At 38.7% G+C, this 461,373-nt stretch carries 463 protein-coding genes, 7 tRNA genes, 6 rRNA genes, 4 pseudogenes and 3 CRISPR repeat arrays (2 of these 483 running past the window's edge); of the genes and pseudogenes, 162 read left to right on the plus strand and 318 right to left on the minus strand.

Features of this window, described 5'->3' with window-relative positions; translation table 11 throughout:
* Both FA584_RS08255 and FA584_RS08260 read left to right on the plus strand, forming a co-directional pair.
* A protein-coding gene (locus tag FA584_RS08255; RefSeq protein WP_167749114.1) for a methyl-accepting chemotaxis protein crosses the window boundary here: on the plus strand, window positions 1-697 show its end. It extends 914 nt beyond the left edge of the window; the window shows 697 of its 1,611 coding nt (coding positions 915-1,611); its start codon lies off the left edge, out of view; its stop codon occupies window positions 695-697.
* 87 nt (window positions 698-784) lie between these two features.
* Entirely contained in the window at window positions 785-2,743 is a 1,959-nt protein-coding gene (locus FA584_RS08260; RefSeq protein ID WP_167749115.1) for an ABC-F family ATP-binding cassette domain-containing protein, read from the plus strand.
* A 12-nt stretch (window positions 2,744-2,755) separates the two neighbouring features.
* Here FA584_RS08260 and FA584_RS08265 read toward each other — a convergent pair whose 3' ends face one another.
* The 6 genes from FA584_RS08265 to purH form a co-directional block, all read right to left on the minus strand.
* The gene (locus FA584_RS08265; protein WP_167749116.1) at window positions 2,756-4,345 is read right to left on the minus strand and encodes a methyl-accepting chemotaxis protein; all 1,590 of its coding nucleotides are present in this window, start codon (window positions 4,343-4,345) and stop codon (window positions 2,756-2,758) included.
* Window positions 4,342-4,653 carry a hypothetical protein gene (locus FA584_RS08270; RefSeq protein WP_167749117.1) on the minus strand — a complete coding sequence of 104 codons (312 nt, stop codon included), beginning with the start codon at window positions 4,651-4,653 and terminating at the stop codon, window positions 4,342-4,344. The genes FA584_RS08265 and FA584_RS08270 overlap by 4 nt, the downstream gene beginning before the upstream one ends.
* Window positions 4,654-4,739: 86 nt before the next feature.
* A complete protein-coding gene (locus tag FA584_RS08275) occupies window positions 4,740-5,039 on the minus strand; it encodes a metal-sulfur cluster assembly factor (protein ID WP_191342038.1) in 300 nt (99 codons plus the stop codon).
* Window positions 5,036-6,307 carry a hypothetical protein gene (locus tag FA584_RS08280; RefSeq protein WP_167749118.1) on the minus strand — a complete coding sequence of 424 codons (1,272 nt, stop codon included), beginning with the start codon at window positions 6,305-6,307 and terminating at the stop codon, window positions 5,036-5,038. Before FA584_RS08280 ends, FA584_RS08275 begins: the two co-directional genes overlap by 4 nt.
* A gap of 1 nt (window position 6,308) precedes the next feature.
* Entirely contained in the window at window positions 6,309-6,665 is a 357-nt protein-coding gene (locus FA584_RS08285; RefSeq protein ID WP_228447960.1) for a hypothetical protein, read from the minus strand.
* Between the two features lie 141 nt (window positions 6,666-6,806).
* Window positions 6,807-8,339, minus strand: a complete 1,533-nt coding sequence (purH, locus tag FA584_RS08290) for a bifunctional phosphoribosylaminoimidazolecarboxamide formyltransferase/IMP cyclohydrolase (protein ID WP_167749119.1) — start codon at window positions 8,337-8,339, stop codon at window positions 6,807-6,809.
* A 103-nt stretch (window positions 8,340-8,442) separates the two neighbouring features.
* Here purH and FA584_RS08295 point away from each other — a divergent pair, with 103 nt between their 5' ends.
* Complete coding sequence (locus tag FA584_RS08295; RefSeq protein WP_167749120.1) at window positions 8,443-8,880, plus strand: disulfide oxidoreductase; 438 nt, start codon at window positions 8,443-8,445, stop codon at window positions 8,878-8,880.
* A 130-nt stretch (window positions 8,881-9,010) separates the two neighbouring features.
* Window positions 9,011-9,637 (plus strand): DsbA family protein, encoded by a 627-nt coding sequence (locus FA584_RS08300; RefSeq protein WP_167749121.1) that lies wholly within the window; start codon window positions 9,011-9,013, stop codon window positions 9,635-9,637.
* 9 nt (window positions 9,638-9,646) lie between these two features.
* Here the strand turns inward: FA584_RS08300 and FA584_RS08305 are convergent, their stop codons facing one another.
* Entirely contained in the window at window positions 9,647-10,129 is a 483-nt protein-coding gene (locus FA584_RS08305) for an acyl-CoA thioesterase (protein WP_096046856.1), read from the minus strand.
* Entirely contained in the window at window positions 10,130-10,882 is a 753-nt protein-coding gene (locus FA584_RS08310) for a TerB family tellurite resistance protein (RefSeq protein ID WP_167749122.1), read from the minus strand.
* Window positions 10,883-10,958: 76 nt separating this feature from the next.
* On the opposite strand from FA584_RS08310, the gene FA584_RS08315 reads away from it, so the two are divergent.
* Genes FA584_RS08315 through FA584_RS08330 form a run of 4 tightly spaced genes read left to right on the plus strand, consistent with a single transcriptional unit; the run spans window position 10,959 to window position 14,391 of the window.
* Window positions 10,959-12,092 carry a MalY/PatB family protein gene (locus tag FA584_RS08315; RefSeq protein WP_167749123.1) on the plus strand — a complete coding sequence of 378 codons (1,134 nt, stop codon included), beginning with the start codon at window positions 10,959-10,961 and terminating at the stop codon, window positions 12,090-12,092.
* Window positions 12,089-12,967, plus strand: a complete 879-nt coding sequence (locus FA584_RS08320; RefSeq protein WP_167749124.1) for a metallophosphoesterase family protein — start codon at window positions 12,089-12,091, stop codon at window positions 12,965-12,967. Before FA584_RS08315 ends, FA584_RS08320 begins: the two co-directional genes overlap by 4 nt.
* Before the next feature lie 45 nt (window positions 12,968-13,012).
* Window positions 13,013-13,630 carry an NlpC/P60 family protein gene (locus FA584_RS08325; protein ID WP_167749125.1) on the plus strand — a complete coding sequence of 206 codons (618 nt, stop codon included), beginning with the start codon at window positions 13,013-13,015 and terminating at the stop codon, window positions 13,628-13,630.
* Window positions 13,627-14,391 carry a hypothetical protein gene (locus FA584_RS08330; protein WP_167749126.1) on the plus strand — a complete coding sequence of 255 codons (765 nt, stop codon included), beginning with the start codon at window positions 13,627-13,629 and terminating at the stop codon, window positions 14,389-14,391. Before FA584_RS08325 ends, FA584_RS08330 begins: the two co-directional genes overlap by 4 nt.
* A gap of 46 nt (window positions 14,392-14,437) precedes the next feature.
* Here FA584_RS08330 and FA584_RS08335 read toward each other — a convergent pair whose 3' ends face one another.
* The 9 genes from FA584_RS08335 to FA584_RS08365 all read right to left on the minus strand — a co-directional run bounded on the left by FA584_RS08335 (window position 14,438) and on the right by FA584_RS08365 (window position 21,601).
* On the minus strand, window positions 14,438-15,001 hold the full coding sequence (locus FA584_RS08335; RefSeq protein WP_167749127.1) for an LOG family protein: 564 nt from the start codon (window positions 14,999-15,001) through the stop codon (window positions 14,438-14,440).
* 113 nt (window positions 15,002-15,114) lie between these two features.
* On the minus strand, window positions 15,115-16,209 hold the full coding sequence (locus tag FA584_RS08340) for an ABC transporter permease (RefSeq protein WP_167749128.1): 1,095 nt from the start codon (window positions 16,207-16,209) through the stop codon (window positions 15,115-15,117).
* The gene (locus tag FA584_RS08345; RefSeq protein ID WP_167749129.1) at window positions 16,206-17,297 is read right to left on the minus strand and encodes an ABC transporter permease; all 1,092 of its coding nucleotides are present in this window, start codon (window positions 17,295-17,297) and stop codon (window positions 16,206-16,208) included. Before FA584_RS08345 ends, FA584_RS08340 begins: the two co-directional genes overlap by 4 nt.
* On the minus strand, window positions 17,294-17,587 hold the full coding sequence (locus FA584_RS14975) for an ATP-binding cassette domain-containing protein (protein ID WP_228448557.1): 294 nt from the start codon (window positions 17,585-17,587) through the stop codon (window positions 17,294-17,296). Before FA584_RS14975 ends, FA584_RS08345 begins: the two co-directional genes overlap by 4 nt.
* Window positions 17,559-18,029 (minus strand): ABC transporter ATP-binding protein, encoded by a 471-nt coding sequence (locus tag FA584_RS14980; protein WP_228448558.1) that lies wholly within the window; start codon window positions 18,027-18,029, stop codon window positions 17,559-17,561. The genes FA584_RS14975 and FA584_RS14980 overlap by 29 nt, the downstream gene beginning before the upstream one ends.
* Window positions 17,971-19,002 (minus strand): ABC transporter ATP-binding protein, encoded by a 1,032-nt coding sequence (locus tag FA584_RS14985; protein WP_228448559.1) that lies wholly within the window; start codon window positions 19,000-19,002, stop codon window positions 17,971-17,973. The genes FA584_RS14980 and FA584_RS14985 overlap by 59 nt, the downstream gene beginning before the upstream one ends.
* The gene (locus FA584_RS08355) at window positions 18,999-19,982 is read right to left on the minus strand and encodes an HlyD family secretion protein (protein ID WP_167749130.1); all 984 of its coding nucleotides are present in this window, start codon (window positions 19,980-19,982) and stop codon (window positions 18,999-19,001) included. The genes FA584_RS14985 and FA584_RS08355 overlap by 4 nt, the downstream gene beginning before the upstream one ends.
* Complete coding sequence (locus FA584_RS08360) at window positions 19,979-20,662, minus strand: CerR family C-terminal domain-containing protein (protein ID WP_167749131.1); 684 nt, start codon at window positions 20,660-20,662, stop codon at window positions 19,979-19,981. The genes FA584_RS08355 and FA584_RS08360 overlap by 4 nt, the downstream gene beginning before the upstream one ends.
* A 240-nt stretch (window positions 20,663-20,902) precedes the next feature.
* Window positions 20,903-21,601: a GGDEF domain-containing protein gene (locus tag FA584_RS08365; protein ID WP_167749132.1), complete on the minus strand. Its 699-nt coding sequence runs from the start codon at window positions 21,599-21,601 to the stop codon at window positions 20,903-20,905.
* A 211-nt stretch (window positions 21,602-21,812) separates the two neighbouring features.
* Between FA584_RS08365 and FA584_RS08370 the strand changes: the two genes are divergently transcribed.
* The gene (locus FA584_RS08370) at window positions 21,813-23,015 is read left to right on the plus strand and encodes an IS256 family transposase (protein WP_167749133.1); all 1,203 of its coding nucleotides are present in this window, start codon (window positions 21,813-21,815) and stop codon (window positions 23,013-23,015) included.
* A 78-nt stretch (window positions 23,016-23,093) separates the two neighbouring features.
* Here FA584_RS08370 and purL read toward each other — a convergent pair whose 3' ends face one another.
* Both purL and FA584_RS08380 read right to left on the minus strand, forming a co-directional pair.
* Window positions 23,094-25,295 (minus strand): phosphoribosylformylglycinamidine synthase subunit PurL, encoded by a 2,202-nt coding sequence (gene purL / locus FA584_RS08375; RefSeq protein ID WP_167749134.1) that lies wholly within the window; start codon window positions 25,293-25,295, stop codon window positions 23,094-23,096.
* Window positions 25,296-25,356: 61 nt separating this feature from the next.
* Entirely contained in the window at window positions 25,357-27,246 is a 1,890-nt protein-coding gene (locus FA584_RS08380; RefSeq protein ID WP_167749135.1) for a putative bifunctional diguanylate cyclase/phosphodiesterase, read from the minus strand.
* 127 nt (window positions 27,247-27,373) lie between these two features.
* On the opposite strand from FA584_RS08380, the gene tatB reads away from it, so the two are divergent.
* The 5 genes from tatB to FA584_RS08405 all read left to right on the plus strand — a co-directional run bounded on the left by tatB (window position 27,374) and on the right by FA584_RS08405 (window position 31,314).
* On the plus strand, window positions 27,374-27,799 hold the full coding sequence (gene tatB / locus FA584_RS08385; RefSeq protein WP_096046875.1) for a Sec-independent protein translocase protein TatB: 426 nt from the start codon (window positions 27,374-27,376) through the stop codon (window positions 27,797-27,799).
* The gene (gene tatC, locus FA584_RS08390; protein WP_167749136.1) at window positions 27,799-28,578 is read left to right on the plus strand and encodes a twin-arginine translocase subunit TatC; all 780 of its coding nucleotides are present in this window, start codon (window positions 27,799-27,801) and stop codon (window positions 28,576-28,578) included. The genes tatB and tatC overlap by 1 nt, the downstream gene beginning before the upstream one ends.
* A gap of 54 nt (window positions 28,579-28,632) precedes the next feature.
* On the plus strand, window positions 28,633-29,601 hold the full coding sequence (gene queA, locus FA584_RS08395) for a tRNA preQ1(34) S-adenosylmethionine ribosyltransferase-isomerase QueA (protein ID WP_245394682.1): 969 nt from the start codon (window positions 28,633-28,635) through the stop codon (window positions 29,599-29,601).
* A gap of 130 nt (window positions 29,602-29,731) precedes the next feature.
* A complete protein-coding gene (locus FA584_RS08400; RefSeq protein WP_167749137.1) occupies window positions 29,732-30,475 on the plus strand; it encodes a radical SAM protein in 744 nt (247 codons plus the stop codon).
* Between the two features lie 101 nt (window positions 30,476-30,576).
* On the plus strand, window positions 30,577-31,314 hold the full coding sequence (locus FA584_RS08405) for a hypothetical protein (RefSeq protein WP_167749138.1): 738 nt from the start codon (window positions 30,577-30,579) through the stop codon (window positions 31,312-31,314).
* 171 nt (window positions 31,315-31,485) lie between these two features.
* Here FA584_RS08405 and FA584_RS08410 read toward each other — a convergent pair whose 3' ends face one another.
* The 8 genes and pseudogenes from FA584_RS08410 to FA584_RS08450 form a co-directional block, all read right to left on the minus strand.
* A complete protein-coding gene (locus FA584_RS08410; RefSeq protein WP_096046878.1) occupies window positions 31,486-31,767 on the minus strand; it encodes a flagellar basal body rod C-terminal domain-containing protein in 282 nt (93 codons plus the stop codon).
* 71 nt (window positions 31,768-31,838) lie between these two features.
* Window positions 31,839-32,486 (minus strand): substrate-binding periplasmic protein, encoded by a 648-nt coding sequence (locus tag FA584_RS08415; RefSeq protein ID WP_167749139.1) that lies wholly within the window; start codon window positions 32,484-32,486, stop codon window positions 31,839-31,841.
* A gap of 39 nt (window positions 32,487-32,525) precedes the next feature.
* Window positions 32,526-33,543, minus strand: a pseudogene (locus FA584_RS08425) (HD domain-containing phosphohydrolase).
* Window positions 33,536-36,445 (minus strand): response regulator, encoded by a 2,910-nt coding sequence (locus FA584_RS08430; RefSeq protein WP_167749142.1) that lies wholly within the window; start codon window positions 36,443-36,445, stop codon window positions 33,536-33,538. Before FA584_RS08430 ends, FA584_RS08425 begins: the two are co-directional and overlap by 8 nt.
* Window positions 36,446-36,570: 125 nt before the next feature.
* Entirely contained in the window at window positions 36,571-37,965 is a 1,395-nt protein-coding gene (locus tag FA584_RS08435; protein WP_167749143.1) for an MBL fold metallo-hydrolase RNA specificity domain-containing protein, read from the minus strand.
* Between the two features lie 10 nt (window positions 37,966-37,975).
* Window positions 37,976-39,868, minus strand: a complete 1,893-nt coding sequence (locus FA584_RS08440) for an AMP-dependent synthetase/ligase (RefSeq protein WP_167749144.1) — start codon at window positions 39,866-39,868, stop codon at window positions 37,976-37,978.
* A gap of 60 nt (window positions 39,869-39,928) precedes the next feature.
* Window positions 39,929-40,489 (minus strand): hypothetical protein, encoded by a 561-nt coding sequence (locus FA584_RS08445; RefSeq protein ID WP_167749145.1) that lies wholly within the window; start codon window positions 40,487-40,489, stop codon window positions 39,929-39,931.
* Window positions 40,489-42,495, minus strand: a complete 2,007-nt coding sequence (locus FA584_RS08450; RefSeq protein ID WP_167749146.1) for a TonB-dependent receptor plug domain-containing protein — start codon at window positions 42,493-42,495, stop codon at window positions 40,489-40,491. The genes FA584_RS08445 and FA584_RS08450 overlap by 1 nt, the downstream gene beginning before the upstream one ends.
* Before the next feature lie 195 nt (window positions 42,496-42,690).
* Here FA584_RS08450 and FA584_RS08455 point away from each other — a divergent pair, with 195 nt between their 5' ends.
* The 4 genes from FA584_RS08455 (at window position 42,691) to FA584_RS08470 (ending at window position 46,390) form a co-directional block, all read left to right on the plus strand.
* The gene (locus tag FA584_RS08455; protein WP_096046886.1) at window positions 42,691-44,022 is read left to right on the plus strand and encodes a TrkH family potassium uptake protein; all 1,332 of its coding nucleotides are present in this window, start codon (window positions 42,691-42,693) and stop codon (window positions 44,020-44,022) included.
* The gene (locus FA584_RS08460) at window positions 44,019-44,684 is read left to right on the plus strand and encodes a potassium channel family protein (RefSeq protein ID WP_096046887.1); all 666 of its coding nucleotides are present in this window, start codon (window positions 44,019-44,021) and stop codon (window positions 44,682-44,684) included. The genes FA584_RS08455 and FA584_RS08460 overlap by 4 nt, the downstream gene beginning before the upstream one ends.
* A gap of 151 nt (window positions 44,685-44,835) precedes the next feature.
* Window positions 44,836-45,201, plus strand: coding sequence for a methionine-R-sulfoxide reductase (locus tag FA584_RS08465; protein ID WP_167749147.1), 366 nt, complete (start codon window positions 44,836-44,838; stop codon window positions 45,199-45,201).
* Between the two features lie 112 nt (window positions 45,202-45,313).
* Window positions 45,314-46,390 carry a CNNM domain-containing protein gene (locus tag FA584_RS08470; RefSeq protein ID WP_167749148.1) on the plus strand — a complete coding sequence of 359 codons (1,077 nt, stop codon included), beginning with the start codon at window positions 45,314-45,316 and terminating at the stop codon, window positions 46,388-46,390.
* 42 nt (window positions 46,391-46,432) lie between these two features.
* Here FA584_RS08470 and FA584_RS08475 read toward each other — a convergent pair whose 3' ends face one another.
* From FA584_RS08475 to FA584_RS08520, 12 genes are all read right to left on the minus strand, one after another.
* Window positions 46,433-47,026 (minus strand): histidine phosphatase family protein, encoded by a 594-nt coding sequence (locus FA584_RS08475; RefSeq protein ID WP_167749149.1) that lies wholly within the window; start codon window positions 47,024-47,026, stop codon window positions 46,433-46,435.
* Window positions 47,019-48,125 (minus strand): DVU_1551 family NTP transferase, encoded by a 1,107-nt coding sequence (locus FA584_RS08480; RefSeq protein ID WP_167749150.1) that lies wholly within the window; start codon window positions 48,123-48,125, stop codon window positions 47,019-47,021. Before FA584_RS08480 ends, FA584_RS08475 begins: the two co-directional genes overlap by 8 nt.
* 3 nt (window positions 48,126-48,128) lie before the next feature.
* The gene (locus FA584_RS08485; RefSeq protein ID WP_167749151.1) at window positions 48,129-49,163 is read right to left on the minus strand and encodes an XdhC family aldehyde oxidoreductase maturation factor; all 1,035 of its coding nucleotides are present in this window, start codon (window positions 49,161-49,163) and stop codon (window positions 48,129-48,131) included.
* A 3-nt stretch (window positions 49,164-49,166) separates the two neighbouring features.
* On the minus strand, window positions 49,167-50,465 hold the full coding sequence (locus FA584_RS08490; protein WP_167749152.1) for a DVU_1553 family AMP-dependent CoA ligase: 1,299 nt from the start codon (window positions 50,463-50,465) through the stop codon (window positions 49,167-49,169).
* Entirely contained in the window at window positions 50,462-51,652 is a 1,191-nt protein-coding gene (gene trsS, locus FA584_RS08495) for a radical SAM (seleno)protein TrsS (protein WP_228448560.1), read from the minus strand. Before trsS ends, FA584_RS08490 begins: the two co-directional genes overlap by 4 nt.
* A 22-nt stretch (window positions 51,653-51,674) precedes the next feature.
* Window positions 51,675-51,806 carry a hypothetical protein gene (locus FA584_RS14995; protein WP_501993675.1) on the minus strand — a complete coding sequence of 44 codons (132 nt, stop codon included), beginning with the start codon at window positions 51,804-51,806 and terminating at the stop codon, window positions 51,675-51,677.
* Between the two features lie 5 nt (window positions 51,807-51,811).
* Complete coding sequence (locus FA584_RS14605; RefSeq protein WP_245394668.1) at window positions 51,812-52,084, minus strand: C-GCAxxG-C-C family protein; 273 nt, start codon at window positions 52,082-52,084, stop codon at window positions 51,812-51,814.
* On the minus strand, window positions 52,023-52,259 hold the full coding sequence (locus tag FA584_RS14900) for a C-GCAxxG-C-C family (seleno)protein (protein ID WP_369806277.1): 237 nt from the start codon (window positions 52,257-52,259) through the stop codon (window positions 52,023-52,025). The genes FA584_RS14605 and FA584_RS14900 overlap by 62 nt, the downstream gene beginning before the upstream one ends.
* Entirely contained in the window at window positions 52,252-52,956 is a 705-nt protein-coding gene (gene trsM, locus FA584_RS08505; protein ID WP_167749153.1) for a DVU_1556 family methyltransferase, read from the minus strand. Before trsM ends, FA584_RS14900 begins: the two co-directional genes overlap by 8 nt.
* 28 nt (window positions 52,957-52,984) lie before the next feature.
* Window positions 52,985-53,191, minus strand: coding sequence for a DVU_1557 family redox protein (locus FA584_RS08510; protein ID WP_096046895.1), 207 nt, complete (start codon window positions 53,189-53,191; stop codon window positions 52,985-52,987).
* A gap of 1 nt (window position 53,192) precedes the next feature.
* Window positions 53,193-55,556: a pyridine nucleotide-disulfide oxidoreductase/dicluster-binding protein gene (locus tag FA584_RS08515; RefSeq protein WP_096046896.1), complete on the minus strand. Its 2,364-nt coding sequence runs from the start codon at window positions 55,554-55,556 to the stop codon at window positions 53,193-53,195.
* Window positions 55,557-55,650: 94 nt separating this feature from the next.
* Complete coding sequence (locus tag FA584_RS08520; protein ID WP_096046897.1) at window positions 55,651-58,374, minus strand: molybdopterin-dependent aldehyde oxidoreductase; 2,724 nt, start codon at window positions 58,372-58,374, stop codon at window positions 55,651-55,653.
* Window positions 58,375-58,847: 473 nt separating this feature from the next.
* Between FA584_RS08520 and FA584_RS08525 the strand changes: the two genes are divergently transcribed.
* Both FA584_RS08525 and FA584_RS08530 read left to right on the plus strand, forming a co-directional pair.
* Window positions 58,848-60,746: an FIST N-terminal domain-containing protein gene (locus FA584_RS08525; RefSeq protein ID WP_167749154.1), complete on the plus strand. Its 1,899-nt coding sequence runs from the start codon at window positions 58,848-58,850 to the stop codon at window positions 60,744-60,746.
* Window positions 60,743-61,411, plus strand: coding sequence for a response regulator transcription factor (locus FA584_RS08530; protein ID WP_167749155.1), 669 nt, complete (start codon window positions 60,743-60,745; stop codon window positions 61,409-61,411). The genes FA584_RS08525 and FA584_RS08530 overlap by 4 nt, the downstream gene beginning before the upstream one ends.
* Before the next feature lie 59 nt (window positions 61,412-61,470).
* Here the strand turns inward: FA584_RS08530 and FA584_RS08535 are convergent, their stop codons facing one another.
* The 8 genes from FA584_RS08535 to FA584_RS08570 all read right to left on the minus strand — a co-directional run bounded on the left by FA584_RS08535 (window position 61,471) and on the right by FA584_RS08570 (window position 72,949).
* Window positions 61,471-61,908 (minus strand): nucleoside deaminase, encoded by a 438-nt coding sequence (locus FA584_RS08535; protein WP_167749156.1) that lies wholly within the window; start codon window positions 61,906-61,908, stop codon window positions 61,471-61,473.
* A gap of 336 nt (window positions 61,909-62,244) precedes the next feature.
* Entirely contained in the window at window positions 62,245-63,555 is a 1,311-nt protein-coding gene (locus tag FA584_RS08540) for a hypothetical protein (RefSeq protein WP_167749157.1), read from the minus strand.
* Between the two features lie 467 nt (window positions 63,556-64,022).
* Window positions 64,023-64,718 carry an SIR2 family NAD-dependent protein deacylase gene (locus tag FA584_RS08545; RefSeq protein ID WP_167749158.1) on the minus strand — a complete coding sequence of 232 codons (696 nt, stop codon included), beginning with the start codon at window positions 64,716-64,718 and terminating at the stop codon, window positions 64,023-64,025.
* An 11-nt stretch (window positions 64,719-64,729) separates the two neighbouring features.
* A complete protein-coding gene (locus FA584_RS08550; protein ID WP_167749159.1) occupies window positions 64,730-65,521 on the minus strand; it encodes an alpha/beta fold hydrolase in 792 nt (263 codons plus the stop codon).
* Window positions 65,522-65,551: 30 nt separating this feature from the next.
* The gene (gene metH, locus FA584_RS08555) at window positions 65,552-69,022 is read right to left on the minus strand and encodes a methionine synthase (RefSeq protein ID WP_167749160.1); all 3,471 of its coding nucleotides are present in this window, start codon (window positions 69,020-69,022) and stop codon (window positions 65,552-65,554) included.
* A gap of 121 nt (window positions 69,023-69,143) precedes the next feature.
* The gene (locus FA584_RS08560) at window positions 69,144-70,262 is read right to left on the minus strand and encodes an ABC transporter substrate-binding protein (RefSeq protein WP_167749161.1); all 1,119 of its coding nucleotides are present in this window, start codon (window positions 70,260-70,262) and stop codon (window positions 69,144-69,146) included.
* Window positions 70,263-70,448: 186 nt separating this feature from the next.
* Complete coding sequence (locus FA584_RS08565; RefSeq protein WP_167749162.1) at window positions 70,449-71,567, minus strand: ABC transporter substrate-binding protein; 1,119 nt, start codon at window positions 71,565-71,567, stop codon at window positions 70,449-70,451.
* 200 nt (window positions 71,568-71,767) lie between these two features.
* Window positions 71,768-72,949, minus strand: a complete 1,182-nt coding sequence (locus FA584_RS08570) for a methyl-accepting chemotaxis protein (protein WP_167749163.1) — start codon at window positions 72,947-72,949, stop codon at window positions 71,768-71,770.
* Window positions 72,950-73,142: 193 nt separating this feature from the next.
* Between FA584_RS08570 and FA584_RS08575 the strand changes: the two genes are divergently transcribed.
* The 3 genes from FA584_RS08575 to FA584_RS08585 all read left to right on the plus strand — a co-directional run bounded on the left by FA584_RS08575 (window position 73,143) and on the right by FA584_RS08585 (window position 76,599).
* Window positions 73,143-73,763: a LysE family translocator gene (locus tag FA584_RS08575; RefSeq protein ID WP_167749164.1), complete on the plus strand. Its 621-nt coding sequence runs from the start codon at window positions 73,143-73,145 to the stop codon at window positions 73,761-73,763.
* A gap of 12 nt (window positions 73,764-73,775) precedes the next feature.
* Window positions 73,776-74,648 carry an EamA family transporter gene (locus FA584_RS08580; RefSeq protein ID WP_167749165.1) on the plus strand — a complete coding sequence of 291 codons (873 nt, stop codon included), beginning with the start codon at window positions 73,776-73,778 and terminating at the stop codon, window positions 74,646-74,648.
* Between the two features lie 103 nt (window positions 74,649-74,751).
* A complete protein-coding gene (locus FA584_RS08585; protein WP_228448561.1) occupies window positions 74,752-76,599 on the plus strand; it encodes a methyl-accepting chemotaxis protein in 1,848 nt (615 codons plus the stop codon).
* Between the two features lie 77 nt (window positions 76,600-76,676).
* Here FA584_RS08585 and FA584_RS08590 read toward each other — a convergent pair whose 3' ends face one another.
* Window positions 76,677-78,614, minus strand: coding sequence for a sulfatase-like hydrolase/transferase (locus tag FA584_RS08590; protein ID WP_167749166.1), 1,938 nt, complete (start codon window positions 78,612-78,614; stop codon window positions 76,677-76,679).
* Window positions 78,615-78,784: 170 nt separating this feature from the next.
* Here FA584_RS08590 and FA584_RS08595 point away from each other — a divergent pair, with 170 nt between their 5' ends.
* Both FA584_RS08595 and FA584_RS08600 read left to right on the plus strand, forming a co-directional pair.
* The gene (locus FA584_RS08595) at window positions 78,785-80,110 is read left to right on the plus strand and encodes an ammonium transporter (RefSeq protein ID WP_167749167.1); all 1,326 of its coding nucleotides are present in this window, start codon (window positions 78,785-78,787) and stop codon (window positions 80,108-80,110) included.
* Window positions 80,111-80,122: 12 nt separating this feature from the next.
* Complete coding sequence (locus FA584_RS08600; protein ID WP_087438912.1) at window positions 80,123-80,461, plus strand: P-II family nitrogen regulator; 339 nt, start codon at window positions 80,123-80,125, stop codon at window positions 80,459-80,461.
* Window positions 80,462-80,484: 23 nt separating this feature from the next.
* On the opposite strand, the gene FA584_RS08605 is transcribed toward FA584_RS08600, so the two are convergent.
* The 7 genes from FA584_RS08605 to FA584_RS08635 form a co-directional block, all read right to left on the minus strand.
* Window positions 80,485-81,252, minus strand: a complete 768-nt coding sequence (locus tag FA584_RS08605; protein WP_228447963.1) for a hypothetical protein — start codon at window positions 81,250-81,252, stop codon at window positions 80,485-80,487.
* Window positions 81,204-82,949, minus strand: coding sequence for a molybdopterin-dependent oxidoreductase (locus FA584_RS08610; RefSeq protein WP_167749168.1), 1,746 nt, complete (start codon window positions 82,947-82,949; stop codon window positions 81,204-81,206). The genes FA584_RS08605 and FA584_RS08610 overlap by 49 nt, the downstream gene beginning before the upstream one ends.
* 46 nt (window positions 82,950-82,995) lie before the next feature.
* Complete coding sequence (locus FA584_RS08615) at window positions 82,996-84,681, minus strand: HD domain-containing phosphohydrolase (RefSeq protein ID WP_167749169.1); 1,686 nt, start codon at window positions 84,679-84,681, stop codon at window positions 82,996-82,998.
* Between the two features lie 125 nt (window positions 84,682-84,806).
* On the minus strand, window positions 84,807-86,858 hold the full coding sequence (glyS, locus tag FA584_RS08620; protein ID WP_167749170.1) for a glycine--tRNA ligase subunit beta: 2,052 nt from the start codon (window positions 86,856-86,858) through the stop codon (window positions 84,807-84,809).
* Window positions 86,859-86,946: 88 nt separating this feature from the next.
* Window positions 86,947-87,150 carry a phosphoribosylaminoimidazole synthetase gene (locus tag FA584_RS08625; protein WP_087438917.1) on the minus strand — a complete coding sequence of 68 codons (204 nt, stop codon included), beginning with the start codon at window positions 87,148-87,150 and terminating at the stop codon, window positions 86,947-86,949.
* A 74-nt stretch (window positions 87,151-87,224) separates the two neighbouring features.
* A complete protein-coding gene (locus tag FA584_RS08630) occupies window positions 87,225-88,184 on the minus strand; it encodes an endonuclease/exonuclease/phosphatase family protein (RefSeq protein ID WP_167749171.1) in 960 nt (319 codons plus the stop codon).
* Window positions 88,174-88,818 (minus strand): carbonic anhydrase, encoded by a 645-nt coding sequence (locus FA584_RS08635; protein ID WP_167750613.1) that lies wholly within the window; start codon window positions 88,816-88,818, stop codon window positions 88,174-88,176. The genes FA584_RS08630 and FA584_RS08635 overlap by 11 nt, the downstream gene beginning before the upstream one ends.
* Before the next feature lie 239 nt (window positions 88,819-89,057).
* Here FA584_RS08635 and ppnP point away from each other — a divergent pair, with 239 nt between their 5' ends.
* The gene (gene ppnP, locus FA584_RS08640) at window positions 89,058-89,369 is read left to right on the plus strand and encodes a pyrimidine/purine nucleoside phosphorylase (RefSeq protein ID WP_167749172.1); all 312 of its coding nucleotides are present in this window, start codon (window positions 89,058-89,060) and stop codon (window positions 89,367-89,369) included.
* On the opposite strand, the gene FA584_RS08645 is transcribed toward ppnP, so the two are convergent.
* The 13 genes from FA584_RS08645 to FA584_RS08705 form a co-directional block, all read right to left on the minus strand.
* Window positions 89,335-91,947 carry a bifunctional diguanylate cyclase/phosphodiesterase gene (locus tag FA584_RS08645; RefSeq protein WP_167749173.1) on the minus strand — a complete coding sequence of 871 codons (2,613 nt, stop codon included), beginning with the start codon at window positions 91,945-91,947 and terminating at the stop codon, window positions 89,335-89,337. The two genes, ppnP and FA584_RS08645, sit on opposite strands and share 35 nt — an antisense overlap.
* Window positions 91,948-91,980: 33 nt before the next feature.
* Window positions 91,981-93,129, minus strand: coding sequence for a BaiN/RdsA family NAD(P)/FAD-dependent oxidoreductase (locus FA584_RS08650; RefSeq protein ID WP_256431157.1), 1,149 nt, complete (start codon window positions 93,127-93,129; stop codon window positions 91,981-91,983).
* Window positions 93,130-93,146: 17 nt separating this feature from the next.
* On the minus strand, window positions 93,147-93,845 hold the full coding sequence (locus tag FA584_RS08655) for an SIMPL domain-containing protein (protein ID WP_167749174.1): 699 nt from the start codon (window positions 93,843-93,845) through the stop codon (window positions 93,147-93,149).
* Window positions 93,846-93,863: 18 nt separating this feature from the next.
* The gene (locus FA584_RS08660; RefSeq protein ID WP_167749175.1) at window positions 93,864-94,343 is read right to left on the minus strand and encodes a tRNA (cytidine(34)-2'-O)-methyltransferase; all 480 of its coding nucleotides are present in this window, start codon (window positions 94,341-94,343) and stop codon (window positions 93,864-93,866) included.
* Window positions 94,344-94,510: 167 nt separating this feature from the next.
* Window positions 94,511-95,353 (minus strand): formyltetrahydrofolate deformylase, encoded by an 843-nt coding sequence (gene purU / locus FA584_RS08665; RefSeq protein WP_096046928.1) that lies wholly within the window; start codon window positions 95,351-95,353, stop codon window positions 94,511-94,513.
* Window positions 95,354-96,475 carry a tRNA nucleotidyltransferase/poly(A) polymerase family protein gene (locus FA584_RS08670; protein WP_167749176.1) on the minus strand — a complete coding sequence of 374 codons (1,122 nt, stop codon included), beginning with the start codon at window positions 96,473-96,475 and terminating at the stop codon, window positions 95,354-95,356. It lies immediately after the preceding gene.
* Window positions 96,472-96,873 carry a CiaD-like domain-containing protein gene (locus FA584_RS08675; protein ID WP_167749177.1) on the minus strand — a complete coding sequence of 134 codons (402 nt, stop codon included), beginning with the start codon at window positions 96,871-96,873 and terminating at the stop codon, window positions 96,472-96,474. The genes FA584_RS08670 and FA584_RS08675 overlap by 4 nt, the downstream gene beginning before the upstream one ends.
* Window positions 96,864-97,112 (minus strand): tetratricopeptide repeat protein, encoded by a 249-nt coding sequence (locus FA584_RS08680; protein ID WP_087438926.1) that lies wholly within the window; start codon window positions 97,110-97,112, stop codon window positions 96,864-96,866. The genes FA584_RS08675 and FA584_RS08680 overlap by 10 nt, the downstream gene beginning before the upstream one ends.
* A complete protein-coding gene (gene leuB / locus FA584_RS08685) occupies window positions 97,109-98,182 on the minus strand; it encodes a 3-isopropylmalate dehydrogenase (protein WP_096046931.1) in 1,074 nt (357 codons plus the stop codon). The genes FA584_RS08680 and leuB overlap by 4 nt, the downstream gene beginning before the upstream one ends.
* Entirely contained in the window at window positions 98,179-98,667 is a 489-nt protein-coding gene (locus FA584_RS08690; RefSeq protein ID WP_096046932.1) for a 3-isopropylmalate dehydratase small subunit, read from the minus strand. The genes leuB and FA584_RS08690 overlap by 4 nt, the downstream gene beginning before the upstream one ends.
* A 220-nt stretch (window positions 98,668-98,887) precedes the next feature.
* Window positions 98,888-99,154 carry a hypothetical protein gene (locus tag FA584_RS08695; RefSeq protein WP_167749179.1) on the minus strand — a complete coding sequence of 89 codons (267 nt, stop codon included), beginning with the start codon at window positions 99,152-99,154 and terminating at the stop codon, window positions 98,888-98,890.
* Window positions 99,155-99,232: 78 nt separating this feature from the next.
* Window positions 99,233-99,619 carry a hypothetical protein gene (locus FA584_RS08700; protein WP_167749180.1) on the minus strand — a complete coding sequence of 129 codons (387 nt, stop codon included), beginning with the start codon at window positions 99,617-99,619 and terminating at the stop codon, window positions 99,233-99,235.
* 128 nt (window positions 99,620-99,747) lie between these two features.
* Window positions 99,748-100,536 (minus strand): ABC transporter ATP-binding protein, encoded by a 789-nt coding sequence (locus tag FA584_RS08705; RefSeq protein WP_096046933.1) that lies wholly within the window; start codon window positions 100,534-100,536, stop codon window positions 99,748-99,750.
* 99 nt (window positions 100,537-100,635) lie between these two features.
* Between FA584_RS08705 and FA584_RS08710 the strand changes: the two genes are divergently transcribed.
* On the plus strand, window positions 100,636-103,767 hold the full coding sequence (locus FA584_RS08710; RefSeq protein ID WP_167749181.1) for an efflux RND transporter permease subunit: 3,132 nt from the start codon (window positions 100,636-100,638) through the stop codon (window positions 103,765-103,767).
* Here FA584_RS08710 and FA584_RS08715 read toward each other — a convergent pair.
* Window positions 103,732-104,364, minus strand: coding sequence for a LysE family translocator (locus FA584_RS08715; protein WP_167749182.1), 633 nt, complete (start codon window positions 104,362-104,364; stop codon window positions 103,732-103,734). The genes FA584_RS08710 and FA584_RS08715 overlap by 36 nt on opposite strands.
* Window positions 104,365-104,476: 112 nt before the next feature.
* On the opposite strand from FA584_RS08715, the gene FA584_RS08720 reads away from it, so the two are divergent.
* From FA584_RS08720 to FA584_RS08740, 5 genes are read left to right on the plus strand one after another with little or no spacing between them, the layout of a single operon-like run.
* Entirely contained in the window at window positions 104,477-104,791 is a 315-nt protein-coding gene (locus FA584_RS08720; protein ID WP_087438932.1) for an ArsR/SmtB family transcription factor, read from the plus strand.
* On the plus strand, window positions 104,788-106,041 hold the full coding sequence (locus FA584_RS08725; RefSeq protein WP_167749183.1) for an arsenic transporter: 1,254 nt from the start codon (window positions 104,788-104,790) through the stop codon (window positions 106,039-106,041). The genes FA584_RS08720 and FA584_RS08725 overlap by 4 nt, the downstream gene beginning before the upstream one ends.
* 25 nt (window positions 106,042-106,066) lie before the next feature.
* Complete coding sequence (locus tag FA584_RS08730; protein WP_167749184.1) at window positions 106,067-106,930, plus strand: hypothetical protein; 864 nt, start codon at window positions 106,067-106,069, stop codon at window positions 106,928-106,930.
* Window positions 106,930-107,364, plus strand: coding sequence for an arsenic resistance N-acetyltransferase ArsN2 (gene arsN2 / locus FA584_RS08735; protein WP_167749185.1), 435 nt, complete (start codon window positions 106,930-106,932; stop codon window positions 107,362-107,364). Before FA584_RS08730 ends, arsN2 begins: the two co-directional genes overlap by 1 nt.
* Window positions 107,365-107,397: 33 nt before the next feature.
* Entirely contained in the window at window positions 107,398-108,162 is a 765-nt protein-coding gene (locus tag FA584_RS08740) for an exodeoxyribonuclease III (protein ID WP_167749186.1), read from the plus strand.
* A 17-nt stretch (window positions 108,163-108,179) separates the two neighbouring features.
* Here the strand turns inward: FA584_RS08740 and FA584_RS08745 are convergent, their stop codons facing one another.
* Entirely contained in the window at window positions 108,180-108,581 is a 402-nt protein-coding gene (locus tag FA584_RS08745) for a PAS domain-containing protein (protein WP_167749187.1), read from the minus strand.
* A gap of 77 nt (window positions 108,582-108,658) precedes the next feature.
* Window positions 108,659-109,186, minus strand: a complete 528-nt coding sequence (locus FA584_RS08750) for an HPP family protein (RefSeq protein ID WP_167749188.1) — start codon at window positions 109,184-109,186, stop codon at window positions 108,659-108,661.
* Window positions 109,187-109,366: 180 nt separating this feature from the next.
* On the opposite strand from FA584_RS08750, the gene FA584_RS14795 reads away from it, so the two are divergent.
* The 5 genes from FA584_RS14795 (at window position 109,367) to FA584_RS08775 (ending at window position 113,839) form a co-directional block, all read left to right on the plus strand.
* A complete protein-coding gene (locus FA584_RS14795) occupies window positions 109,367-110,980 on the plus strand; it encodes a methyl-accepting chemotaxis protein (protein ID WP_167749189.1) in 1,614 nt (537 codons plus the stop codon).
* 91 nt (window positions 110,981-111,071) lie between these two features.
* Window positions 111,072-111,887 (plus strand): NAD(+) diphosphatase, encoded by an 816-nt coding sequence (nudC, locus tag FA584_RS08760; protein ID WP_167749190.1) that lies wholly within the window; start codon window positions 111,072-111,074, stop codon window positions 111,885-111,887.
* A gap of 56 nt (window positions 111,888-111,943) precedes the next feature.
* Window positions 111,944-112,861, plus strand: a complete 918-nt coding sequence (gene msrP / locus FA584_RS08765; RefSeq protein WP_167749191.1) for a protein-methionine-sulfoxide reductase catalytic subunit MsrP — start codon at window positions 111,944-111,946, stop codon at window positions 112,859-112,861.
* Window positions 112,858-113,409, plus strand: a complete 552-nt coding sequence (locus FA584_RS08770) for a ferric reductase-like transmembrane domain-containing protein (protein WP_167749192.1) — start codon at window positions 112,858-112,860, stop codon at window positions 113,407-113,409. Before msrP ends, FA584_RS08770 begins: the two co-directional genes overlap by 4 nt.
* Before the next feature lie 46 nt (window positions 113,410-113,455).
* The gene (locus FA584_RS08775) at window positions 113,456-113,839 is read left to right on the plus strand and encodes a YybH family protein (RefSeq protein WP_167749193.1); all 384 of its coding nucleotides are present in this window, start codon (window positions 113,456-113,458) and stop codon (window positions 113,837-113,839) included.
* Between the two features lie 56 nt (window positions 113,840-113,895).
* Here the strand turns inward: FA584_RS08775 and FA584_RS08780 are convergent, their stop codons facing one another.
* Window positions 113,896-115,893, minus strand: a complete 1,998-nt coding sequence (locus FA584_RS08780; RefSeq protein WP_167749194.1) for a TonB-dependent receptor — start codon at window positions 115,891-115,893, stop codon at window positions 113,896-113,898.
* Window positions 115,894-116,094: 201 nt separating this feature from the next.
* On the opposite strand from FA584_RS08780, the gene FA584_RS08785 reads away from it, so the two are divergent.
* Entirely contained in the window at window positions 116,095-116,694 is a 600-nt protein-coding gene (locus FA584_RS08785) for a LysE/ArgO family amino acid transporter (RefSeq protein ID WP_096046948.1), read from the plus strand.
* Between the two features lie 132 nt (window positions 116,695-116,826).
* Here the strand turns inward: FA584_RS08785 and FA584_RS08790 are convergent, their stop codons facing one another.
* The 3 genes from FA584_RS08790 to FA584_RS08800 all read right to left on the minus strand — a co-directional run bounded on the left by FA584_RS08790 (window position 116,827) and on the right by FA584_RS08800 (window position 121,270).
* Window positions 116,827-118,437 carry a methyl-accepting chemotaxis protein gene (locus FA584_RS08790; protein WP_167749195.1) on the minus strand — a complete coding sequence of 537 codons (1,611 nt, stop codon included), beginning with the start codon at window positions 118,435-118,437 and terminating at the stop codon, window positions 116,827-116,829.
* A gap of 187 nt (window positions 118,438-118,624) precedes the next feature.
* Complete coding sequence (locus FA584_RS08795) at window positions 118,625-120,235, minus strand: methyl-accepting chemotaxis protein (protein WP_167749196.1); 1,611 nt, start codon at window positions 120,233-120,235, stop codon at window positions 118,625-118,627.
* Between the two features lie 135 nt (window positions 120,236-120,370).
* The gene (locus tag FA584_RS08800; RefSeq protein WP_167749197.1) at window positions 120,371-121,270 is read right to left on the minus strand and encodes an AraC family transcriptional regulator; all 900 of its coding nucleotides are present in this window, start codon (window positions 121,268-121,270) and stop codon (window positions 120,371-120,373) included.
* Between the two features lie 132 nt (window positions 121,271-121,402).
* Here FA584_RS08800 and FA584_RS08805 point away from each other — a divergent pair, with 132 nt between their 5' ends.
* Entirely contained in the window at window positions 121,403-122,044 is a 642-nt protein-coding gene (locus FA584_RS08805; protein ID WP_096046951.1) for a flavodoxin family protein, read from the plus strand.
* 52 nt (window positions 122,045-122,096) lie between these two features.
* Here the strand turns inward: FA584_RS08805 and FA584_RS08810 are convergent, their stop codons facing one another.
* Window positions 122,097-122,684, minus strand: a complete 588-nt coding sequence (locus tag FA584_RS08810) for a DUF2179 domain-containing protein (protein ID WP_167749198.1) — start codon at window positions 122,682-122,684, stop codon at window positions 122,097-122,099.
* Window positions 122,685-122,912: 228 nt separating this feature from the next.
* Between FA584_RS08810 and FA584_RS08815 the strand changes: the two genes are divergently transcribed.
* Window positions 122,913-124,385 (plus strand): sensor domain-containing diguanylate cyclase, encoded by a 1,473-nt coding sequence (locus tag FA584_RS08815; RefSeq protein ID WP_167749199.1) that lies wholly within the window; start codon window positions 122,913-122,915, stop codon window positions 124,383-124,385.
* Window positions 124,375-125,190 (plus strand): phosphate/phosphite/phosphonate ABC transporter substrate-binding protein, encoded by an 816-nt coding sequence (locus tag FA584_RS08820; RefSeq protein ID WP_167749200.1) that lies wholly within the window; start codon window positions 124,375-124,377, stop codon window positions 125,188-125,190. Before FA584_RS08815 ends, FA584_RS08820 begins: the two co-directional genes overlap by 11 nt.
* Window positions 125,191-125,192: 2 nt before the next feature.
* On the opposite strand, the gene FA584_RS08825 is transcribed toward FA584_RS08820, so the two are convergent.
* The 14 genes from FA584_RS08825 to FA584_RS08890 all read right to left on the minus strand — a co-directional run bounded on the left by FA584_RS08825 (window position 125,193) and on the right by FA584_RS08890 (window position 136,511).
* The gene (locus FA584_RS08825) at window positions 125,193-125,390 is read right to left on the minus strand and encodes a YwbE family protein (RefSeq protein WP_096046955.1); all 198 of its coding nucleotides are present in this window, start codon (window positions 125,388-125,390) and stop codon (window positions 125,193-125,195) included.
* A gap of 64 nt (window positions 125,391-125,454) precedes the next feature.
* A complete protein-coding gene (gene recQ / locus FA584_RS08830; RefSeq protein WP_167749201.1) occupies window positions 125,455-127,242 on the minus strand; it encodes a DNA helicase RecQ in 1,788 nt (595 codons plus the stop codon).
* The gene (locus FA584_RS08835) at window positions 127,243-127,746 is read right to left on the minus strand and encodes a PaaI family thioesterase (RefSeq protein WP_096046957.1); all 504 of its coding nucleotides are present in this window, start codon (window positions 127,744-127,746) and stop codon (window positions 127,243-127,245) included.
* On the minus strand, window positions 127,743-128,216 hold the full coding sequence (locus FA584_RS08840) for a hypothetical protein (protein WP_096046958.1): 474 nt from the start codon (window positions 128,214-128,216) through the stop codon (window positions 127,743-127,745). The genes FA584_RS08835 and FA584_RS08840 overlap by 4 nt, the downstream gene beginning before the upstream one ends.
* Window positions 128,217-128,343: 127 nt before the next feature.
* The gene (locus FA584_RS08845) at window positions 128,344-129,654 is read right to left on the minus strand and encodes a DEAD/DEAH box helicase (protein ID WP_167749202.1); all 1,311 of its coding nucleotides are present in this window, start codon (window positions 129,652-129,654) and stop codon (window positions 128,344-128,346) included.
* A gap of 264 nt (window positions 129,655-129,918) precedes the next feature.
* Complete coding sequence (locus FA584_RS08850) at window positions 129,919-130,962, minus strand: STAS-like domain-containing protein (RefSeq protein ID WP_167749203.1); 1,044 nt, start codon at window positions 130,960-130,962, stop codon at window positions 129,919-129,921.
* Window positions 130,963-131,095: 133 nt separating this feature from the next.
* Complete coding sequence (locus FA584_RS08855) at window positions 131,096-132,319, minus strand: ArsS family sensor histidine kinase (protein ID WP_167750825.1); 1,224 nt, start codon at window positions 132,317-132,319, stop codon at window positions 131,096-131,098.
* Between the two features lies 1 nt (window position 132,320).
* Window positions 132,321-132,989, minus strand: a complete 669-nt coding sequence (locus FA584_RS08860) for a response regulator transcription factor (RefSeq protein ID WP_167749205.1) — start codon at window positions 132,987-132,989, stop codon at window positions 132,321-132,323.
* Entirely contained in the window at window positions 132,986-133,363 is a 378-nt protein-coding gene (locus FA584_RS08865; RefSeq protein WP_096046964.1) for a Spy/CpxP family protein refolding chaperone, read from the minus strand. Before FA584_RS08865 ends, FA584_RS08860 begins: the two co-directional genes overlap by 4 nt.
* A gap of 8 nt (window positions 133,364-133,371) precedes the next feature.
* The gene (locus FA584_RS14720) at window positions 133,372-134,160 is read right to left on the minus strand and encodes a cytochrome b/b6 domain-containing protein (RefSeq protein WP_167749206.1); all 789 of its coding nucleotides are present in this window, start codon (window positions 134,158-134,160) and stop codon (window positions 133,372-133,374) included.
* Window positions 134,069-134,476 carry a cytochrome b/b6 domain-containing protein gene (locus FA584_RS08875; protein WP_167749207.1) on the minus strand — a complete coding sequence of 136 codons (408 nt, stop codon included), beginning with the start codon at window positions 134,474-134,476 and terminating at the stop codon, window positions 134,069-134,071. Before FA584_RS08875 ends, FA584_RS14720 begins: the two co-directional genes overlap by 92 nt.
* Window positions 134,473-134,928: a diheme cytochrome c gene (locus FA584_RS08880; protein ID WP_167749208.1), complete on the minus strand. Its 456-nt coding sequence runs from the start codon at window positions 134,926-134,928 to the stop codon at window positions 134,473-134,475. The genes FA584_RS08875 and FA584_RS08880 overlap by 4 nt, the downstream gene beginning before the upstream one ends.
* A gap of 125 nt (window positions 134,929-135,053) precedes the next feature.
* A complete protein-coding gene (locus FA584_RS08885) occupies window positions 135,054-135,470 on the minus strand; it encodes a DUF1924 domain-containing protein (protein ID WP_167749209.1) in 417 nt (138 codons plus the stop codon).
* A gap of 90 nt (window positions 135,471-135,560) precedes the next feature.
* Entirely contained in the window at window positions 135,561-136,511 is a 951-nt protein-coding gene (locus FA584_RS08890) for a hypothetical protein (RefSeq protein WP_096046968.1), read from the minus strand.
* A 157-nt stretch (window positions 136,512-136,668) separates the two neighbouring features.
* Here FA584_RS08890 and FA584_RS08895 point away from each other — a divergent pair.
* From FA584_RS08895 to FA584_RS08920, 6 genes and pseudogenes are all read left to right on the plus strand, one after another.
* A pseudogene (locus FA584_RS08895) lies at window positions 136,669-138,581 on the plus strand (propionyl-CoA synthetase).
* Between the two features lie 5 nt (window positions 138,582-138,586).
* Window positions 138,587-139,465, plus strand: coding sequence for a methylisocitrate lyase (gene prpB, locus FA584_RS08900; protein ID WP_305791361.1), 879 nt, complete (start codon window positions 138,587-138,589; stop codon window positions 139,463-139,465).
* An 89-nt stretch (window positions 139,466-139,554) separates the two neighbouring features.
* Window positions 139,555-140,682 carry a bifunctional 2-methylcitrate synthase/citrate synthase gene (gene prpC, locus FA584_RS08905; RefSeq protein ID WP_167749210.1) on the plus strand — a complete coding sequence of 376 codons (1,128 nt, stop codon included), beginning with the start codon at window positions 139,555-139,557 and terminating at the stop codon, window positions 140,680-140,682.
* A gap of 13 nt (window positions 140,683-140,695) precedes the next feature.
* On the plus strand, window positions 140,696-142,150 hold the full coding sequence (gene prpD, locus FA584_RS08910; protein ID WP_167749211.1) for a 2-methylcitrate dehydratase: 1,455 nt from the start codon (window positions 140,696-140,698) through the stop codon (window positions 142,148-142,150).
* Window positions 142,151-142,249: 99 nt separating this feature from the next.
* Window positions 142,250-142,732 carry a YajG family lipoprotein gene (locus FA584_RS08915; RefSeq protein WP_096046971.1) on the plus strand — a complete coding sequence of 161 codons (483 nt, stop codon included), beginning with the start codon at window positions 142,250-142,252 and terminating at the stop codon, window positions 142,730-142,732.
* A gap of 175 nt (window positions 142,733-142,907) precedes the next feature.
* Window positions 142,908-143,246, plus strand: coding sequence for a zinc ribbon domain-containing protein YjdM (locus FA584_RS08920; protein WP_167749212.1), 339 nt, complete (start codon window positions 142,908-142,910; stop codon window positions 143,244-143,246).
* On the opposite strand, the gene FA584_RS08925 is transcribed toward FA584_RS08920, so the two are convergent.
* The 5 genes from FA584_RS08925 to FA584_RS08945 are packed head-to-tail and all read right to left on the minus strand — an operon-like array spanning window position 143,243 to window position 146,082.
* Window positions 143,243-143,566 carry a branched-chain amino acid transporter permease gene (locus FA584_RS08925; RefSeq protein WP_167749213.1) on the minus strand — a complete coding sequence of 108 codons (324 nt, stop codon included), beginning with the start codon at window positions 143,564-143,566 and terminating at the stop codon, window positions 143,243-143,245. The two genes, FA584_RS08920 and FA584_RS08925, sit on opposite strands and share 4 nt — an antisense overlap.
* Window positions 143,556-144,230 (minus strand): AzlC family ABC transporter permease, encoded by a 675-nt coding sequence (locus FA584_RS08930; protein ID WP_096046974.1) that lies wholly within the window; start codon window positions 144,228-144,230, stop codon window positions 143,556-143,558. The genes FA584_RS08925 and FA584_RS08930 overlap by 11 nt, the downstream gene beginning before the upstream one ends.
* 57 nt (window positions 144,231-144,287) lie before the next feature.
* A complete protein-coding gene (locus FA584_RS08935; protein WP_167749214.1) occupies window positions 144,288-144,458 on the minus strand; it encodes a hypothetical protein in 171 nt (56 codons plus the stop codon).
* 12 nt (window positions 144,459-144,470) lie between these two features.
* A complete protein-coding gene (gene flgG / locus FA584_RS08940) occupies window positions 144,471-145,259 on the minus strand; it encodes a flagellar basal-body rod protein FlgG (RefSeq protein WP_087438975.1) in 789 nt (262 codons plus the stop codon).
* Window positions 145,260-145,278: 19 nt separating this feature from the next.
* Window positions 145,279-146,082 carry a flagellar hook-basal body protein gene (locus FA584_RS08945; protein ID WP_167749215.1) on the minus strand — a complete coding sequence of 268 codons (804 nt, stop codon included), beginning with the start codon at window positions 146,080-146,082 and terminating at the stop codon, window positions 145,279-145,281.
* Window positions 146,083-146,255: 173 nt separating this feature from the next.
* Here FA584_RS08945 and rpoD point away from each other — a divergent pair, with 173 nt between their 5' ends.
* Together rpoD and FA584_RS08955 are read left to right on the plus strand one after the other, a co-directional pair.
* Window positions 146,256-148,112, plus strand: a complete 1,857-nt coding sequence (rpoD, locus tag FA584_RS08950) for an RNA polymerase sigma factor RpoD (protein ID WP_096046977.1) — start codon at window positions 146,256-146,258, stop codon at window positions 148,110-148,112.
* A 3-nt stretch (window positions 148,113-148,115) separates the two neighbouring features.
* Window positions 148,116-148,802 carry a hypothetical protein gene (locus FA584_RS08955; protein ID WP_167749216.1) on the plus strand — a complete coding sequence of 229 codons (687 nt, stop codon included), beginning with the start codon at window positions 148,116-148,118 and terminating at the stop codon, window positions 148,800-148,802.
* 50 nt (window positions 148,803-148,852) lie between these two features.
* Here the strand turns inward: FA584_RS08955 and FA584_RS08960 are convergent, their stop codons facing one another.
* Entirely contained in the window at window positions 148,853-149,227 is a 375-nt protein-coding gene (locus FA584_RS08960) for a winged helix-turn-helix transcriptional regulator (protein WP_191342040.1), read from the minus strand.
* A 101-nt stretch (window positions 149,228-149,328) separates the two neighbouring features.
* On the opposite strand from FA584_RS08960, the gene FA584_RS08965 reads away from it, so the two are divergent.
* The 6 genes from FA584_RS08965 to FA584_RS08990 all read left to right on the plus strand — a co-directional run bounded on the left by FA584_RS08965 (window position 149,329) and on the right by FA584_RS08990 (window position 154,033).
* Window positions 149,329-150,012: a flavodoxin family protein gene (locus FA584_RS08965; protein ID WP_167749217.1), complete on the plus strand. Its 684-nt coding sequence runs from the start codon at window positions 149,329-149,331 to the stop codon at window positions 150,010-150,012.
* A gap of 130 nt (window positions 150,013-150,142) precedes the next feature.
* A complete protein-coding gene (locus tag FA584_RS08970) occupies window positions 150,143-150,706 on the plus strand; it encodes a DUF1007 family protein (RefSeq protein WP_167749218.1) in 564 nt (187 codons plus the stop codon).
* A complete protein-coding gene (locus tag FA584_RS08975; protein ID WP_167749219.1) occupies window positions 150,703-151,473 on the plus strand; it encodes a nickel/cobalt transporter in 771 nt (256 codons plus the stop codon). The genes FA584_RS08970 and FA584_RS08975 overlap by 4 nt, the downstream gene beginning before the upstream one ends.
* Before the next feature lie 44 nt (window positions 151,474-151,517).
* Window positions 151,518-152,267 carry a metal ABC transporter ATP-binding protein gene (locus FA584_RS08980; protein ID WP_167749220.1) on the plus strand — a complete coding sequence of 250 codons (750 nt, stop codon included), beginning with the start codon at window positions 151,518-151,520 and terminating at the stop codon, window positions 152,265-152,267.
* 8 nt (window positions 152,268-152,275) lie between these two features.
* Entirely contained in the window at window positions 152,276-153,076 is an 801-nt protein-coding gene (locus tag FA584_RS08985) for a metal ABC transporter permease (protein WP_167749221.1), read from the plus strand.
* Window positions 153,077-153,154: 78 nt separating this feature from the next.
* Complete coding sequence (locus tag FA584_RS08990) at window positions 153,155-154,033, plus strand: metal ABC transporter substrate-binding protein (protein WP_167749222.1); 879 nt, start codon at window positions 153,155-153,157, stop codon at window positions 154,031-154,033.
* Window positions 154,034-154,119: 86 nt separating this feature from the next.
* On the opposite strand, the gene FA584_RS08995 is transcribed toward FA584_RS08990, so the two are convergent.
* From FA584_RS08995 to FA584_RS09025, 7 genes are all read right to left on the minus strand, one after another.
* Window positions 154,120-154,824, minus strand: coding sequence for a hypothetical protein (locus tag FA584_RS08995; protein ID WP_167749223.1), 705 nt, complete (start codon window positions 154,822-154,824; stop codon window positions 154,120-154,122).
* Between the two features lie 133 nt (window positions 154,825-154,957).
* Window positions 154,958-155,647 (minus strand): SapC family protein, encoded by a 690-nt coding sequence (locus FA584_RS09000; RefSeq protein WP_167749224.1) that lies wholly within the window; start codon window positions 155,645-155,647, stop codon window positions 154,958-154,960.
* 124 nt (window positions 155,648-155,771) lie between these two features.
* The gene (gene acs / locus FA584_RS09005) at window positions 155,772-157,718 is read right to left on the minus strand and encodes an acetate--CoA ligase (RefSeq protein ID WP_096046986.1); all 1,947 of its coding nucleotides are present in this window, start codon (window positions 157,716-157,718) and stop codon (window positions 155,772-155,774) included.
* A 148-nt stretch (window positions 157,719-157,866) separates the two neighbouring features.
* Entirely contained in the window at window positions 157,867-159,510 is a 1,644-nt protein-coding gene (locus FA584_RS09010; protein ID WP_167749225.1) for a cation acetate symporter, read from the minus strand.
* On the minus strand, window positions 159,507-159,821 hold the full coding sequence (locus FA584_RS09015; RefSeq protein ID WP_096046988.1) for a DUF485 domain-containing protein: 315 nt from the start codon (window positions 159,819-159,821) through the stop codon (window positions 159,507-159,509). The genes FA584_RS09010 and FA584_RS09015 overlap by 4 nt, the downstream gene beginning before the upstream one ends.
* Before the next feature lie 131 nt (window positions 159,822-159,952).
* Entirely contained in the window at window positions 159,953-160,630 is a 678-nt protein-coding gene (locus FA584_RS09020) for a response regulator transcription factor (protein ID WP_167749226.1), read from the minus strand.
* A gap of 3 nt (window positions 160,631-160,633) precedes the next feature.
* Window positions 160,634-162,109 (minus strand): sensor histidine kinase, encoded by a 1,476-nt coding sequence (locus tag FA584_RS09025; protein WP_167749227.1) that lies wholly within the window; start codon window positions 162,107-162,109, stop codon window positions 160,634-160,636.
* 118 nt (window positions 162,110-162,227) lie between these two features.
* Here FA584_RS09025 and FA584_RS09030 point away from each other — a divergent pair, with 118 nt between their 5' ends.
* Both FA584_RS09030 and FA584_RS09035 read left to right on the plus strand, forming a co-directional pair.
* On the plus strand, window positions 162,228-163,223 hold the full coding sequence (locus FA584_RS09030; RefSeq protein WP_167749228.1) for an agmatine deiminase family protein: 996 nt from the start codon (window positions 162,228-162,230) through the stop codon (window positions 163,221-163,223).
* On the plus strand, window positions 163,220-164,122 hold the full coding sequence (locus FA584_RS09035; protein WP_167749229.1) for a cation diffusion facilitator family transporter: 903 nt from the start codon (window positions 163,220-163,222) through the stop codon (window positions 164,120-164,122). Before FA584_RS09030 ends, FA584_RS09035 begins: the two co-directional genes overlap by 4 nt.
* A gap of 8 nt (window positions 164,123-164,130) precedes the next feature.
* Here the strand turns inward: FA584_RS09035 and feoB are convergent, their stop codons facing one another.
* Complete coding sequence (gene feoB, locus FA584_RS09040; protein WP_167749230.1) at window positions 164,131-166,227, minus strand: ferrous iron transport protein B; 2,097 nt, start codon at window positions 166,225-166,227, stop codon at window positions 164,131-164,133.
* Window positions 166,224-166,451, minus strand: a complete 228-nt coding sequence (locus FA584_RS09045; protein WP_096046994.1) for a FeoA family protein — start codon at window positions 166,449-166,451, stop codon at window positions 166,224-166,226. Before FA584_RS09045 ends, feoB begins: the two co-directional genes overlap by 4 nt.
* A gap of 106 nt (window positions 166,452-166,557) precedes the next feature.
* Between FA584_RS09045 and FA584_RS09050 the strand changes: the two genes are divergently transcribed.
* The 6 genes from FA584_RS09050 (at window position 166,558) to FA584_RS09075 (ending at window position 170,575) form a co-directional block, all read left to right on the plus strand.
* Window positions 166,558-167,430 carry a carbon-nitrogen hydrolase gene (locus FA584_RS09050; RefSeq protein ID WP_167749231.1) on the plus strand — a complete coding sequence of 291 codons (873 nt, stop codon included), beginning with the start codon at window positions 166,558-166,560 and terminating at the stop codon, window positions 167,428-167,430.
* Window positions 167,431-167,484: 54 nt separating this feature from the next.
* Window positions 167,485-168,699, plus strand: coding sequence for an AAA family ATPase (locus FA584_RS09055; protein WP_167749232.1), 1,215 nt, complete (start codon window positions 167,485-167,487; stop codon window positions 168,697-168,699).
* A gap of 14 nt (window positions 168,700-168,713) precedes the next feature.
* Window positions 168,714-168,977, plus strand: a complete 264-nt coding sequence (locus FA584_RS09060) for a hypothetical protein (protein ID WP_167749233.1) — start codon at window positions 168,714-168,716, stop codon at window positions 168,975-168,977.
* A complete protein-coding gene (locus FA584_RS09065; RefSeq protein ID WP_167749234.1) occupies window positions 168,974-169,816 on the plus strand; it encodes a hypothetical protein in 843 nt (280 codons plus the stop codon). The genes FA584_RS09060 and FA584_RS09065 overlap by 4 nt, the downstream gene beginning before the upstream one ends.
* A gap of 90 nt (window positions 169,817-169,906) precedes the next feature.
* A complete protein-coding gene (locus FA584_RS09070) occupies window positions 169,907-170,098 on the plus strand; it encodes a hypothetical protein (protein ID WP_096047006.1) in 192 nt (63 codons plus the stop codon).
* A gap of 51 nt (window positions 170,099-170,149) precedes the next feature.
* Window positions 170,150-170,575, plus strand: a complete 426-nt coding sequence (locus FA584_RS09075; RefSeq protein WP_167749235.1) for a TOBE domain-containing protein — start codon at window positions 170,150-170,152, stop codon at window positions 170,573-170,575.
* 43 nt (window positions 170,576-170,618) lie between these two features.
* Here FA584_RS09075 and FA584_RS09080 read toward each other — a convergent pair whose 3' ends face one another.
* The 3 genes from FA584_RS09080 to FA584_RS09090 all read right to left on the minus strand — a co-directional run bounded on the left by FA584_RS09080 (window position 170,619) and on the right by FA584_RS09090 (window position 173,490).
* The gene (locus FA584_RS09080) at window positions 170,619-171,188 is read right to left on the minus strand and encodes an NUDIX domain-containing protein (protein WP_167749236.1); all 570 of its coding nucleotides are present in this window, start codon (window positions 171,186-171,188) and stop codon (window positions 170,619-170,621) included.
* Window positions 171,189-171,191: 3 nt separating this feature from the next.
* Window positions 171,192-172,154 carry a magnesium/cobalt transporter CorA gene (gene corA / locus FA584_RS09085; protein WP_087438999.1) on the minus strand — a complete coding sequence of 321 codons (963 nt, stop codon included), beginning with the start codon at window positions 172,152-172,154 and terminating at the stop codon, window positions 171,192-171,194.
* Window positions 172,155-172,317: 163 nt separating this feature from the next.
* Window positions 172,318-173,490 carry a peptidoglycan DD-metalloendopeptidase family protein gene (locus tag FA584_RS09090; protein WP_167749237.1) on the minus strand — a complete coding sequence of 391 codons (1,173 nt, stop codon included), beginning with the start codon at window positions 173,488-173,490 and terminating at the stop codon, window positions 172,318-172,320.
* A 155-nt stretch (window positions 173,491-173,645) separates the two neighbouring features.
* On the opposite strand from FA584_RS09090, the gene FA584_RS09095 reads away from it, so the two are divergent.
* The 3 genes from FA584_RS09095 to FA584_RS09105 are packed head-to-tail and all read left to right on the plus strand — an operon-like array spanning window position 173,646 to window position 176,629.
* The gene (locus FA584_RS09095) at window positions 173,646-174,455 is read left to right on the plus strand and encodes a plasminogen-binding N-terminal domain-containing protein (protein ID WP_167749238.1); all 810 of its coding nucleotides are present in this window, start codon (window positions 173,646-173,648) and stop codon (window positions 174,453-174,455) included.
* Entirely contained in the window at window positions 174,446-175,825 is a 1,380-nt protein-coding gene (locus FA584_RS09100) for an FAD-linked oxidase C-terminal domain-containing protein (RefSeq protein ID WP_167749239.1), read from the plus strand. Before FA584_RS09095 ends, FA584_RS09100 begins: the two co-directional genes overlap by 10 nt.
* Complete coding sequence (locus tag FA584_RS09105; RefSeq protein ID WP_167749240.1) at window positions 175,826-176,629, plus strand: YihY family inner membrane protein; 804 nt, start codon at window positions 175,826-175,828, stop codon at window positions 176,627-176,629.
* On the opposite strand, the gene FA584_RS09110 is transcribed toward FA584_RS09105, so the two are convergent.
* The 8 genes from FA584_RS09110 to FA584_RS09145 all read right to left on the minus strand — a co-directional run bounded on the left by FA584_RS09110 (window position 176,591) and on the right by FA584_RS09145 (window position 183,851).
* On the minus strand, window positions 176,591-177,856 hold the full coding sequence (locus tag FA584_RS09110; protein ID WP_167749241.1) for a ComEC/Rec2 family competence protein: 1,266 nt from the start codon (window positions 177,854-177,856) through the stop codon (window positions 176,591-176,593). The genes FA584_RS09105 and FA584_RS09110 overlap by 39 nt on opposite strands.
* On the minus strand, window positions 177,856-179,286 hold the full coding sequence (locus FA584_RS09115) for a replicative DNA helicase (RefSeq protein ID WP_167749242.1): 1,431 nt from the start codon (window positions 179,284-179,286) through the stop codon (window positions 177,856-177,858). The genes FA584_RS09110 and FA584_RS09115 overlap by 1 nt, the downstream gene beginning before the upstream one ends.
* A complete protein-coding gene (ispG, locus tag FA584_RS09120) occupies window positions 179,283-180,347 on the minus strand; it encodes a flavodoxin-dependent (E)-4-hydroxy-3-methylbut-2-enyl-diphosphate synthase (protein WP_167749243.1) in 1,065 nt (354 codons plus the stop codon). Before ispG ends, FA584_RS09115 begins: the two co-directional genes overlap by 4 nt.
* Window positions 180,348-180,481: 134 nt before the next feature.
* Entirely contained in the window at window positions 180,482-182,317 is a 1,836-nt protein-coding gene (locus tag FA584_RS09125; RefSeq protein WP_167749244.1) for a primosomal protein N', read from the minus strand.
* 3 nt (window positions 182,318-182,320) lie between these two features.
* Window positions 182,321-182,782, minus strand: coding sequence for a type II secretion system protein (locus FA584_RS09130; protein WP_167749245.1), 462 nt, complete (start codon window positions 182,780-182,782; stop codon window positions 182,321-182,323).
* A gap of 74 nt (window positions 182,783-182,856) precedes the next feature.
* Complete coding sequence (locus FA584_RS14800) at window positions 182,857-183,321, minus strand: type IV pilin protein (protein WP_305791357.1); 465 nt, start codon at window positions 183,319-183,321, stop codon at window positions 182,857-182,859.
* 81 nt (window positions 183,322-183,402) lie between these two features.
* A complete protein-coding gene (locus FA584_RS09140; protein WP_096047016.1) occupies window positions 183,403-183,621 on the minus strand; it encodes a hypothetical protein in 219 nt (72 codons plus the stop codon).
* Window positions 183,618-183,851, minus strand: a complete 234-nt coding sequence (locus FA584_RS09145) for an ABC transporter (RefSeq protein ID WP_087439009.1) — start codon at window positions 183,849-183,851, stop codon at window positions 183,618-183,620. Before FA584_RS09145 ends, FA584_RS09140 begins: the two co-directional genes overlap by 4 nt.
* 66 nt (window positions 183,852-183,917) lie before the next feature.
* On the opposite strand from FA584_RS09145, the gene uvrB reads away from it, so the two are divergent.
* The 4 genes from uvrB (at window position 183,918) to FA584_RS09165 (ending at window position 189,210) form a co-directional block, all read left to right on the plus strand.
* The gene (uvrB, locus tag FA584_RS09150) at window positions 183,918-185,894 is read left to right on the plus strand and encodes an excinuclease ABC subunit UvrB (protein WP_167749246.1); all 1,977 of its coding nucleotides are present in this window, start codon (window positions 183,918-183,920) and stop codon (window positions 185,892-185,894) included.
* Window positions 185,895-185,953: 59 nt separating this feature from the next.
* A complete protein-coding gene (locus tag FA584_RS09155) occupies window positions 185,954-186,496 on the plus strand; it encodes a putative metalloprotease CJM1_0395 family protein (RefSeq protein WP_096047019.1) in 543 nt (180 codons plus the stop codon).
* A 76-nt stretch (window positions 186,497-186,572) separates the two neighbouring features.
* Window positions 186,573-188,684, plus strand: a complete 2,112-nt coding sequence (locus tag FA584_RS09160; RefSeq protein ID WP_096047020.1) for an RNA degradosome polyphosphate kinase — start codon at window positions 186,573-186,575, stop codon at window positions 188,682-188,684.
* A gap of 1 nt (window position 188,685) precedes the next feature.
* A complete protein-coding gene (locus FA584_RS09165; RefSeq protein WP_167749247.1) occupies window positions 188,686-189,210 on the plus strand; it encodes a gamma carbonic anhydrase family protein in 525 nt (174 codons plus the stop codon).
* On the opposite strand, the gene FA584_RS09170 is transcribed toward FA584_RS09165, so the two are convergent.
* From FA584_RS09170 to rpe, 3 genes are read right to left on the minus strand one after another with little or no spacing between them, the layout of a single operon-like run.
* Window positions 189,191-189,994, minus strand: a complete 804-nt coding sequence (locus tag FA584_RS09170) for a 3'-5' exonuclease (protein ID WP_167749248.1) — start codon at window positions 189,992-189,994, stop codon at window positions 189,191-189,193. The genes FA584_RS09165 and FA584_RS09170 overlap by 20 nt on opposite strands.
* Window positions 189,978-190,577: a phosphoribosylanthranilate isomerase gene (locus FA584_RS09175; RefSeq protein ID WP_167749249.1), complete on the minus strand. Its 600-nt coding sequence runs from the start codon at window positions 190,575-190,577 to the stop codon at window positions 189,978-189,980. Before FA584_RS09175 ends, FA584_RS09170 begins: the two co-directional genes overlap by 17 nt.
* 3 nt (window positions 190,578-190,580) lie before the next feature.
* Complete coding sequence (gene rpe / locus FA584_RS09180) at window positions 190,581-191,222, minus strand: ribulose-phosphate 3-epimerase (RefSeq protein WP_096047024.1); 642 nt, start codon at window positions 191,220-191,222, stop codon at window positions 190,581-190,583.
* Window positions 191,223-191,392: 170 nt separating this feature from the next.
* On the opposite strand from rpe, the gene rpmB reads away from it, so the two are divergent.
* The 3 genes from rpmB (at window position 191,393) to FA584_RS09195 (ending at window position 193,140) form a co-directional block, all read left to right on the plus strand.
* Complete coding sequence (gene rpmB / locus FA584_RS09185; RefSeq protein ID WP_087439017.1) at window positions 191,393-191,581, plus strand: 50S ribosomal protein L28; 189 nt, start codon at window positions 191,393-191,395, stop codon at window positions 191,579-191,581.
* Window positions 191,582-191,668: 87 nt separating this feature from the next.
* On the plus strand, window positions 191,669-192,859 hold the full coding sequence (gene argJ, locus FA584_RS09190) for a bifunctional glutamate N-acetyltransferase/amino-acid acetyltransferase ArgJ (RefSeq protein WP_167749250.1): 1,191 nt from the start codon (window positions 191,669-191,671) through the stop codon (window positions 192,857-192,859).
* A gap of 53 nt (window positions 192,860-192,912) precedes the next feature.
* Window positions 192,913-193,140, plus strand: coding sequence for an HP1242/YdcH family protein (locus tag FA584_RS09195; protein WP_087439019.1), 228 nt, complete (start codon window positions 192,913-192,915; stop codon window positions 193,138-193,140).
* A gap of 39 nt (window positions 193,141-193,179) precedes the next feature.
* Here FA584_RS09195 and FA584_RS09200 read toward each other — a convergent pair whose 3' ends face one another.
* From FA584_RS09200 to yajC, 12 genes are read right to left on the minus strand one after another with little or no spacing between them, the layout of a single operon-like run.
* Window positions 193,180-193,842, minus strand: a complete 663-nt coding sequence (locus tag FA584_RS09200) for a 3-methyladenine DNA glycosylase (protein ID WP_167749251.1) — start codon at window positions 193,840-193,842, stop codon at window positions 193,180-193,182.
* Complete coding sequence (locus tag FA584_RS09205; protein WP_167749252.1) at window positions 193,835-194,641, minus strand: TIGR00282 family metallophosphoesterase; 807 nt, start codon at window positions 194,639-194,641, stop codon at window positions 193,835-193,837. The genes FA584_RS09200 and FA584_RS09205 overlap by 8 nt, the downstream gene beginning before the upstream one ends.
* A complete protein-coding gene (mfd, locus tag FA584_RS09210) occupies window positions 194,638-197,607 on the minus strand; it encodes a transcription-repair coupling factor (RefSeq protein WP_167749253.1) in 2,970 nt (989 codons plus the stop codon). Before mfd ends, FA584_RS09205 begins: the two co-directional genes overlap by 4 nt.
* Window positions 197,608-198,000: a bactofilin family protein gene (locus tag FA584_RS09215; RefSeq protein WP_096047030.1), complete on the minus strand. Its 393-nt coding sequence runs from the start codon at window positions 197,998-198,000 to the stop codon at window positions 197,608-197,610.
* Complete coding sequence (locus FA584_RS09220) at window positions 197,940-198,839, minus strand: peptidoglycan DD-metalloendopeptidase family protein (protein ID WP_096047031.1); 900 nt, start codon at window positions 198,837-198,839, stop codon at window positions 197,940-197,942. Before FA584_RS09220 ends, FA584_RS09215 begins: the two co-directional genes overlap by 61 nt.
* Window positions 198,829-199,983 carry a bifunctional folylpolyglutamate synthase/dihydrofolate synthase gene (locus FA584_RS09225; protein WP_167749254.1) on the minus strand — a complete coding sequence of 385 codons (1,155 nt, stop codon included), beginning with the start codon at window positions 199,981-199,983 and terminating at the stop codon, window positions 198,829-198,831. The genes FA584_RS09220 and FA584_RS09225 overlap by 11 nt, the downstream gene beginning before the upstream one ends.
* A complete protein-coding gene (locus FA584_RS09230; protein WP_167749255.1) occupies window positions 199,983-201,527 on the minus strand; it encodes a GGDEF domain-containing protein in 1,545 nt (514 codons plus the stop codon). Before FA584_RS09230 ends, FA584_RS09225 begins: the two co-directional genes overlap by 1 nt.
* A complete protein-coding gene (lptE, locus tag FA584_RS09235; RefSeq protein ID WP_167749256.1) occupies window positions 201,511-202,026 on the minus strand; it encodes an LPS assembly lipoprotein LptE in 516 nt (171 codons plus the stop codon). The genes FA584_RS09230 and lptE overlap by 17 nt, the downstream gene beginning before the upstream one ends.
* Before the next feature lies 1 nt (window position 202,027).
* A complete protein-coding gene (gene leuS, locus FA584_RS09240; RefSeq protein WP_167749257.1) occupies window positions 202,028-204,475 on the minus strand; it encodes a leucine--tRNA ligase in 2,448 nt (815 codons plus the stop codon).
* A 15-nt stretch (window positions 204,476-204,490) separates the two neighbouring features.
* Window positions 204,491-205,462, minus strand: coding sequence for a protein translocase subunit SecF (gene secF / locus FA584_RS09245; protein WP_096047036.1), 972 nt, complete (start codon window positions 205,460-205,462; stop codon window positions 204,491-204,493).
* Window positions 205,462-207,042, minus strand: coding sequence for a protein translocase subunit SecD (gene secD, locus FA584_RS09250; protein WP_167749258.1), 1,581 nt, complete (start codon window positions 207,040-207,042; stop codon window positions 205,462-205,464). Before secD ends, secF begins: the two co-directional genes overlap by 1 nt.
* The gene (gene yajC, locus FA584_RS09255) at window positions 207,035-207,310 is read right to left on the minus strand and encodes a preprotein translocase subunit YajC (RefSeq protein WP_096047038.1); all 276 of its coding nucleotides are present in this window, start codon (window positions 207,308-207,310) and stop codon (window positions 207,035-207,037) included. Before yajC ends, secD begins: the two co-directional genes overlap by 8 nt.
* An 11-nt stretch (window positions 207,311-207,321) precedes the next feature.
* Here yajC and FA584_RS09260 point away from each other — a divergent pair, with 11 nt between their 5' ends.
* The gene (locus FA584_RS09260; RefSeq protein ID WP_167749259.1) at window positions 207,322-208,557 is read left to right on the plus strand and encodes an apolipoprotein N-acyltransferase; all 1,236 of its coding nucleotides are present in this window, start codon (window positions 207,322-207,324) and stop codon (window positions 208,555-208,557) included.
* 72 nt (window positions 208,558-208,629) lie between these two features.
* Here FA584_RS09260 and metK read toward each other — a convergent pair whose 3' ends face one another.
* From metK to FA584_RS09315, 11 genes are all read right to left on the minus strand, one after another.
* A complete protein-coding gene (gene metK, locus FA584_RS09265) occupies window positions 208,630-209,844 on the minus strand; it encodes a methionine adenosyltransferase (RefSeq protein WP_096047040.1) in 1,215 nt (404 codons plus the stop codon).
* Window positions 209,845-210,165: 321 nt separating this feature from the next.
* Window positions 210,166-211,059, minus strand: coding sequence for an AEC family transporter (locus FA584_RS09270; protein WP_167749260.1), 894 nt, complete (start codon window positions 211,057-211,059; stop codon window positions 210,166-210,168).
* A gap of 39 nt (window positions 211,060-211,098) precedes the next feature.
* Window positions 211,099-211,779, minus strand: coding sequence for a leucyl/phenylalanyl-tRNA--protein transferase (aat, locus tag FA584_RS09275; protein ID WP_191342041.1), 681 nt, complete (start codon window positions 211,777-211,779; stop codon window positions 211,099-211,101).
* Window positions 211,769-213,967 carry an ATP-dependent Clp protease ATP-binding subunit ClpA gene (gene clpA / locus FA584_RS09280; RefSeq protein WP_096047042.1) on the minus strand — a complete coding sequence of 733 codons (2,199 nt, stop codon included), beginning with the start codon at window positions 213,965-213,967 and terminating at the stop codon, window positions 211,769-211,771. Before clpA ends, aat begins: the two co-directional genes overlap by 11 nt.
* Before the next feature lie 49 nt (window positions 213,968-214,016).
* Window positions 214,017-214,325 (minus strand): ATP-dependent Clp protease adaptor ClpS, encoded by a 309-nt coding sequence (locus FA584_RS09285; protein ID WP_096047043.1) that lies wholly within the window; start codon window positions 214,323-214,325, stop codon window positions 214,017-214,019.
* Between the two features lie 9 nt (window positions 214,326-214,334).
* Window positions 214,335-214,934, minus strand: coding sequence for a TlpA disulfide reductase family protein (locus FA584_RS09290; RefSeq protein WP_167749261.1), 600 nt, complete (start codon window positions 214,932-214,934; stop codon window positions 214,335-214,337).
* Between the two features lie 58 nt (window positions 214,935-214,992).
* Entirely contained in the window at window positions 214,993-215,457 is a 465-nt protein-coding gene (smpB, locus tag FA584_RS09295) for an SsrA-binding protein SmpB (protein WP_096047045.1), read from the minus strand.
* On the minus strand, window positions 215,457-216,233 hold the full coding sequence (locus tag FA584_RS09300) for a 4-(cytidine 5'-diphospho)-2-C-methyl-D-erythritol kinase (RefSeq protein ID WP_191342042.1): 777 nt from the start codon (window positions 216,231-216,233) through the stop codon (window positions 215,457-215,459). Before FA584_RS09300 ends, smpB begins: the two co-directional genes overlap by 1 nt.
* Entirely contained in the window at window positions 216,233-216,460 is a 228-nt protein-coding gene (csrA, locus tag FA584_RS09305) for a carbon storage regulator CsrA (protein ID WP_096047047.1), read from the minus strand. Before csrA ends, FA584_RS09300 begins: the two co-directional genes overlap by 1 nt.
* A gap of 1 nt (window position 216,461) precedes the next feature.
* On the minus strand, window positions 216,462-217,289 hold the full coding sequence (gene truB, locus FA584_RS09310) for a tRNA pseudouridine(55) synthase TruB (RefSeq protein ID WP_167749262.1): 828 nt from the start codon (window positions 217,287-217,289) through the stop codon (window positions 216,462-216,464).
* The gene (locus tag FA584_RS09315; protein ID WP_096047049.1) at window positions 217,289-219,334 is read right to left on the minus strand and encodes an ATP-dependent helicase; all 2,046 of its coding nucleotides are present in this window, start codon (window positions 219,332-219,334) and stop codon (window positions 217,289-217,291) included. The genes truB and FA584_RS09315 overlap by 1 nt, the downstream gene beginning before the upstream one ends.
* A gap of 212 nt (window positions 219,335-219,546) precedes the next feature.
* Here FA584_RS09315 and FA584_RS09320 point away from each other — a divergent pair, with 212 nt between their 5' ends.
* Window positions 219,547-220,452 (plus strand): LysR substrate-binding domain-containing protein, encoded by a 906-nt coding sequence (locus tag FA584_RS09320; RefSeq protein ID WP_096047050.1) that lies wholly within the window; start codon window positions 219,547-219,549, stop codon window positions 220,450-220,452.
* 2 nt (window positions 220,453-220,454) lie between these two features.
* On the opposite strand, the gene FA584_RS09325 is transcribed toward FA584_RS09320, so the two are convergent.
* Genes FA584_RS09325 through FA584_RS09345 form a run of 5 tightly spaced genes read right to left on the minus strand, consistent with a single transcriptional unit; the run spans window position 220,455 to window position 225,007 of the window.
* Complete coding sequence (locus FA584_RS09325; RefSeq protein ID WP_096047051.1) at window positions 220,455-220,907, minus strand: hypothetical protein; 453 nt, start codon at window positions 220,905-220,907, stop codon at window positions 220,455-220,457.
* Window positions 220,900-222,621 (minus strand): M3 family oligoendopeptidase, encoded by a 1,722-nt coding sequence (locus FA584_RS09330; RefSeq protein WP_167749263.1) that lies wholly within the window; start codon window positions 222,619-222,621, stop codon window positions 220,900-220,902. The genes FA584_RS09325 and FA584_RS09330 overlap by 8 nt, the downstream gene beginning before the upstream one ends.
* A gap of 2 nt (window positions 222,622-222,623) precedes the next feature.
* Window positions 222,624-223,220 carry an aminotransferase class IV gene (locus tag FA584_RS09335; RefSeq protein WP_167749264.1) on the minus strand — a complete coding sequence of 199 codons (597 nt, stop codon included), beginning with the start codon at window positions 223,218-223,220 and terminating at the stop codon, window positions 222,624-222,626.
* Entirely contained in the window at window positions 223,183-224,145 is a 963-nt protein-coding gene (locus tag FA584_RS09340; RefSeq protein ID WP_191342043.1) for an aminodeoxychorismate synthase component I, read from the minus strand. The genes FA584_RS09335 and FA584_RS09340 overlap by 38 nt, the downstream gene beginning before the upstream one ends.
* A complete protein-coding gene (locus FA584_RS09345) occupies window positions 224,135-225,007 on the minus strand; it encodes an aspartate carbamoyltransferase catalytic subunit (RefSeq protein ID WP_210394358.1) in 873 nt (290 codons plus the stop codon). Before FA584_RS09345 ends, FA584_RS09340 begins: the two co-directional genes overlap by 11 nt.
* Window positions 225,008-225,115: 108 nt before the next feature.
* Here FA584_RS09345 and FA584_RS09350 point away from each other — a divergent pair, with 108 nt between their 5' ends.
* Window positions 225,116-225,640, plus strand: coding sequence for a glycine zipper 2TM domain-containing protein (locus FA584_RS09350; protein ID WP_210394359.1), 525 nt, complete (start codon window positions 225,116-225,118; stop codon window positions 225,638-225,640).
* On the opposite strand, the gene bioD is transcribed toward FA584_RS09350, so the two are convergent.
* The 3 genes from bioD to FA584_RS09365 form a co-directional block, all read right to left on the minus strand.
* On the minus strand, window positions 225,602-226,276 hold the full coding sequence (gene bioD, locus FA584_RS09355; RefSeq protein WP_096047054.1) for a dethiobiotin synthase: 675 nt from the start codon (window positions 226,274-226,276) through the stop codon (window positions 225,602-225,604). The genes FA584_RS09350 and bioD overlap by 39 nt on opposite strands.
* A 72-nt stretch (window positions 226,277-226,348) precedes the next feature.
* Window positions 226,349-226,771: a hypothetical protein gene (locus FA584_RS09360; RefSeq protein WP_096047055.1), complete on the minus strand. Its 423-nt coding sequence runs from the start codon at window positions 226,769-226,771 to the stop codon at window positions 226,349-226,351.
* A 94-nt stretch (window positions 226,772-226,865) separates the two neighbouring features.
* Complete coding sequence (locus FA584_RS09365) at window positions 226,866-227,729, minus strand: AraC family transcriptional regulator (RefSeq protein WP_096047056.1); 864 nt, start codon at window positions 227,727-227,729, stop codon at window positions 226,866-226,868.
* A gap of 104 nt (window positions 227,730-227,833) precedes the next feature.
* On the opposite strand from FA584_RS09365, the gene FA584_RS09370 reads away from it, so the two are divergent.
* Window positions 227,834-228,997 carry an aminotransferase-like domain-containing protein gene (locus FA584_RS09370; protein ID WP_167749267.1) on the plus strand — a complete coding sequence of 388 codons (1,164 nt, stop codon included), beginning with the start codon at window positions 227,834-227,836 and terminating at the stop codon, window positions 228,995-228,997.
* Here FA584_RS09370 and FA584_RS09375 read toward each other — a convergent pair.
* The 16 genes and pseudogenes from FA584_RS09375 to FA584_RS09450 form a co-directional block, all read right to left on the minus strand.
* Window positions 228,994-229,854 carry a damage-control phosphatase ARMT1 family protein gene (locus FA584_RS09375; RefSeq protein ID WP_096047058.1) on the minus strand — a complete coding sequence of 287 codons (861 nt, stop codon included), beginning with the start codon at window positions 229,852-229,854 and terminating at the stop codon, window positions 228,994-228,996. The two genes, FA584_RS09370 and FA584_RS09375, sit on opposite strands and share 4 nt — an antisense overlap.
* Window positions 229,855-229,935: 81 nt before the next feature.
* A complete protein-coding gene (gene rplS, locus FA584_RS09380) occupies window positions 229,936-230,292 on the minus strand; it encodes a 50S ribosomal protein L19 (RefSeq protein WP_191342044.1) in 357 nt (118 codons plus the stop codon).
* A 21-nt stretch (window positions 230,293-230,313) separates the two neighbouring features.
* Window positions 230,314-231,006, minus strand: coding sequence for a tRNA (guanosine(37)-N1)-methyltransferase TrmD (trmD, locus tag FA584_RS09385; RefSeq protein ID WP_191342045.1), 693 nt, complete (start codon window positions 231,004-231,006; stop codon window positions 230,314-230,316).
* A complete protein-coding gene (rimM, locus tag FA584_RS09390) occupies window positions 231,006-231,545 on the minus strand; it encodes a ribosome maturation factor RimM (protein ID WP_096047059.1) in 540 nt (179 codons plus the stop codon). Before rimM ends, trmD begins: the two co-directional genes overlap by 1 nt.
* Window positions 231,538-231,783, minus strand: coding sequence for a KH domain-containing protein (locus FA584_RS09395; RefSeq protein ID WP_037959462.1), 246 nt, complete (start codon window positions 231,781-231,783; stop codon window positions 231,538-231,540). The genes rimM and FA584_RS09395 overlap by 8 nt, the downstream gene beginning before the upstream one ends.
* Window positions 231,784-231,785: 2 nt before the next feature.
* Window positions 231,786-232,016, minus strand: coding sequence for a 30S ribosomal protein S16 (rpsP, locus tag FA584_RS09400; RefSeq protein ID WP_025345392.1), 231 nt, complete (start codon window positions 232,014-232,016; stop codon window positions 231,786-231,788).
* 77 nt (window positions 232,017-232,093) lie between these two features.
* Window positions 232,094-233,434 (minus strand): signal recognition particle protein, encoded by a 1,341-nt coding sequence (ffh, locus tag FA584_RS09405; protein WP_167749268.1) that lies wholly within the window; start codon window positions 233,432-233,434, stop codon window positions 232,094-232,096.
* Window positions 233,435-233,607: 173 nt separating this feature from the next.
* Window positions 233,608-234,336: an RluA family pseudouridine synthase gene (locus FA584_RS09410; RefSeq protein WP_167749269.1), complete on the minus strand. Its 729-nt coding sequence runs from the start codon at window positions 234,334-234,336 to the stop codon at window positions 233,608-233,610.
* A gap of 1 nt (window position 234,337) precedes the next feature.
* A complete protein-coding gene (waaA, locus tag FA584_RS09415) occupies window positions 234,338-235,489 on the minus strand; it encodes a lipid IV(A) 3-deoxy-D-manno-octulosonic acid transferase (protein WP_167749270.1) in 1,152 nt (383 codons plus the stop codon).
* A 3-nt stretch (window positions 235,490-235,492) separates the two neighbouring features.
* Window positions 235,493-236,212 carry a zinc ribbon domain-containing protein gene (locus FA584_RS09420; protein ID WP_096047063.1) on the minus strand — a complete coding sequence of 240 codons (720 nt, stop codon included), beginning with the start codon at window positions 236,210-236,212 and terminating at the stop codon, window positions 235,493-235,495.
* Between the two features lie 14 nt (window positions 236,213-236,226).
* Window positions 236,227-236,946, minus strand: a complete 720-nt coding sequence (locus tag FA584_RS09425) for a Nif3-like dinuclear metal center hexameric protein (protein ID WP_167749271.1) — start codon at window positions 236,944-236,946, stop codon at window positions 236,227-236,229.
* Window positions 236,946-237,803 (minus strand): glycine--tRNA ligase subunit alpha, encoded by an 858-nt coding sequence (gene glyQ, locus FA584_RS09430; protein WP_167749272.1) that lies wholly within the window; start codon window positions 237,801-237,803, stop codon window positions 236,946-236,948. Before glyQ ends, FA584_RS09425 begins: the two co-directional genes overlap by 1 nt.
* A 36-nt stretch (window positions 237,804-237,839) precedes the next feature.
* Window positions 237,840-238,327 (minus strand): annotated as a pseudogene (locus FA584_RS09435) (DUF3972 domain-containing protein).
* Between the two features lie 11 nt (window positions 238,328-238,338).
* Window positions 238,339-238,833: a 5-(carboxyamino)imidazole ribonucleotide mutase gene (gene purE, locus FA584_RS09440; protein ID WP_167749273.1), complete on the minus strand. Its 495-nt coding sequence runs from the start codon at window positions 238,831-238,833 to the stop codon at window positions 238,339-238,341.
* Between the two features lie 3 nt (window positions 238,834-238,836).
* Complete coding sequence (locus FA584_RS09445) at window positions 238,837-240,102, minus strand: peptidase U32 family protein (RefSeq protein WP_167749274.1); 1,266 nt, start codon at window positions 240,100-240,102, stop codon at window positions 238,837-238,839.
* Window positions 240,103-240,831, minus strand: a complete 729-nt coding sequence (locus tag FA584_RS09450) for a chemotaxis protein (RefSeq protein ID WP_167749275.1) — start codon at window positions 240,829-240,831, stop codon at window positions 240,103-240,105.
* Between the two features lie 91 nt (window positions 240,832-240,922).
* Here FA584_RS09450 and FA584_RS09455 point away from each other — a divergent pair, with 91 nt between their 5' ends.
* Window positions 240,923-241,702 (plus strand): histidinol-phosphatase, encoded by a 780-nt coding sequence (locus FA584_RS09455; RefSeq protein ID WP_167749276.1) that lies wholly within the window; start codon window positions 240,923-240,925, stop codon window positions 241,700-241,702.
* A gap of 72 nt (window positions 241,703-241,774) precedes the next feature.
* The gene (gene glnA / locus FA584_RS09460; protein WP_167749277.1) at window positions 241,775-243,205 is read left to right on the plus strand and encodes a type I glutamate--ammonia ligase; all 1,431 of its coding nucleotides are present in this window, start codon (window positions 241,775-241,777) and stop codon (window positions 243,203-243,205) included.
* A gap of 229 nt (window positions 243,206-243,434) precedes the next feature.
* On the opposite strand, the gene FA584_RS09465 is transcribed toward glnA, so the two are convergent.
* The 7 genes from FA584_RS09465 to FA584_RS09495 form a co-directional block, all read right to left on the minus strand.
* Window positions 243,435-245,363: a penicillin-binding protein 1A gene (locus FA584_RS09465; RefSeq protein WP_167749278.1), complete on the minus strand. Its 1,929-nt coding sequence runs from the start codon at window positions 245,361-245,363 to the stop codon at window positions 243,435-243,437.
* The gene (locus FA584_RS09470) at window positions 245,360-246,055 is read right to left on the minus strand and encodes an ATP-binding cassette domain-containing protein (protein WP_096047071.1); all 696 of its coding nucleotides are present in this window, start codon (window positions 246,053-246,055) and stop codon (window positions 245,360-245,362) included. Before FA584_RS09470 ends, FA584_RS09465 begins: the two co-directional genes overlap by 4 nt.
* Window positions 246,052-247,143 (minus strand): aminotransferase class I/II-fold pyridoxal phosphate-dependent enzyme, encoded by a 1,092-nt coding sequence (locus FA584_RS09475; RefSeq protein ID WP_338055369.1) that lies wholly within the window; start codon window positions 247,141-247,143, stop codon window positions 246,052-246,054. Before FA584_RS09475 ends, FA584_RS09470 begins: the two co-directional genes overlap by 4 nt.
* 2 nt (window positions 247,144-247,145) lie before the next feature.
* Window positions 247,146-247,700, minus strand: coding sequence for a septum formation inhibitor Maf (maf, locus tag FA584_RS09480; RefSeq protein WP_096047073.1), 555 nt, complete (start codon window positions 247,698-247,700; stop codon window positions 247,146-247,148).
* A 1-nt stretch (window position 247,701) separates the two neighbouring features.
* A complete protein-coding gene (locus FA584_RS09485; protein ID WP_096047074.1) occupies window positions 247,702-248,199 on the minus strand; it encodes a hypothetical protein in 498 nt (165 codons plus the stop codon).
* 3 nt (window positions 248,200-248,202) lie between these two features.
* The gene (alaS, locus tag FA584_RS09490) at window positions 248,203-250,749 is read right to left on the minus strand and encodes an alanine--tRNA ligase (protein WP_096047075.1); all 2,547 of its coding nucleotides are present in this window, start codon (window positions 250,747-250,749) and stop codon (window positions 248,203-248,205) included.
* Window positions 250,750-250,844: 95 nt separating this feature from the next.
* Window positions 250,845-252,797: a glycoside hydrolase family 17 protein gene (locus FA584_RS09495; RefSeq protein ID WP_167749279.1), complete on the minus strand. Its 1,953-nt coding sequence runs from the start codon at window positions 252,795-252,797 to the stop codon at window positions 250,845-250,847.
* A gap of 160 nt (window positions 252,798-252,957) precedes the next feature.
* On the opposite strand from FA584_RS09495, the gene FA584_RS09500 reads away from it, so the two are divergent.
* Together FA584_RS09500 and FA584_RS09505 are read left to right on the plus strand one after the other, a co-directional pair.
* Window positions 252,958-253,209: a hypothetical protein gene (locus tag FA584_RS09500; protein ID WP_167749280.1), complete on the plus strand. Its 252-nt coding sequence runs from the start codon at window positions 252,958-252,960 to the stop codon at window positions 253,207-253,209.
* Window positions 253,210-253,326: 117 nt separating this feature from the next.
* Entirely contained in the window at window positions 253,327-253,887 is a 561-nt protein-coding gene (locus FA584_RS09505; RefSeq protein ID WP_167749281.1) for a hypothetical protein, read from the plus strand.
* A 71-nt stretch (window positions 253,888-253,958) separates the two neighbouring features.
* Here FA584_RS09505 and FA584_RS09510 read toward each other — a convergent pair whose 3' ends face one another.
* The gene (locus FA584_RS09510; protein WP_167749282.1) at window positions 253,959-254,441 is read right to left on the minus strand and encodes an Lcl C-terminal domain-containing protein; all 483 of its coding nucleotides are present in this window, start codon (window positions 254,439-254,441) and stop codon (window positions 253,959-253,961) included.
* Window positions 254,438-255,124, minus strand: coding sequence for an SDR family NAD(P)-dependent oxidoreductase (locus FA584_RS09515; RefSeq protein ID WP_167749283.1), 687 nt, complete (start codon window positions 255,122-255,124; stop codon window positions 254,438-254,440). Before FA584_RS09515 ends, FA584_RS09510 begins: the two co-directional genes overlap by 4 nt.
* A gap of 106 nt (window positions 255,125-255,230) precedes the next feature.
* Here FA584_RS09515 and FA584_RS09520 point away from each other — a divergent pair, with 106 nt between their 5' ends.
* The 4 genes from FA584_RS09520 (at window position 255,231) to hemH (ending at window position 258,165) form a co-directional block, all read left to right on the plus strand.
* Window positions 255,231-256,322, plus strand: coding sequence for a DegT/DnrJ/EryC1/StrS family aminotransferase (locus tag FA584_RS09520; protein WP_167749284.1), 1,092 nt, complete (start codon window positions 255,231-255,233; stop codon window positions 256,320-256,322).
* 3 nt (window positions 256,323-256,325) lie between these two features.
* Window positions 256,326-256,562, plus strand: a complete 237-nt coding sequence (locus FA584_RS14515) for a Gfo/Idh/MocA family oxidoreductase (protein WP_256431161.1) — start codon at window positions 256,326-256,328, stop codon at window positions 256,560-256,562.
* 223 nt (window positions 256,563-256,785) lie between these two features.
* Entirely contained in the window at window positions 256,786-257,226 is a 441-nt protein-coding gene (locus FA584_RS14520; RefSeq protein WP_501993676.1) for a Gfo/Idh/MocA family protein, read from the plus strand.
* Entirely contained in the window at window positions 257,227-258,165 is a 939-nt protein-coding gene (hemH, locus tag FA584_RS09530; RefSeq protein ID WP_096047082.1) for a ferrochelatase, read from the plus strand.
* Here hemH and FA584_RS09535 read toward each other — a convergent pair.
* Genes FA584_RS09535 through flgB form a run of 4 tightly spaced genes read right to left on the minus strand, consistent with a single transcriptional unit; the run spans window position 258,155 to window position 261,204 of the window.
* Window positions 258,155-259,951, minus strand: coding sequence for a peptidoglycan D,D-transpeptidase FtsI family protein (locus tag FA584_RS09535; protein WP_096047083.1), 1,797 nt, complete (start codon window positions 259,949-259,951; stop codon window positions 258,155-258,157). The genes hemH and FA584_RS09535 overlap by 11 nt on opposite strands.
* Before the next feature lie 12 nt (window positions 259,952-259,963).
* On the minus strand, window positions 259,964-260,260 hold the full coding sequence (gene fliE / locus FA584_RS09540) for a flagellar hook-basal body complex protein FliE (protein WP_167749285.1): 297 nt from the start codon (window positions 260,258-260,260) through the stop codon (window positions 259,964-259,966).
* Window positions 260,261-260,265: 5 nt separating this feature from the next.
* Window positions 260,266-260,760 (minus strand): flagellar basal body rod protein FlgC, encoded by a 495-nt coding sequence (gene flgC, locus FA584_RS09545; protein WP_167749286.1) that lies wholly within the window; start codon window positions 260,758-260,760, stop codon window positions 260,266-260,268.
* A gap of 9 nt (window positions 260,761-260,769) precedes the next feature.
* Window positions 260,770-261,204: a flagellar basal body rod protein FlgB gene (gene flgB / locus FA584_RS09550; protein WP_087439081.1), complete on the minus strand. Its 435-nt coding sequence runs from the start codon at window positions 261,202-261,204 to the stop codon at window positions 260,770-260,772.
* A 120-nt stretch (window positions 261,205-261,324) separates the two neighbouring features.
* Between flgB and FA584_RS09555 the strand changes: the two genes are divergently transcribed.
* The 4 genes from FA584_RS09555 (at window position 261,325) to FA584_RS09570 (ending at window position 265,316) form a co-directional block, all read left to right on the plus strand.
* Window positions 261,325-262,485 carry an FtsW/RodA/SpoVE family cell cycle protein gene (locus FA584_RS09555; RefSeq protein ID WP_087439082.1) on the plus strand — a complete coding sequence of 387 codons (1,161 nt, stop codon included), beginning with the start codon at window positions 261,325-261,327 and terminating at the stop codon, window positions 262,483-262,485.
* Window positions 262,482-263,501 carry an undecaprenyldiphospho-muramoylpentapeptide beta-N-acetylglucosaminyltransferase gene (gene murG, locus FA584_RS09560; protein ID WP_167749287.1) on the plus strand — a complete coding sequence of 340 codons (1,020 nt, stop codon included), beginning with the start codon at window positions 262,482-262,484 and terminating at the stop codon, window positions 263,499-263,501. The genes FA584_RS09555 and murG overlap by 4 nt, the downstream gene beginning before the upstream one ends.
* Window positions 263,502-263,510: 9 nt before the next feature.
* Window positions 263,511-263,969: a GNAT family N-acetyltransferase gene (locus tag FA584_RS09565; protein WP_096047087.1), complete on the plus strand. Its 459-nt coding sequence runs from the start codon at window positions 263,511-263,513 to the stop codon at window positions 263,967-263,969.
* Window positions 263,970-264,107: 138 nt separating this feature from the next.
* Window positions 264,108-265,316: a DUF6538 domain-containing protein gene (locus FA584_RS09570; protein ID WP_167749288.1), complete on the plus strand. Its 1,209-nt coding sequence runs from the start codon at window positions 264,108-264,110 to the stop codon at window positions 265,314-265,316.
* Window positions 265,317-265,343: 27 nt separating this feature from the next.
* On the opposite strand, the gene FA584_RS14905 is transcribed toward FA584_RS09570, so the two are convergent.
* Window positions 265,344-265,445, minus strand: a complete 102-nt coding sequence (locus FA584_RS14905; RefSeq protein WP_167749289.1) for a type I restriction enzyme endonuclease domain-containing protein — start codon at window positions 265,443-265,445, stop codon at window positions 265,344-265,346.
* Between the two features lie 169 nt (window positions 265,446-265,614).
* Between FA584_RS14905 and FA584_RS09580 the strand changes: the two genes are divergently transcribed.
* The 3 genes from FA584_RS09580 (at window position 265,615) to FA584_RS09590 (ending at window position 268,549) form a co-directional block, all read left to right on the plus strand.
* Window positions 265,615-266,220, plus strand: coding sequence for a hypothetical protein (locus tag FA584_RS09580; RefSeq protein ID WP_167749290.1), 606 nt, complete (start codon window positions 265,615-265,617; stop codon window positions 266,218-266,220).
* 162 nt (window positions 266,221-266,382) lie between these two features.
* On the plus strand, window positions 266,383-266,598 hold the full coding sequence (locus FA584_RS09585) for a hypothetical protein (protein WP_167749291.1): 216 nt from the start codon (window positions 266,383-266,385) through the stop codon (window positions 266,596-266,598).
* Entirely contained in the window at window positions 266,591-268,549 is a 1,959-nt protein-coding gene (locus tag FA584_RS09590) for a DEAD/DEAH box helicase (protein ID WP_167749292.1), read from the plus strand. Before FA584_RS09585 ends, FA584_RS09590 begins: the two co-directional genes overlap by 8 nt.
* A 199-nt stretch (window positions 268,550-268,748) precedes the next feature.
* Here FA584_RS09590 and FA584_RS09595 read toward each other — a convergent pair whose 3' ends face one another.
* The 8 genes from FA584_RS09595 to FA584_RS09630 all read right to left on the minus strand — a co-directional run bounded on the left by FA584_RS09595 (window position 268,749) and on the right by FA584_RS09630 (window position 271,422).
* The gene (locus FA584_RS09595) at window positions 268,749-269,030 is read right to left on the minus strand and encodes a hypothetical protein (RefSeq protein WP_167749293.1); all 282 of its coding nucleotides are present in this window, start codon (window positions 269,028-269,030) and stop codon (window positions 268,749-268,751) included.
* Between the two features lie 73 nt (window positions 269,031-269,103).
* The gene (locus FA584_RS09600; protein WP_167749294.1) at window positions 269,104-269,472 is read right to left on the minus strand and encodes a hypothetical protein; all 369 of its coding nucleotides are present in this window, start codon (window positions 269,470-269,472) and stop codon (window positions 269,104-269,106) included.
* Window positions 269,473-269,745 (minus strand): zinc ribbon domain-containing protein, encoded by a 273-nt coding sequence (locus FA584_RS09605; RefSeq protein ID WP_167749295.1) that lies wholly within the window; start codon window positions 269,743-269,745, stop codon window positions 269,473-269,475.
* A gap of 36 nt (window positions 269,746-269,781) precedes the next feature.
* Window positions 269,782-269,961 carry a hypothetical protein gene (locus FA584_RS09610; protein WP_167749296.1) on the minus strand — a complete coding sequence of 60 codons (180 nt, stop codon included), beginning with the start codon at window positions 269,959-269,961 and terminating at the stop codon, window positions 269,782-269,784.
* Between the two features lie 71 nt (window positions 269,962-270,032).
* Window positions 270,033-270,518, minus strand: a complete 486-nt coding sequence (locus FA584_RS09615) for a hypothetical protein (protein ID WP_167749297.1) — start codon at window positions 270,516-270,518, stop codon at window positions 270,033-270,035.
* Window positions 270,519-270,572: 54 nt separating this feature from the next.
* Complete coding sequence (locus FA584_RS09620; protein ID WP_167749298.1) at window positions 270,573-270,806, minus strand: hypothetical protein; 234 nt, start codon at window positions 270,804-270,806, stop codon at window positions 270,573-270,575.
* 10 nt (window positions 270,807-270,816) lie between these two features.
* Window positions 270,817-271,248: a hypothetical protein gene (locus tag FA584_RS09625; RefSeq protein ID WP_167749299.1), complete on the minus strand. Its 432-nt coding sequence runs from the start codon at window positions 271,246-271,248 to the stop codon at window positions 270,817-270,819.
* Window positions 271,249-271,254: 6 nt separating this feature from the next.
* Window positions 271,255-271,422 (minus strand): hypothetical protein, encoded by a 168-nt coding sequence (locus FA584_RS09630; protein WP_167749300.1) that lies wholly within the window; start codon window positions 271,420-271,422, stop codon window positions 271,255-271,257.
* 108 nt (window positions 271,423-271,530) lie between these two features.
* Between FA584_RS09630 and FA584_RS09635 the strand changes: the two genes are divergently transcribed.
* The 7 genes from FA584_RS09635 (at window position 271,531) to FA584_RS09665 (ending at window position 274,653) form a co-directional block, all read left to right on the plus strand.
* Window positions 271,531-271,791 (plus strand): helix-turn-helix domain-containing protein, encoded by a 261-nt coding sequence (locus FA584_RS09635; protein ID WP_167749301.1) that lies wholly within the window; start codon window positions 271,531-271,533, stop codon window positions 271,789-271,791.
* A 165-nt stretch (window positions 271,792-271,956) separates the two neighbouring features.
* A complete protein-coding gene (locus FA584_RS09640) occupies window positions 271,957-272,112 on the plus strand; it encodes a hypothetical protein (RefSeq protein WP_167749302.1) in 156 nt (51 codons plus the stop codon).
* A gap of 258 nt (window positions 272,113-272,370) precedes the next feature.
* Complete coding sequence (locus FA584_RS09645) at window positions 272,371-272,673, plus strand: hypothetical protein (protein ID WP_167749303.1); 303 nt, start codon at window positions 272,371-272,373, stop codon at window positions 272,671-272,673.
* Window positions 272,670-272,978: a DUF2958 domain-containing protein gene (locus FA584_RS09650; RefSeq protein WP_167749304.1), complete on the plus strand. Its 309-nt coding sequence runs from the start codon at window positions 272,670-272,672 to the stop codon at window positions 272,976-272,978. The genes FA584_RS09645 and FA584_RS09650 overlap by 4 nt, the downstream gene beginning before the upstream one ends.
* Window positions 272,975-273,544, plus strand: a complete 570-nt coding sequence (locus FA584_RS09655) for a hypothetical protein (RefSeq protein WP_167749305.1) — start codon at window positions 272,975-272,977, stop codon at window positions 273,542-273,544. Before FA584_RS09650 ends, FA584_RS09655 begins: the two co-directional genes overlap by 4 nt.
* Window positions 273,544-274,044, plus strand: coding sequence for a hypothetical protein (locus FA584_RS09660; RefSeq protein ID WP_167749306.1), 501 nt, complete (start codon window positions 273,544-273,546; stop codon window positions 274,042-274,044). Before FA584_RS09655 ends, FA584_RS09660 begins: the two co-directional genes overlap by 1 nt.
* 69 nt (window positions 274,045-274,113) lie before the next feature.
* On the plus strand, window positions 274,114-274,653 hold the full coding sequence (locus FA584_RS09665; RefSeq protein ID WP_167749307.1) for an antirestriction protein ArdA: 540 nt from the start codon (window positions 274,114-274,116) through the stop codon (window positions 274,651-274,653).
* Window positions 274,654-275,032: 379 nt separating this feature from the next.
* Here FA584_RS09665 and FA584_RS09670 read toward each other — a convergent pair.
* Window positions 275,033-275,109, minus strand: a tRNA-Arg gene (locus FA584_RS09670).
* Between the two features lie 67 nt (window positions 275,110-275,176).
* Between FA584_RS09670 and FA584_RS09675 the strand changes: the two genes are divergently transcribed.
* Window positions 275,177-276,055 carry a nucleoside recognition domain-containing protein gene (locus FA584_RS09675; protein ID WP_167749308.1) on the plus strand — a complete coding sequence of 293 codons (879 nt, stop codon included), beginning with the start codon at window positions 275,177-275,179 and terminating at the stop codon, window positions 276,053-276,055.
* On the opposite strand, the gene FA584_RS09680 is transcribed toward FA584_RS09675, so the two are convergent.
* The 20 genes from FA584_RS09680 to cas1 form a co-directional block, all read right to left on the minus strand.
* Window positions 276,048-276,440, minus strand: coding sequence for a thioredoxin fold domain-containing protein (locus FA584_RS09680; RefSeq protein ID WP_167749309.1), 393 nt, complete (start codon window positions 276,438-276,440; stop codon window positions 276,048-276,050). The two genes, FA584_RS09675 and FA584_RS09680, sit on opposite strands and share 8 nt — an antisense overlap.
* Window positions 276,437-277,327: a DMT family transporter gene (locus FA584_RS09685; protein ID WP_167749310.1), complete on the minus strand. Its 891-nt coding sequence runs from the start codon at window positions 277,325-277,327 to the stop codon at window positions 276,437-276,439. Before FA584_RS09685 ends, FA584_RS09680 begins: the two co-directional genes overlap by 4 nt.
* A gap of 55 nt (window positions 277,328-277,382) precedes the next feature.
* Window positions 277,383-277,498, minus strand: a 5S ribosomal RNA gene (gene rrf, locus FA584_RS09690).
* Window positions 277,499-277,633: 135 nt separating this feature from the next.
* A 23S ribosomal RNA gene (locus FA584_RS09695) occupies window positions 277,634-280,541 on the minus strand.
* Window positions 280,542-280,764: 223 nt separating this feature from the next.
* Window positions 280,765-280,840, minus strand: a tRNA-Ala gene (locus FA584_RS09700).
* Between the two features lies 1 nt (window position 280,841).
* Window positions 280,842-280,918 (minus strand) — tRNA-Ile (locus FA584_RS09705).
* 184 nt (window positions 280,919-281,102) lie between these two features.
* A 16S ribosomal RNA gene (locus FA584_RS09710) occupies window positions 281,103-282,611 on the minus strand.
* A gap of 594 nt (window positions 282,612-283,205) precedes the next feature.
* Window positions 283,206-283,321: ribosomal RNA gene (gene rrf / locus FA584_RS09715) — 5S ribosomal RNA — on the minus strand.
* A 134-nt stretch (window positions 283,322-283,455) separates the two neighbouring features.
* Window positions 283,456-286,363, minus strand: a 23S ribosomal RNA gene (locus tag FA584_RS09720).
* A 222-nt stretch (window positions 286,364-286,585) separates the two neighbouring features.
* Window positions 286,586-286,661, minus strand: a tRNA-Ala gene (locus FA584_RS09725).
* A gap of 132 nt (window positions 286,662-286,793) precedes the next feature.
* Window positions 286,794-286,870: transfer RNA gene (locus FA584_RS09730), tRNA-Ile, on the minus strand.
* A gap of 95 nt (window positions 286,871-286,965) precedes the next feature.
* A 16S ribosomal RNA gene (locus FA584_RS09735) occupies window positions 286,966-288,465 on the minus strand.
* The 16S, 23S and 5S rRNA genes sit together here with 4 tRNA genes alongside, the layout of an rRNA operon.
* A gap of 252 nt (window positions 288,466-288,717) precedes the next feature.
* Window positions 288,718-289,389 carry a pilus assembly FimT family protein gene (locus tag FA584_RS09740; RefSeq protein ID WP_167749311.1) on the minus strand — a complete coding sequence of 224 codons (672 nt, stop codon included), beginning with the start codon at window positions 289,387-289,389 and terminating at the stop codon, window positions 288,718-288,720.
* Window positions 289,390-289,401: 12 nt separating this feature from the next.
* A complete protein-coding gene (locus tag FA584_RS09745) occupies window positions 289,402-290,592 on the minus strand; it encodes an ArnT family glycosyltransferase (protein WP_167749312.1) in 1,191 nt (396 codons plus the stop codon).
* Entirely contained in the window at window positions 290,589-291,158 is a 570-nt protein-coding gene (locus FA584_RS09750; RefSeq protein WP_167749313.1) for an aminodeoxychorismate/anthranilate synthase component II, read from the minus strand. The genes FA584_RS09745 and FA584_RS09750 overlap by 4 nt, the downstream gene beginning before the upstream one ends.
* Before the next feature lie 208 nt (window positions 291,159-291,366).
* Window positions 291,367-291,591, minus strand: coding sequence for a helix-turn-helix transcriptional regulator (locus FA584_RS09755; RefSeq protein ID WP_167749314.1), 225 nt, complete (start codon window positions 291,589-291,591; stop codon window positions 291,367-291,369).
* 729 nt (window positions 291,592-292,320) lie between these two features.
* Complete coding sequence (locus FA584_RS09760; RefSeq protein ID WP_167749315.1) at window positions 292,321-292,815, minus strand: outer membrane beta-barrel protein; 495 nt, start codon at window positions 292,813-292,815, stop codon at window positions 292,321-292,323.
* A 422-nt stretch (window positions 292,816-293,237) separates the two neighbouring features.
* A CRISPR array of direct repeats spans window positions 293,238-294,033; the repeat unit is 35 nt; unit sequence GTTTCAATCCCCTTATAATCGGGTCAGTATGTAAT.
* Window positions 294,034-294,220: 187 nt separating this feature from the next.
* Complete coding sequence (gene cas2, locus FA584_RS09765) at window positions 294,221-294,487, minus strand: CRISPR-associated endonuclease Cas2 (protein ID WP_167749316.1); 267 nt, start codon at window positions 294,485-294,487, stop codon at window positions 294,221-294,223.
* Window positions 294,484-294,699 (minus strand): hypothetical protein, encoded by a 216-nt coding sequence (locus FA584_RS09770; protein WP_167749317.1) that lies wholly within the window; start codon window positions 294,697-294,699, stop codon window positions 294,484-294,486. The genes cas2 and FA584_RS09770 overlap by 4 nt, the downstream gene beginning before the upstream one ends.
* A gap of 8 nt (window positions 294,700-294,707) precedes the next feature.
* Entirely contained in the window at window positions 294,708-295,442 is a 735-nt protein-coding gene (cas1, locus tag FA584_RS09775; RefSeq protein ID WP_167749318.1) for a CRISPR-associated endonuclease Cas1, read from the minus strand.
* 119 nt (window positions 295,443-295,561) lie between these two features.
* Between cas1 and istA the strand changes: the two genes are divergently transcribed.
* The gene (istA, locus tag FA584_RS09780; protein WP_167749319.1) at window positions 295,562-296,674 is read left to right on the plus strand and encodes an IS21 family transposase; all 1,113 of its coding nucleotides are present in this window, start codon (window positions 295,562-295,564) and stop codon (window positions 296,672-296,674) included.
* Window positions 296,665-297,483, plus strand: a complete 819-nt coding sequence (gene istB / locus FA584_RS09785; RefSeq protein ID WP_025344704.1) for an IS21-like element helper ATPase IstB — start codon at window positions 296,665-296,667, stop codon at window positions 297,481-297,483. The genes istA and istB overlap by 10 nt, the downstream gene beginning before the upstream one ends.
* A gap of 24 nt (window positions 297,484-297,507) precedes the next feature.
* Here istB and FA584_RS09790 read toward each other — a convergent pair whose 3' ends face one another.
* The 18 genes from FA584_RS09790 to FA584_RS09870 form a co-directional block, all read right to left on the minus strand.
* On the minus strand, window positions 297,508-297,699 hold the full coding sequence (locus tag FA584_RS09790) for a hypothetical protein (RefSeq protein ID WP_167749320.1): 192 nt from the start codon (window positions 297,697-297,699) through the stop codon (window positions 297,508-297,510).
* A complete protein-coding gene (locus FA584_RS09795; protein WP_191342046.1) occupies window positions 297,696-297,917 on the minus strand; it encodes a hypothetical protein in 222 nt (73 codons plus the stop codon). Before FA584_RS09795 ends, FA584_RS09790 begins: the two co-directional genes overlap by 4 nt.
* 37 nt (window positions 297,918-297,954) lie before the next feature.
* The gene (locus FA584_RS09800; RefSeq protein ID WP_167749322.1) at window positions 297,955-298,206 is read right to left on the minus strand and encodes a hypothetical protein; all 252 of its coding nucleotides are present in this window, start codon (window positions 298,204-298,206) and stop codon (window positions 297,955-297,957) included.
* A 332-nt stretch (window positions 298,207-298,538) separates the two neighbouring features.
* Complete coding sequence (locus FA584_RS09805) at window positions 298,539-299,543, minus strand: helix-turn-helix transcriptional regulator (protein WP_167749323.1); 1,005 nt, start codon at window positions 299,541-299,543, stop codon at window positions 298,539-298,541.
* A complete protein-coding gene (gene csx20 / locus FA584_RS09810; protein WP_167749324.1) occupies window positions 299,543-299,926 on the minus strand; it encodes a CRISPR-associated protein Csx20 in 384 nt (127 codons plus the stop codon). The genes FA584_RS09805 and csx20 overlap by 1 nt, the downstream gene beginning before the upstream one ends.
* Before the next feature lie 69 nt (window positions 299,927-299,995).
* Window positions 299,996-301,525: a TM1812 family CRISPR-associated protein gene (locus FA584_RS09815; RefSeq protein WP_167749325.1), complete on the minus strand. Its 1,530-nt coding sequence runs from the start codon at window positions 301,523-301,525 to the stop codon at window positions 299,996-299,998.
* Window positions 301,526-301,540: 15 nt separating this feature from the next.
* Window positions 301,541-302,323, minus strand: coding sequence for a TM1812 family CRISPR-associated protein (locus FA584_RS09820; protein WP_167749326.1), 783 nt, complete (start codon window positions 302,321-302,323; stop codon window positions 301,541-301,543).
* Window positions 302,320-304,383, minus strand: a complete 2,064-nt coding sequence (locus FA584_RS09825; protein WP_167749327.1) for a TIGR03986 family type III CRISPR-associated RAMP protein — start codon at window positions 304,381-304,383, stop codon at window positions 302,320-302,322. Before FA584_RS09825 ends, FA584_RS09820 begins: the two co-directional genes overlap by 4 nt.
* A complete protein-coding gene (locus FA584_RS09830) occupies window positions 304,380-304,766 on the minus strand; it encodes a TIGR04423 family type III CRISPR-associated protein (protein ID WP_167749328.1) in 387 nt (128 codons plus the stop codon). Before FA584_RS09830 ends, FA584_RS09825 begins: the two co-directional genes overlap by 4 nt.
* On the minus strand, window positions 304,763-306,016 hold the full coding sequence (locus FA584_RS09835; protein ID WP_191342047.1) for an RAMP superfamily CRISPR-associated protein: 1,254 nt from the start codon (window positions 306,014-306,016) through the stop codon (window positions 304,763-304,765). Before FA584_RS09835 ends, FA584_RS09830 begins: the two co-directional genes overlap by 4 nt.
* On the minus strand, window positions 306,009-307,394 hold the full coding sequence (locus FA584_RS09840; RefSeq protein WP_167749330.1) for a hypothetical protein: 1,386 nt from the start codon (window positions 307,392-307,394) through the stop codon (window positions 306,009-306,011). Before FA584_RS09840 ends, FA584_RS09835 begins: the two co-directional genes overlap by 8 nt.
* Window positions 307,391-307,918 (minus strand): RAMP superfamily CRISPR-associated protein, encoded by a 528-nt coding sequence (locus FA584_RS09845; RefSeq protein ID WP_167749331.1) that lies wholly within the window; start codon window positions 307,916-307,918, stop codon window positions 307,391-307,393. Before FA584_RS09845 ends, FA584_RS09840 begins: the two co-directional genes overlap by 4 nt.
* The gene (locus FA584_RS09850) at window positions 307,915-309,306 is read right to left on the minus strand and encodes a Cas10/Cmr2 second palm domain-containing protein (protein WP_167749332.1); all 1,392 of its coding nucleotides are present in this window, start codon (window positions 309,304-309,306) and stop codon (window positions 307,915-307,917) included. The genes FA584_RS09845 and FA584_RS09850 overlap by 4 nt, the downstream gene beginning before the upstream one ends.
* A gap of 56 nt (window positions 309,307-309,362) precedes the next feature.
* Complete coding sequence (cas6, locus tag FA584_RS09855; protein ID WP_167749333.1) at window positions 309,363-310,190, minus strand: CRISPR system precrRNA processing endoribonuclease RAMP protein Cas6; 828 nt, start codon at window positions 310,188-310,190, stop codon at window positions 309,363-309,365.
* 208 nt (window positions 310,191-310,398) lie between these two features.
* Window positions 310,399-310,845: a CRISPR direct-repeat array (repeat unit 36 nt; unit sequence GTTTCAATCCCCTTATAATCGGGTCAGTATGTAATT).
* Window positions 310,846-311,713: 868 nt separating this feature from the next.
* Window positions 311,714-311,836 carry a hypothetical protein gene (locus FA584_RS14725; RefSeq protein ID WP_256431163.1) on the minus strand — a complete coding sequence of 41 codons (123 nt, stop codon included), beginning with the start codon at window positions 311,834-311,836 and terminating at the stop codon, window positions 311,714-311,716.
* 78 nt (window positions 311,837-311,914) lie between these two features.
* Window positions 311,915-312,847 (minus strand): YajG family lipoprotein, encoded by a 933-nt coding sequence (locus FA584_RS09860; protein ID WP_167749334.1) that lies wholly within the window; start codon window positions 312,845-312,847, stop codon window positions 311,915-311,917.
* A gap of 10 nt (window positions 312,848-312,857) precedes the next feature.
* On the minus strand, window positions 312,858-313,166 hold the full coding sequence (locus tag FA584_RS09865; RefSeq protein ID WP_167749335.1) for a hypothetical protein: 309 nt from the start codon (window positions 313,164-313,166) through the stop codon (window positions 312,858-312,860).
* 12 nt (window positions 313,167-313,178) lie between these two features.
* Entirely contained in the window at window positions 313,179-313,433 is a 255-nt protein-coding gene (locus FA584_RS09870; protein ID WP_167749336.1) for a hypothetical protein, read from the minus strand.
* Window positions 313,434-313,664: 231 nt separating this feature from the next.
* Between FA584_RS09870 and FA584_RS09875 the strand changes: the two genes are divergently transcribed.
* The 4 genes from FA584_RS09875 (at window position 313,665) to FA584_RS09890 (ending at window position 316,515) form a co-directional block, all read left to right on the plus strand.
* The gene (locus tag FA584_RS09875) at window positions 313,665-313,808 is read left to right on the plus strand and encodes a hypothetical protein (RefSeq protein WP_245394686.1); all 144 of its coding nucleotides are present in this window, start codon (window positions 313,665-313,667) and stop codon (window positions 313,806-313,808) included.
* A gap of 222 nt (window positions 313,809-314,030) precedes the next feature.
* The gene (locus FA584_RS09880; RefSeq protein ID WP_167749337.1) at window positions 314,031-315,272 is read left to right on the plus strand and encodes an MBL fold metallo-hydrolase; all 1,242 of its coding nucleotides are present in this window, start codon (window positions 314,031-314,033) and stop codon (window positions 315,270-315,272) included.
* A gap of 16 nt (window positions 315,273-315,288) precedes the next feature.
* Complete coding sequence (locus tag FA584_RS09885; protein WP_167749338.1) at window positions 315,289-315,837, plus strand: hypothetical protein; 549 nt, start codon at window positions 315,289-315,291, stop codon at window positions 315,835-315,837.
* A 21-nt stretch (window positions 315,838-315,858) separates the two neighbouring features.
* Entirely contained in the window at window positions 315,859-316,515 is a 657-nt protein-coding gene (locus FA584_RS09890) for a hypothetical protein (protein WP_167749339.1), read from the plus strand.
* Window positions 316,516-316,562: 47 nt separating this feature from the next.
* Here FA584_RS09890 and FA584_RS09895 read toward each other — a convergent pair whose 3' ends face one another.
* The 26 genes from FA584_RS09895 to FA584_RS10020 form a co-directional block, all read right to left on the minus strand.
* Window positions 316,563-316,928 carry a hypothetical protein gene (locus FA584_RS09895; protein WP_167749340.1) on the minus strand — a complete coding sequence of 122 codons (366 nt, stop codon included), beginning with the start codon at window positions 316,926-316,928 and terminating at the stop codon, window positions 316,563-316,565.
* Window positions 316,925-317,365 carry a hypothetical protein gene (locus FA584_RS09900; protein WP_167749341.1) on the minus strand — a complete coding sequence of 147 codons (441 nt, stop codon included), beginning with the start codon at window positions 317,363-317,365 and terminating at the stop codon, window positions 316,925-316,927. The genes FA584_RS09895 and FA584_RS09900 overlap by 4 nt, the downstream gene beginning before the upstream one ends.
* Window positions 317,366-317,541: 176 nt before the next feature.
* A CRISPR array of direct repeats spans window positions 317,542-317,851; the repeat unit is 35 nt; unit sequence GTTTCAATCCCCTTATAATCGGGTCAGTATGTAAT.
* A gap of 405 nt (window positions 317,852-318,256) precedes the next feature.
* A complete protein-coding gene (locus tag FA584_RS09905; RefSeq protein WP_167749342.1) occupies window positions 318,257-319,174 on the minus strand; it encodes an SPFH domain-containing protein in 918 nt (305 codons plus the stop codon).
* 9 nt (window positions 319,175-319,183) lie between these two features.
* On the minus strand, window positions 319,184-319,624 hold the full coding sequence (locus tag FA584_RS09910) for an NfeD family protein (RefSeq protein ID WP_167749343.1): 441 nt from the start codon (window positions 319,622-319,624) through the stop codon (window positions 319,184-319,186).
* Between the two features lie 26 nt (window positions 319,625-319,650).
* Window positions 319,651-320,049 (minus strand): DUF805 domain-containing protein, encoded by a 399-nt coding sequence (locus FA584_RS09915; protein ID WP_167749344.1) that lies wholly within the window; start codon window positions 320,047-320,049, stop codon window positions 319,651-319,653.
* 133 nt (window positions 320,050-320,182) lie between these two features.
* On the minus strand, window positions 320,183-320,845 hold the full coding sequence (locus FA584_RS09920) for a hypothetical protein (protein ID WP_167749345.1): 663 nt from the start codon (window positions 320,843-320,845) through the stop codon (window positions 320,183-320,185).
* A gap of 10 nt (window positions 320,846-320,855) precedes the next feature.
* Window positions 320,856-321,971 (minus strand): tyrosine-type recombinase/integrase, encoded by a 1,116-nt coding sequence (locus FA584_RS09925; RefSeq protein WP_167749346.1) that lies wholly within the window; start codon window positions 321,969-321,971, stop codon window positions 320,856-320,858.
* 546 nt (window positions 321,972-322,517) lie between these two features.
* The gene (locus FA584_RS09930) at window positions 322,518-323,780 is read right to left on the minus strand and encodes an MFS transporter (RefSeq protein WP_167749347.1); all 1,263 of its coding nucleotides are present in this window, start codon (window positions 323,778-323,780) and stop codon (window positions 322,518-322,520) included.
* Window positions 323,777-325,912 (minus strand): bifunctional acyl-ACP--phospholipid O-acyltransferase/long-chain-fatty-acid--ACP ligase, encoded by a 2,136-nt coding sequence (gene aas, locus FA584_RS09935; protein ID WP_167749348.1) that lies wholly within the window; start codon window positions 325,910-325,912, stop codon window positions 323,777-323,779. The genes FA584_RS09930 and aas overlap by 4 nt, the downstream gene beginning before the upstream one ends.
* Before the next feature lies 1 nt (window position 325,913).
* Window positions 325,914-326,222 carry an ArsR/SmtB family transcription factor gene (locus FA584_RS09940; protein ID WP_096047123.1) on the minus strand — a complete coding sequence of 103 codons (309 nt, stop codon included), beginning with the start codon at window positions 326,220-326,222 and terminating at the stop codon, window positions 325,914-325,916.
* A 60-nt stretch (window positions 326,223-326,282) separates the two neighbouring features.
* On the minus strand, window positions 326,283-327,308 hold the full coding sequence (locus FA584_RS09945; RefSeq protein ID WP_167749349.1) for an amidohydrolase family protein: 1,026 nt from the start codon (window positions 327,306-327,308) through the stop codon (window positions 326,283-326,285).
* A gap of 76 nt (window positions 327,309-327,384) precedes the next feature.
* Entirely contained in the window at window positions 327,385-328,734 is a 1,350-nt protein-coding gene (gene citG, locus FA584_RS09950; protein ID WP_167749350.1) for a triphosphoribosyl-dephospho-CoA synthase CitG, read from the minus strand.
* Window positions 328,735-330,234 (minus strand): citrate lyase subunit alpha, encoded by a 1,500-nt coding sequence (gene citF, locus FA584_RS09955; RefSeq protein ID WP_096047128.1) that lies wholly within the window; start codon window positions 330,232-330,234, stop codon window positions 328,735-328,737. It abuts the gene before it with no gap.
* Window positions 330,231-331,118 (minus strand): aldolase/citrate lyase family protein, encoded by an 888-nt coding sequence (locus FA584_RS09960; RefSeq protein ID WP_228447967.1) that lies wholly within the window; start codon window positions 331,116-331,118, stop codon window positions 330,231-330,233. The genes citF and FA584_RS09960 overlap by 4 nt, the downstream gene beginning before the upstream one ends.
* A complete protein-coding gene (gene citD, locus FA584_RS09965) occupies window positions 331,115-331,414 on the minus strand; it encodes a citrate lyase acyl carrier protein (protein WP_087439097.1) in 300 nt (99 codons plus the stop codon). Before citD ends, FA584_RS09960 begins: the two co-directional genes overlap by 4 nt.
* Window positions 331,411-332,430 (minus strand): [citrate (pro-3S)-lyase] ligase, encoded by a 1,020-nt coding sequence (gene citC / locus FA584_RS09970; protein ID WP_096047129.1) that lies wholly within the window; start codon window positions 332,428-332,430, stop codon window positions 331,411-331,413. Before citC ends, citD begins: the two co-directional genes overlap by 4 nt.
* A complete protein-coding gene (locus tag FA584_RS09975) occupies window positions 332,427-333,392 on the minus strand; it encodes an AbrB family transcriptional regulator (RefSeq protein ID WP_167749351.1) in 966 nt (321 codons plus the stop codon). The genes citC and FA584_RS09975 overlap by 4 nt, the downstream gene beginning before the upstream one ends.
* Window positions 333,393-333,663: 271 nt before the next feature.
* Window positions 333,664-334,857, minus strand: coding sequence for an MFS transporter (locus FA584_RS09980; RefSeq protein ID WP_228447969.1), 1,194 nt, complete (start codon window positions 334,855-334,857; stop codon window positions 333,664-333,666).
* Window positions 334,841-335,290, minus strand: coding sequence for a phosphoribosyltransferase (locus tag FA584_RS09985; RefSeq protein WP_096047131.1), 450 nt, complete (start codon window positions 335,288-335,290; stop codon window positions 334,841-334,843). The genes FA584_RS09980 and FA584_RS09985 overlap by 17 nt, the downstream gene beginning before the upstream one ends.
* A gap of 1 nt (window position 335,291) precedes the next feature.
* Window positions 335,292-336,581 (minus strand): NCS2 family permease, encoded by a 1,290-nt coding sequence (locus tag FA584_RS09990; RefSeq protein ID WP_167749352.1) that lies wholly within the window; start codon window positions 336,579-336,581, stop codon window positions 335,292-335,294.
* Between the two features lie 26 nt (window positions 336,582-336,607).
* Window positions 336,608-337,672, minus strand: coding sequence for an aminofutalosine synthase MqnE (gene mqnE, locus FA584_RS09995; RefSeq protein ID WP_167749353.1), 1,065 nt, complete (start codon window positions 337,670-337,672; stop codon window positions 336,608-336,610).
* A 145-nt stretch (window positions 337,673-337,817) separates the two neighbouring features.
* Window positions 337,818-338,717, minus strand: a complete 900-nt coding sequence (locus tag FA584_RS10000; RefSeq protein WP_167749354.1) for a hypothetical protein — start codon at window positions 338,715-338,717, stop codon at window positions 337,818-337,820.
* The gene (locus tag FA584_RS10005; protein ID WP_167749355.1) at window positions 338,711-339,895 is read right to left on the minus strand and encodes a DUF3696 domain-containing protein; all 1,185 of its coding nucleotides are present in this window, start codon (window positions 339,893-339,895) and stop codon (window positions 338,711-338,713) included. Before FA584_RS10005 ends, FA584_RS10000 begins: the two co-directional genes overlap by 7 nt.
* Entirely contained in the window at window positions 339,885-341,018 is a 1,134-nt protein-coding gene (locus FA584_RS10010) for a DUF262 domain-containing protein (RefSeq protein WP_167749356.1), read from the minus strand. Before FA584_RS10010 ends, FA584_RS10005 begins: the two co-directional genes overlap by 11 nt.
* 67 nt (window positions 341,019-341,085) lie before the next feature.
* Complete coding sequence (trpB, locus tag FA584_RS10015) at window positions 341,086-342,294, minus strand: tryptophan synthase subunit beta (protein ID WP_167749357.1); 1,209 nt, start codon at window positions 342,292-342,294, stop codon at window positions 341,086-341,088.
* A gap of 90 nt (window positions 342,295-342,384) precedes the next feature.
* Window positions 342,385-342,460 (minus strand) — tRNA-Lys (locus tag FA584_RS10020).
* Window positions 342,461-342,619: 159 nt separating this feature from the next.
* Between FA584_RS10020 and FA584_RS10025 the strand changes: the two genes are divergently transcribed.
* The 10 genes from FA584_RS10025 (at window position 342,620) to FA584_RS10070 (ending at window position 355,435) form a co-directional block, all read left to right on the plus strand.
* A complete protein-coding gene (locus tag FA584_RS10025; RefSeq protein ID WP_096047134.1) occupies window positions 342,620-345,145 on the plus strand; it encodes a [protein-PII] uridylyltransferase family protein in 2,526 nt (841 codons plus the stop codon).
* A 13-nt stretch (window positions 345,146-345,158) separates the two neighbouring features.
* Complete coding sequence (glmS, locus tag FA584_RS10030; protein WP_096047135.1) at window positions 345,159-346,970, plus strand: glutamine--fructose-6-phosphate transaminase (isomerizing); 1,812 nt, start codon at window positions 345,159-345,161, stop codon at window positions 346,968-346,970.
* A 23-nt stretch (window positions 346,971-346,993) separates the two neighbouring features.
* Window positions 346,994-348,823 (plus strand): GGDEF domain-containing protein, encoded by a 1,830-nt coding sequence (locus tag FA584_RS10035; RefSeq protein ID WP_096047136.1) that lies wholly within the window; start codon window positions 346,994-346,996, stop codon window positions 348,821-348,823.
* Window positions 348,824-348,831: 8 nt separating this feature from the next.
* Complete coding sequence (locus FA584_RS10040; RefSeq protein WP_167749358.1) at window positions 348,832-349,704, plus strand: radical SAM/SPASM domain-containing protein; 873 nt, start codon at window positions 348,832-348,834, stop codon at window positions 349,702-349,704.
* Window positions 349,704-350,075 carry an HIT family protein gene (locus FA584_RS10045; protein WP_167749359.1) on the plus strand — a complete coding sequence of 124 codons (372 nt, stop codon included), beginning with the start codon at window positions 349,704-349,706 and terminating at the stop codon, window positions 350,073-350,075. Before FA584_RS10040 ends, FA584_RS10045 begins: the two co-directional genes overlap by 1 nt.
* Before the next feature lie 79 nt (window positions 350,076-350,154).
* Window positions 350,155-351,471: a M99 family carboxypeptidase catalytic domain-containing protein gene (locus FA584_RS10050; protein ID WP_096047139.1), complete on the plus strand. Its 1,317-nt coding sequence runs from the start codon at window positions 350,155-350,157 to the stop codon at window positions 351,469-351,471.
* A gap of 177 nt (window positions 351,472-351,648) precedes the next feature.
* On the plus strand, window positions 351,649-352,878 hold the full coding sequence (locus FA584_RS10055) for an EAL and HDOD domain-containing protein (RefSeq protein WP_167749360.1): 1,230 nt from the start codon (window positions 351,649-351,651) through the stop codon (window positions 352,876-352,878).
* 73 nt (window positions 352,879-352,951) lie between these two features.
* Window positions 352,952-353,140, plus strand: a complete 189-nt coding sequence (locus tag FA584_RS10060; protein ID WP_167749361.1) for an Rdx family protein — start codon at window positions 352,952-352,954, stop codon at window positions 353,138-353,140.
* 43 nt (window positions 353,141-353,183) lie between these two features.
* Window positions 353,184-354,743, plus strand: a complete 1,560-nt coding sequence (locus FA584_RS10065; protein WP_167749362.1) for a potassium channel protein — start codon at window positions 353,184-353,186, stop codon at window positions 354,741-354,743.
* Window positions 354,740-355,435 (plus strand): potassium channel family protein, encoded by a 696-nt coding sequence (locus FA584_RS10070; RefSeq protein ID WP_096047143.1) that lies wholly within the window; start codon window positions 354,740-354,742, stop codon window positions 355,433-355,435. The genes FA584_RS10065 and FA584_RS10070 overlap by 4 nt, the downstream gene beginning before the upstream one ends.
* Here the strand turns inward: FA584_RS10070 and FA584_RS10075 are convergent.
* The 3 genes from FA584_RS10075 to FA584_RS10085 are packed head-to-tail and all read right to left on the minus strand — an operon-like array spanning window position 355,430 to window position 358,267.
* On the minus strand, window positions 355,430-356,341 hold the full coding sequence (locus FA584_RS10075; RefSeq protein WP_167749363.1) for an AEC family transporter: 912 nt from the start codon (window positions 356,339-356,341) through the stop codon (window positions 355,430-355,432). The genes FA584_RS10070 and FA584_RS10075 overlap by 6 nt on opposite strands.
* Before the next feature lie 2 nt (window positions 356,342-356,343).
* Window positions 356,344-356,703 carry an SUI1 family translation initiation factor gene (locus FA584_RS10080; RefSeq protein WP_167749364.1) on the minus strand — a complete coding sequence of 120 codons (360 nt, stop codon included), beginning with the start codon at window positions 356,701-356,703 and terminating at the stop codon, window positions 356,344-356,346.
* Entirely contained in the window at window positions 356,672-358,267 is a 1,596-nt protein-coding gene (locus FA584_RS10085; RefSeq protein ID WP_167749365.1) for an ABC-F family ATP-binding cassette domain-containing protein, read from the minus strand. The genes FA584_RS10080 and FA584_RS10085 overlap by 32 nt, the downstream gene beginning before the upstream one ends.
* 304 nt (window positions 358,268-358,571) lie before the next feature.
* Between FA584_RS10085 and FA584_RS10090 the strand changes: the two genes are divergently transcribed.
* The 20 genes from FA584_RS10090 to FA584_RS10180 all read left to right on the plus strand — a co-directional run bounded on the left by FA584_RS10090 (window position 358,572) and on the right by FA584_RS10180 (window position 379,677).
* Window positions 358,572-358,766 carry a hypothetical protein gene (locus FA584_RS10090; protein ID WP_167749366.1) on the plus strand — a complete coding sequence of 65 codons (195 nt, stop codon included), beginning with the start codon at window positions 358,572-358,574 and terminating at the stop codon, window positions 358,764-358,766.
* 22 nt (window positions 358,767-358,788) lie between these two features.
* Entirely contained in the window at window positions 358,789-359,307 is a 519-nt protein-coding gene (locus FA584_RS10095; RefSeq protein WP_191342048.1) for a response regulator transcription factor, read from the plus strand.
* A gap of 24 nt (window positions 359,308-359,331) precedes the next feature.
* Window positions 359,332-361,263 carry a sensor histidine kinase gene (locus FA584_RS10100; RefSeq protein WP_167749368.1) on the plus strand — a complete coding sequence of 644 codons (1,932 nt, stop codon included), beginning with the start codon at window positions 359,332-359,334 and terminating at the stop codon, window positions 361,261-361,263.
* Between the two features lie 101 nt (window positions 361,264-361,364).
* Window positions 361,365-361,904, plus strand: a complete 540-nt coding sequence (locus tag FA584_RS10105; protein ID WP_167749369.1) for a 4Fe-4S binding protein — start codon at window positions 361,365-361,367, stop codon at window positions 361,902-361,904.
* 19 nt (window positions 361,905-361,923) lie between these two features.
* A complete protein-coding gene (gene cooS, locus FA584_RS10110; RefSeq protein ID WP_167749370.1) occupies window positions 361,924-363,834 on the plus strand; it encodes an anaerobic carbon-monoxide dehydrogenase catalytic subunit in 1,911 nt (636 codons plus the stop codon).
* Between the two features lie 47 nt (window positions 363,835-363,881).
* The gene (locus FA584_RS10115) at window positions 363,882-364,664 is read left to right on the plus strand and encodes an ATP-binding protein (RefSeq protein WP_167749371.1); all 783 of its coding nucleotides are present in this window, start codon (window positions 363,882-363,884) and stop codon (window positions 364,662-364,664) included.
* Window positions 364,665-365,227: 563 nt separating this feature from the next.
* The gene (locus FA584_RS10120; protein WP_087439114.1) at window positions 365,228-365,878 is read left to right on the plus strand and encodes a 4Fe-4S dicluster domain-containing protein; all 651 of its coding nucleotides are present in this window, start codon (window positions 365,228-365,230) and stop codon (window positions 365,876-365,878) included.
* Window positions 365,878-366,591, plus strand: a complete 714-nt coding sequence (locus FA584_RS14730) for a proton-conducting transporter transmembrane domain-containing protein (protein ID WP_256431165.1) — start codon at window positions 365,878-365,880, stop codon at window positions 366,589-366,591. Before FA584_RS10120 ends, FA584_RS14730 begins: the two co-directional genes overlap by 1 nt.
* An 11-nt stretch (window positions 366,592-366,602) precedes the next feature.
* Complete coding sequence (locus tag FA584_RS10125) at window positions 366,603-367,820, plus strand: proton-conducting transporter transmembrane domain-containing protein (protein ID WP_256431166.1); 1,218 nt, start codon at window positions 366,603-366,605, stop codon at window positions 367,818-367,820.
* A gap of 7 nt (window positions 367,821-367,827) precedes the next feature.
* Window positions 367,828-368,751 carry a respiratory chain complex I subunit 1 family protein gene (locus FA584_RS10130; RefSeq protein ID WP_167749372.1) on the plus strand — a complete coding sequence of 308 codons (924 nt, stop codon included), beginning with the start codon at window positions 367,828-367,830 and terminating at the stop codon, window positions 368,749-368,751.
* A gap of 1 nt (window position 368,752) precedes the next feature.
* Window positions 368,753-369,400, plus strand: coding sequence for a hydrogenase 4 membrane subunit (gene hyfE, locus FA584_RS10135; protein ID WP_096047150.1), 648 nt, complete (start codon window positions 368,753-368,755; stop codon window positions 369,398-369,400).
* A gap of 1 nt (window position 369,401) precedes the next feature.
* Complete coding sequence (locus tag FA584_RS10140; RefSeq protein WP_096047151.1) at window positions 369,402-370,871, plus strand: proton-conducting transporter transmembrane domain-containing protein; 1,470 nt, start codon at window positions 369,402-369,404, stop codon at window positions 370,869-370,871.
* 8 nt (window positions 370,872-370,879) lie between these two features.
* Window positions 370,880-372,619 (plus strand): hydrogenase large subunit, encoded by a 1,740-nt coding sequence (locus FA584_RS10145; protein WP_096047152.1) that lies wholly within the window; start codon window positions 370,880-370,882, stop codon window positions 372,617-372,619.
* Window positions 372,616-373,155: a formate hydrogenlyase complex iron-sulfur subunit gene (locus FA584_RS10150; RefSeq protein ID WP_096047153.1), complete on the plus strand. Its 540-nt coding sequence runs from the start codon at window positions 372,616-372,618 to the stop codon at window positions 373,153-373,155. Before FA584_RS10145 ends, FA584_RS10150 begins: the two co-directional genes overlap by 4 nt.
* A complete protein-coding gene (locus FA584_RS10155) occupies window positions 373,152-373,973 on the plus strand; it encodes an NADH-quinone oxidoreductase subunit B family protein (RefSeq protein ID WP_087439120.1) in 822 nt (273 codons plus the stop codon). The genes FA584_RS10150 and FA584_RS10155 overlap by 4 nt, the downstream gene beginning before the upstream one ends.
* Window positions 373,973-374,326 carry a formate hydrogenlyase maturation HycH family protein gene (locus FA584_RS10160; RefSeq protein WP_096047154.1) on the plus strand — a complete coding sequence of 118 codons (354 nt, stop codon included), beginning with the start codon at window positions 373,973-373,975 and terminating at the stop codon, window positions 374,324-374,326. The genes FA584_RS10155 and FA584_RS10160 overlap by 1 nt, the downstream gene beginning before the upstream one ends.
* A gap of 17 nt (window positions 374,327-374,343) precedes the next feature.
* The gene (locus tag FA584_RS10165; protein WP_096047155.1) at window positions 374,344-374,790 is read left to right on the plus strand and encodes a hydrogenase 3 maturation endopeptidase HyCI; all 447 of its coding nucleotides are present in this window, start codon (window positions 374,344-374,346) and stop codon (window positions 374,788-374,790) included.
* Window positions 374,791-375,023: 233 nt separating this feature from the next.
* Window positions 375,024-377,567: a glycosyltransferase family 2 protein gene (locus FA584_RS10170; protein WP_167749373.1), complete on the plus strand. Its 2,544-nt coding sequence runs from the start codon at window positions 375,024-375,026 to the stop codon at window positions 377,565-377,567.
* Between the two features lie 146 nt (window positions 377,568-377,713).
* A complete protein-coding gene (locus tag FA584_RS10175) occupies window positions 377,714-379,450 on the plus strand; it encodes an aldehyde ferredoxin oxidoreductase C-terminal domain-containing protein (protein ID WP_096047157.1) in 1,737 nt (578 codons plus the stop codon).
* Window positions 379,450-379,677: a MoaD/ThiS family protein gene (locus FA584_RS10180; RefSeq protein ID WP_096047158.1), complete on the plus strand. Its 228-nt coding sequence runs from the start codon at window positions 379,450-379,452 to the stop codon at window positions 379,675-379,677. Before FA584_RS10175 ends, FA584_RS10180 begins: the two co-directional genes overlap by 1 nt.
* Here FA584_RS10180 and FA584_RS10185 read toward each other — a convergent pair.
* Window positions 379,674-379,949, minus strand: coding sequence for a MoaD/ThiS family protein (locus FA584_RS10185; protein WP_096047159.1), 276 nt, complete (start codon window positions 379,947-379,949; stop codon window positions 379,674-379,676). The two genes, FA584_RS10180 and FA584_RS10185, sit on opposite strands and share 4 nt — an antisense overlap.
* A gap of 42 nt (window positions 379,950-379,991) precedes the next feature.
* On the opposite strand from FA584_RS10185, the gene FA584_RS10190 reads away from it, so the two are divergent.
* The 3 genes from FA584_RS10190 (at window position 379,992) to FA584_RS10200 (ending at window position 382,303) form a co-directional block, all read left to right on the plus strand.
* Window positions 379,992-380,777, plus strand: a complete 786-nt coding sequence (locus FA584_RS10190) for a HesA/MoeB/ThiF family protein (protein ID WP_167749374.1) — start codon at window positions 379,992-379,994, stop codon at window positions 380,775-380,777.
* A 23-nt stretch (window positions 380,778-380,800) separates the two neighbouring features.
* Window positions 380,801-382,018: a GGDEF domain-containing protein gene (locus tag FA584_RS10195; RefSeq protein ID WP_167749375.1), complete on the plus strand. Its 1,218-nt coding sequence runs from the start codon at window positions 380,801-380,803 to the stop codon at window positions 382,016-382,018.
* Window positions 382,019-382,084: 66 nt separating this feature from the next.
* Window positions 382,085-382,303, plus strand: coding sequence for a hypothetical protein (locus FA584_RS10200; RefSeq protein WP_096047162.1), 219 nt, complete (start codon window positions 382,085-382,087; stop codon window positions 382,301-382,303).
* Between the two features lie 18 nt (window positions 382,304-382,321).
* Here the strand turns inward: FA584_RS10200 and FA584_RS10205 are convergent, their stop codons facing one another.
* Both FA584_RS10205 and FA584_RS10210 read right to left on the minus strand, forming a co-directional pair.
* Entirely contained in the window at window positions 382,322-383,539 is a 1,218-nt protein-coding gene (locus FA584_RS10205; protein WP_096047163.1) for a tetrahydrodipicolinate N-succinyltransferase N-terminal domain-containing protein, read from the minus strand.
* A 17-nt stretch (window positions 383,540-383,556) separates the two neighbouring features.
* The gene (locus tag FA584_RS10210; RefSeq protein ID WP_167749376.1) at window positions 383,557-384,687 is read right to left on the minus strand and encodes an Mrp/NBP35 family ATP-binding protein; all 1,131 of its coding nucleotides are present in this window, start codon (window positions 384,685-384,687) and stop codon (window positions 383,557-383,559) included.
* Between the two features lie 106 nt (window positions 384,688-384,793).
* Here FA584_RS10210 and FA584_RS10215 point away from each other — a divergent pair, with 106 nt between their 5' ends.
* The 5 genes from FA584_RS10215 (at window position 384,794) to FA584_RS10235 (ending at window position 389,097) form a co-directional block, all read left to right on the plus strand.
* Window positions 384,794-385,918 (plus strand): bifunctional 2-C-methyl-D-erythritol 4-phosphate cytidylyltransferase/2-C-methyl-D-erythritol 2,4-cyclodiphosphate synthase, encoded by a 1,125-nt coding sequence (locus FA584_RS10215; protein WP_167750622.1) that lies wholly within the window; start codon window positions 384,794-384,796, stop codon window positions 385,916-385,918.
* Entirely contained in the window at window positions 385,915-386,802 is an 888-nt protein-coding gene (locus FA584_RS10220) for a response regulator (protein ID WP_096047165.1), read from the plus strand. The genes FA584_RS10215 and FA584_RS10220 overlap by 4 nt, the downstream gene beginning before the upstream one ends.
* Window positions 386,780-387,973, plus strand: coding sequence for a sulfate adenylyltransferase (locus FA584_RS10225; protein ID WP_167749377.1), 1,194 nt, complete (start codon window positions 386,780-386,782; stop codon window positions 387,971-387,973). Before FA584_RS10220 ends, FA584_RS10225 begins: the two co-directional genes overlap by 23 nt.
* Window positions 387,974-387,981: 8 nt before the next feature.
* On the plus strand, window positions 387,982-388,452 hold the full coding sequence (locus FA584_RS10230) for a phosphatidylglycerophosphatase A family protein (RefSeq protein WP_167749378.1): 471 nt from the start codon (window positions 387,982-387,984) through the stop codon (window positions 388,450-388,452).
* 78 nt (window positions 388,453-388,530) lie between these two features.
* Window positions 388,531-389,097, plus strand: a complete 567-nt coding sequence (locus tag FA584_RS10235) for a YceI family protein (RefSeq protein WP_167749379.1) — start codon at window positions 388,531-388,533, stop codon at window positions 389,095-389,097.
* Here FA584_RS10235 and FA584_RS10240 read toward each other — a convergent pair.
* Genes FA584_RS10240 through FA584_RS10280 form a run of 10 tightly spaced genes read right to left on the minus strand, consistent with a single transcriptional unit; the run spans window position 389,092 to window position 395,421 of the window.
* A complete protein-coding gene (locus tag FA584_RS10240) occupies window positions 389,092-389,679 on the minus strand; it encodes an IMPACT family protein (protein ID WP_167749380.1) in 588 nt (195 codons plus the stop codon). The two genes, FA584_RS10235 and FA584_RS10240, sit on opposite strands and share 6 nt — an antisense overlap.
* The gene (gene modD, locus FA584_RS10245; RefSeq protein WP_167749381.1) at window positions 389,679-390,500 is read right to left on the minus strand and encodes a ModD protein; all 822 of its coding nucleotides are present in this window, start codon (window positions 390,498-390,500) and stop codon (window positions 389,679-389,681) included. Before modD ends, FA584_RS10240 begins: the two co-directional genes overlap by 1 nt.
* Before the next feature lie 43 nt (window positions 390,501-390,543).
* The gene (locus FA584_RS14910; RefSeq protein ID WP_369806278.1) at window positions 390,544-390,840 is read right to left on the minus strand and encodes an ABC transporter permease subunit; all 297 of its coding nucleotides are present in this window, start codon (window positions 390,838-390,840) and stop codon (window positions 390,544-390,546) included.
* Window positions 390,830-391,210: a molybdate ABC transporter permease subunit gene (locus tag FA584_RS14915; protein ID WP_369806279.1), complete on the minus strand. Its 381-nt coding sequence runs from the start codon at window positions 391,208-391,210 to the stop codon at window positions 390,830-390,832. Before FA584_RS14915 ends, FA584_RS14910 begins: the two co-directional genes overlap by 11 nt.
* Window position 391,211: 1 nt before the next feature.
* Window positions 391,212-391,922, minus strand: coding sequence for a molybdate ABC transporter substrate-binding protein (modA, locus tag FA584_RS10255; RefSeq protein WP_167749382.1), 711 nt, complete (start codon window positions 391,920-391,922; stop codon window positions 391,212-391,214).
* A gap of 9 nt (window positions 391,923-391,931) precedes the next feature.
* Complete coding sequence (locus tag FA584_RS10260; RefSeq protein ID WP_167749383.1) at window positions 391,932-392,789, minus strand: ABC transporter ATP-binding protein; 858 nt, start codon at window positions 392,787-392,789, stop codon at window positions 391,932-391,934.
* Window positions 392,786-393,469, minus strand: a complete 684-nt coding sequence (gene modB / locus FA584_RS10265; protein ID WP_191342101.1) for a molybdate ABC transporter permease subunit — start codon at window positions 393,467-393,469, stop codon at window positions 392,786-392,788. The genes FA584_RS10260 and modB overlap by 4 nt, the downstream gene beginning before the upstream one ends.
* Window positions 393,470-393,476: 7 nt before the next feature.
* Window positions 393,477-393,878: a TOBE domain-containing protein gene (locus tag FA584_RS10270; RefSeq protein WP_167749385.1), complete on the minus strand. Its 402-nt coding sequence runs from the start codon at window positions 393,876-393,878 to the stop codon at window positions 393,477-393,479.
* Window positions 393,871-394,620 (minus strand): molybdate ABC transporter substrate-binding protein, encoded by a 750-nt coding sequence (gene modA, locus FA584_RS10275; RefSeq protein ID WP_167749386.1) that lies wholly within the window; start codon window positions 394,618-394,620, stop codon window positions 393,871-393,873. The genes FA584_RS10270 and modA (FA584_RS10275) overlap by 8 nt, the downstream gene beginning before the upstream one ends.
* A 21-nt stretch (window positions 394,621-394,641) precedes the next feature.
* The gene (locus FA584_RS10280; protein ID WP_167749387.1) at window positions 394,642-395,421 is read right to left on the minus strand and encodes a TOBE domain-containing protein; all 780 of its coding nucleotides are present in this window, start codon (window positions 395,419-395,421) and stop codon (window positions 394,642-394,644) included.
* A gap of 208 nt (window positions 395,422-395,629) precedes the next feature.
* Between FA584_RS10280 and FA584_RS10285 the strand changes: the two genes are divergently transcribed.
* Window positions 395,630-396,553 carry a D-alanyl-D-alanine carboxypeptidase family protein gene (locus FA584_RS10285; RefSeq protein ID WP_167749388.1) on the plus strand — a complete coding sequence of 308 codons (924 nt, stop codon included), beginning with the start codon at window positions 395,630-395,632 and terminating at the stop codon, window positions 396,551-396,553.
* Between the two features lie 34 nt (window positions 396,554-396,587).
* Here FA584_RS10285 and proC read toward each other — a convergent pair whose 3' ends face one another.
* Genes proC through FA584_RS10310 form a run of 5 tightly spaced genes read right to left on the minus strand, consistent with a single transcriptional unit; the run spans window position 396,588 to window position 401,839 of the window.
* Window positions 396,588-397,334: a pyrroline-5-carboxylate reductase gene (proC, locus tag FA584_RS10290; protein WP_167749389.1), complete on the minus strand. Its 747-nt coding sequence runs from the start codon at window positions 397,332-397,334 to the stop codon at window positions 396,588-396,590.
* A 38-nt stretch (window positions 397,335-397,372) separates the two neighbouring features.
* Window positions 397,373-398,593: an ABC transporter permease gene (locus FA584_RS10295; protein WP_167749390.1), complete on the minus strand. Its 1,221-nt coding sequence runs from the start codon at window positions 398,591-398,593 to the stop codon at window positions 397,373-397,375.
* Window positions 398,590-399,300, minus strand: a complete 711-nt coding sequence (locus tag FA584_RS10300) for an ABC transporter ATP-binding protein (protein WP_167749391.1) — start codon at window positions 399,298-399,300, stop codon at window positions 398,590-398,592. The genes FA584_RS10295 and FA584_RS10300 overlap by 4 nt, the downstream gene beginning before the upstream one ends.
* Window positions 399,300-400,484, minus strand: a complete 1,185-nt coding sequence (locus FA584_RS10305) for an efflux RND transporter periplasmic adaptor subunit (protein WP_167749392.1) — start codon at window positions 400,482-400,484, stop codon at window positions 399,300-399,302. Before FA584_RS10305 ends, FA584_RS10300 begins: the two co-directional genes overlap by 1 nt.
* Window positions 400,481-401,839 (minus strand): TolC family protein, encoded by a 1,359-nt coding sequence (locus FA584_RS10310; protein ID WP_167749393.1) that lies wholly within the window; start codon window positions 401,837-401,839, stop codon window positions 400,481-400,483. The genes FA584_RS10305 and FA584_RS10310 overlap by 4 nt, the downstream gene beginning before the upstream one ends.
* 144 nt (window positions 401,840-401,983) lie before the next feature.
* Between FA584_RS10310 and FA584_RS10315 the strand changes: the two genes are divergently transcribed.
* Window positions 401,984-402,775, plus strand: a complete 792-nt coding sequence (locus FA584_RS10315; RefSeq protein WP_167749394.1) for an RMD1 family protein — start codon at window positions 401,984-401,986, stop codon at window positions 402,773-402,775.
* 75 nt (window positions 402,776-402,850) lie between these two features.
* On the opposite strand, the gene FA584_RS10320 is transcribed toward FA584_RS10315, so the two are convergent.
* Window positions 402,851-403,678, minus strand: a complete 828-nt coding sequence (locus tag FA584_RS10320; protein ID WP_167749395.1) for a mechanosensitive ion channel family protein — start codon at window positions 403,676-403,678, stop codon at window positions 402,851-402,853.
* Between the two features lie 137 nt (window positions 403,679-403,815).
* On the opposite strand from FA584_RS10320, the gene FA584_RS10325 reads away from it, so the two are divergent.
* The gene (locus FA584_RS10325) at window positions 403,816-406,587 is read left to right on the plus strand and encodes a sensor domain-containing phosphodiesterase (RefSeq protein WP_167749396.1); all 2,772 of its coding nucleotides are present in this window, start codon (window positions 403,816-403,818) and stop codon (window positions 406,585-406,587) included.
* A 25-nt stretch (window positions 406,588-406,612) separates the two neighbouring features.
* Here FA584_RS10325 and FA584_RS10330 read toward each other — a convergent pair whose 3' ends face one another.
* On the minus strand, window positions 406,613-407,014 hold the full coding sequence (locus FA584_RS10330; RefSeq protein WP_167749397.1) for a cupin domain-containing protein: 402 nt from the start codon (window positions 407,012-407,014) through the stop codon (window positions 406,613-406,615).
* A gap of 129 nt (window positions 407,015-407,143) precedes the next feature.
* Here FA584_RS10330 and FA584_RS10335 point away from each other — a divergent pair, with 129 nt between their 5' ends.
* From FA584_RS10335 to FA584_RS10345, 3 genes are all read left to right on the plus strand, one after another.
* On the plus strand, window positions 407,144-408,952 hold the full coding sequence (locus tag FA584_RS10335) for a DUF7380 domain-containing protein (protein WP_167749398.1): 1,809 nt from the start codon (window positions 407,144-407,146) through the stop codon (window positions 408,950-408,952).
* A 99-nt stretch (window positions 408,953-409,051) separates the two neighbouring features.
* On the plus strand, window positions 409,052-409,900 hold the full coding sequence (dinD, locus tag FA584_RS10340) for a DNA damage-inducible protein D (protein ID WP_167749399.1): 849 nt from the start codon (window positions 409,052-409,054) through the stop codon (window positions 409,898-409,900).
* Window positions 409,901-409,981: 81 nt separating this feature from the next.
* Window positions 409,982-410,437, plus strand: a complete 456-nt coding sequence (locus FA584_RS10345) for an SRPBCC family protein (RefSeq protein WP_167749400.1) — start codon at window positions 409,982-409,984, stop codon at window positions 410,435-410,437.
* 58 nt (window positions 410,438-410,495) lie between these two features.
* On the opposite strand, the gene FA584_RS10350 is transcribed toward FA584_RS10345, so the two are convergent.
* A complete protein-coding gene (locus FA584_RS10350; RefSeq protein ID WP_087439157.1) occupies window positions 410,496-411,185 on the minus strand; it encodes a tetratricopeptide repeat protein in 690 nt (229 codons plus the stop codon).
* Between the two features lie 46 nt (window positions 411,186-411,231).
* Between FA584_RS10350 and FA584_RS10355 the strand changes: the two genes are divergently transcribed.
* Window positions 411,232-412,041: an AraC family transcriptional regulator gene (locus tag FA584_RS10355; RefSeq protein ID WP_167749401.1), complete on the plus strand. Its 810-nt coding sequence runs from the start codon at window positions 411,232-411,234 to the stop codon at window positions 412,039-412,041.
* Between the two features lie 44 nt (window positions 412,042-412,085).
* A complete protein-coding gene (locus FA584_RS10360; RefSeq protein WP_167749402.1) occupies window positions 412,086-412,712 on the plus strand; it encodes a LysE family translocator in 627 nt (208 codons plus the stop codon).
* Here FA584_RS10360 and FA584_RS10365 read toward each other — a convergent pair.
* The 11 genes from FA584_RS10365 to FA584_RS10415 all read right to left on the minus strand — a co-directional run bounded on the left by FA584_RS10365 (window position 412,677) and on the right by FA584_RS10415 (window position 420,435).
* Window positions 412,677-413,033, minus strand: a complete 357-nt coding sequence (locus FA584_RS10365; RefSeq protein ID WP_087439161.1) for a bacteriohemerythrin — start codon at window positions 413,031-413,033, stop codon at window positions 412,677-412,679. The two genes, FA584_RS10360 and FA584_RS10365, sit on opposite strands and share 36 nt — an antisense overlap.
* A gap of 318 nt (window positions 413,034-413,351) precedes the next feature.
* A complete protein-coding gene (locus FA584_RS10370) occupies window positions 413,352-413,687 on the minus strand; it encodes a hypothetical protein (RefSeq protein WP_167749403.1) in 336 nt (111 codons plus the stop codon).
* Window positions 413,684-414,166: a hypothetical protein gene (locus FA584_RS10375; protein WP_167749404.1), complete on the minus strand. Its 483-nt coding sequence runs from the start codon at window positions 414,164-414,166 to the stop codon at window positions 413,684-413,686. The genes FA584_RS10370 and FA584_RS10375 overlap by 4 nt, the downstream gene beginning before the upstream one ends.
* 21 nt (window positions 414,167-414,187) lie before the next feature.
* On the minus strand, window positions 414,188-414,502 hold the full coding sequence (locus FA584_RS10380; RefSeq protein ID WP_167749405.1) for a hypothetical protein: 315 nt from the start codon (window positions 414,500-414,502) through the stop codon (window positions 414,188-414,190).
* 493 nt (window positions 414,503-414,995) lie between these two features.
* Window positions 414,996-416,765, minus strand: a complete 1,770-nt coding sequence (locus tag FA584_RS10385; RefSeq protein WP_191342049.1) for a type IV secretory system conjugative DNA transfer family protein — start codon at window positions 416,763-416,765, stop codon at window positions 414,996-414,998.
* On the minus strand, window positions 416,765-417,088 hold the full coding sequence (locus tag FA584_RS10390; RefSeq protein WP_167749407.1) for a hypothetical protein: 324 nt from the start codon (window positions 417,086-417,088) through the stop codon (window positions 416,765-416,767). Before FA584_RS10390 ends, FA584_RS10385 begins: the two co-directional genes overlap by 1 nt.
* Window positions 417,088-417,243, minus strand: coding sequence for a hypothetical protein (locus FA584_RS10395; RefSeq protein WP_167749408.1), 156 nt, complete (start codon window positions 417,241-417,243; stop codon window positions 417,088-417,090). The genes FA584_RS10390 and FA584_RS10395 overlap by 1 nt, the downstream gene beginning before the upstream one ends.
* Complete coding sequence (locus tag FA584_RS10400) at window positions 417,237-417,995, minus strand: hypothetical protein (RefSeq protein ID WP_167749409.1); 759 nt, start codon at window positions 417,993-417,995, stop codon at window positions 417,237-417,239. Before FA584_RS10400 ends, FA584_RS10395 begins: the two co-directional genes overlap by 7 nt.
* Complete coding sequence (locus FA584_RS10405) at window positions 417,995-418,387, minus strand: hypothetical protein (RefSeq protein WP_167749410.1); 393 nt, start codon at window positions 418,385-418,387, stop codon at window positions 417,995-417,997. Before FA584_RS10405 ends, FA584_RS10400 begins: the two co-directional genes overlap by 1 nt.
* A gap of 169 nt (window positions 418,388-418,556) precedes the next feature.
* The gene (locus FA584_RS10410) at window positions 418,557-418,775 is read right to left on the minus strand and encodes a hypothetical protein (RefSeq protein ID WP_167749411.1); all 219 of its coding nucleotides are present in this window, start codon (window positions 418,773-418,775) and stop codon (window positions 418,557-418,559) included.
* Window positions 418,776-418,785: 10 nt separating this feature from the next.
* On the minus strand, window positions 418,786-420,435 hold the full coding sequence (locus FA584_RS10415; RefSeq protein WP_167749412.1) for a primase-helicase family protein: 1,650 nt from the start codon (window positions 420,433-420,435) through the stop codon (window positions 418,786-418,788).
* Between the two features lie 199 nt (window positions 420,436-420,634).
* Between FA584_RS10415 and FA584_RS10420 the strand changes: the two genes are divergently transcribed.
* The 4 genes from FA584_RS10420 (at window position 420,635) to FA584_RS10435 (ending at window position 426,252) form a co-directional block, all read left to right on the plus strand.
* Window positions 420,635-420,850: a hypothetical protein gene (locus FA584_RS10420; protein WP_167749413.1), complete on the plus strand. Its 216-nt coding sequence runs from the start codon at window positions 420,635-420,637 to the stop codon at window positions 420,848-420,850.
* A 277-nt stretch (window positions 420,851-421,127) separates the two neighbouring features.
* Window positions 421,128-421,736, plus strand: coding sequence for a hypothetical protein (locus tag FA584_RS10425; RefSeq protein WP_167749414.1), 609 nt, complete (start codon window positions 421,128-421,130; stop codon window positions 421,734-421,736).
* Window positions 421,737-421,739: 3 nt separating this feature from the next.
* Window positions 421,740-422,327 (plus strand): hypothetical protein, encoded by a 588-nt coding sequence (locus FA584_RS10430; RefSeq protein ID WP_167749415.1) that lies wholly within the window; start codon window positions 421,740-421,742, stop codon window positions 422,325-422,327.
* 493 nt (window positions 422,328-422,820) lie between these two features.
* Entirely contained in the window at window positions 422,821-426,252 is a 3,432-nt protein-coding gene (locus FA584_RS10435; protein ID WP_167749416.1) for a conjugal transfer protein TraG N-terminal domain-containing protein, read from the plus strand.
* Window positions 426,253-426,314: 62 nt separating this feature from the next.
* Here FA584_RS10435 and FA584_RS10440 read toward each other — a convergent pair whose 3' ends face one another.
* The 11 genes from FA584_RS10440 to FA584_RS10485 all read right to left on the minus strand — a co-directional run bounded on the left by FA584_RS10440 (window position 426,315) and on the right by FA584_RS10485 (window position 434,836).
* Window positions 426,315-427,424: a tyrosine-type recombinase/integrase gene (locus FA584_RS10440; RefSeq protein WP_167749417.1), complete on the minus strand. Its 1,110-nt coding sequence runs from the start codon at window positions 427,422-427,424 to the stop codon at window positions 426,315-426,317.
* A 193-nt stretch (window positions 427,425-427,617) separates the two neighbouring features.
* Window positions 427,618-427,707, minus strand: a tRNA-Ser gene (locus FA584_RS10445).
* 77 nt (window positions 427,708-427,784) lie between these two features.
* Complete coding sequence (locus FA584_RS10450) at window positions 427,785-427,928, minus strand: hypothetical protein (RefSeq protein WP_167749418.1); 144 nt, start codon at window positions 427,926-427,928, stop codon at window positions 427,785-427,787.
* 44 nt (window positions 427,929-427,972) lie between these two features.
* On the minus strand, window positions 427,973-429,463 hold the full coding sequence (locus tag FA584_RS10455; protein WP_167749419.1) for an AsmA family protein: 1,491 nt from the start codon (window positions 429,461-429,463) through the stop codon (window positions 427,973-427,975).
* A gap of 16 nt (window positions 429,464-429,479) precedes the next feature.
* Window positions 429,480-430,163: an orotidine-5'-phosphate decarboxylase gene (gene pyrF, locus FA584_RS10460; RefSeq protein WP_167749420.1), complete on the minus strand. Its 684-nt coding sequence runs from the start codon at window positions 430,161-430,163 to the stop codon at window positions 429,480-429,482.
* Window positions 430,164-430,571 carry a transcription antitermination factor NusB gene (nusB, locus tag FA584_RS10465; protein WP_096047202.1) on the minus strand — a complete coding sequence of 136 codons (408 nt, stop codon included), beginning with the start codon at window positions 430,569-430,571 and terminating at the stop codon, window positions 430,164-430,166. It abuts the gene before it with no gap.
* A 9-nt stretch (window positions 430,572-430,580) separates the two neighbouring features.
* On the minus strand, window positions 430,581-431,045 hold the full coding sequence (gene ribH / locus FA584_RS10470; RefSeq protein ID WP_167749421.1) for a 6,7-dimethyl-8-ribityllumazine synthase: 465 nt from the start codon (window positions 431,043-431,045) through the stop codon (window positions 430,581-430,583).
* Between the two features lie 51 nt (window positions 431,046-431,096).
* Window positions 431,097-432,977, minus strand: coding sequence for a 5-histidylcysteine sulfoxide synthase (ovoA, locus tag FA584_RS10475; protein WP_228448615.1), 1,881 nt, complete (start codon window positions 432,975-432,977; stop codon window positions 431,097-431,099).
* Entirely contained in the window at window positions 432,950-433,186 is a 237-nt protein-coding gene (locus tag FA584_RS14525; RefSeq protein ID WP_228448562.1) for a hypothetical protein, read from the minus strand. Before FA584_RS14525 ends, ovoA begins: the two co-directional genes overlap by 28 nt.
* A 1-nt stretch (window position 433,187) precedes the next feature.
* On the minus strand, window positions 433,188-433,988 hold the full coding sequence (gene kdsA / locus FA584_RS10480; RefSeq protein ID WP_096047204.1) for a 3-deoxy-8-phosphooctulonate synthase: 801 nt from the start codon (window positions 433,986-433,988) through the stop codon (window positions 433,188-433,190).
* On the minus strand, window positions 433,985-434,836 hold the full coding sequence (locus FA584_RS10485) for a DMT family transporter (protein WP_096047205.1): 852 nt from the start codon (window positions 434,834-434,836) through the stop codon (window positions 433,985-433,987). The genes kdsA and FA584_RS10485 overlap by 4 nt, the downstream gene beginning before the upstream one ends.
* Before the next feature lie 132 nt (window positions 434,837-434,968).
* Between FA584_RS10485 and FA584_RS10490 the strand changes: the two genes are divergently transcribed.
* The 6 genes from FA584_RS10490 to FA584_RS10515 are packed head-to-tail and all read left to right on the plus strand — an operon-like array spanning window position 434,969 to window position 442,648.
* On the plus strand, window positions 434,969-436,039 hold the full coding sequence (locus FA584_RS10490; protein ID WP_167749422.1) for a mechanosensitive ion channel family protein: 1,071 nt from the start codon (window positions 434,969-434,971) through the stop codon (window positions 436,037-436,039).
* Window positions 436,040-436,086: 47 nt separating this feature from the next.
* Complete coding sequence (der, locus tag FA584_RS10495; RefSeq protein ID WP_096047207.1) at window positions 436,087-437,544, plus strand: ribosome biogenesis GTPase Der; 1,458 nt, start codon at window positions 436,087-436,089, stop codon at window positions 437,542-437,544.
* On the plus strand, window positions 437,534-438,076 hold the full coding sequence (locus FA584_RS10500; protein WP_369805718.1) for a shikimate kinase: 543 nt from the start codon (window positions 437,534-437,536) through the stop codon (window positions 438,074-438,076). Before der ends, FA584_RS10500 begins: the two co-directional genes overlap by 11 nt.
* A 9-nt stretch (window positions 438,077-438,085) precedes the next feature.
* Window positions 438,086-439,051, plus strand: a complete 966-nt coding sequence (gene trpS, locus FA584_RS10505) for a tryptophan--tRNA ligase (protein WP_167749423.1) — start codon at window positions 438,086-438,088, stop codon at window positions 439,049-439,051.
* A gap of 8 nt (window positions 439,052-439,059) precedes the next feature.
* Complete coding sequence (gene serS, locus FA584_RS10510) at window positions 439,060-440,304, plus strand: serine--tRNA ligase (protein WP_167749424.1); 1,245 nt, start codon at window positions 439,060-439,062, stop codon at window positions 440,302-440,304.
* Between the two features lies 1 nt (window position 440,305).
* Window positions 440,306-442,648 carry a tetratricopeptide repeat protein gene (locus FA584_RS10515; RefSeq protein WP_167749425.1) on the plus strand — a complete coding sequence of 781 codons (2,343 nt, stop codon included), beginning with the start codon at window positions 440,306-440,308 and terminating at the stop codon, window positions 442,646-442,648.
* Window positions 442,649-442,696: 48 nt separating this feature from the next.
* Here the strand turns inward: FA584_RS10515 and FA584_RS10520 are convergent, their stop codons facing one another.
* The 19 genes and pseudogenes from FA584_RS10520 to FA584_RS10610 all read right to left on the minus strand — a co-directional run.
* The gene (locus FA584_RS10520) at window positions 442,697-444,256 is read right to left on the minus strand and encodes a 2-isopropylmalate synthase (protein ID WP_096047211.1); all 1,560 of its coding nucleotides are present in this window, start codon (window positions 444,254-444,256) and stop codon (window positions 442,697-442,699) included.
* A gap of 207 nt (window positions 444,257-444,463) precedes the next feature.
* Complete coding sequence (gene pssA / locus FA584_RS10525) at window positions 444,464-445,204, minus strand: CDP-diacylglycerol--serine O-phosphatidyltransferase (RefSeq protein ID WP_167749426.1); 741 nt, start codon at window positions 445,202-445,204, stop codon at window positions 444,464-444,466.
* Complete coding sequence (locus tag FA584_RS10530) at window positions 445,194-445,853, minus strand: phosphatidylserine decarboxylase (RefSeq protein WP_096047213.1); 660 nt, start codon at window positions 445,851-445,853, stop codon at window positions 445,194-445,196. Before FA584_RS10530 ends, pssA begins: the two co-directional genes overlap by 11 nt.
* Window positions 445,846-447,810 carry an ATP-dependent zinc metalloprotease FtsH gene (ftsH, locus tag FA584_RS10535; protein ID WP_167749427.1) on the minus strand — a complete coding sequence of 655 codons (1,965 nt, stop codon included), beginning with the start codon at window positions 447,808-447,810 and terminating at the stop codon, window positions 445,846-445,848. The genes FA584_RS10530 and ftsH overlap by 8 nt, the downstream gene beginning before the upstream one ends.
* Window positions 447,811-448,638, minus strand: coding sequence for a 50S ribosomal protein L11 methyltransferase (locus tag FA584_RS10540; RefSeq protein WP_167749428.1), 828 nt, complete (start codon window positions 448,636-448,638; stop codon window positions 447,811-447,813).
* Between the two features lie 5 nt (window positions 448,639-448,643).
* On the minus strand, window positions 448,644-449,009 hold the full coding sequence (locus FA584_RS10545; RefSeq protein ID WP_096047216.1) for a chemotaxis response regulator CheY: 366 nt from the start codon (window positions 449,007-449,009) through the stop codon (window positions 448,644-448,646).
* Between the two features lie 69 nt (window positions 449,010-449,078).
* Window positions 449,079-449,801: a 1-(5-phosphoribosyl)-5-[(5-phosphoribosylamino)methylideneamino]imidazole-4-carboxamide isomerase gene (gene hisA / locus FA584_RS10550; protein ID WP_167749429.1), complete on the minus strand. Its 723-nt coding sequence runs from the start codon at window positions 449,799-449,801 to the stop codon at window positions 449,079-449,081.
* Window positions 449,801-450,412, minus strand: coding sequence for an imidazole glycerol phosphate synthase subunit HisH (gene hisH, locus FA584_RS10555; RefSeq protein WP_167749430.1), 612 nt, complete (start codon window positions 450,410-450,412; stop codon window positions 449,801-449,803). Before hisH ends, hisA begins: the two co-directional genes overlap by 1 nt.
* On the minus strand, window positions 450,409-451,314 hold the full coding sequence (locus FA584_RS10560) for a PDC sensor domain-containing protein (RefSeq protein ID WP_087439197.1): 906 nt from the start codon (window positions 451,312-451,314) through the stop codon (window positions 450,409-450,411). Before FA584_RS10560 ends, hisH begins: the two co-directional genes overlap by 4 nt.
* 29 nt (window positions 451,315-451,343) lie before the next feature.
* Entirely contained in the window at window positions 451,344-453,494 is a 2,151-nt protein-coding gene (locus tag FA584_RS10565; RefSeq protein ID WP_167749431.1) for an STT3 domain-containing protein, read from the minus strand.
* An 8-nt stretch (window positions 453,495-453,502) separates the two neighbouring features.
* Window positions 453,503-455,238 (minus strand): annotated as a pseudogene (gene pglF, locus FA584_RS10570) (UDP-N-acetylglucosamine 4,6-dehydratase (configuration-retaining)).
* Complete coding sequence (locus FA584_RS10575) at window positions 455,238-456,209, minus strand: MraY family glycosyltransferase (RefSeq protein ID WP_167749432.1); 972 nt, start codon at window positions 456,207-456,209, stop codon at window positions 455,238-455,240. Before FA584_RS10575 ends, pglF begins: the two are co-directional and overlap by 1 nt.
* On the minus strand, window positions 456,206-457,063 hold the full coding sequence (locus FA584_RS10580; protein ID WP_167749433.1) for an NAD-dependent epimerase/dehydratase family protein: 858 nt from the start codon (window positions 457,061-457,063) through the stop codon (window positions 456,206-456,208). The genes FA584_RS10575 and FA584_RS10580 overlap by 4 nt, the downstream gene beginning before the upstream one ends.
* On the minus strand, window positions 457,060-457,977 hold the full coding sequence (locus tag FA584_RS10585; protein ID WP_167749434.1) for a glycosyltransferase: 918 nt from the start codon (window positions 457,975-457,977) through the stop codon (window positions 457,060-457,062). The genes FA584_RS10580 and FA584_RS10585 overlap by 4 nt, the downstream gene beginning before the upstream one ends.
* Window positions 457,974-458,729, minus strand: a complete 756-nt coding sequence (locus FA584_RS10590; RefSeq protein WP_167749435.1) for a glycosyltransferase family 2 protein — start codon at window positions 458,727-458,729, stop codon at window positions 457,974-457,976. The genes FA584_RS10585 and FA584_RS10590 overlap by 4 nt, the downstream gene beginning before the upstream one ends.
* The gene (locus FA584_RS10595; protein ID WP_167749436.1) at window positions 458,707-459,567 is read right to left on the minus strand and encodes a glycosyltransferase family 2 protein; all 861 of its coding nucleotides are present in this window, start codon (window positions 459,565-459,567) and stop codon (window positions 458,707-458,709) included. The genes FA584_RS10590 and FA584_RS10595 overlap by 23 nt, the downstream gene beginning before the upstream one ends.
* Before the next feature lie 157 nt (window positions 459,568-459,724).
* Window positions 459,725-460,354: an acyltransferase gene (locus FA584_RS10600; RefSeq protein WP_167749437.1), complete on the minus strand. Its 630-nt coding sequence runs from the start codon at window positions 460,352-460,354 to the stop codon at window positions 459,725-459,727.
* 1 nt (window position 460,355) lies between these two features.
* Window positions 460,356-461,348: a glycosyltransferase family 2 protein gene (locus FA584_RS10605; protein WP_167749438.1), complete on the minus strand. Its 993-nt coding sequence runs from the start codon at window positions 461,346-461,348 to the stop codon at window positions 460,356-460,358.
* A protein-coding gene (locus FA584_RS10610; protein ID WP_167749439.1) for an MATE family efflux transporter crosses the window boundary here: on the minus strand, window positions 461,345-461,373 show its 3' end. 1,279 nt of this gene lie beyond the right edge of the window; only the last 29 of its 1,308 coding nucleotides appear in the window; the start codon falls outside the window, past its right edge; its stop codon occupies window positions 461,345-461,347. The genes FA584_RS10605 and FA584_RS10610 overlap by 4 nt, the downstream gene beginning before the upstream one ends.

Raw genomic sequence — 461,373 nt, forward strand, 5'->3', positions numbered from 1 at the left:
CTTTGTTCAAGAAACCGCTACGCTTTCTGAAACGATGAAACAAAATATTGCAACAGCAGGTCATCGACTGGACAATGCTAAAAATGAAGTTATTACGCTTCGCAATGAAGTCGAATCTGCAAGTGAAGCTGAAACTGCCCTTGCTCAAAAATTAGAGCAAATGAGCCATGATGCAGAGCAAGTGAAGCAAATCTTAACAGTCATTTCGGATATTGCCGATCAAACCAATTTACTTGCACTTAATGCCGCTATTGAAGCTGCTAGGGCAGGAGAACATGGTCGTGGATTTGCGGTTGTTGCCGATGAAGTACGAAAGCTCGCTGAAAGAACTCAAAGTTCACTGACTGAGATTAACGCAACGATTAATGTCATTGTTCAATCCATTGTCGACTCATCTGAACAGATGGGAAGAAATGCTAAAAACATTCAAAGACTCTCAACGGTTTCCAGCGGTGTTGAAACAACGATTTTGGGAACAACACAAGTGATGAAAGAGAGTGTTGATTCCGTAACAACCAGTGCACAGAACTCACAAAAGATTTCACAAGACACCGATAAAATCGTCAGTATGGTGAGTAACATCAATACGTTGACAAGCCAAAATGCAAGAAGTGTAGAAGAAATTGCGGCAGCGGCAGATCATCTTTCACGTTTAGCAGAAAATCTTAACAACAAACTCAATCAATTCAGATCATAACCACCTTTCAGGGTAAAGTGCAAAGCTTTACCCTCTTCTTCCTTCCCATGTTAATGGTATAATACGCGCAAAAACAACGGAGTACATTTGGCACTTTTAGATTTAATCGGCATTAGCAAAGCATATGAAACTCAAAAAATTTTAATAGACGTTGACTTTTCCTTGCATGAAGGCGAGCGTGTTGCAATCATTGGTAAAAATGGCGGTGGAAAATCTACACTGATGAAGATCGTTTTTGGTGCATTGGAAACTGATGATGGAAGACGTATTCTCCAAAAAAATATTAAAGTTGGCATGTTAGACCAAACTCCTCGCTTTAAAGAGGGAATGAATGTTAAAGAAGCGATTGAAGAAGAACTCAAAGAGCTCAAAATGGCGAGAGTTCGTTATGAAGAGGTCATTAAAATACTTGAATCTGACTACCATAATGAATCCTTGCTCGCAGAGCAGAGCCAACTCGTCACTTTTTTGGATTTACATGATGCGTGGAGTTTAGATGAAAAGATTGAGCAAGTTTTACAAGAATTTGATCTCAAACAGTTTGAACAAAGTGATGTCAATCTCTTAAGTGGTGGTGAACAACGTCGTGTAACACTCGCTGGTCTCATTCTTCAAAAACCAGATATTTTATTACTGGATGAGCCAACGAACCATTTGGATGTTTACATGGTCGAGTTTTTGGAGCAAATGCTTTTAAAATCAAAATTCACCCTCCTCTTTATCTCCCATGATCGTTATTTTATCGACCATTTAGCAACACGGACGATTGAAATTGATGATGGAAAAGTGAGAAGTTTTGAAGGTGGTTATGAAAATTATCTTACATGTAAAGAATTATTGATTTTATCTTTACAAAAACAGCATGAAAATCTCCTCAAATACCTCAAAGGCGAAGAAGAGTGGTTAAAACGTGGTGTCAAAGCGAGGCTTAAACGCAATGAAGGGCGAAAACAGAGAGTCTTTGAACTACGCGAATCTGCCAAAAAGAATCCTTCTTTGGTTCGCAAACTCAAACTGGAATTAGAGAGAGAAAAGCACAATTTCAATGGTGAAAAGATTATCAATAAGCAAAAAATGCTTTTTGAAATGTATAACATCCATAAAAAATTGGGCGATAAACTTCTCATTAAAGATTTTAGTACCCGTATTTTACAAAAAGATCGTATTGCCATTGTTGGTAAAAATGGAGCAGGAAAATCAACACTTTTAAAAATTCTACTCGGTGATCTCAACGTTGATAGTGGAAATTTTGATAAAGGTGAATTTAAAGTAGGTTATTTTGATCAACAACGAGCTATGCTCGATGATACTAAAAACCTCATAGAAACTTTTTGTCCTAATGGAGGCGATAGGGTTGATGTCAAAGGAAAAAATCTTCACGTCTTTGGCTATCTAAAAGACTTTCTTTTTCCAAAAGAAGATTTGAACAAAAAGATCGGCATACTCAGTGGTGGTGAAAAAAATCGTGTTGCCCTCGCCCTGCTCTTTTCACAAGAAGTGGATTGCCTTATTCTCGATGAACCAACCAATGATCTCGATATTCCAACGATTAATATTTTGGAAGAGTACATCCAAAGCTTTGCGGGTGCGGTCATTTTTGTCAGCCACGATCGTTACTTTGTCGATAAAATTGCAGCTAAACTGTATGTCTTTAAAGGTGAAGGTATTATTGAGGAGAGTTATCAAAGCTACAGTGAATATTTAGAGATTGAAAAAGAGATTAAAGAGCTTGATGCAATGGAATCGAATCAAGAAGCACCATGGATTGAAAAAGAAGAACCAAAAGTGCAAAAAGCAAAAGAGAGTGCGCCTACAAAACTGAGCTACAAAGAGCAGCGAGCACTTGAAACGCTACCGCTACAAATTCAAGCACTTGAAGACGAAATTGCCGCCACAAAAAAATGTCTTGAGAGCCCTGAATGCTATCAGCAAATAGGACTCAGTACGCTGAGTCAAAGATTGGAAGAGAAAGAGGCACTCTTAGAGCCAATGATTGAAGAACTATTGGAGATAGAAGAAAAAGTAGAGATGTTGCAAAGAGGTTAAACCTCTTTGCATTTAAGCTTTAAACGTTGAAAGTGTAGAATCTAGATTTTGAGAAGAGTCAAGCATTCGTTGAGAAATATGCGAAAGTTCTTCTGCAATTTTTTCATTATTATCAGATAAACTGAGTGTTCGCTTCATCTGCTCCATCATTTGATTTGTTAAGTGTGAAATCTCAACGACTTTTTTAGAAGCTTTTTTCGAAACCTCAATAGATTCTAATGTACGATTTTTTGTCTCTTCGGTTGCATTTTGAACATCGAATGCACTTTGTGAAATACGATTAATATTTTCAGCATTCACTTCCATATTGCTGCTAAGTTGTGTGACACCTTGAACAATAACACTAATCGTAGCATCAATCTCTGCAAGTGATTTCTGTGTACGTTCTGCGAGTTTTCTCACTTCATCAGCAACAACCGCAAAGCCACGACCATGTTCCCCTGCCCTAGCAGCTTCAATGGCAGCATTGAGCGCAAGCAAATTGGTCTGATCTGCAATATCTTTGATCATCGCCAAGACACCTTTGATCTGATCAGTTTGTGAAACAACATTTTGAATTTGGTGTGCCATCTCTTGCTCAGAATCACTTGCTCCATTGATATTTTGAACAACATCATTCAAGGCAATACTCATCTTTTCAAGGACACTAAAAGACGAGGTATTGTCTTCTACGGTATGAATCGCAAGCTCTTCTGAAAGATCAAGATCCGTTTCAATATCTTTCATTAGATCAAACGACATTTTAATCTGATGAGCTTGATCCACAACGCCTTTAGAAAATTCTACGGCATTGGTATTGAGTGTTTCTCCCGTATGTTCAACATTTTGAGAAATTTTTTGAGATGAAAGAATAATAGATTGAATTTTTTCGATGAAAATATTGATGAATTTTGCAATATCACCCATCTCATCTTGACTGTTGATCTGTACACGGGCTGTTAAATCACCGTTGCCACTTGATAAATCTTTAATTCTTTCCAATAAAATTCCCAACGGATTTCCCACAACGCGTTTCAATACCAACATAATAAGCACGGAAGTAATAAGCAATGAAAGGACAAAAATACTAATGAGTTTCCAGCTAACAGCGCCAATATATTCATCAATTTCTGCAAATGAAAACGTCATATCCATCACACCAAGTACATCACCTTTTTGAGAGGTGGCGTGGCACGCTAAACAATCTTGCTCAGCAACAAGAGGTTTTAAAAGTCTTAAACGATGCCCTTTTGCATCATCAAGAGTCACGCTATGCTGTACAGGATTTTTAAAGATATTAATGACAGCTTCATCCGTAGAAGGTTTTGCATTAATACCGAAAGTATCAATCACCACTTGTGACTGATGGATTTTAAGCTCTTGGATTCCTTTCATTTCCCCAGCATCTTTCAATGACTTTTCAATCAAAGCACGATCCCCTAAATTCATCGCTGCGCGTACGGTTTGGAAAACAGACTGACTAAACAAATTAAGATTATTTTCACTTTGGATCTGAGATGATTTTTTAAACTCATTGACAATAAAAAATTGCAAAATAATAAAACTTGTCAAAAGTAAAGGAATGAGAGTTAGCCCTATTTTTAAACCTATACCTTTTTTCATCCTTTTACCCTTCCCACATTCATGATTTCAATCAAATTCATATCATCTAACATCTCATACAGCTCTTCACTGCCAACTTTTACATGTAAATTCATTTTGTCCATTTTAATGGACTTGATTAAAAAACCTATTACCGATGAAGTAATGATAAAAGAGTCTTGAATCATGAGGTTAATGATACTATGGGGATGCTGCTCATGCGCTTGGCGAATTGCATCTTTGATCGCTTGTGCATTTCCAATTGTCTTAATCGTGCCTGTGATAAGAATATTCACATGCTCACTGTGCACTTTGGTCACTAAATCCATTGCGTCTCCAAATACAAAAAATTAACTTTTATTATAGTATATATTTGTCCATTTAAGAAATTAATGTATTATTAAAACGACACAACTTAACCACACAGTTCCTTTTTGACACGTTCACTCGCCATTGTAATATTCCATGCAGGTTCCCATACGATTTCAATCGTACAATCTTGCACACCCTCGACTTTTAAGACAGCATCTTTTGTCCATTGCTGAATCAGTTCATGCAAAGGGCATCCTTTCGTAGAAAGCGTCATAGTAATATTCACATGAGTATCTTCAATTTTTACACCATAAATAAGTCCTAACGAAACGATATCAAAACCAACTTCTGGGTCAATTACGGTTGAAATAGCATTGTAAATATCTTCTTCTGTCATGATCATTTCTCATTCTCCCTCATTTTATAATTAAACACATACACTGTATTAAAAACTACCAATATCAAAGATAGAAGTAGCAACACACTCCCTATGAAAAAAAGTTTTTCAAACTGCATTAAAACACCACTACTAAGAACAACAACGGAAACAAACAATATCCACGTTTGAGTATCGGCTACTTTCGTGTGAATCATCTGATGTAAAAGTGGTACTTTTTGTTTGCCAACAAATGGTGCAAATCTCTCGTACCAGATCAAAAAAGGCAAAATTTTATAGATATGCCCAATAATAAACGAGAGCAAAAAACCAAAAAAGAAAAGTACCCCAGATAGTATGCCTAGTGTGCTGTTAGCAAAAATAAAATAAAATATACAACTTATCGATGCTGCAAACAAGCAGATGAGTGCAAAAACAACATTTTTAACCCAATAATCATTTTGCTTACGTGCTCTTTGTTGAAAAATAATTGTTATTTGTACCATGAAACACAAAATTCCCAACACTATCAACACCATAGCGATCGCTTGAATAAAAAAAGGAAGTTTAACAATCAAGGTAATCATACATAGTGCTATTCCAAAACTATGCAAATACAATGATGCATTGATCCACTTCTCTTCATAATCATGTGAGAGAGAAAACATCGGTATCAATACCATAGAAACACCCATAACAATCATCATCACAAAACCGCCAAGAGTGCCCAATATATGTGCTTTTACCCATGCGTCAATATCAATAGTTAAAAGACCATGTCCTAAGCTAAGACCTATTAACAAACCTAACGTTACGGAAATAAACAAAAAGATTGTACCTATCAGCAAAAATTTACTTACAAGTGTGATCTTTTTTAAACGATTAAATGTTAAAAAAACATTGAAACAAAAAATGAGCATTGAAAGATACGTAATAACCGCACCATAGGGAATCAATAAATGAAGTTCACCAAAGGTAAACCCACTCACCATCAAGGAGAAACCAACAACGTACATATAAAATTGTACATAGGCAAAATCTTTAGAAAAGATAGGTACTTCAAGGACAACAGGGAGAAGCTGATACATGGCTCCAAAAATAACCATCATCACAAAACCCAACAAATATAAATGTGAAAAAGCGGCTAATGAGGAAGAGATAATATAACCAGAGATGTCAACACTCATAAACAGTAGTGCAATACCACTTAAAAACAAAAATATAATTCCTACAATAAAAAAATGTGCAACCAATACAAAAGGTGGTGCCATCTCTGTGGCTAAAGAGACTTTCATATCAACCGTTGCACTGTTTTTGGCTTAAATCAACTTTATCACTCATTCCCTCTTTATAGGAAAAAACAAGTTGAAGTTTTCCACCATCAATTTCAGTGACATCAATGTCATAAAATGGTTGTACTTTAGCCAATAAACCAACAGGTGAACGATGGTTAATCATCACTATTTTTTTATGCGCGTTATCTAACAGCTCAAGCGCAATCATCGCATTGACCATTGGTTCTGGTGGCGTGCATAAAGAGGTATCAAAGCTAATGTATTCTATTCCTTCTCGTACATAAGAGAAAAACGGAACCGTTGCATTATCTACATGTAAAAGTTTTGCTTCGTGGGGATAATTGTCTGGAGTCATCATAATTTCATCCTTCTTTTTGATGAAACTATAATGCAAAGTAAAGTTAATTTCCTTAATCTACATCAAGCAAAAGAGAGTTATTGTCTTAATTAGCAAGATAGATGTTAGGAGAGCCTTAAAAAAGACTCTCCTTAGTATATTTTAGTGTAAAAAGTGTCGCACACCCGTGAAATAAAGCGCCATACCATGCTCATTGGCAGCAGCAATCACGTCTTCATCCCTAATACTCCCACCTGGTTCAATGATCGCTTTAACCCCAGCCTCTGCTGCGGCGTCAATGCTATCACGGAATGGGAAAAATGCTTCGCTAGCAAGTGCAGCACCGCTGACATCAATACCCATTTCTTCGGCTTTACGAAGCGCTGCTTTAGCGGCATCCACACGACTGGTCATTCCCATACCAATCGCTACCATAGCGCTGTCTTTCACATACACGACGCAATTCGATTTGGTCAAACTTGCCACTTTATAGGCAATTTCAAGATCGCTCATTTCTTGTTTGGAAGCGGTGCGTTTGGTCAAACATTTTGCATTTTTGATCTCATCATCATTCACTGCATCACTCTCTTGGAAGACAAAACCGCCATCGACGTGTTTAAAGTCATACGCATCTTCACTAAGCACTAAATATTTGCTCTCTTGCGTAAAGATTTTGATACGTTTTTTAGCATCAAACACATGCAACGCATCCTCGTCGACATTTGCCGCGATGATGACTTCCACGAAAATCTCATTAATTTTTTCTGCCAACGCTTTGTTCAAGGTTCCATTAATCGCCACGACACCACCGTACGCAGAAACAGGATCGCATTTAAGCGCTTTGATGTAACTGTCTAACAGATCGTTACCGATAGCAAAACCACACGGATTGGCATGTTTGATGATACACACAGCCGGTGCATCGCCAAAAGAAGCGGCAATTTTAACGGCACCGTTGATGTCTGTCATATTGTTAAAGCTGGCTTCGCCCTTGAGGGTTTTAAAATTGTTGGTAAAGAAGTAATCAAACTCGTACAATGAGCCTTTTTGGTGTGGGTTCTCGCCATAACGGGTATCAAACGCTTTAGTGCCAACAATGAACTGTTTCTCACCAAAACCGTTGTTAAAACGTTTGTTCATATAATTGGCGATCATGCTATCGTAAGCACCTGTGTGCTCGAATGCCTTGATCATCAAATCTCTTCTAAATTCCAAGCTATTAGCACCCGATTTCAACGCTTCGATGACACGGTCATAATCCAAAACATCGGTGACGATCATGACATCATTAAAGTTTTTCGCTGCACTTCGTACCATTGCAGGACCACCAATGTCGATATTTTCGATAATCTCATCAAAATCATCGGTCTTAGCAATCGTCTCTTTAAACGGATAAAGATTCACACAGACAAGGTCAATTCCTTCAATGCCATGCTCTTTGGCTACTTTTACATGTAAAGGTAAATCTCTTCGATGAAGTATCCCTCCGTGGATAAGAGGATTGAGTGTTTTCACACGTCCATCAAACATCTCAGGAAACTTGGTTACTTCACTAATTTCGAGAGCTTTAATGCCCTCTTCTTTTAAAAGTTTATAAGTTCCACCCGTAGAAATAATCTCAAAACCCAACGCTACCAAATCCTTAGCAAACTCCGCAATCCCCGTTTTATCGCTGACACTAATTAACGCTCTCACACTCGTCCTTTTTATCGTATTAATAATTTATTGATATTTTTATTTTACAATACGTTCCTTTTAGGACGTATTAAATACAATTGGCAAAATATTGGGAGTTTTAATGGATCAAATACAAAAGTCGTCAAACACACTTTTTACACTACTGTTTTTTGCATGGATCGTTTCGATGGTGTCAATGCTCGGAAGTCTGTTTTTCAGTGAAATTATGATGTTTCCTCCTTGTGTCATGTGTTGGTATCAGCGCATTTGCATGTACCCATTGAGTGTTCTTTTTCTCGTCGCACTTTTTAGCAACGATCAAAATATTTTCAAATATGCCATGCCACTCGTGCTCCTAGGGCTTTTCTTTGCGATTTACCACAATTTGCTCTACTTTGGCATCGTCCCCGAAACGCTAGCTCCCTGTTCTCAAGGGGTTTCATGTACAAGTGACTACATCAACTGGTTTGGATTTATCACCATTCAGCTTCTCTCACTGGTTGCATTTGCACTCATTTTTGTTACTTTAATTTTCATTAGATTTCGTACAAAATTGTAAGACGTCTTCTGCCTCGTTAGAGGCAAGCTTTAGTGCCACAGCGGCGTAGCGTAGGTTTTTGGGCTTTGCCTAAAAACTGTTATCAAAAGAGTTCTGCAAGAACTCTATCACATTAAAAGGCTTCATAACTATGAAAAAACAGACCCTTATTGTCGCTTCACTCTTCGTACTTGTACTTCTTTTTGTCGGAGGAAGTTATGTTTATAAGAACGCTAACCATAGTGTCTCTGCAGAAAAAAGTGCTGCACTTGTGCGTCCATACGCTTATGTTTTGGGCAATCCCAATGCGAAAACAACCATCGTTGAATTTTTTGACCCAGCGTGCGGTACATGTAAAAGTTTTTATCCGTTTGTTAAAAGCATACTCAAACAAAATCCTGACACACTGAAACTGGTATTGCGCTATGCTCCTTTTCATACCGATTCCTATTATGTGGTTGCGATGATTGAAGCGGCACGTTTACAAGGTAAATACCTTGAAGCACTGGAAGTCATTTACAAATACCAAGATAAATGGGCAAGTCACGGCACCCCAAACATTGGTCTTATTTGGGGATTTTTGCCCGAAGCTGGGATTGATATTGACAGATTAAAAGAGGATTTGAAAAAACCTGAGATCGATGCACTGATTAAACAAGATATTGCCGATACCAAAACGCTAGGTGTCAATGCCACACCAGAGTTTTTTGTCAATGGCAAACCACTCATTAAATTTGGGAAACAAGAGTTAGAAGATCTTATAAAATCAGAACTCTAAAACACACCCCTAATTTTGGGGTGAGATCTCATTGTAACCGTGAAGCCTAATGTCACGTCGACGCTGCCCATCATGAAAACGTCTCTTTTCAACATCTGTTTCAGGAACTAAGGGAGGCACAGGCGTAGGTCTCCCCTTTTCATCGACTGCGACCATCGTGAAAAAGCAACTGTTCGTATGCGTTGCGATCCCTTTTTGAATATTCTCTGCGATGACTTTAATGCCTACTTCCATCGATGTTTTACCCGTAAAATTGACACTGGCTAAAAATGTCACAAGCATCCCCACAGGAATCGCTTGTTTAAAAATGACCTGATCAACCGACATCGTGACCACATACCCACCACAATAGCGTGATGCACAGGCATAAGCCACTTGATCAAGGAGCTTTAAAAGATCTCCTCCATGTACATTGCCAGAGAAATTGGCCTTATCGGGTGTCATTAAAACGGACATACTGAGGGTGTGTTTTTCAAATGGGGTCGATAACATCTAACTTTTTTCCTTTTTAATCATCTCATACGCTTCATTAATCTCTTGAAGCTTCGTAGTCGCAGCATCGATAATGCTTTGATCTTTTCCTTGCCCCATTAAAATATCGGGGTGATGCTCTTTGACCAAAGCGCGATATTTTTTCTTGATACTCTCCATATCTTCGCTCGGTTCAGCTCCTAAAATTACATATGCTTTTTTTATTCCAAACTGTGTTTGCGCTGTTTTATTCGCATAAAATTGTTCAAAAGAGGCGATTAGTCTCTCAAAATCAGCATGTTTAATTTCTAACGCATTGGCAATGTCTTCGGTTATCATAAATTCCGCTTTGGAAAATTCATTGTCAATAAAGGCAAGATTGAGCAGATATTCCATCACTTTGAGACGTTTTGCGTAGTCATTTTGAGTCAGTTTAAGGTATTTTTGTGAGACAATCAGAGTGTTATCAAAACTTTGCATCTCTTTTTGATAGATCACTTTAAGCGCTTCACGAACACTTTCACTGTTTTCAAATACACGAGCAATATCATTAAATGTCAAACTTAAAAGTTCGGCTTCAAGCTCATTGACTCTACCATCGGCTTTGGCGACTTTTGCCATCAATGCGACTAAAAGTCCCGCTTCATGCTCCGCTAAATCTCCTTTAAGCGTCTGCTTAACATTGACATTAATATGCTGGTAAGCCTCAGTTTGATAGTTCTTTGTCAAGAGATAAAAAACAACAATAGCAACTGCAATAATGACGTAGGTCATTTTTTCACCTTTACATGTAAAACTTGGTTTATAAAAATATGTTACAATCATTACACTAAAAAAAAGGACAATTTTGATGGGTAGTTTTGACGAGATTGTGGATAGAACAAAGACACCTTGTGAAAAATGGAACAGATATAAAGGAGCTGATGTCATCCCCGCATGGGTCGCTGATATGGACTTTAAGTCCCCTGCTTGCGTGGTTGATGCTCTTCAAGCACGAGTGAATGAAGGTGTTTTTGGCTACACAGATATCGACGATGAAACCTACGATGCGATTATTGCATTTCTCAAACGTCACTACCACTGGGAAATCAAAAAAGAGTGGTTGCTCTTTACCCATGGTGTCGTTAGCAGCATGAATATCGCATGTCTTACCGTGGATGGAGCAAGCGTGATGACAACGACACCAATTTATCCGCACTTCATTAAAGCACCAAAGTACGCCCATAAAGAAGTTCTCGCCATTGCGATGAAAGAAGAAAATAACCGTTGGGTACTGGATTATGAGGCGATGGAGCAAGCAATAAAACCTACCTGTAAACTTTTTATGCTCTGTAATCCTTACAATCCGGCTGGAACTGTTTTTACATGTAAAGAACTTGAAAGACTTGGGGATTTTTGTTTAAAACACAATCTTACGATCTGCTCCGATGAAATCCATGCGGATCTACTTTTAAATCCAGAGGCTAAACATGTTCCTATTGCTTCACTAAGCGATGCATTAGCACAAAAAAGTATTACGTTGATGGCACCAAGTAAAACCTTTAACATCGCAGGGCTTCAAGCCTCATTTGCGATTATTCCCAATGCAGAACTTCGCAAAAACTTTAAAAAGACAATGGGCAGTATGGTCGGAGGTATCAATCTTTTAGGTATCACCGCGCTTAAAGCAGCTTACCTTGAAGGTGATGCGTGGCTGGGTGAACTTCGTCTCTATTTGGCTGAAAATCTTAAAATGGTACAAGACTTTGTCCGTAAAAATCCAAAACTCAAACTTTTAGATCAAGAAGCAACCTTTCTCGCGTGGATCGATGCATCTGCTTTACATGTAAAGAGCCCCTACGAGTTTTTTTTGAATTTTGGTGTTGGGCTAAGCGATGGGGAACCATTTGGCGACAAAAATTGTGTACGATTAAACTTTGGAACCCAAAAAAGTGTTTTGAAAGAGATTTTGAAACGTATGCAAAAGGCACTGGATAGCTTATGATTAAATATTTACTCCTAGGACTTTTAACAGCTCTTAGCCTCTACAGTGATTCACACATTGTGGTGCTTGGAGATCCTCATCTTCCAGGAAAAAATCCTCAGATGAAAGAGAAAGTGCTAGAGCAGATTAACCAATGGAATGATGTCGATATGGTTGTAGCCGTGGGTGATATCTGCTCTAAAACGGGGATACAAGAGGAGTATGACTTTGCTAAAAACTACTTTTCAAAACTCACGAAGCCACTTCATGTTATTACCGGTAATCACGATTTTGTCTATGCTGATGAGCTCGATAGCAATGGAAAATTCCAACATGCACCTCGTGAAATTCAAGACCAAAAACTGAGGCGTTTTCAGAGCACATTTGGACTCTCGAAGCTCTACTATAGCATTGAAAAACCACCCTATTTACTTATTTTCCTCTCTGCCGATGATGCAACATATTTAACAAAACTCTCAGATGAACAGTTCAGTTGGTTTGAAAATGAGCTCAAAAATCATCCTAAAACACCTACTATCGTCTTTTTTCATGCACCCCTAGATCATACATTAGAAAATTATAACCATTGGGCAAATACTCCCAATTTTATCGCTCAACCTAAGGAGAAAATTCAAACATTACTGCATGCCAATCCCCAACTTTTTTTATGGGTCAGTGGACATACGCACACATCCGCAAAAGAGCCTAGTTTTGCTTCAACAATCAATCATGTTGAACATGTCACTAACATCCACAATAGCGATATGAATAAAGAGGTGATTTGGACAAACTCTTTGTTTTTATATGACAATCATGTTACCATTAAGACGTACGACCATATGGAAGAAAAATGGTTAGATACCTTAGAACGTACAGTGCTTGTACCAAAAATTTAGGTAAAAATAGCTAATATGCCTGCCGCACTTTTTATGAGGATTTGAATGAAACAGTACCTATTTGCACTTTGTTCCTGCTTGTTTTTACTAACTGGTTGTGCCCAAAAAGAGTTTACACAAAATGCTCCTGAACTTCCACAAGCTAAAGATGATGCACCCAAACGTCAAGAGATCGTTACAAATGCTCTTAAACATCAAGGAAAAAAAGATGGCTTAGACTGTTCTGGATTTGTAAGCTTGGTCAACAAAGAGAGTACCGAGCCTTTTTTCACACCAGCAGAACTCAATGGTTATTTTGAAGATACAAGACGCTCATTAGCCATTTACAATCTTCTTGAAACTCAAAAACGTACCTACCAAGACAAACCTAGAGTTGGCGATCTGATCTTTTTTGCCAACACTGTTAAAAAATATTCTAAATCCAAAAGTGATGATAACATCACACACATTGGGATTGTCACACAAATTGATCCCGATGAAACTGTCTATTTTATACACCACACCAAAGGAAAAAATTTGATTAGCCAAATGAATCTTAACTATCCAACCGTTGCGATGTACAACAATAAAGTTGTCAACTCTTATATGGAAAAATGTTCTAAAGATGAAAACCATAAATGCTTAGCACCCGCATATTTTAGCGCATATGGGAGAATCAAATGAAAAAATGGCTTACGTTGAGCTTGGCTGCTCTTTTTGTCATAGGCTGCGCACCAAAAGCAACTGTTGAAACACCTACGGTACCAATGGCAGAGAACACTCAATCTGAGAAGAAAATGTATCTTGGAGAAAACCCGTCTAATGATTTTTACTTACAACAAGAACATGAGAGTTACGACTTACGCCCTGTACAAAAACTCTCTTTACGTGAATCTATTGTTCAAAATGCATTGATGTATTTAGGTAAACGCGATGGTGGCGACTGCTCAGGCTTTGTGAGTCTAATCAACTATAAAACAGGAGCTCCTTTTTATAAGGAAAAAGAGTTAAGCCAAAGTTTTGACAATGCTCGAAAATCGCGTGCCATGTTCAATCTTATGTCCCAAAAAGGGAATGCCTATGAAACCAGACTTCCCCATCTTGGAGACCTTGTCTTTTTTGAAAACACTGAGCACAAACCTGCAGTGAAAACCAAAGGTAAAGGTAAAAATAAAGTTGCGGTAAAAAAACCTTCTGTTCAAGTGGCTGAAAATATTACGCATGTAGGCATTGTCACAAAAGTTGAACCTGATGGTACAGTTGAGTTTATTCACCATTCCAATGGCAAAAATATCTTGGACTATATGAATTTCAATTATCCGATGCTCACCAATAAAGATGGCAAAGTCATTAATACCTATATGAAACGTTGCCCATCCAAAGGTGGTGCCGCACAACCTCAATGTATGAATATCGCCTTTTTTGTCGCTTACGGAACGTTTTAGACTTTACATGTAACACAAGCAAAGCTTGTGTTACTCAAATGCGACATTAATACGTTTTAATGGCAGGTGGCGTATACGCATTCATTTGATTCAATAAGCTCTCATAGTTATCATCAACATAAAATACATTGCGCGCACGTTCTTGTAAAAATTTTTCAGCAACCATATGATCAAATAACTCAATAAGCTTGTTGTAATAACCATTGATATTTAAAATACCACAAGGCTTTTGTAACAATCCTATCTGATTCCATGTAAAAACTTCAAAAAATTCTTCAAGCGTTCCAGGTCCTCCTGGCAGAGCAATAAAACCATCCGCTAATGCCATCATTTTCGCTTTACGTTCATGCATCGTGTCCACACAAATCAGTTCCGTCAAATCTTTATGCGCGATTTCTCTTTGTTCAAGAAATGCTGGAATAACACCAATAACAGAACCGCCTTCTGCAAGAACTGCATCTGCAATAGTTCCCATAATACCAACACTGGCTCCACCATAAATTAATGTAATATTATTTTTTGCTAAAAATTTGCCCAGTAAAATTGCTTGCTTTTTATAAATTTCACTTGCCCCAAGACTTGAACCACAATAGACTGCAATGCTTTTCATCCATGCCCTTTTCATTATCAAATTTGAGCTAAAATAATATTCTTTTTCAAATTAAAAGAATTTATGATCCTGCATCTATTTATAAATTGAAATATTCTTTTTCAGATAGTTTTTTAGCGTGATCTTCTGTGAAAGAAGATCATCGCTATACTCATCGCAATAACTCCTAAACAGAACATCGGCACAATCTGGCTCCAAGCAATCGCCCAAGAGATGTCCTTTAAAAAAACACCTTTGATCAGAACAAGATAATATTTAAGCGGTGTAAGTGCCGTTAAAGGCTGCAACCATGAAGGCATATTTTCCACAGGTGTCGCAAAACCTGAGAGTAAAATCGAAGGAAGCAAGAAAACAAAGGAGCCTAAGATAGCTTGTTGTTGGGTATTGGAAATGGCTGAGATGAACAAGCCAATGCCTGAGATAGAAAATAAAAAAACAATAACGCCTGTATACAAAATGGTTAAAGAACCCATGAGCGGAACGCCAAAAAGATACAGTGCCGCCAGTAAAATTAAAAGGGACTCCGTTATGCTAATCAACAAAGCAGGAACTAGTTTTCCAATAAGAATTTCAAACGGTCGTAGCGGAGAGACAAGGATTTGATCAAAGGTTCCTAGTTCTCGCTCTCTTGCAATTGATAGAGCTGTTAATAACATCGCAACAACCATCGTAATCGTGCCAAAAAGATTGGGAACAATCCACCAAAAATTACTCAAATTAGGGTTAAAAAAGAAGCGCGTTTGAATGCTAACAGCGCTCGATGTAGGTTGTTTGCTCAGAAAAAAGGTTTGCACGATACTGCTTAAATAGCCCTCTGTAATTTGAGCGGTGTTGGAGCGTCTGCCATCGAGTAAGAGTTGAACATTTGCCTTAGCGCTTAATAGCTCTTTACCAAAACCACTGGGAATGACAAGGACAGCTAAGACTTTTTGGGTATTGATGAGCTCTGAAATTTCATCTTGATGGTGAACACGAAGCAGTGTTTGTACATAAGGTGAGCCTTTGAACGCTTGAATCAGCTCTTGGCTCGTATGTGTTCCATCTTGATCAAAAATAGCCAAATCAATATGCTTCACTTCCAAGGTTGCAGCAAACGAAAACATTAGCACTTGAATCAAGGGAGGTACAATCACCACAAAAAGGCTTTTTTTGTCATTTTTGATCGCTAATGCCTCTTTACGAATCAGTGCGAATAATCGACCTATCATTCCAACCCCTTCTTTGTTTTCTTCACCACAAGGGTAAAAAAGAAAAGTCCGACCACAAACATACATGCCATATCTTTGATGAAAATTGAAGGGATATTCCCCACCAGAAAAATTGTCTGCAAGGACTCTACAAAATACCGTGCAGGGATGACATATGTGAAAAATTGTAAAGCGATAGGCATATTGTTAATTTCAAACAAAAAGCCTGACAGTAAAAAAGCAGGTAAAAAGCCCGCTATGATGGAAACTTGCGCCGCAACAAATTGATTTTTAGCAATGGTGGAGATGAGCAAACCAATGCTAAGTGAGGGGAACAAGTAAAAAGCACTGAGTAAAAGCAAAATGCCAAAATTTCCATTAAAAGGGATCTCATACCAAAAATAAGCCATCACAAAACATAAAAGCATCGAGCCCAACCCCAAAATAAAATAAGGGATTAATTTTCCTAGAAGAATCTCCATCATCGATGTAGGCGTTGCCATGAGCGCCTCCATCGTACCTCTTTCCCATTCTCTGGCTATGACTAATGCGGTAAGCAAAATGCCAATAAGTGTCATGACAACACTGATGGAGCCAGGAATCAGAAAGTACCGGCTCGAAAGCGGTGGATTGAACCAATAACGAGGCACAATCGTGATACCACGTGAAGGCATAATGCCCTCTTCAATCGCCCACGTTTGAATGATTTTAGAGGCATAATTTTGAGTCAACCCACCCGTATTGGGTTCGGTTGCATCGATGAGGATTTGAATGCTATAATCGTTGTGTTTGCCAAAGGACTCAGGCACTTCCAAAACGCCTTTAAGTTCATTATCTTGAAGTGCTTGCATCAGCTCTTGTTTGCTGTAAGCAATGTGCGTCTTAAAAAAAGAAGAGCCAACAAACGAAGAAACTAAGTCGTGTGCCTCTTTGGTGTTACTTTTATTGATAATCCCTAAAGGAATATTGCGCGCATCTAACGAGACGGCATAGCCCATTAAAAACAGTAAAATCAACGGCAAAATGACCGCAATCAAAATGGCACTAGGATCACGGATGATTTGCAAACTCTCTTTCACTAAAAGTGCAAATAGTCGTTTGCGGTTCATCTGTTTTCTTTCTTATTGTAAGTTTCGATTAAATGGATAAAGGCCTCTTCCATTGTTGCGTCACTTGAGACGTGCTGTTTCAATTCATCTGGGGTTCCTGTGGCTATGGCTTTTCCATGATAAATCAGCATAATACGATCACAATACTCTGCTTCGTCCATAAAGTGCGTTGTCACCATCACCGAAACACCTTTTTTTACAATCCCGTTAATATGCGTCCAAAACTCTTTTCGCGTGATAGGATCAACCCCACTGGTAGGCTCATCTAAAAAACAAGACAGAAGGTTCATGCATCAAGGCACAAGCAAGTGCTAAACGCTGTTTAATGCCCAAAGGTAACAGTTCTGCTTTTGTTCCTAAATGCGATTTAAAATCAAAGGTTTCAATGATATCCTGAATCTTTTGCGTATACTGTTTCCCGCTCAAGCCGTAGATGCCTGCAAAAAATTCTAAATTATTGATGATATTTAACGTACCATAGAGTGAAAATTTTTGTGCCATGTACCCAATGTATGAACGTACCGCTGCGCCTGCCGTGTAAAGGTTTTCACCCATCACCAACGCGGTTCCCTCGGTTGGAACCAGCAGCCCACACAACATCTTAAACGTGGTTGATTTCCCCGCACCATTGGGTCCTAAAAAACCAAAAATTTCTCCTCGTCCAATCTTAAAATCAATATGATCTGTCGCTATAAACTTTCCAAATGTTTTGGTTAGATTTTTTTGCTTCAATCAAATAGCCTTGATACTCTTTTTTGGGTGCCATTTGATTTGCTAAAAGCGATTCTGGCTCGGTCTTAACACCGAGTAATCGCACAAAAGCATCTTCAAATGTAGGCGCACATACCACAAAACTCGCCTTGCTATCGTATTCGCTTAGATGTGAAGTTGGAAAGGATGTTCCTTCTTTAAGATTGACACGAATGGTATTGCCTACCAAAACAGCGTCCATCACATCAGGGGCATGTAAAAGGTGGGTAAGAAGCCTTCGTTTATCGGTGCTGATAGTGCTCACAAGATAGACTTCTCCCTTAAGAGGTTCTTTCATTTTCTGTGGCAATCCTTGATAAAGAGAGACTCCATCATTCAGTAAGATAACCGAATCACACTTATCCGCTTCATCGAGATACGACGTTCCCCACAAGACCGCAACATCTTCTTCCAAAAGTGTTTGGATCATCTCCCAAAGATTGATGCGCGAAATCGGATCAACCCCGACACCAGGTTCATCCAGAAGGAGAAGCTTTGGCTTTTTAATCAAAGCACACGCGAGTCCTAATTTTTGTTTCATTCCACCTGAGAGCGCACCCGCTTTGCGTGTACGAAACTCTAAAAGCGATGTAAACTCCAATAACTCTTGAATACGCTCTTTGGGCGCTTCCACATCTTGTAACGTGGCATAAAGTCGCAAATTTTCATCCACGCTCAAATCTTCATAGAGTCCAAATTTTTGAGGCATATACCCAATTTGTTGCAAAAGAGAGCTTTGCGTACACGGCATTAAGGTTCCTAAAATTTCCAATTTTCCAGAAGTTGGGGCTAGCAGTCCTGCTAACATGCGTATTAACGTCGTTTTTCCAGCGCCATCAGGGCCTACAAGTCCTGTGATTTTTCCCGTTTCGATGGAAAAATCAAGCGCATGAAGCGCTGGTGTGTCTTTATTAGGAAAGATTTTAGAGAGCTGTTCCGCCGTGACGATGGTCATTTTTGGGTATCTTCTTTACATTTAATGGTAACGGGCATCCCTTGTTTTAAATGCGAATCTGGGTTTTTAATAATCACACGAAAACGGTACACAAGATCAGGACGAAGTTCCGTCGTCTCAATATTTTTAGGGGTAAATTCTGCGACAGCAGAGATAAACCCAATACTGCCTTCATAAGGTTCTTTACGTGAATCAATGTAAACTAACATAGACTCACCTTGCGTAATTTTGTCTAAAAGCGGCTCAGCCACATACGCTTTGACCCAATATTCGTCTTCCAAAGCAATTTCCAAGATACTCTGAGCTGCACTCACGATGGATGAGGGCTCTTTATAACGCGCAAGGACAGTTCCTTTGGTTGGTGCATACAGTGTTGCATCCTCTATGTCATGCTCTACGCTTTTGGCTTGGGCGACCAATGACAACACGGTTGCCTTTTGCACTTCAATATCTTCCTCGCGATAACCTTTACGTTCTAACTCATAATAACTGAGCGCTTTATCGTAACTGGCTTTGGCTTGATCGTACTGTGTTTTGGCAGATATATAATCTTGCTCTATTGTGGCATCGACCTTTAAAAGCTTTTCTTGTCTGAGATAAATATCTTTCATTCTCGCTAAGGCTGCTTGTGTCTCTTCAACACTGGCCTTTGCTTGCGCAATTTCTTCAGCACGGTACCCTTGGGTAAGCTTTGCTAAGGTCGCTTTTGAAGCCATGATTTGTGCGTTGAGATTGTCTAATTGATAGTGTAACGCGGTAGTATCTAAGTTCACTAAAGGTTCACCTTTGCTGAAAGACTGACCCTCATCTTTGGCGATACTTTGAATCGTCCCTAAAAATCGAAAGGATAAATCTTGCGTACGGTTTTCAATGTTCCCGTAAAAAACCAATGGCTTTTCTTGCCCTTTGACGTGGCTGTAGTAATAATACCCGCCTCCACCTAAAATAACCAGTAGTAAAAATAAGGCTAATTTTTTCATGCTTGATCCCTTTTTGAAACCAATCCCCAAAGAATATATTCCGTATTCTCAAGAATCGTGCGAATAATAATGTCCATATTTTCTTCTTGATCTTCCTCTAAAAAAGGCATACGTTGCATGATGGTGATTTGTTGTACGCTAAAAATGACAATTTGACCCAGCAGTGTATGCGTTCTTGCCCTCACGTCAGGTGAAGTCATCGCTTGTTGGCTAATACGTGCAATCAAATCATCTATGATAGTAAGTATTGGCTCTAAGCCTTGTTGATACAACAGTTCAAACCCCTTTGAAGGCGTCATTTGCTCTCTGATGATAATGCGGTGCAAATAATTATTTTCTTTGAGCCTGCCGATAATCAATCGTGCAATCATCTCCAAAAGATGTTTCAACCAATAAATATAAAACGCATCTGAGGCGACGGCATCTTTTTGCGCCGCGTTAAAAGCACTCGTAAATTCATTTGCTCTTTGCGCCATCATTTCTGTAATGTTATTCACAACTGCTAAATAAAGCTCTTCCTTACTTCCATAATAGTAATTAATTGAGGAAATATTGACATTGGCTTCTTTAGCAAGTTCTCTCACCGAAACATCTTCCAGCGAGCGTTCTCCAAAAAGCCTGTACGCTGTTTGCAATATCTTCTCTTTCGGTAATTTTGATTGGGTGGAATTTTTCAGCAAATCTGTACTCCTTCGCCACTTTATTGGTGAAAGCTTAACATAAACAGTTGTTTAAGTCAAACGTTTGTTTGAATTTTATACTCAGGCCTCCGTAGAGAGTGATTCATCGCACTTTTGCATCATAAAAAGATAGGTCAAAACTATTTTTACATGTAAAACTTTAGTATTATAATGCCACTTTGATACAATTTCGACCGCTATTTTTTGCCTCATATAACGCTAGATCAGCGCGTGAAATTATCACGGTATCGGTATCGTTTTCTTTATCACTAAACCAAAGGTGTGATGCGATCGTTTGGCGCGGGCTAACTCCTGCGATAAAACTTCATCAAATTTTGCACGATTGTAAAGACCTGTAAGTTTATCGGTAATGGCAAGAGTTGCCAGTATCTCTTTATTTTTAAATACTTTTTTGTTTGAGCGCTCTAGCAGGTAAGCACCCAAAATTCCAAAAGACGTTGAACAAAGAATCCAAAACAGATGCAGTATAAAGGCTTGAGGGGAAAGATATGCGTTGGAAAAAAAAGAAATAAAAATGATCACACTGACACTGATAATAGCAAGAAAAAGCCTTAATCCGGAAAGAATAAAAACCCAAAAAATAATGAAATACGTTTCGGGTGTATAAAGGGTGGATTCTTCAAATTTTGAAAGAATCAGAAAATTTCCAAGACTCGCACCAATGGGAATTAATATCAGAAAATATGTCAATATAGCGTGATACTTTTCAAAAAAAGTCAATCCTATAATCACCAGTATAGCAGGACAAAGAAAATACAAATGGATCGAATGAACAAAAAATAACGATTTTGCAGGGACAAGAAAGGTATCAATTTGAGCATAGATATAATATAAAGTAGCCGTTAAAAGAGAGATATAACGAACTTGTAAAACCCTTGAAGATTGCATCCATTGATTGTATTTCACTGTATCAAACACTCTTTTTATCCTCAAGTATTATAAATATACCAAAAACAAGATAGATTAAATCAATCACTTGTGGACTAAATTTAAAATATTAATCAAGAAAAAGGATTAGTCTCTTTACATGTAAGAAATTTAGAGCGGGGTTTAAAGAAAAGAGGAGGTGCGGGAGCGTTAGAAAATCTGTGTCAATCTGGTAGTATTTTAACTACAAAAGGATTGAAAGATGGAAATACAGATAGACACAGAGGCAATATTACAACAGATACGTGAGGGTAAAGCCCTCGGAGGGAAAGATGGGGCACTTGCTCCATTGATTAAGCAACTGACAGAAGCAGCACTGCAAGCAGAGATAGAATCACATCTCACGCAAGATTTAGCAAAGAACCGTAAAAATGGTACCAGCTCTAAAACCATGAAAAGCGAAATGGGCAGTTTTGAATTGGATGTACCACGAGATCGAGCAGGTACATTTGAGCCCCAAATCGTGAAGAAAAATCAAACCCATATGTCGGATCAAATAGAGCAAAAGATACTCTCACTCTATGCCCTTGGCAACAGTTACAGCCAAATAGCAGACCATATTGAAGAGATATACGGTGTCGGCTTCTCCAAAGCCACCATAAGTGCGGTAACGGATAAAATCCTACCCATGCTACAAGAGTGGCGTGTTCGTCCCTTGGAAGAGCTTTATCCTTTTATCTTCTTAGATGCCATTCACTATAAAGTTAAAGATGAAGGGAAATATATCTCTAAAGCATTTTATACCGTTCTTGGCATTAAGACCGATGGAAGAAAAGAGGTTTTAGGGCTTTATTTGGGTGAAAATGAGGGAGCGAAGTTCTGGCTACAGGTACTTACAGATTTGCAAAACCGTGGAGTGAAAGATATATTGATTGCCTCCGTTGATGGACTTAAAGGATTTCCTGAAGCCATTAATTCTGTGTTTCCTCATACCGAGGTACAGCTCTGTATTGTGCATCAGATACGCAACTCCATACGATTTGTAGGATCATTGCATCAGAAACAATTTGCCAGTGAACTCAAAGCTGTCTATCAAGCCTTTACTAAAGAAGAAGCTGAAAATGAATTAGACAAACTAGAAGAGAAATGGGGTAAAAAATACCCTATCGTGTTTCAATCATGGCGTAACAAATGGGATAATCTCTCACTGTACTTTCAATACCCAGAAGATATTAGACGCGTCATTTATACCACCAACATTATTGAATCGGTTCATCGTCAGTTTAGAACCCTCACAAAAACAAAAGGGGCATTTCCAAATGATGATAGCTTACTTAAATTATTGTTTATGGGAATTCAAAATGCGCAGAAAAAATGGACAATGCCTATTCGAAACTGGAGCCTAACCCTCTCTCAACTCTCTATTGTTTTCGAGGGCAGATTGGGCAAGGCTTTAAATTTATGATACAATTTTAGGAGCTACACGGTGCTGACACAGATTTCTGAACACTCCCGGAGGTGCAAAAAGCACCTCTTAAAGTTTTTAGATGTCTTGTTCAACCACTTCAACAAAGCGGTTGAAATAGCGCTCACAAATCGCTTCAACGCTTTTTGAAACATCATTACATGTAAAGCTATTTCCACCCACTGTTCCGATTTTTGTAACGCTAATACCGACATTTTTGGCCATTGCTTCAAATCCTGCTTCGTCATTGACTTCAACGATAGCGCGTGAGAAACTCTCCGCAAAAATGTCTTTAGTATCCTTACATGTAAAGTTACATGTAACGCCTTTTTTGCTTTTTGCAACCATCTTCGCCAAAGCGATGGCAATACCACCGACATTCACATCTTTAGCCGCATTCAAGAAACCTTTTTTATTGGCTTCGATCACAAGCTCCCAGAGTTTCAACTCTTTGTCGTAATTCAGCTCTGCGAGTGTTCCTTCAACTTTGCCGTACAACTCTTTCATATACAAGCTACCGCCAAAATCACTTTTTGTCTCACCGATCAGATAAACGCTTGCACCCTCTTTTTGGAAGCTGGACGGAAGTGTTTTGTTGGCATCATCATTCAAACCTACCATAACGATTGCAGGGGTTGGGAAAACACCCACACCGTTGGTTTCGTTGTACAAAGAGACGTTACCGCTGACAACGGGTGTGTTTAGTTTTGCACACGCCTCTTTGATGCCGTAACACCCTTGTGCAAACTGCCACATGACTTCAGGATTTTCAGGGTTTCCGTAGTTTAGACAATCGGTAATGGCAAGAGGTCGTGCGCCACTCATCGCTACATTTCGTCCACTCTCAGCCACCGCAGCCGCAGCACCCATTTTAGGGTCGATATAGTTATAACGTGGATTACAGTCGCTACTCATCGCAAGGGCTTTACCATTTTCTTTGATGCGAATTACACTCGCATCCAAACTTCCTGGTGCTTTAATCGTATTGGTTTGAACCGTCGAGTCATATTGGTTAAAAATCCATGTTTTATCGCTGACTTCAACGGAATTTAAAAGGGTGTCAAACGCTTTTTGGTTCTCAACTTTGGCAAAGTCATTAATGTTTGTGTTTTTAATAGTTGCCAAATAAGCTGGCTCTTTGGTTGGTCTGTCGTAAATCGGCGCTTGTTCGCTGACGGGTTGAACGGGCATATCAGCCACTTTTTCGCCATGCCAGAAGAGTTCCATGTTGCCCGTTGCGGTGACCTCACCGATAATTTCAGCATTGAGATCCCATTTTCTAAAGATATCAACGACTTTGTCCTCATACCCTTTTTTGGCACAAATGAGCATACGTTCTTGGGACTCTGAGAGCATAAATTCAAACGGTTGCATCCCCTCTTCACGTGCAGGCACACGATCAAGGTGCATAATCATACCGCTGCCACTGCGTCCTGCCATCTCAAAGGAGCTTGAAGTAAGTCCAGCCGCTCCCATATCTTGGATACCCACAATATAATCGGTTTTAAAGAGTTCTAAACACGCCTCTAAAAGAAGCTTCTCAGCAAAAGGATCACCGACTTGAACGGTTGGACGTAGGCTTTTGTTCGCTTCAGTAAAGCTATCGCTCGCCATAACAGCACCACCCAGACCATCACGTCCAGTTTTTGAGCCAACGTAAACGACAGGATTACCAAGGCCTTCTGCTTTTCCGTAAAAAATTTCATCACTTTTTGCAAGACCCAGCGTGAACGCATTCACCAAGATATTGCCATTGTAGCTCTCATCAAAGAATGTCTCACCACCAATGGTCGGAACACCCATACAGTTACCGTATCCACCAATGCCCGCAACGACACCACGGACAAGAAAACGTTGGTGACGTGACGTGTCATCGTTGTTGGTCACATTTCCAAAACGAAGGGAGTTCATGTTTGCAACAGGACGAGCGCCCATGGTAAAAACGTCTCTTAAAATGCCGCCAACACCCGTTGCCGCACCTTGGTAAGGCTCGATAAAACTTGGGTGATTGTGAGATTCCATCTTAAAGACCGCTGCCATACCATCGCCGACATCAATAACACCTGCATTTTCACCCGGTCCTTGAATGACCCATGGCGCTTTGGTAGGAAAGCCATTAAGGTATTTTTTACTGGATTTATACGAGCAGTGCTCACTCCACATGGATGAGAAGATGCCAATCTCCAAAAGATTTGGCTCACGTCCTAAAATATTCAAAATATTTTCATATTCGTCTTTGGTTAACTTATGTTTTTTTAACACTGCGTCTAAATTTTCCATGGATTGTTGCCCTATGTGATGTAATTAAAATAGGCTTATTGTACAAAAAAGGAGCTAAAAGTTAGTTTTGATCTAAAAAGGCCACCAGCGCTTCAGCAGTCATAGGTTTTGCAAAAAGATAGCCTTGCATACTATCACACCCATTTTCAATGAGAAAGGCTTTTTGCGCTTGTGTTTCAACGCCTTCGGCCAATACTTCAAGTTCAAGTGTTTTACCCAAAGCAATAATTGCTTTAGCAATAGCTTGATCATCCTTGGCTTCTGGTAAATCTTTGATAAAAGAACGATCAATTTTAAGCTTATGCAACGGTAGCTGTTTGAGGTAACTGAGAGACGAATACCCTGTACCAAAATCATCAATTGAAATTTTGTAGCCCAAATTTTCAAGTTTTTGTAACGTTATAGCAAATTGTTTAGGATTGCTCATAAAGCAACTCTCGGTTACTTCGAGCTCTATGGTTAAAGCACTCACGCCAACATTCTCACGTATTGCTTCAATTTTCTCAACAAAATCATCTTCTTCGATTTGTACACTGGAAATATTGATAGCAACAATGACATCCTCAAATAAATTTTGTTGAGACCATGTGTTCAACTGTTCTAACACTTTTTTAAAAATCAATAATCCAAGGGGAATGATCAATCTTGTCTCTTCTGCTCTTGCAATAAAACTATCTGGCATCATCATGCCATTAATAGGATGTTGCCACCGAACAAGTGCTTCAAGACCTGTAATTTTGTTTGTATAAAGATTGACTTCAGGTTGAAAACAAACGATCAATTCGTCATTATCAATCGCTTCTTTTAGGTCATTATCTAACTTGGAAACATTTAAAAGGTGTTCTGTCATAGAAGATGTATAAAAGGCATAACATTTTTTGCTACTCATTTTTTTAGCTTCGTACATCGCGGTATCTGCATTTTTCAAGAGGGACTCAAAACTCTTACCATCTTGTGGACAACACGCTACACCCATGCTTGTAGTCACCTTGAAATGTTCTATAGCAACGTCAAGGGGAACAGTCAAACTATTGGCTAATTTTTCACACAATGCTTCTACATGTAAATGGCCATTTGTCAAAATAACAAATTCATCGCCACCTACACGGGACATAAAATCAGTTTCAGATAAACACGATAAAAAGCGTTCAGCCACTAATTGAATAACTTTATCACCTAATGTGTGACCATACATATCATTGATCGTTTTAAAACGATCCAAATCTAGAAATATAAAAGATAATGCAGGCTCATTGACTAAACGTTTTTCAAGCTCTTGTTTCAAAAAAACACGATTTGGCAGTTTTGTCAAAGGATCATTTAGAGCTAAAAAAAGCACCTCTTGTTGTGCATTTTTACGATCACTAATGTCACGATGCGTTCCAGCAAGTCTTAATGCAGCACCCATTTTATCGCGTTCGACGACAGCACCTGAGCCTTCTATCCAAACCCAATGTCCATTTTGATGACGCATACGAAACTCTATAACATAAGGCTTATTATTTCGAATTGTATTTTCAATAGCATTGTGCGCAATCATTTGATCATCAGGATGAATTCGATTTGACCAATCCGTATCTATGTCATCAATATCTTCTCGTTTTAAGCCTAAAAAAGAGAGCCATATATCATTGACAATATGGGTATGATGGACATAATCCCAATCCCAATACCCTAAATTGGCACCTTGAATGACATGCTCCAAACGTTGTTCATTTTCTTTAAGTTTTTTTTGCATGGATTCAATTTGAAGAATTTTTGTTTTAATCAAACTATAAAGCAGCACTGATGTGATGAAAACAAAAAAGAAACCTTTATAGGTTGAGAGTGTTGCAAAGAGAGTGGTATTAGTAACAAAATACTCTACTGCATGATCTGAAAAATAGATCCACAACACAGAGAAAAGAGCATAAATAATCACAATACGTAAAGGGTTCATGTTAAACAACATAGGTTTGCTCGCTCTTTCTGAAATTTCTCTTGATCTATTATACAATAGGATAATAGATATTTATGGTATTTTGATATAAATTCAGATAAAATCCAAGCTTCAAATTAACTGTGAGGCGGTACCTTTCATGTTCGGTATGGGTATAGGAGAAATCCTTGTTATTGTAATTATTGCGATTATATTTTTAGGTCCAGAAAAACTTCCAGAGGCAATGGTCAAAGGTGCAAAATTTTTTAAAACACTGAAAACCAGCATCAATGACGTCAAAAGTACCTTTGAACAAGAGATGAAAATTCAAGAGCTTAAAGAAGAAGCAATCACCTATAAGAAAAAACTAGATGAAGCAACGGCAAGTGCTCGTAAAGTGATCACATTTGATGAGCTTGAAGAGATTAAAAAAACGACACAAGGCGTCAATGACTCGTTAAAAGAGCTTGAAAATAGTGTCAAAGAGAGTGCTTCCCTTGAATCTTCTGCCACTCCCGTCACTCCACAACAACCTGTGATTGTTGAAGAAACCCCTAAAGAGATCAAGAAAGAGGTAAATGCATAATGTTTGATGAGTTAAAACCCCATTTAGCTGAACTTCGTAAAAGACTTTCGATCGCCTTACTGGTTATTTTAGTAATGTTTATTGTCTGCTTTGCCTTTTGGCAACCCATCCTTGCATGGATGATCGCTCCTCTTAAAGCGGTTCTTCCTGAAGGAAGTAATGTCATTTTCACAGGCGTACAAGAACCTTTTTTCACCGCAATGAAAGTTGCTTTTTTTGCAGGATTTATTCTCTCATTGCCCGTTATCTTTTGGCAATTTTGGCTTTTTGTTGCCCCAGGTCTTTATGAGAATGAAAAAAAGTTGGTCATTCCTTTTGTGCTCGCAGCCACAACAATGTTTACCTTAGGTGCCTCTTTTTGTTACTATGTTGTCGTTCCTTTAGCCTTTGCCTTTTTGATTGGTTTTGGTAGTGCTTTGTTTACTGCGCTTCCTAGCATCGGCGAATACGTTGGTTTTTTCACCAAATTCTTAGTAGGATTTGGACTCTCTTTTGAAATGCCTGTTGTCATCTTTTTCTTTGCAAAATTGGGACTTGTCGATGATAAAGGACTCAAAGAGTTTTTTCGCTATGCCATTATTATTATCTTTGTCGTTGCAGGTATTTTAACCCCTCCTGATATTTTGTCCCAATTTTTAATGGCAGCTCCTCTGCTTATTCTTTATGGTATCTCTATTTTGGTCGCTAAAGCGGTAAATCCGTACATTCCACCAGAAGTTGATGAAACTGAAGATGATGATGAAACTGAAGATGATGAAGAAACAAAAAGCGAGGAATAGACCATAGACCCGCTTTTAAAATCGACTTACGACTACACACTTCCGCCAGAGCTTATCGCCACACATCCGGTTGAACCCAGAGATGAGGCGAGGCTTTTGGTGTTTGATCGAAAAACTGGTCGCATCACGCACACGCTTTTCAAACATCTTTTTGACTTTTTACCCTCAGACATTGCGATTCTTCTCAATGACACTAAGGTCATTAAGGCACGTATTTTTGGCAAAAAAGAGAGTGGCGGTGAAGTCGAAGTGCTTCTCAACGCCCCACTACAAGAAAATTGCTACTCTGTTTACATCAGAGGTCGTGTTAAAGCAGGAACTGAGCTCTTTTTTGATGAACATATGCACGCAAGAATTATCGAACTCAAAGAGGATGGTACCCGTGTGGTTGCATTTTTTCAAGAAGGCAAAGCTTTACATACCAAAGCGCTCTTTGATGTACTCGAAAAAATTGGACATATTCCACTTCCTCCGTACATCAAACGAGAAGATACCAATGAAGACAGTGTGGATTACCAAACAGTTTTTGCTAAAGAGCAAGGTGCGGTTGCTGCACCAACCGCTTCATTGCACTTCACCGATGCAATGTTTAAAGCGTTAAAAAAGCGTTACGAAACCCATTTTTTAACCTTACATGTAGGAGCAGGAACCTTTAAACCCGTCGAAGCGGAACACATCAAAGATCATGTGATGCACTCCGAGATTTACGCCATTCCTTCGCTTACATGTAAACTCATTGAAAGCCCCAAAAACATCTTAGCCGTGGGGACAACCGTCACACGAACGGTAGAGTATTTTGCTAGAACCAAAGTGCCAGTAGGAAAATGCGACCTCTTTTTGCATCCTCAAAATCCCCCTATTCGCGTCAATCATCTTTTAACGAATTTTCATCTTCCCAAATCAACATTGATTATGCTGGTAGCGTCCTTTGTGGGAATCGAGAAAACACTTGCACTCTATAAAGAAGCCGTCGAAGAGAAGTATCGCTTTTTCTCTTACGGCGATGCGATGCTAATTTTATAGTGTCAATCTTTCTTACGACACAATAACCTTTCTCGTTATAACCTTTAAGGTTACAATGACTAAAATGTAACTTCCCTAGACAATAAAACCTGCTTACGTAATCCAAAAAGTTGTACTAAAAGAGGTCATAATGTTCACTCAAATAGAAATAACAACGGTATGTAACGCAAAATGTTTTTACTGTCCTCAAGATACACTACCTCATAGCCATATGTCAGAGGAGTGTTTTAATCAGATTGTCCAATCCGAAAAAAAGCCTACCTTGCTCTTGCTTCAAGGTACAGGGGAACCACTGATGCATCCTTCTTTTTGGAAAATGGTTATCTTTGCTAAAGAGAGAGAGCACCGTATCGGTATTATCACTAACGGTAGTATAGACATAGACCCTAAGCATCTTTTCTTATTAGATACTATCGGCTTTTCTCTGGATACCCTAGATGAAGCCCTTGCCAAACGAAGTGGCAGAACCTCTCCCTCTCAAACCCTTAAACATCTTTTAGCGTGCCATAGCTTAACCCCTAAAAAGATTAAACTTTATGCCGTAAATTATGGGCAAAATCTAGAACCTCTTATAGCTTTTGCGAAAGAGCAGAATATTCCTCTTGCTATTCAACAGATACAACCTAAAAAGAGTTATCAAGCACATTACACCACAGAACCTTTACCTTATACAACCTACCAATGTACCTACTTAGAAAATAAAAAGATGCATTACTATTTTGTAGATGGAACCAAAGCTCCTTGTTGCTTTATGATTGATGCTACAAAAGTTTTACCAATTAAACAGATACGGCAACACCTAGAACAAAAGAATGTTCCCCCATGTTGCACACAATGTGGAGAGTTGACAGGGATAAAACGGCTTTATATATAAGAAATGAAATTCAACACAAAGGGGCACAAAGTGGTGAAGAAAATAGGGCGGCATAATCTAGATAATGGTTTACATGTAAAGATAAAAGAGGAGAAAAAAATATGATAGGACTACTCATATTGGTTATCGGAGTTGGATATTACTATTTATCCAAATTCATTATTAAAAGCACCTATGAAAAATACGGCACAAAAAAAGCCAAATACATTGCAACAGCAATCATGGTGCTGATACCTACTTGGGATATTGTTTTAGGTTATCCCATTTATGCGTTTTTATGTCTGACCAATTCAGGTGTAAAGATATACCAAAGCATAGATAATGTTGAGGGTTTTTATATTGGCGAAGAACATGGAACGTATGGCGAAATACCGCCATTACCATATCATGGATATCGTTTTATAGATTATAAAAAGAGGAAAAATTCTAAAGAACCTTATAAATACTATAGGGTTTCTTGGGTAAATACTAATATGACTAGTGAATGTATTCAAATAGGAAATGCCTCTAGTCAATATGATCTTAATTTATATAAACATGGCAAATGTGTCATAAAAGAGGAAATACCTGAGAGTGAAGTAAGCCAGTGGGAGTGGGATGATCATAAAAGTATCAGAAAAAAGATTGTTCCCATCGTTAATATTTTTATCAGAATAACAGCCATTCATGATAGAAAAAATAATGTGAATATAGCAGAAAGTATCGGTTACAGTTTGGATAGTAACTGGTTCTGGGGAAATATACAAAATATAACAAGTTCCAAAGGAGCATTCGCATCTTGTGGCAGCACAAATGGTATGTTAGAAAATACATTAAAACCAAAAAAAGGAGACAAATAAAATGGCAACGATTAAAGAGTATTTAGATTACGCAGAGCTAGCCCAAGCGAGTTACGGTAAAATAAAGGGGTCAGGGCTAAACTTTAAACTTTTGAGCCATTGAAGCAAAAGACTCTCTCATTGTGAGAGTAAATCTTTACATGTAAAAAAATGCAAGAGTATTTTTGAAGATTATGCTTTCATATCGAGGAGGCTTCCAAGCATCTCATTTTGAGTTTTAATCGTTTCAACATTCGCTTTAAAACTTTTATCAATAGCGATTTGATCGGTAAATTCTGTTGTTAAATCAGTGCCGTTGGTTGATTGACTGCTTTGTGCGACAATGGCATCATTTTGATTGGTAATCGTTGTTTGCGTTGCATTATAATTGTCTGTGTTCACATTTGCAACATTTTGTGCACTGTTGTTCATCCAGTTTGACATTGCTGTCATGGCAGTAGAATTAATTTGCATGCTGACTCCTTTCTCTCTTTGTGCAACTATACTCTACTTCGCTTGAAGGGAAAATAAAGAAAATAATCGATCTATTTTAGAAGGGTTTTGAGTGTCTCATTCAGCTCTGCGATCAATTTTGTATTGGTCTCTTTTGAAAAGGCAAAATACAAATCGCTCTCTTTGAGAACATAAACAACTTCATATTCGGAGAGATCATTTCCCATTTCTCGGAGAAGTTGCCATACTGCCTCAACACCAAAAGCAATGGCATCGACACGGTTTTCCTTAAGCTTTTTTAGCTGAGAAGTGAGATTGGCAAAACGATCCAATTCTTCAGCACGAAAACCAATATCAAATAAAGCTTTTTCAGTTGAAGTACCTGGAATGGTGGCAATTTTATAGCTATGTAAGGCATCAGGCGATGCGATAATCATATGTTTACTTTTTTTGGCAATAACTCCCAATGTCATTTTTCCAATAGGACCAACCCATTGAAACAAAGCTTCACGCTCATGGATACGAGCCATACTGTAGATCATCGTATTTTTTTTATTTAAAACTTCATGATAACCAATCGTCCAAGGTAAAAGGTAAATGTTATTTTCAAAAATTGTATGGCCACTTTTTTGGAATAATTGCTCTAACAAAAGAGTTGCTTGACCCTTAACCTTTCCATTTTCTAAAAAATTATAAGGGGGATTTTGTTCCGTATAGACTTTAAAAACCTCGGCAGACAAAGAAAAAACATAAAAGAAATAAGAGAAAAAAAGATTTCATTACTTATCTTTAGGTCGGTTGAGTGATTTCCAAGTATAAATAAACATATCAAAATTTTCAAGTAAAATATTGGCAATATCGGGATCAAACTGAGAACCTGACATCATCACAAAATAGTCTTTAACCGCCTTTTCTTCCCAAGGCTCTTTGTAGACACGTCTATCTAAAAGGGAATCAAAGACATCCGCCACCGCACAAATACGCCCGACTAAAGAGATATCTTCGCCTTTTTTACCATAAGGATACCCTTTTCCATCCCAACGCTCATGATGTTCAAGTGCAATGGTTGCCGCTAATTGCATGAGTGCAAATTCAGAGTCAACTAACATCGTATGCCCCAATAGAGAATGGCTTTGCATCATTTCCCACTCTTGTAGTATCCAGTTTTGAAGGTTTATTGAGAATTTCATCACTGATGCCAACTTTACCTATATCATGCAACACAGATGCCATTTTAACCTTTTCACACTCTGCTTCATCATGACCTAAAAATTTACACAAAAGATAACAAAATTCTGCTACACGTCTCAAATGTTGACTGGTCTCTTTAGATTTAAGCTCCGCAATGGAAGCTGCAAGATATGTCATTTCATGGTTAAGTTTACGTACTTCTTCCGTTTTATCATTGACTTCTTCTTGCAAATGAGATTGGAGTTGATACAATGCTATATGTGTTTTAACTCTTGCTTTTAAGACCTTTGCATGAAAAGGCTTTGAAATAAAATCAACAGCACCTAAATTAAACCCAATCTCTTCAAAATCTCTCCCATCATTCGCAGTGAGAAAAATGACAGGAATCGCATGTGTTTTTTCATTGAGCTTCAATCTACGACAAACTTCATACCCTGTCATCAAAGGCATATTAATATCCAATAAAATTAAATCAGGAAGGACAGTTTCAGCTAATAAAATCCCTTTTTTACCCTCTTTTGCAGCATAGACTTCATATTCATTCAGTAAAGAACTCAGCATTTCAATATATTCAGGAGTATCTTCAATCACCAAAATTTTAGCCATACGTTATCTCCTCGTTTACACGTGCTAAATGTTCCAATGCTGCTTCAAAATCAAAAGATTTACACGCAAGAAGTAGCATTTTAAAGACTTCATGTTCGCGCAGTATCTCAACTGAAGACAATTGCTCTACTAGAAGATTTATTTTTGATACATTTGATATTTCAAGGGCGTCTTTAAGCTCTTTGAGTGATCCTTCTAAAGAATATTCTGAAGATTGTGCATGTAACATTTGATACATTGTAGGATCGATTCCATTATACTCATCTCGCAGTGTCGTTAACAAAGAGTGATGCTCATTTAAAACAGCTTCAAGTAGATTGTCTTGAATACTTGTGTTCTCTTTTAAAGATTTTTCAAAGAGACACAATGTCTCTTCAAGAAGAGACACACCTATCGTACCACTAAGTCCTTTGACCGTGTGTACATAATCAAGAAGTGTTGTTAATGCTTCTTTTTGGATGAATTCATGAAGCTTCTCAGGAAGAAGAAGATAGGTCTCATAAAAACTGCAAAAAAGCTTTTGCCATAGTGCTTCATTACCACCTAATTTTTTGATGGCTTCTTTTTTATTAAAATGTAATTTAACACGTTTTTGAGTATTGACTTGCTGTTTAGGAGCGATGGAAAGGCTTACATGTAAAACCTCTAGCAGCGTGCCATAAAAGTCTTCAATATCAAAAGGTTTACCAATGTGTGCATCCATACCCGATTGAATGCATTTTTCAATATCTTGCACCATTACATTAGCCGTCATTGCCACAATAGGCGTTAAAATATTAAGTTCTTTTCGAATAATGCGTGTAGCTTCATACCCATCCATCAAAGGCATCTGAACATCCATCAAGATAAGATCAAATGGATGCGCCTGTTCTTGAATGATTTCAACAGCTTCTAACCCATTGCGTGCAATTTCAACTTTAGCATGGGTTTCTTTGAGCAGATAGGTTGCAACTTCAAGGTTAATATCATTATCTTCTACAACCAAAATACGCTTTTGAGAAAGATCAATCTTTGAAGGATCGAACAGTGATGTTTGAGAACTTCCTGCCGATAATGCAACAAGTTCATCATAAAGCATTGAAGGATTGATCGGTTTTTTCAAACAAGATTTGATTCCAGCACCGTAAATACGGTTTTTAATCTCAGCATCATCATTGGTTGCAAGCATCAAAACAGGAGGCATATCAACTAAAGCGACCTGTTGGAGCAACTGTTCATAAAAAGAGACCCCATTCATACCTTTTGATAGTTCAGAATCAAGGATGATGAGCTGATGCGGTTTATCGATGGTTTTAATCTGCGAAGCAACATCATCACTACTTTTTTGAACAGTGACAAAAAAACCAAATGAACGAATAAAATCACACAGCATATCACTCTCTTTTTTCTGATCAATGATCAGTAAAATGCGCAGTGGCTCATAGGCATTGGCTGCATTATTATTTTCATGCTGTAAATCAAGCCCTTTTGCAAGAGGCAGGCTAATCATAAAACTAAAAAGGCTTCCTCTTCCTTCTTCACTTTCCAGTGTGATATGTCCATGCATCATTGAAGCAAGCTGAGTGCAAATATAAAGCCCTAGTCCTGTCCCTCCATGTTTGCGTGTGACTGAAGCATCCAGTTGCCCGAAGGCTTTAAAAAGGAGTGACTGTTTTTCTTTTGGAATGCCAAGGCCACTATCTTTGACATGAAAAGTCAAGGTTGAAGTAGCATCGTCATTGACCTTTTCATCTACGCTTAAAATAACAGCGCCTTCTTTCGTAAACTTAATGGCATTGCTTAAAAAATTATTGATAATTTGCATGATTTTGCATGGATCACCTTTAAAAAAGCGATTGCTCTCCACAAAATCACATTGAAAACCAATCCCCTTTTCTTTAGCAAGAACGGAGAAAATTGAGCAGCTTTTTTTAAGTTCTTTATGCAAATCAAATGCAACTGATTCAACTTCCATCTTGCCTGCTTCGATTTTCGAAAAATCCAAAACATCATTGATGATGCGAAGCAACACAGAAGAGGCTTCTTTGATCTTATTGACATAGCTTAATTGCGTGCTATTCATGGCTGTTTTACGCATAAGATGTGACATACCCATGATAGCATTCATGGGTGTACGAATCTCATGACTCATATTGGCTAAGAATTCAGATTTGTACCGACTGGCATCTTCAAGTTCTTTCGTTCGTTGTTTGACCTTCTCATCAAGTATTTCATTCTCATGTTTTAAAGAGTCAAACAAGCTTTTAAGCTGAATTCTTGTCTTGTCGAGCGCAAAACCAAGCGTTCCTATTTCGTCATTTTCATCCCAACGAAAAGGCTCATCAAGTTTTTGATGTGCTAAAAGAGTGGAGTGCTCGACTAAGCGCCTAATCGGTTTAATAATTTTATAGTAGTAAATCCAAGAGATCAGCACGACTAAAAAGAAGATTTGTAAAAAAAGGATGTAGCCAAAGAGTGACATATCCGCCATAATAGAAGCAATGAGATCTTCACGAATAAAGCCCATTTCTAAACTTCCTACGACAATATTATCTTTTTCCAGTTTTTTTCGTAAAAGAAGAATGTTGTCGTCATTTCCACTCTTATTCTTATTTTCCCAACCTAAAAAAAGTTTGCCATCACTATCATCAACATGAACAAATTGTAACTTTGGATCAAGAAGGAGTTGATCAAGCATTTTTTGCCCAAGTTCGGGATAAAAATTCCATAAAGACTCAACAAAAATAGCAGAAGAAAGATTAAATTTTTTGGTATTGAGTGTTGTAAACTCTTCTTGTTTATGTTTGTAAGTGCTATTGGCATATGTCAGCATCAAAAGCGGTAGAGGCAATAGCAGCGAGATAACAATCATCACCGCTAATGCCTGCAATAAGGAGACACGATACAACATTGCTCTAATCATACGTCAAGACTCTTTTCATAAGACTTTTATAACAAGCCAAAATAGCACTAAAGAACAGAAGAAGGCTCTGAGCAATAAACTATATTGGGCAAACTATAGCATTTTAAAAGCTATAGTGTCAATTCTCAAAGATGAATACGCTCTTCTTTTTTAACAATATGTACTTTAGTGTCAATATTTTCATGCAAATAGGCTTTAAAAAGCTCTTGTTTATCGGTTTCACCATGGATTAAATAGATCAGATTGAGACCTGAAATTTGTTTGATCCAAGCCAATATATCCACACGGTCTGCGTGCGCAGAAAATCCATTAATCGTGTAAACTTTTGCACGCACTTTGATATCTTCACCATAAATGCGAACAAACTCCTCTCCATCAACAATATTACGTCCCAATGTCCCATGAACTTGAAATCCCACAAAAATAATGGCATTTTTGGGATTCCAAATGCGTTGTTTAAGATGGTGTACAACCCTTCCACCATTGCACATACCACTTCCTGCAATAATAATAGCGCGTTTTTCAACATCATTAATTTCCATCGAATCTTTTTTACGTAACGTATATTGAAGCTCTGGAAAATCAAAAGGGTCATCCCCCAAACTGACGCGTAAGCCTAATGTTTTATTCAGTTCTGCAGGATATTTTTTATAGATTTTTGTTGCTTCAATGGCAAGAGGACTGTCTAAAAAAACGTGGCAGTTATGCAACGATCCCTCTTGGTGCATCTGATGCAATAACCATAAAATCTCTTGTGTTCGCTCCAACGCAAAAGAAGGGATGACGACATTTCCACCTGCATCAATCGTCTGAGTGATCGCCTCTTTAAACTCTTTGATACTCTCCTCTAACACTTTATGCTCTCTATCACCATACGTTGATTCAACAAAAAGTGCATCTGCATGTTTAATAGGGCTGAGATTATTGAGAAGTAGGCGGTTTTTGCTTCCCAAATCGCCCGAGAAAACAACACTTTTATGTAAAGTGTCTTCTTCATAATTGACCTCAACAAAGGCACTTCCCATAATATGACCTGCATTATGAAGGCAAAGCTTTACCGAAGGGGTGAGTTTAATGGTTTCATCGTATAGAACCCGACGAAGTTTTTTTGTAAAGACTTGCTCCACATGTTCTTTCGTATAAAGCGGCTCTTGCACACTGTTTTCATCGCCTCGTCGAAGTGCCTTTCTCAGTAATGTTTGGTACTCTTCTTCAAGTAAACCTGCACTATCTAAAAGCATAATATAGGCAATATCGAGCGTTGCATCGGTTGCGATAATCTCGCCATGGAACCCCTCTTTAACCAGTTTTGGTACACGTCCAATATGATCAATATGCGCATGCGTTAAAACCAAATAATCAATCAACGTAGGATCAAACGGAAAAAGCTCATAATTGTCATGCCAATTTTCGCCCTGAATCATTCCACAATCTATCAAAATCTTTAGTGAATCAACTTCCAATAAGTGACATGAACCTGTAACCATTGATGCTGCACCATACGATGTGACATTTGCCATAATAATTCCTTTAATGTATAAATTTGTCGATAATCTCTTTGTATTTTTTTTCTATAACGTGACGTTTCTTTTTGAAAGTATTCGTCAACTCTTCACCTACTTTGAACTCTTGGTCTAAGAAATGAATATTTTGGAGCTTTTCGAAAGGTTTAAATCCTTGTCCTTGATGCAAGAGATCGTTCATCTCACTTTTGATTTTAGCCACAATCTGTTTATCTTCCATGACCTGTTCAATATTATAGACCACTTTATCAAAATGAGATGCAATATACTCTTTTAATTTTTCAAAATCAGGCACAATAAGCGCACCTAACCCTTTTTTTGTATGACCTACTAAAATAGCATCCGTAATAAAAGGCAGCATGGCTATCGTTGATTCAATACGGCTAGGATCAACATTTTCACCACTTGCAAGCACGATCATCTCTTTAGATCGACCAGTAATGACCAGCTCACCTTTGATGGTCAATTTTCCAAGATCACCTGTTTTAAAAAAGCCATCTTCACTAAAACTTTTAGCATTTTCTTCGGGGTTATGGTAATAGCCTTGCATGACTTGCTCACCTTTAACCCAAATTTCCCCAATTTCGCCTGCACCGACTAACGCACCTTCTTTGTCAACAACCACAAGTGTTGTACCGCGCACAGGCAAGCCCAATGTTGAAAATGTATTGCACTGCAACGCACGTCCTGCAATCGTTGGCGCACACTCTGTCATACCATAGGCATTGACAATACGAATGCCAATCGCATCAATCCATGTATCTAAAAAATCAGGAAGTGCTCCGCCTCCACTCACAGCCAAACGAAGTCTTCCCCCAAATTTTTCCTGCACAAGTGCTAATTTTTTCTGAGCTATAGCATTGAATGGACTCAGCACTAAACGTTTGAAAAAGGCAATGGTTTTATCTTTACATGTAAAGAGTATGGAGCGCTTTTTAAAACAGGGTAATTCGTCTTTTAAAACACGATCTGCTCGTTTATAAGCAGCCGAAATAGCAACCAATTTGTTAAAAAGTTTCGCTTTCTTAGGATCTTTTTTTTCTAAAGCCGTGTTAATCTTTGTGTACATAGACTCCCATAGTCTAGGAACTGTAGCCACAATCGTTGGTTTATACTGTTCTAAATCAGCCGCAAATGTTTTAATGGTCGAATAAACCGTACAACTCCCTTTTGCGATTGAAAGATACTCGGCGGCCCGTTCAAAAATATGCCATGAAGGGAGAATCGAAACCCAAACATCATCACACTCAAGGGCAATGAGTGGAGGCAATTCTTCGACATTGTACATAATGTTTTTGTGGGAGATAATGACACCTTTGGGAATACCCGTTGTTCCAGATGTATAAATCAATGTCACAATATCTTCTTCATCCAAAAGCGCTTTTCTCGCGCAAAAAGCTTCAATTTCATCTGCATGAATTGTTCTATCTTTTAACAGATCGTGATAAGAATAGAGATTGGTTAATAAAGAGTGAACCTTGGGTGCTTCAAGAATAAAAATCGCTTTAAGTTTAAGAGTATTGAGCATTGTTTCATGTCTTGTATAGACCTGTTCATTTTCAATAATCAAAAACTCTGCACCCGAATGCTCGAGAATAAATTCCAGCTCTTGTGTTGGAGTATCACATCCTCTTGGAATACTAATCGCACCCAAAGAGATGAGTGCAAAGTCAGTGACCATCCACTCATAGCGATTGTCACATAAAAACATAACTTTTGAGCCTTTACCTATCTTTTTGCTTTTAAAAGCACGCGAAAGGACTAAAACATCCTCAAATAATTTTTCATAGGTAACTTCAAACTCGTTATCTGTCACCTTATAAATAAAGGCTTTTCTCTCTTTATACTGCTCATAGGTCTTGACAAACATATGAAACAACGTGTTTTCTTCACGATGCAAGCACAATCCTTAACAATTCAAATTAACTTTTATTGTAATCATTATTCCTGAAAGAGAAGCTTATCTTGTGCGAAAAGATCTGAAAACACACCAAAGAATTACAATTTGAACAACCAAAAGCAATGCATGTAAATAATAGACTTGAGTTTCCTTGTTGACAATGCCAAAAAATTCAACCACCTTATAAAAAAGGTAAGAGATGACCATTCCCGCAAGATAGCCTTTTTGCTTAATGACATCGGCAAAGGAGAGTAAGAGTGTGCGTTTAAGGGCGAGGGTTTCCATACGCATCAGATAATTGCCAAAAACAAAGGTTACTTGGTATGCAATATAGATAAATAACACATCACTATAGTTGTATTGAAAAACAAGAAAACTGACAATCATAAGGAATGTCAACAGTTCCACGAAAAGAGTAATGCGGTAAAAGACGAGAAGATTCATCATCTTCTCGTACCCTTTCGCCACTAAGAGCAAACCAATGGCAAGCCCAATACCTCCAAGTGAAAACACGGAAGGCTCAAGCGGTGTATACAGCACAAAAACACTTCCTACCGCAAGCCCAAAAAAGAGAGAATTGAGCAGTTTATACCACAGGTAAGGACGTAGGGCTAATTTCATTAAAATCTCGCTTCCGCACCGGCATAAACACTACGCCCGGCAGAGGCATACCCGTAAACCGTTTGATAATAACGATCAAAGAGGTTATTGGCTTTGAGATAAACATTCCATGTTTTATCAATCTGATAGCTCGCTTTGGCACTTGCTACAAAATAATTACCGGTTTCTTCATCTTTTTGAGCGTACGTTATTGGGTCAAATGAGACATCAGCTCGCGAACCAATATAAGTACCATTCACATTAAAGGTCAATTTATTGGTTGGCATATACGTTGCATACAAACTACTTTGATAACGAGGACGTTTTTTAAGTCTCTCACCATCTTCACCTTTGGCATCGACATAGGTATAATTTGCGCCCATGAGTAATGATTGAAGGAGTTGTTGTTCATACGATAACTCGATTCCTTTCATAACCGATGTTCCATTGAGATTCACATATTGGTATTTATACGTTGATGCATCATACTGTGCATCAATCATATCTTCAATTTCGTTTCTAAAAATATTCATATTGAATCCTGCATATTGCAGACCGATGTTAAAGCTTTTAATGTTTTCCGGTTTGAGATCAAAATTACTAATACCATAACTTGCCCAAGGATAAATCATTTCAAACATCGAAGGGGATTTATAGGCGGTACCATAATTTGTATAGATATTAAATTGATCGCTAAAGAGATATTTTGCACCGATTTTGCCCGTAACTTTGTCATCAAACGCACTAAAGCTATCGTAACGTAAGGCTTCGGTGAGGATGACGTTACCAACTTTGTTGGTGTTGTTCATATACAGTGCTTTGGAGTGTTCATTATGTGCTTTTTCACTATCGCCAATCGCGGTATAGGTCAACTCTCGCTTTTCATAAGAAGTTCCAAACACTAAAGCGCTATTGTCATAGTATTTCCATGTATCTTTAAGTTCAATAGAGGGTACTTTTCCTTGATAATCGTTTAAGTCGCCTGTATAGGAAGCATTGAGCTCTTTTCTATGAAAGGAGCTTTGGGAGAGTGTTGTTTCAATGGCATGATTGGATGTAAAATATTTATACGTTAAATAGCCAGATTGGATATGCGCATCACTGTGCTGAGAACTATTGGGAAAACCAAAATCATCGTAGCTACTGAGTGAATTAATATCGTGGTATCCCGCCTCAATGCGATTATACGCATCGATCCAATATCTCGCCTTGAGATTCACTGTGGTATTGCGATAACCATCGTTTTCATATTGATCTATATTTTCGCCTCTAGGCGCATACGTCGTAAAGCCATCTTCAGTGACACGTTGCACAGAGAGCATGACATCAAATGTATCCGTTTTATGAGAAATCGACGTGTTGGCACTTCTTCGACCGTAACTTCCAAACTCCACACCCGCAGTTCCATGGGTTCCGACTTGTGGATTTTTAGTAATAATATTAATCACACCAGCAGCGGCATCAGCGCCCCAAACACCACTTTGCGCACCTTTAATCACTTCGATACGTTCAATATCACCGACCAATAAATGGCTCAAATCGGCATCACCTAAAAGTGCACTAGGATCGTTGTAGCGTACACCATCAACCATCACGAGCGTATATTGATTGGACATCCCTTGCATCATAACAGCGGTTGATTTACCAAGGCCACCATTGGAGGCAAAGCTGACACCTGGAATGGTATTGAGTGCGTCAACAACAGTCGTAATACCTTTGAGGGAGAGTTCTTCAGAGGTGATAATGCTGACATTATCGGTTACATTGGTAGCACTTACCAATGATTTGGAAGCGGTGTAAACTTCAGACTTTTTCTCTTTGATCTTCTTTGAGATCACTACAACAGGTGCGCTACTTTCTTCAAGCACGTCTGTTGTTTCAGAGGAGGCTTCCGCTTTTGGCGTATACAGTTGCTTTTCAGTATCTACAACACTTTGAACATCACTTGCCAAAGAGAGTGTAGCATTTAAAGCAAGTATTGCCGCAAGACTAAAATACTTTCCTCTAAATCCTTTCAGATTTTTCATTTATTCTCCTTAAAATTTGGAAAAACAATTTTATCTAAAAAGTCTCTTTTTTAATAATTTCCACCTTTTGCCTTACACACTTTTTTACATGTAAACGATGAAATTTTATCAAGACGTGCATAAATTTGATACAATAGTTTGTTGTAAATGTTTGTAAAGTTTCTTACTTTAGAAGCATCGTCTCAAAGGAAATGAATGAATCAAAAGACCTTACGGATTATCTTTTTTAGTTATCTTGCGGTTGTTTTTATCGGTGCTATTTTATTAATGTTGCCCTTTGCCCATGTAGGAAAATTACAGTTTATCGATGCTTTTTTCACCTCGACATCCGCAACATGTGTGACAGGTCTTATCGTCAAAAATACTCCCGAAGCATTTACTTTTTTTGGGCAATTTGTTATCTTAATCCTGATGCAAGTGGGCGGCGTTGGGTACATGAGTATTGTTACCCTCTTCTTCTTATTTATGAAACGAAATCTTACCATCCATGAAAAAAATATGGCGAAAGATTCTCTAAACTACTCAACAAATCTTGACATTCAAAATTTTCTTCAAAAAGTCTTTCTCTTTACACTGATTATTGAATCTATCGGCGCATTTATATTAACACTGCGTTTTGCCACACATATGCCACTAAATAAAGCTATCTGGCAAGGTATCTTTCACTCGGTAGCCGCCTTTAATAACGCTGGTTTTTCCATGTTTAGAGACAACCTTGTAGGTTATCAAACGGATTTTACCGTTTTAGTCACCGTTGGATTTTTGATCATTTTGGGAGGCGTTGGCTACTTGGTACTGGTTGAACTTCATGCCAAAGCAACCCATAAACGCTTTATGCTCTCAGCGCATACAAAAATAACCCTTGTGGGTACACTCATTCTTATCGTTTCAGGTACACTGCTCTTTTTAGCGATTGAGTGGGACAACAAAGCTATTTTTGGTCATATGTCACTCTACCACAGCGTTCTTAACAGCTTTTTTCTCTCTGTCAATTTTAGAACGTCTGGCTTTAATAGCTTGGATCTTTCACAGCTAAGTGACGCCTCGCTCTTTTGTTCCACCATCTATATGATGATCGGTGGAGGAGCAGGCAGTACGGCGGGTGGTATCAAAATTACCACGGTTGCAGTCTTGATCATCGCAACACTGCACACGATCAAGATCAGCAATCAACAACCCAATGCCTTTAAACGTACCATTCCTCAAGAGGTGATTAACCGCTCTTCTGCCATCATTTTAGTTGCTTCTTTTATCGCTATTACAGCCACCGTCATCTTAACAGAAACACAACATACGAATTTTATGGCAACCCTTTTTGAAGTGGTTTCTGCCTTTTGTACGGTAGGTGTTTCCGTTGGAAATGGTGATGTACTGAGCCTTTCAGACAAATTTAGCACGTTTGGTAAGTCGATGATCATAGCGTTGATGCTCATAGGACGAATGGGTATTTTCGCTTTTGGATTTCTCATCATAGGAAAAGAAAAAATTAAACACATACAGTACCCTGAAGGAAGGATTTTATTATGAAAACTTACGCCGTTATAGGTCTTGGCAAATTTGGCTTTCACATCGCTAAAGGACTTGCGGAACAAGGCATGGACATCATTGCTATCGACAACGATCCACATAAAATACAAGTAATTAGTGACTACATCCAAGATGCGCTTATTTTAGACAGTACCGATACCAAAGCTCTTCAAGAAGCGGGTGTTGTGGGACTTGACACGGTTATTATTAGTATTGGTGAGAATATTGAAGCGAGTATTTTAACACTTATGGCACTGAAAGAGTTGGATAATAAAAATATCATTGCCAAAGCCATCACACTGACACATGGCGAAATTTTAGCAAGACTTGGAGCCTTTAAAGTTATTTATCCTGAGCGAGAATCCGCTAAAAAACTCGTTGAAAACCTTGTTGGTAACGTTGTCATTGACCAAGTTGATTTTAGCAGTACCATCAAAATTGCAAAGTTTCTCGTCACAAAGTCACTGATTGGAAAGCCTGTCAGTGAAGTTGAAGCCATGTTTGAAAATGAGATCCATCTCATTGCCTGCAAAACCAGAGATAACTGGACCTTTGATGTTGAAAAAGCTTATAAAATTCGCGAAAATGATATGCTCTCTTTTATCGGTAAAAAATCTTTTATTGAAAAACTAAGACACCTTACTAAATCCGAAAGTGAATAGACTTTTAAATAACCTATAACTAACCGTCTAATCTTTACATGTAAAGACATTCTTACACAAAAATAGTTATAACCTTTACATGTAAAGAGGTTTTTTTGCTCTTTTAAAAACTCTCGTGCATAATTTTTCATCACTGGATAAAGGATTTTTTATGACACACCATTCTCTAACGCCCGAGGAAGAACGCGTCATCCTTCATAAAGGTACAGAAATGCCATTTTCTGGGCAATACAACGACTTTTATGCCCAAGGAATCTACCACTGCAAACAGTGCAATGCACCGCTTTATAACTCATCTGACAAGTTTAATTCAGGATGCGGTTGGCCAAGTTTTGATGATGAGATACCAGGAGCTATAAGACGTGAAATGGACCGTGATGGCAGACGGACTGAAATCCTCTGCAAGGCCTGTGGAGCGCACTTAGGACATGTATTTGAAGGTGAGAAAATCACGCATAAAAACACCCGTCACTGTGTCAATTCTATCTCACTTACATTTGAGCCTGTAATAAAGTAGTCTTTTGTTTATGCTATAATAGCGTACAAAATATTTTAAAGGAATTCTGTATGACCCAAAGCGAACCGGACTCGGTTAGTTTTCATTTCGTTAATCTCAGGGGAGTTATTCTATGACACTTCTGATCGTCTATCTTTCTCTTGCTCTTTCTGTATCGTTCCTCTGTTCTGTTTTAGAAGCAGTTTTACTTTCAAGTACAAACTCTTACATTGAAACACTCCCCAAAGAAAACAATGAAACCGTTATTGCAATGATTAAAGGATTAAAAGCCAATATCGATAAACCGATCTCTTCGATTTTAACCTTCAATACCTTTGCCCATACGATGGGAGCAGCAGGTGTAGGTGCTCAAACACAAATCCTCTTTGGTGCGGAATGGCAAACCTTAGTGGCTTTTATTGTAACACTTCTCATCTTGTATGTTTCAGAGATTATCCCCAAAACCATTGGTGCGCTTTACTGGAAAAGACTTTTGATTCCTTCCGCCTATATGATCGAGTTTTTGGTGACCATCAGTACACCATTTACATGGATTTCATCACTTTTGACGAACTATATCTCAAGAAACAAAAAACACCAAGGCAATTTTTCGCGTGATGAAATTATGGCAGTCGTTGCAATGGGTGAGAAAGAGGGATCAATCCTTAGTAAAGAAAGTGACCTGATCGAAAATCTTTTAAAACTTAAAAACATTAAAGCCAAAGATATTATGACACCACGAAGTGTTGTGTTTGCACTTCCTGCGACAACCACTATTGAAACTGCGATTGAAGATGATCGCATGTATATTCACTCACGTATTCCTGTCTTTGGTGAGACTTTGGATGATGTTGTGGGTATTGCTTTCAACCAACGTATCTTGGAAGAGAGTGTGGAAGATCACGATAAAACAACACTTGCGGATATCGCCCATGAAGTACATATGGTTTCTGAGTATTTGCCTGTTCCAAACTTGATCGACCAATTTATCAAACGTAAAACCCATCTTTTTGTGGTGTTTGACAGTTACGGACAAACCGCAGGTGTTGTCACGCTTGAAGATGCCATTGAGACGCTTTTGGGTGTTGAAATCGTTGATGAAATGGACGAAGTAGAGGACATGCAACTCTTTGCAAAAGACCGCAGTAAAAAATTCCAAGACCGTATGAAAGTCGAGCGTAAAAAACTCGAAAAAGCGAAGGTTAACTAAACAGTTCTAAGCATAAAAAGAGCTTTACATGTAAAGCTCTTTTTATAAAACTCTTTGATAATTCCACTGCGTCCTTTGTTGATCCCATGTCAATTCATTCACACAGGCATACGGTTGCTCTATTGTAAACATATCCTTAATTTCTATACTTAAAATAGATGACAGAATCATACGATTGACACCGGCATGGGCAATGATGAGAATAGTACCCGTTGCATGGTGTGTAATGGCATCAAAAGCATCTCTGACACGTTTTGCCATATCATGAAAACTCTCACCATTGGGTGGCGTAAAGTATTCTAAATCCTTTCCTCTTTGCGCATACAGTTCTGGATTGTGTGACGCGATATATGACATTTCCACATTTTCCCAATCGCCCATATCAATCTCAGCAAATGCCTCTACCATGTGATACGTTATAGGTTTATCAACACAAAGAACACGTGCCGTTTGCACACAGCGCTTGAGTGGACTCGTAAAAATCATATCAATAGGAATCATTTTAAAATAATCATGCAAGCTGTGAGCTTGCTCTTTTCCTTGCGTATCAAGGGGAACATCCGTTCGACCAAGATACCTTTTTTCACTCCCATTATCAATGTGCCCATGTCGAAGCAAATAGACCTTTTCAACCATCGTTAAAAACTTTGCCCGTTAGATTTTTTATTTTTGAAATAATCGCTTTTGTGGCATCTAAGCGTCTTGTGATGTTGCGTAGCGCGTCATCATTACCTTCACATTTTTTAAGCGCCTTTTCAAAGCGTTTTTCAAAACCACACACCTCATCTTCACTCACTAATTTATCGGCTAAGAAAAGTAACTCATTGGCATTTAAAGGAGTATGGGCATTAACATCCATATCCATGTGCGTTTCAATGATATTACCGATGGCTTCATACCCCATCGCACGCAGCTTTTGTGCACCAACAAGAGCATGATTTTTCTCTTGACGCGCAATATCATGCAACAATGCTGCAGCACTTAGAGTTTGTTTATTAATATTGAGTCCAAAAGAAGCGATGCTCTCATACACTTTGCTGACCATGCTCTCTACCGCTTCACAATGCTTAATGATAGGCTCAGGTACCTCATTTTGTAACATGATTGCCAAACACTCCTCTTTAGTGGGAGTATTCATCACTTCATAGACAACAAGATTAATATAATCATCCAGTGTATCCATATCCATTAAAACCGATTGGTCAGACACGTTTACATGTAAAGCATCGGATTTAAACGCTTCCAATACTTTTTTAAGCCCACCTGCACCATCGCTTGCTAAAATCTGCTCTTTATATTTCATATCAATGAGCGGAGGATGACCTTTTTTCCCAAGAAAAGTAGGATAAAGAACGCCCTTATGTTCATGGGTATATGCCTCGTATAAACTATCAAGGGTTTTCACTTTAATGAGTGGGATATCCACTGGCTGCATATAAAACGCATCCACTGTTTCATCTATGGCACTCAGTCCTTTTTGAATAGAGCTAAACATACCTTTTGCATAATTCTCATTATAAACGATGTGAACCTTATACCCTTGAAGTGCCTCAATAATATCATCCTGCCTATGCCCCGTGACAACATATATATGCTCTATCCCATGAGTTTGATAGGTCTGAATCAATCTCTCCACAGCCGTTATTTGCCCAAAAGGCAAAAGGGGTTTAAAATCGTGCATTCTAGAAGAATACCCGGCGGCAATAATAAGAACAGCGATGTTGCTCTTTCCCATAAATTAGCTTCTTCTAACTTTTATAAGTTCTGCAACGATGCTAATGGCGATCTCCTCAGGTGTTTGAGCATTGATAGAAACACCAACAGGACAACAGACATCATCCAAATCTTTTTGCGCGAAACCCTCTTGTAGAAGTTGAGAGTAAACATAGTTTTTTTTCGTTTTGCTTCCAATCATACCGATATATTTTGCCTTTGCTTGAAGCGCTTGTTCGAGTACCACTTTATCAACACCTCTGGTAACAATAACAATATAACTGTTTTTAGCAATATGTACATCTTGAAGTAACCCCTCATAGGTTGAAGGAACAACATGCACTTCATCCGCAGTAGGAAAACGCTCTTTGTTGGCAAACGCTTCCCTGTCATCTAAAATAGCCGTGTAAAAACCAAGTGTTTTGGTAAGGGCTGCAATTTGTTGCGAAATATGCCCTGCTCCAACGATATAAAGCTTATCTGTCGTATAAAAAGGCTCAATCATATACCTATTGTTTCCAACATAGAGATGAAACTTGATATGGTTAAAATTTTCTCGAAGCTCTTTTACAATGCTCTGTACCTCTTTATCTTCCTCACCATACAGGTCTGTTTCAGTACATATCCATTTATTCTTACCGGAAAGGTGTCTTTTGGACTGTGAAATCTTTGTAATCATCACAAAATCCGTATCAGAGACTTTGAGCTCTTTTGCTTTATGATAGATATTGAGTTGTGAAATATCGAGTGCGTCTATGTACTCCAAAAGAACGCTGACTTCGCCACCACATACCATACCAGCAGCACGTGCATCATCATCGGTTAATTCAATATCTTCAACAGAACACTGCTTTGTTTTAAAGACATTTGGTGCTAATTGTATTGCCATGGCTTCTAGTGTGCCTCCACCGATCGTTCCTTCAATCGATGCATTTTTACGAATCAGCATCTTAGCCCCCGCTTCTCTGGGAGCTGAACCACTTTTTTGCAATATCGTTGCGGTTACAACTTCGTGTTCTTCATTTAAACTATCCACAATATGTTCAATTATGGTTTTCATCCATCATCCTTTGTTTCTTATGTTGTTGTCTATCTTTCTTTTGATCATGCTGTTGGTCATTTTGGGTGAGTGATCGTCTTCTTCTACATGAAGTCTAAAATTAAATTCAAACGGGAAAGAGTCTCGAATACGACGAATTACCTCTTCTTTTAACGCTACACAACGCTCTTTATTTGCAAGAATAAGCTTTACATGTAAACAGTTTTTCTCACATACCGTAAGCTTATAATCTAAAATACGAGGAAAGTGTAAAAGAATTTCATCGAACTCTCTTAAATGAATAGCATGCCCATTAATCTCTATTTTATTTTCAATGCGACCAAGCACTTTCTCCATGGTTCGCAAAAATGTCCCACAACCGCATGGCTTCGTAGAAAAGCGTGCCATGTCGCCTGTTTTGTAACGAATAAGAGGCATTGCTTGACGATGAAGGGTTGTAAAAACAACTTCACCATACATGCCATCTTCAGAAGGCTGACCCGTAATGGGGTCTATGATTTCAAAATAGAGATTGTTTTCTCTTAAATGATAACCCTTAAGGCATTCGCACTCAACTCCTCCACCATATCCCATCTCAGTCATACCATAATGGTTAAAAACTTGACACTGCCCGTTATCGCTAAGCGCCTCGATGAGGACATCGGGCACATAATCTGTACTTAAAAGAACTTTTTTTATATGGTTTGCAAATACTTCAGGTTTGGCTTTTTTAAAGTATAACACCTGCATCGGTATACCCACAATACAGGTAATGTTATTTTCTTCAATACACAAAGCCGTTTTTTCAACATCACTCAATACACCTTGAACGATACACTCAATTTTTGAAAGCGCCAATGCTTTTTTGAGTAAATCCCCAATACTTCCATAAGCAGGACCTGGAAGCAGTACCAACACTGTGTCGCTTTCATCAACTAAACAGCGCATCCCATGCTGAAAAAAATCAATGGTCAACTCCAAATCTTTCTGCGTAAAAAAGATGCGCTTTTCATCTCCTGTCGTACCCGAAGTATTTAAAGTCACAATACGTTCAACCTCATTACTCGGGACACAAGCCAAATCATACGCATTGCGTTTAATATCATCAGGAGTTGTAAATGCAATGCGCTCAAAATCTTTGAATGATGAGAGAGCGTTTAGGTCAATATCTTTCAACAGTACTTGATAAAATCGGCTTTTCTCTTTTGCATAAGCCAATGTTTTGATCAATTCACCAAGCTGATACGCACGCAAGGCTTCTTGGCTTTTGTGTGCGATGTGTGTACGCTCCAATATCCATTGCTCTAAGGGTGTGACCGTCATCGTATCCTCTTTGCGCCTCGATAAAGAGACTCTCCATCTCTATTGGTGATGTTATACATACAAAAAGGGATAAGCCTACCATCTGTGGTCGATACATGAATACAACAATCTCTAATACGCTCTAAATTCACATTCCACGCATCTTGAAATGCCATTCCTGAAATGCTAAAAGCGTTGTTGGCAATGGCACTGAGAATTTTGTCCCAATCAGAGAGTTTCTCTTCTTGAGCGTATTGTTTTTGATACGACCAATTTCGTGCCACAAAAGCTTTGGCTTTGGTCGCGCCCACTTCTGCTTTTTCGTTTTCACCTGAACAACATGACCTCTTCGTCACAGGTTTTAAAACACCCTCTTCTATCAGATAATTGCCATTAAAAGAACAGAGCGCATTTTCGCATCCTGGGGGTTGCATACTCTGCATACTGACCATCTGATCGGTTTGTTCGCAAATATGTTCCATGACTTCAGGTAAGGTGATTCTATCTGCATCTTTAGGTGTTTCAGGGATACGTCCAAAATAGCTTACGGGCTGAAAATGCACACCTCTAACGGCAGGAGACCTGCTTATGCCAAAACGTATAATTTCACCAATGCTATCCACATTAATGTTAGGTACGATGGTAGGAACCAGCACAACACCAATGCCGAATTTTCGGCAATTCTCAATCGCTTGGCATTTAACATCAAACAGAGCCTTTCCACGCAGTTTTTCATAAATTGCATCATCAATTCCATCAAATTGCAAGAAAATAGAATTGAGTCCTGCTTCTTTTAAAGCTTTTACATAGGCTTCATCATTTGCCATACGAATGCCATTGGTATTGACTTGAATGAAAGGGAAACCTAGTTCAACGCCTAGACGAACAATATCTGCTAAATCATCTCTTACCGTTGGTTCACCACCGGAAAGTTGAATATTGCATTTTCCTGAAGCCTTTAAAATAGTCTCATACTGAGAACGTAACTGTTTTAACGATGGATCTTTACTCTTGGAATCAAGGGCATCCGCAAAACAAAAACGACAACTAAGATTACAACGCGTTGTCACTTCAATAAGTGCCGTACACGTATGTTGTCTGTGTGAACTACACAATCCACAATCATAAGGACACCCTTGATCTACCTGTGTGATCGGACTTTTGATGTAAGCCCTCTCCTTAGTGCGAATCCACTCGCGCAAGTGCATATTGCCTCGCCATACAACGGTTTTAAACGCTCCATGTTCTGAGCATACTTTTATGTATATAAGTGGTAGTACCCTCATCGTACATGTAAGCATCAAGCTTACGTAAACAGATTGGGCATAAACTTTCAATGTGCATTGAAGAGGTCATTGTCATCTTATCTACCTTCTATTCCCATATTCATAACCGTGTTCTAATAAAATTTCATAGACTTTGACATATGCCTTTTTGATCATCTCGGCACAGGTCAGCTTATAACTCTGATCAATTCCATGAAAATCAGTAACACCTATCAGATTAACACATTTTGTAGCACCAAATTCCACATTAAACCACTCATGAAATTCAGTAACCATCTGTGTAAAATCTTCTTTAGCACTCTCTTCTTCTTTGGCTTTGGCAGCATAAAGACCTAAAACACCAAATTCCGCCACTCAAAACGCCACATGTTTGTTGCGTATCGGCGATGCCTCGGCATAATCCTTGAGCAGCTCGAATTAGATCATCGTTCTGTGTCCCTTCATCTTCAAGAGCGAGTTTATACATAATCTGAGCACAGCAAAATCCCGCTGATGAGAATTTAAACAAACGTAGTGATAATTCATCCATTGTTTTTTCCTTTTTTTGCGATTAAGATAAAATAACCTGGCTTACATTGTTTAATATTTTGTTCAAAATGGCAACACGTTTGAGCAACTTCGCCTTCAATGGTTTTACTCCAAAAAGAGCCCATAGATCCGTGAGAGAAGATGATCTTGACCATAAGCTCTTTAAGCAGTTGTGAACAATCTTCTAAAAGCATAATTTCAAATCCTATTGTTTCCAACGCCTCTTTTAATGAAGGCAGATCGTGCATTCCACGCATACACGAAGTAATAGAAAAATTGTCCATTTCCCTTAGCGTTTCAGAATTTTTGGCATAAACATCGTTGATGACAAACCAACCCTCATTGCTTAAAATTCTATACACCTCGCGTAAGGTTACATGTAAATCATGCATCAGGGACAAAGTACATTCTGCCAAAACACACTCAAAACTCTCCTGCTCAAAAGGGAGAGCATCACCCGATCCTAATACAAAGGTTGCAAAAGGATTTTTTGCTTTTGCGATGGTAAGTAACTTTTCAGAAGGATCAATGCCAATGACTTTAATCCCATGATTTTGGTAAAGATACGAAGCCGTTGCTCCCATACCACAGCCTAAATCAAGCACTCTCATCTGCTTATTCAAAGCGCAAAAGCTGACGGCTTTATCGGTCAGTTTAAACCCTCCAGGACGTAAGGTTTCTCCTGTAGCTTCTTGCATAGAGCTGCTTTCATAGACATTTATCACGTTACTTGTCCTCTAAGCTTTTTTCAACTTCAAGTATCTTACCTAATGCCAAATCTTCGCTAATAAAAACCATATTGCAGGTAGGACACTTTAAAAGTTCCACTTCAAAATTTCCCTCAAGATAGCGCACTTTGACCTTTTGTGAAATCAATGCTTTCTGGCATTTATCGCACATCCATGGTATTTGTGTATCGATTTTATTTTCCATCTTAGGACTCCACCACTTCCATTCTATGACTGTAAACATCTTTAATCGTGATGTCACTGCCATTTTCTTCATACTTCACCCAATACGTCACATTTTGAACACGGAAACGTGCGAGAAAATCTGATGTTTCAGGGTTAAAAAACCGCTCTTTATGCGTAAGAGAATTATCGATCACTTTTTCAATATCACTTAGCAAGATAAATCGCTTTTCCATCATTGCGGTGATTTCATCTGAAATATGAAGCGTAAAATCATACGTTGTGTTCATGGCACTCTCCTCTTCATTCCATATCTCTTTAAGCAGTTGATGTTTGAGTCGTTTTCGATTGTTTTGTCGCGCTGAGAGTGTTGGCATTTTTTGAGGAGTATCTTCGTCTTTTTCAATGCCATAAATAAGATCTAAAATGTGATATGCTCTTTTATTTCCCTTGACAATGGCGTCTTTACACATCGCGCAATACACCAAAATATCTTGTTCACTCTCGCTCACACGATCCGTCACAAAATCATCGGCTTGCTCAGGATTCGCATTTGATACCAATCCACCATAACCACAACATTTGGCTTTCTCTTTAGAATATTCAAGCTCTTCAATGGTATAGCCTAACGTTTTCACGATGCTTCGTATACTATCATGGACTGCTGTATTATGTCTACTAGCACACGCATCATGAATGCTCAAAACACGCCTACCTTTTTTAATATCCGTCGTAGGCAAACCATATTTATCTAACACTTCCCATAAAGAGATCGTCTTAATCATCGGTAAGTATTTTTCAAAGGTAGAAGCACAACTCGAACAGGCTAAGATAAACGTAGGCTCACCCATTTCTGTCCAAACCTTGTGTATTTTTTCCACACTTTCGGGCATAAGATCAAGCCTTCCTGCCCAATCAGCGGGTGCTCCACAACATCCCAAATAGAGACCAACATCGTTATCCGCATCTTTGGCTTTGATAATACCGACGACATGTTTATAAATCTCACCGATATAATCTGTATGCGTTGCGCTCAGTTGACATCCTGGATAAAAGAGATAACCCGTTTTTCCAGAGCCTTTGTACAAGCCTCTCGCATAGCCGGAAAAGGCAATGACAGGATAGTAAAAGAGATCTTTGGATTGTTCTTTACTGGGCTGTTTTCGAACCATTGAGAATGAATCACTTTGACTAAATTGCATATCTTTAAGAGCAAAATCATGCGCCGAAAGTGGCATTTTCCCCCGTTCGACCATGCTCAGTCTCGTGGCATGGATAATATCTGCCATACCAATCCCTATAGGACATACCTCTTTGCATAAACCACACTCTGTACAGGAATTAATCATCGTATTGGCAGTTCTGTTTCCTAAAACAATCCGTTCGTTATGGTTGATACTTCGAATGTATCTATCGGGGGTAATGTTAAAACGTTGCATATGAGCACACGCCTTAATACAGGCATCACATTGGCATTTTAGACATCTGCTTGCTTCTTTTTTAGCTTCATCTTCAGAATAAAGAGAGGATATTTTAACCACCGTAGCGCTAGGTTTTACGGTATCAATCTTATACTTTAATTTTGTTTCAAAAATTCCTTCACGCTCACGAGAGGCGGTCATAGAGGTTTTTGAAATATATCGATCTATTGAGATAGCTGCACGTTTACCAGAACTTACAAAACCAATAACAGAACGGATATGAGTTTGAATTTCCCCGCCTATAAACAAGGACTGTTCGCCTACTTGAAACGTATCAGGATGGATCGCGTATGCTTTGTTCCAACACCCTGTTCCCAAGTAAACTGCATCGTACTTTTCAATATAACTTTGGAGATTTTCTTCTAATACTTCTGTATCATAGTAAACAGTGATACCTTTTTGTTTTATCACTAAAAGTTCTTCTTCTATGATGGCGGTTTCTAAACCTTTACCTTCATAATCCCAAAGGCATCCACCTAATCGGTTGGATTTTTCATAAATGCTGACTTTGTACCCTTTTTTATCCAGCTCAATCGCGGCAATACACCCACTCAACCCTCCACCAATGATGGCAACATTTCCTTTTGTCTTGGGTAAGAGAAACGTTTTTTTAGGCTTTATATACCCTAAATCAATGACAGTTTTTTCAAGTTCACTGATGCGTATGCTTCCTCCAACGTCTTTTCTGACACACGTTGTTTCACAAGGATGGTCACATATTTTTCCAATCAATCGACTAAAAGGGATTTTAGCATCCATGATTGTGTAAGCTCCAGCAAAATTACCTTTTTCAATTTCAGACACAAATGCAATCACATCCATATGAACCGGACACGATGCAACGCATACGGGGGGTTCTGAATGAATACATTGATTGCTAATTTCCAATAATTTATCTAAATCCATTCTTATATCCTCATAGTATCGCGTTAAAGGCAAATGAATGTGTGAGATACAAAGAGTATCTCACACATCTTCTAATAAGCTTTTTCTAAAAAAACTAATTAGCTAAAGCTTCCAACACTTTTTCTGGACGAGCTGGTAAGTGCGTAATTCTTGCACCACACGCATTGTAAATAGCATTAATAATTGCCGCATGTGGAGCTGCAAGAGGCATTTCACCTGCACCTGCAGAACCTAGTAAGCCGTTTGGTCTTTGATATTCGGTATAGATGAGATCAAGATTATCTGGGACATCTTTGATTTTTGGAATACCACATCCTGTTAAGGTTGTATGTTTTTTAAGATCATCGAAGTCTTCGGTAAGAGCTAAACCAATACCTTGAACCAAACCACCATACATTTGTCCATCGACAACCAATTTATTGATGATCGTACCAACATCAGATGCCAATGTCATTTTCTCAACATTGGTTTTACCCGTTTTGGTATCGACCTCAACTTCTGCGATACAAACACCATACATATATGCGGCAAATGGATTTCCTTGACCATCTGTTGGAGGTGTATCTGTACATGGTGCTGTCCATTTACCCATATATTTAACCTCACGACCTTCCGCGATCATCTCTTCATAGGTTCTGTATGTACCATCTGCTTTTTTCAAGGCTTCAAGTAAGTTTCTACATGCAACAACCGTAGCATTACCCGTCATAACATTCGAACGACTTCCGCCAGCTGGTCCACTGTTTGGTGTTTTAGTCATATCGTTCAAGACTAAATCAATTTGGGTTGGTTTAAGATTCAAAGGTTTTAATGTTTCATGCGCAAAAGTTAAGGTAGCAACATCGGCACCTTGACCATGATCTTCCCATGAATTACCTACAGTAACACCTTTTGCAGTAATCTCAGCCCATGCTTCAGAAGAGTCTGGACCATCTAAGCCACAACCATAGATGTTAGTAGAAACACCTACGCCGTATTTTTTACCAGGTGCTGCATTTGCATTCTTGGCAGCCGCTGTCTTTTTCGCTAATTCGTAAATAGGACGACTTTTATCAAACAGTTCTTCTAAACAATAGACATCAGGCTCACAACTGGTTGGCGTAGTATCCCCTGGTCTATAAATATTTTTATAGCGGAGTTCAAACGGATCCATACCAATTTTTTCAGCCAATTCATCAATGAGCACTTCGGATGGGAACATAATCTCAGGAGAGCCATACCCACGGAATGCTGAACCCCAACCATGGTTGGTACAAACAGTGCGTCCATTACCACGAATATTAGGGATCATATATCCTGCACAACCAAATTGGAAACCACGTTGTGTTAACAAGTCACCAAATTCTGAGTAAGGACCATGATCAACGCTCCAATCAGATTCCAACGCTAAGAGTTTGCCTTCTTTGTTGGCAGCCAATTTCATGGTTGTCCAGAATGGAGAACGCTTACCAGTGTAGGTAATTTGTTGTTTCATATTGAACTCAAGGTAAACAGGTCTTCCTGTTGCCATTGTTGCGACGCCTAATAATCCTTCCATCGTTGGACTAAATTTATAACCAAAAGTAGCCCCTGTATTGTTTTGGACGATATAGACATCTTCTGCTTTCATACCCACACCCTCAGCAATCATGAGTGCATGGAAGTGAAGTGCGATACTTTTTGAATGAATAATAAGTTTACCATCATCATCCACATATGCAAAACCAACATCTGGCTCAAGCGGTAAGTGAGGTTGGCGTTGTGTATAGAAACTGTCTTCAACAACATAAGCAGCTTCTTTCATAATAGGCGCAGTTTCAGCCCCTTTACTAATATGGTTCGTAAAGTAAACATTTGGAGTGCCTGGATGAATCTCAATAGCATCACTTGCCATAGCATCAGGAGCATTCATATACGCTGGCAATACTTCAAGTTCTACTTTAACTTTATCAACGCCTTCGTGAGCCGCTTTTTCATTTTCAGCGAGGACAATAGCGATTGCATCACCGTATTGGAATATTTTTGTATCATTTAAAATTGGTCTATCTAAGCCATCACCTTTATTCGTAGGGAAAGCCAAACCATTAATTCTGTTCGTTCCTTTAACATCTTTATACGTTAAAACAGCAACAACACCAGGGACTTTTTTAGCTTCTTCGGTATCAATTGAGATAATATTTGCATGAGAAACTTCAGCTTGCACAATTTTTGCATGAAGTGTATTCACTGGAAGTTTTAAGCCTAGATCTGCTCCAAAGTCCCATGTTCCAGTAACTTTTGCCATAGCTGAAGGACGAATATACGTTGAGCCAACCAATGACGCACCTTCTGGTATTTTTTTCCAGAAATCTTTGATTGCCAATTCGCCTCTTATGATTTTTGCTGCATCCATAACCGCATCAACGAGAGGTTTGTATCCTGTACAACGGCAGAGGTTTTTGTTTTTTTGGAACCAGTCTCTGACTTCTTCACGTGTTGGGTTGTTATTTTGCTCTAGGAGAACTTTAGCAGAGACGATGAAACCTGGTGTACAATAACCACATTGTGCCGCACCATAGACCATCCAAGCAATTTGAAGAGGGTGAAGCTTGTCTTTCGTACCGACACCTTCAATGGTAATAATTTCATCATTATCTTCAATCTTTTTCATCTTCGTAATACATGATCTAACAAGCTTTCCATTAAGAATAACGGTACATGTACCACATTCACCACTGTTACAGCCTACTTTTGTACCCGTAAGACCTAGTTGTTTTCTAAGCACATCGGATAATTTATCTTCTACATCCGCGACCAAGGTCGTTTTAACGCCGTTGATAATTAACATTTTCTTTAACATGTTTTACCCCTTATAAATTAGTGTTACTTTATTTCTAAATGCAACAATATGCGAAAAAAGCATATTGATATCTATAAGCTTTTTGAAAATCTCATTTTAAAGGCCTATAATATGTATATTTTGCATATTATCCACGATGAACCATCAAAAAACTCACCAATTTAAATTCACTATGAAGCACGTACATACACTGTATTAGTCATGTTTTATAGAATATTTTTTTGGCCTCCCATAACCTACGTATTTTTTGTTGTCTTTACTTACACTGAAGATTATATACTAGTAATCTAGCATGAATATAGCAACAGGTTTGATTGCAAATATGCCTAATTACAAAGAGAAATTTATGAGTAAATAAGTAATATTCTTACATGTAAAGCCTTGTTTTTGCAACTTCATATCTTAAAGCAACTTTTTAAAAGCTACTATTGGGTATCTTTATTTAAGGTCAAAATGGGGAAGGAAGACGTTTTATGAAAACCTATAATTTTTGTTATGAAATAGGCTCTCTGCCAAGTATTATAGATTTTTCACTCTTTGTCAATGAAAAGAATGTTTTAGTGCAACTATTTTGTGGTCACGGTAAAGAAGTATTAAAGTATACCAGTGATGTTATCCTCAGCCATCTTCCAAACGCCATTTGTATAGGAACGACCACGGATGGAGAAATATACGGCGAGTCTATCACAACATTCCGAACCATTATCTCTATTAGTATTTTTGAGCATACCTTTATCAAGACAGCCTATGCACAAGATGATGATTCATTTCAATGCGGTATGAAATTAGCATCGGATTTGATAACACCCAATACAAAATTACTGATTCTTTTTTCTGATGGTACCCATATGAATGCCGAAGAGTTTTTAAAAGGTGTAGAGACCTTCGATTCAACGGTTCCTGTTTGTGGAGGTATGGCAGGAGATAATGGGAAATTTGAACAAACCTATATTTCATCTCAACATACGCTCATCAGTGAAGGCGTAGTGGGAGTCTCTCTAAATTCCGATATTCTTCAAGTCGCAACAAACTATAAATTTGATTGGAAACCCATAGGACTAACACATACGCTTACCAAGGTTCAAAATAACAGAGTTTACATGATCGATGATATGAAAGCGACTGATTTTTATGACAAATACCTCGGTGGTAATTTTTCACAAACAGAATTTCCCCTTATTCTTGAAAAAAATAGCGTTACGATGGTAAGAGCTGTCATAGCGAAGCATGAAGATGGAAGCCTGAGTTACAGTGGAAATCTCAATGAAGGAGATCAAGTCAGGATTGGTTTTGGCGATGCTGAATCTTTAATGAAAGACCCTATAGAATCCTTAGAAAATTTACAATCGATCAACACAGAAACCTTTTTTATCTTCTCCTGTATGGCACGACGAAGATTTATGCCATTTCTCATCAAATTAGGGATTGGGTCGTTTGCACGAACGGCAACAACTTCAGGATTTTACACCTACTCAGAATTTTATCATCATGATGGTCACAATAAACTTCTTAACCAAACACTGACCGTTGTTGCTTTAAGTGAATCAGAAAAAAGCCCTCTTTCTGCCCCACATACAAACACAGATATGAATAAGAAAGATACTTCTTATTTTAGAACGTTTAAAACGATTGAATCATTGACCCATTTAATTGAACAAAGTGCGCGTGATTACGAAGAGCAGTCCAAACGCTTAGAGGAGCAGATGAATTATTCTGAAAATCTTTTGGCGTCTCATAGACAATTTCTGCGTTATACCGTCCACGAGATGAACTCTCCACTTAGTGTGATCATGGGCAATATTGAACTGCATGAGATGGAATTTGGGAAAAGTGTTTATTTGGAAAATATCGAAGTTGCCGCTAAAAGTATTTTTTCAATGTATGATGATTTGAGTTATTTGGTTAAAAAAGACCATATTCACTATATGAAACAAAGGATTGATTTAGTCGATTATGTCCGCAGTCGCATTGATTTTTTTGCGCAAGTTGCCGACAAAGCAAAATCAATGTTTCTCTTTGAATCCAATTTAAGTGAGATATATATCTTTTTTAATGAGACAAAATTACAGCGTATCATCGATAACAACCTCACCAATGCTATTAAGTATACCTTTGAAAATGAACAGATTATTGTTTCATTGCATCAAGAGCATGATAATTGTCATTTTTTCATTGCATCGCACTCGCGCAAAATTCAAGAACCCGAGAAAATTTTTGAAGAATACTACCGGGAAGAACAATCCCAAGAAGGCTTTGGATTGGGGCTCAATCTCGTTAGAAGAATCTGTAAGGAAGAAAATGTGAAAATAACACTGCATTCAAGCGAAAATATAACATCCTTTTCATACCAATTTAAAGTGCTAAACACATGAAAATTTTACTCTTAGAAGATGATATTCTCTTAAATGAATCTATCACAAAGTACCTTACAGCCATTGGTCATGTCATCACTTCCGTAAGAGATGGCAATATCTGTCTTCAAATTTTAGAAAATGAAAAATTTGACTTGCTTGTTTTTGATATCAACGTACCCAATGTTGATGGATTAACAATCTTAGAAACACTGCATGCACAAAAAAAAATAATGCCTGTTATTTTTATCTCAACGCTCATTGACATCGAAGATATATCACGAGCATTTGAACTTGGGTGTTACGATTATTTGAAAAAACCCTTTCATTTAAAAGAACTCAATCTAAGAATTGACAGAATTTCCAAAACCGCTAAAAAAGATATGCATCACAAAAGGCTCTCTCCTTCTTACAGTTTTGATTGTGACACGATGACACTTTATTTTCACGAAGAACCACAGGTTTTATCCAAACGACAACTTCAAATCATCGAATTTCTCACCCGCAATCGAGGATTTGTCTGTGGCTTTGATATGTTTAGAGAAAACGTATGGAATGATTTTGATATGGATGTCGATGATGCCACTATACGAACAGAAATCAACCGTTTAAAAAATAATTTGAAAGAAGATTTTATCGTCAATATTAGAGGCATCGGCTACATGATCAAAGTTCCTTCGGCGTAAAGCATACACCAAAGGGTTTTACATGTAAAGATTTTATCGATTATAAAAGTTACTTCTTCTTACACCCCAATATCTTCATTCCAAAGTTTTGGGTTATTGTAGATAAAAGCTTCCATCAATTCACGACATTGTGGGTGATTGACGACTTTTACTTCAACACCTCTGGATTTCACGTACTCCTCTGGTCCACAAAAGGTTTGGTTTTCACCAATAACGACTTTTGGAATTCCATACAGTAAAATGGCACCACTGCACATATCGCAAGGTGATAACGTCGAATAAAGCGTGGCTCTTTGATAATCACGAGCACTCAAACGTCCTGCATTTTCCAAACAGTCCATCTCCGCATGCAAGATGGCACTTCCTTTTTGAACCCTTCGGTTGTGACCACGCCCTACGATTTTACCGTCTATCACAAGCACGGCACCAATCGGAATGCCACCTTCTTGTAACCCTTTTTGGGCTTCTTCTATGGCTGCTTCTAAAAACGTATCCATCATTTTTCCCTTTTAGTTATCTTAGATTGCTTTGCATTATAACTTCTTTGCACGGTTGTATGATACGGTAGCTAAACGTTAAGGAGTTGAGTTTTGATGTCTTTACATGTAAAGATAATGAAATTTCAAAAAGTTAAAAGTTTAGCCCTAAATCTTTTATTCATTGAGTGGATTATAAGACATATTGTGCCAAAGGTTAAAGGGTAGAGTGCAAAAATTATTTAGGCAAAATTATAAAATATCTTAGAAGATTTCGAGTTATACGCTATTTAAAGTAGCATGTCACCTTTATTTTTTTCTGTAAAAGTTTAAAGTTGAGATCTGTCCTTTAACTTTTTATTTGTATTCTGATATGGACGCATCCCTGAACCCATAGTTGAATGTGATCCAATCGTCATCTTTATCTTGGCATTTTTCAACTGAAATCGTTTCTATTACTCTTCCTTCGCGGAATTGTCGTAAAAAAAAGTCTTTTATTTTATTATTTCCTTCCTTTGTCATTTTTTTATGATCTGAATCAAATTTTTCAAAACTTAGAATACCAGCAAAAAGTTCAGTTACCATACGCGATGAAATTTTTAATTCACTATTTTTCATTGAAAATCCTCCATAATATGACAATCCTTTTTGTTTTTGATGTTGCAGATTGCTCCTAGCATTGACTGGCGTAGTTTCGGGAATTGGAAAAAAATTCTCTATTTTTTTAAGTTCATCACAAAAGGTTTGAGTTACCTTGAATTTAGCTTTTGAATTTGAATAAAATTCTCCTTTGAGAAATTTTGTAGATTTCAAATCAAATAGATTGCGCTTTTCCTCTAGAGACAAAACGATAACGAAGCTTAAGGTAGTGTTGTTTCGAAATATTTCTTGGATAATATCGGATTGAGAGAATTTATTAGCGCCATTTAAATTATTATTTATCAAATTGCATTCACCGTCACATATAAAAACCCCCATAATGCCTTCATATTTTGAGTTCCGAAGTTGCTTGGATTTTTTCTTTAAACTGTTATAGAGAGGATTTTTCGTTAAAGAATAAGGTGTTTTGTATGAAGCATGGTTTTCTACAGTGTATTTCTCTTTTGGATTAAAACTTATTGAGATTTTTATTTCATCTTTATTTATTTCTATTTTGTACTCTTTATTCGGATTGTTTTTTATAGATTCTCTTAAAGTAAAAAATTCTTTTTTAATAAACTGAGGGATGTCTTTTTTTTCTGGCAACGCAAGCTTTAATTTTGTGTCACCATAATCACCCACCATTATGTGATCAACATCAATGTTGATACCTTTTAAAGTCAAACCATAGCTTTTAAAAAAAGTGTTCAAACTTTCTCGGAAATAGTTTATGGGGTTTTCTTTTTCATAGAAATCATCACTTATAGAAGTAATATCAGCCACAAATGGTTCAATATATTTAGATTTAAAATAGATATCTGGTTTGCTACTTCCATCGTATTCTTTTTCATGACTTACTTGTCCAATTTTACTTAATGCATTCAAGATTACAACTTCCCAAATAGTGTCAAGAGAATCATTACTTTGAAAATTTAATTTTTTAACATGATTATCAGCTTGTTCAGGGGATAAAAAATCACGGTTTTCATTTAGAATTCTTTGAATTACTCTTCGTGGAAATATGGACATAATGTTTACCTATGCGTGATGTTACACTATTTATTCAAAGAATATTCTATCATAAATAGAATATTTAGGGATAATGGGGACAGTCTCGAATGGCATTTACTTAAGCAAAAAAACACTAAGTAAAGAAAGAAAAGTGGCAGAGCCCAACTTTTAACTTTTTAGCCTTAAAAGCTTTACATGTAAAGGTCTTATAAAAACAATAAGTCATTTACTCTATTGCAGATAATAAAGGGGACAGGCTACTTTAATAAAATTGAGCAATAAATATATTTTACATGTAAAAGGAAAAGTAACCTCGAATGATTCTAAATCCACTCAAAAAGCGCTTTTGGATAGTATCATACAAAAAGTTCAATAATATATTGTAATTCGCCAAGGCTATAAGGAACGAGTGATCAGAACTAAATTGTTAACTTTTTATCATTAAAATTTTTACATGTAAAGACACTCTATTTTGTCACAAAGCATCACCCTTGTAAGAACCTCTCCACATCCCCCACTATCTCTTCCACCGCCTCAGTCGCTTTTTGATGCAACACTTTCGTATACACCCGCTCATTAATCGCATCACTTTTCTCTAAATTATTAAGAATGGAAACCTTTACATGTAAAGCGAAATGGTCCATCGCTACGACGTTTCCACTTGAACCAATGATGACTAAAAACTGGCACTCTTCCATCGCTTCATAGAGGTGTTCGTACATTGGGGCGGCTTCGCCGAAGAAGACAATGTCGGGGCGTAGAAAGCCGCCACAGCTTTTACATGTAACGTCTCGCTCTTGCTTGGCGTAGCCGATAAGTTCAGTTTCACCGCACTTTTCACAGCGGAGTCTGGGCAAAAAGCCGTGCAAGTGTAAAACGTCCTTGCAGCCTGCTCGCTCGAAAAGGTCGTCTACATTTTGGGTGATAATGGCGATGTCATTGGGGTATCGCTCTTGAAGTTTGGCGATGGCGTAGTGTGCGGTATTGGGTGTGACAGAGGCAAGTTGTTCGCGCCTTGCATCATAAAATGTGAGGGTATTTTCTCTATTCCAAGACAGACACCCCGCTTGGCAAATCTCTTCGATGCGGTACTTTTCCCACAGTCCGCCCGTGTCGCGAAAAGTAGAAAGCCCACTCTCTGCACTGATGCCTGCCCCTGAAAAAATAACAACCCGTGCCATGGTTTACCTCTTTACAGTTTTGCTAAAAATGCCTTGATTGCGTCATTGCTCTCTTCTGGGTTTTCTACCACGCTCATGTGCGCTGCATTTTTGATAAGTACAAACTCTGAACCCTCTATCTGCTTTGCCATCGTTTGCATCCCTGAAGAAGGTGTTAACGTGTCATGTTCGCCGCACAAAAGCAGTGTTGGAATTTTTATGGAAGGAAGAAACTCAGTCATGTCATTGCGTGTCAGCATCGCAAAGACGCACCCTTTCACACCAATGGAGTTAAATTTCATGGACTTGGTGATGCGCTTATCGACGAGCTCTTTATGCTCTTTTTTGTAGGTATCGCTGTAACACTGAGCAATAAAATGTTTCGAAAATGATGTTAACCCTTTTGCGTTAATGCGTTTAATGGCATCAGAACGTCTTAGTTTGGTGTCATTGTTGTCAGCATGTGCCGCCGTGTCACATAAAATAAGTGCTGAAAATTTATTTTCCATGCGCTCTAAAGCACGTAAGGCGATGTAGCCACCCATCGAAAACGCGCATAAAATAGGCGGTTTTTCATCTTTTAGGTCGCCAATCATCAACTCAAGATCATCCACAAATGACTCCATCGTAAACTGCCCATCACCAACAGATGAGTCGCCAAGCCCACGTATGTCGTACGCCACACAGTAGTAGGTTTCACTAAGAGCCGCTATTTGGGCGTGCCACATCGTGTGGTCATACGGAAAACCGTGTAAAAAAATGATTGCTCTATTTTTTTGATTGCCTTCCAATAAAACCGATAACCCGCCAACTGTTTTTTTCATTATCTATCCTTTGTATAAAACCATTATACATCAGACATTAAAATATAAGGCCTCCCTGTGGTGCATCACGATAGCCGTGGTACTTTGCTCAGGGTGAATCTGAAATGTTTCGCTGAGTTCTATGCCAAATTCTTCAGGTTTAAGCAGGTCAAAAATGATGCGTGTATCTTCCAAGGCAGGGCATGCTGGGTAGCCAAACGAATAGCGACATCCAAGGTAACGCTTCATCTGCACATCGCGCAGACTATGCCCCTCATTTTCAGCAATGCCAAGATCAAGACGTATCTGTTTATGAGCGATTTCCGCTAATGCTTCGGCAAGTTCTACGCCCAGTCCATGCACGAAAAAATACTCGGTAAAATTGCCCGCATCGTAAAGCTCTTTTTCATACGCAGAGAACTTTGCACCCGCACTGACACATGTCAATGCCAAAACATCATGACGATCAGGGCTTATAAAATCGCTTAAAGAACGGTACGGATTTCTGTTTTGACGCGGGAAATCAAACGTCTTAATGGCACGCGCTTTGATCGCTTCGATGTCTTCACGATTGACTTGCGCTTCACTAAAATAGCCCTCTCTCTCATCAAAAAGGTAGAGATTGTTTTCGCTTGATCGCGCTGGATAGTAACCGTAAATGATGGTTGGCTCAAAAAGTCCTAGTCGTTCGATGTCGGCTTTAATGCGCTCGAACGCTGGCCACAAAACCTCATCAAGCTGTTTTTGCTTCGCTTCTTTGCTCTGCCCTTTGCCACTGTAACCCCAACGCTGTGCAAAGAGAATTTTGTGGTTGATCCACGAAAATGCGAGCTCTTTCACATCGGTTTTCAGCACACGTCTGCCCCAAAATGGCGGTGTCGGAATGGTAATGTCACGACTAGGCATTTTAAGCTCATGAAACGGAGGAATCTCTTTGAGCTCTTTCGTGGCACGATTGACACTGTTTTCAAGCACGACGCGACTAAACGAGGTGTCATAGTTTTTTACCTCGATGCGTGACATTGCAGTTATGCCCTCAAACGCGTCTTTGCAGTAGTAAATTGGCCCATCGTAAATCGGACGACAAAACTCTTCCACGAAGGTATCGGTCAGTGCCGCACCGCCTAAAATAACAGGGATTTTAATGCCCATCTTCTGCATCGCTTCAAGGTTCTCTTTCATGACATTGGTCGACTTTACCAAAAGTCCACTCATACCAATCGCATCAGCGTTGTGCTCTTTAAGTGCTTCTAAAAATTTGTCTAAGTCCGCTTTGATACCAATGTTGATGACTTTAAAACCGTTGTTGCTAAGGATGATATCGACAAGGTTTTTACCCACATCGTGCACATCGCCTTTCACGGTTCCGATGATGAGCGTTGTGGTGGTATTCTTCTCGGTTTTTGGCAAATAAGGTTGCAGATAATCCACCGCGGCTTTCATCACTTCAGCCGATTGTAGGACAAATGGCAACTGCATCTTTCCGCTACCAAACAGCTCGCCGACCACTTTCATCGCATCGATTAATATCTCATTGACAATGACTTCCGCAGCAATTTCCTCTTTGGCAGTGGGTAGAAGCGTCAGCATACGCTCTTTATCACCATCAATGAGCAGGGTTGAGATTTTCTCTTTCGTATCCATTGCAAGATACGCCGCGTCGCTTTCGTCTTTGTTTTCCACAACGCCTGCAAAATGGTCAATGAATTTAAAGAGCGGATCGCCCTCTTCTCGGTGGTTGAAGAGTAAATCTTCACAGATTTTTTTATCCACGTCACTGATCTTGTGCATCGGAAGGGTATTTTTTACATTGACAATCGCCATACTGAGACCCGCTTCGACGCAGTGGTGCAAGAAGACGGAGTTTAGGTACTCACGGGCGTGTTTAGCCAAACCAAACGAGATGTTCGAAACACCAAGGACAAAACCCACTTCGGGGTGCATCGCATGAAATTCACGAATCGCCTCAATGGTCTCAATCGCCGCCGTATGGTACTCAGCATCGCCACTGCCCACGGTAAACGTGAGAAGATCAAACACCAAATCTTCAGGGTGAATGCCATGCTTCTCAGTCGCTAAGGCATAAATGCGCTCGGCAATCGCCACCTTTTGCTCTTTGCTCTTTGCCATACCGACTTCATCGATGGTCAGACACACGAGTGCCGCACCAAAACGTTTGGCTAAAGAGCAGACTTTGTCGAACTTTTCGATGCCATCTTCGAGGTTGACGGAGTTAATGATGGGCTTGCCACCAATGAGTTTAAGGGCGACTTCAAGCGCTGGTACTTGAGTGGTGTCAGGCATGAGTGGCAAAAGGATTTTTTGCACGTAACGTCCCATCACCTCTTGGGTGTCTTTGTGCTCATCGCGTCCTGCAAAACCGACACTCACGTCAATGCCATGCGCGCCACTGCGTACTTGTTGTTGCGCAACGCTCAGTGTGCCATCGTAGTCTTCGGCAAGGAGTAACTCACGAAACGCTTTAGAGCCTGTGGCATTACTTCGCTCACCAATGAGAAACGGCGCTGGGTCTTGCTTGAGTGCCCTTGTTTCAAATAACGAGGCAATGCTACGAGGCATTTCTCCTTTGGGAGCAAGCGGTTTTTTACCCTCCACACGCTTGGAAAGCTCTAAGATATGCTGAGGCGTGGTACCGCAACAGCCACCGAGTATGGCAACACCCGCAATTTCAGTGAATTTTTCTTGAAGCTCCGCAAATTCACGCGGTCCCATCGGATAAAACGTGTAGCCGCCACGGTTTTGCGGAAGTCCTGCATTGGCGTGGACACTAATGGGTTTACCCCAAACGGAACTGAGCGTTTTAACATGCTTTTCAACCTGCTCAGGGCCTGTGCCACAGTTGAAGCCAAGACTCATAATATCAAACGGCTCTAAGATCGTGGCAATGGTGGTCGCATCGGTTCCAATCAGCATCGTACCGCTCAGCTCTATTGTCACGGAAACCATGATGGGAAGTTTTACATGTAAAGCATTTTGAGCGTCCATTATTGCATGAAGTGCGGCTTTGATTTGAAGAGGGTCTTGCGCTGTTTCAATAAGGAAAAGATCACATCCACCATCAATCGCCCCACGCGCTGCCTCTTTGTAGCCTTCATACATTGCATCGTAGCCAATATGCCCCAAAGAAGGGAGTTTCGTTCCAGGGCCAAAAGCAGCGGCTGTAAAACGTGGCTTTTGCGCTGTGGCAAACTCCGCACATGCCTCTTTGACGATCTCCACACCCGCACGAGCGAGTTCATACGCTCTCTTTCCAATGCCGTAATCTTCCAACACCCACGGCAGTGCGCCAAAGGTATTGGTCTTGATGATGTCAGCACCCGCAAGCAAATAGCCGCGGTGAATTTTTGAAATGGCATCTTTACATGTAACATTTAAAAGCTCGTTGCAGCCCTCTTTACCTTCCCACTGTTCAGGGGCAATTTCAAGTGCTTGAATTTGCGTGCCCATCGCACCATCGATGACTAAAATTTTCTCTTTGATAAGTTCTTGAAGTGTTGCCAAGTCGAATTCCTAGTGTGTTATAACTGAAATGATAGTACCAAAACTTTGGTAAGGAGAGGCTAAAAGGGTAGGAGTAATCCAAAGAGGCAAAAAATACCCCTTTGGTTTTTACATGTAAAGATTATGGATTGACGGTAGATTTGTAAACAGCTTTGCCATCTTTGATCTCTTTGATAATGGCTGAACGGGTTGCGTTGCCTTTATCATCGATGGAAATAAAGCCAGAAACACCCTCATATTTAGAAGTTTTACGAATTTCTGTGTTGATACAAACGCTGTCTTCTGCATTAGCACAACGGTTCATTGCATCAACCATTACATTGTAAGCATCTGCGCCCAGTGCGGTAAAGGAGTTCAACTCTTTTTTGCCTGTTTTTTTCTCATACGCAGCGATAAAATCTTTTGATTTCCCAGTTGGAGGCGCACTGTGATCGAACGCATCAGTAAACATATATCCCTCAACCGCATCACCCCCTAAATCAATAAAGGTTTGATTGGCGACACCATCACCTGAGATAAACGGTTTATTTAGATCAATCTGTTTGGCTTGACGTTTAATCATCGACGCTTCAGTGTGATACAGTGGCAAGAACACAAAGTCCGCATTCAGAGCCTTGACCTGTGAAACCACCGCTTTAAAATCTTTATCGCCTGAGCTGATACGAATCTCTTTAAGCACTTTACCACCGTTTTTAACAAACGCTTGCGTAAAGGCTTTCGAAAGTCCGAGTGAATAGACTTGCGCTTGATCAGTGACGATCACAGCTGTTTTTAAACCCAAATCTTTTGCCGCATAATTAGCAACGACCGTTCCTTGAAACGAGTCACTAAAGCAGACACGGTTTGCGAACACTCGATTTTCAGTGAGTTTATCATTGGTCGCAGCAGGTGCGATGACGGGAATCTGTTTTTTGTCGGCAATGGCGATAATTTGAGCGGTATTCGTGCTAATCATCTCACCAATTATCCCCACGACTTTGTCTGAAGTAATGAGTCTGGTTGCCGCATTGGCGGATTCGACTTTATCACCTTTAGTATCGACTAAAACAAGCTTAATGCTATCGCCATTTTTCAGTTTTGGTTGAAGCGAGTTTGCAAGTTCAACACCCTCATATGCCACTTGACCATACCCAGCGAGAGGACCACTCATAGGCATAATAACACCTACATTGATCTCTTTGGCAAGTGCCAATGTTGCGACTAAACTGGTAATGGTTGCCAGTGCTATGAATTGACGCATCTTTATTTCTCCTATCCGTCTAATTTTTGAAAAGTTTAACAAAATTATCATTACGATAGACTCAAAGTAATACAAATTGATACAAAATCATAGACTATCAAAGTGACAAAAGAGGGATGAAATGAGGTCGTGTATGAAGGAAAAGAGAAGAAGTAGAGGTTTGCTTCTTCTCTTTACATGTAAAGCTTAGGGATTGACCGTAGATTTATAAACAGCTTTGCCGCCTTTGATCTCTTTGATCACAGCGGAGCGCGTTGCATTGCCATTTTTGTCGATGGAGATAAACCCTGAAACACCTTCAAAGTTAACAGTTTTTTTAATTTGATCGTTAATACATACGCTATCGTTAGAGTTAGAACAACGGTTCATTGCATCAACTAAAAGATTGTACGTATCTGCACCCAATGTTACAAATGAATTCACCTCTTTTTTGCCCGTTTTTGTCTCATACGCAGCGATAAAATCTTTTGAGCGTTGTGTCGGAGGAGCATTATAATCGAAAAAGTCCGTAAACATATGTCCTTCGGCACTATCGCCTGCTAATTCTATAAACGTTGGATTGGCGACACTGTCTCCTGACAAAAAGGGTTTTGTGAGTCCAATCTGCTTCGCTTGACGGGTAATCATAGAAGCTTCTGCATGGTAAATAGGTAAAAAAATCATATCGGGATTCAATGATTTCACTTGTGCAACAACTGCCTTAAAATCTTTGTCGCCCGAACTCACACGAATTTCTTTGAGCACTTTACCGCCATTTTTAACAAACGCTTCGCTAAAGGCTTTCGAAAGTCCTAGTGAATAGACTTGCGCTTGATCTGTAAGAACGACAGCGGTTTTCAAACCCAAATCTTTAACAGCATAGTTTGCAACAACGGTTCCTTGAAAAGAGTCTGTAAAACAGACCCGACTCGCATAAGCTCTGTTTTCCGTCAGTTTGTCATTGGTGGCGACAGGTGCAATGACAGGGATTTGCTTTTTATCCGCTATGGAAATGATCTGAGCTGTATTGGTGCTCGTAATTGCACCTAAAATACCTACAACTTTATCGGAAGTGATAAGCCTTGTCGCAGCATTGGCGGACTCTACTTTATCGCCTTTATTATCAACCAAAACCAAGTTTAAATGGTCCCCATTTTTGAGTGTTGGTTGCAGGAAATGAGCCAATTCAACACCTTCATAGGTTGTCTGCCCGTATGACGCTAAAGAGCCACTCATAGGCATCACAACACCCACATTGATCTCTTTGGCAACGGCAAATGTTGCGATCAGAGAGGTAATGGTGAAAACAGTGAATAATGGACGCATAGGTAACTCCTTAGTTTAAATGTGAACGAAAGCATAACAGAATCATTGTTTAATGTCAAGTAATTTGACTTTTTTACTAGTGTATAAGTCACCTCTCTTTAAATAATCTAAAAAAGCATTACATGTAAAGATGAATTAGGGGAAAATACACAAAGATGAAAAAGAGACCAAAGCCTCTTTTTCACAATGAAGTCGAAAATTTACGCGTGATTGTTTTCTGCTGTATCAAGCGCTTGAGAAACATCAACAATGATTTGAAGTTTTTTGATGATTTCACTCATTGCACGACTCTCTTCTTGTGCAGCAAGGCTAATGCGCTCAACTTCAGCCTGTGTTTTGATAATTTCATCGACCGTACGTTGTAACGCCGGAACGATTTGATCAACGACTTTTTGAACATCCATAATGGAGATACGAATATTATCGGTCGATTTGTTGCTTTGATCGGACAGTTTTCGTACTTCACTGGCAACAACGGCAAATCCACGTCCATGGTCACCCGCACGTGCCGCTTCAATCGTTGCATTGAGCGCTAAAAGGTTGGTTTCACTTGCTATATATTTGATCGCTGTCGTAATATTACCAATTTGCTCGACCGCTTCGGTTAACTCTTGTGCCATATTGTTTGTGACTTGAATATTTTGCACTTCAGAAGCTAATTTGCCATTAACGACGACAATGGTGTTGGCAGTATTTTCAATAGACTGAGATGCCGTTTGCGTTATCACAGAGATCTCTTTGGTTAATGTCGCAAGTTTTTTAGAAATATCACGCGCTTCTTGCAAAGCCTTATCGCTATTAATCGCCGTGACGACTTGTGCCAAACCACTCACACTCTCAGCAGTTGCCGTTCGAGGAGGACTTGGAATGACCGTAACATCTGGACGTAAATAGTGGCTAAATTTCGAATAAAGTGCTTTACCTGAAGAGACATAGCCATCGGTTCCGATAATATATTTGGCTTCCAAAAGAGCATCTTTCGTTTCAGCTTCACTGCACTCATCAAAAGGAACAATTTTATACCCTACATGATTGAGATTGTAAAATTTTAAAAATTTGAGTAAAACATTCGCACCAGAAGTGCTGTTATTGAAGATGACTACATTTTCGCCGCTAGGAATGCGACCAACGGTGACAAAAAAATCCGTTGGAGGAACAAATTCAACAGAGATCACTTTCTCTTTGCCATATTTCTTGACCATTTCATCATAACGATTCGCAAAACAGACAACCAAATCAAAATTTGCGACATCATAATTTTGATAGTTACTTAAAGTAGCTTTTTGATACGTGGCAGCGGTGGAAAGAGTAGCATCGACTAATGAAACAAGCTCTTCTGTTGTTGCTTCATTGGCTCCGATTAAAAGTAGATTAACGCTCATGTACTTCCTTTAAATCAGTATATTAATGACAAAATAATGAAAAGTATCGCCCCTATTTGTTGTGCTCTTTTCAATCAAGCAATTCTCTACCTTTATATTATAGACAAAAGGTTGGACAAAAAAGGGACGAAAAATAAGCAATGCTTTTGTTCGAATCATAGTACAATAATCCAAAATTTAATAAGGGGTTTGTATGTTTGACATTCAAAACTATTACAGCTTTATCGCTGCCATTTTAGTTTTTCAACTGATACCTGGTGCTGGAACCATTGCAATTTTAAATGCTACGGCTCGTAATGGTATTAAAGCAGGACTTGGTGCTGTTTTTGGAACACTCTTAGGTGATTTTGCCTTTATGATAGCCGCTCTGGCAGGACTTGCCGCTATTATGCAACAAAATCCCTTTTTGTTTGAAATGCTTCAATATTTTGGTGCAGGCTATTTATGTTGGTTAGGCGTTGGATTGCTCCGTACTAAAATTGAATCCGATACGGGGAAAGTGGAACCTAGGAAATCAGCCTTAGTCTATTTTAAACAGGCTTTTTTTGTCAGCATCACCAACCCAAAAGTCATGCTTTTTTTCGTGGCATTTTTCCCACTCTTTTTACGTCCAGACGCTTCCAATGTAACCCTTGGTGCGATGATTTTACATGTAAGCCTTATCAGCCTTGCGTACCAAGCGCTTTTAGTTCTTTTGGGCAATACGTTAGCACATAAACTCAAAACCTTTCCTCTTGCACGTCAAATCGCGACACGTCTTGCAGGTATTGCACTCATTGCGTTTGGCATTAAACTTGTCAGTCACAACCGTTAGAAAGTTGGATCAATGCCTCTTAAACATATTTTACTAGCCCTGAGTGTCGTTGTCATTTGGGGAGTTAATTTTGTAGTGATTCAAGTCGCTCTGCAAGAATTACCTCCTCTCTTGCTCACATTTTTCCGTTTCTTTTTTGCAACCTTCCCTGCCATCTTCTTTTTCAAGCGCCCTCAAAACACCTCTTGGAAAATGCTCTTTTTTTATTCATTGAGCATGTTTATTCTAGACTTCGCCTTTTTATTTTCAGGCATGTATGCAGGAGTCAGTTCGGGCATTGCCTCTCTTGCCCTTCAAACGCAAGTCTTTTTTACCGCCATTTTAGCCGTGATTTTCATCAAAGAGAAGATGACACTTGCCAAGATCATTGGAGCAATCGTTGCTTTTTCGGGGATTGTATTTGTGGGATTTCATGCAGGAGGCGACGTCAATCTCTTAGGACTTGCTTTAGTCGAATGTGCAGCCCTTTCATGGGCAATTGGCAATCTTGTTTCCAAGCAGATCGGCAAAGTCGATATGCTCAGCCTCGTGGTTTGGGGAAGCCTCATCTCGCTTCCTTTTTTACTGGCACTCTCTTATATTTTTGAATCGCATTTGTGGAGTTTTGCGATGTTCACGCATCTCACGTTCAAAAGCATTGGTGCGATTGCCTATCTTGCGTATCCTGTCACTTTTTTTGGGTTTGGCATTTGGAGTTGGTTGCTCAGTCGTTATCCAGCCACTACTGTCGCTCCTTTTACGCTTTTAGTGCCTGTGGTTGGATTTACCTCTTCGGCTATTTTAGTGGGAGAAGCCTTGCCCAGTTGGAAGCTCATTGCAGCGTGTTTGATCGTTACAGGCCTTGTCATCAACCTTTATGGAGATCGGCTCATTAAGCGAACTTAAACTTTATAACATCATCTATTTTTTAAGCTACTACCTTTTTTGGTAACCGTTTTGTTTTTTTTATAGACTAAAATGACCAGAACAATTCCAAAAAAGGTCTTCTGTGCTATTTAAAACGAAAATTATTCTGACGGTATCTGTTTTAATGTTTTTAAGTCTCATCTCCTTTAGCCTCTTTAGCTATCAGGACACCAAAGAGAACAGCATTCATCAAATTGAATCCAGCCTAACGATGGCCTCTCGTTCGTTTAAAGACTATATAGATCTTCTGCTGAGTACCAAAAAAAGTAACATTGAAAGTGCATCGCGTTATTACAAAGACATTGACATCAGAACTCTTCACGATATGGTTGAAAAACTGGGAGAAACGACTAAAATCATTGGGGCAGTTGATTCGTATGTGGGGTTTGAAGATGGTGGAATGATCTGGGGGAGTGAGAAAAATCGACCGCAGGGGTATGATCCTCGCACCCAAGCGTGGTACAAGCAGGCAAAAGAAAGTAAAAAAATCGGCATCACCGATGCGTATGAAGACACTACGACTAAAACACTGATGATCACCATGATGACCCCTATCTTTGATGAAAACAACGTCATTATAGGTGTTCTTGGTGTCGATATTGCACTAAATTCTTTGACTAAGACCCTTTCTGAAATCACCTTCGAGGGAGGTTATGGTATCTTACTCGATACCAAGGGAACGATTGTTGTTCACCCTAATAAAGCACTTATTGGTAAAAATTTAGCCAGTGTTGTTCCAAACCTCACACGCCAATTTAATGATAAACAAGAAGGCATTCTCAACTACACCTATGACGGTGTCGACAAATTGTTTGCCTCCACCATTTCAACTCAAAGTGGTTGGCGCATTGCTATTGCATTCGATAAATCAACATCTTACTCTTTCTTAAATTTGCAAATACAAAAGCTTTTTCTCATCGGTACACTGATGCTTTTGGGTTCTGTTGTCATCATTGTCTTTTTAATTAAAGCCCTTTTAAAACCGCTCGACAGGCTAGGAAACATTGCTTATGAGCTTTCAAGCGCACATGGAGATCTTAGTCAAAGACTTGAGGTCATAGGAAATGATGAATTTGGAAAGGTATCATCGTACATTAACACTTTCATTGCAAAACTGCACGAAATTGTCACCCATTCTAAAATCATTAGCCATGAGAATTTTTCGATATCGCAACAACTTTCAAAAAATACTTCAGAGATGGTACGCAATGTGGAAGCAGAATCAAAAATTATTCTCTCAACAAAAGAGGAAGGAAATGCCCTCACCCATGCCATTGAAAATTCCGTCGATAAGGTCAAATCATCTCATATCGTTTTAGAAAAAACACAAAAAGAGATGCACAGTGTTAAAACAAAGTTTGAAACATTAGAACATACCATGCAAATAACCGCTCAAAAAGAACAAGATTTGGCTGAAAAACTCAATCATGTGAGCCATAATACCAACGAAATTAGAGATATTTTAGGCATTATCCATACGATTGCGGAACAAACTAATCTTTTAGCGCTCAATGCCGCTATTGAAGCAGCACGCGCAGGAGAACATGGTCGTGGCTTTGCTGTGGTTGCTGATGAAGTGCGAAAACTAGCCGAAAGTACACAAAAGAGTCTGATTGCGATTGATGCAACCGTCAATGTGGTCGTCCAATCTATTATGGATGCCAACACCGATATTGCTCAAAATGCCCATGAAGTACATAATCTTGTAACCCTTTCGTTGGAGTTAGAAGAAAGCATTAGCGATATTGATCTTATTATCCAAGAGACGATTGCCAATACGGCTCAAACCGTTGATAGCTTTATCTTTACATCGAGCAAAATCAACCATATGGTCGAAGAAGTTGAAAAAGTCAACATTCTTTCTCACGAAAATGTCTGCAGTATTGAAAAATATATCGAAAGCATCCGAAGATCTTCACCGTATGAATGAAAATCTCAATAATGAACTCCAAAAATTCAAATCTTAAAAGGGATGAAAAGCTTTTACATGTAAAGAGAAATCATCGCTTATTTCTCTTTAATTTGCATTAGATTTTCACGCCTTTGGATCGCTTTTTCTTCCTCAAAAGGAAGGGTTAATGTTTGATTTAAGAGCTCTAAACTGAGCTTCTTTTCGGAATTAAGGGCTTCTGTTGTTATCTCACCGCCTAATTTTCCTAAAGCAAAACAATATTTACCTTTGAGTGAGACATTATTTTCACTGCTTAACGTATTAATGCGTGAACATTTATCTACCCATAAAAACGCATCTTCAGCATGGTAATCGTGCAAATAGCCAAAGAGTTTGACTGTCTCAAAAAACTTGAGTTTGACTTCAAAGAAAGGACTGACCTCCAAATTCTCACTCAAGTGCAATAAAATTGGAAATTTGTACAGTGTTGAGCCTATTTTAAGACTGTTTTTTGTCGTATCTAAGACTAACTCTTTCTCTATTTTTGGGAATTCCCAAAAACGACTAATCTCATTGGACCACGCGTTTAAAAGTTTATCTACATCTTTAAATTCTTCCATCAATGAAGGCTCATCGCCCAAAAGATCTCTGCTGAGTCCAACGGTTCCTTTATAGCCGAGAAAGGACAAAAGCGTTGCGCCAATATCCAAGGTACTTCCTACTTTTTCAATTTTATCACCATGGCTTAGACGAGGGTCAATGATCATAAATTGATCGCGACGCTCACCCTTCATAAGATCATCAATCGCCATATTGTGCATTGCAAGGTGGTCAGAGCCTACAACAATAATCGTATTTTTACCATAAGGCGAATCTTGAATCTGCTTGATAAACTTTGCAATTAACTCATCCGAACAAATCACCGCATTGAGCATGGAATTGCTGCCATCCTTATACTCCTGAGCCTTGCAGCTTTTTGAGACATGTCCATAAGGATGATGCGTATCCATGGTAGAGAGAAACATCGCAAATTTTTGTTTGCTTTTGGAATACTTTTTAAAATCATTCCTCGCAATATCAAAAAGGGTATCATCATACAATCCCCATGGTGTTTGATAACTTGGATTTGAAAGCAAAGGTTTAAGCTCTTTAATGCCTTTGATATCATCAAACTGATGGGTTTTATAAAGTTTATCAACGCCTGCAAACTCTAAAGGTGAACCACTGCGGTAGATGAGTTTATACCCTTCTTTATGGAGCATATCACTCATACACACGGCACCTGAATAAAACGTACTCATCTTAGACATAGAATTGCCTTGAGGAGAGTCTGAATTTCGAGAAGGAGTCACCAGAGGAAGTCCACACATCACCGATGTCATTCCTGCAATCGTCCAGCTAGTTCCCCATGCTTGTTTTATCTGCGTAAAAGAGATACTTTGCTCTCTTATTGGACGTAGCGCGGTGACTAAAGAGGGAAATATTTTTTCATCAAAATAGGTGTCTTCAAAACTCTCTGCAAAAATATAAACCAGATTAGGATGATTTTCGCTAATTGCCGATAATGAAGCTGTTTTATAATAATCTGAAAAATTATATTTGAGGCTCAAAGGATTTTCAACTCCAAGGACGCTAAGCGCACTCTCACCTAAAAAGCGTACTGTTGGGTGGATGATTAAAGCCAATATCAACGACACCGTTGATATAAGTCGTTTCAGCTTTTGATGCTCAGAAAGAACACTGTTTTTAAGCATTCGATAGTAAAAAACTGAGATCATTAAACTGCTGATCAATAGTCCAATTCCGACTGCTATGATTAAATAATAATCAGCAAATCCAGAGCCATCCAGCCCATAACGAAGATGGAAAATAACGGCATCGTTAATACCCTCTCCCGTAAAATAGTTGGAAACAATATAACACGCACTGAGTACCATATAAAGAAAAATAACGACCGCGCCAATAGATGCAGTCCTAGAAGTATAGGTACGATGTTTAGAGGTAAATAAGGCGATAAGAAAAAGTCCTGCGGATAACCATAACATGTTATTCATTGTTGTTTAGATTCCTCTTTTATTTTAGATCGATATTATAGCTTGTTGTTAAAAAATTGCATTAAAAATTCTTCTTTTTAAAAACTGATTAAATTTTAATCATTTAGCTGAGTATATTAAAATCGTCTAAGTGATACAATTTCATCAGTTCAACATTTTAGGAGGAATTCATGAGAAAACTACTTTCTCTCGCAACATTGTTGCCTTTATCAACATTGTGGGCTGCAGAAGAAGCGGCTACTGAAGCAGCAGCAGATGTTGCTGAAAAGGTTTTAACCCTTGACGTGGGAAACACTGCTTGGGTTTTAACGGCAACCGCACTCGTCATGTTTATGACACCAGCGGGTTTGGCACTCTTTTACGGCGGTATGTCTCGCTCTAAAAACTTGCTTAACACGATTGCAATGAGTGTTATGGGATATATCGTTGCAGCCGTTGTTTGGGTTGTAGCAGGTTATACCTTGGCGTTTGGTACAGATATTGGTGGTGTTATCGGTTTTGATAGCCTCTTTTTAAGTGGTATCAAAGTAACGGATCTTTGGGCAACTGGTAGCATTCCTGTCCTTCTTTTTGTAGCGTTCCAAATGACCTTTGCAGGTATTACGGTGGCTCTTGCAAGCGGTGCTATTATTGAGAGATTAAAGTTTTCAACTTGGATCGTTTTTGCGGCTATTTGGATTCTAGCAGTGTATGCTCCTATTGCTCACTGGGTATGGGGCGGCGGCTTCTTATCAAAACTAGGTGTTCTTGACTTTGCAGGTGGTACGGTTGTTCATATCAATGCAGGTGTTGCTGGCTTAGTCGTAGCACTAATGCTTGGCAAACGTGCAGATTATGGTAAAGCGATGTTCCCTTCATCTGTTACCTTGACGGTACTAGGTGCAAGTATGTTATGGTTTGGTTGGTTTGGATTCAATGCAGGTAGCGAACTTGGAGCAGATGGAATTGCTGCGAGTGCATTCCTTGTCACCAATACAGCAGCAGCTGTTGCAGCACTTGCGTGGATGATCATCGAATACATTACCTATAAAAAATTCACATTACTCGGTATCGCTTCTGGTATCGTAGCAGGTCTTGTTGCGATTACTCCAGCAGCAGGTTTTGTTGATACAAGTGCTTCACTGATCATTGGTGCAGTTGCTGGTATTGTCGCGTTCTACGGTGTTAATGGCTTGAAAAAAGCACTTAAATACGATGACTCATTGGATGCATTTGGTATCCATGGTGTTGCAGGTATCTGGGGCGCACTTGCTACGGGTATTTTTGCAAACCCAGAAGTTAATGAACTTGGTAAAGGTTTACTCTACGGAAATGCAGAGCAAGTCATGATTCAAATCGAAGGTATCATTGTAACCATCGTTTACACAGCGATTGCTACTGCGATTGTCTTTAAAATCGCGTCTATCTTAACAGGTGGTGCAAGAGTAAGCGTCGAAGCTGAGTCACAAGGTTTGGATGAAGTAGAGCACGGCGAAAAAGCTTTTAACTTAAGATAATAAGGATCTAATATGAAAAAAATCGAATCAATTATCAAACCATTCAAACTTGAAGATGTTAAAGATGCTTTGGCAGAACTTGATATCACAGGTATGACAGTGAGTGAAGTAAAAGGTTACGGAAGACAACAAGGACACTCAGAGCTTTACAGAGGTGCTGAGTATGTCGTTGACTTCTTACCAAAAATTAAAATTGAAGTCGTTGTTGTTGATGATCTCGTTGACAAAGTCATCGATGTTATCGTTAAAAGTGCTCGTACGGGTAAAATCGGTGATGGAAAGATCTTTGTTTCTAACATTGAAAAAAGTGTTCGTATTCGAACCGGTGAGCTTGATAACGAAGCAGTATAGGCTTTCTTTACTCTGGGCAGAATTTATTCTGCCCAAACCTCTTCATCTTCCTCTTGTAACGCTTTTTCTTCTTTCATCCGATACGTCATCACGAGATTAAAACAGAGCTCACTGAGCATCAAAAGATCCCACATAGAAAGAATATCCAAAAAGGGCATTCCCTCTTCTAAACTTTCAAAATCGATATTACATGTAAAGATATAAGCATCATTTGGAGCACCTAGTTCTGGGAGATTGAGCGAATATTGAAACGCAAAATGGATATCCGCTTTGCGCCCCATTCTACGAATACGTTTGAGCGTTCCATCAAAATCTTTTTCATTGAGACGAATCTCTGAGTGAATGTTGTGCGAAAGCACATTGCGAACAAACGAGACAATATCAAAAAAGTTCTCATACTGTTCACCAAAGAGTTTTTGCATAAAAACTTTAAAGGGACTTTCAAAACGTAAGCTCTCTACTGTCGCCATACAAATACCACGAAAAGCATTGAATTCAACAAAATACTCAAAGAGTGAAATCTCTTCTTTTTTAGTTTGTCTGGCATTGACTAAAAGCTCTTGAATGATTTCCGCATTAAAGTAGTAGGCTTTATCATTTTCATATTTTTTTACCACAAACAAACTTCGATCACTTAGGTCTTCTGTTTTGGAAAGCCTGCCTAAAAACTCCCCCATATGCAAAAAATAGAAATTCTGCTCTACCAGTAAAAGAGCATCATCCAGTAAAATACCTGTGTCGGTCATGTCACTTTTTCCAATCGTACTTTCATCTCTTGATACGTTGCACAATTTCCCTCCTGACTCATGGCATGAGGGGTAAGCCTGTTGGCATTTTTTGCCCCACTGTAAAGGAGCAGACAGTCATCTCGAAGTATCGCCGTAGGCATGACAGCATATTCACATGTGCCATAGCGGTTGGTAAGCCGCACACGCTCTTCTTGCTCCAAGCCTAAACAAAGCGGCACATAGAGATATTCATCGGTCACAAACTGTGAATTTAGCGACTTGTTTTGTTTTGCCGCAATCAAGTAAAAGCCTTCTTCATCCTCAAAATCGTCGTCAAATTCGTCCATGAATTCAAATTTTCCACTTTTCGTGTAAAACGTCTTTTCATATGGTAAATCTTCATAAGTTTTAGAGATTAAAAAGCCATCTTTTTCCACACTATTGGAAGCAATCACCTTTTCAATAATTGCCTCTTCGCTTTCCAAAGAATCATGCCCAAAAGCGGCCAATAACGTTTGCGTTAGATCGTACTCGCTGATGCCTATTGGACTCTCCACAATTTTTGGCATACGCCCCACAAAGGGATGCCCATAGCTTAATTTAACGTCATTTTTTGCCAAAAAAGTTTTGGCAGGAATGATCAAATGGGCGCGCGCAGATGTCTCATTTTCATGCAAACCAAAATAAACAATACATTTTGATTTATCCAGTCCCTCTTCCACTTTAGAAGTACAAGGCATTTGATTGAGCGGATTACCGCCTTGGATAAAAACAAAATCATACTTTCCAAAATCGACTATCGGAAGAGGCTCTTTTTTCGCGTCAACTTTAAATGGTAAACTGTAACCAAAGCCACTGTTGGAAAGATACCCAACCCCACAGCCTACTTTGCCAAATAGTCCAAGCATGGCACCGAAAGCATCGATGGCACGTAAAACACTGTGTCCAAAGCTGTATTTTTGTACTCCAATGCCCACTAAAATAGAGACTTTTTTACCTTTAATAAGATGAAGTAACGCGCCTATTTCATCTAAATTCACGTGCGCTTTATCAAGTAGCTTTCGCATCGGAATACCACTGATAAAATCTAAAAAGTCTTTATAATTGAGTGTGCGTTCATTTAAAAAAGCGTGATCTTCCATCTCTTCCATAGCCACTAAACGACAGAGTAAAAGCGCTAAATAAAGATCTCCTCGTGGTTTAATTTGAATGTGAAGATCAGCATGATGCGAAAGATCAATTTTAACAGGGTCAATAACAATGAGTGTCTTACCCTTCAAAGAAGGAAGCATATGTGAATTTGTCACTGTAGGATTTCGTCCCCACAAAATGACGACCTCTGCATCTTTTACATGTAAAGGTGAAAGGCATAAGTTGGCACCTCTTCCCTCACAAACGCCAGCGTCTCCTGCCTCATCACACAGTGAACCAGAAGCCAGCACTGCACGATGCGAAGCAAAGAATTGTTTAGTAACCCCTTGCATGATACCTAAGTTTCCACTCCCTTTAAAAAAGAGTGTACGAGAGGGTTCGTATGTGTTTAATTTCTCTTGAAGAATGGTAAGGGCTTCTTCCATTTTGATACTTTGCCCCAAATAGCGTGGCTCTTCAATACGTTCAAAGGTATGAAAGTGATTGAGGTGGTGGCAGAGATAGCCTTGCGTAATCGGGTGAGCTTTATTGCCTTTGAGCTTGAGCTCTTTTGTTACAGCAATACTACACCCATCAAAACAGTCTAGTGGACACGTAGTAAAATGCATTGAAGCCTCTTTGTAATAGAGTTTAGTGATACAATTATACAGTGTTCTATAAACGAAGTAGTTTATCTTCTAAGATTTCCCATGTTAAATGCTCATCAATCTCTAAATCAATATGCTGATACACCATAACAAGTTCATGTTCAGTTACTAATGCATCAATTTTGGAGTAGTTCATCTGCTGCTCGTTTTCGTTTACATGTAAAACTAAAAAATTATCACTATACGCCCTTACAATGATAGATTCAGGATACAGTTCACCAATCATTTTGGCGATTAAGCACAAGAATTCATCGCCCTTTTTCCAGCCATATTTTTTATTATATAAGGAAAAATTAGTGCAATTCAGATGATCTACACTTACAATTTTCAACTGACAATCACCCGCATGGGCAAAAATAAACTTCAGGTAATTAACATTGTAAAAGCTTGTCAGTTGATCGCGAAAATAGTAGGAAAAACGCATCTCTTCCAGCAAATCTTTGGGCATTTGCGTGGTATTTTTAGGAAGGGTCACATTGGCAAAAACCTCTTTTGCCACATTCACAATATAAGGGTTAAACTGTTTGCCCTTCTCTTCTTCTAAAATAGCAAAAGCCTCTTGCCTGCTTAAGCTTTTGCGATAAGCGCGATTGGTAGTCATTGCATCAAAGGCATCTGCTACAGTAATAATTTGTGAGAAGAAAGGAATTTGGTCGGCTTTTAAGCCATCAGGATACCCCATGCCATCATAACGTTCGTGGTGATGCAACACAATATGTGCAAGCCCAGAGAAAGGTTCACGGGAGAGAAGTTCATAACTCGCCGTCGAATGGCGCTGGATCAGAGAATACTCTATAGAAGTTAGTTTATCGGGTTTCAGTAAAATCGCATCAGGAATTTCAATCTTGCCGATGTCATGTAGCATTCCCGCTTTGTAAATAAAATCAACATCATCGCTACTGTAGTCCATTTCAAGCACAAGCATTTTAGAATACTCCGCAACTCTTTGACTATGACCTGCTGTGTAACTATCGCGTTTTTCCATCATATCGATGAGTGCGTACATACTCTCTTCATACATTTTTGTTTTTTCATTGAGGTAATTGCGACCACGTGCATGAATCCACCAAATGGCGAAAAGACCCAAAAGCCATGTTCCAAAATAGGTGATGATGAGAAAATAATAACTCTGGGGATTGGCAGTTTTAAACGTGGGAACTTTCATCTGAATGGTTGTAAAACCGAGCAAATCACCAATGGCAGATTCACTATGCACATGACAAGAAATACACGCTTTATTGGCAAACATAGGCTTTACGTAGAAGAGATGCTTGATGCCTGCATCTTCATAAAGAGCAAAACTGTCATGGTGTTCGTTTTTAACATTTTGAAAGGCTTGTTTGAGCGAAGGTTTTAAAGCAGAATGTGCAAAGTCTCTGGAAACAGGCGCAATGTCAAATTCCATACTGCTCTGTTTTGCCAGTAAGGCAAGAAGATCTTTGAGTGAAAAATTCGTTCGAAAATTGTAACGTTCATCATCATTCATCGCTTTTGCTTTTTGCTCATAAACCCAAAAAACAAAGGCAAGAGACTCCTCAGCAACACCTTTGATGCGTTCTAAAGAGTTCTCTTCGATATGCTTTTCTTCATTGTAAAATTGGTACACAACAAAAACGGTTGTTAAAAGGGTCCAAAAGATGGTTAATAAGATAGCAAGTTGTTTAAAATAACGAATTCGTTTACTGACAGACATCTTTTTTGGCAATCTTTCACTGATTTTGTAAAAATAATTTTACTTAATTATGCCAAATTTAACCTTAATGCTCTATTTTACATAAAAAGTGAAAGCACTTCAAACGTGCTTTCACTGCAATGAAGTTAAATACTGATTTCTTTAATATCTGCAATCGATTTAAAAGCATTGTAAACGGAAGCAATAAGATTTTGGCGATTGGCTTTTATGCTTAAATCTTCTGTGTTCACCATGACGTTGTCAAAGAAGGCATCGATTTGAGGTTTGAGTGCAAAAAGAGCATCAAGATTTTCTTCAAATGAAGCATAATTTTTAGCAATAACCGCTTTGAAAGTAGCGTAAAGTTCTTTTTCATAGCTATTGTCAAAGAGTGCTTCATTAACAGGTGTTTCAAAGGAAACATCCATATTTTTGATAATGTTTGCAACACGTTTAAAGGTTGAAAACATCTCTTTAAAGCCATCGTCTTGAACAATACTGGCAAGTGCTTTAATCTTCTGTGAAAGTTTCACAATATCACGTTCGCCACTGCTAATAACCGCTGAAATGATTGAAGGATTGACATCAAAGAATTGATACATTCGCTCCAAGAAAAACGTCTCTAGAACGTCGAAATCAAAGGCTTTATACGATGCACTTAACGCTTTGAGATCGCTTTTAATATCAAAAGCAATACCCTGATCCAGTACAATTTTGATGATACCATTCACCGCACGACGAAGCGCATACGGGTCTTTATTACCTGTTGGGATTTTATCGATACTAAAGAGCGCAATGAGTGAATCAAGTTTTGAAGAAAGCGCAATAATAGAACTAAAAAGTGTACTAGGAAGGGCACTCTCTTCTGAATTGGGAAGGTACTGCTCTTTAAGAGATAATGCCAAGAGCTCATCTTCATGTGCTGCATTTGCATAGTAATACCCCATTAAGCCTTGAAGTTCAGTAAATTCATAAACCATTTCACTTAAAAGATCGCTCTTGCTGTACATTACAGATTTGTCCATAAGCGCTTTCAAGGTTGAAGCATTCAGGCGGGCATTTTGAGCAAGAAGGGTTGCTTGGTATTTTGAAACAAGGTACGTTGTGATCTCTTTTTCACGAAGCTCTTTATCAAGCAAAGAACCCAAACCATCAAGGTAAGTGATGTCTTTCAGTCCTTCATAACTCAACCCATGTTTAAGGTCATTGTCCAAGAAGAAAAGAGCATCCGAAAGACGTGCTCGAAGCACTTTTTCATTGCCTCTTACGATTAAGTCATAATCATCGCTGATCGCATTGGAAACGACAATGAAATGATTGGTGAGTTTGCCCTGTTTGAAGACAGGAAAATAGCGTTGATTCTCTTTCATGGACGTGATAATGACTTCAGGTGGTAATCGTAAAAATCGCTCTTCAAAACTACCCATCAAGGCTTTTGGATGTTCTGTAATCGCTACCACTTCCGCTAAAAGCTCTTCATCAATTTCAATGTGAATACTCTCTTTTTTCTCAATCGCTTTAAAATCATTTAAAATGATCTCTTTACGTTTGGTTGGGTAAAGTACAACGCCACGCTCAGCCAATCTATCAAAATAATCACCTGCAAACATGTACGCAAAAGGCTCATACGAAACGGTTCTATGTGGATACGAAAAAGGTGTTGATTCTACGCCAAAAAGAGAAAAAGGTACATGCTCATCACCTAACATACAACCAATCCAGCGAATAGGACGAATAAAATGCTCTTCCAAAAAGCCCCAACGCATGGACTTTCCAAAATTCAGCCCTTTGATAAAACTTTCAATCATCTCTTTAAGAAGGAGCTTTGAGTTTTGACCTGCAATGGTTTTTTTATAGTAAAGTACCTCTTTACCATCTTTTGTTGCGCGAGAAACTTCACTAAAATCAACACCACATTTTTTGGCAAATCCAAGTGCTGCAGGTGTTGGAACACCTTCCTTGAGTGCAACAGAAAGTGGTGCTCCAAAAAATTCTTCTTCACGTTCCTCTTGCTCGGTAGGAAATGCTTCATGCCAAAGCACCAAACGTCTAGGAGTGTAGTAAAAGTTAAACTCGCAGGCCAACGCATTTTTTTCTAAAATATCAAGCCAGAGTGTTTCAATATTGGGGAGTTCTTTCAAAAAGGGGATTGCAGGAAGTTCTTCAACGCCTATTTCTATCAAAAGGGGTTTGATCATTGATTGACCTTTACATGTAAATAATTTAGGTCTATTTTAACCTAGTGTTGGTTAAATCGTCCTTTTACATGTAAAGGGGGTTTGAGAGTTAACGGCTGCTTTTACAGTGCCCTACCAGCTTTGAAAAAAGCCAAATAGAGGGACAAAAATCGGTAATGGCCCATACAAGAATCATTGCGATGACAAATCCAAGCAATATCGTGCCATAAATGGAGCCTGCACTCATGAGACAACACGCAACAAAAAGCACTATCGCCATCATAAAACGTTGAAGTTTTTCAGCACATATCATATCGAATCCTTTTATGTTAGTTATAAGGTGTAACTATAAAAGCAAAGGGCTTAAAAAGGTGTTATTTTTTTTACCTAATATGCAGATGTATGGAAAATTGCAGTCAATGGGAAGTGATCCGAAAAGCCCTCCCCTTGGTGTACTCCTCTTCCTCTATCGCTTATTTGCCACCGTTTTGGATTATTATTTTCATCGAGCATATACGGGCGCATAAAAACGGCAAAGGAAGCTTCATTGTAATCAATCCCTTTGCCATCACTCAGCGTCTTGGGGATAATTATATGATCCAATGTTGCCTTTTGTTTTCCATAACTGTGCGAATAGCGTTTTTCCACAGGCAGATCATACCAAAGGTTATATAACTCACTCTTTTTATCACCCGCATGAAGAATAGTATCTAGACCCATCCCCCAATCTTTTTGCACGTGATAAGGCGAGTTAAAATCTCCTAGAAGAAGATATTCACTGCCCTCTTCTTTTAGCAGGAGATTATGCAGTGTGGTTGCATATATGAGTCTCTCTTCTTCTTTCTCTTTTTGGGCAGGCCAATGGTTGATATAAACATCTAAGCGCTGGCTATCAATTTTGAGAGTAATGCGATGAATGCCTCGTGCCTGATCTTTTATAAAAATGGATGCTGTTTTTTCAATAGGAAAACGTGACAGAAGTGCTGTTTCAATGTTCACACGTTCTTTTTTCTTGGGATAAAACAGATACGGATACGCTTTACTTCCAAGAGCAGCGTTTAACTTTTGAAGGACGGCTTTGTTTTCAACCTCTTCTAGGGCAATAATGTCCGCATCCATGTCGGTAATGACACGGGCAATATTGGCGATCTTGATCTGCAACATCGCGTCATTCCAACCATGTTTAGTATTGGGTTTATACTCTTCATACTCGCTACCATCATTTTGAGCATCAAACAAATTTTCAACATTGTACGTTGCCACTTTAAACTCAAGAGCTGAGAGAAATAGTGGGATAAAAAGCAGAACCCAACGAATCAATGTTTGTGACTTTGCATTAATTTTCACTTCCGATCATAGGTTCAAACTCACCTGATTCCGTATTAAAATACTCCAAATTTCCTGTTTCAAGATGATAATACCAAGAACGAATGAAAAGCTCACCCGCATGAACACGACGTTCAACATCTGGGTAAGTTAAAAGGTTTTTTGATTGGAAAAGCAGTGAAATTTTTTCGGTTAATTCAAGCCTTTTAGCGTGACTGACATCTTTACTTAATTTTTGTGTCACATAATTTTTAGCATCCAATCCTAACTCTAACCACTTTTTAACATGCACCAAGTTAATGTCCGTAATGTTGGTATACATCGTCTCAATCGCACCGCAATGAGAGTGTCCACAAATCACAATGTCGGTAACGCCCAAAACGGAAACAGCATATTCAATCCCTGCGGCGGTTGCATGAAAGTCATTATCGGGCGCAAAAGGAGGAACGAAGTTACCAATATTTCGAAGCACAAAAAGATCACCAGGAGATGAGAGTGTAATTAATGAGGGATCTACTCTAGAATCACTACACGCAATAAATAAAACCTTAGGGTTTTGACCATTTTTTACAAGATCCAAAAATTTATTTTCATACTTTTTAAATTTGGTATCTTTAAACTTTTCGTATCCACTAATTAACTCGGCTATTTTCATCATCAAACACACTCCAAAGTTTTTAGATGCAACATTATATAGAAACAGAATGAAAAAGAAATTACAAGCCAAAAAATATTTAAATACGCTTTTAAAGCAAAGCTCTAAAAGCTACGTTAACACTGCGTTCTCTTCGGCAGAGAGCCCACGCACCTTTTGGTGCTTTAACTTCTTAAAAACTTAGATTTGTAAGAAGTCTAGTATAATTACACCATCACTTCAGTATATAAAGGAAAACAATGGAATTTAAAAATGTGACTGTTGTCAAAAAAGCAAACATCTATTTTGATGGTAAAGTCGTTAGTTATACCGTGAAATTTGAAGATGGCACGACCAAAACACTTGGTTGCATGCAAGTAGGAGACTATACTTTTAACACAGGTGCTGCCGAAGTGATGGAATTTTTAAGTGGTGAATTGAGCGTTGAGCTTCCTAACCAAAAAGAGCCTTTAGTGATTCATGGTCAAGCAACCTTTGAAGTACCTGCAAACTCAAGTTTTACGTTACATGTAAAATCTATTGCGGATTATTGCTGTTCTTACGCACAATAATTTCAGGGTGTTTCAACAACGCCTCAAGATCGGTGACATTCAAGGGTTTACTAAAGTAATACCCTTGAGCTTCATCGCATCCTTGCTCTTTTAAATAATCCAACTGCTCTTTGGTTTCAACGCCTTCTGCAATAGTTTTTAGACCCAAACTCTTACCCAATGCAATAATCGTTTTAACGATTTCACGATCTTCTGGATCAATACTAATATCACGAATAAAAGACTGATCAATTTTGAGCTTATAGACCTTAAAACGTTTCAAATAACTCAGAGATGAATACCCCGTACCAAAATCATCAATGGACAGGCGAATTCCTTTTGCGGAAAGCTCATTCATTGTTTCAACGGCATGAACAGGGTTTTGCGCTGTCACACTTTCCGTCAGCTCAATCTCAAAATAACAGGCAGGAAGATTAACCTCATCAAGGATAGAACTTACAAGATTGGAGAGATGGGCATGATGAAATTGAACAGCGGAGAGATTAACGGCTACACTCATTGCAGGAAAGCCACTATCAAGCCACTCTTTCATAGCCTTAGCTGCCGTACGCATCACCCATTCGCCAATTAAAAGTATCTGTCCACTCTCTTCGGCAATAGGAATAAATTCGCAAGGTGAAATCATACCAAACTCAGGATGATGCCAACGAAGCAGTGCTTCCACTCCTACGATTTTACCATCACTAAGTGAAACTTGAGGCTGATAATGCAGACTCAGTTCACCTCTTGCATGGGCATAACGAAGGGCGTTCTCCAAATTTAAAATGCGAGCGGAACGGCTTTGAATTTCGGAAGTAAAGAAACGATAACTGTTTCTTCCATTTTGTTTTGCCAGATACATTGCGGCATCAGCACATTTAAACAGAGTGTCAATGTCGCTTCCATCATCAGGATAAAGCGCAATACCAATCGAAGCAGTGGTAATCAACTCATTATCGGCAATTTTAATCGGCTGTTCAATAGCTTGCAAAAGTCGTTTTGCCATATGTACCGTATCGTCCACGCTTACACCGGGCAATACAACCACAAACTCATCGCCACCTTGACGAGAAAGTGTATCCACTTGACGCAAAAGAATCTTCAAGCGATTCGAAACTTTGACCAACAGTTGATCACCCACGGCATGCCCTAGTGTATCGTTGATATTTTTAAAATGGTCAAAATCAATAAATAAAACTGCTAATTTTTCATTTTGTTTTTGTGCAATATTAAGATCATGATCAAGACGCGAACGGAGTTGAAGTTTATTGGGTAATGAGGTAAGAGGATCAAAATACTCAAGTTTTTGGATTTTTTCTTCATTTTCTTTGCGCACAGAAATATCACGTGAGATGCCAAGTATGCCTATAAGATCACTATTTTGATCATAAATAGGTGTTTTAATTGTCTCAAAAAAACCATTGTATCCATCTTCTTTAAAACTGAGCTCTTCTTCATTTCGTACAGATTGATGCGCATCCATTGCGATAATATCATGCGTTCTAAAAAAATCGGCTTGTTGGTAGTCCACAAACTCATAATCACTTTTACCGACAATATCTTCTTCTTTTGCACCATATAATCGCTCAAACGCTTTGTTACAAAGAAGATAAATGCCATTAGGATCTTTAAGCCAAACAAGATCTGGAATCGCATTTAAAACAATTTCTAATTGACGTGCCAGTAAGTTTTTTTCATCTGTAGTTTGAAGGACTTTGGATTCAAGAGCAACTTTAGCCATCTTCAGCTCAATAAATAATTTCACCATATAGGCTAACATCAAGGCGAAAATAAATGCCATAAACTCTCTGACCAATAAGACAAGTGAATGACTCCACCCTTTGGTTGGCGCTATGCTAATGGTCCATGTAGTGTTGGGAACTTCAAAGGAATACATAACAGGATCAATCAAAGAAGAATGGCTTGTACTAGCGATGATCTGTTTCGTTTTATTATCAGGATGAACCCGCCATACTTCGTAAGAGAGTCCTTCGTGTTCTAAATGTGCACTTTTCACTGTATCAAAAATTTCTGAAATACGTATGACGGCTAAAACAAACCCTAAAAAACCCTCTTTTTTTGTTTCATCTTCAAAAAGCGGTAAACGACCGACTAAACCGATACCTCCTTGTACAAGATCCAAAGGACCCGCCAAAGTAAGTTTACCACTGTCCCGTGTTAGAAACGACTCTTTTTTTTGAGTTTCTATTTCAAATAAATTCAATCCAAGTGCTTTTTCATTACCGCGAAGAGGCGCAACTTGTGCAATGACTCCAGCAGGTGCAATAGCAAGCTCGATGACACCCGGATATTCAGATAAAAGATTTTTTGAAACTCTTTCAAAATTGCGTATAAAAAAATCATCATTTTGGCTTAACAGTGCTTGAAGTGTGTGGGTTGAGGAGAGCGCATGTTCGAGATTTAATTTAATGTCATAACTGTAGTTTACTGCAGCCGTATAGACTTTAGCACGTTCTTTTTCAGTTTCCAAAGTGTCGAAATAATAAATAATGAGCGATAAGAGTGAAAATGCAACTATAAAAATAATGCTCAGAACTATTTTAAGGTTGCGTAATGGCATCAAAACTTCTCTATTCACACACACCCTTTTTCTATGAAGTGACTTATTGTATCAAATAATTGCTTTGACAAAAAGTGAGGCAGATGCAAATGCCCATTGAAAATTAAAACCGCCTAATTCGCCTGTGACATCAAGCACTTCACCGATAAAATAAAGATCCTTACATTTCAGGCTTTCAAAACTGGCTTGATCAATTTCAGATGTACTGACACCACCCTTTGTCACTTCCGCTTTAGTGTAGCCAAAATTTCCAGCAGGAGCAAAGGTATAAGACTTTAAAGAGCAGAGTAATGTTCGCTCGTGAACCGTTAATTTGGAAAGCACTTTGTCTTCCATTCCCATAGCATCCAAAAAGGCTTTAATCAGACGTCTTGGAAGCCCAAGTGCTGTAATAATCTGCTTTTTACTCTGTGCTTTCAATAAAGCTTCCATACGCTGAATGTGCGGCAAAAAGTCAATCGTGATATTCCCTTTTTTCCAATACAGCGACCCACTTAAAACGACAGGCCCACTAATACCTTTGTGAGCAAAGAGAAGATTTTCACTAAAACGTTTCCCTTCTACATGTAAAACCACAGGCAGAGCAATACCACTGAGTTCTTTCATCCAAAATTGCTCTTTTTGAAGCGTTAATCCAACAAGGGCAGGAGAAGGAGTCACGATAGTATGTCCAAAGGACGCTGCAATTTTATAACCAATATCGCTGGCTCCAATACTTGCATAACTGAGTCCTCCACTGGCAACCACCACTTTTTTGGCATGAATTTCACCTTTGTCGCTCTGCACAACAAAGTGGTCATTTTTCGTTACATGTAAAACCTTAGTAGAAAGATAAAACGTGCAATACGAAGTCAAACGTCCAAAAAGGGAAACCAACTCTTTAGCACTATTGGCACAAAAGATCTGACCATGGTCACGTTCTTCTATACTAAGGTGGTGCTGTTTTACAAAAGAGAGTGTTGATGAGGCATCAAAGGAAGAGAGAATGGGCGCAATAAACGCTTGATCGCCCAAATAATTATCAGCTGTTGCAAAACGATTGGTGAGATTGCATTTGCCTCCACCTGAGATCAATAATTTTGCCCCTATTTTAGGATTAGTATCCACCAAAGCAACATCATGCCCTTGTAAGTGCGAAGCTGCCATCAGCGCACTTGCACCCGCACCAATAAAAAGAATATCGTGGATTTTCAAACTCAAAACTTTACCAAAATCAATTACTTAGTTGCACATGTATAATTGACGGTTGCCGATAAAAAGAGGGTTTCCTCATGCAAAATAGGCTCTTCGGTAGGTGCATACTCCTCTTTTAAAGGGGCATTTGCCCGTGCGAGCATACGCTTCATCATAACAGGTTGAGGCTCAGTTCCTTCAAAAGTAACCGCACTGATTTCGCAGTGCATCTTCGTCTCTTTTGAAAAAAAGGACGCTTGTTCACTCGCTGTTTGTAACAAAGAGGTACGCATTGCAAGGTGCGCACTATTGCGAGCTTTCAAACTCACTTCCCATGTTAGAGCACTTTGATTGATAAGAACACTTTGCGCTTTGATTTTCTGAATTGCCGCTAAGAGGGCATTGTAATGATCAATGGACTTAAAATCGCATCCAAAAGAGAGCGTGCCACCGTAGCCAATAAAAATTTGCTTTTGATCTTTATAGGTGTAACGAGGGGTAAGATAATAGCCACCACCCTGGCAAAACTCACCTTTAGGGTCGAACTGTTTGACCGAAGCGACAATAGCATTGAGATGTTCTTTAATCCCATCAGCACTTTTATTTTGCTCTTCAAAACCAATCTGAGCACGTAAGACATCAGGCGTTAATGCTTGAGAAACATGCTCGTTGGTGGTGATGCTCATGGCTGCACTGGCGAAAAGTGGTAGAAAGCTTAACAGAAGCATTACTCGTATTTTCATGGTATAGCCTTTAATGGTTTATGACCAAGATGTTAATTTAAATGTCTCAAAATTTTGACGAATAGCATCGTAGAGAATAATGCCAGCCGAAGTCGCTTGGTTCAAGCTTCTGCCATTTTTTCCCATCGGAATGGTGATGGCATTTTCCCATTTCATTTGCATCAACTCCATCGGAAGTCCTGTAGACTCTCCTCCAAAAAAGAGAAAATCCCCCGGTTTAAAAGAGGCTTCAAAGTAAGTTTTCTTTGTTTTGGTTGTCGCAAAAAAGAAACGCTCCAATTTGTCTTTGTGCGCTTCTAAAAAAGCATCTAAATTTTCCCAAACCGTCACGTCCAACAAATGCCAATAATCTAACCCTGCGCGTTTCACACTCTTATCACTGATCTCAAACATGGTCGGCTTAACGATGTGCAATTTACAATCGGCATTAACGCACATACGACCAATACTCCCCGTATTTTGCGGGATTTGGGGATGAACTAAAACGATATTGAACATAAATGAATCTCCCTATAAACAAAACTGACCATGCTTTTTAACTTTGTCATAAATACATTACATGTAAAGTGTAGAAAGGCAACGTTTCTGCCTCGCAAGAGGCTAGCTTCAGTGCCTAGTGCAACGTAGCTTTATGAGCTTTGCCCATAAAGCGTGTAAAAATGGTCTCAAAATATAATTGTTTTATTGTCGTGTACGAAAATACGCTCTTCAAAGACCAAATCAAGGGCATTGGAGAGCACTACTTTTTCTACATTGCGACCTGCACGTTGCATATCACGCCACGTCATTTCATGATTCACGCGAACGACATCTTGCGCGATAATTGGACCTTCATCGAGGTTATTGTTAACAAAGTGTGCAGTCGCTCCAATAATTTTAACACCTCTTGCAAATGCCTGTTTATAAGGATTTGCTCCCACAAAAGCCGGTAAGAAGGAGTGATGAATGTTGATCATTCGCTCGTCATAATGCCCTACAAATTCACTCGATAAAATGCGCATATACTTCGCTAAAACAATATAATCTACGGTATATTGCGCCAACACTTCCAATACTTTTGCCTCATGTTCGGCTCGGTTCAATCCTTCATGACTGACACAATGAAAAGGAATGTTAAATTTATTGCTCAAATCTCTTAAATCTTCGTAGTTTGAAACAATCGCTAAAATATTCGCATTGAGATCATCACTATCATGCTTCAGTAAAATATCACCCAAACAGTGTGTCTCTTTGGTACCCATTAAGATGATGTCTTTTTTGCGTGCTTCTGCTACATAAATCTCTGCATGCGCTGGCAACATCGCTTGAAGCGTTCCTTGAAATTCGTTCATGTTGACTTCGCCACTCAGCTCCGCACGCATAAAAAATTTACCATTTTCTCTGTCAACATACTCATCATTTTTGATAATGTTCAGTTGGTACTTAAACACCACATCCGCAATACGGTAAATCAACCCCTTCTCATCTGAACAATCAATTTTTAGAATATAATTTTTAGCTGTTTCCATCTATTTACACACCTGTTTTATTTTTTCAATTCGTCTTCGTTTTAATTCATGCCTAATGGCTTCTTTTTCAAATCCATCACGGATCACCTCTTGGACACTCACGTCTCCTGTAAAAATTTCATTCCAAATTCCAAGTTTACATGCTTTTTCTTTAACACCATTTCGGTAATTTCCAAGCCAGAGTTTCAGAGGCAATTCAAGGCTTACATGTAAAAGCATTTCATCGCTTATCTCCCCTTCAAAAAAAGGCTGATACTTGAAGGTTTGCAGATAATGATTGGGTGCATCAAGCATCCTAAACCATTGCAAGGGATTTTGCTTCAAACGATTGGCGACGATATAAACAAAATAGTAAGGACGAAGAGCCTCTTCAAAATTTTGCTTGTATCGTAGCAATTCGCGTGCGATCTCAAAAAAGTGGTTTTCAACGTTACATGTAAAGCATTTTTCAAAGAGATGAAGCTCATACATGTAAAAAAGTCCATAGTGCAAAAAAGAAGCGCGAAAGAGCTTTTCAAACTCCCATAAAATACGCGGACGACTCAGATCGCTCAGATCAATACTTTGCATCACGTCCACACTTTGAGGCGCTATCTTGAAGCCAAGACGTGCGCTAAATTGCATCGCGCGAAGCACCCTCAAACTATCTTCTCTAAAACTTCTTTCATCCATGATAGCGAGTGTTTTATGCACAATCGCCTCTTTGCCACCCCAAAAATCAAGTAACTGTCCGCTAAAAATATTCAGCATCATCGCATTGACGCTAAAATCACGACGCCTCGATGCCTCTTTTTCATCTTGACAGATAGCAACTTCAAAAGCAGTATGTCCCACACCACGTTTGTGCTCAACCCGAGGCAATGAAAAATCGATATTGCCAAGCTTATAGACAAAAAAACTTTTCCCAACACCCACAGCGCCGACACGCTGCATCAAGCTATCAAAGTTCTCTGGGGTAATATCATATACTTCTATATCTAAATCGTGCAAAGGTTCATCTAAACAGAGATCTCGCACACTGCCTCCTACCAAATAAGCTCGCTTGGTATAAGGCTTCAAAAATGCAATAGCATTTTGTATTTGTTGATCAAAATGCGCAGGGAAAACGCAATTTAATTTCATTTTTTCGTGGCTTCCATCTGCTCCAGTTGTTCATCAATCGTTGCTAAAAGGTACTCTAAAAAATTGAGTGTCAAATCTATTTTGGCTTCTATATTTCGATTATTGGGGGACTGAAACCCTTCAAAGAGCACCAAAATACGCTCTCTAAGATTCATGTAAAACTGTTTTTGGCTCTCATGACAAGACTCTTCTTCGCTCTCCTGAGGCATACCATACGCCTTGATCATATTGATCTCTTCATTCAATTCTAACAGTGGCTCTGGTTCAAATGAAACAGTTTCAGTTTCAGGTTCAGGTTCACGTATACGCGGTGGTTGAAGTGTTTGTTGTTGCTCTTCTTTGGGTACTACCTCTTCAAGCTCTTTGAGCGTTGAGAGAATCATATCTTTTAATTCCATAGCTTTACCAACCACCTTTCAAATTCTAAAAATTCCACTTCTGAGTTCATTGTTAAAAAAAATTTCTTCATCTCTTCATCTACGCCCAAATACTTTTTGCGAATCCCGGAAAGACGTTTAATAGCAATTTTTGCCTCTTTATTGTCAGGATTTTCACGAAGTAACTCTTTGTAAATATCCAAAGCCTCATTTTTAAGACCTTGGAGTTCGTAGATCGAAGCGAGCGTGAGTGTTTTCATATTTTAGCTACATAATCCGCGATGATAGAGCCAATTTGTGTGGTTGAGCACACTTCCTTAGCACCATAATTGGCTAAGTCTTTGGTACGATAGCCATCATGCAACGCTTTTTTAATGGCAAGTTCGATGCGATCTGCCGCTTTTGTTTCGCCAAGTGCAAAACGAAGCATCATAGAGGCACTTAAAATGGTCGCGAGTGGATTGGCAATACCTTGTCCTGCAATGTCTGGAGCAGATCCGTGAATCGGTTCAAAAAGACCCACTTTCCCACCCATAGAAGCAGATGGCAACAGACCAATAGAACCACTGATCATACTGGCCTCATCACTCAGAATATCTCCAAAGATATTGCCCGTTAAAATGACATCAAATTGACGAGGATTACGTACCAGTTGCATCGCAGCATTATCGACATACATGTGTGTTAAGGTTACTTCAGGGTACTCTTTAGCCACTTCAATCACGGTATCTCGCCACAGTTGACTTACTTCCAAAACATTCGCTTTATCAACCGAACAGACTTCTTTACGACGTTTCATGGCAGACTCAAAAGCAACATGTGCGATACGCTCGATTTCAGGTTTGGTGTAGACCATCGTGTTGTAGCCTTTAAAGCCATCATTACCACGAGGTTCACCAAAGTAAATACCACCGATAAGTTCACGAACCACTAAAAGGTCAACCCCTTTTAACACTTCAGGTTTAAGCGTACTGGCATCTAACAATTCATCAAAAATAGCCGTTGGACGAAGATTGGCAAAAAGTCCTAGTGATTTACGAAGTTTTAAAAGTCCCGTCTCTGGGCGAAATTCACGTGGCAGAGTGTCCCATTTTTGACCACCGATGGCGCCAAACAAAACGGCATCGGCTTTGAGACAACCTTCAATCGTCTCATCAGGAAGTGGTGTTCCTTTAAAATCATATGCCACGCCACCCATAAGGTACTCTTCATAACGCAGTTCAAAATTTTCATGGGAACAGACACTATCAAGCACTTTAATCGCTTCATCCACAATTTCAGGACCAATACCATCGCCTCTAATTACTGCTATTTTATAAGTCTTTTTCATTTCATTATCTCTTTTTTTGCATAATTCATCAATCCACCGCATCCGATAAGCTCTTGCATAAAAGGAGGAATTGGCGTAAATTTATAGATTTTTGTACCGTTTTTTACTTCACCACTCTCCATAGAGATGGCAATAGTATCACCCTCTTTGATGGCATCGGTTTCAGCCAGTTCAAAAATAGGAAGCCCTGTATTAAACGCATTTCGGTAAAAAATACGTGCAAAACTTTTTGCAACAACCGCACTCACACCCGCAGCTTTCAATGCGATGGGAGCGTGTTCACGACTACTACCACACCCAAAGTTTTCACCCGCAACAATGATGTCGCCCGCTTTGACTTTGTTCACAAAATCAGGATCAGCGTCTTCCATCACGTGTTTTGCCAACTCTTTTGGGTCAGACGTATTTAAATAACGTGCCGCAATGATTAAGTCAGTGTCGATGTTATCGCCAAAATACCATACTTTTCCGCTAATCGTACTCATTGATTATCCTTAGTACTCTACTTGATTTCTTAAAATTTTACCGAAAGAGGGTTGTAAAAAAGTTTAATCACCCCACACTTTGAAGAAAATAGCATCATTTGAATTCTAAAATGTAAGATTGATATAAAAGAGAACATATTATATTTCAGATAAACATGCAATTTTCTGGATTTACTTGTGTGATGTTAAAAGCCAACCTTGTTTTTATGATCACAAGTATTTATTCATCAGGCTTTGAACTTGAAAGTATATACCCAGCAACTGTCCCAAGTAATGCTGCAAGTGTTTCAGATTTTAATTCAGTTGAAATAGCTAATATCAGAAGGGTTGGCAGAAATAAAATTACGCCAATTGCCTTTAGTGTATTTGGACCAAAGCCTTGTTGTTTTGCTTCAAGTCGTTTAAATATGAGATTAAGACCATAAATCATCACAATAAGTGACCCAACAACTATTGCAATTTTTAGATAAACTATTATTTCTTCCAATTAATCCTCCTTATCTAAACCTAAATAACTATAATAATTTAGTTCCAATATCCGTTCGACTATGTCTGTCTTTTTTAATTAAATTTTTTTGATAAAAAGCTCAATTAATCGTCCAATTTTATATCGAAAACTCCAAGGAAGAATAAGAGCAATCAATGCGCATAGCCAAGAAGTTGTACTACTGTTAATACTAAAATTATCTAACGTTTGATAGAACGAAGACAAGAAATCAAAAAAAATATTTCTTTGATCTGGGTCTCTATAATTAAAACTTAATTGAACCTCATAACTATTTAATGGGCCATTTAGTGAACGTAAGAAATCATGAAACATACTTCCATCTGGATTAAATTTTAAGCCATATTCAAAGTAATATTCCATCCAAAACACTAGAATGACAACAATATATATTACAAAAAGTCCAATTATCCTCGCTTTTTTCTCAGCATTAATATTTTCTTCCACAATGTTTTCCTCAATATTAATATAATTGCATTCATCTATAAAAAACCCAGTATACCTTATTTTATAAAAACTTATAAGCGATTGACACTTTTCATATTCCACATTAACAAGGTTGTGAAAAAGTTTAATCACCCCACACTTTGAACAAAATAGCGTCCTTTCTCACATTTTACATGTAAAGGTAGATCAAAAACTGCGGAAAGTTGAACATCGTTTAAAAGTGCTTCTTTTTCTCCTTGCGCAACAATACAACCTTGTTTGATCAACACCACTTGTGAAATCTCCTCAAAAATCTCCTCTAAGTGATGGGTCACTAATATGATCGTACGCTGTGTTGCAATTTTACGGATCAACTCAATAAAATTGAGCTGCGCCTTGATGTCAAGCCCCACGGTGGGTTCATCGAGTATCATCGCTTTTGGCTCATGCACCAAAGAGCGCGCGATAATGCACTTCCTTAGCTCTCCTGTGGACATCTCTGAGATATGTTTGTCTCTTAAATGCCGTATCTCCAAAAAGTCCAAAACCTCTTCCACTTTTTTTACATGTAAAGGTGAAAATTCTTGATGCTCATAGATGTGAAAGCTGCTGTAAAAGCCTGAGAGCGTAACCTCAAAACCACTCAAATTAGGTGCTCTATCGCTAAATTGGTAGTGCAAATCATTGGTGATGATGCCCAGATGCTTTTTAAGTTCCCAAATATCCCAAACCTTTTTGCCAAATACTTCTTTAATGCTCGCTTCACTGAAACGTGGATAAATATCGTTGGAGAAAAGTTTCAAAAGAGTTGACTTCCCTGAACCATTCGCACCTAAAATAACCGTATGCTGACCCTCTTTAATGCTAAGATTGATGTCATGCAACACATCCTGTTCGTCGTAAGCAACATTCACATGCTCAAAATGAATAATTTCCATAATATAACTCCTAATAATCGCATGATTATATCACACCATTATTCACAAAAATTCGTTAAAATGTGACAATTGTAATTATGGTAAAGGTAACGTATCCAGATGTTTTCCAAATTTTTTATCAATCGACCTAATTTTGCTATCGTTGTTTCGCTGATTATTATCATCGCAGGTATTATGGCGATTAGAACACTTCCTGTTCAAGAGTACCCTGATGTTGTACCCCCTCAGATCATCGTCTCCACGACTTACGCTGGAGCTGATGCCGCTACTTTGGAAAATACCGTAGCCTCTGTCCTTGAAGAACAAATCAACGGTGTGGACAACATGCTCTATATGATGTCTACCACCTCGCCCAGTGGACTTCTTACCATGAACCTCTATTTTGAGGTGGGAACCGATATGTCCCAAGCCAAACTGGATGTTAACAACCGTATACGTTTGGCGGAGAGTAAGCTTCCCGATGCTGTTAAGCGTCAAGGCGTGGAAGTCGCTGAGCGTTCCAACGATACCTTGCGTATGCTCGCACTCACTTCAGAAAACAACCGCTACGATACAATTTTCATGTCCAACTACGCCATCAACAATCTTTTAGAGGAGTTTAAGCGCATTCCTGGTGTTTCGGAAGCCATTATTGTTGGAAATCAAGAGTATTCTATTCGTGTCTGGCTTGATCCTCAAAAACTCTCTTTTTACAACATTACGACCACGGAAGTGATTAACGCCATTAAAGCCCAAAATGAGCAGTATCCTATGGGACAAATTGGGCAAGAACCGATTGACAAAAATATTGCATTTACCTACACGGTCACGTCTACTGGCAGACTCAACACGCCAGAAGAGTTTGCGCAAATTTTGATCAAATCAAACACCGATGGTTCCTCTTTGAAACTAGGCGATGTTGCAACGCTTGAGCTAGGATCGGAGCGTTACTTTTTCAAAGGACTCTTTAATAAACAGCCCACGTCTATGATTCGTATTACCCTGACATCCAAAGCCAATGCACTGGAAGTATCAGACCTTTTGGATAAAAAAATCGAAGAACTTAAAAAGGAATTCCCTGAAGGGCTCAAAATAGATGCTACGTACGATCCAACGCTGTTTGTCCGCGCTTCCATTCATGAGGTTGTTGTCACTCTTTTAGAAGCGATTGCATTGGTTATTTTTGTGGTTTATCTCTTTTTAGGCAACATTCGTGCAACGATTATTCCTGTCCTTGCCATTCCTGTTTCCATCATCGGAACCTTTGCTGGTTTTTATGCCACAGGCTTTTCCATCAATCTTCTCACCCTTTTTGGATTGACGCTTGCCATTGGTCTGGTGGTGGATGATGCGATTATTGTCATTGAAAATGTCGAGCGAATTTTGCGTAAAGAAAATCTCAGCGTTAAAGAAGCAACGATCAAAGCGATGCAAGAGATTACCGCGCCTGTTATTGCTATCGTCCTTGTCTTGAGTGCTGTTTTTATTCCTGCTGCTTTTATGGGAGGTTTAAGCGGTACGATGTCACGGCAATTTGCCATTACCATTGTTATCTCTGTTGTCATTTCAGGGCTTGTCGCGTTAACCCTCACTCCGGCGCTCTGCTCTTTGCTTTTGAAAAAAGAGGAAGAAGAACCTTTGTGGATCATTCAAAGATTTAATGACCTTTTTGATTATATCACCCACCATTTTGGAAAAATTGTTCAAAATGCTATCCGCTTTAGCCTCTTTAATCTTCTCTTTTTTGGCATTATGATCTTTGTCATCGTTAAACTTCTGGGTATTATTCCCTCAGGTCTAGTACCTAAAGAAGATAAAGGAGTCTTTTTTGCCGTCACGACACTTCCTGCTGCTGCATCTCTTTCGCGTACCCATGAAGTCAATATCGCTGTAGGTGATGTCGCACTTCAAAATCCATCCGTCGATAAAGTGGGTGGCTTTTCAGGCTCTGACTTTAGTTCAAAAGCATATACAACCGAAGCGGGTTACAGCTATGTGCGTCTTACCGATTGGGGACAACGTAAAGAGGCAAATCAAAGTGTCGATGCGCTCTCCAAAGAGATTATGCAAAAGCTCTCTTCCAATAAAGAAGCACGTATTGTAGCTGTTTCACCTTCTGCCATTAGTGGACTAGGCGTATCGGGTGGTTTTGAGATGTATGTTCAAAATAGAACAGGTGGAAACTACCACCAATTGGAAAGTTATGCCAAAGAGATTGTCGCACGTGCTAGTGAGCGCCAAGAGCTTCGATCGGTTCGAAGTACCCTAAGTTCCAGTACCCCACAATTTCGCATTGAAGTTAACCATCAAAAAGCCAAAGCATATGGCATTGACATTGCCGATATTTATACCACCATTCAAGCGACTTTTGGCAATATCTATGTGAATGATATCAATATTTTTGGACGGAACTACCGTGTCAATGTCCAAGCAAAGGGCGATTTTAGAGAAGATACGAAAAATTACGGCGATATTTTTATCAAATCTAGTGATGGAAGTAACATTGCACTAAGTGATCTTGTGACTTTTAAACGTGTTCTCAATCCTAATATTACCAAACGTTTCAATATGTTCCCTTCCGCTCAAATCTTGGGAGAGACCAATGCAGGTTACTCTTCAGGCGAAGGACTTAAAATCATGGAAGAGATCGCAGCAGAAGTGCTGCCTGAAGGCTATTCTATCGCATGGGGTGGCGCATCGCTGCAAGAGAAAAAACTTTTAGAAACCGGCAATCTCTCGTTTGTATTTGCCATTGTTTTCATCTTTTTGATCTTGGTAGCACTGTATGAGAGTTGGATGATTCCTTGGGCGATTGTGCTCGCCGTACCTTTCGCACTTCTAGGAGCAGCGCTGTCTATCTGGCTTCGTGGACTTCAAAATGACATCTACTTCCAAATAGGACTCATCACTCTTGTGGGACTTTCGGCTAAAAATGCGATTTTAATGGTGGAATTTGCATTGCAAAAAATGGAAGAAGGTTTTAGTTTAATCGACGCGACTATTGAAGGGGCAAAAATTCGTTTTCGTCCTATTATTATGACCTCATTTGCGTTCATAGCAGGAACTCTTCCACTGGCATTAAGCTCAGGAGCAGGTGCCAACAGCCGCCATATCATCGGTACAACGGTCGTTGGCGGTATGGTGACACTTACCCTTATTGGCGTCTTCTTTACACCACTTTTTTTCTATTTGATTATGAAAGGTAAAGAGAAATTTTTACTTACGTTCAAGTCCCAAAAGCCCAAGACCTAAGCCCACAAAAATCGCGCCGCTAATGCGGTTAAACCATGTGGCGCGATTGCGTGTATTAAACCAATGCTTCAAACTTCGCGCGAAAAAAGCGTAACCCATCAATGTCATAAAAGATAGCGACATAAACGTCAAGGTTAAAATGAAAAATTGAGGTATGATCGGTGTTGTTGGCTCTAAAAAAAGAGGAAACAGTGCTGTAAAAAAGATGATCGGCTTCGGATTGGTGATACAAATCAAAAATCCTTTACGAAAAATTGCAAAATAATGTACTGCGCTTTGCGTCTGATGAAGATGGACACGCTCAAAAATATTGTGAAGAGTACGAAACTGTTTGATACCAAGATAGATCAGATACAGTGCTCCTACAATTTTAAACACGGTAAAGAGAATCATCGATGTTTTTAACACGACGCCAAGACCGAGCATCGCCGCACTGGAAAGCACAAAAAGCCCTGAAGCATTTCCTAAAGATGAAAAAATGGTTGCTTTAAGATCATACATTAAAGAGTTATTGATCGCTAAAAGTACCGCAGGACCTGGGCTTACGATTGCAATAAATGCAACGGTGGTATACAAAAGCCATGTGTGAAATTCCATGCTATGCTCCTCTTTGAAGTGCAATATTATACTCTAACTTTTCATATCAATATATCTTGATATGAAAGCGATATTCTGCTATGCTATCCAAAAATCAAATGAGAGATACATTATGGAAACTTTTTTACAAACCGTCGGTGCGCTCAATGACGAAACGCGTCTTCAAATCCTTCGTTTTATTCATCAACATGGAGAAGTGTGTGTCTGCGAAATTGAAGAGGCATTTTCACTGATTCAGTCGCGTGTTTCACGCCATCTCAAAATCCTCAAAGATGCGGGGTTTTTACGTGTAGATCGTCGTGGAAAATGGGCGTATTATCAGGTTCGCTCTCCGCTGGATCGTTTTAGACTTGAATGTCTTGAAGAGATTAGCTACTTAGAGATGCAAATGCCTACACCCGTCTGTGCCTGCAAGGATGCCAAATGATTCTCGCTTTTTCACTGTTTCTCATCACCCTACTTTTTGTCATTATTCAGCCACGTGGTCTTCAAATCGGCACGTCTGCGATCATCGGCGCTGCTTTTGCTCTGCTTTTGGGTGTGGTGAGTTTTGCCGACGTTTTAGTGGTGACAAACATCGTTTGGGATGCAACATTGGCGTTTATCGGCATTATTATTCTCTCTCTCGTTCTTGATGAGATCGGTTTTTTTGAGTGGTGTGCGATTTGGATGGCAAAGTTTTCAAAAGGCAATGGACACATTATGTTTGTCTATTCACTGTTATTAGGCGCTATCATCTCCGCTTTTTTCGCCAACGATGGGGCTGTGCTCATTCTCACTCCTATTTTACTGGCTAAAATGCGCATTTTAAAACTGGAACCTAAAACGATTGTAGCGTTTTTGCTCGCAGGCGGGTTTATCTCCGATTCGGCTTCGCTTCCCTTTGTTTTTTCCAACCTCACCAACATCGTCACCGCCAACTACTTTCACATTGGCTTTTCCACCTATTTATCAACCATGATTACGCCATATTTAGTCAGCACCTTTGTTTCCATTGCTGTTTTATGGCTCTTTTTGCGTAAAGATATTCCTTTACATGTAAACGTAGACCTCTTAAAACATCCTGATGATGTACTCAAATCAAAGCCACTGTTTTACCTCGCGTGGTTTTTTATTGCCGCGCTGATGGGAAGCTATTTTGTAGGGGAGCAGTACCACATCCCCATTAGCTTTATCGCCCTTGGAGGAGCCCTACTTTTTCTTGCCATTGCACGTTATTTTAAAGCAGCGCGTCCGTGGCAGATCATCAAAACCGCTCCGTGGCAAGTGGTGTGGTTTAGCATCGGATTGTACATCGTCGTTTACGGGCTCAAAAATGCGGGACTTACCACGTACTTGACGCACATTTTAAACGCGCTCAACGCTCAAGGCAATACGATTGCTATTGTCGGAACGGGCTTTATCGCCGCCATTTTAAGCGCTTTGATGAACAATATGCCAAGTGTCATGATCATGGACATAGCGCTTCACGACATCCCCAATTCTGCACTTGCCTACGCCAACATCATTGGCTGTAACTTAGGACCCAAAATGACGCCTTTTGGCTCACTGGCGACCCTTTTATGGTTGCATGTTATGGCAAAAAAAGGGGTCAAAATCAGCTTTTGGGACTACTCAAAATTTGGGCTTCTGGTCACACCACCGATCCTACTTGTCGTACTTCTAAGCCTTGTTTAGTCTTTACATGTAAAAAGGAAGAAGAATGGAAATGCACATCATCACTCATCTCAAAAATGCTCCTTGGTCGATAAAATTATCACTAGCGCTTTTTGCTCTCTTTGATAGTATCAATGTGATGTATTGTTTTATCGCACACGCTATAACCCTACAATTTTTAGCTATCACCAGCGTTCAAGTAATATTACTTTATGGCGTTCTCATGCAAATAGTATGGGTGAGAGACGTTTTCGTAAGTTTATACACTTTCCTCATCCCCATTTTAATGGCGCTTATAGCGACCACATTGTTGAATACACACTATGCAAACCTTTTTTTCTCTATCATTATCGTCAATTCTCTGCCTCTTGGTGCGTTAGCCCTCCTTTATATACAACCATCAAATGCGTGGTTTGGTCAAACACTCAGCCATAAAGAAGAATCTGCGATGCCATGGTTTGCCCAATGGGTCATTATCCTTATTGCACTAGGGCTTGGATTTATAACTCTTGTTATCGACGATAAACTCGCTGTCCCAATGACCAAAGCAGATCATCTCAGCCATATAACTTCCATGGCAGTCAAACTGACTCTTTTTCACTTAAATCAAACGTTTGGACTTCTGTGCGCATGGGTAATACTCATCGTACCCGTCAGCTTTTTATTGGCTTTATGGAAAAATTACCATCTACTACTCACAACACGCCTTATGATGATAGGTATCGTGTTTTCACTTATTTTTAGAGACCTCGCCATCAAAAATTTGAGCGCTTCCCTCTATACTTCATGGATCATGATATTTTTTGTTCATCTTTTTTTAGCAAGTTTTTTAGTTTATTTTTCATTATCCAGTGGCAAAAAAGTGCGAAGTTATGCCCTAGAATTCTTTACATGTAAAAAGGAAATATAATGGAATTAAGTATACGCAAAGCAGAACAAAACAACTACCGAGCCATCACACATTTGCTGGCATCTAACCAACTCCCGACAGCAGATATTTATGAAAAAAACATCACGCTATTTGTGGGCTTAATCGATGAAAAAATTGTCGCAACCATCGGCATCGAAACCTATGATAACGAAGCGCTTTTGCGTTCCTTGTGTGTGAAAGAGGGATTCAAAAACCAAAAGCTTGGGGAGAAGATGCTCACATATCTGCTTCGCTTTTGTGCCAATGAAAACATTCAAACCGTGTATCTGCTGACCACAACGGCGGAGCACTATTTTGAGCGCTATGGATTTGAAAAAACAGGACGAGAGAAAACGCCTCAAAGCATCCAAAACACCCGCGAATTTCAAGACATTTGCCCCTCTTCTGCTATCATTATGGCATTAAAACTTTAAAAAACTACGCTTTACATGTAAAAAGGAAAATCAATGAAATTAGTTTCATGGAACGTCAACGGCATTCGCGCTGTGGCTTCTAAAAATGCGTTTGCATGGGTGGATGTGTTCAAACCTGACATCTTGTGTTTACAAGAGATCAAAGCCGAAGCGCATCAAATTCCTGAACCACTTTTTGCGCATGCTTTTACATGTAAATATGTCAACGCTGCTACGAAAAAGGGCTATTCGGGGACGATGAGTTTTTCGACCATTGACTTTCAAAAGACCGACACCGCACACGCCATCGACCATACGCACGAAGGGCGCATTTTGGAGCACCATTTTGGCGATGTGGTTTTGTTTAACGTTTACTTTCCCAACGGTCAACAAAGCGAAGAGCGTCTAGCGCATAAGATGAAATTTTACAGTGATTTTTTAGCACACACCGAAGCGCTTAGAGCGAAGGGAAATAGCATTATCATCTGTGGTGATGTCAACACGGCGCATCGTGCTATTGATCTTAAAAACCCTAAAGCCAACGAAGAGACTTCAGGGTTTTTGCCCATTGAGCGCGCGTGGATCGACTCGCTTTTAGCGCACGGCTACATCGACACCTTTAGGCACATTCATGGTGACATCAAAGATGCGTACTCGTGGTGGTCGTACCGTTTTGGAGCGAGAGAACGTAATGTCGGATGGAGAATCGACTATGTTTTCATCTCCAAAGAGCTCGAACCGCGTTTAAAAGATGCGTTCATTCTAGCCTCTGTTGAAGGCTCAGACCATTGTCCCGTAGGCATTGAGCTAGAGTTATAAGGCTTTACATGTAAAGTCTATTTTCGTTGTTGTTTGTACATCTCTACGGTCGTTCTCAACTCATGAATGTCAGTGTGTGTGCCCACCACTTTGATGGGGTAACCATGAGGATTGTAGGCAACGACTTTCGCTTGATCCAGCACCCATTTATAACTTCCATCCTGACAGAGCATACGGTGCTGATGCCTGTAATGTTTGATGCGACCGCTCAAAAGCGAGGTCAATTCATTGAGGCAATAGTTCAAATCTTCAGGATGAATAAGTGACATCCACATATCTTTTGTCTGTTGAAACGTTTCATATTCATACCCTAACATGGAAACCCATTGTGGAGATAAAGTGATTCGATTGCTAATAGGATCCCACTCCCAAATTCCATGACCTACACATTCCAAAATAGTGATATATTCTTTTTTCATTTTAATAACCTTTGGTATCTCTCATGTATGATTGGAATTGTACCTTGGCAATGTGACATTTGCGTTATATAAAATTTTTACCACCAATACGTTGGATAATGCCTTTTGCTATTGGAAGAAAGATTATTGATGAGAAGTGCTACTAAAAGCATAATGAGTGCCCCAAAGCCAATAGGTGTTAATGGATAAAGCCACCCTAGCTTATGAATTTGTTCTCCACCCATAACATAAATAAGTGCTGTAGCACCGCCAGGAGGGTGCATCGTGCGAGTAAAGTGCATGACAATAATCGAAAGCGAAACGCTAAGTGCACATAAAAATTCTGTTGAAAATACAGAAGAAAAAGTCTTAAGAAGAAAAACAGCTACACATGCGGACAAAACATGTCCACCGATAATATTACGCGGTTGCGAAAAATCAGCCTGGGGAGCTCCATAGATCAATACCGCGGAAGCACCAAAAGAGCCTAAAAGAAAAAAGCTCTCTTCAATGGCAAAATAATGCCCAAATATAGCCACCAAATAGATCCCTATAAAAGCACCTAATCCCGACCAAAGTATCTTACTTAAAGGCTTTCGTGAAGGTAGTTGTGACTTTGCTTTCATTCTTCTTACATAGCTTTTTACCACAGTTTACTCCACAAATCATTTTAGTTATTGTAGAGAATTTACCATTTTTTTGAAATGACACACATCAAGCTACTTTTCAATTTTCCTCATTTTTTCTTTGAAGTTTACATATAATTTACGTTAACTTATTACGATACAGCGCAAAAAAGGGGAATAATGTTATTGGCAACAATTAAAAATAAACTAGCATTTTTACTGGTCATTATCTTTTTAGGATTTAGTGCATTAGGCATTGAGAGCCTCAAAGAAGGAAACGATGCGAAAATGGCAGCGACTCGTTTGTCTACCATTCCTGAAATAGAAAAACTCGCGATGGAATTGCGCATTGAACAGCGTGATTTTCAACTCTATTTTAAACAATCAAACTTGGATCGTTATGAGCAGATATTTCAAAAACTCTTGAGCGATTTGGACGCACTTAAACTTATGCTGATGAGCCCTCAAAATCACCAACGTATCGAAACACTCAAAAAACTCTTAACCGCATGGCACGATATTAACATCCCACGAATGCAACTGTATCAAAAATATAGTGCTACACTGCATGAACCAACTTTTGCGCAAAACAATCCAGAAGATGCCAAAAAACTTGAAGAGTACCACAAACAAAGTACCCAAGGTTTTGCAGCCATTATGGAAAGACTAGATGATTTAACAAGCTCCGTCAAAACAAACAACTTCAATCGCCTTGATACCAATATGATGGCCTCTCAAATGACATTAGCCATTGTGATGATCATTGTTTTGGCTCTATTTTTCATTGTTACACGTTCCATTAAACATTCTGTTGCACGGGCGAAAGCTGGCTGTGAGCAGATGCGCCAGAACAAAGATTTAAGCATGCAGATCAACATTCACTCCCATGATGAGATCAATGACATTATTCAAGCGGTTAATGCACTGATTGCCGATGTTGCCAAAGCCCTTAATCTTGCTAAAAGTAACGCCATCGAAAATGCCTCTGTTGCGGAAGAACTTTCCAGTACAAGTCTGCAAATCGGAAAACGGGCTGAAGAGGAGTCTCAAGTCGTTTATCAAACGACACGCGATGCTAAAGTGGTTGCGGTAGAAATTGATGAAGCAAGTATTCAAACCCAAAATGTCAAAGACGTCACGACACAAGCTCAAAAAAGTCTTGGTAGCGCCCAAACGCTTCTTGGCACAACGATTGCACAACTCAATCAAACCGCCCAAGCGGAAACAACGCTCAACGATCATCTCAACCATCTTGCCCAAGAAGCAGAACAGGTCAAAACCGTTTTAGATGTCATCGGAGATATTGCAGACCAAACCAATCTTCTCGCTCTTAATGCTGCCATCGAAGCGGCGCGTGCGGGTGAGCATGGGCGTGGCTTTGCTGTGGTAGCGGATGAAGTACGAAAACTGGCTGAACGTACTCAAAAAAGCCTTATTGAGACCAATGCCACCGTCAATGTCATTGTTCAGTCCATCAACGACATCAGTGGCGAGATGAATCACAATGTTCAGCGTATCCATGAACTCTCCGAATTTTCAAACCAAGTCACCGAACAAACCAACGACGCTGTAAATATGCTGGAACAAAGTGTTACGGCAACCGATCATGTCGTCGGTAAAGCAAACAGCAATGTGAAGCTGATTCGAACGGCTGTCATTGAAAAAATTGGTGAGATCAATGAACTTTCAAGCTCCAATGCCAGAAGCGTCGAAGAGATCGCCGCAGCAGCCGAACATCTCTCAAAACTTTCAGGAACACTCAGTCACACATTGGCACAATTTAAAACAGCCTAAACTCCTATGCCCAAAGAGATACCAACATTTTTGGGCACTCTTTAGCAAGATTTTGCTATCATTTTGCACTTTACATGTAAAGAGGTTTGATGTGTTTGAACATACTATTTCGGTAAAACTAACACCCCTTTTTGTGCCAACAGATGGCAAACAAAGTGTCATTATCGGTTTTTGTGGTGACGCTCTTTTAATGGCAGTTGACGGCTCTTTGCCCAAACGTGAACACTTTGAACTATTGGGAAAACCCCATCACAGTTTTCACATCGGTGAAGTTCATGATGACCTCTACTCTTTGCTTGTCTGGAAGGAAGATATTACGCTTCCAGAGCATCTCGTCAAAACTAACCTCAGGGAATTTCTTGATGTTCATCCACCACATCTTTATGCGATGCTTGCTCGTGCCAAACAGCTTGCACACTGGCTTTATGACAACCAATATTGCGGTCGTTGTGGCGACCCTATAGGCTACTCACCGAAGTTTTCAGCGCTTACATGTAAAACCTGTGGCTTTACGATTTTCCCGCGTCTTTCCCCTGCTTGTATCGTACTCATTACACGAGGTGATGAGATACTCTTAGCACGTTCGCCCTACTTTACATCAGGCATGTACAGCCTACTCGCAGGCTTTGTGGAAGCAGGTGAGAGTGTTGAAGATGCAGTCCATCGTGAGATTTACGAAGAAGTGGGTATTCGCGTCAAAAACCTTCGTTATTTTGGTTCGCAACCATGGCCTTTTCCTCACTCGTTAATGATAGGTTTTTTTGCAGAGTATGAAAGCGGTGAACTACGCTTACAACCGGAAGAAATTGAAGATGCAAAATGGTTTACAAAAGACCATCTACCACAGCTTCCAAAACTCGCAACAATTTCAGGCATTATGATCAACGCATGGCTCAAAGATCATTAATTTTTTATTGATTCTTTTCTGTTAGAATGAGGAGAACTTTCACATAGGAGTTTGCCATGCTCATCACCCCTGAATCCCTCTTTGAGGCACGTAGATACTTTTTAAAACTTGGTGCGGGCGCATTGGTAAGCAGTACCGCCATTTCACAGCTGTTAGCCGATCTTCCGCCCGATATGAGCCTTCATTACACACCGGATGCCAATCCACTCAAACTCTCGCCCAATACATTGGAGCAGATCACTAACTATGTCAATTTTTACGAATTTTCAACCGACAAAACAGCCCCTGTTAAGCTCTCACAAAAGATGAAAACAACCCCATGGGATGTTCATTTTTCAGGCGAACTCAAAAATGTTCAAACGATGGAAGTAGATGACCTTATCGCTAAATTTGGACTGGAAGAGCGCATTTACCGTTTTCGCTGCGTCGAAGGCTGGTCGATGGTCGTTCCGTGGATCGGCTTTCCGCTTTCAAAACTTCTGGATTACTTAGAACCCAATGCCAAAGCTAAATACGTCAAGTTCACCACGCGCCATGACCCTTCTTTGTTTCCCGACCAAGCCAAAGGCATTTTTTCCTCCATTCCTTACCCGTACGTTGAGGGATTGCGCATGGATGAAGCACGCCATCCGCTCACCTTTGTGGCTGTCGGAATGTATGGCAAACGTCTGCTTCCGCAAAATGGTGCTCCGATTCGCCTCGTTGTACCTTGGAAATACGGCTTTAAGTCCATCAAATCGCTTGATAAAATTGAATGTGTGGAAAAAGAACCGCTCAATACTTGGCAAGCCATCGATGCCAAAGAGTACGGCTTTTATGCCAATGTCAACCCTGAAGTCGACCACCCGCGCTGGACACAATCTAAAGAGCGTTTGCTTGGAAAACTCACCAAACAAGCCACTCTGCCCTTCAATGGTTATGATAAGGAGGTTGCCTCACTGTATGCTGGCATGGACTTAAGGAAGTTCTTTTGAAAGCCTTCCTTGTCCTTTTAGCCCTCCTTCCTTTAGGCGTAGCGTACTATAAACTTGAAAGTGCCATCGACCCCATAAAAATGCTTTACTCGTACACAGGCATCGGGGCGATTTGCCTTCTTTTGCTTTCGCTTTTTCCCTCTTCGTGTAAACGCATTTGCGGAGTCAATTTACTTCGCTACCGTAAAACCATCGGGCTTTTGAGCTTTCTTTACGTTCTTTTACATGTAAGCGTTTTTGTCATACTTGACAGTGAATTTGACTTCGTCACGATCTTCGAAAAAAGTCTCAAAAAACCATTCATCTATGTCGGTGCTATCGCTTTTATCATCCTTCTTTTCATGGCGCTCACCTCGTTTAAAAAGCTTTTCGCCAAGTTTTCGAAATACCATAAAGCCGTCTATTTCGCTTTAGCACTTGCACTGCTTCATAGCTTCTGGGCACAAAAAGTAGCTGGAGTATTTGAGTATAGCGTGGTTATCGTTGGCGTGGTACTTTTAGGGGAGAGAGTTTGGGCGTGGAGAGCTTTACATGTAAAAACATTTTAGAGAGGATTGGTTATATTTTTTGATTAAATTTATAAAAGGATGCGCTTTGGAAACACTGCACCCGATAGAACTGCTCATCAACCAAGCCGATCAGGCTATTAACGCTGAAGATTTTGACATGCTTGTTGATATTTATGCACCCGATGCTCTTTTAGTCATCAAGCCTGGTATGAATGCTGTGGGAAAAGAGCAAATCAAAAAAGCTTTTGAAGCCATTGCCGCTTATTTTGAACATACCTTGGAAGTGAAACAAGCGGGTCTGTCCATTTTGGAAACGGGTGATACCGCTTTAGTCCTCGCCAAAACACTGGTTTGCGCCAAAGATATTCCAACCATGGAGCGTAAAGCAACCTATGTTTTTACGAAAAATGCAGACAACCTTTGGAAGTGCTCGATTGATAATTCATACGGGCATGATCTTATCCAATAACCGTTATATGTAAACAACGCCACCCATCAATAAAGCAATGAGTGACGTTAGGTTTTTTAAAACGAATAATGTAGGTTGATATATGCGTAACGACCTGGTTCGTTAATCAACATTACGTCGCCATCAACGGCAGAGATTAAACTTAAATCTTTATACGTGTTAGATACGGCATACGTTTTATCAAAAATATTATCCATACCGACAGTGACATCAAAATGTTTCGTCACTTTGTAATTGTACTTAGCATTGAAAACAGCATAGCCTGCAAGTTCTTGTTCTCCGTTATCGCTGTCGTAATTGCTCCAACGTTTGGAGGCCACCATCTCGGTTTTGACAGCATGATTGCCTTCATGATACGTCACGGATGTCATCGCACGAAGAGGTACGATATCGGCTAAATCTTTGTCCGTCTGCCCTACGAGCGGTTCATCTTTTTGCCCTCTTAAATAGCTCATGCCATAATTCAAAGTCCATGCACTAGTGATGTCGAAATACGCATCCAATGTTGCACCGTAAATCGTTGCATCGATATTGACGTATTTGAGAGCATTCGCATTATAATAAATATAGTCTGTCAAGTCTGAATAAAACAGTTTACCTTTAACGCCAAAACCATCATAATGGGTTTTAAACCCTACATCTGTCTCATAATTTGTCACTTGATCTAACATGCCTGTCGAGTTTGCCGGATGATACAGCTCTTTCGCATCTGGGACACGTGATGCTTTACCAAAACCGATGAAATAATCCACATTGTCGGTTGCTTTATACGTAATAATCGTATTGGCAGAAAGAGCGTTATAATCGTTCTCATCATTTTTACCAGCGACAAAGCGATTGGCCTTAACAACCGTATCGTCGTAACGAATACCGGCTTGAACATTGAAACGATCGATCTTTTTTTCATAATGAGCAAACAAGGCTTTGTTGGTCGTATCAACGTCGGGAATTGTCGTCAAATCAGTAACACCGGTCACTGCTCCCGTCGAAACCGTTGTGGTATAACTTTTTCCATCCCAATTACGCCTGCTCATATCAATACCGTACGTCAATTCGCCGCCATTGACATCGACGACATTTTTCAATTTAGCGCCTTCCATCTTCGTCTTCATATCTGCCGTCATGTATTTACCCGTCATCATCATACTTTGTACACGGTATTTTGTGGACATCGGATGTTCAACCTTTGAATAATACATCTCCAAAGCAAGCTCTTTTGAGTATGTTCCCAAATCGTAAAGGCTATATCCTAACGTATAAATATCGCTGTCATCATAATCCGCATCCATACTACGAGACGGATAAAGGACGTTATCGCTACGATTGAGCGTATAGCCTAAGCGAATCTCTTGATTTTCCGTTGGATTGATAAATACTTTACCCATAAACGTTTTCTTTTCATACGCTTTTAAATCGTTGGAACTATACATGCCTTGCTTTGTTTTTGATCCCAAATCCTTTAATAACTGATCGTAAAACGTATCGCCGTTACCGTCTTTGTACTGGTCACTTTCTTCGGTTGAAGCGCTCAAGAGGAAACGGACATACTCATTTCCAGCACCTGCACTGGCCTCCGCTTTTTTATAACCGTAACTTCCCATACCTAAATTCACATCCGCATTTGCCTCTTGCATCGGCTTTTTGGTCTCAGCTATGACAAGACCACTCAACGTACCAAAGTTTTCAACATCGTAAGGTCCTTCAATGATTTTAACGTTTTCGATATTGTCAGAGTTGATATGCGTAATAGCAGGATCCATTCGATTGGGACAACCGCCATAAATTTTCGCGTCATCCATTAAAACATTGATATTGTCCCTTTTTTGCCCACGTAAGATAATATCATTGGCAACACCACTTCCTCGAATCATCGTAATTGACGCGCTATTGCGAGAAAGAGCATCTGCAAGGTCAGCGGATTTTAGCTCTTTACCTTGTATATCATTCACCTCTTTTGTGAGCGTTTCTCCCACAACAGTAATCGCACCCAAATCTATTGTTTCCGCCATTAAAAACGTCGAAACAATCAGAGATATACCCACTATCTTATTCATACAACCTCCCTTAAATCTAAAGGGACACTATAAATTCACTTTGTTAAACTACCGTTAAATAGAAGCTCTTAAGCGCAGAAATCTAAAATTAGATCGTCACTCTTAAAAATTAAGCGATCACTCAAAATCTTTACATGTAAAAGTGGATTTAACGGTTATTTTGCTATCATCATGCCCTATTTTCACCATAAAGAACATACAATGAATGCTTATATTTCAGGTTTTAGTCTTGGTTTCTCACTGATCCTAGCCATTGGAGCGCAAAATGCGTTTGTCCTCAAACAAGGCATTAAAAAAGAACATGTCTTTATCATTTGCTTGGTCTGCGCACTCTCTGATGCGATTTTGATTTTCTGTGGGGTTTCAGGCTTTGGTTATTTGGTGGAGCAGTTTCCCTCTTTACAGAGCGTTGCAAAATACGGTGGTTTTGCCTTTTTATTTGTCTATGGATTGAAGAGTTTTTACTCGGCGTGGAGCATGTCTCATGAGCTCAGCCCTCTCGATCAGCCCACCTCATCACTTTCCAAAACCATCCTTCTGGTTCTTGCATTTACGTGGCTAAATCCTCATGTGTATCTCGATACGGTCATTTTACTGGGTTCTGTTTCGACCAAATTTGGAAGCTTAGCGCCACTTTTTGGCTTGGGTGCTATGAGTGCTTCGTTTCTCTTTTTCTTTTCACTCGGCTATGGTGCGAGAATTTTAACACCCATTTTTACCAAAGCCATTTCATGGAAAATTTTGGAAGTGCTCATTGGCATTGTGATGCTCTCTTTGGCATTCATGTTATTGGGTTTGTAAACCTAGTTTTCTAAGAAGTAAAAGCACCAAAGGTGCGTGGGCTCTTTGCCGAAGAGAACCCAGTGTTAACGTAGCCTTTAGCGCTTTGATTGAAAGACGTGTTCAGAGTTCTCTAAGAACTCTGATGAGAGGTTAAGACTTAAATTGATTCAATTTTTCATTGAGATTCTCTGCCAATTTTGAGAGGTGATCTGCCGCTGCAGCGATCTCTTCAACACTTCTGGCATTCTCACTAGTCAAGACATTAATATTGGAAACCATTGTAACGATTCTATCCGTATCACTCGCAATTCGAATGGAATTTGCCGCACTGGTTGTGACAGAGGTAACACTCTCTTCCATCACACCGGTCGTTCCCACTATCGTCTCTTCAACACCTGTTGAAACATCGGCAAGACGTCTGATATTTTTCGCATTGCGACCCATTTGCTCCGAAGAGTCCACGATAGACTGAACAATGACATTGATGGTCGCATTAATCTCCGTCAATGAATTTTGGGTTCGCTCCGCAAGTTTACGGACTTCATCCGCAACAACCGCAAAACCTCGTCCATGTTCCCCTGCACGGGCTGCTTCAATGGCAGCGTTCAGCGCCAAAAGATTGGTTTGATCGGCAATATCTGAAATAACTGTCAAGATTTGCTTGACTTGTTCGGCATCACTGCTCATCTGCTCCAATTTAGAAGCCAGCGCTGTTTCAGCTTCACTCGCAAGTCCTACTTCATTGCGAAGGCTTACCACTTCATTTTTAGCATTATCGAGTCTTTGACCGGCATCGGTAATACTTTTTTTCATCGCTTCTGAGAGCATCGCTGTCTCTTGCACGAAAGTTTTAATCGTTGCAATCTCCTGAATGGTATTTTCAACAATCGTCGTACTCTTTTCAGCATTGCGCCCTATTTGCATGCTGGTAGTGCTCAACTCATGCGATACGGAAGCATTTTCGCTTGAAGAGTTTTTCGCATCCACAATGGTTTGCTCTAATGTGGTAATTAAGATATTAAAGCTATCTGATATGTCTTTGAGCTCATTCTTTTTCTCATAATGTATTCTAAATTTGAGCTCTTTATGTTGAACAAAAGAGACCACACTATCGCGGATAATATGCACCCCTTGGATGATATTGCGACGAATCGTCAGTCCGAATAACAAAAGAGCCACAGCAGAAGCTATCGCAATGACAACCATCATAATAGCCGCACTATTTTTCACATCGGAAGCATGATTGGCTGATACTTTTGCAAGTTCAAAATTGAACTTCATATGCTCTTCAAATGCCTGAGTAAAATTCGTAATCACCTCTGTACTATTGGCAAGAAGCGTATTTAAATCAGAGTGATTATTTGCTCTTGAAAGAGTAATGATCTGTTTAAGAAGCACATTGTAGGCTTCCACCGCTTTATGATCTTTGTCTAAAAATTCTTTATCTTTATCATCAGAGATAAACGCATCATAGCTCTTAAGCGCCTCATTCAATTTTTGGTTGAGTGCTTGCATATTGGCTTCAACTTTATCCATTCCTGCTATATCTGTTTGCGAGATATGTTGCCAAATAGCAAGTCTTAATCTATATGCAATCTGCATTGATTCATCAAGCACGAAAACACTCGGAAGTGTATTGACATTGCTGTAATTTGTCTCTGCATAAACTTGCTCCATTTTCGTAAAGCTAATTCCGAAAATCGTACATGTAGCGAGAATTGCAACGGCAAGCATCACTAAAAGTTGTTTTGAAATACTCATGATAAACTCCTTTTTGGTTTCTTAAAAGAATCATAACGCTCTGGTGTTGCAAATGCGTTATATTTATAAAAGTAATAAAAATTATTTTACATGTAAAGATTTTAAGAGGATTAGTGGTACATAATGAAAAGGATTTGGAGACTAAAGAAGGAGAAAAGCATGTTAAGTGTCTTCTCCTCAAAAGCAGTTAAGACTTAAATTGATTCAACTTTTCATTAAGATTTTCAGCCAATTTAGAGAGATGATCGGCTGCTGAGGCAATCTCTTCAACACTTCTGGCATTTTCGCTGGTGAGTGAATTAATGTTTGTCACCATAGAGATAATTCGATCGGTATCACTCGCGATTCGAATCGAATTTTCAGCACTCGTTGTGACAGAAACGACACTCTCTTGCATCACACTGCTTGTCCCAAGAATGGTCTCTTCAACGCCCGTCGAAACATCGGAAAGACGTCTGATATTTTTCGCATTGCGCCCCATTTGCTCCGAAGAGTCCACGATGGATTGAACGATGACATTGATGGTTGCATTGATCTCGGTCAGTGAGTTTTGGGTTCGCTCTGCAAGTTTACGAACTTCATCCGCAACAACGGCAAAGCCTCGTCCATGTTCTCCAGCACGGGCTGCTTCAATGGCGGCATTCAGCGCAAGTAAATTGGTTTGATCTGCAATATCTGAAATGACGGTGAGGATTTGTTTGACTTGCTCGGCATCACTGCTCATCTGCTCTAGTTTTTGAGCTAAAGCTGTTTCTGCTTCACTGGCAAGTCCTACTTCATTGCGAAGCGTAATGACTTCATTTTTGGCATTATCCAGCCTTTGACCGGCATCGGTAATACTTTTTTTCATCGCTTCTGAAAGGGTGGCAGTCTCTTGCACGAAAGTTTTAATCGTTGCAATTTCCTGAATAGTATTTTCAACAATCGTCGTACTCCTTGTAGCATTGCGCCCTATTTGCATACTGGTGGAACTGAGTTCATGCGATACGGAAGCATTTTCAGTCGATGATTGTTTAGCATCAACAATGGTTTGCTCCAGTGTGGTGACTAAGGCATTAAAACTATCAACAATTTCCTTAAATTCATTCTTTTTCTCATAGGTGATTCTAAATGTTAACATTTTATTCTTCACAAACGAGACCATGCTATCACGGATAATATGCACACCTTGAAGAATATTGCGACGAATCATAATGCTGGTAATAATCACCAAACCAGCCACCAATAATGAAAGCCCTATCATCAGTGCACTGGCATTATCTTTTGTATTGGAAGCTTCAAGTGCTTTTGTTTCAGCCAACTCTTTATTGTAATTCATATGAATGCGCAGCGTATCTCCAACGGTCGCTAAAAATGGCCTCTTCGCAAATGCGAGCGTTCGTGCTTCTTCTTTTTTATTGGCTTTTGAGAGTGCTAAAAACTGATCTAACAAGGCGTTGTATTGGTTTAAGATTTCTTTGTCTTTTTCATAAAGCTCTTTATCTTTTGCATTCGATAAATACTCAGAATATGATGCAACTTTTTTGTCTAATAAATCTCTGACTTCTTTAATCATCGCAGCGGACTCATCCATTGATTTTTGATCCGTTGCGGAGAGAAACTCAAACGCATAAACGCGAAGGTAGTAATAATCCTCCATCATGCCATTGACAATTAAAATACTCGGTATGACATTCACATTGCCATAATTTGTATTGGTATAAACTTCACCCATTTTATAAAAGCTGATAGCAAAAACGGAACCAATGCCTATAATCGCAATTGTAAGCATGACAATAAGCTGCTTTGCAATATTCATGATAACCCCTTTTTAGTTTCTTATGGGGCATCATAACTATCAAGTGTTGTAAAGGCGTTATATTGGGTATAGAGAATGTCACATCACTTTAAAATCATAAAATGACTCTCGGCGCAAACCTTTACATGTAAAGATTTACAAAGCTTTACCTTGTCGTTTTGCATCACTTTTAGGTGGCATGCCATACATGCGTGTGTACTCTCTGCTAAATTGTGATGGGCTGGCGTAACCCACTTGAAACGAAGCGGTAGCGGCATCGACATGTTGGCTTAAAAGTAGTTTTCGCGCCATTTGAAGGCGTACTTTTTTTTGGTATTGAATCGGTGTTAATGTCGTCACATTTTTAAAATGTCGATGAAACAATGAGTTACTCATGCCAAGACTATGTGCCATTTCGCTAATACGCAATGGCTCTTCAAAATGGGTATTGATCTGATGAATCGCTTGCATAATGCGGTATGCGTGGCTTCCCATCGTCGCAAACTGTTTAATAAACATCTGAGGATGATGGTCCAATAAACGGTACAAAACCTCTTTAACAATCAGCGGAGACAAGGTTGCAATCATTTTTGGATGTTTCAAAAGAGAAACCAACCGAATGAGTGCGTCTAAAAGCGCTTCATCCATCTCTCCCATCACCAAAGCGCAGTCACATTTTTTTGTGCAGGGCTGCATAAAAGCATCACCACTTTCTTGCACCACTTCCATCATTTCATCTAAGCTAAAAGTCAGTTTTAGTGCTAAATACGGCGCTTCTTTACTTGCCTCAATGATCTTACCACTGAGTGGTAAATGTACCGAAGAGATCATATAAGTGGACGCATCATACGTATAAATTTGTTCCGCCAAATGCACTTCCTTAACACCTCTTGCAATAAAATAGATCGAAGGTTCGCTCATCGAACAGGCAAACTCAGAGCTTTTGGAAACTTTTGAAAGACTAAGAGAGGTAATGTCTGTTTGCACCGTACCCTCTTCGGGTAAAAGAGACTCTAAGAGTTGAATCAATTCATTTTTTTTAGCAGAGCTGTCCATCTGTTTCCTTTACATGTAAAAGTGAATTGTACAGTAATAGGCAATAAATGTGTCTAAATTATCTATCTACTTTATCAACACTTACGTTACAATTCGATCAACAAGTACCAAAAATAGAGGAGATAAAAGTATATGAACGTAGTAGCGATCAATGGAAGCCCTAATAAAAATGGCAACACGGCACAGTTAATTGATACGATTGCACAAGAATTGGCCAAAGAAAATATTTCAACAGAGGTCTTGCACATCGGCAATAAAACTATTCGAGGCTGTTTTGGCTGTGGTGGCTGTGCAAAAAATCAAGATGAGCGTTGTATCGCCAAAGATGATGCGCATGTTAATGAGTACATCCAAAAGATGAAAGAAGCCGATGGTATCATCCTTGGAACACCCGTTCACTGGGCAGGTATTGCAGGAACGATGAAGTCCTTTTTGGATCGCGCATTTTACGTCTCTTCTGCCAATGGCAATCTCTTTCGCCATAAAGTAGGAGCCAGCATCGTAGCCGTACGTCGATCAGGCGGTGTCAGCACTTTTGATGCGATGAATCACTATCTTACCTATGCTGAGATGATTATGCCAACAACGAACTACTGGAATGTTGCGCACGGAAGAGTTCCAGGAGAGGTTCATGAGGATTTGGAAGGGATGCAAATTGCACGCGTTTTAGGAAAAAATATGGCATTCACCCTTAAAATGGTTCAAAATGCCAAGGAAAACAACGTACCTTTCCCAGAACAAGAAGCTAAAATTATGACTAATTTCGTACGCTAAATTTTTACATGTAAAACCCCTAAGGCTCTTTTGCCTTAGGGAATGGCGTCGTTTACTTCCGCATACTTCGCATAAACTGTGAAAAACGTGAACGCCTTGTAAGAACCGTTGGGAAGTTTGGATCACTCGCATGTCTCACATCTTCAATGGAATAAACCGCTTGTGGGTTATAGTGCAAAATAAGCGGTGTAATGACTTTAATACTCGAGCGTTTTATCAGCGTAAAAATGATGTTCACAGCACCCATATTTCCCTCAGCATCCACTACTGTGACACTGTAACCAAGATCACGTAAAACGGTAACTAAGGCATGCGAATCCCTCTTCGTAATAATACGCACCACCACCATGCCAAGCGCTAAACGATTTTCAATAAACATCCCAATGTAATTTCCCAGTGAAAACCCAAGTGCATAGGCAATATAATTGATAGGATTGGTCAGGTTTTCCATAACTTTAGAGATGGCCAAAAGCCAGATTGTGACTTCAAAAAATCCCAAAATTGGCGCCCATAATCGAAGCCCTTTGGAGACAAAAATGATACGAAGCGTACCAATGCTGACATCGCAAATCCGTGCGAATGCAATTAAAACTGGTATGCCATACAAGGCAAACCACTCTTGATGGAGTATCTCGCTCATTTGATGACCTTATCGTTGAACTCTTTTTTTTCATTATAACACCTCCTGATTAAACCTGCCCTATTTTAAGAATTTTCAAAAAATGCTGTAACCAAAATATGATACAATCATCTCGGTAATGAACTATAAATGAAAGACTAAATGAGAAATAAATGTTTTTAAAACAGAGTTTGATATATTTTTTTTGTCAAAGTATGATCTACACGACTCTCTTTTTGAGTTCTGTCCATGAAACTCTATAATAAAATTCTCATCCTCACCATTACTCAGTTATTGGCTATTTTTATTTTTGGTATCTACCAAATCCAAACATTGTATCTCACACAACAAAAAGCCTTTGACCACAAAACACTGATTCAAACAGAAATGGTGCAAACACGTTTTGAAGAGATGCTCCAAAATTTACAAAAATCAGCCAAAATTTTAATGAATTCGCAAGAAGTAACAACGGGTATTATCAGTAATGACACCGATCTACTTTTTAATTGGGGCAAACTTTTTTTATCATCCCCGAGTGATAAAATACATTTTATGAATTTGAAAGGCACGGTCATCAGTAGAGGCGAAGCAGAATACAGCTTTGGCGATGATGTTTCCAAAACATTTTATTTTCAACAAGTCTTACACAACGATACTTTTTTGGGCATTGATATCATTGATAACCAAGAGTGCCTTGTTTTTGCGTCTCGTATTAAACAATACGGTAAAAAACCTATTGGCATCATTTGTGTTGCCATCGCTATTGATCAAGCCCTCTTAAATAAAATGGTTGAGGGAACCAATATGAGCATTACCTACCATTCAGCTTATCAAGATATTTCAACTACGCATAGTCAAAAACTGTTTAATACTTCCACACTTCATGTCAGCCTTCAAACATTAGGTGTTCAAGAGGCAACCTTTCATATAGGGTTAACTTCAGAAGAAGAGCTGAGTGCCCTTAAAGAAACCCGTACCAATTTTTTACTCAGTATTGCGCTCGCTTTTGTGCTTCTCTTTATTGCGCTTCACATCGTTTTATTAAAACATCTCAAGGATTATGAAAATTTAACCCACTTGCTCATTGACTTTTATGAAGATCACATTTCCATCAAAGAGGTCATTACCCGAACACAAAAAGTGATTTTTGATCACACAGCACCAGAAGTTAAAAAGATTGCGGAAGCACTTTTTAAAATGAGCCAAAAAATAGCAGATACCCAAGATGAACTTGAAGCACTCAGCACGACCGATCAACTCACCTCTCTTGCCAACAGACGCAAACTAGAAGAGTGCCTAAATCAAAAACTAAAAGAGGCAAACAGAGGTGTCCATTTTTCTATTATTATGCTTGATATTGATCGTTTCAAAACAATCAACGACACGTATGGACATGAAATTGGCGATCATGTTTTACTGCATTTATCCCATACAATGTACCATGCAATGCGTGTAAGCGACATCGTTGGCAGATGGGGTGGCGAAGAATTTTTACTCATCCTGCCTGAAACGTCTCTGCAAGGAGCGATCATTTTAGCCGAAGGGTTGTGTGCAAAAATTGCGGAGCTGCATTTTGAACACTATCCTCAGTCCGTAACCATTAGTTTAGGTGTTGCAACCTATCATGAAGATGACACATCCAATACCATTTTAAATCGAGCTGATACTGCACTTTACAAAGCAAAAAACAGTGGAAGGAACAGGGTGGAATATGAAGATTAAAATAATCGTACTCCTTTTAATCTGGCTATGTAGCACGATCATAGCCCAAGACAAGCTCGTATTTGGCGTCAATCCGTATCGCAATCCTGAAGAGCTTCGAGAACTGTACAGTGAACTGATCACGTACTTGGAGAAATCTTTAAACAAAGAGATTGTCTTTGTTATTTCTAAAGATTACGATCACCTGGTGAGTTTGATTGAGAATGGATCGGTCGATATCGCTTCTGTTTCTCCGAAACTTTTTGCTACATTACGCCACAATGTACCCAATACTCACTATTTGGCAACGCTTGAAATGATCAATGAAAATGGACAAAAAGAGAGTTCTTACCAAGGATTGATTGTTACAAGAGCTGATAGTTCTATTGTAACACTCCATGATTTAAGAGGGAAAAGATTTGGCTTTACGGATGTAAGTTCAACTTCGGGGTATGTATACCCACGTTTTCTTATGAAGCAACAAGGTGTCGATCCACTGCATGATTTAAGCCAAACCTACATGCTTAAAAAACATACGAAAGTGCTACAAGCCCTTTTAGAAAAATCGATTGATGCGGGGGCGGTTGCAAGTGGCGCATATTATAATTTATCAACCGAAGAACAAAATAAAATTCGTATCTTGGCAACAACGGAAGAGATACCACTGGATGTCATGATTGCTTCTTCAAAGCTAAATCCAGCTTTTGTAGATCAAATCCAACAGCTCCTCATGCACTTTTCATCACACCAGACCAAAAATGATGCTATCGTTGGATTTACTCAAAAACCGTTAACGTTATACGATCGGCTCAATACCCTAGAGTAAATTTAGAGAATAATTTCTTTCACACGCCCTACTTCGCCACTCTCCAAGCGCACTTTAATGCCATGAGGATGGTTGGCAGAATTGGTCAGAATATCTTTGACCACACCCAATGTCAGCTTGCCACTGCGTTGATCTTCTTTTAAAACGATCTGCACTTTCACACCTTTTTGAATGTTACTGCGAATCTGTCCTGCACTCATAAGTCTCCTTTACATGTAAAAGAGTATTGTACCCTATTGCGCATTTTTTCTTTACATGTAAAGCCTATGAGAGCTTTTCGCACAACTCCAAAAAGGCTTCACCATAGCGCTCAAACTTCACTTCACCGACCCCACTGACCTCCAGCATCGCTTCTTTATCCAGTGGGAGTTTTTCCGCCATCTCTTTAAGGGTTTTATCGCTAAAAACGACATACGGAGGAATGCCATTCTCTTTGGCAATTTCAGATCGCAACGCGCGTAACTTCTCAAAAATTGAGAGCTCAAATGTACCCAACACAACCTTTTTGGCTTTTTTGACCTTTTGACGCTCTTCCAAACGCTTCGCATGAATGCTGACGCTTAAACGCTCTTTGATGATTTGCGCGCCATATTCACTGAGACTCACCACACGGTATTCGCCCACATTGAGCGCTCCTAGCTCTAGCAACCTATCGCCGATGCTGAGCCACTGCGCTTTGGTTTTATCGTTTCCGATGCCAAAAACAGAAAGGCTTTGATGTCCGTTTTGCTCGATCTTTTCGCTGTTTGCACCCATTAAGACATCGACCACGTATTGCAGTCCAAAACGCTGTCCTGTGCGGTAGACACTCGATAGCAATTTTAACGCCTCATACGAGATATCCACGCTCTGCTTTTCACCATCGATACAGTTGTCGCAACGTGTTTTACATGTAAGAATCGTATCGTCAAAATAACTCGCAATTTGCTGATGCCTGCATACCTGCGACGAGGCAAATTTTGCCATCGCTTCGAGCTTTTCATACGCCACTGTTTGATACTCAGAAGCGGGCTGTTCACCAATGCGACGCTTGCGCTCCACGATGTCTGAGTTGGAAAAAAGCAGTAACGTCGAAGACGGCAAGCCATCACGCCCTGCACGCCCGATCTCTTGGTAATAATTCTCGATGGTTTTAGGCAGTGACATATGCACCACAAAACGAATGTTACTCTTATCGATGCCCATACCAAAGGCGATGGTTGCGACAACGACTTGAATCTCATCGTTTAAGAAAGCGCGAAACGTCTCATTTTTCTCTTCGGTCGGAAGTCCCGCATGATACGCACGTGCAAGGATATTGCGTGTGCTTAAAAACTGCGCCAAGCTTTCCGTCTCTTTGCGACTCAGCGTGTAAATGATGCCGCTTTCGTTTTCAAACGCACTCAAAAAAGAGAGAAGTTGCTCGCGCCCATTGGAGTTGCGATAGTCCGCTTTGATCGTGAGATTATCACGTTCCACTTTGGCACGAATGATTAACGGGTTTGAGAGACTGAGCTGATGCAAAATATCGTGTTCGACGATCTTCGTCGCCGTTGCCGTAAACGCGGCAATGGGTGTTTGTGGAAAATAGAGTTTAAGACGAAAGAGTTGTCGGTAATCTTCCCTAAACTCATGCCCCCACTCGCTCACACAATGTGCTTCATCAATGACAAAAAAATTGATCGGAAGGGTTTGCAAAAAGTGTAAAAACGACTCGCCTTTTAAGCGTTCAGGTGCAACGTATAACAGTTTAATCTCACCTTTTTGGCACGCTTGCATCGTCTCTTGGATCTCTTGAGGTGATTGCATTGAAGAGATCATCGAAGCTTTGATACCAAAGGTGGAAAGTGCGGTAATTTGGTCGTGCATCAAGGCTAATAGTGGTGAAATGACTACGCTAAGTCCTTCCATCACCAAAGAGGGAAGCTGATAACAGAGTGACTTCCCTGCTCCTGTGGGCAAGATCATCATAATGTCTTTGTGCGCTAAAATAGCATTAACAGCCTCTTCTTGATACGCTCTAAAACGGTGGTGTCCAAAGACACTTTGAAGAATACGGTATGGCTCAGTCACTTAAAGGTCTATCTCGTCTCTATCTTTTCCATCGCTTGCAAACCACTCATCTTCGATAAAATCGTTTTCAACGATCTGTGTCACATCGCGTTTCATATAGCGTCCTGAGGCGGTGACAGCGACTTCACCACTTGGAAGTATCAGCTCTCCTGTGCCTTCAAAAATGCGCCCTTTATCGCTAGTCATACGCCCAACAACTTTGAGTTCAACATCAAGCGGCACAGGCTTTTTATATTTTAAGTTCAGCTCTATCGTCACGCCAAAGCTCTTTTGTCCGTAATGCGCCATAATCGCTCGACCAATCGTCTCATCCAAAATCGTCGCTGAGATGCCACCGTGCAAAATACCCGGATAACTTTGAAGGTAGGTATGCGGCGTAAAATACGCCACAATCTCTTTGTTTTCCAGCTCGTAAAACTTCGTTTTCAGACCAAAAGGGTTTTCAATGCCACACACTAAACAGTTTTTGGAGATATGCTGTTTCCCCGTTACTTTAAATTTCACGCCTCTACTCCATGCACCTTTTCAAGCTCTTTACGCATTCTAGAGTAGAGTTTAAGATCGACGATTTTATAGCTTTTCAAAAGGGCATCCAAAAGAGACGCTTCAAGCTCGTTATGATCTTCTTTATTTGCAGGAACAATCTTATCTTTCACCGTACAGTTGTTGCAAAAATCATAGACATATTTCAAATCAACTTGATAATCCAAACGGTGTGTCAGCTCATTTTTAAGTTTGCGTGTCTCGTTCATAATGACAAACTCTTGCTCATTAATCACTTTTAACGCCCTCAACTCTTCGAGCAGTTTAAACTGTGTCATACTACGAGACGTTCCAGGAATAAGCACTTCTGCCATAAATTCATAGTACGCTTCGACTGCTAAGACCATCACATAAAGGTTCTTCCCGATAGGATTTTCCTCTTTCTCAATAAAATCTTTAAAATAGTGCAATTTTTGCATCTCAACCATCATCATTTTTACCTTTTACTCCCATTTATATAGTTCATTCTGAACTCTTAACACGCCTTTAGAGCAAAGCTCCAAAAGCTACGCTAACGCTGAGTATGCTTGCGCAGAGTGCCCACGCACCGTTGGTGCTTTATTTCACCTTACAATTTTTAGCGCCAATACCGCATGTTTTAGCCGCTTTTTTGGCTTTAACGGCTTTGATTTCCTCGCGTTTTTTACGAAGCCCCATCGGCTTTTTATTGGCTTTTTCACGATCAATCTTCGCTTGAATCGTATGCTTTTTCGCCTCTTTTTCAACCCAAACTTGGGTCTCAAAACCAGGGTAAAACTCTGTTTTAAGCGTGTATTTTAAGATTTTCTCAATCTCTTTTAACTTTAACTTTTCTTCTTGAGAAACAAACGAAATCGCTCGTCCCTCTTTACCCGCACGCCCCGTTCGGCCCGCACGGTGCAGATAATCTTCGGCGTCTCCTGGGAGTTCGTAGTTAATGACATGCGGCAGATCTTCGATGTCAAGACCGCGTGAAGCGATGTCCGTAGCCACTAAAACGCGAATGGAATTTTCTTTAAATGCCGCAACGGCTTTGGTGCGTTGTGCGTGGGCTTTATCGCCATGTAAAACGAGTGTTTTTAAGCCACTTTTACTAAGATAATCACCCACCTCATCGGCACTCTGTTTCGTTTTGGTAAAGACCAACACTTGATGCCAGTTTTCCGTACCGATCATGAAAGAGAGCATCTCGCATTTGCGTTCTTTGTCCACCACGTAGATGGTCTGCTGTACGTTTTTGGCAAATTCGCCTTGATTGTTGATTGCCACCGTGACAGGTTTTTTCAAGCTCACTTCAGAAAGACGTTTAACCGATTTGGAAAGTCCGACGGAGAAAAGAAGCGTTTGACGTTTTTTAGGAAGCAACGAGAGCAATAACTCGACCTCATCCCAAAATCCCATATCAAGGATTCTATCGGCTTCATCAAAAACGAGCATTTCTACACGAGAAAGGTCAACATTGTCCAGTTTGATATGCTCAAGAAGCCTTCCAGGCGTGGCGATAAGAACATCAATGCCCTTTTCTAACCTCTTCACTTGCGGTGTAAACTTCACACCGCCGTAAATCGCCCCGATGTTTAACTCAAGGTTTTTGCCATACTCTTGCACATTCATATTAACTTGCGATGCCAACTCACGAGTCGGCACTAAAATAAGCGCACGCACTACTTTTTTCGTAGTTGATTTTTGTGTTTTTTTGCTCAGAATTTGTAAGAGTGGAAGTGCATACGCAGCCGTCTTTCCCGTGCCCGTTTGTGCCGTTGCCATAACATCTTTACCCTCTAATACCAAAGGGATGACCTTTGTCTGCACAGGCGTTGGTTTTGTGTACCCAAGTTCAGTTACTGCTTCTTGTAGTGGCGCAATCAAGCCTAGCTTTTCAAATAACATCTCTATCCTTTATGTATCTTAATGACACGATTGTATCTAAGTTTTATTTAAAGAATCGAACTGTCCTTGTTTAAGGCATCTGAATGCTAAAGCTATTCCAAACCTTTACATATAAAGAGTTTTTTCTTTAAAAGGTGTATTCTTTGCTAGATAAAAGTTAAAAATTTAACTCTAGCCCCTTAGAATCACTTTGCAAAAAGGTTAGAAAAACAAGGTTACATGAAAGAAAAGCAATATGGTATAAAAGTTTCCCATGAGAAACTTTTATATACCCAATGCTCTGTTTACCATTGATTCAACTTCTTCATTCATATTGACTGGTAAAAGAATTGTCTCTTTATTTTGATGCGCATATACTCTAAAAATCTCATCAGCAAACGCTTGCCCTATACTCTCTACTCCTTTAAAGTCAAAGACAACATACTGAAACTTATCGATACGAACCAATAATCTTTTGGCTTGTGAGCGAGATACAAGCTTTTCATTTCCATATTGTGCAAGCTTTACTGGAATAATTGTTTTGTTAAACTGAGATGTCCCTACTTGCAACGTGTCTTCTGTAAATTGATCAAACACATCTTTAATACGCCTTTGTGAGTGGATAGAAATTTTTAGAATAATCATCGTTCCTGCTTCTTCCATTTTGACAGGTGAATCAAACAAAAAATCAAATTCATGGTTGTTGTCGTGCGAAAAATTTAGACCTTTTGAGACAATATCGAATTTATCGAACATGCGAGAAGTAAAAAAAATACCTTCACCAGTATGCCTTTCTGGGTCTGTAGTTAATTTACCTTTTGATAGTTCCATAATGGCATGTCTTTCATCTTCAAGATGACATAATCGTTGAATGCGCCTAAATATACCCTCACCATTATCAATAATATATATCATTATGTCTTCTCGAGTTCTGCTAACATCGATGTATAAGATATTACCTTCTGAATGATCAATGGCATTATTAACCATTTCCGTGAAGCCATATTGGCATATGTCTATGACATTTTCACTGACTCCTTCAAAGATAAAAGAGAAATAGTTTCGCCACAGAATATCTTCTGAAAGCTCTTTACTGATAGTAAAAGAGCGTCTGTACTCTCTCACTGGTCCCAAGAAGTAACGCTTACCTTTCCCTTTGCCTTCTGTGGCAATCTTACCTTCATTTTCTAAGACTTTAATATGTCTAAAAACAGCTTGTGGCGTAATAGAAAAAATAGTAGAGATATGGTTTGAAATATCATTGGGATGATGTACAACATCTCTTAAAATTTGTGTACGGATTTGCTGACCTTTTTCTTTGTGTGTCATTTTTATCCTTTAAGAAAGCTATTTACTTAAAGTATATATGGTATTTACTTAAAGGACGATGAGAAAAAGTCTGAAAATAAGAATAAGGACTAAGCTTTTAACTTTCATTCATCAACTCCATCAAGAAATAACATTAAAATTTCGCACAAAGCAGTGAAAAACTATTCCACCCCTCTTTACATGTAAGCTCAAATCCAAACCCGTGTTTTTGTACGATTTTTTGAACGATGCCAAGCCCTAAGCCAAACCCTTCAACACCTCTTGCCGCATCCCCTTGCGCAAATGGTTCACAGTAGTAATCCAATGTGTGTTCCAACGCCTCGCCTTTGCTTTTAACGCTGATCGTGTGCTCTTTGACTTCGATGATGATGGGCTTTTGCGTGGTGTATTTGAGAGCATTGTCGATGAGATTTTTCAGAGCGATGGAGAGGTAAGTCAGATCGCCCTTGATCTCAAAACTCTCTTCGATGCACAGTTCCACCACACTTTCATCTTCAATGAGGGCGCGGGAAAGTGCTTCTGAGATCAGTGTTTCCGCATCAAAAGTGCTTAGGTTTAGTTGCTCCATATTGGCATTGAGCCGTTCGATCTCTAAAAGCTCTTGGGTCAGCTCATCGATCTGCGAAATCGCCTTTTTGAGGCTTTTCTGATACTTTCCCTCGCCTAACATTTCTAAAGCAAGTTTGGATTTGGCAAGCGGGGTGCGAAGCTCATGCCCGATGTCACGAAGCAGACGTTGGCGTGAGAGAATCAGCGCTTCGATGTTCGACGCCATCGCATTAAAGGTATCGCAGAGCTTGCCCAGCTCATTAGAGCCAAGGCGTTTCATTCTTACATGTAAAGCACCTTCGCCAAATTTTTGAAGCGTTAACGCAATCTGTTTGAGGGGAAAAATAAGCTTTATAATCATCAAAAACGTGATGACAAGCACGAAAATATCGGCAAAAATGAGGTAACTCACGGTATCAAAATGATAAAAACCCTCTATTTGGGTCTTATCACGTATTAGTAGGCTATCGTCTAAATAACTCATTAATAAAAAGTATCTGCCTTTTGTGTCCTTCAAAACTTTCACTTCACCAAAAGAACTACTTTTTTCATAAATACTTTTGGAATGCTCTAGCACATTTTGAGGCTCTGAAATCACTTCAAAATTAAAGGCTATAAGCCTTTTGTTAAGGGCAGCTTGATCATTATTGGCAAGGTCACGAAAGAGGTCTGTGGAAGCTTGAAAATACTTCTCTTTTAAGAGCATCTCTATTTTAGTTTGGGTAAGTTCGTTCGTTTCGCGTGAGACAAAAAGCATCAACGAAAGACTGACTAAAAAAAGTAAAAAGAGTTTGGTAAAAATGGACATCTTAACCGACCATTTTGTAGCCGATGCCCCAAACGGACTTGATGTATTTGGGATTTTTAGAATCATCGCCTATTTTAGCTCGAAGGTTGCTGATGTGCATATCCACCGTGCGATCTTTGGAGTTATACCCAATGCCGTTAATCGCGTTAAAAATCACCTCACGTGAAAAGACTTTGCCTTGATTGGAAAGTAAGAGCAACAAAATGTCAAACTCGATTTTGGTGAGGTCTAAGAGATAACCGTCCAACGTGATCTCCATCTTCGCTTCATCGATTTCAAACTCCCCTACTCTTTTTTTAGAGAGAGTATTTCTGCGCAAATGTGAGTTGATCTTAAGCACCAATTCGCGTGGCTCATACGGCTTTGCGAGGTAATCATCCGCACCCACGCCATAGCCTAAGATTTTATCACTGAGTTCATTGCGCGCTGAGGAGATAATAATATGCGCATCACTCATCGAGCGAATGGCTTTACACACATCAAACCCATCCATTTGTGGAAGCATCAGATCAAGCACGATCACTTTGTACTGCGGGTTTGCTTTGAGATGTTCCAGTGCCTCTTTAGGTTTGTCAAAAGCCTGCACGTCAAAGTCATAATTTTGTAAATAATCCGCAATCAGTGATTGCATCTCCAAATCATCTTCGATAAGTAAAATTTTCTCGCTCATTCCACTTCCCACTCTTCAAGATTCTGCGCAAATTTTTGGCGCTGTTCGGGTGTCAAAATAGCGTGCATTTGCACTAAAAAATGCGTTTCAATCATGGTGGCTTTTTGGTTAATCGCTTGGTTCAGCTTCTGTAAATCGTCTTCATTCACGCTCTCTTGCAAAAGTGCATTCTCTTTTTGATCTTTCATCTTCTCTTTAAACTCACGAAACCCCTTCAAATCCACACGGTACTGTTTCAAAATGCCTTTAATACGCTCTTTTTGATCGTGTGATAATTCCAAATAGGAGAGGTCTTTGCTGAGTTGATGCTCTTTTTTGCCATCATGGTCAGCATAGAGTGAAAGGGTGAGAAGGAAGATCAAAAGTAATTTCATCCCTTTTCCTATATAGGTTTAATGTCACGATTGTTCAAGAGTCCATTTTCAATATTATCATGGCACGCCTTACAATTCGATGGTTTTCCAATATCGGCTCTTTTAAACACCGCTTTGTCAATCTCTTTGTGGCGGTTTTTCCAAAAAGGCGTTTCAGTAATGGCAAGGTACGTTTTCTCTTTGTCCAAACTGGCAAGAATCCTCATAGAAGACTCTTTGGTCGATGTCTCAGCACTGTTTTTCACTAAAAATGCTTTAATAGATTCTGTGGTAGCAGCGTCCAGTGAAGCATCATCGCCAAAATGGTTTTGCAAGGTATCCATCATGCTCACCCACGATTTTGAAGGCAGTAAAAAGGGCGGATAGAGTGTATGACAACTGATACACTCTTTGTAAAACGCAGGATTTTCTTTGGCATAATCCATTTTTTGATTGCCATCGGCGATTAGAAGGCTGTTAGGAGAAAGGAGCATGTAAACAAATGCGAAAAGGGAAAGAGTAATGGCAACAACGCCGAAAGCTTTTTGCACCCATGTGAGTTTAACCCCCTCTTCATTGCCTATCTTATAACCATCGACCATCGATTCCAAGGCACGTGATTTATGCAGAAATTTATCGAGTAAAACGCCTGCAATATGCGCAAAAATGACTGCCATAAGGACGTTGGAGAAAAGCTCATGCACCTCTTTAAAAACCTTCATATCCCTAAACATCGTGTGATTCATAAAGGAAAACAGACCCATACCCTCTTTCACGCCATACGTTAAAGCACCTGTTGCAACGGTCAAAAACGTCAAAAACGATCATCGCTACAATGGCGTAACTTGACGCTGGATTGTGCCCAATATGCTCTTTTTTGTTGCCAAAAATGGAGAACATATACTCTTTTAAATCGCTCAGACTAAAGTTAAAATCTTTAAATTTAGAATACTTGACATCCATAAATCCCCACAAGATTCTAAAGAGAAAGAGCAGTGCGAGCGTATATCCAAGCGCTACATGTAAAGTGAGCAATCGTTTCACTTCGGGGGTTAAAAATGCCGCTAGCATCATCACCATCAAAAGGACATGTGAGACCCTCGTATAAAGTCCCCACACGAATATTTTTTTCATTCCCATCTCCCGTAATTTGGTATTTTAATCGCGCGTTCCGAATAATTGCCTTGATCGGCCAAGATATGGCAAGCGCTGCAATTGGACAGTGAACCAACCTCTTTTTGTGTTATCAACCGAGCAGGTACTTCGCGGTGCTCTTTGATAAACTTAGGCGACTCGGTAATGCGCATGGAATTGTTATTAGCCGCTATTTTACCACTTCCTGCATTACTTACCAGATACGCTAAAATCTGATCATGCTCAGCCTTGCCCAAAGAGGCATCGGTTCCGAAGTGATCACTGAGATTTCCCATCACTTTTTCCCATGATGTTTTGCTTAAAAGGGCTGGTTGATAGCCAAAGTGGCAACTCGCACACTCTTTTTGATACAAGGCATTATTCACCGGTGCAACGTTACCCGCAAACGCAAAAGTTAGTCCAAGTGCTGTCATTAAAAATATCTTTTTCATTTTTTTCCTTTATTTAGTTCTGCCGATTCTATCGGCAAGCTTTAGTATCTCAGCGGTTAACGTAGCCAAAAGAGCTTTGCTTTTTTGGCGTGTATAGACTTTGGCAAAAGTCTATTGGCAAAAGTCTATTGGTTGATAATGTAGGTTAACACATCACCTTTTTCAAGCGCAGTGCCCTCACGCACAAACACATCGTTAAAATTACGTCTGAGCCACTTTTGCACTTCCGCAACATCGGTAAGTCGTGTAGGGTTAGCGGAGGGGGCAAGAGCCGTGATGGGCTTGTTGGTGTTAACATTTTGCCCGCTATTTTTGAGGTTGTTGGTATGGCATGAGGTACAACTCATCTCGCTTCCTTTTTTACCCGTATGTTTGGATACAAAAAGTTTCTCACCACGCGTGGCATCAAAGCCTGTAAAGTTTGGATTTTGAGCCTTTGCCTCCGCGCTTAATTCGTTCATGTAGATTTGCATGGGGGCATTAAACGCTTTAGCATTCAACAACGAGAGGGATAACACTATCAAATAGACTATTTTTTTCATGATTAACTCCTAAATTGATACTGAAAGTTTAGAATAACAGTGTCAATTTAGGATTGACCTTTCCTTTACACTTTCTTTACATGTAAAGATTTATTGCATATCCTCTCGTGGTTCAAATGGGGAGATATTGTTCAAAAACAGAGCACCATAAGGGGTTTGCTTTTCGATGTCATAGTAGCACTCTATGAGTGTTTTATCCGAAACAATGGCTCCTTTAATAATACGCAAAATTTTAGCGGCATCCGTTCTTGAAATGTGCGCTGGCGCTTGGGAAGCAGAGGTAAAATAACGGTGCATGCGGTAAATCAACTTTTTGTTTTGAATCTCCACAATGAGTGAGTCAATCGGCATTTTAAAAAACATAAAATTTTGTTTGACATTAATCGAAAAGTAGGCCGTATCCATGCCATAAATCTTCGTCGAGTGCGAGTCAAAAAAGTAGAGGCTTTTGTTGTAGTTGTCATAAAAGGTGTCGTGCATCAACTCTAAAATCTGTATTTTTTCACTCTTTGTGTAGAAATTACCGATACGCGAAAAGGCAAAACGCAACAAGGATTCGATGGAATACCACTCGGTGGATTCAAAGGCATAGTTTGAAATCTGATCATAGCGTAGTTTTTTTAGCGCCACCGCTTCGGCTGAGATGACTCGTTTATAAGGCGTGGGAACCACTTTATCCCTATATGCAGGTCCAGGAAACTGCGGATGAATCACAAAACGATCTTGCGCCTCTTTATCTAAAATATACCGAAGTCCACCCTCATAACCTTGATCGATAATGCGTATTTCATCTTTGGGAACATGTTCCAACATATCTTCAAAATCAACACCATTACACTCTTTTTCCCAAATAGTGGGGGGATAGCGAAAGAATTTAGAGATGGAAACTTTCACCTCAGGGGAAGGTTCTTTAGTCACCAACTTATCAATCCACGCCGTAAGGGTACGACGGTCTTTATTGATGATGGCTGCAAACTTAGAGATACTCAAACCCGAACGGTTGTAAATCGCCACTATTTTTTCAATAGCATTATCGTACATAGAGCCCACCTTGGTACTTTTTTGATACATTTTGTATAAAAACTGTACGAGTCTAGCATCTATGTCTGAAAATTGTATTAAAAAATCAAAACTAGTACACTGAATTAAACCTTAAGTCGTTATATAATTGTTCAAAATTTGTACTACAGGAGATCACGTGTCATCGAAGTATGAGTCAACTTACAAAGAATCCATTGAAAATCCCGAAAAATTTTGGGCACAAGCGGCGACAAAAGTGCATTGGTACCACCAATGGGACAAAGTCTTAGATGTCGTCGATAACCACTATAGATGGTTTGTTGGCGGATGTATGAACAGCTGTTACAATGCGCGATGGATTTACATATAGACAACGGTAGAGGTGACCAACTTGCTATCATTTATGACTCACCTGTCACCGATACCAAACGCACCTATACCTATAGAGAACTTCGCCAAAGAGTCTCGAAAACGGCGTCGATTTTGGTGAATAAAGGTGTCGTGAAAGGTGATCGTGTCGTCATCTATATGCCGATGATCCCCGAAGCAGTCATTGCGATGTTAGCCTGCGCGCGCATTGGAGCGATTCACTCGGTTGTGTTTGGTGGATTTGCAGCACATGAGTTGGCTACGCGAATAGACGATGCGAAACCTCGTGTCATCATCAGCGCATCGTGCGGTATTGAGATCAGTAAGCTGATTAAATACAAACCGCTTTTAGATGAAGCGATCAAACAATCCACCCATAAACCTACGACATGTCTTATTTGGCAACGTCCACAAGAGCGAGCGAATATGCTTCCATGGCGTGACATAGACTGGGAGATGGAAGAGGAAAAAGCAGGCTTAGTCGAGTGCGTTCCTGTGGATGCTACCGATCCACTTTACATTCTCTATACCTCAGGAACCACAGGCAAACCTAAAGGCGTTATACGAAGCAATGGTGGTCACTCGGTTGCGATGAAATGGTCAATGGACAATGTCTACAATGCCAAACCGGGTGATGTTTTCTGGGCAGCCAGTGATGTCGGTTGGGTTGTAGGACACTCGTACATTGTCTATGGTCCTTTGATGAACGGATGTACGACCATTGTCTATGAAGGAAAGCCTGTACGAACGCCCAATCCTGGTGCATTTTGGAGAGTCTGTGATGAATACAAAGTCAATATCCTTTTTGCAGCCCCTACTGCATTTCGTGCTATTAAAAAAGAAGATAGCAAAGGCGAATGGGTCAAAAAGTATGATCTAAGCGCGCTTAAAAGTATTTTCCTAGCAGGGGAACGTTGCGATAGCGATACGCTAGAGTGGATTACGAAAATCACCAATAAACCAGCGATTGACCACTGGTGGCAAACCGAAACGGGTTGGGCAATCGCCGCCAATCCTATGGGACTTGACCCAATGCCTATTAAAGCGGGTTCTCCTACCAAACCTATGCCAGGGTTTAATCTCAAAGTCCTTGATGAACAAGGCAATGAGTGCAAACCCAATCAACTAGGCAACTTGGTGCTTAAACTTCCGCTTCCGCCTTCGTGTTTAATGAGCATTTGGTCAGATGATCAACGCTATAAAAAATCCTACCTTAACTTCTACCCCGGTTACTATCTCACGGGTGATAGCGGCTACATCGATGAAGATGGCTATGTGTGGGTTATGGGACGAATGGATGGTGTCATCAATGTTGCAGGACACCGCCTTTCCACAGGAGAGATGGAAGAAGTCATTTCTAAACATCCCGATGTGGCAGAGTGTGCGGTGATTGGCGTGGATGATGAACTTAAAGGCGAAGTACCGATGGCATTTGTAGTGCTCAAAGACGGCATCGAGCGTGACAATCGTTCCATCGCAGATGGCGTTATACAACTGGTGCGTGAAGAAATCGGTGCGGTGGCAGGACTGAAGCTGGCTACTGTCATTGAAAAGCTTCCTAAAACCCGTAGCGGTAAGATTTTACGAGCCACTATGCGCTCAATGGTAGATGGTAAAGAGTGGAGTATGCCCTCCACCATTGAAGACGAAAGTGTTTTAGCAGGTATTCAACAATCAATCGAAAAACTGGGATACCCCATCCCTAAAAAAGGAAAAAAATGAGTATGATCAGTGCAGGTTCACTCTTTAGAAAAGCGGTCAGCGAGAACCATCCACTTCAAATTGTTGGTGTTATTAACGCCTACAGCGCGATGCAAGCAGAGCGTGTTGGGCATAAAGCGCTCTACCTTAGCGGCGCAGGTGTTGCCAATGCGAGCATTGGACTTCCCGATCTGGGCATGACCAACTTAGAAGATGTGTGCATTGATGTCAGACGCATCACCTCTGCTTCTTCTTTGCCTCTCTTAGTCGATGCGGACACCGGTTGGGGTGGCGCTTTTAACATCGCTCGTACCATCAAAGAACTGACCCGTGCAGGTGCGGCGGCATGTCACATTGAAGACCAAGTCGCACAAAAACGTTGTGGTCATCGTCCGAACAAAGAACTCGTCAGTAAAGAAGAGATGTGTGACCGCATCAAAGCTGCGATGGACGGTAAAATTGACGATGAGTTCGTAGTGATGGCACGCACCGACGCACACGCGATGGAAGGTCAAGCCGCAGCACTTGAAAGGGCTCAAGCATACGTTGAAGCAGGAGCGGATATGATCTTTGCTGAAGCCATTCATACGCTTGCAGAGTACAAACAATTTACCAAAATTATTAAAGTGCCTGTGCTTGCCAACATCACCGAATTTGGTCAAACACCCTACTTTACATGTAAAGAGTTAGAGTCTGTCGGCATTGCTATGGTGCTCTACCCACTCTCAGGGTTTCGCGCGATGAATCAAGCTACGTTGACGGTCTTTAAAGATATTTTGAAAAATGGCAGTCAGAAAAATTCGATTCCTCTCATGCAAACGCGTACTGAGCTTTACGATATGTTGAACTACCATTCTTTTGAAGAGAAAATTGACGCACTCTTTACATGTAAAGATAAAAAATAATCGCTTACATGTAAAACTTTCTGCCAACACCGTTGGCAAGCTTTAGCGCCCTCGTGGCTAACGTAGGTAAAAATGAAAAAGGATAAAGAATGCAAGCAAAAGAGACAAAAAAAACGGGTGGTCTTGCGGGAATTGTGGCAGGACGTTCAGCCATTTGCACCGTTGGAACGGGTCATGGGCTCAATTATCGAGGCTATGATATTTACGATCTGGCTCAAAATGCAACCTTTGAAGAGGTATCGTACCTTTTAACTAAGGGTATTTTACCCACACAAAGTGAACTTGATACGTATAAAAAAGAGCTTATCAAAGCACGTGCCCTACCTGAGGCACTTAAGGTCGTACTTAAAAATTTACCTAAAAATGCTCATCCGATGGATATTATGCGTACAGGCTGTTCAGCACTCGGGTGCTTAGAACCCGAAGCCGATAATTTTAGCGATCAAGATGCGAAGATTACCCGTTTGATGGGCATTTTCCCTTCCATTTTACTTTACTGGCATCATTACCATATCAATGGCAAAGAAATCGACACGAATAGCACGCAAGATACGATTGGTGGCTATTTTTTGGAAAAATTGCACAACAAACAACCCAGCGAACTCTGGATTAAAGCGATGCATGTCTCGTTAATTCTCTATGCGGAGCACGAGTTTAACGCATCAACGTTTGCGGCACGCATCGGGGCATCGACACTTTCAGACATCTATTCAGCGATTACCGCGGCGATTGGTGTACTTCGAGGCCCTTTGCATGGTGGAGCAAATGAAGCGGCGATGGAGCTTATTTCTGAGTACACTTCAGCATCGCAAGCGACTACGGGCATTCACGCAAAACTGGAAGCAAAAGCTAAAATCATGGGCTTTGGACACCGTGTTTATGTGAGTAACGACCCACGTAATATTGTCATCAAAGAGTGGTCACGCAAACTAGCGGATGATGTGGGAAATGCTACCATCTTCCCAATTTCCGAGGCGATTGAAAAAGTGATGTGGGATGAGAAAAAACTCTTCCCCAATCTTGATTTTTACAGCGCGTCAACCTACCATTTTATGGGCATCCCCACAGCGTATTTCACGCCTATTTTTGTGATGAGTCGCACAGCGGGTTGGGCAGCACATGTGGTCGAACAACGCGGAGACAACAAACTGATTCGTCCAAGCTCTGAGTACATAGGACCAGAGAATCGAGCCTATGTTGATATTAAAAATAGATAATTAAAGGAATCATATGAGTACAGATATGGGTATTTTAGATACCAAGCGACCCGAATTTGACCCACTTTTAACCGACATTGCACGTTACGCTTTTGAGTTTAAGATCCAAAGTGAAGATGCGTATGAGACAGCACGTTACTGTTTAATGGATACCCTAGGATGCGGACTTTTAGCACTTAAATTTCCGCAATGCACCAAACTTTTAGGCCCTGTCGTTCCAGGCGCTTCCATGCCCTATTTGGGGGCAAAAGTCCCTGGGACTTCTTACCAGCTCGACCCAGAACGCGCCGCGTTCAATGTCGGTGCAATGGTGCGATGGCTTGATTTTAACGACACTTGGTTAGCGGCTGAATGGGGACATCCAAGCGACAACTTAGGCGCTATTTGGGCAGTGGGCGATTACATCAGCCGTCGCAATATCAGCGAGGGCAAAGCACCTCTAAAAGTCAAAGACATTTTGACCGCAATGATCAAAGCACATGAGATTCAAGGTATTTTAGCGCTTGAAAACTGCTTCAACAAAGAGGGAATGGATCACGTACTTTTAGTCCGTGTGGCTTCCACAGCGGTTGCGGCGGCAATGCTCGGAGGCACATTTGAAGAGATCAGAAATGCGGTTTCGCATGCGTGGATTGATGGTGGAGCACTGCGTTGTTACCGTCATGCGCCCAATACGGGTTCACGCAAATCATGGGCAGCAGGTGATGCTAGCAGTCGCGGTGTCAATCTTGCCCTTAAAGCACTGGCAGGAGAAATGGGTTATCCATCCGCTCTCAGTGCTAAATTTTGGGGTTATGAAGATGTCAAAATGGGAGGTAAGAAACTGACCATTCCACAACCATTTGGCAGTTATGTAATGGAGCAAGTGTTGTTTAAAATCAGCTTCCCTGCCGAATTTCATGCCCAAACAGCGGTTGAATGTGCGGTAAAATTGCACAATGAAGTGAAAGACAGGCTGGATAAAATTGAAAGCATTGTCATTACGACTCAAGAGTCAGGGCATCGCATTATCAACAAAGTAGGACCTCTTGCTAACCCTGCCGATCGTGACCACTGCATTCAATACATGGTTGCCATTCCCTTGATCCACGGAACGTTAGTAGCAGAACATTATGAAGATACGTTTGCGAATGATCCTCGTGTTGATCAGCTTCGCAATAAAATGGAAGTGGTCGTCGATCCTCGCTACACCAAAGAGTACCTTGAGGCCGATAAACGCTCCATCGCCAATGCGGTGCAAATTTTCTACAAAGATGGCACACAAAGTGAAAAAGTCGAAGTTGAGTACCCTATTGGGCATAAACGAAGACGTGTCGAGGGCATTCCGCTTCTCATTTCAAAATTCAAGCACAATCTATCAGGAAGACTTAGCCCGAAACAATGTGCGACGATAGAGCGTGCGTGTGCGGATCAAGCCAGCCTAGAAGCCATGAATTTCAATGAATTGAGTGACCTCTTTGCACTTTAAGCGCTGAAAGCCCTTTATTAAGGGCTTTATTCTTTATCTTTTTCGTTAACATTTCTAATGTACAATAGCATATCTCGTTTTTACATGTAAGGACTTTTTATGCGTACACTTATAACGACCATCCTTCTGTTCGCTACATTTTTGCTCAGTGGCTGTGCCCCCAAAGAGGTCAATTTAGCCACCATTAATCCTGTCTTTAAACCCATGCCAGATCAAATTATTGCCGTGTATAATCCAGACCAAGATACGATTATATTCCACGAATTTTCACTTAAAAATGCTATTTTAGTTGAACAAACATGGGGAAAAGTCTTGCCATTTCGCGTTGAATTTATGGATTTGTGGGTAACAGGACTCGGACATGATCTTCGCCGCCTTACCAATGGTAATGCCGAAACGATCAAAGATGCCCTCATGTACAATGCAGGTTTGCAAGGAATGCAAACGTTACATGTAAACGAAAAAGATTATATTATCAATTATGAATTCGCACGCGATATGGTCACCGCCATTGATCGCTATGAAGAAAAGGTCAAACGCTATGAAAGAGACCGTGAGTTTCCCTTTCTTTTAAGGCGCTAGAGACTGTTTAGCTTTTTTTGAGGCGAGCTTTGGCATACTTATTTTAAAAGAGCTCTGCAAGAACTCTTTATATCACGGCTTTTAGGCAAAGCCTAAAAGCCTACGCTAAGCCGCTGTGGCGCTAAAGCTAGCCTCTTGCGAGGCAGAAAAATTCTAATAATGAAGCGAGAATACGATGCAACTACCTGCCTGCCCTAAATGTAACTGTGAATATACCTACGAAGATGGCGAGATGATCATCTGTCCTGAATGTGCTCATGAATGGCCTAAAAATGGCGCTTCAAGTGAAGAGAGTGTCAATGTCATTAAAGATGCACATGGTACTATTTTAGCGGATGGTGACACCGTTGTGGTCATTAAAGACTTGAAACTCAAAGGCTCATCTGCCGTCATCAAAGGTGGCACCAAAGTGAAAAATATCCGTTTAAATTTCGAGAGCGACCACAATCTTGACTGTAAAGTCGATGGTATTGGCGCAATGGGACTTAAATCAGAATTTGTGAAAAAAGCCTAAAAGACATTTTGAATTAAAATCATATACGTCAGTGTTGCGATAAAAATGCTTAACAATGCGTTTTTAAACTTTACATGTAAAGCAATCGCAACACACACACCAATGATTTCTGCTAAACCATACGGGTAACTTTCCCACTTCACATCTTTAAGCGCGTAAAACACTAAAATCACCATAATCATGAGCGGCATATTGAGTTCAATATACTTAATGAGTGGCGAAGGCTCACGTGTACGGAAAAGCAAGAAAGGAATGATGCGGGTTGCATACGTCGCAAGGGCTGCTATGATGATGCTTCCGATGATGTAACTACTTTCCATTTTCCATACTCCTCTTAAAAACAATCAATACAAACGCAGCGGCACAAAGCGATAAAATAAGCATCTTTTGCGGCGGAAATAAAATCATGCCAAATAGCCCAATAATAAGGGCGACAAAAAAAGGCTTATGCAATCTATTTTTTTTGTATAGCTCAATGGAAAGTACCACAAACAGTGCTGTCAATGAAAACTCAATGCCTTTGTAATTAAACGGCACAATATTACCAAGCACAGCACCTACAACACTACCAATGATCCAATAGCATTGGTTTAAAAAAGTAATCCAAAGATACGCACGTTCACGATTTTCTTCAGGAACTTCACTGGTTTTCAACAGTGCAAACGTCTCATCCGTGAGTCCAAAAATGAGGTAATGTTTTTTCCATGAAAACGCTTTAAAAGTTGAAATCATCGAAAGCCCATAAAAGGTATGGCGAAGGTTCAGCAAAAAGGTCGCAATACCAATTTCTAAAATGGTTGCTTGTGAAGCAAAAAGTGTGAGGGCTAAAAACTGACCCGAACCTGCAAAGATAAAAACGCTCATAAAAAAAGCATAATACCACGGAATCAAAAGTTTAGACAGTAAGAGTCCAAATGCCATTCCAAGAGGAATGTAGCCCATCATAACAGGAATGGTGAGTTTAAAAATTGCTAAAAAATTCATTCATTTTCTTTTACATGTAAAGTATTCTGCCTCAAAAGAGGCAGAGCCATCAATAGACTATTTTTTGATGTAGCGATCCAAATATTTTTGTGTTGCGTTGCTATCACTGGCTTTTTGATGCAACTCTTTTTTAGAAGCTGTATCATTGGGTTTAACATCACTAAAATAGATCTGATCGATCGCAACAACCAGTGCGACCAAGATCAGAATGGGGAGCAAGAAAAGCATAATGACCTCAAATCACGTTTTGAGAGCATTAACGGTTTGCAGCATTTGATCACTCGTCGTAATCGCTTTGGAATTCGCTTCATACGCACGTTGACCCGTAATAAGATCGGTCATCTCTTCTACCAACTGAACGTTACTCATCTCAACAAAATTTTGTCTGGTTTGACCAAGACCATTTAAACCGGGATTGCTCACAATAGGATCGCCTGAAGCATTGGTGTTGATGTAATTGTTATCCCCTAAAGAGTGAAGACCCGCGGGATTGATGAAGTTAGCAAGCTCAATTTGACCAATTTGTTGCGTTGCGGTTTGTCCTGCTTGAAGCACAGAAACCATACCGTCAACGCCAATGGTAATCTGCGTTGCATCGGCAGGAATAACCAGTTGTGGAATCATTTGATACCCATCGCTGTTGATGACATTGCCATCGGCATCAAGCTTAAACGAACCATTACGGGTATAGCCTGTTGTTCCATCGGGGAGCAAAATTTGGAAAAAGCCATTTCCCGTAATTGCCATATCTAATGAATTGCCGGTCTCTTTAAAGTTACCTTGCGTAAACATCTTTGCAATCGCCGTAGGACGCACACCCAGTCCCACTTCAATACCCGTTGGAGAAACCGTTGTGCCACTGGTTGAAGTTCCAGCATACGTCATGGTTTGGTACATCAAATCCGCAAACTCGGCACGTTGCTTTTTATAACCAATCGTATTAACGTTTGAAATATTGTTTGAAGTAGTATCGATCTGTGTTTGTTGAGCGATCATACCCGTAGCGGCTGTATAAAGTGATCTGATCATGCGTTATTCCTTACCTAATTTATGCTTTTGTTGATGCAAGTTTAGAAATTGCTTCGGTATTAAGATCGTTCATATGTGATTTCATTACTTTTTGATACATATCGACAAGCCTATTGGTTTCAATCAAACCAACCATTTCACTGACAGGATTGATATTGCTGGTTTCCAAAAATCCCTGTGTCACTAAATTACCTTCACCCAGTTGTGTTAATTCATCGGTACTTTTAAATTTATAGAGGTTATTACCCTCTTTGAGCAGTGATTTGACATCATCGCTTTGAACAATGTACAAACTCCCCAACTGATCTTCACGATTGTAAACGCCACCACTCTGATCGACGCGAAGTTCACCGTCTTCTGGAATGGTAATGTACTGTTGGTTTTGAAAATAGGTTGAAGGCAAAACAGGGTAACCTTCTTTGGTGGTCAAGACACCTTCATTATTGATAGAAAAAGAGCCATTTTGCGTTAAACGAATGCCATTGGGCGTTTCAACCATAAAAAAAGCATCTTCACGTTTAAGTGCAAAATCCAAAGGATTGCCTGTATTTTTAACACCGCCTTGATCGTATTTCGTATACTGCTCAACGATCTGAGGGACTCTGACAACGGAAGCATTCATAAATTTACTTGCCTCTTTTGTATTGTCCTTAAGGGGCATCTCATCTTTATATTCTTGAAAAATTCTTTTAAAATCACCTACGACCACATCATCACGTTTGTACGCTGTGGTATTTAAGTTGGCAAGGTTATTAGAGATGACATCCAGTCTGTTAAACTGAGTAACCATTGCTCCGGTAACGCCATAGTAGCTATTTTGCATCGTTTTTCCCACTCGTATTTAGAATCATGTACTACTTAAGCAACTCCTGTTCCATTTTGAAAAAATTACCCTTTTAATACTATTTAAAAAAAAACTCGGTATAATCCACATCTTTTATTAAGAAATTTAGAAATTCCTACCTCCACACACCTTACTCAAGGAGAGTTACACTTATGGCTTCAAAAGAACTCTATACCGCATTAGAAGAACTTTTTGCAGAAAATGAAAAAGCACATGTTACTTACGAAAATGTTATGGACCTTTTTGTAAAACCTCCAACACCTGCAAATGTCAAAAAGTTGATGAGTCTTTTAGAAAAATACAAAGTTACCTTAATTTCTTCTGCTGAAATTGCTAAAATGCGCAACAAAGAAGAAGCACGCAAAAGAGAAGAAGAGCGTCAAAAACTCCAAGATGAAGCCCTAGAAGAAGAGTTTGACCTTGCCAGCGAAAAAGAACTTTTAGAGTGGTCACGCAGTGATAGTCCTGTGCGAATGTATCTTCGTGAAATGGGACAAATTTCACTTTTAACCAAAGATGAAGAGATTGACATCAGTAAAAAAATCGAATTTGGTGAAGATATTATCATTGATGCCTTCTGTTCTGTTCCTTATTTGATCGACTTTATTTTGGATTACAAAGAAGCGCTGATTAACCGCGAACGCCGTGTCAAAGAACTGTTCAAAACCTTTGAAGACGACACCGATGATGACAGCGAAGAAGATGAATTTGACGATGAAGAAGGCGAAGAAGGCGAAGAGAAAAAAACCTTCTCTAAAAAAGACAACACAAGAACTGAAAAAGTTATTGAGAGCTTCAAGTCGCTCGAAAAAGCAAAAAAAGATTGGCTCAAAAGTCTTACCAGACCACCGGAAGAAAACCTTGAAGATCCAGAAGAGATGATGAACTACGATCTAGGACTTGCGTATAAAAAGAAACTTCTTAAAGACGCGTTGATGGATCTAGGACCTACGAGCAAGTTGATTAACGAGCTTGTAAAATCCATGGAAACAGCGCTTAAAAGTGACTTTGAATTCGATAAAGAGCTGAAACGTTTAGAGTATCGTTTACCTCTTTTTAACGAGACATTGAGAGAAAATCACGTCAAACTACTTGTGAATATTGTTGATCTTAACAAAGAAGATATTACGACGATGGTTCCTGAAGCCACGATGGTTTCGACCTACATGGAGATCAAAAAACTGTTCCAAACCAAGGAAGCGAGTAAACAAGGCTTTGATCTTGATCCTGAAAAACTTAAAGAGGTTTTAGAACAGATCAAACGGGGTAAAAAAATTGCTGATGAGTCTAAAACACGTATGGCAAAAAGTAACCTTCGTCTGGTTGTTTCTATCGCAAAACGTTATACAAACCGTGGTTTACCATTCTTGGATCTCATTCAAGAGGGCAACATTGGTTTGATGAAAGCCGTTGATAAATTTGAGTACAAAAAAGGGTACAAATTTTCAACCTATGCGACATGGTGGATTCGTCAAGCGATTTCACGTGCCATTGCCGATCAAGCCCGTACCATTCGTATTCCAATCCACATGATCGAGACGATCAACCGTATCAACAAAATCATTCGTAAACACCTTCAAGAAGAAGGTAAAGAGCCTGACATCGAAACGATTGCATTGGAAGTGGGTTTGAGTGCCGATAAAGTCAAAAATGTCATCAAAATCACTAAAGAGCCTATTTCGTTGGAAGCACCTATTGGTAATGAAGATGATGGTAAATTTGGCGATTTTGTTGAAGATAAAACTTCTATTGCGCCGATTGATTACATTCTAAAATCCGATCTTAAAGATCAAATTGATGAAGTACTTGATCAACTCAATGATCGTGAAAAAGCCGTCATTCGTATGCGTTTTGGTTTGATGCACGATGAAAGCGATCGAACGCTTGAAGAGATCGGTAAAGAGCTTAACGTTACACGAGAGCGTGTTCGTCAAATCGAAAGCTCTGCGATTAAAAAACTGAAACATCCAAAAGTTGGACGAAAACTTAAAAACTATATTGAGAGCTAAGCAATGAGTAGTTTTGCAGAAGCGTGGATTGAACATGATTACAATCCTTTTATTGTTTTTGACAACACGGGTAAGATTGTTTCCCTCAACCAAGAAGCACAATACCTTCTTGGTGAGGTGAACCATAAAAAAATCTTTGACATTGCCCAAACCTATGCGAGTATGACCTATGGGTTTAAAACAACCATTGTAGACATTTCGTTTAGTTCGTACAAATTCTATGCCATTACGGTGGGGTATGATGATGAAACATCCATTGGTATTAAGCTTTACAAGAGCGCTACAAAGAAATTTGCTAACGTTGAAGAATATGGCGAAAGTGTCAACATCTACGCACTTTTAGATCTTTGCATTAGTGCTTCTTCTACCAACGCTAATATCAAGTTCAAAAAAGAGTTTGACCCGACGTTTCCAGATGTTCGCCTCAAAGTCGAAGACTTTATGAAACTACTGACTAAAGTTTACCAATCACACCTCAATGCACCTATTATCACCACGCGCTTAGCGCTGATTACAGGTGAATATATTCGTTTTAATACTAAAAAGTACCCTATTTTTTCAATCTCCATCAAAGGCGAAAACAGAGATAGAAACTACGAAAAGAGTATCGAAGAAATTGGTATTAAAAGTAACTGTACGATTCATTTTGAACAAGACGAAACACTGATCCACGCAGCATTAGTCTCCTAAAAAATCTTTACATGTAAAGTTTAGAATCTTTACATGTAAGATTTACTTCTTTACGCATTCATACACGATCCATCATCAAATACTTCGCTCTCTACCCTATGCTCTTTTCCCCATTGATACATCAAGCTGAGTATGGGAATGACAGATTCTCCCTCTTTGGTAAGTGAATATTCTACCTTTGGTGGAACTTCATTGTACTGTTCTCTGTGAATAATATTGTTGCTCACCAGCTCTTTAAGTTGTTGACTTAATGTCTTATGCGCAATCGGTTTAAGTAACTCTCTGAGTCGATTGTATCTTATGACGCCTGCTCTACTAATTTCCCACAAGATAATCCACTTCCATTTTCCCTCAAGAATCGACATCGTATAATACATTGGGCATTTTTCATATTTATCGCTAAAATTTTGCACTGTTGTCTCCATTACTTCCCTTTTAGTTAGTATATAACTAAAAAGTTCATTCTATACTTAAGTCATATATTACTCTATACTTCCATTTATCAAATGATTGAGAAGGAAAAGATATGAAAATTGTAGCCATCAATGGAAGTCCTCGCAAAAATGCCAACACCGCAACCTTGCTAAAACATGCTCTCAAAGGCGCCGAAGCACAAGGTGCGCAAACAGAGCTCGTACATCTTTACGATTTGAATTACAAAGGATGCGTGAGCTGTTTTGCGTGTAAGCTCATAGGTGGAAAATCGTACGGAAAATGTGCCCATAAAGATGAACTCAAACCGCTTTTAGAAAAGCTACGAGACGTAGATGCCATTCTTTTAGGTTCACCCATTTATTTTGGAAACATCACTGGAATGATGCGCTCTTTCATCGAACGCTTAGCGTTTCAATATACCCTTTACGATGCCAATTACTCCTCATTATTTCCCAGAAAAATACCCATAGGGTTGATGTATACAATGAATTTAGATGAAAAACGCATGCGAGAATGGGGTTATGTTGAAGCACTTCAAGGTCTTGAAAAAAGACTTGGCAGTATATTTGGCTCTTCTGAAGCACTTTATGTCACCGATACCTACCAGTTTAAAGACTATTCTAAATACGAAGTAACCGCTTTTAGTGAGGAACTTAAAGCAAAAAGACGGAAAGAAGTGTTCCCACAAGATTGCGAAAAAGCGTTTGATATGGGAGAGAGATTTGTCACCAATGGTGTTTCCTCTACTTTTTGCAGTGAGCATGCTCCGCATTAACAGGAAATTTACGTTTACATGTAAAGCTATTTGGCTTTACATGTAAACAAAAACAAATTAAAAAAATTTACGTACGACTTAGTTGCATAATGATAAACTACCCATCATAAAAATTATAGGTAGACACTTTATGCTCAAAACTCTAATTATCTTACTTCTTTCGTTCAATTTTGCCTATTCTTGCGCTCTGTGCGGTAATGGTAAAGCCTCTTTTGTCACGGTAGCCATGAACGCGTATTTTGCAGAGGATAAAATCGAAAAAATACATACGCAGTGGAAATTTGATTCAGGTACATCCAAAGACTTTAAACAATTGTACTCAGAAAAAATCCTCGCATCTGATAAAAAGAGAATGTATGATGGACTCGAAAATTTCCAAGTACCCTACTTCATGACTTCTATTATCATTAATGGAAAAAATATCTCTTTTAAAGCTGAAAATTTTGACTTATCCTTTGATCACAATATCGTCACCATAGAATTTGATATACCCCTCAATTACAGCCTAAATGATAAAAACAGTGTCGAAATTATCTTTGTCGATTCGACCAAAGCGATCGTGTTTCTAGAAAATCTTGACAATCTTGACATTAACAATTCAACGAATTACACCATTAAAAAGCTCAATGGCTTCAAAGTGATCAAAGAGCTTGTCGCAACAGTCAATTATATTAAACTAGAGATTTCTAAATGAATACAAACTATACGGCTGAAATGGCCTTACTGCTAAAAAATTTAGCGATTCAGCTAGGCACATTGTTGGAAAACATTAAAAACGAGCACACTGTATTGTCTATTATTTCTCTTTTAACGCTTTCCTTTATGTATGGCTTAGTGCATGCAGCAGGACCAGGGCATGGCAAAACACTGGTGGCATCTTACTTTACCTCTAATGACAAAAATTATAAAAAAGCTTTGAGCTTGTCATTTATGATTGCAACGGTGCATACCTTTTCAGCGCTGATTCTGACGTACGTTTTGTATTATCTGTTTCAAAATATTTTTTCAGTCGCTATCCTTAACATTGCCGACATTGCAACGAAGATTTCAGGTGCTCTCATCATCAGTATTGGTGTGTATTTGTTGTATGGGAAATACAAACATTACAAAAGCACAAAAACGCTGCAATGGAGCACTCAAAAAATAGCTTCATGCAATTGTGCCAGTTGCAAAACGCAAAACTCAACCGATGTGGCTTTGGTCTTAGCCGCTGGACTCATACCCTGCCCTGGTACGATCACGGTATTTTTATTTTCAATCTCGCTTGGACTGTACTGGATAGGCTTTTTAAGCGCCGTCGTGATGAGCCTTGGCATGAGCTCAATTATTGCAATAACTGCTTTAGCGAGTGTTAAAATTCGTAATAGCTCAAAAAATAGGTATTCTAAACTCTTGAAATATCTCGATTTTGGGGCGACGTTCATTATTATTATCTTAGGACTTATCCTCATTTTGAATTAGAAGTCAGGAACATATGCAATTATTAAAATTAAAAAAGGTACACCGTGGTATTAAAAAACTTTAAAGACACTGTCATTGAAGCAAAAAATTTAAACTTTAAAACCATTATTCGAGATGTGACGTTTGACATTAGAAGAGGTGATTATGCGGCGATTATTGGACCTAACGGTGGAGGAAAAAGTACGCTTATTAAGCTTATCCTTGGACTTATTCCCTATAACAGCGGTATGCTCAAATTGTTTGGAAAGACACCAACGCTGAGTGCTTTGAAAAAGATAGGCTATGTTTCTCAAGGCATCTCAAAATTGGATGAAAATTTTCCCATCAGCGTTCATGAAGTCGTCAAACTTGGGCTCATTGCCAATAAATCTCTGTTTGCAAGCATCAATCGAAGCGATTTGGAGATCATTGATCGTGCTTTAAGGAAGATGAATATCGAAGATTTGAAAGACGCCAAAATCAGCGAACTCTCAGGCGGACAGCGCCAACGCGTGATGATCGCCAAAGCGCTAGTCAATAACCCACAAATCCTCATTCTCGATGAACCCAATACAGGCGTTGACAAGCAATCCCAAATCAATTTTTACGCCCTTTTAAAAGATTTAAATGGCAAAGAGAACATTACAATTCTTTTTATTACCCATGATTTAGGTGTTATCGTGGATGACATCAACAAAGTTTTGTGCATCAACCAAACACTTTTAGCCTGCCACGATCCGCGCCAAATCTATCATTCAGAACAGTTAAATCAGCTCTATGGCGTCGATGCGCACATGGTTTGCCACCATCATTAAGGATTGATATGGAAATTTTTCAATACACATTTATGCTCAAAGCCTTTTTAGCAGGCACCTTAATCGCCGCCATCGCCTCTTCTCTTGGCATGTTCGTGGTCGTCAAACGCTTTTCAATGCTCTCAGACGCACTTGCGCATATTTCGCTCCTCGGCGTGGCGATTGGCTTTCTCACCTCCATTGCACCCAATTACAGCTCCATCGCATTTACCCTTTTAGCGTCATGGGTGATTGAGTATTTAAGACAAAACAATAAACTCTACTCAGACTCAATCCTTTCTATCTTTTTATCGGGATCTTTAGCGCTTGCCATCATCATCGTATCGGCTTCTGCGTCGTTTAATACCTCTTTGTTTGACTACCTTTTTGGCTCAATCGTTGCGATTGATGACACGGATATTATGATTATTGTGCTTTTAGGATTGATCTGTACCGTGACGTTGTATGCCAATTTCCAACGGTTTTTATACATCGCATTTGATGAAGAGAGTGCGAAAGCTTCAGGCATTAACACCAAACTCTTAAACTACCTGCTCATTTCCTTGGTTTCGGTAGTCATCAGTGTTTCGATTAAAATCGTAGGAGCTCTTTTGATTGGCGCGATGATGATTATACCTGCCATCATTGCCATGCAGTTTAGTCAAAATTTTAAAAACTCGGTGCTTTATGCAGTTATCATATCGATTGTCTCCGTCATTTTGGGTCTGTTTATCTCCTACTATGCGTCCTTGCCTAGTGGCGCGACCATTGTTGTTTTGCTCTTGTTCTTTTTTATGATTTCGCTTGTATTCAAGAGGAAACAGTATTAATTTTTTTAGAGTGACTCTTTTATATGCAACTCAGTTGCATAATGTTATGCTTTCAGTATTAAAACGAAGGAGTCACCTATGTTAAAAAAATTTGCATTAGCAGCAGCCCTCAGTTCGGTCATGTTTGCAGATGTATCGGTCACCACAACCATATTTCCACTCTATGACGTTGTCAAAACGATTGGAGGCGATAAGGTCAAACTTACTAATTTGGTTCCTTTTGGCGTTGAAGCGCATGAATTTGAGCCTAAAGCCAAAGATATCGCAGCCCTTTCAAAGAGCGATTTTTTCATCATCAGCAGTCCCGTGTTTGAAACATGGAGTACCAAAGTTATCAGCTCGTTAAAAATTCAAGATAAAACGATTGATATGAGCCAAAAAGTCAAACTTATTGAGCTGAAGCATTCTGAGCATGAGCATGCTCATAAAGAAAGTTACGATCCACACTACTGGTTGAGCATCGATAATTACATGAATGTTGCCAAAGAAGTAGCAACCCTGCTGAGCACCAAAGACCCTGAAAATGCCAAATTGTATGAAGCCAATTTAGCGACGTATCTTGCAAAGCTGGAAGCATTAAAAACGGATTATGAAGTGCTTAAAAGTTGCAAAAACAAAAAAGTCATTGTCAACCACGACGCTTTTGAGTATTTAGCACATGAGTATGGCATAACCCAATACTCCATCACAGGCATGACACCAGAAACCAAACCGTCTCCCAAACAGATTGCACAGTTAATTGATTTGACCAAAAAAGAGAAGATTACCACCGTCTTTTTTGAAGAATTTGCCAGCGACAAGGTCGCAAAATCTATTGCTAAAGAGGCCAATGTTAAAACAGATGCACTCAGGCCTGTTGAAAATATCACCGTGGCGGAGAGTAAAAAAGGGATTGGCTATATTGACATCATGAAAGAGAACCTCATCAAATTACACGATGCCATGGATTGCCAATAATTTTGTTCTAAACGTTCAAATCATATGTTAGAAAATCTTTACATGTAAAGTCATTTTGGCTTTACATGTAAAACTTCAAAAGTATTTTATTTCAAGGCATTGATTATAATATCTAATAAGTTATCTATATCTTTTCTATACTCAAGAGCAAGATGAACCCCTTGTTGAATACCTTGAGCTCTATTATAAAATTTTAACCACCATGATTTTTTAGGATATGTTTCTAGTTCATTTTTACTTTGTTCAATATTCTCTATTGCTTTTTTCGAATTAACATCTTGTTCTAGCTGTTCTATTCTTTTTTGCAATTCATCTAATTTCTTAAATAAATCTTCTTTTTCAAAGTCTGTAAATTTTTCTGTTTCACTCGTGAATTTTTTATTCAGTTTTTCTTCAAAATCATCTATATATGAAACAGTGTCCACATCAAAGTCAACTATACTTTTTAAATCAATATCTAAATTAAATAACCAATTTCTAATTTTTTTGATACATTCATCAATATTTTCATGAGTAAATATTTCTTCATTTTTATGATTACCTGGTTTTTGTCTCGTTTGTATAACGGTTTCTATTTTTTTATTTTCTAATGATAATCCTAAAGCAAAAAAATTACCAACAACATTTTCTTCAATACTAAAAGAATATTGCTTTGAAGCTCTATATTCTATGTAAGCTAATATTTTACCTTCATTTGGAAACTCAAATTTGAAGTCATCTTTTGAAAATTGGTTAGAATTCGCAATCGTATCTTGAATTTCTTTAATTATCGAATTTTTCAATATGGCCATTAAACTCTCCCAACAAAATTTAATTCACTTTAGATACTTCAGTATTGTAACAAAAAATAGATTTATATTATGAAAGAAAGTCACGGTTACATGTTACATGTAACCGCCTTGAGCGAGCAAAATATTAAAAAATCTACAATCCCAAGCGTCTAATATTGCTGAGTGAAATAAGATGGGCTGTGATGAAAGGTGTCGCTCCTTTTTTGCACATGTCAAGATGTTTCTTCTCACTGAGATGGCTAAGTTTTTCTTCATTAACCGTAAAGAAACCATTGATCGTATGGGTTTTGCCCTCTTCATCGAGAAGATTGGCACTTTGTTCGACTAATAGTCCCCATGATTCTAACTCTTTAATCAAAGCGCTACATGCTTGTAATTCGCCTTGAAAGCGAACGAGAAAGTCCAATGTATTCTTCGTCAAGTCCGTTGGTGTTTTATCCTCTTTAAAGAGCGCACGTTCCTTGTTGGATTCATTTAACGCTTCCAAAGCTTCTTCTTCAATACCTAAAGAAAAGCCTTTTTTATCTTCATTTTGAACCAAAATAAAGGGATAGCGTCTCAAGAAAGCGGGAAGGTATTTGCCTCTTTTAAAGCGACGATTTTCATCCAAGTAGACATTTTTATCGTTAAAGCCAAGAAGTGCAATGGCAAGCCAGTCGCCTTCTTGATTTTTAGTAAACAAAATCGGATAATCTTTACATGCTTCGTAAACTTCTCCAATGCCCAAAGGTACGCTTATCATCGTTTCTAAGTTGGGGTAACTGACTGCGTCATTGACGGCTTTGGTTTGATCTTGTGGTTGGTTGATAATATGCATTGCCATGGTGTTATGTTCCTCTAATGGATAGTAATATGGCGCGTATCATAACATTTTAAGGACAAATTTTCACTTTGATGTGTTGTGAGGAAAAAGCGGTTACACGTTTACATGTAACCGCTTTAGAGTACTAAAATTCGATGAGATTTTGTATTTTTTCAACGATGCTTGGATCTTCAAGCGTTGAAATATCTTGGGTAATCGGCTCTTTTTTCGCAATGGAGCGAAGGATTCTACGCATAATCTTACCACTTCTTGTTTTTGGAAGCCCCGGAACGAAACGAATCGCATCAAGCTTAGCGATATTACCGATCTCTTTCACGATGAGTTTGTTAAGCTCTTGAATCATATAAACTTCTTCACTCATGCTATCGGCACCTTTGATGACGATGTATGCAAAAATACCCTCACCTTTGATAGGATCAGGTCTTCCTACAACAGCAACCTCTGCTACGTTTTCATGGTTACCAAGAACTGCTTCAATCTCTGCTGTTCCAATTCTATGACCTGAAACGTTAATAACATCATCGGTACGCCCTGTAATGATGATATAGCCATCATCATCGTACATCGCTCCATCGCCAGAGAAATAAACAGGCTTACCATCTTTTTTACAATCCCCAAAATAGGACTTAACATAACGCTCAGGATCACCCCAAATGTTACGAATCATCGATGGCCAAGGTTTTGTGATACACAAGAATCCTTTTTCACCTTTTGGTGTTGGATTGCCATGCTCATCCATAATTTCTGCTTTAATCCCAGGAAGTGGGAATGTCGCAGAACCTGGTTTTATCGGCGTAGCCCCAGGAAGTGGCGTAATCATATGCCCACCCGTTTCTGTTTGCCACCATGTATCGACAATCGGACAGTTTCCGCCACCGATTTGCTCATAGTACCACATCCACGCATCAGGATTGATCGGCTCACCCACCGTTCCAAGCACTTTAAGAGAGCTTAAATCATAACGAGATGGCGCGTCAGCACCCTCTTTGTGTAATAAACGAATCGCTGTGGGAGCAGTATAGAACTGATTGACACGATGTTCTTCGATCATGCCCCACCATCTACCCACATCTGGGAATGTAGGAACACCCTCATACATAATGGTCGTTGCACCCATCGCCAAAGGTCCATAAACAATGTACGTATGTCCTGTAATCCAGCCAACATCCGCTGTACACCAAAACGTATCGTTTTCTTTGACATCAAAGACATGTTCCATCGTGTACTGCGCCCAAAGAATATACCCTGCACTACTGTGTTGAACGCCTTTTGGTTTACCCGTACTGCCTGAAGTATAAAGTAAGAAAAGTGGGTCTTCGGAGTCCATCCACTCAGGCTCACAGTACTGAGACTCGTTCATGATGATCTCATTGTAAACATAGTCACGCCCCGGAACGTACTCAATGTCTTCAAAGTTTCGCTGAACGATCAATACTTTTTCACAGCATTCACACCCAACACTGAGCGCTTCATCCACAACGGGCTTTAACATGTAAGGCTTACCACGACGAAATGCACCATCGGCCGTAATAACGAGTTTTGCTTCAGCGTCTTGAACACGATCGCGTAGTGCTTCAGCCGAAAAACCACCAAACACAACCGAATGAATCGCACCAATTTTTGCACACGCTAACATTGCAAATGCCGCTTCAGGGATCATTGGCATATAAAGCACAACACGATCTCCCTTTTTGATGCCAAATTGATTGCGCATCAAATTGGCGAGACGATTGACACGGTAGAAAAGTTGAAGATAGGTAATAATACGGCGTTTGCCGTCCTCACCTTCCCAAATGATCGCTGCTTTGTTTTTACGACTCTTGAGATGACGTCCTAGGCATTGATGCGTAACGTTTAATTTGCCACCTTCGAACCATTTGTAGAACGGAGCATTATCTTCATTTAATACTCTGTCATAAGGCTTAAACCACTCAATTTTTTCACGTGCTAGCTTATCCCAGTATCCTTCAAAATCCTCATCCGCTTGGATACAAAGCTCTTTGTACTCACACATGTTCTTAATTCTGGCTTCTTTGCTTAAAGCTCTACTTGGTTCGAAAAGTTGTGACATGGTTACGATCCTTTTTCATATAATTATTTTATAACGTCTCTTGGGCGAAGCCCAAAAGCCTACGTTGCACTATGCACTAAAGCTTGCCTCTAATGAGGCAGAGATTTAGTTACATTACGGCTTCTTTTAAAAAAAGCCGTAATGTTTTTTAATGGCTTGAAGCGCCTTCTGCTCCAATACCCGTTTGACTTCGAATAAACTGATGATCATATGCAGCTCTCTCGTTTACTGCATCTTCGCTATTATCCATTAAAGAGATAATCCAGATACCGATAAAGGCAATAGCAACTGAGAAAAGTGCTGGGTTACCGTAAGCGTAAATAGCTGTTTTATTTCCTAAAACATCAACCCAAACCGCTTTACTCAAGATAACCAACACAATCGCTGTGAAAAGTCCTAAGCCTCCACCATAAACGGCACCTTTAGTTGTAAGCTTTTTCCAAAACATTGATAAAATAAGAATTGGGAAGTTTGCACTAGCGGCAATCGCAAATGCAAGACCTACCATGAACGCAATGTTCTGTTTCTCAAACGCAATGCCTAAGAAAATCGCTACGATACCAAGAGCAATCGTTGAATACTTAGAAACTCTCATCTCTGTCATCTCATCCACACGACCTCTTGCAAAAACATTGGCATACAGATCATGACTGACCGCACTTGCCCCTGCCAGTGTCAAACCAGAAACAACCGCCAAGATTGTTGCAAAAGCAACCGCTGAGATAAATCCTAAGAAAAGGTCTCCACCAATGGCATGCGCAGAGTGAATCGCTGCCATATTACCGCCACCAATCAGTGTGTTTTTAACAGCATCAAAATATTGCGGATGACCTGTTAATAAAACGATAGCACCAAATCCTATAATGAAGGTTAAAACATAAAAGTAACCTATAAATCCAGTTGCATAAAAGACGGATTTTCGAGCCTCTTTCGCATCACTGACGGTAAAAAATCGCATCAAGATGTGAGGTAGTCCTGCGGTTCCCAACATCAAGGCAATCCCTAAGCTAATCGCTGAAATAGGGTCGCTGACAAGACCTCCTGGGCTCATAATCGCCGCTGATTTTTTCACAGCAACCGCTTGGGAAAAGAGTGTCTCAATACTAAAATCCATTTTGTACATAATCATCACAGCCATAAAGGTTGCACCAGAGAGCAAAAGACCTGCTTTAATAATTTGTACCCATGTGGTTGCCAACATGCCACCAAAGGTAACATATAAGATCATCAAGATGCCCACCATAACGACCGCATACGCATAATCAAGTCCAAATAAAATTTGAATCAACTGACCAGCACCTACCATTTGAGCGATCAAATAAAGTGCCACCGTAGCAAGTGACCCAAAAGCGGCAAGGGTACGAATCGGCGTCTGTTTTAAACGGTACGATGCAACATCCGAAAACGTATATTTACCTAAATTTCGTAGTTGCTCAGCGATTAAGAAAAGAATAATCGGCCAGCCAACCAAAAAGCCTATGGAATAGATCAGTCCATCAAAGCCTTTGGAATATACCAAGCCAGAAATTCCAAGAAAAGATGCTGCAGACATGTAATCACCTGCAATCGCTAAACCATTTTGAAACCCTGTAATGCCTCCACCAGCGGTGTAAAAATCTTTCGCCGTTTTTGTACGTTTTGCTGCCCAGTAAGTAATACCAAGCGTTCCTGCCACAAAGACCAAGAACATGACAATCGCAGACATATTGACTTCACTTTTTCCTGAAACTTCTGCAGCCCCTGAGGCAAAGAGTCCATTGGTTAATGCTAAAAGCAACCATCCCCATTTCATTCCGCACTCCTTGCTTCTTCTTTGATTTGATTGTTTAACTCATCAAATTCGCCATTGGCTCTTTGGATATAAACACCCGTTAAAATAAAAGACAAAATAATAATGCCAAATCCTACGGGAATACCAACGGTAGTAACGCCACTTCCTATGGTCTGACCAAAGGTAGCAGGTGAAAAAGCAATTACAAGGATAAACGCATAATAAACAACCAACATAATGATGGTGAGTTTCCATGCGAAACTACTTCGTTTTTGTACGAGTTCTGTAAACTTCGGATTGGCTCGTACTCTGTCATAAATATTCTGACTCATAAATGCTCCTTCTTTTGTTATGTGGTAGCTATGAGAGTATTGTAAAGAAGTAACATAGCATTATCGTAGCATTTTATATTTTGAAGATTTACGCAGAATATTTTAGAAAAATATGTGTATATTTGTAACTTTTAGCGGTTTTTCTCAGGGAAATACTTATCAATCTTATAGCCAACACCTTTGAGATTGATAATAAAATCTTCTTTTAACAGCTTGCGAAGACGGCTTATTTCTGCCCTAATAGAGGGATTATCGATAGGTTCATCGTTCCAGACATAGGTGCGGAATTTATCGAAGTCAACTACCACGCCCATGTTCTCACACAGTAGTGTCACAATTTGTAACTGTTTTTTGGTGAGCACTTGAACATTGTTATTGTAAAAGAGCATCTGCTCTTCTTTTGAAAAGACATATTTTGAGCTTAAAATGATGTGTTTAAGATGTTTAATCTCATACTCTTTTTTAATCTTGTCAATGCGAAGCCCCAACTCTTTCAGATGGAATGGTTTTTTAAGATAATCCGAAGCGCCTAGCTCAAATGCTGTGCTAATGTCATCAATGTCCACATTGGCACTAATGAAGATCGTAGGAAACGCATGTTCGATCTCATTAAGTGCTTTAAGAAGGCTCAGCCCATTCATTTTAGGAATATTGATGTCTAAGAGCAACAGATCAAACAGATCTTTTTTGATCGCTTCATACGCCTCTTCGCCGTTACCAAACGAGATGACTTTATGCCCAAGAGCTTCCAAATACTCTTCAATAGAACTTCGTAGCATCAACTCGTCTTCAAGCAGCAAAATTTTCATAAGTTATCCTTTTACAAATCGGTAGCGAAAAAGTGTTTTTAATTCGTCAGAGAGAACTTCAATAGAAACCCCATTCGTATCACAAATCTCTTTGACAATATTAAGCCCCAAGCCAAACCCACCGCGCGCCTCATCTTCACGGTAGTAGCGATTAAACAGTTGATCGGGAGCTTTGATCATTTCTCCACAGTTTTCTACTTCAAAAACAACTTCATTTTTATCCTCAAAAAGCTTTACATGTAAAGGGTGTTTTTCGTAACTGTACTTGATGGCATTAGAAAGATTATTGTCGCAAATACGCTGTAATTCAGTCTCATTAAAGAAAATAAACAGATCGGACACAATGTCGGTACTGATGTGCAGTTTATTGCCCTCTGCCACATCTTCAAAGTAGTCCACCCGCTCGGTTAAAAACTTGGAAAAGTCAATCATTGCTTTTTCATACACCACGCGATCTTTTTTAACCACATACGCCAAATCTTCATAGATATTATCGAGCACTTTGACGGCTGCTTCGATTTTAAGTAAATACGGATTTTTTTCGAATTTGAGATTGTAAAGATCAATATTCATTAAAATGATCGAAAGCGGTGTGTTGATCTCATGAATCGCGTTTTTGACAAACTGATCTTGCTTTTCAAGCAGCTCTTGCGTAAACTCGATAGAGCGTTTCAACTCTACTGTCTTTTGCTCAACGATTCCTTCAAGATTACTGTTAAGATCAACCAGTGCACTGTTTTTATTTTTGATCTCTTCGATCATCACATTCGCGTGCGTGACAATCTCTTGAAACTCGGTAAACTTGATCTTTTCCATATCAATGAACTCGTAGCTGGAAGAGGCTTTCTTAAACGAATAGACAATAAAGCGAATCTCGCGCTTCATGATGTCACTGACATAGCGATACTCAATGGTACTAATCATGTATAAAAAAAGTGTGAGCATATAGATTTTAAGAACAAAACTGATGATCTTATCTTGATATGCCTTCTTCTTCTGCGCCAACACATCTTCAATGCTACGAGTGCTTACACCACTGCCTAAAATAAGCCCTAAGGGTTCATACGTTTGTGTAACAACAATATCTTTGCTGGTATTTTCAAGACTAAGGGCAGAAGAGCGATACAGGATTTCACCTGAAACGAGCTCTAAAAAGAGATAGTTTTGTGCTTCGTCACCATGCTTGATCAGTGCAGAAATATCTTCTTTGAGCTTTTGATAAATCGCTTCTTTAGGAAGTGATTGACTTTGCTGAAAACGGTACTCGGTGATATTAAGAAGAAGATTTAATTGATCCGATGCACTCTTCTTTTGCGCCTGAATATAGCTCTCTTCAATGACTTTAATCTCTTTTTGAAATTCTAAATATTCATTGACAATGACTAAACACGCAGAGATAAAAGCAAAAAGACCTGCAAAAAGAATCGCCATAAAATTGATCTGGTTGATGCTCTTGTTATCTTTTTTCTTAAGTAGCACACTCATCCTTTACATGTAAAAGCTAATAGAAGCTATTTTACCAATTTTCCGCCCAAAAGAGGAGATCAAAACCATTTTTGGTATAATTTAGTTTAAATACGAACTACATGGAGCTAACATGAAAATTAGAATACCAGCCGAATGGGAAGAACAAGAGGCACTCATCGTCGTATTTCCTCCAAAACAGAGTGATTGGGCACACTCCATTGATGAAATCCATCGAACCTATTTAACGTTCATCAGCAAAATTGCACATTTTCAAAAATGCCTTGTGATCTGCGAAGATAAAAAAGCGCTGGCAACTATGTTACCAACACTCCAAAATATCGAACTGATCGAAATGGCAACGAATGATACATGGATACGCGACTTCGGTGGTATTAATATTTATAAAAACCATAAACGTCGCACGTATGACTTTATCTTTAACGCATGGGGTAATAAATTTGAAGCCAATTTGGACAACAGCATTACCAGTCAGCTCTTTGAACAAGGCTATTTAGAAGGCAAACTTAAAAGTTTAGACTTTGTCCTTGAAGGTGGAAGTATCGACAGTAACGGTCATGGCGTAATGCTTTCAACTGCTTATTGTCTTTTTGAAGAGAACCGCAATGCGCATCTTTCCAAAAAACAGATTAAAAAAACACTCATCGAACTTTTTGGACTCAAAAAGCTGATCATCTTAGAACATGGCGCGCTCATGGGTGACGATACCGACTCGCACATTGACACCTTAGCACGTTTCATCAACAAAAAAACCATCGCCTATGTGAAATGTTATGACAAAAAAGATGAACACTATCAAGAGCTGAAAAAGATGGAAAAAGAGCTTCAAAAAACAGAGTTCAATCTGCTTCCTTTACCTCTTCCATCAGCTAAATACTTCAACAATCACCGTATTCCAGCAACCTATATGAATTTTGTTCTCATTAACAATGCTGTTTTAGTCCCAACCTACAGTGATCCCTACGATGCAGAAGTTTTAGCTATTTTTGCCAGATGCTTCCCCGAACGTGAAATTGTTGGTATCGAATCTTCAATTTTAATTCGCGAACACGGAAGTTTGCACTGCGCTTCCATGAATATTTATAAAGAAAGAGACAACGACGAATGACTTTACAAAAAAAAGCAACGATTATTTCCAGTGGAACGGCAACGATCCTTATTATTATCAAACTTTTTGTCGGAATTATGAGTGGCTCTGTTGCCGTTTTAGCTTCTGCGATTGACTCTGTGCTTGACCTTATCGTATCAGCATTTAATTACTTTGCTATTTCCAAAGCCGAACAACCCGCCAATAAAAAATTTAACTACGGAAAAGGCAAAATTGAGGCTTTAGCGGGCGTCATTGAAGGTACGGTGATTACCGTTTCAGGTCTTTTTATCTTCTATACCGCCATTAAAAAAGCGATCAACCAAGAGCCTGTCGAATATCTAGGTTACTCCGTTATTGTTATGGTCATCTCTTTGGCAATTACCATTGCCTTAGTTCTTTTTTTAAATTATGCTGCGAAAAAGACACGAAGCATGGTGGTCAAATCAGATGCGCTTCACTATAAAACAGACGTTTTAAGCAATGGCGCTATCCTTGTCTCCTTAGTACTCATTCAGATAACAGGATTTGAGATGATCGACTCGATCATGGGTGTGATCATTTCCCTTTACATTATTCATTCAGCCTATCAGATTATTAGTGATGGTATTTACATCCTGCTTGACGCATCGCTTGATGAAGAGATGGTTGAAAAAATGCGTGACATTATTTTAGAAGAGAAAGAGATTAGCGATTTTCACTACCTTAAAACCCGTAAATCAGGCAATACAAACTTTGTCGATGTTCATCTCGTCTTTAGTCCTGGCATTTCACTCATGCGTGCGCACCATGCGGGAGATCGCATCGAAGAGAAGATTAAAGACCTTATCCCAGATGAAATATGGGTTATCAACGCTCACCTCGACCCTTATGATGACTCAGAGATCAACGATCAGCAATACGTGGCAAATGAGGGTTAAATCTACCCTCACCACAAAAGCGCTATTCTATACCCTATAAAGGCAAGTCCCCACGCCACAACCGTCGTAAAGATAAACAGATAAAACAGATACTTATAACTGCCTGTCTCTTTCGTAAAGACAATACTTGCTGCCATACACGGCAAGTAAAACATCACAAAGATGATAAAAGAAACTGCCGAAGCAAAAGAGATCTGTTTTTGAAGCTCACCAATCAAACTCTCATTTCCCTCATCTACGCCAGCTCCAAGTGCATATAAAACACCGAGCGTTGAGACAACAACCTCTTTTGCCGCCAGTCCAGACTCTAGCGCTACCGTCATCTTCCAATCAAAACCAATCGGTTGAAAAAGAGTATCGGTTGACTTGCCAAGCATGCCTAAAAAACTCTTTTCTAAAAGCTGTTGTGCTTTTTCATTTTCCAAGGTTATTTTGGCTTCTGCACTTTGAGCAAGTTCAATTTTTTGTGCAAATGTTTTTTCAATATCGGGATATTTAGGGTAGTTGCTTGCGAACCAAATCAGCAAAGAAGCACCCAAAATAAATGTTCCCGCTTTTTTAAGATACATAATCGCCTTACTTACAACCGTGTGCCAAATGAGTCTTATTGAAGGTAAACGATACTTTGGCATCTCCATTACAAATGGCTCATCGACACCTTTAAACACAAAGACTTTTAAAAATTTTGCCGCAAGAAGCCCAATGAGCGCCCCTGCTATATAGATAAGGAAAAGAACATTTCCCGCATTTTGCTTCGCGAAAAAAGCCCCAGAGAAAAGAACATACACGGGAAGCTTTGCACCACAACTCATAAAACCGATGATAAAAAGTGTGATCAGTCTGTCTTTATTGTTTTTAAGTGTACGGGCGCTCATATATGCAGGAACGGAACATCCAAAGCCCGTGACAAGGGGAATGAAGCTTTTACCGTGCAAGCCAAAACGGTGGAAAAAACCATCGAGTAAAAACGCAACACGCGCCATGTAGCCCGTTGTTTCCAAAAGTGAAATCCCAAAAAAGAGGATGACAATGTTAGGTAAAAACATCACCACAGCACCTACACCCGAAATAGCACCATCAGCGATCATAGAGCCAAGCTCACCATCGCCGAAGATCGTTTTCGCATACGTGCCAAGCGAGACAAAGAAAAGATTGATCCAATCCATAGGAATAGAACCTAGCTCAAATGTAAGCTGAAAAAGTGCCCACATCAAGGCAATAAAAATCGGAATACCAAAAATTTTATGGATCAATAGCGCATCGATTTTTTCGGTAATCGTTTTAGAAATACTCTTTTTACATGTAAGCACTTCCGTGACAACACCTCTGGCAAAAGAGGCTCGCTCCTCCGCAAAAATTTCGCTGACATCTTTTGTCTCATGGTGCAGATAGAGATGTTCCAATGCCTCTTTGAGCAGTGGCGACAACTCAAGCCAAATCGGTTCATCGTGCATTTTTTGATATATTTTAGGATCATTTTGTAGCAGTTTAAGCACCAAATCACGATACGTTAGCTCTGTTTTATAGCGCTTTTGTTTCAAAAAGAATGAGAGTTTTTCGATCTCTTCTTCCACAACATCACTGTAAATCAGTTTTGATTTTTCATAGGGAAAATTGAAAATGTCAATGGTGCGATTGAGAAGTTTACCGATGCCTTTTTTCGTTGCGGCAGAGACTTTCACGCAGGGAACACCCAAAATGGAACTGAGTTGCTCATGATCAACACAGATACCCTCTTTTTGCGCTTCATCCATCATATTTAATGCGACGATCATCTTTTTACCCAGTTCTAAAAGCTGTGTCGTCAGGTAAAGATTGCGCTCTAGATTCGTAGCATCAACCACGTTGATGATAAGATCGTACGGCTCATTTTCCAGAAAATCTTTGGTGACTTTTTCATCTTGAGTGTAGTCGTTAAGCGAGTACGTTCCGGGTAAATCAACGATTTTAATCAAATGCTCTTGCGCGCTAAAACGTACTTCCGCTTTTTCAACGGTGACACCTGAAAAGTTACCCACTTTTAAGCGTGCATCGGCAATGGAGTTGATGAGCATACTTTTGCCCACATTGGGCTGTCCCACCAACGCAATGACAAGCTCTTTCATATTTTTTGAACCTCTATGCTTTTTGCTTCTTCATAACGAAGGGCAAGCAGTGTTGTACCTACTTCAATTTCCATAGTGCTTTTTGCGATACTTGTTGCTTTAATTTGGAGTTGGCTTCCTTTATGAAGTCCCAAGGAAAAAAATCTTTGTTTGAGCTCTTCGTTGGCATCTATTCGTACCACGACAGCTTTGTCTCCAGCATTCATTTGTGAAAGTTTAATCATAATTGTCCTTAATTGATAATGCTGATCAAGATTGTAAGTTAAAACGTATTAAAACCATATTAATGTAGAATAAGTTATTCAAAATAACTCTTACTAGGTGGATTTTATGAAAGTCGGACTCATCCAACACGCCGTTGAAAGTACCAAAGAAAAAACGATACAAAAAACCGTTTCACTCATCCAGACAGCAGCCATTGAAGGAGCACAACTTGTCGTACTGCAAGAACTTCACCAAGACCGCTACTTTTGCATTAACGAAGATGTTGCTTGTTTTGATTTAGCCTCTGCATGGGAAGCTGACATCGCTTTTTGGTCAAATGTTGCTAAAGAGAACAATGTCGTTTTAGTCACTTCTCTGTTTGAAAAACGCTCCGCTGGTCTTTACCACAACACCGCCGTTGTCTTTGAAAAAGACGGCACGGTCGCTGGAAAATATCGCAAAATGCACATCCCCGATGATCCAGGTTTTTACGAGAAATTTTACTTCACCCCAGGTGATACAGGCTACAATCCCATCCAAACCAGTGTGGGCAAACTAGGACTTCTCGTCTGTTGGGATCAATGGTACCCTGAAGCCGCACGTTTGATGGCGCTTAAGGGTGCAGAGATGCTCATCTACCCCACCGCCATCGGTTGGTTTGACGACGATATGGAAGATGAACAAAGAAGGCAATGTGACGCATGGGAGACCATTCAGCGAGGTCACGCTATCGCCAATGGCTTGCCCGTCATTAGCGTCAATCGTGTCGGCAAAGAAGAAGACACTCACGGCGTACTGGACGGCATCCGCTTTTGGGGCAACTCCTTCGTTGCAGGTCCACAAGGCGAGATCATCGCACGCGCAAGCCACGATGAAGAAGAGATTCTCATCGTCGATGTAAACTTAGCACGAGGCGAACACGTCAGACGCATCTGGCCATTTTTACGTGACCGCAGAATCGAAACCTACGGGGATTTGACGAAACGCTTTATCGACTAAAATCTTTTTACATGTAAAGGCTCAAAGCTTTACATGTAAACCTTTGGAGAGCACATGGAACTGGTTTATTTGTGGGTAGGTAAATATAACAATTTTGAAAAACAAGGTTTTTCATTTAATGGTAAATATCAATGCATTTATGATGAAACTACTAACCAACTTACCATTACAGAAAATAAATATTTTTTGAATATTTTCCCTAAAAATATAAATATCACTGCTATTGTTGGAAAGAATGGCAGTGGAAAAAGTAATTTATTGCATTGTATCATAGGTGGTATTTTTCAAAATAATAACAATTGGAGAGGCATTGAAAATTTATTTTTTGTATTAAAAGGAGATGATTCTTTTTATATTGCAAAAGACGATGATACTAAAGCACCTACAAATTTTAAGACACTATCGTTAGAAGATGTCAAAAAATATCTTTATTTTTCCCTTTTTGACTTTTCTTTAGTGCAACCACCACTTTGGAATGAATGGGATAATTACAAGAAAAATTATTCGTTAGAGCCGAGCGTTGATTATCAAGGTTCTGGTCCAAATGGATTATCAAAAGTTACGCCTATTGGATTTGATGCAAATTTGTCTTCATTGGCTACTTATTTTTATAAATATATTGACAATAAAATTCTAATACAAAACTCCATTGATAAATATGATATTATCAAAATCAAGTACAAGAGAAAAATTAATATTAATTTTCTTGAATTTGAGAAAAATGTTATTCTTAAGTATTATGAAAACCATGATACTCTTTTTGGTATAACAAAAAATGAATTTGAACAAAAAAAAGCACTTCCTGATTATAAACAATTTGAAATCTTCTCTTTAGATGAAGATGAAATAGAATTAATTGCTTATCTTGACCTATTTTTTCAGGTTGAACTTGCTTCTTCGCAAAATAAAACATTAGGTTTTTATAACTTAAGCTTGGGGTATAAAATGCTCATAGCCAATATTGGTTTGATTCTAAAAACTATCCAAAAGAGGGCAAATACTCGGGATGTTGTTTTTTTACTTGATGAAATTGAAACATCATTACATCCTAATTGGCAAAGAAATATCGTAACTATGTTTGTGGAAATTTTTAAAAATTATCAAAGAAAAATACATTTTATTTTTGCATCACATTCTCCTTTTTTACTATCTGATTTACAAAATGAAAACTGCATTTTCCTAAAAAAGAACCATGAAACTATGGAAGTCTTATACTCCTTACATGATATAAAAAACAAACTTTTGGGGCTAATATTCATACACTATTAAGTGATGCTTTTTTTATGGAAGATGGATTAATGGGCGAATTTGCGAAAGAGAAAATCAATAAAGCCATTACTATTCTAAATAAACAAGGCAAACTCAGTAAAAGTTCTCTTGCATATTGCGAACAAATCATTTCAATCATCGGTGAACCGATACTTAAACGACAACTTCAACGAATGCTTGATAGTAAAAGGCTTCACAAAATGGACGAAATCGATCGCTTAAAAGCTGATATTTCAGAGCTTCACCAAAAACTCAAAAAATTAGAAAATAGAAAATGATAAAAATTGCTACATCAAATTTAGAAGAGTTGGCGAACACGCATTATGAAGCACTAAAATCAAAATTCAAATTTCCTACATATAAATACTCTCTTGAAGAAGTCATCACCGCAAAACCTGAAAAACTGCATGAAATTGCGATGCACTATAAAGGTGACACTGCATTTAATTTTATGAAAAATGAATACAAAAAATTTACCGTTAAAACATATGATGATACATACGATGCCTATAAATTAGCGCAATCCCTCAACGTCACCGTTTGCCCATATTGCAACCGAAATTATACGTTTACGGTTCGCTCAAAAAACGGTTCAACGCGTCCGCAATTTGACCATTTTTACGACAAAGCGACGTATCCCATTTTGGCATTGTCGTTTTACAATCTCATCCCCAGTTGCCCTACCTGTAATACAAGCATAAAAGGACGCAAAGAGTTTTCACTTACAACCCATGTGCATCCTTATGTTGAAGGCTTCGATGACAAGGCACATTTTGCTTTACATGTAAACGAGAGTTCGTTTTATTACGATGAAAAAGGATTTGATTTAGAACTGAGTTCAGACGATGTCAAAGTCCAAAAAAACATCGACGATTTTGCGCTAGAAGAGATTTACAAAAACCACAAAGACATCGTCTTAGAACTCATCCAAAAGTCCGTGATGTACAATGAAAGTTACATCGAAGAGATGATGAAAAACTACGAGGGAACGCTCTTTAAAAACGAAGAAGATTTACTGCGTTTGATTTTTGGCGGATACATAGCCGATGAAGATTTGGGCAAACGCCCTCTTTCCAAACTTACAAAAGACATCTTAGAACAATTAGAGATTATTTAATCGCTTTTATGGAGAAAAATAAATCACCATATCGTTATGTTTTTATAAATACTACGATATACTTTACTCAATTTATTGAGGAGTATTAAGATGAGTGAAGTTTATTCTATCTTTTTATCAGCCGTTTTCTCAAGTTTTATCGTTACGACGGGCATTATTGCGGTTATTGGAAGTATCTATTACTTAACGTATAAATGTTTTGCATCGTATATTTCCTTTGACAAAATTGCTCAGGCAGAGCGACAGATGTCTGCAGCAAAAAAAAATACCGTTAGCAATTGACATTACATAACACTTAGTGACATACTTTTAATAAATATCAAGGAGCATGTTATGAAAATAAGTGCAAGAAATCAAATCACCGGAACTGTAGCAGAGATTAAAAATGGTCCTGTGAACAGTGAAATTGTTGTTGCAACTAAAGGTGGCGATAAAATCGTTTCTATCATTACGCATGGTGCTGTTGAGTCACTGGGTTTAAAAGTTGGTTCTGAAGCCCTCTGTATTTTTAAAGCACAAAGTGTTCTTCTTGCAAAAGCAGACATCGCTTTAGCAGTCAGTGCACGCAATAAAATCAAAGGCACGGTAACTGAGATCAAAGATGGCGCTGTTAATTGTGAAGTCGTCCTCTCTACTCCTGCTGGCCTAACGGTTACAGCAATCGTGACTGAAGATGCAAAAAAAGAGCTTTCCCTTGCAAAAGGCGACAGCGTTTATGCCATCATCAAAGCTTCAAGCATTTTAGTAGGTGCAAACTAAATCGTAAACAAACCCCTTCGTGGGGTTTGCTTTACATGTAAAACTATTTCTCGTAATTTTTAAAATACCACATCAATGCGAACATCAAACCTGAGGTCGTCGCAATACTCTCATCAAACATAAATTCAAGTGTTTCTTCGCGTTTAAGGTAAATGACTTCGATATTTTCATTCTCAATACCACCACCCTCACTCACTTTCATGCTGTCATCCAAAATTGCATAGTAAAGCGTTTGCCTGCCACCCGCAAAACCAACGGCGGTATAAAAGGACGATATTTTATCAAGTTTATCAAGTGGAACATCGTAACCCGTCTCTTCCAATACTTCTTCTTTAGCAATTTCGATGAGACTCTTGTCTTTATCAACAATACCAGCACACAGCTCATAGGTAAAACCATCATGATTTTTAACATAGATAGAAGGACGAAACTGTTTTACAAAGACAAACGAGTCCAAATCTTTGTGGTACAAAAGAATGGCAACACTATTATGTGTATCGACGATATCCCAGCGCTTTTCTACACTATTGTGCAGATAGTACATACTTTTAGGTTTAATATAATCTGAGTGTAGACACTCTTCAACTTTAAGGACCTCAATGGTATGTTTCATCGCCTAAATCCACCCTTTTTTCTTGAAGTACAAGATCGGCGTTACGGCAGAGAGAACCATCAAAATAAGCGAAAAGGCATATCCATAATCCCAATGAAGCTCTGGTAAAATCTCAAAGTTCATCCCGTAAATACTCGCAATCAACGTCGGTGGTAAAAAGATAACGTTCATAATGGTAAAGATTTTGATGACTTTATTTTGCTCAATGTTCAAAACACCCAAGAAGATATTTTGCAAGTAATCGAGTCGTTCAAAATTAAACTCAATGTAATCAATCAACGACTTAATATCTTTGAGCATGATAACAATATCGGCACGAAGAGCGCTGTCATCGTATTTATTTGATTTGATAAATGCGGTCAAGATGCGTTGTTTATCCATAAGGTTTTCGCGGATATTCATATTCAAATCTTCAAAAGAGGAGATTTTTTCCAACATCTCCGCATCATCATTCGTATAGTCTGTAAAGACGTGTTTACGCAAGCGTGTAATGTCTTTAGAGAGCTTTTCAATAACGTCCGCATCCGCATCAATCCTGATGTCGATGAGCTGAGAAAAGATGTAATATCCATTTTTGAATTCACGCGGAGCATAGTAAAAACGCTTGCTAAACTCATCAAAAGTTTTCAACTCTTTATAACGAATAGAGATAAGTACATTGCCTTGTAAAATGAACGAAACCGTCTCATTGTGAGCATTTTCATCTTCAGAGATCAAGAAAAAACTGTTAATCTCAATCTTTTTGTCCTCTTCCCAGTAACGTGAAGATATCTCAATCTCTTCACTCTCTTGCTTTGTAGGAAAATCGATACCAAAGGTCTTTTCAACAAAAGAGATCTCTTCAGAGCTAGGGAGAAGCATGTCAAGCCAAACAACTTTGCTCTTTTTATCTTCATTGCCATCAAATTCACTCAGATCGGTAATGACTTCTAATTTATTACTATTTTTAAAAAAACATTTTATCATGGTAGACTCTTTTTTTGATCATTTTGTCATTATTTTTAGGCAAAACCCAAAATCTAAGCTGTTATGGCTTTAACACTTACCTTCAAAAAGGTTAAAAGCTATTGCCATTTTGCAAGAAATTTATTTTATCGCAAAATAGTTTCATTTTGTTTACATGTAAAGACTAACTCGAACTTTTTTCAAGAGGCGAAGAAAGATTAAAATTTTCCTCTCTCATCGGCGGTGTTTCGTTTTCCAAAGCACTTTCAACTTTTTTTCTAAGCTCCGTAGTATAATCTATAAAAGCTTTAAGTTCATGCCCGCTCAATGCACTTTTCGCTATTTTAACAACACTTGCTGGATCAATGGCTACATTATTGCGGTAGAGACCAAAATGGAGATGAGGACCGGTGCTAAGTCCTGTATTACCTACATAGGCAATCACTTGACCTTGTTTGACACTCTGCCCGCCACGAAGTCCTTTGGCAAAACCATTTAGGTGTCCATAAAGCGTTTTAAAACTACTATCATGGTTGATCTCAATCGTATTTCCATACCCACTTTTTTCTCCGACAAACAGAACTTTTCCATTGCCTGCTGCTTTAACAGGAGTACCTACACTTGCAGCATAATCAATACCTAAGTGTGCACGATACTTCTGTAAAATAGGATGCCAACGCATTTGCGTAAAGGGAGAAGAGATACGCGTGTAATTTACAGGATTGGAGAGTAAAAAGCTATCGAGTTCTTGCCCTTTTGGATCGTAATAGTTTTCTTTATAAAAGTAGATATAGTTTTTCTTTTTCGATGTTTCGACCATGGAAACATTGATTTTAAGTGAACCAAACAGTTTACCAAGTCGCCTTTTTTGCTCATATAGCAAGACCAATTTATCACCTTTTTGAAGGTTGCGAAGATTAACTTCACCTCTAAAGGACTGGGCAAATTCATTGGCTAAAGTATAGCTATTGGTTGCATTTAAAATATCAACATACGGAGAATTATGAATTTCAATTGCTAAGGTACGCTTTTCATTTTGAAGAATAATAGGAATAATCTCCATCACAAATTTGTCATCTTTCTTCTTGATGTGCATTTGGAGTTCTTCACCAATAGGGATTAAAACTTGCTCTAGCTGATTGTCTTCACTTTTAAGAACATAATACTTAACCCCTGCCACAATCTCAGCTGCGAGTTCTTGTTCTTCTTTATCTAATGTGTAATAAATCGATGATGGTAAATGGTTTCTATCCAAAAACGAGAGAAAGGTTTCACCCTTAGGCCACTTAAGCTCTTCCACAGAAGAAGCTGACATAAACGATAAAAAAAGTAATAATAATGATAGAATTTTAGCCATTCTTCCCCCTAGTTCTTTTTCGATTTTATCTGAACAAATCTTACAAAATGCCTAAAACACTTCACTTGCAAAAAAGAAGTTTTTTTAAAACAGTTATAGTATAATCCCTATTATAAAAATAAAAGGGGTGTCATGTACCCTTCAAGGAGTTCCCGTTGAACAAGCTATTTTTGGTTGTGTGTCTATTTTTGTTTGGCTCTTTTGCAGAGGCCCAATCTTTTTTTAAAGAGTATAAAACAACTGTTTTAGAATCAAATGAGAAACAAATAGTGATTGCTGATTCACCCGAATTTGTCGTTGGTGCGAGTGGTGTTGTCAGCCATAAATTTGATGCAACACATGCAACGATTATTGCGAGAGTTGATGTTGTCAGTAAAGATGGTACTAAAGCTGTTTTAAACATTGAAAAATTTGAGATGCTTTCCCAAGGTGCCTTCCCCGATACAGGTGTCAAGCCAGCTGCGGGAGATCAAGTCATCATTAACTATCTTTATGACCGTGCGCTTATCATTGCACCAAACCAAAATGTATATAATGAAGTCACTAAAAATTTTGACACGATTACATGGATTCATCCTGATATCGTTGCTGCCTATTTAGCAAAACTGTATCGCCCAAACCCCGATAAAAAAATCTTTCAACAAGCATGTTATCAAAATGCTGCATCGATCATTTTCTTTGGTATAGAAAACAAAGGCTTTTTTGTCGATTGTCATAACTTTCATATTGTTCAAAGCATTGATGTTAAAAGCAGTGGTGAAACAATGCTTCCATTTTATTCACGTATCAATAAACAAATTGACTCTTCTTGGTTTAATTGGAGCAGTGGAAAAATTGCAGAATATGACAATTATTATGCGTATCTCTTAGGTCAAACCAATACACTTAAAGGTGCTGGTATTGATGGTATTCTTATAAACTTACCATTTGATGTTGTAGAAAGAAAAGACTCACTATGGAAATAAAACACATTGACTATTTTAAAACTCTTTTGGGAAACGACAATGTTTATGATGATAAGGCGCACCTAATCGCTTATTGTTATGATGCGACACGTACACGTTATCAGCCTGATGCCGTACTTTTTCCTCGCGATGAGCAAGATGTCAGCGACATTTTAAAATACTGTAATGAACACCGCATCATCATCACACCACGAGGGGCTGGAAGTGGCTTTACAGGTGGCGCATTGCCTGCAAACGGGGGCATTATTTTAGCCTTTGAAAAACACATGAACAAAATTTTAGAAATTGACATGGAAAACATGGTTGCCGTAGTGCAACCGGGTGTTATTAATATGCAGTTACAAAAGACAGTAGAAGCACAAGGTCTCTTCTATCCGCCAGATCCTGCCAGTGAAGAGTATTCAACTATCGGTGGCAATGTCAGTGAAAACGCGGGTGGTATGCGTGCGGCAAAATATGGCATTACCAAAGACTACGTGATGGCACTTCGTGCGGTACTTCCTAATGGAGAGATTATCCGTGCGGGAAAACGTACTATAAAAGATGTTGCAGGGTATAACATTGCAGGTATTCTTATCGCTAGTGAAGGCACACTTGCTTGTATCACTGAAATAACGCTCAAACTTATTGCAAAACCTAAAATGTCTCAAACTGCCATGGGCATTTTCCCTAGTGTTGAAGATGCAATGAATGCCGTGTACAAAACGATGGCTGCGGGCGTAACACCTGTAGCAATGGAATTTTTAGACAACCTTTCGATTAATGCCGTTGAACAAAAATACAATAAAGGGCTTCCAAAAGATGCTGGTGCCATTCTCATCACCGATGTTGATGGCAATACACAAGAAGAGCTTACGCAACAACTGGATGTCATTGAAAAAGCATTCGCTGAAAATGGATGCAGTAGCTTTAAACGAGCCGAAAGTCTTGAAGAGTCTAAAAACCTCTGGTTTGCAAGACGCAATGCCAGTCAGTCTATTACGATTTATGGTAGCAAAAAACTCAATGAAGACATCACCGTTCCACGTAGCAAACTTCCTGCACTTCTAAAAGCCATTGGTGAAGTTTCAAAAAAATACAATGTTACCGTACCGTGTTTTGGACACACAGGCGATGGCAATGTTCACACCAACGTCATGGTGGATGGCAGTGATCCTAAGCAACTTGAGATCGGACATAAAGCGATTGAGGAAATCTTTAAAGCAACCGTTGCACTCGGTGGAACTTTGAGTGGTGAGCATGGTATAGGACTCAGTAAAGCGCCATTTATGCACTTAGCCTTTAGTGATGCAGAGATGGAACTTTTCCGCTCTGTCAAAAAAGCGTTCGATCCAAACAACATCTTAAACCCATCCAAAATGGGACTTTAATTGTTAAGCACTAAAAATTGTGTTGAATTTTTCAGGAAATTAAGAGACGTAGAGCTCGCGCACTACGCCTCTTCCCTTAGTTTTCACACCATTTTAGCGCTGATCCCCATTCTTCTCATTACCTTTAGCATTTTTACTAAAATGCCTCTTTTTGAGGTTTACTACGAAAAGCTTCAAGGCTTTATTTTTAGCTCTCTCATTCCCACGCAACAAGATGTGATGATTGGCTATTTGCGAGATTTTATTGCCAATACCAGTAATATGGGTGTGGTAGGCATCATCTTTGTCCTCTACATTTCCATCATGTTTTTTTTAGATTATGAAAAAATTGTGAGCAAAATTTTTGAAATTCCAACGCGCAGTTTTTGGGAAGCACTCTCTACTTACTGGACAATGGTGACATTGATGCCACTTGGGCTTATTATCTTTTTTTACAGTTCAGCGGTAGTTCAAGAGTTATTAGAAAAAAATGTCATTACCAATTCGATCAATCTAGTGCGTTTTTCACCTTATTTTATCATCTGGCTTTTGTATTTCATCATGTATTTCATCTCTGCCAAGACAAAAATTCACCTCAAAAGTGCCCTACTCTCCTCTTTTATCGCTTCACTCTTTTGGTATGTTTCTAAAATTCTTTTTGTCTACTATGTCACTTACAACAAAACCTATTTGAGCATTTATGGCTCTTTTAGCATTCTACTTTTCTTCTTTTTATGGATCTATTTTTCATGGTTTATCTATCTCTATGGTTTAAAATTCTGCTTCTTATTGAATGAAAAAGAGACTGAGAAACGCAAAGCCTAAACAGCCATAAAGTGCCAGTTTAGAGCGTATTGCCATGAGTGAAACACCCACGTATAAAACCAACATCCACCACGGAAAACTCAGCATGTAACTTTGTGCATTTACATGTAAAAAGTCAAGTAAGTAGGCATCTAAAATTCCTCCTAGATGGATTACATGTAAAAGTACACCCAAAGGGTAAAATACAATAAACACCAGACTAGAAATCGGTGATGTCAGCTGTAAAAAGGTAAATACAGGGAAAAATGTATGCACTATTGGAACCATTAAAAGAAAAATACCTAAATCAATGATGCTGAGCAATACCCAGCGATTGAGACTTTCAAAATGGTGCAAAAAAAGAAAAAGGTAAAAAACACCTGCAACGGAAAACCAAAAAGAGAGTGAAAAAACAAGCGTTGGAAAGAGTGCTAAAAGCCCAAGCGAGGTGAGTCCTAGCATCTCATACGAAAGCACTTTTATGCCTCTAGAATAGAAAAAAAAGCCTAAAACACTCATCGCAAATGCTCTTAAAAACGATGGTACAAAATCGATCACAACCATATACGCAAATAAAACGACCAACACTACCATTGTCAAATCCGCCGTAAGATTTCGGTACGGGAAATAGCGGCTTTGAAAAAATTGATAGAGTGGTTTTAAAAAGAAAAAAAGCAGAAATGAGATGACACCCACATTGTAGCCACTAATGGCAATCAGATGTGAAATACCCCATTTTTGGACTTCATCACGAAGTTCTTTCGAAATAGGCGTGGCAAAAAGCAGTGTTTTATAGAGTTCTGCTATTTTTTCATTGTCGTGTTGATTGTCAATCCAACGATAAAGTGGCTTCACATCAAGCAAGGGAGGATTGTCTTCGTAGATTTCGTACAACGCTAATGATGGGGCAAAAAAACCTTGTAAGTAGGCTAAAAACGTGACTTTTTCAACGTTCAGTTTTACCTTTACACGGCTTTTAATAGGAATAGAAGAGATACGCCATGAAGTCGTATAAACCTCTGCACTGTTGCCATCGAGTTTGAGCTTGAAAACATCGTAGCTTCGCCCTTTTTCATTCGTTTTCGTGTAATGATTTAGTACCGTCGCTGTGTTTACATGTAAAGCATTTTTGGTGAGTTCTTTGAACTGATAAAATTCAATTAACAGAGAGATAAACGCAATGCAAAGCACCACTGCCAATATCAGAAAAAATTCTTTTTTGCTGACAAAGAGTGGTACGCTTAACATTAAAGTGCAGGCATACTGATTTTCGCCTCTTTGGTATCCAAACTGGCTTCTTTATAGACAATTTCTATTGGAATTTTGCCACCGCCATCGACAAAGCGCGTGCACGCTTTTTGGAAAACAAGATTGGCAACGCCAACAGGTCCATTTCTGTTTTTACCCACAATGACTTCGGCAAGCTCTTCTGGTTTCTCAAAGAAGTTACTCTTGTACTCTTTGCCTTCTGTGCGTGCTTTTTGCTCTTTCTCTTTTTCTTCGCGAATGCGGTAAACATCATCGCGGTACACAAATAAGATCATATCGGCATCTTGCTCAATCGCGCCCGATTCTCTTAGATCGCTCAGCATTGGGCGTTTATCGCTTCGACTTTCAAGTCCACGGTTTAACTGCGACAGTGCGATGATTGGAATGTTCAATTCACGCGCTAAAAGCTTTAACCCACGGCTAATATCACTCACTTCCAAGTGACGATCTTTATTCCCTGCTGAGTTCATCAACTGCAAGTAGTCAATAATCGCCATTGATATTTCAGGGTGTTGGCTTTTAAGTTTACGAAGTTTTGCACGCACTTTATGAATATCCACCGAGCCATTATCGTCCACAAAAAATTTGCGCTTGCTCATCTCATCCGCCGCACTCGTAAGTCTTCCCCACTGCTCATCACTCATATCGCCTACTTTGAGCTTTTGGAGCGGAATAGAGGTTTTAGCGCTCAACATCCTGAGCATCAACTGCTCCGCTGGCATTTCGAGTGAAAAGATCGCAACACCACGACTGTGATCGAGTGCATTTTGTGCCAAGTTAAGACAAAACGCAGTTTTACCCATCGCTGGACGTGCCGCAACAATGACAAGGTCGCCTTCTCCAAAACCAGAGGTGAGGCGGTTGAGCTCGGCAAACCCTGTATCAACGCCGATAACTCCTGAATTGCCACGCTTTTTCATCTCATGAATATGCGCGATGGTTGCATGCGTCATCTCTGGTGATTCACGAAACTCTTTACTTCCATTCTCTTGTGTGATCTGATAGAGCTTTTGTTGAACCAAATCCACTACTTCAGTTGAAGGTAAATCTTTCTCAACGGCAATCTCTTTAATGTCGCTTGTCAACTGCACAAGTTCACGTTTGATCGCTTTTTCACGAATCTCTTCCACGTACGCTTTGGTCGCAGGGAGAGGATTGGTAGAGAGAATTTCCAACATCGCGTCTTCATCAAAACGCCCTAACTGATTGAGCTTTTTCTTGATGAATTCCTCATCAATCGGTAGGTCTTCTCTCTCGCATGCCTCCATTGCTTCGTAAATATAACGATGACTGGGCAGATAAAAATCTTTCGCAGATATAACGGCAGCAATATCTTCAAACGTTGCAGGATTAAATAAAATCGAGCTTAAAACGGAACGCTCAATATTGACATTGTGCAGATTATTCATGCTTTATACTCCTTGGCGGCAAGCTCAACGGCTTCTAAAAATTTATCGACAAGGTCTTTTTCTTTCAGTTTTGCAATGACTTCGCCTTTGACCATGACCAGTCCTTGCCCTTTTCCAAAAGCAATCGCTACATCAGCATGTTTGGCTTCGCCGATGGCATTGACCACACAGCCCATGACTGAGATATTCAGAGGGACTTTGATGTGTTTCGTACGACGCTCAACTTCAGCTACTGCATTGACAAGATTGGCTTCTAAACGTCCGCAGGTTGGGCAAGAGATGATGTTGATGCCTTCCGCTTCCACACCGCTATCTTTCAAAATAGCGCGTCCGACTTTGATCTCTTCTTCAAGCTCCCCTGTAATGGAAACACGCATCGTATCGCCAATACCATCGAGGAGAAGAGAACCTAAAGCGATGGAAGATTTAATGGTTGAGTGAAACAACGTTCCCGCTTCCGTAACACCGAGATGAAACGGATACTCCACTAAAGGTCGAAGCATACGGTACGCTTCGACGGTACGGGCAACATCACTCGCTTTGAGAGAAACTTTCATATTGGTAAAGCCCAAATCTTCAAGGTATTTGATATTATACAGTGCTGATTCGACCATACCTTTCGCCGTTGGTCCATATTTCTCATCAAACTCTTTTTCTAAACTTCCACTATTTACGCCAATACGAATGGGGATTTTTCGCTCATTGCACGCTTTGACGACCTCTTTAACACGCTCTTTATTACCAATATTGCCAGGATTGATGCGAATACAATCGACCACTTCCGCAGCAATCAGCGCCAAACGGTAGTTAAAGTGGATGTCCGCAACGATAGGTAACGTGGAACGCTCTTTAATCGCTTTAAGTGCATGCGCATCATCGTAATCCGGCACTGCCACGCGCACAATGTCAGCTCCTGCAAAATGCAGCCGTCTGATTTGTTCTACCGTTGCTTCCACATCATGGGTTTTCGAAAACGTCATCGATTGTACAGGAATTTTGGCATTGCCACCGATGGGCACATTGCCCACAAAAATTTGTTTGGTTGGGTATCGTTTGATCATTGTTTATCCTAAACTATATGCTACAAATAAATTCTGCCAACATGGTTGGCAAGCTTTAGTGCCACAGCGGCTAGCGTAGCCAAAAGGAGCTTTGCTTCGTTGGCGTTGTAAAAATAAATTATACCTTGTTCAAATTAAGAAAAGGATAACGGATCCATATCAGCTTCTACATGTAAGAGTTTAACCGCATGGGCAAGTTCGAGTAACGCTTTACTGGAGTCACTGCGTGCTAAAAGTTCATAGCGGTATTTGTTGGCGATTTTAGCGATGTTGGCTTTACCAAACCCGACCACTTCGACCTGAGGAAAACTTTGTGCGATAAGCGCTACTTTGTCGATTAATGCTTTGGCTTTTTCATCTTTGACATGAGAACTCATGAGCCTCAGCATCTTTTTAAAGGGTGGGTAAAGTCCTTTTCGAAACACCAATTCATCCTTCAAAAATTGCTCAAAATCACCCAAATACTGCTTGAAAAAGTCGCTATTTTTACTTTGTATCAGCACTTCTCCATACCCTTTACGCCCTGCTCGACCTGCGATTTGCAATACCAATGCCAACGTCTTTTCACGTGATCTAAAATCATTCATACCCAACAGTGCATCCACACCAAGGATGACAGCAAGCCCCACACCGTGATAATCATGCCCTTTACTGAGCATCTGAGTTCCCACCATAATGTCGATCTTATGCTCATTAAAATCGCTCAAAATCTCAGAGAGTTTTTTCTCCGTTCGCACTTCATCGCGGTCAAACTGTTGCACGACATGCTCGTGATAATGCTCCGTAAGCTTTTGGCTCACTTCCGCCGTTCCCATACGCGTTGCGACAATGTCTTCACATCCACATTTAGGACAGACTTTAGGAATGACTTCGGTGTAGTTACAGTAGTGACATTTCAGTGCATTCATGTTGTGGTGAAGGCTCATGCCAACACTGCAAAATGGGCACTCGACATTCGCGCCACAGTTTTTACATGTAATGTACTTAAAGTTCGCCCGTGTCGGTAAAAAGACGATGACTTGTTTGTGTGCATCAAGCGCTTTTTGAATTGCCTGTGTCATCTTAAAACTGAGTCCATGTTCGCCATCATCGTACATGATGTAGCTTTGCGACTCAAAAAATGTGCCCTTAAGCCTAAAGGTTGGAATTTTATGAAAACTCCCCAACGTAGGCGTTGCCGAGCCTAAAAGCACTTTACACCCCAGTTTTTGCCCAAAAAGAAGTGCCAAATCTTTGGCGTTATAGCGAGGACGATTACCAGACTTGTAGCTCTCATCATGCTCTTCATCCACGACAATTAAGCCTAAGTGTTCCAACGGTAAGAAAAGCGCTGAACGTGTTCCCGCGATGATGGAAATTTTGCCCTCATGTATGTCGCTGAGTATCTGCTCTTTTTTCTTTGCACTAATCTTGGAGTGCCAAATGGCAACATGTGTTCCAAAATGATGTTTTAGGCGGTTTTTCATCTGAGGTGTCAGTCCAATCTCAGGAAGCAAAAAGATGGCTTGTTTGCCCTCATGGATGGTCTGTTCAAAGAGTTTCATATAGATTTCAGTTTTACCACTGCCTGTATCACCAAAAAGAAGTGACGTAGGATGTGCTTCAATAAAGTCATATGCTTTTTGTTGTTCGGTGGAAAGTGTGATGTCTATCGTCGTTGTTTCGTTTACATGTAAAGCATGGTGCGTATACGGTACAAAAAGGCTTAGCGCCTCACCCAGTGAGCAGACATAATACTCGGCAATGAAACGCGCCAATTCAACTGTTTTGGGAGGGTAAAAAGTTTTACATGTAAAGGAAATTGACTCGCAATCAAACTCAGGTTTTTCAACTTCGGCTATCAGCACACCTTGTGTTGTTCGCTTGGAAAGTGTCACTTCAACAATAGTCCCTAAAGGAAGCGATTGCTCCGACTGATAGGTTAAAGGCGAAAGCGGGGATTTTAAAAGAGAAATATGGTAATAAAACACATTCTATCGCGTTAAATATTTACAATTTGTACCCGTTGTAGCACTACTAGCATTACAATCAAATGTACCTGCTGTTGTACTGTATGTAAAGGGAATAGGTGTACCGCTAATATAATATTTATAGGTTGTATCATCCGTTTTTGTCCAACCGTTATCTTTACTAGTTTCTTTAGCATAAATGGGAGAAGAGAGGACATTACCATACGTTCCACCATTGAACAATGGCGCACCAGGAGTATCGGCAACTGCAGCATCAAGTTTTGGAGGCAATGTTGTATTGCCTTCTAACAATCGTTGAGATTTCAAAAGCGCAATTCCTCCTTGAATAGAAGCAACTTCTGCTTTGCCTTTGGAGACGACAGCATCTTCACGTACACCAGCAAATTTTGGAATAGCAATAGCGGAGAGAATACCTAAAATAACAACCACAAAAATAAGTTCGATCATTGTAAAAGCTTGTTTCATCAATAACCTTTGAAAAAATTTAAAATAGGAAAAAAAAGAGGAAAGTAAAATACTTTCCTCTTTTTTATGTATTCTTAGTGAGTTTTATTCGTTTGAACAGAAGCATTCAAATCAGTCAGACCTGTTGCCCAAAAACCAAAACGAGGTGCAGAAGTGCTATTACCGTCAAGACAATAAATTGTTTCTGTTTGTGGCAATGCTGTCGTATCAAATGAACCACCAGATGATGGTGAACTAGCAGTAGTAGATGTACAGTTTGTCAAAGTTATCGTAACCCCTTTAGGAATATCTGTATAGTCTGATAAAATAAAATGATTTGCTGCACCACTTGCACCACTAATAGAACCATTACTGTCTCTCATAGAACGTGACCACATTGCTGGGGCAACCGAACGATTAAGCGTACCAATAAATGCTTCAGCAGCAGCAATTTTTGCATCTGTTGCAGTTGATGTCAATCTTGGGATAGCCACGGCTGCCAAGATACCTAAAATAACAATGACGAAGATAAGTTCGATCATCGTGAAACCTTTTTTCATATTCACTCCTTGTTTTTTGTTAGCCAATACACTTATTGACCACGTAAAAGCCATTCTAGTACAATCTTTTTAAAGCTCGACTTAAATCTCATCCATTTGGTGTAATAGCTTGGTAACCTCTTGTTCGAGGACGAAATTATCATAACATTTTCCCACATAGGCAAACAGGAGTTCTTTAGGGTCAATGGTGCTTTTCTCTTTAAACTTCTCTTTAAAATCCGCTTCAAACTGCACGGCGAAATCACCCTCTAACTTGATGTCAAAGTCTTTGCCACCAAGGCTAATGGTTATTTTACTCATTTTCCAAGCACAGCTTCGATTTTGCTGAGCAAATCATCAGAATTGACATCTTTATGAATCAAGTCTTGCTCCAATTTTGCAATCTGAACATTTTTAGCTTCTGCCAACGCTTTGGCTTTGACCACTTCTTGACGTAGGGCTTCATTTTGCGCCAGAAGATCTTTGTATTTTTCCAAAAGTTCCGTTATCTTTTGGCTTAATGTGCTAATGTTTCTCTCTTCTTCAAACATGCGAGTGCCTTTTTGTATAGCGTTGTTTGGTATAATTGTAACAAAATAATGGGAAAAGTATCAACTATGAGCGAATTTTATTTAGAAAGTCCCTATCAGCCATCAGGCGATCAACCGCAAGCCATCGATAAACTCGTCTCTTCCATCCAAAAAGGAAGTCGTTACCAAACATTGATTGGTGTGACGGGCAGTGGTAAAACCTATACAATGGCACAGATCATTCAAAAACTGAAGATGCCAACGCTCATCATGACGCACAACAAAACCCTTGCCGCGCAACTTTACAGCGAATTTAAGGGCTTTTTTCCTAAAAATCATGTGGAGTATTTTATCAGCTATTACGACTACTATCAACCTGAGGCGTATATTCCAAGAAGTGATCTTTTCATCGAAAAAGACAGCTCCATCAACGAAGAGTTAGAGCGTTTGCGTCTCAGTGCGACAGCATCACTGCTTAGTTTTGATGATGTCATCTGTGTCGCTTCCGTCTCGGCAAATTATGGTTTGGGCGATCCAAGTGAGTATAAAGAGATGGTGCAAGTCATCGAAAAAGGCGAAAGTATCAACCAAAAAAAGCTTCTTTTGCGCCTTGTCGACATGGGTTATAAACGCAATGACACCTTTTTTGATCGCGGTTGTTTTAGGGTCAGTGGCGATGTCATCGACATTTACCCAGCCTACAGTGAAGAAGAGGCGATTCGTGTGGAGTTTTTTGGTGACGAAGTGGAGAGCATCAACTATTTTGAAGTGTTTCTCAACAAAAAACTGCAAAACCTAAACAAAGTCGTCATCTATGCCGCCAATCAGTTTATCGTCGGGCACGAGAGGCTTCAAAAAGCGATCAAATCCATCGAGCAAGAGTTAGATGAACGCCTCGAATACTTCAAAAATGAGGATAAATTGGTCGAGTACCAACGCCTTAAACAACGTGTTGAGTTTGACCTAGAGATGCTTCAAAGCACCGGAGCATGTAAAGGCGTTGAAAACTATGCACGCTACCTCACTGGCATTGCGCCAGGTGCAACGCCCTACTCACTCTTTGACTACTTTGAAGCGATGAATAAAGAGTATCTGGTCATCGTCGATGAATCCCATGTCAGTCTTCCGCAATTTCGCGGTATGTTTGCGGGAGATCGCAGTCGTAAAGAGGTGCTTGTCGAGTATGGATTTAGACTTCCAAGCGCACTAGATAACCGTCCTTTGATGTTTGATGAGTTTATCCATAAAGCACCACGTTACCTTTTTGTCAGTGCCACACCCAAAGAGTTAGAGTTGGAACTTAGTGGTGATAACACCGCCGAGCAAATCATCCGCCCGACGGGGCTTCTTGATCCTGAGGTCGAAATTTTAAGCAGTAAAAACCAAGTGGAGACTCTTTTTGACAAGATCAAAGAGGTGACGGCTAAAGATGAAAAAGTGCTTGTAACGGTATTGACGAAGAAAATGGCAGAAGAGCTAACGCGCTACTACGCCGATCTGGGCATTAAGATCAAATACATGCACTCCGACATCGACGCGATTGAGCGCAACCAAATCATTCGCTCTTTACGTGTGGGCGAGTTTGACGTGCTTGTGGGTATTAACCTCCTTCGTGAGGGACTTGACTTGCCTGAAGTCTCCCTTGTTGCTATCTTAGATGCCGATAAAGAGGGCTTTTTGCGTTCCGAAACGAGTCTCATTCAAACCATGGGACGTGCTGCTAGAAATCTCAACGGCAGAGTCATCATGTTTGCAGAGAAAATCACGGATTCGATGCAAAAAGCGATTGAGACGACGCTCAGACGCCGTGCCATTCAAGAGGCTTACAATAAAGAACACGGCATCACACCAACCAGTACCACGCGCAAAATGGATGAGAATTTAAAACTTGAAGAACATGCTGACATCTACAATATGTTTGATAAAAAAGAGAAGATTCCACCGAGCGAAAAGAAGAAAATTATTGCGGAATTGACAAAGTCCATGCATGAAGCTGCGAAGATTTTGGAGTTTGAAAAAGCAGCGAAATTACGCGATCAAATTGAAAAATTGAAAAAGATGTAAAAAATCTTTACATGTAAAGCCATTTTGGAGTAAAATTGAGCATGGTTTAGGAGGAAACTATGCAAGTAGATAGCGCTCTAAACGCCTCTTACATACGCGTTGCTAACACACCCACTTCATCTTCCACTACGACGACATCCTCATCATCCCAAAAAAAAGACGAAAAGACTACTGATCTTACGGCTTCACAACGTGCATTAATTGCTGAGCTGCAAGCGATTGATACTTCTGTACGAGCCCATGAGAGTGCTCATATTGCCGCTGGTGGTGGTGTTATTCGGAGTGCCGCTGTTTTTACTTACGAGCAAGCACCAGACAAAAGGCTTTATGCCATAGGGGGAGAAGTTGGCATCGACACTTCAGAAGCTCCTACGCCTGATGAAACGGTCACCAAAATGCAAACAGTGCGAGCGGCTGCGCTTGCTCCCAGTGACCCAAGTGCGACTGATTACCAAGTAGCGGCAACGGCTTCAATGCTCCAAATGATGGCAAGACTTGAAGTTGCACGGCTTAAACAAGCGGCACTGATAGCCAAACCCAATGAGAGCTACCAGCGCTCAAATAACGAAAATTCTACCTCTCTTTTCTCAAATTACGCCTAAGTATGTAACGGCGTTACCTTTTTATAACTTTTTTCTGATAAAATAATTAGATTTATTTTGCAATGAAGGATCAAACGTGCTTGATTTAAATGACTCTAGCCTGTATCTTAACCGTGAGCTTTCATGGCTCAAATTTAACACCAGAGTCCTCACCCAATCCTTAAAAAAAGAGTTGCCTCTTTTTGAACGACTCAAATTTTTAGCCATTTATGCCACCAACCTTGATGAATTCTATATGATCCGCGTTGCAGGGCTTAAACAACTCTTTAGTGCCGGCGTCATTGAAACGGGTGCTGACCAAAAAACACCTTTGGATCAACTCAGAGAAATCAGAACGTACCTTTCGAGTGAAAAAGAGATTATTCAAAGCAGTTATGAAGAGATCGTCAAAGACCTTGAAAAAGAGAATCTTTTTATTACCGATTATGACAATTTGACGCCTTCATTGGCAAAGTTATCGGATGACTATTTCTTTTCAAATGTCTTACCTGTCATTGTCCCGATTGCAGTGAATGCCACACATCCTTTTCCGCACCTCAACAACCTGAGTTTCTCTCTTGCTGTAAAACTTCAAGACAGTGAGATCGAAGAAGAAGGCAATTACAAATACGGCATGATCCGAATTCCTCGTGTACTTCCACGCTTTTTCCAAGCAGGGGACAATACCTATGTGCCGATTGAAACAATTGTTAAAAAACATGCTGAAGAGATTTTTCCTGGCTATAAACTCGTCGCATCTGCCGCGTTTAGAGTGACCCGAAATGCGGATATGGTCATCGAAGAAGAGGAAGCGGATGATTTTATGATGATTATGGAGCAAGGGTTAAAACTGCGCCGTAAAGGAGCATTTGTACGCCTTAACATTCAAGATGGCACCGACCCTGATTTGCTCAATTTTCTCAATTCACATATGCAGATTTTCTTTAAAGATATCTATGCCTATAAAATTCCACTTAATCTTGGAGCATTATGGCAAATTGTGGGCAATAAAGACTTTTCACATCTTGCATTGCCTCCGTACAATCCAAAAACATTGCCGCCATTTGATAGCAATGAGTCTGTCTTTAAAGTGATCGATAAAGGCGATGTTTTACTATTTCATCCGTATGAGAGTTTTGATCCTGTTCTACGACTCATTCGTGAAGCATCTAAAGACCCAAAAGTGGTCTCTATTCGTATGACACTCTACCGTGTGGAAAAAAATTCTCAAATCGTCCAAGCTCTGATTGACGCTGCCAATGAAGGCAAACAAGTTACCGCCGTTGTGGAACTAAAAGCGCGTTTTGACGAAGAAAACAATCTCCATTGGGCAAAAGCGTTGGAACAAGCAGGTGCCCACGTGGTTTACGGCATCACCGGTTTTAAAGTTCACGCGAAAATCGCTCAAGTCATTCGCCAAGAAGAAGATGGCAAACTAAAGTTTTACATGCATTTTAGCACGGGTAACTACAATGGCGCTACGGCGAAGGTTTACACCGACACCAGCTTCTTTACATGTAAAGAAGATTTTGCCAAAGACGGTACGATGTTTTTCCATATTTTATCGGGCTTTTCCAAACATAAAAAACTTGACACGCTTTCCATGTCACCGACACAAATCAAGCCTAAAATCATTAACCTCATTCACAATGAAGCCAAATATGGTGCTGAGGGGCGCATTATTGCTAAAATGAACTCGTTGGTGGACTCTGATGTGATTCAAGCCCTTTACTACGCTTCTATGCAAGGGGTTCAGATCGACATTATTGCTCGCGGTATTTGTTGTTTACGTCCGAATGTGCAAGGAATCAGTGAAAATATTCGCGTCAAATCTATTATTGGAAAATACCTAGAGCACGCTCGTATTTTCTACTTCAAACATGGTGATCCAACCACAACCTTTATCTCTAGTGCTGATTGGATGCCAAGGAACCTTGAGCGACGTTTGGAGCTTATGACGCCAATTTTTGATAAAACATTGCAACAAAAACTGTTTGAAATTTTACAACTCCAACTCAATGACAATGTGCTCAGTTGGAATTTAGAAAACAATGGTGATTACACGGAAGTTGAGCCAACCGAAGAACGTGCGATTAACAACCACACCGTGCTGGAAGACTATATGAATAAAATCTATAAGGCACAAAAGAAAGATACTAGCTCCCATAAAGCTGAAAAATTGGCACGTCGCTTGTTTAAAGAGAGCTAAAATGATTATGGAGTTTCAAGGCGTATCACCTCGCATCGCTTCAGATGTGTTTGTGGCACCCAGTGCGGATATTATCGGCGATGTAACTATCGCCGAGGAAAGTTCCGTTTGGTTTGGCTGCGTCATTAGAGGCGATGTAAACTCCATTAAAATTGGCAAACGAACGTCGATTCAAGACCTTAGCATGATTCATGTCACGCACTTTAAAAAAGCCGATCGCAGTGATGGATTTGCAACAACGATTGGCAATGATGTAACCATAGCGCATCGCGTGATGCTCCATGGTTGTACTATAGAAGATGCCTGCTTAATAGGCATGAGTGCGACGATCTTAGATGGTGCGGTCATCGGTACAGAGTCCATCGTCGGGGCTAATTCACTGGTGACTAAAAATAAAATCTTTCCACCGCGTTCACTCATTATGGGCAATCCTGCCAAAGTTGTACGAGCACTTAGCGATGAAGAGGTTTCCTCTCTTTACGCATCGTCCGCTAACTACGTGCGGTTTAAAGCGATGTATCAGTAGGCTTTGAAGGCTTCTCTTTTTTCTTCTTCTTTTGGTTTTGAGGATTCGTAAAAGCGATTAACTGCTCTACGGTTTGCACCTCTTCAGGTAAATTTTCCAACGCTTTAAAGAACACTTGCGCCGTAGCGCGTGCATCGTATAATGCTCTATGGTGATTTTCAAAGCCTATCCCCAAATAGTCCGTAAGCGCCCCTAGACCATACTTAGGTGCTTCGATACATTTTCGCGCTAAATCAATGGTATCAAGTCTGCGATTCAAAAGCGGACCAAACCCTGCTTGTTCCATAGCGTAAGAGATAAAATAGTAGTCAAAATTAACATTATGCGCAACAAAAACGGCATCTTTGATAAACAGACGAAATGCTTCTAAAACAGACGTAAGTGAGGGTGCTCTTTGAAGTTCCGCAAGGGTAATGCCTGTGAGTTGCTCAATGCTATCAGGTAAAATATCTGCCTTAGCCAAGGATGAAAACTCAGCAACTTCTTTGCCATTTTCAATCATCACCGCACCGATTTCAATAATCTGGTGTAAAGCGGGTTTACTGCCATTGGCTTCAATATCGACAATGCAAAATTTTCCCTGACCGATGGGTGTAGTAATCGTTTCTAGGGTAAAAGCGTAATTATTGTATTTAGTGATAGGAAGCCCTAAAAGTTTGAGCATTGATATATCTTCAACATCCACAGGTTCCAACTCTTTAAACGTATGCATTTTGGCAAAAAATTCTTTATGAAAAATAGGCTTTTGCGTCATCTTAAAAATATAACTATCTACTGCTCTCACACTTTGCCTTCTTTATAAATGCTCGTACTTTATCGTGATCTTTAAGGCCTTTTGCTTTTTCTACGCCACTGCTGACATCGACACCGTAAAAGCCAAAAGGTTTAATTTGATCAATATTTTCAGGAGTCAATCCGCCTGCTAGGATGATGTTGTCTCTATCACTGTTTTCAAACCATGAAAGATCAATCCTCTTCCCTGCTCCGCCGTAGCCTTCAACATAGGCATCAACAAGCCTGATTAATCCTTGATACTGTTCGACATCACGAGGTTCGCGCGTACGCACAACACGAACATAAGGCACTTTTAACGCGTTAAAAAATGTCTCATCTACTTCAAACTGAATCTGCGCCATATCCATCTGCGCCTCTTTACATGTAAGACTCACTTCATCAGGTGTCACATCTACAAAAAGCCCGATCTTCTTTACATGTAAAGGCAATTTTTCTGCAATTTCTTTCGCATTTTGAGGTGTAATATAACGAGGAGATTTTGGATAAAAAACAAAACCAAGTGCGTCCGCCCCTGCTTCAATCGCACATAGTGCGTCTTCAAGGTTCGTAATACCGCAGATTTTAACCCACATCTGTTACACTTTTAAAGAATCAATAGCGTTTTTATAATCATTGGAGCCAAAAATATAATTGCCTGCAACGACAATATCCACCCCCGCATTGGCAAGTGCTTGAATATTTTGGTTATTGACCCCACCATCCACTTCAATGAGTGTTTGCGCATTTCGTTTTAAAATCATCTCTTTTAAAATCGGTGCTTTTTCTAAAACATTGGGGATAAATTTTTGCCCACCAAAACCAGGGTTGACACTCATAAGGAGAACCATATCCAAATCTTCAATGAGATATTCTATCGCAGACGGTGGCGTGTGAGGATTCAATACAATCGCGGGAGAAATACCTAAGTTGCGAATTTTTTGAATCAACCGATGCGGGTGTTTCTCTTCTTCAATGTGAAAGGAAAGGTATTTAGGTTTAAGCGGAGCAAAAAGATCAACAAAAAATGTATTGTTTTCAACCATCAAGTGAATATCAAGAGGCTTTGTAGCAGCGCGTGCTACAGCATTTACCACAACAGGTCCAATGGTCAAATTGGGAACGAAATGCCCATCCATAACGTCCACATGGACAAGATCACATCCTGCCATGCAAATCGATTCAATTTCTTCTTTTAACTTTCCAAAATCAGCAGAAAGGATACTTGGAGCAACTAACATAGTTTGCCTTTATACGATTAATAGACTTCGTAACAAAGTCTATCCACAAAAATTTACTGAAATTGTACCCAAATTTATAATATTTTCGATATAATCTCAGGCTGCATAGAATTAAGCGTTTCTTTTGCTTCTTTCATGTACAATTCACGAAAAATTTTAAGGATATCGATATGGCAAGAAAATGTGCTCTTACTGGAAAAGGCCCTATGGTTGGTAACAACGTAAGCCATGCGAACAACAAAACTAAAAGAAGATTCCTTCCAAACCTTAGATCTGTCCGTGTGACACTTGAAGATGGAACGACTAAGAAAATTAGAATTGCTGCTTCGACACTTCGTACAATGAAGAAAAACGGCTAAAATTTCTCCTTTCATGGGGAAATTTTACGCTAGTCTTGTTTTGATCTTACCTCTTTTTCTCACAATCAAATCCTAAAGGATTTACAGATGTTTACCATTCTCCCAATTATTAACGGACTTGACAATGTTGCTGGTTTTTTCTGTCAAGGCGTATCGGCTTGTTTTAAGCCTAATGGCAATAACGATGTTGCTTTTATTCGCTCTGATGAACCGTGTGATATTTCCAGTGTTTTTACAACCAATGTATTTCAAGCAGCTCCCATTAAACATTTTTTGCGTTACCCCAAAGGGTTCCAAACCAATTTTATTTTGATGAATGCCAAAAATGCCAATGCAATGACAGGAGCGGAAGGTATCGAAGATATTGATACATTGTTTCATAAACTCAAAACAAAATTTCCAACTTTACACAACCCTATTATGAGCTCAACAGGTGTCATCGGATACCGTTTGAATGTTGAAAAACTCTCAACTGCTTTTGATAAATTTGATTTTAATGCCAAAGATTCTCACTCAACAGCCTCCGCTATCATGACAACCGACAGCTTTAAAAAAGAGCTCTGTTTAAAAGTGATTTTAGAGGATGATAGTTTCTTTCATATCGCAGCGATCTGTAAAGGTGCAGGTATGATCAATCCAGCGATGGCAACCATGCTCTGCTTTATTATCACCGATGCCAACATCCCTAAAGCCGATATGGATGAACTCTTACTCCCTGCCATTGAAAATTCTTTCAATGCCGTCAGTGTCGATGGAGATACCTCAACCAATGACACCGTACTTCTTTTAAGTTCTAAAAAAAGCAATGCTTATCATAAAAATGCTTTCAATGAAGCATTGTGTCGCATTACCAAAGAGCTAAGCCTTATGCTGGTACGTGATGGCGAAGGTTCTTCCAAAGTAGTTGCATTTGAAGTGAGTAGTGCAAAAAATGTAGCTGAAGCAGAACGCGCTGCTAAAGCACTTAGTAATTCACTGCTTGTTAAAACAGCACTATTTGGGGAAGATCCAAACTGGGGACGTATCGCTTCGACTATTGGAGCCAGTGGTATTACATGTAATGAAGAAACCCTTGTGATTCATTATGACGATGTCTTAATTTACAGTAAAGATCAGCGTTCCCTAAATGCAGAAGCTGAAAAAAAAGCTGCGGCTGTCATGAAAAAAGAGTCATTTCGTATCCATTGTGAACTAGGAATTGGCGAAAGCTCTTTCACTGCATATGGCTGTGATTTAGGACATAAATATGTTGAGATTAATGCCGACTATAGGACTTAGTCTTAAAATTAAGCACTTTTTGATAAAATAAAACAAATATAAAAGGAGAACCTATGCTACACGAATACAGAGAAGTTATCTCAAAACTCAAAATTGATAATGCACACTTTGCTAAAATTTTTGAAAAACACAATGAACTTGACCAAAAAATTGCTGATGCAGAAGAAGGAAGAGAGCATATTAGTGAGGCTGAACTTGATGCACTCAAAAAAGAGAAACTTAAACTTAAAGACGAAGCGTATGCAACAATCGTTGCTTACAAAAAAGAACACAATCTCTAAAACAAGAGCTCTTGCAATTTTGCAAGAGCCAAATTGAGTTTAAAGGCTCAATCCTCCTACATTCACTTTTTTCCCTTGACTGTTTTCCTTACAAAATTCCACAATTTTTCCATGAAACCGTGCATAAAGTTCTGTTAAAGAGATCTCTTTTCCATAAAGCTGATTGATTTTTGATTGATTGTGCAAAAGGCCTTCAACCATCCATTCTTGAAGAGCAGCATAAGATTCAAAGCTATAGTCAAAACCTTCAAGCAAACGTGCCGTATAGGCATCAACAACCATAGCCTCTTGTTTACAGGCATAACAGAGGATAGAGTCGGCACTCTCTTCACCAATCCCTTTTTGTGCCAACAACCACTCACGATCGACTGCTTCACAAAAAAATTCAAAGGAGCTAAACGCTTCAAGAATAGCGTTTGCTAACAAGGAAAGATTTTTTGCTTTAGTATTGTAAAATCCACTGGGCTTAATGTGCATAGCAAGTGATTCAAGATCAAGAAGCGAAAGCTTTTCCAAGCTATCAATTCCTGCACACTCTAAGTTTGCCATACTGATTTCAACTTTTTCCCATTTGGTCTGTTGGGTTAAAATGGCGCCAACAATCACCCAAAAGGTACCAGAGCGCGGCCACCACAAAGGATCACGCGTGGTCTTGAGATAGCCTTTCTGTTTGAGGGCAACCAAAAGATCAAAACTATTCATGTACAGCCTTAGTGATCAAACGCTCTTGGTCATCAAAGACACGCAGTTTAAACGCTTCAATACACTTACCTTCTTCTATTTCCATAACAATCATCTGCAAAATCTTTTTACATTTCTTTGGAATTTCTAAGGAAGCGGGAAGTCCTGTAAGAAAACGTTTGAGTGGAGCATCTTTATCCATGCCTATAACGCCATCACGTGCCCCGCTAAGCCCAACATCGGTGACATAGCATGTTCCCTCAACGATTTGAAGATCGTCCGTTCCTACGTGCGTGTGAGTACCTAAAATGGCACTCACTTTGCCTTTTAAAAGCATATGCATCGCTCGCTTCTCTGAAGTCACTTCCGCATGAAAATCAATAATGATGGTTTCAACGCCTTCTGTTCTTAAGGTATCGACTACTTTTTGCGCTGCTAAAAAAGGATTTTCTACCATTGGCATCCCATAGTGTCCCATGATATTGACGATGGCAATCTTTTCATCCTTTACATGTAAAACGCTCACGCCTCGCCCCGGTACACCAACAGGGTAATTTAGAGGCCTAAGAATAGGCATCACCTCTAAAAGAGGGATGATCTCTTTTTTATCCCACGAATGATTTCCCCCTGTGAGAATATCAGCGCCATAGGAGAAAAGTTCTTTGGCGTGCTGAGAAGCTAAACCAAAGCCATGGCTGGCATTTTCGCCATTGGCGATGACAAAATCCAGTTCAAATTCTTGGCGAAGTTTGCGAAGGTATTGCTCCAACATCGTACGACCCGGTTTGCCTACAATATCCCCGATAAACCCTACTCTCATGCCTTCGTCCTAAGGTGAAGCAACACGGTAGCAATGATATCGTCATCATCCCGACTACGTGATTGCAACATGATTTTTTTCTCATCTTCGTATTTGATCGTAATATTTTGCCCGTAATTGGAGATAAGGACAATGTTTTGTTGTGTCGCTAAAATTTTAATCTCAATCAGTTGCAAGAACTGCTTTGTCGAAACATCAAGTTTGCCAAAACGATCCACCATCTCTTCTTCGATTTCTAAAACATCATGCACACTTGCACAACGGCTCAAACGTCTGTATAATTCGAGTCGTACACGGTCTTCTGCGATGTCATTGTCGCTAATGAATGCACTAATGGAAAGCTTAATCTCAACCTCTCGTGAAGCAATCGGTGTTTTACCCAAAAGCGAATTGATCGCATCTTCAAGCATTTTAAGATAGAGGGAATACCCAATATTTTTGATATGCCCACTTTGTGCTTCACCCACCAAATTACCGCCACCTCTGATTTCAAGGTCATGGTAGGCAAGGATGGAACCACTGCCTAGATACGAATTGGATTCAAGTGCAATAAGACGTTTTTTGGCAGATTCCGAGAGTTCTTCTTTATCTTTCACCAAAAAGTAACAAAAGCCTTGGCGCTTACTACGCCCTACGCGACCACGAAGTTGGTGCAGATCTGCCATACCAAAGTGATCGGCTGAATCGATAAGAATCGTATTGACATTGGGAATATGAATACCTGATTCGATGATGGAGGTACTTAAAAGTACATCATACGCTTTCTCTTCAAAATGCAACATCTCTTTTTCGGTGATAGCCGCACTGATTTCTGAATGAAGTGTGAGAATGCGTAGATTGGGCATCATAGAGAGCAGCTCTTTACGTTTAGCCTCAATGGTAGCAATACGGTTGTGCACAAAAAAGACCTGCCCACCACGTCTCATTTCCCGAATAATCGCCTCTTTGATAACCTTTTCATCATACTCTTTCACGAACGTTCGCACATCTTCTCGATCATTAGGTGGTGTTAAAAGCTGTGAATACTGCTTAATGGAACTCAGTGCCATATTGAGACTTCTTGGAATGGGCGTGGCACTCATAGAGAGAATGTGGACATTTTCACGGAAGTTTTTAAGCTTCTCTTTTTGTTTGACACCAAATTTATGCTCTTCATCCACCACCACAAGCGCAGGATTGTGTAGTTCTACTTCAAACAAAGAGTGCGTTCCTACGCAAACGTGCAACTCGCCACTTTTGAGCTCTTTTAAAATCACCTGCTTTTGAGCGGGAGAAGTAAAACGATCCAATTGCGCTACTTTGATGTTGTACTTGGCAAAACGGGTTGAAAGGCTCTTAAAATGCTGCGAACATAAAAGTGTGGTAGGTGCAATTAAGATCGCCTGAAAGCCTTTTCGTACCGTCGCAAATATTGCATTCATCGCCACTTCTGTCTTACCAAAACCGACATCACCACTGAGCAGTCTGTCCATCATCTTACCGCTTTTGAAATCACTCAAAATTTCGCCAATAACCCGTCGTTGATCTTCGGTATACGTAAAGCCTGCATCGGCTTCAAACAATGCCATTTCACCCTGTTCCATAGCAATGCTGAGCCCATCCACCATCTCACGTTTAGCCGCAATGGCAATGATCTCACTGGCAATCTCTAAAAGTCGCTCTCTGGTTTTGGCTTTGAGTTTTTGGAAACTCCCTTTTCCAAGGCGATCCACGCTGACCAAACCACCGCTTTCGCCAATGTAACGATCGATTACATGTAAATTTTCAACGGGGAGTAAAAGCTTATCGTCGCCCAAATACTCTATCAAAACAAAATCTTTAGTAGCCCCTAAAACAGTGACTTGTGTAAGTCCCTTAAAGATGCCAATACCATAGTTTTCATGTACGACATAATCGCCACTTTTAAGTTCATCCAGAACAATGTTGGCACGCTTACGTTTGATTTTTGTAGAGGGCTTATTGAGCGAGAGAATAACCTCTTCCGCGTTCATAATGTTAACGATACGCTCACTCTGAATCCACTTTACATGTAAAGGTTCTATATCTACAATACGCAGTAAAACTTCATTTTTTGCTAAGAGCGTTATTTTTTTATTTTGATGCAACTCTAAAAAAGTTTTGATGTTACTGGGTGCAATTTCCCTGTAAGCTTTTGCTTCAGGAATCGATGGAAGGCTTTGTAATTTTTTGGCACCCACCTCATCAAAAAGTGCTATTTCGTCAAGTTCTGCTACTGCATCCATACTCAAGTAGGTTTTAAATGCTTCCGTATAAACTGCCCCGCTCTCCCCCAAAACCCACAGACCAAGCGAATGCACATCTTTGGTAAAGCTATCACTTTTAAGAGAATCTATACGTTTTTGCATCAGCGTGTGACGTTCTTCATCGAGTGCAAAAAGGGCTGGGAAAAGTGTATAGCTTTCCAGTTCCTCTTTGGCACTCTTTTGACTCTCACAGTCAAAGAAACGAATACTTTCCACTTCATCATCAAAAAGACTTAAGCGAAGCGCTTTTTCACTGTCCGGTGGAAAAATATCGATGATATCTCCCCGTACAGAGATTTCACCTTTGTCTTGTACTACATCCACAGCAAGATAGCCCCAGTAGAACATTTGCTCTTTAAAATGTTCCAAATGTAAGCGCATACCAAACTCTAGACTTAAGGTGTCAAAAAGTTCGGCTTTGGGAAGTGGCGTTAAGAGTGTCCGCAAGGGAGCAATTAAAATCTTTTTAGGAGAGTTGTCTTTATAAAATGCTTGCAAAACACGTAAAAGCTCTACAATTTCCTCATGGAAAGAGAGGAGATCATCACCACTATTTGCCCGTAAATCAGGTAAAACATAACTTTTCTTACCCAGAAAAAGGGCTACTTCAGAAGCTAGGAAAGCCTCCTTTTCACCTTTGACACCTAAAAGTTGAAGGTCATTTTTAGTTTGTAAAAATTCATAACACGCAGCTTGTAACAATCAATCCCTTTGTTCTTCATACGAAGGTGCTTCCACACTCTCGGTTTTAATTTTGCTCTCACCCTCAAAAATAGCTTTGGCTTCAATAACCAGCTCTTTTGAAATGACTTTTCCCAAAAATTTGCCACCTTCTAAGACTTCAACATTATCGCAGTTGGCATTGCCTTCAAAGAGACCATTGATAATCAAATGACTTGCGTTAATCTCACCACTTATTTTTCCTTGCTTTCCAATAGTTACGATGCTATCTGAGAGCACTTTTCCAAGAATGGTACCATCGACATGTAAACGTGTTTGGCAATTAAAAATACCCTCTATTTTTGCACCACTGGCTACGATGGTTGTCTCGGAAGCGGGTATTGAGCATTGATCAGCTTTATTAAAGATTCCCATGTTACTCTCTTCTCCTTTTTAAAGATTTCAGCAAAATTAGAACCACGCCATCGTAAAAAAGGTTGTGGATCAAGTATTCTGCCAATGAATTTTACCTCATAATGCAAATGAGGACCTGTTGTCATTCCGCTAGCACCTGAATAAGCGATCATATCGCCTTTTTTTACAAATTGTCCCTCTTTGACAACGGGTTTATTTTGTAAATGTGCATAATAGCTTTCAAATCCATAATTATGGCTCAGCGAAACAACATTGCCATAACCGCTGTTTTGGTTATACTGTACAAATTTCACCACTCCATCTGCTGGTGCTAAAATAGGTGTTCCAATAGGCGCTCGAAGATCGATTCCCGTATGAAATTCTTTACGTTTTAAAATCGGATTATCTCTCCAACCAAAAGGAGAAGATATTTCACTATAGGCCATAACATCACCACTAGGGATATTATCGAAAAATGTTTTTTGCTGAATAATTGTGAGGTCAATCTCTTCAAGACGACTATCAATATTTTCTTCTTCGTTCGTACGAAGACCCATCATCTCTTCCATGTTACTGATTTTATCGCGAATATTTTCATACTCTTGCGCTTTTTCAGAAACTTTACTTTGGAGTTCTTCATTTTGAACTAAAAGAAGATTACGCTCAGAAACCGCACTCTCTTTTTTCGCTTCAAGGCTTGAAACTTCATGCATTAAAAATAAAATGACAAAACTACCGACTAAAATAACCAATGCCACAAACAGCGTAAAATAAAGCAAAAATTTTTTAATCAGTTGATGCAATAAAAAATGTCGTGAACCATTGACATCAGAGATAGTGACTGTAAATTTATTTCTCACTTAACCCCTTTAAAAAGGCTTCCACTACCGAAAAAGAGCCAAAGACAAGATACTCTTTATCGCTTTGAATGGTGACAAAAGAAGAGATAGGAAGTTCGAGAGCTTTAGCAGCAGCATAAATATCACGCTTATCGGCAGCACGTGGACTGTCAATCTCAATGACTTGGATCTCTTCAACAACGGGTTTTAAAATTTTTAAAATGGTTCTAAAATCCTTATCCTTATAGCTATTATAGACCAAAATAACCTTTTTTTCGCCTAAATTTGCCACTAAGGCTTCTGCTGCCATCACATTATGCCCAACATCTACCGTGACATTAGGTAAAAGTTTTTGACAACGCCCTTGCAAAACAACCGGCGAAAAAATATCTAAATTGCAATCATATCCAAGTACGTTTAACGCGCAAAGTGCTGTTCTGAAATTCTCTTTAAGATACGTTGGTAAACCAAATTTGTCACTATAGACATCCAGTTTGGAACTAAAGGTTTTATAAAAAAAATCGTTCACATCATAGAGACGGCTCTTGAGTTTTTTTACTTTTGCCAATGCGATAGGATGAACGTTAGCATCATACTGTTTGGCTAAAACAATATCCCCGGTTGCGCTGTTGATCTTCGTCTGAGCAATCTCTTCGATCGTTTGTCCCAAAAAAGATTGATGATCTAACCCAATAGGGGTAACAATGGAAAGGCATTTGGGAAAGACATTGGTCGCATCAAACTCACCACCAAGCCCCGCTTCGAGGATAACATAATCACATGTTTTGCAAAAAATACTCATGGCTAAAAGTGTTGTGTATTCAAAATACGAAAGTGATTCAGCCATACTAGGCTCTAACCAAGAGAGAAGTTCCGTATGCGCTTGCTCTAACATCTCATCATTGGCATCTTCGCCACTTAGCCAAATACGTTCATTAAATTTGAGAATATGCGGAGAAGTATAATGCCCTACCTGTAAACCATTGCTGAGAAGCATTTGTGCTAAAAAACGTCCCGTTGTCCCTTTACCATTGGTTCCAACAATATGAATAATTTTGGGAAGGGTTAAATGAGACGCTATGCTTTGATACGCTTTGGGCATACGAGCATAATCAATTTCATCGTAAAAAAGCGGTTTTGTCGCTAAAAATGATTGAAGTTGCATCAGAGCACAGGTAACACTTGATTACGTCCTGCCTCTTTTGCTTTATATAAAAAGCTATCAGCAGAACCTATCGTTTCTTCTTTAGATTTTTCTAAAGAGCGCTGTGCGACACCACAACTCACCGTCACATTAATGCGTTCATTTTTATACAAAAACTTAAATTGCTCTACAATGGCACGAATTTTATCGGCAAAATGAATGGCTTGCGCAAGATCAATGCTTGGAAGAATCACTAAAAATTCTTCACCACCATAACGACCTACAAAATCCACTTGACGCACATATTTTCGTAGAATTTTACCTAACGTAGAAAGGATGACATCACCTGCCTCATGACCATACGTATCATTGACCATTTTAAAGTGGTCAATATCAATAAAGCAGATGGTATAATCAACTTTGTAACGCATAAAAGCATCTTCAACACGTCCAAGTTCATTGGCTAAAGCACGCTTCGTTGCCACATGGGTCAAGTAGTCTTCTTTAACTTCTTGTTTTGCAACCAAAAGCGCTGATTCTAACTTGGAAACACGTTTTTGAAGCTTGGTAATTGTTTCTTGATTACTTGTCATCTTTTCGCTTAGAGATTTCGTCTCACTTTCCAAAGATGAGGCAATATTGAGAAGTTTTACATGAACGTTTTCAAAACTATCGTGTTCAAAATTAATACTTTGTAAATCTGCTTTAATAACTTTCACTTGCTCATGACTCACATTACTATTTTGAATCAATTCCAAAATCTTTTTATTAATCTCATCAAGAATTTTATCCAGCGCTGAAACTTTCTTTTGCACTTCAGCTTTATCAAGCTCTATGCGCTTTGAAATAAGCCCTTTAAGCTCTTTTTGCAAGGCTGGAGTACCAAGAGCATCAGGAGAATTACGTAATTCATTACCAATTGATGCTAATTCATCATTCATTCCTGAAGCAATAGAAGGGGCTAAAGATGCGATAATAAGAGGAACTAGCGTACTATAAAGTTCACTACTCGTATCTTTACTCATGATTTTAATAAGATCTCGCACCATTGCCTCAAGATCATCTTTACTCACATGCCCAAAAGAATCCAACTTCTTCAGATAACTGTCATCGTAGTTAGAGATAAAATCAAACCATTTTTCTTTAACAAGCTCAATAGATTGAAGATTTTGGTGAAAATCGAGACGCTCGAGGGAAGCATTTGCCAAACTGGTTGCTTTTGCATCATGTAAAAGGGTAATCGCTTGTAGCACTCTTTTGGTTAAAATAGCCAGAGTGTTGACCATTTTGAGGGCATCACCTTCATTGGCACGGTTCAGTTTTGCGACCAAAAAGGCAAGAAGTTCGTCGACATTACTGATGCTAAATCGTTTCATATCTGTTGCAATAGTAGGATCAAGCTTTTTAGTGTACTTATCTACTTTTTGACAATCTTCAACAATCACCCCTTTTTGTTTGGCAACTTTACAGAAAACTTTTGCATAATTATCGGGTGTTAAATTAAGATGCTCCGCTTTAATGAGTTCTAAGGTATCTTTAATGATCTCATTAATTGTTGTTGCCATTACGAAGTCCTTTAATCGAAATCTTGGAAACAAACTCATCTAAAGCATCTCCTGACGCATAGCGGATTGCATCAAAACGATTATTATCCGAAACAACACTGTTGGATTCAATCGAGAAGTCATACTCTCCTGTGGCCGTCAATTTTTGAACTTTTTTTGTTTCATCTTCATACTCCATTGCTAGGACAACGGTAGCTTTGTATGCAACAACATAGCCATATTTATCATACACGGTAGGAGAAAAACCGATGGAACCGATCTTTACATGTAAAACACTGTCTGCTTGTTCTTTGGCAACCAACTTTGCACCAAAACGACTGACAATCGCTTCATTGACAGCATCTTTTATGAGAACACTATTTCTTGGATCTTGTCTTGAGATCGAAACTTCCGCATATATTTTATTTCCTAAGGCATGCTTCACATAATAGGATGCTGGCTTGTAACCACATCCACTTAAAAATGCTACCATCAAGAATCCAAGAAATAGTTGTTTCATCTTATTTTACCACCAAATTAATCAGTTTATTGGGAACATAAATCTCTTTAAGAAGTGTACTTCCCTCTAGCCATTTTGTAACGCTCTCCTTACCAAGACGTAAAGCCTCCTCTTTTGATATGGAGGTTTCTACTTCAATTTCAGCGCGTTTTTTACCATTAACCGTTACAGCGAGTATCATACTATCTTCTACAAAAACTTCTTCTTTGAGTGCAATGGGTGTTAGATTGGTACATCCAAAAAGACTCTCACTCATTTCCCAGCAAAGATGGGGGACAATCGGCTCTAAAAGATTAAGGAGAATAAAATACCCCTCAGACCAAACAGCTTTATCTTCTTGCTCGCTAAGGGCATTGAGTGCTTCCATACAAGCCGCAATCAGTGTATTAAAGGTATAACTACCCTCATAAATTTCATTCGATTTTTTAAGAGCTTCATAGACTTTCTTACGTGCATATTTAGATTCTTTAGGCAAAGAAGCATGATCAATACTCGGAATGGCTTTACATGTAAATGCATTTTCACTCTTCTGTGCAAAACGTTTTAAAAATCTAAAAGCACCTTCTACGGCACTGTCATTCCACTCAAGTTCTTTTTGAGGCGGTGCGGCAAAAAGAATAAAAAGGCGTGCGGTATCAGCACCATAGGTTTTAATAATTGCATCAGGATCAACCGTATTGCCTTTAGACTTGCTCATTTTGGAACCGTCTTTCAATACCATGCCTTGCGTGAGAAGATTGGCAAATGGCTCGTCGCAATTCACGTAACCCAAATCACGCAAGACTTTGGTAAAGAAACGCGAATAGAGTAAGTGCAAAATAGCATGCTCTATACCACCGACGTATTGATCGACATTCATCCAGTAATTCGCACTCGCTTTATCAAAAGGAACATCATTCCAAAGCGATGGATCCGTGGTATAGCGTAAGAAATACCAACTGGATTGAAAAAAGGTATCCATAGTATCCGTTTCACGAACCGCATCTGCTCCGCAGCATGGACATTGTGTGTACTTCCAAGTGAGATGTTTATCCAAAGGATTTCCCTCACCTTTGATCTCAACATCCTCAGGAAGTGCCACAGGAAGATTCTCAATTTTCTCAGGCACAAGTCCACATTTGGGGCAATGAATCATAGGAATAGGCGCACCCCAGTAACGTTGGCGACTAATGCCCCAATCACGAAGTTTGTAGTTAATGACTTTTGTGCCAATTTTTTGTGCCTCAAAATAGGCAATAATTTTCTTTTGTGCGCTTTTAGAATCAAGCCCTGTAAATTCACCTGAATTCACCAATGTACCGTACTCTGTTGTCGCAATACTGCCATCAAACGGCGCTGTTGTTTCAATGCTTTGAATAATGGCTAAATCATACTTTTTGGCAAATTCAAAATCGCGTTCATCATGTGCTGGAACAGCCATAACTGCGCCACCACCGTACTCGATTAAAACAAAATTTGCCACCCAGACCGGTACATTTTTTCCCGTTAAGGGATGAATCACATCCAGTTCAAGACTAACACCCTCTTTAGGTGCTTGTGCACGATCCCTTGCTCCCACACTTTGCATTTTTTTGATTTGTGCAATTTTGTCTTCACTTAAAAGCTTATGCTCTATCAGATGTTTGACAATAGGATGCTCAGGTGCTAGAGCTGAGTAACTGACTCCAAAAATCGTATCGGGACGCGTAGTGAAAACTTTGTAACTTTCAAATTGATTGTCCAATTTTACTTTAGAAGCATCACTCAGACTAAAGGAAAATTCTAAGCCTTCGCTTCTTCCAATCCAATTTTCTTGCATCGTGAGAACTTGATTTGGCCAACCAGCACGCAATTTTTCACAATCGTCAAGGAGTTCTTGCGCATACTGAGTGATTTTAAGATAGTAACCGGGGAGTAAACGTTGCTCGACAGGATTGTCACATCGCCAACAGCACCCCTCTTCGACTTGCTCATTGGCAAGAACGGTTTGGCAGGTATTGCACCAGTTCAATGTGGCACTTTTTTGATACACCAATCCTTTATTGAACATCTCAATAAAAATACGCTGTTCATGTTTGGTGTAAAGAACATCACTGGCGGCAAACTCTCTTTTTTTAGAAAAGGACAAGCCTAATGATGCAAGCTCTTTACGCATATAATCAATATTTTCATACGTCCATTTTTTAGGATGAACACCATGTTTAATCGCCGCATTCTCAGCAGGCATACCAAAACTATCCCAACCGATGGGATGTAAGACATTAAAACCATTTTTTCGGTGATGTCTCGCTATGGCATCCCCTATAGTATAGTTACGCACATGCCCCATATGAATACGCCCACTCGGATAGGGGAACATACTTAAAATATATTTTTTCTTTTTAGTCATATCAACAAGGGGTTCAAACGCATTGGTTTGATCCCACTTTTGTTGCCATTTTTTTTCAAGTTCTAAAGGATTGTAAAGCATCTTCTCTCCATCAAATCAAACGGTACCTTTTTCGTACTGTGAGCGCATTTTTTCTTTTTCAATCTTATTTTTTTCTTTTAAAGCAAGTTTAGCCTTGTAGCCTTCTACACTGAAGCCAAGAACCTTTAAAAAAGGTGCGGAAATAAAGATAGAGCTGTAACATCCTATGATAACACCTAGTAACATTGTAAAGCTAAATCCATGAATAATCTCGCCACCAAAGACATACAGTGTCAAAACAACAAAGAATACCGTCAATACCGTCAAAATTGTTCTTGAAAGTGTTTTAGAAACAGAGGTATTAATAACATGCATCAACTCCATATCTTTCGTGCTTTTGAGCTCTTCACGAATACGATCATAAATAATAATGGTATCGTTAATCGAGTAACCAATCAGTGTCAAGATAGCCGCTAAAACATCTAAACTCATTTCAACATGAAAAAGAATCAGTGCACCACTGGTAATAGCCACATCATGTACCAATGTAATGATGGAAGCAACGGCAAAGCTCCATTCAAAGCGAACTGCTACATAAACCATAATACCTAACATACTCAAAACGGCTGCCATAATGCCTTTTTGTCGCAGTTCACTTCCTACGACTGGTCCAACGATATCTACTTTTCGTACATCAAATTTACCAGAATCACTCAAAATAGATCGTACTTTATCACCAACATCTTCGCTGACACCCCCTGATGTTGAGGCAAAACGAATTTGAATTTCTTCAGGAGAGCCAAACTCTGAGATAAGAGCACCTGAGAACATTTTATCTTTAGAAAGATCTTCTCTAATTTTATCAATAGGTGCTTTTTGTTCATATTTTAGTTGAACAATCGTACCTCCAGAAAAATCAATTCCGTACTCAAACCCTTTGGCAAAGAATAAAATAATAGAGAGCAGTGCCAATGAAAGTGTCGTTGCAATAAAAAAACGACTGACTTTCATAAAATCATATGTTTTATGTTGTGCAAAAAATTCCATTAGTGACTCCTCTTCATACCAAACCACAAGGAAAGGTTTTTACTTTTTTCAATGCGTGGCATAAAGAATTGATAAATACCATGCGTTCCTAAAATGGCTGTTAGCATGGAGACACTAATACCAATAGCTGTACTAATGGCAAATCCTTTAATTGGCCCTGTTCCATACACATACAAAAGAACTGAAGTAATAATAGAGGTAATATTACTATCCAAAATAGCACTCATTGCATTTTCATACCCATGTTCAATCGCTTGAGCCATAGGCATACCTTGCCGCAACAGTTCTCGAATACGCTCATTAATAATAACGTTTGCATCCACCGCCATACCAATGGTCAAGACGATACCTGCCATACCGGGTAATGTCAATGTCGCTCCAAAAAGAGCCATAATAGCAATCAATAAAAAGAGGTTGACAATCAATGCGATATTGGCAACAACTCCCGCTAAACGATAATAAACAAGCATAAAGACAGAGACCAGAACAAAGCCTGTAATCAGTGCAATCAAACTTGCCTTAATACTATCAGCCCCCAAAGAGGGTCCAATACTACGTTTTTCAAGAAGGGTCACAGGAGCGAGTAATGCCCCACTACGAAGTGCAATAGCAACATCATGGGCTTCTTTAACGCTAAAACCACCACTAATTTGTCCACTACCACCACCAATACGCTCACGAATAACGGGATCTGAATAAACTTTATTATCCAAGACGATCGCCAAACGATTACCAATATTGCTCGCCGTAAAATCACCAAAGATTTTTGCACCCTCTGAATTCAACGTAAAATTAATCACAGGCTGATGCATTTCACTGAAAGAGACCTTAGCATCGGTTAGCATACTACCATCAAGGATAGGAATCTCTTTTAGAATATGACGAATGTTATCGCCTCTGGCATCAGGCAAAATGACATCACCATATTGTGCCGCTTCTGTTGGGCTCATTGTAGTGGTACGATCTTTACGTTTTTCATCTACCGCCATAAGCTGCAAATGTGCCGCTTTAGCAATCAATTCACGTGCACGCTGCTCATCATCCGCTGTTTTAATACCAGGAAGCTCTACCAAAATTTTATCGTTACCTTGTTTTGCAACATTGGGCTCAGATAAACCAAATTGATCTAAACGGTTACGAATCGTCTCTACCGCTTGAGAAAGAGCATATTCGCGAATAACCTGTTTTTCTTGATCACTAAGCGAAAGGGTATAATGAAGAGCCTCTTTTGAAACTTGCAGACCACTAACGGTTTTAAGCATCTCATCAATTTTTTTCTCTTCATCTTTATCTAAAAGAGTAAAGGAGAGAAGTTCTTCATCAATACGGAAATCATCAATAATAATATCTCCGCTTTGCGCAAAAAATTTGATACTTGAAGCGATAGATTTCATCTTTGACTTAATTGCTTCTTCTGTTTGGACACCCAAAAGCATATGAAGGCCGCCTTGAAGATCAAGACCTAAAGAAACTTTAGCACCTTTTTCGCTTTGCAAAAAAGTAGGTATTGACATCACTACTCCAAAGATAATCGCGATTAAAAAGATAACTAAACGATAGTTAAATTTTCCTCTAGTCATCGATTTTCTTTGCAATATATTCTCTTGAAACCTTGACAATGACGCCTTCATCATTAAGCTTAACTTTGATAGAATCTTCCTCAGGTTTCACGACTTCACAGATTAAACCACCACTTGTAATCACTTTATCGCCTTTTTTAAGTGCATCAAGCATTTCTTTATGCTTTTTTACCTGTTTTTGTTGTGGTCTAATCACAAGAAAATAAAAAATTGCGAAAAGAACAACGAGGGGAAGTAAAGAAGAGAGTAAACTAGCAGAACCTTGCATGGAAATCCTTTATGAAAAAAAATTTAGATATTTATTTTACCCGCATTTACATAATAAAAGCCTTTGTTATTGCTTTATGTCTTTGTGCTTTTATCTACCTTGCGTATTTTAAACTTACATTCCTCACACTTAACTCTTTACTCGCCCTAACAGGCTTTTACCTACTTTTAGGTGAAAATCGTATTGTCTGGTTTTGGAGTGGATTTTTCACAGGGCTTTTATGGTTTTATTGGATTAGTTTTAGTTTTGTTTATTATGACTTGGTATTTCTGATACCGTTTATTATTCTTGGGATTGCATTAGTGTATGGGTTTCTTTTTTGGCTTATTGGAAGGCTTGGAAGCTCTATTTACGTACAACTTCCACTCCTTTTTGGGATCAGTTTTGTAGATCCTTTTCGTTTTAATTGGCTCAAACTGCAACTGACCTTGATTGATACCTATTTTTCAACATCCCTGCTCTCCTTTGGACTGTTTTTAAGTGCTATAACGCTGTTTAAAGTATTACCCAAATGGACGAAAAGCTTTGCGGTGATCCCCCTCATTGCGGCACTTTCATTTCATTCATCACAAACGATGCCTGAAACACCCCTAGATGTCGCTATACCAACCATGAATATTCCTCAATCACAGCGTTGGGATGAGGCATATCAACAAAAAGCAATTGATCTTAATTTTGCCTTGATTGAAAAAGCGATTGCGGAACACAAAGAGCTCATTATTTTACCGGAAAGTGCTTTTCCACTCTATCTTAACCGAGCTCCTCGTTTAATTGCCTCTCTCAAAAAATATTCAGAGCAGATTGCCATTGTGGCAGGTTCTTTAACCTATGAAGAAGATCAAGGATTTTTTAACTCATCGTATCTTTTTCTAAAAGGGGAGATGCAAATCGCTCATAAAATTATTCTTGTCCCTTTTGGTGAAGAGGTTCCTTTCCCTGCATTTATCGTTGAGATCATCAATAAACTCTTTTTTGATGGGGCAAAAGACTATCAAAAAGCGAAAGCACCGCAAGATTTTGTCATCAATGGCGTTACCTTTAGAAGTGCTATTTGTTATGAAGGAACCAATGATAAGCTTTTTGTTGGCAATCCAAAACAGATGATTGTTGTGAGCAATAACGCGTGGTTTACACCATCTACAGAGCAAACCTTGCAATATCTCTTGCTACGCTATTATGCAAAAAAATATCAAACGATTATTTACCATAGTGCCAATAGTGGAAAAAGCGGAATTATATACCCCTAAGAGTCTATTTCTCATGTAAAAGTTACGCGAAATCCACGATAGCTTTTACAGAGAAATATCTTTACATGTAAACTATTTTTTGAGTGCTTTAAAGAGTTCTAAACTATCCAGCTGTTCCCACGGATAATCACTCTGTCCTACTTGTCCACGTGCCGCAACATCAGCATACAAGAAAGTATCACTGCTTGGTTTATCAAGCCCAAATTTGTTGGTAATCCAGCGTGGTGTGAGACTAAATGTTTCAAGTACAAAAGAAGAGAGCTCATCATCACTGATGCTCGTATACGTTCCTGATGTATCAACAGCAATTGAGACAGGTTTTGCAACACCAATAGCGTAAGAGAGTTGAACGGAGCATTTTTTTGCAAGACCCGCTGCTACGATATGTTTAGCAATCCAACGTGCCGCATACAAACCACTACGATCCACTTTGGTGTAATCTTTACTGGATTGCGCACCGCCACCAATCGGAGAGTAACCACCAAAACTATCGACAATCAATTTACGACCCGTAAGCCCAGAATCGTGAAGTGAACTATGGTTCACATAACGACCCGTTGGGTTAATGTGGATAATCGTATTGTTGGGATCATAAAGTTCGGTTGGAAGTCCTGTATCGTCAATTAAGCCTTTAATCAAAACACGTACTTCTTCAATCGGAAGACTCTCATTCGAAGGTGCTGAGACAACAATCGTATGAATTTTTTGCGGTTTGCACTCTTCAAAATTTTGTTTCGTACCATAATCAACCGTTACTTGTGTTTTAATATCCACACCCAATTTATGGTTGTGAGTGAGTGCATAATTATAAACTTTATCGCACAACATTCTGGCATACGTAATCGCAGCTGGCATAAAATCAGCCGTTTCAGAAGAGGCAAAACCAAACATAATGCCTTGATCGCCTGCACCAATTTCACCGCTTTCTTGATCAACACCTTGGTTGATATCACTGCTTTGCTGGTTGAGAAGCACTTGAACTTTGACTTCATCGGGATGCAAACATTGTTCTTTCGTAAAGGCTGATTTTCCATCATAACCAATTTTAGCGAGTGCATCTTTAACGATTTTCTCATAATCCGCAAAGGAGAGAATACTTTTGGTATTGACCTCGCCACCAATGATGACATGTTTACCTGCGACGAAAACTTCACTGGCAACGCGTGAGTTTTTATCGGCAATAATAAGTGCATCAACAATGCTATCCGCAATGATATCGGCACATTTGTCAGGGTGACCTGGACTGACTACTTCAGAGGTAAAAAGGTAGTGTTTTGTGTGTTCCATTTTTGTTTTCCATTTCTTTGTTTTCCCGTCTTCAAACACGCTTAAAAAAACGCTTGTTTTAATCCTTTCAGGAATAAAACGCTTGTTTTTTTAAACTTTTATGCTTGTTTTTTTAAACTTTTATGCTTTCGAGCAAAGCATCTCAAGCATAAAGTTTGAAAACTCGTTTTCCATCCTTTTGTTTTCCATTTAGGGTTTCTTGAAGAGACGAAACATCAAATAAAATTAAAAGTTTGAACCAAGGCTCCGGTGAGCCCACCGCTTATTTATAAGGAGTATATTACTCTCTTTAATCTAAAAATTTCTTTGATTGTAGGGTTACTATGAAATGATTAGATTCCATAAACCAATGCTCACGAACGAGAAAAGAATGCCTACGGCAAGAGCGTTAATCAAAAGTGCTTTGTTCAACCCTCCTCTGATACCAAAAACAACAGCCAGTGTCATCGGAGGCATCGCTGTTTCCAAAAAAGTTACTTTCACCCAATCCTCTTTTAAATCAACCCAAAAGTAAAGACCCATGAGTATCAAAAATGGAGCAACCACCATCTTTAAACACAAAGCGATCATATTCTCTTTAAAATAGAGCGATAAGGTACGAAACTCTAACTTCATACCAACGATGGCTGTCACTAGAGGAATTAACGTCGCTTGGAATTTATCAAGTATGCTCTCAATAAGTGGAGGAAAATCCGTTCCATGAAATCCAACAGCAACGACAACCGCCATCAAAGGAGGCGAAAAAAATATCTGTTTTGCCACATCTCGTCCCCGCTGCTCTTCTCCTCCACCCCACGCAATGAGCGCTATTCCAAACGTCATTAAGGCAATAAACGTACCAATTTGATCATACACAAGCGCATAACTGACATGATTGAGTGAATAAAAGGACTCGATGAAAGAAAAGCCAACAAAGCCTGTATTGCCAAAACCGACAATAACCATCATCGTGACCAGATTTTTACGATCCATTTTCAAAAATCGTCCCGCACTATATCCCAGTACCAAAGAGAGTGCCATGGTGCTATAGGCAATAAGAATGATTGAAAAAACTTCATGATTAAACGTCATATGAGGTATTTTGGAAAGAGCAAGTGCAGGCAAGGAGAAGTAGAGTACAAATTCGGTTAAAGCTTCAGAAATATCGTGTTTGATGGTTTTAAAAATGTATCCTAACGCAACAAAAATAAAAACGGGAGCAACGTGTTCAATCATCTCAAACTTCTTTTACATGTAAAGATAAAAGGCATACCATCACCATGCTTTTGTCGTGCAATTTTCTAAAGCATTTTCTAACATTGCTAGAAATTTCTCGCGTGGTATCACCGATGCACCTAAAGATTGAAGATGATCGGTGGGAAGTTGACAGTCAATAAAATCGCCTCCCAAGCTTTTCACTTTTTTACAAAGTCCTATTAACGCAGCCTTTGAAGCATCACGCTTTATTGAGAACATTGACTCGCCGCAAAATACGCCACCAAGGTAGAGTCCATACAAGCCACCGACCAATTCACCCTCAAAAAAGCACTCGACGGAATGTGCAAACCCTTTTACATGTAAAGTACAAAAAGCCGCGATCAAATCTTCGCTGATCCAGCTTTTTTGACCTTTGGCAAGCCTCGTTTCCAAACACAAACGCATCACTTGTTCAAAGCAGGTGTCATAGCGTATTTCAAAATGTTTCATGCTTTTGATTAAACTTTTAGAGATTTTAATGTCAGAGGGAAAGAGCACAAGCCTAGGATCGGGCGACCACCACAAAATGGGATCGCCCTCGTTAAACCATGGGAAAATACCTTGAACATAAGCACGAAGGAGTCGCTCAGGTTTGAGATCACCACCCCATGCTAAAAGTCCCTCATCGCTGGCATCTTCGGGATCAGGGAAGGTATAATCATTCGGATGCAGCTGCGGGATGAGTCTCTTAGTTGCCACCGCTGTATTCAAACACCCATTTTTTAGCTTTATAATCTATTTTGCACACGCCACCATTTTTGAGCTTGCCAAAAAGAACCTCTTCAGAGAGCGGCGTTTTAATCTTTTCTTGAATCACACGACGCATCACACGTGCACCCATCTCTTTGCTATACCCTTCACTGGCGAGCTGTTTTTTAGCGGCCAAGGTTGCAATAATCTCGACTTTTTTATCTTTAAGCTGCTCGGTAAGCTCACTTAAAAGTTTTTCAACCACATTGATCATCACAGGCTCGGACAATGGCGCAAAGTGAATGATGTCATCCAAACGATTTCTAAATTCAGGAGAGAAGAAGTCTTTAATCGCATGATCCATTCGACTGCTCTCGCTCTTCGTAAAGCCCATCGTTGGTGCTTCTTTCGTTCCAAGATTGGAGGTCATAATGATGATAACATTGCGAAAATCAATCTTTGTTCCATTATTATCGGTCAAGGTTGCACTATCAAAAATTTGAAGCAAAATGTTGAGCATATCAGGATGTGCTTTTTCAATTTCGTCGAGCAATAACACCGTATACGGATGCTTTTTAATCGCTTCACTCAGTTGTCCACCCTCATCATACCCCACATAGCCAGGAGGAGCACCAATGAGACGACTGACCGTATGTTTTTCCATATATTCACTCATATCGTAGCGTTCAAAATGGACGCCTAACTCGAAAGCGAGTTGTTTCGCCACTTCTGTTTTACCCACGCCCGTAGGGCCTGTAAACAAGAATGAACCAATCGGAGCAGTCGGATTTCCCAACCCTGCACGACTTCGTTTAATGGCTTTAACCAATGCCTCAATCGCCGCATCTTGACCGAAAATTTTGGATTTGAGATGCGCTTCTAAGTGTTGCATCACCTCGCCCTCATCTTTATTCACACTGCGCGTTGGAATGTTGGCAATTTTGGCAAGAACGGCTTCAAGATCGCTCATCTCCACCACTTTTTTACGCTTTTTAGCCAAGTGAAACGAAGCACCTACTTCATCAATCAAATCAATCGCAGAATCGGGTAAAAATTTATCACTAATGTATTTTTTGGCAAGTTCGACAGAAGCTCTGATCACTTCATTAGGGTACTTCACACCATGATGTTTCTCATAGCTCCCTTTAAGTCCTTTAAGAATTAAAAAAGAGTCTTCAAGACTTGGCTCTAACACATCAATCTTCGCAAAACGACGGCTCAGTGCTTTGTCTTTATCGAAGAAATTGCGAAACTCACCATACGTTGTAGCGCCAATGCAGCGAATTTTCCCCGAAGCGAGTGCAGGTTTAAGCAGGTTGGAAAGATCCATCGAGCCACCGCTCGTTGCTCCCGCTCCTACGATCGTATGAATCTCGTCAATAAATAAAATAGCCCCTTTCTTAGCTTCAAGTTCATTCAAAATTTCTTTGAGTCGTTTTTCAAAATCCCCTCGGTATTTTGTACCGGAAAGAAGTGCTCCCATATCCAGTGCATACACGGGAGAGCCTTTTAGAATTTCAGGAACGCCTCCTTCGCTAATCTTCTCAGCTAAACCTTCCACAATAGCAGTTTTTCCAACACCGGGTTCACCCACTAAAAGAGGATTATTTTTCTTCCTACGACACAAGACTTGCATGAGCCGTTTCACTTCATCCGCTCTTCCAATCAGAGGATCAATCTGCTTTTGTTTGGCAAGAGCAATAAGATCAATCGTATATTTAGCCAATGCACTCTCTTTTTGATCATCATTGCGTGCATCTTTATTTTGGGGTGCGCTCAGTGCTGTTACTTCTTCAACAATCAAAAGTTTATCAACCCCTTGTTGCAATAACAAAGAGACACAAAAGGCATTGCTTTCATCCATCATCGCAATTAAAAGATCGTACACACTGGCTTCTGACTTGCCTGCACTCTTTACATGTAACATCATTGATTCAATGACGCGAGTCAATGCCACCGTTTCTAAAGGCTCATACGTCTCTTCAGTAGGCACAATCTGAGGATTCGCCACAAAATACTTTTCCATAGAACGCTGCAAGAAAGTAATACTGAGTCCACAGTTGATCAGAAGCTCAACCACATTCTCATTACTCAACAGAGCAAAAAAGAGATGATCAACGGTGATATACTCATAGCGATGCTTTCTTACAAAAGCTATGGCGTCATTGAAAACAAAATTGAGTTCTTGGTTAACCATAATCTACTCCTTTTTTACCTGATAATGTGCATTCGCAGAATAAAATGAATCATTCTGCTTCCATAATAGCACGCAGAGGAAAGTGCTCCTCTTTGGCCATTTTTCGGACATACTCTACTTTTGTCTCCGCAATTTCATACGTATAAATGCCACAAAGACCTTTGCCTTGTTCATGCACACTGAGCATAATTTCGCTGGCCTTTTCAAAACTATGATGAAAGATTTGCATCAAAACTTTGATCACAAATTCCATACTACTGTAGTCGTCATTGAGCAATAGAACTTTATACAGTTGTGGTTCTTTGAGTTCTATCGCATCAAGCGTTTCGTTTTGAAAATCCCCTTCGAAATGGTGCATGTAAAGCCTCTATTGTGCCGTAAGTTTATCGATATCTTTTTGGATAATATCCAAATCTACTTTTCCAAGATAAAATTTATTATCTGGATTTTTACCATAAATATCCGTAACATTTTGATACTTTCCATCTTTTAACACGACTTTAAACGGTACTTGCAAGGTTTCTTTATATTTAATGTCTTGCAAAATCGTCTCAACCAATTTTTTATTTTTGGGTGAATTGGTAATAAAATAATAGGCATTGTACTTCGCTGCAAAATTCTCCACAACATACTCATCACTGACATCTTCAAAAAAGTTAAGACCAATCAGCATAACACCATCACCATTTTGAAGTTGAAAATCCATCAAAGAGGGTGCTTCTTCCTGACATGGGGCACAAAATGTACCAAAAATATCAATCAATACAACCTTGTTTTCGTCATCTTCAAGCACAAAACCACCATTCTTGCGAAGCAGTGTCAATTTTGCACCCGAAACGCTTTTAAGCTCAACTTTGTCACCATCTTTGTAAGTCTCTTTTACTGTTGATACGCTTGATGATTCAGATCCACATCCTGTAAACAAAAGCAGTGTTGCGATTATGATTGAACTGATTAACTTTTTCATACGTTTCCCCATATAACTTTTGGTTTATTCTACTTTATTTAGATAAATAATATGTAAACTACTCTTTGTAAGCATAATTCTTGATCGCCGTTTTAGCTTCTCTTTGCGCATCTTTCTCTTTCAAGCTCTCACGTTTATCATGCTCATTTTTTCCACGCGCTAAGGCAATCTCAATTTTTGCAAGATTTTTGCTATTAAAATAAATTGCCAATGGCACAATCGTTAAGCCATCTTTGGCCACTTTCATATCCCATTTACGTAACTGCTTCATATGCAGAAGCAATTTACGAGGAGCCCTCTCATTGGGAGCATAGTTTAGATTGGCCGTTGAAAGGTGCGAAATATGCGCATTGAGTAAAAATGCTTCCCCTTTAATAATCTTGACAAACGAATCTTTCAGATTCACTCTGCCTTGACGAATGGCCTTTACTTCACTACCTTGAAGCACAATACCCGCTTCAAGCTTCTCTAAAATTTCATAATCATGGAACGCTTTTTTATTGCGTGCGACGGGTTCACCCATTAAAGTACCTCTTTAAGTCTAAAAAAACTACTTCCACTGCCACTAAAAAACCACCCTTTTTTAGCATAATTGCTAAGCTCTGGGTAGGCCTTAAGAGACGCTGGAAAAAGATCGTTGAGTTGTTCCTTAGAAAAACGGCTCAACAATTCGGGACTTTTAAGTACAACCATTTTCGAAGCTAACGCTTGATCCATTGATTGCAAGAAATATTCCCTATAGGTTTTATACACCAACGCTGTATTACAGGCAACTGCGGGTGTAAAAACTTCAATGTCAAGTGCGTTTTCATCAAACGTCTCAACAATTTCACCAATACCACTGACATTGGCACTCTCATAACCTGAGGCAAAAAAAGCAACATCGGCGCCCACTTCGCTTCCAAGGCGCATCATTGCTTCTCTATCAAGCCCTAAACTGGCAGTCTCATTGAGCATTTTCAAGAATGTGGCACTATCGCTACTACCGCCACCCAGACCCGATCCTGTTGGAATATTTTTCTTTACATGTAAAGCAAAATCTTTCATGACTTGTTCCACTTTTTGATCATATCCATGCTCTTTGAGTACCATGAAAGTACGATACAAAGTATTGTGCTCTAACGGACAATTAAAATCACCTACAAGTTCAAAAGGCTGTGCACTTTTTTTAGGAACAAAGCTTAGCGTATCAAACAAAGAAGGTACAAGCATAAAGCGTGAAAGTAGCTCATGGTAATGACCACGTGTTCCTACGATTTTTAGAAAAATATTGACTTTGGCGTGTGCTTGATACTGCATTATTTAAGCTTAAAACTCAAACTAGCGAGCGCATCATGGCTCGTATTTTTACTCGCTTCAATGTTCGCTTCTTTGATCGCTTTTTCTAACTCTTCACGTAAAATAAGCATATCTTTAGGTGCATCAAAGCCTAGTTTCACGACACCTTTAGAAATTTCGATGACCCTAATGGTAATATTTTCATTTAGAACAACACCCTCTCCAATTTTTCGTGTGAGTATTAACATGTTACGCCTTTAGCGATAGTGAATTTAAGAGATATTCTACCCCATTTGCGCTGATTTCCACAACGCTAAGGACTTCATCAATCACAATTTGATAAATACCTTCTTCTTGCTTCTTAAAGTTTTCAACACTTAACTTTCGCCCTAATAAAATATCGTGAGAATCACCAAGGTAATCGTTGGTGGGAAGATCAAGATAATCTAATGGGTTGAGCTCTTTCTCATTTTCATAGGTAAAGTCGCCTTCATTGAGCCGTTCTAATGCACTCAAAGAGCCAGAAAATCCAAGTTTTTGAGCAATTAATGCCCCAATACTACGAACATATCCACCCTCAGAGATGGTAATCTCAAAGGTCAAAAAAGGATGTGCGTAGTGGATTAAATGACAGTCATAAATAGTACTTGTGATGGCTTTAAGCTCAAAGTCTTTATCGGCACGTGCCAAATCATACGCTCTTGCCCCTTCAACTTTTTTAGCTGAATATTTTGGAGGTAAATAGGTCATTTCACCCATCATACTTTTAAGAACAAAGGTTACAGAATCGGGATGAAACGGCATCATCTGTTCGACTTTTTCGATTTTTTCGATATCGAGTGTTGGGCTTGATGCACCTATCCAAAGTGTTGCGCGGTACGTTTTTGGCGCTTTTTTCAAAAAACGGAACAATTTTGTAAACTGCCCAAAGGCAATAATCAAAACGCCCTGCGCAAACGGATCAAGCGTGCCTGAAAATCCTGCTTTTTTCACAGTGTAACGTCGTTTAATGCGGCTTAAAAAATGGTTTGAAACCATACCTGAAGGCTTATAGGCAACAAAAAGGCGGTTATCCACTAAATCTTCTCCACAAAGGATGCCAAAATATCACGCCTTGTACCACTAAAATTAATTTGCAATTTAAACTCTCGTCCCACTTTGCTGATCTCTGTGACACGACCAATGCCAAAGATTTTGTGCTTGACCAAATCACCTTTTTTAAAGGAAGTCGTTTTTTCAAAAATCAAACTTCCTTCACACACCCCTGCTTCTTTCAAGAAACGGCTTTTGGTCAGCTCGGTTCTACGCCCTTTGTAAAAACGACTCGCAGAAAAACTCAGCGTGAGCTCTTTTTTAGCACGGGTAATGGCAACATACCCTAGACGTCGCTCTTCTTCGATGTCACTACCATCTCCTATCAGTGGGAAGAAACCCTCTTCCAAACCAATCACAAAAAGATACTCAAACTCCAAGCCTTTACTCGCATGAATGCTCATAATAGAGATATTTTCACTGTCAATTTGGTCTTGATCACTTTGCAGTGCAAGTTCATTTAGAAAATCGTCCACATTCATTTGAGGATTTTGCTTGACATAATCACGAAAAAGTCCGTAAAATTCATCAATGTTTGAGATACGTTCCAACGAGTCAGGTTGGTTGTTGTAATACTCTTTTATGGCAAAAGACTCTTCAATTGCATCAATCATATCGTAGGTGGAATTTTCCTGAATGCTCCGAATATGCGCGATATTTTGAACAAACTCTTTAAGCGCCAAGGAAGCTTTCTTTGTTGCCTCTTTTTCAATGGCAGATTCATTACATGTAATGTACTCATAAATGGATTGACGGTTATCGTAGGCAGATTTAATCATACGTTCAATGGTGACTTTTCCCAGTCCACGCTTCGGACGATTGATAATGCGTTTAATGGAAAAATCATCGTGAGGGTTGGCAATCACACGCAGATAACTGATGACATCCTTGACTTCAGCACGTTCGTAAAACTTGACACCACCTACCATATTGTAAGGAACCTGCTCTTTATTTAACCCCTCTTCTAAGGAACGACTGAGCGCATTGATGCGGTACAAAACAGCAATTTCATTAGGGCTCACACCACTGAGAATGAGTTTTTTAATGCGTTTTGCAATAGAATGTGCCTCTTGATTTTCATCGTGTGAGTCCATCACTTCAATAGCTTTGCCATCACCCTTGGTACTTTCAAGCACTTTGCCAATACGTCCACGATTGTGCTCAATCAAATCATTCGCCGCTTTTAGAATTTGTGTAGTAGAACGGTAGTTTTTTTCTAACTTCACGATTTTAACATTGTCAAATGATTCGTGAAATTCTAAAATATTTTTAATGTTTGCGCCACGCCATCCATAAATACTCTGGTCATCATCACCCACAACACAAAGATTGTTATGGCTAAAACAGAGTTTGCGCAGCAATTTGTATTGAAGTTCATTGGTATCTTGATACTCATCGACCATGATGTACTGATAGCGATGACTCACCTCTTCACACAAAGCATCATCACTTTCTAAAATTTTATAAGGAAGCACTAAAAGATCATCGAAATCAACCAAGTTATTGGACTCCAAATAGTCTTCATACTGCTCATAAATTTTAGCGATGACTTGGTAGCTTTTTTGCTCTGCTTTCTCCCATGCCACTTTTGGATCAATCAAGGAAGTTTTATAGCGTGAAATCTCACTGGCAATCATTCCCGTTGGAAGTTCAGTACTGGTACTAAAGCTCTTTAAAATGCGCTTTTTATCATCGGTATCAATGACCACAAAGCTATTTTTACGCCCTATTTTTTCGATGTGAAACTTTAAAAAAAGCAGACCAAATTTATGAAACGTACATAAAAGCGGTGGATACGTATGCTCCTCTATCATCGCCATAGCACGCTCTCGCATCTCACAAGCAGCTTTGTTCGTAAAGGTGAGCGTCAAGGTATTGGCAGGTGGAATCCCTAAGGAGAGTAAATAAGCCAAGCGCGACGTGATCGTTTTGGTTTTTCCACTTCCTGCACCGGCTAAGATGAGTACAGGGCCATCTACACATTTTACCGCATCTTGTTGTGACTCGTTTAACATCGTTAAATCTTGCATACGTTCATCTACTTTTTTATGATATAAATTGTATTTATTATAGCAAAAAAACTTTAAGCAAAACTCTACAGATTTTTTTCATGATTGAAACGCTACGATAAACAAAAGTTTTGATCAAAAAAGTGTAGCATTATCCATTGTTTTTGTTATTATTTTTTGTTATAATCTTTCAAGTGTTATCAAAAATATTTATACAATAAAAGGATTATTTCATGCTGAAAGATTTCTCAAAAGTGGAAACCTTTTTGACCGTTGTACGAGAAAAAAGCTTTTCTAAAGCTTCTAAAAAACTTGGCATCAGCCAACCTGCTGTCACACAACAGATAAAACTTCTTGAAGAATACTTAGATATTCAAATTGTGGATCGTAAAAAAAATGGTATCAAACTCACCACCGCAGGTGAAGAACTTTTCAAGGTAGCTATCAAGCTTGAAAAACACCTTTTAGCGGCTGAGAGAGAGATGCTGCGTCTTGTGAATAAAGAGGTTATTTTTGTGCTTGGAGCGTCACCAATGATTGGTAACTATATTCTGCCAAATTTTTTGAATGACATACAAGAAGCCATTAAAAATAATGTCATGCTCAAAGTGGAAGATGCTGCAGAAATTACTGAAAAACTGCTTGATAAAAAAGTGGACTTAGCACTCATTGAAGCACCTATCTTTCAAGAGGGAATTATTTACCGCGAATGGTTAGAAGATGAACTCGTAATTACCAGTCGCTCACCTCTGCCTAAACTGGTTAAAAAAGAAGATTTACTCTCTTATAATTGGATCTGTCGCGAAGAAGAGTCCAATACACGCAAGATTATTCATGAAACATTTGAGAAAATGGATGTGGATTGTAAAAGTTTTAAAGTTAAAAGTATTGTCACGAGTTCGACCGCAGTCAAACATACACTGATGAAAGCAAATATCGAAGATACACCAACTGTTTCCATTATCTCAAAACATATTATTGCTGATGAGTTAGAAAATGGGTTGCTCTATACCACAAAGATGAAAGGCTTGAAATTGACACGTATGCTCTATCTTTGTTACATCAAAGATCGTAAACATGATGCGCTGATTGACAATGTTATCAACTACATTATGAGCAAACAAGAGATTAAAGCTTAGTGCTACTTTTTAATAAGCTTTTGATTATTAGGATTGGACATAAGCGCTTCCATTGAGCGTTTTAGTCCAGTCTCTTTAGGCACTTTTACGTGAGATTTTGGAGGTGTACTTAAGTTAATAAATACAGGAATCTCTTCAATAATAATCTGTAAAATTGCTTCAATCGGTAAACTAACCAAAGAGCCAAAATTATCGCTACCAAACCCTGCTTCAAAGCTAATTCTTCCATTGTAAACTTGGGTACTCTCAAAGGTATACCCTGCTAAAAAGAACATCGTAATCGGCTTAAAATTTTGTCTGATTTCAGAAGGCAACTCAGGATCAAAGGTAACATCAGAGATATTTGTTAAAATTGAAAAATTTACCCCACGCTTAAGCAACAACTCCAACACCTCTTTGGTGTGCCTTTTCATTAATCCATAAAACTCTTCACTCCCAAGTAACGCTTCAAGCATCGCACATTCCTTTAAATTCTGCTAAGAGGGATTCTATTTCGCTAATACCTAATTGCCAAAAATGCTCATCTTCAATATCAAACCCAAATTTTTTAATCAACTCTTTTGGACTTTGACTTCCACCTGCACTCAAAAAGCTTGTGTAATTTTGAACAAAGACTGCTTTATCACTTTTTTTATACAATCCGTAAAGTGCTAAAACCAGTAATTGCCCATAACTGTAGGCATAACAGTAAAAAGGTGAGTGAATAAAATGAGGTATATAGCTCCACCAAAGCGCGTAATCTTTTGTGAGTGTAATACTCTTGCCAAACATTTTTTGACTCTCTTGCATCCAATATTGGTTAAATGTCTCAAGATCCAACTCGCCTTCATGCGCATGTACTTTACGCTCAAACGTTGTGAAATTGATTTGTCGGTAAAGGGTAGAAAAAATATCTTCAATTTTACTGGCATATAAAGAGCGTTTTTCACTCACACTCAAATTGTCTTTAATAGCATCAAAGGCAAGCATTTCCGCAAAGACAGAAGCTGTTTCAGACGTCGTTAAAGGTGTATCACTGCCAAGATAGCCGACGTCGCGTGAGAGATACTGATGAATCGCATGCCCTAGTTCATGCGCCAAAGTAAAGAGGTCACGTCTCGTATCGGTATGGTTTAAAAGCACATAGGGATGTGTACTCGGTGTTGCAGGATGAGAAAATGCCCCGCCTCTTTTTTTATCTTTAGGGAATACATCAATCCACCCTTTTTCAAAAGCCATAGAGGCAATTTCATAAAACTTAGGGTTAAACTTTTTGAAAGCATCTAGCACTATTTTCTTCGATGTTTGAAAATCAAATTTTTCGGTAGATTCTTCCAATGGAGCATAACGATCGTATTCATAAAGCTCAGTGAGCCCCAAAAGTTTTGCTTTTTGCACGTAATAATCTTGTACCAAATGAAAACTACTTTCAGCACTTTTAACCAAAGCGTCGACACTTTTTTGTGTAATTTTATTATCCATATGGCGTGACTGTTCCGCATTTTTATAGCCACGAAGTTCACATTCACTTGCAAGATCCGTTTTAATCATATTGAAAATATATGCCAAAAGTGGCTGATGCGGTTTAAGCCCTTTTGTAAAAGCACTGGCTACTTTTTGACGCACTTCACGATTGGAGTCTTGAAGTTTGCTAAGTATCTCCTCTTCGGAGAGCTTTTCGCCCTCATAAGAAAACTTCAAGCGGCTAAAGTGTTCATCGAAAAGTCTGCTAAATGCTGAAAATGACGTCATCTCTTTTTTAAGAAGAATACGCTCTTCTTTTTGACTAAGCTGATAAGGCTTCTCTTCCATCAGTGATTCTAAATAATATTTATAGGTGGGAGCCGCTGCGATCAACTCTTCTTGTTTTGGTTTAGAAAGCTTGTTAAATTCAAGTTCAAAAAAGAGAAGATCTTCAGCGATAGTGCTATGGGCTTGCTGATATTTGGCATAAAATCCACCATTATCACTATTGGTGGCAAACTTTAAAAAAGCATACGTCATAATGCGACCCAAGGTCTCATTGATCGATTCATACTCTCTAATTGATTCTAAGAACTCATTAACATGTAACTCTTTAAGTTTACCTTTGCAAACAGACGCAAAACTTTTTGCACGTGATGCGGCATCTTTTAAATCCGCTTCTAATACGGTTTCATTTTCATAGAGTGCTGAAAGATCCCAATTCAAATTTATTCCTTTATCCATAATACGTTATCAATGATTTTAAATCCTATAAGTGCATTCATTATAGCAAATTTCTGAGCTTTTTGAAGGCTTTTCATGTCCAAAACTTCAGCTTTGAGTGCACCACTTTTAAGCAATCGCTCTCGTGTCGTTCCTTTTAAAAGTGGATGAAGTGGCGTTTTCCATTCACCATCAATTAAAAGCGCAATATTTGCGATACTCGTATCTTGAAGCTTCCCTTTACATGTAAAGATAACATCATCACTATTTCCTTGTAAATGGACATTTAAAGCCTCTCGATTACAATATTTATATGCGTAATCTATTTCAGTCTCGACGAATGCAAATGTTTGAAGTGTGTGTAGAGCGCAAGGAATATACTCAATTTTCTGAAGCGCTTCGGCATATTCAACACGTACTCGATAAATTCCCTCCTTGGGAGGAGCCAAATGTTCTGAGAGAACGATTTTAGACATTGAGCCGTAAAGCGCTTGACGCGTTTGATCAAACCGTGCCTGATGAAAGGCAAGGTGGAAAATTTCGCCATCTACCGCTTTGAGCGTCTCAAAACAGGGGGATGTAGACTTTATCACACAACTCATCGTACTCCTTTGCTGCCTCACTCAAAAGCGTAATACCGCCACCACTTTTAAACATATAGCCCTCTTTTGTCTTTTCCAAAAAGCGAATCATCACAGCGCTATCTAAAGTTTTTCCATCATAGATACCAAAGATGCCCGTAAAAAAGCCCCTATCGTAACCTTCAAGACGTTTTATAATCTCCACGCTACTGCGTTTGGGTGTGCCACTGATAGAACCAGCAGGCAATAATGTTGCAAGGATCGTGCCAACATTATTATGCCAATTTTCATCCAACATCCCTGTGATCTTGGAGCTAACCTGTAAAAGCTCTTTGTTGCCTGCTTGAATCTTTTCTACGTAGCGAAACTGCTCCACACGCATGTCTTTTGACACCATAGAGAGGTCATTGCGTAAAAGATCAACCACCATCACGTGCTCCGCTTTTTCTTTCTCATCGTTTAAGATCATCTCCTTAGCATTAGGAATGCTCGCATCAATCGTACCTTTCATCGGATAGGTGCTGATGCGATTGTTCCTTATTTCTACAAAACGCTCGGGTGAAAAACAGACAAATGCTTCATGATAACAGAGTTTAAACGGAGCATTGGCGGTATAAAAAAGATTTTCGAGTGAACACGAGAGCTCAATTCGTGTAGGAGATGTCAGGTTAAGCAAATAGGTATTGCCTGCTTTTATCTCTTCAATAACCGCTTCCATCTGAGCACGATACTGCTCTTTTGAAGGAGGTGTTTTCGACCAAGAAAAATCTTTACATGTAAAAGTATTAGAGGCATTACTTTGGGTTTCTAATTGGTATAAAACACCATGAGGAATGGCATCAAGAACAAATGCCTCAAACTGTTTTGCCGCATAATCAATCATAAAGAAGAAAGGTGTTTTCTCCTTACCAAAGGCATTGAGTTTCGAGGCAAACTCAATGTTCAATCAGCTTCTCCAAAACCGCCATTCTCACGGCTACACCATTTTTAACTTGCTCTAAAATTTTAGAGCGTGGATCTTTCATCATAAAATCATCGACATCGACATTACGGTGTACAGGGCCTGGATGAAGAATGATGATGTCACGATCTCCCATGAGTTTTGACGTGATGCAAAAATCAGCACCATAATCTTTCAGTGAAGCATAAATTTGATTTGCGTGGCGCTCCGTTTGGGCACGTAAACTCATAATCACATCGACTTCATCAATCACTTCTTCAATAGTGTGGTATACGCGAAGGTCTGTTTGAGGCAAGAAATGTGGTGGTCCTACTAAAATGACTTCAACGCCTACTCGCGCTAGAAGCTCAATGTTGCTGTTCGCAACTCTGGAGTTTTTGATATCTCCCACAATGGCCACTTTTTTACCACGAACATCACCAAAATGGCGTTTCATGGTAAACAGATCGAGCAAGGCTTGCGTCGGGTGAGCGTGAGCGCCATCTCCACCGTTGACAATTGGGCAGTTAACATAGTTAGCTAAGATATGTGGTACCCCTGAGCTTTTATGACGTACCACGATAGCATCAGGTCCCATGGCATCAAGATTTGCCGCGGTATCAAAAAGTGTTTCACCTTTGCTGGAAGAGCTACGTGAGACATCAAGACTAACAACCATTGCACCAAGGCGTTTGGCTGCAATTTCAAAACTACTTCGTGTTCTAGTAGAGTTTTCAAAAAAGATGGTAATGACCGTTTTATTTTTTAAAATTTCTCGTGGTTTTTCATCCAAAAACTCTGTTGCTCTCTCAAGCAACTTCTCAATCTCTTCCAACGAAAAATCCCGTGTATTAATCAAATGGTTCACGCACCGCTCCTTGATGATTTTGCGAAAATAATAACAAAATTTGACTGTAAGTTTCGTTAACACTTCATTCAATTCTCTGTGGTACAATTCCGCGAAAAAGGAGGTAACATGAAAAAAATCTTTTACGCCCCGCTTCTGTTTGTGAGTTCTCTCCTTTATGCGGAGACCATGCATATGGCAGAAGAGGTACGCGTGATCACCAGTAAACCCGAGTACCGAATGGTCACGTCGCGGGTACCGTACCAAGAGTGTTGGGATGAACAAGTCGCCGTACAATACGCTCCTCCACCACCTAGCGAAGGAAGCGGCGTTGCAGGAGCACTCATCGGCGGTGTCGCAGGTGGCGTTTTAGGACACCAAATTGGTAGTGGCAAGGGTAATACAGCCGCAACTGTGGGTGGAGCCATCGTAGGAACCCTCGTGGGTAAAAATATCGGCGAACAAAGTGCGAGCAGTACACCTCCGCCTCCCGGTTATCGCATGGAACGACGTTGTACCACACGCTATGAAGAAAAAAGTTCTGAGCAGTTTATGGGATACCGCAATACCGCCAATTACAAAGGTCAAACGATCGTGAAGTATTCGGACAAACCCTTAGAGTTTATCCACCTCGACGTCATGGTAACTTACTAAACTTTTGATGATTTCATCGCAATCGTCTTGAAGCGAAAGCACTCTGCCGAATAGTTTTTTAAAAAATGGCAGAGTGATTTCATCGAAACGGGTACGATCACCTCTAAAATTGATGCACCATTCATAATCATCTACCCCTAGACCATCTAAAAGGTGAAGATTGAGCAAAATATCGTTAATACATCCTAGTTGGTCATGCCCAACCAAGAGTGTTTTGGCATGAAAGAGACGAATAAAATCGTACATGTAGAGATCTTCTTCAATCGGAACTAGAAGTCCGCCTGCTCCTTCAATGAGGACAATATCACACAATGCTTCGATCTTTGCGTAAGCACTTTCCAATAACTCTAAACTAATTTTCTTACGCCCTTTTGCAACATAAGGAGCAGCTGGAAGTTCAAATTGATATGGCGTAATATCCCTCATCTTTAGGACTTCAAGTGCAGGATTTAAACGTTTTGCATTTTCAAACAACACTGTAGCGTCTAAAGGATGCGTGATAACACCTGTCTCAATAGGTTTCATAACACCAACCTTGAGTCCTTTTGCGCTGAGTGCTTCAAGAAGTTTAAGAGTGGTATAGGTTTTCCCAATATCCGTATTGGTAGCAGTAATAAAAATTGGAGGGTATTTCATAGAGACTCTTTTTTGCATATTATAACAAAAAAGGCTTAGAAGAAACGGACGCCAAATAGCGTCCTTGTAATTTTAGCCGATGATATAGCGTGTTAAAAATGCAAGCGATGAGGCTACAATATGTGGTGCCCCATACAAAAATGTGGCAAATACTTGTATTAAAATGCTTTTTTTCAGTTTCATTCCAAAAATAATGATTGTCCCAATAAATGTTGTTGCAAAAATATAAGAGAGTGCATGGGTTAACCCATAGCTTGGATTATACGTGATGCTTGCTAGGGCTAATGAAATCACATAAGAAGCTATAAAAAAACCAATTACATTAAAGAGTGTTTCATAGCGCTGAAACTTCTCATAAAAATCTTCTACACTCGGAGCGGGTAAGCCTTTAGACTCTTTAAGTTTCTTAGCAGCAATGGCTCTTTTCTCAAAAAAGAAAAAGACAAATAGCGTTGAAGCAACCCCAATCGGAACAATTAAGAACAGTGCATCCAAAACAAACTCCTTGTGTCATTTTTGTGATCTTTGAAGATTGTAACCTTGGTTTGTTTGGTGGTTGCTTAAAAGGATGAATTAATGATAATTTTATTTATTTAAATCGTACGGGAACACAAAAGTCCAGATCAAACGTCTCATTGGCATTGATAAAATGATTTTTTCGATATACCGCAAAAGAGGGAAGCGATGCCTTTTCGTAATTACTTTTGGGAAGCCATTCATGGTAAATGACATCCATAAATTTTTTAAGATCACCATACACACCTTGCAATGAAAAAACGGCACAAAAGGTTTGAGGGATCCGCATTACACCAACTTCCGCACTTCGATAATATTTTTTACCCAAGGGAAGTTCTAAACATGCCACATAATGACACAAAGAGGACTCTACAAAGCGTGGATTACTATGATGTAACCCAATCATTGTTTGTTCAGAAAAGTCGATACCTTGACGTAATGCCCACTCTTGAAGCTTCAACCACGCCATCTTAATGCTGCGATCATACCCTTTATGCCTCACATAGGCCACATCAAAACTAGGCATCGTACCAATCTTTACATGTAAAGGTTTATCCACAAACGTATAGTCTCTGTTTTCATTGGCTTTGTCCACTTCGCGCCATTTGGTCGGGGTAACACCAAAATTCTCTTTAAAGGCTTGCGAGAAGGAAGCATTGGAGATAAAACCCACTTCATGCATAATGTGCGTTATCGTAGCTTCTGGGTTAAAAAGTAAAAGATTAGCCGCATGTTCAAGCTTAACACGCTTAATGTAAGCGTGCAGACTTTCACTTGTCACTTCTTTAAAAATACGATTGAAATGAAACGGAGACATTGCCACCAAAGAGGAGAGCTCATCCACGCCAAAATTCTTTGCAATATCTCCATGGATATAAAAAAGCACTTCATTGACGCGCTCAATATGATCATTTTTTGTGATTTGTTTCTGTTTCATGAAACAATTATAGCACAAATGGACAAAACTAATCCCTCATTTCATGTGGCTAATACAAAGAAGAAGCGCTATAATTTCGATACATTTTTAATAAAGGCTAGGCAATGCAAACCAAATTTGCAAAACGTGTTACCACCGCATCACGTTCATTTACGCGAACGATCTTAGACTTAACGGCACAAAGCTCCATTATCTCTTTTGCTGGCGGACTTCCTGATGCCGCTCTTTTCCCAAGAGACAGCATTGAAAAACATGCCAAAAAACTTTTTGAGACAGAAGATAATCGTCTGTTCCAATACAGCAATGCTTCCGGTGTTGAGGCGCTCAAAGTTGAGATTGCTAAAAAATATGTGGGCACGACATCAGCAGAAATTATGTTGACCAACGGTTCACAACAAGGGCTTGATTTAGTCTGTAAAACTTTTTTGGATGAAAAAGATTGTATTATCGTTGAAGATCCAAGCTACCTTGCAGCACTGGGGCTTTTCCATATGTACAATGCAACGATCAAAGCAGCGCCACTCAACGCAAACGGTGTTGATACGGTTGTGCTTGAAGCGTTATTTCGCGATTATTCACCTAAATTTTTCTATACGATACCCATTTTTCAAAACCCAACAGGTTATTCATATACCCTTGAAACCCGCAAAGAAGTGGTGCGGATTGCTAAAAAATACAACGTTATTTTACTTGAAGATAGTCCTTATGAAGCTCTACGATATGATGGTGTTCAAACGACAGCCTTTGCTGATTTATTGCCTGAACTCACCATCGCGCTGGGAACATTTTCAAAAACTTTAGCACCCGATTTTCGCATCGGTTGGATGAGAGCACCTAAAGAAATTATCAGTGCATTAACACTCAGTAAAGAGAGTACGGATTTGCAAAATTCTAAGTTTTTTCAACACATTTGTGCAAAGATGATGCAAAGTGGTGAATTACAAGAGCATACCAAAACGTTGATCCAATATTACCGTCCCAAACGAGATGCCATGGTAAAAGCACTCCACACCTATTTTAAAGAGAGCATTGAGTTCGTCGTACCTGAGGGTGGTATGTTTATTTGGGTTAATTTTAAAAAATGTGATGACAGTATGAAACTGTTTGATGTCGCCATCAAAAAAGGGGTTGCCTTTGTGCCGGGAAGTGTTTTCTTTGCCGATAAACGTGTCAGCTCTTACGGACGCCTCAACTACACGAACTCAAGTTTAGAACAGATTGAAGATGGTGTGAAAAAACTCCATGATGCCTATATAGAGCTTAGTTAAATTCCTCGTTTACAGATAATATTACCAAGCTGTGCCCCCACAGCTTGGGCTACCACATTGCATTTCACTTTAAAGAGGAAAAAAATCGGTAACCCTTCGGTTTCGCCTAAACATTCATAGTTTCCCATCCCTTTGGAGATAATACAGTCTGCTTTTTCAAAAATAACACGTGCTTTTTCATTCATATGCTCTATGACAAGACCAGGAGTGGGAACACCACTATCAACAATTACGGCGACTTCATTCATCCCAGAAGCTAGTGCGTCTTTACATGTAAGATCATTGATGATAGGACGACCTCGTACAAAATAGTAAACTTCAATATCTGGATAGAGTTCTGTGATAGTTTGAATGTAGAGTTTATCAAAAATCTCTTCCCCTGCATTGTCTGCTAAGTAAACTAATATTTTTGTCTTTGCCAGTTGAGCCTCAAGGGCATTAAAATCATCAATGGCAAATGGGGTATGGTAAATCTTCTCTAGTTCTTCTTCCAGATCATATAACATCACAGCTGCAAGGTCAATCACATTGCCTGCAACAGCCGTTTTGGTTGCTTCAAAAAGTTTATTGGAACTTGCATTGATTTTTGCTTCGCACAATGGAAGAAAAGCTTTGGCTTTTTGGGAGGAGGCTTTTTTAAAATCTGCATAAAGATCGTCAAGCTTTAAAAGCTCTGCCATTGCTTCATACAAAGGAGCCGCATTCAGTGGAGGGTTTTGGTTTTTATCAAATAATAGAATCTGATTTTGGGCCAGAGTATCAATGGACTTTGCTTGCTCATCATTTACATGTAGGAGTTCACACACACGTTTTGTTTGGTCATAAATACAGGTTAAACAAGGTTCTTGTAAGTTCATGTAATTCTTTTAAACTGGGGTGAAAGGAGAGGAGAAAGAAGGGAAGGCAGTAACACTCTTTGTATTACTGCCAAAAAAGTATTATTTTCTAAGTTCTCTAATTTTTGCAGCTTTACCACGTCTATCTCTAAGATAAAAGAGTTTAGCACGTCTAACAACACCACGTCTAAGAACAACGATTTCTTCAATACTGTCAGAATAGATTGGGAAGATTCTCTCAACACCAACACTGTTTGCACCGATTTTTCTGACCATAAAAGTCTCACCTGTACCCGTACCGCGTCTTGCAATACAAACACCTTCAAAATTTTGAACACGTTGTTTATCGCCTTCAATAATTTTAACAGCAACTCTTAGGGTGTCACCTGCTCTGAATTGTGGAACATTTTTCTCAGAAATCTGTCCTGCTTCAAAAGCTTCAATATATTTATTTCTCATCTATTATCCTTTTTGTTCATTCTAATGCTTCGCGCTAAAGCGAGAAAACAGATCGGGTCTGAAGTATTTTGTTTTAGATTCAGACATTTTATTTTTTAAGCTTGAGATTTTAGCGTGGTTTCCCTTTAAAAACTCTGAGGGCACTGATTTATTTTCATAAATCGGCGGTTTTGAGAAACACGGTGCCTCTAATAATGGGCTCTCAAAACTTTCCATACTGAGAGAATCCTCATTGCCAAGAACTCCTTTAATATTACGACTGATCGCATCACTCATCACAAGACTTGGAAGTTCACCACCCGTTAAAACATAGTCACCTATGCAAAAAAGCTCATCGGCAAATGTCTCAATCACTCTCTCATCAATTCCCTCATAACGCCCACTCACAAAAACCAAATGTTTTTTATGTGCCAGTCGTTTGGCATCGTTTTGCGTAAACAGTTTTCCAGAAGGTGTCGGGAAAATAATATATGCTTCACGTGATGCTTGTTTGATAGAACGTAAAAGATCAAACAAAGGTTGAGGAAACAGTACAAGTCCTGCGCCACCGCTGGCTTGATAATCATCGACTTTGCCATGTTTATTGAGTGTATAGTCCCTTGGATTCAAAAACTCAACACTTAAAAGCTCTTTGGCAATGGCACGTTTTAAAATTGAGTCTTCAAAATAAGAAGCGATCAACCCCTCAAAAAGTGTCACATACGAAAATCGCATTAGGAGTTCTCCAGAATTCCTAAACCATCTTTGCTAAGCACCTCTTTTTTGGCTTTATCAAACATGATGATATAACGCTCAATGTAGGGTAAATAAAAGGTTTTAGCAAGCCCTTTTTTGACTAATGCTTCATCAGTTTTGATAACCAAATAGTCTGTTACAGCAATGCGTTCTATCTCATCTACACTACCCAACACTGTTCCATCTTCGTCGATAACGCGTGCATCAATCAAATCAAACCAAAAAAATTCACCCTCTTTTAGAGCACATTCATTGATCGAATTTTCTTGTGTTGTAAATAACAATGTATTAACAAGCTTTGCAGCTTCTTCTCTACTTTGATACCCAACAAAAGAGATTAGCTCACGTGAAAGATTGAAAGAAAAAACTTCAAGTTCTTCACCTTTTTGGGTTTTAAACTTTTTACCTTTTTTAAACTGCTCAGGGAAATCACATTGAAGGTGAAGTTTAAGTTCACCTTTTAAGCCCACGAGTCGCCCAATTTGAGCGACTTCAATGAGGGAAGATTGATTATTCATCGTTAGCTTTGACAGTCACTCTGTAAGATATACCGTCTTTGGCTTTACAACCAGAGATAAGCGTCTTGAGTGAATTGATCATTTTGCCATCTTTACCAATCAACTTACCGGTATCAATTTTATCTGCATAGATGACAACTTCGCAAAATGTTCCATCAACATCGCTTCGCTCAACGCGTACACCTGCTGGATTGTCTACCAAAAGCTTGGCAAACTCTTCGAGAAATTTGTCAATCATGATTATTTACCCGTGATTTTAGCAACCCTGTCACTCATCTTCGCACCGACGCTTTTCCAGTAAGCAAGTCTCTCAGCATCAAATTTGATAACTTGTGGTTCTGTTAATGGATTATAATAACCGATTGTTTCGATTGATCCACCATCACGTTTTTTTCTACTGTCTGTTACGACGATTCTGTAAAATGGAGTTTTATTTCTACCCATTCGTGTTAATCTTACAACTGTTGCCATTTTTATGGTCTCCTTAAATTTTGTCTACGACTTAGATTTACATGTAAAGTTTACATGCAAGTATAAACCGTCACATCTTAACGAAGATGTGCGTGTTTACTTTGCGAAAGCATATTTTGAAGATCTTGCATTCCCTTTTTACCGGAGAACTTCTTCGCCATTTTTGCAGCATTTGCAAATTGCTTTAGAAAACGATTCACTTCTACTTGAGAAAGTCCTGAACCTTCAGCAATTCTTCTTTTTCGACTGTTATTCAGTAATTCTGGGTCTTCACGCTCTTTTTTCGTCATTGAACCGATCATCGCACGAATGCGCTTCATCTCAACCGAATTTTCCATATCAACATCTTTGAGTTGTCCTGCCATCTGAGAAAGTCCTGGAATCATCCCGATTAAAGACTTCATGCTTCCCAACTTTTTCATCTGTTCCATCTGCTCTAAAAAGTCGTTGAAGTTAAATTCACCTTTTTTAATCTTCTTCGTCAGTGCTTTGGCTTGCTTCTCATCAATAATTGAACTGGTTTTTTCCGCTAAGGTTTCAAGATCGCCCTCGCCCATCAAACGGCTCACAATACGTTCAGGTATAAAATGCTCTAAATCCGCAACTTTTTCACCCACACCGATAAAGCGAAGTGGCACATTCGTTTGCTCAGCAATTCCTAGAGCAACACCACCCTTACCATCACCATCAAACTTACTTAAAATGACACCACTGAGCGTAATTTTTTCATGAAACGTTACCGCACTTTTGACCGCATCTTGACCTGTCATAGAGTCAGCTACGTAAAAGATTTCATCTGGTGTGACTTCTTTTTTAATGGCTTCTAGCTGATCCATCAATTCGGCATCAATGGCTAGACGGCCTGCTGTATCGATTAAAACGACATCATACAAACCCTCTTTTGCTTTTTTCATTGCATTTTTTGCAATGGCAACAGGATTGGCATTTGCCTCTTCAGAGTAAAGATCAATTTCATTAGCAGAACAGAGTTGGCGTAACTGCTCAACTGCCGCTAAACGTTGTAAGTCACAGGCAACGACTAAAACTTTTTTTTGTTTTATTTTGAGATAATTTGCTAATTTGACTGTTGTTGTTGTTTTACCACTTCCTTGCAAACCCACCATCAATACAGTGGTTGGAGGCTTGGATGCAAAAACAAATCCTTGTCTACCAGGAACGGTTAAGATCGTCGTTAAATTTGTTTTTAAAGAGCGTAAAAAATTGACTTGGCCAATTCCTTTTGCTTTCGTTTCCAGTTCAACTTGGCGCACTAAATCACGTACAATTTTATGGTGAACATCGGCTTTGAGAAGCGCTTTTTTAAGGTTCTCTAATGCACTTTTTAAAGACTTTTCATCATCACTGAAACGTATTTTATTTATCGCTGATCGAAACGAATCGGTTAAAACCTCTAGCACAAACTATCCTTTTAATCTATTCACACATACCTGCCTTTGGCAAAGGAATGCAATTTTACACAACAAATACTTTAAACTAAATTAAACCTTAAAACTCATTTGGAAATTTAGAACTTCAGAATGCTTTCTAAAGTCTATTTTTAGGGCTTTTTATGGAATAAATTCTTTTTTTATCAAATGCTAAATTTAATAAAATCTTCAGGTTCTTTTGTTTGAAAAATATAGCCTAAGAGCATGATTTTAGAAGCGTGTAACATCAAACGTTTATATGGACGTCCACCGTATTCAGTATCTCCCAAGATAGAAGCGCCAATACTTTTAAGATGCACCCTAATTTGATGGGTTCGACCTGTTTCAATACGTACTTTAATTTTAGAGCGTTTTCCCTCAATCATCAAAGGCTCAACGTGACTGATTGCATCTCTACCTTCATCACTGATTTTACTGTAAGCCGTATTGCCTTTTTTAATAGTCAAGATTGGAGCATTAATGTCTACAGCTTCAACAATCTTGGCTTCAACAATGGCTAAATACTCTTTTTGAACTTCACGCTTTTTAAACGCATTGACTGCTTTTATACGGAACTCATCATCTTTGGTTAACAGTAAAACGCCACTGGTCTCTCGATCCAATCGATGCAATAATGGTAATTTTTTAATCTCCGCAACCTCTTCTGAGGTCATGAAGGCAGGTTTGTCTACCGCCATAATAAATTCATCTTCAAAAATAACTTTGATAGGTGCAATTTTTTCAACTTTAAATTTAGTGTTTTCAGGTAACTCTCCACGTGCAACACTCACTTTTTTGCTCGCGGAATATACAACACCACGATCGATGAGATCTTTGGCGGCACGGTTGGAGATGCCTTCTTGTAGAGCTAACAATTTATATGCTTTTTCCATTTTATTTTCCTAATATTTGTTCTAATAGTGGCTCTATATCGCCATGATGAACGATAGTACTTTTGGGATAAGTTTCAATACTATCAAAAACGTTTTTTATCTCTTCAGCTTTACATGTAAAGGCATTTGTCACCGCATCAAAAAGCACTTTTTGGTTAAAAACAAACTCACCGCTGATAAGTTTTGTCCCAAAAAATGCAGGTTCTAGTGGATTGTGCCCACCAATGCCATCCACAAAAGAACCGCCCAAGAACACAACATCAGCAATGGCGTACAGGTTAATAAGTTCACCCATTTTATCGCATAAAATGATATCGGCATCCAACGTAGTGTGCCCAGATAAACACATGAAACTTTTACCTACTTTGTCAGCATATGCACTTAAAAGTTTACTTACTTTTGCAAATCGCTCAGGGTGCCTTGGCACGACAATGAGCTGATCATTGGGAAGCAATGTAAGATGCGATAAAATCAACTCTTCTTCGCCCTCATGGGTACTGGCAAGAACAACCACTCTTTTATGAGGTTGCTTTGGATACACATGGCTTACTTCATACCGACTAAACGCCTTAATATTGCCACATACCTGCACGACTTTAGCGCCAAGCGTTTTCAATCTCTGCTCATCCTCAGTACTTTGTGCAAAAATCAGATCTATTGAGTTAAAAATCCAACGATACAACCAAGCAAAACGAACATAGGAAGCATAAGAATTATCGGATATTCGGGCATTGAGTAAAACTGTTTTCATTCCCTTTGCTTTGGCGACAATAAAGAGAAGTGGCCAAAGTTCGGCTTCCATAACGATCAATACTTTTTGTTTTCGTATCCAAAACGGTAGGAATATTTCAAATGGCAAATAGCGTACTTGCGCTAATGGATATTTGGAAGCTTCTCTAAATCCCGTTTGAGTTATGACACTAATACGTACACTTGAAGGCTCAATTTTTTCAATAAAAGGACTTAGTGACCGAACTTCCCCAAATGAACATGCATGAAACCAAACACCTTCCTCTGCAAAGCGAGAATTGTTTTTCAAAAAAAAACGTGCGGGAATTGAATCGTGATATTTTGGCTTAAAACGAAGGTAAATAAGTATTGGCAACGCTAAAAGATAGAGTAGCGTTGCCAATACATAATAAAAAAAAATCAAAGCTTACGCCTTAATTTCCTCAATCTCTTTGTATAAAATACGACCACAATGTGGACAGGTAATAATATCATCTTGCTTTAATACGCTGGCATATGTTTTATCATTCATTCGCATAAAACAGCCATAACATGCTTGTTTTTTAACAGGTACAACCGTACTGTTTTGAGCCCATTTTCTAATTTTTTGATAAAAAGTCAAGATTTTTTGGCTCATTTGTAAAACCAATTCCTCTTTTGCTTGATAAACATTTTTACGTTCTTCTTCAATCGTTTTAATTTGTGAATCAATTGAAGTTTTAATCTCTTCTGCCTCTTTGACAGCTTCTGCAATTTTTTCTTGTAATGCCGCAATATTGGCTTGTTTTAAATCAACAATTTTATCTAGGCGATTAATTTCATCATTGGCAAAATCACACTGCTCTTTTGAAATTTCTTCTTCGAGTTGAAGTGCTTTCACTTCTTTGGCTGTTTTGACCAAAGCGCTTTTTTTCGTAATATCTTTAAGTTTAGCGGAAAGTTCTGCTAAATGGGATTCATTTTTTGCTTTTTTAAGTTTAGCGTCTGCAATGTCCGCTTGGAAAGACTCTGCTTGGAGTTTTAAATCTCTCTCTTTATCTAAAGAAAGTTTCAACATTTTCTCAACTTTGGCAATACGTGGACCAAAATCGTCGATCTCTTTGTCTAACCTGGAAAGCTCAATTAACTGTTCTAAATACTTATTCATATGTTATGTGTCCTCTATTTGTACTCAAACGGATTTTTAGAATTTGATATTATAGCCTTTAATGGCAAATTTTTCAAATAATTGCCCAAACACTCTGGGAAATAGCGCTCGGACTCAAAGTGACCTATGTCCATTAATGAGAGATTATTTTCTTTTGCTTCCATCGCTTGATGATACTTTAGATCACCACTTAAGAAGCAATCGGCTTCAATTTGAGCAATCAAATCGCCCCCAGATCCTGTCGTGATTGCGCAACGTCCAATCCACTCACGTGCACGCACGATTCGTAGATGTTCAATACCCAAAACGTGTTTTACATGTAAAGCCAAATCATCCAAACTTTGGTTCACCTCACAGTAGGCAACAAACTCTTTGGTTTCGCTGACTTCAAAGCCTAGTTTTGAAGCAACATAAGCATTTAAATGGGAGAGATCAAAGTTGGTGTGCATGGCAATCAAACTGATCTTTTTTTGTACCATAATTTGAATTAAATTGGAAGGATATTTTGCAAAATCGAGCTGTTTTAAACCACTAAAAATAAGGGGATGATGCGTGATGATAAGCGAATTTGGCGTTACTTGTTCTAAGAGTGAACCATCGACATCAAGACTAAGGTAGATTTGCTCTACCTCATCATCCAAACTCCCAATCAATAAACCACTGTTGTCCCAACGTGCCTGCGTAGCAAAGGGACTCAGTGTATCTAAAAAATCGTAAAGTGCGCCAAGCGTCATTAACCCACCACTTCTTTGTATTTGAGCGCGCACCCTTTGGCAAGTTCTCGAATTTTAAGGATGTAGTTTTGGCGTTGTGTCACCGAAATTGCTTTACGGGCATCCAAGACGTTAAACGTATGCGAAGCCATCAAACAGTAATCATACGCTGGTAATGGTAAATTCTCCTCAAGGCAGCGTTTACATTCCACTTGCGCATTTTCAAATTGATCAAAGAGCATAGAGACATTGGCGATTTCAAAGTTGTATTTACTAAATTCATACTCGCTTTGTTTATGCACATCACCATAGGTTGTCACACCAAATTTATTTTCATTCCAAATCAAATCAAAGACGGACTCTTTTTCTTGAAGGTACATTGCCAAACGCTCAACACCGTAGGTAATCTCAACAGGCACAGGGCTGCATGGAATACCACCTACTTGTTGAAAATAGGTAAACTGTGTCACTTCCATACCATCCAACCACACTTCCCAGCCAAGTCCCCACGCACCCAGCGTTGGAGATTCCCAATTGTCTTCAACAAAGCGAATATCGTGTTTTTTAATGTCAAGACCCAGCATTTCAAGACTTTTAAGGTAAAGCTCTTGAATGTTGTCAGGACTAGGCTTAATGAGCACTTGAAACTGATAGTAACTTCCCAAACGGTTTGGATTTTCACCATACCTTCCATCTGTTGGGCGACGACTTGGCGCAACATACGCCGTTGCCCACGGTTTGCTACTCAAGCTTCGTAAAAAGGTTGCATTGTGAAATGTTCCAGCACCCGCAGGCATATCGTAAGGCTGGACAATGGTACAGCCTTGATCTTGCCAAAAAGTTTGGAGGTTTAAAAGCATTTGACTAAATGTAAGCACTATTTCTTTCCTTCTTCATTTGTTTACATGTAAAGATTATTTTGTTGGCGGTGTATAACTTTCCACCGCTTTGTTCCACATCATTTTATATTTTCGCTTGGTAAATTCAAGCTCATCTTGTAACAGTTCAAGCTGTTTGGTGAGTGTCTCAATGACTTTACGATCTTCGTCACACAGCTCTTGCATCGAAAAAAGTGCCTCTTTTAAAAAGCGGTTTTCACCTTTAAGTGCATCAAGTGTCTCTTCTTTGGCATCCAACACTTTTTCATGCAGACTTAAAATGGCGCCAACCGTTTTTCAACAAACTCAGAGCTCATTGAGATAGAGGAGCCTTCATAAGTGCTATCAAGGACAATCCCTTTCGTGGCAGGAATCAGTGCTTGTGCGCTACGACTTACTTCAACAAAGCATTTGCCCTCTTCATTCTTCGTGATGAGTTTCCCCTCATCAATCAATGACTGAATGGCAGAAATATCCAAATTCACTAATGTGCTAAACTCTTCAATTCCCATCCAACTGTTCATTGTTTCACCCTTTATAAGATAACTTCAATACCCATAGAATCTGTTTCAACTTTTTTTGCTTTTAAAATACGATCTTCTTTGAGTTTCGCCGCCAATTCTTCATCAGCAAGGGCTAGAATTTCCATCGCTAAATAGGCACTGTTAATAGCGCCTGCTGAGCCAATCGCTACCGTTCCTACAGGCATTCCACCTGGCATCTGAACGGTGCTTAAAAGAGCATCCATACCTTCCATAACGCCGCCTTTCATTGGAACACCAATGACGGGTTTGGTCGTAAGAGAGGCTACCACACCTGCTAAATGTGCTGCCATACCTGCTGCGGCAATAAAGACTTTTGCCCCTTTAGCTTCCGCATTTTTAACATACTCATGGGTTCTCTCTGGACTTCGGTGTGCGGAAGAGACGATAATCTCATGCAATACGCCAAATTTTTCCAGTGTTTTTGCACACTCTTCCATCACAGTAAAATCACTTTTGCTTCCCATTATAATAGAAACGAACTTCACGTTTTATCCTTTTATCTTTACTCTTAAAAATGTGAACCCTGGAAGGGTTGTGGGCAAGACAATCGCATTGACATTGCCGCTGTGTATCTCATCAAACAGTTTGCCACTAGGCGTTTGAAGTTTTTTAAAGCTTATTTTCCAAGAACCATCCTCTTCAAAAATAGTACCGATGTCATTCTCCATCGCTTCAATTTTGAGATGGGTTGGCATGACCAAATCATAGTTTACATGTAAAGATAAAACATCCTTACAAAGACACGTTGCACCATCTTCGTCCACTTGCGCAACCACTTGGTGCGTGCCTTCGCTGATCGAGTGCGCTAAATTTTGCGTGTCATTTTTTTCAAACGGACGGTTCACCAAATAGCCATCGCTAAACCCTCTGTTTTTGGTGGTATCGAGCTCTGCCGTGTATTTGCTCGCATCAAATTGACCGGCATAATAATCCTCAATCGCTTGACGATACGTTTTAGTCGTAATTCCTACGTAATACGAACTCTTCGTTCGCCCTTCGATTTTCAATGAATCAATGACACCTGAGTCTAAGATTTCTTTGACATGCGCGCTTAGATTGAGGTCTTTCGCATTCATAATGTGCGTGCCCTCAACGCTTTCTTCAATACGAAACAGCGTTCCACTCTCTTCGTTATGTGCATAAAGGGTATAGGGGAAACGGCAGTCATTGGCGCAGCTTCCACGGTTGGAGACACGTCCACTTTGCACCGAACTGATCAAACAGCGACCACTATAGGCAAAACACATTGAACCATGAACAAACACTTCCAGTTCCAAATGCGGCAGATGCTTTTTGATCTGTTCCAAATCTTTCAAACTCACTTCGCGTGCCGCGATAATACGCTTCACTCCCATATCAGAATAGACTTCAGCATCAAGGTAACTTAAAACATTCGCTTGGGTTGAAAGATGGATAGGAATCAGAGGCGCAATTTTACGTGCCAGTTTAATCACACCAGGAGCGGCCACAATAAACGCATCGGGTTTCATCGCTGCCACACGCTCAATGTGCTTTTCAAGAAGAGGAATTTGCGCGTTGAAAGGAAAGCCATTGATGGTAGCATGCAAATGTTTTCCTCGTGCATGCGTATAATTGATCGCCTCTTCAAAACTCTCATAGGTAAACTCTTTGCCAGACCTTATGCGAAGGGAGAAGTGACTCACCCCTGCATACACGGCATCCGCGCCATACGCCAGCGCTATTTTTAACTTTTCAAAATTTCCAGCAGGAGAAAGCAGTTCGACGTTTGACACCTATTTTTTTCCTAAACTAGCGATCAACGCTTCAATATCTTCATTGCTCACAACATCTTCTGTTGTTGTGTCACCATGAATATGTACGGCGGAACTAACACGATTGGTATCATCTTTAGAGCCTTCAAACAATGCACTCATGTATTTTGAAAGCGCACGCATCACATTGATAACACGTTCAATTTTTTGGCGGTGAATATCTTGATATTGCATAATGTCCATCGTCATCATAATCTCATCTTCAGCCATTTGGGCATTCATTAAAAGATCTTCAACACGTTCTTTCATCCCTTTGTTGTCATCCAATGCTTTTTGGAATTGATCAATTTTAGGAAATTTTGATACCAATGTTTCAAAAAGCGTTATATTAGATTCAATGAGTTTAATGACCTCTTTCGCATTATCTTCTGCACTCAGCATAAAATTATTGACGATTTCAAGTTTATCAAATACCTGAGTTGCTTTAATTTCAGAGTCTTTGGTCACATCATCCAATTGATGTACCATTTTGTGATCATCTGTTGGTGGTGGTGGTGGCCAAGACATTGTGGATGATGTTCTATATTCATTCATCATTTGGGTCGTAGCTTTGTCATGCTCTTCTTGTTCATTTAAAGCAGTACTCCCCTCTGTCTCTTCTTCTTGGGCGATGCTCTCCTCTTGGGGTGCAGTTTCGTCCATTTCGTCTAAATCGCCCGCCATCAAAGCATCAAGTTCCTCTTGCGTCATAAGCTTTCTCCTCAAAGTGACAAATTATGGTCTATTATAGTGAACTTTTTATATAATTTAACTTTAAGACCCTGATTGAAGGATGCCTACAATGATGATTGATCTTCACAACCATACCCCTTTGTGTCACCATGCGGAAGGGAGTATAGAAGAGTTCGTGCAAGCGGCTCTGCTTCAAAAAATAGATGTTTTTGGCTTTTCAGATCATGCTCCCATGAACTTTGATGAAGACTACAGAATGAGCTTTTCACAAATGGCAGATTATGAGCGTGATGTTTTACATGTAAAAGAAAAGTACCAAGACCAAATCAAAATTCTACTGGCCTATGAAGTTGATTTCTTGCAAGGCTACATTGATGAGCGTGTGCTCAAGCGTAACGTTGATTATTTTATAGGCTCTGTGCATTATCTAGGTTCATGGGGATTTGACAATCCCGAATTTATTGGAGAGTACCGCACTAAAAATATTGATGAAGTGTGGGAGCGTTATTTTGAGGCGATTACGGCTATGGCAAAAAGTGGTTTATTTGATATCGTTGGCCATTTAGATCTCATAAAAGTCTTTAATTATTTACCCAAAAAAGATGTGAGGATGATTGCAAAAGAGGCTATTAAGGCTATCAAAGGCGCCAATATGGCAATCGAACTCAACGCTGCTGGCTTTCGTAAACCAGTGGGAGAGCAATACCCAAGTCATCCACTATTAGAGTTGATGGCAGAGCATGATATTCCAATCACCTTTGGCTCAGATGCCCATGCAGTCGATCATATTGGTTTTTTACAAGATGACCTTAGAGCGATTGCAAAAAACTATGGGTATAAAAAATGTGCAACTTTTGAAAGTAGAGATCGAATATTGGTTAATTTTTAAGCACACTTTTCGACCTTATTTTCAGCTCAATCTGATAAAATTACTGAAATTTAAAATCTTAGGAGTTACAACATGGGTAAATTCGTTAACAGTGTTGAAGAGTTTTTCAAATACACTACTGACAATGAAGTTGAATTTGTCGATTTTCGTTTCACTGATATGAAAGGAACATGGCATCACCTTACATACACTATTGAATCCATTAGTGCTGAATCTTTCACAAATGGTATCCCTTTCGATGGCTCATCCATTGATGCTTGGCAACCAATTAATAAATCTGACATGCTCCTTAAACCTGAGGCTGAAACAGCATTTTTAGATCCATTTACAGCTGATTCTACCGTTGTTGTTTTCTGTGATGTTTTTGACATCTATAAAGGTGAACTCTACGAGAAATGTCCAAGAAGTATTGCTAAAAAAACATTAAAATACCTTGCTGAAACAGGTTTGGGTGATGTCGCTTACTTTGGTCCAGAAAATGAATTTTTCGTATTTGATGATGTCAAAATCAGAGACGACATTAACTGTTCATACTATGAAGTAGACTCTGAAGAAGGTACTTGGAATAGCGCAAAAAGTTTCACTGATGGCTATAACACAGGTCACCGTCCAGGTACAAAAGGTGGATATTTTCCTGTTCAGCCCATCGACTCTATGGTAGATTTACGTGCTGAAATGGTACAAACCCTTAAACAAATTGGTCTTGAAGTCTTCGTTGTACATCATGAAGTTGCTCAAGCACAAGGAGAAATCGGCGTTAAATTTGGTTCTCTTGTTGAAGCAGCCGATAACGTTCAAAAATACAAATATGTTGTTAAAATGGTAGCTCACCTCAATGGTAAAACAGCAACCTTTATGCCTAAACCACTTTACGGTGACAATGGTAACGGTATGCACGTTCACCAATCTATCTGGAAAAATGGTAAAAACATGTTCTTTAAAGAAGGCGAATATGCAAACCTTAGCGACATGGCACGTTGGTACATTGGCGGTGTCTTGAAACATGCACGAAGCGTTGCCGCTTTTACTAACCCATCAACAAACTCATACAAAAGACTTATCCCAGGATTTGAAGCACCTTCAATCCTTACGTACTCTATGCAAAACCGTTCAGCATCTTGCCGTATCCCTTACGGTGCAGGTGAAAAATCTGTTCGTGTTGAGATGCGTTTCCCAGATTCAACTTCATGCCCATACCTTGCATTTGCTTCTATGCTTCTTGCAGGCATTGACGGTATCAAAACCAAAGCTGAGCCTGTTGGTCCAATGGATGAAGACTTGTTTGAGCTTACACTCGATGAAATTAGAGAAAAAGGTATCAACCAAATGCCTCATACCTTAAGAGGTTCACTTGAAGCGTTAATTCGTGACAATGACTATCTTAAACCTGTTATGACTCCAGAATTTTTGGATACCTACCAACACTATAAATTTGAAACTCAAGTTTGGCCAGATGAGGCTAGACCTACAGCGTTCGAATTTAAAACAATGTACTCTTGCTAGTATTTTAATAGCTATCAGGGAGTGGGAAGCTTTTTTGGCTTCTTGCTCCCTTTTTTTATTCCTATACGCTTTCCAAGCTGAGCTTGAAAAACTACGTTACACTGGGTACTAAAGCTTACCTCTATGAGGCAGAGTTAAATCTTACGCTAAATTACTTCTTAGTTTGGCTTGAAAAGCTACGTTGAAGTAGCTTTCTAAAACTTCTTCTCTCTTGGCAATCCATCATCCACTAGAACATCAACCCACTATCTTCTTTGAGTTGTTTGACATTATTGGTTTTTGGGAAAGGTGAGACGTCGGTAAAGAACTCTGTTGTTCCATCAATTTTACGAGACTCAACGCCTTCTGGTATTTTAAATTCACGTGTTGTTTCTGGATGAAGTTCCACATATTTTGTCATAAAGTATTTAAAGGCTGGCGCAGCTGAGCGACCACCTGTTTCACCCTTTTTGAGTGGGGAGTTATTGTCATTTCCAAACCAAGTGATCACTTCAATATCAGGAGAAAAACCACAGAACCAGGCATCCACACTGCTGTTGGTTGTTCCTGTTTTACCTGCAATTTCAATACCAGGCACTTGTGCATTTCTACCCGTTCCTCGTTTGACAACCTCTTTCATCATATCAATCATCAAATAGCTCTGCTTTGGAGAAGTCATTGTTTGTGTTTTGGTTTCATAAACTTTTTCTACACCTTGACGATTAATGATTTTTTTAACCAACATTGGCTCTGTTCTTACACCATAATTTGCAAACATTGAATAAAAACCACTGTACTCTAGGGGAGAGATTCCAAAACTTCCTAGCGCTAAAGAGAGGTCCATGGAGAGATTTTTAAAACCATCTTTTTTGAGTTCTTTATACACACTATCCAATCCCAAAAGCGATAAAAGGTTGATGGTTGCAAGGTTGCGTGAATGAACCAATGCCTCTTTAAGGGTTATCAGTCCTTCAAAATCATTTTCATAGTTTTTAGGTTTCCACTCTTCATCGGTTTCGCTATTGACATAGGTTCGTGAAATATCTGGAATTTCAGACAGAGGAGAGTATCCCCAATCCAACGCTTTTTGGTACAAGAACGGTTTAAAACTTGAACCGGGTTGGCGTTTACTTTGGGTGGCACGGTTAAAACTGCTTTTCGCATAATCAATCCCCCCCACAAGGGCTAGGATATTGCCCGTACCATTTTCCATAACCACCATCGCACCGTTAAGATCCGAAGCATTGGCATCTTTACCCATTCGTGAAACCATGCCATTGTAACCTACTTTGAGCGACTCATGCGCTAAATGCTGAAGTTTTAAGTCAATCGTCAAATAAATTTGATAACCACCTTTTTTAATATCATCATACTCTGTACTTAAGCTTTTAATAACTTCATCCACAACATAAGGCGCACGATTTCGTGTGAGTGTCTCATCATACACCATTGGATGCTCTAGTGTTGATTTCGTATACTCAGCCTCACTGATCCAACCTAAGGCATACATACGATTGACAACCTGATTGGCACGGCTCAACGAAAGATCCATATGTTTTGTCGGATCGTAAGAGCTAGGAGCTTTAGGAAGTCCTACAAGAATGGCGATTTCTTTAAGGGTAAGAGCATCAAGAGTTTTATTGAAATAACCATGTGCCGCTGTTTTAACACCATAGTAGCCATGCCCAAAATAAACATGATTAAAGTAACGCTCCAAAATCTGCTCTTTGGTTAAAGAAGATTCTACGGTATATGCCAAAATAGCTTCATTGACTTTTCGCGTTAACGTCTTTTGACGACTGAGAACCGTATTTTTAATCAACTGTTGTGTAATGGTACTTGCACCTTCGACCATTTTCATGGCATGAATATCTTTTACAAGTGCTCTAAAAATAGCCTCAAGATTAATACCACTGTGCTCAAAAAATGAGGTATCTTCGGTGGCAACTAATGCTTCGATCAAACGTGGAGGAATATTTTTATAGTCCACATATAACCTATTTTCATCATCAAAAAGATTGGCAATGAGTTCACCATTTCTATCATAAATCTGTGTGGTTAATTTTGGTGCATAATCAATAATTTTATAGGCATCAAACCTGATTTGTGCGTATAAAAAAATAAGTGCCATCAAAGCTGCAAATGCAATCATCGTCAAAATTGTTATAATATATTTCACGTTCTAAAACTCCTTTGTCTAAATCCAGACTCTAAAAGTTGCTTCGTATACGCCTCTTTTGGGTCCTGTAAAATATTTTTGGTCAAACCGCTCTCAACGATTTTCCCTTGCTGAATAATGCCAACATTATCGCATAAATGCTCAATGGTACTAATATCGTGCGTTACAAACAGTAGATCAAATTCACACTCTTTTTGAAGCCTTGAAATCAGCTCCAAAACCGTTGTTTTACTCTCTTCATCCAGCGCCGTTGTCGGCTCATCCAAGAGTAAAAGTCTAGGTTTTAGCGACAGCGCCATCGCAATAATAAGACGTTGTAACTGTCCACCGCTCAGTTCAGAGGGAAAACGATCTAAAAAGGCAATATCTAGTTCTACCATTTTCAGGTATTTCTCTGCAATTTCTTCGCTTACCATAAACTGTTGACTAATTTTTGTCAAAGGAGAGAGTGCCGTAAAAGGATTTTGCGGTACAAAAGCGATGCTTTCACCTCGATGCAGTTCATATGAAGCATTATACTCAAGCGATGCATCCAATTCTTGAGGTAACATCCCTAAGAGCGCTTTGAGTGTCAAACTTTTTCCACTGCCGCTCTCGCCAATCAATGCAAACGACTTTTCAAAAGAAAAGCTCACATCAAGCAGTGTTTTCACTTTACTTTTGATGAGAAGCTGTTTACATGTAAAGCTCAAAAGCTCCCCTTTTGGATCAGAGAGCACAACGTTTCTAACTTTTCTACACTCTCACCAAGGCGTGGGATCAGACGCAAAATAGGTTTTGGAACCGTAGGAGGTCGAATCGCTCCCACTAAAAAGCCCTCTTCTATCAATTTTTGTTGAATACTTAGGGCATCGGCACCTTCGCTCAATGGATATGAGCAGATCAACCCTTTAATATTCACGCCCAATACCGTTTTCACAACAGCTTGACGTTTGGCTATTTCAACTTTCAAGCTTGCTTGATTTTTGGAAATGTACACTAACCCTTGGTAGCCCAAGGAAATATCGAACAATGAAGGAGCGGTAGTATAAATAATTGCTTTAGCACGATTTTGTAAAAATTCGCTGATGTGTTCGGAGCATAAAATATACGCACCATAACTTCCCAAAGCTTTTCCCAGTGTGCCCATTTTGATATGGTTGGCTTTGGGTGCAATGTTGTAAAGATCAAACACACCTCGAAGATGCTCACCCACAACACCCACACTGTGCGCTTCATCCACAATCAAAAGCGCATTGTAACGATCCGCTATCTCAAAAATATCAGGATTGAGAAGATCGCCACTCATTGAGTAAATGCCTTCAACGGCAATAATAATACGGTTATGATTGTGTGTATTGATCAAACTCTCCAGATGATTCGCATCATTGTGTTTAAAAAGCAACACCTCAGCATCCACCGTTTTAGAGGCGACCATACCACTGGCGTGATACTCTTCATCCAAAATTAAAAGATCTCGTTTGCGCGGTAACGCCTCAATCAACGAAAAATTGGCTAAAAAACCACTCCCGCACACCAGGGCGGCTTCAAAACCGTTATGTTTAATTAAAAACGCTTCAAATTCTTCATGAATGGGATGATAGCCATTGACTAAAATGGAAGCTTTTGGAGCATGCGTTTTATACTGAGAAACTTGCGCTACGGCATGTTCAAAAAGGGTTTTATTTTCAGCAAAGCCGAGATAATCGTTCGAGCTAAAATCCGCCAAATCGTCATCATAAAGCTTACGGCTTCGGTAGCGATTGGCTTTGGTGATGGCTTGCAGTTCGTTGTGATACATGATTACTTGGTCAAAAAAGGCAGAAGCTTCTCAACGCTCAGCCCCATAGCGGTACTCTCTAATCCGACCACTTCTTTAATATATGATTTACAAAATCCTTCCACCATACATGCGCCCGCTTTTCCCTGCCATTCATCACTCTCTAAATAATCATGCAATGCTTTGGTATCAAAAGGTAAAAAAAGATAATCGGTGGTTGAGAGATCAATAAGTTCAATCGTTTTGGATTTATAGATCATACAACTGAGGATGCTCACCGTATTGCCACTTTGCGCTTCTAAAATACGTTTGGCATCGGCTCTGTCTTTGGCTTTACGAAGGATTTGCCCATTGGCAGTTACAACCGTATCGGCACACAAGACAGGCATTTCCAAGTCGTATTTTTCAAGGTAACTCTGCATTTTTCCCTTGGTCGCATGGTAGACAAAATGCGAAGGATCACTGATGCGAAGGCTCTCTTCATCAAAGCCAGCATCTCGTTGAATGAACGGAACTCCAAATTTGCTCAGCAGTTCTGCTCTCGTGATAGAAGTGGAGCCTAAAACGATCGTTTGCATCTTAATAGCCTCGTAAAATCACGCCAAAATAGACCGAGATAATGGCTAAAAGTAAATTAAGCGGAATAAGATATTTCACCATTAAGATCACATTTTCCTCGACCTCAATGTAATTCTCTTCGGCTAATCCTTTTTTAGCTCTGAGGTATTTAAAATACATGTAAATAAAATTAAAGGCAATAAATGTCCAAAGGGCTTCTTTAGTATGCACCATGACATACGTGGTAGGATTGCCTGATTTAAAGCCAAGCCCTATGTGCATAAACACCGATGTTATCACGATCACTAACATTACAGGGACTAAAAAAAGAATATAACGGCGCATCATTTGCATACAACTATTGAACTTGATCTTTTCATCAGGAACATATTCTTCCACAGGTTGAATGACAAATCGCATTATGAACATACTGCCAATTAATAATGCTGAACTAATGACATGTAAAAAAACGATGATTCTGCCAAAATCGCCAAATATTTCTATGAAAAAATCACGCATCATCTAGCCTTGAAGAACCGTTTTAGCATACTCAATGGCTGCTTTTTTAGCTTCCTCTATTTTTGAAGCATCGCGTCCACCTGCTTGTGCAAAGTCATCACGACCACCACCACCGCCACCAACAATAGGTGCAATCTCTTTAATCCAAGCACCTGCCTTAATGGCCGCATTTTTAACACCTGCTGCGATCATCACTTTGTCCTCTTTGACTTGCAACAAAAGTACCGCAACAGATTCTTTTTCATTTTTAAGATCATCAATACGCGCTTTAATATCTCCAGCGCCAAGAACGTCAACGATGAGTTCAACACCGTTTACATGTAAAGATTCTACGGCTTTTCCTGCGTGGGCATTAAGAGATTCAACTTCCGTTTTTAAGGTTTTAATCTCTTCTTTAAGACGGTTAATACCGATGAGTGGCTCTTTGTGTTTGAGACTCTCTTTAATCGCTTCGATTTCAGCTCTAAGGTTTTGGGCATACGCTAACGCCGCACCACCACAAATCGCTTCAATACGCCTCACTCCCGCACTCACACCGCTCTCTTTTAAGATGAAAAAACTTCCAATATTGGCGGTATTGCTGACATGCGTTCCACCGCACAGCTCAATGCTTGCATCGCCAAAACTAACCACACGAACTTCTGAGCCGTATTTTTCACCAAACAGTGCCATTGCGCCACTGTTTTTAGCTTCCGTTACATTCATTAGTTTAGTTTGCCCCGCAACACCACTGGCAATGAAGCTGTTCACTAAGGCTTCAATTTTCACAATCTCTTCATTACTCAACGCTTTAGGATGGGAGAAGTCAAAACGTAGACGATCTTTTTCAACCAAACTTCCCGCTTGGCTTACATGATCTCCTAAGACTTTGCGAAGAGCGCTGTGAAGGAGGTGCGTTGCACTGTGATGTTTTTCGATCTCTAAACGTGAGAGATCAACACTAACACTCACCTCATCATTTACATGTAAAGGCATATCAAGTTCTACCAAAGAGAGATTTAGGTCAAAAAATTTCTTGGTATCAAGGACTTTTCCGTATCCTTCGATGATACCTTCATCGCCACTTTGTCCACCGCTCATCGCATAAAATGGTGTTTGCTCAAACATGACCCATCCGTTTTCTTCCAAGCTCTGAACCTCTTTGAAGTTTTCATCTAAAAGCGCTAAGACTTTTGTTTTGGCTTCTTTTTGAGTGTAACCCACAAAGGTATTGAGGCCAAATTTTTCAAGAAGCGGTTTAAACTCACCTTGAGTTGCTTTGTCACCACTGCCTTTCCATGAGGCTTTGGAACGTGCTTTTTGCTCCGCCATCAAAGCTTCAAACTCGGCTTCGTTAACGCTTAACCCTTTTTCTCTGAGCATATCAGCTGTCAAATCAAGAGGAAAACCATACGTATCGTAGAGTTTAAACGCCACTTCACCACTAAACATTGTTTTGGTATTGGGGAGTTCTTTCTCAAAAAGTTCGAGTCCTGAAGCGATGGTCGCAAAGAAGCTCTCTTCTTCGTTTTTGATCTGTTCAGCAATGACCTCTTTTTTAGTCACAATGTACGGATACTGTTTACCCATCAGATCACACAACGTATCTAAAAGTTTGTACATAAAGGGCTCTCTGAGTCCTAAAAGATAACCATGTCGAACGGCACGACGAAGGATGCGTCTAAGCACATACCCGCGACCGACACGACCAAAAGTTGTGCCTTGTGCCACAAGAAAGGAAACGGCACGAATATGATCCGCAATAACACGGTAACTTGCACCCGTTTTGTACGCATAAGGTTTACCACACAGTTCTGCCACTTTGTTGGTGAGAGGAATAAAAAGTGTTGAGTCATAGTTGCTAAACACACCTTCTTTAACTGCCGTCACACGCTCTAATCCCATACCTGTGTCGATGGAAGGTTTTGGAAGCGGATGAAGGACACCTGCTTTGTCACGCTCATACTGCATAAACACAAGGTTCCAAATTTCTAAGAAGCGATCACCATCGCCTCCCATGTAGTCTTCAGGCGTGTTAAAGTTCTCTTCCCCTTGATCAATAAAAATTTCGCTACATGGACCACACGGACCGGTATCGCCCATTTGCCAGAAGTTGTCTTTATCACCAAAGCGTATAATGCGGCTCGCATCAATATGTTTTTTCCAAATTGCCTCAGCTTCATCATCGCTCTCATGAACCGTTACCCACAATTTTTCTTTTGGAAGTTTAAGCACTTCGGTCACAAATTCCCACGCATGCGCAATCGCATCTTCTTTAAAGTAATCGCCAAAAGAGAAGTTTCCAAGCATTTCAAAAAAAGTATGATGGCGCGCTGTATAACCGACATTATCAAGGTCATTGTGTTTACCACCCGCACGAATACATGTTTGGCAACTTGTCGCGCGTGGAGGGTTAGGACGAGGAACTTCACCTGTAAAAACACTCTTAAAAGGAACCATGCCTGCATTGGTAAACAGAAGCGTCGCATCATCAGGTACAAGTGGAGAACTCTCGACAATCTTGTGACCTTTTTGTTCAAAAAACTTTAAAAACTCTGCTCTTACGTCCATACTTTCTTTCCTACCGTTATTAAAAATTTATTTATTTTAACGAAAAAACCTAAAGGCTATTATTAAATCCCCTAAAAACAGTCACGATACGATCTCTACAATGCACACTGATCGTTTAAGCGATACCCAACAATCCACCAACCTAAAACAACAATGATAGCGCCTAAAAAGCCATTGAACGTTAAAAGACAAAAAAGTCCCATGATGATCGCAATCATTCCCAATACATAACTTCCGGAGAGCACACTAAAGATGGCAACCACAATACCCGAAAGCCCTACGTAATTGAGATAAACCACTTTGCCAAGAAGTGTTCTAAATTGGCATACAGGAAGCATTGGGTCAGCGGCGCACACGTCTATCCATGACTCATTGACAAAGATGCCTTCTTTCATCGCTACCAAAAGAAGCGCACTTACAATTAAAATCAGAAAAGACTTGGTAATGCCACACAGTTTAGAGGGAGAAAGCCATAAAGTCGAACCAAAAACCAGCACGCATACAACCCAATTAAGGGCAAAATCATTCCGCGCACTTTCATGCAGTAAGACCGCCAAAGCACAGATAAAAAGTGTCAAACCACTGACCTTTTCCATCAAGCCATTTAGCTCTTTGCGCTCCGTTGCAAAATAGACCACCGCATAAACCGTAGCGATGATACCTAGCGTTCCAAGCTCAAAGTTGAGATACCTTCCATCAAACGCCAAAGCGAGTGCCATAACAAGCACCACGCTCACACTTAACAGATGCAAGGCATCTTCCCAAAATGTTTCACTTTTAGGTTCACTCAGTGTTATAACACTCATAAATCGCGCCATAGAACCACGCATCTCTATCTCTTCATCAATGAGAAAACGCACCAGTTTCAACCATAATAAAAAAGCAATACTCAGGCACAAAATCGCCCATGCGTACTCTAAATTATTGCGCGAAACGATCCAGTAAGCATTGGCTTGCCATGTGAGCGCCACCGAACCGCCAAAAAGGGTCGCAAACCAATATGGTGCTTTTTTACATGAACATCGTGGCAATCCCCAAAGCCAAATCAACCCAACCAGACTGAGCGTACAACTGGCGATGAAAAGCCAAAGAGCATTGGGAAAGTTGGAAACAAAACCATGTAAGATGTGCTTATCCGCCCTATTCGCATCAAATAGCCCCCAAAAACCGCCCACTGCACCTTCACTCATACGTTTCCACGGCTGATCGAACGCCTCGATAAAATTGTATTTCCAACCATTCTCTTCCGCCATTTTGACAAAACCGCGCGTGAAGAGCGCTTGGTTCACAGCACTGGGGTATGCACTTTCTCTCATACGCCCTTCACTCGGCCAACCTGTCTCCCCAATGACGATCTCTTTGTCAGGGATTTTTTGTTGCATCAACTCGCGAATATTCTTTACATGTAAAAGCGCTTTGTCCACACTGATGGGCTTGTCTTCCCAGTACGGCAAGATATGAATGGTCACACGATCCACCGCAGGAGCGATCTCAGGATGCTTGTTCCAAAACTCCCATACATCTGCATACGTGATGACCATATCAGGCAATGCCTGTTTGACTTCGCCTATGTAACCTACTAGTTGAGAAGCACTCACATCGTTACGCAAAAGCGCTTCATTTCCGACCACAACTGTTTCGATGATGTCTTTGTTCTCTTTGGCTAAACGAATCGTCGTGTCGATCTCTTTGCGCGTCAAAGCGGCATCACTGCTCACCCATGCACCCAACCACAGTTTCAGCCCATGTTTACGCGCAATTTCAGGTAACTCTTCAAGCCCAACGCTTGAGTAAGAACGAATACAACTCGTAATCGTCGCCAAATGCGCCAAATCTTTGTCCATCTGCTCCGTTGAAGGTCGAAACCCTTTAGCGATGTTCATCGGCGACTCATCTTTTCCAAAAGGAGCATAAGAGAGACATTGCAGTTTAACATTTGGGTCTAACGTGATAAGGCTAGAAGAAGGCAAAGCCATCCAAAACCAAAAAAGCCCCAGCGACACAAACATCGCAAGGTAAAAAAGGATCATTTTAAACGTGTGATTCATGCAATTATGCTCCATCATTATTAGTTGCGCGATTATACTAGAAATGGGTTTAAGGGTTTACATGTAAAGAAATTTAAGATGAAAATTGGCTATTTAGATACAATTATTCAGTTAAATATCGCTTTGAAAATTTTTACATGTAAAGATAAGGAAAAGATAAATGAATATACTTCAATTAGAAGAAAAACTAAAAGAATTATCGGTACGGAAAGATTCGTATTCTTTATATGGAGGTTTCCCAAATGAAGCATACTGCATATCACAATTTGAAAATACTTGGGAAGTTTATTATAGTGAAAGAGGGTTGAAAACAAATATGAAGATATTTTCAGATGAAGCGAGTGCTTGTGAATATTTTTTTCATTTATTAATAAAAAATGTTTTGAAAAAAGAACATCTTAGTTTATGCTAAACTTTTAACTTTTGCAAGACCGTGCTATCAACTACTTTAAAACATTCTACTTTTTCCTCTTAAAACCTCACGGAATAGTTCTTGTATAACCCTCTGTATCACACATAAAGGATACACATGTCGATTTTGCAGTTTATTAAAGAAAATAATTTAGCGTGGCAGCCTTCTTTCAACGGCGAGATCGGGAATGACCTCGTGGGCTACCGTGGCGCTTTGATCGTTGAAGAGGGAAAACAACTCTCACCAGATCGTATCTTGCCACCCAAAGTGCAAGCCAAACAAGTTTTATTGGTTTCAAATGACGACACCGTCACTTTTTTTGCCGCTGAATTAGAGAGTATTTTGCATTTTGAGGCTTTTTTTGAGCGCTACAAAGCCTTTTTTACGCCTGCCACCTTGGTCGTGCTGTATGTCACCGATTTGGATAAAAACGGCACATTTACCTATGAAGGTGTCACCATTCATGCGTACTCTTTAGCAGAAAGCTCTGTGTGGAATGAACTGCTTGATCTCTCAGGACTCGATAAAAGTGAACTCAAAAAACTTGACAATAAAAAGAAAATCGACGTACTGTATGAAGGACTTTTAAAGACCGATTGTGCGGCAAAAGCGATGAGTTATGAAGAGATACTCAGCCACAAAGGCACAAGTTCTAAAAAAATTATGGGCGCTGTTTAAGAACTATTTTGCATCCTCTTTTTGGTTTCATGCACTTTACATGTAAAGATGTGGCATGAAATCAAAAGGGCTTAACGCACCAACAACACCGCTCCCATATAGCCCTTTGTATGGGCATCCGCACTTCCATCGAGAAAATTAATCGTATAAAAAAGCGTTGGTATCACATCATCACCTTCAAGGTAAATGGAAGAACTGAGATAATTTGCTCCTTCACCAGTATCGTGAAGTTTTCCAAACAGTGTGCTGTTAATCACAGGTGTTTTACAGCGTTCATCCACCAAAGTTAAAAGCTCATCAATGCTCGGTATGCGCCAAGCTTTTCCTAACGCATTCGCCTTTTCTTCCGCCTCTTGACGTTTTAGAAGTTCTATTTCGCCCATACATCCTTTGCCTTTTTGCCACTCTTGTCCTAAAGCGCATCGACGCCAGATTAAACCACTTTTTTTATCGACTACTTCACCCTCTTTGGCTATTAATGTGTCCGTTTTAAACGAACACTCTGCCAACAAACTCAAAGAAGTTAACACAAAAGCGACGAATAATCGTCTCATGGATACACCATTTTTTTAGAGACACCGCCATCGACCACAAAATCACTCCCCGTGATAAATCCATCTTCTCGCTCCAATAAAAAGCTCACCACCTCAGCAATGTCGCTTGGCTTGCCAATGCGTCCACTAGAATGCCATGCCTGTTCTTCTACAGTTGCCACATAGCTTTCATCGGTATTGATCCAACCCGGGCTGATGGAATTGACACTGACATAACCTGCAAGGGAGATTGAAAGGGCATGGGTTAAAGCGACAATGCCACCTTTGGATGCAGAATAAGGCTCCGTACCCGCTTCTGACATAAACGCTCGTGTCGATGCAATGTTAATGATATGCCCCTGTTTCAAAATGGGCGCAAAGGCTTGCGATAAAATGTATGGAGCGGTGAGATTGACCGCGATGATTCTCTCCCAGTCCTGCAAACTCTGTTCATTTAAGGGTTTATGGATAAAAATACCCGCATTATTCACAAGCCCATACAACGCATCTATCTCTTTTGTAATCTGCTTTATTGCCGCTTGTAGCTCTTGAGTATTACTAAGATCGCACGTATAAAATTGTTCAAAAAAATGATGGGTTGGAACCTCTTTATCAAGGGCTATGACACGGTAATGGCGGCAAAGTTTTTCAGCGATTGCTTTGCCAATTCCTCGCGATGCTCCTGTTACTAAAACTGTTTTCATATATAACCTCCCTAACGCATACTAAACGATAGCACATCAACACTTTATCCTCGCAAAAGAATGTTTGGAGTAAAATATTAGCTATTTTTAACCTAAAGGTACAATGATGCAAATCCCTTTTATCGACCTCAAAACGCAATATGAAACCTATAAAGAAGAGATCAACAAAGAAGTTTTAAATGTTTTAAGTTCTACCCAATTTATTATGGGACCACAAGTGACAAAACTTGAGGAGAACCTTGCAAAATACACAGGTGCAAAGTATGCCTTTGCCTGTTCAAGCGGAACGGATTCCCTTTTATTAGCCTTAATGGCGATAGATGTCCAACCCGGTGATGAAATCATCACGACGCCATTTACTTTCATTGCAACGGCAGAAACTATCGCTCTTTTAAAAGCAAAACCTGTCTTTGTGGACATTGATGAAACAACGTATAACATCGATCCAAAGCTAATCGAAGCAAAAATTACACCTAAAACAAAAGCCATTATGCCCGTCTCTCTTTACGGACAAACGGCGGATATGGACGCCATTAATGCTATTGCAAAAAAACACAATCTAGTCGTTATCGAAGATGCGTGCCAAAGTTTTGGAGCAGAGTACAAAGGCAAAAAATCATGCAATCTTTCAACCATCGGTTGTACCAGCTTTTTCCCATCCAAACCTCTTGGATGTTATGGTGATGGTGGTGCTGTTTTCTGCAACGATGATGAACTTGGTGCAAAACTTAAATCACTCCTGAACCACGGACAAGGCAAACGTTACGAGCACAAATACATTGGTATCAATGGTAGACTTGATGCACTTCAAGCCGCCATCCTCAATGTCAAAATGAACCATTTTGAAGCAGAATGCAAAAAACGTATCGAAGTCGGTAGCCGTTACAGTCAATTGCTTGAGGGCGCAAATGTCGTTACACCAAAAATCATGAGCGATCGAAACTCTATGTACGCACAATATTCCATTCGTGTGAAAAATCGTGAGGCAATGATCCAAAAATTAAATGATGCGGGCGTTCCAACAGCGGTTCACTACCCTATTCCCCTTCACCTTCAAGAAGCATTGAGCTACTTAGGTTATAAAAAAGGTGACTTCCCAATCAGCGAGCAAGTCGGAACTGAAATCATGAGTCTTCCAATGAGTCCGTTCTTAACAGAAACGCAACAAGATTTCATTGTCAACGCAATTAAGGCATAAATGATGGTTAAAGTAGCACTAATCGGTCTTGGCTCTATGGGTCAAAACCACTACAGAGTTTTAAAGAGTTTACCAGAGTTCGAGCTCACAGCATTATGTGATATTCAACAAACCAGAGAGTACGATGAGCCGTTTTATACAGACATTGACGAGATGTTAGAAAAAGCAGACTTTCAAGCGGTGGTTTATCGTTGTTCCAACCTTTTTACACAAAAGTGTTGCGCTCAAATGTTTAGCTAAGGGCAAAGATCTTTTTATCGAAAAGCCAGTCGCATCAAACTGTGAAGAGGCTTCTGAAATTCTTAAAGCTGCCCAAAAAGCGAATGCGAAAGTCTGTGTAGGCTACATCGAACGCTTCAACCCAGTCGTTTCAGCGCTCATCAACGAACTTGAAGGTAAAGAGATTTACAGTATTGGCATTACCCGCGTTGGACCGTTCCCTCCACGTATTGCCGATGTTGGCATCTTGACCGATCTTTCAGTGCATGACATTGATCTTATTCGTTTCATTACCAAACATGAAATTGAAAAAGTTTCGATCTACAAATCACAAAAAATTCACAATCACCATGAAGATAATGCTATTTTGTCATTTCAGCTCACAGGTGAAATTGTCGCAAGCATTACCACCAACTGGTTAACACCTTTTAGAAAGCGTACGATTGAGGTCGCAACCAAAGAGGGCTATTATGAGGCTGATTTGATGGCACAAGATTTGACAGAATATTCAGAATATCAAAAAAACAACTCGTATGTCATCCGCAAAGTCATGCTTAAAAAAGAAGAGCCTCTGATTCGTGAACATAAAGCCTTTGCACAGTACATCGAAACAGGTGATCGTCATGGTTTAAGTACCATTGAAGATAGTATGATTACCCTCGACATCTCTTCACGAAAGGCATAAATGGTTCAAAAAGCGCTTGTACTTCTCAATATGGGAGGGCCTAACAACCTAGATGAAGTCAAGCTCTTTTTGTCTAATATGTTCAATGACAGCAATATTATCACCGTTAAAAGCTCGCTTTTACGACGTTTAATTGCTTTCATCATTACCACATCGCGCACAAAACAAGCACAAGCAAACTATGCGAAACTGGGTGGAAAATCGCCCTTAGTGGGGTACACCCAGCAGCTTGTTGATAAACTCCAAAATGCTCTATCCTCTTTACATGTAAACTTTGCGATGCGCTATACACCGCCCTTTTGCAATGAAGTCATTGCTGAACTTCAAAAAAAAGGGATTAAAGAGGTCATTTTACTGCCACTATACCCACACTATTCAACGACGACCACCAAGTCTTCCGTTGAGGATTTTATGAAAATTGCCAAAACATTAGGCTTCACGGGTAAAATACGCGTTATTGACCATTTTTATGAAGATAAAATGTATAACCTACTTTTAGTCAAAAACATCAAAGAAGCGCTCGGGGAAAATAATCCTGCCCAAATGGAGCTTATTTTTTCTGCCCACTCGTTGCCTCAAAAAATTATCGCGAATGGGGATCCTTACCAAAAAGAGATCACATTACATGTAAAGCTTATTGCTGAACTTCTAAGAGAAGAAAATCTTCATTTTAAAGCGATTCATCTCGCCTACCAGTCCAAACTTGGTCCCGTAAAATGGCTTGAGCCTTCTATGGAAGAGAAGCTAACTTCGCTTGAGAATAAAAATGCGCTCATTGTACCGATTTCATTTACGATTGATAATTCGGAAACGGAGTTTGAACTCTGCATGGAGTATGCAGAACTCGCACATAAATTAGGCTTTGATCGTTATATCGTTGCGAAATGTCCCAATGATGATGAGGCTTTTGTGGAGTGTATTACACACCTTATTGCTTGATTTCTTGCGGGGTATTTTGAATATCGGAAGACGGTGTGAGATATCCATTGTCAACAAGCTTTTCAATGATCTCTTTAAAAACAGGAACCGCACTTTGTGCTGCAAAATAAGCTTGTCTTTTTTTCGCTTCACGTACAAGTACACCTACGGTATATTTATTTTTCTTATCGTTAACAAAACCAAAGAATGAACCATTATAGATTCTAACATACTCACCATCTTCTGCAATGTGTGCTGTTCCTGTTTTGCCACCTATTTCTAAACCGCTCATTTTCGTTCCCGATCCCGTTCCTTGCTGAACAACTTTAATGAGAATTTTTTGGATACGTTTTGCCACCGCAACAGGAATAACCTGTACTTCTGGATTTTTTTCAGGAAAAAGTTCTTGTCCCGTTGAAGAGACCAATTTTTTAACGATAGAAGGAGTGAGCAATCGTCCGTTATTATTAAAAGCGTTATAGGCTTTAATAATTTGCATAAACGTCGCATTCATACCATAGCCATAGCCTACCGTTGCTTTATAAATGGGTGAATTAAAACGGTTCAGCGCAGGAATAATACCTGGGTTTTCAAAAGGAAGATCCACGCCACTTCTGACAGAAAATCCAAAATCCTTCAACCCTTGATAAAACTCTATTGCATCAAGTTTTTGAGCAGCTTGAGCCGTTCCAATATTACTCGAATAAACAATAATATCTTCAACGCTTAATTTATCTCCTCTATGCTCATCCTTAATCACTTTCGTACCAAGTTTATAGCTTCCTCCATAAATATTGTACATATCATAAGGATTGATTTTATTGGCTTTAAATAAGAGCGAAAAGGTAATAGGTTTCATGACCGAACCTGGTTCATAAATATACTCTATCGCCGAAATATTAAGAGCTCCATAATCTTTTTTGTCAATCGTGTCAGGATTGAAACGATTACTTGAAGCTAGTGTTATAAATTCGCCTGTTTCGCTATTCATCACGCCAGCTATAATCTCTTTAGCATCAAGATTTTTTTGATATTTATCCAAAACACTTTCAATCATTTTTTGCATTTTGAGTGACAGAGTTAAATGGACATCATAGCCATCAAAACGACGCGATGAGACGCTATTACCATCTAAGATAATGGCATTGGAGATATCACGTGAACCGATAATTAGCGAGTCTTGTACGGATGAAAGTTTGTCTTCGTAAAAACGCTCAATTCCTTTAACACCTGTTGATTTGGTAATATTTTTTTGCTCAATTTTCTTTACATAGCCAACAATAGGCGTCACAGAGTCCCCAGAAGGGTAGAGCCTGTATTCGCCACTTTCAATGACACTCAGACCATGGAGAAAAGCAACACCCGTTTTAGGGTCTTCAAAACTTTTAAAAACACCTAATTTATACAGTTTTCGTGAAAGTTCTTGTAAATATTTAGCGCTTTTAGAATCGATTTTATACGATAAGACGGTTGTACCAGAATTTGCATTAAGTGTTGCAGCAACAGCCTTGGGATCATCCCCGCTGTATAAGGAGTAAAGTTTAACAAAGAGGTCAAATTTTTGAGGATCAACATTACGAGTATCAACGATTGCTTTGTAGAGTTTTTGACTCGTTGCAATCTTAAAACCATCCGAACTAATGATGTTACCACGAAGAGCATAATTAACTTCACTGTGCTCTAATTTGGGTAACCTTCTATCAATAGTTGCCCAGTAAAAAAGTGTTCCAAGGAAGATAATAAATCCAATAAGAACAACAACAAAGAGAAAAAGGATTTTGATTTTTTTGGTGTCAGCTTGTTCCATGTAGGCAGAAAATTAAATTTGTGTCCTAGCAATCTCTTTGTAAGCACTGAGTGCTTTATTGCGAATTTCTAACATCATTTTCATACTCATTTCTGCTTTATTGATGGAAAGAGCCGCTTGATGTAAATCTTTCACTTCCCCCGTGGCAATATCAGCCATTGCTTTATCACCTTTCACTTGGGAATCATTGATCTCTTCAATAGAATCTTGTAAAATTTTTGAAAAGTCACCACTTGATGAATCAGCTTTATTAACAGTGATATTGGATTTATTGGTTAATGATGAAAGTGTGTCAATTGTACTAGCCATTTACCTTATCCTTTTAAAATATCTATTGCACTTTGTGCAATGGATTTCGCACTTTGAAATGCTGCTACATTCGCTTGATATGCTCTTGTTGCTTCAACAAGATTGGACATTTCAATTACGGGATTGACATTAGGATATGCAACATATCCTTCAGCATTGGCATCAGGATGGGAGGGGTCGTATTTATATTTAAATTCGCTCTCATCACGTACCACTTTATCCACTTTAACACTCATTATAGCAGGATTGGCATTTTCTTGCAAGAATGGGTCATCAAGTGGGTTTTCATAATCAAGCATATTATTTTGTTTAGCAATTTTGGCGTTAAGTGTTTTGTTAAAATCAATCGCTTTAAAGACAACATCTTGGCGCTGATAAGGACCACCTTCACTGGTTCGCGTGGTATTTGCATTTGCGATATTGGAGCTAATGACTTCCATACGATAACGTTGGGCAGAGAGTCCGTAACTACTAATATCAAAACTGCTTAAATAGGACATCTGTTTTCCTTATATTTTTGACGAATATTCAATAACGCTTTTAAAAATAAGACTATCTTTTTGTAAAGCTGAGCTTAACGCATTAAACATCATGGCGTTTTTACCAAGCTCCGAAGACTCAACATCTAAATCAACCGTGTTACCATCATTTCGAGCCATTTGTCCATCTCGAAGATATACCGTTGCTTTAGAACTATCAAAATCAGTAATGCCGCTTAAGTGCGCACCATCGGTTTGAGCCATTTCAAGTTTAGTGGAAGCATTATTCGTACCATAAATTTCTTTTGTTTTTGCAATCAATGCACTTTCAAAGTCCACATCTCTTGCTTTGTAAAAAGGTGTATCGATGTTCGCTATATTACTAGAGACAAGATCTTGTCGCATTGATCTAGCATTTAAGCCTTCAACCATTAATTTATTTGATTTGCTAATCTCAAAACTCATCGTTTTCCTTTCCACATTTCTTGTTGTATACAAGCAAATTTTATTCCAAATTGCGATACTATAAGGTTTAATCTATTTTAGTGTAGAATAATATAAATCCCAACTATACAATAAGAAACCATGGAAACAGATAAAATACTTTTTTCACTCAGCACCTTTGCCATCTGTGTTGGCATTGTTTTTTCATTGTCCTTACCAGTGTTTACGACACTTTTCTTTGACTATTCAGAGTATCATTTCTTCATTCGACAATTTGCTGTAGGAATGGTGAGTATCACGATAATGTGGGCGCTTTCACAAGTAGATCCTGATAAATTTTTAATCCATATTGGCTTCACAATATTTCTCAGTTGCCTTCTACTGATGGGCGTGATGCACTACCTTCCAGAATCTTTAGTAACCTCTGCTGGTGGAGCAAAAAGGTGGATTAGACTTCCAGGATTTTCACTAGCCCCTGTTGAGTTTTTTAAAATTGGTTTTGTTTATTTTTTGGCATGGAGTTTTGCAAGAAAACTCAATAATGATAAAAAATCACTCAAAGAAGAGATGAAACTTATCCTCCCTTATTTGGCAGTTTTTGTCTTGGTTATCTACTTAATAGCCGTAATGCAAAATGACCTTGGACAAGTGATTGTTTTAGCATTGACCCTTGCCGTGATGGCATTTTTTGCAGGAACAAGTCTTCAACTTTTTATGCTTGCCATTTTAGGCTCCATTTTTGTTTTTCTTGTGGCAATTTTTAGCTCCAGTCACCGAATCTTGCGTATCAAAACATGGTGGGCAACCATTCAAAACATGGTACTTTCTCTCTTCCCTGAAAAAATAGCCGCTGTCTTACGAGTCGAAGATGCACCAGAGCCTTACCAAATTTCACACTCGCTCAATGCAATCAAGCACGGTGGTATTTTTGGAGAAGGCATTGGCAATGGAATGTTTAAACTAGGCTATTTGAGTGAAGTTCATACGGACTTTGCCCTTGCTGGTATTGCTGAAGAGCTGGGAGCACTTGGTGTAACCATTTTGACCTTAGTTATTATCACGATTGTTTATCGTATTTTTAAAATTGCTAGCCGAAGTTCCAATAAAGTTTATTACCTCTTCTCGCTTGGCATTGGACTTCTCATCGTTTTTTCTTTCCTAATGAACGCCTATGGTATTACTTCGATTACCCCTATCAAAGGTATTTCCGTTCCATTTATTAGCTACGGTGGTAGTTCTATTTTAGCCCTTGCAGTGGGTATTGGAATGGTACTGATGATTAGTAAAAAGGCTAAGCTATGATTGCTATTACGGGTGGAGGAACAGGCGGTCATTTGGTTATCGCCCGTGCTATTAAAGAAGAGTTAAACAAGCGCGGACTCAAACCTATTTACATTGGCTCTACTGCAGGGCAAGATCAAACGTGGTTTGAAAATGATAAGGGATTTGAAAAAACCTATTTTTTAGAAAGCCGCGGAGTGGTCAACAAAAAAGGGATACATAAAGTCCTTGCTCTCTTTACGATCATTCGCTCAGCCTTTACATGTAAAGCTCTTTTCAAAAAACATCAGGTTAAGTATGTTTTTTCAGTAGGGGGATATTCCGCTGCCCCTGCTTCATTTGGAGCACTCTTGTGTGGCATACCTCTTTATATTCATGAACAAAATGCAATCCAAGGTAAACTCAATTCCCTTTTAAGACCTTTTTCTAAAGCATTTTTTAGCTCTTATGACGCAAAAGCAACTATGACGAGTTATCCCGTGAGTGAAACTTTTTTTAAGAGTCGAAGAGAACGATCGGATCTTAAAACAATCATCTTTTTGGGAGGAAGCCAAGGAGCAACCTTTATTAACCACCTAGCGCTTAAAATGGCAAAGCTTTTGCAGCAAGAAGGCATTGCTATTATTCATCAAACAGGAAAGAAAGAGTTTGAGCAAATGAAAAAATTTTACGAAGATGAAGGTATTTTAGCGGACGTGTTTGATTTTTCTAACGCAATCCCTGAAAAACTTGCACGTGCTGACTTTGCCATTAGTCGTTCAGGTGCAAGCACATTATGGGAACTTTGTGCAGCAAATGTGCCCGCATTATTTATCCCTTATCCTCATGCAGCTGCAAACCACCAACACTTTAATGCAAAAGCACTCGCTGATCAAAAAGCAGCACTTATCCTTCCCCAACAAGATATTGATCCAGTAGCACTTTTAACCCATATTAAAAGTATCAATCTTTCAAATGTTTCCAAAAAATTATCTCAACTCATTCATGATGGTGGAGCTCAAGAAATCGTCGACTTTATGTTACAACCCAAAAAATAAGGAGAACCCATGTTAGAAAATCTTATTGTTCGTATTGCAACGCGTGATGATGCTAAAGAAATAGCCGAATTTAATGTACTATTTGCAAAAGAAACTGTAAATAAAAATGTTTCACTTGCCCTTACAACGGAAGGCGTCCACCAGGTCTTTTCAAAATTTCACAACGGCTTTTACCTTATAGCTACGATTGATCATGTCATCCTTGGATTAGCCATGATCACAAGAGAGTGGAGTGATTGGAGCAATGGTGCTTATTATTGTATTCAAAGTATTTTTGTCACCGATCATGAACATGAAAAAGAGATCCACGATGCGCTTTTAGATAAAGCAAAATCATTGGCAAAAGAGCACTATGATGTATGTGGCATCAGACTTTATGTTCACAAAGACGATAAAGCTACACAAAAATCGTATGAAGAATTGGGATTACAAAAAACAAAATATAGGGTATTTGAAGAGACATTTTAAACGAAGTGGTGCGCCCGAAGGAATTCGAATCCCTGACCTCCGGTACCGCAAGGTTCGCTTAAGGTTACGCAAAGCTCTAAATATAGGCGTTTAAAGCATATAGACTACACCTAAGAGATACACAAAAGTGAGTCTAAGGTGCAATATCTTTCTAAGAATAAACATGACATTTATCAAGTTAGAATAAGGGTAGCCAATAGACTGTTACCCTACTTTAATAGACATGAAATCATCAAATCATTAGGTACTAAAAAATATCAAGAAGCTAAACAAGTAGCTTTCTCTTTTATATCTCCTTATCAAAGTATTGACCTCATAACTCGCACAACATTATTGACCGACTATCAAATACAAGAGTTAGTCGAAACATATATGCGAGATGTCCTCAAGATAAGTACTTCAACTAAAGACCTCATGTCACAACCTAATTCATCCGCAAAGATGAGTAATGAAAAAGCTATAGACCTCTTTTTGAAGAACTATAAACCTACAACAAGTAAAGTGCAGTACAACGAAGTATCCTCTTTTATGCTCAATATATTTTCTCATATTGTCCCTAAGCGTATGCCAGTGGAGAATATGAACTTAGAAGGTATCCTCAATCTTAGAGAGGTGCTTACCAAACTACCTAAAAGGAATATCCAAAAGTATAGAGATATGAGTGTTAAAGAGCTTATGAAGATTACACCACTTGCAGAAGAAGCCATTAGCACAACGACACTTAACAAATACATCAAATGGACTCGTAAGTTTTATACCTTTTGTACTGAGAATGATTTCATGAGAAAGAACCCTACTACAACTCTAGGAACAGTTACAAGTAACGATGCTATCACGGAAAGATTACCTTTGACCGCTCAAGAGATTAAACAACTGTTTGAACTTAGCAAAGATGAATTAGTTTTTCACAATGGTATCAAAGCTCTAGCCTACAGTGGTATGAGACTATCTGAACTAGCAAAGGCAAAGATTAACAAGATAGAAGGACTTGATTGTTTTGATTTGAGTAGTAAAACATTAAGACTCAAGACAAAAGCCTCTTATCGTATTATCCCCATCCACCACAGTATCAATATAGACCTCTTGAGCCAACTACCTGACCTCGAGAACTTTAGTAAACGAGTGAACACCCTCATCAGAGAACACATCACCACAGATACTAAAAAAGTCTTATACTCACTTAGGCACACTTTAGCCACTGAGTTAAAATTCAAGAGAGTGGATTCTTTAGTCATTTCAGAGATATTAGGACACGCTCACAGCGGTATGACTATGGGGAGATATGCAAGTAGATATCCATTGAAAATACTTAAGAAGGCTATAGACAAACTCAACTTTGAGAAATAATATATAAGGTCTCATAGAGGATATCTTTTACCTACTCCACTCGTCACTCAACACTTCTGCTTGTTTCATCACCGCATCTAGTGTTTCAACTTGCTTATCTGGTGGATATTTATACTTTTCAAGAGTCATGCGCGTAATATTAAGAATTTATGGACATCAAATTCTCTTTGTTCACAATTAAAACTGATATTACCTCTTTGTTGTTTTGTAAATTTATTAAATGTAAATATTTAAGATGAGATTTGATAACCTTACTTTTTATGAAAAGCATCTAAAATTTTAATGCAAAGTCAATATAATGAAAGAAGATATGGAATTGATATGTAAAATATTAAATCATTCAATAAATGAAATTTACTATAAAGCTATCGACAATATTATTCGAAAACATCCTACAATATCATATAAAACTGTAAAAGAAGCTATAGGAGAATTCGATATAGGAGAAGAAATACAGCTACTTTTATATGAAGCTTACACGCTTTTAGATTTAATTAAAGAAGCAGGTATTTCCGAAAATAATTATAGTAACATGGCTAAACAATATAAACATGCATCTAAAAAGATTTTAAAACTATCGCTAGAAAAAAACATCATTTACATGCTTCCAAAACCATCGAGGGTAGTATACTACCTAGCATATATACTTCATCAACATTTTCATATAAATCAAGATGAAATAAAATATATCCTAGATATTCTTTTGCCTACTAGAGAACCAAATAAATCGAGAATGCCTAAAAATAAAGAAGATTTAAATAAAAAAATTCAAAATTCATGTGAATTACAGAAGCACCTTGCAAATACCAATGAAGGGCTACAGAAAAAATTAGCGTACTTCACATTATCAATTTTCATCTTTGATGAGATGAATCACTACTCTCACCTTGTTTATGACATATAATCGCTCCTAAAATATACTAAACAAGCCAATCAAAATATCCATTACACATCAATATACTGATGTATAACTCTATAAAAAAAAGCATAAATTAAACTAAAATTTTAGAACCAATTGGGAATAAAAAATTCTTTCTGTGCATAGAAAGAATCAAAAGGTTTTATTATGAATATAGTGGTTGAACAAAAAAGATGGCTTTCGCCAATAGAGTTGGAAACAGTTTATGGTTTCTCAAAATCTGCACAAGCAAAAATGAGGATGGCTAGCAACAACTCGACATTACCATATACAAAAATAGGAAAAAAATATATACGATATGACCGTTTACTAATTGACAAATGGCTTGAGTTAAATCAAGTACAAGGCGTTTCTAATGACTAGTGTTATGGAAATCGTAAAAAAATCAATTGATTCAGTAATAGAACCAGTTACAGTAAAGAAATTTATAGAATTATTTAGTAAAAAATGGTTGAGCTTTGGAAATATCATTACACCACAATTATTAAAAACATGGGAATTAAATTGCGTAACTATGAATCAGGTAGCAATAAGCAATAAGCACAAAGTAAAAATTGTCAAATATATTGTTTCAGCAGTAACTGGCTCAGGAAAAACTGAGTGTCAAATTACTTATTGTTCTTTATTGCCAAAACATATCAAAGTTCTAGTTAGTACAAACCTTACTGATGAAGCCGACAGGATAGCACAAGCCATAAACAATGAATCTGGAGATAAAAGAGCATCAGCATTTCATACTAAAAATAGCACAACTATAGAAGAAGCCAGTCAGTATCAAATTGTAGTTGTTTCGCATGAATTTTACAGAAGAAATTTTGATGGTGGAGAAAAATGGGATGAATTAGTTGCTGACAGAGACCTTGTTATTATTGATGAAGCGCTCGATACTCTCAAAGAAATATCTATTAGTAAAAAAGATATAGATATTGCTATTAATATCTTTACAGAGTTATCAAAATGGAAAAAGTTTCAAAAGGATAGACAATTCCAAAATGATTTTGAAATGCTCAAGTACGAAAAAGAAATTTTAATGTTACTTGTTCAAGAGTGTGGTGGTGGTACTAAATTGATTAACTCTGAAAAATCATACGACATTCCTTTGGAGCAAATGCATCCGAGTATGTTTCCTTCATATCATGGACAACGAATCCACAATATTTTAGGTTTAAAATACAATTATTTAAAAGAAATTCTTACTCGCAATAGCACTATCAAATACAATGCAATTTTGACAAAGCGAGATGATTCAAGCAAAGACCGACTTATACGCAATGATATTATTAAAACTCTCAATAATCTTGAAAAATTAGTAGGAAACCAAGTATATATTACTGCAAATAAAGGAGATTATTCTTACAACCATGTTATTGATAGTACCCCAAAAAAGAGTCTAGTTTGTTTTGATGCAACTGCAGATGTTAATCAAATATATAATATTAGAGCAAAGTATCATAATGATCTCGCAAAAATAGAAAAATTTGATAAAGTAAGAAACTATGATGCGGTTACACTACATTTAGTTCCAACCAACACTGGTAAAGGAAGCATCCAAGAAAAAAATATTAACAGTATTTTAAAATCTATCATTTTTGGAAAGCAAACTTTAATTATTTGCCATAAAGAAAATGAGGCTATTGTCAGTCAAATTATTCGTAATACTTACAGCGATAAGGATATCAAAATTTCGCATTGGGGTGCCATAACGGGTCTAAATACTTGGAAAGAGTTTGATACATGCGTTATCATAGGCTTAAATCATAAACCAAAATCTTTTTCACAAAACAGAGTAAATATTGCAAGTAATGAAGAAATAGCATTTGGAGAAAACCAAAAAGTGCTTAATCATGCAATTAGTACCTCCGATATTTCATCAGAAATTATACAAGCTATCAATCGCATTAGAGTGAGAAAAATCATATCAAGCGATGGTGGTTGTGAAAGTGCAAATATTTATCTTACTTTGCCTGTTTTTGATTTTGATGAGCATGTAACTCTTATACGCCAGCAAATGTTGAATATTTCTATTAAAGATTGGGATGTCGAAGGTTTGCTTACAGTTGCAGAACTAAAAAAAGGTCACTTGCAATCCATATTGCTGTATCTTGAATCTCATTTAATGCATGGGGATGAAATATCAATATATGAGCCAAGAAATACTTTAAATATCAATGGAAGAAGTTATGGCGATATTATTAATGCAAAAGATTTCGAAGAAAAATTAAAAATAACTGGTTATGAAATTTTAACCAAAAAAGAACTTGGTTCAAAAGGAAGAGCTAAAAAGAGAGCAAGCAAGTATATTCGAAAAATTTAGGTAATCCAAATTTGGTGGTACTCTATAAGAAGATTTTTTATTTATATAGGGCTCCGCCAAAAATGGAAATAATTATTTTTTAACATTTTAATACCCTTCGGCTTTGGCATCCCCGCACTACGCTTAAGCTTCGCTTGGGCGCCACGCCTACGGTACAACTACTTTATAATGACGCTGTGGTTAAAGGCGATTTATTTCACTATAAAGAGGTCGCTCCGAAAATTGCATACCTTTTTTCATCAAATGGTTGTTTGTTTAATGTAACATTTATTTTTTTGTTATTTAGCGTCATAACAAACTCAATATAATAGTCGCTTCGATTAGTTATGGTACCGTACTTTTCTGCATATTTTAAAGCATCTTTATAGTCTAAACCCCTAAAACATGTGTTTAATCCACCATCATCCAATATAGACAAAAGACCATTATCAATATTATTCTTCGTTGCTTCCGATAAACCAAATAGATTGCCAAACATCACTTATCTCCCCTTATTAATTTTTATTTTATAAGACAATTTTGTAAAAGAATCTAGCTGACACTGAATGCAACTTTTACTTACTAGCAATTTCAGTTATTTTTGTTATCAGCTCATTTATACCTTGTTCCATTGTTATAGTCATATAACTAGCTGTAATTACAAAAGTACCATTTGAAGGAACTTTGACAAAATTTACAAATACCTCTTTCCCAAAAATCTGTAAGGTTGCCCAACATATGTTATTATTTTTTGCATTGCCACCATTGTCTATTGAAAACCGCTCAGCAGCACTGTAATGCTTATCACTTATTTCAATTGGTTTTTCTGTGTTAAGAGATTGCACAATAAGTGGATATATTAGTTCTTTACTATTTTTACTAGAAACTTTACTAAATACAATAAATAGTAAAATCAAGACAATAACGATTAAAACTATTTCCATTTACAATTCCTCTAGTTTTTTTTCAAAGTCTTTTAATGCTTTTTGAGTTAATAACTCCTGATAATTTTTTAGAATTTCACCACATTTTGTACAAAAATTGGCATCATGCTTATTTTCAGCATTGCATTTTGAACAATACTGATTATAGGTTCTATGATTAACTGCCCTATAAGCATCTGCAGCTATATCTGTTACTTTGTCTGCACCCTTCAAAGCAAGCTTAATGATAAAAAAAACTACTGAAAATAAAAAAAATACGAATCCATAAACCATAAATCATTCTCCTTTAAATTTAAATATTTCACAAATTTATTTAAAAATAATGCTTAAAACTCCAGTTAACAAAAGAACTTCTACTGCAATCAAAAGCACAATGGAAGTCATATAAAGTTTTTTATTTTTGATTAGATTATCTTTTAAATTTTCAGGCATTACTTTTTTTATATCAGATAATGTTTCTTGCCATGTTTCGCTAAACACATTTGCCATTTTGTACCTACTATGTTATTTTTAAGAAACCCCAAAGAAACAAGTACCAAGATAACGAAACAAAAACTACATCAAAAATAGTGCTTATATCTTTGCTTTAGTGTATTGGCTATTCTTTCCATAATGCTGTCTTTTTCGATATCTATTGTTTTACGATTATCGTTAGATTCAATTACTTTTCCAGAGCAGTCATATAACGTAGAAGATAAATTAATTGCATTATTTTTTCCAAAACTAACCAATCTAAGTCGTTTCGAGTATCCATAAATCACATTTTTTTTCACAGAAGCAGGAGCATTTTTAAAAGCTGTGTTAGTGTAAATTTCTATCATTAAGAATTGAATTAATTGATGTTCTTTATCAACAACAACACTGGTAGTATCTCCAAAGAAGAATCCCCATTCGTCATCTTCTGTCAAAAGAAAATATCTACTTTTATTATTTATTTTCTCTTTTAGCCACGACAATTCACTTTCGCTACATGCAAGAGGCAGGTCTTTAGCAATCAAACAAGAATTAAACATAATACATATCATCAGCAACACTTTTTTTATCATGCAATTATCCTTTGTTTCTAAAGTTTAAACTGGCATTTTTTACTTCATGATTCTTTATTTAGATGCAAGCCCCAGCAATGTTGCACCGATAAATAACAATGCACCATAATTTAAAAGCCAATTCTTTTTAAAATATAGCCAATTAAACAGGAGTGGCACCGCAACTATGTACATTCCTACAAAACTTAATTTTCCGACAAAGTAAAAAGATAAAGCACCACCAACAATATATCCTGCTAAAAATCCAATTGATGTTAGAACTATTGAAATAAAGATATTTTTAACCATAGATTCCTACCTAAAACAACGATTTCAACTTTAACTTCATTTCACTTCCGGTATCAAATAATGTTTTGTCACGAGAAGTGCATTTGTATAAAGACTGACTTGTAGCTTTACCTTCTGTATTAGTCTCAATAAAAAAGAAGATATTAGAAGAGGAATTAAAGATAAGTTTTTCACACCCCCTAAATAAGTTACATTTAGAATATCTATCACCACCATTTGTTGTTGTACTATATGGAAATGTCTCATTTTTGAATATTGCTTCACTTTGCTTAAATACAACATCAATGTTAAATTCATTCCTTCCTTTGGCTTCTCTTTCCGAAATTGTCTTACCATTATCATCAACAAGAGTACATGACAGATACTTATCTTGAAAATCAGCTGCTGAAACAAATGGTGTCATTAAAATAGACAAAAAACAAAATGATTTGAATAAATTCATTGTTACTTAGCTCCTATCTTGTTTGGATATTTTGCTACCTAATTCTAAATAAATCCATGGTGCAACATATAATAAACCTAAGCCAAAAAAAAATATAAATGGGAAAGCACATACACCTAAAAAACGCAAAAAGTAAACTTGCTTCATTGTTAAGCTATCGAACCATTTTTGCATAATATATCCCCTTGTATAGTAATTTAATTATTACATAGTGATTACTAGTTGAAAGAATAATGGTATCTCAATAGAATTGAAGCTATCCTTAACAATTGAGAAAGCCTATTGAAAAATATTGAAGATGTGACAACTGAAGTTATTGATGCGTTCCATCTGCAAATTGTAAGAAACGTTAAAAAGTTGCGTGAACCAAAAGGATACAGTCAATTGGCTTTGGCACAAGCGTTAGGTCATAAATCTGTTGGTCTTATTTCTCAAGGCGAACTTTATCTCAAAAAACAACACTTCAACTTGGAGCATCTTTATAAAATCGCTTATATCCTTGAATGTGATATTAAAGATTTAATTAACACAGATACCCTCTAAACTCACTCACTTTTCAAAAATACATCGCGCAGTTTTTGTAGGCATATACTCCTATTTCTCAAAACATAAGTTTCCCATAGCCCTCTAGGTCTAATCCATAAAAAGAATTACTTACCATCAATAATATCTATCTAGTGTGATGAAATTAAATCACAAGGAGTTCCAATGTTTACTATTATCACGCTCTTAGTAGCAACACCTGTTCTATTGGTTTTATACATGTTTGGTTCAAAGCCAACACAAGGAAGAATCGAGAAGATATACGACAACAGTGCCAATCGAATCTTAGACGATTTGGAAGCAAGAGTAAAGGGAGAGTAATATCTCCTTCTACACTTAAACGCTCAAGGATAGTACATCTCTTTAGTTACATTATTGATAATTGATATCATATTACTTTAAGCAAATAAGCGTATAATTGCTTTGCAATTAATTTGAAATATCCTCCCTCAACATAAAACCTTACCCTCTACAATCAACCTCTTATTGAAAAACCATTTATATTTATCATGAGTAATGTTCAAACCAGTGTGATGAAGAGAAATCTATTTTCTCTATCTCATCATAGGAGCGTGTGCTATGCATGCACAAGATTTAGCGTTGATACCAAAACAGTATCAGAATATGACCTTACAGAAGTATTTGGATGAGCTGTTTGGGTGGTATGAGAAGTTTGAACCAAAAGTTGTAGCAGGTGTTAGAGCACCTACTACGGATATACATTCAAGTACATTTGAACACAGTTTAGCCAAGTATGGCTTAGGACTTAATGATTTAACTTTCAATGAAATCATTCAAGATGATGTTGTTACCATCTTGCAAAGAAGAGGCATTGAGCCAATCAACAACAGTACCTATTGTGGCTTAGGGGGTGTCGTATGAAACTCCTAACCAAAGAGCTTGAAGCCAAACTGCCACCACTGTATTCTAATGATGCTTTAGGTTATGAAGCACACGCCATAGTGAAGTTCTTTACGCCTGATGCTTCATGGACATGGTATGCCACAGAGTATGACGCACAAGAGCGTATATTCTTTGGTTTGGTAGATGGCTTTGAAATGGAACTAGGCTATTTTAGTTTAGATGAACTGCAAAGTATCAAAGGCTCACTTGGTTTAAGCGTTGAGCGAGATATCTATTTCTCTCCCACCAAACTATCAACATTAATGCAAAGGAATACCCTATGAAAACCATTCGCTATCAGTTAGAAAAAGACGTCGAGAGTGCCAATGCAAACAATGTTGATTGGCTTAAAATGAGATTTAAAGAAGTGTTGGAGTCCGATAAGGACTTCACCCGTAAATGTGATTATCTAGGGCTTAGCATCGCTTCTATTGATGATAGGCTACAGAGTATTGACGATGAGATAAAAGAGCTTAGAGCCCTCAAGGATGTGCTTAAAAGTGCCAAAGAAATATCGCTTACACTTGGTGCTCAGATATTTTCTGACTATGGTATTTCAAGACTAGAGGGAACAAGAATTAGCTCTATTACCATCACTAATCCAATACCTTCATCTAAACTCAAACTCACTGTCATTAACGATAAACCACTCATTGAAGCAGGATTTTATAAAAAGGTTATCGATACAGATGCCTTACTAGAATCTTACAAGGCGGGCGATTATGTGGAATTGATAAGTCAGTATTGCACCATCGAGATGATAAAAGAATCTCAAGCCAAGAAACTGAAAATCAATAAGCGTAGAACCACTATAACAGACCTAGATGATACGTTACTGGAGGTAGCCTAATGGGAAAAGTAAGTGAACACTATCGCCAACAACAAGAAACGGCTCAAGCAGAGATTTTAGAAATCGATTACAAAACAGGAGAGATTATTCTCTCCGCCGATGCAAAAGATACAGAGCTTATCAAGACCACTAAAGTTAAAGCGTTTAACTTATTGGCTCGAACAGACTTTGTTCAAATCAATGGTGTATGGGAAGCCAAAAGAGATGCTTTAATTAAAATACTCTCAAGTTTACCACTAAGCTACAGTTGGCATATTAAAGAAGCAGAAATGACAACAGCTTATTCAAAAATACTAGGTGTGCTTACTATCACAACTGGTTCACTCTCAAGGCAAGCAGAATCGTTTGGTATTTGTGAGCTTAGTGAGCTCAAGGGAAATGGTGGCATGCATTTTATGAATGCAAGAGCAGAAACAAGAGCACTTAAGCGAGCGATTGAGACTTTGTTTGGTTCAGTGATAAACTACTTTGTAGTGACTTACATGGATAAGGCAGCGTAACGACTTCATAAGCCATTGGAAACTCTCCAGTGGCTCTACAATCAATAACAAAATCAAAAAGGATATCTAATGCTAGAAATATTTATAACAGACCTATGTGCCTACAATAATGGTTTTTTAATAGGCAAATGGATCACTTTGCCCCTAAGTGGTAAAGAGCTTTATATGGCAATCAGTGAAGTTCTAAGTGAAGGCGAATACGCTTGTAAGTCAGACTCAACCCATGAAGAAATCTTTATTACCGATTATTCGTGGAAAGGTAAAAGTATCTTTGATGTCGAAGAATACGATAGTCCTTGGGACTTAAATGACGATGTTGGCAAACTCTTTGAACTAAGTGTTGCTCAACAAAAAGCAGTAGCTTTTCTCTTGAGTGAACAATTTACTTATGACATGGACGATGCTATCCAAAGAAGTGATGATGTCATTATCCATGAAAACCAAACACTTGAAGATGTAGCGTATTGTCTGCTTCAAGAATGTTATGAACTTGATAAATTGCCACCGATTATTGCCAATCATATTGACTATGAAGGAGTGGCGAGGGAGCTTGATTATGATGGGAATTATTTTGAAGTGGATGGTGATGTGTTTGAGTATTGTGGGTAAAGGTAAGGTGTCATCTAGCGATTGATGGCACCTTAACATCTTAAAATTCAACTTAGGTATACCACACAAAGCAACCATGTCGACCAAACGAGGTGTAACACGACTTGGGTTCTTCATCAAGACACCTATGGCTAAAGAGTTTATTGTTAATTCTTATGTGGTATATAGCATGAAGACACCTTTAGTCTTTACCTATACAAAAGGTAACTAAATACCTCCGGTGTATTTGGCAAATCTCTACACGAATCCATACACAAACTTGATAAAAACTTGACTTTTTAGGGTGATATAGCTATAGTTCGGGCATTAATTGAATATTGTCTCTAAGATGTAGTATGTGTGTTAAGTGCCTATTTAAGGGGTTTCATTTTAAACGAAGTGGTGCGCCCGAAGGAATTCGAATCCCTGACCTCCGGTACCGCAAACCGATGCTCTATCCAGCTGAGCTACGAGCGCACATATTTGTTTGAGGTCGGTATTATATCTTAGCTAAGATAAATTAAGTATTAAAAAAAGGGCCAAAATGTCATTTAGTCTACAAAGATCACTTCAAACATCATTAAAAAGTTCTTGGACGATTTTGAAGCTCATTGTACCTATTTACATTTTGGCAGATATCCTCTTCTATTACAATCTTCTTTCGTATATTACCTTTATTTTTAAACCACTGGTCGCACTTTTAGGACTCCCTCAGGAAACCGCTCTTTCCATTGTGAGTGGACTTTTTCTCAATCTTTATGCAGCTATTGCCTTTGCAGCACCTCTAGGACTTAGCCCAAAAGAATGGACTGTCCTAGCCGTCTTTTTAGGTATAGCACATGCCCTTATTGTCGAAACAGAAATTATGAAACGATTAGGTATTTCAAGAGTATATTCCATTCTTTTAAGGCTTTGTGCTGGATTACTGGTAGGAGGATTAACCTCAAAACTTCCTCAGAGTTGGTTTTCTAATGAACTAAGCCAAGAAGCGATGGTACCATCACACCCTTTGTATCATTCGCTCAGTGATCTGTTACAAAATTCTTTGTATGAATCACTTTCGCTATCACTAAAAGTTATTCTACTGGTTACGACACTTATTTTCGTTCTTGACTTCATTAAATCACTTCACATGATTGAAAAACACTCGCAAAAAGTGAATAGTGGTTTTTCAATTTTGGTCGGTGTAATTTTAGGAATCACTTATGGTGCTGGTATATTAATTGCAGAATATGAAAAAGGGATTTTACAAAAACGAGAAATTTTATTTATTGGTACCTATTTAATGATCTGTCATGCAATTATTGAAGATACGCTCCTTTTTGTTATCTTTGGAGCCAATCTATGGATTATGGTAGGCTTACGCCTCACGTTTGCAACCCTTATCGCTTATCTTGTTTTAAAATATACAAAAATTACTTAAATTCTTGCTCATAGACTTCATCTAGAAGCTCAATAAAACTCACAGGTTCAATGTATCCAGCAAAATCATCTATAATTTTAAGATCTTTTGGCGATAAGATCAAATTGGTAGGAAAATACTTTACATGTAAGGCTTGAGGTAACTCGGGATTTTCTCGATTGATAGTTACATGTAAATATTTTTTTTCAATCTGATTACGATATAGTGCATTTTCAAAGACATCTTTTTCCATTTTAATACAATAAGGGCAAAACTCTTTTGTCACACTTAGTAAAATTAATTTTTTTTCGTTAAGTGCCTTTTTACGTTCAGCTTCCAAAAAATCAGCGTGCAATGAGAGTGTGCCTAATAGAAATATGATTAAAACACAAATCCATTTTTTCATCTGTCAACCTTCTTAACTCTTTGTTGTAATAATAAGCCTATTATAATAAAAATCAAACCTATATATGTTGAAAAAAGAATCACTTCTCCAACAAAAATAGAAATAAACACTAAAGACAAAAAAGGAGAAATAAAAATAAGATTTGCAATTTTTGCTGTATTGGTACTCAGCTTCATCGCTTGTAGCCATAAAATAAACGTAATACCCATCTCAAAAATACCGACATATGCCGAGCCTAAAAAACCATGGATATTAAACACCAAAGGATGAGACGTGATAAGAGCGTAAAATAAAATTGCAGGGACACCAAAAAGAAAATTGATAAAAAGACCTACCAGCGGATCTACATGTAACTTGGTATTATAAATCCAATACAATGACCATAAGACTGTTGAAAAAAGAGCTAGAAAAACACCTGTAAGACTATAAAAAGAGAAACCCCAGAGATCACCATGTGTCGAAATAATGAGAACACCAAAATAGCAAATAAGCCCTGCTAGAAAGTCATAAACACTTATTTTTTGTTTTAAAATAAAAACAGAGAGATAGGTTAACGTTAATGCCCATGTATAATTGATAGGCTGAGCCTCTTGTGCAGGCAATAGCTCATACGCATGAAACAAGACTAAATAGTAGATAAACGGGTTTATAAGCCCCAACAAAGCAAGTTTAAAATAGGTTTTTTTTGAATATAAAAATAAAATATAAAATTTGCGTTGATATCCCATCGCACAGGAAAATACACATAAGGAAAAAAAAGAGGCATAAAGAAGAAGGTTTAAGGCATCAAAATAGGCTAAGGATAATTTAAAAGCACTTGCAACCGTAGACCACAGTAAAACAGCAGAAATGGCAAAGAAATAAGCTTTTGATTGATTTTTTTTCAAGGGATAGCGCCTTTGAATAAGACGAGATGATGAGTTGTAAAAGGAAGAATCACGGAACTGGCAGCGACCTACGTTTCCATCCCAGTAAGGGAAAGTATTATCGGCGATGAAGAGCTTAGCTTCCTGGTTCGAAATGGGACAGGGCGTTTCCTCTTCTCTATAGCCACCAGAATCGTGAATTAAATCTATGTCGCATTATAGCGAAATAGGCTTAATTCACCATTCTTCAGGTGATTTTAGTATTGTCTAGTCAACAAAGCGCTTTACACTTAATAAGGAAGTGAAATAGCATTATCATACGTTATAATATGTAAGCCAAACGACCTATTAGTACTGGTCAGCTAAAGGGCTCTCACCCATTACACACCCAGCCTATCAAACATGTAGTCTTCATGAGGTCTTCAGGGAAAGTTAATCTTGGAGTTGGCTTCCCGCTTAGATGCTTTCAGCGGTTATCACATCCGAACATAGCTACCGGGCGATGCTCTTGGCAGAACAACCCGTACACCAGTGGTTCGTTCAACCCGGTCCTCTCGTACTAGGGTTAACTCTCCTCAACTTTCCTACGCCCACGGCAGATAGGGACCGAACTGTCTCACGACGTTCTGAACCCAGCTCGCGTACCGCTTTAAATGGCGAACAGCCATACCCTTGGGACCTGCTCCAGCCCCAGGATGCGATGAGCCGACATCGAGGTGCCAAACCTCCCCGTCGATGTGAGCTCTTGGGGGAGATCAGCCTGTTATCCCCGGGGTACCTTTTATCCTTTGAGCGATGGCCCTTCCACACAGAACCACCGGATCACTATGACCGACTTTCGTCTCTGCTCGACGTGTATGTCTCACAGTCAAGCTGGCTTGTACCATTATACTCTGCGAACGATTTCCAACCGTTCTGAGCCAACCTTTGTAAGCCTCCGTTACTTTTTAGGAGGCGACCGCCCCAGTCAAACTACCCACCAGACATTGTCCTGAACATAGATAATATGTCCCAGTTAGCTATCAGAATAAAGAAGAGTGGTATCTCAACAATGGCTCAGATGCAACTGGCGTCACATCCTCAAAGCCTCCCACCTATCCTGCACATCTTTATCCCAACAGCAGTGTCAAGCTATAGTAAAGGTCCACGGGGTCTTTCCGTCTTGCCGCGGGTAGGAGGAATTTTCACCTCCACTACAATTTCACTGGATTCCTGGTCGAGACAGCTCCCATCTCGTTACGCCATTCATGCAGGTCGATATTTAATCGACAAGGAATTTCGCTACCTTAGGACCGTTATAGTTACGGCCGCCGTTTACTGGGGCTTCGATCAATGGCTTCGCTTGCGCTAACCACATCAATTAACCTTCCAGCACCGGGCAGGCGTCACACCCTATACATCCTCTTACGAGTTAGCAGAGTGCTGTGTTTTTGGTAAACAGTCGGGAGGGACTCTTTGTTGCAACCTTTTCCGCTTTTTGGAGCAAGTCCATATACAGAAGGAGGCACACCTTATACCGAAGATACGGTGCTATTTTGCAGAGTTCCTTAACCAGGTTTCTTCCACGCGCCTTAGAATACTCATCTCACCCACCTGTGTCGGTTTACGGTACGAGCAATTACAGATATACTTAGAAACTTTTCTTGGCTCGACGGCATCAACGATTCACCATCCACTCCGAAGAGCATCAAGTGCCTGTCAGGTCTCGAATAAAGATACGGATTTGCCTGTATCTAATCTACCCTTCGAACAACTATTCCATCAGTTGCCTCGTTTAGCCCTAAGCGTCCTTCCATCGCGCTCTATAATTGGTGTTGGAATATTAACCAACTTTCCATCGTCTACCCCTTTCGGACTCGACTTAGGTCCCGACTAACCCTACGATGACGAACATCGCGTAGGAAACCTTGGGTTTTCGGCGAACAGGATTCTCACCTGTTTTATCGCTACTCATGCCTGCATACTCACTTCTAGCCGCTCCAGCGCTCCTTACCGGTACACCTTCAATGCTGACTAGAACGCTCTCCTACCACTCTATTAAAAATAGAATCTACAGCTTCGGTGGATAACTTTAGCCCCGTTATATTTTCCGCGCAGAATCGCTAGACCAGTGAGCTGTTACGCTTTCTTTAAAGGATGGCTGCTTCTAAGCCAACCTCCTGGTTGTTTGAGCAACTCCACATCGTTTTCCACTGAGTTATCACTTTGGGACCTTAGCTGGTAGTCTGGGTTGTTCCCCTCTTGACGACGCATTTTATCACCCGCCGCCTGACTGCCATGATTACATATACGGTATTCGGAGTTTGACAGGGTTTGGTACCTTGGTATAGGCCCTAGCCCAATCAGTGCTCTACCCCCGTATACTACAACATGACGCTATACCTAAATATATTTCGGAGAGAACCAGCTATCACGAAGTTTGATTGGCCTTTCACCCCTATCCACAAGTCATCCCGAGACTTTTCAACGTCAATGAGTTCGGTCCTCCACTAGCTCTTACACCAGCTTCAACCTGCTCATGGATAGATCACTTCGCTTCGGGTCTGCAGCATCTGACTAATTCGCCCTATTAAGACTCGCTTTCGCTACGGCTCCGAGTTTTCTTAACCTCGCCAGATACCACAACTCGCAGGCTCATTATGCAAAAGGCAGTCCATCACCCTGATAAATCATAGGGCTCTGAATGATTGTAAGCAAATGGTTTCAGGTTCTATTTCACTCCCCTCACTGGGGTTCTTTTCACCTTTCCCTCACGGTACTGGTTCACTATCGGTCTGTAAGTAGTATTTAGGGTTGGGAGGTGGTCCTCCCGGCTTCAGACAGAATACCACGTGTTCCGCCCTACTCAGGATACTGCTAAGATGAATCTAGATTTCGTATATGGGACTATCACCCGCTATGGTTAACCTTTCCAGGTTACTCTACTACCTATCATCATTCTACAACGCAGTCCTACAACCCCAGATGCAAGCATCTGGTTTGCCCTCTTCCAAGTTCGCTCGCCGCTACTATCGGAATCTCTATTTGATTTCTCTTCCTCTGGCTACTGAGATGTTTCACTTCACCAGGTTCGCTCCCCGCAGGGTAACTGACATTCCTGTCAGTTGGGTTGCCCCATTCGGATATTTGCGGATCAAAGCTTCTTGACAGCTCCCCGCAACTTTTCGCAGTCTAGTACGTCCTTCATCGCCTCTTACAGCCTAGGCATCCACCATTCGCTCTTAATAGCTTACCTATTCGTATTCTAATGCACATTTCACTCCCTTATTAAATGTAAACCATCTAACAAGTTGTAAATTGTTTTTTTGCGTTTTGTTGACTTTGACAATAATAAATTAAATAACATTTAGACTAAAAAGTCTAATATAAAAACAACCACAATTGTTCTTATATTAGACGTTGTGTCCTCATTTTCACTAACAATGTCTTGATACAATCTTTCACCATTTTTGATAAAATGGTGGAGAATAGCGGGATCGAACCGCTGACCTCCTGCGTGCAAAGCAGGCGCTCTCCCAGCTGAGCTAATTCCCCATGGTGGGCTTAAGAGGACTCGAACCTCTGACCTTACCCTTATCAGGGGTACGCTCTAACCACCTGAGCTATAAGCCCCTCTATCTCTTACAACGCTCAAGAAGCTAAACTCCTTTACCTACGCTAACCGCTAAGGTACTAAAGCCAGCTGACGTTGTCAGCAGAATCTTTTCTTGTCTTCATTCAATCTCTCAAAACTAAATAAGCTTCCCTAGCTGTGCTCGCCGGAGCACCATTGTGAGATAGTGCCCCAATACTCTAGAAAGGAGGTGATCCAACCGCAGGTTCTCCTACGGTTACCTTGTTACGACTTCACCCCAGTCGCTGAACCCACCGTGGTCGGTAACTAGTTTAGTATTCCGGCTTCGGGTGAATTCAACTCCCATGGTGTGACGGGCGGTGAGTACAAGACCCGGGAACGTATTCACCGTAGCATATCTGATCTACGATTACTAGCGATTCCAGCTTCATGGAGTCGAGTTGCAGACTCCAATCCGAACTGAGACTAGGTTTTAAGATTTGCTCCACTTCGCAGTATCGCGTCTCTTTGTCCTAGCCATTGTAGCACGTGTGTAGCCCTGGCCATAAGGGCCATGATGACTTGACGTCGTCCTCACCTTCCTCCTCCTTACGAAGGCAGTCTGATTAGAGTGCTCAGCCGAACTGTTAGCAACTAATCACGAGGGTTGCGCTCGTTGCGGGACTTAACCCAACATCTCACGACACGAGCTGACGACAGCCGTGCAGCACCTGTCTCTAAGTTCTAGTAAACTAGCACTCCCACATCTCTGCAGGATTCTTAGGATATCAAGGCCAGGTAAGGTTCTTCGTGTATCTTCGAATTAAACCACATGCTCCACCGCTTGTGCGGGTCCCCGTCTATTCCTTTGAGTTTTAATCTTGCGACCGTACTCCCCAGGCGGCACACTTAATCTGTTAAGTGCATTACTGCAATGACTAGCATCGCAACAACTAGTGTGCATCGTTTAGGGCGTGGACTACCAGGGTATCTAATCCTGTTTGCTCCCCACGCTTTCATGCCTCAGCGTCAATAATGTTCCAGTAGATCGCCTTCGCAATCGGTATTCCTGGTGATATCTACGGATTTTACCCCTACACCACCAATTCCATCTACCTCTCCCATATTCTAGGTGACCAGTTTCGAGAGCAGTTCAACGGTTGAGCCGTTGGATTTCACTCTCGACTTGATCTCCAGCCTACGCATCCTTTACGCCCAGTGATTCCGAGTAACGCTTGCACCCTCCGTATTACCGCGGCTGCTGGCACGGAGTTAGCCGGTGCTTATTCATAAGGTACCGTCATTATCTTCCCTTATAAAAGGAGTTTACACACCGAAATGCGTCATCCTCCACGCGGCGTTGCTGCATCAGAGTTTCCTCCATTGTGCAATATTCCCCACTGCTGCCTCCCGTAGGAGTCTGGACCGTGTCTCAGTTCCAGTGTGCCTGATCATCCTCTCAGACCAGGTAGGCGTCATTGCCTTGGTAGGCCGTTACCCCACCAACTAGCTGATACCATAAAGCCCCATCCTTTAGCGATAAATCTTTCCCAACTTATCTTACGATAAGTTGGAGTATGGGGTATTAGCAGCCGTTTCCAACTGTTGTCCCCCACTAAAGGGCAGGTTAGCTATACATTACTCACCCGTGCGCCACTAACGAAATAAGCAAGCTTATTTCATCCGTTCGACTTGCATGTGTTAAGCACGCCGCCAGCGTTCACTCTGAGCCAGGATCAAACTCTCCATAAAATTTTTATGAAGTGTTCTTCATTTGACTTAAAGTATCTCTTTTTTTAATAAAGAGTTGATAATCTCTTTTTTCGCGTCACTGACTAAGGTCGCTTATTTAGATTTCAAAGATTGAATTTGACATTGTTAAAATGGTAATGAACGTGAAGCTTATCCCCTACTTTGGGTACTTCTCTTTAACCCCGCTTTCTCAAACGAGGACGAAATTATATATCCTTACACCTTACAAAGACATTAAATATATCTCACCATTAAAAGAAATTAGTTCTGTGCTGATATATATGTATATCCTGTCTCTTGCTTCATTGTTATTACAATTAGAAGACTGACAATGTATAGAAGAATTTGATAAGAAAAAAGAAAAATTTGAATTTAAAGTAGAAAAGCTACGCTTATTAAACATGATAAAAATACACTTTATTTTTTTAGGCAAGTAAAAAGCTACGAGAGATAAAGAAGTGTAAAAAGATAAGGAGAGATCATATAATTATTTATTATCAGACAATGATAAAGCTTTATATTGAGAATAATCAGAGGGATACCGCTTTTGAATAAGACGAGATAAAAGATGAGTTGTAAAAGGAAGAATCACGGAACTGGCAGCGACCTACGTTTCCATCCCAGTAAGGGAAAGTATTATCGGCGATGAAGAGCTTAGCTTCCTGGTTCGAAATGGGACAGGGCGTTTCCTCTTCTCTATAGCCACCAGAATCGTGAATTAAATCTATGTCGTATTATAGCGAAATAGGCTTAATTCACCATTCTTCAGGTGATTTTAGTATTGTCTAGTCAACAAAGCGCTTTACACTTAATAAGGAAGTGAATAGCATTATCATACGTTATAATATGTAAGCCAAACGACCTATTAGTACTGGTCAGCTAAAGGGCTCTCACCCATTACACACCCAGCCTATCAAAACATGTAGTCTTCATGAGGTCTTCAGGGAAAGTTAATCTTGGAGTGGCTTCCCGCTTAGATGCTTTCAGCGGTATCACATCCGAACATAGCTACCGGGCGATGCTCTTGGCAGAACAACCCGTACACCAGTGGTTCGTTCAACCGGTCCTCTCGTACTAGGGTTAACTCTCCTCAACTTTCCTACGCCCACGGCAGATAGGGACCGAACTGTCTCACGACGTTCTGAACCCAGCTCGCGTACCGCTTTAAATGGCGAACAGCCATACCCTTGGGACCTGCTCCAGCCCCAGGATGCGATGAGCCGACATCGAGGTGCCAAACCTCCCCGTCGATGTGAGCTCTTGGGGGAGATCAGCCTGTTATCCCCGGGGTACCTTTTATCCTTTTGAGCGATGGCCCTTCCACACAGAACCACCGGATCACTATGACCGACTTTCGTCTCTGCTCGACGTGTATGTCTCACAGTCAAGCTGGCTTGTACCATTATACTCTGCGAACGATTTCCAACCGTTCTGAGCCAACCTTTGTAAGCCTCCGTTACTTTTTAGGAGGCGACCGCCCCAGTCAAACTACCCCACCAGACATTGTCCTGAACATAGATAATATGTCCCAGTTAGCTATCAGAATAAAGAAGAGTGGTATCTCAACAATGGCTCAAGTACAACTGGCGTCATACTCTCAAAGCCTCCCACCTATCCTGCACATCTTTATCCCAACAGCAGTGTCAAGCTATAGTAAAGGTCCACGGGGTCTTTCCGTCTTGCCGCGGGTAGGAGGAATTTTCACCTCCACTACAATTTCACTGGATTCCTGGTCGAGACAGCTCCCATCTCGTTACGCCATTCATGCAGGTCGATATTTAATCGACAAGGAATTTCGCTACCTTAGGACCGTTATAGTTACGGCCGCCGTTTACTGGGGCTTCGATCAATGGCTTCGCTTGCGCTAACCACATCAATTAACCTTCCAGCACCGGGCAGGCGTCACACCTATACATCCTCTTACGAGTTAGCAGAGTGCTGTGTTTTTGGTAAACAGTCGGGAGGGACTCTTTGTTGCAACCTTTTCCGCCTTTTGGAGCAAGTCCATATACAGAAGGAGGCACACCTTATACCGAAGATACGGTGCTATTTTGCAGAGTTCCTTAACCAGGTTTCTTCCACGCGCCTTAGAATACTCATCTCACCCACCTGTGTCGGTTTACGGTACGAGCAATTACAGATATACTTAGAAACTTTTCTTGGCTCGACGGCATCAACGATTCACCATCCACTCCGAAGAGCATCAAGTGCCTGTCAGGTCTCGAATAAAAGATTACGGATTTGCCTGTAATCTAATCTACACCCTTCGAACAACTATTCCATCAGTTGCCTCGTTTAGCCCTAAGCGTCCTTCCATCGCGCTCTATAATTGGTGTTGGAATATTAACCAACTTTCCATCGTCTACCCCTTTCGGACTCGACTTAGGTCCCGACTAACCCTACGATGACGAACATCGCGTAGGAAACCTTGGGTTTTCGGCGAACGGGATTCTCACCCGTTTTATCGCTACTCATGCCTGCATACTCACTTCTAGCCGCTCCAGCGCTCCTTACCGGTACACCTTCAATGCTGACTAGAACGCTCTCCTACCACTCTATTAAAAATAGAATCTACAGCTTCGGTGGATAACTTTAGCCCCGTTATATTTTCCGCGCAGAATCGCTAGACCAGTGAGCTGTTACGCTTTCTTTAAAGGATGGCTGCTTCTAAGCCAACCTCCTGGTTGTTTGAGCAACTCCACATCGTTTTCCACTGAGTTATCACTTTGGGACCTTAGCTGGTAGTCTGGGTTGTTCCCCTCTTGACGACGCATTTTATCACCCGCCGCCTGACTGCCATGATTACATATACGGTATTCGGAGTTTGACAGGGTTTGGTACCTTGGTATAGGCCCTAGCCCAATCAGTGCTCTACCCCCGTATACTACAACATGACGCTATACCTAAATATATTTCGGAGAGAACCAGCTATCACGAAGTTTGATTGGCCTTTCACCCCTATCCACAAGTCATCCCGAGACTTTTCAACGTCAATGAGTTCGGTCCTCCACTAGCTCTTACACCAGCTTCAACCTGCTCATGGATAGATCACTTCGCTTCGGGTCTGCAGCATCTGACTAATTCGCCCTATTAAGACTCGCTTTCGCTACGGCTCCGAGTTTTCTTAACCTCGCCAGATACCACAACTCGCAGGCTCATTATGCAAAAGGCAGTCCATCACCCTGATAAATCATAGGGCTCTGAATGATTGTAAGCAAATGGTTTCAGGTTCTATTTCACTCCCCTCACTGGGGTTCTTTTCACCTTTCCCTCACGGTACTGGTTCACTATCGGTCTGTAAGTAGTATTTAGGGTTGGGAGGTGGTCCTCCCGGCTTCAGACAGAATACCACGTGTTCCGCCCTACTCAGGATACTGCTAAGATGAATCTAGATTTCGTATATGGGACTATCACCCGCTATGGTTAACCTTTCCAGGTTACTCTACTACCTATCATCATTCTAAACGCAGTCCTACAACCCCAGATGCAAGCATCTGGTTTGCCCTCTTCCAAGTTCGCTCGCCGCTACTATCGGAATCTCTATTTGATTTCTCTTCCTCTGGCTACTGAGATGTTTCACTTCACCAGGTTCGCTCCCCGCAGGGTAACTGACATTCCTGTCAGTTGGGTTGCCCCATTCGGATTTGCGGATCAAAGCTTCTTGACAGCTCCCGCAACTTATCGCAGTCTAGTACGTCCTTCATCGCCTCTTACAGCCTAGGCATCCACCATTCGCTCTTAATAGCTTACCTATTGTATTCTAATGCACATTTCACTCCCTTATTAAATGTAAACCATCTAACAAGTTGTAAATTGTTTTTTTGCGTTTTGTTGACTTTGACAATAATAAATTAAATAACATTTAGACTAAAAAGTCTAATATAAAAACAACCACAATTGTTCTTATATTAGACGTTGTGTCCTCATTTTCACTAACAATGTCTTGATACAATCTTTCACCATTTTTGATAAAATGGTGGAGAATAGCGGGATCGAACCGCTGACCTCCTGCGTGCAAAGCAGGCGCTCTCCCAGCTGAGCTAATTCCCCATGGCTGGCCTGATGACGCAGTTATTTTCTGCAGAGACAAGGCAGTTTTTTAAATGGTGCAGGAGCGTACATTAAGTACGTGACTAAACCATTTAAAAAACTAACACAGGCTATGCGAAAAAGAACAAGTCATGGTGGGCTTAAGAGGACTCGAACCTCTGACCTTACCCTTATCAGGGGTACGCTCTAACCACCTGAGCTATAAGCCCGTTTCGTTGTCTTCATTCAATCTCTCAAAACTAAATAAGCTTCCCTAGCTGTGCTCGCCGGAGCACCATTGTGAGATAGTGCCCCAATACTCTAGAAAGGAGGTGATCCAACCGCAGGTTCTCCTACGGTTACCTTGTTACGACTTCACCCCAGTCGCTGAACCCACCGTGGTCGGTAACTAGTTTAGTATTCCGGCTTCGGGTGAATTCAACTCCCATGGTGTGACGGGCGGTGAGTACAAGACCCGGGAACGTATTCACCGTAGCATATCTGATCTACGATTACTAGCGATTCCAGCTTCATGGAGTCGAGTTGCAGACTCCAATCCGAACTGAGACTAGGTTTTAAGATTTGCTCCACTTCGCAGTATCGCGTCTCTTTGTCCTAGCCATTGTAGCACGTGTGTAGCCCTGGCCATAAGGGCCATGATGACTTGACGTCCTCACCTTCCTCCTCCTTACGAAGGCAGTCTGATTAGAGTGCTCAGCCGAACTGTTAGCAACTAATCACGAGGGTTGCGCTCGTTGCGGGACTTAACCCAACATCTCACGACACGAGCTGACGACAGCCGTGCAGCACCTGTCTCTAAGTTCTAGTAAACTAGCACTCCCATCTCTACAGGATTCTTAGGATATCAAGGCCAGGTAAGGTTCTTCGTGTATCTTCGAATTAAACCACATGCTCCACCGCTTGTGCGGGTCCCCGTCTATTCCTTTGAGTTTTAATCTTGCGACCGTACTCCCCAGGCGGCACACTTAATCTGTTAAGTGCATTACTGCAATGACTAGCATCGCAACAACTAGTGTGCATCGTTTAGGGCGTGGACTACCAGGGTATCTAATCCTGTTTGCTCCCCACGCTTTCATGCCTCAGCGTCAATAATGTTCCAGTAGATCGCCTTCGCAATCGGTATTCCTGGTGATATCTACGGATTTTACCCCTACACCACCAATTCCATCTACCTCTCCCATATTCTAGGTGACCAGTTTCGAGAGCAGTTCAACGGTTAAGCCGTTGGATTTCACTCTCGACTTGATTCCAGCCTACGCATCCTTTACGCCCAGTGATTCCGAGTAACGCTTGCACCCTCCGTATTACCGCGGCTGCTGGCACGGAGTTAGCCGGTGCTTATTCATAAGGTACCGTCATTATTTCCCTTATAAAAGGAGTTTACACACCGAAATGCGTCATCCTCCACGCGGCGTTGCTGCATCAGAGTTTCCCCATTGTGCAATATTCCCACTGCTGCCTCCCGTAGGAGTCTGGACCGTGTCTCAGTTCCAGTGTGCCTGATCATCCTCTCAGACCAGGTAGGCGTCATTGCCTTGGTAGGCCGTTACCCCACCAACTAGCTGATACCATAAAGCCCCATCCTTTAGCGATAAATCTTTCCCAACTTATCTTACGATAAGCTGGAGTATGGGGTATTAGCAGCCGTTTCCAACTGTTGTCCCCCACTAAAGGGCAGGTTAGCTATACATTACTCACCCGTGCGCCACTAACAAAATAAGCAAGCTTATTTCATCCGTTCGACTTGCATGTGTTAAGCACGCCGCCAGCGTTCACTCTGAGCCAGGATCAAACTCTCCATAAAATTTTTATGAAGTGTTCTTCATTTGACTTAAAGTATCTCTTTTTTTAATAAAGAGTTGATAATCTCTTTTTTCGCGTCACTGACTAAGGTCGCTTATTTAGATTTCAAAGATTGAATTTGACATTGTTAAAATGGTAATGAACGTGAAGCTTATCCCCTACTTTGGGTACTTCTCTTTAACCCCGCTTTCTCAAACGAGGACGAAATTATATATCCTTACACCTTAAAACTATGTTAAAGAAATTAAGAGGTTTATAGAATGTGTGTGTAGCCTGTTTCAGCTTCTATTGCAATACTGACTTTTTGAGCAGAGCCATCAGTACAATCTTTATCACACAAAGTGATTTTACATTGTGTCGTTAAAAGTTTATGCCACCCTGTTGCAGGTAGTTCATATGGGTTTGTGGACAAAGAATTCATAGGTCTTCCTAAATAATCAAAGTGTATATATTTAACGTTAGATCTACAACCACCACTAAAAGTTATATCTTTAATTCCATATTTATGACCAATATTTAATTCTTTAGTAGCACTTTGATCACTATAATGAATTATATTAGTTCCACTTGTCCCCCCTGTTAAATATTGGCTTGAATTAAGTGGATTGACTGCTACTTCACCCATATCTGGATTTCCTGTATGCCCTGCTTTCCAATCAGAGAAAATTGTATATGCCCATTGATCATCGCTTCCGGTATTATTCGAAAAATATAATTGCCATCTCCCTAATGCCCAACTTGCATCCGTCAAACTAAACTTGTCATCCATCATCGCCAAATGTTGTGTATAGCGAATATGACTCACCAATTGATCGGCAGCTTCGCGTAGAGGATTGCGTTGAAAACCTGTCGAAACAAAATAAGATAAAATGCCTACGACAACTATCACAAACACCAATTCAAGCATCGTAAACGCTTTTTTCATTTTATCCTCTTTTTAATTTATACGATAAAGATAAAACGTTCTCACTGTTTTACCATAATAAGCAATATCGATCTGCTCAAACCCTTCTTCTATCTCTTTTTGATTCATAAGTTTATACGCTCCACCTCGTTCTATGTTGTAAAATTTAAGTCTGAGTGCCATTTTATCATCTTTTGTGATAACTTTATGGATGTCTCTTGCTTTCAACTCATTGGCTAGTTCTCTTGCAATATTATAGTTAATTGCAAAATGTTTAGAGGGCTCATTCATAAAAGCATACAATGGTTTATTGAAAAAACTAAGCATTGTGTTGATAAACAGTGTTATGAGCACTAAGATAAAGAAAAATGTATGCAATTTACGAAAAGCAGGAAGTCTTACGCGATAGCTATTGAAAAAGACTTTCACCATCAAAGGGACAGAGAGTACAACAAAAGGAGCAAAATCTTCAAGCAAAAGCTTCTGGCGCAACGAAAGAAGCAGTGAAACGACTAATGAGAAGAAAGAGATATACCATAGAAGATTTTTTTCTTCTTTAATTAAAATGCGGTACATTGCATAGACAAAATATAAGAAAAGTAATGGAGAAAATACAATTGCATACACACCTAATGTGTCTATAAAATAGCCCCTAGGTTTTCCACCTGTATCAAATCCATACAGATACATAGAAGCACTAAATAAAATCAGTGTCACAATAAGCAGATCTGTTTTGCGTTTCATCAGAGCATACACAAACAATGCAATGTAAAAAATAGCAAAGGAATTATCAACAAAAAGACATATGATCAGCACAATATGAGAAGCTACTTTCCATTCTTTAAGATAGAGATACGTAAATAAAAGGCTGAAGAAGATGACGACAATACCACTGTTAACTAAAAGCGCTACGCCATTAACCCCTGGCAAAAAAGCATAAATGGCAACCGAAACGATACGATCAATTCGTTTTTTTAAAAAAAGTTTGCCAATCTTATACAGTAAAATAATGGAAGTTAAATGTAAAAGGATAAAAGGCAAACGAAGCGCAAAATCATTTTGTCCTAAAAGCTGTGTCGAATATACTGCAAGATAATGAACGAGGTCATTGCCATTAAAAAAAGTATACGCCTCATCGTAGCTAATGGAAATGCTCTGCGCACCATAGGTGAGTAATGCACTACTGATAACAAGGATAAGAAGTAAAAAAAGTCTTTCTCTCATAGTTTTAAGAAGTTGTTTAAAATGGCATGTCCGTGTTCACTTAAAATGGATTCTGGGTGAAACTGTACGCCATAGATTTGTTTGTCTTTTATTTGCAGTGCCATAATTTCATGGTCGTCCGTACTGTACGCCGTGGGAACAACTACATCGGGAAGCCCTTCTTGTTCAACCGTTAGAGAATGATAACGCGTTGTTGTAAAGGTTTCAGGCAGACCATCAAACAGACAGCTGTTGTGAAGTTGTTTTGTAATAGACGTTTTCCCGTGCATCATGCGCTTCGCACGCACCACTTTTCCACCAAAAGCTTGTCCAATCGCTTGATGTCCTAAGCAAATACCTAAAATGGGGATTTTCCCACCAAAATATTTAATCACCTCAAGGCTAACACCCGCTTCATTAGGTGTTGCAGGACCTGGAGAAATAATAATTTTTTCGGGATGCAATGCTTCAATCTCTTCAACACTCAGCTCATCATTGCGAATCACTTTAAGATCAGCGCCTAGTTCTAAGCAATACTGAACGATGTTGTACGTAAAACTATCGTAATTGTCTATCATCAATACCATGTTTCTTTTTTCCCTCAAAAGCCCCTATTTTAGAGGTTTTTTTCTCACTCACATTTTTGGATTTCTCAGATTTCTACCCTATTTCTACCCTAAATGCTATATGCGATAAATATTGTATCAATTTTTGTGTTGTTTTTTAATTAATAGTTAGATTTTACAAAGATCAAAAAAAAGCGATAGGAAGATTTTCTTCCTATCTTCATAAAGGTTACTGTATTTGCACCAAATACTGAGCTACACCATGTACTGGGAACTTCACAGGTGCACGATTTCCAGTACCTATTTTTTTGAAAGGTGGAAACAGCTTTGGATACTGTTTACGCTTTCTATCAACCGTTGATATGCTGATATTTAACACTTCAGCCACCTCTTCTCTTGTAAGCATATAGCCATACTTTTCTAACAATTTTTGAACCAAAAGTTCAACGTCCATCGACAATCCTTTTGTTGATGAACGCATTATGTTAAACATTGTTTTGCTTCATGGCATAAAATAGGCATGAAGACTTTTTTAACATGGTATATAGTTAAAACCTATACCAACTATGCTTCTGACAATTAAATTCTAAAGATCTAAAAGGAGCTTAGATCCTTCTTTCATTTTCCTCCATTGTGTTTGTTTAACACAACACGTTACCTGCTAGTAAAAATTTAACAGATGGCATAATTAAAGCATAGTAATTATAAAAAAATTATTAATCAAAATGCTTCAAAATGCCCTTTAAATAGACTTTTTGTTAGTTTGTCAACAACGGTGTTGACAAAATTCATTTGTAAAATATTGCTATTGTTCAAAAAAGAGTCAGTCTTTAAACTAACTCTTTTTTTGTAAACATAATTGACTTCTCAGTTTTAGTCACTCTCCAATTCAATTAAAGGCTAGGAGGCGATCTTCAACTTAAAAATCTCTGTAGAATTTTGTACTTCGGCTAATAATCCTTGAAGTTAATATTGAATTTTATCAATATTCTTAGTATAAAAGATACTAAATTTCATATTGTATTATTAACGGATACTGGGCGCACTTTATTTAAGATTGTTTTAGCAACATCAAGAGTTATTTCTTGGTGTAGGAATGAAGCATAAGTAATAATACTAGTAATCACGCAGAGATCTTCATCTATATTTTTAGAAAAATGGAGGGAGCATTACGCTCCTTGTTTTAAAATCTATACTTAAGATTCAAACCAATCGTATCAAAGTCATAATCCTTATAATCACTCCTACTCATATGATAGGTCTTATACTCAATCGCTGTTATAATATGCTGAGTTATAGGATATTCCATACCCGCGCCATAGCCAAGCCCATAACCACTTGTGCCGTCTAAATCTTGGAGTTTGTACCCACCAATAGCATAAACATTTAACTTATCCCAAATGTTGTAGCCCAATTTTAGGTCGCCATTGAGTCCATAAATGTGTGTATCGCTTATAGTAGCAGTCTCCAAATCAAAAGAAACACCGAAAAAAACTTTATTATCGAAAATTCGATTGACCCCATACCCTATTGTATAGTTAGCTCCATCACCTCCATCATTTATCGATAAATGAGACAACCCCACATGGAGGTCATAGTAAAAATCTTCTGCAAAGATAGGTGATGAAAAAGTAGCGATTGCCACACCACCCACTAAAAAGCGTTGTATAAATGTCATTTCAATTCCTTAGACTATTGTTGATGATGCATGTATGATTTCTCATAGTTACATGCACTCTATTGATGTTGAATCGTGTCATCGCCCACAAAAACCACTCTTTCAAAAGACTCTTTCCCTTTTGTCGAGTGCTATCGTAGAGTAAGTGTGAGACAAAAACTGTCAAAAAGCGAGGTAAAAATAGAGAGAAATTGGATAGTTGAGATGTTTACATGTAAAAAGATTTATGGATTGAGGAGTAAGTGTTGCAACGTAATCAGATCTATAATCTTTTGATCAGCAGAATCAGGATAGTTTTTAAAGAGTATAAAACCTAGAGTTTGCAGTTTTTCAAGAAGATGTGGAAGTAATGGGCACCTTGAGATAGCATAGAGCTTTTCAGGCGTACATTTCACTATATTTTTAAAATGTTCTAGGTTCGAAAGCAAATCCCCTTATAATCGGGTCAGTATGTAATCAAATCAAAAAGTAGAAAAAGCTATGGTTTATCCGTTTCAATCCCCTTATAATCGGGTCAGTATGTAATAATCTGCTGATGTTCTTTTTGAAGAACAAGAAATGTTTCAATCCCCTTATAATCGGGTCAGTATGTAATCAGAATTTATGGGTTACAGTAACCACAATACTATGTTTCAATCCCCTTATAATCGGGTCAGTATGTAATTGGTGATGCTTGGGATTGCACGCTTGATGAGATGTTTCAATCCCCTTATAATCGGGTCAGTATGTAATTCATTCAGAAAACTTAAAAGATTCTGATGGTTGGGTTTCAATCCCCTTATAATCGGGTCAGTATGTAATTAAAATTTATTAAAAGGAAATAAAATGATTAAAGTTTCAATCCCCTTATAATCGGGTCAGTATGTAATTCATGAACCTTTTCCTAAGCTAAAAATTCTTCTAGTTTCAATCCCCTTATAATCGGGTCAGTATGTAATAAAGTAAATGTAAAAGAAGATGGTAGAAAATCTCAGTTTCAATCCCCTTATAATCGGGTCAGTATGTAATCGAAAATGCGTCTAGTTATTTTAGCTGTTTTGACGTTTCAATCCCCTTATAATCGGGTCAGTATGTAATATCATTAAATTATTAAAAGGAGTTCCAATGTTATCTTGTTTCAATCCCCTTATAATCGGGTCAGTATGTAATAGAAACATTACAATGGTTTATTACAAATCAATCAGTTTCAATCCCCTTATAATCGGGTCAGTATGTAATAGCAGAGAATGCCGATACTATCGCACTTTCATTTCTTAGGTAAACCTTACATGATGAAAAATGGCACTTTTTTAAGGTTAAACGCCTTGCAAACGCCCTTTTTTGCATCAATAATTTCTTAAACGAAACTTTCACGTTAACCATTTCTTGCTTTACAGAGTGCATTGTATAGTTTTCTCTCTTAGAGTTATATCAAAAGAAACGGTTCATCAAGATTGGTTGCAGAACCAAAATGAAAACCATTTGATTTAATGGTATAGAGTCTGACATCATCGTGTGCCTTGTCGATGCATTGTTCTATCTTTTGTACCAAAATGTCCACTTCATGAGAAGTTGGTTCTAAAAGTAAAAAGATGCTGTTTTGGATACGAAACGCCTCTTTTTCTAAAAGTTTTGCAAGCTTGGCTAAGCGTTTTTTATCGCTGATGTCATAGCATAAAAGATAGTTTTTCATACTGTCTGTATCCTCTCATAACGTGCTAAAATCATTCCTCTTGCATTAATAAAAAAGATGTCAAGGTACTTAGACAACTCATAGGCGGTGGCAATATTCAAATCAATCTCTTTGTGCAGATACAGTGAGCGCAATTGTGCGATGCCATAGATTTGTGATAATACACCATCACTCACTTCTATGTAGCTACCTTTGAGATTGACCTGTAGCATTTTGTTTTTTATAACAAGGCATCGTTTTTCTCTAAATTCTTCTTCAGCATAACTATTTGCCTGTTGATTTGTGGGTTGAGCGAATTCATAAAAGGTTTGAGGTGTGTCCATAGTTGTCTCCTTGTGTCATATTTCAGATAAACACCATTTTTACATGTAAAGTCTTCCGCATGAAGTATTTGTTTTAAAAAAAGTTCTGCTACAAAACAGTTTATACTAGCTCTTAACGGTTCTAAAAGATCGCTACTCAGAGCAAAATGACTTCGCAACGGTGTATGCAAATAGCTCAAACTCGGATCAAACCCTCGCATATACAGTTTTGCCGTAATAGCATAATACGAAAGAGTATAGATATAACTGAGCATCGCATTTATAGGATCAAGCGGAGGATTTTTGCTACGAAATCCTTTAGTAAGCGATTTTTCAAATAGTGAAAAATAGTGAGCAAAGTAACGCTTTGCAAATGCTCCTTCAATACCCATGACCTCTTCTATACTTTGAGCTAATGCTAAATGGGTTAATGTTTCATCAATGCTTATTGTTATATCAAAATGCTCCAATGAGGCTTTATGTGTTGTAAATTTATCAAAAAGCAATTTTTTTGCAATCGAAAGATTATTCGATAAATTGGCATACTGAAGTGCTTTTAACTCTCCATTCTTTGCCATAGCAGGTAATGTCAATGCAAACTGTTTGCTGTCTTTCGTAAGGTATAAAATAGGCACATTGGCGTTGGCTGTCAAACGAACTGCTAAACTGGTCAGTAGAAAATGTAATTTGAGAGTTGCATTTTGATTTAAAACCTTAAAGAACCAAGTTAAATTGGTTAAACTCCATTTTCAATTTTTTGGAAAGGAGTTGAATGTTAAAAAAAGGTGAAATTAAAATGATAAAGAAGTTTTTAGCTGAAGGGTTTAGTAAAAGTGCCATTGCTAGAAAGTTAGGTATTTCAAGAGAAACTGTAAGGCGCTATGCCAATCTTCCAGATGATTATATTCCCCATATCAATAGACCTCCTGTGATTAACAGTGTTGATCCTTATTTGCCACATATCGCCAAGATGTTAGAGACGGCAGAGCAGCAGAAAAGTGAAATACCCTTAACCGTCATTTATGAAGAGATTAAGAAGCTTGGATATGATGGAAGTCTAAGGTGGCTTCAACAAGTCATACTAAGATATGAGCTTAGAGCTCGAGCCAAATTAGATGAGCCTATTATACGCTTTGAAACCAAACCAGCCCAGCAGATGCAAGTTGACTGGGTAGAGTTTCCCAAGGATAATTTATCCGCCTTTGTAGCGACGATGGGTTACTCTAGAGCATCTTATGTGGAATACGTTAATAATGAGAAGATTGAGACCTTGATAGGGTGCCATATGAACGCTTTTGCCTACTTTGGTGGTGTTCCAAAAGAGTGTTTATATGACAATATGAAAACTGTCATATTGTCACGAAATGACTATGGTAAAGGTGATCATAGATTCAATCCCTTGTTTGCTGACTTTGCCAAACACTGTGGATTTAGTATCAAAGTATGCAAACCCTATCGCGCTAAAACCAAAGGAAAAGTTGAGAGATTTAACCATTATCTGCGGTATAACTTTCATAATGGATTACGAGTGAGACTCTCTATGAAACATTACACATTAACGCTTGATAATGCAAATGCGGAAGTTCTAAAATGGTTGGACAATACCGCCAATAAACGCATCCACCAAACGACATTACAGATGCCATTTGAGTTGTTAGCACAGGAGCAGTTACAGCTACTTCCTGTGCCTAAAGCCTATCAAGGAATCCACCCTAAAGCTTTGATTGAAAGTGTAGCTAAAAAATATTCCCCAATCAATTCTCACAAAGACTTGGAAAAATTATATATCCCCAATAGAGACATTCAATGTTACGATGAGTTTATACCCATGGTTGCAAACATCATCCTTCCTGTTGGATTTTATGGTGGTGCATTATGGAGTTAGATACCTCTATCGATGAGTTATGTAAAGAACTCAAGCTCTCTATCATAGGCGAAAAATATCATGATATTGCCAGTATGGCAGCTAAAGAGAATTGGCAATATACACAGTTCTTGGAGGAGGTATTACGAGTGGAAGTAGATAATAGACTAGGAAGGTCTAAAAATATGTTGACCAAACTCGCAGGATTCCCAGTTATTAAGACATTAGAGCAGTTTGATTACACTTTCTCCGTTGGCGTGAACCGTAAACAGATTGAAGAACTCTCAAGCCTAATATTTGTTAAAAAGTATGAGAACATCATCCTCTTAGGTGAAAGTGGTGTGGGTAAAACACATCTTGCTATTGCGCTAGCACTCAAAGCGGTGCAACATCGCTATAAAGTAAGATTTACCACCATAAGTGAGCTTTTAAGTAATGCAAATAGAGCCAAAAAAGAGAAAAAATATGATAGCTTCTTGAAATCTATCGCCTCTCCATCGGTACTTGTCATTGATGAGATTGGATATTTCAATATGAGCAAAGAAGAAGCCAATCACTTTTTTCAAATTATTTCTAAACGCTATGAAAAAAGCTCTACCATTTTTACTTCAAATCTTGTATTTAGTAAATGGGTTCAAGTCTTTGCAGGAGATAAAATCGTTACAACCGCTATATTAGATCGAGTGTTACATCACTCACATATCATCAATATTCAAGGAGATAGCTACCGACTTAAAGAGAAGAAACAAACAGGAGTTTTACACTCAGAAATCTATAAGTTTGAAGCTAAATCTTCAAACATAGAAGGTCAAAATCAAGAGGTGGTTTAAGTTTCAATTCGCAACTTTTTTACACTATAAACTGACCAGTTCTGCGCTTCGCTTGACATTGGCAATCTGAATAATGCTTTTTGTATCAATGCAGACTGAATCTGTTATGACTAACATATCAACCAATTTTATAGGTATACTCTGCCCTGCTGTATAAAGCTTGGAAGCTTTGTAAGTCACCTCTGTTTTATCTTTATCGATGATGATAGTATTCATAAAATAATCATTCCTTCTTCAAATATTACGTCTATGGATTTGCCGATGTACAAAGGATGCTCCTCGATTTCAATGAGATTGATTTTATCTTCGGGCGCGCTATGGGGTGATAACGTAGTCAATAATACTTTGGCTTCTTTTCGGGAAAGTGGCATTTCAAGAGCAGATTTCTGACCGCCAAGAGCAAATGGATAACTAATCTTGCGAATCTTATACAAACGTTTTCCATTAAAAATATCGTAACAAAGTAGATAGTTATGCATCATTATTTTGAGCTCTTGCCTCATAATATTGCGCTAGATAACGTTTATAATAATGCTCACATAGCATACTCAAAATCAATGTTACACAAATAGCTATTCCATTTTTCAATGTCAAGATACTCTCTTGCACCAAAAGCTGATAAATCATTAAAACCAAAAGTGTGTAGAAAACTTTATGTAATGCGTAATACAGTTTTATTTTGTAGGTCAAATGCACTAAACTAAAATTTATCCATTGTCTCATTAAAAATCCTTTTACTTTTTTTATAAATACCTAATTCAACCGCCCTGTAATGGATCGATAAGTAGCATAATAAACAATAGATGCGACAAAAACTGTCAAAAATAGAAAATTATGCACAAAAAGCGAAGAAAATAAAAAAGTGAAAAGATAGCAGTCATTTTACATGTAAGATTTTGAGAGTCTACTACGGTAAAGGCACGCTGACAATACATCATTTGAACAAAAAAGGTTTTGCACGTACCATCAAGTTTGTTTCAATCCCCTTATAATCGGGTCAGTATGTCATTTCTTACATGTAAGGTTTTGACATATTAAAACTTGGAACTCTTTCGTTAGCCTTGTTGAGCCAAGGCTTTTTGGAGCTCTGTTTTGTAGAGTATTCTCAGCTCTTTGGGTTCTAAAATTTCTAGCTCAGGAAGCCACTGTTTAACAAACGGTAAAATTTCGATTGGTTGGGTATAGTCTACACTAAAGATCACACTACCATCACTTGGTGCTTCAATAAATTTCTGCGATGCAAAAAATGGTTTCATCTCTTTTAAAAAGTAACGGCGGATGGAAGGTGATGCTTTTAAAACCGCTGTTTTGAGTGCCACACCTTGCAAACTCATCGCATTTTGCATACTCTCAAAATAGTAGCGGTACTTCGCAAGAACATGCTTTTGATAGGTCGTTTTGGCGGAATAACGTACCTCTTTGATAAATGCAATCCGCAAAAGCCTTAACTCTTCATTTGCTGTTTCAATGGCAAGATACCAGTTGTTATTGGTAAAAATGAGCTTGAGGCATTTGACACTTTCAACTGTTTCTTCATTGTCATAACGATAGATAATCGTTCGATACTCGTGATGTTTAACGGCAATTTTTAGTTGAGAGAAGAGACGTTCATGCTCATCTTGCAAATTTTCAAAAGGGTTCGACTTAAAAAGAAACACCTCTTTATCTTGAGCGATGGCTTGCTCTATCGCCTCTTTTTCACTCAATGAGAGTTGTTTTAAAAATCTAGGATTATTCTCATTAATAAGCGTTAAAATCCAACTAAGCTCATTGCTCTCTTCAAGGAAAAAACGCAATGTTTTCGAAATGTCTTGTTCTTTATTGGGGACACGATAAACCGATACTTTTTTGCCGTGAAGATACTTTTGTTTTTTTTCAGAAACGAGAATGTCCCCATACAAACGGTGAATATCTTCTAAATAACGCCTAAGTGTGCGTTCATTCACCCCAAGCTCATCTAAAATGCGTTCATTTTGAGGGTAGAGCTCTTCTCCCTCGTAAAGCTTTTGCATCAGCGTAAAAATGTGAATAATCTTCTTCTCAGTTGTTGTACTTTTCATCAGGCGTCCTCATACTCTCTAAATCTTACATGTAAAAACTCTCGCTGTGTCACCACAGAGCCATCAACCATCTTTTGTGTCGCAACGCGCTTCGTGGTTGCATAAAGCGGAGTAAGTCCTAATTTTTTCGCAAAACAGACCATATGGTAGGTCGCTCCAAAGTCTCCTTGCACCAGAAGATAATCGCCTCTACTGGCGTCTTTTAAAAGCCTACTTTTATACGACGCTAAGGCAGTTATAATGCTTGAGACGTCAGGATCAAATGATGACCAGTTGGTATCATTGAGTGAAATAATCTTCTCAATACCTAGTACTTCATGCGCTTGACTTATTTGAGAAGGTAACATCTCATGGTTCATAAGCACAAATAATTTTTTTATCATTAACTCTCTTTTTCATTAGTTTATAGCGACGTACTAACAAACAGTGTCTTTTACTTCATTATTTTTGGATTATTTAAAATCTTGATAAAACGCGTCCATATAATGCCTTGCTTCTTTTGGATCATTTTTATGCTCAAAGTAGTGATACAATATATCAATTAACCTATGCTGTTTTTCACTCATATTTTTAGGTATATTCCATTGAGGTGGAATCTCTTTTTGATAGAGTTTTAAAATGCGTTTCTCTTCAAAAACATTTTTAAATAACACAAAAGGAAATAACTTTAAAAACATTGTATTTGCTTTGAGTTCAAACAGTGTATAGTCGTATTGACAAGGGGGAGATGTTCTGTCACTAGGTTTGATTGTGGCAAATAAATTTTGTTCAAAAACAAGAGTGTGAAATGTTGCAAAAAGCATCTCTAGTGTTGAAGTAATCGTTTCATGAGCATTTTCACCATACGCATGAGCAAAATCATTGCGAAGTTGACGCATTTTTTGTTGCAACGAGGAAAACGCATCAAAAACAACTTTGTTAGAACACACAAAATACGCATCAATTTCTTCTGACATCAATGTCGAATCACGTTTGCCTTTTTCAATAAAATCCATCATCGATTTTGTCACATGATACGCATCTGTCCCTGATGGAATACACAGGAGTTTTTTGGAATGCAATATATTTTGAATATAAAGTGGTAGCGCTTCATTAATAATCGTAATGGCATTTAGTAAATACCCCTTTTCAAGGAGTAATTTTCCAATTTTATAATAACGTTCATAATCTGCTTTTTTAGAAATAGCTTCCAAATTGATAAGATGTAACCGTATGCCACTTAAAAGCTCTTTGAGCGCTGCTACATGAGGATCAGAATCTAATTCCTCAATCTTTTCTCGTATTTGCCTTGGCAACTCTCTTTCGAAGAGCGTTTGAATGGCATTCGATAAGATATGTTGACTAAAATCTCTTAAAATTTCAAGTAATGGCTTATAGCGATCCGTTCGAAGGACGATAGAGCGAGCAATCGTATAGTTATCTTTAAAAGAGACAAGTGCGTATGCAATGGTTGCAATATCAAGATATTCATTGAGATCAATAATTTTATAATGCTTAGATGGTATCACTTCTTGAGCAAAGAGAATATGTTTTATTTTTTCAGGAGATTTGAGATGATTGACCAAAAGGCTTACTAATGTTAAAAGAGGTAAATGGCGAAAGCCATGGGAAAGATCAATAATGACTTCATCATGCTCCCTGAGTAATTGATTGACGGTGGAAAAATATGCTTCAAACGCTGTATCATCGATGAATTCAAACGAGCACTTTGTAACATCAAGCCCTTCAAAGGACAATACTTCTTTTTGAATTTTTTCAGCAGAAGCCGTTGCGAGTGCAATGATTTGATGCTCTTTGGCAAACGTATCAACCAGCAAAGGCAGCATGTTAATATATGTTTCTTTTGGAGGAGCTATGAGGTATTGCAAAGAGAGATCAACATCATAAACCGCTTTATCAGCGTCTGTTTTTTGAATAAAACTCTTTTCATTAGGATTTGGTTTGGTGGTACCTATCATGCCACATATAGAGATAATTGTCATTATTTTTCTTTTAACTTAATTTGCTTCACTATAGCGTATGTCATACGTTTTTATCTGATAATCTGATGTTGAGACATACTCCAACTCTTTATCATTTGGTATGGCAAAAATGGCAGATGCTAAAGTAACCACTTTGGTGCCTCCTGTAATATCTATCATGATCTCTTTATGTTTGTATTTAGCCTTTGCTAAGTCTTGATAAAGTGTTTCTAAGAGCTCATACACAGCATTACCATCTTCAAAATCAATCACAGAAGGTGTTTGTTCTATCATCGAAATATCACATGTTGGAAGAAGCTTTTGCACAAGGTTTTTAAAAGGTTCATAAATATTTTGTGAATCTTCTGAGCAAATAACAATGACCTTTTTAAGCCTCGTTTTATGATGATTAATCGCAAGTAATGGCATACGAAAATTATTACGCTCTAATTCATCAATACTATTAACGTGCAATACCTCATGTACTTTTGGATTTGCGCTCAAGAAAAGGATAAGTACTTTAGAGGCTTGAGGAGAAGGTTCGATTTCAATATCAACAGTAGGGACATAGCTTTTGGATAGATTTTTAATAAAAAACATAAGCCAAACTAAAAGCCCACTGGATATAAGTAGTTGACAAAAGACTTTCACTTTATCTTCCTCTTTAACGCCCGCAACGACCTCAATTAAGCCATCAGGAAGCCATGAAGCAATAATCATTAAAATGATTGCAATAAGGGCACCCCTTATGGAGAGTGTATTAGAACCAATAAAAGAGGCAACAATCTTTTGTGCCTCACGTTTATGAAATCGTGTCATTTATAACTCCTCATGTTTAACACTTCTAAATAAAGTTTACCTACTTCTTGATCATTCAAATGACCATTATTGTATTGATGAATCATGCGAATTAACTCTATAAAAGAGTGATTATCTTTCAATTTCAAATAAATTTGCTGTTGATCTGTTGGGGTAGTTTGAAATGCACCTTTTAAAAATTCTTCTATTTGATGAGGATGATAAAAAATGCCAAATACTCTTTGCCATGCTTCTGTAATGGTTTTTCGCATCTTTGTTTTTGAAATAATATCAGATGTAGCCACTTGGATAGCCTGTTGTTTTTGAGGAGATGGACTCGTGAAAGTGACAGATACTATATTGTCTAACTTGGAATAGTTTTTTAAATAGCCATTAATCTTGTCATTTTTAGTTTGTGCAAAATCTGCTAATTCCATATAACTTAATTGCGAATTTCTTTGATTGTCTTGAGGAGTCGCCATTGTAAGAAGCTCTTTAAGAATATTGCTACTCATCCAGTTATTAATATTTTCCTTCATCAGTGTTTCAAACTCTTGTAAATATTGTTCTTTATTAGGGTAATGAATTGCGACATTGATTTTCCCATACCCTAATGATTTACCAAGCCCAACATTATGAAATGTATTTGGGGTACTGTGAAATATAAGAGCAGAGAGCAAAGCGCCTATTTCACATTTTTTTAAATTGTGGTATCTCATTTTACCTTTAAAAATAACACCTTCTTTCAAAGGTTTAAAAGATGTCCCAATGGAACTAGTTGGATTATAGGATATTTTACTTTCATCAGGATTGTTTTTGTGGATTGGATACCGTTTTCGTCCGGCTAGCACAAAATTATCATTCATAAAGGTTGAGTAGAGCTTCTCATCTTCTTGGAAGATATAAAAAGGATAAAATGATGCTCGTGGTGTTCCTAAATTTTCAGTTCTTGGGGCTAATTTAACTATTTTTGTTTTATCAATCGCTTTAAAATGACTAAATTGGACTCGACCTTTTAGAGCAGTATCATTATTTACATAGCCAAAGAGTGTTTGTGCTAAATCTAGTTTTTTTTCAAAGTGTGACTTGAAGATTCCATCGTGAATACTTCCGTTATAGGGCAATTTGTAGAGGTAAGAAAGACCAAAATGCTTAATGATTGTTTGGTTTTGACCATTGCTATCTTTTCTCATCTCTTTTTGAAAAAATACGGGTACTTTTTGTCCATTAGCGAGTTTTTCTTTCCAATATTTCCAATCTGGCGATTCTTTTGGCTCCGTTTTTCGTCCATCAAAATAAGCAAATTTGAAATTTTCCATTGTTTCTTTTGATAGTGTTATCTCACCTATTGCATTAAAAAAAACAAATTCATATATTTTTCCATCACCCATTCGCCCATTATCTTTACGTGCACTTGCTTGTCCCGTTAGCACCAATGTACCTTCTAATTTTGTACCTTTGGTGTAGATTTTTTTGCCTTGAGCTTCTTTGGAAAAATCAAATTTTTGTGTTAATTCAATATTGAGTTTTTTTAAAAGATCATATTTGTATTTAGCAGTTTTAAAGTCTGGTTTGTTAATAAAACCACCTTGTTGTGCTTTAAATTTAGATCCAAAATCTTTATGGATATTATCTTGTGAAATTCTTCCCACAACACCACAGTCTTCAATTTTATAATCGTTCCCAACTTTTTTTAACCATCCACAAAAAATTTCTTGTGGTTTCATTCGATTCATATACAAATCTCGATTACGCAAATCTCGAATAGAGTATGTTTTATCATCGACCATATCTGGATTCATTTTACTAAAACTTATAATTTCAAGTACACTTCGCACCATCCCTTTGACTGTGGTTGATGGGATATAATATTCTCCATTATACTGGCAAAATTCTTCTGAAGGTTTATCTCTCTCATCACTATGATTTCGAATGAAGATGGGGCTTTTAGCCGTAATCGTAATGTCTATTTCCCCGCTTTCACTGTCTTCAAACGGTATATCGTGACTCACATCTTCACTCCATGATGGATAAAAAACTTCTTTATTGAGTGGTACAAAATTGTAAGGTGCTGTTATCATTTTCTATCTCCTGCAAAACCTGCAAAAACAACTTTTTTGAGTTTAAGTACGGGTATATTTTCACAAAGTAGGTCGTTCTCTTCTTCCCAAACCTGAGCCATTTTTATCTTAAGGCTTTGCTTCGCATCATATATTTGGGTGTCGATAAGCGAAACATCTTTCGTCTCATCCACAAACCACACATCGTTCATCTGACGAATGGCAATGGAATCTTTTCCATTAAAAAAATGTGCCTCATAAATAAATCCATTTTGAGGGGAAAAAGTAATCGTGCTAGGCGTTGTCCAAATATCTTTGATGGGAGCATCGCTCATCTGGATATACCCTTCATAGCCTTTGAGTGTATTGATATACTCTATGATTTCAATTTGATTTTTTTTCATAAGGCTACTCCATTTTTAGTGATAGTTCCTAAAAAGATGCCATGACCTTTTGTTGTTGCTCCACCAAGTGGAAGCATCCCTGTTGTCACGTCTTTTAATGCTAGCTCAAACGCCTCTAATTCTTTACCTTGAATATCGCTGTGCACTAAAAGTTCAATTTCATACCATTTCTCATCGTTTGCAACTGTTTTTTCTTGAAAAAGAGCACCTTCCATAGCTCCACCCGTAAAGCGATCAATACTTACATGATCAAATGTTTTGGTTTTGCCATGATCGTTTTTAAAACAGTCTGTAATAAGAATTTTTCCTTTTGCGCCATCTATGTTTTGCTTGCTATTTTTTGCCGCACCAAAGAGTGTGCTAACAGAGTCAACACCGTTGCCAGCTTCAATTGTATTGCCATGTAGCTTATTGTAATGATACGTTGTACGATGGGCTAAAGCTCCTTTTATAGAAGAGGCAGGTATTAGTACTTTTTTCTCGCTCAATGCGCGTTTCTCATAATCAATGACCTGTTCATATACGGGTGTCATATCGGCATCATTGTCACTAAAACCACTTCCAAACATAAAAAAGTCATCAGGTTTTAATTGAAGTATATAAGGGGTGTAATCTTTACATGTAATGGTTTCAAGATTGCATTCTTTATCTCCACCAAGAGGTTTATTGAGTGAGCTTGAATATTTTTCAATGTCAAAAAGTCCATACTCAATCTCTATCATTTTAAATTTTCCGAACCCTTTGGTACTTCCACCACCCAAGCGAAAATTAGAACTTCTTAAAAGTCCTATTAACTCCATAAAGAGCTCTTTATTATTATCGATAAATTCAATGCTAAATTTGAAGCGTGTTCCTTTAAAAACGACTTCTTCATCAAATTTTGCACCTTTTTGCGTTGTTCCTTTGGATGTTATCTTGGTGTGTTCGCGGAGGGGAAGGTTCTCAAAAAGCTTTAAAAAATCTGATTTTTGAACACATAAATCTTCATAGACCATCCCTTGTGTATCTGCGATTAAAAGTGCATTTGAGATAATGATTTTGGAGCCATTATTTAGCCCGAAAACATCTGCTGCTTTATCACCATGAAACTCTTTTCGTAAAACGCCCGCTATGGACGTTCCTAAAATCATCGGTAATCCATTCCAATCTTTTTGTACAGGAGAATCTTGGAGAAAGTCCATTGCATTACTACCCATTTTAAGTGGCGTTTGCGCTTCAATGACAATATGAGCTCTGTATCGTTTATTCATCATTTTTGCCTCCCATTTTCATTGCAAGAAGTTTGATAAATGTTTGCTTGTTAATCGCATCATGATCCATTGCTTTCACGAGTGTTTCAACTTGATGTGTCTCCCATTTTTTACTACCACTCCCAATGTACCCTTTGATTTTTTCTATAAAATCATTTTGATTACTGGATGCGATTGAGCGAATATTGCCCCACTGAGAAGAGTTGATATTTTTAAATTCAGCTTTGTGGTTTTTGATAAAATCTGCGACGTTCTTGGCAATTCTGAGCGTATCAATGGTTGTATTATGACGATTGACTAAGAACTGTATTGTGGAGTCTGTAAACGTTTGAGTGATTTTTTGTCGTTCATCCTTTTTCACCTCTTCTGGTTCATTAGATGCAAATGTAAAGCCTTTCTCCATCAAAAAGCTAGGATTAATTATAATTTCACCAAACCCCTCACTTAAATATGCTCCAACACCTTGTTGGATTTGCTTTAATTGTGCATCGGATATATCTTTTAGGACAATCACACTGCCTTTTTTAATGCACACTCTCTCATAATCTTTGGTTTGCCTTTTCGTATTATACGGTGTAAATGTAGACGTTCGTATTTGCGTTTTTTCATAAGCGATCTGTTCTTCTTTTAGTCCCTCACAAAGGTGTTTTAGTTCATACGTTGGGTTACCGCTCTCATCCAGTAAAGCTACTCGGCTATTGCAGTACAAAATAACTTCATTGAGGGGTAAATCTTTCTCGCTAATATTTTCTCTTGCTTGATCTGCCAAATGGGTGATTTTCACTTGCCCATATTCAGCTGATTTGGATTTACCAAGTCTTGAACTTGTTTGCAAAGTCTCTACCATAAGCTTTTCATCTTCAGGCACTATACTGCCATCAACTTTTACCACAAGCTGCCACATGGAACCTTTTTTGATCGCTTTATAGCCATACATAGTGCTATCTAAGCTTTTTCTATTTTCTTTATCATAGGCTGATTTTTGAGAGTAACTGTAGTCTATAAAAACTAGCTCTTTCTCTTTGGTAATGTAACCGCTTCGCAATTGCTTAAGTTGCCCTAATGTCTTAAAATCATCGGGCGTTAATGTATGATGGTTATAAATACGCTCATTTTCAAGTTTTTCATGGACATAAGAATAAGGAACTTTGTAAGTAGGCAGTTTTTCATTTTTTAAGATATGCGCATCACCAAATCGCACTTTGCCACTATGAAAAACCGTAAAACTATCTTTAAAATCATCATACTTTTGTGCGACCATGCCTAAGAAATTACTTCCTGCGATAAAATCTAAGTGGTCTATTTTCCCTTCTGTATTCGATGTGGCAGGCAAGACAATATCACTTAAAAATTCTACATGAAATACTAACTCTTTCATTGGTTCTCCTCCACAAAAAATTCACATCTCCCAAGACCGCGATTACGGTTGAGCCCCATGCGTTTGATCATCTTAAGAGATCGTGTCATTGCTTCTTTATAGTTTTCTGGAAGATCTCTGATTTCCCCACACAGCTCAAGAGGTACAACTACTTCAATTTCCCGTAAACTATTGTCTTCAGCAACACCATTAGTCTCATCTATTTTCGTAGAAGCGATAATATCGTAAAGGTTAGATTGGAGATTCAAAGAACAGATATGCTTTGCTGTTGTTTCCAGAAGTTGTGCATTTGAAAAATAACATTTTCCCATCTCAATACCATTGTTTCCAAAGCAGGTATTGACAAAGTCAGCGTCGTCCAAAGTTTCTGCCATTTCACGACTTAAACCTTTAATAATTTTTCCTGCAACATAAGGCAAATCATTTTGATCTTTAATAACAGTGCTATCCAGTCTTGCCCCAGCACTAAGCCCACTACCAATATGCCAATAATCATAAAATTTCAGTTGATAGCGTAATGTCATGCTTTTGCCTCCGTAACCGATAAAATTTGAAGCACATCGTAAATAAGAGTTTTGTCAAAACCATCTTTCGGAATGATCATAGTCTGTGTGCCTAACGCTGGATGCACTTTTTTGAGTTTCAAATTTAGAGTATCAAGTGCCTTTTTATCATTTTGGGCACTATTTTCATTAATTCTGTCCAATAGATCCTTGGCATAGTGATGACTTTTACTAAGTTCACCTAGCCATTCTCTAAGCCTGCTAATGGGGCTTCCTTCTTGCTGATACACCTTGACAACGTCTATCAAATCTTCAATGCTAGGCTGCCCAACATGTGCTACATAATATGGCCCAAAATCGCAGCGTATCACATCATGATCATTGCGAATGGTTAACTCATCTTCAATAAATTTTTCCCAACTTTGGAAGTTTGAGCTTTGAATATTGTGAAACATAAGGCTCGATGGGGCGAGCTTTTTATCGATATTTTTAGCGTGCTTTTTCGTCGCACCACATAACGCTTCTGCTAGACTAACCGCATAATGGAAAGGGTATTTTTCATTACAAAAAGCAATGCCTGCACATGCTGTGAGTTTATGCCCAGTGTGCATGTACGTAAGAGTTTCAAATTTTTCTAGGAAAGTTCGTGTAAATGCTAAAGCATCATTTGCATCGCAAATAACGCTCATATCATCGCCACCCAAAATGATTTTTCTAATTTTGCCACTTTGTATGACTTTTTTTGCTTCTTCGTATGCTTCATGGGTTGCTTTATCTAATCCTTTTGAAAACACTGGAATATTTGACAGCGTAGGAATTAGCGCACCTAGTCCATTACCATCGGCGTGAATAATGGCTATTTTACCTTTGCTATTTTTTAAGTCAGACAATTGCCCTTTGTTCGTAGGGTTTGCCTGATATTTTTGCGCAGTGGAGACATCCATGCGAATTTCATCATTACCTTTTTTTTCTATTTTGGCGACAGGTCTTGCTGTTTTAGGTGCTAATTCCATGAGATTAATGCTTATATCAAGGGGAATAGATGGCTTGTTTCTTTGTGTTTTGAGCTTTTTTTCAAGTGCGTTAATCGCCTTTTCATACGTATCATATTCAGCCTTTGTCATATCAACAACGGCTTGTGAGAGTGTAATTCCATATGCTTTTTGCATGATTTTTTTAGGAAAATTTTTAACGACATTACGAAGGTTTTCTTCATCATCAAACAGTGCTTTGATATTTCCCGCTGCATTGAGTAAGATGTTTTCATCGGCAACATTGGCAAAGGCTGTAAACTCACCTTCTAAGCTTCTGACAATTTCGCTTGCCCCTATAATTTCTTGAAGTTGATTTGTCTTAAAAATAAACTCTTGTATTCCTTGTATGCTAGCGCCGTATAAATATTTTGCCATTCCCTATCCTCGCTCTTTAATTTTATTATTGTATGCTTATTGCAAGACAAATTCTGTCACTGATGCCCTACTTTGATCTCACCCAACCCAAAAACAGTCTGTTTTCCAACCCCTAGTAACTCCCCGAGTTTTAAAAGTGCGTAACTGTGTTCATCAACATCTTCATAGTCAATCGTTCCCATCATGCCCCCTAAGTGCATCGTGCTCTCTTGCCTATTGGAATAACGACTCAATTCTTGAAATCGAAGATGCGTTCGTAGCTCTTTGTAGCGAGGGGTAAAAGGTAGTTTGGCAAGAGGTATGCCTTTAAGCTCATTGTGACGATTAAAAATGGAGCTTAAAATCTGTTCCAATGTGGGTGTGGTATGGAGTAATGCATTGTTTGATTTGATGCGAAGTGGTGTTAAAAAATGCAACGTAATGTCAGGGAAATACTCTTTTGTTTCAAACACATCTACCACAATCTGGCTCAAGTCAAAATTTTTTCCCGAAGAGACAACAACCCCATTGCATACGATGCGCTCTATCGGTATAAGGTGCCGATTCCACCCTACTCCAATGCGCCCAAACATTGTGTGTAATGCGCTTAGGACATAAGGAAGTTTTTCACATGCCGCCTCAAAAAGATACAAAGAAAAATTGTAATTGTTTTCATGCAATGGTTTCGAAAAGCGATACGCATGCGCTCTATTTTTGATTTCAAAAAAATCATAATAAAGGCAGTTTTGAGTAGCAAAACACCCTTGGCACTCCTGAGTTTTATTGAGGCAAGAGACCGCTTTTAGTGCAACACCAAAAGCACCCCTTAAAGTTGAGCCAAGAAAGTCTAATGAAGTAGTGAAAGAAGAGGAGAAAGTGATGTCGATTTTGATAAAACGTAACACTTAACTCTCCCCATAAAGATAATAAGTATTAAGCCAAAAAGAGTATTACAGCTTGCTTAGTTAGGTATGCTATTTGTAAAAAAGGAGAAAAGATACGGCAAATTTTTTAAGATAGTTGCCTCCCATGGTTTCTTACATGTAAGCAATGATGATGTTAAATCGGGTCAATATGTAATGTAACAGAAGTTGAGCATACAACTGCATATTAGTTTCAATCCCCTTATAATCGGGTCAGTATGTAATTGGTTTTTTCTATGCCAATCTCTCTTCTTCTGGTAGTTTCAATCCCCTTATAATCGGGTCAGTATGTAATTTATCAAGGAGAATAAATGATTGTTTCATTTATGGTTTCAATCCCCTTATAATCGGGTCAGTATGTAATTGGATCAGCAGCAGAATAAAACAATCTTTTTAAGGTTTCAATCCCCTTATAATCGGGTCAGTATGTAATCTGAAGCGGTAATGGAGAATTTGGAAGGTCTCTCGTTTCAATCCCCTTATAATCGGGTCAGTATGTAATCAAAAGACGCAAGATCTGCAGAAATTTTAAAAAGTTTCAATCCCCTTATAATCGGGTCAGTATGTAATCAAAATGCTATCGTACAACGATCCAATTGAAGTTTCAATCCCCTTATAATCGGGTCAGTATGTAATAGCAGAGAATGCCGATACTATCGCACTTTCATTTCTTAGGTAAACCTTACATGATGAAAAATGGCACTTTTTTAAGGTTAAACGCCTTACAAACGCCCTTTTTTGCATCAATGATTTCTTAAACGAAACTTTCACGTTTTATCGATTTATGCTTGTACATACTCCATTTTATATTTTTCTATCTTAGAGTTCTCTCAAATGGGAGATAACTGAAATATAGAGTTAGCGTTAAACTGTCAACTTTTAAGTCATGTAAAATACTATTTGTTGAAAATAAACACCTTTGCATGTAAAGAAGGAATCAAAGAAAAACCATTGCCGCATAACCACAAAAAAAGATATAAAAGCCAAAAAGTTCTATTTTGGTAAAGAAAAAATGTTCTTTCAATTATAGATAATAGCAAATAAGAGTGTCATAAGATTTATTTGTGGGAATAAAATGCCAATATTATATATAGTTCAGTAGAGGTGTTTTACTATTTGGGAATAAAATGCCCATATCCTCTAAAGAGGTAGCATCTAAAATCATTTTTGGGAATAAAACCCCTATATTATGAACGACAGTGAATAGTGCTGTATAAAGGCTTCAAAATCCTCTCTTAAAAAATTAACTGCAATGCTTGAAATCTTCTATCCATTATTTTTGTCACGAAAAGGGCATATATATACTCTGTCACGATAAAAAAAGTTTTGTCACGAAAATAGCCTATACCTCTTATAGAGGTTAAAAAGACAACATGAAAAATTCTATTTTTTTGTCACGAAAATGGCTTATATATGAACGATAGTGAATAGTGATGTACGAAAATCTTTCACAGAGGCTTTTAGAAGAGGTTAAATGTATCTCTTCTGGAGTGTTTATTTTGAGATTATCGATGCTCTTTGTATTGAGGGCTGTATTTAGAATAACCCAGTTCATAACGAAGTTTAGCAATCGCTAGAGCAGCTACAATAAAAGATAATGCGCCAAATATGATATTAAACCATGTCATCGTTAATCCTTCCATGTTTTTGTTTTATGCTTTATAAATTATAGAACAAATTGTTCTAAAACACCAATGGGAAATGTCTTATTCCCCTTTTTTATACTCCAGTTGTTTATCGGTATGTATCAACGTAAAGCTCTGTGCAGGGTTAGCACTGTTTTTACATGTAAAGGTCTCTTGATTCATAAAAACATTGATCGTTGGTGGATTCATAGTCTCTAAACGCATAAAAAGATATTCATCCATCGTAATAGGTTTAAATTGTGTTAAGGCATTCGAAACAAAGAGTTCACCGCCATGATAGGTGCAGTACTTCTGAGCTCCAGTAATACGTTCGTATCTCCAAGGAAAAACAGAGCTATTTTTCTCCAAGTCGAGTAAATCCTCGAACGAAGTGTACTTCGATGAAATTTGGGCATATTTTGTGCCTTTTAGCCATGTTTTTAAGCCAAGGCTTTGTGCTTTATCGTGTTGAATCAGATAAAAACGTGAATAGGTCTCTTTTAGATCTCGTTTATTGCCAAGAATGGCACTTTGATGTAACTCAACGTTATCTTTCATGGAAACGATGGAAAAACCATCATTGGGTGAGAGGCATTGGTAAAATCCTTCGTATTTTCCTAATCCTTGTTCTCGTATAGCGCTTTTATAACTCACATAATCAAGACTGAGCAGGGTTGGACGTGCATTTAAAGCTTGAATTGCTTTATCACCATAAACACTTTTTCCTTTGATGCTTTCACAATAGCCTTTAGCATCATCAAGGACTTCCATGATGTCACGAGCATCTGCCACATTCATTGCTTCATCGTAGGTTCGATACTCAATAATTGATTGATGCTCTCTTTCGGCAATCACATTGTAGTTTATTGTCTCACCACCTCGTTTGAGGGCAATGTATTCTTTTAAAGAAGTTGCTTGCTGCAAAGAGGAAGGATTAGGTTGTGAGGGTGTTGTGGCACAACCGCCAAGAAAAAGTGCTGCTGCTATTAAGGGGAGAACTACTATTGGTTTCATAAGATTCCTCCTACCATTTGATACCAGCCGTATCATACATTTCAAAATATTTCTCAGTTTTTTTATAAAACTTTTTAGCATTACCATTGTTATTCCCCGTTGACACATCTTGAAATAAACAGAGCAAAGAGATAAATCCTAAAACAACTTTTGTAAAATCATTAATCATGATTTCATGTATCTGCATCGTAGCCCTAGTATAATCACAGAAAACCCAATAAGCTATAAAAATACCCAACAGGCATAGTCCAAAAATCACGAAAGCAATCACTAGTTTCACCAAGACCATAATGAGGTAATCACGAATCATGGAAAGCATCTTTATTCTCCTTTACAGATTTTTGTTTTTTTCAAACACAAGGTACACATTATTATTCTGGGTATAGGAGTTTATCAATCGCCATCCATCCCCGTAAAGCTCTTGTGTGGTTGATGATTTTTTAAAATCACCCGAACAGGTCATTGGACTATCTGCAAATGCACCTATCTGTCTTGCCTCAAAACGACAGGTTGTGACTGATTTTTGCCCTTCGCTTGCAAAGAGACAACCAACGACCATAATCAACGCTAAAAGAACCTTTTTCATCGATGTTCCTTATGACTAATTTATGGATAAAGGATACCGTAAAAGAGCTTATTAAACACTTATAAGTGTTTGTTGTAAATCCCGTTAATCACTACTATTTCATCAACTTATAGGTGTTTATTAAAGGTAATGTATTGTGGAAAAAATGATTGAGCGTTTTATGGATCAAATTGTTGAAAATGTGAAAGCTGAAGAACTAAAAGAGGTATCAGCCAATTAGTATTAGCACAAATCCTTGGTCATAAATCACCCAATTATGTAGCTAAAATAGAAACACGTAAGCATGATGTCAGTTATAACCTTGAACACCTTTATAAAATTGCTTCTGAATTTGGTTTGGAAGTGATAGATTTAATCCCTCAGATAAAAAAATGATGCAGTAACCCTATAGTAAATAGAGCCAAAAGTCCTCTTGTAGTGATAAGTCAAATATCTCTATATAATCTTAAAAATAATCAAAAAATGTTACTCTTTGGAACTCTACGTAATAAATTTATCCAAAAATAGCTCAAAGTGTAAATTTCTCTGGCTCCAAAAAGAAATATATATATAGGGATTCTTTTTTATCAAAAATCTACTTTGCTCAAAAGGTCATTAATGACACTTACCATTCACAAAGGGACAAATGAAATAGGTGGAAGTTGTATAGAGCTTTCAACTCAAAGCACTACTATTTTATTCGATTATGGTACACCACTTAATTTAGAATCAACAAAACTTGATTTTAAAAATAAGAAGATTGATGCCATTGTTATTTCTCATCCACATCAAGATCATTTTGGTGAAATTACAATGGTTGAAACTACTATTCCTATTTACTGTGGGAAGCTTTCAAAAGAGCTTATGAACGCAACAAAGCTTTTTACAGGACAAGGACTGCTTGCAAATAAATTTCATCATTTTGAAGCGTGGAAATCCTTTCAAATTGGAGATATAACCATTACTCCCTATTTGGTTGACCATAGTGCTGTAGATGCGTATGCTTTTTTAGTTGAGTATGATGGTAAAAAAGTGATTTACAGTGGTGATTTTAGAGCCAATGGCAGGAAATCAAAACTCTTTGAAAATATGCTGACACAAAAGAAGCTCAAAAATGCTGATGTTCTTTTGATGGAAGGAACAATGCTTCAACGCAACAACGAAGAGTTCCCCACTGAAATCAGTGTCGAAAACAAGATTGTTGAGACGCTAAAAAATACTGAAGTCATCACCTTTATGATTGGTTCATCTCAAAATATTGACTCTCTAGTTTCTGCTTACAGAGCATGTAAAAAAGCAGAAAAAATCTTTGTGATCGACATGTACACCGCATGGATACTTGAAAAAATGTCAAGTGTTTCAGCCTCTATTCCAACAATGGATTGGAAAAACGTTTTTGTCCTGAAATCGTATGGCGGAAGCTATTATGAGAAAATCAAGAAAAACCGTGACTATTTTGGTGATTTTCAATACAGACTTTTTAGCAATGTCATCTTGCTTGATGATATTCAAAAAGAGCCATCACGTTATTATGTAAAAATCTCTCCTTGGCATATTGAAAAGCTTTTAAAAAAGCTTGATACCTCTAGCGCAAATATTATCTATTCTCAATGGCTTGGCTATTTGAAACCTGAATTTAGCGATAAAAAAACAGTGGATCTCTTTAAAAAATTACAAGAGAATCATAACTGGGTTTATGCGCATACTAGCGGACACGCTGACCTTGAAAGTTTAAAAAAGTTTTCAGAAGCATTAAGCCCAAAAGCTTTAGTTCCTATTCATACGGAACATAAAGATGCGTTTTGTAAACATTTTGAAAATACCGTTGTCCTTGAAGACGGTATGCCCTTTACCATTTAAGACATAAGGGAAAACCATGCAAGAAACGAATGAAAAACTCATTTTAACGTTTGAAAATGTTTACAAAGAAAATAGCTACAGAGGCTATCAGATTGATGATTTAACGGATTTTAAAAGTGAAAGCATTGATGTTGAGATGGAAGATATAAAAGAAGACATTATTGCTAATATCAAAGCCTATTTGAATATTGAAAACAACACAAGTTCCTTCATCTACAATGACATAGAGACTATTTTAGAAGGTGATTTTCTTTTGGACTATACGATTGAGACGGTTGATGTGGTTTTTCACGATCACTACACGTATGATGATTATAAGCATGACAATTCCTTGTATATCGATATGTATGAAGATCATTGTTTAAAAATAGAAAATAAATATGAAGAATTAGATCATGATATAAGCCAAGAACAAATGGACGTTTTTGAGGATGCTCTTCATGAAGAAACACAAGAATTTATTGATAATACAAGCAGCTATATTGCCAATGAAGGTGCGTATTTTATATCAAATTATTACTATACTGTTGATGTGGTTATAACGCTTACAAAGTCTATATTCTAAAATCAAAATTAAAGGAAAAAAATGGAATTTCTAGAAAAATTGATGCAAGTCATTGTTGATGAAGGAATCCAAACGCCAAAAGCTCAAGTGGAGCGCTATCTAAGTCCTATATTAGGACTGTTTTTGGAAGAAATATTGAAAAAAACATTTCACAAAGAATATCAAATGATTGTTCCAGAGTTTCCAATAAGAAAAGGTACGATTGCAAAATCTGTCGGAAGTGAACAATCGGAATCAAATCAATCAACTAATATAGATTATCTTATGTACAATCAAACTGAGAATAAATTTGTTTTCATTGAATTAAAAACGGATTCAAAATCATTCAAGCCTTCTCAACGTAAAATTTATGAAGACCTAAAATGTGTTGCTAAAGATAAAAACAATATATTTGGGCAACTCCTTTACGATGATTTAGAAAAAATATTAAGCAAGAGTACATCAAAAGATAAATATAAATATCTTAAAACAAAATGGAATGATTCCATGAGTGCTATTAATGATATGGAAATTATTTACATTGTACCAGCAAAAACTGGATTAAAAGAAGAGGTAGGGAGGGAAGATGAAAACAAGCTATGCGTCTTGTATTTTAATGACCTTCCTGTGGAATTATCGCTTTTTTCTGAGGAATGGAAAATCATTTTAGAGTATTTAAAAAAACTTGATATGAATTAGTTTTAAAACTCCCCCCCCCCAATATTTTTTTCTTATTATTCTTGATCCTATTGTGGCGGGGTACCATTCATAACGTCAACATGATTGACGTTATTTGTGTGAATAATCCCACTATCAAAATATGATGTTTGACTTGTATTAGATTCGTTCATACTTTGATTGTTTTCAGTCAAAAAAATGGTTTCTTGTTGCTGTGGTTTTTGTTCTTCTTCTCTAGAACTGTCAACGAGCGCGCCTATGCCATAAATTGTTACACCTAGCGTGATCGTAACAGCAGTTGAAATCGGTTCTCCTGTTTGATTAACCAAAGCGAATTCTCCACCAAATTTTTTCATATCTTTGCCAGCACACCCTGTAAAAACAAAAAAGACGGCTACTAAAACTAAGATGTTTGTAAAATGGTTTTTTTTCAATTTTGGTCGTCCCTTCTGCTGCTTGCCATAGCTAAAATAAAAGCAATGGTGATCAGTATAATTGAGAACGTAACCATATAAATATACGAAAATGTTGCAAATAAAAGCGAAGTATTTCTATATATTCTGACATACAAAGCAATAAATCCAACCAAAATACCAAAAACAATTAATTTCATCACCTCTTCACCAGAAAGAAGCCCTGTACCTGAAGAGATTAATATTCCCAAAAATATTGCTACGCCAATACACGCAGCTAGAAATAAAATGTAATTCCAATTCTCAGAAACAACCGGGTACTGGTAATGTCTCTCTCCATAGCTATTGATAAACCATCCAATAGAAACATATAAAAATATGACAAGTGCTATAACAATTACTTTTGAATTCGATGCACCAAGAGCATTGTTAATGTGTACTATAAAGTCGTTAAACATTTTTTTCCTTTATTTGTTTTAATAAGGAATAATAGAGTATTGAAGTGACAAATATAGTCAATTTGTAAATAAAAACTGGGATATATTTATTGTGAAGACTTTTATGGCAAATCCATAAAAATTATTGGGTCAGTATGTAATTAAGATCTTCCACTGTTAGAAAAAACCATCGAAAAGTTTCAATCCCCTTATAATCGGGTCAGTATGTAATTTAAAAAAGACGGTAAGAGTAAAAGTTTAGCTTTTGTTTCAATCCCCTTATAATCGGGTCAGTATGTAATATATCTATCTAGAGAATTAATCAATTTCATCGAGTTTCAATCCCCTTATAATCGGGTCAGTATGTAATAAAAAACTAAAGAGGTTAAATTAGAGCGAAATAGGTTTCAATCCCCTTATAATCGGGTCAGTATGTAATCAAAGACAGGAAGGAAAATCGATATACACACAGGTTTCAATCCCCTTATAATCGGGTCAGTATGTAATAGCAGAGAATGCCGATACTATCGCACTTTCATTTCTTAGGTAAACCTTACATGATGAAAAATGGCACTTTTTTAAGGTTAAACGCCTTACAAACGCCCTTTTTTGCATCAATGATTTTTTAAACGAAACTTTCACGTTTTATCGATTTCTGCTTGTACATACATCATTTTATATTTTTCTATCTTATAGTTCTCTCAAAGAGAAGTTAAAGAAAAAATCAGAAACAAAGAATTGTCTTATAACCTCTTAAGAAGTATCATCCAATATGGCTAAGATTGAAACTCGTAAGCGTGATGCCAAGTACCCTTATAGAGAATGGCTTACGAGTTTTATCGCAAAATAATGGATTTAATGCCGTAGGTAGAAATACAACTAAAAAACGATGTAATAGTTACTAAATTGCGTCTACTTTACTTGTGAAAAAATCGTCCCTAGTCCTCCAGTAGCTCCTTCAAGGCTATGTTTAAGATCTGTAGGAATAAACACAACTTTGCTATTATTTGAGTTACCCAAATGCATAACACTGTCAATATAGCGCTGTGCTAAAAGGTAGCTTGCCGCATCTCCAACTTTAATTTGTGATGCAATGACTACCATAGCTTCCTTATCACCATTAGCCAGAGCTACTTTTGCTTCAGCTTCTTTTTTAGACGCTTCATATTTTCCCTCTGCTTCAAGAATCAAAGATTGTTTGAATCCCTCTGCTTTAGTGATAGCAGCTTGTTTTTCACCTTCAGCTTTCATAATAAGAGCTTTTTTCTCACGTTGCGCTGCGGCTTGTTTTTCCATTGCTTCTTGCAAAGTATCACTCGGTCTAATGTCTTGCACTTCAACGGCAGTAAGTGATAATCCCCATTGTTCAAGGTGGTCACTAATCTTTTCAGACACTGAAGATTTAATGATTTCCCGACCTGAAAGTGCTGTATCAAGCTCCATATTGCCAATGACAGAACGAAGCGTTGTTGCTGCCATATTGGCAACGGCAAGTTCAAAATTGTCAATAGAATAAACCGCTTTGGCAGGATCACTGATCTTATAAAACACAACGGCACTAATGATAACAACGGCATTATCTTTTGTGATAACTTCTTGAGCTTTCATCTGTTGAATGAGCTCTTTTGTATTAAGCCTCATTTGTACTTTATCAAAAACAGGGATGAGAAAATTAAGACCCGGTTTTAGAACTGTATGAAACTTACCCAATCGCTCAATAATCCACTCTTCACCTTGTGGTACAATGCGTACCATTTGGTAGAGTAAATAACCACCTGCTAAAAGTAAAATGATAAAAAATGATAAGCTTAACCCCGTACTACTGTCCATAACAATCCTTTATATAATTTGTTTAACAACTAAATAAGTACCATGTGTTGCAACGATTTTAACGGTTGCAGCATTTGGTATCTCAACACCATTTTCAGATACAGCTTTCCACTGAGTGCTTCCCAATACAGGACTTGACAACATAACACTGCCCTGTATTCCCTCTTTTAAATCACATTCAACTTTTCCACGGATACCTATAAATTCATCAGATTGCCCTAATTTGCTGGAAGTTGTATCACCCATTTTTTGACGTTTAAAAATAAACGATCCTACAAACATCCCCACCAAAGCAATTAATATCTGCCAAATAAGTGAATTTGGCTGAAAATATGAAAGCACTGCCGAGCCAAAAAAGCCAACACCAATAAAACCTGCAAAAAAAGTAGGACTCGCTACTTCAAAAACAATAGCACAAATACCAAAAATACCCCAAATATACCATGGCATACGCTGCCTCCATTGCACAAGATTATTTATAAAGCTATTGCACTTTCATCTACAATATTGTACCTATTATTTTCATCAACAGATTTATAACACATGTAAATAAAGAGAATAAGACCGCCAATGTATGGTAAAAAACTATAAAGCTGATGCCAACCGCTCATATTTAGATCATGAAAACGACGTGTTGTAATACTGAGTGTTGGAAAAAGATACAAAGGAATTAAAAGAATGGATGAAATTGCTTCGATCGTACTAAAAATACTTTTTGTATCACCTTTTGCTAGTGCATCTGATAAAAATATCAAACCTAATACTGAGAGAAGTAAGATGGTGTGCATTACAGCAAATAACCAAAACGATTTTCTACTTGTTCGCCCTTTATAAACGAATGTTTTTTTTAATTCTGAAAAATAATTTGAAAACATGTAACGCTCCTTTAAAAATATAAAAGGAACTTTACATGTCATTAGTGACAAAAACTGTCTTTTAAGAGAAATTTATAGGGATATAAGTTCACTTTGACTAGATAGGAATACATATCTGAGAATGAACAATCTATTAGACTTTTTTTAACATGTAATATTGATTCTTTTTATTTGAATCCTCTTTTTTGGAAAGGGCAAATTTCAGTATGTACTCAAATTCTTCTATATCATCTGCGTTTAGATTGAATTTACCTGATACTATGGCGTAACGATAGGCTTTATCTATGTTTAGTTTAGGGTATCGAGCCACGAGTTCGTTGAATTTATCGGAGTTTGTGATTCTATGTTGTCTATTCCTATATGTGTTGTATGTTTTATCAAATAGTTTTTTTGATGCAGCTTCTAACTGTTTTCTGTTTTCTTCACTCTTTGGTTCAAATATATTTTTTGTAAATTTTACAAAAAGACTTCTACTGATCTTATAGCCATTTACAAAATATTCTCTGTAAGCTTTTTTTATCCAAGTATTAGCAATTTTTTCAAGCCGTGATTTACTACTTTCTGCTTTGATATTATCGATTTTATCCATGCCTTCAATGATTTTTGTGACTTCATCATCTTCCTGAGTTATATCCCACAAAATACCTGTTACCGCATTAATGGGTCTATCTTTGGCAACATAGGCTCGTTTAAATCCTTTATCTGTTAGTTTGTCATATAGATATTGGAACGCATCTTTTGAGTATTTGTGCATATCTAAAAGTGAACAATCTATTATATTTTTTTTCTTTGACATATAATTTCTCCTATAAAATGGCATCAATGTATTTTTTTGCTTCTTGATTCGTCACCTTAACATATCGATCCGTTGTATCGATTTTTGCATGATTCATCAACTCTTTAATAACAAAAGCATTAGCACCACGTTTGGAAAGTAATGAACCAAAAGAGTGTCTAAGCGTGTATAATGTAACTTTATTGATTCTATCGTTTACCTGTAAGCCTTGATTAAACAAAAGATCCATGGTGGGCTGTGTTTGCTTTTTAATGCCAATGTAAGACATATGTGAACTTTTATCTAACATTGGATTTTCTCGATAAAAGAGGTACTCTTCAGGGTTTAAATATTCTACCCATTGTTGCAATGCTTCACGTAGTCTTGAATGAATGGCAACTGAATAAGATGGTCTATTTTTCATGGCAATAAACGTTATTTTATTGAAAGAAAAATCAATATTTTTACATTGCAAATTCAATATTGCTTTTGGTCTTGCTCCCGTAAAGATAGCAATTAGAACGAACAAATAGGCTTTTTGTTTATGCAATAACGATTTTAATAAAAGCTCAATCTCATTTTCAGACAAAATTCGTTTACGCTGATTATTCAATGCTAGCAGCTTTACTTTAGAACATGGATTCACCATATTAATACGATCCGTGAAAACCGCATAATTAATAATCGCTTTAAGTTGCGCTAAGTAGTAATTAACAGAAGCAGCACGATAGCCTTTTTCTATCAATTTTTGTTTGAATCTTTGTATCTTTTCTGCTCTTAATGTCAGTATATTATCTAATCCAAATACTGGTGAGATTTGATGCATATATTTCAAATAAGCATCTCTATGATTTTTCATATCAGATTTTTCGTTGAAATAATATGTAGCTAGCTGATTTAGCGTTATAATCTCTTGGAATTTATTCTTTTTGATGTAGAGAGGCTCCTCTAAATCTTCTAACTCAATCATTGTTTTACGTCTTTGTACGACGGCATCTCTTTCAGAATAACCGTTAGATTTAAGCCCTACTTTTACCCAACGTTTTTTACCATCAATATCCTTATATGTATAGTAAAATGATGTATCGCCGTTATCCAGCACCTCTTTATATACGCCCACATTTGACTTCGATTTTACACGAGCCATTTCTACCCCATTTCTACCCTAAAAAGAAGAGTACTGATGAATGTTGATAGAAACTGGTTATCTATCTGAGAAACAGTATAATGTGAATAAACGTCTATTTCAAGGGGTTTTTAGTGGTTATGAAGACTATTGAGGATTGCTGAGTTTTACTGATGAAAAGGCATGTTACAAATCGAAACGATACTTGTTTATTATCAATACCATGTTTCTTTTTTTTATCAAATACTCCGATTGTAAGGAGCTTTTCTGTGCACTACAAGTTTTCTACCTTATTCCCATACAAAAGTGTCACTATTGACTATTGTATCAATTTTTGTGTTGTTTTAAAATTAAGATGCTAAAGAGTTAAAAGAAAAAATGTTAGAAGAAAAAAACGCTCGAACCGGGCAATTCGAGCGTTGATCTTAAAAATTGGTAGGTTCTACACAAAAAGGAGGTATGTGTCTTACAAGTGAAAGTATAGGCTTATACCTTAAACAAGATATGAACCATTCGTTAATAAAAACTAAACCTGTAAAAATCGTTCATATTCTTTACATGTAAACCCTAATCAATCCGTTTGTAAACCACCCATGCGATCCATGTTGCGATGATGCCTGTTCCGATGGCTGCTGATAAAAAGACCTCAGGGATTCGCCATGAAGCGTCCAATAAAACCATCGTAAGCACCGCACCAACGACCATAAACAGGGCATTTAAGATGTTGTTGGCAGCGATGATGCGTGAGCGAAAGGATGGGTCACTTTGGCTTTGCATGATGGCGTAAAGCGGTACGCTAAAGAGTCCTCCAAAAAGAGCGATCAGTGTCAAATCAACTAAAATGTGCCAAAAGGTGATGCTTGAAAAGAGTCTTTCGATGGGCACAAAACTCGAAGAGGTTAACGCAAAGTCGATTCCAAAAAATGCCATGCCCAAAGCACCCAGTATGATCAAAGAAGGGCGAATCGTGTGGTGGCTTAGTTTTTCGCATAAGAACGAGCCCACACCGATGCCGACGGTAAAGAGACTGAGCAGAAGCGTTACGGTGGTTTCATCGCCTTCTAAAACGATTTTGACAAACGCTGGGAATTGTGAAAGTAACAGTGCGCCGTAAAGCCAAAACCATGAGATAGCGATGATGGAGAGAAATACGGTTTTGTTCGCATAAGAGAGTTTGAGCGTTTGTGCCGTTTGCGAAAAAATATTGTACGAAAGACTCATTTGTGCATTGAGCGAAGGTGCGGTAGGAATGGAGCGACTGCACACGTAACCGATCAGTGCGATTGCCATGCCCATAATACCTGCGATGATGCCACCATACGCGGAAGCTGCGATCAGCCCTCCTCCAAGCGTGCCTAACAAAATCGCTCCAAACGTTCCCGACTCGACCAACGCGTTTGCCGTAACCAGCTCGTTTTCGCCCATATGTTGGGGAATGATGGCGTATTTGATCGGACCAAAAAGCGTTGAGTGCAAGCCCATACCAAAGACTACGACCAACAGCAGACTGAACCAATGCATGTAAAAGCCAAGCGTGGCGATGCTCATCAAACCAAACTCCAAAAGCTTGACCAAACGCGTCAATGCCGCCTTGTCGTATTTATCCGCCAGAGCTCCTGCCAGCCCCGAAAAGAGAAAAAAGGGCACAATAAAAATCGCCCCAATAAGCGGCGCTAAAACTTCTAAAGGTAAACTCGTCCAAGAACCTGCGTGAAACGTGACCAAAATAGCCAAGGTATTTTTAAAAATATTGTCGTTAAACGCACCTAAAAACTGTACCGTAAACAACGGCGCAAACCGTTTGGTTTTTAAAAGGTAAAAAGCACTCATGCGATCTCGCTTGCCATAGATTTTAACGTAACATAATCGGTCTTGCCCGTACCCAAAAGTGGAAGCGTCTCCAGATGGACGATCTTTCTAGGAACTGCAATTTCGGGGTAACCGTTGCTTTGCGCACTTTTTTGCAATGCTTCACGATTGAGGTTTTTATCGGTCGTAAACAGCACGATCGCTTCGCCTCTAGCGACATCGGGAATGGAGGAGCTTGCATGCAAAAAGCCACTGGATGTGAGTGTCGCTAGTTTTTCGACGGACTCTAAAGAAATCATCTCGCCTGCGATTTTGGCAAAGCGTTTCACACGCCCTTTGATCTGCACAAACCCAGCCTCATCAATGCTCACGATATCGCCCGTGTTGTACCATCCCTCGCCTGCTTCGGAGGTCGGTTTTTCCAAAACGCCTGGATTTTCGGCGCGTAAATAGCCGCTCATGACATTCGCACCTTTTACATGTAAAATGCCGCCATCCTCAATGCCAGCAACGGGAACAAGCTTACTCTCAATGCCTGGCAATATCTGCCCTACCGTGCCTTTTTTATACGCCATCGGTGTGTTAACCGCGATGACAGGCGCAGTTTCAGTCGCACCATACCCTTCAAAAATGCGTAAACCAAACTTCTCAAACCAAAGCTCACGTACGTTTTCAGAGAGTTTTTCCGCCCCAGCGATGACGTAGCGCACACGATAAAAGTCGTACGGATGCGCATGGCGTGCGTAATTGTGCAAAAATGTACTCGTACCTAGCAAAATCGTGCAAGAACGATCGTACGCGATCTCTGGAATGACGCGGTAATGAAGCGGTGATGGATACATAAAAAGGTGCATACCTCTAAAGATAGGAAGCAACGAACCCGCCGTCAAGCCAAACGAGTGAAAAATCGGCAAGGCGTTAAGCATTTTATCTTCCGTGGAAAAATCGACGATAGAACTGATTTGAGCGATATTCGCCAGCAGTGCTTCATGAGAGAGCACCACGCCTTTGGGTTTTCCCTCACTGCCTGAGGTAAATAAAATGACCGCGCTCTCTTTTTCATCTTGAGAGTTTGCAACAAGGCGCGGAAAATGAATCGCATAGAGCATGAGCCACAGCTTATCCACTAAGCGCATCGACGTTTTTAACTCTTCGAGGTAGACGATGCGAACACCCTGCAATGCTTCTAATTTTGGAGCGAGTTTGGCTTGTTCTACGAACGCTCGTGATGTGACAATGGTTTTGATCTCAGCCGCAGTACACGCACTTTGCAAGCCGTCTACACCTGCGGTGAAATTGAGCATGGCAGGGACTCGTTTCATACCTGAAAGCCCTAAAACAAGTGCGAGTGAAGCAACCGCCGTTGGCATCAACACACCCACCGCTTCGTCTTTTTGAGTGATAGGGCTTAAGAGTCGCCCCAAACCTAGTGCCATTTTAAGGAGCTGCGCGTAGGTGTATTCAACCTGTTTGATGTCTTCCACGATGGCTTTGTTTTTGCCATATGTCTCAATTGCATCCAAAAAGGTACCAAAAAGATCATTGGCAGGGCGCGCATCAAACGAACACTCTTGCATAAGATGGCGCATCGCTTCGCCTGAGAGTAGGCGTCTTTCATGCGATGTTCCCTCGTGTGAAACCGTAAGTTTGGTTGGCGTGCAGTAATGAAGCGTGATCTGCGGAAACAGTCTGTGGGGGAACGTCTTTGGCATGCGCGAAAGCCTACTAAATGTCGCACCTTGAATCATCACAGGAACCACCATCGCATTGGTTTTTACCGCAACAAAGGCACTGCCTTCGTAAATCTTCATCAAACTGCCCGTTGTTGTAATGCGCCCTTCGGGGAAAATAACCACAGGACGTCCGCTCTCCACCAGACGAATCACCGCCTTAATCGCCATCGGATTGGACGGATCGACGGTCAAATGATCGGCAAGCATAAGGAAAAATCGTACAAAAGGGTTTTTAGCGATTTGCGTGTTGATGATAAACACGGGCGAAACCGGCAACATCACGCCTAAAATCAATCCATCTAAAAACGACTGATGGTTGGCGATGATGAGCATTGGCTCATTTTTATTGGCTGTAAAATGCCCCTGAACACGTAGTTTAAATAAAAAACGTAGGATGATGCGAAGTGCTATTTTGATCATGTTAGTTTCCGTGTAGATAATTTAAGACATTGCTAAAGGTCGCTTCTAAAAGCGGTTTATTGACCCAAAACCAGACCTCTTTGCCGATCTTCTCACTTAAAAGCACTTCGGCTTGATGGAGGATTTTAAGGTGATGCGAAACCGTGGTGCGCGCCAAAGGTGAGACTTCGGCGATTTGCCCTGCATTGAGACGCTCACCATCTTCAAAGAGTAAAAGAATTCTTTGACGGTGCGCGTCGCCTAAAGCCATAAAAATGGCAGACATCGGTTTCCATTCAAGTGGTAAATCTTTGGCGTATTGTGTTTGCATCTTATATTCCTAAATGTTTAAGTTTATCGACATAATAATCTTTTTTGTCTTAAGGATTTCTTAGAAAATATCGGTTTGACTCTTTACATGTAAAGTGTTTTCTTCCAAACACAAAACCTTTCGATAATTGTTATAAATAGGATGATTCGCAGGAAAATAGACCAACATTGCTTTGACGTAGCGATCAAAGACATTTCTCTCTTGAGCGATGCAGATTCGTTTTAAAAGCGCTATATCGTAACTGTTCCACACCGTCGTAAAGGGCACAGGGTAGTCGCTTCCAAAGAGCAGTTTGGGGTGAATGTCGCTTTGCGTGGAGAGATGGCGCAACACTTTGGCACGCACAGGTGTCAGAAGCGCTGACACATCAGCATAGAGGTTATCGTGTGTTTTGAGCATCTCAAGCAAGGTGAAATAGTCTTCGTTAAAGCGTTTTGGATTGGACGAGAGTGCTTTGAAAATGTGACGAGGCTCGTAAGAAAGTGCCATATGCGCGCAAATGACTTTCACGCCGACTTCCAAAGGTTGGCGTAACATCTCGATGCTTTCGCACGTTTTAACCGAATGCACACTGCTCTCGCTTCCTACATGAATAATCAACGGTAGATCAAGCGCTGCAAGCTTCTCAAAATAAGGTCGATACCGTGCTTCTCGCGTATCAACACCCCAATAATTTTGCAAAAATTTTGCCCCTTTAAAGCCTAAAGCGTGGTACTTTTCGATGAGTTCTAACGCGTTGGGTCGTTTGGGATTGATGGAGAAAAAAGGGATAATGAGCTCTGGAAACTGTGCGTACAATGCCGCCACATCTTCATTGCTCGCGCAAACGGTTTTATCTTTGTGGAGAACATTGCCCTCATCATCGACCTTTACATCCACACCAAAAAGCACGATTTTTTCGATGTGCTCTGAGTGTTTCACCGAGTTCATTAGCGCATCGGTATAAGCTTTGTACGGCTCTTGTGCAAGGGCATTAGCGTCGATGCCAAAGCGTTTGGCAAAAAAACGCACGGCAACTTTGTCGTAAATTCGGTTGAAGGAGACTTCACTGCTTAACAAATGAACATGGGTGTCGATTGTTTTCATTTCTATATTCCTAATATCTTAAACATATTGTAATATTAATATAGCCAAGCTGAAAAAATTCTGAGAAAAAGCTTTTTTAGAAATCTTTTACGATGTGCGCCATTAACCATGTCATCGCCAAAAGATCGGCACTGCCTCCTGGAGAGAGGTTTTTTGAGATCATATCTTCATCCAAAGCCTTCAAGTGAATGTCCAAATTTTGGGCATTAGGCTTTACATGTAAAAGCGCTTTCGCTTTTGTTTTCGCGTACTCAAGCCCTGCCATGCCACCTCGTGACCAGAGCGTGCTGTCCTCTAAAAGTGACATCAGGAACAACAGGGTTCTTTTCAGCGCAACCGCTTCACCCTCTTCTTCTTTACACGCTTGAAAAAAGGGTAGAGAGGTTTCAAAGATGATGGCAAAACCACTCTGCGCGATGCCGCGAATACCACTGCTTCCCGTTTCATAAAAGAAGCGTGCCCCTGCGCTGTTAGGCTTTACATGTAAAAGATCGTCTTCAACCAAATTCGCGCATAAGGCTTGCATTTGGGCTTGTAAGTTTTTACATGTAAAGCGTTGATCGCATCCTTTGAGTCGCCCCATAGCTCCGCAAAAAACGGCTAAACAGAAGATCATGCCTTTGTGGGTATTGACATTTGACGTTGCTTCAAACATCGCTTTTTCACAGGCAATGCCAATCTCTCGAAGCCTTACAAAGCTCTGTTTGGCATCTTCATGAGCGTCAATTTGCGCAGTTTCAATCCACTGTGTCACAAACGGTTTGATGGCACGAATGCTGGCGTAAAAGGTGTGAATGTCCATATCGTGATGTGCGCCACTGTTGGCTTGGTCGACCAAACCCGGCTTTGGAGTGAGCTCCACTTCAGTTTGCATGGCGCGTTCGCACCACAAAGCAATCGAGTGAGCAAACGCATGTTTTTCAACTAAATGTTTGATATGTGCGTTCAATTCCATGTATGTGTGTTTTTGAGCGCGCGCACACAGTTTTGCCTCTTCTTCACAGATAAAACAGCGTCGTTTAGAAAGTCCAAGCGTGCTTCGTGAGAGAATGTTACCTGTTAAATCCAGCACATCAATATCCATCAAACGTCCCAGAGGATGGCTGTTTTCCAGTTTACATGTCAAGGCTTTGAGTGTCTTTGCATCTGCTTTACATGTAAAAAAAGATTCCGCTCCCGTAGAGGGTTGTTTACTCTCGCACGCCAGTAGTTCGATGCCTTCGTTTTCAATCATTTCAAGCAGTGCTTGATGCGCAATTTCATGCACAACCACCGCTTCATGTGAGAGTTTAATAAGGCTAGGAATGTTAATCGTAAGGGAGATAAGCGATGCCAAAGGGTGGCGGCTCAAAAGCTCTTTTTGCTTCCAAGCACGCTCCTCTTTGGCGCGTAAAATAGCGTCTAACGATGTCGGTTGGTCTATCATTTATGCCAATTGGCGCACGACGTCGATGATGGAACCATCACGGTATCGAATGACCGCAACGACTTTGTCGGTGTATTGAATCTCAGCAGGGACACCACATAGTGCAATGGCTCGCTCATACAGCTCTTCGATCTCGACGATATGAAGCCCTGCTTTTTTAAGGCGTGCTTTGAGTTCCACATTTTTCGGATTGACCGCAATACCTTGATCGGTGACGAGCACATCAACGCTGCTACCAGGGGTTACGATGGTATTGACTCGTTTCGTCACGGTTGGAATACGTCCACGCGTCAGGGGCGCTACGATAATGGAAAGTTTCGCATCGGCCGCTGTGTCACTGTGTCCACCCGAAGCGCCACGTAACAAGCCTTTTGAGCCCGTGATGACATTGACGTTAAAGTCAACATCGACCTCAAGCGCACTGAGGACAACGATGTCAAGCTGTTTGGTTGCGGCACCTTTAGAGCTTGGATTAGCGTATTCATTCGCGCTGATTTCAATATGGTTTTTATTTTCACCCAATGATTTTGCGGCAAATTCATCAAAACTTTGGACGTCCAAAAGCGTTTTAATAAGACCGCGTTTGAGCATGTAAACCATTGTACCCGTGATGCCACCGAGTCCAAAACTGGCATGAATGCCTTGTTCTTCCATCTTTTCACTCAAAAAGACCGTTGTTGCCAAAGAGGCGCCACCCGTTCCGGTTTGAATGCTAAATCCCTCTGTAAAAAGCCCCGAATGTTCAATCACTTTTGCCGTATGCCCTGCGAGTAAAAGCTCTTTAGGATTGGTCGTCATACGTGTTTCACCTGCACCAATTTTGGAAGGATCACCCACCTCATCAACCACGACCACCGCATCCACTTGATCTTGAGAAAGACTCGCGGGTACATTGGGATACTCTTCTAACGATTCGCTCAGAGCGATTACATAGTTTGCATACTGTGCATCAATCATGGCATAACCCAGTGAGCCACATTTGGAACGACCTGAGTAACCATTGGCATTACCAAAAACATCGCATACGGGAACACCTAAAAACGCTACATCAATTTTAAGTTCACCCGTTTGAAGCAGATGCACACGTCCACCGTGAGAGTGAATTTGCACCGGTTTTTCCATCAACCCTTTGGAAATAGCTTCACCGAGTTTGCTTCTAAGTCCTGAAGTATAAATCTCTGTCACCACACCATTTTTAATGTGCTCAATCACAGGATCATGCACGGAAGCGAGTGAACTTGAAGCTAAGGTCAGGTTTTTAAAGCCCATTTTAGCGATGACATTCATCACGTTGTTAAGCAAAAGATCGCCGCCACGAAACGCATGGTGAAAAGAGATAGTCATACCATCTTTTAACCCTGAGCGATGAATCGCCTCTTCAATACTCAAACAGAGCTTAGCACGCCTGTCTTCACCTTTCGTATGATCTTTACATGTAAAAAGGGGTGCACCCACCGTTGTGAGTTTGTCTACTTTAAATTGTTTTTCAAAATCTTTCATTGATCGTCTCCTAAAACACCTGACGCACGGGCTAAATCCATAATCCATTCGGCTCTTAAAATAACAGGAGCATCGACCATCTTACCATCGAGTGAAATAACACCAAGACCACGTGCTTTCGCATCTTTTGCGGCTTCTAACACTTCAATTGCCCAGTTAATATTCTTTTTAGATGGCGCAAAAGCGCTATGAAGCCATGGAATTTGGTTTGGATTAATCAATGATTTGCCATCAAATCCAAGTCCTTTAATATAATCCACTTCGTGCATAAAGCCTTCTTTGTCTTTGACATCGGAAAAGACGGAGTCAAACGCACCGATTTTTGCGGCACGAGCTGCGAGTAAGATTTGGTTACGCGCTGCCATAAGCTCATGCCCCTCTTTGGTGCGTTGCGTATGAAGATCACGCACAAAATCTTCTGCCCCTAAAGCAATACCCATCAAACGTTTAGAACATCTGGCAATATCTACGGCATTGACCACACCCAGCGCACTTTCAATGGCGGCTAAAAGCATCGTCTTCTTCCCTTTGCCTATGCGATTTTCAATGTGTGAAATCTCTTGTTCCATCTCTAAAACATCATCTACTGTATCGGTTTTTGGAAGACGAATAATATCTACCCCTCCTCTAATCGCCGCTTCTAAGTCCAAAAGACCAAACGGGGAGTTAAGAGGATTGACACGAACGGCGGTTTCAATATCTTTATAAGTAAAATGTTGCAACGCATGGTAAACCATCATACGTGCAGAATCTTTTTCACTGAGTGCCACTGAGTCTTCAAGGTCAAACATCACCGTATCTGGTTTATAAATAAATGCGTTACAGACCATTCCTGTGTTAGAACCTGGCACAAACAACATACTTCTTCGTAATTTCTGTTTCATGATAACATACTCCAATCGGGCTCAGCTTGTGATAAAGCTCTTAAAATAGCAGTTTGAACACGCGCTTTAATCACATAATCAAGTGCACCTTTGTCTTGAACAATGAGTTTAATGCTATCCACTTTCATTGCCTTGACCGTCTCCAAGATAAGTGATCGTATAGCATCGCCATAGATCTCTTCGACACTACTTTCCAACTCGATTACGATTTCTTTCTCTTCGATGGGCATTACGCGAACAAAAGCATCGCTCGATTCCAGTGTTCCCGCATGCGCAGTCTCTAGTTTTTTGCTCATTTTACTTCCTCTTTAGACATCATTTTCGCAATCAACGCATACGTTGTCGGAGGAACCAAAGGGAGGATCTCTTCCAAACGATTTTCATGCATTAATTTTCTGACTCTCGAAGCCGAAATTGGCTCACCACCGTACTCAATGCGTCCTAACTCTACCACCTCAATGGGTGGAAATTCACTTGGGCGGACGAGTAGCTTTTTCATCTGCTGATTGTACTCATTTGTCACGGCACATAAAGGTTCAACACCGACATATCGGTGCGTAATGCCCAATTGCGGGGCAAGATGATTTCTAAAGATATTGAGATCCAACTCCGTATAAAGCGAATCAATCTGACGTTTGTCCTTAATAAAATAAGTCGGAAACGTCGCTTTAGAAATAATATAGTCTGAACCCTCATGTATCGTGAGGTTTTCAAGATCTTCCAATCCATCACAAATTAAACGGTAACGATCTTTAAAGGTAAAAAAGGAAGCATCTTCCTTCACCACAAACAGATGTACCCACTCGGAACGTTCACACGCTTGTTCCACCAAATAACGATGCCCTAAGGTAAACGGGTTTGCATTCATCACAATGCTACCGACCACATCACCGGTATGTTTATACTTACGCAATCTTTTTTTATACAGATCGATATTATAGCTGTTCTCCATCAAAATAACGTGATGATTTGCTTGTTCGATATACTTAAATCCACACGACTCAAATACCTCCTGATAATCTGGCTTTGTAAATAAAAATAGATCATGCCTTCCTTCACGAAATGCCACCTTTAAAAGTTCACTCATGAGACTCAGCGCTAAGCCCTCTCCACGCATACTTTCATCCAGTGCAATGTTCTTGAGCACTCGACCACTCAGTCCTCCGCACGCTACAATGCGGTCATCTTCTTTGGCAATGACAAAAATTTCAACATCTTCTGACATCTCTAAATCAACACTTTGCAAGAAGTCATTAATCTTTTGTCTTCTTACGGTGCTGGTTTGAGGGACTTCAGAAAAGATAAAACTCATCGACCCTCTTTCTTATGCAACACCTTGACAAACATAGGGGCAACACTCATCACCAACAACATCCTCACGATATGATGAAGGGCAACATACGGCAAATTAGCCCCTACAATGATGGCGATGACATTCATCTCTGACTGACCACCGGGAGAAAAGGCTAACATAATCGAGAGCAGTGGAAATTCTGTCATCCACGAAACGATCGCAATAAAGAGAGATGAGACGAGGAGCAAAACAAAAAAATAGCCTAACGTTTGTGCTAAAACTTTGACAATCTCTTTAAGCGTAACCCCTACAAAAACAAAACCAACCGTAGTACCTAAAATGAGTTGAATGACTTTAATCACTTCATTAGGAGGACGTGAATAGACAAGCCCTGAGCCATAAATCAGAGCACCCAAAAACATCGGACCAATCATCGTGCCACCTGGAATTTTAAGCTTCAAAGCGCCCCACCAACCCAAGAGGGCACAGAAGGTTAGAATGATCATATCGTGAGGATCACTGTTTAAAAAAGGTTGTGTGATGCTTGCTCTGCCATCTAACGAGACATGAGAAAGGGCTTGAATGATAAAGGGAAGTGTAAAAACGATAAATAGCAGTCGTGATGATTGGGTCAGTGTGACTTTATACACATTAGCGCCCATTGATTCTGCTAACATCACCATTTCAAGAAGGCCTCCTGGCATGGCACTAAAATAGGCTGTCATCTTATCAAACTTCAGCCACTTCCAATAATAGAGCATACCACAAAATGTGACGACAATGACAAAAGGAAGGATTAAAACGAGGCTGGAGATAAAATCACCCAAATACTTCAAAATATCAGGATGAAAAGCGCTCCCAATGGTAATGCCCAAAACGGCACGTGCAGGAGCGGAAAACATTTTAGGAGAACGAAGAGGAAGAGCCTCAAAACGACTGGCAATAGCAATAGCAACAATCGCACCTAAAAGCCACGGCAAAGGCGTTCTTAAATACGAAAAGATTATGGCGCCTATTAGCCCTATTAACAATGATATTAGAACGGGAAGAAAGCGTTTAGGCCATAGCATTGAATCATCCAAAAATAGTTTAGGTAAACCCAAAAATAGTATCTTCTTTTTCATTAAGAAGAGATAATGGAAAAGAGTAGAAAAAGGGCTAAAAATGGTCTTTTTGATGCATATAAACGCGATTGAAGAGAGCATAACACTACGCCAAGACAACCCTTTTCATTCTTTACATGTAAAGAGATTAAGGGCAAAGTATTCGTTGTAATTTTAAGCCAAAATAAAACGTAGATACAACAATTAACGACAAAAGAATTAAGAAAGCATCCCAGCCTAAATATTGATAAAAAACACCCGGAGCAAATGTTCCTACGGTTCCACCTGCATAGTAAAAAGAGAGATACAATCCATTGGAAATAGCACGATTTTCAAGCGCTAGTTTGCTAATAAGTCCTGAAGCTACAGAGTGAATAATAAAAAAGCCCGCACAAAAGACAAACATACCACCAAACATCACCATGTAGTTATTCACATGAAATACTTGTAATCCCACAAGGTAAGTAAAAATGCCGATGATAATTGTCTTGGTCTCATTTCCAAAAAGACGGATCATCCATAAAACACGAATGGAAATAATAAAACCGATGATGTAGCCCGCATACATCATGCCTACTTTTCCATATCCCATCGTTGAACTGAGATTTTTAAGTTGAAAAGGCAAAAAGTTAAGCAGTGCTTGAAAAACAAAGAAGATAAAAAACATCATGGCATAGATATTAAAAAACGTTTTGTTTTTCACTATATCCAAAATTTGGGAACGTTTTGGTTTCACAAAATCGACTTTAAGCTCTTCGCTAAGAAAACTCAGCGCTCCAAACATCACAATTAACGAGACCCCTAAAAAAACAAAAAAGAGCCTCCAACCAAACAGATCACTGAGTATGCCTGAAAGCAATCGCCCCAAAAATCCACCCAAAATCGTCGCACCGATGTAGTAGCCAATAGACTGTTGCACCTTCTCTTTGGGCGTAATAAAGCCAATATAACTCATTAAAGAGGTCAACACGGCAGGAATTAAAATACCCTGTAAAGCACGAATCGCCAGCAATACAGAATACGTACTGCTCCACGAGAAGCAAAGCTCTAAAATTCCTAGCATTAAAACAGCATTTCTTAAAAAGAGTTTGGATGAAAACGTCTCTAAAATATAACCATAAAAGATCGGTGCAAACCCAAGTGGTAGCATAATCACGGTGGTAAAGATGACCGCCTCAAAACGGCTTAAGTCAAACTCTTTTTCAAAAAGCGGTTGGATGGGTTGAACAGCATAAAGCGTACACAGGGTAAAGATCGTACAAAGATAAATGATGAGGAGTTGGTGGTGAATGAGAAAATAAGAAAGGGAGCCTTTGCCCCCTTCTCTATTTATAATTGTCAATTTGAAAATCCCAGAAAAACTCAATCCACTCGGTTGTTTCGCGAGCAGCAAAATCTGGGCGGAGCAGTGCTTTTTCTTTGTAAAATACCGAAGCAATTTTAAAATCAACTTCAGGGTATTTTGCTCTTAGAACACGCTCTATTTCGATCATTGTCTCGCCACTATCAATGATATCATCGACAATAACGACACGTTTGGCTCTGCTTAAATCAGGAACATTAAAGATGTTGATGGTATCAAGCTTATGTGTCTCTTCATAATGCACCGAATTGATCGAGTAAAGATCACGCATTTCTAATGCTTCCGCTAAAAAATGACCTAAGGTCATACCACCACGAGCCACCGCTAAAATAACATCAGGCTTATAGGGCTTGATCTCTTTGGCAAGGGTGTTCACATCTATTTTAAACTCTTCATAACTATAAAAACGCAAATTAATGTCCTTCCTGTACGATAAATACGGTTAAACTGACAAACGTCAGAAACAAAATACCAAAGTTAATATCTTTAAACTCTTTTTTGATCACTTTAATGAGTACATACGAAATCAAACCAAATGCCAAACCGTTGGTAATGGAGAAGGTTAAAGGCATCATTATGACAATCAAAAACGTTGAAACGGCAATAGCGGTATCTTTAAAGTTAATGTGGGAAAGTTCCCCAAACATCAAAACACCGACCATGACCAAAACAGGATAGATTGCATTTTCAGGAATCGCCTTAAACAGAGGCATCATAAACAGCGTCAATACAAAACAAAGTCCTGTCACAATAGCCGTTAACCCTGTTCGTCCACCCTCTTCTACACCTGCGGCACTTTCGACAAATGCCGTGGTAGTAGAAACACCCACTACCGCACACACAGTACTGGCAAGTGCATCCACTTCTAATGTTTTTTGAAGCTCTTTACCATCATCTTTAAACAAACCTGCACGAAAACCAACGCCTGCAAGCGTTCCAAGTGAGTCAAACAAATCGGTAATCAAGAAGGTAATAATCACAGGAAAAAGTGAAAAGGTCAAGGCACTTTTAATATCAAGCTCAAAAGCAATGGGACTGACTGAAGCAGGAAGCGAAAAAAATTCTGTTGGGTAAGGAGCGATGCCTACAACCCACGCTACAATCGCCGTTGTGACAACAGCTAAGATAAATGAGCCTTTGAGTTTCCATGAGTAAAACGCAAACACTAAAACAAGGCCTAAAACACCCAGCAAGACATTAGGATTTTTAAAATTACCCACGCCGACCAAAACAGCAGGATTGGCAATCACCATTCCCATACTTTTAAGTCCAATAAAGGCGATAAAAGAGCCAATACCCGCACTAATCGCACGTCTAAGATCGTGTGGCACACTCTTCATAATCCACACCCGAAGCGGTGTTAAAGAAAGAACGAGGAACAAAAGCCCTGAGAGGAACACAACCCCAAGAGCGGTTTGCCAAGGCACTTTCATACCCAAAACCAAACCAAACGTAAAGTAAGCATTAAGTCCCATACCCACGCTCATAGCAATCGGTGTGTTCGCCCAAAGTCCATTAAGAATGGACGAAAAAATTGTAATCAAAGCCGTCGCGGTGATCAATGCTTCCATTGGCATACCCGTTTTGCTCATGATAATAGCATTGACAGGCACGATGTACATCATGGTCAAAAACGTCGTAAACCCAGCTGTAAACTCGGTTTTGACCGTTGTACCATTTTTTTCCAGTTTGAAAAAGTCCACCAAAGTAGATCCTTTAAATTAAGATATTAATATGTCTTGAGTTCATTGTAGAGGCTATCACGCTCAACGGCAGTAAAACCACTCGTTTCAATCAGCTCTAAAATACTTTGCATTCCAAGCCCTTTGGCGCTGTTCGCACCTGCGGCAGATTGGATGGATTCCACTTCAATCGTACCATCTAGATCATCCGCACCGTACTCCATCGCCACAAGCGCTAAGTTGATCGTTGATGTTGCCCAGTAGGCTTTGATGTGGTTGATGTTGTCAAGCATCAGACGACTGATCGCAAAGGTTTTGAGAATCTCAGTTGAGCTTAAAAAATCGTCTACTTTTAAATAGTTATTGTCGCGTTGATAGACAAGGGGAATAAATGCATTAAAGCCATGTGTCCGATCTTGCAAGTCACGAAGGCGAAGCATATGATCAATGCGATGTTCACGTTTTTCCACATGTCCAAAGAGCATCGTGGCATTGGACTCATGCCCTTTTTTATGCCAGAGTTCATGAATGTGCAACCACTCCGTTGAACTGACTTTACCTTTACAAATGTACTCACGCACACCCTCATCAAAAATTTCAGCGCCACCACCGGGCATTGAATCCACACCATGCGCAATCATCTTATCAATGACTTCTTCAAAACTGAGATGGTATTCTGTTGCCAAAAAGTTGATCTCAGCTGCGGTTAAAGCCTTTACATGTAAATGCGGAAAACGTGCTTTGATTTTAGAAAAAATCTCCAAATACCACTCAAGTCCCGTTGCAGGATTGTGAGCAGAGACCACATGCACTTCAGTAATATGGTTGTCATTTACCGAATGATCTAAAATCTTTAAGATCTCTTCGTGGGTCATCGTATAAGGATTTGGATTTTTACGGTTGGCAGAGAAAGCGCAAAACTTGCAGATGTCTTTGCAGATATTCGTAGGGTTAATATGTCGGTTGACATTGAAAAAAACTTTGTTACCATGAAGATTTTTGCGTCTTTGGTTAGCATATTTACCTAACGTAAAGAGGTCAAGATCGTAGAGCGCTATACCATCGTCAAGGCTTAAGCGTTCGTTATTTTCGAGTTTTTCGATAAGCGTCATAGGTTACTTTCATCATTTGAAATAAAGATGGATTTTAGCAACTTTTTTTGTAAAGAGAGGTTAAATGAGATTCTACTAAATAATGTCATAATTTTTTGATTCATTTCATTTAAGGATAAATTATCCAAAGTACCATAAAACAAAATTAGTCATATTTTTTTGTTTTTAAATGTTTTCCAATGTATCCTATATAAATTTTGTCATCTTTTTCAAAGTAGTGTATTCTATATCCATTCGGCTTCTTAATATGGTTTTGAAAATACGCTTTTGTCCCTTCTATTGTAAATTCCCTCAGTTTTTTCAAATCAGAATCTTGTTCTACACTTAAACTTTCACCACTAGTAACAAAATCAGACAAAGCTTTTTCACCAGTTTCAATGCTTCTTAAAATAGCTACTGCTTGCGAAAAAATAACTGTATCAATATTTATAATTTGCTTTTTTACTTCCTCACAAAAGATGATTTTTTCTTTGAAAAGCTCATCTTTTTTTGACCAAAAATTCAAAGGTGTAATATCTAACTGCAACCACTCCTCGAATGCATTAAAAAAATCTTGGTGTATTGATATGTGGGCTTCATCCGATATATGTTTAATGTCAATTGATGTGCTATCTTTGTCTAATGCAATTAAAGGGTTTTTCCATTTTTCAGCTGAAGCAAAACTAACAGCAATCGTTCCCCAAATATCTGCACATGCTAATCCGCCCAGGGTGGAGTGCCCTTCAAAAAGATAGCAAGGTCCTATCTTCTCTCCTAGGCTATCTATTTCTTCATCATTTGCAAAAAGAGGAGATTCAAGAACACATATTCCATTACTGATGAAACTTCGCAATCTTGTTTTTTTATCAGGATCTTGAAGTTGACCAAAAAACTGTTGAAATGTTGTATGGGGCAATATTTCAGGGTACTGTGTAAACTCCAGATCCATTCGAATCTTGTCTAATCCAACTATTTTAAGGTGTTCTAAAACTTGAAAAAAAGAGCCAAATAGACTTTCATGAGGAATTGGCAATGAAAGTTCATTAAAAACAGAAAACTTTACCATGTAATCAATTGATCCAATTGTTTATCGTACTCATCAAAAAATCCTTTTGGCCAACTTTTGTTAATTTTACCGTTCTCATCAATCAAAAGTTGCTCTACTTTTGTCTCCATTAAATCACTTCTCTTACTAAAATAATAAATAACAGAATCTTCAGGTTTTAGAATATTTTGCTTTGTAGCGACTCGAATTGCATTGAGAAAATGGTCACTGTGAGACTCCACAATAATTTGAACGCCATTGGATACTGCAATGGCACATAATTTTGCAATTTTTGCTTGCCCAGCAGGGTGAAGATGAGATTCTGGATTTTCGATGATAAGCAAATCACCCGGTTTTGATTTTAATATTGCCACGATAATTGGTAATACATAGGTAATTCCAAAGCCTACATTTAAAGGGCTATACTCATTAGTCGTATTTTCTCCATAAGTATATTGATACGATAAACTTGCTTGATGTGTATCTAAATGTTTTTTAGGGAGTACCTCTATGCCATTACTTATTTCGCTAAGCCAAAATGATACATTGTCTAAAAGCCTATCAGTTTTTGCGTCGTTATGTTTTAATGCTTTAATATTCAAAGGCTTATGTCTATTTTCATCCAAGTAATGAGCTGTATATTCACCTTTAGTGCCTAGCAAATTTTTTCTAACATGACGTTCGGATAATTCGTACGTCCTACTAGGTTGAATTCTGTCCGTATTAAGGTATTGAAAATCATCAGAGAACAAATTAATTACATTTGATATAGGAATTGGGGATGTAGTACTCAATGACAAATTATTATAGTTTATAGTAAAACTTATTTCCTTCAATGGCAAAGTACTTATCAATATACTTATATCTTCCTCATAGACTTCTTGATTAAATATATCTTTTTTATCGCCAAGATGAATATATTCGCCCTCCAAAGACAATGGTTGATTTTTGGTATCTTCGACAAGCTTTATAATATGTGTTCTTAAAGGCTCTGAATGTTCTTTCATGGAAGACATCATCATACTGTTAGTAACTATTTGATTAATTAACTCTCGGTTTTCTTTTAATAACAATAGTGATTGGATAAATGTTGATTTACCACTACTATTGATCCCCGTAATGAGTGTCAACCCTTTTAATGTTATTTCAATATCTCTAAGCGATTTAAAATTCTTAATTTGTATGTTTTCAATTTTCATCTATGACCTCTTTAATTAACCCATTCATAATTTTAAACCGTGTTTCTACTGCCCCTTTACCGCTAGTACCTTTAGTAATGGCATTAGTAAAATCACTTTGTTCATCCTTTAAAAGTTTTAGAAATTTTTCAACAAATAAATCTTTCCTTTCTAAAAATTTTTCTTTATTTTGAATATTGCTAAAGCAAACAGTAACCACATCAAATAATGAACGATTTAAAGATTTTGTTTTATCATCATTGGCAATAGATCTACTAAAACGATGCCCTGCTCCCAAAATATTTTCTGTAAATTCAAGCGTTTCTAAAAAATCTTTTTTTAAGTTTTCAAGAAGAACCTCATCTTTTATTTTGTCCAATTTATCCATGCTATCGTCCAAAAATTCACCCATATTATTGAATGTAAACTCTTGATAAGTTGGCAATTTAAAAGCAACAAATCTTAATACTAATTCTCTATCAGACATACGATTTGACTTGAGACCTACAATAGTTTTAAAAACTTCATTTTCGGCAATATCTTTGAGGAATTTCACACCTTGCCCTCCTTGATTAAGAGCCTGTCGTATCTCTTGTGCATTAAGAACAAGTCCACCCGTATTAATACGGTGAAAGATAGAGTAACGAACTTTTTTGGGAGTTTGTGCTTCGATCTGATAAGTTATAAGTTGTGTATCTTCAATAACTCGTTTAAGATTTCTATCTAAATCATCATAACTTTTGCCATTAAGTTCAGTTAAAAATTCCAAGTTTTGAAGTTTTAATTTTTTATCGACCATAAATTTCTTAATACTAGAAAGCCTTTGAAGCCCATCAACAACAATCCATTTTTCAGGAGTGCTCACATCGAAATAAAATACGGGTAGTGGAAGCTTTAGTAAGATAGACTCGATAAGTCTGCTCATTTTTTTTCTATCCCATAAATCTTCATTTCTTTGAAACTCAGGATTTAAATCAATTTCATCATGTGTTAGTTTAGTTACAAGACTGGGGAGAACTACAATTCTATTATTGATTGCAATATCTTTAGTTGAAAATGGATTCGTAATAACATTGTTGCCACTCTCGTATTCATTTTCTTCACTATCTTCTATTTCAATATTATTTTTTTCTAATATAAGCATTTTGTATTCTCCATTTTTCAAAAGTTAATTCTAGCTTTATCAATCTATAATTATCCTTTGTAACTTTTTACATGTAATCCTCAGGCTTATAATTTTCCACCACAAAATCAATATCTTTATCGCCTCGTCCACTCAAATTAACCAAGATAGACTCATACGGCTTTTCTTTCGCCAATTTCATCGCAAAGGCGACTGCATGGGCACTCTCAAGCGCTGGGATAATGCCTTCGTAATGGCTTAGATCGTAAAAGGCTTGAATGGTTTCCGCGTCATTGGCAATGCCAACTTTGGTGCGAGAAATAGAGTTAAGATACGCATGTTCAGGTCCAACGGAAGGGTAATCTAAACCACTTGCTACCGAATGAACGGCAGCAGGTTCACCCTCTTCATTTTTCAGCATAATGGAGTTAAAACCATGCAGTATGCCTTCGCTTCCATAGGTGAGACTCGCGGCATGTTCGCCGAGTTTTGTGCCTTTGCCTCCTGGTTCAACGCCATACATTTCACATGGATCTTCAATGAACGCGGAGAAAAGTCCCATCGCATTACTGCCACCACCGACGCACGCAACTAGGTTATCGGGAAGATTGCCTGTCATCTCTAAAAATTGCTCACGTGCTTCGATGCCGACCACACTTTGAAAGTCACGTACCATCATCGGAAACGGATGAGGGCCTACGACTGAGCCGATGCAGTAGATGCTATTTTCTGGGTCTTGCAAGTACGCTACAAAAGCAGAATCCACTGCTTCTTTGAGCGTCCTAGCGCCAAAACTCACCGGTACAACTTTTGCGCCAAGAACACGCATACGTACGACATTAGGATGTTCTTTAGCGATGTCCACTTCACCCATATGTATCTCACACTCAAGTCCAAAGTATGCTGCCGCCGTGGCAAGTGCGACACCGTGTTGCCCCGCTCCCGTTTCTGCGATCAGTTTTTTCTTGCCTAAGTATTTCGCCAAAAGTGCTTCACCCATGCAGTGATTGAGTTTGTGCGCACCCGTGTGGTTTAAATCTTCACGTTTGAGGTAAATACGTGCGCCTCCAACATATTCACTAAGACGTTTGGCATAATATACTGGTGTGGGACGACCTTGATAATGTTTGCGAATATCGCGAAGTTCGCGGATAAAATCATGCGAATTACCGATGGTTAAGTACGCCTCTTCAATCTTTTTAAATTGCGCTTCGAGTTCAGGTGGTAAATAAGCTCCACCAAATTTTCCAAAATAGCCTTTTGCATCAGGGAAAGCTCTTAAATACGGCTTTTGCATCAAATATATCCTTTACATGTAAAGTTTGAGAGTCTTTAATTTGGAAGTATTATAGCTTAGATTTCATAAGGTTAAATGGGGGAAATAAAATGGTGGTCCGTGTAGGCTTCGAACCTACGACCCCATCATTAAGAGTGATATGCTCTACCAACTGAGCTAACGGACCATGTTGCAAGATTGAAATTCTACTCCTCGCTTGATAAAACGAATGTTAATGTGTAAATTTTATTTTTTAGCACACTTTTGTCACGATTTTATAACATATTTTGCGAGAAGTAAGCTCTTTTTTTGTATGATATCCCATACGTTTTTTGAGGAATGCTGCATGGAAATCGAAGAGATTATTGAAGACCTAATTGACAAAAATGCCGATGATTTTGAAATATCAAAGCTCATTAAAGAACATATTAAAAATTATCTTGGTTCATTGAATGAAATTTTTGTCGAAAACCAAGGTAAAGATTTTTTAGTCAAACATGCTAAGCAGATTGATCAATTTATCATTCTCATTTACAAATACACCTTACGCAAATATTTTGGCAATTATATGCCTTTTGTCAACTCTATCCCTGTCGTGCTGGTTGGTATGGGAAGTTATGGAAGAGAAGAGCTCTGTGTCTACTCAGATACGGATCTGATGGTTGTGTATAAAGCACTTCCAGGCTATAACATCGAGCCTATGATCCAGTCAATGCTGTATCTTGCATGGGATGCAGGCATAAAACTCGGACATCGCACGCATAAACTTGAAGAGTTAGTACCTGCTAGCAACCAAGATCTCACCATCAAAACAGCGATGCTAGAATCTCGCTTTTTATGCGGTTCAAAACTTTTATGGATGGAAACCGAACGTGAACTCTTAAAAATTCAACGTTGGCAAAAAAAAGAGGTGATTCAACAGATCGTTGAAGCCAATGAAGAAAGACGTGCCAAACATCCGATGAGCATGGAACCTAACATCAAAGAAGGGGTGGGAGGGCTCAGAGATGCCAATACACTTTCATGGATTTGCAAAATTCTCTTTGGAAATATGCGCATACGTGACCGTGTGCCTGAGATTATTGATGAAGAAGAGTACCGAGAGTTTCGAAGTTCATTAGAATTCTTATTTCGTGTACGTTCAGCCCTACACCTCAGTGCTAAGAAAAAACAAGATGTACTCAACCTTGAATTTATCCCCGATGTGGCTGAAAAACTAGGCTTTGAAAATAAAATCTTAAAAAATGCCCAAATGCAACTTGCCTCCAAAACGATGTCGGCAATGCACACGATTGACGTTACATGTAAAATCTTTATGCGTAAGCTTACCTCCTCTATCCTCTCGCAACCAACACGTTTGAGTGCTCTCAAACGTGGTCGTGTCGAAAAAGGACTTTATGTGGTCGATCATTGTGTTTTTGCCTCTTTTAAAAAACCGAGTCCAAGCTTGAGTGTCGTTTTAGCACAACTGCAACAGTTTGACGACCCAAAACTTAGCTTCGACATTAGTTATGTGCATTACATCAAAAACGCTCATTTTGCACCCCATAACTCCAAAAAAATTTACAAACAGTTCAGAGCACTTTTATTTCAACAAAATCTTTACACTCTTTTTAGCCTTCTGTATGAAGCTTCGCTTTTGCAACAACTCATCAAGCCTGTACGCCAAATTCTCAACCTTGCGCAGTTTGATGGTTATCATAAACTGCCTGTGGATATTCACTCTTTGCACACACTCTATCACTTAGAAAACATCAAAGAGCCTTTCATCAAATCACTCTTTGACGATCTCTGTCCTGAAGGAAAAGCGCTCATAAAACTGGTCGCATTTCTACATGACATAGGCAAAGGAAGAAAAGGCGATCACAGTGAACTGGGTGCAAAAATCTTCAGAGCCTACGCGATGAAATTAGAGTTTTCAGAACAAGCGATTGAGACGGGCATTACGCTTATTAAAAACCATACACTAATGAGCAATACGGCAAACCGCGAAGATATTTACGATGAAAGAGTTGTCCTTGCCTTTATTTCAAAGCTTCAAAACCCCCAAATTTTAAAGCTACTGTATATTCTCACCTATGCGGACACCAACGCGGTCAATGACAATATTTACACCGGTTTTGTTGCCAAATTACTGCGTGAATTTTACAATTACAGCCTTGATATGTTCGATAAAGAAGAGCTCATCGATGAGACGACTAAACGTTTGCGCAAAGAAAATAGTCTTAAAAAAAGTCCTGAATTTTTAGCCCTTTCCAAAGCATTACAGAAAAAAACACTCTCGGTACAATCCAATTTCTTTTTCCTTAAGCTGAAACCAAATGCTATTGTCCAAATTGTCAAAGAAGCAGACGAGACACCTATTGACTCTTACTGTTATAAAATTAACAACGATTCGCACCTCAGCATCACGGTGATCCGAGGTAAAAGCTTTAACATCGGTTACCTCTTAGGAAAACTCTCCTATCTTGATCTGGTTCAGATGGATATTTACAAGCTCTTTGATGGCAAAAAATACTTCCAAATCGACTTTAATGAGAAAGTCACAGAGAATGATATTGAGCTGATTTGTGAGCTTATCGACAACTCATTTGATATGAGCAAAAAAGTTACATTGAAAAAACCAATTATTCTTAAAAATGAGATTAATATTGACTGTGAACACTCCAAATCGTATGCATTGATGCACGTCAATACCAAAAATCAACACGGTCTTATGGCATATTTGATGAGTGTGTTTGATGAGCACGGAATTGATATTGCAATGGCAAAGATTCAGACTATTAAGAATAGGACGCGGAACCTACTTTTAATCGAAAAGACAGCGCGCTTATGCAACAATGGACAAAATATACTAGATTATTTTTATTAAAAGGGTACCGTTTATGTGTGGAATTGTTGGCTATATTGGAACAAAAGAAAAACGCAATTTTTTGCTAGGTGGTCTCAAAGAACTTGAATACAGAGGGTATGATTCAGCAGGAATTGCCGTCCTTAAAGAGGGCGAAATTACCGCGTTTAAAGCCACAGGAAAACTCACGAATCTTGCTCGCAAAGTGGAAAACTTTCACTCAGAAGGATTTGGTGTCAGCATCGGACATACGAGGTGGGCAACACATGGTAAGCCAACCGAAGCCAATGCACACCCTCACTGGGGAGAATTTTCGTACATCATTCATAACGGTATCATCGAAAACTACAAAGAGATCAAAGACGAGCTTTTAAAAGATGGTGTAAAATTTTTAAGTCAAACCGATACAGAAGTGGCGGTTCACCTATTTGAAAAGAACGTCAGAGAACTAAAAGATTGTTTTAAAGCATTTGAAAAAACGGTTGCTTCATTGCAGGGCGCTTACGCTATCTTGCTAATCAGTAAAAAAGCGCCCGATGTTATCTTCTTCGCCAAAAATGCCGTTCCTTTATTGCTCGGTAAAAGTACGAGTGGTGAAGTTTATTTTAGCTCTTCAGATGCACCCCTTATCGGACTTGTTCAAGAAGTTGTTTACCTTGAAGATGGCGAATATGGTTGGGCAAAAAATCAAGAAATCACCCTTTTGAACAATCATGTACCACAACATCTTGACTTTAAAACACTAACGCACGATAAACTCTCAGCCCAAAAAGATGGTTACCGCTACTTTATGGAAAAAGAGATTTACGAACAATCTTTAGTGGTGGGTGAAACATTAATGGGTCGAATCAAAGACAATTCGATTATCTTGGATGAACTCTCTAGTCTTGATCTTACCCATATTGATGCCATTAAAATCTGCGCCTGTGGTACCAGTTATCACGCGGCTCTAAGTGCGTGTTATATGTTTGAACGCTTGGCAAAAATTCGCTGTAATGTGGAAATTGCCAGTGAATTTCGCTATAAAGAACCACTTTTAGATACACGAACGCTTTTTATTGTTATTTCACAAAGCGGTGAAACGGCAGACACACTAGAAGCACTCAAGATGGCAAAACAGAGTGGTATGCGAACCCTCGCCATCTGTAATGTCGATAACTCTTCAATTGTGCGAACCGCCGATATGACTATTCTCACTCGCGCCGGTATCGAAAAGGGTGTTGCAAGCACAAAAGCATTTGCAACGCAGGTCATTACACTTTGGCTTTTGACTCTTTATGTGGGTGAGCACAAAAAAAGTATGGATGCTCTAACGTTGCAAAGCGAAATTGCAGCCTTACTTCGTGTCCCGCTCATTCTCAAAGTCAGTGAAACAACCCATGAAAAAATTCGCCGCCTCTCCAAACGTTATTTACACGGGCATGGCTTTTTCTTCATTGGTCGCGATATTTTCTATCCACTTGCACTTGAGGGCGCACTGAAACTCAAAGAGATCAGTTACCTTCATGCAGAAGGTTACCCCGCAGGAGAGATGAAACACGGTCCTATCGCACTTGCCGATAGTGAGCTTTTCACCATTGCGCTAATGCCCAAAAATCTCTTATACGATAAAATGAAAAGTAACGTTGAAGAGTTGAGCGCACGTGATTCTACCCTCTTGGTGATCAGTCCAGAGCCATTTGAATTAGCCGATGATTTTATTAAAACGAAACCTCATACACATATGATGGGAGAATTTTTTGAGATGATGCTCATTACCCAACTCCTTGCTTTAGAGATTTCGATTCGCCTTGGAAACGATGTGGATATGCCTCGCAATCTTGCAAAAAGTGTGACCGTAGAATAATGAATGACATGTAAGGAAGGGTGATGCAAAAAAAGCTTTCTTTGATTATTGTTGGAACGATTTTTATCTCATTTATGCTATTAATGGTTATATCAGCACTTTCTATCCGCAATTTAGGAATCAAGAATGCTGAAGAAAAAGCACAAATTATTGCCAATTTAGTGCAAGATGGACTGAGTGCTCATATGCTTAGCGGCACAATGGCTCAAAGAGAATTTTTTCTCAAAAAAATCAGTACGGCAAAAGGTGTCGATGCTCTCTGGGTCGTACGCAGTAACTCGGTCATCAATCAATTTGGCAAAGGATTTAGCAACGAAGTAGCACGCGACAGTATTGATGAAGAAGCTTTAAACAGTGCTACCGTGCATAAACAAATTATCGAAGACTCCGGCAATGTCAAATTACGCGTCACAACGCCTTATATCGCAACCGAGCATGGTACGCCCAACTGTATGCAATGCCACCAAACCAAAGAAGGGGAAGTGCTAGGCTCTATTAGTATCGTCTTTGATATTACCGAAGCACGTACGAATGGCATTTTGAATGCTTTGATGATTTTAGGCTTTTCAATTGTGATCATGCTGTTGGTCTTTTTGATCATCAATAGGTCTATGCGCCCTTTAATGGAAATTTTCCATTCCATTACGTTTGTTATGAACAAAGCACAAGAGGGTGAATACGTCAGGCGTGTACGCTGTTCAAGTCAAGAAAAAGAGTACCAAAATGTAAAATTTGGTATCAACTCTTTATTGGATAAACTGGAAGGGACACTTACGGATATTGAGATGACCGTCAAGAAATTTTTGGCACTCTCACCTAATCACCAACCTGATCTTTTGTTAGAAACTCAAAGCATTGTCCATGAACTCTCAGACATCTATCAATTTAAACGTACGATCGAATTTGACGAAGATAAAGAACAAGTCTATCATCGTATCGGTTCTATTTTGCAACACGATATTGGACTGAAAGATTTTGTACTCATCGAATCAGGGAAAAATGACATTCACCCCAATATTGTCTTTGATGCTTCCTCTCAAAAGCGTTCGATTAATTTAAATTGTCGCGCATTACGCACCAAACAGACCGTTACATCCGATCAATTTCGTGATATCTGTGGATTGTGCAACACCTCTGCATCCCACTTGTGTATTCCTTATTTGATTAGCAGTGATTTAGAATTGCTTTTAAGTATCTGGGAACGAACGCCTGAAGAGCTGACCCACACCAAAACTCTGCTTCCAAAAATACAAAATTACATTGATGCCGCACGTCCAGAATTGGTCAGTAAAAACTTGACGGAAATTTTAAAAGTCTCTTCTACTACCGATGCTTTGACAGAGCTTTATAACCGCAAATACCTTGATGAATACATCGAAAAAGCGCTTTCCCAAGCGAAACGCAATGGCATTATCTATGGTATTCTCATGATTGACATTGACTGGTTTAAGATGGTCAATGATACTTATGGACATGATATTGGAGATCGCGCGATAAAAGCCCTTTCACAAGCACTCAAAGCCAATATTCGTGAATCCGATACAGCTTTTCGCTTTGGTGGTGAAGAATTTTTGGTTTTACTGTATGAATGCGAAGATGCGATGGTCATGCAAATTGCAGAAAAGATACGCCTTGCCTTTGAGAAAATGCCTATTCAGTCCAATACGAGTGCTACATTTTACAAAACACTGAGTGTAGGGGCATCTATCTTTCCTAAAGATTCTGATTCACTCTGGAAGTGTATTAAATTTGCAGATATTGCGCTTTACAATGCAAAAGATAGTGGTCGCAATTGTTGTAAACGTTTTGATCCAAGTATGATTGAAACCAAAGAACTTAGAAACGACTTTTAAAGGTACGTATGAAATTTTACCGCGTCTATGTCGAGCTCACCAATATCTGTGGGCTCGCATGCAGTTTTTGCCCTCCTAAAACACTTCCAACACACAGCATGTCACTTCTTTTTTTTGAACACGTGCTGGATGAATTAAAGCCTTACACCAAAGAGATAGCCTACCATATGGGCGGTGATGCACTCACACTTTCCAATTTAGAAGCCTATTTGGATATGACATGTAAAAAGAATTTTAAGGTCATGCTGACAACCAGCGGCTATTATTTGAGTAAGCATAATCTTCAAACACTTTTACATCCTGCCATCAAACAGATCAATATCTCGCTCAATAGTTACAATAAAAACAGTATGCCACTCTCTTTTGAAGCCTATATGGAACCTATTATCAAACTCTGTGCGCTTAAATTAGAGCATAGCCCAAACCTTTTCATCAATCTGCGTTTATGGAATAGGAACGAAACTCATAGTGAAGAAACATTTAATGAAAAGATCTTTACCTACCTCGAAAAAGTCTTTCACACACCTTTACATGTAAAGACACTTTATGAGCAAAAACCTCGCTCCATCCGCTTAAGTGAAAAAATACGCCTTCACTTTGACGACTATTTTGAATGGCCTAGCCTTCAGTCCAGCCACCAGAGTGATGGAACCTGCCAAGGGCTTCGTTCCCATTTTGGCATTCTCAGCAATGGGAAAGTCGTGCCGTGCTGTCTTGATAAGGATGGCGTCATGGAACTGGGAGATTTACATGTAAACGCACTGAGTGAGATTCTCAATACTCCACGCACCAAAGCGATTATTGAAGGGTTTAAACACGACAAAGCCGTAGAAAGTTTATGCCAAAAATGCACCTATAAAAACCGTTTTAAGGAAAACTAATGTCACAAAAACTTTACGAAAATGACTATTTTTATATCGAAAAAGAGAATGCCCTTATCCCTTGGGTTAAAATCTTTACCCAAAAACCCTACAAAGAGCTAAGCGATTGTGATCCAATGACTCAAGAAGTTCTCTTAAAAGCAATGCTCGTTGTGGAAGAGACCATGCGTTTTTATTACAATCCCAAAAAAATAAATATTGCGATGTTTGGTAACTATGTTCCACATCTGCACATACACGTTATGGCACGTTTTGAGGAAGATTCACACTTTCCTGAATCCATGTGGGGCATCAAACAACGTGAATCCAATCTTCATCTACCAAGTTTTGATAATTTTGTTACTATTTTGCACGATAAATTACGTAGTTGACCCCATTTTTGGGCATAGTTTAATCTCTCTTTTGGTAATCTTTAGGATAAATTTAGAAAATAATCATTAAAGATAACGAATGAAAAAAGTGGTTCTTAGTCTCTGTTTTGTACTCTCAACGTATGCGCTTAGCGCTAATTTACACTACTCCCTCATCAAAAAGGAGAGTGGCAAAGAAGGAAGCACCCTTCTCATTGTAGGTGGAATTCATGGCGATGAACCTGGAGGCTACTTTGCACCGATGCTTCTGTCCAGATATTATAAAATAGAAAGCGGCACTCTTTGGATCGTTCCAAACCTTAACTTTGATAGTATTGTCAAAAACTCTCGTGGTATCAACGGCGATATGAACCGTAAATTTGCCAAAATTGAAACCAAAGACAAAGATTTTGACACGGTTACAGAGATCAAAAAGCTTATTTTAAACCCTAAAGTAGATTTGACCTTAAACCTACACGATGGACAAGGTTTTTACCGCGAACATCAAATTGATAAGAACTTTAACCCAAAAGCATGGGGACAAGCAACCATTATTGATCAACAACAAATCCCCAATGCAAAGTATGGCAATCTTGCCGATATCGCAACCAAAGTGAACCAAGAGACAAATGTTGGACTCATCGAAGATGTGCATGAATTTAATGTCAAAAACACCAATACCAAAACGCAAGACAAGGCGATGCAACAAAGCCTAACGTATTTTTCTATCACCAATAACAAGCCAGCTTTTGCGATTGAAACCAGTAAAAATATTACGAACCTTTCACAAAAAGTTTTTTATCAACTCAAAACGATTGAAAAATTTATGAATGTCATGAACATCAAATATTCACGCTCGTTTGATCTGACAGAAGAAAACATCAAGAAACTTCTTCATGATGAGGGAATTATAGAGATTCCTCCAACCAAAATCATGTTAGATCTCTCCACACTTAAACCTTATATCAAATTTTTTCCTATGAATAAAGACAAACTTGTCTATACAAGCAATAACCCACTAATAGCGGTTATCAAAGAAAAAGATGAATACAAGATCATGAATGGCAATATGCTGGTTTCAACACTTAAACCTGATTTTATTGAATTTGAACACTCTTTAAATGACGTTAGTTTGATTATTGATGGCAAAAAAACAACAGCTAAAATTGGCTCTTTGATTAGCGCTAAAAACAGTTTCCAAGTCGACCCTATTAACGGATATCGTATTAACATCATCGGTTTTTCAAAACCGGGCGTTGTAAGTGAAGGTGGTATCAAGGTTGAACCAAAAGATTTTATCAAAACGTATGCGATTGATAAAGATGAAACCACTTACATGGTACACTATTACAAAGATAAAAAGTTTTGCGGTATGGTGAATATCAAATTCGAAGATGAGAAAAAAAGTAAGAAATAACGTTTCCCCTCAATGAGAAAAATTTCCCAGCTCAAATGAGCAAGCCTTGTGACACTCTCGTGGGAAAGTAAACCACCATTGTGCACAATGGTGGTAGATGCAAACACATTGACACTGTCATGTGTTATTCTAAAATGAGTTCATCAAAGAACTTTCTTAAAGATTAAGGAGCATTGTGTGAGCACTTACGTGGGTAGACAACCTATTTTTGATAAAGAAGGTGTGTGCTTTGGGTATGAGCTCTTGTACCGTTCATGTGATCAGAATAATATAGCGACGTTTCAAGATAGCGCTAAAGCAACAGCACGTGTAATGGTCAACATGGTTCACAATATTGGTCTTGCGCCTATTATTGGACAAAAAGTAGGTTATATCAATGTTGATGAGACGATGCTCTTTAGTGATGCTATTTTACTTCTCCCTAAAGAACATTTTGGCTTTGAGATTCTAGAACATACACAAGTCTCCCCAGCCTTATTTGAACGTGTGAAGCATTTAAATAGCCTTGGGTATCGTTTTTCGCTAGATGATTTTGATTGCAGCGATGCCATGATCAACGCTTATACGCCACTTTTCCCTTATATTGAAATCATCAAAGTCGATATCCAAGCGATTGGTCTTCCCAATCTTAAAGCCTCTATTGATAAACTTAAAACACACATTCCTCTCCTTGCAGAAAAAATAGAAACGCATGAAGAGTATGAAGCCTGCCGTAAACTTAACTTTCATTTGTTTCAAGGGTATTTTTTTGAGAAACCTGTTATTTTAAGCGGCAAACAAATTGAGCCGCTAACCGCCAATGCCTTAAGATTGATGAACTGTATTCAAGGGAATAATGATGTTGCTTACATCACAGAAAAGTTTGAAACATGTCCTGATCTTGTGTATAACCTTTTACGTCATGTCAATTCGGGTGCTTATCATTTCAAAAATAAAATTACATCCATTAAACAGATGATCTTACTTTTAGGACCTCAAAAAATTCTTTCATGGTTAGGACTTTTTTTATACGGTGCACCCCAAAATCACCCCTTTGGAATAGAAATTTTCAACAATGCAAAATTTAGAGCTAAAGCGATGGAAGAACTTGCCCTTACCTGTAAAAAAGCCGAACTTGCAAACAAAGCTTTTTTAACGGGGAGTCTTTCATTAATAGATACGTATTTGAATATTTCCATGCTAGAATTTCTCAATCATGTCAATCTCGATGATGAAATTAAAACAGCCCTTCTCTTTCATGAGGGATTTTTAGGTGAACTACTGTTTATCGCAACAGAAATGAACCATTCAAGTGATACGGATGCGACTATTTCTGCACTTAAACATTACCCTTGTTTTAAGACAGATCAATTGTATAATGCTTGCACCAATGCAACTCTTTTTGTCGAAAATACAGAACACGAATAAAACATAAGGAATGAATATGAATATTGTCATCTACTACTGTACACGCTGAGGATATATGCCAAGAGCTTTCCGTGTGAAAGATGAAATTTTAAGTGCCTATCCAAATGCCAAAACAACCCTTTCACCAAAAATAGGCGGATTTTTCGATGTTGTCGTTGACGACATTGTTATTTTTTCCAAAACGGAAAAAATTGGTACACCCATAGAGCGCTTTCCTGAAGTGGGAGAGATAGTTTCACTGCTTCAAAAAGCAGGTTATTAGCCTTTACATGTAAAGGCATTGATACTTTTTTTAAAGGTTTTAAATGGGCTATATTACGACCCTTTTTGTTCGATTTGCCTATTTTTTAGATGCATCCATACGCTACCATCGTGCAAAAGAATTTTGCAGGACACTTTTGGAGTCACAACACTCTAAACTCAAATTTTACTTTGATATTTTCATGGTTTTACTGGTTGTTTTCAGTGTTCTTTTCCTTCTGTATGAGGTAAAACATCCTGATGGACTACCCTATTTAGATGCTTTTGTACAATTTTCTTTAATTGTTTTTGTCATCGAATATCTTCTACGCTTTTGGATTTATTCAGATAGTCATAAGCTCTTTTTAGAGGCATATGATCATGCAACAAACAATGACATCCCTTTCTCTCTAAGACGTGCACTTTTTATCATCATTAAGAAAAAACTAGACTATATTTTTTCACCTCTTGCGATTATTGATCTTTTAGCGATTTTACCAAGCTATCGCCCTCTTCGTTTTTTAAGAATTTTTCTTCTTTTTAGAATTTTTAAGCTCTTTCGTTATGCCAGAAGTATGAAAACCTTTACGGAGATCATTACGGAAAAAAAGTTTGAACTCTTTACCTTAGCGATCTTTGCAAGCTTTGTTATCTTTACGGGAAGCTCTGCTATTTATATTTTTGAGACACATCAAAATCCAAAAATAAACACCCTTTTTGATGCTATTTATTGGGCAATCGTAACCATGGGTACGGTTGGATATGGTGACATTGTTCCCGTCACGACAGAAGGTATGGTTGTTTCCATGCTTCTTATTATCTTTGGTGTTGCGATTATTGCGTTTTTGACGTCTATTATCGTTTCATCGTTTCAAAGTAAGCTTATTGAGCTGAAAGAGAGCCGTACCTTTGCCGATGTCGATAAATTGGAAAACTACATTGTTATCTGCGGATACGGACGTGTGGGAGAAGTGGTCGCCAAAATGCTCCACGAAGATGGCTACAATCTAGTCATTATCGATAATGATCCATCCAAAATTAAATTGGCACAACAAAGAGGACTTATTGGCATTGTTGCAGATGCCTCTAAAAGTAAAATACTCGGTGCTCTAGGTGTTGGTAAGCGGGCAGCACAAATCATTTGCGCAACCAATAGCGATGAACTGAATGTCTTTATCACCCTCACCGCGCGAAGCCTCAGTAAACAGATTATTATCATCGCACGCGTCATTAAAAATACCCATAAGAAGAAATACTTTTTAGCAGGTGCCAATTACGCTTTTGGTGCCGATGAAACCATAGGATTAATGGGGGCGCAATATATTGATCAACCGATCTCTTATGCAGCCCTTGAAGAGATGCTCACAGAGAATACTGGCGTTATTTTTGATATCATCTCCATTCATGAACATTCCTGCTTTACCAATAAAACGATTGAAGTACTCTCACTTCATGAAAAAAGGCTACTTCTTTTTGGTATTTTACGTAAAGACGAGAGCGTCCCTTTTCATTTTAATCCATCGAACGATTTTGTACTTAAAGATCATGACATGCTCATCATCATGGGGAGAAAACACCACATCAATATCCTACGCAAACTCAATGATAAAAGGAGTGTTCTATGAATGATAGTAAAATTCTCCTTTTTGGTTTTACACGTTCCGCTATCGAGATAGGAACAAGGCTTAAAGCACAAGGTTATACTTTTACCTATATTGACAACGATCCAACATTGTTACCAAGGGCAAAAAAACTTGGATGCAATCTTTTAATACTCGACTACAGCGATGATGAAACACTTGTGACTCTGGGGATTGGAGAAGATGTCAAATTCGTCTTTACCCTTTTTGAAGAAGACGTTCAAAATGTTTTTTTAACACTTTCAATTCGCTCCCTTGATCCAAAAGTTGAAATTATTGCAACAACTCACACTAAAGATGCCATTCATAAACTTGAAATTGCAGGAGCAAGTACCGTTTTAGATCCCTATCAAATGTGCGGTAAAAGAATCTATAAACTGATTACCCAACCTGAAGTCATGCAGGTGCTTGATGAAACTATTTTTGGAACAGAAGACATTAATATGGAGCAGATTACTATTACGGCTCACTCTACTTTAAACGGTATCATGCTCAAAGAGTGCTATCCAACACAGAAGTACAACATGCTTTTAGTGGGAATTCATGATAAAGAGCTCAAAAAAGAGTTTATTTTTATCACGGAAGGACACGACCATAAACTTGATTCTGGTGATATTTTAGTTGTTATCGGGCAGAGTGCTGAGATTGAGCGCTTTAAGATGGATTATCAGCTATAAGAGCGGAACGATTAAAAACAGTGTTCCAACACACGCTAGTGTTTCAAGTGTGGTGATAGACGCCATCAATGAAACATCTCCGCCAAGCTCTCGTGCTAATATATGTGCTGAAGTCGCTGTTGGCATCGAAGCAAAGATAACAGTGATACATAAACTCATGCCTACCAGTCCCATTAATTGGGCTAGCCCATAGGCGATCATGGGGAAAATGACCAATTTGGCAACACTTGAAACCACTAACTCTTTTTTAGCATGTTTCAAATATTTAAGTTCTAACCCTACACCAACGGACAACAATCCCATGGGTAAGGCTGCATGACTGACAATAGCAATACTTTTTAAAATAAAAACAGGGAGAGAAATACCAAAAGCATTAATGGCACCACCAATAACACAAGCACCAATTAAAGGATTTTTAACGATTGTTTTAAAAAATGAGCTTAGAGAAAATTTGCCATCGCGCGTATAAATTGCAAAAACAGAGATACATAAGATATTGAGAAATGGAATGGCAAAGGCAATTACAATTGCGGCTAAAACCAATCCTTCTCCACCATAAACAGCATTGACCAAAGCTAAAAAAACATAAGTATTAAAACGAATGCCCCCTTGAACAATGGACGTAAATGCCCTATTTTCAAAATGTAAAATCAAATTCAGCAAAATTAAAATGATTAAAATAATAAAAATCCCAAAGAGGGAAGCTAAGACAAGATTGACGGTATAGGTTAAATCAATTTTAGCAACAGCCAACTCGTATACCAACAAGCAAGGCATGAGAACATAATAAGTAAATTTATCCATCTTTGGCCAAAAATCCGTTGATGGAAATTTTGCATGCTTAAATGCATACCCAATAAAAATAATTAAACAAATAGGGAGAAGTGCATTCAGTACATAGTTCATTATTATCCCTTAAATCGAAATCCTTCATTCACTAAAAAGCCTTTGAGTTTTTCACGACATTCGCCTTGAAATTCCATCCATTCTTCTTTACATGTACCGCCACTGCCCAGCTTTTTTTTAAGCAAAGAGCAGAGTTTGGTCAAATCTTCTTTTTCAAGAAAAAAGGGACCAACCATCGAAACAGGCTTACCTTGACGCTTTTCCATCTTTAACACTAAAAAATGTTTCGAAGGAAGTTTGATTTCTGTTGACTTTGAGGAAGTTTTTTCTTCCTCAAAATGCCATCCATCCTCTTTATCGAGCGCAGAGCCAATGCTAAAAAGTAACTTTTTATCTGCCATATGTCTCTCTAAAGGCTTCATAATCACCTTTAAAATCAATCACTGTTCCATCCGGATGCAGTTCAATAATACGTGTTGCAAACGCATCAATGAGCTCTCTATCGTGAGTAACACAGATAACATTTCCAGGGAATTTAAAGAGCCCTTCTCCTAACGCAATAATAGCCTCGAGATCAAGGTGATTATCGGGTTCATCAAGGACTAAGAAATTGCCTTTTTGAAGCATCATTTTAGAGAGCATCATGCGATGTTTTTCACCACCACTCAGCTGTGAAACACTTTTCTTTTGCTCTTCACCAGAGAAAAGCATACGTCCTAGGCATTTTCTAATCTCATCAAGATCTTTTTTCTCATCATACTGTTGTAGCCACTCAAAGAGTTGAAAATCACCCGTAATAATATCGGTTGTATTTTGAGGAAAGTAGCTTGGAATAATCGTTGCGCCCCATTTAATTGTGCCAGCATCTGATTCTAATTGTTCCATAATGATGTTACAAAGTGTTGTTTTACCCACACCATTGTGTCCAATCAATGCTATTTTTTCGCCTTTCTCAACTTTGAAACTCATGTTATGAATGACTTTTTGATCGCCATAGCTTTTTTCAATCCCTTCAACTTCAAGGACTTCGTTACCGATGTCGCGTCCCATACGGAAAACAATACTTGGATCACGGCGTGAAGATGTTTGAATGTCAGCGATATCAAGTTTTTCAAGTCTTTTTTGACGGGAAGTAGCTTGTTTTGCTTTAGAAGCATTGGCTGAAAAGCGTCTAACAAATGCCTCAAGTTCCTCTTTCTCTTTCAGTTTTTTATCTCTATCCACTTCTTGTTGTTTGGCAATTAAGTTTGCTGCCATATACCATTCATCATAATTACCCGTAAATTCGCGGATTTTTTTAAAATCAACATCTAAAATATTGGTAACAACAGAATTAAGGAAGTGTCTATCATGTGAGATAACCACCATCGTACCCTCATGGCGTAGTAATTGCTCTTCCAACCACGAAATCGCTTCAAGGTCTAGGTTGTTGGTAGGCTCATCCAAGAAGAGAACGTCAGGTTTTGGATAAAGTACTTGGGCGAGCAAAATCTTAAATTTATCACCACCGGTAAGTTCACTCATTAATGTCTCTTGAGCATCAACAGGAAAGCCAAGAGAGCCTAAAATTTTCTCAATATTCACTTCTACTTCATAGGTTGGGTCTTCTTCTGCACAGATAATCTCAAGCTCGGCTAAACGGTCATTCACTTTATCATCTGCAAAATCACCGGTAGCATACAAGTGCTCTTTTTCTTTAATCGCATCAAACAAACGTTTGTTGCCATACATAACCGCATCTTTAAGGGTAAACTCTTCGAAAGCATATTGATTTTGATTTAAAACACCGACTCTTAGGCCATTTTCAATTGAAATATTGCCACTGGTTGCTTCGATTTGTCTTGACAAAATTTTTAAAAAGGTTGTTTTTCCAGCGCCATTGGCACCAATAAGACCGTAGCGTTTACCTTTGTCGAGTTTTAAATTGATATTTTCAAATAAAAGCTGATGCGCAAAACGCATCGTTAAATTGTTCACTTCTACCATAGATGACTCTTTCTTTTTTTCGCGGATTATAACACCCTATAGCTTGTTTCCACATTTATCTCTTAGTATGATGCAAATATGTAAATTATCTTCATAAAATTGTAATTATCTCAGTAAACCTAGTATCCCCATTTAAAGCTGAATTCAGAACTTTAGAAAAATTCAAACTAAGTAGATGTATTATTGAAGCGGTTATTAAGATTTTATTCTAAATATTATATCCTTAATCTTGATATAGTATTTTCAAAGTTAACCTAGCGATTTAATTGTTCACGATAGTTGAAATTGGATTGGAGCACAAGTGATGATAGATTTTCATACGGTGTATTTACTGACACATACTATGTCACTTTTGTATATTGAAGATGATTCTTCGTTTTTAGAGGAAAGTAGTGAAGTTTTTAAAGAGCTTTTTGAAGAGGTTGTTACAGCGACAGATGGCGAAATAGGTTATATAGAATACGATCAATTCTTTCAAAAAAACTGGCTCATTCTTTGATATAGTTGTCACAGATATTAATATGCCAAACATGAATGGCATTGAGCTTATTCAAAAAATTTATGAACATAATCCTATGCAAACCATTATTGTGATTTCTGCACACAATGAACCCCAATATCTCTTAGAACTTGTCAATTTAGGTATAGAGCAATTTCTGCTCAAACCGAATAACTATGACACTATTTTAAATGTCTTTCACAAAAGTGCTTCTAAGGTGTTACGCTCATATAGCAAGGAAATAGAAACATCTCACGTACATTTAGGTACTACGCTTTTATGGAATAAACAAACAAGTGTATTGTACGAAAAGGATATGGCGATAAAACTCACTAAAAATGAAACGCTTTTAATGCAAATTTTTATTAAAAATCACACAAAGATCTCAACTCTACAAGAAATTTTTGATACATTATGGGGTGATGAACCTCACTTAGCATGTATAGAAACCCTTAAATCAATTATCTCAAGGCTACGTAAAAAATTACCAACGTCTATTATTGAAAATGTATATGGGTTGGGATACAGATTAGTGTATTAGTCAATCCAAGACAAAGGTAAAAGAATGATAAAATCTAAAATACTTCAAAAAACAATGCTTCTCATGGCTATTTTAATTTCAAGCTATATCGGTGCCGTTTTATTTCATTCTTTCCCTAAAATTAACAACAAAATAATTCAACTTGAGAAAATCAATATAGAAGAAGTACTCAATAAAATTATTTCTATCAGTGAACTTGCCTATCAATATTTAGAGGAATTTGAAAATGAAGCAATTACCTCACGTCAGAGAATGTTGCAAAATGCATCCTTGTTCCCTTTATATATTTTTGAAGATTATCATGCGAAAAAGAGCGCACAGAAGATAGATGAAAACAAAGCCAAAAAACGCGCATATAGTCAAATAAATGGTTTTGAATACCCAAATAATGGTTATTTTTTTATTATTAATCAAGATACAAATCTGCTTGCTCTTTCATTAAATAAAACACAAAAATCTCCATCTTTTTTACGCGATAAAGTTTTCCTAACACAGCTTTCCAAAGATGCTAAAGAAAAAAAAGAGGTATTTGGGCGCCATATTGGTAATTCAGAAACATTAGTCTACCTAAAATGGTTCCAACCATGGAACCTCTATATTGGGGTGGCTGAACCTATTGATGAAATTTCCCATGTTATTGATCAGAAAAAGCATGAACTCTTTGAAAAGCTCAACACCATCATTAAATCGCCTAATAGGGTCAATGTTGGACAATCTTTTATTTTTGATAGGCAAGGTCACGTGATTGTTGCTCAAGACACTCAGATGTTAAATAATAATCTTAAAAGCATTTACAATCCAAATACGCACAAGAATTTATACGATAGCTTTACCCAAACGGCACACGACTCAAAAATACTTTATTTTGACTGGAACAAATCAGAAGATCAAGAACATTACATCTATAAAAAAGTCCTCTGGATTGATTATATACCAAAACTACAGTGGTATGTTGCTACAACAGCGTACGTTGAAGAACTTGAGATTATGTCTCATAAATTACAAAGAATTGTCGCCTCTTTAGGAATTATTGTTCTTATCATTGCTCTGATTATTAGTTATATCTTTTTTAAAAAACTTTTACACCCCATCTCAATACTCTCTGAGATGGCAAACAGTGCAACAAAGGGAGATTACAGCGTACGTTCTTCTATCAAATCAAACGATGAGATAGGAGAGCTTTCAAAAAATTTCAACACTATGATTGAAACGATTGAAAGTAATATTAAAAAAGAAAAACAAATGATGGAACAATCTCGTTTGGCGCAAATGGGAGAAATGATGAGTATGATTGCACACCAATGGAGGCAACCATTAGGAGCTATCGGCAGTGCTACAACTTTTATTAAAATTCAAAGTGAAAAATACAATCTTGAAAAAAACAATGAAAAGTTTCTTTTTTTGAGTGCTTTGAATAGAAAACTCGCTAGTATTGAAGAGTATGTCTATTTTCTTTCCACAACCATAGATGATTTTAGAACCTTTTTTAAACAAAATACCGAAAAAGAGTTAGTTCTTCTAACAACACCCATCGAAAAAGCTTTACAAATGATTGAAGCTTCATTAGTAAGTAAAAATATTAAAATTATCAAATACTACGAATGCAACAACCCCATAAAAGTCTATCAAAATGAGCTTGTTCAAGTCATTTTAAACATCCTTAAAAATAGTGAAGACAATTTTATAGAAAAAAAGACTTCACAGCCGTGTATTATCATTTCGACCCAAAAAAATGACTCTACTTATAGTATTAAAATTGAAGATAACGGTGGAGGTATTTTAGATGAATTTCTTCCTAAAATTTTTGAACCTTATTTTTCAACTAAACTTGAAAAAAATGGGACAGGACTAGGACTTTATATGTCAAAAGTCATTATAGAAGAACATCATCAAGGAGAACTTAGAGCTACTAATGTGCAAGATGGTATTCTTTTTGAAATAATTTTACACATCTAATCCAAAAAATTTTTACTGCAACCTTTCTGCAACTCTCATGAAGTAATCTTTTCACATGTCAGCCAAACTATTTTGGCAAATCTTATGAAAAAGGAGTTCTCGTGAGTGATGTTGTTGATAATATATTTATCTACACAGACCCAGAGCGCTGCATGGGATGTCATAGTTGTGAGCTAGCCTGTGCTATGTCTCATTCATCGTATGATTTTAACAGTGCTGTGCTTGCAGGTGTTGTGCTTATCCCCCGCAATAAAGTAATCGCCATCAAAAATCAAACCACTACAGCTCAATGCGTACAATGTGAAGCACCTTGTTTGGATGCGTGTAAAAGTAATTGCATGACGCGTGAGGCTGTTGGGGTTATTAAAATTGATGAAGAAAAATGTATTGGATGCAAATTGTGTTTTAAAGCATGCACTTATGATTCCATTACTATGGTTGAAATCCCCCAAGAAGAACCAACAGATGGTAAAAAGAAACGCAAAAAGCTCAAAGCATTCAAATGTGATCTTTGTTTTGATCGAATAGATGTAGATGGTTCTCTACACTCAGCGTGTGTTGAAGCATGCCCCACAGATGCCATTATAATCACTCGTGATAACAGTTACAGAATAAAATCCCTTAGTTTACGTGGCTATTAATACTTAAAAAGGAGTATGCATGTTGGAAACACCTCGAATTAAAACCGTTGATATATCCGCACAAAAAATGATTTTTAAAGCAGAACTGGATAAAGTTGAAACCGCATGGGATCGCTATGATGCAATGCAACCTCAATGCGGATTTGGAGAGACAGGTTTATGCTGTCGTGTCTGTTGGAAAGGTCCTTGTCGAATAGATCCTCTAGGAAATGGGCCTAAAAAAGGTATTTGTGGTGCAGATGCAGATACCATAGTCGCACGCAATCTTTTACGCAGTCTTTGCGTTGGTGCAAGTGCCCATACTGAGCATGCACGACATATTGCACATACGCTTTATGCACTTTCAGAAAATGAGGCACCTGCTTATGCGATTAAAGATGAACATAAACTCTTAGATGTTGCAAAACGTTTAAAAATCGACACGGAAGGTCGATCTATCACAGAAATAGCCAAAGAAGTTGCTTCTGTCTCTTTAGAAGATTTCGCACGATTCCATGGTGAGTTTAGATGGCTCAATGCTGTTATCAATCCACTGCGTAAAGCAAAATTTGAAGCATTAGGCATCATGCCTCAAAATTTAGATAGTGTTGTTGTTAATGGCCTTGCAAGAACCCACGTTGGATCTGAATCTGATCCACTCAATCTTCTGTTAGCAGGAGCAAGGGTTGCAATAGCCGATGTTTCTACAATGGCCATGGGAACCGAACTTTCCGATATTTTATTTGGTACACCGCAACCTACCATGACAACAGCCAATTTAAGTGTACTTAAAAAGGATGCCATCAATATAGCACTTCATGGGCACAATCCACTTTTATGTGAGATCGTTTGTGATGTTGCCGCTACTATGAATGATGAGGCAAAACGACTAGGCGCTTCTGAGGGAATTAATATCGTAGGAGTATGCTGTACAGGAAATGAGCTTATGATGCGCCATGGTATTCCATTGGCAGCAAATTATCTTTCTCAAGAGCTTACGATTATTACTGGTGCAGTTGAAGCAATGATTGTAGATACCCAATGCATCATGCCAGCAGTCGTTGAGACAGCCAATAACTACCATACCGTTGTCATTAGTACTTTGGATGATAACAAAATGGCAGGAGCAACACATATTTCTTTTCACCCAGAAACAGCGATAGAAGGTGCTCGTAAAATTGTACAGCTTGCTCTTGATGCCTACAGTAGGCGTGATCCTAATAAAGTCGATATCCCAACCAATACGCAAAAAGCCATTGGTGGATTTAGTTATGAAGCTATTATTGCAGCATTACAGATGGTTGATAAAGAAAATCCCATCAAGCCATTAATTGATAACATTGTCAATGGAAATATTCAAGGGGTGGTTCTTTTTGGTGGCTGTAACAACACGAGAGTCGTTCATGATTACAACTACATTACGATGACCAAAGAGTTGGCAAAGAGAAATGTTTTAGTGCTTGCCACAGGATGTGCAGCAGGGGCATTGGCAAAATTTGGCTTTATGACACAACAAGCGACAGAAGATTATGCAGGTGATGGACTTAAAACAGTTTTAACTGCCATCGGTCAAGCTGCGGGAATTGGCGGTCCACTACCGCTAGTACTTAATATGGGTTCATGTGTTGATAACACACGAGCAGTGAGACTTGCAAATGAAATAGCCAATACACTGGGTGTTGATTTAGATTCACTTCCGGTATGTGTTTCTGCGCCAGAGCTTATGTCTGAGAAAGCACAAATCATCGGCACTTGGGCGACTGTTTTAGGATTGCCTGTTCATATTGGTATTGTACCTCAGATTATTGGCTCACCTTTTGTGACCAGCTTTTTAACACAAGGAATAGAAGAAACTCTTGGTGGAAAATTTATTGTCGAAGTCGATCCTATTGAAGCTGCCAATAAACTTTATACAGAGATTCAAAAAAGGCGCCAAAAACTAGGCATATAAATCGTGGGGGGAAGCCCCCACACATAATTTTTAATAAGGAGATGCATATGAAAATAGCAATCACAGGTAAAGGTGGCGTTGGTAAAACAACATTAGCAGGTACGTTGGCACGATTATTTGCAAAAGATGGCAAGAAGGTCTTCGCAGTTGATGCTGATCCAGATGCAAATCTTGCTTCTGCCATTGGTATACCTTTGGAAAAATCTAAAAAACTTATTCCCTTTTCAAAAATGAAATCATTAGCACGTGAACGAACGGGTGCTGAAGATGGATATGGTTCTTTTTTCATCCTTAATCCTAAAGTAGATGACTTACCAGAAGCATATTGTTTAGAACATTTAGGGGTTAAACTTTTAACTATGGGAACCATTGAATTAGGTGGAGGGGGATGTGTTTGTGCAGAAAATGCTTTAATTAAACGCCTCATGCAACATCTTTTAATCCAAAACGATGAAGTCGTTATTATGGATATGGAAGCAGGAATTGAACATCTTGGAAGAGGTACAGCAGAATCTGTTGACGCACTGATTGTTGTTGTTGAACCAGGACAAAGAAGTATTCAAACGGCTCATCAAATTAATGCTTTGGCTCAAGATATTGGTATCAAAAGAGTTTTTATTGTTGCTAGTAAAATTAAAGATGCACAAGACCTAAACTTTATTCAAACACAACTTAAAGAATTTACCCATCTAGGATTTATTACCTTTAGTGATGCCGTTAGAGAAGCGGACATGAATGGATCGTCACCAGCAGATACGATATCCCCTGTGATAGAAGAAATCAATGTTATAAAAAATGAATTGATAAAAATTTTCACTTACAGGGTATGAAATGCAGAGTCAAATTAAACATAATTATTTTAACATGAATAAACCCTTGAAAATTAGAAATTCAGAACTAAAATTGATTATTTCTATGAATAACTTTATGCCTAAACAATTTTCAATAAAATATAGCATTTCTCCTCTTTATTTGCATATGACAACATTAAACTTTTTTCACAGCCCTTGAAAAAATTAATAGTTATATGCTATGCGCGATACTCTTTTTCAATAGTCGAAAAAAGTCACTTTAAGTAGCTTGCTCCAAAATTTATTTCTCATGAATAATTCAAAATGACTGGGTACTTTTTGCTGCAATTAAAATTTCAAGTATTCAAAACATACTTAATTTAAAGAGAGTAACCCATACCAATAAAATAAAACTTTTACAAGGATAAGAGCATCATTAGTAGAGGGTGAAAGTTGAAATATAAAGCAAAATATAAATTTTTATATTAAGCTATATTCATGCTATAAAGTTTATATATAATTTTGGCATGAAAAGAGTCGATGTTGCAAATAAGTCTATACTAGTCTATTAATTCTACTAAACAAACCATAGAGGATAGTCTATGTCTAAAGTTCATAAATTCGTTATTACAAACTCTGACCTCTGCATTGCTTGTAACGCCTGCATGAAAACATGCGTTAAAAATGCCTATGCACGTGGGAAACTCTCCAAGAAAAGACTTGATGTTCTCTCGTTAGAGAGCGGTAAAATGCCCAACCAATGTCGCCAATGCGATGATGCCCCATGTGCTAATGTTTGTCCAACGGGTGCCCTTCGTATTGCTAATTCATGTGTTGAGCTTTGTGAGGAAATCTGTATCGGCTGTAAGCTCTGCACGATTGCCTGCCCTTATGGAGCAATCAACATTGACGCAGAATTTCCTCCTTCTATTATAGAGGAAGTAGAGCGACACTTGGAAGCTGGTTGTATCAGTGGGCTTAAAAGCATTGCTATCAAATGTGATATGTGTGATGGCATAGAAAGTGGCCCAGCATGTGTTAGTGCCTGTCCGACAGGTGCATTAGTCATGGTAGATCCAGTTTTGGGTGAGTGTAAATTTGGCAAAAAAGTCAAAGGCGATATGACGCCTTTTCTAAAAGCTATCGTGCCTGATGTTACATTTACAAATATTCCGGCTCCGGAAATTAAAAAACCCAAAGAACCCAAACCCGCTCCCGCTGAAACTTTAGAAACCAACAAAGAGGAAGCATAATGCAAACCATATACACGCTCTTTTTTTTAACATCCCTTCTTTCCATTCTACTCTATAAAAAACCACTTCTTGCCCAAAAAATAGGCTTTGGTTTGGCGAGTGTCGTTTCGCTTTATGCAGCGATATTTTTCTTTTCCAGTCTCAATGAAACATTGATCTGGAAATTGCCGGGGAATTTTATTAGTATGCCTGTTTTTAGGCTTGACTCATTAGGCATGCTCTTTAGCTTTTTGATTAGTTTAATTGCATTTGCCGTTTCACTTTTTAGCTTTGACTATGTGAAATTCTATGAGAAAAAGGCGAATTTAGCCGTTTTTGCTTCACTCTTTAATGCTTTTATTCTCTCCATGCTTCTTGTTGTTGCCAGTGATGGCGTTTTCTCTTTTATGCTTTTATGGGAACTAATGACACTCATCTCTGCACTTTTAATTTTAGTTAACGATGGGAAGGGTGCCTCTAAAAACGTGATGATTTATTTGGGAATTGCTCAAATTGGAGCATTCTGTTTAATGGTTGCCCTTATCATCATGGCAAGTTTTGCAGGTAGTTTTGAATTTAGTAAATTTGATGAACTAAACATTGGTTTTGGTATGAGTCTTACCCTCTTTATCTTACTACTTATTGGTTTTGGCTCTAAAGCAGGTATGTTTCCTTTCCATGTCTGGTTACCGCTAGCATATTGCCAATCTCCCTCTAATGCCTCTCTGCATTGATGAGTGGCGTTATGATCAAAGTAGCACTTTTTGCCTTTATCAAATTTTCACTTCTTCTTCCACAGCTTGTTCAATTTGGCTATATTTTACTGCTTTTTGGTGCACTTAGTTGCGTCTTTGGTGTACTGTATGCTGCAATTTCCAATGACTATAAAGCATCTATTGCATATAGTTCTTGTGAAAATGTTGGCATCATCTTTTTAGGACTTGGAGGAGCCTTTTACGGCCTTGGAGCACATATACCTTCGATTGCCTTACTTGGTTTTGTTGCAGCGCTCTTTCATATCTTAAATCACGCAGTTTTTAAATCATTACTCTTTATGTTGAGTGGTAATATTTATACCGCAACTCTTACAAGAGATATGGACGAACTTGGTGGTCTTCACAAAAAGATGCCTATTACTTCGATTATCTTTTTCGTGGCAGCACTTGCCATTTGTGCACTTCCTCCACTTAATGGCTTTGCTAGTGAATGGATTACCTATAAAACGATGCTTTTAGGTGGTATGGAACAAGGCGTTATGGCGCGATTTCTCTTTGTTATTGCCATAATCGCACTCGGTGTTGGCGGTGCACTTGCTGTCATGGCGTTTGCTAAAGTATATGGAGCTGTCTTTTTGGGACTCCCGCGCGATGCCAAAAGCTTTGAAGGCGCCAAAGAAGTTTCCGGTGTTATGCTACTACCCTTGTGCCTCTTAGCAAGTTTTTGTGTGGGACTTGGTGTCTTTATGAGTGACGTCATTAATGTTTTATCTAAAATTGTTCTAACCTTTATACCTGTCTCAAACGTCAATCAAAATGAATTTATCTCAATGCCTACCATTGTCCTTGTGATGTTACTCTGTGCTATTGTCCCATTTGTTTTACTCTATCTTTTAAAATCAAACAATACGACAACACGTATTACAGATCCTTGGGCATGTGGTTTTATCTACAACAAAAATATGCAAATTGGGGCAAACTCGTTTACAGGAGACATTCGTAAAGCGCTTAGTTTTATTTTAAGATACGAGAGTGAAATGAAGATGGATGGGTATTTTTCAAAAGTCGTCTATACGAAAAAAGTACACGATTTCTTTTGGGACAAACTCTATGAGCCAGTTATTCGATTGATTATGTTAATTGCCGAGAAAATAGGCATTTTTCAAAATGGTCGAACGAATTTTTATGCGGGATATATCTTGGTTTATCTCTGTTTAGTGTTGATTTTTGCATCTTACTATCTGTGAGGACACAATGAGCTTTTTTTACCTACTTTTACAACTTATAGCAGCTATACTGGTCGCTCCACTCTTTGATGGCATGGCTAGAAAGCTAAGGGCGAAATTTCAATCTAGGATAGGACCGAGCATTTTTCAAACCTATCGTGATCTTTTGAAACTTATCAAGCGTGGACGAACAAAGTCACACAGTGCAAGTTTTATCTATCAAATTGCACCTTATCTGATGTTTGCAACAACAGCAGCAATGTTCTGTGCCTTACCAATTACCTACGGAAGTGACGCTGTTTTTGCTCAGTTTTCGGATATTTTTGTTCTTATCTATCTTGGAGCACTGTATCGATTTATGTTTATTATTGCCGGCTTTGATACTGCAAACCCTTTTGCGGGTGTGGGTTCAAGCAGAGAGGCAACCATCGGTTTTTACAGCGAAGCAGTATCGATTATCTGCCTTATTGTTGTCATGTTAGGGGCAGGTAGTTCGAGTTTACCACATATCGCTTCTATCGTAAGTCTCAGTGAGGGTAACTACGGTTATCTAGTTCCTTCCTATGCCATCGCTTCAACCGCTTTCCTTTGGGTCATGTATGTTGAAACAGGCAGAAAACCTTATGACTTAGCTGAAGCCGAACAAGAGCTTCAAGAAGGTGTTTTGGGCGAATACTGTGGTAAAGATCTTGCTATTATCGATGTGGCTTTAATGTTGAAGCAATTTTCAATGTTAGGATTTTTCCTAATGCTCTTTGAGCCTTGGAGTTTTGAGAATCCTCTATTGTCTTTACTCCTTTTCCTCGCTGAGATTGGTGTGCTTTATGTTTTTGCTGTTTTTATCGACAACTTTGGACCACGATTTACAATGAACAAAGGAATGAAGCGAACCATGCTTTTTCCATTCAGTATTGCTTGTATAGCACTAATGCTTTATATTATTGGGGTATGAAATGATAAATTTTATTGATGTCATCACCGTTTTGATGATGGGAACAAGTTTAATGGTATTTGGTCTGCGAAAATACAAACTTAGTATTTATGCGTATGCACTGCAAACATTGCTTTTAGTGATTGTATTTTTGCTTTTACACTTCAAATATGGCGCTCATGAGTTACTCCTTTGGGCATTTACAGCCTTTTTGATGAAAGTCGTTTTTGTACCACTTTTTTTACTTAAGCTTGTGAATAAGCTTAGTATTATCAATGAAGATGAACCCGTAGGTGGCTTTTTTATATCGCCTGTTATAGCGCTTAGCTTTTCACTGGCTGTTTCAATGATGTTTTACAAGGTTTTTGTTCATTTCTCAATTTTCAAAGATGCGTTGCCACTCTTTGCCGCTTCATTTATCTTTATGATAGGTATTTTTGGCTTTATTTTGAGAAATTCATTTTTAAAACAGATTCTTGCCTATTGCCTTTTTGAAAATGGTATCCATCTAAGCCTAGCGCTTATGGCATATAACTCACATGAGCTTGTCGAGATTGGTATCTTAACCGATGCTATTTTTGCTGTTGTGATTATGAGTATTTTGGCGAAACGATTTTACGCCTCATATGATAGTCTCGACACATCTAAAGCTGTAAATTTAAGGGGATAAAATGGATATTCTTTTGTTGATACTAATCATACCTTTTGTGTGTGGTGTCGTAATGTTTGTTATGCCACTTCATTTCAAGCTCTTACAAAGCTTCCATATCCTTTTGAGCTTGATTGTCTCATCACTGTTACTCAGTGCTGTAAGCAAAGTCGTTCATGGAGCTGAACTTTCAGCCTTTGATAACTTTATTTTCTTGGACTCTCTTGGAGCCATCTTTTTATCGTTGATTGCTATTACTGGCTTATTGGTCAATATCTATGCCACCACCTATATGAAGTGGGAATTAGAAGATGGGCACGTCAGTTTAAAAGAGGTCAAAAACTACTTTGCGCTTAGTTTCATTTTTACATGGACAATGAGTTTAAGCGTTGTGTGCAACAACATCGCCTTTATGTGGGCAGCCATTGAGGCAACCACCCTCGCTTCAGTTTTTCTTGTATCTGTTAAAAAAGATCAAAAATCTACCGAGAGTGGTTATAAATACATCGTTTTATGCAGCATCGGTCTAGCATTTGCCCTTTATGCAACCATTTTACTTTACTCTGCAGCAAACGGTAAAATTGATGGTGATGCAATGCTCTACACCAATCTTATAGCCAATGCAGGCAATTTAGACAGCATGGCTTTGAAACTTGTCTTTATCTTTGCATTGATTGGCTTTGGAACGAAAGCAGGGCTTGCACCTACGCATACATGGCTACCCGATGTCCACGCCGAAGGACCCGCACCTACATCTGCCCTCCTCTCAGGCGTACTGCTTAAATGTGCTATGCTAGGGCTTATTCGCTACTATGCCATTGTCGCCAATGGTGTGGGTTTTGATTTTGTACAGTCTGTCATGATCATCAGCGGAACATTGACTCTTTTTATATCATCTTTTTTCCTTATTCGACAACACAACGTCAAAAGAATGTTTGCCTATCACTCCATCGCTCACATGGGTGTCATTGCCTTCGGCCTTGGTGTTGGTGGTGCTATTGGGCTTTTTGCTGCACTATTTCACTGTGCCGCACACTCCTTTACAAAAGCATTAGCCTTTTGTTCAACAGGAAATATTGCTAAGATCTACGGTACCAAAGATATGACCAAAATGGGTGGCATGATCCATATTGCCCCTTTAACGGCTGTATTATTCGGCATTGCTATCTGTTCACTAGTTGGTGTGCCTGGATTTGCAATTTTTGTGAGTGAATTTTTAATCTTTAAAGCTGCAGCAATCAATGGTTCGTATCTCTTAATGGGTATTTTTGCTGTCGCTTTAGCTATCATCTTTATCGCTGACTTTTCACACTTTTTCCTTGCATCATTTGGCAAGGTCGAAGGCAAAGTAGTCCATAACAGCGAGATGAAGTTCAGCGAAAACATTCCACTGATTGCCTTGGCTATTTTGATTGTAGCATTCGGCATATGGCAGTTTGATTCGTTCACGGTTCTCCTTGATGAGAGCGTTAAAACTATAATGAAAAAATAGGACTCACCATGAAATGCGATAAATTTATAGAAGCTCTGGCTACAAAAATTAAAATTTTAGAAGTTACAAGACAATGTGAAGATCAAGTCACCGCTTTGGTTGAGCTCAATGATCTTCCAGAGGCAGTTCGCTTTCTTTATTACGATATGGGTGGATACCTTTCAACGATGATTGCCAATGATGAGCGCAGTATCAATAAACATTATGCTCTCTACTATGCTCTCTCCATGGAGGGTGGCAAAATGTTTGAAGGTGATGAAATAGCACAAGATGAAAAATGTTTTGTCACCGTTAAAGTGCTTATCTCTCCAGATAATCTCACCTACCCATCGGTTACACCTTTTGTACCTGCCTGTGTTTGGTATGAAAGAGAAGCTTACGATATGTTTGGGCTTGTTGCAGAAGGGTTACCTGATAAAAGACGCTTGGTGCTCAGCGATGATTGGCCTGATGATCTCTTTCCCCTTCGTAAAGATGCGATGGACTATCGTTACCGTCCCGATATGAAAGAGCACTACAATGAACCTGAATATGAGTTCTTAAGACCTGAAGGTACAGGCATTATCGATGTGCCTCTTGGACCTTTACATGTAACGGCAGATGAGCCTGGACATTTTAGACTTTTTTGTGATGGTGATACCATTGTTGATGCCGATTATCGACTTTTTTACCAACACAGAGGTATGGAAAAGCTTGCAGAAAATCGTATGAACTACGATCAAATGGGCTATTTAGCAGAGAGGGTTTGTGGTATTTGTGGCTATGCTCATGCAATTGCATGTATCGAAGCGGCAGAAAAAGCGATTAATTTAGAAATTCCTGCACGTGCGCAAGCTATTCGTATCATCTGTTCTGAAATTGAGAGACTCCACAGTCATCTTTTAAATATTGGACTTGCGTGCGAAGTCACCGGTAACTACACCGCATTTATGCACATCTTTAGAATTCGTGAATACTCTATGAAACTTGCAGAACTTGTTACAGGTGGACGAAAAACCTATGGTAACGTTGTTATGGGAGGTCTCAGACGTGATATGACGGGTATTGAGATCAAAGAGAGTTTACGCATCTTACAAATCATCGATACGCAAGTGGATGAAGTATGGGATGCCGTGATGGAAGACAAACGCCAAATCAAACGATGGCAAGGCGTGGGCGTGCTTGATAAACAAGTCGCTCGTGATTTCTCTGCTGTTGGGCCTAACATCAGAGGCAGTGGTATTAAACGCGATACACGTTATGATCACCCCTACGACTTTTTCAAACAGATTGAATTTGATGTTGCCGTTGTTGAAGGTGGTGATGTTTTCGCAAGAGAAATGGTTCGTTATATGGAACTTAAAAGCTCTGTCTCTATCATCCGCCAATGTTTTGAGCTGATGCCTCAAACGGCAATTATCGTTGATCCAAAATTCCACGTTAAACCTGAAGACTTCGCTTTAGCCTATGTGGAAGCTCCAAGAGGTGAAAATGTCCACTGGATCATGCAAGGAAGTGCTCAAAAAGTCTTTAGATGGAGATGCCGTGCAGCTACTTACAACAACTGGCCAAGCCTTCGTTTTCAGTTCCGTGGAAACACAATTGCTGATGCTGCACTGATTGTTTGTAGCCTTGATCCTTGCTATTCATGTACAGAGCGTGTCACGGTTGTAGACATTAAGAGTAAAAAGAGCAAAATTTTAACAAACAAAGATTTAAAAGAATTTTCGAGGACACTTAAAAATAGTCCGATGAAGGATTTAAGATGATGAAACTTCTTGATATTACCGAAAAATACGGTAATACCACCCATAAATATCCATTTGAACCCTATAAAGTTGCGGCAAATTTTCGTGGAAAACCCGCTTATGTCTTTGATCTTTGCATTGGTTGTGCGGCATGCGGTATAGCGTGTCCCTCTAATGCCATTACAGTTCAGTTTAACAAAGATCAAACAAAATTAGTATGGGAGTTTGATTGCGGACGATGTATCTTTTGCGGTAGATGCGATGAAGTCTGCCCAACTGGCGCCATTAGACTCAGCGAAGAGTTTGAACTTGCCGTCAAATTTGACAAATCCGCTCTTATCCAAAGAGGGGAGCTTGATACGCAGTATTGCACCGAGTGTCATAAACCCTTTGCGGCAAAAAGGCTGATTAAATATGGTTACGAGTGTTTAAGCAAAGCCAATTTAGGCGAAAAGAGGCTTGAAGAGTCTAAAAATTATCTAAGTATTTGCCCTACATGTAAAAAAAACGCCACTGTATCAAACTTTACGAGTGGTAAAGAGATGGTGATAGAATGAAAACATATGTTGTACCACAAGAAATTACGGATGCCAACTCATTGGAGCAAAAGCTCGAACTCCTCAAACATATTGGACGCAGTTTTAGCGTTTATCGCATAGACTGCGGAAGTTGTAATGGTTGTGAAATTGAAATTTTTGCGGCTATTACACCAATGTGGGATCCAGAACGATTTGGTTTCAAACTCGTTGCCAATCCTCGCCATGCTGATATTTTACTCTGTACAGGTCCCGTGACACGTCAGATGTACTATCCGTTACTACGCGCTTATGAAGCAGCCCCTGATCCTAAAATTGTTGTGGCTCTTGGTGCTTGTGGCGCAACGGGTGGTATCTTTTATGATGCTTACAGTGTACTCAGTGGCATCGATAAAATTATTCCTGTTGATGTTTATATTCCAGGGTGCCCTCCTCATCCTGCAAGCATCATCTATGGACTTACAACCGCTCTTGGCGTGATGGAACAAAGACTCCAAAAAGTGAGTTTTGAGCACGATAGCGAAATGCCGCCATTGGTGAAAGATTCTGTCATTGGCAATACACTTTTTGAAAGAGATTTGCTCGTACATGCCAAAAGACTCATGAGCTATGTATTTGGACGAAAACTCTATGATAAATACCTTACAGCTCTTGTTAAAAGTGGTAATGTTAAAGACACAAAAGCCACTAAAATAGCTATTACTGAAGCTATGAGTACAGAAGCTGATCCACGCTATGCGGAGTGTCTAGGCATTTTACATAACGAGGTTTATACCCAATATATTCCCTGTGATGAGGAAGATAAAATCAGCCTCCACAGAGTCGAATGGGGGCAATAATGGTAGAAGTTTACAAACTCGTTCAAAAACATCTTGATGGGGCAAAGTCTGGTAATGTCACACTTGATCAGATCAAAATTTTCTCTACCTGTATAGGTCATGGTGTTGGCACAATTGACTTTAGTGAGAAAGTCTTAGAAATCAACGAATGCGAGTTTGAACAGATGCTCAGCACGGGAAATGAATATCTCAAACGCAAACTTGGGAACTTAAGTAAGTATTTTGAAATAGAAATCTTTCCAGAACATGCTGTACAGCTTTTACCTGAAATGATAGAATGCCCTTTTAAAAAGATACTCTCAGACTTAAAAGCAGGGTATTTGGTCCTTAGAAAAGATTTCCAAAACACTTAAGGGTAAGGAGAAAACGGTTGAAAAAAGCACTACTCTGTGTTGGAAATGAACTAAGAGGTGATGATGGCGTTGCTATCGCTGTTGGGCAATTGGTAGAAGAACAATTGCCCCAATGGAAAGTCTTTTTTGGTTACGATACACCTGAAGACCAGTTCGCAGCTTTGCGTGATTATACGCCCGATATTATTGTTGTCGTTGATGCTATGAGTGGTTTTAAAGAGGATAAAATAGAGTTTTTAGACCTCAGTGATGAACGCACTTACATCTACTCTACACATAACCTCCCTACGCCTATTCTTCTAAGTTATCTTCGAGATATTTGTACCAAAACCATCTTTTTAGGTATTTGTGTGTTGCTTGAAAATGTCTTACATTTTAGTGAAGGCTTGAGTGACAATGCGAAAGCTTCCTCCCTTAAAGCACTTGACAAAATCAAAGAGCTTGATACAATCATAGATAATTAAGTCAAAATCCATCTTTGCTCTCCTTTTAAATCATTCAGAAACCCTAAAAAAGGGTGAATGAATGATTGTTTTAAGAGGACAATTCCGTAAAATATCTTCCCAAAAAAACGCTTCCAAACTTTTTTCAAGCGTCACTTTTTACATGTAAACAGGCTCACTTCATTTTTTTAAACAAAGTTGTTGTAAAATCGCCATACTTGTTATCGATATGAAATTTTTTTCGGAGCATACGGTTGAAATACTTCAAATACATCTTACTTTCCATTGTTGTCACATCCCTTATTCAGATTTTACTGTGGACGAGAACTGGTGACCAAATCGTTATATCACCCCAAATCGGTGAAAAATTAGAGTCTCTCTCCTATACGCCTTTCAAAGGATTTGAGAAAGCGCTCAAAAGCGATGCTGAAATTGCTGAAGACATGAAAACGATTGAGCATATTGCGCGAAAAGTGCGAACCTATGCTATTTCTGATGCAAAACATGTCTTAGAAAATGTCCAAGACACTAAACTCAAAGTTGATGTTGGATTATGGCTTTCAACCGACAAAAATGCCAATGAATCTGAAATTGAAACACTCTTTGAACTGATCAAAATGTACAGCCCTAGAATCTCTTCGATTATTGTAGGAAACGAGGTTCTTTTACGTGCTGATATGACACCTGAAGAGCTGTATGCCTATATTGACCGTGTTTCAGTTCGCACCCGCATTCCTGTGACAACGGCAGAAGTTCAACACGTTTGGCTGAGTAACACTGAACTCGCACACCATGTGGATTTTATCTGTGTGCATATCTTGCCTTACTGGGAAAAAGTGCCTATAGAGCGAACGCTTGCTTTTACAAAAGAGAAATACGATGCCATTGCTAAGATGTATCCTAAAAAACCCATAACCATCGGGGAGTTTGGTTGGCCAAGTAGTGGATATAACAATGAAAAAGCAGAAGCAACACTGACCAATCAAATTGCCGCAATTACAGGCTTTTTGGAAATGGCAAAAGCAGAGAAATGGACCTATAACATCGTTGAAGCGTTTGATCAACCATGGAAAGGGGTACATGAAGGAAGTGTAGGACCTTATTGGGGATTATTTGATACCAATAAACAACCTAAATTTCATTTTATTAAACAGACTATCATCAATCCATTGTGGCGTTATCAAATGGCAGGCTCTGTTTTCTTTGGAATTTTGCTGACGTTCTTTGGTCTTAGAAATCAACGCGTCAACTTTGCACATGCGATTACCTATTCGGCAGCAGCGCAAGCAATGGGCTTTGGTATTGCTATGGCAGCGACGTATCCATTTATCTATTATATGAACTTTGGTATGTGGATTATGTGGACAATGGGAATTTTCTTAATGATCCCGTTGGTCATTATCACCCTTGCTAAAATTAATGAGCTCTTTAAATGCACCCTGGGCATTGCACCCAAACGCCTTGCTCCACTGCATCTCAAACTGGAGCATGCACCTTTTGTCTCCATTCATGTTCCTGCGTACAAAGAGCAGCCACATGTTTTAATTGAAACGCTTAATTCGTTAGCACATATGAAATACACCAATTACGAAGTCTTGGTGATTATTAACAACACACCTGAAGAGTTTTACTGGAAACCGATTGAAGAGCACTGTGCCAAATTGGGTGATAAATTTGTCTTTTTGAACATTACATGTAAAGGTTTTAAAGCAGGTGCACTTAATGAAGCACTCAAATACACCAACGAAAAAGCGGAGATTTTAGCCGTCATTGATGCCGATTATGTGGTTAGTGAAGATTGGTTGATCGATCTTGTTCCGCTCTTTGATGATCCAAAAGTGGGGCTTGTTCAAGCACCTCAAGATCATCGCGATAGCCAAGAATCTCTTATCAAACAAGCGATGAATGCTGAATATGCTGGCTTTTTTGACATCGGTATGGTGGAGCGAAACGAAGAAAATGCTATCGTTGCACACGGTACGATGCTCATGGCACGACTCTCTGCGGTACACGAAGTGGGAGACTGGACAACGTATACCATCGTGGAAGACTCGGAACTGGGACTACGCCTTTTTGAAGCAGGCTATACAGCGCACTATACTAACCGACGTTATGGTTGGGGATTGCTTCCAGACACCGTAGAAGCGTTTCGTACACAACGCCACCGTTGGGCGTATGGTGCTATTCAGATCTTAAAACGCCATTGGCGCCATTTTATGCCTTCATCTAAAACCTTAACACCTTACCAAAAATACCACTTCGTTGCAGGTTGGTTTTTCTGGCTCTCCGATGCCTTTGGTGCGATGACCGCTTTTTTAAATATTTTCTGGGTGCCATTTATTATTTTTGTGGGCGTAACCATTCCAACACTGCCGTTGACACTGCCTATCTTAGTGGCGTTCTTAGTCAACATTTTGCATGCGTTTATCTTGTACCACACCAGAGTCAAAATGAGTGTGAGAGAGACAATGCTCAGTGCCATTGCTTCGATGAGTTTACAGCTGGTTATCTTTAAAGCCGTCTACGATGGTTTTGTCAAAGATGGGCTTCCGTTTAAACGTACGGAAAAAGGTGGCAATACCAAAAAAGTCAATAAAAGTCCTATTCGCCATGAGATGATCTTAGCATCTTTACTAACCATCTCTTTCTTTGCACTTTACTTTACCAACTATACACGTATTACGGAAATCTATGTTTTTTCATTTACGCTTTTAATTCAAAGTGTTCCATATTACTCTGCTATTGTTCTGCGCATTATCGAACTTCAATCTCTCAAACCTAAGAAAGTAGTGGCTTAATGTCACTCCTTTCTTAAGGAAGTGTGTAAAAAAAGATATGCTAAAAAAGCATGTTTTTGTTTTAATATAGTTCCTTGAGTTTGCTATTTTCATGCTATAAACTTTGAATATTATGGTTGTAACAACCGTATTTAAAGGAGTTTATCATGGCTGATCTAATTTATCGTGTCAATATGACAAATCTAAGTTTTAAAATTGAAGAGGTTCCCGCTCGCTGGCTGGGATTAGGTGGACGTGGTCTTACATCTACCATTGTTGCTGAAGAGGTTGATCCAGAATGTCACCCTTTAGGACCAAATAACAAAATGGTTTTCGCACCAGGACTTCTCTCAGGAACTTCTGCTTCCAACTCGGGTCGTAACTCTTTAGGTGCGAAAAGCCCCTTGACAGGTGGTATCAAAGAGTCAAATGTTGGCGGTACAAGTGCCGGTATTTTCTCAAAACTTGGGGTTAAAGCACTCATTATCGAAGGGCTACCCAAAGATGAAAATACCTTCTATCAATTACATGTAACCAAAAACAATGTTGAGTTCATTCCTGTTCCTGAACTCGTCGGCAAAGATAATTACGCCGTACTCGATGCAATGATGGCAAAATATGACAAAAAAGTTGCGGTCATGAGTATTGGTCGTATCGGTGAAATGCGTATGAACCTAGCGAATGTCTCTGTAAAAGACCCCGGTGGAAAGCTCAGAAGTCACGGACGTGGAGGGCTCGGCGCTGTTATGGGTTCTAAAAAGATCAAATGTATCACTGTCGATGCCGCTGATTATAAAGAAGTCACGATTGCTGATCCTGATAAGTTTAAAGAAGCGAGTAAAATCTTTACCAAAGCACTTCAAGAAAATCCTATCAGTGGACAAGGTCTACCAGCCTTTGGAACGAACGTTTTGGTTAACATCCTTAATGAAGCAGGCGGTCTTCCAACCCATAACTTTAGACAAGGTAACTGGGAGCATGCTGAGGAAATTTGTGGTGAAACAATGGCTGAGAATATTAAAGCCAGAGGGGGAAAAACAACCCACGGTTGTCATGCAGGCTGTGTTATCCAATGTTCACAAGTCTATAATGACAAAGAAGGCAAGTTTCTAACCTCTGGATTTGAATACGAAACTATTTGGGCACTCGGAGCGCATTTAGGGATTCAGGACTTAGATTTGATCGCGAAAATGGATGGTCTGATGGATGATTTAGGTGTTGATTCTATTGAAACCTCTGTTGCCCTTGGACTTGCCGTTGATGCTGGTATTCTTGCATACGGCGATGGAGCCAAAGCGTATGAAATACTCTCTCATGATATACCAACTGGTACGCCACTGGGAAGAATTTTCGGTGCAGGAACACACATTTTAGGAAAAGCTTACGGGTTAGTCAGAGTTCCTACAGTTAAGGGACAAGGTATTCCAGCCTATGAGCCAAGAGCGGTTAAAGGACAAGGTATTACCTATGCTACAACGCCTATGGGTGCTGATCACACAGCAGGCTATGCGGTTGCAACAAATATCCTTAACAGCGGAGGACATGTCGATCCACTTAAAAAAGAGGGTCAAGTTGAACTGGCACGCAACCTCCAAATTGCTTCTGCTGCAGTTGATAGCACCGGTATGTGCATCTTTGTTGCGTTTGCAGCACTTGATGATGCAAAATGTTTACCAGCTCTCATTGATATGATTAATGCGCGCTTTGGCTGTGCTCTTACCATTGATGATGTGATGAACCTTGGTAAAACTATTCTTAAAACCGAGCATGAATTTAACATCAAAGCAGGATTTGGCAAAGCAGATGATCGTTTACCAGAGTTTATGAAATACGAAATACTTCCTCCTCACAATGTCACTTGGGATTTCACAGGTGAAGAGATTGATGAGTTCTGGAATTTCTGATGCACGTTGTTGTTAAACTCTTTGCTCAATACCGAGAAGGTCGCTTTAAAGTTGAGGAAAGAAACTATGCCATCGGTACAACGGCTCAAATGGTGATAGACTTATTGGAGCTTGAGCGAGTATCGCCTTTGGGTGTTTTGATGGTGAATAGTAGGCATGTTGAACCATCCTATTGTTTGCAAGAGGGCGATGTAATCGCTCTCTTCCCAAAAGTGGGCGGTGGTTAATTCCCTTTGAGCCCGCAGAAAAGACGAAATGAGCCTGGTGTTCCAGGAGGAAGAAGTGCTACTCGATCATTTTCATGTAGCTCTGTCTCTTTGGGAACAACGGTATTATTGAGAAAAACGGCTTCCACCTCTTTTTGCTCAAAGCCTAAAGAATCGATCAAATCAACAATCCGTGTTTTATCCTCTACCACCCATGAAGCATTCAAATAAGGTATGCCTTTTTGTGTGAATTTTGCTCGTAAAAATGAAAAAGCATTGAGTATAATATGCATTGGATCTCCTTATAGGAAAATTATACACTAGGATACAAAAAAATGGAACTTCTAACCTTTTTAAAAGAACAAACCTGTGATGGATTTCTTCCCCTTCAAGCAAGTTATGCGGCAATGGAACGTTTTACATGTAACTTTAGAAATGTTGAAGAGGTCGCTCTCAAACATGACATTTTGCCCCTTCGTTACAAACGCAATCAAAAAACTATTTCCACGAGGGAGCAGTACACTCTGTTCCAATCTACAGTACTGATTATCGGATGCGGAGGACTCGGTGGCTTTGTAGCTGAAATGCTGACACGTATTGGTGTGGGAAATCTCATCGTATGCGATGGTGATGTTTTCGAAGAACATAATATGAATCGTCAAAATTTTTCCTCACCTAAAACGTTGGGACGCTTTAAAGCAGAAGTGTTAAAAGAGAAGCTTGAAGAGATCAACCCTGCTTTACATGTAAAGAGTATGACCACTTTTTTTGATCCTAAAACCGATTATGAACTTATCGCTAAAGTGGACGTTGTTGTGGATGCACTCGACAATCCTGATCTCAAATGCCTGCTTGCCAATCTCTGTCTCAAAGAGCAAAAACCTTTTGTTCATGGTGCGATTGCTGGCTATTATAGTCAGTTTGCAACCTCAGTTTCACTTGATCAACTCTACGTCCAAAAAGGAGACGGTGTTGAGAAAAGCTCCGGCAATCCTTCGTTTACCGTTTGCTTTGCTGCCTCAATTCAAAGCGTAGAGGTGGTAAAATTACTGTTAGGCAAACCTCATCTTCAAGCTCCTTTGATGGGCAATTTATGGGAGTATGAGCTAATTTTGCTATAATCGTAAAAAAATACAGGAACGAAATGCAACAATTCAAAGAGGTTCTTTCGACTTTTCATGCACTCTGTTTAGGAATGATTCTTCTTGCACTTTGTATTTTGAAATTTGGACTTATCCCTTCGTATGCCTATTATTTTGTTTGGCAAAGTACGTTTGTTTTTCTCGTGATTGCTCTTTTTTTAAGTATCTATTTCAACAAAAGTAAACTCTTTGTTCTATTACTTTTCCCACTTTTTTTTGATTTAGCCCTTGCCTTTCCCAGTACCCTCTTTACAAAGCTTAGTGTCACAGCATTTTGGCATATCACTCCGCTGATTACGGCACTGGGTTACCTCCTCCTTTATGCCTTGCAAGAACGTGGTCTTTTTAGTTCATTTGGGGCATTCAGAACAGCACTTGGACTCATTGTTTTAGGAATCGGATACCTTGGCTTAAAATATTTTTCACCCAGTATGCAACAAGCTCTGGATACGCCTATTTTACATGCAAGCTTACATGGTCTAAGTAAGGCAAATGATTTTATACTGATTATTTCACTCATATCGCTTCTCTTTATTTTTCTGATCTCTTTACTGTTTGAAGTCCAAAGTCAAAAAGCTCCTTTTTGGATGCTCTTAGCACAAATGATCCCTTTTTTATTTTTGCAAGAGAGTAACTCTTTTCTTCTCTTTTCGCTGGTTACCTCACTGATTGCTATCAGTGCTCTTGTTCATGATGCCTACCGCATGGCCTATGCCGATACACTGACAGGAATTCCCTCAAGAAGGGCATTGGAAGAACGCTTTTTACATCTGGGTTCACACTATATGATTGCAATGGCCGACATTGATTTTTTTAAAAAATTTAATGATAAATTTGGTCATGACATTGGTGATGACGTTTTAAAGTTGGTCGCTAAAGAGTTAAGTCATATCAAAAATGGCGGCAAAGCGTATCGCTATGGTGGGGAAGAGTTTACCATTCTTTTTAATGGCAAAAAGAAAGAAGAGTGTATTATGGCGTTGGAAGAAGTGAGAGAGCGGATATTTAGACGTGGTTTTGTGATACGCGATAAAAATCGTCCTGAGAAAGTACCGCAAGAGATACAAAAAGCAAATACTGTAAAAAAAGAGAGGCTCTCCATTAGTATCGGTTTAGCAACATCAAGCAAGGGAAAAACACCCAATGAAATCATCAAAATAGCAGATGATGCCTTATACAAAGCGAAAGAGAGCGGGCGCAACTGTCTTATTTGCTTATAATTTATACATAATTACTTTTTTTAATATGTTACAATCATAAACCAATCCCCTTTAACGGAGTCCTTTATGAATAGTCACCTTAAATGCTCTATCGCAGAATGTAAAGCACGCCTAAAAGAGATAGATTCTATGGATTTGAAACAACTTGAAACATATGCAACCAAGTGCTCGACATGTGGTAATTGGATTTTAAAAGATGACCCTATTGCCAATGAAACTTATCGAAAAGTATCCTTAAAATGGGCAGAAGAATTTAATAATGATATTATGAAAAAGGGAGCTTAACTCCCCTCTCTTTTGATATTAATGAAGTTCACTATTTAGTTTGATTTCTCGTTTACTGCGTGTTGCGATGATCATACCATTCATGCTATTTTGGCGGAAATGAATACCATGAAGTCCCGCTAACTCTAAGCCTTTTAAGAAAACCATCTCTTCTTTGCCTGCTTTTTTGAGTTTTGCTTTAGGATTTGCTTCAATAATCTTGGCAAGCTCTCCAGCATTCACACCCACTTTAGTACCCTCTAAAATAGCAATACCCGCATCCACAATACAACCATCCCCCAAAGGAATCCCTGTCACCGAGTTGGCACCAAGGAGTGTATTCTCTCCAATACTCACAGGATTACCATTGGTTCCGCTTAGCACACCTAAGATGCTTGCTCCTCCTCCCACATCACTCCCTTTACCCACGACAACAGAAGAGCTAATGCGACCTTCGACCATCACAGCACCGGTAGTACCTGCGTTAAAGTTAACGTAACTGGCTCCTGGCATAATCGTTGTACCGGCATGCAGTTGTGCACCCATTCTTACTTTACTAGCATCTAAGATGCGCGTATTATCGGACGGAATAATGTGTGATAAGAAACGAGGAAATTTATCAACCGATTCAATGAGTGGATACTCACCCAAAAGTTTCATCTCAATTTCATGCATTCTCAGCCATTCAAGCTCAATAGGCTGCCCCAATGACCATGCGACATTTTCGAGCACGCCAAATGCGCCTGAGAGATTGAGTGAACGAATCGGAGCTTTACCTGTTGAGAGCGCATAAAGTTTAAGATAGACCGCTTCAGGACTCAGAGGTGCATCGTCTTCAAAAATAAAGACAATACGATAATCTTTTTTAAGCTTTTCTGTTTGCGCAATCCAGTCCAGTGTTTTAATGACTTGAACATTTTTATGCGCCTCACCTAAGGCAAGGTTTAGATAAGGAGTAAACGCATTCATGGCATTTTTAACAAATTTTTTCTTGACATCATAGACAAATTCGCTGCTGGTAAAATCAACATCAACGCCACTCTCTTGCAATGCTGCGATTAAAATAGCGGCACTCCCAAAGTTTTCATTCCAGTTGACCACAGGAAAGCTTGCCTGTAAAATCTTCTCGGGACTCAGTTGTCCACGATCAACCCGCGCGATACCAAAACCAATCGGTTTACGGTAACCTTCTTGTGATTCAATTTCTTGAACCAATGCTTTAAAATCTGTCTCATCAATACTAATGCGTAACGCCATACCTTCTCCTTTAATCCTTACTTTTTCGCACTTGAACAAGCACTGGGTGCGCCATTAATACCCATAGTTGGTTGAATCGCTTCATTGTTCGCACCACCTTCTGCATTGACTTTTTCAATGCACTCCCAAAGCTTACGAGCTGAAGCTTGATAGCGTTTCGCTGTCTCACTCTCTGGATGGAAGAAGCTTACTGGTTTTCCAGCATCTCCGCCTTCACGAACGGCAGGTTCAATAGGAATCTCACCAATCACGATGGTTTCAAACTTGTCAGCCAACGGTTTGGTGGTTCCTTTTCCAAAGATATCATACTCTTTATTGGTCTCAGGGCAGATAAATCCACTCATGTTTTCCATGATTCCAGCGATCGGAATATGCAATTTTTGGAACATATCCAAACTTCGCTCGGTATCATCCAAAGCGACTTGTTGAGGGGTTGTGACACAAATACCCGCAGTTACGGGAACACTTTGAGCTAAAGTAAGTTGTGCATCACCTGTTCCTGGAGGCATGTCGATGAAAAGAACATCCAAATCGCTCCACAAGATGTCGCGTAAGAGTTGCTCAATGGCTTTCATGACCATCGCTCCTCTCCAAATGAGTGATTGACCATTTTCCATTAAAGAACCCATACTCATCATCTCAACACCATACACAACAATAGGTTTGACTTTTTGTCCCACAATTTCAGGATGCGTATCAACAGCGCCCATCATACGAGGCACATTGGGTCCATAAATATCAGCATCCAGCAAACCTACTTTTTTGCCTTGGCTTGCCAATGAAATCGCAAGGTTAACGGTTGTTGTTGTTTTACCCACACCCCCTTTTCCACTGCTTACCATCACAAAATTTTTGATGTGAGGTGCCATGTTTTTACCTGATTGGGAGTTGCTTTTCTCTACCGGAGGCTTTGGTTGCTTCACCACAACATCCACACGGGTTGCACCAATGGCTTGAATTGCCTTCTCAATCGTTCCTTTTAATTCGTCACCAACCTCTTTACTAGAAGAGACGATCTCTGTTTCTACATAAACATTATTATCGGTTATATCAATATCTTTAACAAAACCAAATGTCACAATATCTTTTTCAAAACCTGGGTATTTAACGCCACCTAATGCGCTTAAAACGGCATCTTTATTTAACATTTTCTCGACCTTTATGCTTAAGTGATGGCAGAATTTAACACAAAAAAGATAAAAAAAAGCTTTCGAAATGTATAATATTGTAACACTTCAGAAAAAAGGACAAAGTTTGCCCGATTTAGCGCTTGTGATGTTAGGTGCAGGTAGCTCTTCACGGTTTAATCAACGTGTTAAAAAACAGTGGTTACGCATTGAAGATACACCCTTATGGCTTTTTGCTACTCAAAATCTCCAACAGCTTTTTCCTTTTAAGCAAATCATTGTTACCACAACACCTGATGAATACTTTTATGCCAAAAAGTTTAGCGAGTCCATTACGTTCGTCGAAGGTGGGGCGACCAGACAAGAATCCCTTGCCAATGCTCTTTTACATGTAAAGACACCTTATGTACTGGTAAGTGACATTGCCCGCCCCTGTGTTGACCAAGAGATGCTTGTGCGTATCTTAGCAGAGATGGAAAACAGTGACATTGTGGTTCCGTATCTGCCAGTTGTCGATACGGTCGTTTATGAAGATGCTACAATTAATCGCGATCATGTTAAGCTCATTCAGACTCCCCAACTCTCACGCACAGAACTCTTACGAAAAGCCCTTCAAACATCAACGCTATATACTGATGACAGCAGTGCCATCAAAGCAATGGGTGGGAAAGTCACTTATGTTTTGGGTAATCCTGAAGCTAAAAAGCTTACATGTAAAGAAGATGGTGCCACCATTTCATGCCTCAAAGCCCCTTCTTCTACCCCTTTTGTCGGAGAAGGCTTTGATGTGCACGCCTACGAAGATGGCAAAGTCATGATGCTTGGTGGTGTGGAAGTACATCCAACCACTGGCTTTAAAGCGCACTCCGATGGCGATGTTGCGATTCATGCGCTCATCGATGCTCTTTTAGGAGCGGCGGGAGCAGGTGACATTGGCGAACTGTTCCCAGATAATGACCCACGTTATAAGAATATTGATTCAAAATTTTTACTAAAGGAAGTGTGCTCGTTTTTAGCAAAAGTGGGATTCGAGATCATTCATTGCGACATTACCGTTATGGCAGAATTTCCACGTTTAAGTGCCTTTAAGGACAAAATTAGATTTACCCTTGCTAACATTATGGCAATTTCACCTATCCATGTGAATGTAAAGGCAACCACGACAGAGAAACTAGGATTCGTTGGAAGATGCGAAGGTGTTGCAGTCAGTGCAACGGCTACATTAAAATATTATGATTGGACGAATGTATGAAGATTTTAATCGTTGAAAACGAGATTTATCTCGCTCAAAGTATTGCCTCCAAGTTGATGGAAATAGGACATTTATGTGAAATTGCTACCAGTATTAAAGATGCGCTCAAAGATGAAAAATACGACGCAATATTACTTTCTACCAATATCTCTGGGCAAAATTTTTACCCTGTTATTGAAAAGCATCGTTCCTCTATCATTATTTTAATGATTTCCTATATTAGTAATGACACCGTCACCAACCCGATCAAAGCAGGGGCATGTGATTATATTCAAAAACCATTTATGATCGAAGAGTTGATCCGAAAATTGCAACATTTAAGCGACTTTAAAAATCTCAAGAAAGAGAATGAAACCTATAAAGAGTATGTTAAAAACCTTTTTAGTAGCGCAAATTTAGAACCTCTTGATAAAAAGACCAAATTTCCAATTCTCATCAAAACCAATTTTCAAAAACATGCCGATGCCCTTGTCTTTAACTATGCGCAGACACAAAATGAAACATTTACGTTCATCTCTTTAACGCAAAGTACGGCGTATGAAAAGATCGCACGTGCAGGAAGTGAGGAGTTACTCTACATTATTGACCTTCAAAATCTTAAAAAAAGCGAGAAACTTAAAGTCTACAACATTTTGGAGGGTAAACGTGCTATTATTTGTAGCACTGACCCGAACGAAGAGAGTGACTTTACAAAACTAGAACTCACAACTGACAGCAAAATTTTAGATCAGGGTGATATTTTATGTATTGATGATTATGTCAAGTATGTCATTTTCAATTTTCAAAATAAATTTCCCGATACAGAACTATCAAAAAAACTAGGAATATCTCGCAAAAGCCTCTGGGAGAAAAGGAAAAAATATGGAATCAACAAGAAAAAATAACCGACAACTCTTTTTAGATAAAGAGTTTATAGCAACCCTTGCCCTTGCCAAAGAAGGTGTTTTACATCCTGTTGACAAACTGATGAACAGTGCAGAAGCAAGGGAAGTTGAACAGAGTGGCTACTACAAAGGTAAGCCCTTTCCTTTCCCTTTTATCATTGCTCCTGCTGGTGAAAAAAACAGGGAAGTCTTGACAACAGCGTATCAAGGTGAACCTCTTGATTTTATGGTTGATGGCAAGATCCGAGGAACAATCATCGTTGATGAAGTGTTTGAGGTTGACAAAAAAAAGCGCATTGAGCAAATTTTTGGAACGTATGACATTTCCAACCCTGAAACCCAAATGTTCCTCAAACGACTTGGAGACATCGCCGTATGTGGAGAGTATGAGCTCCAATTTGATGATGTTAAAAACGTTAAAAATAAAATTGCCGATGCCAAAGCTCAACTTGGCGCTAAAAATGTCTCTGCTATTATGATGAATGCCAATCCTTTTCATAGAGCCCATGAGCGAGTCATTCGTATCACCCTTGAAAAGTGCGATATGTTGGTTATCTTTTTGCTTAAACCTTACAAGCAAGATATCCTCTCTTATGAGTTACGTCTCAAAGCACTTCAATATTTTGTTGATAATTATTTACCCAAAAACAGAGTTGTGATTGTACCCTTTGAAAATACATACCTCTTCACTAGCTATAAAAATGCTTTTTTAGATGCCATTTGTGCGTCAAACCTAGGGTGTAATAAACTGGTTCTTGGTCAACACCATAGTGGTATCGGTGCCTACTATGATCAAAATGAGATGAAGTCTGTTTTAGATCATTATGAAGACCTCGCTATCGACATTGAAATCATCACTGAATTTGTCTATTGCAATGAATGTAAAACGTTGGTGAGTACCAACACCTGCCCTCATGGTGGACATCACCATATCAAGTACCACGCTAAATCACTTTTAGAGATTTTAAAAGCGGGGATGTTACCACCTGCCATATTTATGCGCAAAGACCTTTCAGCCTTACTGCTCAGTGAACTCTTTAAGCATCGCTTTTCCAATATTGGAAAAATTTATGATGCAATTTTCCCTAACAGCGGTCTTTTAGAATCCCATGATGAACGTGATTTTTATCTTGAACTGATGCGTTTACATCAAACCACTTCTTTGACTTAGGACTTTTTATGCCAAATGCTTTTTTAACCTTTTTTTATACAGGACTTACCCCTAAAGCCCCCGGAACAGCAGGTTCTTTACTGGCTGTCATTCTTGGAGCATTGATTATCCACTATATTTCGATGGAAACCATTGTTCTTTTAACCATTTTATTTACGATTTTAGGTGTAAAACAGATTAATGCCTATGAGTCTATGAGTGGTAAACATGACGACAGTCGCATTGTGATTGATGAAGTGATTGGTGTGTGGATTGCGCTTATTCTAAGCTCAGGTACTCTTCTTCAAATTGTACTCTGTTTTGTATTTTTTCGTATTTTTGATATTTGGAAACCTTCTTTAATTGGAAAAATTGACCGAAATGTTCAAGGTGGCTGGGGTGTCATCGGTGATGATATGCTCGCAGGCGTCTTAGCCGGTATTTGCAGTGCAGGCGTTTTTCAACTCTTTGAATACGCCAAAACGACTCTCTTAAACTAAAAGATTACTTTTGGGCAACACCGGTGCCATAAGCCATATCAAACTATACTTTTCGTAATTTATTAAGAAAGGAATACGATGAATTATCTTTTGAAACCCATTATGGCACTGGTCTTTTTCCTCTCGCTTTCAAATGCAAAAGAGTTTGTCATCGACAATACTCATTCCAACATAGGATTTTCTGTTAAGCATATGATGATTTCCAACGTTAAAGGCAACTTCAATGCCTATACAGCGGATATTGACTTTGATGCAGAGAAAAAAATCTTCAACAAACTGAGCGCAAAAATTGATGCTACCTCTGTCGATACAGGTATTGCAAAACGTGATGACCACTTACGCAGTAGTGATTTCTTTGATGTTACAAAGTTTAAGACGGTTGATTTTGTGATGACCTCTATGCAAGAGGGTAAAGTCTATGGCAAAATCACCATTCATGGTATTACAAAAGATATCGTCTTAGTGAGCACCATTCATGGTGTCATTAAAGATTTTCAAGGACATCAACGTGTAGGCTTTAGTTTAGAGGGAAAACTCAATCGTAAAGATTTTGGATTAACCTGGAATAAAATCCTAGAAGGCGGTGGGCTGACCGTAGATGACACTATCAATCTTGCTATTGAAGTGGAAGCCATCGAATTATAAGCGCTTAAAACCATCTCTTTCAAAAGGGTGAGCGAAGAGCAAAAACTGCTCTTTCTCTTCTTCGCTCACTTCTAACACCCACACCACACCATCACTTTCAAATTCTCTCTTCACTATGGTTATATTTTGTGTTGCCGTATAGTGTTCAAACCTTGGCACGAGGGGATAGTCTGTTTTACATGTAAGGATTTCTTTGAAGAGAAAAGGGAGCAGCTTTGCATGAGCAATCACCTCTTTAGCACTGCTTCCATAAGCACGCACTAACCCACCCGTCCCCAGTTTTATACCTCCAAAATACCGCACAATCAAAAGCCCAGCTTCGATGAGTTCAACACCTCGCATGACATTGAGTACAGGAGGCCCTGAAGTGCCTTTGGGTTCACCATCATCAGAGTTATTTTCAACCACTTGCCGAAATTCATTGTAAAAACGCTTCGCCCAAACGATATGTGCTGCTTTGGGATGGTCATTTTTGAGCTTTACATGTAAAGATTCAAAGTCGCTCATGGGGCAGAGGTACGCTAAGAATGTTGACTTTTTTTCTTCAACCTCCGCGGTATACATCTGCTCAATGGTCTGCATCAATCCTCTCTTGAAATCACGACTTTAATGTCTGCAGGTTTCGCATGATACGGTGAAGAGGTCACAATAAAATCAACCCCCGTTTGAGCATAGGCAACAATGTTTTGCTCACCAATGCCTCCTGTGGCAGAAAGAAGCAGATGAGGGAACTCTTTTTTGAGTCTCACACAGCGCCTTAATGTCTCAAAATCCATTTTTTCGCATTGCAGTATCGCTGTTCCAAGCGTTGCAAAATAACGTGCTTCTTCGTAATTATCCACTTCCACAACAATCTTTTTTTCCAAATATTTTTGTTGCATTTTGGCAAATTGTGCTTCAAAAGCGGCATCATTCTCAAAAAAGACACGGTGCTGTTTAAAGACTAAAACAGAATCATAAAGTCCTAAACGGTGATGAGCCCCTCCGCCAGCATAGACAGCTTTGAGTGCTAATTCTTTGGTACGAGGAAAAATCTTACGTGTGGTTAAAAGCTCTATTTTGGGGTTGACTTCACGTGCAAGTGTAATCATCGTATGGGTTTTAGTCGCAATACCGCTTAAAAATTCGAGAATATTTTGGCTCACTTTCCATGCCTTATGTGCAGCGTCCGCTCTGCCATACGCCTCCAAGATAAGCTCACCCGCGTCCAGCCTATCGCCACACTTTTTGTAAGCGCGTGTCTCAAGTCCTAGCTTTTGACATATTTCTGTGACAAATTCCACACCACAAAGAACGATAGGCTCTTTGGAAGCAAATGAAATCTTGGCTTTGTGAGATCCAATATCTAATCCTACCGTGGTCATATCGATTAACCCAACATCTTCACGTATCATATCCATCATAAGCAAACCTTTACTAAATTATAATATTGTAACACAAGATGATTTAAAGGAATGGCTCCTCTTTTTGAAAAAAATGTAGCGCCGTAAACACCGCTAAAGAGATTACAATCAGAATGGCACATAAAAAGAGTGCTAAACGGTATTCACCATCAAAAACGGCATTGTAGATGGCTAGAGAAATCGTATCTGTTTTACCAACCATATTTCCACCAAGCATCAAAGTAATTCCCACTTCGCCTAATGCTCTGGCTGTTGCTATGAGCAAAGAGGCAATAACACTTTTTTTGATACACGGTAAAATGATAAAAAGAAGGGTATGAAATCTATTTTTACCACTCACTATAAGCGGCTTCTTTGATTGCTTTTGGGAAAAGTTCAATGGCAGACTGAAGAGGTTTGACCATTAAAGGAAGTGCGGCAACAAAACCTGCCAATACCAACCCGTTAAAGTCAAAGATAAAACGTATACCCATAGCATTCAAATAACTTCCAATCCAGCCATATTTACCTAAAAGAAGTAACAATAAAAAACCAATAGCGATGGGAGGAAAAATCAAAGGAAGCGTTACAAGTGTTTCAAACAGCCACTTATATTTAAGTTTTTCATTGGAGAGGAAATAAGAGAGTGGAATGCCAAGAAGCACTAAAAGCAGAGCAACCACCCCAATAGTTTTAAGGCTTAGCACCAATGGGTGCCAAACCTGTACCATATCAAAGCCCATATTTAACAAATATCTCTTTCGCTTTTGGAGTTTGTAAAAAAGCAACCAACTCTTGACATGCTTTATCTACTTCACAGGCTTTTAAACTTCCTGCTACGATTTCAATAGGGGTATAATAGCTTTGAGGAATTTTGATATACCCACCGATTTTATCCATGCTATCCAGTGCAGCGGTGAGGTTCATGATGCCCACATCCACCTCATGGGTACTCACATAAGAACTCACCTGAGGAACCGTAGCAACGACCAAAAGTTTCTCTTTGACGCTTTCATACAGTTTAGCATTCTGTAAAAACTCTGTACCTGCATCACCGTAAATCGCCTTTTTTGCTTCAGGCATTGCAATGGTTTTAATGCCCTCTTCTTTCAAATCGTCAACGCGCGTCAATGTAACACCCTTGGCATAAGCGATGACAGCGACACCCTCACCAATTTTTTGATAATGTTCAAAATGGAGTTCTTTCTGTTTCTCTAAAAATTTTTTATCGGCAATCACTAAAGCTATTTCTGTCTGTTTCGCTTGGGTAAAAATTTGCGCCATATTGCCATAAATGGCGTCCACATTGGTATGATTTTCAGCATACGCTTTGAGTACCTCTTGAACAGGTTTTTTATACCCTGCTCCCACAGCAATTTTAAGATCATCTGCAATCAGTTGGCTTAACAAAGCCATACAGACACCTATCACTATCTTTTTCATTCTGTGACCTTAGATCAATTTTTGAAGAATCGGAGTAAAGGCTTTGGTTCCTATACTCACACTATCGCCTACACGCAAATCCTTAGCTTCTCCACCATCAAGAACCACTTCGACAATCTGTTGTCCAATAGAGACAATGGCAACGTAAATCACATCGACTTTGACAATGTCCAACAACTCACCTTCAAACGAAAATTTCTGACTGCCTTGCGTGCGAAGCAACACACTTTTGGCATCACCATCTTGTATGACGCACCCTTGTGAGAGGACAATCACACGAGAACTTAGTCGATACATTTCACTCGGATCATGACTCACCATAATCGTTGTGGTGCCAAACGCTTTATGAAGCGTTAAAATCTCATGCTGAAGTTTTGTACGCATGGAAGGATCCAGTGCGGAAAGGGGCTCATCCATCAAAAGAAGTTTGGGTCTGTTCATCATCGCACGACACAAACTCACACGCTGTTTTTGCCCACCTGAAAGGGTTGCAGGTCTGCGAGTGGCAAGTTCGCTGAGTTCTGTCATACTTAAAAGTTGATCCGCTAAAGCTTTATCTTTGTGCACAAACAGAAGATTTTCAAGGACACTCATATTGGGAAAAAGGGCATAGTCTTGAAAGACAAAACCGATACCCCTTTTTTGGGGAGGCAGGCAGTGTGCTCCATCAAGCCACACTTCATCATCGACTTTGATCTGACCTTTTGCACTCTCAAGCCCTGCTAAAATACGAAGCAGTGTCGTTTTACCACTTCCACTTTGACCTGAAAGAGCTACAAAATTCTGTTTTTCAATTGCAAGCTTTACATGTAAATCCATCTTACCCATCGAGCCTAAAAGCTCTTTTTGGACATTAATCTCAATCATGCAATTCCTCCCAAACGATGACTCTGATTGTGATTAAAAACATAAACGCTTAAAAGCACGCAAAAGCTGATACTAACCATAATGGCACTGTAAATATGAGCACTGGTATAGTCCATAATCTCAACCATCTCATAAATAGCCACAGAGGCAACTTTCGTCTCACCGGGGATACTTCCACCTACCATCAAAACCACACCAAATTCGCCAATTGTATGTGCAAACGTAATGACAATAGCGGTCATCAAAGAGGGTTTAATATTGGGCATGGCCACACAAAACAGTGTTTTGAGCTTACTTTTTCCTGCAATATACGAGGCTTCAAGCATATTTTTAGGGAGTGTTTCAAAACCACTTTGAAGGGGCTGTACCATAAAAGGCAGGGAATAAAAACAACTTGCCACCACTAAACCGGAGAAGTTAAACACCAGCTTTATACCCAGTACGTCTTGAAAAAATCGTCCAATGGGTGAGTGAAATGAGAGGGCATACAGGATGTAAAAGCCTAAAACGGAGGGAGGTAAAACAATAGGAAGTGCCGTGATGGATTCGAAAATTGGCTTGAAACGAGACTTGCTTTGCGATAAATTCCATGCTAAAAAAAGCGAAACAAAAAAAAGAATTGCGGTAGTAATGGAAGCAAGTTTAAACGAGATCAAAAAGGGAGTAAACTCCAGTGCCATCAGTTTTTCAAACACCTTCTACCTCCATGACGAAAAGTTCACTTGCCTTCATCAGCAAAGTGACATCATCACCCACTTGGAGATTCATGCGCATTGAAGAGCTTAAAGTCAGAAAACTTTGCACCTCACTTCCTTTTACATGTAAAAGAATATTGCTCAAGAGTTTTCCATTTTCGATACTCACAATCTTAGCTGGAAGCTGATTGGAATAACTAAGCTCCCCGCTAAGATTTTTGGCAATTGCCACATGCGAAGGCTTTACGCCAAGGGTTACATGACTCTTTACATGTAAACCCTTTGGCAAATCAAGCCCCATCATTTTAAGCATACTTCCCTCATAATCAAACGTGATAATATGAAGATTCTGCTCACCTTCAATCTGGGTAACAACGGCACGCAGTCTATTCATTGACGACATATCCATAATTTTTAAAGATTGCTTTCGCTTTAGCACTGAGTACAAAGTCGTAAAATGCTTTAGCTTCTGCATTCTTCTCTGCTTGTTTCAAAAGAACGATACCCTGAGCGATTGGTTTGTAAAGTTTTGGATCAACATCAACCCATTGAACGCCTTTTTTATACTCTTTCATTTTGTCACTGTAAAAAGCAGAAGCATTAACAAAGCCCACATCAGCCGCAGTCAAAGAAAACTGTAACGCTTGTCCGATACTATCGCCTTGAACCAATTTTGGTTCAACTTTGTCTAAAATATTTGCATTTTTAAACGCTTCCATGCTCGCCGTTCCATAGGGTGCTGTTTTTGGATTTGCAATAGCAACTTTCTCCACTTTTGGATCTGCAATCACGGCAATACCTTTACTTAAATCAAGCCCTTTCGTGCTGACCATTGCTAAAGCGCCACTCGCATAAACAACAGGTTTCGTTACAGCAATACCATCTTCATACAAACTCTCAGGAAATTTCATATCGGCACTTAAGAAAATGTCAAATGGCGCACCACTTTTAATTTGTGTGGTGAATTTACCACTAGCACCTAGGATCGTATTGACTTTTGTATTTGGGTTTGTTTTAGCAAACTCCGTTTTAAGTGACTCTACCGCATCACTTAAATTGGCGGCAACCGCAACACTGATCTCTCCTGCAAGCAAACTCGCGCTTAACAAAACACTCGCTAATAACAGTTTTAACATAGAAACTCCTTGAATATTAGATTATTTTCCGATTAAGATACTACTCGATTTGATGATGGCACAGACACGCGACCCAACAGCAAGCCCTAAAGCTCTCACTGACTCAGCCGTAATGGTGGAAACAACCACATCATTTTGACCAATATCCACACTGACTTGCGCATTGACTTCGCCCAGTTTAATGTCTGTGACCATTCCCACAAGTTTATTGCGAGCGCTGGTAGCAACACTTAATTCATTGGAGATAAGCACAGATGAGGCCTTGATAATACCAACCACTTCATCCCCAATTTCTAGTCCCAACTCTTCAACGGCACTATTGGTAATATTGGATATAAGAATGACGCCACTTTTGAGGACAATACTTACCTCCGCATTGACTTTTGCCTGTTTAATCTCGCCGATTTTCCCCATCAGCTGATTACGTGCACTGATTTGCATAGCAATCCTTTGTATGTGTTTTAAACTATTCATTTCAAAGTCGCCCATGGTTGAGAGCCGATTTAAAAACCTCTCATACTCTTTTTTTAAAACGGAATAATTGGCAACAACTTCTTCTCCTAAGGGTGTTAATGTCGTTCCACCACCACCGCTTCCACCTGTGACACGTACCACTAAAGGATGATTGGAAAGATTGTTCATCGTATCAACAGCTTCCCATGCTGCCTTATAACTAAGACCCACTCGTTTAGCGGCACTGCTGATTGAACCTGTCTCGGCAATAGCTTCTAAGAGCTTCACTCTTTTTTCCAACAAAACGGGCTTGTCAAAGCTCATTACACCAGAAGCAATCCCATCCATTTTTTCTTCCTTATGTATTTATTGTATATAACGATAAATCAGCGTTTAAATAATTTGAAACATTATAACGTTATTACCTTAATAGCTATAACGCTTTATGTTTATTTTTTGATCATTTAAAGCAAAGTGGCTATTTTAGCCATTTTAAAAGGTAATTTTTAAGAAACTTTATATAAAATGATCGGATAAATCCTTCAAAAAGAGCAGCATGACACAAAAAATTTTATCGCTTATCTGCGGCGCATGTATTATTACCTCATCACTGAGCGCAACCTATCTTGACAAAGAAACTGCCGATCGTATTAAACGCAATACGGATTCTATTATTGCTAAAGACCTTAATAGCAAACAACTTATTTTTGCCAAAGATGAGCAAAAGATTAACCAGCCCGCTAGTTTAACTAAAATTATGACCGCAATGCTTGCGATTGAAAGTGGTAGAATGAACGATGTCGTCACGATTACGCGTGAGATGATTCAGGTTGAACCTACCAAAGCAGGTCTTAGAGTGGGCGAGAGATTTTATCTCAGAGATCTTGTTAAAGCAGCAATGGTGATGTCAGCCAATGACGCTGCCATGAGTATCGGTGTTTACTTAGGCGATGGTGATGTCGATAAGTTTGTAGGCATGATGAACCGTAAAGCAAAAGCAATCGGGATGAAAAACACCAACTTTACAAATCCTTGTGGATTTGATAGTAGTAATTTTGGACACCACTACTCTACCGCACTGGATCTTTTAACCCTTAGCGAATATGCCATTAAAAACAATGCATTTAATGATATGGCAAAACTCAAACGTCATGATTTTCAAGCCGTCAACACTAAACGTAAATATGCGGCTTACACGCATAACAAACTCCTTAACAATTATAAATATGCCGTAGGAATTAAAACAGGGTATACCCAAAAAGCGGGCCCTTGTCTGATTGCAAGAGCTAAAAAAGACAACAAAGATATTTTAGTTGTTATGCTGAACTCTGAACACCGTTGGAACGATATTAAAACAATTTTTGAAGATGTTTTACCTGATCTTACCGAAACAAAAAGCAGCTCTCACAAAGTCATTTCCCATTCTAAAAGTACGAAGAAAACAGCCTCAACGAAAAGAAAAGCCCATAAAATAGCTTAAGGCTTGTCACAAGACAAGCCTTTTAGGCTCTCTTCTATTTTGAAAAACCCTTTGCTCTCTCATACGATGCTTCCATCGCTTTAATAAAACTATCTCTCACTTTTCCTTCTTCCAACTTTGCATACCCAGCAGCCGTTGTTCCCGCGGGTGACATGACTTTGTCTTTCAAAAGAGCAGGATGTTCCGTTTTAAGCACTTCACCAACCCCTTCAAACAGCGTTGCAACATATTGATACGTGATTTCGCGCTTCATTCCAAGATTAACCGCACCATCACTCAAAGCTTCCGCAACAAGCGCTATCCAAGCTGGAGCTGAACCTGAAAGACCTGTGGCAATGTCCAGCTCTTTTTCACTCTCTAACCAAAAGCAACGACCAATGGAACTTAAAATATCCATCGCTTCCTCTTTTAACGCAACATCACCACACAATGACGTAGCAGATTTACGTACAAGTGCCGCCATATTAGGCATAGAGCGAATGTAATGCTTTGCCATAATGCCCGATTTGAGTTTTTCCAAGTTAATGCCAGCCATAATGGAGATAACACCCTCCGCAATCCCTTTCGTGTGCAGTGTTCCAAAGGATTGAGGTTTAATGGCAAGAATAACAAGATACCCTTCCAAGGAAGGAATCTCATTCACGATTTTGATCGTGGGATAGAGTTCTTGTAACTCTTTAACACGTGCGGGATACGCTTCAACCACCGTAATATCTTTTACATGTAAACCTTGAAGCATCGCTCCACCCATATTGCCAGCACCAATTAAAAGTAATTTCATTGACATTCCTATGCTAATTTTGAAGAATTATAGCGCATTTATTGGTAACGAAGTGCCTCAATAGGCTCCAAATTTGCCGCTTTTCGCGCTGGATAGAACCCGAAAAAGACACCCACACCTGTCGCTACCAAGAAAGAGATCACAATAGAATTTTGTGTAATAACCACACTAATCGGAAAGAAATGTGCCACGGTATACGCACCACCAACACCCACGCAAACACCAATAAAACAGCCGATGATGGAAATCATCAATGCCTCAAGTAAAAACTGCACTAAAATATGATTTTGCTTCGCACCAATCGCGATGCGAATACCAATCTCTCGCGTGCGCTCCGTAACAGATACCAACATAATATTCATGATGCCAATACCACCCACTAACAAGGAAATCGAAGCAATCGCGGCTAGCATCAACGACATCGCTTTCGTCGTCTCTTCAGCAGTATTGGCAAGGGCGGTGAGGTTACGAATCGTAAAGTCATCTTCGGCACTCTCACGCAGTTTATGACGTTGACGTAAAAGCTGTGTCATCGCTTCTTCCGCTTGATCCATCGTCTCCTCAGAGCGCCCTTGCACCATAATAAACCGCACCGTACCTTTGAACTGACTGCCAAATAACTTTGTTTGCGCCGTAGTGATTGGAACCATCGCCGTATCATCTTGATCGCGCCCATCTAAGCTCTGTCCTTTTTTAGCCAGAACTCCCACCACAATATAAGGACTGTTTTTAATCCGAATCGTCTTTCCCACAGAAGATTCATCACCAAAAAGATTTTCAGCAACGGTTTTCCCCAGAACAACAACGCGTGTTGCGCCTCTGACATCCGAATCCATAAAAGAGTAGCCGCTCTCAATCGCCCAATCACGCACTTGAAAAAATGAGGGCGTTGTTCCTATGACTTGAGTGTTCCAGTTTGCAGACTGGTAAACCATTTGAGCAGAACCCGATGAGACAGGAGCTGTTGCGGCAATACTATCGATCTCTTCCATAGCGGTTGCATCCGATATAGTCAATGTTTGAACCGCTCCACTTCCGATACGCACACCGCCTGACGTCATTGAACCCGCAAGAACAATGAAAAGATTACTTCCCATCGAAGCAATGGATTCTTTGACTTTGGCTTGCGTTCCAGCCCCAATGGATGACATCAAAATAACCGCTCCTACACCAATGACCATACCCAGCATGGTTAAAAATGTACGAAGCCGATTCGCACCCATCGCACTCCATGCTTCAGCAAACATGATAAATGTCATTGAGCCTTCTCCATCATACGCGCCGTTGGACCATCGTGTTGAATTTTCCCATCGACAAAATTAACCAGTCGTTTGGCATATTCGGCAATATCGGGCTCATGCGTGACTAAAACAACCGTAATGCCCTCTTTTTCGTTGAGATCACTAAAAAGCTGCATAATCTCTTGACTCGTCTTAGTATCCAGATTTCCTGTCGGCTCATCCGCTAAAATAAGTTTGGGGTGATTGACAAGGGCACGAGCAATGGCAACGCGTTGTTGCTGTCCTCCTGAGATATGTGTGGGAAGATACGTTCCAAACGATTCTAATCCCACGCTTTTGAGCACCATTTTCGCTCTTTCTCTGCGCTCATGCAAGCTCACCTCTGCATACACTAAAGGCAAGGCAACATTGTCGATCAAGCTTTTGCGAGGCAACAAATTAAAACCTTGAAAAACAAATCCAATCACCGTGTTGCGAAGTGTTGCAAGATCATTTTTACTTAAAGAAGATGTATTGGTTTGATTGAGAAAATACTCTCCCGCAGTTGCTTTATCAAGACAGCCAAGAATGTTCATAAAGGTTGATTTGCCCGAACCAGAAGGTCCCATAATCGCTACGAATTCACCGCTTTGAATGGTCATATCCACCCCTTTTAGCACACACACTTCTCCCGCATCGGTATAATAATTTTTCGTTAACTGCGTGATTTGGATGACTTCATTCATTAGAAGGGTCTTCCCATTGGACCACCTACTGCGGCTGCTTTTGCAAAAGCTTTTGACTCTTCAAGGATGATTTTATCACCTGCTTTAAGTTCATCGCTCACGATCTCAGTAAAACGATTATCACTAATCCCTGTCGTCACTTTAATGGCTTTTGGCTCACCGTTTTCAAACACATACAATACGCCAGTATTTGGTTCTTTTCTTTCTTTTTTAGCTTTTTGAGTATCGCCTGTTCCTTTGGGCGACATTTCTGTGGGCTTATAACGCAGTGCCGCATTAGGAACAACCAAAACATTTTTACGCTCTGCCAAAATGACATTCACATACGCCGTCATGCCAGGGGCTAAGATTTCATCTGGATTTTTGAGGGTTACAACCACATCGTACGTGACAACATTGGAAACGGTTGTGGCATTCAGCCTAACTTGTTTGACAACACCGGTGAAAGCGTTATTGGGAAACGCATCAACTGCAAAATTAACGTTCTGCCCCACTTTGATGCGACCAATGTCGGCTTCTGCAAAGTTGGAGTCAATCTGCATTTCACGAAGATCTTGCGCGATTTTAAACAGTACCGGTGCTTGCAAACTTGCTGCCACTGTCTGGCCTACATCAATTTGTCGATCAACCACAACACCCGAAACGGGAGAGCGCACAATCGTATACCCTTGATTGGTACGGTCTTTTTGAGACTGTGCACGCGCTAAATCAAGTGCGGCACGAGCCGACTTTAAGGCTTGCACCGAAGAGTCTAAATCTTGTTTAGAGATATACTCTTTTGAAAAAAGTTCCCGCGATCTTTTTTCATTGGCAACAGCAAGCTCCAGTGAGGCTTCAGCACTTTTAACACTCGCCGCACTTTGCGCCGCTTGTGCATCTAACAGTGCAGGGTCAAGCTCAGCCAAAATTTGTCCTTCTGTAACACGATCATTAAAATCAACATAGAGTTTAATCACCTTACCAGAGACTTGCGTACCTACCGTTACCAAAACCAAAGGGTTGAGTGTGCCATTGGCAGCAACACTTTGTGTGATGTCACCTAGTTCTAACGTGTGAAATTTATATTTTGCTTCAAGGGGTGGTTTCGTGTAGATTTCCCACGCTTTATAGCCACCCAAACCAACAGCGATCAGAACGATCAAAAGGGTCAATTTGTGTAACAGTATCGTTTTTAAAAAGTTCATGGTTGTCCTTTTATCGTTGAAAAATCAAGTGAGCCCATCGCTTTAGCAAGGCTCGCTTTGGTAATGTACCAATTATAGAGTGACTGAATGTACTGCTGTTTGGCACTGGCAAGCGCACTTTGAGCACTGAGGAGATCAAGGATCGTGCCCACGCCTGCTTTATACCGACCTAGAGCAAGGTCATAGGAAGCTTGCGCACTCGCAACCAAGTCACTACTCGTGCGTGTTGCTTGGGTTTCACTGATTAACGTTTGATACGTTTGATATACTTCTAAATTGGCACTTTGAGAAAGTTTATCATACTCTGCTTCATTTATTTTGAGCTGTTGTTGCGCTGCTTGCACTTTATACTTGGTATTAAACCCTGTAAAGATGGGAATGCTCACATAAAGTCCGATGCTAGAGGTTCGCTGTGCGGTATCAAAAACGGTATTGGTATGTCCTGACGTTGCAGAGAGTGAAAAAGTAGGCATGTTGTCTGCTTTGGCTGCTTTTATATTGGCTTCAGCCGCTTTAATCTTTGCACCTGCTGCCATAAGATCGGGTCGAAGTTTTTGTGCTTCTTCCATCAACGCTCTTATATTGCTTTCAAACACTTCACTGGGGATATCCAGCTTGGGTGTTTGAAGCTGTAAGGTTGTATCGGGAAGAAGTCCTAAAACACTGGCAAGCGTTCCTTGTGCACTTTTGACATTGCCTTCGGCTTGAATACGGTTTAGCATCGCTTGGGAATACGCCGTCTGAGCTTGCAAAGTGTCTGCGGGTGTGGCTGTTCCTACCGTGTAGCGTGTCTTGGCTGCATTGAGGCTCTCTAGGGCAGAGCGCTCAGCCTCGCGGCTAGCTTCGAGGGAAGCATTTGAGCCAAACAAGGCATAGTACGCTTGGATGGCAGAGAGAAATACGGTTTGAATCGTATCATTTTCCGAAAAGAGTGCTACATCGAGCAGTGATTTTGCATTGTCATAGGTTGCATCACGTTTGCCAAAATCGTACAGTAGATAGGAAAGCGTTACGCCAACATTTTCTTGATTGCCTGTTTGGGTTTCACTACTTTCAGCCCTGAGAATGGAACCCGTTGCGCTCAGTGTTGGCAAATACGCCGAGCGACTCACTCCCACTTGTGCGGCTTGGTAGAGCGATGTTTGCCATGCTATTTTGGTCTGCGGATTGTTGCACAACGCACTCATCACCACATCCGATAAACCCAATGTTTTTCGTACATCGATGGTTGCACACGATGCTAATTTGGCTTGTTGATTTGGAACGAGTGCATGGGTATTCAATGGATCGAATTCCTCCGCACCAAGCATACTCATGATGCCAAAAACCACACACCCTAGTAACTTCAACTGCATTGGTATCCTTACGTAATGGACTCTTGATTTTATTATACTACGTTAATAGTAACATGAATTTGCTAACACTTCTTTACATGTAATACTTTAGTTTTAGTTTGGTTGTATACTTAGATCATAGAAATGATTTTGCAAGGAGTTCCTATGTCTTCGTCATTCTCTTTGGTATCCATATCACTTCCCACCCCTTTTGCTAAACATGAGATAGAAACACTGCTGGATTGTTCATTAAAAAAAGGAATCGAAAAAGCCTTTTACTGGCAATACCGTGAAACGTTCTTAGTCTATACCCAATTCAATGTCCTCACCTTTATCAACTGGGACAAAGAGTCCATCTATAAAGCACTTATGAAACTGGGATTAAAGCATGCAGACACATTTGAACAGCACACTATTTTCCAAGATTATCCCATTCTCATAGAACCCGATTTAGACGTTACATGTAAAGTGAGTAACGAGCAGATTATCCTGAAAGAACCCCTCTCGCTTTATCTCATTATCATTGCGCTTGTTGTCTCACAAAGTGTCGGGCTGGAAAAGTATGAGCAAGACCTCAACGTCCATTTTGATAAGAGCCAACAACTGCTTGACCTCACCCAAAGCTACGCACTGCTCAAACGTTCCAAACTCATCGAATTTGCACGAACATTAATGAATATTCAGCATGGCATGGTCAGTGATCTTTTGTTGTTAGATAAGCCCAATATTTTATGGGATAACGAAGAAGCAGAAAAACTTTACAATAGGCTTTCATCAACACTTGAACTCAAAGATCGCTTTGAGATTGTAGAGCATAAACTCACGCATCTTAAAGAGGACATAAGCATGTCACTCGATCTTTTCAACCAAAAACACAGTGAATTTTTAGAGTGGATTATTATAGGACTGATCGGTTTTGAAATCATAATGGGGCTGATCGAATTTTTTAAACATTAAGACTCAGCCACCAATTTTTTGACGATCTTTCGCACGAGTGGAACAACGGTTAAAACCGCAGGAAAGGCGATGAAATCAAACTTTTTCTCCTAAAATACGCACTTCACGTTGCGGATAAGGGATGCTGATATTGTTTACATGTAAAGTGTTATAGAGGGCAAGATTGACTTCAAATTGTGTCTTAAAATAGCTCTTGGTCGGAACCCAATAGCGAAGCCCCAATTCAATAGAACTATCGCCAAACTTAGCAATACCCACGACAGGTTTGTGCGTATTGCTGACCTCTTTAAAGCCCGATAATACCTCTTTGATCAAGGCAATCGCTTTAGTGGGGTCTTCCTCGTAGGTTACGCCAATACTTGACTCCACAATGCGAAATTCAAAAGAGTTGACCAACACATCACCGATCATCTTTTTATTGGGGATGGTGATGAGCTCTTCATCTTCATTGCGAAGCACGGTATAGGAGAGTTTGATCTCTTCTACCACGCCGTAAAAATTACCGATGGAAAGGGTATCACCCACTTTAAACGGACGGCTGATGATAAGAAGCACCCCAGCTGCATAGTTCGAAACACTGCCTTGAAGTGCTAAGCCAGCAGTTAAGGAAACAGCGCCAATAGCCGCGACAAAAGGCGCAATAGAAATACCTACTTTTCCAAGGGCTATGATGATCATTGCAGCAAAAATCAGCATTTTGACGACACTCGCCACAAATTTTGAAAGGGTCATGTCAAAATGATGGCTTTCAAAAAGGCGCATCAAAAGAGTATAGGTATACTTTGCCGCAAACCATCCGATAATGACGATAATCAGCGCCCCAATCAGTTGAAAACTATAGTTGGTTAAAAACTCAATAGCGATATTGTAAAACTTTTGAAGGGTTTGCAGTTCTTTGTCCATCTGTTTAACCTTTGCGATGAAGTAAAATATTATAGCATAGGATCATTTGAAGGAATAAAAAGTGTATAATTAGTCTTGCCTTTAATAAAAAATAAACATAAAATAATCGTTTCTATTCACATAAAAGGGAAAATCTTATGAAAGTTTCAAATTTCACGTTTGAGGATTTTTCATCGCTGAAAAAGCGTATTGAATCCGGGGCTTTTGAAAACGAACCATCCCTTTTAGTGCAATTTTTTGATGGTCGCAACGACGAACAGCTTTTTAGCGATCTTGCCTCCACACTTTCGACGTTGCTCCCTCAAGCAACGATCTTAGGTGTGACCACAGCAGGAGAAATCCTCGATGGGAAAATGCTTGAAAACACCGTCACACTCTCTTTTTGTGCCTTCACACATACAAAACTCATTCCCCTTTATACGCGCCGTTGTAATTTTAACGGTGGAATTTCTGTCGTTCAACATCTCAGTCATAATGTCAAAGCGGCCATCTTTTTCAGTGAAGGCTTGCAAGGTGAACCTGAAGAATTTTTAAGTGGCGTTAATTTTATACGCAAAGATTTAACCATTGCAGGTGGTGCAGCAGCAGATTATGGGAGGTTTGCGAGAACGTTAATTGCTTTAAATGGTACCGTGTACACTCATGGCGTTGTGGGTGTGGCATTTGACAATCTCTCTTTAAAAATCCTCAATCATTGGAAACTTAACTGGAATCCTATTGGCAAACCGATGGTCATTACAAAAGTGCTCAACAATACGATTTTTGAGCTTGATCAAACACCTATCTTTGAGGTTATTCGCCACTATTTTGGAGATGATGTTGTTGCTCATCTTCCTTCCAGTATCGTCAAATTTCCGCTCATTAAAACCGAAAAAGGTGTTTATATTGCCAGAGCGCCTATTGCCGTTACGGAGAATGCCCTCGTTTTTGCAGGTAATTTTAAGGCAGGCGATCGTGTTCGTTTTGGTATTGCCAATGTTGATGAAATCGTGGAAAACAATGATGCAAGGCTTCTTCTTAAACCTGAAGTTGTCTGGATATATTCGTGTATGGGGCGTAAAGCATTTGCTGGTGAAATTCTTGAAAGTGAATTCCTAACCTACAACATCTTAGGCACAACCTGCGGCTTTTTTAGTTATGGTGAATTTTTCAAAACATCTCGTTCCTCTCAGATGATGAATCTCACCACCACGGTTTTGGCATTGAGTGAACAAGAAGAGCTCGAAACATTACCCCAGCCGAGTAGAAAACAGTTGGATGAAAAACACGAGAACATTGCAGTCATGTCTAGACTGACAAATGCTGTCGTGGATGAACTTGAACATACGATTAAAACACTCGATGCTTATAAACTAGCCCTTGATGCAAACTCTATTGTCTCTAAAACAAACACTCAAGGCATTATCACCTATGTCAATGACCTTTTTGTCAAAATTTCAGGCTACACCAGAGAGGAGCTTATTGGTAAGTCGCACAATATCATTCGCCATCCCGATGTCCCGAATGGTACTTTTAAAGATATGTGGACGACCATCAAAAAGGGTCACGTATGGAAAGGTCTCATCATCAATAAAGCCAAATCAGGAGAGCCTTACTATGTCGATACGACCATCATTCCACTTTTTGATGAGAACAAACAAATCGTCGAGTACATCTCCACACGCAATGACCTCACCAAGATCATCAAGCAACAAAAACAAATTTTAAAACAGACCACCGATGCGTTAACCAACCTGCCCAATCGTGTGAAGCTTTTTGAAGATATTGCCGTATCTCAAAATCCGATTATTGCACTGATCAACATTGATGGCTTTGGTGAAATTAACCGCTTCTACGGGTTTGAAAGTGGCAATACACTCCTTCGAGAGTTTTCCGCTCTTTTTCTTGAGATGTTAAACCTTACACCCTACTCGCTTTATAAACTTGAAGCAGACAACTTTGTCATTTTTGGGGATGGAGAAGATAATGAGCTATTTTGCACTACCATGGAAAAATTCATCAACCAAGTCCATACCCATCAATTTTTAGCAGATATGCAAGGAATTACCACACGCATTAGTGTAGGAATTGCGGTTGAGAAAGAACAAATTCTCTCCCATGCGGAAGAAGCCCTCAAACAAGCACTTCTACGCAATATGGACTGGATGCTCTCCGATAAAAAGGAAGAAGCCATACACCTGCAAAACTTTCAAATGCTCCATACGCTTAAAAGTGCCATTGAACAGGGGAGAATTGTCCCCTACTACCAAGCGCTTGTTCATCTCAAAAGCAACAAAACAACCAAATATGAAAGCTTAATACGCTTGATTGATGAAAATGGCAAGGTCTATTCGCCCTACTTCTTTCTCGAAGTCGCTAAAAAATCGAAGTATTACTTAGCGCTCACACGCATTATGATTGAAAAAACACTTTTGGATTTTACCCATCGAGAAGAGAACGTGGCAATCAACCTATCGGTGGAAGACATCGAAGATGCAGAAACCGTTTTATTCATCAAAAATGCGATTAAAAACTTTGTAGAGCCTTCACGCATCACTTTTGAATTGACTGAAACTGAAGCCATCAAAGACTATCTCACCATCATCTCTTTTATCGCATCGGTCAAAGAGTTGGGTGTTAAAATCGCCATTGATGATTTTGGAAGTGGCTACTCAAACTTTGCCTATCTCGCGCAATTTAATGCCAATATTTTAAAAATAGATGGTACCATCATCCAAAAAATAACAACCGATTCTAGTGCATATCAAATTGCTGCGGCGATTAATGACTTTGCAAAACGGTTGGGTTTGCAAACCGTTGCAGAGTTTGTCTTTGATGAAGCAACCAATGATGTTGTTAAAGATCTCAACATTGACTTTGCACAAGGCTACTTTCACGCTGAGCCCTTGCCGATCGAAAAACTACCATAACGTTTTACATGTAAAGCATGACCATCTATTTTTTGATGGAATGCACGCTCTCTTTTGTCCCTGCATAAAAAACAACAATTTCCACCGCTTCATCGCCCTCATTGACGCCATAATGCCATCGATCCACCACCTCAATCAGCGCATCACCCGCTTTAAGCTGTAATGTTTTGTTCTCATCGGTCACCACTGTAAGCGCGCCTTTGACCATATACCCCGCATTGATGATAGGATGCTTGTGCAGCGGAAGCGTCGTGTGAGCAGGAATCGTAATCTTCAAAACCGAAATCTCAGGTGCGTCCTTTGGGTAAGCAGGCAAGCGTGATCCATCCCAACTTTGAGTTGACTTCACAAGCGTCACCGATTCTACATTTCCAGCAGCAAAAATAGAGATTGATAGAAGAACAAAAAGGAAGAGTAATTTTTTCATGAGCGACCTTATGATGGGAGTTTTGAGACTATTTTAGCTTTACATGTAAAGGGTTGTCAAGGAAGGAGATACTCTTTACATGTAAAAGTAATTGGCGTAGAATAAGAGAAATGCTTTGGAGATATTACGATGACCAGAGAAGAAAGTGAAAATTCTCCCTTATTACTCCAAAATTTTATAGCCATTCAAAATCAAATTGAATACAAAGAAGATTGTTATGAATTTTCATCAAACTTTCATAAATTAGCACAAGATGCCGATGATTTAACTATTGCAAGAATTTGTTTTTTAATGGGTGATCTATGTTCAATGATATTAACCCCACAAAGTCAAAGTGAACCTTTTGGTGCAATGGTAAAATGGAATGATGGTCGTCGTTCAGCAATACTTGATGATTTCATTACAGAGGAATTAGATTTTTTTGAACTGACCCTCCCTGAATGTAAAGCATACCAAATCAAAGCTCGCATAGCCGATGTCTTATGGACATTAAAACGAGGCAAAGCTATCAATTTTACAAAAATTGCTATTGAAAACTATCAAAAATATCCGCTTTCCCAAGAGACAATTCACTATTCAAGTAACACATGGCAAAGAGCAATTATATTAGCTTCGACTACTCATCAATCTATTGAAAACCTGACTAATCCTATTTTGGGACACATTAAAAATACTTCGAGTCAAGACAATTTTTATTTAATGCACCTCGTAGAAATCTTAGATGTTGCTAAATTGCGAAGAGAAGATATAGAAATTGTTGTGGCTCATCTTGAAAAGATTGCACAACAGTTTAAAGAGCAAAAATTATACTATCAAAGTACACGCTATTACCAATGCGCTCTAAAATGGGCTAGAAAATTACAAAATGAAGAACTATGTTATAAATTGCTCTATGAAATAGGTTTTTCTTTTTATCAAAATGCACTTGCCCAACCATATGAGTTTCAAAGTACATCAGATTATGAAAATGCACTTCAAACCCTTAGACAAATTCCAAAAAAATATCGTGATACCGATGACATCAATACTCTTATAGCTGAGATTGAAAGAAAAATCCCTGAATCAAATCAAATCGCTTTAGAATATATGCAAAGAATTGAAACTAAAATTGATACAAAAGAGATGGTTGATTACAGTGAAAAAGCCGTATCCAATCAGCCTAAATTTAAAACGCTACATATTTTTGCTAACTTAATTGATATACCAACCAAAGAATATTTTAAGGAGCAAGCGAAAAAGCATATCCAACAATTTCCATTTCAACATTTATTCAGTGGCGTACATATAAATCATGATGGAAGAATCATAGCCAAGACACCTTCAATAGATTTAACGGAAAGTCTGACAGATGATTTTGATGCTCTCTTCCCTATAATGGTACAGAACTATAAAAATTATATTGAACTTACCGCTAAAGCATATATTGCACCTGCACTTTTTCAGCTACTTCTTGAACATCGCATTACTAAAGAAGATTTATATCACATTTGTGAGAACTCGACATTGATTCCTAATGAGAGAATCGATGTATGGGTTGAAGGCTTATGGCAGGGGTTAGAACTTAATTTTTTAGTTGCTATTCACCTTTTAATTCCACAAATTGAGCATTTCGTCCGATTGCAATTACAAATTAGAGGAATTAAAACAACAACCATTGATAAAGAAGGAATTGAAACGGAACACGGATTATCTACTTTGTTAGATAAAGAGGAAGTGCCTCTTGTATTGGATGAAAATCTACTTTTTGAATTAGACATTTTATTAACAAAAGCGCTTGGCTACAATTTTAGAAATAATCTAGCCCATGGATTGTCCGAAGTTGGAGAAATGAACTCATCCCCAGCTGTATATGTGTGGTGGCTATGCTTAAAATTGGTCATCAATAACAATAGTTTTGATTTTGAACAAGAAGATGAAAGTGCTTTACAGGAGAGATGAAACCTTTAATGTAACCTTTTAATATTTCAAATTGATATATTTCAATTCTTACATGTAAAGTCTCGATATACTAAAAAGAAATAACTGCGAAGGATTATGATGGACAAAAATCTTATCTCCTTACTCCAAAATGAGTTTAATGCTATCGTCAATATTGTTAAAAATAGTGACATTGAATATTGGTTTGCAAGAAATTTACAAATTCTTCTCGGTTACCAACATTGGGATAAATTCCAAAATGTGATTGACAAAGCTAAAAAAGCCTGTGAAAATTCACAGATTGAGGTCACAGACCATTTTCGCCATGTGGCGAAAATGGTTAACATTGGTTCTGGAGCCAATAGAGAGATTGATGACATCATGCTGACACGCTACGCATGTTATCTCATTGCGCAAAATGGGGATACGAGAAAAGAACAAATCGCTTTTGCCCAAACCTACTTTGCGATGCAAACGCGAAAACAAGAGCTGATAGAACAACGTCTTGAACTTGAAGATAGGCTTCAAGCAAGAGCAAAACTAAAAGAATCCGAAACAGAACTTTCTAAAAATATTTATGAGCGTGGAGTCGATGATAAAGGATTTGCACGTATTCGTTCCAAAGGCGATAGCGCGTTATTTGGAGGGCATACAACACAAGATATGAAAGAAAAACTCGGTGTTCCTGAGAAGCGTCCACTGGCTGATTTTCTGCCGACTATTACCATTACAGCAAAAAATCTTGCAACAGAGATTACTAATCACAATGTCAAAGAGAACAATCTCAAAGGTGAAAATTTCATTACACAAGAGCATATTCAAAACAATGAAAGTATTAGAGGACTCTTGGTAGACAGAGGCATTAAACCTGAAGAGTTACCACCTGCAGATGATTTAAAAAAACTAGAACGTCAAGTAAAATCTAATGAGAAAAAGCTTATCAAACAAAGTGCATTACCAAAATCTTAATCAATCGTTTGGTATGAAAATAGAGCTACAATCTTTACATGTAAACGTTTACACGATGAAAGTATATTTTAAAGGAACCCTATGAACCTCTACACCCTGCATTACACCTGCCAACTTGATGCAAGCGTTGAAGACGTGTGTGCTTTTCATACCGACACGCATAATCTTCCGCTCATTACGCCACCGTCGATTAAGGTAAATATCGTGAAGATGGAGAATGACAGCGTCATTTTGGACATTAAAAAGTTTGGAATCACGACACGTTGGGAGATGGCGCTTGAGAAAAACTGCCCTCACAGCATTGTCGATGTGATGGAGAAAGGGCCTTTTGCCTCGTTTCGGCATGAAAGACGTTTTATAGCTGAAGATGAAAATCGCACGCGCATGGAAGAGACCATCACACTAGCGCCACCAATTCCTTTTTTGGGAAGGCTCTTTTTCTGGTTTGTAAAAAGAGACATGGATGCTATGTTTGCGTACCGACACACGATGACACAAGCGCATTTTCGCTTTGAAAATCAAGCGAAACACCTCTAACGCTAGTATCATGACACAGGCAAATTAAACTTGTGAATGGAAGAGTATTCCCTAAAGATCACTCTTCCACAAATCCTGTGTTATTTTTAATAATCTCATAGTTTTTACAACCTATTTCATCGCCCAAATCACATGCCTTTTTAAACAGCTCTTGCGCCTTTTGCGCATCTTGGCTCACACTGCCTCCCTCATAGTACATACGAGCAAGCGCGGAACACTCTTGCGCATCGCCGGCATCACATCCATTTTGATGGTACATGGCAGCATAAACATAGTTTCCACCTTGCTCGTACAGTAATGCAAGATGCGCACAACTGCTTGCCAAGCCCGCACTGCACGCACGATCATAATAATTAACGGCTTGTTGCAAGTCTTCACTCACACCTGTACCATTTTCATACAAAACCGCGAGACTCGCACAACTGCTTGCATCACCAAGTACACACCCTTTTTCATACAGTTCAGCCGCCTTGGCATAATTTTGTCCTATTTGACCACTTTCATACATGTAACCTAAATTGGAACAGCCACTTCCCATGCCCATAGAACAGGTTTGGTTATAAAGTTCTTTGGCCTTACTAAAGCTCTGTTGGACGCCATCACCGATGTGGTACATCGCGCCTAATTGTAAACATGCCGTGGGATTGTTATGATCGCACTCGTTTTGTAGTTCGCTTTCACGGGCAAAATCCAATGCAAACAGTGAAGATGAAACCAGTATTGCCATAATACATAAGAGTTTTTGCATGCTCTTCTCCTTGCTAACATTTGAATTATTATATTACAATACTTTTATGAACGAGACTAAAACAATTTTGATTTGCTACGAGCAAGCACCTTTTTTACAGATTCGCCAAACACTGCAGAGTGAGCGCGCTTATGAGGCACATGCACACGCAGCACTCTCCATAGGATTTATGCTCGAAGGCAAAACGTGCTTTCAGACACCTGAGGGAGAGTTTTTGCTCGAACATGGCGCCCTTGCCATCATTCCACCTCACATCCAACATGCGTGCAATCCTATTGCGCAAACGAGACGAAGTTACATTATGGTCTATTTAGATGCGAACTTTTGTACGCACATTCAAGCCAAACAGTTTCAAGAAACCACAACGCTGTTGCCACTGACTACACCGTTGGTATTTCATAAGGCTTTATTTGAGGAGTTTGAGCGCATTATTACAGCGCTCATAAAAGGTTTTTCACCTTTACATGTAAAGGCATTGGAAGCATGGGTGGAGAGCTTTTTTTGGCTCTATACGAAACAAGGAGTGAGTCAACACAAAGACAATACCCTTCAAGATATGGCACACTTTTTAGAAAGTCGGCTGGATGAAACACCCAGTCTCTGTGAGCTTTCCAAACGTTTTGGACTCAACCCCTATGTTCTCACACGCCACTTTAAACAAACCTACGGTTGCACACCCAAACACTATGCCATGGATGTGCGCATCGAGCATGCGAAGCAGTTACTTCACGATGGCACTCCCCTTGCCCTGTGCGCGCAATACTGTGGCTTTGTCGACCAAAGCCACTTCCACCGCTTTTTTAAACGCCGTACCGCTCTCACCCCCAAAGAGTACCAAGTCAATTTTATACAATAACTTTTTTCGCATTTCGTTTATGCTTACATGTAAAAAGGAGTTATATGTTTGAAGTAGAATTCATCACCCTCACCTCTATCTATTTTTTAGCACTTTTAAGCCCTGGGCAAGATTTTTTTCTCATTATCAAGCATGCATTAACGCACGGATATAAAAAAGCATGGTGGAGTTGTCTAGGGATTGCCAGTGGAAACGCGCTTTACATCGCTTTAGCGTACATGGGGCATGCGTATTTAAGTCAGTACCCATTGATCGTTTCATTCATCGAAATCGGTGGAGCACTTTTTTTACTTTACCTTGGCTGTCTCCTGCTTTTTGCACCCAAACCAAGTCTTGAAAATTCTTTACATGTAAAGCGTCAAATGGCATTTAAACTCTTTGCTCAAGGGTTTTTGTCTGCCTTACTCAATCCTAAAAATATTCTCTTTTATTTCTCACTGCTTTTTACCATTGTTAAACCCGAAACAGCTTTACATGTAAAGATGGTGTATGCGGTATGGATGGTCACAATGTTGCTGGTGTGGGATATGTTTGTAGCGTTTCTATTTGGCAATCAAAGAGCTTTAAGACTTTTGCCTTACCTCAATGTTGTTCAAAAAATAGTGGGCATTGGGCTGATCGGCTTTAGTCTCAAATTAGCTTTTACTTTTTATAAACAGTGCGAGTTGTGAGTCAATGTTGCGAATATGAAGATCCAAACGATCCGCAACACCGTTTTTAATATAATTCTTTGCAAACAAGGTATTGCCCTGCATTGCCATTGCTAAGAACTGGCTCATCTCGCCAAGAATTTTTTGGTGCTCCTCAAAGTGTTCAAAATAGCCTTGAAAATTAAGCTCTTTCATAATGCGCTCTTCATTGGCAAAATGCTCTTTGGTATGGTGAATCAGCGCGCTAAATGATTCAGTAAAATGAGAGTAGTCAAAAGTGCTGAGCAATTCATCACACTCTGCATGGTAAACATCAAGTTCGGGACAGTTGAGGCTGAGCATCTTTCACTCCTTTTTAAGACAGTATAGCCTTTTTGAGGGGGAAAGCGTCACATTTAGGTGTTTATTTTTTATTTTTCTACTCTTTTTAAGATGGTTTGAACAAGGCAATCCGCAAAAGTAGTGTAGTATTTAGGGTGTTCAAGCACTTAAATGATGTGAGTTATCTGCAAGGTCACGTTAAGACCACCCATACGAATATTTCGGTTTATTCTTAGGGGTACGCAAGGGATTTTCAGGTTTTGAAAAAATGCTTTGAAAGTGCCTAAAATATGGGCTTTGTGGCGGACAGAGAGGGATTTGAAAAAACCTTACCCTTTTTTAGTGCATTTCAATCTTTATATTTTCGTTGTTTGATAGGTTTTTTTCTTTTTCTTTCTTAACCTCTGTAAATTTTTTTGGTTCGATTTCCTTCATTTTTACTGTTGTTTTTATTGGTTCTTTTTTAATTTCATTTGGTGTTTGATAGAGTGAAAAACCTATTATAAAAATGATTATATAAATTACTGTATTGATTGGTCTTATTTTAATTTTTGTTACATAACTTAGTATGCTTAAAATTGCGATTGCTATTAAAAATATAAGAATTAATTCTTCAATACCTTTTGAATTTGATATTGATTGAAACATGCCTTGTGTGATTGTTTTTTCATTCATTTATAATATCCTATACTCGTTGATGTCCCAGGGTGTATTTCTTCTTCCTCTTGTATTTTTTGAGTAGGTATTTGTTTTTGAGGAGTTTGTTGAGACATAAGATTAATGGTAGTTTCTTGTTTTGAGGGTTCTATTTTTGGTGGTGTAATGATAGGTTTATTTGAAATGATTTCTATATTTTTTGTCATTACTTGTTGAGAGGTTTCTTCTATTTTTTGTGTTTGGATTGGCTTTTGTAGGTCTGTAGTTGTTGTTTCTTCTTTTTTGAGTCTATCGTTAAATGCTTCATTGGGTTTTTTGTGAATACCGCTTAAATTCATTACAATAATATATCCTATCAAAAGAATAATTGGAATCAATGAAAGACGAGGCAATTTTTTATTATTCTTGTTTGTTAAAAACTTTCCATTAGCTTTTTCTTGGTATTTTTGTTTTCGATACTTTTCTATTAAATCTAATGAATCATCATCATAAAACACTTTTTAGCACCTTGTTGTATTTTATTTGATAATTTTATATTCCATTGAGCCTATGTAATAATAAGGTTTTTTGTCATGATCATCATATCTTGTCTTTAGCATAGAAAAATTTTGTCCTGCGCTTAGTTGTAAGTCATTAATACTTTTACTTTGTCCATCTAATGAAGCACTAAGATGTTTTATTAAAACTGTATCTGCAGACATGTTTGTAATAATGATTTCTCCGCTTAATGGTCCTTTATAAAAATACGCACATACTTTTTGATCTGGTAAATCACATGGTGGAATTGCATACATACTTGTGAGTAATCCAACAAGGATAAGTATTTTTTTCATTCTAGCCCCCTAGTTTGTTTGTGTAATATTAATATTATTTAGCTTTGAGTCATTTATTTTTTCTATATATTTTGTTCTTGTGCCAATTGAATTATAGCTTTTATTTTTCTTTATATTGGTGTGTATGAACATACTACTTCTTCAATAAGTGTTTCTATGTTGAATTAGCACAGTATTTGGGACACTCTAGCACTAAAATGATCTATGATGTTTATGTAAGTTATCTTCAAGGTCACTTTATGACCTTCAATACGAATATTTCAATTTATTCTTAGGGGTACGCAAGGGATTTCCAGGTTTTTAAAAAGTGCTTTGAAAGTGCCTAAAATAGGGGCTTGGTGGCGGACAGAGAGGGAGCATCGGACAAACTCTCTCAAAGTGCCTAAAATACGAGATTCCAAAGCCTCCACTGATTTAGCGGATAGCGATGGTGTCATAGTTTTTTCCTCCTAGTGTCACACTGTTTTTATGGGAAAATACTACATTAATAACCTTAATCTAACTTTATTTGATACCTATTTTTTAGAACATCAATATCATCATTATTAAAGAATGGTAGCTCTTTTAGTAGAACTTTTTGTGTGATTTCTGGTGGTAAACGATATTCAAATTGTAGCTGTGAAGTAGGGTGTTCACCTATGCTACAAAAGCACTGCAAAGGCTTTAAAGCGTTAAATTCAGAAGGTAGCACGATTCTTTTTAGCTTCTCTTCTTCCGTTTCGCTCACTCTCTCTGAATTGTCACCTCTCGAAATTGATTCACGCATTCTCTCGATTTCTTGTTCATTAAAGTAGCGTGAAAGCCATTCTGCGCCATCTGGTTCATTATATTGAAAGATGAACTTGTTAGATAAGTGCTGAAATAGCTCTCTCATTCCTTCTTTCTTAATTAGTTGCTCTAATTGTGGCAACGATTGAGTGGCTACTATTGCGGAATAACCAAAAGAACGGCTCTCAGCTAGAAAATTACCTAGCTCGCTTATTAGTTGTTTTCCGAGCTCATGGTTTCCATCACTGCCCAAGCTTTGAATTTCATCAAACATGAGAAAAATACGTCTATTGGAAGGCTGTGAAAGGCTTGTTCCACGTTTAAAAATTAGATTAATGAATAGTGAAAAATAGGTGGTATATGCACCTGCCATCTCTTTTGTGTTCACTATGAAAAGCCGTCTGTCGGGGTTTTCATCAATGGTTTTGAAGAATGTTTTAATCGAAAAATTGCCTTCTGTGAAATAGAATTCTCTCTTGCTTAAACCTCGGAACACTTTGTTAAGTGTTGCCATTACGCTATTCCCTTGGTTATCAAGCCCACCAGCTCCGACGGTAAGGGCATTTGCTACGTTATTATGTAAGCCGTATTTGATTACCGTTTTATCTTTTACAAGAGTATTTCTAAGGGTTAAACCGTCTCCATTTGCTTGTATAAAATCGATTAAGAATTTGTTATTAGCATTACTTGCCATTCCACAAACAGCGACCAGAACGGCTTTTGTAACGGCTTGTGCTTGCTCTTGGAAGTGTGCATTCTTACTGTCTGAATCGGTAGGACACAAGCTTTTAGCGAAAAATTCGACCATTGATTCGTTTATAGTGCCGTTATCTTCGAGTAAATCATCGAAGATGTTCCATTTGATACAGTTCTTATCAAGAGGATTGAATAGAAAATCTTTTCCACTCGTTCTGCGATATAGACGTGTCGTGAAATCTGGTTTCCTGTCATAAATTATGAATGTATAGCCGTAATCTGAAACGCCTTTGTCGATTTGAACACCATATTTATCGAAGTTACCAAACAAGAGATTAAAGATACCCTGCGTTTTTCCTGAGCCTGCTTTACCTAAAAATAGAAAGTTACGTGGTATCTCTTTGAAAGGTATCGGCATTCTCTCATGTGCTAGATGAACGAGTGGTGCATCTTTCTTTATTTGCATATCTTTTGTGATTATCTTTTTAAGTTTATCAGCATCTATACGAACAGCACCCCTTTTTACTGTCTCTTTTTTTATCTTATTGTGGAAGAAGCAAACGAGAGCAAAGGAAAGAGTAAAATACGTTAAAAAGGCACTTAGATTGTAAAGTAAGAAGCCTTTTATACTGTCCTGCCACAGCTCATCTGTAAGAGGTGGAAGTTCATCTGGAAGAAGGCTTTCTATATGAAAAAATGGTAAAGGTAAGATGTCTCTAGTTGTTAGAAGCCCAAGAAAAAAGGCGACAAATCCCGCTATTATCGCCCTTTGCTTCATTTTCATAAAGAAGTTATCCATTAATTGCCCCCAAATTTGAGGTCAAATTTGCCTTTCATTTCACTTTTTACATCTTCATTTATAGTTGCTTTTGGTTCTTCGTCCTTAATTTCGATAATTTCATCATCAAAATAGGTTTTAATCGGTATTATTTTAGATTCTTTGTATCTAGTATAAAAACCCTCTGCAAGTATCCCTAATAGCCCTAAAATCGATAGTGAGATGCCCGAAAGGGTGAAGCTTGCAAAATCAATTTCGACCATTTTAAACATCAATAAAAACATTAAAATAAGAGCTACAAGTACACCTAAAATGATTTTATCTATTCGTGGAAGGGGTAACATTAATTCACCCCTTTTTTATCTGCTTTCTCGATTAATACATCGATTTTTTTATTCATTTCTACTGTTTGCACAAGTTGGGTAAACATTAAAATAGCAAAGCCATAAATCATTAAAATTAGAATTATGTTAGTTTTTTGAATTTCTTTTTCTAGCATTCTAAACCTCCTTGAATTGCTCTTTCATCGGCTTTTTCGATGTTCTTTTCAATCTCTTTTTCTTGAAAGATGGATTCTGTTTTATCACCTACAATCTCTTTTAATAGGTGCATTTGCTCTTTGTTCATCATTACATCTCTGCCGTCCTCACTGTGAATAAAAACGTGTGCGTGTGGTATTTCATGGTCTGTGTGGACAGCAAATTTGTATCCAAAATCTTTATCTGTCAAATCTTTGAATGTATCCATAGAATATTTAATTAATCCTACATATTCATCTCGAGAGAGAATTTGACCTGTCGAAATAACATTTCGTGAAGAAGCATTTAATCCGTCATTTTGAAGCTCTTTTCTAAAATCTTCAAACTCTTCTCTCGTCATTCTTTCCCCTGATTCATCATAAATATTTGATAAATCAGTATCGTTTTTAATATCATCATTGCCATGATTATTCATATAATTGAGGCTAGCTGAACCGTGAGAACCGATTGATTTTTTTGATGAGCGTTTGCCGTCTGCATTCATCTTACCAGCTATTTCATAATTTCTTTTTAAGAAAATTGACATTCCCCCCACTACTACACCGCCTTTTTGAGATGGTGTTCTTATACCTTGAATACCAACATTTAAAGATTCTTTGTGGCTTTTTATTGAGATTCTTTTCTCTTCTGTTCTTGAAAATACAGCTTGTAATTTTTCAAATCTTGCCTCTTTTGGTTCTTCCAATTCTTTAATTCGTTTAATAAATTTCATTAATTCACCTCGTCTTTGATAGTTGTTTTTAATGCTTCAAGAGCTTTGTTGATTCCTAGATTTTCATCTTGATTAATTTGCTCTTGATTAAAATTTGAAACACCTTTGTATAATTGGTAAGTGTGAGAATAAACCCTCCCGAGAAATTTAAAAAGGTTAATATTAATACCTGCAATTCTATTGCCTTGATTCCTGATTTCTTCTCGAGTAGCTTTCATTTCATCTTTGAAAAGCTGTTTCATATCTTTTAAATTTTGAGTGTTTTCTAGACCTTTCAGAACTAAAATTTCAATAGCTTCATTATAAGAAGCTTTTGAAACTGACCTGTAAGCCTCAATTAATTTATGTAAATTTTCATCAATGCGTAAAGTTTTATGTATTTTGTTGTTCATTCAATTTTCTCCACATTTGTAGCACACGAAAAGCCCTGAATTTAGGCGTTTTAGTGTAGTTGTGAGCACAATTTGTGCCACATATTTTGAATAAGAACACATTTGTGCTCTTAAAAAAGCCCTGAAAAGCGATGTTCCTGCAAGGTTTGTGGCACATTTGTGCCACATCTTATCTGTGCAATACGCTCTCTATTTCATCTTTTTTATACATAACATTTACTCGAATCACTAGTAAAACATATACTACGACAGCGGGAAGAAATACATTGTCGCAAAACGCTTTTTCTGAAAGTTCAGAAGCCGTGAATAGTTTTGTGATAACGTAAATAACTCCCAAAAAAACGCTAACTGAAATTAATTTGTCGATAATTTTTAATATTTTTTCCATTGTGTGCCTCCTATAATATGGCTTGTTTTGGATTGTTAAAATCAAATTCTGCATCTGAATTTGAAACCTTTTTTGCTTCTTCCTCATCTTGCAACTCATCAAGATATGCAAAAAATTCAATATAATCTTCTGGGTAAAATTCTTTAGTATTTTTATCAAGAATGATAGTATTCACCGCTTTTTCTGTTACTCTTGCCACAGTTTCATTAAATGGAATGTACCCCATAAGCTCATTTAAAAATTTCTCTGTATCTTTGATTTCAGAAATAGGCTCACCTATTTTTCTGTATCTCTTACCTAGCGACGAAGTAGATTTTCCGAAGAAAGAATCTATGTCTTTATTTTTTTTGTTTTGTGTGGCTTTGTCATATCCACCTAACAAAGAAAGAGCAAAATCAAAATCGAAAGTGAACATCTTTCCACTGATAAAGCCAAAGAGAAAAGATTTTAAAGATTTCTCAAAATCATCACCTCTATAATCCGCTTTTAATTCCACAAATTGAGCATAAAGAGATTCCACAGTTTTGCTGTTTCTATTCACTTTTAGATCATTCGCTAGTGTTTTCAATGAAGATACAGAAGCGTTTGAAATAACTTTCTTTGCTTCTGTGCTAAAAGCTAAAGAAGCTTTGTTAAGGTCATAATCAAGTGAAAAGATAAAATCAATAAAAGAATCAGCCTCACTTTTGATTCTATTGATAAAATCAATCATCGAAATTTGAAGTGTATTTTCAACAGCAGTTCTCAAAGGTACACTAGACGTTTCAATAACTACAAAACGTCTATCTGATGGCTCGATTACGAAAGGTACTTCATGGTTAGAGAACATCAATGAATTAAAATATGAAGGCTTCATTGTGCTGTTAACGCCTTTTGCTTCAATTTGAAGCATCGATTCGCTTATATAGCCTTTCAAAAGGTCGCTGGTAGTATTTGATTCGTTGAAATTACCTTTAATCTCATTCCATGCTACAAATAAAGTATGATCTAAGTATGAATTGAATTTACCTTGCAATCTTGCATTATCAACTGTGATAGCGTGTTTTTCGCCTAGTGCTTTTACTATAAAATTGTCATAGAATACGTTTTTACCTGCACCTTGAATGCCTTTCAAGATGTAACACACACCTAATTTTTTTCTTTCGTTAAAACAAGCTGATAGCCAGTTCAAAAAATGCAAGATATGTTCATCATTTGAATTGAAGAGGCTTTGCAACAAGAAATAAGTGTTCGGGTAGCTTTTCACTGCTTCCATGCTTAATTTTCTCATTCTGTGGCTTCTCGGAGCATCTTTTACATATTGAGTAGCTGAGAACGTATTAAATTTGTTGTCTTTGATTCTTTCCACTTCTTGCGGATTAAAAACAACATCAAGAACAGGCAATTTTTGAAGCATGGCACTTGTTACCTTGCTTTCTCCAAAATTTGAAGCAACAAAAGCGGTGGCTGTTTCTGTGTGTATCAATGATATTTCATCACCTTTGAAAAAGTTGATGCCATTGATTGAGCGAAAAATAAAACTAGAATCTGGAAGAATACCTGTTCTGATAGAGTTCAAGATTTTATCTTGTTGTGCTAGTGAGCTAAGTTCTGAAAGAGCTTCGTCTAATTGTTGCGGGTTGAGTTTTCCTAACTCATGGGTTAAGTGAGAATATTTCATTCTATTTTCCTATAAATTTGTAGAGCTTTTGAAAAGCTCGAGTGGTTGAATCCCTTTAGTGGGAAAAACTTTAAAACCTAAAACTTAGATGAGTTATAGGATTGTATTTTGTATATTTAAGCAAAACGAAAGAATTATATCAGATTTTTTTAAGTTTGCGGTAATTTTCTGCTATTTTTAGTGTACTTTAAGTTTTATTATGATAATAGCGGTGTTTTTTGCCACTTTTGCCACAGCACTTCAAGGTTTTGCCACAGCATTTTTCCATTTTGCCACAGCACTGCCACACGATTTGGCACTTTTGCCACAGCACTGCCACAGCACTTATATCTCTACTATTCCCTATTCTAGGGGTTTAGAGAGTAATATATATATATTTCATAGAGTTTTTTTAAAAATCGTAGTGGTAAATTGATTTTATTTTTTTACAAAGGAAGTGATAAAGCGTTTTTCTGTGGCAAAAAATACAAAAATGCTTCAAAAGCCCTAAAATAGGGCAAACAAGAAAAAAAGTGCTGTGGCAGAGCTGTGGCAAACCCCCGTTTTGCTGTGGCAGTGCTGTGGCAAAAGTTCAAAAATTGCCACATCTGCCACACAACTTGCCACATCACTTGCTCTTTTTAACCACACTTTTAAAATAAAGGTGCGATTCGCTATATTTTTCTCATTATTTCTTTAAAAAAGGTGCTTCTGTGAAGAAAGTTTTTGTCTTTTTATTATTGGTTAATGGCTTATTCGCCACTGAGATTGTTGTTGATGGGAAATACTCATCATTATTGGGAAATCCATATAAAGCTAAATTAGAGGTAAAATCTTCTGATCTTAGCATTATCAGTGGTTCTTCTAACATTATAAACGCTGTTGTTACTACAAACAAAAATGATTTTGGTTCAATTTATCGCCAACCAGAGTTTACCATTGCTGCTTCTTCTTGTAATAAAGTATTAAAAAACTTTATGGCTGAAGATTATAATATTGTTTCTACATCAGAGAACAGTGCTACTTGTGAAATTGAATCATTGAAAGTAAATTTAACATATGCATTCAATAATGATTCACATTTAAACGTTATCTCTACTATTGAAGTAGAAACAGGTATTGTTATTAAAATTGTAAAAAATGGTGTTATAAAAGAAGTAAGAACAAGTGATAAGCTTGATCAAACTCTTGGACGTGATGGTAAAAACTATATGAATTCAATCAGAACAGATATGAAACTTGATAGTAAATCTACTGAAGAAAATATTCAGATGATTTTAGAAAATTCTATTTATAGAATGTTAAATAATACAAAAGGTTAAAAGATGAAAAATGTAGTTATTTTTTTATTGGCGCTTATGCCATTTTTGTTTAGTGGCTGTGCAAAACATTATGCTTTTAATGAAGAGAATATTGGTTTGCAAAAAAATGATTTTTATTCAAAAATTGAGAAACAAGAAGTTTGTGTTGTATCAAGTAGTAAGATTATTACAAGGATGCCAAGAGACAATGCTTTAGCTGGGGCTCAAACTATGGATCTTGATGTTAACAATGTTGCTACTGGAGTTGCAAAGAAAAATTTTGAACAATATTTTAAAAATGTAAAAACAGTTTTATCTGAAAAAGATTGTAAAGGTCTTGTTATTGTACCAGATGTAAAAGATTATCATTTTTTATTTGAAAATTTTACAGGAAATTCAGGCTTTATAAAATATGATATTCAAATTTCAGTATATTTTAATGGAAAAAATATTTCAAATAAATTATATCATATTGAAGATAAAGATCATATAATTATTAAAATAGGTCAAGGATTCAAAAAAAATAGTGATTATATTGATGAATTATTTCATAAATCATTGTTCAATCTATTTGAAACACAAATCAAACAAGACATCATTAACGCATTATAAGAAGTTCCTAAAAGGAACTTCTCCCTCAATTAATTTGTAATGTAATACAAATAGACACATTTTCAACTTTTTTTTGCAGAATTGCATTTTATGCTCATTATTTTTTCACAGCATCATATAACTATGATGTAAAAGGTGAAACAGATGTAGGAAGAAAAAGCCTTGATAATTTTTTAAAAAATATGAAGCTATCCTCTCAAATTTTGTCTATCATATTTTGAAAAACATTTTCAAAATCCAAAGCTCTTCTCTTTCCACAATGAATTCAAAACTGAAATTAAAAATGAAGCTATCCTCTCTCATTCCTTCATCAAAATTTCAAAAGCAATTTCAAAAAAAATCACAGATATAACTCTTAAATAAAATTAAAAATGAAATAAAAAAATCACTCACTCAATCATTACCTTACCTCCAATATTTCAAAAAAATTTTAATAAGACCAAACTGAAAAAATAAGGGGCACAATACGCCACCTACGGTGGATTTTAATTTCATGAAAAGCCCTTCAAATCGATGTATACATCGATTTTCAGTTTTTAAAATTTGTATACAAATTGATTTTAAACCCCTTCAAAACATCGATGGTATCGATGTATACACTGTATTACAGCAAAGTTTTTCAAAACAGGCATATTTTAGGCTTTTTTCACTTTCTGTTTTTACTCACTTGTTCTCAAAAAACCTTTTAGGTTTTTCCTTCATTATGGAGGTAAAAATAATGGAAAAATTCTTTAAAGTGTTTCTGGTTTTTTGGCTTTTTGTTGGTTCATTTGCGTATGCAGATGATTACCTTGTCACTGTGAATTCAGCTTACGAAGTTGATTATATGTTCACAATTTTAAATGCTATTTCGATGATCTTTCATGACGAAAGTTATCTAAAATTGCTTAAACTTCTCGTCCTTTTTGGTTCAGCTGTTGCCTTGTATCAATGGGCATTTTCTCCAAATATTGAAGGCGGGAAATCGTTCACGAAATATCATATCTTCATTACTTTATTTCTCGTTGCTGTGTTCTCAATGAGTAGCACAATTTTCGTAAAAACTGAAAATTATCCTATGTATTATGAAGATAATAGCACGTCACCGACCACAGGAATTGCAGTAAAAGTTCCTTCTGTTGTTGCTTTTTCTTATTCCTTTTTGTCTTCATTTGGTCAAGAAATGACAGGATTATTCACAACAGCTGTAAGCGATGTGGGAGGTGGTAGCTATTCGATTTCTCGTGGTGGATATGCTTCTTCAATTAAAGATGCTATCGATATTTTAAATCAGAACCCTTCAAATGCTTCACCTGTTTATGCAAACGATGTGGAAGCGTTCTTCTCTGATTGTATTTTTATCCCTTTTTCAAGTAAAGAATCTGACGGAGTTCGCCATATTTCAGCCATTTTCAAAACAAATAACATAAAGAATTTAATTTCAGGATGGTATGCGAGCGGTGAAACTGTGGGAGGAATAGATGCAGGTTCTTTTTCATCTGAGAGAAACGGTGCAATGTATTCATGTAGCTCACTATGGGATAAAATCGTAAATGAGGATATGACAGAATACACATCAAATTTTTCAACAGTGTTTAAAAATGCTGATGACAGGGATGTCGGATTTCTAACTAAATCATATGGCTTACCAAAATCAAATTTCGATGAAATAGCTATTCAAAGCGGTTTAATTTATGCCGTAGCAAATAATAAATCATTGCCTATGGGCATCACATACGCACAGGGAAAAGCTAGGGCGGAATTTAACCAAAATAACTTTTCAAATGGTTATTATATGGCATCTATGCTTCCCAAATTGCAGGGTTTTTTAAGGGCTTTAATTTATGCTCTTTTTCCTCTTGTTTTTGCTCTTGCCTTTTTACCACATAACATGGGTATTATCAAAAACTACCTAAAAACAGCGGTATGGATTGAAATGTGGGGTGTCTCTAGTGCTATTCTAAACTTCTTTCTTATTAAATATGGTGAAGGCTTTATTTCTGGCGATGTCACTGTTAATTCTAGTGCCTTCATGTTGTCAGAAAGTGCCAATCTTGCTGGCATTGCAGGCTATTTATACCTTTCTGTGCCTGCCATTTCATACGGTATCTTATCTGGTTCACTAACTGCTCTTTCAAGTGTAGCTAGTGGGCTAACTAAAAATGCTCACTATGAAAGTGGCGCACTTGCCACAGATGCCCAAAAATTGGCATCAAAAGAGACAATGAACGAAGAAACTGGCGGTAATTTTTCATTTGCCGAAGCTTTACACTATAAAAATATGCAAGCGGGACAAAAAGAAGGAATGCAAACCGCAACAAACTTTTCTAATAACTACAAAGATTTATTAAAATACGATGCTAGAAACCCCTACAACAGCATGAATGCGAAGATGGGAACAGCGGGTTCTTTTGATGAAATGATGAATCAAGAAGTAAAGAAAACAGGGCTAGATTTTGCCTCACTAATGGGTTCAAACAGCATTAATTCAAAAGAAACAGCCTTCAAAAGCTCGGTTGCTGACATTCGTTCCAAAGTAGCATCAGCGATGATGGAAGACAAATTCGGTGCTAATTTAACGGAAAATGCTTTCACCAGAGACAACGAGAGCCTCATTAAAAATATGACAAGACAAAACGAAATCGGCACACAAGCGCAACGTGACAACTTCGCAAAACTTGAAGCGACACAAGATTACCTAACACAGGAACGCCCCAATGCCTATAGAAACGACAGAAATGGTGATGGTGTGGTATCACGTCAAGAAATGATGTTCGAGGCAGGATTGAACGCACAGCAAGCTAAAATCGTCATAGCGGATAAATTCGCCAATCAAGAGGCTCTAAAAGCAAGTGCAGAAGCTAATAAAAACAGTTCTAATGATAGCATTAGAAACGCACAGAATGGCTTCTCTTCAATGTTCGGAGATGTTGCGGGTGCAAGTGCCACAGGACGTAAATTCTCGCAATTTAGCGACAATAACAACATGAGAAAAGATGTCTCACAAATTGAAACACAGCTTCACAACGGTATTTCAAGTGAAACGGTGGGTGCTTTTGGTGGTATCTCAAAAGTGGGCGACATCAAACATCAACAAAGCGAAAGCGAAACACTAGGTAACATCGTTCCTCAACTTTTACAAAATGAAAGTGAGATTGCTGATAAATTCCGTTCAAAATACGGTGAAAATGCTGATTCAGCGATGTTCTCAGCGTATGGAACACGTGGTATCTTTAAATCAGATTTAACGCAATCATTATTAAATAAGGAGATTTCTGGCATTCAAAATGGTGCATCAGCACAGTTGCAAAGTGGGTTAAATTCATACTTACAAGCTCACACAAGCGGTTCACCACTCGAATCTGGCTTAATGAAGACGTATTCAGCTCTTCACGCTAATTATGAAAAGGCGATGAAAGCAGGCGATACAAGACAAATTCAAGCGATTGAAAGTGCGATGAATTCATCGACAATGCAACCTTTGAAAGAGTTGGCAGGACAATATTTAAACAGCTCAGAAGCTCATAATATCGCTTCAAACGCTTCTTCTGCGGTAAATGGCGTATATGCTAAATATGAGAATATGGGTGTAATCAAAAGAGATGGCGGAAGTGTTTCATACCTCGACACTCAAAAAGCGATAGAAAGCGCATCTGGTGCGGATAAAGTGGCATTAACAACACGTTTAAAAAGTGGCTTAGATGGTCTTTCAGTATCCACAAACAGCATCGATGGAAGAGAAACAAAAGTTACTCAAAATCTTGCAGGTGAGAACATCACAAGCATCTCGAGAGCATCACACGAATTCAGCAACAGTGGAAATTATAACAATGATATTTTATATCATGCAGGAAATCACATCGACGGTGAAACACTAGCCACTGGTGTTTCCACAGCTTCCACACTTTTAAAAGTTGGCGGATTAACTAAATTTCTTGTCAAGTAAAAAAAAACGGAGAGTAATTTCTCCGTTTTGTCAAAATGTATAATATTAATTACTTTGTCTTTTTAGTAATAAGAAACGCTATCTAATATCTCTTTTTTTAGTGATAATTGGTATCCTTTTGCATAGGTATCTACCGATAATTTTATTTTATCCTCTTTTTCGTGACCTACTATCTCTTGGATAATAGGTAAATCTCTCGGATAATTTTTTAAACATCGGTTCATAAAAGTACCTCTAAATGTATGAAAAAATTTTCCTTCACCCTGCTTTACTACTCTGTAAAGTTGCCGTAATATTGCTTTTTGAGATGCGTTATCCGTTTTTTCTGGAAATAGAGGAAAATCAATTTCTAAAACCCTTTCTAAAATATCTTTATGGATAGGTACTTGTCGCACTCCCGCATTCGTTTTCGATTTTTTAATATCAAAATAATAGATATTAGTTTCTTCATCTTGCTTTATATCATCATTTTTAATATTACAAATCTCATTAACACGCATTCCTGTGCGGGTTGCAATAAGGAACGTATCTTTATAGCACTGTTCAAATTCTTCAAATTCAAGAATATTTCTGATTTCTTTATCTGTATAGTTTACGTGTGGTATTTCTGGGCTACTATCTGCAAGATTTTCAACGCCTTGAACATTGTTTTCTGGGTACAGCTTTCTATCGTTCCCCCACTTTACAAACATTTTAACGTAAGCCATATGATTGTTTACGGTTTTATTTACAACTTGCGTAGAAAGATAATCCCTAAATCTCTCAAAATCCTCGATATTAAGGTTTTCTATACGTTCGTATTTGAAAAAATCTTTTAATTTTGTAAATGTCGCTTCATAGGCTTTATAAGTGCTTGCACTTACTTTTTCTAGTTTTTTCTTGCCTACAATAAATTTAGTTTCGAGGTCATAAAATGTGAAGTTCTCTTTATTTGCAGGTCTTTCACCCTTTTTTATCTCACCTTCAATCTGTTCTTCTTTTTTAAAAATTTGTTGAACTCTTTTATAACTTTTTTCAGCTTCAAGTTCTTTCACTGTGTCTTTTAATTCAGATAAATATTCTCTAAATTCATCAGGAGTATCGTATTCAAATACGAACTTATAATCACCATGTTGAAATGTAAACAAAAAATCCTCCTCGCTCATCATGTTTAATGTCTTTTTTCTTTTCATCGCAATTCTTATCGATTTTGTGCGAAGTGATATTCTATAAGATTTACACTTAATCTTTTTTCTAAAATAATATGTGTTTTTTACGATGTATAAATTGCGGGTGTCATAGTTTTTATAGATAGTGTCATATAGTGACGGTATAAACTCTTGTGAAGTGCCTAGTTTAGGGGTTTTGTGTGGATTTGAAAGCTCGTGGCGGACAGAGAGGGATTTGAACCCTCGGTCAGGTTACCCCGACGCATCCTTAGCAGGGATGTGGTTTCAGCCACTCACCCATCTGTCCAAGTAAAAAGTAGAGTGCAAGTATATCAAAAGTATATAATAAACGGCTTAAGAGACTTTTCTTAAGCCGTTTATCGATTAAATATAAGCGGCATCTTGCGATTTTAAAAGTTTTTCAAGCAGTTTTTGAAGTTTTGGAACAGAAGATTGATCTGTTTTTTTTGCCTCTTCAATCTTATCTTTTAGCATCACAACCAATTTAACACCTTCTATAAAATGCATCGGATACTCCTTTTAGATCATGGTTTAATCTAAAAAAGCAAAATTTATTCCGAAACTGGAGCTGGTGGCGTAAGTGGAACCAATTCAGGTTGCTTAATCACTCCATCATAGAAAACGGTACAATTTTCATCATTTTGCTTGGGTTGCGTATGTGTTATTTTTGATTTTGTGGTAAAAGAAAGTACCACATCTTTGAGTGTCGCGACAGCTGTTGCATCAAGCTTTACAGAAGGTTTGGCATACGTTCCACTAAACTTTTGTTCAACAACAGCACACCCTTTTGTATCCAAAAGAGCTGCTTTAACATCAATCAATTTTTCATCAACAGTATTGATAGCGCCCTTGATTGCGATTCTATTAGAAGCTGTGCTCAGTGCTACATCACTTAGTTTGATCTCAGAATACCCAAGATCAACTTTAGTATTGAGCTCCTTAATCACGCTATTACCGCCTTTAAAAGCTTCAATAGTACTAGATATAAGTGTATTAAGATTTAACTTCTCTTTTTGAAAAGGATCAAGCACTAAAGCAATTTTGTCTATATCATAACCTTTCAAGGCTATCTCTTCGCCTGAAAGCTGAACAAATCCGTTGAGAGTGCTTTTAAAGGTCGTACCATCACCCACAAAGAATGAGAGTTTAAAGTCACCATTGGCACTGCCATCCAACAGATCTTTGCCCCATAATTCTTTTGAGAGAGATGCCAATTTTAGGCCTACAATCTTGCTCTTTAATGAAACTTTCGGTTGTTTACCACAAAAATCAAATTTGCCATTTCCTTGAATTTGCGTATCAAAAAGGGTGTATTTAAGAGCACTACTAACCGCAATACCATTTTTCAGCTCAAATGACATCGAAATATCCTGCACAGCATAAGCGTTACCATATTGAATTTTGTCGATATGCGTATCGGCAGTAAAATAGAGCCCTTGAATACTATGCTTGGAAGCATCATAACTGATATCGTTGATATCAAGATCAACGTGTTCGAAAACAATTTTATTCGTTGCATTCACATCTGCATAACTGACGGTACTGTTGCTAAAGATAATTTTTTTGGCATTCATGAAAGCGGATACATCGCTCTCTTTTTCAACGGTGGTATTATTTTCTTTAGTTTTTTTATCAGCTGTTTTTTGTGTTTGCACAGGCAATAAATCATAATTAAACTTACCATCTTTAATTTTTTCTATATTTAAAGCAAGTCCATCGAGAGAAAGCTGTGTAACTTTAATCTCTTTTTTAAGCAATGCAGATACGTCAAGTGACACATCAAAACTACTCAACTTAGCAAAAGGAGTCTCAGGATGATACGTTGGGTTCGTGACCTCAATATCAGAGACACTAACACCTATAGGTGAAAGGGTAAGCGTGATATCACCACGAATAATCACTTCATATCCGGTACTCTCTTTAATCGCTTTGTGCAATCGCGGTTTATACTCATTAAAATCAATCACTTTAATAAGAAAGAAAAAAGCAGCAACGACAATAGCAACCAATACCACAATACCGAGTACAATCTTTTTAAACATTCTTACCTCTTAATGACTAAATATTTTCAATAATTTTCTTTACCACGCCTAGCGGATCATCACTATGATAAATCGGTCTTCCCACAACAATAAAATCTGAATGTTGCTGTTTTGCAGTTTCAAGATCAGCCACTCTTTCTTGGTCATGACTATTCTCACCAAAAGGACGAATACCTGGCGTAAGCGTTAAGAAAGAAGAAGCCGTATGTGCCTTAATGTCTAAACTCTCATAAACAGAAGAGACAACACCATTCAAGCCACTAGCATAAGCATCTTGGGCAAAATCAACCGCTTTTTGCGCAATAGGAGTATGATAAATTGCTTCAAAGGAAGCATTATCAAAACTTGTCAGTGCTGTCACGGCTAAAACAATCGGAGGATTTGGGAAGGTATTGACACGCTCCATCACCGTACGCATTGCTTTGCGTCCGCTGGAGGCATGCACGTTGAACATATCCACACCAAGAGCAACCATCGACTCAGCAGCATCAGCCATCGTATTGGGGATGTCATGGATTTTGAGGTCTAAAAAGATTTTAAAATGGGGGTTGATCGTTTTGATCTCATGTAAAAGGGCTTCACCATCTCGAATAAAAGAGCGAAGTCCCACTTTAAGCCAAACATCTTCACTTTTAAGTTTTTGAATCAGAGTAATATTTTCAGATTTAGTGGGGAGATCAAGCGCAACGCACAACTTCATTTATTTAGTTTCTCCATCTCTTGAAATTGCATCTAAAACACCGTTAATAAATTTAGGGCTTGTTTCATTGCATAGTTTTTTTGCAAGTTCAATCGCTTCGTTAATAATAACGGCATTATCGAGTTCAGAGTACAAAACTTCATACGCGCCCAGTCTTAAAATAGCACGTTCGATCGTTCCGATTTCACTGAGATTCCACTCTTTAAGATGATGGTTAATCGCTTCATCAATAATGATTAAATGCTCTTTCACCCCGTGGTACAACCCAAGGGCAAACTCTTTTTGCTGATTTCGAATTTTTTTCTCTTCAAAAAGTTCGTCTATAAATTTTTCAATGCCAGAATTTCCAATATCTTCTGCATACAATAAACCAATAATACTCTCTCGTGCTTGATGTCGTGTTGCCAAAGCGTTTCCTTATAGGTGTTTGTAAAGGCTAATAAGTTCGATTAAACCTGTCATAGCTTCAAAGCCTTTATTTCCCGCTTTGCTTCCAGCTCTCTCAATCGCTTGTTCGATGTTATCGGTCGTTAAAACACCAAATGTGACGGGTTTTTGATATTTCAGAGCTGTATTGGCAACGCCTTTGGTTGCTTCTGCCGCAACGTAGTCAAAATGCGGTGTGCTTCCGCGAATAATCGCGCCCACACAACAGACCGCGTCATACTTACCGCTGCTTAAAATTTTATCGAGTGCTAAAGGAATTTCATACGCCCCTGGCACTAAAATAAGGTCTAAATTTTTTTCTTCCCCTCCATGACGAATAAATGCATCACGTGCGCCTTCAACCAAACGATCAGTGATAATATGGTTAAATCGGCTATTAATAATGGCTACTTTTTCTTTACCATTAAGGGAGAGTTTTCCTTCAATAATATTCATAATTATCCTTTTACTTTTTCTTATAATACACTATTTTTCGTTACAGTTTAATTATCGCTTTTTCCACACACTGACATGTAACGTTTTTATCACACTTTTACGTTCACTTTCTTTCACTTCTAAACGCATCGTCAGTGGCTTTACATGTAAAGTAAAAAAGACCGATAAATGCTCATTGAGGGCATCAAATGTATTGTATTTTTCACCATTTTTCTTAAAGCCTCCTAGCCATTTAGCACGAGGTGTTTTGGCTTCATCCCAGTCATAGCTACTTGCAATCACTAAAAATCCCCCAGCATTGAGACGCTCTTTGATCTTTTCTAAAAAAAGCGCAGGATCGTACAAAGTATCCAATACATCATTGGCAAGAATAAGATCGTATCCGTCAAAATAAGGCTTCATATTGTGCGGGTCTGCTTGCCAAAATTCTACTTTTTGGACACGCGGATCAATGCCAAAATCACTGAGATTTTTTTCAATAAACAGTGCTAATTCGCCCTCTTCTTTTAAGGCGTATTTGAGTTTGCCACTCTCTTTGAAATTGGTTGCAAGCCTCACAACACGTGCGGTAAATTCAATGCCATGTACCATTTCAAAATGGCGTGCAAGTGAAAATGTTCCCCTGCCGATTCCACACCCAATTTCCAATGCTTTTGCTTTTGAACCCCTTAAACCGATACAAAACTGTGCCATTTCTTCATAATAATTAGGCTCTTTTTGACCAAAATGGGCATCGCAAATTTTAGAAAGGGCAAAATCTGTCTCGTAAAATACGGAGTGTGTTTCGACTGGCTCATTGGACTCAATATAGCGAAAACCTGCATGTTGGTAAAAATGGCGGCGAAAGGCGTAGCGAGATGCACGAATAATCTCATTTCCCGTACTGATCCACGAGCCACCCTTAATGATATTGTGCCTATCATCAAACGTAGGAACGGAAAAATCATCGTACAGTGGATGGACCATGAACCCATCAAACCCATTTATCGGCGTTTCAGTCCACTGCCACACATTGCCGATAAGATCGTAAAAATCACCAAAAGCAAACGTATCCACAGGCACAGAAGAGGCAAAATACTCGAGGTTAAGATTCGCAGGTGCCTTGTCCCAAAACGGTTCTTCTACCTTTACATGTAAATCATGCAGAACGTACCACTCCTCTTCACTCGGAAGGCGAATAGACTGCCCTGTCACTTGACTTTTCCAGTTGCAAAAGGCTTTAGCTTCAAGGTAGTTGATCTCCACAGGCCAACTCCATGGCATTTCAATCTCTTCAGCCATAAGACGAAGTTTGTATCCTGAAGCATCAATTCGCCAAAAAAGAGGCATGGTCGCATTTTTGTACGTACGCCATTTCCAGCCCTCTTCACTCCAAAAACTTTGCGTTTCATACCCTTTATTGGCAACAAACGCTAAAAATTCGGCATTGGAGACGAGGTATTTGGAGGCTTTAAAGTCTTTGACCTCTTTTACATGTAAACCGTATTCATTATCCCAACCGTACAGTGCATCGTCTCGTTTCTTCTCTAAACGAAGCGTTGAGCCTTTTACATGTAATAATTCATTTTTTACAATCGGGGTATCCAATGGACAGACTTTCCAAAAATTGCTCGGAGTAACTCTTTCTAACGGTAATTGGCGAATAAGAACCGAGGAGGTTTCCAGATGAATACGCTGCTCAATGCCCATCATTATCGCCCAAAAAGGACTTTCCCACGAAATGGGCATTGTAAGAGGTAACGTGTCGATAAGCTCTAAAATTTTAACTTTAACGGCATCACGATATGCCCTAATTTCAGATATGCGTGGCCATCTATAATTCGATTGGTTCAGATCGTCCCAACTCATTTCATCCACACCAATCGCAAAAATCGACTCGAATGTTGGATTGATGCGCTTATCAATCAGCTTGGCAAGAACCAGTTTATTGATAAAAAAAAGGTTGCGGTATGACCAAAATAAAAAACAAGAGGATGACGCAAAGGATCTGCTGTGAGGTAATAACTCTCCTCGTCCTTCATCAACTCAAAGAGTTTCTCATACACCGTATAGGTTTTGAGGAAATACTCTCTAATTTCTGCCCTTTTTTGCTCTGCGCTTCCCACATTAAGAAGAATATTACGCGTTGGGATAAGTTGCATGTTACGCCTTTAAGCTGTCTTGAATCGCTTTAATATCTTTAAGTGCCAAAGCTAAATCATCAAGATCAAGCATATTCGGTCCATCGCAGAGTGCCTCACACGGGTTAAAATGGGTTTCAAAGAAGAAACCATCCACACCCACAGCCGCAGCCGCGCGTGAAAGAGGGCGGACGTATTCGCGTTTCCCACCGCTTTTGCCTCCCTCCGTTCCAGGCATTTGCACCGAATGGGTTGCATCGAAAACAACGGGAGCAAACTCTCTCATAATGACAAAACTACGTGCGTCCACAACCAAATTGCCGTATCCAAATGTACTGCCGCGCTCGGTGAGCCACACACCCGCTTTTTTAGCAGCATCGTAGCCCTCTTCTTTAACTCCTCTGGTATCGAGCACTTTTTTCACCGAATAACGCATATCCGCAGGGTTTAAAAACTGCCCTTTTTTGATGTTCACCACGCATTTGGTCTGTGCGGCCGCGACTAAAAGATCGGTTTGACGACATAAAAAGGCCGGGATTTGAAGCACATCGACCACTTCACCCACAGGTTTTGCTTGGGTGTAGTCGTGAATGTCTGTTAAAAGTTTGTATCCAAACTGTGATCTCACCTCATCTAAAAGTTTTAAACCCTCATCCATTCCTGGACCTCTAAAACTGTCGATACTGGTGCGATTGGCTTTATCAAAACTGCTTTTAAAATAAAAATCTATGGTGTTATCTTCGTGATAGCTCATTAATTTTTCGGCAACCCTAAACAGGTTGTCTCTGCTTTCAATGACACACGGTCCTGCGATTAAAATCACTCTTTCTCCTTTGCTACAATAATTCCACTAAGAACAACTAAGAGTATACCAAATAGTCCAAGAATATCGGGTAAACCATCCCCTAAAATAATGCCGATAATCAGCGAGAAGAAGATAATCGAATACCCAGCTGCGCCTACAATTCCCGCTTTGGTAGTTGCAAATGCCTTGGTCATATAAACTTGCCCAATAGCACCGGAAAAGCCCATTAACACGATATAAAGCCACTGAATTCCCTGAGGCAGCACAAAATGCCCCAGCATAAAATCAAACATCGGTGTATGGAAAAATTCACTCAAAACCATAAAAAGTGCGGGGAAAAATGTTCCGGTACAGACAAAGGCAAGCACAATAACACGTGTATCATACACACGGTTTAGCTCTCGAACACTCGTGTAGGCAAGTGCTGCACCAAGTCCACTAAAAAGCCCAAAAAGATCCGTTTTGGAAAGCATTAAACCATTGGGTTTCATGACAAAAACGATACCGATAAATCCAACAAAAACAGCGACCCACCCTTTCCAACCAATTTTTTCTTTCAAAAAGAAAAAGGCCAAAATAGCGGTAAAAATAGGCGCAGTGCGTGAAAATGTAATCGCATCGGCAAGGGGAATATGGGCAATGTTGTAGAAAAAAACCAACATCGAAGCAAAACCAATGAGGGCACGAAAAAGAAGCAACCAAGGCTTTCCGCCAATTTGTTTTATCGGCAGTTTAAAAATACTCAGTGCTACAAAAAGCATTGTCAAACCATTGCGAAAAAAGACCACTTCCACCGAATCCATGCTTTGAGAAAGAACCTTGGCAAAAGCGCCATCAAACGCAAAGCTAAACGAAGAGAGTAACATGAACAGAACACCTCTGTTTATGCCTCCAAAAAACTGTCTCAAGATGACTCCGATCAAGCTATAAGTATGAAATCTTAATCAATTCTGTGTTAAAATCCGTTGATATTTGCATCTTAACCCTTAGGAGAAAGTATGGATCTCCAACATATTTTAGAGTATAGCCTTTTTGGATTGCCTATTACCCATATTGCAATTGCCATCACTCTTTTTTTACTCGGATTAGCCTTAAAAAATCTTATTGCAAGCATTATTCTCAAACCTCTTAGAACCATTGCTAAACGTACCAAAACGACCACCGATGACAAAATTATCGCTGTTCTTGAAGAGCCTTTGAAATTCTCTATCGTCTTGGTTACCACATACATTGCAACCCTTTGGCTTCCTTTTAGAAGCTTTGACCATGTTGTCGATCTTGCGATCAAATCGTTTGAAACGTTTATTATTTTTTGGATTTTGTATCGAATGGTGGATAAATTTTCCAATCTCTTTAGTTTTTTCTCTTCTAAATTTGGTAAAGAGTTGCATCAAGATATTCAACATTTCATTACAAAGGCCTTGCGCATCTTTCTTATTGCTCTAGGTATTATGGCAGTTTTGCAGGAATGGGGCATCAATGTCAGCGCTTTTGTCGCATCCTTAGGACTAGGAGGTTTAGCCTTTGCCCTCGCGGCTAAAGATACCGTTGCCAATCTTTTTGGTTCATTGGTTATTTTTACAGACCGTCCTTTTAAAGTGGGCGATTGGGTCGAAACACCCGCAGTTGAAGGAATGATCGAAGAGATTGGGATTCGCTCAACCAAAATTCGTACCTTCGCACAAGCCCTCGTGAGTATGCCAAACGCAACACTTGCCAATACCCCCATTACCAACTGGTCTCGCATGGGAAAACGTCGTGTTAAAACACGTTTGGGTCTTACCTACAACACCTCAGTGGAGCAGATGAAAGCCATTATCCAAGAGATAAAAACCATGCTCAAAAAACACCCCGATGTCCACCAAGAGACCATTTTGGTGAGTTTTGATGAGTTTGATAACAGCGCACTCAGTATTTTTCTTTACTTTTTTACCAAAACAACCGTTTGGTTAGAGTATTTACATGTAAGGGAAGATGTTAATTTTAAAATTATGGAGATCGTTGCACGCAACGGTGCGCAGTTCGCATTTCCTTCTCAAACGCTCTATGTCGAGAGTTTACCAAAATAACAGCAAACACAGAGTATAATCAATCTAATTATGCAATAAAGGTTACTATGAAGAAAATTGCCATTATCGGGCTACCCAATGTGGGGAAAAGCTCACTTTTTAATCGCATCGCTAAACAACGCATTGCGATTACTTCTGATTTCAGCGGAACTACACGTGACATTAAAACGCATCAAGTCTATATCACCGAAAAACCATGTCTTCTTTTAGATACAGGCGGGCTTGATAAATCCACCGAACTGTTTGAAAATGTTCACAATATGTCGATGGAAGCCTCTAAAAAAGCCGATATTATCATCATGGTCGTTGATGGTAAAATGCTCCCCAGCGATGAAGAGAAAAAAATCTTTTACGCCCTTCAAGCACGTAAAAAACCGATCGCTTTGGTCATCAATAAAATTGACAACGACAAAGAGATGGAGCGTGCATGGGAGTTTGATGAATTTGGAGCCGAATTTGTTTTCCCTATCTCCGTTTCACATAACCGTGGTGTCAGCGCCCTTTTAGAGTGGATTGGGGAGCTTCTGCCTGCGGCTGAAGGAACAACACCTCCTCTTGTCAATGAAGACGACGATACCTTGGAAGAAGAGGATGATACAGAAGAAGACGTCTGGGACGATGACGATGCGTTTGCGGAAGAAGATGAAGAGATCATTCCTGAAGAGATCGTTGAAGAGGTTGAAACCAATCAAATCAACGTTGCGATCATCGGACGTGTCAATGTCGGTAAAAGCTCTCTTCTCAATGCCCTTGTCGGTAAACAACGCGCCGTCGTCAGCAGTGTGGCAGGTACAACGATTGATCCTGTGGATGAAAGCATCGAGTACGAAGATAAAGTCATCAACTTTGTTGATACCGCAGGACTTCGCAGACGCGGCAAAATCGAAGGCATCGAAAAATTTGCATTAATGCGCACCAAAGAGATGTTGGAGCGTGCGAACATTGCCTTGCTTGTTTTAGATACGAGTGAACCATTTTTAGAGCTTGATGAGCGCATCGCAGGACTTGTGGAAGAGAACCATTTAGCCTGTATTATCGTGCTCAATAAATGGGACAACCCGCTGGCTGATTTTGAGCAGATCACGGCAGAAGTCAGAGACCGTTTTAAGTTTCTCTCTTACGCGCCGCTCATTACCGTTTCGGCGAAGAGCAAACAAAGAGTCGCAAAGATCAAAGATATGATTTTATCGGTTTATGCCAACTATTCACAGCACATTCCAACCCGTCAACTCAATGAAGTCATCCGAAATGCGACCATTAAGCATCAGATCCCGAGTGACCACTCGAAGGTAGTTAAAATTTACTTTGCCACCCAATACCTTACCAAGCCGCCTCGTATTGCTTTGGTCATGAATAAACCACGCTCACTACATTTTAGCTACAAACGCTACCTTGCCAATAAATTGCGTGAAAATTTCAACTTAGAAGGCTCTCCAATTCTGCTTTATCCACGAGCAAAAGGTGAGCGAGACAACGAACAGGAAGAAAACGGTGCTGAATCTTAAGAACAAAAATATCGTTTTTATTGGTTTTATGGGTGTCGGAAAAGGCACCATTTCTAGAGCGCTGATTCAAAAAACCAAACGCTTTGGTGTAGATACCGATGATTTGATTGAAAGTATGGAAAACCGCAAAATCAAAGCTATTTTTGAAACAGATGGGGAAGCCTACTTTCGCAAGCTTGAGAAAAAAACAGCCAAATGGCTGGAAAAAAATGTTAAAAATGCCGTCATTTCCACAGGTGGAGGTTTTTTTAAGGTCGATAATCTGGATTCCATTGGCACGATTGTCTACCTTCGCTCCTCCTTCGATGGGATTTTAAAAAGACTCAAAGAGCATGAAAATGCCGATCTTAAACTTGCCAAACGCCCATTGCTGAGTGATGAAGCCAAAGCGAGAACATTATTTGAAGAGCGATCATCCCTCTATGAAGCCAAAGCGGATATCACCATCAATGTTGAAAATCGAAGCGTTGATGCCATCGTACAAGATTTAATTACGTTACTCCACTTAAAAGAGAAAAAAGAGAAAGAGTAGGACAGATTTATGAGAGTATTAACAGGAATTCAACCCTCTGGTGCGCTTCACATAGGAAACTATTTTGGCGCGATTAAACAAATGGTCGACTTGCAAAATAACAGCGATCTGTTTATTTTTATCCCCAACTACCATGCCCTAACCTCCCTAAAAGATGGTGTGGCACTTAAAAACAATACCCTCGATGCGGCGATTAATTTTATGAGCCTTGGCATTGATCCCAATAAAGCCACTTTATGGGCACAATCGGATGTTAAAGAGGTCTTAGAGCTTTACTGGGTGCTCTCAGGTTATACGCCGATGGGGCTTTTGGAGCGAGCACACGGCTACAAAGACAAAGTAGCCAAAGGCATTGCCGCCAACCACTCTTTATTCTCTTACCCTGTTTTAATGGCAGCCGATATTTTACTTTACGATGCGGAAGTCATTCCTGTGGGGAAAGATCAGATTCAACATGTGGAGATTACCCGTGACATTGCTATTAAATTCAACAATGAGTTTGGCGATATCTTTAAAATCCCTGACTTTAAAGTCGATGACAACGTTGCAACCGTTCCAGGACTTGATGGAGCGAAGATGAGTAAAAGCTATGGCAATACGATTGATATCTTTTGCACAGAAAAAGAGCTCAAAAAAGCAACTTCGCGTATCGTAACAGATTCAACACCGATGGAAGAGCCCAAAGATTATCTTACATGTAATGTGTATGCACTGGCTAAACTCTTTTTAGAAAAGGACGAAGTAGTTGCATTACAAGCACGCTATCTTAAAGGTGGCGAAGGATATGGTCACTTTAAAGCGTATCTTGGCACACTGATTTGGGACTATTTTGCTGAAGCTCGTGAGAAAAGAGCTTATTATGTTGAGCATAAAGATGAAGTCATTGCAATTTTAGATGAAGGTGCGAGTAAGGCTCGTAAAATCGCAACGGAGAAGATGCGCATTATCCGTGATCTTGTTGGAATTTATCGCTAAGGGAAAGTATGTTAGATATTAAATTAATACAAAATGATTTTGAAAATGTCGCACAAAATCTTAGAAAGAAAAAAGTCGATGAGAATCTCCTCGAAGAGTTACGTCGTATTTCTTTGGAGCTAAAAAATGCTCGCCTTGTACTGGAACCATTGCAAGCGGAGCAAAATACAAAAAGTAAACTTGTGGGTGTTTATGCCAAAGAAGGTAAAGACGTTCATGCGCTAAAAGCTGAACTCTCAGAAAATAAAGTAAAAATAGCCGATGCAACCGAAATTGTACGTGCATTAGAAGAAAAACTAGAAGCATTAGCAACCGTGATCCCCAATATGCCCTCCCCCTTAGTCCCTGAAGGTGAAGATGAAAATGACAATGTGGAACTCAAACGTGTGTTAGAGCCTCGTATGTTTTCTTTCACCCCTAAAGAGCACTGGGATATTGACGCCCAACAAAACTGGATTGACTTTGAACGTGGTGTCAAGCTTGCCAAAAGTCGTTTTAGTGTTTTAAAAAATGAAGCCGCAAGACTGGAACGCGCGTTGATTAACTACATGTTAGATTTTAACCGAACACGAGGGTTTCATGAAGTGGCTGTTCCTTATATTGTCAACCGTGAAACGCTTATGGGTACTGGGCAACTCCCTAAATTTGAAGATGACCTTTTTAAAATTGAGGGTGAAGATCTCTTTTTAATCCCCACTGCAGAAGTACCTGTCACAAACCTTTTCAGAGATGAAATCTTAACCAAAGAAGAATTACCCCTTAAAATGACGGCGTATTCTGCCTGCTTTCGCAAAGAGGCTGGTAGCGCTGGAAGAGATACACGTGGCATGATTCGCCAGCATCAATTCGACAAAGTAGAACTTGTTTGCATCACCACTCCTGAACAGAGTGAAGCCATTTTTGAAGAGATGCTCGCATGCGCTTCTGATCTTCTCTCCTCATTGGGACTTCCACACCGTCATTTGATGCTTTGTGGAGGAGACCTTGGTTTTAGTGCGGCGAAAACCGTTGATCTTGAAGTCTGGCTTCCAGGACAAAATAGGTACCGTGAAATTAGTTCTGTCTCCAATACATTTGACTTCCAAGCTAGACGGGCCAAAATTCGTTTTAAAGATGAAGGAAAAAACCGCTTGGTTCATACACTCAATGGCTCTTCTTTAGCAGTCGGTCGAACCCTAATTGCCATTATGGAAAACTACCAAAATGAAGATGGCAGTATCGCTATCCCTGAAGTTTTGAAAAAGTATATGTAAAATGGCTGAAGAAGCAGTAGTCATACTTGAAGCAGACCCTTTATCCACTACGGATGAAGGTTTTGCTCCTATTGAGGAGGAGAATGCAGCAGAAACAGCGGCTGCAGATTCTGCTGCCGAAGAAGAGGTAGAGGAGCAAAAGAACAAGTCTAAGAAAAAATTGTTAATGATGCTCATCCTTGGATCATTACTGCTTCTTGGTATGATCATTGCGCTTGTCGTTATCATCAAAAACAAACATAAAACTCCTGAGCCTATTGCCGTTGAAAAAGTTGTTGAAAAGCCTGTCATTAAGGAACAATTTTCCCCTTCTAAATTAGATGGGATGATTAAAAAAGCCCATCTGCTGTATGAACAAGGCAATAAAGATGATGCCCTAAAAATTTATGAAAAAATTGCGACTTTTAATGAAGCCATCTCCTACTACAACATCGGTGTCGCAAAGCTTAAAGAACAAAACTTCCCCGAAGCGTTAGAAGCATTTAAAAAAGCCATTCAAAATAAAGAACATCGCACTATTAGTGCCATTAATGCAGCCGTCTGTGCCCTAGAGATGAAGGACAATAAACTTTTCACCTATTACATTGACTTAGCTTTTGCCTATTTACCCGAAGAGAGCAATGCACCTCTTTACTCTTATTATGTTGGGTTAGTAAACTACTATAAAGATTTTTATTATGAGGCACTCAGTGCCATCTCGCATCCTATCAATGACTATTATAAAGAAGATCAGGACTATTTGGCATCTAAAATCTTAGCCTCTCTGGATAACAACTCCTATGCTCTCGCTACTCTGGAAAAAATTGAAAAAGAGAATGACCACTTTACCGTTGGACTTTTACATGCAAAACTAGGAGAATATCCTAAAGCAAAAGCTTCTTTGCTCAAAGCACTACAAAATGATCATGAAAACCCAAAAATAAAAATGGCACTTGCAATGATCGAAAATAAACTGGGCAATCTTGGAAATACCGCTTCACTCATGGGAGAAGTTTATAAGGTACGAGATGCCGATGCAAAACCTATCTATAAAATGAAAGCTATCCTCAAACCTTCTTTATTTGATGTCGAAAGAGCACAAGTCGAATTTGAAAAAGAGCTTTTCTTTGATGATGAAAATACGTATAGTCTCATTTTTTACTATGCCCCTTATAAAGTCTTTGATGCAAAGCAAACCATAGACTATATTCGCAAAGGAAGCATGAATATCTTTATTGATGAAATCGGGCCTGCACTTTCCTATTTAAAAGCAAGCTCTACGATTTCCAAAGTAAATATTGCCATTAGCAAAGGGATTAAAAAAGCACTCGATTTTCATGTATATGAAGCCAATGATATTTTTTCAAAAATGGTTGAAGAGTATAAAAACCACTCCATTTTGCACTACAATCTGGGGCTTACTTATGCACAAATGGGTGATTATGCCGCTGCTTATAAAAACTTTTCAAAAAGCTATCATCTAGATAGCAACAACTATCTTGCGGGTGTCTTTGCCCTCATGAGCGGCAATTTGATTGGCAAGGACATTACCAAACTCTCTGAAGATGTCAAAGACAGTATTAACAAAAATCAAACACTTGAAAAAGATAATCTTTATGCTTCGCTCATTCATCTGACCGATGGCAATCATTTTTCTTTGACACGTTGGCTCGAAAAAGAGAAAGAAGAGAGCCCTCTTAATCTTATGCTCAATATTATTGCCGCCCAAAAGCTGGGCAATGAACGTATGTACCGCCTTGGATCTCAAAAGCTTCAAGCGCTACTACCTAGAGATATTATTGCCAATCTTATTGCCTTTAACGTAAAGCATCAAAAGCAAAATATCAAAAATTACGCTAAAGCCGTTCAAATTGAATTTAACCATCTTCCACTGGATTATGATGCGTTCTACTATGGGCCAAAAATTGTCAAAGAGCAGTATATTAAACTCTTACAAGTGGGAGGGCTCCTCCATCAAAAACGCGATAGTGTACGTAAAAAAATGGAAGAAGAGCGTATTGATATTTCTTCCATTATGCAAACGCTTGCCTACATGGAAATCTATACCAACAACTTTGAAGAAGCGTTTACTCTCTACAATAAACTGATTGATGATTTCCAGAAAAAAGATACCCATACCATCTTCCTAGCTTCTGTTGCGGCTATTGGGGCAGGACACAGTGATAATGCTATAGCACTTTTGGAACTTTCAAAACTGACAGATCCTAGTAATGTGGAAAGTAAATATGCTCTTGGATTGTTATATCAAGAAATAGGGAATTTTGAAGCAGCCAATGCACAGTATCGCAGTATCGGAAATATTGGTTTTATCTCTCAATATTTCAGTTTTGCAATCCTAAGATAGTTTTACATGTAAAGGTTTTAACCTTTACATGTAAAGACGTTTAAAGCGTTAAATACTCTCTTGCGTATTGCTACGAACGGTTCTAAGGTGCTCTTTCATTGACATGTAACTGTTAAGTGCTCCAATATACGCTTTAGCCGTTGCTAGCATGGTATCAACACTTAAACCATGTCCCATAATCGCAGGTTTACTTTCATCAAATACTACTTTAACGAGCACCCTTGCCATTGCGTCTTTACCCTGAGAAACCGCGTCCACTTTGTAGTCTTTTAGCTCGCCACTCACACCACAAACACGATCAATGACTTTAAAGATCGCATCCATCGTTCCATTCCCAATAGCAGCGTCAGTAATCTCTTTTCCATTATGTAAAATGGTCACAGCAGCACTCGGAACACCTCCTGGTGCGCAATCAGAAAGTTGCAAACGAAGTAAGTCAAAAATTTGAGGAATTTTGGTAATTTCCTCAGCAACAAGTGCACGTAAATCATCATCAAAAATCTCTTTTTTCTGATCTGCTAAGATTTTAAAACGATCAAATGCCTCATTGATCTCTTCGTCTTTAAGCTCATAGCCTAATGTTTGAAGTTTGTCTTTAAACGCATGCCTACCAGAATGTTTACCAAGAACAATCGAGTTTTTGTCAAGACCAATGTCTTTGGCACTCATAATCTCATAGGTTTGGGTGTGTTTCAACACGCCATCTTGGTGAATGCCACTCTCATGTGAAAAGGCATTCTTACCCACAATAGCTTTATTGGGTTGCGGCTCAATGCCTGTTACGGATGAAACCAATTTACTCGTAGGGTAAATCTCTTTAATATTAATGTTTGTATCATATCCATTGAAATGATCTTTACGTGTACGAAGTGCCATAACAATTTCTTCTAATGCCGCATTCCCTGCACGCTCACCTAAGCCGTTTATCGTACATTCTACTTGACGTGCACCATTTTCAATACACGCCAATGAGTTCGCTACAGCAAGTCCTAGATCATTATGATTATGCACAGAGATGATAGCGCGATCTCCTACAAAATCATGTAATGACTTAATAATAGCCCCCATTTCCGTTGGTAAACGATATCCTACGGTATCGGGGATATTTAAGGTACTGGCTCCTGCATTAATGACAGCGTCTAAAATCTCTTTCAGAAAGCTCACATCACTACGTCCGGCATCTTCACAGCTAAACTCCACATCATCACAAAATGTTTTAGCATACTGTACGGACTCAACTGCCTTTTTGATAACTTGATCCGGTGTCATTTTAAGTTTATATTCCATATGAATAGAGCTTGTTGCAATAAAGGTATGAATTCTGTTTAATTTTGCTTTTGCAACAGCCTCACCAGCAGCCTTAATATCACGATCTAATGCCCGCGCAAGGGAACAGATTCGACTTTTAGTGACAGCCTCACTAATACGAGCAATTGCATCAAAATCTCCCGGACTAGCCGCGGCAAAACCTGCTTCTATAACATCAACGCCCAATTTTTGTAACTGCAATGCAATCTGAATTTTCTCTTCAGTGTTCATTGAAGCACCCGGACTTTGTTCACCATCACGTAAGGTGGTATCAAAAATTATAATTTTAGTGTCATTCATAGGTTGTATTCCTTGTTACATTAATTTAAAAAGTTAAAAAATAAAAATGGAATTAGAAGAAGAGGAGTTTTTGCAGGAGAGCGTTTTTGATCTCAATTTTTGGTAAAACTTTGATCGATTTCATGATGCCAATATCAACGCTATTCATCGCTTCTCCTTGATTCAAAATACCTTGAGCTAAAATAGATATGCCCAAAAGTGGGCATATTATACTAAATTTTTATGCGATTTTGCAACGATGAAATTATAACATCCTCGAATAAGTCCATAGGCTAAATAAGCAGTCACTAAACTGGTCCCTGCTTCAATCGGATAGATATACAAAAAAGAAAAAACAATGACTAAATAAACAAGTATTTTAATGATATGACCTTTTTTCATATCGATCTTTTTAAAGCTTGGATAACGAATATTACTCACCATTAAAAAAGAAAGTACACCGATGCCAATGAGCATAATCCACTCAAATCCTTGAAAAAATACATGCTCTCGATAAAATAAAATCCACATGGAAACAACAACTGCCGCCGTAGGAATAGGAACGCCAATAAAAACAGAAGGTTCTGACACGCCAATCATCACATTAAAACGTGCTAACCTAATAGCACCAAAAACAACATACATCGCACATAACAAAGAGCCAAGCTTTCCATACATATGACCTACACTAAAGTAAAAGAGCATTGCAGGAGCGACACCAAAAGCCACAATGTCGGCTAAAGAATCAAACTCAGCACCAAATTTACTGGTCGCATTCGTCATACGTGCAACACGTCCATCAAGACCGTCAAAAATCAAAGAGAGTAAAATATAAACAGCTGCCTTTTCAAATTGTCCATTCGTTGAAGATATAATACTAATAACCCCTAAAAAAGCACTCGCTGCTGTAAAAAGATTGGGAAAAACATACATCAATTGGAGTTTATTATTACTGCTATTATTTGTCATCTTTATCCTTGTAGGCTAGATAGCCTAAAATAGTTGCACCTGCTTTGACTTCATCACTGAGCGAAACTTTCACGCGCGTGTCAAGAGGAAGTAAAAGTGCCATTTCACCATCTCGTAAAAAGCCTATTCGTTCACCCGCTTTAAAGGCTCCAGCTTTCTTAAAGAGTGTCATTTTCTGGCTCCATAAACCTGCACTAATAACAAGTTTAATGGAAGCAAATTGACTTTTACATGTAATGCTTTTTCGTTCACTTAAATTTGAGAATAAAGCAGAAGAGGAGTCCATAAATAGCCCAAAACGATTTTTAACGTCACTAAGCGTCATAGCAAGAGGCGCTCTTAAAACACCTACACCTAAAAGAGATTTTCGAATCACGATACGAAGGGCTTCACTATTATCATTTAAACTAATTTTTGATATATCTGTCACCACTCCATCCATAGGCGCGATAAGACAACGTTCGTCATCTTCTTCAGCAATACGTTCAGGATTTCTGTAGCAAAAAACTGTGCCTAAAAAAAGTATAAAAAAGAACCAAGCAAAAAAAGAAAAAGCATAAGCAATTAAAAAAATCATGAGAGCTAAAATGCTATAGATCCATCCCTCTTTTGCTAGAATATGCGTTGAAGTATAAGAATGATTACGCATCAATAGTTGGGTGCTCTTCTGTTGTTTTTGGCATAGGACTGATAGAATGTTTGAGCTTTGAAGGTATATTGAACTCTATTTCATAGGCTTCAATAATCTCACGCAATTGCTCACCATCAATCGTCTCTTTCTCACTCAGCTTTGCCACAATGCGTTCAATACACTCGCGATACTCTTCCAAACGCTCTTTAACGATCACATAGCGATCTTGAAGTGTATTTTTAATATGTTCATCTAGATTTTCAGCCATTTTATCACTATAGTCTTTGGTGGTTCCACCATTTAAAAAGACATTACGTTGCTTTTCAAGAACCATCAATCCTGCTACATCACTCATGCCATAAATACTGACCATAGATTTAATAATGTCTGTTGCACGCTCTAAATCATTACCCGCACCGGTTGATATTTCGCCTAAGAAAACTTCTTCAGCAGCACGTCCACCAAGGAGTACATCTACTTCAGCGATCAATTCATGCTTTTGCATTAAAAATTTATTTTCTTCTGGTGTATTAAGGGTATAACCAAGGGCAGCCAGCCCTCTTGGAATAATCGAAACTTTAGAAACTCTCTTCGCTCCTGTGGTTGTCTCAGCAACAAGAGCATGGCCACTTTCATGATAAGCTACAATACGTTTTTCTTCTGGATTGATACGACGGCTTTTTTTCTCAAGACCTGCAATGGCACGTTCAACAGCCTCAACAAGATCAATTTGTTCTACATAATCTTTATTTTTTCGTCCACCAAGGAGTGCTGCTTCATTAATAATATTGGCTAAATCCGCACCTGCTAAACCTGCTGTTAACCTTGCAATCTCTTCAAGATTGATATCTTTCCCCAGTTTAATATCGGCACTATGTACTTTTAAAATATCACGTCTTCCTTGAAAATCTGGTTTATCGACTAAAACCTGTCTATCAAAACGACCGGGTCTTAAAAGCGCTGCATCCAACACTTCTGGTCTATTGGTTGCAGCCAGAACAATGACAGGAGATTTATCAGAGCTAAAACCATCCATCTCAGCAAGCAATTGATTCAGTGTTTGCTCTCTTTCATCATTGCCACCCATCATACCGTTTGCAGCTCTACTTTTACCAATAGCATCAATCTCATCGATAAATACAATGGCAGGAGCTTCTTTTTTAGCATTTTCAAATAGGTCTCTAACGCGACTAGCACCCACACCGACAAACATTTCAATAAAGCTTGAACCTGAAACAGAGAAAAAAGGAACACTCGCCTCACCTGCTACGGCTTTTGCGAGTAGTGTTTTACCTGTGCCTGGAGGGCCTACTAAGAGAACACCTTTAGGAATTTTTGCCCCTAAATTCATATAGCGCTCTGGAAATTTTAGAAAATCTACAATCTCTTTGACTTCCTCTTTGGCTTCTTCAACACCTGCAACATCATCAAACTTAACATTTGGTTTTTCTGAATTGACTAACTTTTTACTGCTACCCATTCCCAAAATTCCACCACCCATATTTTTTTGCATTTTGTTTGCCAAAAACATCCAAATACCAAAAAATACAAATACAGGGAGTACCCATGAAAAAAGAATTTCTGTCAAGATATTGGATTCGTTATAGCCACCATAGCCCACTTTTTTCTCATCCATTAAAGGGATAAATGTCGCATCCTCTCCAACTTTTTTTACAATATAAACAGTTTTCTGCGCACCTTCTGGGGAGAAAGCTTTGATCGTTGTTTGACCAATAGCGACATAACTGATTTGATTATTTTTAATCAACTCTTTGAGTTCATAATAGCTTATATTTTTAGTTGCGCTGTTTTGAGCACTAAAACTTGATCCAATGCCTGCATCAGACACTGATGTAAAATTTTTAAATAAAACAATGACAATAATTGAAAAAAGAGCAAACATTAAAAGCGGATTTTGATTGAAAAAGTTTTTTTTATCGTTTTTATTGTTATCTTGATTGTTATTTTGACTCATCTAGTTCCTTTGTAACACGAGTGTAAACCACTCCTCTTTTTGATACTTTTCGACCAATTTCATCGAAGAAAATTTGTGTTCTACTTTATCTACATATTTATCTAAAATCCCAGAGAGAATCAGCAATCCTCCCTCTTTGACAGCTTTTTGCAAATCAGAAGAAAGCATAATCAAAACATCGGCAATAATATTGGCAACAACCACATCATACGCTTGATCACGCTTCTGAACGGAACCTGTCCATATACGATGAAAACTTTCATGATTCAGTTCAAAATTTTGTGTTGCGCTATCCGTTGCTTGTTCGTCCGTATCACAAAGATCTACAATAGCACCGCACTTTCGGGCAGTGATAGACAAGATACCACTTCCACAACCTACATCTAAAAGTGTCGTACCTTCTTTAACATATTTTTGCAACAAAAGTAAACAGCCATACGTTGTTTCATGATGTCCTGAACCAAAGGCAAGGGCTGGATCAATAATAATATTTTTTTTGCCTTCAAAATTTTCTACCCACGTAGGACGGATATAAAAATCGTTTACATGTAAAGGTTGTACAGAGTTTCGATACTGTGCAATCCAATCTTCATTTTCTTTGACTAAGAGCTTAGTCTCAAGGTGAATATCTTTACCAAGTACAGAAGAAAGCTCTTTTGCAAATGTTTCTGTACCAAAAAGAACCATTTCCAAATTATCTTCACTGCGTAAAATAATCGTGCTTTCTTTTTCCTCAATAGCCTCATCACTGAGGCTCATAATAAAATCAAGAAAAAGTGGGTATTCACTACTAGGGGTGATTTGAAGTTCGTTATAGGTTTTTTCCATTCAAATTAACCTAAAACATCCTCGAGTTTTTCTTTAAGCACTTGAGGAGTAAACGGTTTAACGATATAGTTATTAACACCCGCTTTAAGCGCTGTAATAACTTCCGCCTTACCACCTTCCGTTGTTACCATAATAATTGGCATACTCTCATATTTTTTTTCTGCTCTGACTTTGCGAACCAATTCTAAACCGTTCATCTCAGGCATGTTCCAATCGGTAATCAATACATTAATATCAGGTGTTCTTTCCATAATTTGCCAAGCTTCAACACCATGTTCAGCTTCTAAAACATCATCAAACCCTAATCTCTGCAGTGTGTTTTTTATAATACGGCGCATTGTCGAGCTATCATCTACTACAAGCAGCTTCAATGTCACTCCTTTTTGTCGTTAAGTTATTGCTATTGGTTAAATTCTAACCTAGTTTAGTTTGAACTTAGTTTAAAGCGTTTCTTTAGCGATATACGCAAACGCTTCACGCAAATCTAAACTACCTTCATAAAACGCTTTTCCTACGATGACACCAGCAACCTTTTGGCTCTGTTTCAACGCTATAATATCGTCCAAATTCTTTAATCCTCCACTTGCAATCGTGGCAATACCTGAAGCTTCTGCAATTGAAAGTGTAAACTCAAGATTTACGCCACTGAGCATTCCATCACGTCCTACATCGGTGCAGATGATGGCTTCCACGCCAACATCTGCAAAAGCGCGTGCAAGGTCTGTTGCTTTCATGGTGGATTTTTCAGCCCAACCTTCTACCGCGACATAACCATCAATGGCATCAATACCCACTACGACACGATATTTTTGAGCCATCTCTTTCACAAAAGCAGGATTTTTCAAAGCAATGGAGCCTAAAATAACGCGATCAATGCCTAAATCCACATAACGACGAATTGTCTCTTCGTCTCGAATACCGCCACCCAGTTCTAATTTCAAATGACAGTTTTGACGAATTTTTTCAATCTGCTCAAGGTTTTTAGGCTCGCCCGCAAAAGCACCGTTTAAATCCACCAAATGCACCCATTTTGAGCCCATTTCTTCAAAGACTTTGGCCACTTCCCAAGGCTCATTGGAATAAATTTTAGCACTTTCCATCAGCCCTTTGGTTAGGCGAACGGCTTTGCCATCTTTCAGATCAATCGCTGGTAAAATATTCATTACAACTCCACAAAATTCTTTAAAATTGCCAATCCATTGGCATGTGATTTCTCAGGATGAGGCTGAAAACCAAACACATTCTTTTTTTGAACGGCACTGGGAAAATCATACCCATAGGTTGTTGTACCAATGGTGTATTGATCATCACAACACGCATGAAAACTGTGCACAAAATAGAGGTAAAATGACTCTGGCATCCCTTTAAACAGAGGCGTCTCTTTTTTTACATGTAATTGATTCCAGCCCATATGAGGTACTTTAAGACGTTGGTCAAAACGAGAGGTATCAAACTTCACAATCTCACCTTCGATCAAACCAAGCCCCTCACACTCGCCAAATTCAACACTGCTTTCAAACAGCAGTTGCATTCCAAGGCAAATCCCTAAAAGAGGCTTGCCAGAAGCAGCAAAAGATCTCACGGCTTCATCAAGATTTCGCTCTTTAAGACACATCATTGCATCTTTAAAAGCACCCACTCCCGGTAAAATAATCTTATCAAATTTCGATACAGTCTCTGCATCTTTGACAATCTCAATGGCAACACCAAGCTTTTCAAACGCATTGGTGACACTCCTGAGGTTTCCCATATTGTAATCAATCAATCCTATCATGAATCTCTCTTTTGAGGTATGGATTTAAGGTAAAATGCGAGTCCAAAGAGGAGCATTGTCACACCTCCAATCAGATAGACCGCATACACAATGTGTGCCGCATCGATAATCGCAAATTTAAAGACGAGCATTAAAGCTTCGATGGCAAGAGCGATGATAATGGAACCTAAAAAGCGTACCATCGTTTTATGCATACCACCACTGTCATCTCGCTCGTTTCGCCCTAACACTTCCTCTTCAAAAATTGTTTTCACCAGATCAAAAATCGCTAAAGAAAGGGTAATTAAAATGGTTGATTCAAACATCGCTTTAATATCAAGAAGATTAAACTCAAGTCCGTGCATAAAAAGACTGCGCATTCCATTAAAGAGCAATAACAGAGCAATCGCTAGTAGCGAGAGTGAAAAAATAGTGTAAATCAGCTGGGATGTTTTTCCAAAAGCAGACTGCAACGATGAAGGGTGCGCAATTTTAAGAATATGCTCTAAAGAGACATCAATACAGGCAATGAATTTAAGGATACCTTGCTCATCGTAAATAGGATACGAAGCGGTGACCGTTAAATCGTTGGTCAAGGTTGAAGGATAAGGATCACTTAACACACAGCGTTTTTCACGCACTGCACGGTAATAATAGGATTTTCCACTACGATTTTGCCCTAAACCACCTTTACGATGTGGATCATCTGTAATATTATTGATGACTTGATTACCGGATTGGTCAAGTAAATAAAGGGCTTCAAACTCTTCGACTTCATGGACAATTTTATCAAGACTTGCCGTAATGACGTCTAGGTTTGGTTCAGGCATACGATTAGGAATATTGCGTGTAAAAAGATAGCATAAATATGCTCTTGCTCTTGTCCTAACCTCAGCAAACTGCTGAATTTCACGAATAATCATATCAGGCCTTTTCTTTTTTCTTATTTTAGCTAAATTTTGAGTTTATACACTTTAGCATATGCCTCTAGACTAATCGGCTCGAAAAATCGTTCATCATAATTTTCTAATACAAAAAGTTGAATATAGGTCGAATTGAACATTGCTTCATCAAGAATAAGAAATGTGTTATACGCTTGCATATAGATAATGGAGAAAACTCCATCCGCATGGATCATCGTTTGTTCTTTGACAAATTTAAATTCTGGTGTATAGGATGTTTGAATAAAATATTTAATAGGAATATCCTGCGCCCCAAGTTTTAGTACACCTTTTGCTTTATCCAGTACAAGACCACTGCTAAAATCTAGCGTTGTACCATTATCTTTAAAACGATTTGTCTGAAAGAAAAAAGGCTGGCGTACCATTTTCCCACTCATGACATCCAGATTACTAAACTGTGCAACCGTTGGGAAAATACTGAGCATTCGATAAGGCAGATAAAAATAGATTTCACGTGTTTTCGCAGGCATTGAGAGAGGTGTTTGCAAAGCGTCTAAAAAGTCGTTCGCATCATGAAAACCATAGTCCAAGGTCATTTGAGCCGTATTATTGATAATCTTTTTCTGCTCATTTTTAGTTTTTGTCTTATTTTGCTCTGCCACTAAAAATGCTTTTTCTGTATATTCAACTTCAAGTCGCGCCAGCCTTGCCGCACTTTCTTGAGGGTTGGTTAACATAAAGCTCACAGGGAAATTAACATCTCCATCATGTTTTGCTCCGTCTATCAGTGTTTTTGCATCGGTATAGTAACGAATAGGGTATCCATAATCCCACCAGCTCACAATATAATCTTCACGATCTGTTATTTTTCGAAGTGAATCCAGTTGTTCCACTTCTGTTTTATTAAAAACTGTTGGTACGCGATATTCAATGATATGCAAAAGATTGGGATATAAAATCCCTAGGCTTGATAGAATCACAAAGCTTGATTTAACGATGCCTCCAAGCTTTTGATTCACGAACAATTGAGTAATATAAGCACTCCATGTAAAAAGTAGATACGACACACCTAGAGCACAGACAGGAACTGCATAAATCGTAAAGCGAAGTCCTCCCCAAAGTGCCAAAAATCCAAGCCCTAAAAGAGGAAGGCCTAAAAGTATCACAGGGTATTTTTTTGCCATTAAAATATAGCCCACAATCGAAAGTAAAAAAGTAACCGTGTGCCCACTAATGCGTTCTGCAAAGGTTATAAAATCAATTTGGCCGGCTTCTCGAACTGTTTGCATCACCGAAAAAAAGTGTAAAGATAAAATATCTTGGCTTGTTTCTATCGCATCTTTAAAAACATAAAGTTTAAGTCTAAGCCAAATAGGTTCAAGTCCACCACTTAAGAGAAAAAGAGCCCCTGCTGCTGCTAAGAAATACCATACATACTGTTTTAATCTTTCATTTTTAAAACTGATATAAACGCCAATGACAAGTATCAATCGTATGATACTTGGTAATCCCATCATTGCAAAAAGCATAATGGTTAGGAGCTTGAAATGAAATAGATTTTTGCGATCAAAGATTAAAGCATATGCTAAGATTAATCCAAAATAAGAAAATTCTAATGAGTAGCTTTGTGGATACCACCAGCGATAAGCAATAATCTCTAAAGCAGTGATTAAAAGATATTTCTCTTCTTTCGTGCGAAGTGCTAAGATCAAAGACCACAAGAGGAACGTTGGCAATACAATCGTAAGCATGTCCGTATCATAATAACCTACCATCGTTCGATTGTAATAACTTACCGCAATAGAGGCTAGAAGCGCTGCTAAAAAACCAACTTCTATCATTTTCAAATTAGAGGCAATTAAGATAATAGGAATAACAATTAAAGATCCAAGTACAGCTGGCATATAAAATATAATTGTTTCAAAAGAAAAAGGCAGTACCTTCGCTACGACGTAAGTGAGCCATGACGCTGCTTCAGTAATCGGAGAAAGATCATGTTGTTTTGTAAAACCACCTAATAAATCTCTAGCACCTTCAGCCCAGTAATACCCATCATTGGTATTAATCATAAACTGTCCAGCAAACTTAAAACTCTCAAAATCATTAAATTGATAAACCCAAATAAGCCTTATTACAAAACTAAATAAAAAAGCAATAACACTATAAATAATACTCTTTTGAAAAATACTCAATCTATTCACGGAATCCCTTATGCTTTATTGTGTTTAAACTCAGGAACAATCTCTTGTAATTTACTTATTTTATCTTTACATGTAAAGAGATCTTCAATATCTTTTTGTAACTTACCAATATCATATACCGTTTTATGTGCAACCATAATAGACGCATACATAGTCTTTTTATCGCTCTCGTTAATCAGAAGTTCTTCATATAACTTTTCACCAGGTCTAAGCCCTGTAAATTTGATCGCAATATCTTTTTTCTTTGATAAATCAATCATTTTTTGTGCGAGATCAACAATCTTAACAGGCTCTCCCATATCCAATATAAAAAGCTCGCCACTTTGTCCAATGGCACCCGTTTGGAGTACCAACTCACACGCTTCAGGGATCAACATAAAATAACGTGTCATTTCAGGGTGCGTTACTGTAATCGGGCCACCCTTTTCAATTTGTGCTTTAAACTTTGGTATGACAGAACCACTACTGCCAAGAACATTACCAAAACGAACGGCAACGATCTGCGTCTCTTTTGAATTGATATTTTGAGCATACAATTCACAAATTCGCTTAGTCGCACCCATGACATTGGTTGGACGGACTGCCTTATCAGTTGAAATTAATATAAATTGTTTAACACCGTATTTAATAGAGAGGTCAATGCAAATTTTCGTCCCTAAAATATTATTTAAAATACCCTCTTCCACATTTGCTTCCACAAGAGGGACATGTTTGTAAGCAGCCGCATGAATGACTATTTCTGGCATATAGGTTAAAAATGTTTTATCCATCAAAGATTCATTCAAAACACTTTGCATAATGGGCACAAGTTTATCGCTTTGCAACTCTTCAATCAGTTGATACAGATTAAATTCACTGTGATCAATTAAAATCAGTTTTTTTGCATTGTATTTAAGACATTGTCGAACTATCTCGCTCCCAATACTTCCACCAGCTCCCGTTATCATAATTGTTTTATCATTGATAAACTGAGAAATTTTAACTTTATCAAGATCTTTAGGGTGCCTTGCTAAAAGATCTTCAACCGTAATTTCTTTGAGTTGATTGGATAAAAAGGTATCTGATAAAATCGTATCTAAGGAAGGTAAGATTTTAATCTCATGAAAATAAGGTCTAAGTTCTTCATAAATTGCATTAATGCTTTTAGGTGATGCGGAGGGCATTGCAATTAAAAGTAGGTCATATTTCGCCTCACCAAGTTTCTCTTTTAACCCATCTTTGGAAATAATTCGAACACTATCAATGCTGCGCTTTTGAAGTCGTTTGTCATCGTCTACAAAATAACGAATTTGATAGACGCTATCACGGTACTCTTCTTCAAGCTTCAATCCAGATTTTCCAGCACCATAAATCACCAACGTTTTATCTTTATCTATACGACTATGATTAACCCAAAAATAGTAGAGATACATAACAAATGTGATTGAGAAAAGATACAAAAAAAGTTCGGATAACATCAACGATAAACGAATATACGTATATAAAATACTGGCGCATAAACACAAAAAGCAGAGATATAAACTACACTTTTAAGTAAAAATGTTTTTTGCGTTACTTTTGACCAAGAGAGAGACGAATCTTTAAAAAGAAAAATAGAGGCAAGAATACGAACAAAAATAACAACACCAATAACTTCGAATTGAACCTCATTGTGAAATATCCAAAACGTCCATAAAAAGGTTATGCATGTTAGGAAAACAATGACTAAAATATTTAAAATCCGTTTATCGAGTGCTAAAAGCATTATTCAAACTTCTTTCGTTTGTCCACAATTTTCATAGCACCATAAAGCACTAAAACTGCTACCATTAAATACCCCATTACGTTACGTGGTTGAATGAACGCACTATATCCTAAAATCAATAAAACAAGATTAATTCCAAGTGCAAAAAAGACAACGCGATCATGCAAAATTCCACTTTGCACCAAACGCTGATATGCATGTTTGCGGTGTGCCTGCGAGAGCTTCTCATGATTTTGGTAACGTCTTAGCAGTGTTAAAGTTGCATCAAACCAAAAAAGTCCAAAAAGGATAATCCAAATAAAAATAGAAAAACCACTATTTTGATAATAAAGGGCAAAGATAGCAACCGTATAGCCCAAAAGTGTACTGCCAACATCACCCATAAAAATTTTGGCCTTATGCCAGTTCCACACTAAAAATCCAGCGACGGAAGCTACTAAAATTAAGAAATGATCCCCTCCGAACAAGAGCCATCCTGCGATGGCTAAAAAAATCGCTTCACTTCCAGCATAACCATCAATACCATCCAAAAAATTATAGAGGTTAATAAACCACATGATTCCAAAAAAAGCTAAAGCATTGCTAATAAATGGGTTTTCAATCACCCAAAATCCAAAATCAATTCGCTCAAGTCCACCAAGTGCATAAAGCCCTGCAACGCTAACAACCGCTTGCACCAAAAGCCTTAATTTTGGCGATAATTCATACAGGTCATCAAAATAACTTACAACCGAGAGCAAACTTCCACACATCAGCGCGTAAAATAAAGAAGGCTCAATTGCTTTACATGTAAAAAGATAAATAAGCCCTAAGAACCATGTCACCGCAATCGCAATGCCTCCACCATGCGGTGTTGGTGTCGTATGAGAGCTGCGCTCATTGACTGTGGCAAGTAATGATTTTTTTAGTGCAAAAGATCGAATAAGGTAGGTAAAAAAAAGTGAAACCACAAAGATAAAAAGATAGGTCATTGCACAGTACCTTGAACCATCAATGCTATACCTTCCTGCGTTGAATAGGGGTTTTTAAAATGTAAACTCTCTTTTGTCTTGCTGTTATTTACGGTTAAACTCTCAAATAATCTTTTGTAAAAAGAGGGTTTGAGCCATTTTAGCAATGTCGCAAACAAAGGTGGTTTAATTAAAAGAAGTTTTCTCTTTTTAGCTTTAGCCAGTAGCATGATTAATTCCGTAGTTGAGAGAGATACATCGTCACCGGCTAAAAAGATACCGCTTTTGCGTTGATCTATAATCGTCTCAAGTAATGCACATAAATTCCCAATAAAAACAAAACTCCGTTTATTATCAATACCACCTAGAGGCAAGAGCGGCATTGTGTCAATCAGTTTCATCAGATTTTGCATATTTGCTTTAACGCCACTACCATAAACAATAGGTGTACGAATAATAGAAACAACAAAATTTTCATCAGCTAATTTTTGGAGCTCTTGTTCAGCTTTCAATTTAGTTCTACCATAAGCATCTTCAGGGAAACATGGGCTTGTTTCGGTATACGCGATAGCACTCTCTTCACCATACACTTTAACCGTACTCATAAAAATAAACTGTTTAACACCATTCTCTTTTGCTTTATGCGCTAACTGTAACGCCTGATCAACATTGACTTTCTCATAAGCCTCATCACTTGCTCCACCCATTTGATGCACTAATGCGGAGAGATGAATCACTGTCTCTACATTTTTTACATGTAAAGTTTCCACATCATCATTGACAAAAGAAAAAGGCTGAATAGCATATTTATGAGCATACTGCTTTTGAAAGTAACTTCCAATAAAACCACGAGCTCCTGTTAAGATAAGATTCATTTTTGACCACCGAAAATACTTATCAAAAGGCATGCAAAGAAAAATAAATATTTATCCTTAGGCTTCCTTCGGCACTTTTGTGCATGCCAAGCAAGCTTAAAAAAACCAATTTTATCTAAAGACGACCATTCCTTAACGAACGGTTGTTCGCTCATGCCTATAATAATAGCAATTGTTTTCGCTTGAACAATCGCACCACCAAATAAAATTTTTTTCAATCGATACAAAAAAGCTTTCAACCCTTGATTAACTCCAACTTGATTGTTTGTATGTTGACGATACCGCATACTTGGCTTTTCATCAATGACCCAACGAAAACCATTGGCTCTTGCGTACGCATAGCAAAACCAATCATGCAACCATACAGTATTAACCAAATCCCATTTTTGACAAATACACTGCTTGATTTGTACGGCTAAAATCTGTGTTAAAACATAGGTACATCCAGGACCTGCTGCTTCAAACAAATAGTCATACTGACATTGTGGCTGAGACTTGACAATCAACTTTTCACGTCCATCTTCCCAAAAAGCTAAGACATTGCTAGAATATCCATCAGATTTTGTTTCATGTAATTTTTGGATTGCGCGACTTAACTTATCTTGGTGCCAAATATCATCCTGATCTGCAAAAGCAATAAAATCATACGGCGTAAAATCAACATCACGAATAAGACGAAAGAAATTTTTTGCTGCACCCCCAAAACGACCTACATCCTCTAATATCATTATTTGAGAGTTATCAAGATAAGACGCTTCTATCCATTCTCGTGTTCCATCACGTGATGTATCAATGCTAATAAAAATCGTTACCTTAACATCTTCTTGATTTAGAATACTGTCAATTTGCTCTTTTATATATTGTTTACCATTATAAGCTGCTAATAAAATAGCTATTTTATTTTGCTTTATCATCGTGCTATAAGCTGCCTAATCCAACGTAAAACAATATATACCACCATAATGCCTCTAAAACTAATTTTCTGAAAGATTGAATACTTAGATTTTTCACTTGTTTGGGAAGCATTTGTAGCATGACGTCTATAGTACATCAATTTATCATCAGCAAAAACAACTGAACCAAAAATTTCAGCAATCAAGCCAATCCACCAATCATGCATAGGAATATTCTTTGGTATAGGCATGGCTCTCTCATATATTTTGCGATTAAATGCCATAGCACATCCAATATAGGAATTATGCACAAGATTATTTAAAAACCCTCTTTTAGAATGATTGAGCTTATAAAAAGAGTCCTTTAAAAGATGCTTAACTTCATCAACGATCATTGCATCACTCATCACCAAATCATATTTTTGAAGCAAAGAAATGATCGTTGCGATCTTATGAGGTAACCATACATCATCTTGATCACATAATGTAATATACTCAGACGATGAAAACTGCATCAAATATGCAAAATTATTTTTTGCTTCACCCGTATAAATATCATCATCAATCAATATAATCTTCTCCGGATACCTTAACATATATTGTTTTATAATATATACAGTATTGTCGCTTGAGCCATCATCATGAATAATTAATTTCCAATCTTTATAAGTCTGATTTACAATAGAATCGAATTGTTCAGAAAGATATTTCCCTCCATTATACGTGGCCATTAATATATCTATTGTAGAACTACTTGGAGCAATATTTGCCATATTTTCCCCTAAGAAAATCTCTAATTCCTTCTAATGTAGCTTTATTTTTAGCAATTTTATCTTTTTCAAGAACTATAATCTTAATCCATTCGAAGATAATCCATTTTATGATTTTAAGCCCAAATAATGGAAACTCCCAAAAATATTTCTGTAAAAGATAGAGCCGATTTCGTGTTATGTAATATCTTCTTATAGGGCTATGATTAGAATAGCGAATAGATTTAAACCCTAACTTGATCTCTCTAAGATCACCTAAGCAATGTTCCAATAGTGCAAATTCGCACAACAATATTTTGTAATGATTATGACGCAATCTTAAACAATATTCTTGGTCTACGGCATCAATAAACAATTCATTAATAAACTCGCCTATCTTTTGATAAATATGTAGATTTAGCAAATTCCCAGAAGTCATTACATCAAAGATTTCAGATACTTTTTGAATTTGGACGGGCTTATTTATAGAATGTTCCAGTACATGTACGGGAGACACTATTCCTATAGAAGTAATATCGCAGTGTAAAGTACATTGAATTAAATTTTCTAAATTATTACCTTCAAATCTACTGTCTTGATCCATAGTCAAAAGCCAAGAAGCACCGTCTTTAATGGCTAATTTGGCCCCAACATTCAAAGCATGTGCTATACCTTGGTTTCCATTATTATTAATGTAGACTAAATTTTTAAATTGCACGAAGCTATTAACTAATTGTCTATTAATAACATCTGAATTATCAACAACGTAAAGCTTAATAACATTATTAATGTAACTTTGAATATTTTTTATTATTGTTAAATTTGGATTATATAAGACTACGATTGCAGAAATATGATTCATCTTATTGATTCCTTTTTTAAAATTGCCAAAAGATTAAAATTATACACTTTACGTAGAAGTATAAAGATAGTTGTATTACCTAAAAGAATTGAGTTGTAATTAATCACTTTTAGTTCCGATATTGAATATCTGATCAAAAGAAGTTAGGAACATAATTCTATACACTTTTTATTATTCTTGCTGGATTTCCACCAACAATACTATTTGCTGGAATATCTTTTGTGACAACAGCATTTGCTCCAATAATTGTGTTTTTACCTATCCGTACATTTGGCATAATAGCCACACCTTCTCCGATCCAGACATTATCTTCGATTATTACTGGACCTTTCGAAGTAATTTTTCTCAAATTTGGTGGTAATTTTAAGGATTCGATAGTTGTTTTGCCATGAAAATGATCTATTATCAATACTTTACTAGCTATCAAAACATTATTTCCTATCAAAATTTTGTTTACGCATCCTATGTGACAATCGTAGTTTATGCTTACATTATTACAAATAATGAGTTCTGGTATATTAAAACCATCCAAAGGCTTTGAGTAAGCTTCTAGCCTCAATCTTGAACAAGCATTAAAATTATTTCCAATTGATATATACTCTAAGCCATGAGATGTTATAGGAAACATTATTCTAGGATTTTTACCACATTGTGCTAATTGCTTAATAATATATTGAGTAGTCACATTTGTTATAACAAATAATATTGCTCGTATGATATTTTTATGTATAAAAAATACTATGACTTTTAAAATAATAATAATAATATTTTTAATAAATTGTTGCATTTTATCTTTTCCAGATTGTAATAATTTTATTTTTTTTGTCTTTTTTTAGAAATAGAATATATTGAATTACTATCATTTTACAAACTATTTTGGGCATAACACTAATAATATAAATCAAATAAATAGGATAATCAATAGTCATTCCAAAAAAAAATTTATATTTTTTTAAAATTTCAATATTCAATAAACCAAGGATTCTTAACATAACTAAATTTTTCAATGTAAATAAACCAGATATCTTTCCAAAATCCATTATACATTTCATCTTATGTTGTAATTTGTATGATGGAGGAAGGGACATCACAAAATTTGTCCAACTATCGCATGCTATATCGTAGACTTTACTTGTCTCACTCCAATTTGTTTTCTTTAAGAGTGGATGTTCTAATCCTTCAACAGATTCACTTTTTATCCAAAATACTGAGAATTTTTTATTATCTGCAATATCTTCAAAGATTATCCCAATTTGTATAAAATAACTATTATAATATCTTGAAAAATTGGCTCTTTTAATCAGTTCTTTATTGTAAACTAAACAACTTAGGCAAGTCATTAATGCACCTAACTCATTAAGCAATAAATTACTTTCTTGGTAGTTTTTTGTTTCTATATTAATTTTATTAGCTAAATTAAATACTAATGCATCATATTTTTTGTCTTTTGTTTGTTCTAAAAGATACTTGATTCCATTTTTAGGAATTTGATAAGTATCTCCTAACAACCAAATATATTCAGTATCTGGCAATTTTAGTCCAATTTCAAAATTTCTATCAGGCCCTACATTAGATGCATTTTGGTGATACTTTAATAACGGGTATTCCTTCATCCATTTTTCGACAACTATTTTAGTTAAATCTGTCGATGCATTATCAGAAATAAAAATTTGTATATTGTATTCTCTTGCTAATGGAATATGAAATTTAAGGCAATAATCAAGAAAATCAACACGATTGTATGTTGGAATCACAATAGACAAGAGACTATTATATATCAATTTTTTCCACCTCTATATTTTCTAA

Origin of the sequence: Sulfurospirillum diekertiae, from assembly GCF_011769985.2 — a bacterium.
In the GTDB taxonomy this organism is placed as follows: domain Bacteria; phylum Campylobacterota; class Campylobacteria; order Campylobacterales; family Sulfurospirillaceae; genus Sulfurospirillum; species Sulfurospirillum diekertiae.

What these genes read in the sequence shown, in the direction of transcription:
- FA584_RS09165 (WP_167749247.1), top strand. Translation starts at nt 188,686, where the DNA reads ATGATTATGGAGTTTCAAGGCGTATCACCTCGCATCGCTTCAGATGTG.
- FA584_RS08340 (WP_167749128.1), bottom strand. Translation starts at nt 16,209, where the DNA reads ATGATAGGTCGATTATTCGCACTGATTCGTAAAGAGGCATTAGCGATC.
- FA584_RS10485 (WP_096047205.1), bottom strand. Translation starts at nt 434,836, where the DNA reads ATGTTACTCTCTTCGTTTAGCTTTGCGTTTGATGGCGCTTTTGCCAAG.
- FA584_RS09155 (WP_096047019.1), top strand. Translation starts at nt 185,954, where the DNA reads ATGCAAGTAGATAGCGCTCTAAACGCCTCTTACATACGCGTTGCTAAC.
- FA584_RS08300 (WP_167749121.1), top strand. Translation starts at nt 9,011, where the DNA reads ATGAAAAAACAGACCCTTATTGTCGCTTCACTCTTCGTACTTGTACTT.
- FA584_RS10225 (WP_167749377.1), top strand. Translation starts at nt 386,780, where the DNA reads ATGGAATCAACAAGAAAAAATAACCGACAACTCTTTTTAGATAAAGAG.
- FA584_RS09260 (WP_167749259.1), top strand. Translation starts at nt 207,322, where the DNA reads ATGAAAAAAAATTTAGATATTTATTTTACCCGCATTTACATAATAAAA.
- FA584_RS09960 (WP_228447967.1), bottom strand. Translation starts at nt 331,118, where the DNA reads ATGAAACAGAAATTACGAAGAAGTATGTTGTTTGTGCCAGGTTCTAAC.
- FA584_RS10385 (WP_191342049.1), bottom strand. Translation starts at nt 416,765, where the DNA reads ATGGATAACTTCTTTATGAAAATGAAGCAAAGGGCGATAATAGCGGGA.
- FA584_RS08730 (WP_167749184.1), top strand. Translation starts at nt 106,067, where the DNA reads ATGGAAATGCACATCATCACTCATCTCAAAAATGCTCCTTGGTCGATA.
- FA584_RS08455 (WP_096046886.1), top strand. Translation starts at nt 42,691, where the DNA reads ATGAATCAAAAGACCTTACGGATTATCTTTTTTAGTTATCTTGCGGTT.
- FA584_RS10395 (WP_167749408.1), bottom strand. Translation starts at nt 417,243, where the DNA reads ATGCTAGAAAAAGAAATTCAAAAAACTAACATAATTCTAATTTTAATG.
- msrP (WP_167749191.1), top strand. Translation starts at nt 111,944, where the DNA reads ATGCTCATCACCCCTGAATCCCTCTTTGAGGCACGTAGATACTTTTTA.
- FA584_RS10285 (WP_167749388.1), top strand. Translation starts at nt 395,630, where the DNA reads ATGACACAAAAAATTTTATCGCTTATCTGCGGCGCATGTATTATTACC.
- FA584_RS08815 (WP_167749199.1), top strand. Translation starts at nt 122,913, where the DNA reads ATGAAACTCTATAATAAAATTCTCATCCTCACCATTACTCAGTTATTG.
- FA584_RS08920 (WP_167749212.1), top strand. Translation starts at nt 142,908, where the DNA reads ATGCAACTACCTGCCTGCCCTAAATGTAACTGTGAATATACCTACGAA.
- FA584_RS08485 (WP_167749151.1), bottom strand. Translation starts at nt 49,163, where the DNA reads ATGAAAACCATAATTGAACATATTGTGGATAGTTTAAATGAAGAACAC.
- FA584_RS08610 (WP_167749168.1), bottom strand. Translation starts at nt 82,949, where the DNA reads ATGCATTTTACTACGTGTCCACTAGACTGTTTTGATGGGTGTAGTATT.
- maf (WP_096047073.1), bottom strand. Translation starts at nt 247,700, where the DNA reads ATGCAAACGATCGTTTTAGGCTCCACTTCTATCACGAGAGCAGAACTG.
- FA584_RS10400 (WP_167749409.1), bottom strand. Translation starts at nt 417,995, where the DNA reads ATGAAATTTATTAAACGAATTAAAGAATTGGAAGAACCAAAAGAGGCA.
- secF (WP_096047036.1), bottom strand. Translation starts at nt 205,462, where the DNA reads ATGGAATTTTTTGCACAACATAAAACATATGATTTTATGAAAGTCAGT.
- FA584_RS08975 (WP_167749219.1), top strand. Translation starts at nt 150,703, where the DNA reads ATGAATACAAACTATACGGCTGAAATGGCCTTACTGCTAAAAAATTTA.
- FA584_RS10155 (WP_087439120.1), top strand. Translation starts at nt 373,152, where the DNA reads ATGAAAACATATGTTGTACCACAAGAAATTACGGATGCCAACTCATTG.
- FA584_RS08325 (WP_167749125.1), top strand. Translation starts at nt 13,013, where the DNA reads ATGAAACAGTACCTATTTGCACTTTGTTCCTGCTTGTTTTTACTAACT.
- FA584_RS08335 (WP_167749127.1), bottom strand. Translation starts at nt 15,001, where the DNA reads ATGAAAAGCATTGCAGTCTATTGTGGTTCAAGTCTTGGGGCAAGTGAA.
- FA584_RS09755 (WP_167749314.1), bottom strand. Translation starts at nt 291,591, where the DNA reads ATGGACGTTGAACTTTTGGTTCAAAAATTGTTAGAAAAGTATGGCTAT.
- FA584_RS08935 (WP_167749214.1), bottom strand. Translation starts at nt 144,458, where the DNA reads ATGCTTTTCTTGCTCCCCATTCTGATCTTGGTCGCACTGGTTGTTGCG.
- argJ (WP_167749250.1), top strand. Translation starts at nt 191,669, where the DNA reads ATGTTTACCATTCTCCCAATTATTAACGGACTTGACAATGTTGCTGGT.
- alaS (WP_096047075.1), bottom strand. Translation starts at nt 250,749, where the DNA reads ATGGACGTAAGAGCAGAGTTTTTAAAGTTTTTTGAACAAAAAGGTCAC.
- FA584_RS09805 (WP_167749323.1), bottom strand. Translation starts at nt 299,543, where the DNA reads ATGAAAAGTACAACAACTGAGAAGAAGATTATTCACATTTTTACGCTG.
- modA (WP_167749382.1), bottom strand. Translation starts at nt 391,922, where the DNA reads ATGAAAAAGATAGTGATAGGTGTCTGTATGGCTTTGTTAAGCCAACTG.
- FA584_RS09075 (WP_167749235.1), top strand. Translation starts at nt 170,150, where the DNA reads ATGAAAATAAGTGCAAGAAATCAAATCACCGGAACTGTAGCAGAGATT.
- citC (WP_096047129.1), bottom strand. Translation starts at nt 332,430, where the DNA reads ATGAGTTTTATCTTTTCTGAAGTCCCTCAAACCAGCACCGTAAGAAGA.
- rpe (WP_096047024.1), bottom strand. Translation starts at nt 191,222, where the DNA reads ATGTTAGTTGCTCCAAGTATCCTTTCTGCTGATTTTGGAAAGTTAAAA.
- FA584_RS08515 (WP_096046896.1), bottom strand. Translation starts at nt 55,556, where the DNA reads ATGGATTTAGATAAATTATTGGAAATTAGCAATCAATGTATTCATTCA.
- FA584_RS09225 (WP_167749254.1), bottom strand. Translation starts at nt 199,983, where the DNA reads ATGCAACTTCAATCATTTTTAGCGACAAAACCGCTTTTTTACGATGAA.
- trsM (WP_167749153.1), bottom strand. Translation starts at nt 52,956, where the DNA reads ATGCAAGAAGCTACAGGAGAAACCTTACGTCCTGGAGGGTTTAAACTG.
- mqnE (WP_167749353.1), bottom strand. Translation starts at nt 337,672, where the DNA reads ATGACGCTTATCGAAAAACTCGAAAATAACGAACGCTTAAGCCTTGAC.
- FA584_RS08865 (WP_096046964.1), bottom strand. Translation starts at nt 133,363, where the DNA reads ATGAAATTACTTTTGATCTTCCTTCTCACCCTTTCACTCTATGCTGAC.
- FA584_RS10370 (WP_167749403.1), bottom strand. Translation starts at nt 413,687, where the DNA reads ATGAATGAAAAAACAATCACACAAGGCATGTTTCAATCAATATCAAAT.
- FA584_RS09750 (WP_167749313.1), bottom strand. Translation starts at nt 291,158, where the DNA reads ATGGTATTGATGATAGACAATTACGATAGTTTTACGTACAACATCGTT.
- FA584_RS10035 (WP_096047136.1), top strand. Translation starts at nt 346,994, where the DNA reads ATGCAAAAAAAGCTTTCTTTGATTATTGTTGGAACGATTTTTATCTCA.
- FA584_RS10185 (WP_096047159.1), bottom strand. Translation starts at nt 379,949, where the DNA reads ATGCATATTATACTCAATGCTTTTTCATTTTTACGAGCAAAATTCACA.
- FA584_RS08740 (WP_167749186.1), top strand. Translation starts at nt 107,398, where the DNA reads ATGAAATTAGTTTCATGGAACGTCAACGGCATTCGCGCTGTGGCTTCT.
- FA584_RS08670 (WP_167749176.1), bottom strand. Translation starts at nt 96,475, where the DNA reads ATGAAATTAAATTGCGTTTTCCCTGCGCATTTTGATCAACAAATACAA.
- FA584_RS09425 (WP_167749271.1), bottom strand. Translation starts at nt 236,946, where the DNA reads ATGACGCTTGGCGCACTTTACGATTTTTTAGATACACTGAGTCCCTTT.
- FA584_RS09485 (WP_096047074.1), bottom strand. Translation starts at nt 248,199, where the DNA reads ATGCGTGATTTTTTCATAGAAATATTTGGCGATTTTGGCAGAATCATC.
- FA584_RS08595 (WP_167749167.1), top strand. Translation starts at nt 78,785, where the DNA reads ATGAGAAAACTACTTTCTCTCGCAACATTGTTGCCTTTATCAACATTG.
- FA584_RS09070 (WP_096047006.1), top strand. Translation starts at nt 169,907, where the DNA reads ATGAGTGAAGTTTATTCTATCTTTTTATCAGCCGTTTTCTCAAGTTTT.
- FA584_RS08315 (WP_167749123.1), top strand. Translation starts at nt 10,959, where the DNA reads ATGGGTAGTTTTGACGAGATTGTGGATAGAACAAAGACACCTTGTGAA.
- FA584_RS09820 (WP_167749326.1), bottom strand. Translation starts at nt 302,323, where the DNA reads ATGACACGATTTCATAAACGTGAGGCACAAAAGATTGTTGCCTCTTTT.
- FA584_RS09625 (WP_167749299.1), bottom strand. Translation starts at nt 271,248, where the DNA reads ATGAATTTATTCAAATCATTTTGTTTTTTGTCTATTTTAATGACACCA.
- FA584_RS09830 (WP_167749328.1), bottom strand. Translation starts at nt 304,766, where the DNA reads ATGAAAAAAAATCAAATTGAAATCATAGAGTATATCAATACACTCAAA.
- FA584_RS09140 (WP_096047016.1), bottom strand. Translation starts at nt 183,621, where the DNA reads ATGAGTAAAATAACCATTAGCCTTGGTGGCAAAGACTTTGACATCAAG.
- FA584_RS09410 (WP_167749269.1), bottom strand. Translation starts at nt 234,336, where the DNA reads ATGGAAAAAGCATATAAATTGTTAGCTCTACAAGAAGGCATCTCCAAC.
- FA584_RS10450 (WP_167749418.1), bottom strand. Translation starts at nt 427,928, where the DNA reads ATGCATTTTATAGAAGGTGTTAAATTGGTTGTGATGCTAAAAGATAAG.
- FA584_RS08435 (WP_167749143.1), bottom strand. Translation starts at nt 37,965, where the DNA reads ATGGCAAATGTCACATCGTATGGTGCAGCATCAATGGTTACAGGTTCA.
- clpA (WP_096047042.1), bottom strand. Translation starts at nt 213,967, where the DNA reads ATGGTTAACCAAGAACTCAATTTTGTTTTCAATGACGCCATAGCTTTT.
- FA584_RS10490 (WP_167749422.1), top strand. Translation starts at nt 434,969, where the DNA reads ATGGATCTCCAACATATTTTAGAGTATAGCCTTTTTGGATTGCCTATT.
- FA584_RS10270 (WP_167749385.1), bottom strand. Translation starts at nt 393,878, where the DNA reads ATGAATAGACTGCGTGCCGTTGTTACCCAGATTGAAGGTGAGCAGAAT.
- FA584_RS09015 (WP_096046988.1), bottom strand. Translation starts at nt 159,821, where the DNA reads ATGAGTCAGAATATTTATGACAGAGTACGAGCCAATCCGAAGTTTACA.
- arsN2 (WP_167749185.1), top strand. Translation starts at nt 106,930, where the DNA reads ATGGAATTAAGTATACGCAAAGCAGAACAAAACAACTACCGAGCCATC.
- modB (WP_191342101.1), bottom strand. Translation starts at nt 393,469, where the DNA reads ATGGCACTGGAGTTTACTCCCTTTTTGATCTCGTTTAAACTTGCTTCC.
- FA584_RS09790 (WP_167749320.1), bottom strand. Translation starts at nt 297,699, where the DNA reads ATGAATACTATCATCATCGATAAAGATAAAACAGAGGTGACTTACAAA.
- FA584_RS10005 (WP_167749355.1), bottom strand. Translation starts at nt 339,895, where the DNA reads ATGAAAATTGAAAACATACAAATTAAGAATTTTAAATCGCTTAGAGAT.
- FA584_RS10295 (WP_167749390.1), bottom strand. Translation starts at nt 398,593, where the DNA reads ATGACATTTATCATGTTTGCTGAAGCATGGAGTGCGATGGGTGCGAAT.
- FA584_RS08570 (WP_167749163.1), bottom strand. Translation starts at nt 72,949, where the DNA reads ATGAGCGTTAATCTACTTTTAATCGGAGCCAATGAAGCAACAACAGAA.
- FA584_RS08490 (WP_167749152.1), bottom strand. Translation starts at nt 50,465, where the DNA reads ATGACGGTCACACCCTTAGAGCAATGGATATTGGAGCGTACACACATC.
- FA584_RS09510 (WP_167749282.1), bottom strand. Translation starts at nt 254,441, where the DNA reads ATGAGACGATTATTCGTCGCTTTTGTGTTAACTTCTTTGAGTTTGTTG.
- FA584_RS10520 (WP_096047211.1), bottom strand. Translation starts at nt 444,256, where the DNA reads ATGAATGACACTAAAATTATAATTTTTGATACCACCTTACGTGATGGT.
- trmD (WP_191342045.1), bottom strand. Translation starts at nt 231,006, where the DNA reads ATGCGATTTTCGTATGTGACACTTTTTGAGGGGTTGATCGCTTCTTAT.
- FA584_RS08810 (WP_167749198.1), bottom strand. Translation starts at nt 122,684, where the DNA reads ATGAGCGAGATACTCCATCAAGAGTGGTTTGCCTTGTATGGCATACCA.
- FA584_RS09350 (WP_210394359.1), top strand. Translation starts at nt 225,116, where the DNA reads ATGAAAAAAATCTTTTACGCCCCGCTTCTGTTTGTGAGTTCTCTCCTT.
- FA584_RS09620 (WP_167749298.1), bottom strand. Translation starts at nt 270,806, where the DNA reads ATGGTTAAAAATATCTTTATTTCAATAGTTCTAACATCAATTGGATTT.
- hyfE (WP_096047150.1), top strand. Translation starts at nt 368,753, where the DNA reads ATGATAAATTTTATTGATGTCATCACCGTTTTGATGATGGGAACAAGT.
- FA584_RS08880 (WP_167749208.1), bottom strand. Translation starts at nt 134,928, where the DNA reads ATGAAAAAGATATTTTTAATGACAGCACTTGGACTAACTTTTGCGTTT.
- FA584_RS10580 (WP_167749433.1), bottom strand. Translation starts at nt 457,063, where the DNA reads ATGAATCTTATCTTAACAGGAGCTCGTGGTTTTATTGGAAGTTACTTT.
- FA584_RS10200 (WP_096047162.1), top strand. Translation starts at nt 382,085, where the DNA reads ATGAATAGTCACCTTAAATGCTCTATCGCAGAATGTAAAGCACGCCTA.
- FA584_RS08565 (WP_167749162.1), bottom strand. Translation starts at nt 71,567, where the DNA reads ATGCGTCCATTATTCACTGTTTTCACCATTACCTCTCTGATCGCAACA.
- ppnP (WP_167749172.1), top strand. Translation starts at nt 89,058, where the DNA reads ATGGAATTTAAAAATGTGACTGTTGTCAAAAAAGCAAACATCTATTTT.
- FA584_RS09860 (WP_167749334.1), bottom strand. Translation starts at nt 312,847, where the DNA reads ATGAAACCAATAGTAGTTCTCCCCTTAATAGCAGCAGCACTTTTTCTT.
- FA584_RS10280 (WP_167749387.1), bottom strand. Translation starts at nt 395,421, where the DNA reads ATGGATGGGATTGCTTCTGGTGTAATGAGCTTTGACAAGCCCGTTTTG.
- FA584_RS09475 (WP_338055369.1), bottom strand. Translation starts at nt 247,143, where the DNA reads ATGTATCACAACGAACTGCAAGCCATCACCAAAGCCAATCGCTACCGA.
- FA584_RS10355 (WP_167749401.1), top strand. Translation starts at nt 411,232, where the DNA reads ATGAACGAGACTAAAACAATTTTGATTTGCTACGAGCAAGCACCTTTT.
- FA584_RS08305 (WP_096046856.1), bottom strand. Translation starts at nt 10,129, where the DNA reads ATGTTATCGACCCCATTTGAAAAACACACCCTCAGTATGTCCGTTTTA.
- FA584_RS09645 (WP_167749303.1), top strand. Translation starts at nt 272,371, where the DNA reads ATGCATGCACAAGATTTAGCGTTGATACCAAAACAGTATCAGAATATG.
- FA584_RS09100 (WP_167749239.1), top strand. Translation starts at nt 174,446, where the DNA reads ATGGAAATAAAACACATTGACTATTTTAAAACTCTTTTGGGAAACGAC.
- trpB (WP_167749357.1), bottom strand. Translation starts at nt 342,294, where the DNA reads ATGCAAAAGCCGTATTTAAGAGCTTTCCCTGATGCAAAAGGCTATTTT.
- FA584_RS08615 (WP_167749169.1), bottom strand. Translation starts at nt 84,681, where the DNA reads ATGTCTGTCAGTAAACGAATTCGTTATTTTAAACAACTTGCTATCTTA.
- FA584_RS08560 (WP_167749161.1), bottom strand. Translation starts at nt 70,262, where the DNA reads ATGCGTCAATTCATAGCACTGGCAACCATTACCAGTTTAGTCGCAACA.
- FA584_RS08480 (WP_167749150.1), bottom strand. Translation starts at nt 48,125, where the DNA reads ATGGGAAAGAGCAACATCGCTGTTCTTATTATTGCCGCCGGGTATTCT.
- FA584_RS10350 (WP_087439157.1), bottom strand. Translation starts at nt 411,185, where the DNA reads ATGCAAAAACTCTTATGTATTATGGCAATACTGGTTTCATCTTCACTG.
- modA (WP_167749386.1), bottom strand. Translation starts at nt 394,620, where the DNA reads ATGTTAAAACTGTTATTAGCGAGTGTTTTGTTAAGCGCGAGTTTGCTT.
- FA584_RS08955 (WP_167749216.1), top strand. Translation starts at nt 148,116, where the DNA reads ATGAGTAGTTTTGCAGAAGCGTGGATTGAACATGATTACAATCCTTTT.
- FA584_RS09290 (WP_167749261.1), bottom strand. Translation starts at nt 214,934, where the DNA reads ATGAAAAAGTTAATCAGTTCAATCATAATCGCAACACTGCTTTTGTTT.
- FA584_RS10040 (WP_167749358.1), top strand. Translation starts at nt 348,832, where the DNA reads ATGAAATTTTACCGCGTCTATGTCGAGCTCACCAATATCTGTGGGCTC.
- FA584_RS09335 (WP_167749264.1), bottom strand. Translation starts at nt 223,220, where the DNA reads ATGAGTTGTGTGATAAAGTCTACATCCCCCTGTTTTGAGACGCTCAAA.
- FA584_RS14800 (WP_305791357.1), bottom strand. Translation starts at nt 183,321, where the DNA reads ATGAAAAAAGGTTTCACGATGATCGAACTTATCTTCGTCATTGTTATT.
- FA584_RS10600 (WP_167749437.1), bottom strand. Translation starts at nt 460,354, where the DNA reads ATGCAACAATTTATTAAAAATATTATTATTATTATTTTAAAAGTCATA.
- rpmB (WP_087439017.1), top strand. Translation starts at nt 191,393, where the DNA reads ATGGCAAGAAAATGTGCTCTTACTGGAAAAGGCCCTATGGTTGGTAAC.
- rplS (WP_191342044.1), bottom strand. Translation starts at nt 230,292, where the DNA reads ATGAGAAATAAATATATTGAAGCTTTTGAAGCAGGACAGATTTCTGAG.
- FA584_RS08345 (WP_167749129.1), bottom strand. Translation starts at nt 17,297, where the DNA reads ATGAACCGCAAACGACTATTTGCACTTTTAGTGAAAGAGAGTTTGCAA.
- FA584_RS10455 (WP_167749419.1), bottom strand. Translation starts at nt 429,463, where the DNA reads ATGTTTAAAAAGATTGTACTCGGTATTGTGGTATTGGTTGCTATTGTC.
- FA584_RS09300 (WP_191342042.1), bottom strand. Translation starts at nt 216,233, where the DNA reads ATGCAGTATCAAGCACACGCCAAAGTCAATATTTTTCTAAAAATCGTA.
- FA584_RS09035 (WP_167749229.1), top strand. Translation starts at nt 163,220, where the DNA reads ATGACTTTACAAAAAAAAGCAACGATTATTTCCAGTGGAACGGCAACG.
- fliE (WP_167749285.1), bottom strand. Translation starts at nt 260,260, where the DNA reads ATGGCTAGTACAATTGACACACTTTCATCATTAACCAATAAATCCAAT.
- FA584_RS10300 (WP_167749391.1), bottom strand. Translation starts at nt 399,300, where the DNA reads ATGAATGAAGTCATCCAAATCACGCAGTTAACGAAAAATTATTATACC.
- rpsP (WP_025345392.1), bottom strand. Translation starts at nt 232,016, where the DNA reads ATGGCAACAGTTGTAAGATTAACACGAATGGGTAGAAATAAAACTCCA.
- FA584_RS10075 (WP_167749363.1), bottom strand. Translation starts at nt 356,341, where the DNA reads ATGAACTATGTACTGAATGCACTTCTCCCTATTTGTTTAATTATTTTT.
- FA584_RS10150 (WP_096047153.1), top strand. Translation starts at nt 372,616, where the DNA reads ATGATGAAACTTCTTGATATTACCGAAAAATACGGTAATACCACCCAT.
- FA584_RS08540 (WP_167749157.1), bottom strand. Translation starts at nt 63,555, where the DNA reads ATGTCCATATTTCCACGAAGAGTAATTCAAAGAATTCTAAATGAAAAC.
- FA584_RS14725 (WP_256431163.1), bottom strand. Translation starts at nt 311,836, where the DNA reads ATGACATGGTTTAATATCATATTTGGCGCATTATCTTTTATTGTAGCT.
- FA584_RS09890 (WP_167749339.1), top strand. Translation starts at nt 315,859, where the DNA reads ATGGAATTTCTAGAAAAATTGATGCAAGTCATTGTTGATGAAGGAATC.
- cooS (WP_167749370.1), top strand. Translation starts at nt 361,924, where the DNA reads ATGTTGGAAACACCTCGAATTAAAACCGTTGATATATCCGCACAAAAA.
- glnA (WP_167749277.1), top strand. Translation starts at nt 241,775, where the DNA reads ATGGGTAAATTCGTTAACAGTGTTGAAGAGTTTTTCAAATACACTACT.
- FA584_RS08380 (WP_167749135.1), bottom strand. Translation starts at nt 27,246, where the DNA reads ATGTTGTTTAACATGAACCCTTTACGTATTGTGATTATTTATGCTCTT.
- FA584_RS09815 (WP_167749325.1), bottom strand. Translation starts at nt 301,525, where the DNA reads ATGACAATTATCTCTATATGTGGCATGATAGGTACCACCAAACCAAAT.
- corA (WP_087438999.1), bottom strand. Translation starts at nt 172,154, where the DNA reads ATGATAAAATGTTTTTTTAAAAATAGTAATAAATTAGAAGTCATTACC.
- FA584_RS08410 (WP_096046878.1), bottom strand. Translation starts at nt 31,767, where the DNA reads ATGCAAATTAATTCTACTGCCATGACAGCAATGTCAAACTGGATGAAC.
- FA584_RS08680 (WP_087438926.1), bottom strand. Translation starts at nt 97,112, where the DNA reads ATGAAAACACTCACGCTCGCTTCGATCTACGAACTCCAAGGTCTTAAA.
- hisH (WP_167749430.1), bottom strand. Translation starts at nt 450,412, where the DNA reads ATGATAGGATTGATTGATTACAATATGGGAAACCTCAGGAGTGTCACC.
- leuS (WP_167749257.1), bottom strand. Translation starts at nt 204,475, where the DNA reads ATGCTTTACAATCCTTTAGAACTTGAAAAAAAATGGCAACAAAAGTGG.
- FA584_RS09615 (WP_167749297.1), bottom strand. Translation starts at nt 270,518, where the DNA reads ATGATAAAAAAAGTGTTGCTGATGATATGTATTATGTTTAATTCTTGT.
- FA584_RS09845 (WP_167749331.1), bottom strand. Translation starts at nt 307,918, where the DNA reads ATGACATTACGCTATCAACTGAAATTTTATGATTATTGGCATATTGGT.
- leuB (WP_096046931.1), bottom strand. Translation starts at nt 98,182, where the DNA reads ATGAAAAAGACTTATAAAATAGCAGTAATTAGAGGCGATGGTATTGGT.
- FA584_RS08445 (WP_167749145.1), bottom strand. Translation starts at nt 40,489, where the DNA reads ATGAAATTAGCCCTACGTCCTTACCTGTGGTATAAACTGCTCAATTCT.
- FA584_RS09865 (WP_167749335.1), bottom strand. Translation starts at nt 313,166, where the DNA reads ATGCTTTCCATGATTCGTGATTACCTCATTATGGTCTTGGTGAAACTA.
- FA584_RS08405 (WP_167749138.1), top strand. Translation starts at nt 30,577, where the DNA reads ATGATAGGACTACTCATATTGGTTATCGGAGTTGGATATTACTATTTA.
- FA584_RS14985 (WP_228448559.1), bottom strand. Translation starts at nt 19,002, where the DNA reads ATGACCATCGTCACGGCGGAACAGCTCTCTAAAATCTTTCCTAATAAA.
- FA584_RS08845 (WP_167749202.1), bottom strand. Translation starts at nt 129,654, where the DNA reads ATGTTATTTGAAAAGCTAGGCTTGATTGCGCCACTACAAGAAGCAGTA.
- FA584_RS08580 (WP_167749165.1), top strand. Translation starts at nt 73,776, where the DNA reads ATGCCTCTTAAACATATTTTACTAGCCCTGAGTGTCGTTGTCATTTGG.
- metK (WP_096047040.1), bottom strand. Translation starts at nt 209,844, where the DNA reads ATGGAACACACAAAACACTACCTTTTTACCTCTGAAGTAGTCAGTCCA.
- FA584_RS08575 (WP_167749164.1), top strand. Translation starts at nt 73,143, where the DNA reads ATGTTTGACATTCAAAACTATTACAGCTTTATCGCTGCCATTTTAGTT.
- FA584_RS10430 (WP_167749415.1), top strand. Translation starts at nt 421,740, where the DNA reads ATGAAAAATGTAGTTATTTTTTTATTGGCGCTTATGCCATTTTTGTTT.
- FA584_RS09555 (WP_087439082.1), top strand. Translation starts at nt 261,325, where the DNA reads ATGGAAACAGATAAAATACTTTTTTCACTCAGCACCTTTGCCATCTGT.
- bioD (WP_096047054.1), bottom strand. Translation starts at nt 226,276, where the DNA reads ATGAAATACCCTCCAATTTTTATTACTGCTACCAATACGGATATTGGG.
- FA584_RS08925 (WP_167749213.1), bottom strand. Translation starts at nt 143,566, where the DNA reads ATGGAAAGTAGTTACATCATCGGAAGCATCATCATAGCAGCCCTTGCG.
- FA584_RS09535 (WP_096047083.1), bottom strand. Translation starts at nt 259,951, where the DNA reads ATGGAACAAGCTGACACCAAAAAAATCAAAATCCTTTTTCTCTTTGTT.
- trpS (WP_167749423.1), top strand. Translation starts at nt 438,086, where the DNA reads ATGAGAGTATTAACAGGAATTCAACCCTCTGGTGCGCTTCACATAGGA.
- FA584_RS10145 (WP_096047152.1), top strand. Translation starts at nt 370,880, where the DNA reads ATGAAATGCGATAAATTTATAGAAGCTCTGGCTACAAAAATTAAAATT.
- rpoD (WP_096046977.1), top strand. Translation starts at nt 146,256, where the DNA reads ATGGCTTCAAAAGAACTCTATACCGCATTAGAAGAACTTTTTGCAGAA.
- proC (WP_167749389.1), bottom strand. Translation starts at nt 397,334, where the DNA reads ATGAAATTACTTTTAATTGGTGCTGGCAATATGGGTGGAGCGATGCTT.
- FA584_RS09175 (WP_167749249.1), bottom strand. Translation starts at nt 190,577, where the DNA reads ATGTGGGTTAAAATCTGCGGTATTACGAACCTTGAAGACGCACTATGT.
- FA584_RS08690 (WP_096046932.1), bottom strand. Translation starts at nt 98,667, where the DNA reads ATGAGTACGATTAGCGGAAAAGTATGGTATTTTGGCGATAACATCGAC.
- FA584_RS08750 (WP_167749188.1), bottom strand. Translation starts at nt 109,186, where the DNA reads ATGAAAGCAAAGTCACAACTACCTTCACGAAAGCCTTTAAGTAAGATA.
- murG (WP_167749287.1), top strand. Translation starts at nt 262,482, where the DNA reads ATGATTGCTATTACGGGTGGAGGAACAGGCGGTCATTTGGTTATCGCC.
- FA584_RS09825 (WP_167749327.1), bottom strand. Translation starts at nt 304,383, where the DNA reads ATGATAACAGCACCTTACAATTTTGTACCACTCAATAAAGAAGTTTTT.
- FA584_RS08820 (WP_167749200.1), top strand. Translation starts at nt 124,375, where the DNA reads ATGAAGATTAAAATAATCGTACTCCTTTTAATCTGGCTATGTAGCACG.
- FA584_RS09315 (WP_096047049.1), bottom strand. Translation starts at nt 219,334, where the DNA reads ATGCAAGATTTAACGATGTTAAACGAGTCACAACAAGATGCGGTAAAA.
- istB (WP_025344704.1), top strand. Translation starts at nt 296,665, where the DNA reads ATGGAGTTAGATACCTCTATCGATGAGTTATGTAAAGAACTCAAGCTC.
- FA584_RS09745 (WP_167749312.1), bottom strand. Translation starts at nt 290,592, where the DNA reads ATGAGAGAAAGACTTTTTTTACTTCTTATCCTTGTTATCAGTAGTGCA.
- FA584_RS10160 (WP_096047154.1), top strand. Translation starts at nt 373,973, where the DNA reads ATGGTAGAAGTTTACAAACTCGTTCAAAAACATCTTGATGGGGCAAAG.
- FA584_RS10540 (WP_167749428.1), bottom strand. Translation starts at nt 448,638, where the DNA reads ATGGAAAAAACCTATAACGAACTTCAAATCACCCCTAGTAGTGAATAC.
- FA584_RS09055 (WP_167749232.1), top strand. Translation starts at nt 167,485, where the DNA reads ATGGAACTGGTTTATTTGTGGGTAGGTAAATATAACAATTTTGAAAAA.
- FA584_RS09585 (WP_167749291.1), top strand. Translation starts at nt 266,383, where the DNA reads ATGAATATAGTGGTTGAACAAAAAAGATGGCTTTCGCCAATAGAGTTG.
- FA584_RS08985 (WP_167749221.1), top strand. Translation starts at nt 152,276, where the DNA reads ATGGAAATTTTTCAATACACATTTATGCTCAAAGCCTTTTTAGCAGGC.
- FA584_RS08990 (WP_167749222.1), top strand. Translation starts at nt 153,155, where the DNA reads ATGTTAAAAAAATTTGCATTAGCAGCAGCCCTCAGTTCGGTCATGTTT.
- serS (WP_167749424.1), top strand. Translation starts at nt 439,060, where the DNA reads ATGTTAGATATTAAATTAATACAAAATGATTTTGAAAATGTCGCACAA.
- glyS (WP_167749170.1), bottom strand. Translation starts at nt 86,858, where the DNA reads ATGATCAAACCCCTTTTGATAGAAATAGGCGTTGAAGAACTTCCTGCA.
- FA584_RS10085 (WP_167749365.1), bottom strand. Translation starts at nt 358,267, where the DNA reads ATGGTAGAAGTGAACAATTTAACGATGCGTTTTGCGCATCAGCTTTTA.
- FA584_RS10380 (WP_167749405.1), bottom strand. Translation starts at nt 414,502, where the DNA reads ATGAAAAAAATACTTATCCTTGTTGGATTACTCACAAGTATGTATGCA.
- FA584_RS08710 (WP_167749181.1), top strand. Translation starts at nt 100,636, where the DNA reads ATGTTTTCCAAATTTTTTATCAATCGACCTAATTTTGCTATCGTTGTT.
- FA584_RS08465 (WP_167749147.1), top strand. Translation starts at nt 44,836, where the DNA reads ATGACACACCATTCTCTAACGCCCGAGGAAGAACGCGTCATCCTTCAT.
- FA584_RS09420 (WP_096047063.1), bottom strand. Translation starts at nt 236,212, where the DNA reads ATGAATAAGTATTTAGAACAGTTAATTGAGCTTTCCAGGTTAGACAAA.
- FA584_RS09370 (WP_167749267.1), top strand. Translation starts at nt 227,834, where the DNA reads ATGCAAACCAAATTTGCAAAACGTGTTACCACCGCATCACGTTCATTT.
- FA584_RS09880 (WP_167749337.1), top strand. Translation starts at nt 314,031, where the DNA reads ATGACACTTACCATTCACAAAGGGACAAATGAAATAGGTGGAAGTTGT.
- FA584_RS08370 (WP_167749133.1), top strand. Translation starts at nt 21,813, where the DNA reads ATGGAAATACAGATAGACACAGAGGCAATATTACAACAGATACGTGAG.
- FA584_RS08285 (WP_228447960.1), bottom strand. Translation starts at nt 6,665, where the DNA reads ATGATGACTCCAGACAATTATCCCCACGAAGCAAAACTTTTACATGTA.
- citG (WP_167749350.1), bottom strand. Translation starts at nt 328,734, where the DNA reads ATGATAGACCAACCGACATCGTTAGACGCTATTTTACGCGCCAAAGAG.
- FA584_RS09520 (WP_167749284.1), top strand. Translation starts at nt 255,231, where the DNA reads ATGCAAATCCCTTTTATCGACCTCAAAACGCAATATGAAACCTATAAA.
- FA584_RS10230 (WP_167749378.1), top strand. Translation starts at nt 387,982, where the DNA reads ATGCCAAATGCTTTTTTAACCTTTTTTTATACAGGACTTACCCCTAAA.
- FA584_RS08635 (WP_167750613.1), bottom strand. Translation starts at nt 88,818, where the DNA reads ATGAAAATAGCCGAGTTAATTAGTGGATACGAAAAGTTTAAAGATACC.
- FA584_RS10315 (WP_167749394.1), top strand. Translation starts at nt 401,984, where the DNA reads ATGTCTTCGTCATTCTCTTTGGTATCCATATCACTTCCCACCCCTTTT.
- FA584_RS08280 (WP_167749118.1), bottom strand. Translation starts at nt 6,307, where the DNA reads ATGAAAGTCTCTTTAGCCACAGAGATGGCACCACCTTTTGTATTGGTT.
- modD (WP_167749381.1), bottom strand. Translation starts at nt 390,500, where the DNA reads ATGATGGATATGATACGTGAAGATGTTGGGTTAATCGATATGACCACG.
- FA584_RS08625 (WP_087438917.1), bottom strand. Translation starts at nt 87,150, where the DNA reads ATGATATGTGCTGAAAAACTTCAACGTTTTATGATGGCGATAGTGCTT.
- FA584_RS08945 (WP_167749215.1), bottom strand. Translation starts at nt 146,082, where the DNA reads ATGCAAAATAGCTACTATGGCGTTACCGGAGCAATGGTTACTCAGTTT.
- FA584_RS09605 (WP_167749295.1), bottom strand. Translation starts at nt 269,745, where the DNA reads ATGGTTTATGGATTCGTATTTTTTTTATTTTCAGTAGTTTTTTTTATC.
- FA584_RS08725 (WP_167749183.1), top strand. Translation starts at nt 104,788, where the DNA reads ATGATTCTCGCTTTTTCACTGTTTCTCATCACCCTACTTTTTGTCATT.
- FA584_RS08400 (WP_167749137.1), top strand. Translation starts at nt 29,732, where the DNA reads ATGTTCACTCAAATAGAAATAACAACGGTATGTAACGCAAAATGTTTT.
- lptE (WP_167749256.1), bottom strand. Translation starts at nt 202,026, where the DNA reads ATGAAACAACTATTTCTTGGATTCTTGATGGTAGCATTTTTAAGTGGA.
- FA584_RS09195 (WP_087439019.1), top strand. Translation starts at nt 192,913, where the DNA reads ATGCTACACGAATACAGAGAAGTTATCTCAAAACTCAAAATTGATAAT.
- FA584_RS09675 (WP_167749308.1), top strand. Translation starts at nt 275,177, where the DNA reads ATGTCATTTAGTCTACAAAGATCACTTCAAACATCATTAAAAAGTTCT.
- FA584_RS10025 (WP_096047134.1), top strand. Translation starts at nt 342,620, where the DNA reads ATGGAAATCGAAGAGATTATTGAAGACCTAATTGACAAAAATGCCGAT.
- FA584_RS10590 (WP_167749435.1), bottom strand. Translation starts at nt 458,729, where the DNA reads ATGGCAAATATTGCTCCAAGTAGTTCTACAATAGATATATTAATGGCC.
- FA584_RS14900 (WP_369806277.1), bottom strand. Translation starts at nt 52,259, where the DNA reads ATGGATGAATTATCACTACGTTTGTTTAAATTCTCATCAGCGGGATTT.
- FA584_RS09395 (WP_037959462.1), bottom strand. Translation starts at nt 231,783, where the DNA reads ATGATTGACAAATTTCTCGAAGAGTTTGCCAAGCTTTTGGTAGACAAT.
- pyrF (WP_167749420.1), bottom strand. Translation starts at nt 430,163, where the DNA reads ATGAAGTTGTGCGTTGCGCTTGATCTCCCCACTAAATCTGAAAATATT.
- FA584_RS10065 (WP_167749362.1), top strand. Translation starts at nt 353,184, where the DNA reads ATGGGCTATATTACGACCCTTTTTGTTCGATTTGCCTATTTTTTAGAT.
- FA584_RS14915 (WP_369806279.1), bottom strand. Translation starts at nt 391,210, where the DNA reads ATGGTACAGGTTTGGCACCCATTGGTGCTAAGCCTTAAAACTATTGGG.
- FA584_RS09915 (WP_167749344.1), bottom strand. Translation starts at nt 320,049, where the DNA reads ATGTTTTCAAATTATTTTTCAGAATTAAAAAAAACATTCGTTTATAAA.
- FA584_RS08430 (WP_167749142.1), bottom strand. Translation starts at nt 36,445, where the DNA reads ATGATTAGAGCAATGTTGTATCGTGTCTCCTTATTGCAGGCATTAGCG.
- FA584_RS10305 (WP_167749392.1), bottom strand. Translation starts at nt 400,484, where the DNA reads ATGAACTTTTTAAAAACGATACTGTTACACAAATTGACCCTTTTGATC.
- FA584_RS08660 (WP_167749175.1), bottom strand. Translation starts at nt 94,343, where the DNA reads ATGTTCAATATCGTTTTAGTTCATCCCCAAATCCCGCAAAATACGGGG.
- flgB (WP_087439081.1), bottom strand. Translation starts at nt 261,204, where the DNA reads ATGAGTTTTGAGATTAGCAAATCAAATAAATTAATGGTTGAAGGCTTA.
- FA584_RS10050 (WP_096047139.1), top strand. Translation starts at nt 350,155, where the DNA reads ATGAAAAAAGTGGTTCTTAGTCTCTGTTTTGTACTCTCAACGTATGCG.
- FA584_RS09870 (WP_167749336.1), bottom strand. Translation starts at nt 313,433, where the DNA reads ATGAAAAAGGTTCTTTTAGCGTTGATTATGGTCGTTGGTTGTCTCTTT.
- FA584_RS09910 (WP_167749343.1), bottom strand. Translation starts at nt 319,624, where the DNA reads ATGCCATGGTATATTTGGGGTATTTTTGGTATTTGTGCTATTGTTTTT.
- ribH (WP_167749421.1), bottom strand. Translation starts at nt 431,045, where the DNA reads ATGAATATTATTGAAGGAAAACTCTCCCTTAATGGTAAAGAAAAAGTA.
- FA584_RS08590 (WP_167749166.1), bottom strand. Translation starts at nt 78,614, where the DNA reads ATGAATAACATGTTATGGTTATCCGCAGGACTTTTTCTTATCGCCTTA.
- smpB (WP_096047045.1), bottom strand. Translation starts at nt 215,457, where the DNA reads ATGGGTGAACCCGTCGCACGCAATAAAAAAGCGTTCCATGATTATGAA.
- FA584_RS09110 (WP_167749241.1), bottom strand. Translation starts at nt 177,856, where the DNA reads ATGTTAAGCGTACCACTCTTTGTCAGCAAAAAAGAATTTTTTCTGATA.
- FA584_RS09115 (WP_167749242.1), bottom strand. Translation starts at nt 179,286, where the DNA reads ATGAATAATCTGCACAATGTCAATATTGAGCGTTCCGTTTTAAGCTCG.
- FA584_RS09205 (WP_167749252.1), bottom strand. Translation starts at nt 194,641, where the DNA reads ATGAGAGTAGGGTTTATCGGGGATATTGTAGGCAAACCGGGTCGTACG.
- purU (WP_096046928.1), bottom strand. Translation starts at nt 95,353, where the DNA reads ATGGAAACAGCTAAAAATTATATTCTAAAAATTGATTGTTCAGATGAG.
- FA584_RS10440 (WP_167749417.1), bottom strand. Translation starts at nt 427,424, where the DNA reads ATGAAAAGAAAAAAGACATTAAACATGATGAGCGAGGAGGATTTTTTG.
- FA584_RS08320 (WP_167749124.1), top strand. Translation starts at nt 12,089, where the DNA reads ATGATTAAATATTTACTCCTAGGACTTTTAACAGCTCTTAGCCTCTAC.
- FA584_RS08600 (WP_087438912.1), top strand. Translation starts at nt 80,123, where the DNA reads ATGAAAAAAATCGAATCAATTATCAAACCATTCAAACTTGAAGATGTT.
- FA584_RS09505 (WP_167749281.1), top strand. Translation starts at nt 253,327, where the DNA reads ATGTCGATTTTGCAGTTTATTAAAGAAAATAATTTAGCGTGGCAGCCT.
- FA584_RS10120 (WP_087439114.1), top strand. Translation starts at nt 365,228, where the DNA reads ATGTCTAAAGTTCATAAATTCGTTATTACAAACTCTGACCTCTGCATT.
- FA584_RS09495 (WP_167749279.1), bottom strand. Translation starts at nt 252,797, where the DNA reads ATGAATCACACGTTTAAAATGATCCTTTTTTACCTTGCGATGTTTGTG.
- FA584_RS08995 (WP_167749223.1), bottom strand. Translation starts at nt 154,824, where the DNA reads ATGGCCATATTGAAAAATTCGATAATTAAAGAAATTCAAGATACGATT.
- FA584_RS08745 (WP_167749187.1), bottom strand. Translation starts at nt 108,581, where the DNA reads ATGAAAAAAGAATATATCACTATTTTGGAATGTGTAGGTCATGGAATT.
- FA584_RS09145 (WP_087439009.1), bottom strand. Translation starts at nt 183,851, where the DNA reads ATGTTTGAAGAAGAGAGAAACATTAGCACATTAAGCCAAAAGATAACG.
- FA584_RS08460 (WP_096046887.1), top strand. Translation starts at nt 44,019, where the DNA reads ATGAAAACTTACGCCGTTATAGGTCTTGGCAAATTTGGCTTTCACATC.
- FA584_RS09925 (WP_167749346.1), bottom strand. Translation starts at nt 321,971, where the DNA reads ATGGCTCGTGTAAAATCGAAGTCAAATGTGGGCGTATATAAAGAGGTG.
- FA584_RS14975 (WP_228448557.1), bottom strand. Translation starts at nt 17,587, where the DNA reads ATGAACCTTCTGTCTTGTTTTTTAGATGAGCCTACCAGTGGGGTTGAT.
- FA584_RS10115 (WP_167749371.1), top strand. Translation starts at nt 363,882, where the DNA reads ATGAAAATAGCAATCACAGGTAAAGGTGGCGTTGGTAAAACAACATTA.
- FA584_RS08780 (WP_167749194.1), bottom strand. Translation starts at nt 115,893, where the DNA reads ATGAATAAGATAGTGGGTATATCTCTGATTGTTTCGACGTTTTTAATG.
- FA584_RS09610 (WP_167749296.1), bottom strand. Translation starts at nt 269,961, where the DNA reads ATGGCAAATGTGTTTAGCGAAACATGGCAAGAAACATTATCTGATATA.
- FA584_RS10320 (WP_167749395.1), bottom strand. Translation starts at nt 403,678, where the DNA reads ATGGACAAAGAACTGCAAACCCTTCAAAAGTTTTACAATATCGCTATT.
- FA584_RS09590 (WP_167749292.1), top strand. Translation starts at nt 266,591, where the DNA reads ATGACTAGTGTTATGGAAATCGTAAAAAAATCAATTGATTCAGTAATA.
- FA584_RS09680 (WP_167749309.1), bottom strand. Translation starts at nt 276,440, where the DNA reads ATGAAAAAATGGATTTGTGTTTTAATCATATTTCTATTAGGCACACTC.
- hemH (WP_096047082.1), top strand. Translation starts at nt 257,227, where the DNA reads ATGGTTCAAAAAGCGCTTGTACTTCTCAATATGGGAGGGCCTAACAAC.
- FA584_RS08530 (WP_167749155.1), top strand. Translation starts at nt 60,743, where the DNA reads ATGAAAATTTTACTCTTAGAAGATGATATTCTCTTAAATGAATCTATC.
- aas (WP_167749348.1), bottom strand. Translation starts at nt 325,912, where the DNA reads ATGATCAAAATAGCACTTCGCATCATCCTACGTTTTTTATTTAAACTA.
- FA584_RS08855 (WP_167750825.1), bottom strand. Translation starts at nt 132,319, where the DNA reads ATGTCCATTTTTACCAAACTCTTTTTACTTTTTTTAGTCAGTCTTTCG.
- FA584_RS09600 (WP_167749294.1), bottom strand. Translation starts at nt 269,472, where the DNA reads ATGGAAATAGTTTTAATCGTTATTGTCTTGATTTTACTATTTATTGTA.
- FA584_RS09450 (WP_167749275.1), bottom strand. Translation starts at nt 240,831, where the DNA reads ATGACGCAAGAGGAACTTGATGCTTTGATGGCGGGCGATTTAGACGAA.
- FA584_RS09650 (WP_167749304.1), top strand. Translation starts at nt 272,670, where the DNA reads ATGAAACTCCTAACCAAAGAGCTTGAAGCCAAACTGCCACCACTGTAT.
- ispG (WP_167749243.1), bottom strand. Translation starts at nt 180,347, where the DNA reads ATGATCAAACGATACCCAACCAAACAAATTTTTGTGGGCAATGTGCCC.
- FA584_RS09000 (WP_167749224.1), bottom strand. Translation starts at nt 155,647, where the DNA reads ATGGCAATGCATATTATCAACCAACCACAAGATCAAACCAAAGCCGTC.
- FA584_RS09640 (WP_167749302.1), top strand. Translation starts at nt 271,957, where the DNA reads ATGTTTACTATTATCACGCTCTTAGTAGCAACACCTGTTCTATTGGTT.
- tatB (WP_096046875.1), top strand. Translation starts at nt 27,374, where the DNA reads ATGTTCGGTATGGGTATAGGAGAAATCCTTGTTATTGTAATTATTGCG.
- FA584_RS08535 (WP_167749156.1), bottom strand. Translation starts at nt 61,908, where the DNA reads ATGGATACGTTTTTAGAAGCAGCCATAGAAGAAGCCCAAAAAGGGTTA.
- der (WP_096047207.1), top strand. Translation starts at nt 436,087, where the DNA reads ATGAAGAAAATTGCCATTATCGGGCTACCCAATGTGGGGAAAAGCTCA.
- FA584_RS08270 (WP_167749117.1), bottom strand. Translation starts at nt 4,653, where the DNA reads ATGGATTTAGTGACCAAAGTGCACAGTGAGCATGTGAATATTCTTATC.
- FA584_RS09215 (WP_096047030.1), bottom strand. Translation starts at nt 198,000, where the DNA reads ATGGGAATCTTTAATAAAGCTGATCAATGCTCAATACCCGCTTCCGAG.
- FA584_RS08715 (WP_167749182.1), bottom strand. Translation starts at nt 104,364, where the DNA reads ATGGAATTTCACACATGGCTTTTGTATACCACCGTTGCATTTATTGCA.
- FA584_RS08800 (WP_167749197.1), bottom strand. Translation starts at nt 121,270, where the DNA reads ATGGACAGCTCTGCTAAAAAAAATGAATTGATTCAACTCTTAGAGTCT.
- FA584_RS09885 (WP_167749338.1), top strand. Translation starts at nt 315,289, where the DNA reads ATGCAAGAAACGAATGAAAAACTCATTTTAACGTTTGAAAATGTTTAC.
- acs (WP_096046986.1), bottom strand. Translation starts at nt 157,718, where the DNA reads ATGTCACAACTTTTCGAACCAAGTAGAGCTTTAAGCAAAGAAGCCAGA.
- FA584_RS09080 (WP_167749236.1), bottom strand. Translation starts at nt 171,188, where the DNA reads ATGAAACATACCATTGAGGTCCTTAAAGTTGAAGAGTGTCTACACTCA.
- FA584_RS08825 (WP_096046955.1), bottom strand. Translation starts at nt 125,390, where the DNA reads ATGAGTGCAGGACAGATTCGCAGTAACATTCAAAAAGGTGTGAAAGTG.
- FA584_RS09365 (WP_096047056.1), bottom strand. Translation starts at nt 227,729, where the DNA reads ATGAAACAGAAACAAATCACAAAAAATGATCATATTGAGCGCGTCAAT.
- FA584_RS08790 (WP_167749195.1), bottom strand. Translation starts at nt 118,437, where the DNA reads ATGAGTATTTCAAAACAACTTTTAGTGATGCTTGCCGTTGCAATTCTC.
- FA584_RS08970 (WP_167749218.1), top strand. Translation starts at nt 150,143, where the DNA reads ATGCTCAAAACTCTAATTATCTTACTTCTTTCGTTCAATTTTGCCTAT.
- FA584_RS10010 (WP_167749356.1), bottom strand. Translation starts at nt 341,018, where the DNA reads ATGCTTATATTAGAAAAAAATAATATTGAAATAGAAGATAGTGAAGAA.
- FA584_RS10175 (WP_096047157.1), top strand. Translation starts at nt 377,714, where the DNA reads ATGGCTGATCTAATTTATCGTGTCAATATGACAAATCTAAGTTTTAAA.
- FA584_RS09500 (WP_167749280.1), top strand. Translation starts at nt 252,958, where the DNA reads ATGAATATACTTCAATTAGAAGAAAAACTAAAAGAATTATCGGTACGG.
- FA584_RS14995 (WP_501993675.1), bottom strand. Translation starts at nt 51,806, where the DNA reads ATGACAATGACCTCTTCAATGCACATTGAAAGTTTATGCCCAATCTGT.
- FA584_RS09940 (WP_096047123.1), bottom strand. Translation starts at nt 326,222, where the DNA reads ATGCAAACACAATACGCCAAAGATTTACCACTTGAATGGAAACCGATG.
- FA584_RS10180 (WP_096047158.1), top strand. Translation starts at nt 379,450, where the DNA reads ATGCACGTTGTTGTTAAACTCTTTGCTCAATACCGAGAAGGTCGCTTT.
- FA584_RS09010 (WP_167749225.1), bottom strand. Translation starts at nt 159,510, where the DNA reads ATGAAATGGGGATGGTTGCTTTTAGCATTAACCAATGGACTCTTTGCC.
- FA584_RS14515 (WP_256431161.1), top strand. Translation starts at nt 256,326, where the DNA reads ATGGTTAAAGTAGCACTAATCGGTCTTGGCTCTATGGGTCAAAACCAC.
- FA584_RS09660 (WP_167749306.1), top strand. Translation starts at nt 273,544, where the DNA reads ATGGGAAAAGTAAGTGAACACTATCGCCAACAACAAGAAACGGCTCAA.
- FA584_RS09200 (WP_167749251.1), bottom strand. Translation starts at nt 193,842, where the DNA reads ATGAATAGTTTTGATCTTTTGGTTGCCCTCAAACAGAAAGGCTATCTC.
- FA584_RS10205 (WP_096047163.1), bottom strand. Translation starts at nt 383,539, where the DNA reads ATGGCGTTACGCATTAGTATTGATGAGACAGATTTTAAAGCATTGGTT.
- secD (WP_167749258.1), bottom strand. Translation starts at nt 207,042, where the DNA reads ATGACTAGAGGAAAATTTAACTATCGTTTAGTTATCTTTTTAATCGCG.
- FA584_RS10560 (WP_087439197.1), bottom strand. Translation starts at nt 451,314, where the DNA reads ATGATTATTCGTGAAATTCAGCAGTTTGCTGAGGTTAGGACAAGAGCA.
- FA584_RS10000 (WP_167749354.1), bottom strand. Translation starts at nt 338,717, where the DNA reads ATGGTAAAGTTTTCTGTTTTTAATGAACTTTCATTGCCAATTCCTCAT.
- FA584_RS09905 (WP_167749342.1), bottom strand. Translation starts at nt 319,174, where the DNA reads ATGGACAGTAGTACGGGGTTAAGCTTATCATTTTTTATCATTTTACTT.
- citD (WP_087439097.1), bottom strand. Translation starts at nt 331,414, where the DNA reads ATGAGCAAAAAACTAGAGACTGCGCATGCGGGAACACTGGAATCGAGC.
- citF (WP_096047128.1), bottom strand. Translation starts at nt 330,234, where the DNA reads ATGAAAGATTTTGAAAAACAATTTAAAGTAGACAAACTCACAACGGTG.
- FA584_RS08875 (WP_167749207.1), bottom strand. Translation starts at nt 134,476, where the DNA reads ATGAAAAAAATATTCGTGTGGGGACTTTATACGAGGGTCTCACATGTC.
- FA584_RS09320 (WP_096047050.1), top strand. Translation starts at nt 219,547, where the DNA reads ATGCTGAAAGATTTCTCAAAAGTGGAAACCTTTTTGACCGTTGTACGA.
- FA584_RS09945 (WP_167749349.1), bottom strand. Translation starts at nt 327,308, where the DNA reads ATGAAAACAATCGACACCCATGTTCATTTGTTAAGCAGTGAAGTCTCC.
- FA584_RS10090 (WP_167749366.1), top strand. Translation starts at nt 358,572, where the DNA reads ATGATAGATTTTCATACGGTGTATTTACTGACACATACTATGTCACTT.
- FA584_RS10585 (WP_167749434.1), bottom strand. Translation starts at nt 457,977, where the DNA reads ATGATAAAGCAAAATAAAATAGCTATTTTATTAGCAGCTTATAATGGT.
- FA584_RS10325 (WP_167749396.1), top strand. Translation starts at nt 403,816, where the DNA reads ATGAAAGTTTCAAATTTCACGTTTGAGGATTTTTCATCGCTGAAAAAG.
- FA584_RS10390 (WP_167749407.1), bottom strand. Translation starts at nt 417,088, where the DNA reads ATGTTACCCCTTCCACGAATAGATAAAATCATTTTAGGTGTACTTGTA.
- FA584_RS10240 (WP_167749380.1), bottom strand. Translation starts at nt 389,679, where the DNA reads ATGCAGACCATTGAGCAGATGTATACCGCGGAGGTTGAAGAAAAAAAG.
- FA584_RS09665 (WP_167749307.1), top strand. Translation starts at nt 274,114, where the DNA reads ATGCTAGAAATATTTATAACAGACCTATGTGCCTACAATAATGGTTTT.
- hisA (WP_167749429.1), bottom strand. Translation starts at nt 449,801, where the DNA reads ATGAATATTTTACCAGCGATTGATCTGAAAGATGGCAAAGCCGTTCGC.
- FA584_RS09900 (WP_167749341.1), bottom strand. Translation starts at nt 317,365, where the DNA reads ATGTTTAACGACTTTATAGTACACATTAACAATGCTCTTGGTGCATCG.
- FA584_RS08915 (WP_096046971.1), top strand. Translation starts at nt 142,250, where the DNA reads ATGCGTACACTTATAACGACCATCCTTCTGTTCGCTACATTTTTGCTC.
- FA584_RS10405 (WP_167749410.1), bottom strand. Translation starts at nt 418,387, where the DNA reads ATGAACAACAAAATACATAAAACTTTACGCATTGATGAAAATTTACAT.
- FA584_RS10515 (WP_167749425.1), top strand. Translation starts at nt 440,306, where the DNA reads ATGGCTGAAGAAGCAGTAGTCATACTTGAAGCAGACCCTTTATCCACT.
- FA584_RS10140 (WP_096047151.1), top strand. Translation starts at nt 369,402, where the DNA reads ATGGATATTCTTTTGTTGATACTAATCATACCTTTTGTGTGTGGTGTC.
- FA584_RS10345 (WP_167749400.1), top strand. Translation starts at nt 409,982, where the DNA reads ATGAACCTCTACACCCTGCATTACACCTGCCAACTTGATGCAAGCGTT.
- FA584_RS08860 (WP_167749205.1), bottom strand. Translation starts at nt 132,989, where the DNA reads ATGAGCGAGAAAATTTTACTTATCGAAGATGATTTGGAGATGCAATCA.
- FA584_RS10595 (WP_167749436.1), bottom strand. Translation starts at nt 459,567, where the DNA reads ATGAATCATATTTCTGCAATCGTAGTCTTATATAATCCAAATTTAACA.
- FA584_RS08470 (WP_167749148.1), top strand. Translation starts at nt 45,314, where the DNA reads ATGACACTTCTGATCGTCTATCTTTCTCTTGCTCTTTCTGTATCGTTC.
- FA584_RS10415 (WP_167749412.1), bottom strand. Translation starts at nt 420,435, where the DNA reads ATGAAATATTCTCACTTAACCCATGAGTTAGGAAAACTCAACCCGCAA.
- prpC (WP_167749210.1), top strand. Translation starts at nt 139,555, where the DNA reads ATGCAAGCAAAAGAGACAAAAAAAACGGGTGGTCTTGCGGGAATTGTG.
- FA584_RS09565 (WP_096047087.1), top strand. Translation starts at nt 263,511, where the DNA reads ATGTTAGAAAATCTTATTGTTCGTATTGCAACGCGTGATGATGCTAAA.
- FA584_RS09835 (WP_191342047.1), bottom strand. Translation starts at nt 306,016, where the DNA reads ATGAATAAACGATACAGAGCTCATATTGTCATTGAAGCGCAAACGCCA.
- FA584_RS09050 (WP_167749231.1), top strand. Translation starts at nt 166,558, where the DNA reads ATGAAAGTCGGACTCATCCAACACGCCGTTGAAAGTACCAAAGAAAAA.
- FA584_RS10125 (WP_256431166.1), top strand. Translation starts at nt 366,603, where the DNA reads ATGATCAAAGTAGCACTTTTTGCCTTTATCAAATTTTCACTTCTTCTT.
- FA584_RS14730 (WP_256431165.1), top strand. Translation starts at nt 365,878, where the DNA reads ATGCAAACCATATACACGCTCTTTTTTTTAACATCCCTTCTTTCCATT.
- FA584_RS09455 (WP_167749276.1), top strand. Translation starts at nt 240,923, where the DNA reads ATGATGATTGATCTTCACAACCATACCCCTTTGTGTCACCATGCGGAA.
- yajC (WP_096047038.1), bottom strand. Translation starts at nt 207,310, where the DNA reads ATGCAAGGTTCTGCTAGTTTACTCTCTTCTTTACTTCCCCTCGTTGTT.
- FA584_RS09130 (WP_167749245.1), bottom strand. Translation starts at nt 182,782, where the DNA reads ATGAAACAAGCTTTTACAATGATCGAACTTATTTTTGTGGTTGTTATT.
- FA584_RS09020 (WP_167749226.1), bottom strand. Translation starts at nt 160,630, where the DNA reads ATGAAAATTTTGCTGCTTGAAGACGAGTTGATGCTACGAAGTTCTATT.
- dinD (WP_167749399.1), top strand. Translation starts at nt 409,052, where the DNA reads ATGGACAAAAATCTTATCTCCTTACTCCAAAATGAGTTTAATGCTATC.
- FA584_RS08510 (WP_096046895.1), bottom strand. Translation starts at nt 53,191, where the DNA reads ATGGAAAATAAAATCGATACACAAATACCATGGATGTGCGATAAATGC.
- FA584_RS08275 (WP_191342038.1), bottom strand. Translation starts at nt 5,039, where the DNA reads ATGATCATGACAGAAGAAGATATTTACAATGCTATTTCAACCGTAATT.
- FA584_RS09800 (WP_167749322.1), bottom strand. Translation starts at nt 298,206, where the DNA reads ATGAGACAATGGATAAATTTTAGTTTAGTGCATTTGACCTACAAAATA.
- FA584_RS08525 (WP_167749154.1), top strand. Translation starts at nt 58,848, where the DNA reads ATGAAAACCTATAATTTTTGTTATGAAATAGGCTCTCTGCCAAGTATT.
- feoB (WP_167749230.1), bottom strand. Translation starts at nt 166,227, where the DNA reads ATGAAAGAGCTTGTCATTGCGTTGGTGGGACAGCCCAATGTGGGCAAA.
- FA584_RS10360 (WP_167749402.1), top strand. Translation starts at nt 412,086, where the DNA reads ATGTTTGAAGTAGAATTCATCACCCTCACCTCTATCTATTTTTTAGCA.
- FA584_RS09630 (WP_167749300.1), bottom strand. Translation starts at nt 271,422, where the DNA reads ATGCAAAAATGGTTCGATAGCTTAACAATGAAGCAAGTTTACTTTTTG.
- FA584_RS10070 (WP_096047143.1), top strand. Translation starts at nt 354,740, where the DNA reads ATGAATGATAGTAAAATTCTCCTTTTTGGTTTTACACGTTCCGCTATC.
- FA584_RS10335 (WP_167749398.1), top strand. Translation starts at nt 407,144, where the DNA reads ATGACCAGAGAAGAAAGTGAAAATTCTCCCTTATTACTCCAAAATTTT.
- FA584_RS10410 (WP_167749411.1), bottom strand. Translation starts at nt 418,775, where the DNA reads ATGGAAAAAATATTAAAAATTATCGACAAATTAATTTCAGTTAGCGTT.
- ftsH (WP_167749427.1), bottom strand. Translation starts at nt 447,810, where the DNA reads ATGAGTCAAAATAACAATCAAGATAACAATAAAAACGATAAAAAAAAC.
- FA584_RS09580 (WP_167749290.1), top strand. Translation starts at nt 265,615, where the DNA reads ATGAAAGAAGATATGGAATTGATATGTAAAATATTAAATCATTCAATA.
- FA584_RS09325 (WP_096047051.1), bottom strand. Translation starts at nt 220,907, where the DNA reads ATGCTTGAAGCGTTACTTGGGAGTGAAGAGTTTTATGGATTAATGAAA.
- FA584_RS09270 (WP_167749260.1), bottom strand. Translation starts at nt 211,059, where the DNA reads ATGATTGAACACGTTGCTCCCGTTTTTATTTTTGTTGCGTTAGGATAC.
- FA584_RS10210 (WP_167749376.1), bottom strand. Translation starts at nt 384,687, where the DNA reads ATGTTAAATAAAGATGCCGTTTTAAGCGCATTAGGTGGCGTTAAATAC.
- FA584_RS08655 (WP_167749174.1), bottom strand. Translation starts at nt 93,845, where the DNA reads ATGAAAATACGAGTAATGCTTCTGTTAAGCTTTCTACCACTTTTCGCC.
- FA584_RS08450 (WP_167749146.1), bottom strand. Translation starts at nt 42,495, where the DNA reads ATGAAAAATCTGAAAGGATTTAGAGGAAAGTATTTTAGTCTTGCGGCA.
- FA584_RS09230 (WP_167749255.1), bottom strand. Translation starts at nt 201,527, where the DNA reads ATGGCAACAACAATTAATGAGATCATTAAAGATACCTTAGAACTCATT.
- uvrB (WP_167749246.1), top strand. Translation starts at nt 183,918, where the DNA reads ATGAGCGAATTTTATTTAGAAAGTCCCTATCAGCCATCAGGCGATCAA.
- prpD (WP_167749211.1), top strand. Translation starts at nt 140,696, where the DNA reads ATGAGTACAGATATGGGTATTTTAGATACCAAGCGACCCGAATTTGAC.
- FA584_RS08310 (WP_167749122.1), bottom strand. Translation starts at nt 10,882, where the DNA reads ATGACCTACGTCATTATTGCAGTTGCTATTGTTGTTTTTTATCTCTTG.
- istA (WP_167749319.1), top strand. Translation starts at nt 295,562, where the DNA reads ATGTTAAAAAAAGGTGAAATTAAAATGATAAAGAAGTTTTTAGCTGAA.
- FA584_RS09030 (WP_167749228.1), top strand. Translation starts at nt 162,228, where the DNA reads ATGAAAATTAGAATACCAGCCGAATGGGAAGAACAAGAGGCACTCATC.
- FA584_RS10575 (WP_167749432.1), bottom strand. Translation starts at nt 456,209, where the DNA reads ATGACCTATCTTTTTATCTTTGTGGTTTCACTTTTTTTTACCTACCTT.
- FA584_RS09045 (WP_096046994.1), bottom strand. Translation starts at nt 166,451, where the DNA reads ATGATTAAACTTTCACAAATGAATGCTGGAGACAAAGCTGTCGTGGTA.
- trsS (WP_228448560.1), bottom strand. Translation starts at nt 51,652, where the DNA reads ATGCACTTGCGCGAGTGGATTCGCACTAAGGAGAGGGCTTACATCAAA.
- FA584_RS08930 (WP_096046974.1), bottom strand. Translation starts at nt 144,230, where the DNA reads ATGAATTTTTTAGCAATTTTTAAACTCACCATTCCTGTTATGATGGGC.
- FA584_RS08795 (WP_167749196.1), bottom strand. Translation starts at nt 120,235, where the DNA reads ATGAATATTGCAAAGCAGCTTATTGTCATGCTTACAATTGCGATTATA.
- glmS (WP_096047135.1), top strand. Translation starts at nt 345,159, where the DNA reads ATGTGTGGAATTGTTGGCTATATTGGAACAAAAGAAAAACGCAATTTT.
- FA584_RS09920 (WP_167749345.1), bottom strand. Translation starts at nt 320,845, where the DNA reads ATGTCAAAGAAAAAAAATATAATAGATTGTTCACTTTTAGATATGCAC.
- FA584_RS10365 (WP_087439161.1), bottom strand. Translation starts at nt 413,033, where the DNA reads ATGCTCAGCCTCAACTGTCCCGAACTTGATGTTTACCATGCAGAGTGT.
- FA584_RS08705 (WP_096046933.1), bottom strand. Translation starts at nt 100,536, where the DNA reads ATGGAAATTATTCATTTTGAGCATGTGAATGTTGCTTACGACGAACAG.
- csrA (WP_096047047.1), bottom strand. Translation starts at nt 216,460, where the DNA reads ATGTTAATACTCACACGAAAAATTGGAGAGGGTGTTGTTCTAAATGAA.
- csx20 (WP_167749324.1), bottom strand. Translation starts at nt 299,926, where the DNA reads ATGATAAAAAAATTATTTGTGCTTATGAACCATGAGATGTTACCTTCT.
- FA584_RS08885 (WP_167749209.1), bottom strand. Translation starts at nt 135,470, where the DNA reads ATGAAAAAAATAGTCTATTTGATAGTGTTATCCCTCTCGTTGTTGAAT.
- FA584_RS08265 (WP_167749116.1), bottom strand. Translation starts at nt 4,345, where the DNA reads ATGAAAAAAGGTATAGGTTTAAAAATAGGGCTAACTCTCATTCCTTTA.
- cas2 (WP_167749316.1), bottom strand. Translation starts at nt 294,487, where the DNA reads ATGAAAAACTATCTTTTATGCTATGACATCAGCGATAAAAAACGCTTA.
- FA584_RS08520 (WP_096046897.1), bottom strand. Translation starts at nt 58,374, where the DNA reads ATGTTAAAGAAAATGTTAATTATCAACGGCGTTAAAACGACCTTGGTC.
- FA584_RS10235 (WP_167749379.1), top strand. Translation starts at nt 388,531, where the DNA reads ATGAATTATCTTTTGAAACCCATTATGGCACTGGTCTTTTTCCTCTCG.
- FA584_RS10130 (WP_167749372.1), top strand. Translation starts at nt 367,828, where the DNA reads ATGAGCTTTTTTTACCTACTTTTACAACTTATAGCAGCTATACTGGTC.
- pssA (WP_167749426.1), bottom strand. Translation starts at nt 445,204, where the DNA reads ATGACAAATAATAGCAGTAATAATAAACTCCAATTGATGTATGTTTTT.
- FA584_RS09065 (WP_167749234.1), top strand. Translation starts at nt 168,974, where the DNA reads ATGATAAAAATTGCTACATCAAATTTAGAAGAGTTGGCGAACACGCAT.
- FA584_RS10045 (WP_167749359.1), top strand. Translation starts at nt 349,704, where the DNA reads ATGTCACAAAAACTTTACGAAAATGACTATTTTTATATCGAAAAAGAG.
- purL (WP_167749134.1), bottom strand. Translation starts at nt 25,295, where the DNA reads ATGGAAAATTTAGACGCAGTGTTAAAAAAACATAAGTTAACCAAAGAC.
- FA584_RS08850 (WP_167749203.1), bottom strand. Translation starts at nt 130,962, where the DNA reads ATGACACACAAAGAAAAAGGTCAGCAAATCCGTACACAAATTTTAAGA.
- FA584_RS09375 (WP_096047058.1), bottom strand. Translation starts at nt 229,854, where the DNA reads ATGAACTTACAAGAACCTTGTTTAACCTGTATTTATGACCAAACAAAA.
- FA584_RS09770 (WP_167749317.1), bottom strand. Translation starts at nt 294,699, where the DNA reads ATGCTACAGGTCAATCTCAAAGGTAGCTACATAGAAGTGAGTGATGGT.
- FA584_RS09655 (WP_167749305.1), top strand. Translation starts at nt 272,975, where the DNA reads ATGAAAACCATTCGCTATCAGTTAGAAAAAGACGTCGAGAGTGCCAAT.
- FA584_RS09090 (WP_167749237.1), bottom strand. Translation starts at nt 173,490, where the DNA reads ATGGCTAAAATTCTATCATTATTATTACTTTTTTTATCGTTTATGTCA.
- FA584_RS10220 (WP_096047165.1), top strand. Translation starts at nt 385,915, where the DNA reads ATGAAGATTTTAATCGTTGAAAACGAGATTTATCTCGCTCAAAGTATT.
- FA584_RS10435 (WP_167749416.1), top strand. Translation starts at nt 422,821, where the DNA reads ATGAAAAGCCCTTCAAATCGATGTATACATCGATTTTCAGTTTTTAAA.
- FA584_RS10530 (WP_096047213.1), bottom strand. Translation starts at nt 445,853, where the DNA reads ATGCGTAATCATTCTTATACTTCAACGCATATTCTAGCAAAAGAGGGA.
- flgC (WP_167749286.1), bottom strand. Translation starts at nt 260,760, where the DNA reads ATGTCCTATTTAAGCAGTTTTGATATTAGTAGTTACGGACTCTCTGCC.
- FA584_RS09930 (WP_167749347.1), bottom strand. Translation starts at nt 323,780, where the DNA reads ATGAGTGCTTTTTACCTTTTAAAAACCAAACGGTTTGCGCCGTTGTTT.
- FA584_RS09850 (WP_167749332.1), bottom strand. Translation starts at nt 309,306, where the DNA reads ATGGCAAAATATTTATACGGCGCTAGCATACAAGGAATACAAGAGTTT.
- FA584_RS14905 (WP_167749289.1), bottom strand. Translation starts at nt 265,445, where the DNA reads ATGACTCTTGAAAAGTATAAATATCCACCAGATAAGCAAGTTGAAACA.
- FA584_RS10310 (WP_167749393.1), bottom strand. Translation starts at nt 401,839, where the DNA reads ATGCAGTTGAAGTTACTAGGGTGTGTGGTTTTTGGCATCATGAGTATG.
- FA584_RS08720 (WP_087438932.1), top strand. Translation starts at nt 104,477, where the DNA reads ATGGAAACTTTTTTACAAACCGTCGGTGCGCTCAATGACGAAACGCGT.
- FA584_RS09285 (WP_096047043.1), bottom strand. Translation starts at nt 214,325, where the DNA reads ATGCACCATTTCGAAGGGGATTTTCAAAACGAAACGCTTGATGCGATA.
- FA584_RS09840 (WP_167749330.1), bottom strand. Translation starts at nt 307,394, where the DNA reads ATGAAAGAGTTAGTATTTCATGTAGAATTTTTAAGTGATATTGTCTTG.
- FA584_RS10095 (WP_191342048.1), top strand. Translation starts at nt 358,789, where the DNA reads ATGCCAAACATGAATGGCATTGAGCTTATTCAAAAAATTTATGAACAT.
- FA584_RS08295 (WP_167749120.1), top strand. Translation starts at nt 8,443, where the DNA reads ATGGATCAAATACAAAAGTCGTCAAACACACTTTTTACACTACTGTTT.
- FA584_RS14795 (WP_167749189.1), top strand. Translation starts at nt 109,367, where the DNA reads ATGTTATTGGCAACAATTAAAAATAAACTAGCATTTTTACTGGTCATT.
- tatC (WP_167749136.1), top strand. Translation starts at nt 27,799, where the DNA reads ATGTTTGATGAGTTAAAACCCCATTTAGCTGAACTTCGTAAAAGACTT.
- FA584_RS08475 (WP_167749149.1), bottom strand. Translation starts at nt 47,026, where the DNA reads ATGGTTGAAAAGGTCTATTTGCTTCGACATGGGCACATTGATAATGGG.
- FA584_RS08675 (WP_167749177.1), bottom strand. Translation starts at nt 96,873, where the DNA reads ATGGAATTAAAAGATATGATTCTCTCAACGCTCAAAGAGCTTGAAGAG.
- FA584_RS10195 (WP_167749375.1), top strand. Translation starts at nt 380,801, where the DNA reads ATGCAACAATTCAAAGAGGTTCTTTCGACTTTTCATGCACTCTGTTTA.
- FA584_RS08550 (WP_167749159.1), bottom strand. Translation starts at nt 65,521, where the DNA reads ATGAAAAAAACAGTTGGCGGGTTATCGGTTTTATTGGAAGGCAATCAA.
- FA584_RS08965 (WP_167749217.1), top strand. Translation starts at nt 149,329, where the DNA reads ATGAAAATTGTAGCCATCAATGGAAGTCCTCGCAAAAATGCCAACACC.
- rimM (WP_096047059.1), bottom strand. Translation starts at nt 231,545, where the DNA reads ATGAATAATCAATCTTCCCTCATTGAAGTCGCTCAAATTGGGCGACTC.
- FA584_RS09060 (WP_167749233.1), top strand. Translation starts at nt 168,714, where the DNA reads ATGGAAGATGGATTAATGGGCGAATTTGCGAAAGAGAAAATCAATAAA.
- FA584_RS10330 (WP_167749397.1), bottom strand. Translation starts at nt 407,014, where the DNA reads ATGAAAAAATTACTCTTCCTTTTTGTTCTTCTATCAATCTCTATTTTT.
- FA584_RS09760 (WP_167749315.1), bottom strand. Translation starts at nt 292,815, where the DNA reads ATGACATTTATACAACGCTTTTTAGTGGGTGGTGTGGCAATCGCTACT.
- FA584_RS09740 (WP_167749311.1), bottom strand. Translation starts at nt 289,389, where the DNA reads ATGAAAAAAGCGTTTACGATGCTTGAATTGGTGTTTGTGATAGTTGTC.
- FA584_RS08785 (WP_096046948.1), top strand. Translation starts at nt 116,095, where the DNA reads ATGAATGCTTATATTTCAGGTTTTAGTCTTGGTTTCTCACTGATCCTA.
- flgG (WP_087438975.1), bottom strand. Translation starts at nt 145,259, where the DNA reads ATGATCAGATCACTTTATACAGCCGCTACGGGTATGATCGCTCAACAA.
- FA584_RS08330 (WP_167749126.1), top strand. Translation starts at nt 13,627, where the DNA reads ATGAAAAAATGGCTTACGTTGAGCTTGGCTGCTCTTTTTGTCATAGGC.
- FA584_RS08840 (WP_096046958.1), bottom strand. Translation starts at nt 128,216, where the DNA reads ATGATGGTTGAGATGCAAAAATTGCACTATTTTAAAGATTTTATTGAG.
- FA584_RS10420 (WP_167749413.1), top strand. Translation starts at nt 420,635, where the DNA reads ATGATAATAGCGGTGTTTTTTGCCACTTTTGCCACAGCACTTCAAGGT.
- FA584_RS10080 (WP_167749364.1), bottom strand. Translation starts at nt 356,703, where the DNA reads ATGAAGCCTTTAGAGAGACATATGGCAGATAAAAAGTTACTTTTTAGC.
- FA584_RS10190 (WP_167749374.1), top strand. Translation starts at nt 379,992, where the DNA reads ATGGAACTTCTAACCTTTTTAAAAGAACAAACCTGTGATGGATTTCTT.
- FA584_RS10260 (WP_167749383.1), bottom strand. Translation starts at nt 392,789, where the DNA reads ATGATTGAGATTAATGTCCAAAAAGAGCTTTTAGGCTCGATGGGTAAG.
- FA584_RS09515 (WP_167749283.1), bottom strand. Translation starts at nt 255,124, where the DNA reads ATGAAAACAGTTTTAGTAACAGGAGCATCGCGAGGAATTGGCAAAGCA.
- FA584_RS08890 (WP_096046968.1), bottom strand. Translation starts at nt 136,511, where the DNA reads ATGTACGATAATGCTATTGAAAAAATAGTGGCGATTTACAACCGTTCG.
- FA584_RS08545 (WP_167749158.1), bottom strand. Translation starts at nt 64,718, where the DNA reads ATGGCACGGGTTGTTATTTTTTCAGGGGCAGGCATCAGTGCAGAGAGT.
- FA584_RS08805 (WP_096046951.1), top strand. Translation starts at nt 121,403, where the DNA reads ATGAACGTAGTAGCGATCAATGGAAGCCCTAATAAAAATGGCAACACG.
- FA584_RS08960 (WP_191342040.1), bottom strand. Translation starts at nt 149,227, where the DNA reads ATGGAGACAACAGTGCAAAATTTTAGCGATAAATATGAAAAATGCCCA.
- FA584_RS08355 (WP_167749130.1), bottom strand. Translation starts at nt 19,982, where the DNA reads ATGAAAAAATTAGCCTTATTTTTACTACTGGTTATTTTAGGTGGAGGC.
- FA584_RS14525 (WP_228448562.1), bottom strand. Translation starts at nt 433,186, where the DNA reads ATGCAACTTATCCCAACGCGTAATATTCTTCTTAATGTGGGAAGCGCA.
- FA584_RS10100 (WP_167749368.1), top strand. Translation starts at nt 359,332, where the DNA reads ATGATAAAATCTAAAATACTTCAAAAAACAATGCTTCTCATGGCTATT.